This is a genomic window from Williamsia herbipolensis (assembly GCF_036153515.1).
In the GTDB taxonomy this organism is placed as follows: Bacteria; Actinomycetota; Actinomycetes; order Mycobacteriales; family Mycobacteriaceae; genus Williamsia_A; species Williamsia_A herbipolensis.
Genome location: NZ_CP108021.1, coordinates 173014 through 634386 on the forward strand (window position 1 = coordinate 173014; position 461373 = coordinate 634386).

A 461373-nucleotide genomic window follows, 5' to 3' on the forward strand; every position below is an offset into this window, starting at 1 on the left:
GGTGGGCGCGCGTGCTGACGCTCATGATCGTGGTCGTCTGCTCCGACGTGGGCGGCTACACCGCCGGCGTCCTGTTCGGCAAACACCCGATGGTGCCCGCCATCTCGCCCAAGAAATCGTGGGAGGGCATGGCGGGGTCGTTGGTCTTCGGCACGGTGGGCGCGGTACTCGTCGTCACCTACCTCGTCGACGCCCACTGGTGGATCGGCCTGATCCTCGGGCCGGTGCTGGTGGTGTGCGCCACTCTCGGCGACCTCGTCGAGTCACAGGTCAAGCGCGATCTCGGCATCAAGGACATGGGCACCCTGCTCCCGGGCCACGGCGGCATCATGGACCGACTCGACTCGATCCTGCCGTCGGCGTTCGTCGTGTGGGCCATCCTCGGCGCCCTGCTCTGACCCGGGCCTCGGCGGACACCGACCGCCGCACGCCGCGCCCGAGGGACGCGACGCGCGACGTCGACATCAGGCCTTGCGCACCGCGCGGCGTACCTGGAACATCCGCGCACCGCCGACGACCGCGGTGATCAGCGCGCCGGCGATCGCGGCGATCAACAGGCTGACGCCCTGCGGCAGGTTGACCTCCCAGAAGAAGAGCTGGATGGCCTGCTTGTCGAGGTTCTGGACGATGAAGACCAGCAGCAGGATCAGGACGATCGCGCCGACGATGAGGCCGACCCACGCGGACTTGGTCCGGGTGTGCCGCACCTCGCTGAGGGCCTGCTTCACGGAGTCCTGATGGGCGGGTCCGGAGGTGTCGTCGACCGGGGGGAGATCCGATGCGGACTTGTGGGGATCGGCCGGGGTCGGCTCGTTGTATGTCATTCCCACATCATCCCTCGTCGGACACCCGCGGCGCGACAGGTCCGGCGCGACAGGCGGGCGACGCGGCCCGATTGGATTTCCACCCCGAACTGCGAGAACGTTGACCCATGCCCGGTCTCGACCTCCCGTTGGTCTTCGACGCCCCCAAGCGGGGACGTCCGCCCACGCATCTGGCCGATCTGGACCGTGCGCAGCGCACCGAGGCCGTCACGAAGCTCGGACTGCCGGGGTTCCGTGCCGACCAGCTCGCCCGCCAGTACTACGGACGTCTCGAGGCCGATCCGGAGGCGATGACCGATCTCCCCGCCGCGGTCCGGACCGCGGTCGGCGCGGCGTTGTTCCCGACGTTGATGACCCCGGTCCGACACATCTCGTGCGACGACGGCACCACCCGGAAGACGCTGTGGCGTCTGCACGACGGCACGATGCTCGAGTCGGTCCTCATGGGTTACTCCGACCGCACCACGGTGTGTGTGTCGTCGCAGGCGGGCTGCGGCATGGCCTGCCCGTTCTGCGCGACCGGCCAGGGCGGTCTCGACCGCAACCTGTCGACCGCCGAGATCGTCGACCAGGTCCGCGCGGCGGCGCGAGCGGTTGCCGAAGGCGAGCTGTCGGGCGGCGCACCGAACACGCGCCGACTGTCGAACGTGGTGTTCATGGGCATGGGCGAACCGCTCGCGAACTACAACCGGGTCCGAGACGCGGTGTCGCGCATCATCTCCCCGGCGCCCGAGGGGCTCGGCATCTCGCAGCGATCGGTCACCGTCTCCACGGTGGGTCTCGCGCCGGCGATCCGGCGGCTGGCCGACGAGGGGTGGCAGGTGCGTCTCGCGGTGTCGCTGCACACGCCCGACGACGAACTCCGCGACACGCTGGTCCCCGTCAACAACCGGTGGTCGGTCGACGAGGTCCTCTCGGCCGCACGGTATTACGCCGACACCTCCGGTCGCCGCGTGTCGATCGAGTACGCCCTCATCAAGGACGTCAACGATCAACCGTGGCGCGCCGACCTGTTGGCGAAACGACTACGCAAGCACCTCGGCCAGCTGGTGCACGTGAACGTCATCCCGCTCAACCCGACACCGGGCAGCGCATGGGACGCCGCGCCCAAGCCGGTCGAGCGCGAGTTCGTGCGGCGGGTCGTGGCCGGAGGAGTGGCGTGCACCGTCCGCGACACCCGCGGACAGGAGATCGCCGCCGCCTGCGGGCAGCTCGCGGCCGAGGGTTAGACCGGACCGCTCAGTTACGCCACTTGCCGCGACGCAGGTACACATCGCGCAGCAGCACGAACCACAGCGCCGCGGTGAAACCGATCAGGTACAGGTCCTCGACGTGTCCCTGGTGGTTGCCGATGTTCATGGCCAGCAGCGCGATGCCGCTGATCCAGCCGGCGATGCGCATCGCCGGCAGGCTCTCGCCGTGCCACCCGAAGCGGGCCGAGGGGGCGTCCGGCGGCTCGTGGGCCCATCCGGTGTCGACGACCTCGACCTCGTGGGAATGGGTGTCGGCGTGCTCGACCTCGCTGCTTGCCACTGGTTTCTCCTTCTCGTGACCGGTGTCGCGGCGGTCGGCCGCGGTCAACGATGGCGCGTAGTAGGCACAGCATATCGTCGGCACCGACCACGATGCACCGGCGCATCGACGATGGGAGGATGACGGGCGTGTCGCTGTCGAGATACCGGTCCGAGAACCTGCCCCGCGACCTCGTCGGGTACGGGGAGCACCGTCCCCACCCGCACTGGCCGGACGACGCGGCCATCGCCGTGCAGTTCGTCCTGAACTACGAGGAGGGGTCGGAGAACAGCGTCCTCGACGGCGACCCGGCCAGCGAGACGTTCCTCTCCGAGATGGCCGCGCCGGCCGCCTATCCCGACCGGCACATGAGCATGGAATCGCTCTACGAGTACGGGTCCCGTGCCGGCGTGTGGCGCGTGTTGCGCACCTTCGAGCGCCGCGGATTGCCGCTGACGGTGTTCGCCGTAGCCCAGGCGATGGCCCGCAACCCCGAGGTCGCCGCGGCGTTCGTCGAGCGCGGTCACGAGATCGCGGCGCACGGCCTGCGGTGGCTCAACTATCAACAGACGCCCCCCGAGGTCGAACGCGCGCACATGGCCGAGGCCGTCGACCTGCTCACCGAGATCACCGGTGAGGCCCCTGTCGGCTGGTACACCGGTCGCGACTCCCCGAACACCCGGTCGCTGGTCATCGCCCACGGCGGATTCCTCTACGACTCCGACAGCTACGCCGACGACCTGCCGTACTGGGTTCCGATCCCCGCGTCGGCGGAGGACCAGCCGGCCGGACACCACCTGGTGGTCCCGTACACCCTCGACACCAACGACATGCGCTTCTCGTCGTCGTCGGGCTTCTCGACCGGCGAGGACTTCTTCGCCCACCTGCGCGACGCGTTCGACGTGCTCTACGCCGAGGGGACCGCCGGCGCCCCGGCGATGCTGTCGATCGGCCTGCACTGCCGGATCGTCGGCCGCCCCGCGCGGATCGCGGCACTGGAACGATTCCTCGACCACGTGCAGTCCCACGAACGGGTGTGGATCACGCGACGGGTCGACGTGGCCCGGCATTGGCACGCCCATCACCGCCCACCACAATGAGTCGGTGACCCCCAGCGACGCACCCTCCGTCAGGCGAGTCCTGATCCTCGGCTCCACCGGCTCGATCGGTGTGCAGGCCCTCGAGGTGATCGCCGCCAACCCCGAGAAGTTCGTCGTCGTCGGGGTCGGGGCGGGCGGGTCGAGCATCGACCTCCTCGCCCAGCAGATCCGGACACTACGGCTGGGTGCCGAGGCGGTCGCGGTCGCCGACGCCGCTGCCGCCCGGGAGCTCGCCGACCGGATGGGCTGGTCGTCGCTCCGCTCGGGTCCCGATGCCATGTGCGACCTCGTCGAGTCGGTTCACGCCGACGTCGTCCTCAACGCCGTCGTCGGATCCCTGGGCCTGCGCCCGACCCTCGCGGCCCTGGCGACGGGCGCGTCGCTGGCCCTGGCGAACAAGGAATCGCTGGTCGCCGGGGGCGCCCTGGTCCTCGCCGCGGCGGCACCCGATCAGATCGTGCCCGTCGACTCCGAGCACTCGGCGATCGCGCAGTGCCTCCGTGCCGGCAGCGCGGCAGAGGTGGACCGACTGGTGCTGACCGCGTCCGGCGGCCCCTTCCGCGGCCACACCGCCGAGCAGCTGGAGTCGGTGACACCCGAGCAGGCGGGCAAGCACCCGACGTGGTCGATGGGTCCGATGATCACGCTGAACTCGGCGACCCTGGTCAACAAGGCCCTCGAGGTCGTCGAGGCGCACCTGCTGTTCGGGGTGCCCTACGACCGCATCGACGTGACGGTCCACCCGCAGTCGATCGTGCACTCGATGGTGACCTTCGTCGACGGCGCCACCGTCGCCAAGGCCTCGCCGCCGTCGATGAAGCTGCCGATCGCCCTGGCCCTGGGGTGGCCGCACCGGGTACCCGGCGCCTCGGCCGCCTGCGACTTCTCCACGGCGTCGTCGTGGACCTTCGAACCCGTCGACTCCGAGGTGTTCCCGGCCATCGACCTGGCCCGATCGGCAGGCACACGGGGCGGATCGTTGACCGCGGTGTTCAACGCGGCCAACGAGGCGGCGGCCGACGGGTTCTTCGCGGGCACCATCGCGTTCCCGCGGATCGTGGGTGTCATCGGTGAGGTCCTCGCGCAGGCCGACGAGTGGACCGCGACCCCGGGTACCGTGGAGGAGGTTCTCGCGGCCGACGACTGGGCTCGTCGCCGCGCCCACGAACTGGTCACACGCCACGCGAGGTGACCGCCGGGAACTCCGGCGTCGGTGTTCCTCACCGACTGGACGACACAGTGACTGGAGGTCTCGAGCGCGGTGGGTTTCATCCTGGGTGTGCTGCTGTTCGCGGTCGGCCTGTTGTTGTCGATCGCGTGGCACGAGTGTGGGCACATGTGGGCCGCGCAACGCACTGGCATGCTGGTGCGCCGTTACTTCATCGGGTTCGGCCCGACCATCTGGTCGACGAAACGTGGTGACACCGAGTACGGACTCAAGTGGCTGCCGCTGGGTGGGTTCTGCGACATCGCCGGCATGACCACCTACGACGAGATCGACCCCCGCTTCGAACACCGGGCGATGTACCGCCAGAAGGCGTGGAAGCGCCTCGTGGTGTTGCTGGCCGGGCCGATGCAGAACTTCATCCTCGGGTTCGTGCTGATCGTGATCCTCGCTCTGACCGCCGGACTGCCGGTGATCAGCGGCAAGACCGAGGTCTCGGTCGGGTCGATGGCGTGCGTGGCGCCGTCCGTGCAACCCAACGGCGACCTCACCCCCTGCTCGGGCGGCAGCCCGGCCCAGGCCGCGGGTCTGCGCACCGGCGACCGCGTGATCGCGGTGAACGGCGATCGCGGTGACAACTCCGGCGAGCTGGTCGCCGCCATCCAGAAGGCGACCGGCTCGGTGGCGATCACCGTCGAGCGTGACGGACGCGAGCAGACGCTCACCGTGCCGGTGTCGCAGGTGCAGCGACCGGTCCGCAACAGCGACGGCACCACCACGACCGCCACCGTCGGTGCGATCGGTGTGGGGCTCGGTGACAAGGGCATCAACGAGTACACCGCGCTGACCGCGGTCCCCGGGGCCGTGGTGTTCACCGGCCAACTGGTCGCACGGACATGGGATGCGCTGCTCTCGCTCCCGCAGAAGGTCGGCGCCCTGTGGACGTCGGTGACCGGCGGTGAACGCGCCGCCGACACCCCCGTCAGCGTCTACGGCGCCTCGGTCATCGGCGGTCAGGCCGCCGAGCGGGGATCCTGGAGCTTCTTCATCTTCCTGCTGGCGAGCATCAACTTCTTCCTCGGCCTGTTCAACCTCGTCCCGCTGTTGCCGCTCGACGGCGGTCACATGGCGCTCATCGGATACGAGAAGGGCCGCAACGCGGTCCGCCGTCGCCTCGGCAAGGCGGCGAAGGGCCCCGTCGACTACCTCAAGCTGATGCCCGCGACGTACGCGGTGCTCGCGGTGATGGGCTGCTACATGGTCCTCACCCTCTCCGCCGACATCATCAATCCCATCAAGGTCTTCTAGGAAGGCACTCTCATGCCCAGCGATCCCACCTCCGGTCCCGTGTCCATCGGACTCGGTATGCCCGCAGCACCCCCGCCGGTGCTCGCGCCGCGCCGGAAGACCCGCCAGATCCAGGTCGGCACGGTCGGTGTCGGCAGCGACCACCCCATCTCGGTGCAGTCGATGACGACCACCAAGACCCACGACATCAACGCGACCCTGCAGCAGATCGCCGAGCTGACCGCGTCGGGATGCGACATCGTCCGCGTGGCCTGCCCCCGGCAGGAGGACGCCGACGCGCTCGCGATCATCGCGAAGAAGAGTCAGATCCCGGTGATCGCCGACATCCACTTCCAGCCGCGCTACATCTTCGCCGCGATCGACGCCGGATGTGCCGCCGTGCGCGTGAATCCCGGCAACATCAAGGAGTTCGACGGGCGCGTGAAGGACGTCGCGCTCGCCGCGAAGGACGCGAACATCCCGATCCGCATCGGCGTCAACGCCGGTTCCCTCGACCCCCGGTTGCTCGCGAAGTACGGCAAGGCGACTCCCGAGGCCCTCGTGGAGTCGGCGCTGTGGGAGGCGAGCCTGTTCGAGGAACACGGGTTCGGCGACATCAAGATCTCGGTGAAGCACAACGACCCGGTGATCATGGTCGAGGCCTACCGTCAGCTCGCCGCGCAGTCGGACTACCCGCTGCACCTCGGCGTCACCGAGGCCGGCCCGGCGTTCCAGGGCACCATCAAGTCCGCGGTCGCGTTCGGTGCTCTGCTGTCCGAGGGCATCGGCGACACCATCCGCGTGTCGCTGTCGGCCCCGCCGGCCGAGGAGATCAAGGTCGGCGACCAGATCCTGCAGTCGTTCAACCTGCGTCCCCGCAAGCTCGAGATCGTGTCCTGCCCCTCGTGTGGACGCGCGCAGGTCGACGTCTACAAACTCGCCGACGAGGTCAGTGCCGGCCTCGAGGGCATGGAGGTGCCGCTGCGCGTCGCGGTGATGGGCTGCGTCGTCAACGGTCCCGGTGAGGCCCGCGAGGCCGACCTGGGCGTGGCCTCGGGCAACGGCCGCGGACAGATCTTCGTCAAGGGAGAGGTCATCAAGACCGTGCCCGAGGCGCAGATCGTGGAAACTCTGATCGAAGAAGCTCTTCGCATTGCCGCCGATTCGGGGGAGACTGGCGATGGTGCCACCACCGGATCACCGGTCGTCAGCGTCGGTTAGCCCACCGACGCCTGCGACACCGCGCACTTCTCCACCTCTCGACCCGTCGTCCGACAGGTCGGGCCACCACTGCCCGGGCCGGGAGCGACCGTGTTGAAGTTGTTGGGCGACAAGCCCCTCGGCGCACGCGACGCCGAGGCGGTCGGTGCCGCACTGGCTCTCGACCCGGTCGCGATGTGCATGGTGGCCGCGCGGGTGGAGGAACAGGGTGTGACCCCGCGTCTGCTCGGGGGTGAGCTGTGGACCAACACCGAACCGACGACGTCGCTGTGTTTCTCGGGCGCGAATCTCATCCCGATGCTCGGCGACGCCGCCGACATGGAGATGTTCGCCGCCCGCGCGACCCGCAACCCGCGCGTGTGTTCGTCGATCGTCGGGCGGGCCGAGCATGTCCTGGCGTTCTGGGAGCACGCGAAGGCGCACTGGGGACCCGCACGTGAGGTCCGCGCCGATCAACCGCTGCTCGCGATGTCCGGGCCGCCGTCGGTGGGTCCCGACCGAGCCGTCCGCCGCGTGCGGATCAGCGAGATCGACGCCTACCTCCCCGCCGCGATCGAGATGTTCCACGGCGAGGTCGGCGTGGACCCGTGCGCCGGCGACGGAGGACGGTCCTACCGGCGACGCATCGCCTCGCTGATCGGCGCCGGCCGCGCGTTCGCCCGGTTCGAGAACGGTGAGGTCGTCTTCAAGGCCGAGATCGGCTCGATGTCGTCCACCGTCGGCCAGATCCAGGGCGTCTGGGTCGCACACCACCGCCGCGGGGAGGGACTCGGTGCATCCGGCACCGCCGCGGTCGTGTCCGCGATCGCCGCCGAGGGACGCACCTCGAGCCTCTACGTCAACGGCTTCAACACCGCGGCCCGCGCCGCCTACGCGAAGGTCGGTTTCACCGAGGTCGGCACGTTTGCGACCGTTCTCGTCGACTGATCCATCCCTCGGCGATCCCTGGGGAGATTCTCAGGTGCACCCGCTGCGTGGCACCACGATCGGGCGGGGTGGGGCACCTAGTCTCGGTCTCGATGACGACTTCGCACCCGCCTCGATCGCGCCGACTCACCGCTCGCCTGGGCGCCGTCGCGGTGGCCTCGATCATCGTGGCCGCGGGAACGGCGTGCTCCGGTACCGACGACGGCCCCCGCGCGGCTGCGGCGGCGTTCCTCGGTGTGTTCGGCGGTCATCGCACCGATCAGGCGGCCGCGCGCACCGACTCCCCGCAGCAGGCGTCGACCGACATCGACGCCGCGTGGTCGGGATTGCAGGCGTCGGCGATGACCGCGACCGCTGGTCGGACCAAGGTCTCCGGCGACACCGCCACGGTCGACGTCACCTACGCCTGGACCCTCCCACGCGCCCAGACGTGGAAGTACACGGCGACGCTGAACATGGCGCGCGCCGACTCGGGATGGCAGGTGCGGTGGGACTCCACCGACATCCACCCCGATCTCGGTGCGACGCAACGGATGTCGCTGGAGTCGATCCCTGCCCCGGTGGGCTCGGTGAACGAGTCCGACGGGTCGTCGGTGCTCGTCCCCGGAACGGTCTACCGCGTCGGCATCGACGCGACGAAGGCCGCCGCGACGGGATCGGTCGCCGATTCGGCCACGCAGTTGGCGTCGGTGGTCGGCCGGTTCGTCCCGACCGTCAGCGCCCAGGCGATCGCCGAGGGCGCCACGGCGACCTCGGGCACCTACTCTGTCGCCACCCTCGATCGAGGCCAGTTCGACCAGGTCAGTGACCTGTTGGCCGCCATCCCGGGGGTGACCAGCACCGACCTCGCCGACCTGGTTCCCACCGACCCGACGTTCGCGCCCGATCTGCTCGGACAGGTCAAGAAGCAGGTGGCCAGCGACCTCGACGGCAAGGCCGGCTGGCGGGTGTTGTCGCTCAACGCCAACGGTGCCACCGCCGGGGTGCTCGCCGAGGTCGACCCCGCGCCGTCGCCGTCGGTGTCGATCAGCCTGTCCCGCAGCGTCCAACAGGCCGCACAACGCGCCGTCGACGCCGCGTCACGGTTCCAGACGATGATGGTGGTGATCCAGCCGTCCACCGGGCGGCTGCTGGCCGTCGCGCAGAACGCGCTGGCCGACAAGGTCGGTCCGCTCGCGACGATCGGTCAGTACCCGCCCGGCTCGACGTTCAAGATGGTGACCTCGGCCGCGGCGATCGGGACCGGCCTGTCGACACCGTCGACGACCGTCGGATGTCCCGGAGAGGTGACGATCGGGCAGCGCACCATCCCGAACTACGACAACTTCTCCCTCGGAGACGTGTCGATGCTCCAGGCCTTCGCCAAGTCCTGCAACACCACCTTCGCCAAGCTGGCCAGCGAGATGGGGCCGTCGGATCTGGCCCACGCCGCGGCGTCGATGGGCATCGGCACCCGGTACGACGTGCCCGGCATCCCCGTCGACTCCGGCTCGGTGCCGATCGCGCCGGAACTGATCTCCCGCACCGAGGACGGATTCGGTCAGGGCAAGGTGCTCACCAGTCCGTTCGGTCTGGCCCTGGTCGCGGCGACCGTCGCCCACGGCTCCACCCCGGTGCCGCAACTCATCCTCGACCGCGCGACCACCGTGTCCGGTCCGCACCCGACCATCAGTCCCGCCGTGATCCGACAGCTGCGGCCGATGATGCGCGCGGTGGTCGTCGACGGCACCGCCGACCGGATCAAGGACCAGGGTGAGGTCTACGGCAAGACCGGTGAGGCCGAGGTCCCCGGCGGCTCGCACGCCTGGTTCGCCGGCTACCGCGGCGATCTCGCCTTCGCGACACTGGTGGTGCTCGGGGCGAGTTCGGACAACGCCGTCGCGGTGACCCGTGACTTCTTCACCGCACTGCCGCCGGACTTCCTGGACTGACGACGCGCGCCGGCCCCGTCACGGCCGCCCGATACGATGGACGCCATGTCCGTACGCACTGCTCTGCAGCCCGGGGTCGTCTCGCCGACCCTGCCGGTGCCGCCGTCGATCCCGCGACCGGAGTACGCGTGGCGTCCGACCGTGAACGAGGGCCACGAGCCGTGGGTGCAGACCCCGGAGACGATCGAGAAGATGCGGGTCGCCGGTCGCATCGCCGCCGACGCCCTTGCCGAGGCCGGCAAGGCCGTGGCGCCGGGCGTGACGACCGACGCCCTCGACCGGATCGCCCACGAGTACATGATCGATCACGGCGCCTACCCGTCGACCCTCGGCTACCGCGGGTTCCCCAAGTCGTGCTGCACCTCGCTCAACGAGGTGATCTGCCACGGCATCCCGGACTCGACGGTCATCGCCGACGGCGACATCGTCAACATCGACGTCACCGCCTACATCGACGGCGTCCACGGCGACACCAACGCGACCTTCCTCGCCGGTGACGTGAGCGCCGAACACGCCGACCTCGTCGAACGCACCCACACCGCCACCATGCGGGCCATCAAGGCCGTCCGACCCGGGCGCGAGCTCAACGTCATCGGCCGGGTGATCGAGGCCTACGCGAACCGCTTCGGCTATTCGGTGGTGCGCGATTTCACCGGCCACGGCATCGGTGAGACCTTCCACAACGGACTCATCGTCCTGCACTACGACCAGCCGAACGTGGACACGGTGATGGAGCCGGGGATGGTGTTCACGATCGAGCCGATGATCAACCTCGGCGCGTTGGCGTGGGACATGTGGGAGGACGACTGGACGGTGGTCACCCGCGACAAGAAATGGACCGCCCAGTTCGAGCACACGCTCGTCGTCACCGACGACGGCGCCGAGATCCTCACGTTGCCATCGGAGTAGGGCGTCGGTGAGCGGCGCACTCCTGATCGGCGGCACCAGTTCCGACGCGGGCAAGAGCCTGCTCGTGGCCGGTCTCTGCCGCGTGCTGCACCGCCGCGGCCTGTCGGTCGCGCCGTTCAAGGCGCAGAACATGTCCAACAACTCGGTCGTCACCGCCGACGGTGGTGAGATCGGGCGCGCCCAGGGCATGCAGGCGTTCGCCTGCGGACTCGCCCCCTCGACCCGATTCAACCCGGTGCTGCTCAAACCCGGTAGCGACCGTCGATCCCAGGTGGTGGTGCGCGGGGTCGCCGACGGGTGGATCACGGCGACCGACTACCACTCACGCCGCGCCGCACTCGCCGACATCGTGGCATCCGAACTCGCCTCGCTGCGCGGCGATTTCGACGTCGTGGTGTGCGAGGGCGCCGGATCGATCGCCGAGATCAACCTGCGCGCCACCGACATCGCCAACATGGGCCTCGCGGCCGCCGCCGACATCCCGGTGGTGGTGGTCGGCGACATCGACCGCGGGGGAGTGCTGGCGCATCTGCTCGGCAGCGTCGCCGCACTCCCGCCCGAGGATCAGTCACGGGTCGCCGGGTTCCTGATCAACAAGTTCCGTGGCGCACAGTCGATCCTCGACCCCGGACTGCGGCAGCTGCACGACCTGTGTGGCCGCCCGACTCTCGGGGTGATCCCGTGGGCCGACGACATGTGGCTCGACGCCGAGGACTCGCTGTCGTCACCGATCGGGCGCGCGATCGGTCCGTCGATCCCCGCGCTCGGGTCGCAACGCATCACCGTCGCCGCCATCCGTCTCCCTCGACTGTCGAACTCGACCGACCTCGAGGCACTCGCGTGCGAACCGGGCGTCGATGTCCGGTGGGTCGACGACATGGCCTCGGTGGCCGCCGCCGACCTGGCGGTCCTGCCCGGCACGCGCGCCACCGTCTCCGACCTCGCCTGGCTCCGTGCACGCGGACTGGACGCAGCGCTCATCGACCGGGCGGCACACGGTCGCCCGATCGTCGCGGTCTGCGGCGGCTACCAGATGCTCGCGCGACGGATCGACGACACGGTCGAATCCGGGGGCGGCGTCGTCGATGGACTCGGACTCCTCGACATCGACATCGTCTTCGACGAGACCAAGCTGGTCCGCGAGGTCCGGGGTCACCTCGACGGTGCCGGCGAGGACGCGATCACCGGTTACGAGATCCACCACGGTCGTCTCACCCGCCCGGCGCCGCATCCGCACTGGATCGTCGATGACGACAACGGGCCCGAGGGATGCGTGGTGGGCGCGGTGTGGGGCACCCATTGGCACGGACTGCTGGCCAACGGCGCCGTGCGGCGCGCAGTGCTCGCCGAGGTCGCCGACAGGGTCGGCAAGACCGGGTTCGTGGTGGCCCCCGACACCGATGTCGACGCTGCCCGCATGGCGCAGATCGACCTGATCGCCGACCTGTTCACCGCGCACGTCGACCTCGCCGCGATCGACGGCCTCCTGGCCGACGGTGTGCCGCGGAGCCTGCCGACCGTGACCCTGGGGTTGGCGCCCGCGAGCGCGCCCGAGCGCCACGTAGGCTCGAGGTGATGAACGTCGACACGCAGATCGTGACCGTCGGTGACCACGACTTCACCGTCCGGGTCGGTGGGCCCCCCACCGGACCCGTCGTGTTGCTGCTGCACGGATTCCCCAGCAGTGGAACGTGTTTCGACGAGGTCGTCCCGCGCCTGCACAATTCCGGACTCCGCACCGTGGTACCCGACCAGCGCGGGTACTCCCCGGGCGCGCGACCGACCGATGTCGACGCCTACCGGTTGCCCCACCTCGTCGACGACGCCGTCGGCATCCTCGACGCGCTCGGCATCTCCTACGCGCTGGTGGTCGGCCACGACTGGGGTGCGCTGGTCGCGTGGCATCTCGCCGGTCGACACCCGGGCCGCCTCACCGGGCTCGTCGCGGTCAGCGTCGGACATCCCGGTGCCATCTCCGGGGCGTTGGCGACCGACGGGGACCAGCGTGAGCGCTCGTCGTACATCCCGAAGCTGATCGACCCCGCGGCCGAGGACGGCCTGCTCGCCGACGACGCCGCGTTCCTGCGCAGCATCGTGCCCGACGACTCGGTCGCACCCCTGCTGGAACGGTCCGGACTGACCGGCGCCATCAACTGGTATCGCGCCAACTTCACCGGCGACATCAAGGCCAACCTCGCCTGTCCGCCCGTGGAGGTGCCGACCACCATGGTGTGGAGCGACGGCGACACCGCCCTAGGACGTGGACAGGCGGAGGGCAGCGGACGGATGGTCTACTCCGACTATCGATTCTGTGAACTTCCCGGCATCGACCACTGGATCCCGCAGAACGCGCCCGCCGCCCTGGCCAGCGAGATCGCCCTGCGCTCCGCGACGTTCTGAGCACCGCGATGTCCAGTCCGATCCGACACCCGCGCAGGAGGTGGTGACGCAGTGCCGTACCTCGTCCTGATCTACGCCGTCATCATCGTCGCGGTCGCCGTCGACATCGTCGTGGCCGACGGGCGTACCGTCCGCGGCCTGCCGAAGATGGTCTGGGTGCTCGGCGCGATGGTCCTGCCGCTGCTGGGACCGATCGCCTGGTTCGCGCTCGGACGGCCCTCGAAGGACGACGGCGACGACGAGGGCGCGCCTCCCCGCGAGGGCCGGCTGTCGAGGCCGTCGACGAAGCCCGCCGTGGCCCCGGCGCGGTCGGCCGCCGACGACGCCCGCGCCGAGGAGGAGTTCCGTCGCACGGTCCGCGAGCGCGCCGAGGCGCAACGCCGTGCCGCTCGCGATCAGCGCGGTCCCGACGTCTGAGGGTCCGCGCCGCAGATGCCACGATGACGCCATGACCCTCGACACCCTCGTCGTCGACACCCCATCGGGACCCGTTCGCGCCGAGCACACCGACGGCCTGCTGCACGCACGCGGGCTCCGGTACGCCCGCGCGCGGCGATTCGAACCCTGTGTGCCCGTGCCGACGTGGACCGAGACCGTCGACGCGACCCGTCGCGGACCGGCCTGCCCCCAGCTGCCGTCGCGCATCGAATCGGTCACCGGGCCGATGCTCACCGGACTCGATCTCTACGAGGACTGCCTGCGGGTGTCGGTGACCGCGCCGACGCCGGATGGTCGGGTACGACCGGTGCTGGTGTGGCTGCACGGCGGCGCCTACGTCTCCGGCGGCGGTGAGAGCGAGAAGTACGACCCCGAGGCATTGGCGCGGGAGAACGACGTCGTCGTCGTGACCGTCACCTACCGCCTCGGGATCCTCGGCTACCTCGGGATCGACTCGGTCGCGCCCGCCAACCTCGGCTTGCTCGACCAGATCGCGGCCCTGCGGTGGGTGCGCGACGCCGTCGGTGCCTTCGGGGGAGACCCCGACGCGGTCACCGTGTTCGGCCACTCCGCCGGCGCCGACTCGATCGCCGCGTTGCTCGTCGCCGACGGCACGCAGGGGCTGTTTCATCGCGCGGTGCTGCAGAGTGCGCCGCTCGCCCTGCGTGGCGACGCCACGGCGATGTCGGCGGCGATGGGGACCGCCGCTCGTGCGGCACTCGGCGACGACCCCGGCGGCCTCTCGATCGACGATGTGCTCGCCGCGCATACGGCTGCGCTGGCCGCTGCGACCGATTTCGGGTTCGCCTCGGGCATGGCCTTCGGCCCCCAGTACGGCGAACACCCGCTCCCTCCGTTCGGGGAGATCGCCGCGCGTCGCGCCGCGAGCGCGACATCCGTCGAGGTGCTCATCGGATGGACCTCCGACGACGGCAGTCCGTTCGTCGAGGCCATCCCACGTCTGCAGAGGCTCGCGCACCTGCCGGTCGTGGGGTCCACGCTGCGCAGACTGCTCACCGCGATCGTGACGCGGCGTGCGTTCTCCGCCCCGGCAACCGCGTTCGCCGACGCCCACCGCGCCGCCGGCGGTCGCGCGGTCACCTATGAGTTCTCCTGGGGTGCCGACGATTCTGGTGTCGGCGCGTGTCACAGCATCGAGATCCCGTTCCTGCTGGGCACGCCGCAGGCGTGGTCGGACGCACCGATGCTGGGCGCCCATGCCGCATCCGCGCTCGCCGAACTCGGACCGCGCCTACGGCGGCGCTGGGCCGACTTCGCGCGCAACGGCGTCACGTTCGCCGAGACCGACCATCTGACCCTCGGTTAGACCGCCGGCCGGCATGCGACGAACCGGTCAGATGTCGAGACCCAGCAGCGCGTTCTCGAGCACCTCGGGCATGCCCGGGTGGATCCAGTACTGGCCCTTGGCCATCGACGTGGCGTCGAGGCCGAAGTGCATCGCCTGGATGACCGGCTGGATCACCGTCGGCGCCTGCGGGCCGATGAGGTGCGCGCCGAGGATCCGACCGGTGCCCCTCTCGGCGACGATCTTGCACAGACCCGTGGTGTCCTCCATCGCCCAGCCGTAGGCGACGTCGCCGTAGTCCTGCACCTTCACGGTGACGTCGAGGCCCTGCTCGCGGGCCTGCGCCTCGGTGAGACCGACCGAGGCGATCTGCGGGTGGGTGAACACCGCGGCCGGTACGAATCGGTGGTCGAACTTGTCGAGGTCGTCTCCGTCGAAGTCCCGCAGCAGGTTCGCCTGAACGACCCGCGCCTCGTGGTTGGCGACGTGCTTGAGCTGGTACGGCGAGCTGACGTCGCCGAGGGTCCACACGTTCTGTGCGGCGGTGCGGCCGAACTCGTCGCACTCCACCCGACCGGCGTCGTCGAGCGAGACGCCGATGGTGTCGAGGTGCAGGCCGTCGCCGTTGGGGGTCCGGCCGGTCGCCACCAGTAGTGCGTCGGCGGTGACCGACGACCCGTCGGACAGCTCGACGACGACCGCTCCCTCGTCACCGATCTTCGTGCCGGTCACCGAGGCGTTGAACCGCACGTCGAAACGCTTGCTCGCGATCTCGGTGAAGCGGTCGGAGATGTCGGCGTCGAGGTGTCGCAGCAGCTTGTCGCCGCGGGCGATGATCGTGACCTCCGTGCCGAGGGAGGCGAAGACGTGGGCGAACTCGGCACTGATGTAGCCGCCACCGACGATGACGAGGTGGCGCGGCAGCGACGCGAGACGCATCACGTCCTCGTTCGTGTGGAACGGCGCACTGCCCGAGGCGATGGCCTCGGGGATGAACGACCGCGAGCCTGCGGCGATCACGACCTTGCGGGCCGTCACCTCGTCTCCGTCATCGGTGAGCAGGCGGTAGCGTCCGTCGTCGGTGGTGCCGGCGAACCGTACGTGGGAGTGCAGGACGGAGATGTTGTCGCACTTGTCCTCCCGGTACTGCTGGCCCCCCAGCGAGATCGGGTCGATACGACCGAAGACGCGCGTCACGATGTCGCGCCACCGCACGTCGTCGATGTGGCTGTCGATGCCGTACCGGGCGGACTCGCGGATGGTCTCGGCCACCTCACCGGCGTACACGTACATCTTCGTCGGGATGCAGCCCACGTTGAGGCAGGTCCCTCCGTAGACACCCTTCTCGAAGATGGCGATCGACCAGTCGTCGAAGCGGTCGTCGGGGATCGAGTTGCCGCTGCCGGAACCGATGATGGCGAGGTCGACGTCTGTCATGTGCATGCTCCTGATGGTCACGAGACGTCGCGCGTCACGCGCGACGACCCCGTGGGTGGTGGTTCGACCGAACGGCGGATCGAGAGGGTCGCGGTGTTCTCCGTCAACCACCTCGAGAGTTCTGCGTACGCGACCGCACGGGGCTCCTCGCGGGAGAGGAACACGTCGTGGCGGGCGCCGTCGATCGGCACCGCGGTCACCCGGTTGCCGAGGCACCCGCTCCAGCGCGCGATCTGCTCGGTGTCGAGAACGGTGTCGGCGGTGTCGATCTCGGGGCGGTAGGGCCCGCCGAGCACCGACCGTGCCGACCGTAGGACCAACGACGGGACGCCGGTGTCGATTCCCCGGTGCAGCGCGGCGTGGCCACGACGCACGGTGGCGAGGAAACCGAAGGTGACGGGGAAACCGCCCAGCGGCTTGAGGTCGAGGTCGTACTCCCACTCGCCGTGGGCGCTGACGTGCAGGCTCTCGCCGTACCCCCCGGGGAGTCGGTTGGGCAGCACGCGATACGGCGCGACCCGGGCGATCGTCCGCACGAGCACCGTGCCCCAGCTGCGCAGGGCCGGTGCGCCCTGCAGGTCGAACCACGGGCTGTTCAGGACCTGCCCGGTGACGCGACCGTGACGGCCCGGGTCGGTGGCGCGCAGCCGGTCGAGCCACAGCGCGGTGATCAACCCGCCGGTGGAGTGCGCGGCGACGACGACCGGTGTCCCCGGGGCGGCCGCGTCGATGACGTCGAGCGCCGCGCCGAGTTCGGCGTCGTAGAGGGAGAGATCGGAGATGAAGTGCGGGGTGTGGCCGGGTTTCCGCGACCGACCGCACTTGCGGAGATCCAGGGCGTAGAAGTCGTACCCGGCGTCGGCGAACGCGGTCGCGAGCGGCGCCTGGAAGAAATAATCGGTGAAACCGTGGACGTAGAGCACCGACGGTCGCGGGGCCGCCACGTCGGCGTCGGACTCGGACCGCAGATGCCGCACCAGTGTGGCGGTGACGGTGCCCTCGCCGTCGGGATCGGGACCGAGGTCGATGGTCAGCGCCGCGAAATCCGGTCCGAGGACATCGGGTTCCCAGTCGTGTGCCACACCCCGACTGTAGTGGCGGTCTTCGCCGCGGTCGCGTGGCGACCGCGTCTTCGACGATCCGGTGGGTTTTCCCACACCGGCTTATCCCAGGGCGCCCCGATGGGGGAGAATGGAATCATTCAACCTGCCGACCGGTAGAAGCGGTCGACGACAAGGGAGTTGAGCAGGACGTGGCCGGCGACAAGAACACACACGACAACCCAGGGACGACCAAGACCGACGTCGTGCTGATCGGCGCCGGGATCATGAGCGCCACCCTCGGTGCACTGATCCGGCAGCTCCAGCCCGACTGGTCGATCTCGGTGTTCGAGCGACTCGACGCCGCTGCCGCCGAGAGCAGTGACCCGTGGAACAACGCGGGCACCGGACACTCGGCGCTGTGTGAGCTCAACTACACCCCGCAGGGCGCCGACGGCAGCGTCGACATCTCCAAGGCGATCACCATCAACGAGCAGTTCCAGGTGTCGCGTCAGTTCTGGGCCCACGCCATCGAGAAGGGGATCCTCGACACCCCCTCGGAGTTCATCAACCCGATCCCGCACGTGAGCTTCTGTCACGGCGAGGACGGCGTCGACTACCTGCGCAAGCGTTACGACGCGCTCGCGAGTCAGACGCTCTTCGCCGACATGGAGTACATCGACGACGACGCATTGTTCGCGAAGAAGCTGCCGCTCATGTCCGAGGGCCGCGATTTCGCCGATCCCGTCGCGCTGAACTGGTACGAGAACGGCACCGACGTCGACTTCGGCGCACTGACCCAGAAGCTGCTCAACTCGGTCGCCGAGGGCGGTTCGGTCAACTTCGGACACGCGGTCACCGACCTCGACAAGCAGTCCGACGGCAGCTGGATCGTGAAGGTCGTCAACCTGCGCACCAAGCGCAAGCAGAAGATCCACGCCGGGTTCGTGTTCGTCGGAGCCGGCGGCGGTGCCCTGCACCTGCTGCAGAAGTCGGGCATCAAGGAGGCGCGGCAGTTCGGCGGGTTCCCGGTCTCGGGCGCGTTCTTCCGCTGCACCAACCCCGAACTGATCGACGAGCACCAGGCGAAGGTCTACGGCCGCGCCGCGGTCGGCGCGCCGCCGATGTCGGTGCCGCACCTCGACACCCGCGTGATCAACCACAAGCCGGGTCTGCTGTTCGGGCCGTACGCGGGGTGGTCGCCGAAGTTCCTCAAGGAGGGGTCGAACCTCGACCTGCTGACGTCGATCACGCCGTTCAACGCGTTCCCGATCGCCAGCATCGCGCCGAAGGAGTTCGGGCTCCTCAAGTACCTCATCAGCGAGCTCGCGGCCGGTCCGGCCGACCGCGTGAAGACGCTGCAGGAGTTCGTCCCCCGCGCCGTCGGCGGCGACTGGGAGCTGATCACCGCAGGGCAGCGTGTGCAGGTCATCCGCAAGAAGGGCCCGATGAACGGGGCACTCGAGTTCGGCACCGCGGTGGTGAACTCCGCCGACGGCACGATGGCCGGACTGCTGGGTGCCTCGCCGGGCGCGTCGACCGCCGTGCCGGCGATGCTCGACGTGCTCGAGCGGTGCTTCCCGCGTCACTTCGAGAGCTGGAAGCCCGCGCTCACCGACATGATCCCGTCGTTCGGACAGAAGCTGAACTCGACGCCGTCGCTGTTCCGTGAGGTCTGGGACTGGACGTCGAAGGTGCTCGAACTGTCGTCCTCACCGGCCGAGCAGCCCGTCGCCGGCACCGACCGCCGCGTGGCGGCACCCACGTCGGTGTGATAGTCACGACCACATGACTGCCACCGCGTCCCTGCACCGCAGCTGGGCTCTCGACCTGGACATCGCCACCTTCTACAAGATCCTGAAACTGCGCGTCGACGTGTTCGTGGTGGAGCAGTCGTGCCCGTACCCCGAACTCGACGGGCTCGATCTCGACACCGACACCCGGCACCTGTGGCTCGAGGAGGACGGCGAGGTCGTCTGCACCCTGCGCCTGCTCGAGGAGCACGAGGACGGCAAGTCGTTCCGGATCGGTCGCCTGTGCACCGACCGCGCGCACCGCGGGCAGGGACACACCACCCGTCTGCTGCGCACGGCGCTCGCCGAGGTCGGTTCGCACGCGTGCCGCATCCACGCCCAGACCTACCTCGTGGACATGTACGCCAAGCACGGTTTCGCGCCCGAGGGCGAGGAATACCTGCTCGACGGCATCCCGCACGTGCCGATGCGCCGCGGTGGCGGGGAGCCCTGGCAGCCGTCGTGACCTCTCGATCCGAATCGGATCCCGATCGTCACCGCACCGCTGAACCCGCTCATGTCCCCGAAGTCATCCGGGCGCCGTTCCCGTTCAGCGCGGTGGTGGGCCAGGAGTCGCTGAAGCTCGCCCTCATCCTGTGCGCGATCTCGCCGGGCATCGGCGGTGTGCTGCTGCGTGGCGAGAAGGGCACGGCCAAGTCGACGATCGTCCGTGCCCTGGCGCCGCTGCTCCCGGCCGACCCCGCGACGAACGCCGCCGGGCGGGTCGTGGAGCTGCCGATCGGGGCCACCGACGACCGTGTCGTCGGCTCCCTCGACGTGGCACGCATCCTGCGTGACGGTGACGCGGCGTTCACACCCGGTCTGCTCTCGTCCGCCGATGGTGGCGTGCTCTACATCGACGAGGTGAACCTGCTCGCCGACCACCTCGTCGATCTGCTGCTCGACGCCGCGGCGATGGGGCGGGTCACCGTCGAGCGCGACTCGGTGTCACACAGCTACGACGCGCGGTTCGTGCTCGTCGGGACGATGAACCCCGAGGAGGGCGAGCTGCGGCCCCAGCTGCTCGACCGGTTCGGGCTCACCGTCGCGGTGACCGCCCCACGTGATGTCGACGAGCGCGTCGAGGTCATCACCCGCCGCATGGACTACGACGCCGATCCCGCCGGATTCGCCGCGCGCTGGGCCGATCGTGACGTCGAGACCGCCGCGGCCATCGCCGCGGCGCGCGACGCGGTCGACTCGGTGTCGTTGCCGGTCGCCGAGATGCGACGTATCGCTGCGGTCTGTACCCACCTCGACGTCGACGGACTGCGCGGCGACATCGTCGTGGCCCGCACGGCCCGCGCCCACGCCGCCTGGCGCGGCGCCTCCGAGGTCGACGAGACCGACGTGCGCGTCGCGGTGGAACTCGCACTGCCGCACCGCCGTCGACGAGACCCGTTCGACGACACCGACATGAGTCGCGACGATCTCGACTCCGCGATGGACTCCGCCGCCGAACAGGCCGATCGTGACCCGACGACGGCGCCGGGTGGTGCACCCGAGACCGATCCCGATCCGGACACCGATCCCGACGGGGGACCCGGATCGCCGCCGCCCGGAGGGTCACCGCCGCCCGCGGGGCAGCCACCCGCCGCCGATGGCCCCGCCCCCGAGGCGCTGTCCGACCAGCCCGGCCCTCCCGCCGAGGCGCCGGAACCGTCGGCGTCCCCCCGCGAACCGACTCCGGCCTCGTCGGGGTCGTCGGCGCCGACCCCCACCGACCTGTCGGTCGACGACCAGCGGGGAACGCTGCGCGCGGGCGTCACCCGGATGATGCGGGTCGCCGGTGTCGGTGACGGTGACCCGGGACGACGCTCGCCCGCGCGGAGTCGACGCGGCCAGACCATCGCCGCGACCGAGACGCTGCACTCGGGCGTGCACCTCACCGCGACGGTCCTCGCCGCGGCCGGGCGTCACCGCGGGGCCGGCCGCCTCGCCATCACCTCCGACGACCTGCGCGGAGCGGTGCGCGTCGGACGCGAGGGCAACCTGGTGGTGTTCGCCGTCGACCTGTCGGGTTCGATGACCGCACGCCGACGCCTCGACGCGGTCAGCGGAGCGTGTGCCGCACTGCTGCGCGACTCCTATCAGCGACGCGACCGTGTCGCCGTGGTGGTGCTGCGCGGCTCATCTGCACAAGTGGTGGTCCCGCCGACCCGATCGGTGAGCATCGCCCTGCGAGGGCTGTCGGGCGTGCGCACCGGCGGCCGCACGCCGCTGGCCGAGGGACTCACCGAGGCCGCGGTGCTCATAGACCGCGCCCGCCACACCGATCCGCGCCGGCGTCCTCTGCTCGTCGTGCTGACCGACGGTCGGGCCACCAGCGGGCCCGACGCGACCGGTCGCGCCGCCACCGCCGCGGACCGACTACGTCGACGCGGCGTCGACGCGGTGGTCGTCGACTGCGAACAGGGCATCGTCCGACTCGGCCTGGCGCGTACGCTTGCCGTTCACCTCGACGCCACCCACGTCACCGTCGACGACGTCACCGCCGACGCCGTGGCCGGGGCCGTACGCCGGGCCGCGTGATCCCCGGCGACGTCACCTACACGCTCACCCGGGTCCCGACGACCGTGGGGCCCGCCCGACCATCCGCGAGAGGAGCGACCGCATGCCGCAGGGGATCCCCGCCGTCGTCCCCGACGACGGCCTGACCACACGTCAACGTCGCAACACCGCGCTGCTGGCGGTCCACACCGGCAACGGCAAGGGCAAGTCGACGGCCGCGTTCGGCATGGCGATGCGCGCCTGGAACGCAGGCATGGACATCGGCGTGTTCCAGTTCGTCAAGAACGCGAAGTGGAAGGTCGGCGAGGAGACCGCGATGACCGCCCTCGGTGAGGTGCACGCGCGCACCGGACAGGGCGGACCCGTCGAGTGGCACAAGATGGGATCGGGGTGGTCGTGGATCCGCCACGGTGATCAGGCCGAGGCCGACCACGCCGACCAGGCGCGCGCCGGATGGACCGAGATCGCCCGCCGACTGCGCGCCGAGACCCACGACTTCTACGTCCTCGACGAGTTCACCTACCCGTTGGGGTGGGGATGGATCGACGTCGAGGAGGTACTCGAGGTGCTGCGCGAACGTCCCGGCAAGCAACATGTCGTGATCACCGGCCGCCGCGCCCCCGCCGAGCTGGTCGACGCCGCCGACCTCGTCACCGACATGACCAAGACCAAGCACCCGATGGACGCCGGCCGCAAGGGACAGCGGGGCATCGAATGGTGAGCGGGGGAGGTGCGGCGGGCACACCCGCCGTCGTCATCGCCGCGCCGTCCTCGGGCAGCGGCAAGACCACCGTCGCCACCGGACTCATCGGCGCCCTCACCCGCGCCGGGCACCGGGTCGCGCCGTTCAAGGTCGGCCCCGACTTCATCGACCCCGGCTACCACGCCGTCGCCGCCGGACGTCCCGGACGCAACCTCGACCCGAACCTCGTCGGCGCCCACCGCGTCCCGGGCCTGTTCGCCGCGGGCTCCCGTGGCGCCGACATCGCGGTCATCGAGGGCGTGATGGGTCTGTTCGACGGTCGCATCGCCGACGACGCCGATGACGGGGCCATGCCCACCGGACACGCCCACGGGTCGACGGCCCACGTCGCGGCGCTGCTCGGCGCGCCGGTCGTGATCGTCGTCGACGCGTCCGGCCACAGCCAGACCCTCGCCGCCATCCTGCACGGGATGCGCAGCTTCGACACGGACGTCGACATCTGTGGGGTCATCCTCAACCGCGTCGGTTCGCCGCGCCACGAACACGTCCTGCGACAGGCGTGCGACCGAGTCGGGCTGCCGGTCTTCGCGGTGCTGCGTCGCGCACCCGAACTCGTGGTGCCGTCGCGTCACCTCGGTCTCATCCCCGCCGCCGAGCACGGCGGAGCCGCGCAGACGGCGGTCGCGGCCATGACCGAGCTCGTCGCGGCCACCGCCGACCTGTCGGCGATCGTCGCCGCGGCACGCGCCCGGACGCCTCGGCCCGCCGCCGCGTGGTCGGCCGACGACGAGATCGCTGATGCCCGCGAGCGACTCGGCCTGTCGGCCCCGCAGCGCCCGGTGCGGGTCGCCGTCGCCGGGGGAGCGGCCTTCACCTTCGGCTACGCCGAGCACGCCGAGATGCTCGCCGCGGCGGGCGCGGAGGTCGTCACCGTCGATCCGATGAACGACCGCTTGCCCCCGGGTACCGACGCGCTCATCATCGGCGGCGGCTTCCCTGAGGAACACGTCCACGCCCTCGCCGCGAACACACCGATGCTCGCCGACGTCGCCGCACACGCGCGATCCGGGCGGCCCATCCACGCCGAGTGCGCCGGATTGCTCTATCTGGCACACGATCTCGACGGTCACACCATGGCCGGTGTGGTCGACGTGCGCGGACACTTCGGACCCACCCTCACCCTGGGGTACCGCGACGCGGTCGCGCTGACCGACTCGGCTCTCTTCGCCGCGGGCGATCGCATCACCGGACACGAGTTCCACCGCAGCACCGTCGAGGCGATCGGCCCGATCGATCACGCCTGGGCATGGCGCAAGGCCGGGGTCGTCCACCGTGACGGCGTGGCCGCCGGCACGGTGCACGCGTCGTATCTGCACACCCACCCCGCGGGCGCCCCCGACTCGGTGGCCCGACTCGTCGCGACCGCCGCGGCGGCGGCCGAGGGTGAGGACCGTCACGACGGTGACGTCGGTACGGTTCTGCCATGCCTGGATCAGTCCCTGACGTGACGGGGCGCGACGCGCACCCCGACGAGGATCACTACCTCGTCGGCCTCGATCTGCGCGGCCGACGGGTCGTGCTCATCGGCGGCGGCTCGGTGGTGTCGCGGCGCCTGGGCACCCTCGCCGCCAGCGGCGCCGACATCCACGTCATCGCCGTCGACCCCACCCCGACGGTCGAGTCGTTCCCCGGCATCACCGTCACCACGCGCGCCTACCGCCCCGGCGACCTCGCCGGCGCCTGGTACGCCCTGGCGTGCACCGACGACCCCGAGGTGAACGCCGCTGTCGTCGCCGAGGCCACCGAACGCCACATCTTCTGCGTCCGCGCCGACGACGCCCGGCACGGCACCGCGGTCACCCCGGCGTCGGTCCAGCACGACCGCCTGAACATCGGGGTCCTCGCGTCCGGCGATCACCGACGGTCGGCACGTATCCGGTCGGAGATCGCGCAGGGGCTGCTCGACGGGTCGCTCGGTACCCCGTCGCAGGGCAGCCACCCCGCCGGGGTCGCCCTCGTCGGCGGCGGCCCCGGCGACCCGGAACTGATCACCGTGCGCGGCCGCCGTCTGCTCGCTGCGGCCGACGTCGTCGTGGCCGACCGACTGGCCCCGCCCGCCCTGTTGGCCGAACTGGCCCCGTGGGTCGAGATCATCGACGCGGCCAAGGTGCCCTACGGGCGTGCCATGAAGCAGGAGGCGATCAACGACGCCCTCGTCGACAACGCCCGCGCGGGCAAGTTCGTCGTGCGTCTCAAGGGCGGCGACCCCTATGTCTACGGCCGCGGTTTCGAGGAACTCGCCGCATGTGTGCAAGCAGGCATACCGGTGACGGTTGTGCCCGGCATCACCAGCGCCATCGCTGCGCCGGCGGCCGCGGGGATCCCGGTCACCCACCGCGGCGTCACCCACGAGGTCGTCGTCGTGTCGGGACATCTTCCGCCCGGACACCCCGAGTCGCTGGTCGACTGGTCGGCCCTGGGGCGCCTCAAGGGCACGCTGGTGCTGATGATGGCCGTCGAACGCCTCGAGCAGTTCACCGAGGCGCTGATCACCGGCGGCCGTGACCCCCAGACCCCCGTCGCGGTGATCGAACAGGGCTCGATGCCCGGGCAGCGACGCCTCACCTCCACCCTCGCCGCGGTGGCCGACGAGGCCCGCGGACAGGCGGTCCGGCCGCCCGCGATCGTGGTCGTCGGAGAGGTCGCGGCCTTCGATGCGGCCGCCGGCACCCTGGGGCGCGTCGGCGTCTGACCGCACCGGCCGATCGCGCCCGGCGCCGTCGGATCCGCGTCGCCGCGTTTTCACGGAAACGACCGACGACCGGTAGCGTCGGAGGTCATGACCGCCGATTCGACGACCCGTGCGCCGAGCGTCGGGCAATCCCGTGTGTTCGGTTGGCCCATCTTCGTGCTCGGCGGTATGCAGCTGCTGGTGGTCCTCGACGGCACCGTCGCAGCCCTCGCGCTGCCCCGCATCCGCGACGCCCTCGGTCTCAGCGAGTCCAGCGGCAACTGGATCATCACCGCCTACGTCATCGCCTTCGGCGGACTCATGCTGCTCGGCGGTCGTCTCGGTGACACCTTCGGGCGGCGCAAGATGTTCGTCTTCGGCGTCGCCGCCTTCACGATCACCTCGCTGCTGTGCGGCCTCGCGTGGGACGAGGCGAGCCTCGTCGTCGGGCGTGCCCTGCAGGGTGCGTCGGCGGCCGTCGCCGCACCGACCGCCATGGCGTTGGTGACCACCACCTACGCACCCGGCAAACCCCGCAGCCGAGCCTTCGCGGTGTACGCCGCCATGAGCGGTATCGGATCGGTCGCGGGCCTCATCGTGGGCGGTGCGCTCACCGAGGTGTCGTGGCGGCTGGTCTTCCTCATCAACGTCCCCATCGGACTGCTCGTGGTGGTCGGTGCCGTCGCGTTCCTCACCGAATCGCAGGGCAGTCGCCTCGCCCTCGACGTGCCGGGCGCCGTCCTCGCGACCGCGGGTGCATCCCTGCTGGTGTTCGCGGTCAACGAGGGCCCCGGCGGATGGGTGCGCCCGATCGTCCTGATCCCTGCGGTCCTCGCGATCGCGGCCTGGATCGCGTTCGTGTTCGTCGAGCGCCGCGCCGAGAACCCGATCCTCCCGTTCTCGCTGTTCCGCAACGCCAGCCGCGTAGCCGCACTGGTGTCGATCCTGCTCTCGGGCGCGATCCTCATGACGATGGCGGTCTACATCGCCCTGTTCCTGCAGGGGATCATCAAGTACACCCCGCTGCAGAGCGGTCTCGCCGTCGTGCCGTTCGCCTACGGACTCGGCGTCGGCGCGTTCCTCGCGTCGCGTCTGGCCCAGCGCGTGCAGTGCCGGTGGATCGTCGTGGTCGGCGGCGCCTGCATCCTCGGGGGCTGTCTCTACGCCGCGAGCATCGCGACCACCTCGCCGAGCTACTTCCCGGCGATCTTCGTCCCCGTCATCGTCATCGGATTCGGAGTGGGTGTCGCGTCGATCCCGCTCACCCTCGCCGCAGTCGCCGGCGTCGGTGTCAACGAGGTCGGCCCGGTCACCGCGATGGTGCAGGTCGGCCAGAACCTCGGCGGCGGCATCGGTCTGGTGATCGTCGGGGCGATCGTGACGTCGCGGACCCTGTCGTTGGGTGGCACCACCGCACCCGTCGTCGACATGAACCCCTCCCAGCTCGACGCCCTGGCCAACGGCTATGGCCTCGCGTTCGTCTGTGCGTCGGGGATCGCCGTCCTCACCGGCCTGGTCGTGCTGTTCATGCGGTTCACCGTCGACGAGGTAGCCGAGGGTCAGCTCGCGCAGAAGGCCGCCAACGAGGGCGGTCCGGTCGAGACCACCGCCTGATCCCGCCTGACCGGTCGGTTCAGTCGGTGAGGATGACCAGTTCGCGGTCGGAGGCGATCTCGGTGCGTTGACCGCCGTCGGCCACCACCGACGCCAGCGACGAGATGTCGCGTACCGACCGTCGCGTGGAGACCAGCGTCCGTGCCATCACGCCTTTGTGATGCTTGTTGAAATGGCTGACCACGCTGCGTGATCCGTCGGCGTTCTCGGTCAGCACCGTCACCTCGATCGACCCGGCGACGGGCCCCAGTGCCCGATAACCGCCCGACCGCAGATCGATGACGACGTCGGTGTCGAGGTCGTCGAGAGCGGCCGACAGATCCGGTTTCCACTGCGACGCCAGTGTCCCGAGGCCGGGCAGCCGCGACGCCGCCGAGAGGCGATACGCCGGGATCGGGTCACCCGCGCGGACCACCCCGAACAACGCCGAACCGACGGCGAGCCGATCGCGCGCCTTCGTCCGCGAGGCTCGGGTGAGCCCCCCGACGTCGAGGGCGTCGTAGAGCACGCCGGTGTACCGCTCGATCGCCGGTCGGGTCGGTGAGGTGTACAGCGTGGCGTTGCGCGCGACCTCGTCGAGCTGGGTGCGACCGAGCCCCAGTGCGGTGGCACTGGCCTCGGGGTCGGCGGCCAGATCGACCAGGGCCGCGGCGAGGCGCTGTCGGATGGGGGTCAGCGTGGGAAACGACAGGGCGGCGAGATCGAGAGGGGCGCCACGCCCTCCGTCGGACTTGGTCTCCGACGGCGGCAGGATGATGAGCACGATCGTCCACGCTAGCGGCCGGCAGCGGCGGGTTCGCGAGCAACTAGGCTGACTTCCCGTGATCACCCGTATGTCGACCCTCTTCCTGCGCACCCTGCGCGACGACCCTGCCGACGCGGAGGTGCCGAGCCACAAGCTGCTGCTGCGCGCCGGCTACGTCCGGCGCGTCGCGCCCGGTGTGTACAGCTGGCTGCCGCTGGGTCTGCGGGTGCTGCGCCGCGTCGAGAACGTCGTGCGCGAGGAGATGAACCGCATCGGGGCGCAGGAGATCTCGCTGCCCGCGCTGCTGCCGCGTGAGCCCTACGAGACCACCGGCCGGTGGACCGAGTACGGCGACGCCCTGTTCCGCCTCAAGGACCGTCGGGGTGCGGACATGCTGCTCGGCCCCACCCACGAGGAGCTCTTCGCCCAACTGGTGAAGGGGGAGTACTCGTCGTACAAGGACCTGCCCGTCACGCTGTACCAGATCCAGACCAAGTACCGCGACGAGGAACGCCCCCGCGCCGGGATCCTGCGCGGCCGTGAGTTCGTGATGAAGGACTCGTACTCGTTCGACCTCGACGAGGCGGGCACGAAAGCCTCCTACAACGCCCATCGCGAGGCCTATCAGGCGATCTTCGCCCGCCTCGGCGTCCGCTACGTCATCGTCGCGGCCACCTCGGGGGCCATGGGCGGGAGTGCGTCCGAGGAGTTCCTCGCCGAGAGCGAGGTGGGCGAGGACACCTATGTCCGCTCGCCGGAATCGGGATACGCCGCCAACGTCGAGGCCGTCGTCACCCCCAGTCCGCCGGCGATCCCGATCGAGGGTCAGCCCGAGGCGACGGTGTACGAGACCGGCTCCACCCCCACCATCGCGACCCTCGTCGACTGGGCCAACGCGACCCTCGACCGGCCCGTGACCGCCGCCGACACCCTCAAGAACGTCATGGTGAAGGTGATCGTGCCGGGCAAGGAACCCGAGATCGTCGGCGTCGGTGTCCCCGGCGACCGCGAGGTGGACATGAAGCGGCTCGAGGCCTCGTTCGAACCCTCGGCCGTCGAACTGCTCGACGAGGCCGACTTCGCCGCGAATCCGTTCCTCGTGAAGGGCTACATCGGTCCGCGCGGCCTGATCGCCCACGGGGTCCGGTACCTGGTCGATCCCCGTGTCGTCGACGGCACGAGCTGGATCACCGGTGCCGATGAGCAGGGCAAGCACGTCGTCGGTCTCGTCGCCGGGCGCGATTTCGTCGCCGACGGCACGGTCGAGGCCGCCGCCATCCGCGACGGCGACCCGTCGCCCGACGGCACGGGCACGCTGGTGTCGGCCCGCGGCATCGAGATCGGTCACATCTTCTCCCTGGGGCAGAAGTACACCGACGCGTTCGAGGTCGACGTGCTCGGCGAGAACGGCAAGCCCGTCCGCCTCATCCAGGGCTCGTACGGCGTCGGGGTGTCGCGGCTGGTCGCGGTGATCGCCGAACAGACCCACGACGAGAAGGGCCTGTGCTGGCCGGAGTCGGTGGCGCCGTTCGACGTCCACGTCGTCATCGCCAACGCGAAGGATCCGGCCATCGTCGCCGGCGCCCACGAGCTGGCCGCCGATCTCGACGCCTGGGGACGCGAGGTGCTGCTCGACGACCGCAAGGCCTCGCCCGGGGTGAAGTTCAAGGACGCCGAGCTGCTCGGCACGCCCTACATCGTGGTCGTCGGTCGCGGTTTCGTCGACGGCCTCGTGGAGGTGCGCGTCCGCGCGACCGGGGCGGTCAGCGAGATCCCCGTCGCCGACGTGCGGTCAGCTCTGGGCGCCCGGTGACGCGACCGTCGCCGGCGAGATCCTGAGCACCAGACGCCAGGTCGCGGCTCGTCGCGCCGAGTCGCTGAGCGCGTCGACACCGGCCTGTCGTTGCGACCGGTCGTCGGCGCGTTCGAGCAGCGCGCGGTAGGCGCGGGCGCAGTCCTGTTCGGCGGCGAGAACGGCCTGGATCGCGGTCACCGGGTCGGTGATCGACACCGGAGGCACATACCCCGCGGCCGGCAGCGGGGCGGTGACCTTCGCCGCCAGCATCAGACGCTCGAGTTCGTCACGCCGGGAACGGTGTTCGGCGGTGTAGTCGGCGATGGTGTCGCGCCGGGACGCGGCCGCGTAGGCCACGGCCACGCCGTAGACGAAGACGGCGGCGTTCTCCGCCTCGACCGCGGCTGCGAGGGCGTCGGTGGCCTCACTCATGCGAGCTGCACCTCGATCTCGGCGGTCAGCGCCGCGGCGACCGAACCGAGCATGCCCGCGCGATAGCCCTGCCCCGCGATCGCCAGGCCTGCCGCAGCCGACCGGGCATCGCTCAGGCGTGCGCGCAGGTCGTCGACGGTGGTCACCGCGGCCGCCGCGTCGCGCACCGACGGTGCCGCCGACACTGGTGCGGGGTCGCCGCCAGTCGTCGTCACCGGTGACGGATCGGCGACCACCCCCGAGGTCGAGCTCGGCCGTGCGAGGTCGGGGGACAGGCGTGCGATCTCGTCGTTGATCAGGGTGGCGTGGGTCTGGCGCTCGGCCGCGATCACGGCCAGGGCCGCGGCACGGTCGGGCGCACGGGCGGCCAGCGCGGTGGCCGCGGCGGCATCGACCGACGCAGCCACCGACAGCGGCTCCAGCTGCTGCGCGATCCGCATGTCCTCGGTCATCTCGGCGCTGTCACCGCATGCCGCGAGCACCCCGGCACCGAGAACCACGCCGGTCGACACCGCCGCGGTGTTCCGCAGGAGGCCACGCCGGGACACGACGGATCGGGGGACGAGGGTGGGTCGGGCGACGGTCACGGGTGTTCATACTGCCAGCCGACCGCCGGTCCGGCGTGGACCGGAGCACCCCCGGCGACGGGGTAAACTCACCACTCGCACCACGGTCGCACGACGGGTCGCGTTCGATCATCACGAACCGGCGCCCGCGGCGACGACCCGACGGCCACGATGCGCAGCGACGTTGCGCGACAACTTCAGACGAGGAGGCGCCCCATGGCGGATGACAGCCAGGCGATCAGCGTCATGATCTCCCCGGTCGTCGGCGACGCGGGCTTCGACCTCGACGACGTGATCGTGCACCGTTCCGGCGACCGCAGTGTGGTCCGGGTGATCGTCGACTCCGAGCAGGGCGGCGACCTCGACCTCCTCGCCGACCTCAGCCGCGCCGTATCCGAGGTCCTCGACGCCGCCGATCCGCCCGTTCTGGGCGCACTGCGCTACACCCTGGAGGTCACTTCGCCGGGGATCGATCGTCCACTGACCCGGCCGCGGCACTGGCGCCGCGCGCAAGGTCGCAAGGTCGTCGTCGACCTCGCCGACGGGACCACGCTCGCCGGTCGCGTCGGTCGGCTCGCCGCCGACGAGGCCACCATCGACATCGTCGTCACCGACCGCGGACGCAGCACCGCCCGGACGCTGTCGGTCAACGACGTCGCCACCGCCGTGGTGCAGGTCGACTTCGGTCGCGCCACCCGCGACGAGCGCCACCTCTGCGGGCTGGGCGAGGAGACCGACACCCGCGCGCCGGTGGCGCTGTGGGAGGAACCCGGTGGCGACGCCGACCTCGTCGACATCCACCATCCCGACGACGCCCCGCACTCCGCCACCGACGCCGCGGCACCAGACGCCACGAGAGGACACGCATGAACATCGACATCGCCGCACTGCGGATGATCGAGTCCGACAAGGGGATCCCGATCGACACGGTGATCACCGCCATCGAGACCGCATTGATCACCGCCTACCGCCACACCGAGGGCTTCGCCCAGCACGCGCGGATCGACGTGAACCGCAAGACCGGCGCGGTGCGGGTCATGGCCCAGACCCGCGACGAGAACGACCAGCTGATCTCCGAATGGGACGACACCCCCGAGGGCTTCGGTCGCATCGCCGCGACGACCGCCCGTCAGGTGATCCTCCAGCGCCTGCGCGACGCGGAGAACGAGAAGAACTTCGGCGACTACGTGGCGCACGAGGGCCAGATCGTCGGCGGCGTGGTCCAGCAGGACTCGCGGGCCAACGCCCGCGGCATGGTCATCGTCCGGATCGGCAGCGAGGCCACCGGCACCGAGGGCGTCATGCCCTCGGCCGAGCAGGTCCCCGGCGAGACCTACAAGCACGGTGACCGCGTGAAGTGCTACGTCGTCGGCGTCGCCCGCGGTGCCCGCGGCCCCCAGATCACCCTCTCGCGCACCCATCCCAATCTCGTGCGCAAGCTGTTCTCCCTCGAGGTGCCCGAGATCGAGGACGGCTCGGTGGAGATCGTCGCGGTCGCGCGCGAGGCGGGCCACCGGTCGAAGATCGCCGTCCACACCGGGGTGGCCGGCCTCAATGCGAAGGGCGCCTGCATCGGTCCGATGGGCCAGCGTGTGCGCAACGTGATGAGCGAGTTGGCGGGGGAGAAGATCGACATCATCGACTTCGACACCGACCCGGCGGTGTTCGTGGGCAATGCGCTGTCACCGTCGAAGGTGGTGTCGGTGACCGTGGTCGACCCGGTGGCCAAGGCGGCGCGCGTCGTCGTCCCCGACTACCAGCTCTCGCTGGCGATCGGCAAAGAGGGCCAGAACGCCCGGTTGGCCGCCCGGCTGACCGGGTGGCGCATCGACATCCGGTCCGACGCCGAGGTCGCGGCCGAGGCGGCCGGCTCGGCCGAACGACCCTGAGGGACGACACCCGGCGCGGTGTCGTGGCGTCGGCGATTTGCGGCGGGCGGTAGACTCTCCGATGGTAGAAAAAGCGCTGACGACCACCGGGCCCGTGCGAACGTGCATCGGTTGTCGGACGCGGGCCGCGGCCGCAGATCTCGTGCGGGTCGTGGCAGCAGTCGAGCAGGGTGCGCCGATCGTGACGATCGACCGCACCTCCACCATGCCGGGGCGTGGTGCCTGGCTGCACCACAATCCGGACTGCGTCCGGGCGGCGGTGCGGCGCAAGGCCTTCGGACCGGCGCTCAGGGTGCCAGGACTCACCGCCGACGCCGACCGTCTCGAACGCGAGATGGCCGAGTCGGCGTGGCCTGAGCGCGAAGTAGGAGACGGTTGGATCACGACCGTAGGTACGAGCCGGTCACATCGGTGACCGGTCGAGAGCCGAGGACGCGAGTCCCCGGCAGAACGGGTGGCAGAAGACATGAGCACACCGTGAAGTTCCCACGATGAGCACGTTTCTAACGTAATCCGAGGTCGCAGCGGGCAGCCCGCTCGACCTCCAAGTGAGGAGAGCAGTGGCAGGCAAGGCCCGCGTGCACGAGTTGGCAAAAGAACTCGGCGTCACGAGCAAACAAGTCCTGGCTCGATTGAGCGAGCAGGGCGAATTCGTCAAATCAGCGTCATCCACCGTCGAGGCACCGGTCGCGCGTCGACTGCGTGAGTCCTTCCCGGCCGCCTCCGGCGCGCCGGCGGCCTCGTCGGCCCCGGCGGCCCAGAACGGGTCGTCCCAGAACGGCTCGACCGGCAACGGTGCGTCGACCACCGCACCGACGCCCGGTTCCGGCGCCAAGCCCGGCGGTCGCAAGCCGTCCGCACCGAGCCCCGCCTCGGCCGCGGCCGCAGCGGCACCCGCACCGGCCGCCCCGACCCCGTCGGCGCCGACTCCTGCGGCCCCGACCCCGGCGGCACCCACTCCGTCCGCGCCGACCCCGGCACCGCGCCCCGCGGCTGCGACCCCGCCCTCCGAGGCGCCCGCACCGCAGGCCCCGGCCGCCGCGTCCGCGGCCCCGGCCGAGGCGCCAGCCGCAGCTCCGGGCCCGCGCACACCGGCCGGCCCCAAGCCCGGCCCGCGTGCACCGCGTGTCGGCAACAACCCGTACTCGTCGGCGCCCGCACCGCGGCCGCCGGCGGCGCGTCCGGCAGCACCCGGCGCCCCCGGGGCTCCCGGTGCCGCCCGTCCCGGCGCAGGTCGTCCGGCCGCCGGTCCCGGTGGTCCGCGTCCGGCACCCGGTGCCGGCGGACCCCGTCCGAGCCCGGGCAGCATGCCTCCACGCCCCAACCCCGGCGCGATGCCGTCGCGGTCGGCCCGTCCCGCCCCGGGCGGTCGTCCCGGTGGTCCGGGCGGACGTCCGGGCGGTCCCGGCGGTCGTCCCGGCGGCGGTGGCGGTGGCTACCGCGGTGGCGGCGCACCCACGGGTGCCCCGACCGGTGGACCGCCCGGTGGCTTCCGGGGTCGTCCCGGTGGCGGCGGTCGCGGCCGTGGCGGCGGCGCCGCAGGTGCTTTCGGCCGTCCCGGCGGAGCGCCCCGCAAGGGACGCAAGTCGAAGCGTCAGAAGCGCCAGGAATACGACTCGATGCAGGCACCGGCCGTCGGTGGCGTCCGGTTGCCCCGTGGCGACGGACAGACCATCCGGCTCGCCCGCGGTGCGTCGCTCGTCGACTTCGCCGACAAGATCGACGCCAATCCGGCCGCGCTCGTCCAGGCGCTGTTCAACCTCGGCGAGATGGTCACGGCCACCGAGTCGGTGAACGACGAGACGCTCGAGCTGCTCGGCGGCGAGATGAACTACGTCGTGCAGGTCGTCAGCCCCGAGGACGAGGACCGCGAGCTGCTCGACAGCTTCGACCTCAGCTACGGCGAGAACGAGGGTGGCGAGGACGAGCTCGAGCAGCGTCCGCCGGTGGTGACCGTCATGGGTCACGTCGACCACGGCAAGACGCGACTGCTCGACACGATCCGCAAGGCCAACGTCCGCGAGGGCGAGGCCGGTGGCATCACGCAGCACATCGGTGCCTACCAGGTGCTCACCGAGCTCAACGGCGACGAGCGGCTCATCACCTTCATCGACACCCCCGGTCACGAGGCGTTCACCGCCATGCGTGCCCGTGGCGCGAAGTCGACCGACATCGCGATCCTCGTGGTCGCGGCCGACGACGGCGTCATGCCGCAGACGGTGGAGGCGATCAACCACGCCCAGGCGGCCGACGTGCCGATCGTGGTCGCGGTCAACAAGATCGACAAGGAGGGTGCTGATCCGCAGAAGATCCGAGGTCAGCTCACCGAGTACGGTCTGATCCCCGAGGAGTACGGCGGCGACGCGATGTTCGTCGACATCTCCGCGCGGGAGAACACCAACATCGAGGCCCTCCTCGAGGCGGTCCTGCTCACCGCGGACGCGTCGCTCGACCTGCGCGCCAACCCGGACATGGATGCCCAGGGTGTCGCCATCGAGGCGCACCTCGACCGCGGCCGTGGACCGGTGGCCACCGTGCTCGTGCAGCGCGGAACGCTCAAGGTCGGCGACTCGATCGTCGCCGGCGACGCCTACGGACGTGTGCGTCGCATGGTCGACGAGCACGGCGAGGACGTGGCCGAGGCGACCCCGTCGCGGCCTGTGCAGGTCATCGGCTTCACCTCGGTGCCCGGCGCCGGCGACAACCTCCTCGTCGTCGACGAGGACCGCATCGCCCGCCAGATCGCCGATCGTCGCAACGCGCGCAAGCGCAACGCGATGGCCGCACGCAGCCGCAAGCGGATCAGCCTCGACGATCTCGACGCCGCCCTCAAGGAGACGTCGCAGCTCAACCTCATCCTCAAGGGTGACAACTCGGGCACCGTGGAGGCGCTCGAGGAGGCGCTGCTCGGCATCGACATCGGCGACGAGGTGCAGCTGCGCGTCATCGACCGCGGTGTCGGCGGCGTGACCGAGACCAACGTCAACCTCGCGACGGCGTCGGACGCGATCATCGTCGGGTTCAACGTGCGCGCGGAGGGCAAGGCCACCGAGCTGGCCAACCGCGAGGGCGTCGACATCCGGTACTACACGGTGATCTACCAGGCGATCGACGAGATCGAGAGCGCGCTCAAGGGCATGCTCAAGCCGATCTACGAAGAGGTCGAGCTCGGCCGTGCGGACATCCGCGCGATCTTCCGCTCGTCCAAGGTCGGCAACATCGCCGGCTGCCTGGTCACCTCGGGCATCATGCGACGCAACGCCAAGGCGCGTCTCCTGCGTGACAACGTGGTGGTGGCCGAGAACCTCACCATCTCGTCGCTGAAGCGGGAGAAGGACGACGCGACCGAGGTCCGCGAAGGCTACGAGTGCGGTCTGACGATCACGTACAACGACATCAAGGTCGACGACGTGATCGAGACCTACGAGTTGCAGGAGAAAGCCCGCAGTTGATCGATCCCGACGTCGACGGACATCAAGGTCGACGACGTGATCGAGACCTACGAGTTGCAGGAGAAAGCCCGCAGTTGACAGGCGCGTAGCCGGTTCGCACCTGCACCGCTCGATCACCCGACGCCCGGGCGTCTCGCTTCCGCGAGATCCCGGGCGTCGGGCTCGGCACACATCCCCACCACCGCGAAGGAGTGACACCATGGCCGACCCGGCACGGGCACAACGGATGGCCAAGCGGATCTCGTCGATCGTCGCCTCGGCGATCGGCTCGGAGATCAAGGACCCGCGGCTCAACTTCGTCACCGTCACCGACACGAAGGTGACCAACGACCTCCACGACGCCACCGTCTACTACACGGTGATGGGTGAATCCCTCGACGTGGCACCCGATTACGAGGGTGCGGCCGCCGGACTGGCCCGCGCCACCGGTCTCCTGCGCTCGAAGGTCGGCGCCGGGACCGGCGTCCGGTTCACCCCGACGCTGCGTTTCGTCCTCGACACCGTGCCCGACACCGCGCGGCACATGGAGGAACTCGTCGCCCGCGCCCGCGCCCACGACGAGATGTTGGCCCGCCAGGCCCGCGACGCCGTCCCGGCCGGAGACGCCGATCCCTACCGCGACGACGTCTCGATCTCCGATGAGGCCTCGGCCCCCGGACCGGCGGCTGACGGAAGTTCACCACGGGGCGCCGACCCCGCTGATTACGATGGGCCGGACGCGGCCGACCGACGGTGACGGGTTCGGCCGAGCGGCCGCCTGGGCCGCCGGTCGGTACAGGGCACGACGAGTCGGACGGAGCAGGCGTGAGCGGACCAGGGCAGACGACCGACGCGCTCGGGGCGCCGCGGGCGCGCACGGCCGAGGTGCTGCGCGCAGCTCCCGCGGTCACGGTGCTCTGTCACGTCCGCCCAGACGCCGACACCATCGGCAGCGGTCTGGCTCTCGCGCTCGCGCTCGACGCGATCGGCGTCGAGGTGGAGGTCGCGTTCCCCGGTCCCTGGCCGCTGCCCGAGGCGTTGGGGTCGCTCCCCGGCGCGAAGCTCATCGTCGAACCCGGCGACCTCGTCGGTCATCCCGTCGCCGTCGCGATGGACTGCGCCAGTTCCGAGCGTCTCGGTGACCTCGCCGCGATCCTGACCGCCGCGGAGACCGGCATCGTCGTCGACCACCACGCATCCAATCGTGGATTCGGTGACATCGACCTGATCGACCCCGCCGCCGACTGCACCGCCGAACTGGTGCTCGGCATCCTCGACGAGGCCGACATGCCCGTCGACCGCGACATCGCGACCTGCCTGTTCGCCGGACTCGTGACCGACACCGGGTCGTTCCGCTGGGCCCGGCCCAACTCCCACCTGCTCGCGGCCCGACTCCTCGAGACCGGTGTCGACGGCCAGGGATGGACCCGCACGCTGCTCGACACCCACCAGTTCGGGTGGCTGACGATGGTCTCCGGGGCGCTGCAGTCGGCGGTTCTCGTCCCGGAGGCGTTCGGCGGCAGTGGCCTGGTGTACGCGGTGGTGGACCACAGCTGCAGCCGGACCATCGACTGGGACGAGGCCGAGAGCGTCATCGACCTCGTCCGCACCGTCGGTGACGCGGACGTGGCCGTCGTGTTCAAGGAATCCGCGCCGCACGAGTGGACCGTGTCGATGCGCGCACGCTCGCACACCGACCTGGTGCCCCTCGCGCGTTCCCAGGGCGGCGGCGGCCACCCCCACGCGGCGGGGTTCAGCGCGTCGGGTCCGGCCGATGAGGTCATCGAGAAGTTCCTGACCGCGGTGTGACCGGACCGGATTCCGCTGCGCCCTCGGGGCGCACCATCCTGCGTCTGGCCTCCTCGGCGCTCATCGTCCTGGTGGCCGAACCCCTCTACCTGATGGAGGACCTGGCCGTGGTCGGCCGACTCGGTGCCGTCGCGCTCGCCGCTCTCGGTGTCGGATCGCTGATCCTGGGCGTCGTCAGCACCCAGCTCACTTTTCTGTCCTACGGCACCACGGCCCGGTCGGCGCGCATGTTCGGTCGCGGCGACCGGCGTGCGGCGATCGCCGAGGGTGTCGCGGCGAGCTGGCTCGCCATCGGGGTCGGCGTGGTCATCGCGGTGGTGATGACGGTCATCGCCCCCTGGGTCGTCGGGGTGATCGCGCCCGGCGACGGCGTCGACTCCGAGGCCGTCGGATGGCTGCGTATCGCCGTCTGCGGCGTTCCCCTGATCCTGCTGTCGATGGCGGGCAACGGGTGGATGCGCGGCGTCCAGGACACCCGGAGGCCGGTGGTCTTCGTCGTGATCGGACTGGGCCTCAGCGCGGTGCTGTGTCCGGTCCTCGTGCACGGGTTGCTCGGTGCCCCCGCGATGGGATTGCACGGCAGCGCCGTCGCGAACGTCGCCGGCCAGTCGGTGGCCGGGCTGCTGTTCGCGCGACAGGTCGTCGTCGCGGCCCGACGATCGGCCCCCGAGGAGCCGTGGACCGAGCTGCTCGCGCCCCGTCGCCGCATCATCACCGCACAGCTGTCGATGGCGCGTGATCTCGTCGTGCGGAGCCTGTCGTTCCAGGTCTGCTTCCTCTCCGCCGCAGCCGTCGCCGCGCGCTTCGGGGTCGCCTCGCTCGCCGCGCACCAGGTGGTGCTGCAGCTGTGGAACTTCGTGTCCCTCGTCCTCGACGCTCTGGCCATCGCCGCGCAGTCCCTCGTCGGGGCCGCGCTGGGCGCCCGGGCGATCGGGGCGGCGGGGGTGGTCGCGCGCCGGGTCACCGTCGTGTCGATCGGTGTCGCCGTCGCGGTCGCCGCCGTGTTCGCGGTGGCCCGCACCCCGATGGGCCGCATCTTCACCGACGACACCGACGTCCTCGCCGCGCTCGACACGCCGTGGTGGTTCCTCATCGGGATGCTGCCGGTCGCGGGAGTGGTGTTCGCCCTCGACGGTGTGCTCCTGGGCAGCGGCGACGCCGCCTACCTGCGCACCACGACCGTCGCGAGCGCGCTCATCGGGTTCCTGCCGACCATCTGGCTCTCGTTGGTGTTCGACTGGGGTCTGGCGGGCATCTGGACCGGACTCGCCCTGTTCATGATCTGTCGCCTCGCGGCGTTGTCGGCCCGCATGGCCGGTGGACGGTGGACCCTCGTGGAGATCCGATGAGGCGTCGATAGACTCGGAGGTCGACCGCGTCCGACAGCGGCGAGGACGAGGAGGTCTGTGTGCCGACCCTGTGGGCGATCAGCGATCTCCACGTCAGTCACCGCGGGAACGACGAGGTGCTCGACCGGATCCACCCCGCCGACCCCGACGACTGGCTGATCGTCGCCGGAGACGTCGCCGAGCGCACCGACGACATCATCGAGACGCTGCGGCGACTCAAGGCCAAGTTCGGGACCGTGGTGTGGGTGCCGGGCAACCACGAGCTCTACACCACCGCCAAGGACCCCCTGCAGATCCACGGCGTCGCCCGCTACGACTACCTCGTGCAGGCCTGCCGCGACCTCGGCGTCATCACCCCCGAGGAGATCTACCCGCAGTTCGACCCCGGCGACGGCACCCCTCCGGTCCGCGTGGTCCCGATGTTCCTGTTGTACGACTACACGTTCCGACCCGAGGGGACGACCAACAAGTTCGCCGCGCTCGCGCTGGCGCGTGAGCACGACGTGGTCGCGACCGACGAGTTCCTGCTCTCGCCCGAGCCGTTCGCCACCCGCGATGCGTGGGGGAGGGACCGCATCGAACGGACCCGGACCCGGCTCGACGCCATCGATCCCGCCGAGCGCACCGTTCTCATCAACCACTGGCCGCTGCGTCGCGAGCCGACCGACGCGCTGATGTACCCGGAGTTCGCGTTGTGGTGCGGCAGCGAACTGACCCACGACTGGCACACCCGCTACAACGCGGCCTGCTGCGTGTACGGGCACCTCCACATCCCCCGGACCACCTGGTACGACGATGTCCGGTTCGAAGAGGTCTCGGTCGGGTATCCGCGCGAATGGCAACGGCGCGGGCTGCCGGACCCGTTGCTGCGCAAGATCATCCCCGACGGCGGGCTGCGTCCCGAACACCTGCCCGAGCACGGCGCCCGCTTCGACCTCCCGCCGGACTATCGCGAGCGCGCCGAGGCCTTCAAGGCGAGTGTCGTCGCCAAGCGTGAGGCGCGGGCGCGCAGGCTCGCCGCCCGTGCCGAGCGCGACGGAGGGGGAGCGCGATGATCGACGCGATGCTCGCACCGGGGGTCGCGGCCGCCGAGGCGTTCGCCGATCCCGACGACCTCGAGCTGCTGCCCGCCGAGACCTCGCTCGTGGCACGCGCCGTCGACAAACGTCGGTCGGAGTTCACCACCGCCCGCGGCCTCGCGCGTCGCGCGCTGGGCACGCTCGGGGTCGAACCGGTACCGATCCTGCGCGGCGAGAAGGGGCAACCCCTGTGGCCCCGCGGTGTGGTCGGCAGCCTCACCCACTGCGACGGCTACCGCGCCGCGGTCGTCGCCTACAAGCTGCAGTGTCGCTCGGTGGGCATCGACGCCGAACCGCACGGCGAACTGCCCGACGGCGTCCTCGACCACGTCACCCTCGCTCCTGAACGCGACGTTCTCGCCACCCGGCCGGGGGACATCCACTGGGACCGGTTGTTGTTCTGCGCCAAGGAGGCGACGTACAAGGCATGGTTCCCGCTGACCGAACGGTGGCTGGGCTTCGAGGACGCCCATATCACCTTCGAGCGGGACGCGTCCGGTGGCGACGCCACCGCGGCGGGCACCTTCCACTCGGAGTTGCTCGTCGACGGCGCGGTGATCGACGGCGGACCACCGCTGCGATCGTTCGACGGTCGCTGGCGCATCGAGAACGGACTGGTGGTCACCTCGATATGTCTGTGAGCCCTCGGTGAACCCCGACGGAGCCGAACGCTCCGAGAACAAGCACATCGCGACCGCCGGTCTGATCGTGGTCGACAAGCCCGGCGGCATGACCAGCCACGACGTCGTCGCGAAGTGCCGCAAGGCATTCCGGACCCGCAAGGTCGGGCATGCGGGCACCCTCGACCCCATGGCGACGGGCGTGCTCGTCCTCGGTCTGGAGCGGGCGACCAAACTGCTCGGTCTGCTCGCACTCACCACGAAGTCGTACTCGGCGACGATCCGTCTCGGCGCGGGCACCGACACCGACGACCGCGAGGGGGTCCTCGGCGACCGGGCCGACGTCTCCGGGCTCGACATCGCGACCGTCGCCGCGGCGGTCGAGCACTTCGTCGGTGACATCGATCAGGTGCCGGCGAGGGTCAGCGCCATCAAGGTCGACGGCCGTCGCGCCCACGATCTCGCGCGCAGCGGCGAGGAGTTCGCGCTCGCGTCGCGCCGGGTGACCGTGTCGCGCTTCGACATCGGCGAGCACCGGATCGACGACGGTTGGTTCGACCTCGACGTCGAGGTCGACTGCTCCTCGGGGACCTACATCAGGTCGTTGGCCCGCGACCTCGGCGCCGCCCTGGGCGTCGGGGGGCACCTGACCGCGCTGCGTCGCACCGCGGTCGGCCCCTTCACCCTCGCCCAGGCCACCCCGCTCGCGGCGATCGTCGACGATCCCTCTCCCACACCGACACTCGACATCGACGCGGCGGTCACCCTTGCCTTCCCGACCCGCCCCGTCGACGACGTCGAGGCCCAGACCGTCAGCAACGGACGGTGGCTCGACCCCATCGGCATGCGCGGTGTGTACGCCGCGGTCGACCGGCACGGTCGGGCGATCGGACTGCTGGAGGAGAAGGGCAAGCGGGCCGCGTCGGTGATGGTGGTCCGCCCGTCGACGATGCGCTGACCGACGCGATGACGCCGGCCGACGGTCAGGTCGCCGGCGGGATGTCGAGCCATATCGCCCGGGTCGCGATGTCGCCGAGGTCGATCGGTTCGGACCCGTCGACGGCGACCGCGACCGTCCCGGCGAAGGGGCGCTGCTCGACGACCTCGATCCGGCGGTCCAACGCGATGCCGACCGAGTCGAAGTACCGCAGCATCGCCGGATCGGTGTCGGCGATGCGCGCGACCCGCCCCGACCGTCCGGGTTGCACGTCGGCGAGCTGGCACGCGGGCGACTCCGGGACGTCGCCGTCGGGATCGGGGATCGGGTCGCCATGCGGATCGCGGGTGGGGTGGCCGAGTTTCGCGTCGAGGCGTTCCATGAACCGGTCCGACATCGCGTGCTCGAGCACCTCGGCCTCGTCGTGCACCTCGTCCCAGCCGTATCCGAGTTCGCGGACCAGGAACGTCTCGATCAACCGGTGTCGGCGGACCATCGACACCGCGGCTCGACGTCCCGACTCGGTGAGCGTCACCGATCCGTAGCGGGCGTGCGACACCAGGCCCTGGTCGGCGAGTTTGCGCACGGACTCCGACACCGTCGACGGCGACACGGCGAGTTTCTCGGCCAGCAGTTTGGTGGTCACCTTGGTCGACGACCACTCCTGCGCTGTCCAGATGACCTTCAGATAGTCCTGGGTGACCGAACTGAGTTCGGTGACGGGCGTGGCGGGCGCGGCGTTCGGGCCGACCGTTGTCGCGGTGGGCGGAACATCGCGGCTCGGCTCGCCGCCGGTGGAAGGCACCCCACGAGCTTAGGGCAGGGCAAGTCGATGATCGACGAGCACTCGCCGGAGGCGATCTCGTGCCGCGACCGGACGCGGGTCTGGTACGCCGTGGGACGTCCCCGTACGCTTGGCCCCGTGTTGCGATGGCGAGGGTTGGACGATATCCCCGCGGGCTGGGGCCGATGTGTCGTGACCATCGGGGTGTTCGACGGTGTGCACCGAGGGCACGCCCAACTGATCGCCACCGCGACCTCGATCGCGAAGAAGCGCGGTGTGCCCGCGGTCCTGATGACGTTCGACCCGCACCCCGCCGAGGTCGTGCGCCCCGGCAGCCACCCACAGCAGCTGTCCACGCTCACCCGGCGTGCCGAGCTCGCCGAGGAACTGGGCATCGACGTCTTCTGTGTCATGCCGTTCACCCCGGTGCTGGCCGCGCAGTCGCCCAAGGACTTCGCCCACGAGGTCCTCGTCGAGGGTCTGCACGCCGCCGACGTGGTGGTGGGCGCCAACTTCACCTTCGGCAAGAAGGCGGCGGGCACGGTGGACGTGCTGACGTCGCTGGGCCGCACCTTCGGGTTCGAGGTCCACGCCGTCTCACTCCTCGGCGAGGGGGCCGGCGCCGAGGCCCCGAATTCTGGTGTCACCGACCGCCCGTCGGTCACCTTCTCCTCGACCTACATCCGTTCCTGTGTCGCGGCGGGTGATGTCGAGGCCGCCGCCGAGGCACTCGGCCGCCCCCACCGGGTCGAGGGTGTCGTGGTGCGCGGTGACGGTCGGGGTCGGGAGATGGGGTACCCGACCGCCAACGTCGCGCCGCCGATGTATTCGGCGATCCCGTCCGACGGCGTCTACGCGGCATGGTTCACGGTGCTCGGCGCCGGACCGGTCGTGGGACAGGTGGTGCCGGGGGAGAGCTATCGCGCCGCGGTGTCGGTGGGGTCGAACCCCACGTTCTCCGGTCGCACGCGCACGGTGGAGGCGTTCGTCCTCGACACCCACGCCGACCTGTACGGACAGCACGTCGCCGTCGACTTCGTCACTCGGATCCGCGGGATGATCAAGTACGAGGGCATGGAGCCGTTGATCGAGCAGATGAACGACGACGTGGTCAAGACCCGCGAGGCGCTCGCGGACTGACCGCGGCCTGACGATTTGGGTGGGGTGCGAAAGCGCTGGTAGCCTGGCCGATCGGCGCATGCTGCGGTTCGCGGTGGCTGTGCCGGGGCACTGGGCCCATTCCTCACGCGAACTCCATCACAGGAGAACACCATGGCGTTGACCACGGATCAGAAGAAGTCGATCCTTTCCGAGTACGGCCTGCACGAGACCGACACCGGATCCCCCGAGGCGCAGATCGCGATGCTCACCAAGCGCATCAGCGACCTGACCGAGCACCTCAAGACCCACAAGCACGATCACCACAGCCGTCGCGGACTGCTGCTCATGGTCGGCCGTCGCCGCCGTCTGCTGAAGTACGTCGCCAAGGTCGACGTCAACCGCTACCGCACGCTCATCGAGCGCCTCGGCCTGCGTCGCTGACGCTGCCGGCGTTCTCGAAGCCCTCCACGAACCGCGTGTCCCGACCGGACACGCGGTTCGTGTCGTCTGCGCCCGTGTCGCGCGACGCGTCACGCGATGGACCGGTCGGCCGACGCCTGGTGCTACCCTCGCCTTGGACCCGATGCCACGAGATGGTTTTCGCTTCACGCGTGCCCCGAGTTCGGACGATCGGTCTTCGGTAGTGGCTGCCGGAATCCGCGGTACTGTTCCGCAGGGTTCCGACCGCTTCGATCGACGGCCGTCGCCGAACCTCCTCCGCCTTCGATCGCGGACATCCGCACCTGTTCGGAAATCCTCCTCTCGGGCATCGACCCACAGCACCCGTCCGTCTGGACAGGCGCTGCTACACCGTTGCGCAGCGATGACTCGCGCGCATCGAACGAGAGGATTCATCCACACATGACCGATGTCACCACCGCCCCCGAGGCCGATTACGACGACGAGATCACCGAGGCGACCGCCGTCATCGACAACGGCTCCTTCGGTACCCGCACCGTCCGTTTCGAGACCGGCCGCCTCGCGCAGCAGGCCGCGGGCGCCGTCGTCGCCTACCTCGACGACGAGAACATGCTGCTCTCGGCCACCAGCGCCGGCAAGCACCCCAAGGACCAGTTCGACTTCTTCCCCCTCACGATCGACGTCGAGGAGCGGATGTACGCCGCCGGCCGCATCCCCGGATCGTTCTTCCGTCGCGAGGGCCGCCCCTCGACCGACGCGATCCTGACCTGCCGCCTCATCGACCGGCCGCTCCGCCCGTCGTTCGTCGACGGCCTGCGCAACGAGATCCAGGTCGTCATCACCGTCCTGAGCCTCGACCCGAACGACCTGTACGACGTCGTCGCCATCAACGCCGCCTCGGCGTCGACCCAGCTCGCCGGCCTGCCGTTCTCCGGCCCCGTCGGCGGCGTGCGTGTCGCGCTCATCCCGACCGAGTCCAACCGCGCCGGCCAGTGGGTCGCGTTCCCGACCGTCGAGCAGCTCGAGGGCGCCGTGTTCGACATGGTCGTCGCCGGCCGCATCGTCGGTGACGACGTCGCGATCATGATGGTCGAGGCCGAGGCCACCGACAACGTCATCGAGCTCATCGAGGGCGGTGCTCAGGCGCCCACCGAGGCCATCGTCGCCGAGGGCCTCGAGGCCGCCAAGCCGTTCATCCGCTCGCTGTGCGAGGCCCAGCGCCAGCTCGCCGCCCAGGCCGCCAAGGCCACCGGCGAGTTCCCGCTGTTCCCCGCCTACCAGTCCGACGTCTACGACGCCGTCGAGTCGGCGGGCAAGGATCGTCTGTCGGAGATCCTGACGATCGCGGGCAAGACCGAGCGCGACGACAAGACCGACGAGCTCAAGGGCGACATCCTCGCCTCGCTCGGCGAGCAGTTCGCCGGCCGCGAGAAGGAGATCGGCGCGGCGTACCGCTCGCTCACCAAGAAGCTCGTGCGTCAGCGCATCCTCACCGACCACTTCCGCATCGACGGCCGTGGCATCACCGACATCCGGTCGCTCTCGGCCGAGGTCGCCCTGATCCCGCGTGCCCACGGCAGCGCCCTGTTCGAGCGCGGCGAGACCCAGATCATGGGCGTCACCACCCTCGACATGGTCAAGATGGCCCAGCAGATCGACTCGCTCGGACCCGAGACGTCGAAGCGGTACATGCACCACTACAACTTCCCGCCGTACTCGACCGGTGAGACCGGTCGCGTCGGATCGCCGAAGCGTCGCGAGATCGGCCACGGAGCGCTCGCCGAGCGTGCGCTCATGCCGGTGCTGCCGAGCGTCGAGGAGTTCCCGTACGCGATCCGTCAGGTCTCGGAGGCGTTGAGCTCCAACGGATCGACGTCGATGGGCTCGGTCTGCGCGTCGACCATGTCGCTGCTCAACGCCGGTGTGCCGCTCAAGGCCCCGGTCGCCGGCATCGCCATGGGTCTCGTCTCCGACGAGGTCGACGGGGAGACCCGCTACGTCGCCCTCACCGACATCCTCGGTGCGGAGGACGCGTTCGGCGACATGGACTTCAAGGTCGCCGGCACGAAGGACTTCGTGACCGCCCTGCAGCTCGACACCAAGCTCGACGGCATCCCGTCGGCGGTGCTGGCCGGCGCACTGAGCCAGGCCAAGGACGCCCGCACCACCATCCTCGAGGTGATGGCCGAGGCGATCGACGAGCCCGACGAGATGAGCCCCTTCGCTCCTCGCGTCACCACCGTGAAGGTCCCGGTCGACAAGATCGGCGAGCTGATCGGGCCCAAGGGCAAGAACATCAACGCGATCACCGAGGAGACCGGCGCCAACATCTCCATCGAGGACGACGGCACCGTGTTCGTCGGCGCGACCGATGGCATCAAGGCGCAGGCGGCGATCGATCGGATCAACGCGATCGCGAACCCGCAGCTGCCCAAGGTCGGGGAGCGGTTCCTCGGAACCGTCGTGAAGACAACGGCATTCGGCGCGTTCGTGTCGCTGCTTCCGGGTCGTGACGGCCTCGTGCACATCTCGAAGCTCGGCCAGGGCAAGCGCGTCAACAAGGTCGAGGACGTCGTGACCGTCGGCAGCAAGCTCCGCGTGGAGATCGCCGACATCGACGACCGCGGCAAGATCAGCCTCGTGCCGGTGTCGGATGTGTCCGACGCGGCCACCGCGGACACCGCGGCGGCCGAGTAAGACCTGCGCTGAACAACACCACACCCACGCAGCCCACCGGGACCCGCGACTCCGTCCGGAGAAGCGTCCTGCCCGGTGGGCTGCGTGTTGTCACCGAACACATCCCCGGGGTCCGATCGGCATCGATCGGCCTCTGGGTCGGCGTCGGCTCCCGCGACGAGAAGCCCAGTGTCGCCGGCGCCGCGCACTTCCTCGAGCACCTGCTGTTCAAGGCGACCCCGACGCGCACCGCGTCGTCGATCGCCCAGGACATGGACGCCATCGGCGGCGAACTGAACGCGTTCACCTCGAAGGAGCACACCTGCTTCTACGCCCATGTCCTCGACGAACACGCCGACATGGCGATCGACATGGTCGCCGACGTGGTGTTGCGCGGACGGTGCACCTCCGACGACGTCGACACCGAGCGCGACGTGGTCCTCGAGGAGATCGCGATGCGCGACGACGACCACGAGGACCTGCTCGCCGACGCCTTCATGACCGCGACCTTCGGTGACCACCCCATCGGTCGCCCGGTGATCGGCTCCGCGGAGTCCATCGCGGCCATGTCCCGCAGGCAGATCCAGTCGTTCCACACCCGCCGCTACACCCCGGACAAGATGGTGTTGGCCGTGGCGGGCAACGTCGCCCACCGCGACGTGCTGGCGCAGGTGCGGGAGTCGTTCGGTGCACACCTCCAGCAGGGCGTCTCCGCGACACCACCGCGACGGAGCGGTCAGAGGCCGCCCACGCGCGCCGGCCTCGAGGTGATCCACCGCGACAGCGAGCAGACCCACCTCATGCTCGGCGTACCCACGGCGGGACTCGCCGACGACGATCGCTGGGCTCTGTCGGTGCTCAACGCCGCCATCGGTGGCGGACTGAGTTCGCGTCTGTTCCAACAGATCCGCGAGGAACGGGGACTGGCCTACTCGGTCTACTCCGGTGTCGACTCGTTCAGCGACGTCGGCACGTTCTCCGTGTACGCCGGGTGCAATCCCGATCGGCTCGCCGATGTCACCTCGGTAGCGGTCGAGATCCTCCGCGACGTCGCGACCAACGGCATCACCGACGCCGAGTGCGCTCGCGCGAAGGGAGCGCTGCGCGGTTCACTGCTCCTGGGTCTCGAGGACACCCAGTCGCGGATGCACCGGATCGGCAGTGCGGAGCTCGATTTCGGGCGCAGGCGTCCGGTCGCGCGCTCACTCCGGCAGATCGAGTCGGTGCGCACCCGGCAGGTCTCTGCCCTCGCGTCACGCCTGCTCGGGGCCGCCCCGGCGGTCGCGGTCGTCGGGCCCTACCGACGTACGCGCGACCTGCCCGCATCGGTGCGGGCGCTCACACGCTGATCAGCTCTTACGAGCGGTGAACTCCCGTTCCTTGGCCGCCCACGTCGACTCGATCTTGCCGTCGGTGTTGGCCTTCACGTTGTCGCGGATGAGGTACCAGCCGCCGATCAACAACGCTGCGATGAACGGGATCCCGATGACGACGACGTAGAAGTCGACGCGACCACCCTCCTTGTCGAGCCAGCCCGAGACGCCGAGACCGACGATGACCGCGACGAGGAACACGAGTCCGAATATCGATGTGTAGGGGTGACCGGGTGCCTGGAATTTGCTCTTCGGGATGATGCCCTTGTTCACCAGCGACCGAAGTTTGAGCTGACAGGCGAAGATGGTGCCCCACGTGAACACGATGCCCAGTGACGCGGCCTCGAGAGCGATGTCGAAGGCACGACCCGGCACGAGGACGTTGAGGATGACGCCGAGCACGTAGACGACCGTGGTCATCGCGATGCCCGCCCACGGCACACCGCCGTTGCTCATCCTGGTGGTGAATCCCGGTGCCTGCTTGCTCATCCCGAGGCTGCGCAGGACTCGGCCGGTGGAGTACAAGCCGGAATTCAAACTGCTCATCGCGGCGACGATCAGCACGACCTGGATCACGTCGCCCATCCAGCCGAATCCGAGCTTGTTGAACACCGTCACGAACGGACTGGTGCCCGATGTGTACGAGGTGGTCGGCAACATGGCGCACAGCAGCAGGATCGAGCCGATGTAGAACACCGCGATACGGAAGATGACGGCGTTCACCGCGCGGGGGACCTCCTTGTCGGAGTCCTCCATCTCGCCGGCCGCGACGCCGACCATCTCGATGGCGGCGTAGGCGAAGACCACGCCGGACATCACGAGGATCGGTCCGTACCAGTTGTAGGCGCCGCTGGTCGGCCAGAAACCGCCCGGGTTGTCCCAGAGGTTCGAGAACCCGGCCTGGTGGTCGCCGACGTGTACCGAGCCGAGGACCACGACGAGGCCGACGATGAGGAACAGGACGATCGCACCGACCTTCAGGATCGAGGCCCAGAACTCGAACTCGCCGAACGCCTTGGCGCTGAGCAGGTTCACCGCGAGGACCACCACGAGGGCGATCAGTGCCGAACCCCAGTTGGGCATCGAGGGGAAGTTGTTGTTGACGTAGACGCCGACCGCCGACAGTTCGGCGATGCCGGTCAGGGCCCAGTTCAGCCAGTACATCCAGCCCGTCACGTATGCGGCCTTCTCCCCGAAGAACTCGCGCATGTAGGAGACGAACGCGCCGCTGGTGGAGCGGTGCAGCACGAGTTCGCCGAGGGCGCGCATGAGGAAGTAGGCGACGAGTCCGGCGACGGCATAACTGACCAGCAGGGCCGGACCGTTCGCGTTGAGGCGTGAGGCCGATCCGAGGAAGAGTCCGGTGCCGATCGCGCCGCCGATGGCGATCATCTGCACCTGCCGTCGCCCGAGCGACTGTTTGTACCCGACCTGTTCCGCGTCGAGACCCGCCGTACCGATGTCCGTGCTCATGTCGCCCTCCGTACCCCGGATGTTCACCGGCTTGAACAGTAGCGGCAACGGGGTTTCGCCCGGATTACATTGGGGGTCAACCGATGTTGCCGATCGCCACGAAACGGACATTTCTGCCGGGTTTGTTCGTTTCGGTCCGACGTGGCGCGGATGTCGCGCACTTGCGAAGATGTCCCGATGACCGCGGTCGCGCAATTCCTGGGGCTCCACCCGCCGTTCGACGCGCTCGTTCCCGCGGAACTCGACCGCCTGGCCGCGCGGGCGACGATCGGTGAGTTCGCCGCCGGCGCGGAGATCTTCGACGGGTTCCGCGACACCGTCGAAGAACTCGGCGTGGTGATCACCGGCGAGGTGGGCCTGTGGAGTCTGCCCGACCATCTCGACGGTGAACCCGACGAGATCCTCGGCCCGGGCGGGGTGTTCGGCTATTTCTCGTTGCTGACCAACGCCGCTCGGGGCCCACGGGCGGTCGCCATGTCGGCGAGCACCGTGTGCCGTATCCCGAGCGACTCGGTGCACGCGGTTTTCTCGAGCATGGCCGGCGCGCGGTTCCTGGCCGGTCAGCTCCGATTGCCCCGGAGGATCGATCCCGTGCGCCCGCGTGGGGGCATCGTCGACGAATTGATCCGCACCGCACCGGTGGTGGGAACCCCGACCATGTCGGTCAGCGAGGCGGCACGCCTGATGACCGAGCGCCGCCGCGACTACGTCGTGATCCCCGCGGGCGACGGGACCGTGGGGGTGCTCACCGACTCCGACATCAGATCCCGGGTGGTGGCGGCCGGCGAATCCGGGGACATCCCCGTGAGCCGTGTCGTCACACCCCGCGCCCGCACCGTCGTCACCGGTACACCCGCGGCCGACGCGCTGCTGCAGATCCTCGAACACGGACTGGGCTGTCTTCCCGTGGTGGAACCCGGTGGACGACTCGTCGGTGTGGTGGGCCCGGGTGACTTCATCTCGGCTCCGGGCGGGGCGAGCGTGTCGCTGCGGCATCAGATCGCCCGCGCACGGTCGGTGGAGACACTGGCCGAGCAGGCGGGGCGCATGCCGTTCGTCGTTGCCGACCTCGTCCGGCGCGGGCAGCCCTCACACGAGGTGACCGCGATGCTGTCGCTCGTGCACGACGCCGTCGTGCGCAGGGCGTTGGAACTCGTGCTCGAGCGGCACGACGATGTCGACCCCGACAAGCTGACGTGGTTGTCGTTGGGCAGCAACGCACGTCGCGAGGCCGTACTGAGCTCCGATGTCGACAGCGCGGTCGCGTTCGACGAATCGGTGTCCGACCCCGAGCAGATCGCCGTCTACCGGGCGGCGTTCGCCGAGGTCGACGACGTGCTGCGGGCCTGCGGACTCACGATCGACGTCAACGGCGCGGTGGCGTCGTCGCCGCTGTTCGCCCGGACCCATGCCCAGTGGCGGGCGGCGGCGGCGCAGTGGTTGGCCACCCCGCTGGAGAACAAGGGCATGATCATGACCTCGCTCATGCTCGACGGCCGTCCCATCTGGGGCGACCGCGGCTTGTCCGGGGTGGCCGAGGTGTTCGGCGACCTGCGGTCGCACCCGGGGACCCTGCGCCTTCTCCTGGCGGAGTCGTTGTCGCACAAGGCCCGGATCCGCTCGATGCGCGACGTGTTGGCCCGCCGTGGCGGGACCTTCGACATCAAGACCCACGCCCTCACACCGCTGGTGAACATCGCCCGGTGGGCCTCGTTGAGCGTGGAGTCCCTCGAACTCGACACCCGTTCGCGCCTCCGTGTCGCGGGCGGCAGCCCGATGCTCACCGAGGAGAACGCCGGAGTGCTCATCGAGGTGTTCGACGTGCTGCAGAAGATCCGGATCACCTACCAGGTCGCGCAGCTCGACCGCCGGGAGTCCGCCGGTGACGTGCTCACCATGCGCAGGCTCTCACCGCTCGACCGGAGTCTGGTGGCTCAGGCGGTCCGCGAGGTGTCGGGTATCCAGCGTCGGATGATCAACCTCTCCCACTACGCGCCGATCGGCGAGCAGGACTGACCTCAGACGCTCAGCGGCGACGCGCCCACCGGCAGGTCCAGTGCGGCGCCCACCGAGGGCGCCAACAGTGCGCCGGCGTGCGTGCTGAGTCCCGCGGCCAGGCTCGCGTCGTCGGAACATGCCCGCTGCCAACCCTTCTCGGCCAGGGCGACGACGTAGGGGAGGGTTGCGCCGGTCAATGCCGAGGTCGACGTACGCGCGACGGATCCGGGCATGTTCGCGACGCAGTAGAACACCGAGTCGTGCACGGTGAAGGTCGGGTCGTCGTGGGTGGTCGGACGCGAGTCCTCGAAACACCCACCCTGATCGATGGCGATGTCGACGAGCACCGATCCGGGCTTCATCGACGCGACGAGGTGGTTGGACACCACCACGGGGGCCTTCGCCCCGGGAACCAGCACGGCGCCGATCACCAGATCGGCCTTCTTCACGGCCTCCTCGAGCGCGAGGGCGGTGCTGTAGCGGGTGTGGACCCGCCCGGCGAAACGGGCGTCGACGGCACGGAGTTTCGCGATGTCGAGGTCGAAGACGGTGACCTGCGCGCCCATGCCCATGGCGATCGTCGCGGCGTTGACGCCGCTCACCCCGGCGCCGATCACCACGACGTCGGCGGGTTCGGTGCCGGGCACACCACCCATCAGCTGGCCGCGTCCGCCCGCCGACCGCATGAGGTGGTAGGCGCCGACCTGCGGTGCCAGGCGACCGGCGACCTCACTCATCGGGGCGAGCAACGGCAGAGACCCGTCACGCGCCTGGACCGTCTCGTAGGCGATGGAGGTGATGCCCGACGCGAGCAGCGCGTCGGTGCACGGACGGCTCGCCGCCAGGTGCAGGTAGGTGAACAGGGTCTGCCCCGAACGCATCCGCGCGTACTCCGCGGCGATCGGCTCCTTGACCTTCACCACGAGGTCGGCCTGCTCCCAGATGGCGTCGGCGGTCGCCAGGATCTGCGCGCCGGCCTCCTTGAAGTCGACGTCGGTGATCGCCGATCCGGCGCCCGCACCGGCCTCGATGACCACCTCGTGTCCGCGTCGCGTCAGTTCGGCGACGCCGGCGGGTGTGATGGCGACGCGGTACTCGTTGTTCTTGATCTCGCGGGGGATTCCGACACGCATGACGTTGCCTCTCGTTCGCTGCGGCGCGGCGTCGTCGCCACGATGGTGTGCCTCCCAGCGTGAACACCCTTCGGTGCATCATCAATTCTTCCGAACAAGATTCTCTGTAGAGGGACCATCTGGAAGATCCGGCGAGATATGCTGCGCGGGTGAGCATCGAATCGAAGGATCTTCGGACCGTCGTCGGTCGTCGCGATCTCGACGAGACCGATCGCCTGCTCCTGGCGTTGCTGCAGGCCGATGCGCGGATGCCCAACCGCGAACTCGCCGAACGGGCGGGGATCGCCGCGTCGACGTGTCACGGTCGGGTGCGGCGCCTGATCGAACTCGGGGTGATCCGCGGGTTCTTCGCCGACATCGACCCGGCCGCGGTCGGTCGGACGTTGCGCGCGATGGTGGCGGTCAGCCTGCAATCCGACGCGCGGGGTCAGATCCGTCGGTTCGTCGGCCAGATCGGCGCACAGGACGAGATCATCGACGTCTTCTTTCTCGCCGGATCCGATGACTACCTGTTGCACGTCGCGGTGGCCGACACCGAGGCGCTCCGCGGTTTCGTCGAACGGCTGAACTCTCGACCCGAGGTCGCGGGCACCACCACATCGCTGGTGTTCGAACACCTCCGGGCGGCCGCGCCGGTCTTCTGACCTGCGCCCGACCCGTGGGGCGGTGGTCGACTCAGGCGTGCGCGACGGACGTCGCCGAGCCGGTGAGCGCGCGATCCATCGTCTTGCGCAGCCGGAGGAAGTCTCGGGGACGGTCGACGGCGACCACCGCAGCGGGACGGTCGCGGTCGCCGAACACGGCGAGGAAACCCTCGGTCGCCCCCGGGTCCATCGACCCGTCGACGAGCTGCGGCTCCACGCCGACGGGGATGTGCCCACAGACCTGTACGCGGTGACCGTACTGATCGCTCCAGAAGTAGGGCGCCCGCTGCGGTGGGGGTTCGAGACCGGCGATGCGGCGTGCGACCGTGCGCGCCTGGTCGACGGCTGAACTCCAGTGTTGGCGCCGCACATGGGTTCCGGTGATCGGGTCGAAGGTTCGAGCGCAGTCGCCGACCGCGTAGACCCCGGGCATGGAGGTCGCACCCCCGGCATCGGTGACGAAGCCGTCATCGAGTGCGATACCGGACGCGGCCGCCCACTCGGTGTCCGGGACCGATCCGATCCCGACCACCACCACGTCGGCGTCGAGGACGCGTCCGTCGCCGAGGGTCACCGAACGGACACGTCCCTCGGTCCCGTCGATGGTCTCCACCGCCGCCCCGGTGTGCATCGACACCCCGGCGAGTGCGTGGCGCGCCATCGACCACCGGGCGACGTCGACTCCGAGGACCGCAGCACCCGGGATCTCGGTCGCCTCGATGATGGCGACCTCCGCGCCGAGGGTGCGAGCGGTGGAGGCGATCTCGGCGCCGATGAAACCGCCGCCGATCATCACCACCCGACGGGCGGTCCGCAGGTCGGCAGCGAGGGCGCGGGCATCGTCGAGGGTGCGGAGCACGTGGACACCGTCGAGGTCGGCGCCGATCAACGTGCGGCCTCGAGCGCCGGTCGCGAGGATCACCGCGTCGGCCGGCCCGACGGGGTGGTGCTGTCCGCGTCGGACGCTGATGCCCTCGGCGTCGACCGACAGGCCGTCGGCCGCGACACCGAGGTGCCAGTCGAAGGTCTCGGCCTCGCCGTCGAGAAGGAGTGCCGTCGGTCCCGGGTGGGCGCCGTGCGCGACGGCGGCGCTGTTCGGAAACGTTTCCAGCAGAACGTCCTTGGAGAGCGGCGGGCGGTCGTAGGGCAGCCACGACTCGGCGCCGACGAACGCGATCGTGCCGGTCACGCCGGAGGCCCTCAGCTCGCGCGCCGCCGTGAGGCCGGCGAGCGATGCCCCGACCACGGTGATCACGTGGAGCCGATCATGCGGCGCCCGAGACGTCCTCGACCGGAGCGGGTACGGACAGCGAGCGGTCGTGGAGGGTGATGTGCACCCGACCGTCGACGACGGTCACGGGGTGGGTGGCCACGGCGCGGGTGGCCGGCGGGCCGGTCGGCATCCCGGTGCGGAGGTCGAAGCAGGTCTCGTGCAGCGGGCACTCGACGGTGCAGTTCTCCACCCATCCATCCGACAGCGAGGTGTCCTGATGGGTGCAGGTGTCGTCGATGGCGAACACGCCCTCGGCGGTGCGGATCACCGCGATGGGCGGGTGGTCGGCGGGCTCGATGCGCATCGGCACGTCGACCGCGAGATCGGCGGCGGCGACGTCCACCACGGTGGCGACACCGTGGGGTGTGGCGGTCGCGGGGGTGTGGACAACGGACATGGGTTCACCTCGAGACGGCGGGATCAGTGACGCGCGGCGTTGCGTTGCGGGCAACATAACGCATTGTGCGCAACAGAGTCGCATCGGTGCATGCGTCCGTCAAGCGTGTCGGACCCTTCGCGGCCGCAACTATGCTGAGGAGCGACATGGACATCAACGACACGGCCGACATCTCACCCGACCGGAACCGTCCCGCCTCGATCCAGTCGGTCGATCGCGCGCTCGAGGTCCTCGAGATCCTGGCCCGACACGGGGAGGGCGGCGTGTCCGACATCGCCGACACCCTCGGCGTGCACAAGTCGACGATCTCGCGACTGGTGTCGGTGCTGGAGGGTCGCGGATTCGTCGAGCAGGTCGCCGATCGCGGCAAGTACCGGCTGGGCTTCACCATCGTCCGACTCGCCGGTGCGACGATGGCCACCCGCGACCTCGGACGCGAGAGTCGCGACATCGCCGGCCCGCTCGCCGAGGCCGTCGGTGAGACGGTCAACCTCGCGATCCTCGACAGCGGGCGCGCGGTCAACGTCACCGAGGCCAACGGCTCCCCGGGGATCTCGTTGCGCACCTGGGTCGGCCAGAGCTGCCCCGCACACGCCACGTCGAGCGGCAAGGTGTTGCTCGCGGCGCTCGACGACACCCGACTCGACATGGCCGTCGGTACGACGCTGGAGCGCTTCACGTCGTCGACGATCGGCGACCTCGACGCCCTGCGCGCCGAACTCGGCGACATCCGTCGGCGCGGATGGGCGCATGCGCGAGAAGAACTCGAGGAGGGGCTGACCGCGGTGGCCGCCCCCATCCGTGATCACACGGGCGATGTCGTCGCTGCGTTGAGCATCTCCGGTCCGACCTTCCGGATGTCCGACGACCGACTTCCGACCTTGTCGGCCGAGGCTGTCGATGCGGCCGACGCGATCAGCGTCCGCCTCGGCCACCGCGCCTGACTCGCCCGTACCTGATCGACCCCTGCTCCGACCCGGTGACACGCCGCGCGTCGAGTTGACGTTTGCGATCCCCGGCCGCACCATGTGTTGCACAGAGGGCAACGTGTTGCAATCAACGCAACAATGGTCGACCCCACGGAACAACGGGACGGAATCGAGGTGGTCATGACCGGTCCTCGCGTGGTCATCATCGGCGCAGGTATCGTCGGAACCTCGCTGGCCGACGAGCTCACCGGTCGCGGATGGACCGACGTCACCGTCCTCGACCGTGGACCGCTGCCGGCCACGGGCGGATCGAGCAGCCACGCACCCGGCCTGGTGTTCGCGACCAACCCGTCGGAGACGCTGTCCCGCTTCGCGCAATACACCGTCGACAAGTTCCGCGGGCTCGCGGAGACCTCGGATCGCCTGTGTTTCAACCCGGTCGGTGGGCTGGAGGTCGCGACCACCGAGGCACGCATGACCGATCTGCACCGCAAGGCCGGGTGGGCGCGCGCGTGGGGCGTGTCGGCGCGGATCGTCGACGCCGCTGAGTGCGCCCGGCTGCACCCCCTGCTCGACCCGGCGACCGTGCTCGGCGGATTACACACGCCCACAGACGGTCTCGCCGACGCGCTGGCATGCGTGGACGTCCAGCGCCAACGGGCCGAGGCCGCCGGTGCACGGTTCGTCGGCGACACGCGCGTACGCGCGATCGTGACCACCGGCGACCGGGTGACCGGTGTAGAGACCGCCGACGGCATCCACCCCGCCGACGTCGTCGTGTCGTGCGCGGGATTCTGGGGCGTCGAGATCGGTGCGATGGTCGATCTGCGCGTGCCGCTCGTCGCCATGGGACACCAGTACGTCGAGACGACGACGGTGGATCCGCTTCGTGGATCCGTCGACCCGCGTGTGGGCAAAGCGGCTGCGACACTGCCGATCCTGCGCCATCAGGACGCCGACCTCTACTACCGTCAGCACGGCGACCGGATCGGTATCGGCTACTACGGGCACCACGCGATGCCCGTCGACATGGATCGTCTCTACCGTGACACGCGGGAACAACCGATGCCCTCGATGCTGCCGTTCACCCCCGCCGATTTCGCGCCCGCCTGGACGGAATCGACCCGCGTTCTCCCGAGCCTCGCCTCGGCGTCGGTCGCCGACGGGTTCAACGGCATCTTCTCCTTCACCCCCGACGGCGGGCCCGTCCTCGGACCCCATCCGGGTCTCGACGGGTTCTGGGTGGCCGAGGCGGTTTGGGTCACCCAGTCGGCGGGCGTGGCACGCACCATGGCGCACTGGATGATCGACGGCAGCCCGGATCTGTGTGTCGCCGGCTGCGACATCGCGCGGTTCTCCGCCCGCGAGACCGCCCCCGATCACGTCGCCGCGATGAGTGCGCGCGCCTTCGACGAGGTCTACGACATCATCCATCCGCGCGAACAGCGGTCGATACAGCGCGATCTCACGGTGAGTCCGCTGCACGAGCGTCACCGCGCACGCGCTGCGGTGTTCGTCACCTCCCACGACTGGGAGCGCCCGGCGTGGTTCGAGGCCAATACCGCACTGCCTCAGATCGATACGGCGAGCGCCGCGTCGGCGCATCGCGACGACTTCTCCACGCGCCACTGGTCGCCGATCGTGCTCGCCGAGGCGGCCGCCACCCGGGCAGGGGTCGGTCTGTTCGACATGACGTCGCTGATGAGGCTGCAGGTCAGCGGAACCGACGCCGTGTCGTTCCTCGCCCCCATCCTCACCCGCGACCCCGATCGCGCCGTCGGGACGGTCATCTACGCGCTCATGCTCGACCCCTCGGGCGGCGTGCTCAGTGACGTCACCGTCGCACGCACCGCGGCCGAGTCGTTCCAGATCGGGATCAACGGTCCGCTCGATCTCGCACGTCTGCGCGCGCTCGCCCGTGTCGCCCGCCGCGACGGCGCCGATGTCGAGGTGCGCGAGATCACCGCCGAAACAGCGTGTCTCGGTGTCTGGGGGCCGGCTGCGCTCGCCCTGGTCGATCCCCTCAGCGAGGCCGCGCTCGGGCCCGACGACCTCGGTTTCTATCGCACGGTGCGCACCAGGATCGCCGACGTCTCGGTCCTGGCCATGCGGGTGTCCTATGTCGGGGAGTTCGGGTGGGAGTTGTACGTCGCCGCCGACGACGCCGTCACCCTTGCCGACGAACTGACCAGCGCGGGCGCATCTCTGGGCGCAGTGTGGGCCGGACGCGGCGCGCTCGACACCCTGCGGATCGAGAAGGGATACCGGTCGTGGGGGACCGACATGACCGCGATGCACTCGCCCGACGAGGCCGGGTTGGCCTTCGCCGTCGCCAAGAACCACGACTTCGTCGGACGCGCGGCGATGTCGCAGCGTCCGGTGCGGCGGCGCCTGCACACACTCGTCGCCGACGACCCCGGCACGCTCCTGCTCGGTCGGGAACCGGTCACCGGCCCCGACGGGACCGTGGGACACGTGACATCGGCCGCGTTCTCGCCGATCGTGCACCGCACCATCGCCTACGCCTGGGGCGCACCCGAACTGCGTGTCGGTGACCAGGTGCACGTCGACCACCTCGCGACGACCGCGACGTTCACGGTGTCGCCGACCACCACCGTCGACCCGGAGAACGCACGCCTGAAAGGACGCACAGCATGACCGACGCACCCCTCGATCCGGGCGACGTCGACGCCCAGGTCATCGTCATCGGACTCGGTGGCATGGGATCGGCCGCGGCCTACCACCTCGCCCGCCGCGGCGTCTCGGTGCTGGGCCTCGAACAGTTCACCCCGGCCCACGATCGGGGGTCGTCTCACGGCGGGTCCCGCATCATCCGGCAGTCGTACTTCGAGGATCCCGCGTACGTGCCGTTGCTGTTACGCGCCTACGAACTCTGGGAGGAGCTCGCACGCGTATCGGGCCGCGAGGTCTACCGCATCACCGGCGGGCTGTTCATCGGACCACCGGAATGCGCCACCGTGTCGGGCTCGCTGCACGCCGCGCAGTTGTGGGGTCTCGAACACGAGGTGCTCGACGCCGGCGAGGTCGCCCGTCGCTTCCCGGGGTTCGTGCCCGAGGCCGGTCAGGTGGCCGTGTACGAACCGCTCGCCGGTTTCGCGCGACCGGAGGAGACCGTCGCCGCGCACATCGACCTCGCCGGACGCGAGGGCGCCGACCTCCGATTCGGTGAAACGGTCCGATCCTGGAGCGATCACGGTCAGTACGTGGAGGTCGTGACCGACTCCGGGCGCCTCCGGGCACGGGAACTGGTGATCTGCCCCGGAGCCTGGGCGCCGGAGATCCTCGCCGACCTCGGCGTCTCGATCGAGATCGAGCGCCAGGTCATGTACTGGTTCGGCCTCGACACCCCGACGGCAGCCGACGACCCCTCCTCCGACGACGTCCCGGCGATGGTCGACGCGCCCATCTACATCCAGGAGAACGCCGACATCGAGCAGATCTACGGATTCCCGGCGATCGACGGACCCGACGGGGGAGTGAAGGTCGCCTTCTTCCGCAGGGGCGACACCTGCTCGCCGGAGACCATCGACCGTGTGGTCCACGACGACGAGACCGAACGGATGCGAACCCGGGTGCAACAGCTGCTGCCCGGTGTCGCCGGCCCCGCCCTCGACGCCGCCACGTGCATGTACTCGACCACCCCGGACCACAATTTCGTGATCGCACGGCATCCCCGACACGATCGGGTGACCGTGGCCTGTGGGTTCTCCGGGCACGGGTTCAAGTTCGTGCCGGTGGTCGGGGAGATCCTCGCCGATCTCGTGGTCGACGGTCACACCGACCACCCGATCGACATCTTCGATCCGACCCGCGCCGCGCTCGCCGCGGGCGGCGGGGACCGGGTCGCGACAGCCGGTGCCCGATGACCGCCCTCGACGAGACCGGGCGTACCGACCCGGCACCACCCGACACGCTCGTGGCGACACTGGCCGGGGCCGCCTACACCGACCCCGCCGCCTTCACCCGCGAACAGGAGTCGATCCTCGAACGGCGCTGGATGTGCGCGGTCCGCAGCGCCGATCTCGATGCCCCCGGGCGCTTCGCGACCGTCGACATCGGCCGAGAGAGCGTGCTGGTGGTACGGGGGCGTGACGGCGCCCTGCGTGCGTTTCTCAACAGTTGCCGCCACCGGGGTGCGCTCATCTGCACCGAGGCGCAGGGGGCGGTCCGGCGAAACCTCCAGTGCCCGTACCACGCCTGGACCTACGGTCTCGACGGCGCTCTCGTCGCCGCACCCAACCTCAGCAGCCTGGGCGACATCGACCGCACCCGCTACGGACTGATCGGCGTCGCGAGCCGCGAATGGCTCGGCTACCTGTGGGTGTGCCTGGCCGACGAACCGCCGTCGTTCACCGAGACCGTGATCGGCGCGGTCACAACACGTCTGGGATCGCCCGAACAGATCGATCGCTACGGCGTCGCCGATCTCGCGATGGCGCACCGTGAGACCTACGAGGTCGCCGCCAACTGGAAGCTCATCGTCGAGAACTTCATGGAGTGCTACCACTGCGCGACGATCCACCCCGAACTCACCGAGGTGTTGCCGGAGTTCGCCGACGGCCTCGCCGCCCAGTACTACGTCGGGCACGGCGCCGAGTTCGGCAGCGAGATAGAGGGATTCACCGTCGACGGGTCATCCGGGTTCGCACCTCTACCGGACCTGACCGCCGATCAGGATCGGCGCTACTACGCGATCACGATCAACCCGACGGTGTTCGTGAACCTGGTGCCCGATCACGTGATCGTGCACCGCATGTTCCCCACCGCGGTCGATCGGACGGTCGTGGTGTGCGACTGGCTCTATCACCCCGACGTGATCGCGTCAGGTGGCGACACCCGAGGCGGTGTCGAGCTGTTTCACCGTGTGAACGTCCAGGATTTCGACGCCTGTGAACGCACGCAGCCCGGCATGTCCTCGCGCGCCTACGCCTCCGGCGGCGTTCTCGTACCCGCCGAGCACCACATCGCGCAATTCCACGATTGGATCAACGAAATGTGCGCCGACGGGTGAGGATGAGGAGGTGAGTGACCTCTTCATCGACGGCGCGTGGACCGCGGCGACCTCCGGCCGCACCCGTGACTGCATCGATCCGGCCGACGGGACGGTGATCCGGTCGGTCGACGAGGCGTCACCGGCCGACGTCCGCGCGGCGATCGTCGCCGCACGCGCCGCCTTCGACGACTCGCCGTGGCGGTCGACGACCGTGGCCGACCGGTCGGCCATCCTCGACCGCATCGCCGACCTGTTGATGCGCGACATCGAGTCGCTCGCGTTGATCGAGACCCGCGACACGGGGAAGACGCTCGCGGAGAGTCGTATCGACATCACCGACGTCGTCGCGGTGTTCCGCTACTACGCCGACCTGGTCACCACCAGTTCCGACCGACTCGTCGATGTCGGGAACCCCGCGGTGATCAGCCGTGTGGTCGCCGAACCCGTCGGTGTGTGCGTGATGATCGCGCCCTGGAACTACCCGCTCCTGCAGATCTCGTGGAAGATCGCCCCCGCGTTGGCGGCCGGCGCGACCATGGTCCTCAAGCCCAGCGAGGTGACGCCGCTGTCGACGATCGAGCTGACCCGGCTCATCGCCGAGGCCGGTGTGCCCGCCGGTGTCGTGAACCTGGTGCTCGGCGCCGGATCCGATCTGGGGGCCGCACTCACCGACGACCCCGACGTGGACCTCATCTCGTTCACCGGCGGACTCGCGACCGGCAAGGTCATCGCCCGCACGGCTGCCGAACACGTCACCCGTGTGCTCGTCGAGCTCGGCGGCAAGAACCCGCACGTGGTGTTCGCCGACGCCTGCGCGACCCCCGAGGCCATGTCGGCGACGGTCGACCAGGTCCTCACGGGGGTGTTCCTGCACTCGGGTCAGGTCTGCTCGGCGGGGACCAGGTTGATCGTCGAGGAATCCGTCGCCGACGACCTCGTCGCCGCGGTCGCCGACCGTGCCGGCCGGATCCCGATGGGGCCCGGTGTCGATCCGGCCAGCCTCACCGGCCCGCTCGTCTCGGCACAGCAGCTGGCCAAGATCGTCGATTTCGTGGCGGTGGGCGTGGCCGAGGGAGCGACGCTGGTCACCGGCGGCCACCGCTCGACCGAGCCGCGTCTGGCCGAGGGCTACTTCTTCGAACCGACGGTGTTCGACCACTGCGACCGCTCCATGCGCATCGTCGCCGAGGAGACGTTCGGCCCGATCCTCACCGTCGAACGGTTCACCACCGAGGCCCACGCCCTGGAACTGGGCAACGACACCGCCTACGGCCTCGCCGCCGGTGTCCGCACCTCCGATGCCGCACGCGGCGAACGGATGGCGCGCGGTCTGCGCCACGGCACGGTGTGGGTCAACGACTTCGGCTACTACACCCCGGCCGCGGAGTGGGGTGGCTTCGGTCGGTCCGGGAACGGTCGCGAGCTGGGTCCCTCGGGACTCGCCGAATATCAGGAGCTCAAACACATCTGGACCAACACCACCGCCCCGCCGGCGGGGTGGTTCCCGCCCTGAGAGTCCCCGCCTGCAGGTCAGGGCCCACGTCGTACCGCGCCACAGACATCACGAGAGCAGTCGTCACCACGAGATCCGATTCCGCTTCGCCCGAGGGGGCAGCATGACCATCGAGAAACCCATCGATCCCGACAACGGGATGGAACATTTCGGCTACAAGGAGAGCCTCGACCGCAGCATCGGCAAATTCGCCAGCTTCGCCGCCGGGGTCAGTTACATCTCCATCCTCACCGGCACCTTCCAGCTGTTCTACTTCGGGTTCGGCACCGCGGGCGCGGCGTATCTGTGGAGCTGGCCCATCGTGTTCGTCGGGCAGCTCGCCGTCGCACTGTGTTTCATGGAGCTCGCCGCGAAGTACCCGATCGCGGGGTCGGTCTACAACTGGGCCAAGATCCTGGGCAACAAGGTGGTCGGGTGGTTCTCGGGCTGGATGATGCTGACCGCCTCGATCGTCACGATGTCGGCGGTCGTGTTGGCGATCGACTCGACACTGCCGAAGATCTGGAGTGGTTTCCGGCTCATCGGATCCGACGACCTCACCGTGGTGTCGCCGTCGAATGCCGTTCTGCTGGGGTCGATCCTGGTGCTCGCGACGACGGCCATCAACGCCTTCGGCGTCCGGTTGATGTCGATCATCAACAGCACGGGTGTGTTCATCGAACTCATCGCCGCGGTGCTGATCGCGGTCATCCTGGCGTTCAACATCGACCGCACCCCGGCGGTGTTCTTCTCGACCAACGGTTACGGCGCAGGGGAGAGCGGCGGGTATCTCGGCGCGTTCCTCATCGCCTCGCTGGCGTCGGGGTATGTCATGTACGGGTTCGACACCGCCTCGTCGCTCGGTGAGGAGACGGTCAATCCCCGCAAGACCGCGCCGTCGGCGATCCTCCGGGCGATCCTCGCCTCGTTCGTGATCGGCGGCGCGATCCTCGTGTTCGCCATCCTCGCCGCACCGAACCTCTCCGATCCGGCGCTCGCCGCGCAGGGCGGACTCCAGCAGATCGTGCTCGACGTCATGTACGGCCCGGTCGGCAAGATCTTCCTGATGTGCATCGTGGTCGCGGTGTTCGTGTGCACGCTCGCCGTCCACACCGCCGCCATCAGGCTCACGTTCGCCATGGCTCGCGACAACGCGCTGCCCTTCGGCGAATCGCTGGCCAAGGTGCACCCCCGCACCCAGGCGCCGGTCATCCCGTCCGTCCTGATCGGTGTGCTGTCGATCCTGATCCTCGTGATCAACATCAACCAGCCGACCATCTTCCTGCTGCTGACGTCGGTGGCGATCATCATGATCTACATCGCGTACCTGATGGTGACGGGTCCGCTTCTGCTGCAGCGCTTTCGAGGGCAGTGGCCGCCGCCGGATCTCAAGGCGGGCGGGTACTTCTCGATGGGGCGCTGGGGACTCCCGGTGAACATCGTGGCCGTGCTGTGGGGGATCGGGATGGCGATCAACCTCGCGTGGCCGCGCGAGGCGGTGTACGGCGCCCCCTGGTACAACACGTGGGCCGCGTTCATCTACATCGGCGTCATCGGCGGAGTCGGTCTGCTCTGGTACTTCACCGTCGGCAGCCGGGGCATGGGGACGCTGAGGTCACACGCCTCGGAGACCAAATCCGACGCCGTACCGTTCCCCGGACCCGAGGGAGTCTGACCCCATGGCTGATCCACTGCACGAGAACGAGGTCACCGCAGGGCGGTTCGACTACGTGATCGTCGGCGGCGGCACCGCCGGATGTGTGCTCGCCGCCCGATTGAGCGAGGACCCGGAGGTGACCGTCTGTCTCATCGAGGCCGGCCCCACCGACGTCGGCAACGACGACGTGCTGGTGCTGAGCGAATGGATGCACCTGCTCGATTCCGGCTACGACTGGGACTACCCGATCGAACCGCAGGAGCGTGGGAACGATTTCATGCGGCACGCCCGCGCCAAGGTCCTCGGTGGGTGTTCCTCACACAACTCGTGTATCGCCTTCTGGCCGCCCGCGGAGAGCCTCGACGAGTGGGAGCGGATGGGGCTGACCGGGTGGGGGGCCGCCGACGTGCACCCGCTGGTGCGGCGACTCGAGAACAACGACGCACCGGGCGACCACGGTCACGACGGACCCGTCCGGCTGCGCGACGTTCCCGCCGAGGACCCCTGTGGGGCTGCGGTTCTCGACGCGGCCGCGGCGGCGGGACTGCCCACGGTGGGATTCAACCGTGGCAAGACGGTGCGCACCGGCGCCGGGTGGTTCCAGATCAACGCCGGCGAGGACGGTCTGCGCATGTCGACCTCGCATGCCTACCTGCACCCGATCATCGGGACCCGTCCCAATCTCGAGGTCCGCACGGGCTGCTGGGCGCAGGAGATCCTGTTCGACGGCGACGACGGCTCGGGCACCACCGCCGTCGGTGCCCGCTACCAGCGCCCCGACCTCACCGGCTTCGACGTGGTGGGTGCGAACCGCGAGGTCATCGTGACCGCCGGCGCCATCGACACCCCGAAACTGTTGATGCTGTCGGGGATCGGTCCCGCCGACCACCTGCGTTCGATGGGTGTCGACCTTCGGGTCGACTCACCCGGGGTGGGATCGAACCTCGACGACCACGTCGAGGGACTCGTGTTCTGGGAGGCGGCGCAGCCCATGGTCACCACGTCGAGTCAGTGGTGGGAGATCGGGTTGTTCGCCTCGACCGGTCATTCCCCCGAGACCGACGCCCTGGGCCTACCGGACCTGATGATGCATTACGGCAGTGTGCCGTTCGACATGAACACGCTGCGGTGGGGATACCCGACCACCGACAACGGGTTCTGCCTGACCCCGAACGTCACGCAGGGTCTGTCCCGCGGAACGGTGCGGCTGCGCAGCCGCGACTTCCGTGACCGCCCTCGAGTGGATCCGTGCTACTTCACCGACGCCGGTCACCACGACGAGACGGTGATGCTCGCCGGCATCCGCCTCGCCCGCGAGATCGCCGCGCAGGAACCGCTGCGACCGTGGATCGCCCGGGAACTCGCACCCGGTCCCGACGCCGTCACCGACGACGATCTCATCGACTACATGCACAAGACCCACAACACCGTCTATCACCCGGCGGCCACGGCGAAGATGGGTACCGACGCCGATCCGATGGCCGTCCTCGACCCGCAACTGCGCGTCCGCGGGACGCAGCGACTGCGCGTGGTCGACGCCTCGGCGATGCCGAAACTGCCCACGGTCAACCCCAACATCTCGGTGATGGCCATGGCCGAGAAGTGCGCGGACCTGCTTCGCGCGACCTGACCCGCGTGGGGGATCATGGACGTCATGGCTGGTGGTGACGGGATCCGCGTCGGGGTGTTCGGTAGTGGCGGCAAGGTGGGTCAGGCGATCGTCGACGCGGTCGAGGCCGCCGACGACCTGAGCTTCACCGTGGGAGTCGACAAGGACGACGACCGGTCGTCGCTGGTCGACTCCGGCACACAGGTCGTCGTCGACTTCACGCACCCGTCGGTGGTGATGGACAACCTCGAGTTCCTGATCGGCAACGGCATTCACGCCGTCGTCGGCACCACCGGGTTCGACGACGACCGTCTCGCCCAGGTCCGCGGGTGGCTCGACGATGCCCCCGGCGTCGGTGTGCTCATCGCCCCCAATTTCGCGATCGGCGCGGTACTGAGCATGAGGTTCGCCGCTGCGGCGGCCCGGTTCTACGACTCGGTCGAGGTCATCGAGCTCCACCACCCGCACAAGGCCGACGCGCCCTCGGGAACGGCGTACCGCACCGCGCGCCTGATCGCCGAGGCCCGCGCCGACGCCGGTGCGGCGCCGATGCCCGACGCGACCTCGACCGCACTCGACGGCGCCCGCGGTGCCGACGTCGACGGCGTCCGCGTGCACTCGGTGCGACTCGCGGGGCTGGTCGCGCACCAGGAGGTGCTGCTGGGCACCGAGGGGGAGACGCTGACCATCCGGCACGACTCGCTCGACCGCACCTCGTTCGCCCCGGGCGTACTGCTCGGCGTGCGCCAGATCGGCAACCGGCCGGGCCTCACGGTCGGTCTCGACGACCTGCTCGACCTGTAGGGCGTCGTGATGGGCGAGCGCTCCAAGCGCGACTTCTACTCCCGCGACTCGCGACCGATCGTGCTCGTGATCGTGGTCATCCTCATCCTGCTGGCCTTCTACATCGGGCTGCTCGGTGTCCGCGGTGTCCAGCTGATCCAGGACGGGTCGGTGGTCGGGATCGGACTGGGCATCGGCGTGCTCATCCTGCCGTTCCTCGGGGTCTGGATGGCGTTCACGACCGTACGGGCAGGCATCGCCCATCAACGCCTGGGTCGCCGGATGCGCGAAGAGGGCCGCGAACTCGACGTCTCCGACCTCCCACGACGGCCGTCGGGCCGGCTGGAACGCGACGCGGCCGACGAGCTGTTCGCGACGGTCAAGACCGAGTGGGAGGCCGATCCCGAGAACTGGCGCAACACCTATCGCATCGCCCGCGCCTACGACTTCGCCGGCGATCGCTCGCGAGCCCGCGAGATGATGAAACGCGCTGTCGCACAGGAGAAGGCCGAGCACGGCGGGCCGCAGGCGTGACCGCGCGACTCCTGATCGTCCACCACACCCCGTCGCCGCACACCCAGGCCATGTTCGAGGCGGTGCTCGCCGGGGCGGCCGATCCGGAGATCACCGGCGTCGAGGTGATCCGCCGCCCGGCGTTGTCGGTCAGCGCATCGGACTTCCTCGACGCCGACGGGTACGTGCTCGGGTGCCCGGTGAACCTCGCCTACATCGCCGGCGCCCTGAAACACTTATTAGACGCATACCCTCCTACTACGGATCGCGGCAGGTCAGCGGCATGAAACGGCTGCTCATCGTCCACCACACGCCCTCGCCGCACTGCCAGGCGATGTTCGAGGCGGTGGTCTCCGGCGCCACCGACGAGGAGATCTCGGGTGTCGAGGTGATCCGCCGCCCGGCGCTCACGGTGTCGCCTGTGGAGATGCTGGACGCCGACGGCTACCTGTTGGGCACCCCGGCCAACCTGGGCTCGATCTCGGGCGCCCTCAAGCACGCGTTCGACTGTTCGTACTACCAGCTCCTCGACTCCACCCGGGGCCGACCGTTCGGCGTCTACCTTCACGGCAACGAGGGCACCGAGGGCGCCGAGCGGGCGGTGGAGATGATCACGACTGGACTGGGCTGGACCCGGTCGGCGGCGACGGTCGTCGTCTCTGGCGCGCCGAGCAGGGCCGACATTGAGTCGTGCTGGGAGCTGGGTGCCACGGTGGCCGCAGGATTGATGTAGTCGTGACCGAGCGTGAGGGCTGGACGGCGAACTGGGCTGTGGAGCGTGAAGAGCGTATGGCGCATCTGGCGCGCCTACCGGGCAAAGCCCACCACGAACGGCTCGAAGCGATAAATCGGGTCTCGCGGTTGCTCTCGACCAATGGCACAGAGCTATCCAGGCACATCGCGACGTTCGTCGGTACCGGACGACACGTCCAGGATCTGACAGATGAGTTCGAGCACGAGGCGGTCCGCTTCCTGCACAACTACATTGCGTCTGTCGCGACTCTGCGCGACGTGCAGCGCAGCACTCACCGAATGATATGGCCCGAGCGGATCCCCGTGGACCAGCGCCGCGACAGTTCGGATCGACGAACTGTCTGGGAGGTGAGCACGTATGAGCCGAAGGTCACCGAGTTGTTCGGCGACGATGACATCAAATTCCTGTTCGACCTCCGCAACTTCACGGTGCACTACTCGGCGCCAGTGATGTCGATTGGGACGACCTGGAGGCACCGCCCGCCCCGGCCGGTGGAGTGGATTAACACGGTTCAGCTCAAACGCTCAGAGCTGGACAAGTTTTCCAAATGGAGCGGTCCCGCGAAGCGCTTTCTACGTACACAGGAGAAGGACGTCGAGTTTCTGCCGCTGATCGAAAAATACTCACAGCGCGCTCGAAAGTTCTACGAGTGGTTTTGGTTCGAGGTCCGACAGGCAGTGACAGTGGAAGTCGAGGAGTTCCTCAGCAAGAGCAACGAATTCGGACTTTGGTTGGGCGAGGAAATGGCCAAGCCTGACTTCGATCCAGCACCGGGCGGCATGCCCATTCCGGGCAGTTTCCGTCGCAACCGGGCGCGTGCCCACCTGGAGCGCTGCGCCTACGGCACCACTGGCTGGGGTGGAATCACAGTCGATGTGGACGGGGTGGCTGTAGTCGGCGACTCTGACTGGGCCCCACTACCGCCAGTCGGCAAGTACCGACGTCCGGAGGATGGGGAGTGAGATAGCCGTTGGACCCGCACGACGCAGTGGTGGCGGTCATCGGGCCACACGCCGAGACCGGGTGCACGACGCTGCTCGGGACGGGCTCGCTGATCGGGGACGGGTCGGTGCTGCTCACCGCCGCGCACGTCGGCGGCGACGAGGTCACCGTCGCGAGCCTGCGCGACGACGACGGGCCACAGGCGTACCCCGCCCGGCTCATCGAGCGCGACGGCGCGCACGACCTCGCCCTGTACCGGGTGGAGGGCTACCGCGCCGAGAAGCCGCTCACGCCGTGGTGGGCGCCGATCACCTTCGACCGCGATCTGGTGACCTTCGAGTACAGCCCGTCGGCGCCCGAGGGCGATCAGCTCGTGCTCTCCCCGGCTACGCGCATCGGGCACATGACGCGCATGATCGACGTCAGCGACAGGTACGGGCCGCGCGGGGAATGGGCACTGGAGCTGTCGTTCCCGGCGGTCGGCGGCGCGAGCGGTGCGCCGGTGATGTTGAAGGACGACCTTTACGGGATCGCAGCCAACCAGCGGCCCTGGAGCATCGTCGGCGTCATCACCGGCAACATCGCCCATCACCTGCTCCCGCTCCAGGTCGACGAGTACCTCGGCGCGGACAACAGCTACGTCTCCGAGACCCGCTACATGCTCCCGCAGGGGCTCGCGGTGAACATCGCCCACCTGAGCGAGATGTACGAGCGGCACATCGGACCCGCTGAGGATCCGCAGACCTCGGTCTGGCCGTTGCCGTAGCCCTCTACTCGTACGAGTCAGGCCCGCCACGGCCTTCGAGGTCTCCCCGATAGGTGACGGCGTCCCAGGCCCGGCACACCCACGTCCGGCACGGCGCGGGCCTCTGGTTGGCCCAGCCGACCAGGTGCGTGCGCGGCGGTCGCCAGTCCGCACCACACGCCGGGCAGCGGCGGGGCTTCCACTCGATGACGCGGGACACGGGCGACCTCCTCGGCCCGCGACGAGTGGCCCTGACGATAGCGACCGGGACCGACAATGCCCGTGTGGCGTTCGGTCAACGCGGCGTTCGCTCGACGCGGCGTTTCACCCCGAGCGGGGTCGGTCAGGGCGAGACGTTCACCGTGGTGGACCTGTTCGGGGACCCGGCGCCGTCGGAGGACAACGACGAGGAGAATCGGCAGTCCTATGCGGGGCTCACGCAGGAGGTGTTCTGCGAGAACTACCGCCGCGTGCACGATGAGCTGCCCGCGATCGTGCGAGGTCCGAGCACGGTGATGACCGACCGGTTGGCGCACGCCGCCTGTCGTTTCGCACACATCGACGCGGGTCATCTCTTCGAGCAGGTCCGCGCCGATCTGCTCGACACCCGGACGCTGTTGGCGGCACAGGGCATCGTCGTGGCCGACGACTGGCGGACCATCCATGCACCGGGGGTGAGCGCCGCCCTGTGGGAACTCGTCGCGAACCACGGACTGTCCCCGATCTGTGTGAGCTCGATGAAGTTCTACGCGACCTGGGGTGATGCCACTCCGTATCTCGAAGCGCTCGATCGGTGGTTGGCCACCACCGACCCGCGCGCCTTCGACGTCCGCCGCGACCGCGTCCACGGCAGACCGATCACGATGTTGACCGACGGCCACATCACGTCGCGGCGTGACGGTCCCGGTACTGCCCGCTGGTTGTGGGGCGAGGTGAAGCGCCGGCTCTGACGGTCCGGCCTAGACTCGACCCGTGATCGACACCCCGTACGAGGACCTGCTGGCGAAGGTGTTGGCCGAGGGGACACCCAAGGCCGACCGCACCGGCACCGGGACGCGCAGCCTGTTCGGCCACCAGCTCCGCTATGACCTGGCGGCCGGCTTCCCGTTGATCACCACCAAACGGGTACACGTGAAGTCGGTGTTCTACGAGCTGCTGTGGTTCCTGCGCGGCGACTCGAACGTGCGGTGGCTCCAGGAGCGCGGGGTGACGATCTGGGACGAGTGGGCCGACCCCTCCGGCGATCTCGGACCGGTCTACGGGGTCCAGTGGCGCAGCTGGCCGACACCGTCGGGCGAACACATCGACCAGATCTCGAACGCGCTGGCCCTCCTGCGGTCGGATCCCGATTCGCGGCGCAACATCGTCTCGGCGTGGAACGTGGGGGAGATCCCGCAGATGGCCCTGCCGCCGTGCCACGCGTTCTTCCAGTTCTACGTCGCCGACGGCAAGCTCTCCTGCCAGCTCTACCAGCGCAGCGCCGACCTGTTCCTCGGCGTGCCGTTCAACATCGCCTCCTACGCCCTGCTCACGCACATGATGGCCGCGCAGGCGGGTCTCGAGGTCGGCGAGTTCGTGTGGACCGGCGGCGACTGCCACATCTACGACAACCATGTCGACCAGGTGCAGTTGCAGCTCTCGCGTGACCCGTACCCGTACCCGACCCTGCGGCTGGCGCCACGAGAGTCGTTGTTCGACTACGAGTTCGACGACATCGAGGTCGTGGACTACCAGCACCACCCGGGTATCAAGGCGCCCGTCGCCGTATGACGGTCGCGTTGATCTGGGCGCAGGGCAACGACCGCGCCATCGGGCGCGACAACACCATCCCGTGGCGCGTCCCCGAGGACGCCCGGCACTTCCGCGATCTCACCCGCGGCCATCGGGTGGTGATGGGGCGCCGGACCTGGGACTCGCTGCCCGAGCGGTTCCGGCCACTGCCCGACCGCGTCAACGTCGTCCTCACCACCGACCGGACCTGGTCGTCACCGGGCGCGGTGGTCGCCCACGACCTCCCGGAGGCACTCGGAGGAGACGAGACCGTCATGGTGATGGGCGGCAGCCAGATCTACGACGCGGCAATGACGTTCGCCGATGTCCTGCACGTCACCGAGATCGATGTCGATGTCGACGGCGCCGATGCCCACGCCCCGGAGATCAACCCGTCACGGTGGGTGGCGACCACGCACGGTGAGTGGCAGGAGTCGACGAGCGGGTTGCGCTACCGGTTCCTCGACTACCGGGCCCGCCCCGACGCGCCGACGGCGACCCCGCCGACATCGTGAGCGCGGCCGCCGTGCCCATCGCGCGAGCGCGCCGGATCGCCCTCGCCGCACAGGGTTTCGCCGATCCACGCCCCAGCTGCGTGGCCACGCGTCGACACCTGCAGCGGGTGCTCGGACGGATCCGGTTCCTGCAGATGGACTCGGTCAACATCGCCGTTCGCGCCCACTACATGCCGCTGTTCAGTCGACTCGGGCCGTACGACCCTGCGCTCCTCGACCGTGCGGCGGCCGAATCGACGGCTCGGGCACCACGCCTGCTGGCCGAGTACTGGGCGCACGAGGCCGCACTGATCCCGGTCGAGGACTGGCCGCTGTTCCGCTGGCGGATGGACGACTACCGCTACGGCCGGTACGGCAAGCCCGTGGCCGAGCCGCCCGAACGCACAGCGCTCCGTGCCGAGATCGCCCGCGTCCTCGCCGAGACGGGCCCGACCACCGGCGGCGAACTCGAAGAACTGCTCGGTCGACGCCGGGATCAACCGCGCCGGGGCAGCTGGTGGGATCGCAGCGAGGTGAAGCACGCGTGCGAGGTGATGCTCGCCGCCGGCGATCTCTCGGCGATACGCCGCGGAAATTTCGCCCGGCACTACGACCTCGCCGAGAACATCGTGGGGCCGGACCTCGCGAGCACCGCCATCGACCGGGACGTCGCGATCCGTGAACTCGTTCGGCGATCGATCGGTGCGCTCGGCGTCGCGACGGAGACCGACCTGCGCGACTACTACCGACTGCCCGTCGTCGACGCCCGCCGCGCCGTCACCGAACTCGTCGATGCCGGCGAGCTGACGCCGGTGACCGTGGCGGGGTGGGACCGCACCGCGTACCTGGATCCTGCGGCACGCACCCCGCGTCGGGTGGAGGCGTCGGCCCTGCTCGCCCCGTTCGACCCGTTGGTGTTCTTCCGGCCGCGCCTGCACCGCCTGTTCGACATGCACTACCGCATCGAGATCTACGTGCCCGAACCGCAACGCGTGCATGGGTACTACGTCTTCCCGTATCTGCTCGACGAGGAGATACCCGCTCGCGTGGACCTCAAGACCGACCGATCCGCCGGCGTGCTGCGGGTGCTCGGCGCCTTCGCCGAGGACGGCGTCGACCGCGATCACGTCGCGACCCGACTGGCCGCAGACCTGCGGTCGATGGCGGGATGGCTCGGGATGGACGACGTCACCGTCGGCAGGCGGGGCGACCTGGCGCCGGTCCTGCGTCGCGCTCTCGCATAGGCGACACCGACACCCGCGTTCTGCGTCGAGGTGCGGCACGGGACAATCGGAGCCGATCGAGTCGCCGGTCGGCCCGTCGAAGAGGAGTGCAGTCAGGTGTCGCAGTTGGTCCCGTTGCAGGTGCACATGATCGCGCACACCGAGTTCCATCCGCCCGCGGACATCCCGTGGTCGACCGATGTCGACGGGGGCGAGGCGCTCGTCGAGTTCGCGGGGCGGGCCTGCTATCAGAGCTGGGACAAGCCCAATCCGCGCACGGCGACCAACGCCGGATACCTGCGTCACATCCTCGAGGTCGGACACCTCTCCCTCCTCGAGCACGCGACCGTCACCTTCTACATCACCGGGATCTCGCGGTCGTGCACCCACGAACTGATCCGACACCGACACTTCTCGTACTCGCAGCTGTCGCAGCGCTTCGTCCCCGAACACGACTCGAACGTGGTCCCACCGCCGGCGATCCGCGGTGACGCCGAGCTCGAGGACCTGTTCGTGACCGCCACCGACGCCGCCCGTGCGGCCTACAGCGAACTGCTCGAGGCGCTCGAGGCCAAGTTCGCCGACGTGCCCAACGCGATCCTGCGACGCAAGCAGGCGCGGCAGGCCGCGCGGTCGGTGCTGCCGAACGCGACCGAGACGAAGATCGTGGTGAGCGGCAACCTGCGTGCCTGGCGGCACTTCGTCGGGATGCGGGCCACCGAGCACGCCGACGTCGAGATCCGGCAGCTCGCGATCGAGTGTCTGCGACAGCTGTCGGGCCTCGCCCCGACCGTGTTCGGCGATTTCGAGATCGGAACCCTGGCCGACGGCACCGAGGTCGCGACCTCGCCGTTCGTGGTGGACAGCTGACCGACGCGGCCGCAGGTGGGTTGTGCGGCTCGGCCCCGCTCCCGGGCGGTAGCCTGACCACCATGAACAGCGGCCAGACGCAGCGTGAGCTGTATCCGTTCGGAACCGTGGGTGTCGCGATGGTGACGCCGTTCGCCACCGACGGCAGCCTCGACCTCGACAGGGCAGTCGAACTCGCGACCCATCTCGTCGATCGCGGGGTCGACGGTCTCGTGATCTCGGGTACCACCGGGGAGTCACCGACCACCACCGTGGCCGAGAAGCTCGACCTGCTCAGCGCGGTGCTCGACGCGGTCGGCGACCGTGCACGCATCACGCAGGGGGCCGGCAGCTACGACACCGCCGAGAGCGTGCGCTTCGCCGTCGAGTCGGCCAAGCGCGGTGCACACGGTCTGCTCGTCGTGACGCCCTACTACTCGCGGCCGCCGCAGACCGGTCTGCTGGCCCATTTCACGGCGATCGCCGATGCGACCGACCTGCCCGTGCTGCTCTACGACATCCCGCCGCGCTCGGTGGTGCCGATCGAGCACCGCACGCTTCTCGAACTGGCGCGGCACCCCAACATCGTCGGCGTCAAGGACGCCAAGGGCGATCTGAACTCGGCCGCGTCGCTCATCGCCGACGCCGGTCTGCAATACCTGTCCGGTGAGGACGCGCTCAACCTGCCGTGGCTGGCGGTGGGTGCGTCGGGATTCGTCTCGGTGATCGGCCACCTGGTGCCGGAGCGGCTCAGAGATCTTCTCGACGCTGTGGAAAAGGGTGACATGATTCGTGCACGGGAGATCAACCTCTCGCTCATACCGTTGGTGAACGCGATGGGGCGGCTCGGTGGTGTGACGATGGTGAAGGCCGCGCTGCGGATCACCGGTCTCGACGTCGGGGAACCCCGTCTTCCGCAGATGCCGGCCACCGGGCCGCAGATCGAGTCGCTGATCGCGGATCTGCGTGCAGCGCAGGTGCTCTCGTGACCGGTCCCGAGCAGGCGAACGGCGAACCCACCGCTCCGAAACGTCGGCGTCGCGCGGCCACCCGCCGCAGCGGCCCGCCCGAACCGGCGGCCCCAACGCCTCCGGCTCACGAGCAGCCGAAAGCGGATTCTGCACCCGCGCAGACGAATGCCGCTCCGGCGCAAGAGAAGTCGGCACCTACGCAGAAGAAGGCCTCCGGGCCTGCCGTGAAGGACTCGGTCGGCAAGGACTCGGCCCGATCGGCGGAATCCTCCGGTGGCGGACGTCGTCGGGGCAAGAACTCCCGCGGCAACGGCGGCGGGAGTTCCTCGGAGCCCCGCCGGGATCGGTCGCCGCAGGTCGCCTCCCAGCCCGTCGGTGACGTCACCGACCGCCTGGGACTGCCGAAGAAGTTGCCGCGCAACGGTCTCCGCGTCGTGGCGCTCGGTGGCATCGGCGAGATCGGCCGGAACATGACCGTGTTCGAGTTCGACGGCAAGCTGCTCATCGTCGACTGCGGCGTGCTGTTCCCCGAGGATCAGCAGCCCGGTGTCGACCTGATCCTCCCGGACTTCCGCTACATCGAGGACCGGATGGACGACGTCGAGGCGATCGTCCTGACCCACGGCCACGAGGATCACATCGGCGCCGTGCCGTTCCTGTTGCGCCTGCGAGGCGACATCCCGGTCATCGGTTCGCGATTCACCCTCGCCCTGCTGGCGGCCAAATGCCGTGAACACCGGCAGCGGCCGAAGCTGGTCCAGGTGACCGAGGGTGAGACCTCCACCTACGGCCCGTTCGACCTCGAGTACTTCGCGGTCAACCACTCCATCCCCGATGCGATCGCCGTCGCGATCCGCACACCGGCCGGACTGGTGCTGCACACCGGCGACATCAAGCTCGATCAGCTGCCCCTCGACGGTCGTCTCACCGACCTCGCCGGGTTCAGTCGTCTCGGCGACGAGGGCGTCGACCTGTTCCTCGTCGACTCCACCAACGCCGAGGTTCCGGGTTTCGTGACGCCCGAGCGCAACATCGGCACCGTTCTCGACACCGTGATCGGCAAGGCGAAACAGCGCGTGATCGTGGCGTCGTTCGCCAGTCACGTGCACCGCATCCAGCAGGTCGTCGACGTCGCGGCCGCACACGACCGCAAGGTGTGTTTCGTCGGCCGGTCGATGGTCCGCAACATGCAGATCGCGCAGGAACTCGACTACCTGCGTGTGCCCGACGGCGTCGTGGTCGAGATGGACGCCGCCGCATCACTTCCCGACCACCGCGTGGTGCTCGTCTCCACCGGGTCGCAAGGCGAGCCCCTCTCGGCGCTGTCGCGCATGGCGCGGGGCGAGCATCGCCAGATCAACATCCGCGCCGACGATCTCGTCGTGTTGGCGTCGTCGCTGATCCCCGGCAACGAAAACTCGGTGTTCGCGGTGGTGAACGGCCTCGCCAAGCGCGGCGCCACGGTCGTCACCCAGCAGAGTGCGAAGGTGCACGTCTCCGGCCACGCCTCGGCCGGCGAGCTGCTCTACCTCTACAACGCGGTGCGTCCCTCGAACGCGATGCCGGTGCACGGCGAATGGCGGCACCTGCGCGCCAACGCGGCACTGGCCGAGGCGACCGGTGTCGCTCCCGACCGTGTGGTGCTGGCCGAGGACGGTGTGGTCGTCGATCTCGTGGACGGTCGCGCGAGCATCGTCGGCCGCGTACCCGTGGGCTACGTCTATGTCGACGGCCTGTCGGTCGGTGACGTCGGCGAGTCGACGCTCTCGGAGCGCCTGGTGCTGGGGGAGGGCGGTTTCATCGCCATCACCGTGGTGATCGATGCCGCCGACGGTCGACTGATCAGTCCCCCCGAGGTCTCCGGTCGCGGGTTCTCCGACGACCCGGCTGCTCTCAAGGACGCGGCTGATCTGGTCCACTCGTCGCTGTCGGACCTCGCGGCCGACAACGTCACCGACACCCACCGGATCGCACAGCTGATCCGCCGCGTGGTGGGCAAGTGGGTGGCCGACACCTACCGGCGCCGCCCGATGATCGTGCCGACGGTGTTGTCGGTGCGCGCGAAGTCGCCCCGGTAGCGCCGGGTCGCGGGTGTCGCCGGAGTCGATAGGCTCTGTCGATGACCGCTGCACGCACCGAACGCACCGCCCTGGCCGAGACACTGCGTTCGGTCGGGCCTGACGCCCCGACCCTCTGCGACGGGTGGACGGCGCGCGACCTGACCGCTCACATGGTGGTCCGCGAGGCGCGACTCGACGCGTCCGCGGGCATCGTGATCCCGCCGTTGGCCGGCTACACCGAGCACGTGCAGAACTCCTACGCGCGCCGCGACTACGGCCGGCTCGTCGACCAGTTCGCCTCCGGCCCGCCGTGGTACTCGCCGTTCGCGGTGCTCGACCGGTTCGCCAACCCGGCGGAGTTCTTCGTCCACCACGAGGACGTCCGTCGTGCGTCGCCGGGGTGGACGCCCCGCGTACTCGACCGCGCGCTCGAGTCGGCGCTGATGGCACCCCTGAAGATGATCGGCAAGAAGGGCCTGCGCTCGGCAGGAGCGCGGGTCGCGCTGACGACCGGCGACGGGGCGACGGTGCTGACCGCGGGGTCGGGTCCGTCGGTCACGGTCACCGGTGACCTGGGAGATCTGGTCCTGTTCGTCTTCGGCCGCGACCAACTCGACCTGGCCTTCGACGGCGATCCGGACGCGGTCGCGGCGGTGAAGGCGGCCGAGCGCGGCCTCTGACGCTGCCCCGAGCGACGTCCGTTCGGCTCCGTCACCACGGGCTCGGTCACGATAGAGACACGCCTTCGGTGGGACCGGTGAGGTGCACGAGGCGTATGGGGTTGTTGCGGTTTATGGTGAGCGCATGAGCTCCAAGTCCACGGCCCGGGGTTCCCGCGCGGCCGCGAAGCGCACCTCGTCGGGTTCCTCGACGCGTCGAGCTGCGGCGACGTCGTCCGCGACGACCCGCACGCCTGCCCGTAGTGGAGCCGCGAAGAAGTCCGGAAGCGCAAGGAAGTCCGGTGGCACCAAGGCCGGGGGCGGTACGACCCGGTCGTCGACCAAGTCCGCGGGCGCGGGGCGTGGCGCGGGCGCCCGGTCCACCACGTCGGGTCGCGGCTCGACGCGGTCGACGGGCACCACGCGGTCGCGCTCGACCGCGGCCACCCGGGCCACCGTGGTGGAGGAGACCGCCGAGCACGGTTCGGTGGTCCGCGCGATCGGTCGGGGAGTGGGCACCAGTTGGGTCCTGCTCGCCCGCGGTGTGGGTGGACTGGCCCGCGTCGGGTCGGGCGCGTCACGCGGGCGCGAGGACCGCTACGCCGACGAGATGTATGCCGACGACCTGGGTCCGGAGCGTTTCGACCCGGATCGCACCTACGCGGACGACCACTTCGCCGACGATCTCGCCGACGACGGTTATACCGACGACCACCACCCCGACGACGTCGACGGGTTCGACGACACGCCCGTCCGCCGTTCGCGCCGTGAGTCGCCGGCCCCGTTCGATCGGTCGTCGGAGGAGGGACGCCGCAGAGATGGTGCCGCCCTCGCGCTCGTGGCCGTCGCGATCCTGGTCGCCGTCGGTGTCTGGTTCCACGCTGCCGGACCGATCGGCGCCTTCATCGACACCGCCGTGCGCTCCGTCGTCGGCGGGGCGGCCGTCGTCGTTCCCGTCCTGGCCATGGCCGTCGCCATCCGACTCATGCGGCGCGGGCCAGATCCGCGCAGCCGCGGGCGCAACATCGCCGCCTGCGCGCTCATCGGCCTGCCCGTGCTGGGGATCTGGCATCTCGTCGCCGGTGCCCCCGTGAGGTTCGACGGCCGCCTCGACGCGGGCGGCTTCCTGGGATTCGCTGCAGCCGGCCCGCTCACGACCGGGCTCACCGCCTGGGTGTCGGTCCCGATCCTGGTGATCTGCATCGTCGCCGGGATCCTGCTCGCCGTGCGCATGACGGTGCGTGAGGTCGTCGCGCTCGCATCGGACTACTTCGGGGTGGGGCACGCGACGCGTCACGACGCCCACGATCCGGCCGAGTTCGACGAGATGGCGGACGAGTGGGACGACCCGCAGCACGTGGCGGGTCGTGGCGGTGACCCGTGGGAGAACTACCCGCCCGACGACATCGAGGACGTCCCGGTACCGACGACGCGTCTGCGGCGACCCACCGGGGTCACCGCCGGTGAGGCGCTGACCGAGCCGCTCATCACCGACGCCGACCCGGCCGAGGCCCTAGCGACACGCCCCACCGAGGTGGTCGCGAAACCGCGCCGTGCCGCCGTACCGAAGAAGGCGCCGCCGGCCCCGGCACCGGTCGCCGAGGACTTCACCGAACTCGTCGAGCGCACCGTCGAGGGTGACTACCGCCTGCCCCCGGCGTCGCTGCTGATCGACGGCGACCCGCCGAAGATGGGCAGCGCCTCCAACGACGACATGATCGACCGCATCACCGCGGTGCTCGAGCAGTTCAAGATCGACGCCGCCGTCACCGGTTTCACCCGTGGGCCGACGGTCACGCGCTACGAGGTCGAACTCGGCCCGGGCGTGAAGGTGGAGAAGATCACCGCGCTGGCCCGCAACATCGCCTACGCCGCGGCGACCGACAACGTGCGACTGCTCGCACCGATCCCCGGCAAGTCCGCGGTGGGTATCGAGGTGCCCAACTCCGACCGCGAGATGGTGCGCCTCGCCGACGTGCTCAAGTCACCGAGCACGCGGAAGGACTCCCACCCGTTGGTGATCGGGCTCGGCAAGGACATCGAGGGCGACTTCGTCAGCGCCAACCTCGCGAAGATGCCGCACCTCCTGGTGGCCGGTTCCACCGGCTCGGGCAAGTCGAGTTTCGTGAACTCGATGCTGGTGTCGCTGCTGACCCGCGCGACGCCCGACGACGTGCGGATGATCCTCATCGACCCCAAGATGGTGGAACTCACTCCCTACGAGGGCATCCCGCACCTCATCACCCCCATCATCACCGAGCCGAAGAAGGCCGCGGCCGCCCTCGCGTGGCTGGTGGAGGAGATGGAGCAGCGCTACCAGGACATGAAGGCGTCGCGGGTCCGGCACATCGACGACTTCAACGCGAAGGTGCGCTCCGGGGAGATCAGCACCCCGCTGGGATCCGAGCGCGTGTACCGGCCCTACCCGTACATCCTCGCCATCGTCGACGAGCTCGCCGACCTGATGATGACCGCGCCGAAGGACGTCGAGGACGCCATCGTGCGCATCACGCAGAAGGCGCGAGCGGCAGGAATCCACCTGGTGTTGGCGACGCAGCGACCGTCGGTCGACGTCGTGACCGGTCTGATCAAGACCAACGTGCCCTCGCGGCTCGCGTTCGCGACGTCGTCGCTCACCGACTCGCGGGTCATCCTCGATCAGCCCGGCGCCGAGAAGTTGATCGGTATGGGTGACGGACTGTTCATCCCGATGGGCTCGAATCGACCGATCCGCATGCAGGGCGCGTTCATCACCGACGAGGAGATCTCCGCGGTCGTCGAGTTCGCCAAGGAGCAGGGCGATCCGCAGTACCAGGAGGGGGTCACCGCCCAGAAGGTGTCGGACTCCAAGGACATCGACGGCGACATCGGTGGTGATCTCGACGATCTGCTGCAGGCCATCGAGCTCGTGGTGAGCAGTCAGTTCGGGTCGACATCGATGCTGCAGCGCAAGCTGCGGGTCGGGTTCGCCAAGGCCGGGCGACTCATGGATCTGATGGAGACCCGAGGCGTCGTCGGACCGAGCGAGGGCTCCAAGGCGCGGGAGGTCCTGGTGAAGCCCGAAGACCTCGCCGGCGTGATCGCCTCGATCAACGGGGCGACGGTCGGTGACTGAATTGTCCGGAACGCAAACTCGCTGACCTGCGACTATGGCGAGCCCCCCACGGCAAAGGTAAAGTAAATTTTGCTTTCGAGGGGAGTATCCCTGTCGCGGCGATCTCGTCAATACGTTCGTCATCGAGCCGGTGCCATCACCGGGTTCGTGTGGCGTTCCGGGACGTCGGCCGTGTGGTCTTCCACACGGCGGGAGAGACCTCTGGCACCCGTGTTCGGTTAGCTGGAGGTTTACGAGTACATGAACGTGTCCGCGACAACCTGGATCATCACGCTCGTGGTGATCCTGGGGTTGTTCATCTTCGACTTCTTCGCCCACGTCCGTACCCCGCACGCCCCGTCGCTCAAGGAGTCCGGGGCCTGGTCGGCGGTCTACATCACCATCGCCCTCATCTTCGGCGGCTACGTCTGGTGGCAGTGGGGCGGCACCTACGGCGGCGAGTACTACGCCGGCTTCATCACCGAGAAGGCGCTGTCGGTCGACAACCTCTTCGTCTTCGTCATCATCATGGCGAAGTTCGCCGTTCCCCGTGAGTACCAACAGAAGGTGCTGCTGCTCGGCATCGTGATGGCCCTGGTGATGCGCGGTGGCTTCATCGCGGTCGGTGCCGCGGCGATCAACGCCTACAGCTGGGTGTTCTACCTGTTCGGCGCCTTCCTGATCTACACCGCCGTCAAGCTCATCCGCGAGGCCACGGCCTCGGAGGAGGCCGACGACGACGAAGACAGCGCGATCATGAAGTTCGTCAAGAAGTACCTGCGCACCACCGACGAGTACAACGGCGACAAGCTGTTCACCAAGGCCAACGGCAAGCGCCTCGCGACACCGATGCTCATGGTGCTCATCGTCATCGGCTTCACCGACGTGCTGTTCGCCCTCGACTCGATCCCCGCCATCTACGGCCTCACCACCGAGCCGTACATCGTGTTCACCGCGAACGCCTTCGCGCTGATGGGTCTGCGTCAGCTGTTCTTCCTGCTCGACGGCCTGCTCGACCGCCTCGTGTATCTCTCGTGGGGTCTGTCGATCATCCTCGGCTTCATCGGTGTGAAGCTCGTGCTGCACGCGTTGCACGAGAACACGCTGCCGTTCCTCAACGGCGGCGAGCACATCAAGGTCCCCGAGATCTCGACCGGCCTGTCGCTGAGCATCATCGTCGGCGTCCTGGTGGTCACGACGGTGGCCAGCCTCATCAAGGCGAAGTCGAACGACAAGAAAGAGCAGGACTCGATACCGAGCGCCTGACCTCCACCGAGCACATAGCGAACCCCGCACCACCCACCCGGTGGTGCGGGGTTCGCCCGTCTCAGGCCGACTCGCCGGTCTCAGTCGGACTCGCCGGTCTCAGCCGGACAGGGGCCCGAACAGGGGCTTCCACTCCGTGATCCGGGTCGCGGTGATGGCGTCCACCGCGTGGAAGGGGTCGTCGGCGAGGATGGCCGTCAACGCGTCGGCGTCGTCGGCTTGGAAGATCAGGAGGGCTCCGCTGCCGTCGGGGTAGGGGCCCGTCTCGAGCACCACCCCGGTGTCGACGAGGCCCTTGAGCCACTCGCGGTGCGACGCCCGGTGGGTGTCGCGGGTGTCGGAGGTGGCGTCGACGTAGGTGTACTCGACGGCGAAGACGGTCATGGTGTGCGCTCCTGGACCTGTGGTGGGTGGGGATGTCAGCGCAGTGAGGCCAACATGCGGGTGTTGCCCAGGGTGTTGGGCTTGACGTAGCTCAGGTCGAGGAATTCGGCGACACCGGCGTCGTACGACCGGCACATCTCCTCGTAGACCTCGGCGGTGACCGGCGTCCCGTCGATCTCGGCGAAACCGTGTCGGGCGAAGAAGTGGGTCTCGAACGTCAGCACGAACACGCGGGTCAGTTGGAGGTCGCGTGCGACGTCCATGAGTCGGCCGACCAGGCGATGCCCGATGCCGTGTCCCGCCCACGCCGGGTCGACGGCCACCGTGCGGACCTCACCCAGATCGGCCCAGAGCACGTGCAGCGCACCGCATCCCACCACCTCGCCGTCGATCTCGGCGACCCAGAACTCCTGCACCGCCTCGTACAGGGTCACGAGGTTCTTCTCGAGGAGGATGCGTCCGGCGTACATGTCGATGACCGCTTTGATGCGCGGGACATCGGAGGTCCGGGCCCGCCGGATCGTCACCGGGACGGCATCGGTGACGCCCCCGGTGTCGGCGGACCCCTCGTCGGCTGCCATGGGGAAACAGTAGTACGACGGCCCCGGGGCGGTCGTCGTCGCGGGGCACCGCGACACGCGTTCGACGTGCTCGCGTGACCTGCGCTCGGGACGCGGCCGTGTGACGGATATCGTCATGGGCGTGGGTGATCCAGGACGCACCGATGATCGGCGCCGCGGCGTCGTCGGACGAGCTGCGGCAGAGGATTCGCCGGTGGCCGAACGGCTGCGCAACTCCATGAAGCCGGTGGCCGACGATCCGATCGCCGACCCGGTCAGCAACGTCCCGATCGTCAACATCGCCAACATCCTCACGGTGTTCCGCATCGTGCTCGTGCCGGTGTTCCTCGCGGCGCTCTTCGCCGGCGACGGCCACGAATCGGGCTGGCGGATCGCCGCGTGGGCCGTGTTCGCTATCGCGGCGATCACCGACCGCTACGACGGCCGCATCGCACGCAACCGCGGTCTGATCACCGACTTCGGCAAGATGGCCGATCCGATCGCCGACAAGGCCCTGATCGGTTCGGCCCTGATCGGTCTGTCCCTCCTGGGTGACCTGTCGTGGTGGATCACCGCGGTGATCATCGCCCGCGAGGTCGGCGTCACCCTGCTGCGGTTCTGGGTGATCCGGCACGGGGTCATCCCGGCCAGTCGCGGCGGCAAGCTCAAGACGCTGCTGCAGGTCATCGCGATCGGCCTCTACATCCTTCCCCTGCCCGGCGCGGTGCACTGGGTCGCGGTCGCGGTGATGGTCACCGCGATCGTCGCGACCATCGTCACCGGCCTCGACTACGTCTGGCGCGCACTCCAGTTGCGATCGGCCGGCCGTCGCGCATAGGGGTCACGGCTCCTCCGGTGTCACCCCCGACGGGTGACGGCACGCGGTCGCACATCCGACCGGCGGTGTCGTCGGACGTCGATTAGGGTCGTCGGAACGGCCGGTGCGAGCGAATCGGGAACTTCCACGGGGTGTGATCGCGTTGTACGTCAGTAAGTGAGGAGGACTCCAATGGCAGCACTACTTCGTGAGGCTCTCGGTGGCAGTCTGCGGCGGGTCCGGACGGATCAGGGTCGTACGTTGCGAGAGGTCTCGACCGACGCGCGGGTGAGCCTGGGCTACCTGTCCGAGATCGAGCGTGGACAGAAGGAGGCATCGAGCGAGTTGCTCTCGGCCATCTGCCACGCCCTCGATGTCGAGGTCGCCGACCTCCTCCTCGATGTCAGCACCGCGATGCGTCGTCGCACCACCATCGCCGAGGACACCAAGGTCGTCATCCCGCCGCCCGCCGACTCCACCGGCGCCGGGCGCGCCCGGGGCACCTCCGCCCTGTCGGCAGCCTGACCCGCACCACCCGCCGAGTCGGACGTCGCCCCCTGAGGTGACGTCAACGGCTAGATTGGTGTCCAACGCACGGTCGGAATCCTCGTGAGATCGGCCGGGCAGGACATCACGCACGAGCACCGACGACAGGGGAAAGATGCCGAACCCATTCGTGAAGGCCTGGCGTTACATGATGGCCGCGGGCAACGCCACGATCGATGAACGTGCCGACCCCAAGATCCAGATCCAGCAGGCCATCGAGGACGCACAGCGTCAGCACCAGGCGTTGTCGCAGCAGGCCGCCGCGGTGATCGGCAATCAGCGCCAGCTGGAGATGAAGCTCAACCGTCAGCTCGAGGACGTCGAGAAGCTCAACGCCAACACCCGCCAGGCCCTGACGTTGGCCGACCAGGCCGCGTCCCACGGCGACTCCGCCAAGGCGGGGGAGTACACCAACGCCGCCGAGGCGTTCGCCGCCCAGCTCGTCACCGCCGAGCAGGGTGTCGAGGACCTCAAGACGCTGCACGACCAGTCGCTGCAGGCGGCGGCCCAGGCCAAGCAGGCCGTCGAGCAGAACTCGATGATGTTGCAGCAGAAGCTCGCCGAACGCACCAAGCTGCTGAGCCAGCTCGAGCAGGCGAAAATGCAGGAACAGGTCAGCTCGTCGCTGCAGCAGATGAGCGAACTCTCGGCGCCGGGCAACACCCCCAATCTCGAGCAGGTGCGCGAGAAGATCGAGCGCCGCTACGCCACCGCCCTCGGCTCGGCGGAGCTCTCGCGCAACACTGTCGGCGGTCGCATGATGGAGGTCCAGCAGGCCTCGGTCCAGATGGCCGGACATTCACGACTCGAGCAGATCCGTGCCGGCATGAAGAACGACGCCCTGCCCGGTGGAGCCTCGTCGAACCCGGCCATCGACCCGGCCACCCCCGATCTGAACAAGCGTCCCGAACAGTCCTGACCACCGGGTTGCCGGTGCCCTGAGATCCCCGTCTCCGGCGTCGGGGTCATCCCGGATCTTTCCCCCGACTCCATCGTGAAGGGGTGACTCGGACCCGTGGTGACCGGCACTGTCGAGGGTGACGGGCCGGCACACCGATCGGCCCGGACATCCGATGGAGAGGTGCGGGACATGTGGTGGAAGATTGCGGTGGCGATCGTCGTGGTGTGGTTGGCCTTCGGGTTGATCGTGGCGCTCGTGAAAGGCGTGGCGGCGCTGGCCGTCCTCGGCCTCCTGGCACTGGGTGTCATGACGGTGGTCAAGTGGTTCAGCCGATCCGGACAGCCCTCGGCCGACCTGCCCGCCGACCGCTAGGCAGGCGCGACATCCGACGGACCGACAGCGAGGAGCCCTCACGTGCGGATCGCGGTCGTCGCGGGACCCGATGCAGGACATGCGATCCCGGCGATCGCGCTGGCCGAGAGACTGTCGGCCGCGGGTGACGAGGTCATCGTCTTCACCGGCACGCGGTGGGCCGACATCCGTGCCGCGCGCGCCGATGGGCTCCCGCCCGTCGCGATCGCGGAACTGCCCGGGCTCGACCTGGTCGACAGCGACGGCGACGACACCGATGCCGGTGCGCGCCTGAGTGTGCGGGCGGCGCGGATGACCACTGCGCTCACCCCGCTTCTCGAGGCGCAGAGCGTCGACCTGGTGGTGTGCGACGTCATCACCGTCTGCGGCGGATGGTCGGCGCAACTGCTGGGACTGCCCTGGATCGAACTGTCGCCGCACCCGCTCTACGAACCGTCGCGCGGACTGCCGCCGATCGGCAGCGGGCTGGCACCGGGAACCGGTGTGGGCGGACGCGTGCGTGACACGCTGATGCGCGCGGCCACCGCGCGGTCGCGCCGGCTCGGCGAACGCCAACGGGCGGTGGCGCGGGAGTCGGTCGGTCTCCCGGGCGACGACCCGGGCCCCGGTGCCCGTCTGGTCGCCACGCTGCCGGCGCTGGAGGTGCCGCGACCCGACTGGCCCGACAACGCCCACGTCGTCGGTCCGCTCCTGTGGGAACCGACCGATCTCACCACCGAACCGCCCGCCGGTGACGGCCCGCTCGTCGTCGTGGCACCCTCCACGGCCCACACCGGTGTCGCCGACCTCCTCGAGACCGCGCTCGAGGCGCTCGATCCGGAGGCGACCGGTCGACCCCTACGACTGGTCGTCTCCGCGCTCGCCGAGCCGGCGATCCCGTTGCCCGACTGGGCGATCGCCACGACCGGTCGCCAGGACGCACTGTTGGCGGCGGCATCGGTGGCGATCTGCGGGGGAGGCCACGGGATGCTCGCCAAATGTCTCACCGCGGGGGTGCCGGTGGTCACCGTCCCGGGTGGCGGCGACCAGTGGGAACTCGCCAACCGGGCCCAGCGGGCCGGTGTCGGTGTCTGCGTGCGGCCGCTGACCCCCGCGACGCTGCGCAGCGCCGTCGCGCAGGTTCTCGACGTCCCGACGATCCGCGCCGCCGCCCGCGCGGCCGGTGCGTCCGGTGACCTCACCGATCCGGTCGCGGTGTGTCGTGCCGTGGTCGGTGCGCACCGGGACGACCCGGCGGGGGATCGTCGCTAGGCTGGTCGACGATGCGTCTGACCGAGTTCACCGAATTGATGGAGACCGAGTTCGGCTCCACCGCCGCGTACTCCATGCTGCGAGACCACGTGTTCCCCGAGTTCGGTGGGCGCAACGGCGCCGACGCCGTCGATGCGGGATACGACCCGAAACAGGTGTGGCAGGCCTACTGCCGCGATTTCGACGTCCCCCGCGACCGCTGGTGACGTGTCACCCGATCTGACAGTGACGTGTCACCCGATCCGATGGTGACCCGTCGTCCGATCCGGCGGCGTGTCGGCGTGGCGAATCCGCGCATCGAACAGATGTTCGTCTAGTCTGGACCCTGTTCGACTACGCGAGGCGATCCCGATCGGGTGGATCGGTCCACAGATGACGTCGGTGCACAGAGTGGCACGCACGATCGATGTCGTTGTCGGTGGTCCCGCCTAACGTGGCGCACACCGAGGACACCGGCCTGTCGACACGCACAGAATCGGCCTCCCAGACACAGGAGAACCCCCATGGCAGCAGCACCGCAGGACCGCGAGAAGGCGCTCGACCTCGCACTCGCGCAGATCGACAAGAACTTCGGCAAGGGCTCGGTGATGCGCCTGGGCGACGAGGTGCGTGCACCGATCGAGGTGATCCCCACCGGGTCGATCGCCCTCGATGTCGCGCTGGGCATCGGCGGTCTGCCCCGCGGCCGCGTCGTCGAGATCTACGGCCCGGAATCCTCGGGTAAGACCACCGTGGCCCTGCATGCGGTCGCCAACGCACAGGCCAACGGTGGCATCGCGGCCTTCATCGACGCCGAGCACGCGCTCGACCCCGATTACGCACAGAAGCTCGGTGTCGACACCGATGCGCTGCTGGTGTCGCAGCCCGACACCGGTGAGCAGGCCCTCGAGATCGCGGACATGCTGATCCGTTCCGGTGCGCTCGACATCCTGGTCGTCGACTCGGTGGCCGCCCTGGTGCCCCGTGCGGAGATCGAGGGCGAGATGGGCGACAGTCACGTCGGCCTGCAGGCCCGTCTGATGAGCCAGGCGCTGCGCAAGATCACCGGTGCCATGAGCAACTCGGGCACCACGGTCATCTTCATCAACCAGCTCCGCGAGAAGATCGGTGTGATGTTCGGCTCGCCCGAGACCACCACCGGCGGTAAGGCTCTCAAGTTCTACGCCTCGATCCGCCTCGACATCCGCCGCATCGAGACCCTGAAGGACGGCACCGATGCGGTGGGCAACCGCACCCGCGTGAAAGTCGTCAAGAACAAGGTGTCGCCGCCGTTCAAGCAGGCCGAGTTCGACATCCTCTACGGTCACGGCATCAGCAAGGAGGGCTCGCTGATCGACCTCGGCGTCAACGAGGGCTTCATCCGCAAGTCCGGATCGTGGTTCACCTACGAGGGTGATCAGCTCGGCCAGGGCAAGGAGAACGCCCGCAAGTTCCTGCTCGAGAACATCGACGTGCGCGACGAGATCGAGAAGAAGATCAAGGAGAAGCTCGGCATCGGCGCTGTCCTGACCGATGACGTGGCGCCTGCGCCCGTTGACTTCTGATCGGTCTCACGACTCCCGAACGGGGGAGGATGTCCGGGCGCGCCTGCAGGGTGCGACCCGCGAGATCCTCTCCCGTTCGTCGTCGGCCCCTGCCCGCCCCGAGAAGCAGTCGCCGACACGCGGTGGGTCGCGACCCGAGGCAACCGCCTACGACAGCGCCCTGAGACTGCTCGGGGTGCGCGCGCGGAGCCGGTCGGAGTTGCGAACCCGACTGCTGGGCAAGGAGTTCGAGCCCGCCGAGGTCGACTCGGTTCTCGACCGTCTCGCCGCCGTCGGCCTCGTCGACGATGCGGACTTCGCCCTGCAGTGGGTACGGGCACGACACGAGCACAGCGGCCGCGGTCGTACCGCCCTGCGGCACGAGCTGCGTACGAAGGGCGTCGATCCTGCCGTCGCGGAGGCCGCGCTGGCCACGATCGATGCCGACGACGAACGTTCGCGTGCGGCCGATCTCGTCGCGCGCAAGGTCAGTGGCTGGACCTCCGATGTCATCGCCGACCGTGACGACCGCGACCGGCGGACCCGTCGCCTCGTCGCCATGCTCGCGCGCCGGGGCTACGGGTCGTCGGACGCCTTCGAGATCGTCCGCACCGCACTCGACGACCTCCCGGACCCCGACTGACGAGGTCGGGGAGACCGGGGGACTCGTTCGTCAGACGGGCAGCGGATCGGGTCGGGTCGGGGTGACCGTCGGTTCCTTGCGGCGTCCCTCGCGCACACGACGCTCGACGGTGGTGGCCAGCACCGACAGACCGAAGTTGATGACGATCATGACGACGGCCACGACCACCAGCGCCGGCAGGTAGTTGCCGTGGTACGAGGCGGACTGGATGCCCGAACGCACGACCTCGATGTAGCCGATGGCGTACCCCAGCGCACTGTCCTTCAGTGCGATCACCATCTGTGAGATCAGGGCCGGCAGCATCGCGGTGATGGCCTGGGGGAGCAGGATGATCCGCATGGTCTGCGACTTGCGCAGACCCAACGAGTTCGCCGCCTCGAGCTGTCCCGACGGCAACGAGTTGATGCCCGACCTCAGGATCTCGGCGATCACCGACCCGTTGTACAGCGTGAGTCCGGTGACCACGGCCGCGAACGCCAGTTGCTGCGACGGGAACACCGCGTACTGCGCGAACAGGTAATAGGCGAAGATCATCAGGATCAGGACGGGGATGGCGCGGAAGATCTCGACGACACCACCGCTGATCCAGCGCACGGCGCGGTGCTCGGAGAGTCGCCCGATGCCCAGGACCGCACCGAGGACCAACGCGAACACGATCGACAGGGCAGCCGCTTTGAGCGTGCCCCACAGTCCGGGCAGCAGGTACGTCGTCCAGGTGTTGACCTCGACGAACGGCTTCCACTTCTCGGCCGTGAGCTGCTCGTTGCCGGCCAGGGTGACGATCACGAACGCCACGGCCGCGATGAGCACCGCGGCGAACACGACGGCGATCGCCTGGTACCGACGCCGCGCCTTGGGGCCCGGGGCGTCGTAGAGGACTGTCGCGCTGCCGCTCATCGTCGGACCGCCAATCTCTTCGCGAGGAAGCCGAACACGTAGCCCTCGAGCAACGTGATGATCATGAAGCCGACCGCGATGATGGCGAAGATCGCGACGATCTGGTCGGCGTGGTTCTCGATCTGTTCCTTCATCAGCAGCGACGCCTCGGCGACGCCGATCGCCGAGGCGATCGTGGTGTTCTTCGTCAATGCGATCAGGACGCTGCCCATCGGGCCGATGACCGATCGGATCGCCTGCGGGAGAACGATGATCCCGAACACCTTCGAGAACCCGAGACCCAGCGACCGGGCCGCCTCGGCCTGCCCGAGCGGGACGGTGTTGAACCCCGACCGCAGCGTCTCGCAGACGAAGGTCGAGGTGTAGACCACGAACCCCAGAACCGCGAGCCAGAAGTTGTTGTTCTTGATGAAGTTCGAGTTCTCCGGCGCCAACGTGAGACCGAGATTCTGATACAGCCCGATCGAGCAGAAGATGACGATCAACGTCAGCGGGGTGTTCCGGACGATGTTGACGTACCAGGTCCCGAACATCCGCATCACCGGCACCGGCGACACCCGCATGCCGGCGAGGATCGTGCCCCACACCAGCGACCCGATGGCGGCGAAGAACGTGAGCTTGAGGGTGACCCAGTAGGCGGGCCACAGCGCGGGTCCGATGTCCGACCACAATTCGTTCACGACAGACCCGCCGGGCACGGGGTGGACTTCGAGTCGAGGAACGACAGGTCACCGGGCTTCGGGGTGAAGGTGAACGGTGAGTCGGGTGCGTCGGCCCGCTTCATCAACATCTCGACCTCCTCGTCACCGACGGACTCGCGCAGGGCGCGTTCCCACGGCGACGATCCCGATCCGTCGGGGGTGAGCATCTTGTCCAGCGCCTTGTTGGCGGCGGTGACGTTGGCCGGATAGTTCTTCGGCATACCGATGCCGTAGCGCTCGGTGGAGAACGGCGCGCCCTGTTTGCGCAGCACCTTCTTCCCCGACGAGGTCACGCACGCGTCCTTCGGATACGTCATGTCGACGATCTTGAACTGGTCGTCGTAGATGTCGAAGTTCGCGAAGCCGGCGAGGATCACCTCGTCGGTCGTCAACGCGTCGATCTTCTTCAGGCGCAGGGCCTCCACGCATCCGGAGTAGGAGTCGTACTCCTGCAACTGGATTCGAGGTAGCTGGGCCTTGACGTTCTGCGCCGACGTCGATCCGGTCACCGAGCAGAGCTTCTTGCCCTTGTCGAGGTCGGTCAGCGTGGCGATGCTGTCGTCGTCCTTGCGGACCAGCAGTCCCTGGTAGTTCACCAGGTAGGGCCCGGCGAAGGCGACGCGCTCGGAGCGCGCGGCGTTGATCGAGTAGGTGGCGGCGATCATGTCGACCTCACCGTTCTCGATGAGGGTCTCGCGCTGCGCCGACGGCGTCTCGCGCCAGGTGATCTTCGGGTGCTCGACGCCGAGGTCGTCGGCGATGGAATCGACCACGTAGCGCGACACGAGCGTGTCGAAGCCGGTGAAGTCCTTGTTCGGTTCCCGCAGTCCGAGGCCGGGCTGGTCGTACTTCGTGCCGAGGATGACCGAGCCGTCCTTGATCGACGCGATGAGGTCACGTGGGTTGGTGTTGCCGCAGGCGGTCAGCGATGCCGCGGTGACGGCGAGCGTCACGGCCAGCACGGCGACGGTCGACCACCGACGGCGGCGGGGATGTGCCGTCGTCACCGGCTGTGGTGATGCCCGCATCAGTGGCCCAGGATCTTGCCGAGGAAGTCCCGGGCACGCTCGGACTCCGGACGGGTGAAGAAACTCTCCGGATCGGTGTCCTCGACGACGGCACCGTCGGCCATGAAGATGACGCGGTCGGCGGCCTTGCGGGCAAATCCCATCTCGTGGGTCACCACGAGCATCGTCATACCCTCCTTGGCCAGCGAGACCATGACGTCGAGGACCTCGTTGACCATCTCCGGGTCGAGAGCCGACGTCGGCTCGTCGAACAGCATCACCTTCGGGTCCATGGCGAGCGATCGCGCGATGGCCACGCGTTGCTGCTGCCCACCCGAGAGCTGCGCCGGGTACTTGTCCTTCTGGGCCGCGATACCCACTCGCTCGAGCAACTCCATCGCGCGGCTGCGGGCGGCGTCCTTGCTCTTCTTGCGCACCTTCATCGGCGCGAGGGTGACGTTGTCGATGATCGTCTTGTGGGCGAAGAGGTTGAACGACTGGAACACCATCCCGACCTCGGCGCGCAGGGCGGCGAGTCCCTTGCCCTCCGACGGCAGCGGTTCACCGTCGATACGGATCTCGCCGTTGTCGATCGGCTCGAGGCGGTTGATGGTGCGGCACAACGTCGACTTGCCCGAGCCGGAGGGGCCGAGCACGACGACCACCTGCCCGGCCGGGACGTCGAGGTTGATGTCCTTGAGAACGTGGAGGTCACCGAAGTGTTTGTCGACACCGTGTAGCGAGATCATCGGCGTGGTGGCCGATGTCGCGGACGCGGCCGGTCCGGATTGCGAAGCGGTCATGCAGGGCACCTTACGGTCACCGTGACCCCGAGTGACCCGAAAGCGCGGCCGTGGGTAACGAAATCTTTACCCAATCCACCCGTGGGGCTCGTCGGCGTCGCCGATTCCGGATGTGCCCTCCCGCGGACGTACCCTGGGCTGCGATGAAAGCGTATTCACCGCCGACCGCGCCCGCCGGGCAGGGCGCCCGCAGCTACCAGGTCCGCACCCACGGCTGTCAGATGAACGTGCACGACTCCGAGCGCATCTCCGGTGTGCTCGAGGACGCCGGGTACGTGCGCGCCACCGACGGCGCCGACGCCGACCTCGTGGTGTTCAACACCTGCGCGGTGCGCGAGAACGCCGACAACAAGCTCTACGGCAACCTGTCGCATCTCGCCCCGATCAAACAGCAGCGCCCCGACATGCAGATCGCCGTCGGTGGCTGCCTCGCCCAGAAGGACCGCGGCGCCGTCGTCGACAAGGCGCCGTGGGTCGACGTCGTGTTCGGCACACACAATCTCGGGTCACTGCCGGTGCTCCTCGAGCGCGCCCGCCACAACGCCGCGGCGGAGGTCGAGATCCTCGACTCACTCAAGGAGTTCCCCTCGACGTTGCCCGCGCGCCGGGAGTCGTCGTACGCGGGGTGGGTCTCGGTGTCGGTCGGGTGCAACAACACCTGCACGTTCTGCATCGTGCCCGCGCTGCGCGGCAAGGAGGTCGACCGTCGCCCCGGCGACGTCCTCGCCGAGGTGCAGGCCCTCGTCGACGAGGGCGTGCTCGAGGTGACGCTGCTCGGCCAGAACGTGAACGCCTACGGCATGTCGTTCGTCGACCCGGCCCTGGGACGGCAGCGTTCGGCGTTCGCCGATCTGCTGCGCACCGCCGGCGACATCGACGGGCTCGAACGCCTGCGGTTCACGTCGCCGCATCCGGCGGAGTTCACCACCGACGTGATCGACGCCATGGCCGAGACCCCCGCGGTGTGTCCCCAGTTGCACATGCCCCTGCAGTCCGGCTCCGACCGGGTGCTGCGGTCGATGCGCCGCAGCTACCGACGGACCCGGTTCCTGTCGATCCTCGACGAGGTGCGTGACCGCATCCCCGACGCCGCCATCAGCACCGACATCATCGTCGGGTTCCCCGGCGAGACCGAGGAGGACTTCGCCCAGACGCTCGACATGGTCGCCACTGCCCGCTTCGCGTCGGCGTTCACCTTCCAGTACTCGCCGCGACCGGGAACGCCCGCGGCGACGATGGGTGACCAGGTGCCCAAAGAGGTTGTCACCGAACGGTATCTGCGCCTGACCGCGCTGCAGGACGAGATCTGCCTGCAGGAGAACCGACGGACGGTCGGCAATCGCGTGGAGCTGCTCGTGACCGCCGACAGCGGTCGGAAGAGCGCCGAGACCAGGCGTCGGACGGGCCGCGCGCGCGACGGACGACTGGTGCACTTCACCGCGGGTGACGCCGAGTCGATCCGCGCGGGCGACGTGATCGAGACGGTGGTGACCGGTGCGGCGCCGCACCACCTGATCGCCGACGACGGCGTGCTGTCACACCGCCGGACCCGTGCAGGCGACGCCTCGGCGGCCGGACGTACCGCCCAGACCCCGCCGATCGGCGTGGGTCTCGGGATGCCCGCGATGGGGGTGCCGGCGGTCGCCGACGCGCCCGGCGCTACCGCAGGCGGGTCATGCGGAGGAGGATGTGGGTCATGAGTGATGCACGATCGACCGACGGTGACGGCTTCTCGGCGTTCGAGGGGGACCTGCGCAAGGCCGAACGCAAGGTGGCCGGCGAGATCGACCCGGGTGGACGTGCCGTCGTGGTGGCGGTCGCGGTGCTCGCGGCGATCCTGGCGATGATCCTGCCGCACACCGGTTCGGCCAACGGGATCGACGTGCTCACCTTCGCCGCGGACTCGACGGCCGAGCGGGTGACGATCACCTCCCGGGTGTTCATCTACCTGCTGGTGATCTTCGGCATCGGGTTCTCGATGCTGGCGCTGGTGACCCGACGGTGGGTCATCGCGTGGGTCGCGTTGTGCGGCTCGGCGGTCGGATGCGTCGCGGGGATGCTCGCCTGGTGGTCGCGGAACACCCCCGGCGTCGACGGGATCGCCCCGCCGCACGGTGTCGGTGTCGGGCTGGTGCTCGGGTGGTTCGCCCTGCTGGTCATCACGTTCCACTGGGCGCGGGTGGTCTGGGCGCGCACGAACTATCAGCTCGCGCTCGAGGAGGGTCGTCGTCGTGAGGCCACCGAGGCCGAGGACCGCGCCCGCGCGCTGCAGCGACGGGCGTCGCAGGCCCGCGTCACCGATGCACCCGCCGACGACGCCGAGCCGACCGACCGCCTCGGCGACTGAGGGTTCGCCGACCCGGTCCCTAGAGGTCGGAGACGGCGCTCTGCGCCGCCTGTGACCATTCGCGCCACTGCTGGGCCTGGGCCCGCAGATCGGCCGCCTCGCGGTCCTTGCCGCGTGCGGCAGCCTTCTCGGCCTGTTCCTCGAGCTGGGCCACGCGCGAGGCGAACTGGTCGGCGCGGGCCTTCACCTCGGGGTCGGTGCGCTGCCAGTGCGTGTTCTCGGCGTCGGCGATGCGCTTCTCGATGGCGCGGATGCCCTTCTCGAGCGACTGCATCTGCTCGCGGGGGACCTTCCCGATCGCGTCCCACCGGTCGCGCAGCGATCGGAACTGGGTGCGTGCGGCGTCGAGGTCCTTGGCCGGGTCGGCCATCGACTTCGCCTCCTCGAGCAGTGCACGCTTGGCCGCCGCGTTCGCCCCGAACTCCTCGTCACGCTCGGAGTTGGCCGCGTTGCGGGCCGCGAAGAAGACGTCCTGGGCGGCCTTGAAACGCTCCCAGAGGGCGTCGTCGGTGTCGCGGGGTGCGCGTCCGGCCGCCTTCCACTCGGTCAGCAGATCGCGGAAACGGCCCGCCGTGGGACCCCAGTCGGTGGAGTCCGAGAGGGCCTGCGCCTGCTCGATGAGTTCTTCCTTGCGTGCCTTGGCGCCGGCGCGTTCGCGGTCGAGATCGGCGAAATGCGCACCGCGCCTGCGGTTGAAGGCGTCGCGGGCCTTCGCGTAGCGCTTCCACAGCACGTCGTCGGTCTTGCGGTCGACGCCCTTGATCGTCTTCCACTCGTCGAGGATCTCGCGCAGACGGTCGCCGGCATGCTTCCACTGCGTGGTCTCGGCGCCGATCTGCTCGGCCTCGGCGGCCAGGGTCTCCTTGCGGGCGATGGCCGCCGTCCGGGCGGCGTCACGCTCCTTCGTGCGCTGTTCGGCGATGCTGTCGGCGCCGTCGATGATGGCCGTCAGCCGTCGTTCGAGGGTCGGGACGTCGCCGATGACCGCAGCTGTGGGCAGCGAGTCGCGCAGGGCCACCGCGGCGGTCTTCGTCTTGCGGGGATCACCGGTCCCCGCCGCCAGCCGTTCCTCGAGGATCTCGACCTCGGTGGCGAGGTCGTCGAACCGTCGGCCGTAGTGGGCGAGGCCGTCGGCGGGGGTGCCGGCCTGCCACGAACCGATCTGTCGGGGTTCGTCGCCGGCGGTGAGCCACACCGTGCCGTCGTCGTCGACCCGACCGAACTGTCGCGGGTCGCTCGCCGGTCGCACCCGCACCGGGTGCTCGACGGCCGGCGCAGCGGTGGCCGCCGCCGGGTTCGCCGCGCCCGGCCGGGGCGCTCCGGGACGGGGGCCGGGTCGGGGACCCGGGCGTGGTCCGGGCTTGGGGCCGCCGGGCGACGGCGTGCTCGGTGTGGCGGCAGCGGGTGAGGACTCGGCGGGCGGGGGGACGCCGGGAGTCGATGCGACGTCGGGGGCCGCAGCCGGTGCGGGCGCCGCTGCAGCGGACCCGGTGGGGGGCGTCGGGTCCGAGACGGTCGGGCTCGGTGCGTCCGCGGGCTCGACCGCGGAGTCCGCGCGCTGCGCTGTCGGTTCACTCATGTCCGTCACAACCTCGTCCCTGCCGCGCGTCACGGCTGCCACTGTCGTCCGACCCGGTGCGTGCCGACCCGGTATGTCGTGGCCCCATCTAAGCAGGCGGGCGCCGATTTCGTGCGCAGTCGCGTCAACGCCGCGGGCCGTGCGCGGGCGCCGGGGCGCGGGGCCGCGTCGACTAGCGTCTGCGGTGTGATCTCCGCTGTCGCCTTCGTCCCCGGGGCCCCGCTGATCGTCCCGGAGGTGTCGGGTCCGGCAGCGGTCGCCGACGTCGACCCTGTCCGCGCCGCCGTACTCGAGGTGGGCCGACGACTGGCCGCCCGGGCGAGCACCTGGATCGCGATCGGTGTCGTCCCGAGCGACGGCTCCGCGATACCGCGGAACGGGACATTCGCGGGCTTCGGGGTCGACCTGACGGTGTCGCTCGACCCCGGTCCCGCCGCACGACCGGACGCCGACACCATGCCCACCCCGATGCTGATCGCCGCCTGGCTGCGCGGCCGCGTGGCCGATGGCGCCGCCGTCGAGCCGGTGCTCGTCGACCCGTCGACCCCGGCCACGGAGTGCGCCGTGGTCGGGGAACAGCTCGGGCGCCGCAGTGCGACATCCGGCGAGACGGTCGGCGTCCTCGTCGTCGGCGACGGGTCGACCGGACTCACCGACCGGGCACCGGCCGGACTCCTCGACGGCGCTGCCGCACTGCAGGACCGGATCGACGACGCGCTCGCCACCGCCGACCTCGAGGCCCTCGCCCGGCTCGAGGAGCAGACCTGCGCGCAGATGCGCATCGCCGGCCGCACGGCGTGGCAGGTCGCGGCCGCGGCGTGGACCGCGTCCGGCGAGGCGTCGGCCACCTCGGCATCGCTCTACCGCGGGGCGCCGTTCGGGGTGGGCTATCAGGTCGCGTGGTGGGAACGCTGACCGGGCCGTCAGCGCCTCGGCCCCGCGACCCGGTTCGCACACCCATCGCGGTGATCGGCCCCACCGGCACCGGGAAATCCGAGCTCGCCCTCGACCTGGCGCAGCGCCACGACGGCGAGATCGTCAACATCGACGCGATGCAGCAGTACCGGGGTATGGACATCGGGACGGCCAAGGTGCCGCCCGAGATGCGCCGCGGGGTCACCCACCACCAACTCGACGTCCTCGACGTCACCGAGACCGCGACCGTCGCGCGGTATCAGGCGGCCGCCCGTACCGACGTCGAGGCGATCATCGCTGCCGATCGCCGCCCGATCATCGTCGGCGGGTCCATGATGTACATCCAGTCGCTCCTCGACGACTGGACCTTCCCGGCCACCGACCCCGCCGTGCGCGCGCGACTCGAGGACGAGCTCGCCTCCGACGGGGTGGGGTCACTGCACCGTCGGCTGGCGCAGGTCGATCCGGCGGCCGCGGCATCGATCCTGCCGTCGGACGGACGCCGCATCGTGCGGGCGCTGGAGGTCGTCGAGATCACCGGGGAACCGTTCGCGGCGTCGGCGCCGCCGATCGGCCGGGCCCCGCGATGGGCGACCACGATCGTCGCGGTCGACCGCGACACCGACGTCCTCGACGACCGTCTGCGTCGGCGCACCGACGCGATGTTCGACGACGGACTCGTCGACGAGGTGCGCACGCTCGTGGGGCGCGGACTGCGGGAGGGCACGACCGCACCGCGCGCCATCGGGTACGCGCAGGTCCTCGACGCCCTCGACGGACGACACGACATGGCGACCGCGCGCGAGCTCACGTTCACCGGCACCCGGCGCTACGTCCGCCGACAACGCTCGTGGTTTCGGCGTGATCCGCGCATCCACTGGTTCGACGCCGCCGACCCGTCGTTGCTCGACGCCGTCTCGGCCCTGGTGGACACCACCCCCACGCCCGGAGCGCCGACCGCGGGCGACGGGCACGAACGGTAACCTGGGCCCATGGCAGCAGACGTCGACATCGAGGGAATGACGTTCCTCAAGGGGCACGGCACCCAGAACGACTTCGTGCTGCTGCCCGACGCCGACGCGCGCCTCGATCTCACCGCCGACCTCGTCATCGCCCTGTGTGATCGACGTCGCGGGATCGGCGCCGACGGCGTGCTGCGCGTCGCCCGTGCCGACGCGCTGTGCGTCACCGGCGCGCTCGACGAACTGCCCGCGGGCGTCGGTACCCGCGACTGGTTCATGGACTACCGCAACGCCGACGGATCGATCGCGGAGATGTGCGGCAACGGGGTGCGTGTGTTCGCCCACCACCTCGTCGCCGCCGGGCTCGTGGACGGCCCCGATTTCATCGTCGGGTCGCGCGCGGGCGCACGTGCGGTGCACGTCTCCGACGCCGACGCCACCACCGCGACCGTCACCGTGGAGATGGGGCCGGTCACGGTGGGTGTCGAGAGCAAGGCGACACTCGGCGACCTGACCGTCGCGGGGGTCGCCGTCGACGTCGGCAACCCCCATCTCGCCTGTGTCGTACCGGATCTCGACCGCGCCGGCCTCGATGCGATCGACTTCGCGTCGGGTGCACGATTCGACACCGACGTCTTCCCGGCCGGCGTCAACATCGAGATCGTCACGCCACCGAGCGACGGTGTCGTGGCGATGCGGGTCCTCGAGCGCGGCGTGGGTGAGACGCGCAGCTGCGGTACGGGGACCGTCGCCGCCGCGGCGGCCGCACTGCTGGCCTCCACCGGGAATCAGCTGGGCACGATCGACGTTGAGGTACCCGGTGGCAGGGTGGGCATTCGCCTCGACGCCGACGCCGCCTACCTCACCGGCCCGTCGGTTCTCGTGGGCTCGGGTGTGTTGCGACCCGGGTGGGACCGGGCCTCGAACCCACCCCGGACCACCACCCGGTGACGTCCTCGCGGGAAGCCGTCCCACGCCTCGCCGACGGCACCGCATCCACCGAGGGGCCGACCGGAAAATCGGATGCGCGGGCACCCCGATCCGTGAGATCACTGACACCACACGCGGTACATCCGGCATCACCGGACCATCACGGCACCGCTGACGACACAGAGGAGAACACCTTCTTCACCGACACGAACACGATCGACCACACCGACGCGATCGACGAGACCGACCGGACGTCGGGCATCACCGAACAGTTCCGGCGCCGCACGCCGACCACGGGCGAGTTGCAGCTCGACGAGCGATCGTCGCTACAGCGTGTACCCGGACTGTCCACCGAACTCACCGACGTCACCGAGGTCGAGTATCGGCAGCTCCGCCTCGAACGGGTCGTCCTGGTCGGGGTGTGGACCGACGGCAGCGCCTCCACCGCGCAGGCGCGGATGGCCGAGTTGGCCGCACTCGCCGAGACCGCGGGCTCGGAGATCCTCGACGCGGTCATGCAGCGGCGCGATCGTCCCGACCCCGCGACCTACATCGGATCGGGCAAGGCGCACGAGCTCCGCGAGGTGGTCCTGGCCACCGGCGCCGACACGGTGATCTGCGACGGCGAACTGACACCGGCCCAGCTGAACGCGCTCGAGAAGGTGGTGAAGGTCAAGGTCATCGACCGTACCGCCCTGATCCTCGACATCTTCGCCCAGCACGCCACCTCACGTGAGGGCAAGGCGCAGGTCGCGTTGGCGCAGATGGAGTACATGATCCCGCGGCTGCGCGGCTGGGGTGAGTCGATGTCGCGTCAGGCCGGCGGTCGGGCGGGTAGCAACGGCGGTGTGGGCCTGCGTGGTCCCGGTGAGACGAAGATCGAGACCGATCGACGGCGCATCCGTGAACGGATGGCCAAGCTGCGTCGCGAGATCCGCGGCATGAAGACGGCGCGAACGGTGTCACGCAGTGGCCGCCGTCGGTCGTCGGTGCCCGCGGTGACCATCGCCGGGTACACCAACGCCGGGAAATCCAGTCTCATCAACGCCATGACCGGGTCCGGCGTGCTCGTCCAGAACGCCCTGTTCGCGACGCTCGATCCGACGACCCGTCGTGCGACGCTCGACGACGGCCGCGAGGTCGTCTTCACCGACACCGTCGGGTTCGTGCGACACCTGCCGACGCAGCTGGTCGAGGCGTTCCGCTCGACCCTTGAGGAGGTCGTCGACGCCGACCTGGTGCTCCACGTCGTCGACGCGTCCGATCCGCTGCCCATGGACCAGATCTCGACCGTGCGCACGGTGATCGACGAGGTCGTGCGCAGCGAGAAGGCCACCGCACCGCCGGAGATACTGGTGGTCAACAAGGTCGACGCCGCCGACCCGCTCACCCTCGCCGCGCTGCGCGGCGAGTTCTCCGACGCCGTGTTCGTCTCGGCGGTCACCGGCGAGGGGCTCGACGAGCTGTTCGACCGTGTGCGCGACGTCATCGGGCGCGACGACGTGGAGATGTCGGTGCTCGTGCCCTATTCGCGTGGCGACCTCGTCTCGCGCATCCACGCCCACGGCGACGTCCTCGAGACCGAACACCGTGACGACGGGACGTTCATGCGGGTGAAGGTCCCGGCCGCGCTGGCCGGCGACCTGGTGGACATCGCCTGGCGCTGAGGCGAGCGGAACGAGCAACGGCCGGTGGGGGACATCCCCCACCGGCCGTTGCCGTCTCCGTCGACTATGCGGCGTCGATGTGCTCGCTCACTCGGCGTCGATCTGGTCGCTCACTCGGCGTCGAGATCCTTGCCGACGAGGCCGGCGATCTCGTCGAGCGTGGCCTGATCGTCGGCACTGACCACGACCTGGGTGCCCTTCTCGGCGCCGAGGGTCATGATCATCAGCGCCGAACCGGCGTCCACGGGCTCGCCGCCCTCGACGGCCAGGGTGACCGCCGAGCCGGCCGCGGCGACGGCCTCGGCGATGATCGTGGCGGGACGGGCGTGCAGTCCGACGGCGGACCCGACGGCGATGGTGGTACTGGGCATGTTCAGTTCCTTCTGTGTGGTGGTGACGGGTGGGCGGATCAGGCGGGGACGGGAGCGCCGAGGGCGACCTCGGAGGTCGCGACGACCGGCTTGGACCGCATCTGCTTGGCCGCGACCACGAGGACGGCTCCGACCACTGTGCCCGCTGCGAGCGAGATCAGGAAGCCCAACACATTGGTCATCGCGAAGAAGACGAAGATGCCGCCGTGCGGGGCCCGCAGGCCCACATCGAACGCCATCGTCAACGCACCGGTCACGGCGCCACCGGCCATCATCGAGGGGATGACACGCAGCGGATCGGCCGCGGCGAACGGGATCGCGCCCTCGGAGATGAACGACGCACCCAGCAGCCAGGCCGCCTTGCCGTTCTCGCGTTCCGGCTCGGTGAAGAGCTTCGGGCGGATGGTGGTGGCCAGCGCCATGGCCAGCGGCGGGACCATGCCCGCACACATGACGGTGGCCATGATGCGGAGGTCGGGCGCCGCACCGACCGCGAGCCCCTGGACCGCGAAGGCGTAGGCAGCCTTGTTGACCGGACCGCCGAGGTCGAAGCACATCATGAGACCCAGGATGATGCCGAGGATGATGACCGAGCTGCCGGACATGTTCGACAGCGCGTCCTGCAGCGAGGTGGTGATCCACTTCAGCGGGCGTCCGAGCACCATGAACATCAGCGCGCCGGTGATCAGTGTGGCCAGCAGCGGGATGATGACGACGGGCATGAGTCCACGCGCCCACTGCGGCAACGGGATCCGGCTGATCCACAGGGCCACGAAGCCGGCGATGAGACCACCGACGAGGCCGCCGATGAAGCCGGCGCCGACGACCGACGCGATGTAGCCGGCGGTGAAACCGGGAGCCAGACCGGGACGGTCGGCGATCGCGAAGGCTATGTAGCCGGCCAACGCGGGCACCAGGAAGAAGAACGCCAGCGACCCGATCTCGAAGAACACGCCACCGAGGTACTGGGCGAACCCGCCCGACGGCAGGTTGGTGAGGCTGTTGCTGAGCGCGATCGTCGCACCCAGGGGATCGGTGGCGCCGTTGGGCTTGAGCGCCATCTCGTATCCGCCGAGCAGGAAGCCCAGTGCGATGAGCAGGCCGCCCGCGGCGACGAACGGGATCATGTAGCTGACACCGGTCAGCAGGATCTGCCGGGTGCGGGTGCCCCAGCCGAGCTCGCTCGAGCCGGCCGATGCGCTGGCGGCGGCCGCGGCGGCCGAGCCACCCACACGCTTCGCGTTCGGGTCCTTCGCCGCGGCGACGGCCTCGGCGATCATGGTGTCGGGCTCGTTGATCGCGCGCTTGGTCCCCGACTCGATGACGGGTTTGCCGGCGAAACGCTCCCGGCCCTTCACACCCACGTCGGTGGCGAAGATGACCGCGTCGGCCCGGGCGATGACCGCCGGATCGATGGCGGTCGTCTTCGACGACCCCTGGGTCTCGACGACGAAGTCCACATCGGCGCGCTGCGCGGCGTAGGTGAGGGCGTCGGCGGCCATGTAGGTGTGCGCGATACCGGTGGGGCAGGCGGTGATCGCCACGACCGTGGTCGCAGCCGCCGAGCCGGTGGCGGCGGGCGGAGTGGTGCCGGCCGCGGTCGCGGTGGCGGCGGTCGTCGCAGCGCCGGTCGCTGCAGCGCTCGTCGACGCAGTGGTCGTAGGCGTCGCCGGGGTGACGACCTCGGAGACGAGGGCGACCACGGCGTCCGCGTCGGACGCGGCACGCAGCTTCGCGACGAAGTCGGGACGGACGAGGGCCCGGGCCAGCGCGCTGAGCAGCTTCATGTGCTCGGAGCCGCCCGAGGCGGGCGCCGAGATCAGGAACACCAGATCGGCGGGTGCGTCGGTGGCGCCGAAATCGATCGGCGGCGCGAGGCGGGCGAAGGCCAGGCTCGCGCGCACCGCGGACTCGGTGCGGCAGTGGGGGATCGCGATCCCGCCGGGAAGGCCGGTGGCCGACTGGGCCTCCCGCGCCATCGCCGCGCTCACCAGGGTGTCGGCGTCGGTGGCCCGGCCGCTGCGGACCAGGAGGTCGGCGAGGTAGGTGATCACCGCCTGGTTGTCCGATCCGGCGGCGACGTCGAGGGCGACGGTCGCTGCCTCGATGATCTGCGGTGGATCGGCGGATTCGGGCGCTCCGGTCGGAGCGGTGCCGATGTGGGTGTCGGACATCGTTGTGCCTTTTCTCGGTGGGAGCCTCCACGGTGGAGGCTGGTCGACTTCTGGTTGTTCGGTGAAGCGGGTGGTCGGGTCAGGGGATGCGGCGCGAGGGCCTCACACCGCGTGGGGTGTCGCCACCTCGCTCACGCGCACCGCGGACAGTGCGAGGTCGGTGGGTCGGGGTGGTTGGGTGCCGGCGAGCCCCGCCGCCGCCGATCCGTAGGCGACGGCGCGACGCAGGGCGTCGGCCGGGGCGGCGTCGTCGAGAGTGGCGAGCAGGTAACCCGCGAGGGTTGCGTCACCGGCCCCGACGGTGCTCACGGGGATCATCGGCGGGGGCGTGGCGCGCCAGGCGCCGGTCTCGGTCACCAGCATCGCGCCGGCCGCACCCAACGTCGCGAGGACGGCACAGCCGGCGAGGTCGTGCAGGGCGCGCGCCGCGTCGTGGGTGGGACCGAAGTCGCCGGCGTCGGCCGCCTGTTCCAGCGCGGCGAGATCGGCGCCGGTGATCTCGCACAGCTCCTCGCTGTTGGGCTTGATCAGATCCACCGACACCGCGGGCATGGCGGCGCGCACGGCGGTCAACGGCGACCCGGAGGTGTCCACCGCGACCCGGCAGGGCATCGACGACAGCCGGTCGGCGAGGTCGGCGTACCAGTCGTCGGGCACGCCCGGCGGGAGCGATCCACACAGGGCCACCCAGGTCGCGGTCGAGGCGGAGTCCAGGACCAGGCGGGTCATCTCGGCGAGCTCGGCCGCTGACATCACCGCGCCGGGAAGGTTGAGCTTGGTCGTGGTGCCGTCGGGTTCGGTGATGGTCAGATTGCTGCGGACGTCGACGGCGACATCGACGGTGCGGTGGACGAGCCCCACGGCGTCGAGTCCCACGAGCAGCGGATCGCCGGAGCGTGCGGGCAGAATTGCGGTGGTCGCCGCGCCGGCCATCTGCACGGCGCGGGAGACGTTGACGCCCTTCCCCCCGGGCTCGACACGCGCGTCGGCGGCGCGGATGACCGATCCGCGGACCAGTTCGCCGGGGAGCACGATGGTGCGGTCGACGCTGGGATTGGCGGTGACGGTGACGATCATGCGATCACGACCTCGACACCGCGCGCGGACAGCTGCGCGGAGAAGCTCGGGTCGATGCCGTCGTCGGTGATGAGGACGTCGACCTCATCGAGGCCGGCGAAGCGCGTCATGTCCTCGGCGCCGAGCTTGGAGGAATCCGCCAACACGACAACACGATTGGCGGCGGCGATCATCGCCGACTTCACCGCACCCTCGTCGGGGTCGGGTGTCGACAGCCCGTGGCGTTCGGTGATGCCGTTGGTGCCGATGAACGCGACATCGACGCGGAACGAGGCGAGTGCGGTGATGGGGGCGGGTCCGACCGCGGCCTGGGTGAGCCCGCGGATGCGACCGCCGAGGAAGTGCAGTTGCGCGCCCGGGTGATCGGCCACCGACGCGGCGACGGGCAGAGAGTTGGTGAACACGGTGAGCGAGCGATCGCGCGGCAGCCGGGCGGCGGCCTGCACGGTGGTGGTGCCGGCGTCGATCACGAGGCTGCCGCCGTCGGACGGCACGAAGCGACACGCGGCCGTGCCGATGCGCTCCTTCTCGTCGGGATGGGCATCGGCGCGCTCGGCGACGCCGAGTTCGGTGACCCGCACGGCGTCGACCGGGACGGCGCCGCCGTGCACGCGACGCAGGAATCCGGCCCGCTCGAGCGAGGCGAGATCGCGACGCACGGTCTCGCTGGTGACATCGAATTCCTCGGCCAGCGCGGTCACCGACGCGCGACCGTGGGCGAGTACCTGGTCGGCGATGGCCTGCTGTCGCTCTTCGGCGTACACGCGTCCCCGTTTCGGTTGGAATGTGTGGCTTTGGATGTTGATATTGTTGTGTTTACGCCTGGATGTGTTGACAAGTCAAGCTTTTCTTGTAATTTGAGTCACACAACAGCACCGCAATGACAATCACCTCGTCGAGAGTCCACATCGGACGCCGCGGCGGATGATCGGCCGACAGCAACGATCGATAGGCACCCCATGGCTCCCCACGCGACAGCGAACGACCTCTCCACGGAGGACGTGTCCAGCTCCACCGATCCCGCCGCCCCCACGGTCCTCACCGGCACACCGGTCGTGTCCGGCGTGGCCTTCGCGCCGGTGATGTGGCCGGGTGAGCGGCCGGCCCTGCCGGGCCCGGGGACCCCACCGGCCGACGCCGAGGCCGAGTGCGCGCGCTTCGTCGCCGCGGCGGCGGCCGTGGCCGACCGGTTGCGCGCCCGTGCCTCCGCGGGCACCGGAGTGGCCTCGGAGGTCCTCTCGGCGACGGCGGCCCTCGCACAGGACCGCGGCTGGATCTCCTCGGCGGAGAAGCTCATCCGCGCCGGGTCACCGGCACCGAACGCCGCGGTCGACGCCACCGAACAGTTCGTCGCCATGTTCACCAAGCTCGGCGGCCTCATGGCCGAGCGGGTGACCGACCTGCTCGACGTGCGCGACCGTGTGCTCGCCGAACTCGCCGGTGACCCGGAACCCGGACTGGCCCAGCCGGACCACGAGGTCATCCTCTTTGCCGACGACCTCGCCCCGGCCGACACCTCCGGGCTCGACCCTGCCCTCGTGCTGGGCCTCGCCACGCGTCTGGGCGGCCCGACCAGCCACACCGCGATCATCGCCCGCCAGTTGGGGATTCCGTGTGTCGTCGCCGTCGGTGCGCTGACCTCGGTCGCCGCGGGGACGCCGGTGATGCTCGACGGCGAGGCCGGCACCGTCACCGTCGGTCCCGACGCCGAGACCGCCCGCACCGCCGTCGCCCGGTCTCGCGACGCCGCGGAGTTGGTGTCGCGCTGGAGCGGGCCGGGGCGCACCGCCGACGGCCTCGACGTATCGATCCTCGCCAACGTCCAGGACGGTGCATCCGCCCGCTCGGCGACCGACTTCCCGGTCCAGGGCATCGGGCTGTTCCGTACCGAGTTGGCCTTCCTCGACCGCGCGAAGGAGCCCGACGCCGCCGAGCAGACCGCGCTCTACCGCGAGGTCATCGAGGCGTTCGTCCCCTCCGCCGGGCAACCCGACGCGAAGATCGTGATCCGCACCCTCGACGCCGGCTCCGACAAGCCGCTCCTGTTCGCCGACAACGGAACCGAGGCCAACCCCGCTCTCGGTGTGCGCGGTCTGCGGGTGGCGTTCGGCAACCCGGGTCTGCTCGACCGGCAGCTCGACGCGATCGCGGCCGCCGCCGAGGCCACCGGCTCGTCCCCGTGGGTGATGGCCCCGATGGTGGCCACCGCGACCGAGGCGCGCGACTTCGCGGCGAAGGTGCGTGCCCGCGGCCTGGTCGCCGGGGTGATGATCGAGATCCCCTCGGCCGCCCTGCTCGCGCCGTCGATCCTCGCCGAGGTCGACTTCGTGTCGATCGGCACCAACGACCTCACGCAGTACACGATGGCGGCCGACCGCATGTCCGCCGAACTGGCCTACCTCACCGACCCGTGGCAGCCAGCCGTCCTCGCGCTGATCAACATGGTCGCCTCAGCGGGTTCGGCGACCGGCAAGTCCGTCGGCGTGTGCGGTGAGGCCGCCGCCGACCCGTTGCTCGCCTGCGTGCTGGTGGGCATGGGGGTCACGTCACTGTCGAGCGCACCCGCGGCCGCGGCGGGGGTGGGTGCGGCGCTGGGTCAGGTGACCACGGCGCAGTGCCGGGCCGCGGCGCAGGCGGCGCTGGCGACTGCGGATCCGGCAGATGCACGGGCCGCCGCGGCGGCGCCACTGCACGCCTGACGGCGACGAGGGTCGATCGGGTTCACCGCCGGTGAGCTCGGTCCTCCACCTCACGCACGAGGCCGATCATGGTCGGATCACGGTGCAGGGCGGCATCCGACAGCGGGTTGACGATCCCGCGCAGTGCGGCGACGGGGATCCACCGGCGTGGCACCTGGATGCGCGGTGACCGGGCCTCGATCCCGTCGGCGACCGCCAGGCCGACCCGTCGGGGTTTGATCGGCGTGAGCAGGGGACGCGGGAAGGCCCGCTTGATCAGCGCGGTGGCCAGTTCGTCCTTGCCGAAGGCGACGTCGGCGATGGGGGTCGCGACCCATCCGGGGTAGAGCACCCCGGCCGTCGCACCGTGGGCCGCGAGCTCGCTGCGCAACGCGCGTCCGATCTGTTCGACGGCGGCTTTCGACGCCGCGTAGGGCGCGTTCACCATCCCGTTGAGATAGGCGTACGTCGACGAGGTGACGAGGACGTGGCCCCGGGAGTCGATGATGTGGGGCAGTGCCGCCCGCACCGTGTTCCACACGCCCATCAGGTTGACGCCGATGACGCGCTCGAACACGCCGTCGGCCACGCTGGCCACGGTGTCGGCCGAATCTCCGCTGGAGATACCGGCGTTGGCGAACACCACGTCGATCCGTCCCCACCGCGCAACGGCGCGATCGACTGCGTCGGACAGGTCAGCGGGGACCGTGACGTCGGCGCGTGCCGCGAGCACGCGGTCGGGATCGAGTCCGCGGACGGCGTCGTCGACCGCCGCCTGGGAGAGGTCGAGTGAGACCACCCGGGCACCGCGGCGATGCACCTCACGGACGACCTCTCGCCCGATGCCGCCGGCGGCGCCGGTCACGACGACCACCGCCCCGTCGAGGACCAATCGCTGCGCGCCCATCACTTCTCCTGTCGTCCGCCGAACGGGGAACTCAGTGTGACACGCGGCGTGGTCAGATGGGATCTGCGGGGTGCGTGCGGTCGATCAGAGGCGGCGCATGACGGTGACGACCTTGCCGAGGATGGCCGCCTCGTCACCCGGGATGGGCTCGAACTGCGGGTTGTGGGGCATCAGCCACACGTGTCCGCCGGTGCGCTTGAAGGTCTTCACCGTGGCCTCGCCGTCGATCATCGCCGCGACGATGTCGCCGTTGTCGGCGACGTTCTGCTGGCGGACGACCACCCAGTCGCCGTCGCAGATGGCGGCGTCGATCATCGACTCGCCGACCACCCGGAGCAGGAAGAGCGCGCCGTCGCCGACGAGTTCGCGGGGGAGTGGGAAGACCTCCTCGACGGCCTCCTCGGCGAGGATGGGCCCGCCGGCCGCGATCCGACCGAGGACCGGGACGAAGGTCGGGGTCGGCAGCGAGAGTGCATCCGACCCGCCGCCGTCACCGGGATCGGCGTCCTGGACGTTCACCGCGCGGGGGCGGTTCGCGTCGCGCTTGAGGAAGCCCTTGCGCTCCAGGGTGCGGAGCTGATGGGCGACCGACGACGTGGAGTTGAGGCCGACCGCGTCCCCGATCTCGCGGATGCTCGGGGGATAACCGCGCTCGCGGACCGACGCACGGATGACCTCGAGGACCTTCGCCTGCCGAGGCGTCAGATCGGCCTCGCTGATCGGGCCGTCGGCGAAGTCGGTGGTGGTGACGGTGGTGTCGGACACGGTGTCCCTCCTGTCGCGGCCCGCTCCCGACCGGTCTGTTCGAACGGTTCGGACGACGCGCGGACCTGCTGTCACCTGGGACAGTAGTGCAGCAGATAACAACTTTCAAACATTTGTTCGACCGTGTCGGGACATTGTCGGAGGTGCGTGATACAAATCGAACACACGTTCACTCGAACGTCTGGTCGATGAGGAGCACGTCATGAATCAGACTCTCACGCGTCACAGCAGCACCACCGGCTACGCGGGTCACCGGCCCGCCGGAGCCACGGTCGAGCGCGCGCCGCGTCCGGCGCCGCGCCCCGTGCCCGCACGGCGCCGCCCCTCGGGTCGGCCGGTCGCGGCACGCCCCGCGGGCGTCGTGTGCGCCGACGGACGCCGCCACGCACCGGTGTCGCGCCGTCCCGCCCCCATCGGATGGGGCGCGGCCATCGTCGCCGGCATCGCCCTCGCGATCGCGGTGTGGTCGGTCGTCATCGGTGGGGCGGCCGCCACCGAGTCGACCGCCGCGCCGATCTCCGGCACCTCCGTGGTCCACGTCCGCGGCGGGGAGTCGTTGGGCGAGCTCGCGCAGCGCGTCGCCCCGGATCGGTCGACGTCTGCGGTCGTCGCCGACATCAGGGAGCTCAACCACATGAGCGGATCGGCCCTCACCGCCGGCCAACCGCTGCTCGCGCCGCTCTACCGGAACTGACCGGTGTGTGACGGTCGACCCGGGTCGGTATCCTCGCGACCGTGGGTCCACATCGGACCCTGTGACGCCCCGGGGTCCGTCCTCGACGCGCGTCGCCCGCGGATCAGGTTCGAGGACACGTCGATGCACTGCCCCTTCTGCAAGCACGAGGACACCCGAGTGGTCGACTCGCGTGTTGCCGACGAGGGACAGGCCATCCGCCGCCGCCGTTCGTGCTCGAACTGCGGCCGTCGGTTCACCACGGTGGAGAGCGCGGTGCTCGCCGTCGTGAAGCGCAACGGGGTGACCGAGCCGTTCAGCCGCGAGAAGGTGATGCTCGGCGTCCGTCGCGCCTGCCAGGGCCGCGCCGTCGACGAGGACCGGTTGCGGCTCCTGGCCCAGCAGGTCGAGGACGCCGTCCGTGCCTCGGGTTCGGCCGAGATCCCCAGCAACGAGGTGGGATTGGCGATCCTCGGGCCGCTGCGTGAACTCGACGAGGTCGCCTACCTGCGCTTCGCCTCGGTCTACCGGTCGTTCGAGTCCGTCGACGACTTCCAGCGCGAGATCGACGACCTGCGGTCGTCACCGTCGCGCGCCGCCACCGCCTCCGTCGGCTCCGCGGGCGAGACCGTCGATCGCACGTAGGATCCGCTGCTCCGACACCGGGTAGGCGGGCCGGATGCGCTCGGCGAACAGCCCGATGCGCAGTTCCTCCACCATCCAGTGGATCTGCTCCCCGAGCGTGATACGCCGTGCCGGCGTCGCTCTCTCGACCACCTCGGCCCACCTGTCGAGGACGCGGTCCAACGATTCCATCGCCCGGGCGTCGGTTGCCGCCGCGGCGGGTAGGCGCGCCGATCGCACGAGGATGGCGTCGAGATACACCGCGACACGCGCGCGATGCTCGGCGTCGGTGGCGGCGATGAACCCGTCGAACACGAGATCGTCGAGTTGGCGCGTGATGTCGGCGACGGCAGCACCCGAGCGGAGGCGGTCGAGTTCCGCCCGTATCGGAGCGACGCGGGTCAGCACGTCGGCCGCTGTCGCGAGGGCGGCGCGGGCGACCGCCGGGGTGTCACGGGCGACGGACGCCCGGAGCGCTGCGAATGCGGCGGGGTCGCGCACCGAGCCGGTCGACCCCGTGAGATCGCCGATGGCCGCCCGTGTGCAGTCGCGCAGCAGGTCCTCGGTCGAGCGGTAGGGACTCTGCGACAACGCCAACCGCGCCGCGACGGGGAGGCCGCCGGTGGCCGAGGGCTTGAGGACGGGGATCGAGATCTCGAGCAGTCGTCGGATGGCCCGATGGGTCTGCAGGTCGGCCTCGGCCGCGGTGGTCGCGACCGCCCGCACGACACCGCCGTCGACCACCAGCAGGCACGGGTGGCTCGTGACCTGCTGACCGGCGACGGTCTCCACGATCGACGGTGCGATGGTCCCGATGGTGGCGGCCGTCCACTCGGTGATCGGCGGTGGCGCCGGTGCGGCGGACGCACCGCTCCGGGACGTCGAGGCACCACGCCGCGGCGCCGCGGGTGCCGGTCCCCCCACGGCGTCGCGCAGCTCGGCGAGCGACTCGGCGGTGGCGACCACCGATCCGTCCTCGGCGACCGCGGCATAGGTCATGCGCAGGTGGCGGGGCAACGTGGTCGGGTCGAAATCGTTCGGCGACACCGCGACACCGGTCTGGCGACTCACCTCACGCGCCAGACCGACGGCGACCGGTTCGCTGCGCGGGGTGAGTGCGGCCATGGCCGCAGCCCCGACATCGGCGGCGGGACCGAGCCGTCGGCGCACGGATTTGGGGAGGCTCCGCACCATCGCCACGGCCAGCTCGGTGCGCAGTCCGGGGACCAGCCAGTCGAAGCCCGACGGACGGACGCGCGGTAGCAGGGCGAGGGGGATGTGGACGGTGACCCCGTCCCGTTCGGCGCCGGGCGAGAACTGGTAGGTCAGATCGAGGTATGCCTCGCCCTGCTGCCACCGGTCGGGGAACTCCGTCGCCGAGACCGCGTCGGTGTCGGCGACCGTGTCGGGGGTGAGGTCGAGCAGTTCGGGGTCCGCTCGGCGCGCGGACTTCCACCAGGTGTCGAAATGGGCCGCCGACACGACCTCTCGACCTATGCGCTGGTCGTAGAAGTCGAAGAGCTGGTCGTCGTCGATGACGAGGTCGCCGCGTCGCGCACGGTGCTCGAGGTCGCGGGCGTCCTCGAGCAGGGCCCGGTTGCGGTCGAAGAAGGGGTGTCGGGTGCGCCAGTCACCCTCGACCAGCGCGTGCCGGATGAACAGGTCCCGCGACGTCTCGGGATCGACCCGCCCGAACGGCACCGCGCGGTGCGCGACGAGGGGGACGCCGTAGAGCGTGACGCGTTCGTACGCCATCGCCGAACCCCGCTTCGACGACCAGTGCGGCTCGCTGTACGAACGTTTCACCAGCGGCCCGGCGATCTTCTCGGCCCACTCGGGTTCGATGCCCGCCACCGTGCGCGCGAACAACCGCGAGGTCTCGACCACCTCACCGGCCATCACGAACCGCGGCGGCTTCTTGGCCAGCGGCGACCCCGGGAACACCACGAACCGGGTGCCGCGCGCGCCGAGGAACTCGCGGGTGTCGCCGTCGCGGACGCCGATGTGTCCGAGCAACCCGGCGAGCAGCGACTGGTGCACCGCGGTGGGCGACGCGTCGGAGGTGTTGGGTGTCCATCCCTTCTCGGCGGTGATGCGTTCGAGCTGTCGCACCAGCTCGCGCCATTCGCGGATCCGGAGCCAGTGCAGGAACTCGCGCTCACACCGCTTGCGGAACTGGTTGTTGGACAACTCGTCCCGCATCTGTTCGAGGTGTCGCCACAGCGCGAGGATCGACAGGAAGTCCGACCCCGCCACGGCGAATCGCGCGTGCGACTCGTCGGCGGCCTGTCGCTTCTCGGTGGGACGCTCGCGGACGTCGGGCAACGACAGGGCAGCGACGATGACGAGCACCTCGGCCAGCGCGCCGTTCTCCTGCGCCGCGACCACCATGCGCGCCCACCGGGGATCGATCGGCAGGTCGGCGATGTCGCGACCCACCGGGGTGAGACCGCGGCGGGTGCCGGACCCGTCGACGGCGCCGAGCTCCTCGAGCAGGCCGATGCCGTCGCGGATCGACCGTGCGTCGGGAGCCTCGACGAACGGGAAATCGGTGATGTCACCGAGGTTCAGCGCGGTCATCGTGAGGATGACCGACGCGAGGTTGGTGCGCAGGATCTCCGGTTCGGTGAACTCGGGGCGGCTGTCGAAGTCCTCCTCGGAGTACAGGCGGATGCAGATCCCGTCGGCGACGCGTCCGCACCGGCCGGCTCGCTGGCGCGCGCTGGCTTGCGAGACGGGTTCGATCGGCAGCCGCTGCACCTTCGTACGCAACGAGTACCGGGAGATGCGCGCGGTGCCGGCGTCGACGACGTAGCGGATGCCGGGCACGGTGAGCGAGGTCTCGGCGACGTTGGTGGACAACACGATCCGTCGGCGCTGCGAGGTGGTGAACACCTTCTGCTGATCGCCGGTCGACAGCCGTGAGAACAACGGGAGGATGTCGACACGGTCGTCGAGGCGCCGTCGCAGGGCGTCGGCGGTGTCGCGGATCTCGCGCTCGGTGGCCAGGAACACCAGGATGTCGCCGGGTCCGGCGCGGGTGAGTTCACCGATCGCGGCGTCGATCGCCTGGATCTGGTCGACGTCGTCGTGGTCGCCCCCGCCTCGGGTGTCACCGTCGGGGTCGCTGTCGTCGGTCTCTGCGTCTCGTGGTCGGTATCGGATCTCGACCGGGTAGGTGCGGCCGGAGACCGAGATGACCGGGACCGGATGGTCCGGGGTGGCGAAGTGCTCGGCGAAGCGGCCGGGGTCGATGGTCGCCGAGGTGATCACGACCTTGAGATCGGGTCGGCGGGGCAGCAGCTGTTTGAGGAAGCCGAGGATGAAATCGATGTTGAGGCTGCGCTCGTGGGCCTCGTCGATGATGAGCGTGTCGTAGGCGAGCAGCAGCGGGTCGCGTCCGATCTCGCGCAGCAGGATGCCGTCGGTCATCACCTTCACGAGGGTGTCGGCGCCCGACCGGTCGTCGAAACGGACGGCGAACCCGACGGCGGCGCCCACCTCGGTGTCGGTCTCCTCGGCGATGCGTGTGGCCACGGCGCGTGCGGCGATCCGGCGCGGCTGGGTGTGGCCGATCGCGCCGCGGACACCGCGCCCGAGGCCCAGGCAGATCTTCGGTAGCTGGGTGGTCTTGCCCGATCCGGTCTCCCCGGCGACGACCACGACCTGGTGGGCGGCGATCGCGGCCGCGATCTCCTCGCGCGCCCCCGAGATGGGCAGCTCGTCGGGATAGCTCAGCTCCGGGACGAGGGTCTTCCTGCGGGCCAGACGCCCCCGCGCCGCGTCGATCGAACCGGCCAGCCGGTGGCGGGAACGGTCGTCGCGCGCCCCGGACACGCGTCGCCGCAACCGGTGGGCATCGACGATCGAGACCTCGTCCTCGTCGATGACGAGTGGCTCGGATGTCGTGGCCGTCGAGTCGGTGCGGGGACCCCGGGGGCCGTTCGGACGGCGACGTGCCGACCGGTCGTCGGTCGAACGCGCGCGAGGGGGTCGGGACATGATGTCTCCTACGATATTCGTTCCCTCTGCGGCAGGCCCCGCGCCGTGTGCGCGACGACTCCTCGCCACAGGGGACCGTGCCCCCGCCACGCCGGTGGGCGACAGGCATGATTGGCCCATGACGTCGACGCTGTGGCATGGGTTTGCCGACATGGGGGCGGTCAGCTCCTCCGGACCGTTCGCGATCGCTCGCGGTTCGGGGGTGCACATCTGGGACACCGACGACAACAAGTACATCGACTCGACCGCGGGTCTGTGGTTCACCAACGTCGGCCACGGTCGGACCGAGATCGCCGACGCGGTGGCACGCCAACTCGGCACTCTCGCGCACTACTCCGGTTTCGGTGACGTCGCGCCCGCGGTCACCATCGAGCTGGCCGAGCGACTCGGCGGGATCGCGCCCATCGCGGACAGCAAGGTGTTCTTCACCTCCGGCGGCAGCGACTCCATCGACACCGCGGCGAAGCTCGCCCGCCGGTACTGGCACGAGAAGGGTCGACCGGACAAGACACTGATCATCGGGCGAACGAAGGCCTACCACGGGATGCACGTCGCGGGGACCGCGCTGTCGGGGCTGCCGCCGAACCGCGAGGGCTATGGCACCCTGATGGCCGACGCCGCCACCGTCGAGTGGGACGACGCCAAGAGCCTGCTCGGACTCCTGGAGCGCGTCGGCCCCGACTCCGTGGCGGCGTTCTTCTGCGAACCCGTCATCGGCGCCGGCGGCATCTATCTCCCGCCGGAGGGGTACCTGACCGAGGTGCGCCAGATCTGCCGCGACCACGACGTGCTGTTCGTGGCCGACGAGGTCGTCACCGGCTTCGGGCGCATCGGCGGGTCCTGGTTCGCCTCACAGCGTTTCGACCTGCAGCCCGACATGATGGCCACCGCGAAGGGGCTCACCTCGGGCTACGTGCCGATGGGTGCGGTCTTCGTCGCCCCCCACATCGCCGAGCCGTTCTTCTCCGGCGGCGTGTGGTGGCGCCACGGCTACACCTACGGCGGCCACGCCGGTGCGGCCGCGGCCGCGATGGCCAACCTCGACATCATCGAGCGCGAGGGATTGCTCGACGAGGCACGACGACTCGAGTCCGACCTGCTGACCGCGCTCTCGCCGCTCGCCGAGCACGCCGTGGTGTCGGAGGTGCGCAGCGGCATCGGGGCCGTGGCGGCGGTGCAGTTGGCCGACCCCGCGCAGGGGCCGGCCGCGGTCACCGCGCTGCGCCGTCACGGTGTCAGCGGACGTGCGGCCGGCGCGGGAGCGCTACAGATCTCGCCGGCGTTCGTGATGACCACCGAGCAGACCCACGAACTGGCCCAGCGCATGTCCGACGGGCTCGACGAACTCGTCTGACGTCGGCCCCGGGCACCCGTTCCCGGCCCGATCAGGTCTCACGCTCGGCGGTCGCGTCGAGGGCGGCCGACAGCGCCTGCAGTCCCTCGACGATGGTCGCCCACCGCTGCACCCCCACCTCGTCGGTGAGCAGTGCGGCGGCGCGCGCGTGACCGGGGGAGATGCGCGCCATGGCGTCTCGTCCGTCGGCGGTGGGCGTGACCAGTTTGGCCCGGCGGTGTGCCGGGTTCGGGAGATACTCGACGAGGCCGTCGTGCGCCAGCAGGTCGGCGGTGCGTTGCACGCTCTGCCGGGTGATGCCCATGTCGCGCGCGATCTGCGACACCGGGAGTGGCTCGGCGACGACCGCCCCGAGAACCTGCCACCGCGTCGCGGTGAGTCCGGCGGGCGCCGCGAGGTGCTCGGCGAGGGCGAGGAACTGCCCGTTGAGCCGGAACGCCAGCAGCGCGGAGTCGCTCAGCAACCTCTGGGGATAAGTCACGCGGACTCGGCCATCAGGCGCGGGTAGGCCGCCGGGTCGTGGTTCTCGTAGAGGTCGAACCACGCCGCGAGCGTCTCGGGTCGGTAGAGGCCGAGCCGTTCGAGCACGGCGCGAGCGAAGTGTGCCGGCGCGATACCGCTCGCGGTGATCAGGTCGCCGTCGGTGACCGCGAGCTCGTCGACGTAGAACTCCTCGCCGCGGTATCCCGGCTGCGCGCCGAGGTATTCGACGGCGTTGCTGGTGTGGGGGCGATGGTCGAGCAGCCCGTGGCGGGCGAGGGCGGAGGTGGCCCCGCAGATCGCGGCGACCGGGATGCCGACGGCGAGGAGCCGCTCGGCGAGGTCGGCCCACGGCGCTCCGTAACCGGCGGAGAACGCCTCCGCCCCGGGCAGTATCAGTGCAGCCGTGGTGGTGTCGTCGACCTCGTCGATCGTGATGTCGGGGACGACCCGCATCCCGCCCATGGTGCGGATCGGCGCGTCGGTGAGCCCGACGGTGACCACCGTGAACCGACCGGGGTCGATCTGGTGGGCGCCGGAGTTGATGTGCGCGGTGGCGAGTCCGTACTCCCAGTCGGCGAGTGTGTCGTAGACGGCGAGGAGGACGGGGCGGGGTGCGGTGCTCATGGGGGACTCCTGACGTGGCCAACAGATGACAACACACTGTCGTATTGACAGGCTGCTGTCAATACCTGAGACCCCAGGCGTGCGTCCGTATTCGCGTCAGCCCGCGACCACCTCGACGTCGCGGATCACCGGTTGACCGTCGGACAACGCGCCGTCGGCATCGTCGGCCTCGACATCGGGGAGGTCGACGAGGGCGGTGATGGCCCACCCGTGATCACCCTCGGGATCGTCGAGCGTCTGTCGCACCCGCCACGGCTGCTCGGAGGTGTCGAGGGTGAACAGCTGCGGGCTCCGCGCGTCGGGACCCATCCCGACCTCGTCGTACTCGTCGAAGTAGTCGTCGAGGTCGTCGCGCCACTCGACGTCGGGGTGCTTGCGGTAGAGGGTCGCGACATCGCGACGCGCGAACGCCGAGACCAGTGCGAACATGTGGTTGCGCACACCGACCCGCAGGGCGCGGACGTTCGGACCCGCCGTGGGCGGGGGAGCCGCACGTCCGTCGCCGGTGTCGTCGGGATGGGTCAACTGCTCCCACTCGTCGATGAGACTCGAGTCGACCCGTCGGACGAGGTCCCCGAGCCACTCGACGAGGTCGTCGAGTTCGGGGGTGTGCAGTGCGGTCGGCAGTCCGTGTCGCGCCGAGCGGTACACGTCGGTGAGGTAGCGGAGCACCACACCCTCGCTGCGCGCCAGCTTGTAGGTGCCCACGAAATCGGTGAAACCCATGGCGCCCTCGACCATCTCGCGCACGATCGATTTCGGGGCCGGGGGAGTGCCCGACACCCACGGGTGGCCGCGTCGGTACATCTCGAAGGCGGCGTCGAGCATGTCGGCCAGCGGCTTGGGGTGATCGACCTCCTCGAGCAGCTCCATCCGCTCCTCGTATTCGATGCCGTCGGACTTCATCTCGGCGATGGCGACGTCGCGGGCGGCCGAGCGCTGCGCCCGCAACACCTGCCGCGGGTCCTCGACGATCGACTCGATCACCGACACGGCGTCGAGCGCGTAACCCGGGTCGGCGGGATCGAGCAGCTCGAGAGCGGCGATCGCGAACGACGACAACGGGTTCGACAGCGCGAAGTTGGCCGGGAGGTCGGCGGTGAGGCGGACGGTCTTGCCGCCGGGGGTGTCGGAGGGCTCGGCGGTCCACGGGTCGATCGGCTCGACCAGCCCTGCGGTGAGCAACCCGCGGTAGATCTCGATGGCGCGCAAAATGTGTCGCCGCTGCCGCTCGCGTGGTTCGTGATTGCACTCCAGCAGGTGACGCATGGCCGTGAAACAGTTGGCGGGGCGGGCGATCACGTCGATGACCATCGAGGTCGACACGCGGAAATGCGACCGCAGCGGCTCCGGCGGTGCGGCGATGAGCCGTTCGAAGGTGGGCTCGCCCCACGAGACGAAGCCCTCGGGTGCCTTCTTGCGCTGGATCTTCTTGAGTTTCTTCGGGTCGTCGCCCGCGCGGGCGGTCGCGCGGGCGTTCTCGACGTCGTGTTCGGGGGCCTGCGCCACCACGTAACCGCGATCGTCGTAGCCCGCGCGGCCCGCGCGTCCGACGATCTGGTGGAACTCACGCGCCTGCAGATGGCGGGTGCGGACGCCGTCGTACTTCGTCAGACCGGTCAACAACACCGTGCGGATGGGGACGTTGATGCCGACGCCGAGGGTGTCGGTGCCGGCGACGACCCGTAGGAGCCCCTGCTGCGCAAGCCGTTCCACGAGACGCCGGTAGCGGGGCAGCATCCCCGCGTGGTGGACGCCGATCCCCGCACGTACCAATTTCGACAGCGTCGAACCGAAGCCGGCGGAGAAGCGGAAGTCGCCGATCTCGGCGGCGATCGCGTCGCGTTGCTCGCGTGTGATGATCTTCGCGCTCAGCAGGGCCTGAGCGCGTTCGACGGCCGACTGCTGGGTGAAGTGGACGACGTACACCGGCGCGCGGTCGGCCTCGATCAACCGCTCGATGGTCTCGTGCACCGCGGTCAGGACGTAGCTGTACTCCAGGGGGACCGGTCGTTGCGTGCCGCTGATGTCGGCCGTCGGACGTCCCGTGCGCTCGGTGAGGTCGTCGACGAAGAAGGTCACGTCGCCCAACGTCGCCGACATCAGCAGGAACTGAGCGTGCGGCAACTCGATGAGCGGCACCTGCCACGCCCAGCCGCGCTCGGTGTCACCGTAGTAATGGAACTCGTCCATCACCACGAGACCGACATCGGCGTCGGCGCCCGTGCGCAACGCGAGGTTCGCGAGCACCTCGGCGGTCGCGCAGATGATCGGCGCACCCGGGTTGACCGTCGCGTCGCCGGTCATCATGCCCACCTTCTCCGCACCGAACTGTGCGCAGAGGTCGAAGAACTTCTCGCTCACGAGCGCCTTGATCGGCGCGGTGTAGAACGTGCGCTGCCCTCGCCCGAGCGCGAAGTAGGCGGCGCCGGTCGCGACGAGCGACTTCCCCGATCCGGTGGGCGTGGACAGCACCACGTTGGCCCCGGAGGCCAGTTCGATCAGCGCCTCCTCCTGCGCGGGGTAGAACGAGATCCCCCGCGCGGAGACCCACTCACCGAGTGCGTCGAAGAGGTCGTCGGCGTCGGCGGACGCCGGGGTCGGGAGAGTGGCGGATTCGGCGATCAGACACCGTCTCCGGTCGGCGGCGTCGGGTTCGGGCTGTCCGGTCCGTCGTGGTCCTCGGGCAGCTCGCGCCGCGCGCCGTCGACATCGACATCGTCGCCCGCGGTCTGATCGGCCAGGAACGCCTCGAGCTCGGCGCCCAGTTCGTCGCCGCTGGGCAGCGACTCGTCGGCGGCGAGCAACGAGGCCTTCTCGGTCTCCGACGAGGTGAACGCGTCGTACTGGCTCTCCAACGCCGACACGACCGACTCGACCTCCGCGTTGCCCTCGACCTCGGAGTCGATCTGCACACGCACCTTCGCCGCGGCGTTCTCCAGGGCGGCGACGGGGAGATCGAGCCCGGTGACGGTTGCCAACGACTCGATCAGCATCGCCGACGCGCCGGGGTACTGCGCCTGCGACAGGTAGTGCGGCACGTGCACCGACAACCCAGCCGTCGGGTACCCGTGCTCGGCGAGACGGAGCTCGACGAGCATCGAGGCGCTCGCGGGGATCTTCAGCGGGCTGCCCCATCGCGGGAGGTCACCGAGCAGCGACGCATCGGACCCGTGCGCGGTGATGGTCGACGGACGCGTGTGCGGGATGGCCATCGGGATGGCGTTGAGACCGACGACCGACGACACGTTGAAGTGATCGCTCAAGCCGCGGACCGCCTCGACGAAACGCTCCCACCGCAGGTCGGGTTCGTTGCCGGCGAGCAACAGGAACGGGCGACCGGCGTTGTCGCGGATCGCGTGGATCGTCAGTTCGGGCATGTCGACGTCGGTGAACTCCTGGCCGGAGAACGTCATCGTGGGGCGACGCGAGCGGTAGTCGATCAGCTCGTCGGCGGAGAAGGTCGCGACCAGTTCGGACTCGAGGCTGTCACGCAGGTGCTCGGCGGCCAGGGCAACGGCGTGTCCGGCGTCGGCGAATCCCTCCATGGCGTGCACCAGCACCGGGCCGGTGCCCTCCTCGCCCGCCACCTGGGGCACGGGGAACTCGAGCTCGTACAGCGTGGACTTCTCGTCCATGGTTGTCCTCCTGTGATCGCGACGACGAGGGCTGGACCCTCGGTCGCATCTGTCCATTGTCGCCCATGCCCACGGTGGTCACCACAATCGCGGCGATCGACGGGCGGGGAGATGTCGGTGTCATCGACCTCAACGACCGCGACACCACCGGCGATTCCCGTGTGCGGCGCGCGGGTGGGTGCGGCGACGATCGCGTGTCGCCGATCACTCATGCCAAGATCGGCATGAGAGCACGAGCACGCCACACCGACGAAGGGTCAGACGTTCCATGCCACAGCAGGTGCGAGGGGTAGTCGCGAAGAGCAAGGGTGCACCGACCGAGGTCGTCACCATCACGCTGCCCGATCCGGGGCCCCGCGACGTCGTCGTCGCGATCGCGGCGTGCGGGGTGTGTCACACCGACCTCGCCTATCGAGAGGGCGGCATCAACGACGAGTACCCGTTCCTGCTCGGTCACGAGGCCGCCGGCACCGTGGAGCAGATCGGCGACGAGGTGACCCATGTCGCCGTCGGCGACTACGTGGTGCTCAACTGGCGCGCGGTCTGCGGTCAATGCCGTGCCTGTAAGCGCGGGCGTCCCTGGTACTGCTTCGACACCCACAACGCCAGCGCCCCCATGACGCTGGAGGACGGCACCGAGCTGACCCCCGCGCTGGGTATCGGCGCCTTCGCCGACAAGACCCTCGTCCACGAGGGACAGTGCACCAAGGTCGACCCCGAGGCCGATCCCGCGGTCGCCGGACTGCTCGGCTGCGGCGTGATGGCCGGGCTCGGTGCGGCGATGAACACCGGTCACGTCGAGCGCGGCGACAGCGTCGCGGTGATCGGGTGCGGGGGTGTCGGGGACGCCGCCATCGCCGGAGCCCGCCTGGCCGGTGCGTCGACGATCATCGCCGTCGACCGCGACGCCCGCAAACTCGCCTGGGCCACCGATCTCGGGGCCACCCACACCATCGACGGGTCGCAGGTCGACGACGTCGTCGCGGCGATCCAGGAACTCACCGACGGCAACGGCGCCGACGTCGTGATCGACGCCGTCGGCCGTCCCGAGACCTACGAGACCGCCTTCTACGCGCGCGATCTGGCCGGCACGGTGGTCCTCGTGGGTGTCCCCACCCCGGAGATGCGACTCGAACTGCCGCTGGTCGACTTCTTCTCCCGCGGCGGATCGCTGAAGTCCTCCTGGTACGGCGACTGTCTGCCCGAGCGTGACTTCCCGATGCTCGTCGATCTGTACCGGCAGGGGCGTCTGCCGCTGGAGAAGTTCGTGTCCGAGCGGATCTCGCTCGACGACATCGAATCGGCGTTCCACAAGATGGAGGCCGGCGAGGTCCTGCGATCGGTGGTCGAGCTGTGACGTTCCGCATCGACCACGTCGTCACCTCCGGGAAGTTCGAACTCGACGGCGGCAGTTGGGATGTCGACAACAACATCTGGATCGTCGGCGACGAGCACGAGGTCGTGATCATCGATGCGGCGCACTCGGCCGAGCCGATCGTCGACGCCGTCGCGGGCCGGGCCGTACGGGCCATCGTGGCGACGCACGGCCACAACGACCACATCACCGTCGCACCGGAGCTGTCGGAGCGACTCGACGCGCCGGTCCTGCTGCACCCCGGCGACGACATGCTGTGGCGCGAGACCCATCCCGACGCCGCCCACGGCGACATCGAGGACCAGCAGCGGATCCCGGTCGCGGGGACCGAGCTGGTGCTCATCAACACCCCGGGACACTCGCCGGGGTCGTGCTGCCTGTACCTGCCCGAGGCGGGCGTGCTCTTCAGCGGCGACACCCTGTTCTCGGGTGGGCCCGGCGCCACCGGACGATCGTTCTCGAGCTTCCCGACCATCATCTCCTCGATCCGGGAGCGCATCTTCACCCTCGACCCGGGTACCGAGGTGCGGACCGGTCACGGTGATTCGACGTCGGTCGGCGAGGAGGCCCCGCACCTCGAGGAGTGGATCGCCCGCGGCAGCTGAGGCTGCTCATGTGCGGAAGCAGCCTCAGCTGGTCGTGTTCGGCAGCAGCTGACGCCGAGGACGTGTCGGTCCGCGGGTGAGATGCGGCGAGATGGCACAGTCGTCACGGTGACCGCCGCACGCACCCTCCACACCCGCCGACCGCTGGGTGCCGCACTGGTCGGCGCGGTCGTGGCGGTGTGCCTGTTGTCGGGGTGCACCGACGGGATCGACGGGACACCGGTCGCCGCCTCGGGAGCCTCGGCGTCCGACGGCGCGCAGGCCATCGACCGCCTGGCGCTGTCGCCGTCGGACTTCCCGTCGGACTACCCCGCGACCCGACTGCGCAGCGAGCAGGCCGGTGACGCCCTTGCCGATCTCGCCGGTCGACCCCTCGGTGGCACGGTCGATCCCACATCGTGCCTGCCGCCGCAGATCCCGTCGGGTTCGGGCGATTCGGTCGTCATCACCGGGATGTCGGCGACCGGGGGCAATCTCACCGTCGTGACCACGCGCGCGCAGACACCGCTGTCCGATCTGTCGGACCTGGTGTCGCGGTGCGGGAGCTACACCGCCGACATCGGGGGGGTCACCTCCCGGGTGACCCAGGAGGTGCTGCCCGCCTCACCCGTCGACTCGCAGGAGTCCATCGCCTTCCGTCGCGTGTCGAGTTCCGGGCGGGCCCCGGTCACCCTCACGCAGACCACCACGGTCCTCGCCGCGCAGAACGACGGGATCCGGGTGTACGCGTCGTACCTCTCGTTCTCGGGGTCGCGACCCGACGGTGCCGCTCTCGACGCGGTGTTCACCAAGGCCGTGGAGCGTTCCCGCGGTCGGTGACGTGGGGATCGGGGCGAACTGTGCACAACCGCGCCTGATCGCCTCTCGCCCGTGCGACCGTGTCGCCGTGGTGGGTCACGGTCGTCGCATGAGCATCGAACCCACCACCGTCACCCTCCACGATCCCGGCGACCTCATCGCGGCCGTGCCCGCGATGCTCGGCTTCGTCCCGCAGCGTTCCCTGGTCCTGCTCACCTTCGCGGGCTCGGGTTCACGGGTCGAGGTGACGATGCGCCACGACATCGATCTCGATCCGTTCGGCGAACCGAGCGAGGCGATGTGCGCCGTCATCGAGCACCTCTGCGGCGTCTGTCTGCGCGAGCGCGCGTCGGCGGTCGTGGCCGTCGTCGTCGACGACCGCATACCCGGCGACGACCCGCGCTGGGCGTCGGTGTTCGACGTCATCGACCTCGGTCTCGCCGATCTGGGGCTCGCCGCCGGGTTCGCCACCGACGAGATCGCCTCGGGCGCACGCTGGTACACCGCGTGGGGACATCCCGACCACCATCTGGCCGGAGGTCGACTCGCCGATCCACGGTTCACGCCGACGGCCGTGGCCCATGCCGTCACCACCGGACGCGTCATGGCCGGGTCGCGCGCGGAGATGACCGCCGCCGTCGAGCCCGGGGCGCATTGCGAGCGAGGGATCTGTGCCGCCGACGCGACCGTGTCGGGACCCACGCCCGACGACACCACACGTCTGCGGCTGGTGCTCGCTGCCGTCGTCTCCGGTCTGGGCACGGATCCGCGATGCGCCGACGTGGTCGCCCTCGACGACGCAATCCGGTCGGTGCACGTCCGCGACGCGCTGCTGGCCCTGGCCGCGAGCGATCGTGCCGACGACGCACAGCATCTGTGGGCCGATCTCACCCGACGGTTACGCGGACGCGGCCGCGCCACGGCGGCAACGCTGCTCGCCCACCTGCACTATGTCGCCGGCGACGGTGCGATGGCGGGCATCGCACTCGACGCCGCGCTCGCCGCCGATCCGGGGAACTCGTTCGCGACACTGCTCGACGAGTCGCTCCGGGCAGGTATGCGCCCGGACGTGCTCGCCGAACTGCTGCCGACGAGTCGCGATCTCGCACGTCGTCTCGGTGTCGCCCTACCCCCGACGCACCGGATGCGGCGCGGCGCCTGACACCGCCGAGGGGCGGGTCAGGCCCGGGGAGCGGAGTGCGCGCGGTCGCCGAGCGCCCGGGTGTACTCCCACGCGTCGGCGACGATCGTCGGTAGAGCCGTGTTCGTCGGCGACCACCCCAGGTCGCTGATCGCCTTGTCGCTCGACGCGATCAGCACCGCCGGGTCACCCGCACGGCGCGGTGCCTCTTCGACCGGGATCTCGAGACCGGTGACGTCGGCGCAGGTCTCGATCACCTGGCGGACCGAGAATCCCGATCCGCTGCCGAGGTTGTAGATCTCGTGGCGGCCCGCGACGGCCGATTCGAGGGCCAGGGCGTGCGCCCGTGCGAGGTCGTAGACGTGGATGTAGTCACGGACCGCGGTGCCGTCGTCGGTGTGGTAGTCGGTGCCGAAGATCTTCACCGACTCGCGGTGGCCGAGCGCGGCCTGCAACACGATCGGGATGAGATGCGTCTCCACGCGCCGGTTCTCCCCGGCGCCGCCGTAAGCGCCGGCGACGTTGAAGTACCGCAGGCTGACCGCGGCGAGACCGTGAGCGCCGGTGTAGGAGGTGATCGCGTGATCGATCGCCAACTTCGTGGCCCCGTACGGGTTGGTCGGACGGGTCGGCGACGACTCGAGGATCGGAACCGACTCGGGCTCACCGTAGGTCGCGGCGGTCGAGGAGAACACCAGACGCGGTGTGTTGGTCCTGCGGATCGCCTCGAGGAGGTCGAGGGACTCGACGACGTTGCCGTACCAGTACTTCTCGGGGTGCTCGACCGACTCGCCGACGAGCGACTGCGCCGCGAAGTGCAGGACGCCGTCGAACCGCGACCCGCCGAGGACGTCGGCGGCGACGGCACTGACGTCGCCCTCGACGAAGTCCGCGGCGTCGGGAACGGCATCACGATTACCGGTGATGAGGTTGTCGACGACGGTCACCTCGTGACCGGCCTCGATCATCACCCGGGCGCAGACGCTGCCGACGTAGCCGGCCCCTCCGGTCACCAGCAGCTTCATGCGGTCACCGGCCGCGTCACACCTTCTCCACGTGGACCGAGTGCGCCATCTCCGACGACAGGTGCAGTCCACCGTGTCCGGGGGCGTTGATGGTGACCGCTCCGTGCTCGCTGGTCACGGTCACGCGGGCATTCGGCACCACACCCGCCTCGCGGAGCTTGCTGATGAGGTCGCGGTCGTCCTGGGCGTGCTCGGACAGACGTCGCACGATGACGGCGACCGGCTCGCCCTCGGGCAGGTCCGACAGGCGCGTCGCGTTGTCCATGGTGGCGCCCTCGACGCCGAGGAGATCGAGCCCGGGGATCGGGTTGCCGTACGGCGAGGTGGTCGGATGCTCGAGCACCTCGAGCAGACGTCGCTCGACGTTCTCGCTCATCACGTGCTCCCAGCGGCACGCCTCGGCGTGGACCTCGTCCCAGGGCATGCCGATCACGTCCACGAGAAGTCGCTCGGCCAGACGGTGCTTGCGCATCACCGCGATGGCCAACGACCGGCCCTGCTCGGTGAGTTCGAGCTGGCGATCCCCGGCGACGCGCAGCAGGCCGTCGCGCTCCATCCGCGCCACGGTCTGCGAGACCGTCGGTCCGCTCTGCTCGAGGCGCTCGGCGATCCGCGCCCGGAGGGGCACGATGCCCTCCTCCTCGAGGTCGTAGATGGTGCGCAGGTACATCTCGGTGGTGTCCACCAGATCGTTCACGGTGCCCATCCCTCCGCCACTCGGGGCATCATCGTCACATCGGACAGATTACCCGCATCCGGGTCGCTCCATGCCGAGGCGAGTCGCTCTAGCCTGGGGGCATGGCGGCGAACAGCGATCGGCAGTGATCGGAACGGGTGCACGCACCGACACGCTGGTGGTCTGGACCGACGATTTCCTCGGGTACCGGTGGAGTCCGAGCCACCCCATGAACCCGATCCGGCTGGCGCTGACCATGTCGCTGGCCGACCACCTCGGTGTCCTCTCCGGTGTCGACCCGCTCGTCCCCGAGGCGGCGTCACACGACATGCTCACCACCGTCCACCGTGCCGAGTACATCGAGGCGGTGCGGGCCGCGGGGGCCACCGCCTCCGGTGACGTGGTCCCCGGGTACTCGGCCGCGGTCGGCGAACGCATCTTCGGCCTCGGCGGCGCCGACAACCCGGTCTTCCCGGCGATGCACGAGGCGGCGTCGCTGCTCGTCGGCGGGACGGTGGCCGCAGCCGACGCGATCGCGCGGGGGGTCGCCCGTCGTGCGGTGAACATCGGCGGCGGGATGCACCACGCGATGCCCGCCCGCGCCTCGGGCTTCTGCGTCTACAACGACTGCGCCATCGCCATCCACCGACTGCTCGCCGCCGGCTTCGACCGCATCGCCTACATCGACATCGACGCCCACCACGGCGACGGTGTCGAGCGGTGTTTCGTCGGTGACCCGCGGGTGTTGACGGTGTCGCTGCACCAGCACCCCACCACGCTGTTCCCGGGGACGGGGTACGCGAGCGACGTCGGTGAGGGCGACGGTGCGGGCACCACCTCGAACGTGCCGTTGCCGCCGGGGACACCGGATCGATTGTGGCTCCGCGCCTTTCACGCGATCGTGCCGAGCCTGGTCGCCGATTTCCGACCGCAGATCATCGTCAGCCAGTGCGGCGTCGACAGTCACCGCGCCGACCCGCTCACCGACCTCGCGCTCACCATCGACGGTCAACGAGCGGCGATCCACGCCATGCGCGACCTCGCCGACCGCCACTGCGACGGCCGTTGGCTCGCTGTGGGCGGCGGCGGATACGGGGTGGTCGACGTGGTGCCGCGCATCTGGACCCACCTCATCGCCGCGGCTCTCGACCGCGATGTCGACCCGGCGACACCGACCGGCGAGGCGTGGCGCGCCTCGGCACATGCCGCGGCGTCGGCGGTCCACGAGGACTTCGCGACCGACGTCTCCGCCGAGACCATGTCCGACGGCGGCGACATCGACTTCGACAGGTGGGAGGGCAACTGGGGGCAGGAACCCGCCGACGGGATCTCCGCCCACCTGCACTCGGCGACCGATGCCGCCATCCTCGCCAGCCGCCGCGCCGTGTTCCCTCTGCGCGGCCTCGACCCGGAGGATCCGCGTGACTGACCGCGACGCGACGTCGCCCGACGGCACCACACCGTCGCCGGCGGACGGATCAGCCGGAATCGGCAACGGCCCCTGGGATTTCCCGCAGCACTGGACTGCCGACGTGCTGGCGTCGGACGGGGGAGCGGTGCATCTACGACCGATCGTCCCCGACGACGCCGACCGCATCGTCGCCTTTCACGCGACGCTGTCGGAGCGGACGCGCTACATGCGCTGGTTCGGCCCGTACCCGGAGATGTCGGCACGGGACGTGCGTCACGTGACCACCGTGGACCACCACGACCGGGTGGCACTCGTGGCGCTGCTCGGTGGCCGGATCATCGCGATCGGGATCTACGAGAGCCTCCGTTTCGCGGGTCGACCGCGTGCCGCGGAGGTCGCGTTCGTCGTCGCCGACGACCACCAGGGCCGTGGGCTGGGCACGGTGCTGCTCGAACACCTCGCCGGGGCCGCGGCGGAGAACGGGTTCGACCGCTTCGAGGCGGAGGTCCTCACCGAGAACCGCGCGATGCTCGCGGTGTTCCGCGACGCGGGATATCAGCTCTCCCGCAGCTTCGACGGCTCGACCGTGCACGTCGAGTTCCGCATCGACCCGACCGACGCGCTGCTCACCGTGCGCAACTCCCGCGAGATCGGCTCGGAGGCCCGCAGCGTCTCGAACCTGCTGGCGCCCGGATCGGTCGCGATCATCGGGGCCTCGGCCGACCGACGCAAGGTGGGGAACGCGTTGCTCGCCAACGTGATCGAGGGCGGCTTCAACGGGCCGGTGTTCCCGGTCAACGCCGAGGCCCGCGCCGTACGCGGCATCCGCGCCTATGCCTCGGTCCGTGACATCCCCGACCCGGTCGACCTCGCCGTCGTCGCGGTACCCGCGGACACCGTCGGCGACGTGCTGCAGGACTGCCTGTCGAAGGGGGTGAAGACAATGGTCGTGGTCTCGGCCGGTTTCGCCGAGTCCGGCGACGCCGGTGCGGTCGCCGAACGCACCCTGGTCCACGAGATCCGCGCCCACGGCATGCGGCTGGTGGGCCCCAACGCCCTCGGCGTCATCAACACCGACCCCGACATCGCCCTCAACGCCACCCTCGCACCGCGCGTGCCCGGTCCGGGCCGCGTCGGGTTCTTCTGTCAGTCCGGGGCGCTCGGCATCGCGATCCTCGACGCCGCGGCACGGCGTCATCTCGGTCTGTCGACCTTCGTGTCGGCGGGCAACCGCGCCGACCTCTCCGGCAACGACCTCCTGCAGTACTGGGACAGCGACCCGCGCACCGACGTGATCCTGCTGTACCTCGAGAGCTTCGGTAACCCGCGCAAGTTCTCCCGGCTCGCGCGGCGGGTGTCGCGGAACAAGCCGATCGTCGCGGTCAAGGCCGGGCGGTCGGCGGTCGCGCCGTCGCAGGAGCGACGCGACTCCACCCTCGACGACGCCAGTGCGCGTGCGGTTCTCGAGCAGTCCGGCGTCATCCAGGTCGACACGATCGCCGATCTCTTCGACTGCGCCACCGTGCTGGCCTATCAACCGCTGCCGCAGGGACCCCGGGTGGCGATCGTCGGCAACTCGACGGTCCTCGGTGTGCTCGCGGGCAGCGCCGGGCAACGCTTCGGTCTGCGCGTGGTGGAGCAGATCGACCTCGGTGCCGGGGCCGGGGCGGGAGAGTTCGCCGCCGCGCTGCGCAAGGTGGTCGCCGACGACGGGGTCGACGCCATCGTCGCGGTGTTCGTACCTCCGGTCGCGGTGGGCGCCGACAGCTATGCCCGAGCTCTGACCGACGCCACCGCCGGCAGCGCGAAGACCATCGTCTCGACGTTCCTGGCGGTCGAGGGCATCCCGGCCAACCTCACCGTGCGCGACGGCGACGGCACCCCCGTGCGTGGCTCCATCCCGTCGTATCCGGCACCCGAGCGGGCGGCGACGGCGCTGGGGCAGGCGTGGCGCTACGCGCAGTGGCGGGCCCGCCCCGAGTCACCCGTGATCCGCCCGGCCGACGTCGATGCCGACGCCGCCCGCGAGGCGGTGCGTGCCGTCGGCGACGACACCCACCGTGAGACCGTCGCCCTGGACGAACGCCGGTCGGCGCAGGTGTTGGCGGCCTACGGGATCGGGGTGACCGAGTTCGTCGAGGTCGACGACGCCGACTCCGCCGCCGCGGCCGCCGAGCGACTCGGCTATCCGGTCGCGGTGAAGGCCGTCTCGACCAAGTGGCGCGGTCGACTCGACGGCGAGGGCGCGCGCCTGGACCTCTCGACCGCCGCGACGGTGCGATCGGCGTTCGACGAGCTGACCGCGGTCACCGGCGAGCGGTACCTGCAGGTCCAGCGCATGGCGGCACGCGGGGTGGCCGCGATCATCCGTGTCCGCGACGACCCGTCGTTCGGTTCGTTGATCTCGTTCGGGTTGTCGGGCGCGACATTCGATCTGCTCGGCGATCACGCCCACCGGGCGATCCCGCTGACCGAGGCCGACGCGCACGAACTCATCGCCGCACCGCGGTCGGCTCCGCTGCTCACCGGGTATCGCGGGCAGGCCGCGGTGGATCGTGACGCCCTGGCCGACCTGCTCATCCGGGTGTCGACCCTGGTCGACGACCTCCCCGAGATCCGTGAGGTCGCCCTCGATCCGATCCTGTGCTCTGAGCACGGCGCCGAGGTGCTCTCGGGCCGGATACGCATCGGCCCGGTACCCACGAGAGCGGATACCGGGCCGAGGAGACTTACGTGATCGATCAGCTGGCGTAGGCGCGCAGACGCTCCGCGCGATCACCCTGACGGAGCTTCGACATGACCTCACGCTCGATCTGACGGACCCGCTCGCGCGAGAGGCCGAACAGGCGACCGATCTGGTCGAGGGTGCGGGGCTGGCCGTCGTCGAGGCCGAAGCGCAGACGGATGACCTGCTGCTCGCGCTCGTCGAGGGTGGCCAGCACGGTGCGGACGTCGGTGTGGAGCAGACCGGCGATGACGGCGCTCTCGGCCGAGGTGGCCTCGGCGTCCTCGATGAAGTCGCCCAGGGGCGCCTCCTCGTCGGTGCCGACGGGCATGTCGAGGCTCACCGGGTCGCGGCTGTGGTCGAGTAGATCGGCGATCTTCTCGGCCGGGATGCCCGACTCCTCTGCCAGCTCGTCGTCGGTCGCCTCACGCCCGAGCTGCTGGTGCAGTTCGCGCTTGATGCGCGCGAGCTTGTTGACCTGCTCGACGAGGTGGACGGGGAGCCGGATGGTGCGGCTCTGATCGGCCATGCCGCGGGTGATGGCCTGACGGATCCACCACGTCGCGTACGTCGAGAACTTGAATCCCTTGGCGTAGTCGAACTTCTCCATCGCGCGGATCAGTCCGAGGTTGCCCTCCTGGATCAGGTCGAGCAGCGGCATGCCACGACCGGTGTAGCGCTTGGCCAGCGACACCACGAGGCGCAGGTTGGCCTCGAGCAGATGCGACCGCGCCGACTCACCCTCGCGGACGAGCTGCGCGAGATCGCGCTTCTTGGTGGGGGACAACCGCTTCTTCGTGGCGAGGACGTGCTTGGCGTAGAGGCCGACCTCGATGGCCTTCGCCAGGTCGACCTCCTGCTCGGCGTTGAGGAGAGCCGTGCGGCCGATCCCGTTGAGGTACACCCGGACGAGATCTGCCGCCGGGCTCTGGGCGTCGAGATCCGCGTCGGTCATCTGCGGGCGGATGGTGTCTGCGGGCCTGATCGTCGTGGCGGTGGAACTGGGCATGTCGGCCTCCTCGCGAGCGTGTGTCTTCATGGGGTTCAACGGTTCGCTCTACGCGAATAGTTCCCCGCTGTCCCCTGACCAAACACCCGTGACCTGTGGCGATGTCCAGACCGGTCTGAGAAGTTGCTGAGAGTACCCCTCGCCTCGCCGGTCAGCCGGGTGGGAGGAGGATCCCGTGGCGCACGAGGTCGTTCACGAACCCTCGCAGCACCGCGGGATCGAGCGACTCGCCGGTGGCCGCGGCGAGCAGATCGGCGACGTCGGCGACCGACAACCCGTCATGGGAGAGACCGGCGACGAGCGAGCGGCCCCAGGAGTCGATCTCGTGCGTCCACCGCGGTCCGTCGGTGCGGTGCAGCCGGCACACCACCTCCGACCACCCGGCGCCGTCGGCGCCGATCGTCGAGATCTGTTCCAGCGCCACGTCGGGGGCGAGCTGGAGTCGGGCGTCGTCGATGTCGTGGGTGCGCAGCCACGCGGCGCGGGACAGGTAGGCATCGGCCTCCGGTCCCATCGGGTCGGAGATCGCGTGCGACATCTCCTCGGCCAGCAGATCGGTCGCCTCGCCCGTGGACCGCAGGAACACGAATCCGAACCCGACGCCCTCGACGCCCGCGCGGTCGAGGTGCTCGAGCCACTCCTGCGCGCGGCGCGCGCCGTCACCCGACCGCGGGTCGAGGCCCGCATCGCGCAACCAGGTGCCGACGTAGAGAGCGGGATCGGCGACGTCGCGCTGCACCACCCAGGCGTCGACACCGTGGTCGGGGATCCAGCCGGCGACCCGTTCGCGCCAGTCGCCGCCGGTGACGACCCACGAGGCCAGCAGGCACGCGGTGCCACCGTCGGCGAGGTGATCGGCGGCCGTCGACACGACCAGCGCGCTCGCGCCGTCCAGGTCGAGCCCGGAATCGCGGTAGCTGTGGGTCACCGTCGGTGTGCCCACTACGAAGGGCGGGTTCGCCACGACGTGGTCGAACCGCTCCCCGTCGACCGGTGCGAACCAGGGACCGGTGCGCAGGTCGTAGCGGTCGGCGCGGACACCGTTGATCGCCATGCCCGCGCGTGTCATCGCCGCGGCGCGTGCGGTGATGTCGGTGGCGACCACGTGATCGGCTGTGTCGAGGGCGTGCACCGCCTGCACGCCGCATCCCGTCCCCAGATCGAGCACCGATCCCGACGCGGTCACCGACGCCCGCAGCAGCGACAACGACGCCTGACCGACGCCCAGCACGTGGTCCGGAGCGATCGTGGTCTCGCGGGTGGCGCCGTCGAGGTCGGAGAACAGCCAGCGTGTGCCGCGGCCGGTGTCGAGGGGACGGACGTCGACGGCGGCGCGCACCCCGTCGCCGTCGGGGCGGAGGAGTCCGACCGCTTCCGCGGTGTCGAGGTCGAGCGGGCCGAGAGCGGCGGCCACCTCCGATCGGTCGCAGGTGTCTCCGATCAGCAGCAGCCGGGTCAGCGTTCCGAGTTCGCCGCCGCCGGCACAGGCCCGACGTACCGGAACCGGTTCGCCGCGCCCCAGCGCGGCGTGGGCGTCCTCACCGAGCAGGTCGAGGACGCCGTCGGCGTCGTAGCGGTGGGCGACGAACGCGGCCCGCAGATCGTCGGCCACGGTGTGCAGGTGCGCGACGTCTGTCGCGGCGGGCTCGGTCATCGCACGACCGTGTCACACCGCCGACAGGTGCAGCGGGGGTGGATCAGTCGTCGTGGCCCTTGAGCTGACGGAAGTGCGTGGCGGCGACCGCGGGCGGGTCGGCGTCGCCGGACCACTTGTAGCGCGGGACCTCACCCTTCTCGCGCGGCGGCCGGTCGTTGGCGATGAGCACGGCCACCCAGGGGATCGGGATCGACAGCGCGATGACGGCGAGGGCCAGCAGGCCCGATCCCGTCGCGCCGTAGACGATCCCGGCGATCACGAGGGCGGGGACACGGAAGGCCATCAGGCTCAGGTAGCGACGGACCCGGGCCTTGTGCTGGTCTTCCTGAGAGACCTGCGCCTGGGTGATCAGGATCGCTTCTCGTGCCTCTTCGTGTGCCATTGCTCCACTGTTGCACTTTCTGTCCAACAATGCATCGATGCAGCTCACATACGACGTTTGTCACCTCTGGGAATCAGGCAGAATGGGGTCATGGGAACGCAGACCATCGAACGCCCCGATGTCGACATCGACACCGACGAGACCACCGATGACGACACCCCGAAGTTCTTCCACTACGTGAAGAAGAACAAGATCGCCGAGAGCGCGGTCATGGGCAACCACGTCGTCGCGTTGTGCGGCGAGGTGTTCCCGGTGACGCGCTCACCCAAACCGGGTTCGCCCGTGTGCCCCAAGTGCAAGAAGATCTACGAGAAGCTCAAGAAGGGCGAGTGATCAGCGCGGCCTGATGCGCTCGCGACTCTCGGGTACATCGGCCTCGGGCGGCCGCGACTGACGGCGGATCGGGCCGGTCTGGATGCGCTTGGGCACCGACTTCAGCTGGTCGGTGAGATCGGTGGTCTGCGCCGACACCCAGTCCTTGACCTGGTCGATGTGGGTCGGTCCCGCCGTGGGCCACGTCGCCTGCACGGCGGCGTTGAACTGCGCACCGATCACGATCGCGAACCCGAGGAAGAACGTGAACAGCAGGAACGCGATCGGCGTGGCGAGTGCCCCGTAGGAGTAACCCGTCTTGGTGATCGACCCCAGGTAGATCCGCAGACCGGCGCTGGCGAACCAGAACACGACGCCGGCGAGTACGGCGCCCCCGACCAGTCGATGCCAGGGGAGTGGTTTCGGCAGCGACACCCGGTAGAGGGTGGTCAACCCCAGGATCAGCAGGATCGCGACAGCGGGGTAGTAGCCGATGTGGATCACCTGCGTGCTGAACGGTCTCCACGAGTCGGGTGCGATGTCGGCGGCGTAGGTGGGGCCGAGGGCGACGAGTGGCAGCACGAACGTCGCGACCACCAGGAACACGATGTAGAGGTTGAGCGCGAACACGCGCTGCCACACCGCATTCCGCACATCGTGTTGATCGTGGGCTTTGTTGATCGAGTCGACGAAACTCGACATCGCCGACGACCCCGACCACAGCGACAACACGAAACCCAGCGAGATGAGCTCACCGCGGCCGCGCGCGAGGACGTCGTTGACCGTCGGGGTGATGATCTCGTCGACGATGTTGTCGCTGAAGGTCTGCCCGGCGAAGTTGATGATCCGGGTACGGATCATCTCGGTGGTGCCCGGACCGAACCATCCTCCGATGTAGCCGATGCTGCCGAGCAACCCGAGGAGCAACGGCGGCAGCGACAACGTCTGCCAGAACGCGGCCTGCGCCGACATGCCGAAGATCGAGTCGTCCCACGCCTTGACGATCGCCCGCCACATGACCCGGGGGAGCGACCGCAGCACATGCGGACGCCCCGGCGACGCGGTGCGTGTCGGTTCGTGGTCGGGGAGGTCGCCGGTGGGGGTGATGGGTCCAGCATCCCCGATCGAGCAGCGCGGTGGGCGTAGGAGGTCGCCGCGACGACCGTGTCGCCGGTCGCGGGCGGGACGTTCGGGGCCGCCGCGAGGGTACGATCTGATGCGGTCGGTGCGTCGGTCCACCCGGATGGCGGAAGCGATCGGTGTGACCGACGGTCCGCCTCGTCGCCCACGGCGCGTCGACATCCCCCGCCCATCACGAACGCCCGTCACGACTGCCCCCCCCGTTTCGGCGTATGTCGAGGAGTTCTGAGATTTCCGAGGTCATGGTTCCGCAGGCCACCGAGTCGCTGCGTACCTGGCAGCGTCGTGCGCTGACCAAGTACCTGGCGACCGCGCCGCGCGATTTCCTCGCCGTGGCGACACCCGGCGCCGGCAAGACGACGTTCGGGCTGCGCATCGCACGGGAACTGCTCGGCGACCGCACCGTCGACCAGATCACCGTGGTCGCGCCGACCGAGCACCTGAAATTCCAGTGGGCGCAGGCCGCCGCGCGTGTCGGGATCGCTCTCGACGCCAACTTCCGGAACACCGTCGGCGTCACGAGCAGCGATTTCGACGGCGTCGTGCTCACGTACGCCCAGGTCGCCGCCCATCCCTCCCGACATCGCGTGCGCACCGAGAACCGTCGGACCCTGGTGATCCTCGACGAGATCCACCACGGCGGCGACGCGAAGACCTGGGGCGACGCGATCTCCGAGGCGTTCTCCGACGCGACCCGTCGGTTGTCGCTCACCGGGACGCCGTTCCGCTCCGACGACGCTCAGATCCCGTTCGTGACCTACGAACCCGACGGGGGCGGGGCGCTGCGCTCGAAGGCCGATCACAGCTACGGCTACGCCGACGCCCTCGCCGACGGCGTCGTGCGGCCGGTGGTGTTCCTCGCGTACTCGGGTCAGGCCAGCTGGCGCACGAGCGCCGGCGAGGAGTTCTCCGCCCGACTCGGCGAACCGCTGTCGGCCGAGCACACCGCGCGCGCGTGGCGCACCGCGCTCGACCCGCACGGCGACTGGATCCCCGCCGTGCTCACCGCCGCCAACACCCGCCTGGGCCAGCTGCGCACCTCGGGCGTCCCCGACGCCGGTGGACTGGTCATCGCGAGCGACCAGAAGACCGCTCGCGACTACGCCGAGTTGCTCGAGGAGATCTCGGCCTCACCGGTGACCCTCGTGCTCTCCGACGAGGCGTCGTCGTCGAGCCGCATCGACGAGTTCGCTGCGTCGGACGACCGCTGGATGGTCGCCGTGCGCATGGTGTCCGAAGGTGTCGACGTCCCGCGGCTCGCCGTCGGCGTCTACGCGACGAGCGCCTCGACCCCGCTGTACTTCGCGCAGGCCGTCGGCCGGTTCGTGCGATCACGACGCCCCGGCGAGACCGCCAGCGTGTTTCTGCCGTCGGTGCCGGTGCTGCTGCGCCTGGCCAGCGAGCTCGAGGCGCAGCGTGACCACGTCCTCGGGAAGCCGCACCGCGAGAAGGAGGGCTTCGACGACGAGCTGATCGCCGAGGCGAACAAGACCGAGGACGAACCCGGTGACGACGACCCGGCGTTCATCTCCCTGCACGCCGACGCCGAACTCGACCAGGTCATCTTCGACGGCTCGTCGTTCGGCACGGCCACCTTCGCCGGCAGCGACGAGGAGTCCGACTACCTCGGCCTGCCGGGGCTCCTGAACGCCGACCAGGTGCGCGACCTGCTCCGGCAACGCCAGACCGACCAGATCACCACGCGATCCGCGGCACCCCCGCCGCCGCAGCGGGAGAAGACCGAATCGACCGGACAGCAGCTCTCGGCGCTGCGTCGAGAGCTCAACAGCCTCGTCGCGATGCACCACCACCGCACCGGGAAACCGCACGGCATGGTGCACAACGAGCTGCGCACCCGACTGGGTGGGCCGCCCACCGCCATGGCGACCGCGGATCAACTCAAGGAGCGGATCAGCGCGCTGCGCACGTGGAAGTGACGACACCGACCACGATGCTCCCGCAGAGACGCCGACGGCACCGTCGCGATGCGACGGTGCCGTGGACGACAGCTCTATTGACCGCGAGGCGGCCGGATGATCAGACCAGCTCTTCCTCGGAACGGGTCACCGTGGCGCCCATGTCAGCGAGTCGGGCCTCGTGCTCGTTGTAGTGGTGGCGGCAGAACAGCAGTTCACCGCCGGCCGGAAGGGTCGCGCGTACACGTGCTGCTGCACCGCAACGGTCACAACGGTCGGCAGCGGTGAGGGGCATGGAGATCGAGGTGGTGGTGATGACATCTGACATGGTTCCTCCGTCCCGGGCGAGCGCGAGCGCTTCCCTTCGCGAGCTGACCCACCAGGAGTGGTGGGCTTCTCTCACTCTTTCAGACGAATCAGCTCCCCGTATTGTTCCCGCGCCGCAGCACACCGGTCGTCATTCATCGTTAACAACCGGGGGCCTGCGGTGATCGGGCGCACGCCGAGCGGCCCCGGACACCCCGGCGGCGACCGGGCTCGCTTCGTCTGGGTCCTCTTCGTGGTGGGCGCGGTGTGTCAGTACCTCGGCGCCGCCATCGCCGTGCCGCTGTTCGACCGGACCGATCCCGAGGTCGTGGCGTGGCTGCGCACGCTCTCCGGTGGGGTGGTGCTGGTCGTCCTGACCCGACCGGTCGCGATCGTGGGCGACCGTGTCCGTCTGCGCCGTGCGACGGTGTTCGGACTCGTCACCACCGCCATGAACATCGCGTTCTATCTCGCGATCTCGCAGGTCGACCTCGGTGTCGCCGTCGCCGTCGAGTTCATCGGCCCGATCACCGTCGCCGCTCTCGCCGCCCGGGGAGCACGTGCGATCGCCGCACTCGTCGCGGTGGCGCTCGGTGTCGTGCTGGTGAGCGGGGTGTCGCTGCAGGGGTCGGCGATCGGTGTCGGCTGGGCGTTGCTCGCGGGCGCGCTGTGGGGCGGGTACATCGTGTTCGGTGCCCGGGTCTCGGCGGCCGGTGCAGCCGCCGAGAGCGGTGTCAGCGGGTGGCGGCACGGTGTCGAGGATCTCGGTGTCGGCCTCGCGATCGCCGGTGTGCTCTCGGCGCCGTTCGTCCTCGGTGTGAGTGTGGTCACGGGATCACCGAACCTGTCTCTCGGCCTGGTCGGCGCGGCGGCGGCGGTCGGGGTGCTCTCGAGTGCGGTCCCATACGTCCTCGACCAGATCGTCCTCACCCGGATCGACCGCGGGCGGTTCGCGCTCATGCTGTCGCTGCTGCCCGCCACGGCGGTGATCGTCGGCGCCGTCACCCTCGCACAGATCCCGGCCCCTCTCGAGCTCGTGGGCATCGCGCTGGTCATCGCGGCGATAGCGCTCTCGGCGGGTCGACCTCGGCGCGTGACGCCCGAATCGCCGGATCGACGACCGCACGCCCCGGCCGATGTGGCACCGTGGAGGTCGATGACATCGCCTTCTGCCGACGACCCCGGTCCGGTCGTGCACCTGTGTCCCAAACCCGACTGGGTCCACGCGTCGAGCCACGGACGGCTCGAGCCGGAGTCACTGTCGACCGTCGGGTTCATCCACCTCTCCGACCTCCGCCACGTGCACATCCCGGCCAACGCGGTCTTCGCCGGTCGCACCGACCTCGTGCTCCTCGAGATCGACCCGCAGCGCGTACCCGCCGACATCGTGTGGGAGGACGGCGATCCGCCGCATCCCGACGGCATCGCGTTCCCGCACCTCTATGGTCCGCTCCCGGTGACGGCGGTGATCCGCGTGCACGACTATCAGCCGGGGCCCGACGGGACGTTCGGCGCGCGCACCAGCCTCGACGCGCACTGACTCAACCGCAGTCGCGGGCGCTGCACCACGACTGCTGTCCGTCCGCAGCACGAGCGCGACGTGGCTACCGCCCGTCGCGCGCGATGATCGCCGCCTGCACCCGTGACCGGACGTCGAGCTTCGCCAGGACATGCGACACATGGGTTTTCACCGTCGTCGGACTGACGAACAGCCGCGCGGCGATGTCGGCGTTCGACAGCCCGTCACCGATGCAGTCGAGCACCTCACGTTCGCGATCGGTGAGGACCGAGAGGTCCACCTGTGAGGTCGACCGGGTGGTCGAGCGATCCCGGGCGAACCTGTCGATCACACGGCGGGTCACCTCGGGCGCCAACACCGCATCGCCGCGTGCGACCGCCTCGATCGCCGCCACGATCGCCTCGGTCTCGGCGGTCTTCAGCAGGAACCCGCCTGCACCGGCGTCGAGCGCCGCGAACACGTGGTCGTCGATGTCGAAGGAGGTCAGCACCAGCACTGAGGCGAGTCCGTCGCGCACGATCTCGGTGGTGGCGGTGATGCCGTCGGTGCCGGGCATGCGGATGTCCATCACCACGACGTCGGGTCGCAACGACTGCGCGAGGCGGACCGCCTCGTCACCGTCGCGGGCCTCGCCGACGATCTCGATGCCGTCGGCCTGTCCGAGCATCATCGCCAGTCCGGCGCGGATCGCCGTGTGATCGTCGGCGATGACGACCGTGATGGTCATGCGGCGGCCCCGCTGTCGGGGAGGGGCAACGACGCGGCGACGACCCAGTCGCCGCCCACACGTCCCGCAGTGCAACGGCCTCCGGCGGCCCGAGCCCGGAGCGCCATGTTCGCGACACCGTGCCCACCCGGGGTCGACGAGGCCGCCTCGTCGAGGACGGCGTTGCGGACCGTGAGAGTCAGCTCGCGCGGGGCGACCACGACCTCGATCGAGATCGGTTGCCGTCGAGCATGTCTGGTGGCGTTGGTGAGTGCCTCGGCGGCGATCCGGTAGGCGCACACGTCGACGGCCGGCGGCAGATCGGCCGGGATCTGCGGGGTCACCGACACCGGGGATCCCGCGGTCCTCGCCGTCGTCACCAGGTGGTCGATGCGGCGGAGCGACGCGGTGCGTACCGAACCCTCGTGGTCATCGGTGCCGTCACACGTCCCGGCGCGGCCGTCGCCGTCGAGGACGTCGATCAGGGCGCGCATCTCGCCGAGTGCCGCCACGCTGTTGGCGCGCACCGACGCCAACACCTCGGCGGTGGCGGGGGAGGCGGGGCCCGCCGTCAGGGCGGCGGCCGACTGCAGGGCGATGCCGGAGAGGTGGCCGGCGACGATGTCGTGGAGATCGCGGGCGAGGCGTCGCCGTTCCTCGGTGACGGCGTCGGCACGGTCGCGGTCGGCGAGCTGCGCCAAGATCGCCGACCGTTCCCGTTCGGCCGCCGCGGCCACGCGATGTTCGGCGATGGCGCGGCCGTACCCGATGGGGCCGATCACCAGGGCCAGCACCCACAGTCCGGCGAGCAACACCGTCTGCCAGCCGGCCCCGAGCGCGATCACCGTCGCGAAGGCGAGGACGGCAAACGCACCGAGAACCGCATACATGGTGTGGACGGTGCGACGGCCGGCGTACAACGCCACGGCGTACACCACGTCCGAGAGCACCAACCACACCGAGAGTGACTGCGCGACAACGGTGTCGATCGCGACCACGGCGAGGCACAGGGCCAGGGCCGTTCCCGGCGAGGTGGAACGCACCGACTGCGCTCCGCAGGCGGCGGCGAGGGTGATCAGCCCCAGCCACCGGGGCAGGTCGAACGGTGTGCCGGAGTCGCCGCCGACGACGTTCAGATCGGCCACGAAGAGGACGACCCCCAGGGCGCCGAAGGCCAGACAGACACACAGGTCCCGCGACCGCGGCCGATCGGCCACCGCACTCCACACCCCGTCCACCTCCGTCGCCTGTGGATTCCATCTCATCACGGGTACCCCGAGGCACGGATCGTCCGAAGTGATGAGCCCGGAGCCGCGAGATCGCGCCTGCGGCCGACGCGAGGATCCATGTCGTCCGACGACGCTGGAGGACATGGATTCCCCCGTGCTCTTCGTCATCATCGGCTGCGAGATCGGTTTCTGGGTCATCGTGTTCGCAGGACTCGCGGTGCGGTACGGATTGCGCGCGCAGCGGGCGTCGACGATCGTGCTCCGGCTCGTGCCCGTGGTCGATCTCGTCCTGTTGGCCGCCGTCGCGCTCGATCTGCACGCGGGTGCGCAGGTCGAACAGATCCACCGCATCGCCGGCATCTACCTCGGCGTCACCGTCGCGTTCGGTCATTCCATGATCCGGTGGGCCGATGTGCGGTGCGCGCACTGGTTCTTCGACGGTCCGCCGCCACCGCCACGGGTGAAGCACGGGCCGGAGGCGGTACGTCGCGAGGTCGCCGAGTTCGGGCGATGGCTGCTCGCCGCAGCGATCGCAGGGGCCTGCATCCTCGGGTTGGCCGTCACCGTCGCCGACTCCGATCAGGCGCACGACCTGTTCGGGATCTTCCCCCTGCTCGGCATCATCACCGCGATCTGGTTGGTCACCGGACCGGTGTGGGCGGTGGTCGACCAGGGGAGCCGTGCCCGTTCCTGACCACACCGACGACTCGGCCGCCCCGGAACGATCTCCGGGGCGGCCGAGTCGGTGGAACGGGTGTGCCTAGTCGAGGTAGTCGCGCAACACCTGCGAACGCGACGGGTGACGCAGCTTCGACATCGTCTTCGACTCGATCTGACGGATGCGTTCACGCGTCACGCCGTAGACCTGGCCGATCTCGTCGAGGGTGCGCGGCTGACCGTCGGTGAGACCGAAGCGCAGACGCACCACGCCCGCCTCACGCTCGGACAGCGTCTCGAGCACCGATTGCAGCTGATCCTGCAGCAGGGTGAACGACACGGCGTCGACGGCCACGACTGCCTCGGAGTCCTCGATGAAGTCACCGAGCTGGCTGTCGCCCTCGTCGCCGATGGTCTGATCGAGCGAGATGGGCTCACGCGCGTACTGCTGGATCTCCAGCACCTTCTCCGGCGTGATGTCCATCTCCTTGGCGAGCTCCTCGGGGGTGGGCTCGCGGCCCAGGTCCTGCAGGAGTTCGCGCTGGATGCGACCGAGCTTGTTGATGACCTCGACCATGTGCACCGGGATACGGATGGTGCGGGCCTGATCGGCCATCGCGCGGGTGATCGCCTGACGGATCCACCAGGTGGCGTACGTCGAGAACTTGTAGCCCTTGGTGTAGTCGAACTTCTCGACCGCGCGGATCAGACCGAGGTTGCCCTCCTGGATCAGGTCCAGGAACGCCATACCGCGGCCGGTGTAGCGCTTGGCGAGCGAGACGACGAGACGAAGGTTGGCCTCGAGCAGGTGATTCTTGGCGCGGTTGCCGTCGCGGGAGATCCAGGACAGGTCCCGGCGCTGGGCGACGGTGAGCTTCTCGCCGGCGTCGGCGATACGGCGCATGCGCTCGGTGGCGAAGAGTCCGGCCTCGATGCGCTTGGCGAGCTCGACCTCCTCCTCGGCGTTGAGCAGCGCGACCTTGCCGATCTGCTTGAGGTAGGCGCGGACCGAGTCGGCCGAGGCGGTGAGCTCGGCGTCCTTACGGGCCTGACGCAGCGCCTCGGACTCGTCCTCGTCCCACACGAAGTCGCCGGACTTCTTGTCCTCCTCGGTGGGCTCCTCGATTTCCTCGGCGTCGGCCTTGGCGGCCGGCTTCACCTTGGCGGTGGCGCCGTCGGAGTCGGTGGACGGTTCCTCGACCTCGATGTCGTCGACGACGATCTCCTCGTCGATCTCACCCTCGGGGGCGTCGAGATCGTCGATGGACTCGGGGTTCTCGTCGCCATCGGTGGCGGGATCGGCGGCGGCCGGGGCCTTGGCGGTGGCCTTGCGGGCCGCCTTCTTGGCGGGTGCCTTCTTCGCGGGTGCCTTCTTGGCGGCCGTCTTCCGGGCAGTGGTCTTCTTCGCTGCTGCTCGCGGTGCGGTCACGTCCGAGGACTCGTCGCTGTCCGTTTCCTGGCGAGTTTTGGTGGCTGCCACGTACGACCTTTCGGGACTGGAATCATGTGGCGTCACACCGAGAGATCACCTCGGCGGAGCGGGGGCGTGATGGGCCGGCTCGATGGCCGACCGACCCATTGTAACGATTCGACGGCCCCGCCGTTCGCCACACCACGCTTGGCGTCGCCATAACCGCCGATCAGGGCCGCAGATGGGCACTGACGGCCATCGCCGCGCCGACGATCCCGGCGGTGTTGAGCAGTGTCGCCGGGACCACCGGTGTGCGGTTGGTGAGGTGCGGTACCCACTTGTGGGCCTTGCGGCTGATACCGCCGCCGGCGACGAACAGGTCGGGCCAGAAGAGGTTCTCGTAGGCGGTGAGCACCTTCGACACGTGGCCGGCCCACTTCTCGTAGGACATGTCCTTGTCCTCTTTGACCTTCGACGACGCCTGGTGCTCGGCCTCGACCCCGCCGACCTCCATGTGGCCGAGTTCGGTGTTGGGCACCAGCTTCCCGTGGAACAGGATCGCCGAACCGATGCCGGTGCCGAACGTCAACAGCATGACCATGCCCGCGGCGTCCTTGCCTGCTCCGAACGCGTCCTCGGCCATCCCCGCCGCGTCGGCGTCGTTGAGGACGGAGAAGTCGCGATCGCCGAGTGCACCGGCGAGCAACGGGTACGGGTCGGTCCCGATCCACGACTTGTCGATGTTGGCGGCGCTGCGCACCACACCCCCGGAGACGACGCTGGGGAGCGTGACACCCACCGGCCCGGTCCAGGCGAAGTGGTCGGTCACCTGGTGGATCCCGTCGGCGACCGCGGCGGGGGTCGACGGCTGCGGGGTCAGCACCTTGAATCGTTCGCCGACGAGCTCTCCGGTCGACAGGTCGACGATGCCGCCCTTAATGCCCGACCCGCCGACGTCGACGCCGAAGGCCAGACCTCCCGACCCGTCGCGCGGGACGTCGGCGCCCAGAGGCGCCGCGGGGTCGGTGGCGGGTGTCGCGTCGCTCATGGCGAGGTCCTCTCGGCAGACGGCGTCCGAACGGCTCTCGCGCCCGGCGTGGCTCGTGGATGTGACCGTCGGTGGTCACCGATGGTGGCCGACTCCGACTCGCGCTCAAGGCTAGTCATGACCGCGACCTCGCGCTGCGGGCTCACCGATCCACACGCCATCCGCGTCTCGCCCGTGTCGATGTCCTGGCGGGTGCGACCGCGGCACCGCCCGCACGGGTGTGCTGACATGGTGGCGTGACCTCTGCCGCTGAACTGACCGCCATCGCCGTCGACGTCGCCCGCGACGCTGCCGCACTGATCCGGACCCGCCGCGGTGACCTCATCGAGCACGCGGCGGCGCCGATGCACTCCTCGGCGGTGTCGACGAAGAGCACACCCACCGATCCGGTCACCGTCGTCGACACCGAGGCCGAGGCGGCCATCCGTGCCCATCTGCACCGCCTGCGCCCCGATGACGCGTTCCTCGGCGAGGAGGACGGCGGGTCGCTGGAGGTGCCCTCGGGGGTGCGCTGGGTGGTCGACCCGATCGACGGGACGGTCAACTTCCTCTACGGGATCCCGGCGTACTCGGTGTCGATCGCCGCGCAGATCGACGGGGTGTCGGTCGCCGGCGCCGTCGTCGACGTCGCACGGTCGATCGTCTACTCGGCCACCCGGGGTGGTGGAGCGGTCCGTGACGACGGCACCGGACCGCACCCCCTGCGGGCGAACGCGGTGTCGTCGGTGTCGCTGGCGCTCGTCGCCACCGGCTTCGGCTACGGCGCGGACCGGCGCCGCGCACAGGGCCGGGTGATCGCCGAGTTGCTCCCGCGCATCCGTGACATCCGTCGGGTCGGGTCGGCAGCGCTGGATCTGTGCATGGTGGCATCCGGTGCGGTCGACGCGCACTTCGAGCACGGACTCAACCCGTGGGACTGGGCCGCAGGCGCCCTCATCGCCGAGGAGGCCGGCGCGGTGGTCCGCACGCCCGGTCCGCAGTCGCGGGGCGGCGAGGGGCCGGTCACCATTGCCGTCGCACCGGGTATCGCCACGGAGTTCCTGGCGCTGCTCGACGAGATCGGTGCGTCGGGTCCGATCAGCTGATCGGGTGCGGGGAGGGTCTCAGCAGGATGCGTTGTGCACGGCGGAGACCAACGCCGGATCGGCGCCGGTGCGCGGGTTCGACGGATCGGCCTGACGCAGTGCCTCGAGCACGGCCTGTGCGTCCTGCGACTGTTCACGGCCGGTGAACTGGGTTCCCAGCACGAGGTCGACCACCGAACCCGACCGGCCGTCGTCGACGAGTTGGGCGCAGGGCTCGGCCACCCAGAGCGCCGCGGCGGCGGCACGGCTGGCCTGGCCGAAACGGATCTGTCCGACGCAGTCGAGGTTCTGATCGGGGTAGACGGTGTCGTCGGCGTACGGGGTGTCGGTCGCCGGGGTGAACCCCTGCGAGGTCAGGTCGTCGAGCACGCTGCGTGCCTGACCGCGCTCGGCCGAGGCGTTGAGGACACGCACCTGGAAGGTCGACAGCGCTCCCGGCGCCACGTCGAGCAGATCGCTGTTGGCGACGGTCGTCGTCGGCGCGGCCGACGGTGCGCCGGAGGGGGTGGCCGAGGACGGGACCGGCGGCTGATTGCAGCTCGTCGTCGCCGACGCCGAGCCGCCGTCGGACAGAGCGCTGATCCACACGGCGAGGGCCAGCACCAACAGCACGACGACGGCGATGACGAACGGGATGAAGCGGCGGCGTCGGAAAGGACGACCGTGGTCGTCGGTGGGGTATCCGATGGTGATCTGCGAAACCACGCTCGACTGACTTCCCTTCGCAGGTGGCCGGGGTTCGGTGATGGTCCCGGCGGCGACCCTCACCATAGGCGGCGAGCGCGGTGCCGCGCCGGTGCGACATACGCAGTTGACCCCATCCGGTGGGTGAGCTACGCTTCGCCCGCCTTAGCGTAACTGGGCTTGTGGTTCAGAAACTCGGCCCCTGTGGTCAAGCTCACTGCACATCACTCCGGCGAGGGCAACAAAACCGACGGATGTGTCGTTACTACATGGCACACCCGTGAGGGACGGGACGACTCGAAGCAAACGGGTCGTCCACACACGGCGCCCGACGATCTCGCGAAACAAGCGGAACGCAGTCGCGCCGGCCAAAGGTATTGAGTGAAGGCGGAAACATGGCTACTGATTACGACGCCCCACGTCGAACCGAAACCGAAGACCTCAGCGAGGACTCGCTCGAGGAGCTCAAAGCGCGACGGAGCGAGGCGCAGGCAGCGTCGGTCGACGTCGACGAGGGTGACACGGCCGAGTCCTTCGAACTGCCCGGTGCGGATCTGTCCGGAGAAGAGCTCTCCGTCCGGGTCGTTCCCAAGCAGGCAGACGAGTTCACCTGCACGAGTTGCTTTCTCGTGTACCACCGCAGTCGACTGGCCCGTGAGAACGGCAACTCGTTGATCTGCGTGGACTGCGCCTGATCGAGAAGGTCTTCCCGACTGGGGAGTGAACGGTGTCGCCGTCCCACGGCGACGAGAGACAGCGAGCGCCGATCCGCCGAGAGGCGGGTCGGCGCTCGTCGTGTGTGAGGTCGGTCGTCAGTCCTGGTCGCGTGCCGAGGCGTCGGACAGGCCGATCGCCGCGAGCAACTCGGCGGGATGTCGGGTGCTGACCAGCCAGTAGGGCGTCGGGTCATCGGGGTCGTCGAGGACGAGGAGCACCATCGTCTTGACCCACGCCCGATGCATCATGAACGCCGCCGGGTCGAGCTGCCGGCCGAGCGCCGCGCTCTTCGCCGTCGCCGGGATGGTGGCGCCGCGGGCGATCAGCGACACGGGCAGATGCGCCTTGTGGGCCCACAATTCGCCGTCGGCGGTCACACGGACGGTGACACGGCCCATCGACCACAGCATCCACACCGCGAGCACCGCGACAACGACATAGGCGACGGCGCTCCACGACGCCTGCCGGGCCGCGAGCTGGATCTCGTACCCGAACACGCCGACCACGACCGCGGCCGCGGGCCACCACCACCACGGGACCCGCAGACGCTCGGTGAAACGGTCGGCGACAGGGGACAAGCCGCGCTCGTCGGTCGATGAAAACGATGCCACCAGGCCAGCGTAGTCTTCGCCTGTGGCAGTCGATGCGCAGGTCGAGACGGTTGCATTCCGACGACTCGACCCCTCGGTCCCCCCTCCGCTCCGCGCTCACGACTCCGATGCCGGGGTCGATCTGTGCAGCACGGTGGACACGGTGCTGGCCCCCGGTGCGCGTGAGCTCGTCCCGACCGGCATCGCCGTGGCGCTGCCCGTCGGCACGGTGGGCCTGATCCATCCGCGCTCGGGTCTCGCCACCCGCGTCGGACTCTCCATCGTCAACGCGCCCGGCACCGTCGACGCCGGCTACCGCGGCGAGATCAAGGTGTGTCTGATCAACCTCGACCCGTCCGAGCCGATCACCATCCACCGGGGCGACCGCATCGCGCAGCTGCTGGTGCAGCGGGTCGAGCTCCCCGAGTTCGTGGAGGTCGACACGCTCGACGAGACCAGTCGTGGGACCGGCGGCCACGGCTCGAGTGGTGGTCACGCGTCGCTCGTCGATCCGCGTCGGGAAGGATGACGATCATGACGGAGGAGATCGGTTCGGGGCGGGGCCCCTACGACATCGAAGATCTGGCCGACGACGTCGACCTGTCCAACTCGCATCTCGACCTGGGATCGGTGCTCGTACCGGTCGTGGAGGGCGGGCAGGTCACCGTCGAGATGACCGCCGACCATCAACCCCAGGCGGTCCACCTCGTGACCCCGCACGGTCGCATCAGCGTTGCGGCGTTCGCCGCCCCGCGGTCACCCGGCCTGTGGCGAGAGGTGGTGGGGGAGTTGGTCGACACCCTGCGCACCGACGGCGCCGAGGCGTCCACAGAGGACGGACACTGGGGCCGCGAGGTCGTGGCCGTCGTGCCCGGTGGTGTGCACCGGTTCATCGGCGCCGAGGGTCCCCGCTGGATGGTCCGCTGCGTCGCGAGCGGTCCGCCGGAATCGGCCGACGACCTCGCGCCCGTCGCGCGCGCGGTGCTCAGTGAGTCGGTGGTGCGACGCGGCTCCGATCCACATCCGCCTCGTGATCCGCTGCCCGTCTCGCTGCCGCCCGTGCTCGCCGAGCAGGTGTTCGCCGCGCAGCAACAGATGCAGGCCGACGGTGTGATGGATCAGTTCGCCGCGGCCCCCGAGGAACTCGCCGAGCAGACCGGCACCCCACCGGCCGAGCCGACGTCCACCGTGACGGGTGCCGGTGCCGACACCGAGGTCGCGCCCGAGGGTGCGATCGCCCAGAGCGCTCGTGCGCACGTCATCGGTGAGGACGATCCCGTCGGGACCGACGTGCACCCCGACATCGAGGTCACCGACGCCGCGACACAGGAACCGTCGGAGGCCGAGGCGGATCGGTCACGTCGGTCGTCGGGGTCGGCGCTGCAGCGCCTGCGCCGACGACAGGGCAAGAAGTAGACCCCCCACGGCACGAAGTGAACGGCGGCTCAGGCCAGTTCGGCCCAGGCCGACGCCGCCGCTCGTCCGATCGTGCCCGGGTCGTCGCCCCAGGCGTCGAAGGCGATCGACCGCAACGACGAGCGCGGCGCGAGGTGCGCCCAGCGCTCCGCGTTGTGGTGGGGATGGATGGGGTCGTCGCGTACTCCCACCACCGCCAGCGGCACCCCGAGTGCCGACAGCATCCCGGCCGTCGGTGTGCGCATCGCCGCCGCCTCACCGAGCTGTGAGCGCAGCGGTGCCCCGATCGACCTCCACGACCGCGCCAGCTCCTCGCCCAGCCACGCGGGGGTGTTCACCCGCATCTCCGCGGTGGCGCCGTCGATCCCGAGACGGTCGATGAGATCGACCGTCGCCAGAGCACTCAGCGCCGCCGGCGACGGCGCGGACTCCCCGTCGAACAGCCAGGGCGGCATCGCGGCGACGACACCGGCGCACGCGTCGGACTCGAGCGCCCACCCGACGCCGACGCAGGCACCGATGGAGATCCCGGCGACGAGGACCGAACCGTCGCCGGCGGCAGCGACCTCGAGCGCGCGGAGATAGGCGGTCTCGACCCCGTCGGGGCCGGGATCGACGGCGGCCAGCGGCAGGCCCAGGGCATCGGCGAGCGGGGTGAAGGCGCGCCTCGCGTAGTCGGCGTCGGAACCCGTCCCCGGTAGCGCCACCAGCACCGATACGTCTGCGAGAGCAGCGGTCCCGGACGGTGCGACGGTGGCCATCCCATGATCCTGCCCCGTGGGTGGTGTGGTGATCGGGCGAGGTCTACCCTGGCGATCCAGGGGCCGTCATCAAGGCCCCGATCAGCGACCGTGAAAGGGTGCGATGACCGCAGGAGCCGGATACCTCAAGCGCCTCACCAGGCGTCTCACCGAGGATCTCGAGCAGGCTGACGCCGAGAAGATCTCGGAGCAGTCGCAGGCCACCGGTGCCCAGCGCGCGTGCGACTGTTCGCGCGGCGAGGAGGTCAGCATGCTCGGTGAGCTGCGGTCGGTGCAGACCTGTTCGAAGGCGACGAAGACCGGGGTGGTCGCGGAGTTCTTCGACGGCACGGACGTCGTCGTGCTGAAGTGGATCGGCCGCAACCGCATCCCCGGTATCGAACCGGGACGCAAGATCACCGTGCGCGGACGTCTCGGCGAGAAGGACGGCGCCAAGGTGATCTACAACCCGTACTACGAGCTCCTCGGTGACGACTGACCCCTCGCGTGGCCTGTCCGACCCTGAACACGCACCCGACACCCCGGATACCGTCACGACAGCCGCGGCCGCGGCGCCCACCCTGCTCGAGCAGATGGGCGGCATACCCGGCCTGATCTTCTCGACCGTCCCGATCGTGGTGTTCGTCACGGCCAACGCCATCGGCGGTCTCACCCCCGGCATCATCGCCGCCGTCGCGGTGTCGGTGGCGATCTTCGCCTACCGGCTCATCCGCCGCGACCCGATCCAGCCCGCCGTCTCGGGTCTGTTCGGTGTGGCCATCTGCGTGTTCATCGCCCACCGCACCGGCGACGCCAAGGGGTTCTTCCTCGTCGGCATCTGGACGACGCTCGTCTACGCGGGCGCGTTCCTGCTGTCGATCCTGGTCCGCTGGCCGTTGGTCGGCGTCATCTGGAACGTGGTGAACGGCAACGGGACCGCGTGGCGCAAGCACCGGAAGACCCTGCTCGCCTACGACCTCGCGACCGCGGTGTGGGCGGTGCTGTTCGGGGTCCGCTACCTCGTCCAGTCGTTCCTCTACGACTCCGACCAGACCGGCCTGCTGGCGGTCGCGCGCATCGGGATGGGATGGCCGCTCACCATCGCCGCCGGCCTGGCGACGGTCCTGCTGGTCCGCTGGGCCGAGCGCGAGGAGGCGACCGGACCCGACGTGACGATCGACCCCGACGGGGCACACGAGACCGGCGGGGCGTCCGCGGCTAGAGACTGAGGATCGCCTCGCGCAGAGCCTCTTCCACCTCGGCCGGTGCGATGAACACCAGTTCGTCGCCGCCCTCGACCGGGTCGTCGGCCTGGGGCACGATCACCCGCCCACCGCGCAGGATCGCCACCAGCGCCGCGTCCCGCGGCAGCACCAGCTTGCGCACCGGCTTGCCCGCGAACGAGGTGTCCTGCGGCAGCGTGATCTCCACCAGGTTCGCCTGACCCTGCCGGAAGGTCATGAGCCGCACCAGATCTCCGACCGAGACGGCCTCCTCGACCAACGAGGCGAGGATGCGCGGCGTGGACACCGCCACGTCGACACCCCAGCCCTCGTCGAAGAGCCACTCGTTGCGCGGGTCGTTGACGCGGGCCACCACACGGTCCACGGCGAACTCGGTCTTGGCCAACAGGCTCACCACGAGGTTGGCCTTGTCGTCGCCGGTGGCGGCCACCATCACGTCGTAGGTGTGCAGCTGCGCCTGTTCGAGGTTGTCGAGCTCGCAGGCGTCACCGTTGATCCACGTGGCCCCGGGGACCGAGGCCTCGTCGATGTTGTCGACGCGTCGCTCGAGCAACATCACCTCGTGCTTGTTGTGGAGCAGTTCGCGGGCGATCGACCGACCCACCGCACCCGCCCCGGCGATGGCGACCTTCACCGTTGACCACCTTCGTCGTGGGGACCGTCGACGATCACGGCCCCGGTCATCCTGCGTCCCGTTCGCCCGCGGCGACCTCGAAGGCCTTGTCGCGGTTGTCGCGCAGCACCGAGACGAACACGTTGTCGTCCTGCTGCAGCACCGTGCGAGGTTCGGGCAACAGCGCGTTGCCCAATCGGTTGATGAACGCGATCCGCGCCCCGGTCTCCTCCTGGAACACCGCGGCGGTCTGGCCGATCCAGCTCTCGTGGAACGGGATCAGCGTCACCAGCACCGAGCCGGAGGGATCCCGCCAGGCCGTCGACGGGCTGCCCTCGCCGAGTGCGGCGACGAACCGCTGGGTGGTCCACGGCACCGTCGCGACGGTGGGGATGCCCAGACGTTCGTACACCGCGGCGCGTTTGGCGTCGTAGATCCGGGCGACGACCTTCTCCACACCGAAGGTCTCGCGCGCGACACGCGCGGCGATGATGTTCGAGTTGTCGCCGGAGGACACCGCGGCGAACGCGTCGGCGTCGGCGATGCCCGCGGTCCGCAACACGTCCCGGTCGAAGCCCACACCCTTGACGGTGGTCCCGCCGAAAGCACTGCCCAGACGACGGAACGCCGAGGAGTCACGGTCGACGACCGCCACCTCGTGCCCCTTGCCCTCCAGGGCCAGAGCCAGGGACGAACCGACCCGGCCGCACCCCATGATCACTACCCGCACCAGCGTCCTCCTCGGTACAACCGGACCCGCGATCGGAAACGCTACCGCCCCACGTCGCCGCGGTGACCACCACGTCCTATGGTTGCCCAGTGTCCACCGTGTCCAAGCTGTCCGTAGCAGCGAAACGGCTCGTCCTCGGACGTCCGTTCCGGAGCGACACCCTCGGCTCCACGCTGCTGCCCAAGCGGATCGCACTGCCGGTCTTCGCCTCCGACGCGATGTCGTCGGTCGCCTATGCGCCCCAGGAGATCTTCCTGGTGCTCTCGGTCGCCGGACTGTCGGCCTACACCTACACCCCGTGGATCGGTGTCGCCGTCGCGGTGGTGATGGCCGTGGTGGTCGCGAGCTACCGGCAGAACGTGCACGCCTACCCCTCCGGCGGCGGCGACTACGAGGTGGCGACGGTCAACCTCGGGCCCAAGGCCGGGCTCACCGTCGGCAGCGCCCTGCTCGTCGACTACATCCTCACCGTCGCGGTCTCGATCTCCTCGGCGGCGGAGAACATCGGTTCGGCCATCCCGTTCGTCGAACAGCACCGGGTGTTGTTCTGCGTGGTGGCCATCGTGTTGCTCACGAGCGTGAACCTGCGTGGCATCCGGGAGAGCGGCACCGCCTTCGCCATCCCGACCTACGCGTTCATCGCCGGCATGGTCGTCATGCTCATCTGGGGTTTCGTGCAGATCTTCGTCCTCGGTGACGACATCAGCTCCGAGACCGCCGACTTCGGCGTGAAGGCCGAGAACAACCACCTCGTCGGCATCGCCTTCGTGTTCCTCATCGCCCGCGCGTTCTCCTCGGGCTGCGCGGCGCTGACCGGTGTCGAGGCCATCAGCAACGGCGTGCCCGCGTTCCAGAAGCCGAAGTCGCGCAACGCCGCGACGACACTGTTCCTCCTCGGCGCGATCGCGGTCGTGCTGCTGCTCGGGATCATCCTGCTCGCGCAGAAGATCGGCGCGAAGTACGTGGAGAACCCGGCCGCCGATCTCACCGGCGCCCCGGCGGGATACCAGCAGAAGTCTCTGGTGGCCCAGCTCGCCCACGCCGTGTTCGCGAACTTCACGCCCGGCTTCTACTTCGTCACGATCGTGACCGCGCTCATCCTCGTGCTCGCCGCCAACACCGCGTTCAACGGATTCCCGGTGCTGGGTTCGGTGCTCGCGCAGGACCGGTACCTGCCGCGCCAGCTCCACACCCGCGGTGACCGCCTCGCCTTCAGCAACGGCATCCTGTTCCTCGCCATCGCCGCGATCGCCTTCGTCGTCGCGTTCGGAGCCCAGGTGACCGCCCTCATCCAGCTCTACATCGTGGGCGTGTTCGTGTCGTTCACCCTGAGTCAGATCGGCATGGTGCGGCACTGGACCCGCCACCTACGCACCGAGACCGACCCCGGTGCGCGCGGACGGATGCAACGGTCACGCATCATCAACTCGATCGGCCTGGCGATGACCGGCACCGTCCTCGTCATCGTCCTCATCACCAAGTTCCTCGCCGGCGCCTGGATCGCGATCGTGGCGATGGTGGCGATCTTCGGGTTGATGCAGCTCATCCACCGGCACTACGCGTCGGTCCAGACCGAGCTCGACAACAGCGAGTACGAGACGATCCTGCCCAGCCGCACCCACTCGGTGGTGCTGGTGTCGAAACTCCACCTGCCCACCAAGCGAGCCCTGGCCTTCGCCCGTGCCACCCGCCCCGACGCGCTCGAGGCCATCACCGTCAACGTCGACGACCGCGACACCCGGCGGCTCGTGGCCGAGTGGGAGAGCAGCGACATCACCGTCCCGCTGAAGGTGATCGCGTCGCCCTATCGTGAGATCACCCGTCCCGTCATCGATTACGTCCGTCGGCTCCGCCGGGAATCGCCGCGCGACGTCATCACCGTGTTCATCCCCGAGTACGTCGTCGGTCACTGGTGGGAGCAGATCCTGCACAACCAGTCGGCGCTGCGCCTCAAGGGACGACTCCTGTTCGAGCCCGGCGTGATGGTGACATCGGTTCCGTGGCAGCTCAGTTCGTCGGACCGCCGCAAGAACAAGGACCGCATCTACAACGCACCCGGCGACCTGCGTCGCGGCATGGTGGGTGCCCCCGAACCGCTCGGCGCGGAAACCCGCAGCACCCCGCCCGGTGCCCGCGGCTCCGGCAGCGACACCCCGTGAGCGCGCGGCCTGCCGAGTCCGGAGGCTGGACAGGGTCGCGGCGCGAACTCACCGACCTGCGTCCGGCACACGGGGGTGCGATGGTCGGTCGCGACGAAGGTCGCGCGGTGTTCGTGCGCGGTGCCCTGCCCGGTGAACGCGTCCTCGTCGAGGTGACCGAGGACCGCCACCGCTCCTACTGTCACGCCGTCGTCGTCGAGGTCGTCGAACCGTCCGCACACCGGATCGATCCGGTGTGCGCCGCGGCCGCGGCCGGCGCCGGGTGCTGCGACCTCTCGTTCGCCACCGACGACCATGCGCGCGACATCAAGGCGACGGTCCTGCGCGAACAGCTCGAACGGCTCGGCGGGTGGTCTGCGGATGCCCTGCGCGCGGCCGGTGTCGACGCGGTCGGGGTCGCGTCCCTCGGTGCCCCGACGCACTGGCGCACCCGCGTCCGTATGCCCGTCGACGCCGCCGGTGTCGTCGGTGTGCACGCCCCGGCGTCGGATGCCGTGGTGACCGGTGCACGATGCGCGCAGCCGATCGTCGGGCTCCTCGACGGACTCGACGCCCACTCCTGGACGCCGGGCGCCGAGGTGGTGGCCGTGGCCGGGGACGACGGTGTGATGCACCTGACCGAACTCGTCATGAGCCCCGCGACACCCGCGCGGGGTCGGTCCGGACGGGGTCGCGACGACCGTCGAGGACGGGCGCAACGGGCACGGGCCGGCCGTTCGGTGACGCGGGAGACCGTGGTGGCGGGATCCGACACCGCCGTGCACCGCGTCGGCGGCCGCACGTGGCTCCTGCCGGTGACCGGCTTCTGGCAGGCACACCGTTCCGCCCCGACCCGCTACGGCGAGCTCGTGGCGGAGATGGCCGCGCGCCACGCCCCGACAGCGACGTCGGCGTGGGATCTCTACGGCGGTGTCGGGGTGTTCGCCGGCGCACTGTGCGACGCCATCGACACGCTGACCTCGGTGGTGGTGGTCGAGGCCGACGCCGCGGCGACGGCCGCGGCGCGCGCCACCTACGCCGACGACGACCGTGTGGCGGTGTACCGCGGACCCGTCGACGCCGCCCTGGCCAACCTCCCCGCCCCCGACGTCGTCGTCGCCGACCCACCGCGCAGCGGCGCCGGCCGATCGGTCGTCGAGGGCATCTGCGCCGCGGCCCCGGCGTTGGTCGTCCACGTCGGCTGCGACGCCGCCACCTTCGCCCGTGATCTGGGAACCTACCGCGAACTCGGCTACCGACCCGTCGAACTCGTCGGGCTCGACGCCTTCCCGTTGACCCACCACGTCGAGGCCATCGCGGCCCTGGTGCCCGACCCCACACTCGGCAGTGGCCGATCGGACGAGCCCCTTCCGTAGACTCGACGTCACCATGCTGGAAGGAGCGTCGATGGGTGTGCTCGAGAGGATCGATTCGCCGCGAGATCTCGCGGGCCTCACCGCAGCGGAGCTCGAGGAGCTCGCCGCGGAGATCCGTACCTTCCTGATCGACAAGGTGTCGGCCACCGGCGGGCACCTCGGCCCCAACCTCGGCGTCGTCGAACTCACCCTCGCGATCCACCGTGTCTTCGACTCGCCGTCGGACGCCGTCATCTTCGACACCGGACATCAGTCCTACGTCCACAAGATCGTCACCGGCCGACGCGACGCCTTCGACACCCTGCGTCAACGCGGTGGTCTCACCGGCTACCAGGAGCGTGCCGAGAGCGAGCACGACTGGGTCGAGTCATCGCACGCGTCGGCCGCGCTGTCCTACGCCGACGGTCTGTCCAAGGCGTTCGAGCTGACCGGCCACCGCCGCCACGTGGTCGCGGTCGTCGGTGACGGTGCGCTGACCGGCGGCATGTGTTGGGAGGCGTTGAACAACATCGCCGCCGGCGACCGCCCCCTGGTCGTGATCGTCAACGACAACGGTCGCTCGTACGCCCCGACCATCGGCGGTCTCGCCGACCACCTCGCGGGCCTGCGGTTGCAGCCCGGATACGAGAAGTTCCTCGACGAGGGTCGCCGCATGCTGACCGGCGTGCCGGTCGTCGGGTCGGTGGCCTACGCCGCGCTGCACGGCATGAAGAGCGGCATCAAGGATTTCCTCGCGCCGCAGGCGATGTTCACCGATCTCGGCATCAAATACGTCGGCCCGGTCGACGGGCACGACCAGTCGGCGCTCGAGAGTGCCCTGGCGCGCGCGAAGTCGTTCGGCGGCCCGGTGATTGTGCACACCGTCACCCGCAAGGGGATGGGCTACGCCTACGCCGAGAACGACGAGGCCGACCAGATGCACGGCATCGGCATCATCGACCCGCTCACCGGTCGTGCGACGAGCGTGCCCCCGCAGGACTGGACCTCGGTGTTCTCCGCGGCGCTGGTCGAAGCCGGTTCCCGGCGCGACGATGTCGTGGCCATCACCGCGGCCATGGCCGGGCCCACCGGCCTCGCCCCGTTCGGGGCGAAGTTCCCCGACCGGCTCTTCGACGTCGGCATCGCAGAGCAGCACGCACTGACCTCGGCGGCGGGGCTCGCGCTCGGTGGCATGCACCCTGTGGTCGCGATCTACTCCACGTTCCTCAACCGCGCGTTCGATCAGTTGCTGATGGACGTCGCGCTGCTGAAGCAGCCCGTCACCCTCGTCCTCGACCGCTCCGGTGTGACCGGGCCCGACGGCCCGAGCCACCACGGCATGTGGGATCTGTCGCTCATGGCGCTGGTGCCCGGCCTGCGCGTCGCGGCGCCTCGCGACGCCGTCCGTCTCCGCGAGGAGCTCGGCGAGGCACTCGACACCGCCGACGGCCCGACGGCGCTGCGTTACTCCAAGGGTGCTGTGCCCGAGGACATCCGGTCGATCGAGCGACTCGCCGACGGCACCGACGTCCTCTACCGCTCGTCGAGCACGGGTCCGGCCGACGTCCTCGTCGTCGGGGTCGGCGCGTTCTGCGCGTTGGCCGTCGACACCGCGGGCCGTCTCGCACAGCAGGGCATCGACGTCACCGTGGTCGACCCCCGGTGGGTGTTGCCGGTCAACGACTCGATCGTCGACCTCGCGCGACACCACCGTCTCGTGGTGACCCTCGAGGACAACGGGGTGCACGGCGGCGTCGGATCGGCGATCAGCGATCGACTGCGCCGAGCCGGTGTGGACGTGCCGGTGCAGCAGCGCGGCATCACGCAGGAGTTCCTGGCCCACAGCAGCCGCAACGAGATCCTCGGCGACCTCGGGCTCACCGCGCAGGATCTCGCGCGCACCATCACCGCCACGGTGTCGACGATGCAGTCGATGACGCCGATGGGCGATGACGTCACCGCCGGGAAGAACGTCTCCGTCGACTCCGACGTCACCGCCGAGAACTAGTCGCGAGACGTAGGTCTCAGCTCGCCGGTTCGGCGTCCGCGGGTGCGTCCGGTTCCGGTGGCGCCGTGAACGCCGTGAACATCAGCGGCGTGCACAGCTCACGTTGCCATCGCCGTGCACCACCGCGGGTGAGGCGTTCGGTGATCGCGTCGAGAGTCACCGGTTCACCGACGCCGTCCCAACAGATCTGACGCATCAGGTCGGGCTGCAGCAGGTTCTCCACCGGGGTGCCCACACGCTCGGAGAGCTCGGCCAGGGCGGTACGGGTGGCCGACAGGCGTTGTGCGGCCTCGGGATTGCGGTTGGCCCACCGGTTGACCGCGGGCAGCCCGGCACCGCCGGCGTTGCGCGGGGGGAGATCGGCGTCGGCGAGTCGGCGGGCCCGGTCGATGGCACCGAACCAGCGGCGCGCGAGGCGGCGCTGACGGTGGCCGCCGAACACGGGGAGTCGGGTGAGATCCTCGGCGGTCGCGGGGGAGGCCTGCGCGGCGGAGACGATCGCCGAATCGGGCAGTACCCGGCCCGGCGCGATGTCCCGTTCGATCGCGAGTTCCTCACGGGAGGACCACAGTTCGCGGACGATCGCCAGTGCCCGGGTCGATTTCACCGTGTGCAGCGACGACGTCCGGCGCCACCGGTCGACCCTCGGCGGCGGTTCGGGTTTCGTGCGGACGTGTTCGAACTCCTCGGCCGCCCACTCGTCCTTGCCGGCCGCGACGAGGTCGGCGGCGACGGCGTCGCGTAGCTCCACCAGCACCTCGACGTCGAGGGCGGCGTAGTTCAGCCAGTCCTCGGGGAGCGGTCGGCGTGACCAGTCGGCGGCGCCGTGCCCTTTCACCAGTCCGAGGCCGAGATGGTGGGCCACCATGGCCGCGAGGTTGACCCGGGGCAGGCCCAGGAGACGTCCGCCGAGTTCGGTGTCGAACAGGTCGGCGCACACGAAGCCCAGTTCGCGCAGGCAGGGCAGGTCCTGATCGGCGGCGTGCAGGACCCATTGCGGTCCGTCGAGGGCGGCGATCACGCCGCCCAACGCGTCGGGGTGGTCGATGGGGTCGATGAGGAAGGAGCCCGAACCGCGTCGGCGGATCTGCACGAGATACGCCCGACCGGAGTAGCGGAAGCCCGACGCGCGCTCGGTGTCGAGGGCGACCGGTCCCTCGCCCGCGGCGAGACGTGCCGCCGCCTCGTCGAACTCGGCCGGGGTGCGCAGTACGGGCGGCACGCCCTCGGCGGGCTGGGTCAGCGGGGTGATCTCCGGTTCCGCGGCCGCCTCGGGGGCGTCCGAGGCCGGCACGGAACCGGGATCGGGCGCTGTGGGATCAGACGCTGTGGGATCGGTCATGGGGCGACCACTCAGGTGGCCGCGCCGCCGACACCGAGGTTGGTGACACCGGTCGGCGGCAGACCCGCCGCCGACGACAGCACCTCGCAGAAGGCCTCGACGTGGGCGGAGAGGTCGGTCCCGGTGGCGGTCCAGGACGCACGCAGCTCGAGTTGGTGTGCCCGGGGCGGGCCCGAGATGTCGCCGTAGCGGACCGATGTCGTGGAGGTGACGGTGCCGCCGAGGGCGGTGATCTCGGTGACCGCCAGGGCGTCGGCCAGCCAGCTCCACGCGACCTCGGGGAGCAGGGGATCGGTGGCCAGTGCTGCCTCGACCTCGGCCTGGACGAACGCGACGAGACGCATCGTCCCGTTCCAGGCGTCCTGGCCGTCGGGGTCGTAGAGCAGGATCAGTCGTCCGAAGGCGCTGCCGTCGGAGTCGGTCGGGATCTCACCGTCGGGTTCGGGTTGGGTGACCTCGGCGCCGATGGCGTGGCTGTAGGGCGCGAGGCGCTGGGGCGGACGGATGCTGCCGACCTCGATGTCGGGACGGATCCGTGCCGCATGCATCGAGTCGACCGCGCTGCGGAAATCGACAGGCTCCGCGCAAGCCCCGGGTGAGGTCACACCGGAGACGGTAGGCCGAACGGACTCTCCCGTGCCGGAGGCGCGCCGTCGTCACAGCCGGAGGCGCGCCGTCGTCACAGCCGGAGGCGCGCCGTCTGCGGAGTGGGTCGCACATGGCAGCATGAATTCGGTGATGACTCCCTCGATCCCCGACCACGTCCGACGGATGCCGTTGATCGCCGCCGCCACCGGCGACCGACCGTCGCGCCGGCCGGTCTGGTTCATGCGTCAGGCAGGCCGCTCGCTGCCGGAATACCGCGAGCTGCGGGTGGGGCGCGGGATGCTCGAGTCCTGCTTCGACGCCGATCTGGTCACCGAGATCACCATGCAGCCTGTCCGTCGCCACGATGTGGACGCCGCGATCCTCTTCTCCGACATCGTGGTGCCGCTGCGCGCGGCCGGTGTCGATCTCGACATCGTGGCCGGCACCGGGCCGGTGATCGCCCACCCGGTCCGCGACCGCGCCGCGGTGCGCGCTCTGCCGCGCCTCGACCCGAAGTCGGTGGGGTCGGTCGCCCATGCCGTGGGCAACATCCTGGGTGAGCTGCCCGAGCACACCTCCCTCATCGGGTTCGCGGGCGCCCCGTTCACCCTCGCGTCGTACCTCGTCGAGGGCGGGCCCAGCCGTAACTACGAGCGCACCAAGGCCCTGATGCACGGCGAGCCGGAGGTGTGGAACGAACTCGTCGGCGCGCTGGCCGACATCACCATCACCTTCCTTCGCGTCCAACTCGAGGCGGGCGTGCACGCGGTGCAGTTGTTCGACTCGTGGGCGGGGATGCTCTCGCTGGCCGACTACGAGCGGTTCGTCGCCCCCCACAGCCGTCGGGTCCTGGCCGAGGTCGCCGATTTCGGCCGTCCGCGCATCCACTTCGGCGTGGGCACCGGGGAGCTGCTCCACGCCATGGGCGAGGTGGGCGCCGATGTCGTGGGCGTCGACTGGCGGATCCCTCTCGACGTCGCCGCGCGACGTATCGGATCCGGGAGAGCAGTGCAGGGCAACATCGATCCCGCGGTGCTCTTCGCGCCATGGGAGGTGGTGGAGGGCCACGTTCGCCGCGTCGTCGCCGAGGGTGACGCCGCTGTCGCGGCCGGTGCGGCCGGCCACATCGTCAATCTCGGTCACGGCGTGCTGCCGTCGACCGACCCGGATGTGCTCACGCGGATCGTCGAGCTCGTCCACACGTTGTGACCTCCCCGACGACCACCATCGCGGGCACCGGCGCAACCGTGCGTGTCGCGGTCGTCGGTGCCGGTGTTTCCGGGCTGGTGGCCGCCTACCGGCTGCGGCAGGCTCTGGGTGCGGAGGCGGTGATCGACGTGTTCGACGCATCCGACACCCCCGGCGGTCTCCTCGCCTCGCGCCGACTCGACGGGCAGCTGCTCGATGCGGGCGCCGAGTCGTTCATCGTGCGCCGCCCCGAGGCCGTCGGCCTCGTCGAGGAACTCGGTCTCGCCGAAAGGGTGGTCAGTCCCACGTCCCGTCGTCCCGCGATCCTGGCCGGCGGGCGGTTGCGTGACCTGCCGCGACCCACCCTGATGGGGATCCCGGCCGACGCCGATCAGGTCGTCGACCTCGTCGATGCGGTCGATGTCGAACGGATGCGCGGCGACGTCGGTCGCCCGATGGACTGGACGACCGGCTCCGATCGCTCGGTCGGGGAGCTCGTCGCCGATCGCTTCGGGCGCTCGGTCGTCGACCGCAGCGTGGACCCGATGCTGTCGGGGGTCTATTCGTGCCGCTCCGACGACATCGGTGTCCGGGCGTCGCTACCGGCGTTGGCCGCCCGGCTCGACTCCGGCGCACCGGATCTGACCACGGCGGTGAACGGACTGCTGCCGCCGCCTTCGACGGCTCCGGTGTTCGGTGCGCTCGACGGCGGTTACCGGTTGCTCGTCGATCGCCTGGTGCAGGCCGGTGGCGCGACGATGCATCTCGGCTCGCCCGTGTCGTCGGTGGACGCCGACGGTGCCCGGTGGACGGTGACCCTCGACTCCGGACCGCAGAGCTCCCACGACGCCATCGTGATCGCACTGCCCGCGCCGGCGGCGGCCACGGTCGTCGCGCACGCGGCCCCGCAGGCGGCGCGTGGTGTCGCGACGGTCGCCACGGCCAGTACGGCGCTGGTGATGCTCGCGATCACCCCCGACGTGGCGCTGCCCGAGCATTCGGGCGTGCTGATGGCCACCGGTGAGGCCACCACGGCGAAGGCGATCACCTTGTCGTCGCAGAAGTGGGCCCACCTCGCCTCCGACGGCGGGCCGGGGCTGGTACGCGCCTCGTTCGGACGCTACGGCGATCCGGTCGATCACCTCACCGACGACGACCTCGTGAGCGCGGCGGTCGCGGATCTGGCCACGATCGTCGACCTGGCCGGTGGATCGAGACCGCTCACCGCCGCCGACCTGGTCGACTCGACGGTGCAGCGGTGGCCGGTGGGGTTGCCGCGGTACGCGCCGGGCCATCGGGAACTGGTGGCCTCCGCGCTCGCCGACGTACCGCCGGGCCTGGTGTTCTGCGGCTCCACCTACGACGGTGTGGGCGTGCCGGCGTGCATATCGCGCGCGGGTGTCGCGGCCGCGCAGGTGGTGACCCATCTCGCCGACCGGGGCCCACACGGCGGTGGCACGATGGGGTCATGACGCGACTCGATTACGCCGAACTCAACTCCACGGTCCGCTACCTGATGTTCTCGGTCTTCGCCGTGCGTCCGGGGGAGCTGCCCGACGACCGGGCCGACGTGATCGCCGAGACCCGTACGTTCGTGGAGAAGCTCGAGACGACCGGGGTGGTGGTGCGCGGTCTCTACGACATCGCCGGGATGCGCGCCGACGCCGACTTCATGATCTGGTGGCACGCGGAGAACATCGAGGACCTGCAGCGGGCCTACGCCGATTTCCGGCGCACCACCGCGCTCGGTCGGGCCAGCAACGCGGTGTGGAGCAACGTCGCGCTGCATCGTCCGGCTGAGTTCAACAAGAGCCACCTGCCCGCCTTCATCACCGGCGAGGAGGCCGGCGCGTACATCTGTGTGTACCCGTTCGTGCGGTCGTACGAGTGGTACCTGCTGCCCGACGACGAGCGTCGGAAGATGCTCGCCGATCACGGGATGGCCGCGCGGGCCTACAAGGACGTGCGTGCGAACACCGTGTCGTCGTTCGCGCTCGGCGACTACGAGTGGCTGCTGGCGTTCGAGGCGCCTGAGCTGCACCGGATCGTCGATCTCATGCGCGACCTGCGCGCGACCGAGGCCCGCATGCACGTGCGCGAGGAGACCCCGTTCTTCACCGGGCCGAGGGTGCCGGTCGAGCAGTTGGTGAGCTCGCTGCCCTGACCAGCGGGCCCTGACCGACGGGCCCTGCCCGGCGGCCCGAGGTGTCAGGCCTCTTCGAGCCGCATCGAGATGCTGTTGATGCAGTACCGAAGGTCGGTGGGGGTGTCGTACCCCTCGCCCTCGAACACGTGGCCGAGGTGGCTGTGGCAGTTGGCGCAGAGCACCTCGGTCCGCTTCATGCCCATCGAGCGGTCGACCTTCTCGATGATCGCCTCACCGGCCAGCGGGCTGAAGAACGACGGCCAGCCGCAGTGGGATTCGAACTTCTGGTCGCTGCGGAAGAGCTCGGCGTCGCAGGCCCGACAGCGGTAGACACCGGTGGTCTTCGTGTCGGTGTACTCGCCCACGAACGGGGCCTCGGTGCCGGCCTGGCGCAGCACGCGGTACTCCTCGGGGGTGAGCTTCGCGCGCCACTGCTCGTCGGTCAGGCCCGCGGCATCGGAGACGGGGGTCGAACCGGCGGTGTTGGAATCGGTGGTCATGCCTCCACGGTAGCGCGCTGCTCCCGCAGGTCGAGCCAGCGGAACAACAGCACACAGAACACCGCGATCATCAGCAGCGACCAACCCCAGGTGACCTTGTTGTACTCGATCGCACGCCCGAACGCGGCCCACCGAGTCGACAGGAACGAGTCGAACGTCATGCACCCGGCGACACCGAGCCACGCCGGCCAGTTGCGCATCACCGATCCTGGCCGGACGACGGTCATGAGCAGCGGGAACAGCAGCATTGAGTAGTAACCCTGGCCGAGCGACAGCACGAGGAACGACGTCGCCAACAGGACACCGGACGAGGTCGCCATCCACAGCAGCTCGTCGGTGCGGCGGTACTGCGTGTAGAGGAACCACAGGCTGAACACGGCCATCAGCACGAACGCGATGCGCAGCACGTACAGCAGCCAGGGCTGCACGCCGAAGTACGCGCCGTTGCCGGCGATCGAGCTGTTGTAGTAGTCGCGGGCCTCGCCGAGGTAGGGCACGGTCCGCTTCACGAAGTCCATCGGGTCGGCCGTGAGCGGCCAGGCCAGCGCGGTCAGCACCAGCGGCACGCCGACGGCGCCCACGAACACCTTCCACTGCCGCGAGAGCAACGGCAGCAGGAGGAGAACGGCCAGCACGGGTTTGACGGCGAACGTGATCCCGAGCGGGACACCGGCCCAGAGGTCCTTGCGTTTGAGCGCGAGGGTCATGAACAGGACCTCGCCTAGCAGCACGAACGAGTTGAAGTTCGTGAAGATCAGGGTGTGCGAGACGGTCTCGGTGCAGAAGAAGAAGAACAGCACCGCGGGGAAGGCCACCGACGACGCGGAGAACCCGAACAGCTTCACGAGGAAGTACGCCGCGGCGATCAGCGCGATCACCGACACGACGATGAACAGCCAGCGGGCGCGCTCGGGGTCGATGTAGGCCAGCGGCGCCATCAGCAGCGTCCCCGACGGCGGGTAGAGGTAGTGCGGGTCGACGGTGTTGTAGTTCTCGCCGTAGACCGCCTGGCCCCGGAGGAACGCCAGGCCCGCGTTGTACACCGGGGTGAAGTCGTCGGTCCGGTCGCCGTTGACGCCGAGGATGAGAGAGCGGTGGATGATCATCAGCACGGTGATCGGCCACAGCGCGAGCGACACGATCCGGGCGGTGTCCATCGTCGGGAACAGCCGCCGCGAGGTCAGGTCGGGTTCGTGGGCAACCGGCACCGACGAACCGTACTACGGCACCGACGGCCGAGGGCGCAGGGGGACGAAGGCGGTCGGACGCGCCGCGGTCCGCCGCGGCCGTGATGTCAGGACGGGCAGGCGCCGGTGTCGGGGATCTCGCCGGACTCGGCGTACCGCGTGACGATGTCGGCGGCGCAGTCGGAGTGGGCGGCGACCGAGAAGCCGAGCCCGTCCCACGTGACGGTGCTGGTCTTGGCACCCGCCGAGACGAACAGCGGCTCGAGGGCGCCCGCACCGGTGCCACCGTTGATCGTGTCGTCACCGCTGGTGAGCAGGAGGACGGGGACGTCGAATCCGCTCGGTCGAGGCGCGGCGGGGCCGGCCGGCCACCCCGAGCAGCGCAGCAGCGACAGGGCGGTGTCGGTGCCGGTGAACCGGTACTGCCCGCTCCACGACGTGACGAGGGCGCCGATCTCGTTCTGACCCACCGGCTGCGAGGTGTCGTTGCACCGCGACAGCAGCTGTCCGTCGGTTCCACGGAGTGCGCGGGCCCGGGCGGCGGACTGGGTCAGCCCACCGACGTCGCCGGCGATCGCAGACGACAGCAGTCGGGACACCCGGGCCACGGTGCTCGTCCGATCGGTGGTCGTGACCGCGAGTTCGGTGGTGATCGCGCTGAGGACGTCGGCGTCGGAGAGGGTCGCGAGCCGCCCGGCCGCTGCGCGGTCGATCAGCGACAGGATCGCGGCCCGTGCACCGGTGCCCAGTGAGCAGTTCGCGGATGCACAGTCGGTCGCGAAGGTCGTCAACGCGGCGTCGGTACCCGCGGCGACCTGTTGCGCGCGATCCCGTGCCGACGCCAGGTAGGCGGGGGGAGTGTCGAGCACGAGCCGTGCGACCCGGTTGCGGTAGAGCCCGGCGTAGGCCAGGGCGACATCGGATCCGGCGCCCACCCCGACGATGCCGATCCGGTCGACACCCCAGATCGTCCGCAGACGTTCGAGGTCACCGGCGGCGTTGGCGGCGGTGTAGGCCAGCTGATGCGGGCTGATCGTCTCCGAACAGCCGTCGGAGGCCTCGGCCGCGGTGGTCGCCAGCCGGGTCTGCCGTGGTCCGACACCGCTCGCGGCGTCACTGCTGTCGAAACCGTTGTCCAGCAGGGTGTTGCGTTCGCGCACCGTCAGGCAGTCGAGCGGCGAGCTCGCGCCGGTGCCACGTCGGTCGATCGCGACGAGGGGATGGGAGGCCAGCAGGGTGCGGCCAGGGCTGTTCGCGACGAGGACAGCGGTCAACGCCGACGGGATGTCGCTGCCCGAGGTGAGCACCAGCGGCGCGGCCGACGCCGGGGTGCTGGTGAGTCGCACCCGCACCGCGGCCACGTCGACGGCGTCGATGGTGGCGACCCCGGGGGTGATGCTGGCCTGGAAGTCGGCGCACTCGATGCGCACGTCGGCGGCCGTCGCCGACAACCCGTAGCGACCCGCGACGTCGTCGGGACACGTCCGCCAGCCGAGATCGGTACGGGGTGCGTTCAGTGCCGGTGCGGCCGGCGCCTCGGTGCTCGCGGCGGGGCCGCCACCACCGCCGCCGTTGTCGATGACCAGACCCGGTCCGGTGTCGGGACCGACGGCACATCCCGCGAGCAGGGCCCCGACGATCGCGAGGGCCACGACCACGGTCGCCGATCGCGGGGACCGGAGCTGGGGGACGCGAGGCATACCGGCGAGCCTAGTCATCGCCGCGGGAGCACTCAGTTGTCGTCGGAGGCGGCGGTGCTCTCGCCTCGCTCGCCCCGTACCCACCGGGTGAAGAGGAAACCCTCGTCGTCGGCGAGCACGTGTGCGCGGCGCAGGCGACGCGTGCCGCCGGTGTCGCCGTGGGTGATGCGCCCGGCGTCCCCGCCGATGAGGGTGGGGCCGGTGGTGAGGCACAGCTCGTCGACGAGATCGTCGGCGAACAACGCGGCGAGCAGACCGGGCCCGCCCTCGCACAACACCCGGGTGCGACCGCGGTCGGCGAGGTGCGCCAGCGCGCGATGCAGGTCGACGTCGTCGGTCCCGCAGTCCAGGAGTGTCGCGCCGGCCTCGACGAGTCGGGCACGTCGGTCGGCCGGTGCGCCCTCGTGGGTGAGGACGACGGTGCTCGCCGCGGTGACCGCGTCCTGGTCGGCGTCGAGGTGCAGAGATCCCGACACGATCGCCAGCGTGGTGATCGACGGGTCGTCGCCCTCGGGATCGATCGGGCCGTACCCCTCCTGTGTGACCGTGGCCGAGCCGACGAGCACCACGTCGGTGAGGTCGCGCAGCAGCCCGAACACCTGCTTGTCGCCGTCGCCGCCCAACCCGGCCGAGAGGCCGTCCGCGGCCGCCGCACCGTCGAGCGAGGTCACCATGTTGGCCCGGACGTGACACGTGCCGGCGTCGGTGGCGGGGTAGGCGTAGAGATCGGTCAGGGTGTCGCGGTCAACTGTGAGCTGAGTCGCTTTCTGCAAGAGGTACACCAGGTCATTTCTACGGCGTCGCTAGTGTCGGCGCATGACCGCACGTCTGAGCGACCGCTCGCCCCAGGTTCCGCCGGAGGAACTGGTGGACGAGATGGTCCCGCCGACGATGTTCGACGAGGTCAGCTTCGACAGCTACATCCCCGACCCGAACGAGCCGTCGCAGTCCGCGGCGGTGGCGAGCTGCCGGCAGTTCGTCGAGCGGGCTCGCGGGGCACGGGCGGGCAAGCGGAAGCTGTTCGGGAAGAAGACCCCCGGGCAGGGCATCGGCCTGTACCTCGACGGCGGCTTCGGCGTCGGCAAGACCCACCTGCTCGCGTCGATCTACCACGAGATGCCCGGCCCGAAGGCGTTCGCCACCTTCGTCGAGGTCACCCACGTCGTCGGTGCCCTGGGCTTCACCGCGGCCGTCGATCGCCTCAGCGACCACAGCGTGATCTGCATCGACGAGTTCGAGCTCGACGATCCGGGCGACACGATGTTGGTGTCGCGGCTGCTCACCGAGCTCACCGCCCGCGGTGTGTCGATCGTGGCGACGTCGAACACGCTGCCCGGCCAGCTCGGCGAGGGACGCTTCGCCGCGCAGGACTTCCTGCGCGAGATCCGCAAGCTCGCGGCGGTGTTCGAGACCGTGCGCGTCGACGGACCCGACTACAGGCATCGCGACCTGCCGCCGGCGCCCGAACCCCACACCGATGCCGAACTCGCCGAGCTGGCGGGCAAGACCGAGGGCGCGACCCTCGACGACTTCGACGAGCTGTGCAAGCATCTCTCGACGCTGCACCCCTCGAAGTACAAGGCGCTTGTCGAGGGCGTCACTCTGGTCTGCGTGTCGGGTGTGCACCCGGCCCCCGATCAGACCGTCGCCCTGCGCATGGTGGTGCTCGCCGACCGTCTCTACGACGCGAACATCCCGTTGATGGTCTCGGGGTCCAAGCTCGACGAGATCTTCACCGAGGAGATGCTCGCCGGTGGCTACAAGAAGAAGTACCTGCGTGCGACGTCGCGGTTGCTCGCGCTCTCGCGGTTCGCCGAATCGACAAACTGACACCCGCTCCGCTGCACACCGTCAGCGCAGTGCGCGGACCATCACGAAGTCGCGCTGCTCATCGCCGTTGAGCCAGAACGACTTACGGCCCACCTCGACGAACCCCGCCTTGCCGTAGAACCGTTGCGCCCGCAGGTTGACGTTGCTGACCCCGAGCCACACCGCGACGCTTCCGCGCTCGGCGCAGGCCGAGACCGCGGTCGACATCAGCTCGTGTGCCACACCGGCGCCGTGCGCCCGCGGCAGCACGTACATCTTCGACAGTTCCGAGACGGGCCGTTGCGTGACCACCGCCCGTACCTCGGGATCAGTGGGGTCACCGTGCAGAACGAGTGAGTACCCGACGATCGCGCCGTCGACCCGGGCGACCACCACGTCGCGGTTCTCGTCGGAGAGATGATCGCGGAAGTGCGCCGCCGTGAGGTTCTTGCCGATGAAATCGGCCGTGTCGGCGTCGGTGGTGCCGGGGGGACAGGCAAGCGGGAACGTCACCGCTGCGACGTCGGCGAGTTCGGTGGCGTGATCGGGGCAGGTGTCGATCATGACGATCACATCGGTGGGCACGGTCACCGATTCCAGCACACGGCGCCGTCGATCCCGCCTTCGCGGTCCGTCCGTACCACTCAGAGCCGCCGTGTCAATCCCGTTGTCCACAGCGAAAGGCGCTGTGGACAACACTTTTGGCGAGACGACCTCGCCGGCGCACAGTGCAGGGCATGACGACACGACGCACGCTCCCCGACCCGATGCCCGACGTCGCGACGGCCTCGCAGGCCTTGCACACCGACCAGCTACGGGAGGGATGGCACACCCTGATGGGTCCGCTCGGCTTCTCCGAGACCCTGCTCTGGTTCGCGTTCGTCGACGCGACCGGACATGTCCTCCCGGCCCTCAACCAACTTCCACTCGACGGTCCACCCGACCCGTTCCTGGCCGACCTGCTGTTCTACCGACTCTCGGAGGTCATCGACGGAGACGACGTCGTGAGCGTCGCGATGCTCATCACCCGGCCCGGGGTGGATACGATCTCGCCCTGGGATCGCGGATGGGCCCGGTTGTTCTCCGCTGCCGCCGAGCTCGCCGAGGTGACGATCGAGCCCATCTTCCGGGCCAATGACGCCGATGTCGTCGAGGTGCGCGATGACGGGACCGTGACGCGTTCCGTCGCCTGAGGGTGTCGCCACGCTGATCGACCGGACATTCGTTCGCGCACTGCGCAATTGCCAGTCCGAATCCTCCGCGTCTCCCTACCGGCTGCGGTGCCCGGTCAGGACCGACCAAGAGGATGCGTCGGGTCCTGAACGGTCACCGGAGATCAGAGCTTGCTGGCGAGTATGTCGAGGTAGCTGATGTCGGGTGGCGTGGAGAAGAGTTCCTCGGCGCGTTCGCCGAGCGCCTTGCCGACCGGTCCGTTGAGGTGGGTGTCACGGGCGTCGTCGTCGGGGAACGCGTCGATGATGCCGTAGGTCGAGGGACCGAACTGTACTGCGAACCAGGGCTTCGTGCCGGGCTCCTGCTCCACGAGGGGCAGCGCCGATCGAAGGAAATCCTCCACCGCGCCCTCTTTTCCGGGTTTGGCTTCGAGTCGGACCAGTAGCGCTTTGTTGACCATGGCGGATCTCCTGTTTGAAGTTGTCGGACGTCGTCCAGCATCACACCATCGATCGGTAAAGGGAAGGATTCACGAGCCCGTATTCACGCAATACTGTCCCGCCTCCGGTAATCGTGAAAATTAGAGAGGAGACTGGCCGGTACAGAGAACGGTCGTGTCCGCAGGACGATCGGCGTGGTCCGCCGAGGCGCCAGGATTCATTGCGTCTCAGCGTTTTTGAGGACCGACTCCGCGAGTTGGAGTTGGCTCGACTGCGGGCGGCGACGCCCCCGATGTGGCCGACCGTGCCTGCCGATGCGTCACGCCGTAATGCGCGGACTGTGATCGAGGCCCGCCGAATGACTCGCTCGCCAGCCGAACCCGCCCCTGCGCTCGATGGGAAGCGCACCCACGTTCCGACGCCAACGGTTGTGGGTGACGTCGTTGACCTTGACGCGGTCATGGCGCGGCAGGTGGCTGGGCCGGACTGCTCCTGGTGGGTGCAGGCTGCGGGTCGCTGCACGTAACCACGAGCAAACCGGTGCAGAAGCACACTGCTCTGTTCTGCTTCATCCCCCATACTTCGAAGGATGGACTACACCGACCCGACGACCGTCTATGAAGGCGGAACCAGAAACATTGCACCTCTCGGCTCGCGCGCAATTGCGACTACCACTTTGCCCATTTATTCTGGTTTTTCTCTAACAATTGTGGACACTAATGGCACCTCGCTTAACGAACGCATTGCAGGCGTTGCGTTCATTGATCGGGCGCACCGGATAGACGACTACTATGAGGAATCAGACCTACATACTTGCCTCCTAGGGATGCTCTATCACGTCAACAACTTGGTTGATCAGTACGTTTGGGCCTGTCGATATTTTGATGAGCTACACCCAAGACTGCGTTTACCTGACGATCAAGGAAACACTTCGAATCCGCGTGTGTCTTTCGAGGTAGCCGCCTTCATAAGCGCCGCCCGCCGTGTGTACGAGGTGATTCGCAAAATAATCTGGAAAAATTATTATCCGGCCAAAAAGTCTGCGTCACGCTGGCGATCGTTCGAATCTATGATGTCAGCCCTAGCGGCGGGGGCGGACATTAGTCCGGATTTTATCGATGTCCTTACGCAAAGTTGGGCGGAGCACGGGTCGCGCCTGAAGGCTTACCGCGATTCGGTCGCGCATGCCGATCCGCTCGATAACGGTGGCCATACTTGCTGGATGAACCAGGTGGATGGACGTTGGCGTATGACGTATCGCCTACCGGCAAATCCGGAGAGCAAGAGTCGGCGGCAGTTCGATTTCAGGGCTGGCCCCGACGCCCTGACGTATTGCTGGCAGACTGCTTGCCATCTGGTGACTCTTTCCGAGTTCGTAATCGGGTACGGCCGTATTGGCGAGTTCATCGCGGACGGGCCAGGTGTTTGATTTGAGGAAAAGTCTCAGGCCGAAGCTAACCGCTCTCGAGCGAACATGATAACGTCTCCCGACCAAGTCGAGTAGCTGAACTTGAGCGGCGGTGGATCGTTCGTTGTACGCTCGCTCGTCAGTGCGCGAACGCCGTCAAGTCCCGCGAAAATTGAATCAAACTCCCGAATAGTCGCGCACGCTGCATCGAGTTGGGGATAGAGATGCGTATTGATCCGCTTGTTCGCCTCTGACACAAGTGGAATTGCCTCATTGATCAGTTCGAGCACATAGGGGTTTTCTCCTAGGTCGACTAGCTCTGCGCGGAAAGAATCGCTTATCCTGTCATTAAGCTCAATGATTGCGCTTAAGTCGACTCTGGGCATCGTGACTGCCTGACGCTCATTATTGCTGTCCAAAAAAGCGGTTGCCGATATTGATATGGTTTCGAGAGTGTGGTGGACCATTGTGTTGCGTGTGTGCCATAGTATGCGATAAGCCTGACTTTTATCGTAAAGCCTTGTGAATATTTTACGCACTTTTTTGTGGACTGAAGAGTTTTCGCCAAATCTCTCAACGACTTCTCCATTTATATGTTCCTGATGCATATGCAAAGCGGAGCATAGGGTCAAGACGGCACCGCGCATTCGGATTCCCATCCGGACAACATCGTCAGGTTGAGTGAAGTTCACCTGTCCTGACTTTAGTTCTTCTACGTCTTGCTCGATAACCCGGATGAAGTCTTTTAGCGTCTGGTTAACGTAAGCGGCTATGCTTGTGTGGAGCAGTCGCTCGACTAATTGATAGTCGGTTCGATATCGATCGTGATCCGCTTTTGATAGTTCTCTTACTACTTTAAATCCGACTTTCGCTGTAGGGTCCGGACTGTCACCAATGAGCATTGCGGAGAAGAATGGTTTCATCACTGACGTCATCTAGATTTCCTTCCGGGGGTGCGGGGTAGTCGCAGGGTTGCGCCTTGTCTCCACTTTCCGAACGATCGTACGGAACCGGGGCCGAGCTGAGCGAAGGGTGCCTTAGAGCTGGCCGGCGAAGCGGGTGGGTCGCGCTTCGATTTAGCGGCGTGCGTCGTACAGCTCGGAACGTCGGTCGTGGATTCGCCGCTGCCCGTGTTGCAGCTTCGCGAGGCTATCGATCTGACTTACTAAAGCATCGGCGGCACGGTCTAGCTCTACGAGAAAGTATCGCGCCTGCAAAACGTCGGACTCAACAGTTGTGTCCATCGATCAGACGCTAGCCCGACTCCATCGACGCCGCGCTTGTACAGGGGTCCCGGATATGTCGCCGTCCTGACGCGCCCGGGGTCTCCTCGGCCCGCGACGAGTACCTGCGACCGTATCCGTCCACGCAGACACGACGATTTGCGAAGCGCAGTTCTATCCGATTCACCCGTTAGCATCGACCCTCATGAACATGGAGCGATCCGCCTGGGCCGGGACTACCGTTTTCGGCTCCGTTGCGGTCTACCTCGCGCTCGTGCCGGTGTCGTCCCAGATCGGCAAGTGGGGTGTAGTGGCTGTCGGCGCTGCCGTAGTCATCGGTTCACTGCTGGTGTTTCCGTGGAAAACCGCGGCGAACGGTGAACCGAGCGGCAGGTTGATCAACGCACTCAAAGTCGGGGGCAGTCGCAATCAGGTGCAAATCCTCGGTGACGACTCGACTGGACTCCAGGCTGGCCGAGACATCGTAGGCAAGCGCGATGAGTGAAGCAGGTCGTCTGCCGCGCAGACAAGAGCAGGCCGCCGATGGTGACAACGCATCAATGACCCAAGCCGGACGCGATATTTATTACACGACGAACAACTATGGAAGTGATGTCTCACAGATAAGGGAGATTGCAGAAGAGGTGGTTCGCTCACAAGCCCCCGCGATAGCCGCTGAGGCTAAAGCCCTGTGGGAGGATTCTGCTCGCGAGATTACTCTTTCAATTGTCGAGGAAGTGATTCGGGATTCTCCAGAGGCACTCTCTGCTTTCGCCGCCCCGCGCGTCCAGATTGCTCTCGCTGCCGCGCAGCAAGGTTACGCATCGTCACCCGACGATGATCTGCGTGAGGTGCTTACATCGCTCGTCGTGGGCATTGCACGCGAACCCGCGCGGACGCACCGCGATCTATTGCTCAAACAGAGTCTCGACCTAGCTCCCAAGTTGTCGCGGCGGCAACTGAACACCCTTACGATCCTGGCAATATTCGAGAGAACCCGGTACCAAAACTGCGATGGTCCGAGGGACATCTTGGAAAAGACTGAAGAGCTTCTCAGGCCATTTGCAGGCGACGTTGTTGGCTACGAAAGCGAGCTAAATCACGCAGCCGGTCTAGGGTGCGGTGATCAGGTGCAGCTGACCGGTGAAGATTTCGGGGGCGAGCGTTCCTCGATTTTCAAAGCTTTTTTCCAAACGTATAAAGCCGACTTGTACGAGGATTTTCCTCTAAAAGACGTTGATTCGACTCTTGACCCATCGGAAGCAATCGCGGAGGGCTTGATAAGAGAGGTCGATTCGCCAGACAGTGCACTTCAAGAATCGGTCGGGTCGACAAAACATTATCGGCTTAACCAAGAGATGGTTGACGAGTTAACTTCTCTGAACGGAAAACTGCCACAAGGAAACTATGTAAAACGTCAGATTGTGATGCAGATGCAGGATTCGTGGGTGTCGGAAGAAGCCTTTGTCTCGATGATAAGAGAGCAATTCCCGGTGATGTATACCGCACTGCAAAACATGGACAAGGCTGAGATCTTCAAGTTTCGAATCAGCGCCATTGGGCGTATCCTGGCTGTCGCGAATTTTTCCGCGCACCACCCGGAGATAAAGAATCAATTCGAGAAACTTCTCTTGACGCCCTTGGAACGCGGCGAGGCATAGGGATGCCGGGGCATTGGTGACCTCCCAAGCCTGACCTCCCAATTTTCCGCTGACCGTCGTCACCCCACGCCTGACCGCCCCCATTCACGCCGAAGGCGCGGGGGAACCAGGTATGACCACCGTCGACATTGATCAGATGTGGAGGTGGCGCGTCTCGCCGGTTCGGGACGCCTTGCGCTTGTCAGCACCTACCGGGGCAGGCTGGTTACGGTCGGGCCTGCCGAGAGAGAACCACCTGGTACGTCTCAGGATCGATTCCCACCTCCCCGCGATGTTCTGGACGGCCGAGTTTGGCGTCGGGGTGTAGCTGGGTGGGGTGGAGAAGTCTGGTCCGCGCAATTCGAGACACGGGAACGAGTCTCATCGCAGAGAATTCGTATCGTGTCCGCGATAGCCGAGGGCACATGGCGGCACTGCGATGGGCCGCGTCCCATTGACTGTGATGCGGCAGCCACGCCGGATTGGCGTCACCGACACCACACCCGACGAGCCTGGCCAGGACCGCGCCCAGCTCCCAGCCACGTCGAACCGACTTAAACCGCCCCACCAGACCGGCAGCGGCGGCAAGATCGTCAAGCCCCACGACGTGTGGGCGACAAGACCGACCACGATCGCCATCGCGACTGTCAGACAGCCTTGGTAGTAGGTGGCGTCCTTCACCGCCCACACGGCGTGGACGAAGGGTGCGGAGTGAATGGGGTGTCGGGGAGGAGGTCGACGGCGTGCCAACCGAGCCGGATCACGGCAGTCGTCGATCGTGTTGGCTCGACGCGCCAACGGTAGTTCAGTTCAGAATACCTGCCAGACCACGGGACTTCTGGGGGCCGAGCTGACTCTGAGGCGACACAAGTCATACAACTATTGCGGGTAGGACTTTAATTGTGGGTGGTGCGGTAAACTACGGATTGTGATTCCTCAATCAGCACTCCAAGTCGCGGTATTTCTAGTTCTAGTTTTGCCGGGCTTTGTTTTCAACGCCACGCGGCGGCAGTTAAGAGGCGGACCGACTCCCGATGAGAAGGATTTCAGCATTCGACTGGTGCACGGAATAGGGATCAGCGTTGGCTTTATTGGTCTCTATCTTGTAATTCTCGGCCATGAACTCAGTAAATACATGATCGAGCACGACTACGCCCGAGATCAGCTGGTCGACCACACACGGACGGTCGGAATATATTTTCTTGCGCTTACGCTGGGAATTCCTGTAGCAACCGCGTTTTTGTTTCAGATTCGGTTAAGTGTGAAGCCGTTCGAACTGTTTTGGGAGCCGATCAAAAGCAGAACGCCTAGCGCATGGGATAAGTTTGCGCCAGTGAGGGCTGGGTGCTACGTGAAAATAAGGCGTACGGATGGTTCTTGGGTTGGGGGGTTCTTAGAGAACGGAAAGGGATTCGTTTCAACATACCCCGAGCCAAAAGATATCTTCCTCTCCCATGAGTTCAAGATAAACCCATCAGGAGAGTTTATTGGTCCCGTATCGAACACGGCGGGGGTGTACGTTCCGCTCAATGGTGGCGAGACCGTTTCGTGGCAGCGGGGAAGACCAACTTGATGATCCCGCTTTTTATTCGTTGTCCGGCTTCGCGCTGGAACCGCCCCTGCCTTCGGGTGGGGCGGGGAGGTCGCTGACATCCGAGGCGGCGTCTTGTAACTGCTCGATACGCGGGGTTGCACCACCGGTGAAGCCCCGCGGCACGCGAGGGCTAGCGCCCTTATTCTCGTGCCCACGTGCATCACCCTTGTTCTCGCCTGACATCGCATCCTCCTTGAACTCGGGGCCTTCACTCTAGCCCGACGAATCGCGCAGACCGCTCCACAGGGGAGTCGCGTGTTCGTCGGAGAAGTCACTGAGTCTTACTCGGTGATGTTCGGCGCGCATCCACACCTCGTTTGCCGGTCGATACGGTGCAGGACCAGCAGCGAAATTTCCTCGTGCCAGGGGCGCACCAATCCTTGCCACGGACCGGCGCGTCTGTCGACTGGGGCGAATACGTTTGCGCTTGGATCAAGCATGCCGAGCCCTGGGACGCGCAAGTCTGGGACGCGCAAGTCTGGGACGCGCAAGTCTGGGACGCGCAAGTCTGGGACGCGTAGGTCTCCTATAGCTCAACCCGGGCACGCACGAACGCCTATCACGGCCTACCTGCCGGACGCGCCGAGTTGTCTTCACGACGAGGTCACGTTGAGGTCACTCATGGAACCTGCGTGACCGAAAAACCGTGCTTGAACTGCAGTAATTCTAGTGCGCGATACTGGGATTGAACCAGTGACCTCTTCCGTGTCAGGGAAGCGCTCTCCCACTGAGCTAATCGCGCGGGTATTTAATTGGGAAACGCTCGTGGAGGCGGCGACGGGAATCGAACCCGTGTGCACGGCTTTGCAGGCCGTTGCCTCACCACTCGGCCACACCGCCACGGTGGACTCAATCGCTCTTCCGAGCGGACGACGGGATTCGAACCCGCGACCCCAACCTTGGCAAGGTTGTGCGCTACCAGCTGCGCCACGTCCGCGTGCGCCGCAAACCTTGTGGGCTCGCGGTGCGAAGCGAAACACTATCCGAATCGCGGGCGACCCAACAAATCCGCTGGTCATCGGCGAGTCCCCGGGGACACACCACCGATGAGACGTTGCCGTTTCGGCGGTCGCGACGGGCCGCGGGCGGCCACGAGACGTCTGACCTCGATTGGCGGGATCACCCTGTCGTCGTGATAACGTTCTGCGGTCGTCGGCGAGGAACACCACGCCGATCGCGGTCCCGTGGCTCAGTGGAAGAGCGTCCCGTTCACACCGGGAAGGTCGCTGGTTCGATCCCAGCCGGGACCACCCCCGCCTCATCTCGTCCTTTCGGACGGGACACCGTGAGTGTCCGATTCCGTAGGGTTGTCCCCGACGCCACCTCGTTCCGATGTGGTGCACACCGGAAGAGTCAGTGAGGACGACGCTGCGATGACCGACCAGCCTGCCGCGATTCCCGACGAGTCGACCGACGGCGCCCGCACCGACACCGCACACGCCGGCGAACCCGGTGGGCTGCTGCCCGACGCGTTGCAGCGTCGACGCGACAAGATCGCCGAGAAGCCGACCCTGAACCTCGCGTACCGCATCGCGGTCGGCGTGATCGGCACCGCCGTCCTCGTCGTCGGGATCATCGCGATCCCGTACCCCGGACCGGGCTGGCTGATCGTGTTCGCCGGCCTCGGCATCCTCGCGACGGAGTTCTCCTGGGCGCACCGACTCCTGATCTTCGCCCGCGCCAAGTACGACGCCTTCGCCGACTGGATCAAGGTCCAACACTGGTCGGTGCAGGCGCTGTTCGGGATCTTCACCTTCGCGATCGTTCTGGCCACGCTGTGGCTGCTCGGCGCTCTCGCGCTGGTCGGAGGGTGGGTCGGCTACGACCCGTCGTGGCTGGACAGCCCGATCTTCTGACCGTCCCCCCATCGCCGATACCATCTACAGGCATTCCTCCCGTGGTCGTCCGGCCGCGGGGTTCGTTCCTGTCTTCACCTCGAGGAGTCGAAGTCCGTGCCTGAGAATTCTGTGGTCGCCAGCCCCGCCACGATCCGTGTGCCGGCCGGGACCACGGCGGGCACCGCGCTGCGTGAGGCGGACGCCCCGAACAAGGGACCCGAGGCCGTCGTCGTGGTGCGCGATGCCGACGGTGCGCTGCGCGATCTCTCGTGGGTACCGGCCACCGACACCGACGTCGAGCCCGTGATCGCCGCCAGCGAGGCCGGACGCAGCGTCATCCGACACTCCGCGGCGCACGTGTTGGCCCAGGCCGTCCAGGAGCTGTTCCCCGACGCCAAGCTCGGGATCGGCCCGCCGATCACCGACGGCTTCTACTACGACTTCGACGTGAAGGATCCCTTCACGCCCGACGACCTGGTCGCGCTCGAGAAGAAGATGAAGCAGATCATCAAGTCGGGCCAACGCTTCTCGCGCCGCGTCTACGATTCCCTCGACGCCGCCAAGGCCGAACTCGCCTCCGAGCCGTACAAGCTCGAGCTGGTCGACGACAAAGGCTCGGCCGACGATCCCGAGGTGATGGAGGTCGGCGGGGGAGAGCTCACCGCCTACGACAACCTCAATCCCCGCACCGGGGAATTGATCTGGTGCGACCTGTGCCGTGGTCCCCACGTGCCGACCACCAAGTACATCGCCGCGTTCAAGATCACCCGCAGCTCCGCGGCCTACTGGCGCGGCGACCAGGCCAACGCCGGTCTGCAGCGCATCTACGGGACTGCGTGGGAATCGACGGAGGCCCAGGACGCCTACCTCGAGCTGCTCGCCGAGGCGGAGAAGCGCGATCACCGTCGACTCGGCGTCGAGCTCGACCTGTTCAGCTTCCCCGACGAGCTCGGTTCCGGCCTGCCGGTGTTCCACCCCAAGGGCGGCATCATTCGCAAGGAACTCGAGGACTACTCGCGGGTGCGGCATTCGGCGGCGGGGTACGAGTTCGTCAACACCCCGCACATCACCAAGGGGCACCTGTTCGAGGTGTCGGGCCACCTCGACTGGTACCGCGACGGCATGTTCCCGGCGATGCACGTCGACGAGGAGCTCAACGCCGACGGCACCGTGCGCAAACCGGGCCAGGACTACTACCTCAAGCCCATGAACTGCCCGATGCACAACCTGATCTTCCGGTCGCGTGGCCGGTCGTATCGCGAACTGCCGCTGCGGATGTTCGAGTTCGGGTCGGTCTACCGCTATGAGAAGTCCGGCGTCATCCACGGCCTCACCCGCGTGCGCGGCATGACCCAGGACGACGCGCACATCTACTGCACGCGTGAGCAGATGGCGGGCGAGCTGACGTCCCTGCTGACCTTCGTCCTCGATCTCCTCAAGGACTACGGTCTCGACGACTTCTACCTCGAGCTGTCGACCCGCAATCCCGACAAGTCCGTGGGTTCCGACGACGCGTGGGAGGAGGCGACCGCGACGTTGGCGCAGGTGGCCGCCGATTCCGGGCTCGACCTCGTTCCCGACCCCGGTGGCGCCGCGTTCTACGGTCCGAAGATCTCGGTGCAGGTCAAAGACGCCCTCGGGCGGCACTGGCAGATGTCGACCATCCAGCTCGACTTCAACCTGCCAGAGCGTTTCGAACTCGAGTACACCGGCAACGACGGCGCCAAGCACCGGCCGGTCATGATCCACCGGGCGCTGTTCGGTTCCATCGAGCGCTTCTTCGGTGTGCTCACCGAGCACTACGCGGGCGCGTTCCCGGCGTGGCTGTCGCCCGTGCAGGTCGTCGGCATCCCCGTCGCCGAGGACTACGCCGATCACCTCGACGGGGTGATCGCGAAGCTGCGGGCGTACGGCATCCGTGCCGAGGTCGACCGTTCCGAGGACCGGATGCAGAAGAAGATCCGCAACCACACCACCGGTAAGGTCCCGTTCATGATGCTCGCCGGCGACCGCGACCAGCAGTCCGGTGCTGTCAGCTTCCGGTTCCGCGACGGCACCCAGGTCAACTCGGTTCCGGTCGACTCCGCGGTCGCCGCGGTGGCCGACTGGATCACCACACGGCGCAACGAATCGCCCACCGCGGAGTTCTTCGCCGCCCTCGCACCCGCACCCGCCGGCGACTCGTGACCGGCGAGCAGATCCACGACAGCGGCGCCGGCGAGCCGGACCGGTTGTCGCGGTTGTGGAGTCCGCACCGGATGTCCTACATCACCTCGTCGATCAAGGAGCCGAGCTCGGGTTCGGCGAACTCGACGCACCCGTTCATCGACATCCCCACGATGTCCGACGAGGACGGGCTGGTCGTCGCGCGCGGTGAGAGCGTGTACGCCGTGCTGAACCTCTACCCGTACAACCCCGGGCACTCGATGATCGTGCCGTACCGGCAGGTCGCCGACCTCGAGGACCTCACGCCGCAGGAGAGCGCGGAACTGATGGCGTTCACGCAGCGACTGATCCGCGCGATCAAGTCGGTGTCGCGGCCGCACGCGTTCAACGTCGGACTCAATCTCGGTGCCGCGGCGGGTGGTTCACTCGCCGAGCACCTCCATCAGCACGTCGTGCCCCGATGGGGCGGCGACGCCAACTTCATCACCGTGATCAGCGAGACGAAGGTGATGCCGCAGCTGCTGCGCGACACCCGGGTCCTGCTCGCCGATGCGTGGACGGCTCTCGAGGACTGACATGGCCAGATTCCTCTCCATCACCGGTCGCGCGGGGATGAGCAAGATCACCGTGCCGGTCGCGCGGGTGTTGCTGAAGGCCGGTCTCACGCCCGACTCGATGACCGTCATCGGCACCGTCGCATCGGTCGCGGCGGCGGTGACCCTGTTCCCGATGGGGCACCTGCTCGCCGGGGCGCTGGTCATCTGGCTGTTCGTCATGTTCGACATGATCGACGGGGCGATGGCCCGCGAACGCGGCGGCGGCACACGCTTCGGCGCCGTGCTCGACGCGACCTGCGACCGCATCGCCGACGGGGCCATCTTCGCTGCGCTGGGGTGGTGGTGCCTGCAGACCGAGGACCACCCGGTGCTGTTCGTCGGGATGATGATCTGCCTCGTGACCTCACAGGTCATCTCGTATGCGAAGGCGCGCGCCGAGGCCAGCGGACTCGATGGCAACGGCGGCCTCATCGAGCGTCCCGAGCGGCTCATCATCATCCTGGTCGGGGCCGGGTTCAGCGAGCTCGGCATGCCGTGGCTGATCGACGTCGCGGTGTGGCTGCTGGCCGTCGGCAGCGTCGTCACGGTCGGACAGCGGATGCTCTCGATCTCGAACTCTCCCGGGGCTCGCGACCTGCTGCCCATCGGTCGCCCCGCCGACCCCGAGACCGCGAGCGGTTCAGGACAGTCGACCCCGGAGTCGCCCGCGTGACCTTCGGCGAGCGCGTCGCCGACCTCGGGTACGGCGCAGGCTGGTCAGTGGTGCGCCGACTGCCCGAAGCCCGGACGCGTCGCGCCTTCGAGGCGGCCGGCGCCCGTATCGGATCACGGGGAGGCCCGGAGCAGTTGCGACGGAACCTCTCCCGCGTGCTCGGCGTGCCCCCCGAGGCCGTGCCCGAGTCGTTGATGCGCGAGGCGATGCGCTCCTACGCCCGCTACTGGTTCGAGGCGTTCCGCTTGCCGGCGATGGACTTCACCACCGCCGCCTCGCGGGTCTACGTGGCCCCGGACGATCTCGCGCACTTCACCACCGCCTACGACCAGGGCAAGGGCGTCGTGTTCGCGCTGCCGCACAGCGGCAACTGGGACATGGCCGGGGTGTGGCTGGTGCAGCAGACGGGCCAGTTCGCCACCGTGGCCGAACGACTCAAGCCCGAGTCGCTGTTCGAGAAGTTCGTGGCCTACCGCGAGAGTCTCGGTTTCGAGATCTTCCCGCTCAGCGGCGGCGAGCAACCCCCGTTCGGCCTGCTGGCCGATCGGCTGCGCGCCGGCGGCGTCGTGTGTCTGCTCGGCGAACGCGACCTGGCACGACACGGGGTGCCGGTCACCTTCTTCGGCGAACCCACACGGATGCCGGCGGGCCCGGCCAAGTTGGCGATCGAGACCGGCGCCGCTCTCATGCCGGTCCACCATTTCTTCACCGACGGAGCGTCGTCGCAGATCCTGTGCGACCCGCCGGTCGACGTCAGCGGGGGAGTCGCCGACGCGACCCAGCGGGTGGCGAAGGTGTTCGAACGCAACATCGCCGCGCACCCGCAGGACTGGCACATGCTGCAGCCCCTCTGGGAGGCCGACTGGTCGCAGGAGCGGCGGGACCGGATCCACGGGGAGTCCGGGCGATGACGGGGATCGCGCAGCGATGAGGATCGGGATGATCTGCCCGTACTCGTTCGACACCCCCGGCGGTGTGCAGGCGCACGTGGTGGAACTCGCGCAGGTGTTCATCGAGCGCGGCCACACCGTGAGCGTCCTGGCCCCGGCCGCCGACACCTCGTCACTGCCCGACTACGTCGTGTCGGTCGGACCGGCGCTGGCCATCCCGTACAACGGCTCGGTGTCGAAGGTGAACTTCGGGCCCGCCGCCTACCGTCGACTGCGCACCTGGATCCGTGACGGCGACTTCGACGTGTTGCACGTCCACGAGCCGAACGCGCCGAGCATCTCCATGCTGTCGCTGTTCGTCGCGCAGGGTCCGATCATCACCACCTTCCACACCTCCACCACGAAGTCGTTGTGGCTCAGCACCTTCCAGGGCATCCTGCGTCCGTACCACGAGCGGATCATGGGCAAGATCGCCGTGTCGGAGCTCGCGCGCCGCTGGCAGATGGAATCGCTGGGGTCCGACGCGGTCGAGATCCCCAACGGCATCCACGTCGACTCCTTCGCCGAGGCGACACCGCTCGAGGGCTTCCCCCGCGAGGGACGATCGATACTGTTCCTGGGCCGCTACGACGAACCCCGCAAGGGCATCGACGTGCTCATGCGCGCCCTGCCGCGCATCGTCCGGTCGTTCCCCGACATCACCGTCCTCGTCGTCGGCAGTGGCCACGAGCGGGCGATGCGCCGACGTGCGGGCGCGCTCGCGGATCACCTGGTGTTCCTCGGGCAGGTCGACGACGCCACGAAGGCGCGGGCGTTGGCGTCGGTGGATGTCTACTGCGCGCCCAACCTCGGTGGCGAGAGCTTCGGCATCGTGCTCGTCGAGGCGATGGCGGCCGGCGCCGCGGTCATCGCGAGCGACCTCGACGCGTTCCGGCGCGTCCTCGACGACGGACGCGCCGGACGACTCGTCCGCGCGGGGGATCCGGCCGCACTGGCCTCCGGCGTCATCGAGGTCCTCGCCGACGACGACACACGACATGAGCTGGTCGCCCGGGCACAGCAGCGCGCCCGCCGGTACGACTGGTCGCGGATCGCCGACCAGATCCTCCAGGTCTACGAGTCGGTCACCGTGGGCTCCGGGAAGGTGTCGGTCAGCGACTGACACCCGCCCCGGCGCAGACCGGGCGAACCGACCGATCACTCATCGAAGGGGCAGATGATGACAATTTCGGCTGTGACGATCCTGATCGTTGCCATCGTGGTGGCGATCGTGTCCGTCGGCATCGGATGGATCTACAAGACGGCGAACCGACTCGATCGACTCCACGTGCGCGTCGACCTCGCGTGGCAGGCCCTCGACGCCGCCCTGGCACGTCGCGCGGTGGTCGCCCGCACCATCGGGGCGGGCCTCGGCGCCGACGGTCGCGAGCTGATCGCGTGCGCCGACCGCGCCGAACGGGCCGATCGCGCCGACCGCGACCTGGCCGAGAACGAGGTGTCGGCCCAGCTCGCGAAGGTCGACTCGTCGACACTGCGCGCCCAGCTGGTCGCCGAGCTCGCCGACGCCGACACCCGCGTGATGATCTCGCGCCGGTTCTACAACGACGCCGTCCGCGACACCCTCGCGCTGCGCGGGCGTGGTCCGGTGCGACTGCTGCGCCTCGGTGGTACCGCCCCCGAGCCGCGATACCTGGAGATCGTCGAACGCGTCCTCGGCTGAGCTCGCGGGCGCGCAACCCGGTGTGACCACCGTCATGGTCGCCATCGGTGCTGGTGACCGCGTCGGAGGCCACGGCGGGACGCCGCCGATGGTGGGCCTAGAATTAAGCGATACCCCACTGCGGGAATCACCGGTCGTGGCCGCCGCGACCGAGGCAGTACGTACGTCAGGAGACATGACAGTGACCAGCGAGGCAACCACCGAGCACGATCAGCCGACCGGTGCCGGGACGGCGCGCGTCAAGCGCGGTATGGCCGAGATGCTCAAGGGCGGCGTCATCATGGACGTCGTCAACGCCGAACAGGCGAAGATCGCCGAGGACGCCGGTGCGGTCGCGGTCATGGCCCTCGAGCGCGTTCCCGCCGACATCCGTGCCGAAGGTGGCGTGTCGCGGATGAGCGATCCCGACATGATCGACGGCATCATCGCCGCGGTGTCGATCCCGGTGATGGCCAAGGCCCGCATCGGTCACTTCGTCGAGGCCCAGATCCTGCAGAGCCTCGGTGTCGACTACATCGACGAGTCGGAGGTCCTCACCCCCGCCGACTACACCCACCACATCGACAAGTGGCGCTTCACCGTGCCCTTCGTGTGCGGTGCGACCAACCTCGGTGAGGCGCTCCGGCGTATCTCCGAGGGAGCGGCCATGATCCGTTCCAAGGGCGAGGCCGGCACCGGCGACGTCTCCAACGCCACCACGCACATGCGCACCATCGGCGGCGAGATCCGTCGCCTCACCGCGCTGTCGGCCGACGAGCTCTATGTCGCGGCGAAGGAGCTGCAGGCGCCCTATGACCTCGTGGTCGAGGTGGCCCGTCTCGGACGCCTCCCGGTCACCCTGTTCACCGCCGGCGGCATCGCGACCCCGGCCGACGCGGCGATGATGATGCAGCTCGGCGCAGACGGCGTGTTCGTCGGTTCGGGCATCTTCAAGTCCGGGAACCCGGCCGAGCGTGCGTCGGCGATCGTGCAGGCCACCACCTTCCACGACGACGCGGACGTGCTGGCGAAGATCTCGCGCGGTCTGGGGGAGGCGATGGTCGGCATCAACGTCGAGCAGCTCCCCGTCGGGCACCGGCTCGCCGAGCGGGGCTGGTAGCCGGTAGCCGCGGTGCATGCGAGGGGGTGCACGAGCGACGATGGCGACGATGACGACGGGCGGGCGATGACGATGGCAGCGGTGGCGACAGTGCGCGATTCCGCGGCCTCGGGGTCCCACGAGGTCGGCGGCTTCGGGATCGACTGGGCCGCCGTCAGCGATGTCGGTCTGGTCCGCGAGGCCAACGAGGACGCGGCGCTGGTCACCGATCGGCGCTACCTGTTGGCCGACGGCATGGGTGGTCACGACTGCGGGGAGCTCGCCAGCGAGACAGCGCTGGCCGCCCTCGGCGCCGTCGAACCGTCCGATCTGACGACCACCCGCGACGCCGTCCTCGGCGCTCTGCGTACCGCCGCCCACGACATCGGGGACATCGACTCGGCCAACGGCCGGCGCGCGGGGACCACGGTGACCGGCGCGCTCATCGTCGACTACGAGGGCGCCCCGCACTGGCTGGTGGTCAACATCGGGGACTCGCGCACCTACCGCTGGTCGGACGCCGTCATCGAGCAGGTGACCACCGACCACTCGCAGGTCCAGGAGCTCATCGACGCGGGGCATCTCACCCCGGAACAGGCCCGCGTCGACCCCCGTCGCAACGTCATCACGCGTGCACTGGGCGCGGGGATGGACGCCGAGGCCGACTTCTTCGTGTTCCCGGTCGTCGCCGGCGACGTCGTGCTGATCTGTTCCGACGGGCTCACCGGCGAGTTGCCCGATTCCGAGTTGGAGGAGATCATCGCCGAGCGCGCCGCGACACCGGACGCGCTCGCCGCCGAACTGGTGTCGGCGACGCTGGCGCTGGGGGCGCGCGACAACGTCACCGTCGTCGTCGCGGCGGTTCGTCAACTGGGAGAAGAGGACTGATGGCCACGATCGAGGAGATCCTGGAACTCGAGCCGATCGACGCCGACATCTATCGCGGCAAGGCCTACACCAGCCAGCTGCTGCGCACCTTCGGCGGCCAGGTCGCCGGACAGGCGTTGGTCTCGGCCACCCACACCGTCGCACCCGAGTACCGCGTCCACTCCCTGCACGGCTATTTCCTGCGACCGGGCAACCCCGACGAGCCGACGATCTTCCTCGTCGACCGGATCCGTGACGGCCGCTCGTTCTGTACGCGTCGGGTCACCGGCGTGCAGGCGGGCGAGGCGATCTTCACCATGTCGGCGTCGTTCGGGGTGCCGTCGCAGGGACTGGTGCACCAGGACGAGATGCCGCCCGCGCCCGACCCGGAGACGCTCGAGGACCCGTTCCAGACTCGCACCGAGGCACAACGATCGGTGTTCCGCGAGTGGGAGAACTTCGACATCCGGATCGTCCCGGCCGATCAGATGGTCCGCGCCGAGCGTTTCGCCGCCCAGCAGCGGGTGTGGTTCAAGTACCGCCACCGGCTGCCCGACGACCAGGTGTTCCACGTGTGCACGCTGGCCTACATGAGCGACATGACGCTGCTCGGTTCGGCAAAGGTCGCCCACCCCGATTCCAACCCCCAGTCGGCGTCGCTCGATCACGCGATGTGGTTCCTGCGGCCGTTCCGCGCCGACGAGTGGCTGCTCTACGACCAGACGTCGCCCTCGGCCGAGGACGGTCGCGCGCTCACCCAGGGCCGCATCTTCGACACGAGCGGTCGGATGGTCGCCGCGGTCACCCAGGAGGGTCTGGCCCGGGTGGGTCGCACCATGCCGACTGATCAGCACGCCCGACAGGGGTGAGCGGCACCGACCGGAGGCCGACGATCGGCGTGCTGGCCCTGCAGGGGGACGTCCGCGAACACGTGGCCGCGCTCGAGGCCGCCGGAGCCGCCGCCGTCACGGTCCGCCGCCCCGCCGAACTCGACGCGATCGACGGCATCGTCATCCCGGGCGGCGAGTCGACCACCATGAGTCGACTGCTCGACCTGTTGGACCTGCTGGTGCCGCTGCGGACGCGACTCGCCGAGGGTTTGCCCGCCTACGGTTCGTGCGCGGGCATGATCCTGCTGGCCTCCGACGTCCTCGACACCCGCCCCGACGCCCACCACCTCGATGCCCTCGACATCACGGTGCGGCGCAACGCCTTCGGACGTCAGGTGCAGTCGTTCGAGACCGACATCGACATCGCCGACGTCCCCGGCGGGCCGATGCGGGCGGTGTTCATCCGCGCGCCGTGGGTGGAGGCGACCGGCGCGGGGGTGACCGTGCTCGGGCGGGTCCCCGACGGCCCCGCGGCCGGACGTGTCGTCGCGGTACGCCAGGGTTCGGTGGTCGCGACGTCGTTCCATCCCGAGGTCACCGGCGATCTGCGCATCCACCGCTATTTCACCGACATCGTCGCCGCGGGCGCCTGACGTCGACGGAACGACCTGGCCCGGCGGGTAACATCGCTTCTCGCAGCATGACGTACGGCACGCGCGGACTCCACGGCGCGGCCAGGAGAGAGGGGCACCGGCGATGAGCGGCCATTCCAAGTGGGCCACCACCAAGCACAAGAAGGCGGTGGTCGACGCCAAGCGCGGCAAGATGTTCGCGAAACTGGTGAAGAACATCGAGGTGGCGGCGCGCACCGGTGGCGGCGATCCGTCTGGCAACCCGACGCTCTTCGACGCCATCCAGAAGGCGAAGAAGTCCTCGGTGCCCAACGACAACATCGAGCGCGCCCGCAAGCGCGGTGGCGGCGAGGAAGCCGGCGGCGCCGACTGGCAGACCATCATGTACGAGGGCTACGGCCCCAACGGTGTCGCCGTGCTCATCGAGTGCCTCACCGACAACCGCAACCGTGCCGCGGGCGAGGTGCGCACCGCGATGACCCGCAACGGCGGCAACATGGCCGACCCGGGGTCGGTCTCCTACCTGTTCACCCGGCGCGGAGTGGTCACGCTGGAGAAGGCCGACCAGACCGAGGACCAGGTCCTCGACGCCGTTCTCGAGGCCGGAGCCGAGGAGATCACCGACCTCGGCGACTCCTTCGAGATCATCAGCGAGCCGACCGACCTCGTGGCCGTACGCACCGCGCTGCAGGAGTCGGGGATCGACTACGACTCGGCCGAGGCCAGTTTCCGTGCGTCGGTGGAGGTCCCGGTCGACGCCGAGGGTGCACGCAAGGTGTTCAAGCTCATCGACGCGCTCGAGGACTCCGACGACGTGCAGAACGTCTACAGCAACGCCGACATCAGCGACGAGGTCCTCGCCGAGCTCGAAGACGACTGACGACCGATCCGTCTCAGACGTCGGTCGGCGGGTGCTCGGCGACGCAGAACAGGTTCCCCTCCGGATCGGTCAGGGTCGACCACTGCACCCACGGGACCTCGTCGAGGACATCCCACAGGTGCGTCGCGCCCAGGGCCACCAGCCGACGCACCTCGTCGGATCGCGTGCCCCACGCGGCGGTGAGATCGAGATGCTGGTCCTGGGTCGTCGGCCGAGGATCGGATCGTGGCCGGAAGAACATCGCCAGACCGCCGGGGGTACCCGGTGCGACGAACACGTTGCCGCCGGCCGGATCGGTCGCCCTCCCACCGATCGCGTCAGCCCAGAACCGAGCCAAGCGCTGCGGGTCATCGGCGGCGACGTTCACCGCTCCGAGTGTCAGGTGGGCGGGCTCGTGCGTGGGGGAGGCGGTCATCGGTCCGACCGTACGGGCATCCGAGGTGGGCTGCGTCAGGTCCCGTCGCGCACCGCGGGGCGGTCCGGATGGTCGTAGCGGACGGTGATGTCGGCGACGTCACCGATGTCGTCGGAGTGTTCGACGAGTGCGTCGACCGTCCAGCGGTCGGCGTCGGGTGTGCGGCGCCCGAGCGCGGCCGCACTCATCTCCAGGCGGACTGTCGGTGACAGGGCCAGACCATGTCCGAGCAGCATCGGTCCGGCGATGATCAGCACCTGGTCGGCCGCCGCTGTGGTCGGCCGATCCCGCGGCGAGCGGTCGGTCGCCTCGTCCCACAGACGCGGCAACCAGCAGCCCGAGCGATGGACGGCGGTGACGACCTCGCGGTCGAGGGCGGCGTAGTCGAACCACATGGTCCGGTAGCTCTCGGCGTCGGTGTGCCCGAATTCCTTCCGCACCGACGCCGGACGCACGTAGTCGCCGACCGCGACCACCCCCGCGGCCCGCCCCGTCGCGCGCAACGCGGCGGCGACACGCTCGGCCAGGTCGGTCGGACGCGCCGCGTCGGCGCCGTCGACACCGGCCACGACCACCCCGGGGCGTCGGGTGATGACCTCGACACACAGGTCGACGAGGGCGTCGGGGGTGGTCGGACGGTAGGTGGGCATCGGCGTCCATTGTGTCGTGTCGATCGGCGACGACGTCGGCCCGGACCGCTAGTATCTCGAACAGTTGTTCGTCTGCGGCGGGAGAATGCGTGCGTGTCATGGGAGTCGATCCCGGCCTGACCCGGTGCGGTATCGCACTCGTCGAGTCCGGTGGGGGCCGGGCGGTCACCGCTCTCGACGTCGATGTCGTGCGCACACCGTCGGACATGGATCTCGCCGAACGCCTCCTCGCGATCCACTCCGCGGCGGTCCACTGGATCGAGACCCACCGCCCCGACGTCGTCGCGGTCGAGCGGGTCTTCGCGCAGAACCAGGTGAGCACCGCCATGGGGACGGCGCAGGCCGGCGGCGTCGTCGCGCTCGCCGCGGCTCAGCACGGCATCCCGGTGCGCTTCCACACTCCCAGTGAGGTGAAGGCCGCCGTCACCGGCAGCGGTCGCGCCGACAAGGCGCAGGTCACCACGATGGTGACCCGCATCCTCGGGATGCAGACCAAGCCGCAGCCCGCCGACGCCGCCGACGCCCTCGCCCTGGCCATATGTCACTGCTGGCGAGGTCCGATCGCCGAGCGGCTCGCCGCCGCCGAGGCCCGTGCCGCGGTGCAGGTGGCCGCGGCCCGGGCCGCCGTCGCGCGTGCCGCCGCGGCCGACGCCGACCGTCGCGCGAAGGTCGCCGCGAACAGGACCCCACGGTGATCGCATCGGTACGCGGCCCCGTCCTGCACATCGCGCTCGACCATGTCGTGATCGACTGCGGCGGTGTGGGTTACCGCGTTCTCGCGACTCCGTCGACGCTGTCGTCGTTGCAGCGGGGGAGCGAGGCGACGCTGCTCACGGCGATGATCGTGCGCGAGGACTCGATGACGCTCTACGGGTTCACCGAACCCGACGCGCGTGATCTGTTCGCACTGTTGCAGACCGTCACCGGGGTCGGGCCCCGTCTCGCCATGGCCACCCTCGCGGTGCTCGAGCCCGCGGCGCTGCGGCGCGCGCTGGCCGATTCCGACGTCAAGGCGCTGTGCACGGTCCCGGGTATCGGCAAGCGCGTCGGGGAGCGGCTCGTGGTCGAGCTGCGCGACAAGGTCGACCGGACGGGCGCGACACCGGACTCGGGTGCCGGTGTCGTGGCCTCGATGAGCGTCGGCGATCAGGTCGTCGAGGCCCTCGTCGGTCTGGGCTTCCCCGCGCCGTCCGCCGAACGCGCCGTGGCCGCGGTCCTCGCCGATGAACCCGACGCCGACTCCGCCCGCACGCTGCGCACCGCGCTGGCCTCGCTCGGCCGGGGCGCGCGATGAGCGAGGACGCCTTCGGTGGCGCCGGCGACCCCGGTTCGTCCACCGACGATCGTGACGTCAGCCCGTTCACCGTCACCTCCGACGGCGATCTCGACACCAACCTGCGCCCGCGCAGCCTCACCGACTTCATCGGCCAGCCACGGGTCTGTGAACAGCTCGAACTGGTGCTCGCCGGTGCCCGCGGTCGCGGAGGCACGCCTGACCACATCCTGCTGTCGGGGCCACCGGGACTGGGCAAGACCTCCTTGGCGATGATCATCGCCGGCGAGATGGGCGCGGCCATCCGGGTGACCTCGGGACCCGCCCTCGAACGCGCCGGCGACCTCGCCGCGATGCTGTCGAACCTCGTCGAGGGCGACGTCCTGTTCATCGACGAGATCCACCGCATCGCCCGTCCCGCCGAGGAGATGCTCTACCTCGCGATGGAGGACTACCGGGTCGACGTGGTGGTGGGCAAGGGACCCGGGGCCACGTCCATCCCGCTCGACGTCGCCCCGTTCACGCTGGTCGGGGCGACCACCCGCTCGGGGTCACTGACCGGTCCGCTCCGCGACCGGTTCGGGTTCACCGCGCACATGGAGTTCTACGAGCCCTCCGAACTGCTGCGGGTCATCACCCGGTCGGCGGGGATCCTCGGGGTGCGCCTCGACCACGAGGCGGGCGCCGAGATCGCGGGGCGCTCCCGCGGGACCCCACGTATCGCCAACCGCCTGCTGCGGCGGGTGCGCGACTACGCCGAGGTCCGCGGCGACGGACGCGTCACCCTCGAGGTGGCACGTGCGGCGCTACGGGTCTACGACGTCGACGAGCTGGGGTTCGACCGCCTCGACCGTGCCGTCCTCGGTGCGCTGGTCAAGGGCTTCGGGGGCGGGCCGGTCGGTGTGTCGACGCTCGCGGTCGCCGTGGGTGAAGAGCCGGCGACCGTGGAGGAGGTGTGCGAGCCCTTCCTGGTCCGGGCCGGGATGATCGCTCGCACCCCCCGGGGACGGGTGGCGACGGCCGCGGCCTGGCACCATCTCGATCTCACCCCGCCGGCGGGCGCGCTGAACGCCTCGTTCGGCGTGCGGGTCCGCGACGACGGTGACTCGCTGTTCGGTCCCGAGTTCTGACGCCCGGACGCGCCCGGGAGCGACCGGGTTCTTTCCCGGCGGGCGAAGATTGTCTGGGCTCGCCGTCGAGATGGCACACTGGATGATCGAGCGTGGCGGCCGCCACGCCCCCGCGCACCGTCTGCCCCACGCACACGTGGGAGTTGCGGCGGTGACCGTCCCGACCCGGCCGCTGCCACCCGCACAGCCGGACAACACCAAGGATTGACCCACCACCATGGAACTGCTCTTCCCGATCGTCCTCGTCGTCCTCGTCGGCTTCATGTTCCTGTCCGTGCGCCGTCAGAAGAAGGCCGCCGCCCAGGTCCAGGAGATGCAGGACGCTCTCCAGCCCGGTGCCCGCGTGCAGACCACCTCGGGCATGTACGGCACCGTGGTCGGCCTCGCCGACGGCGTCGTCGACCTCGAGCTGGCGCCCGGGGTCGTGGTGCGCTGGAACCGCCTCGCGGTCCGTGAGGTCGTGCACGCAGACGATCTCGCCGGATCGTTCCCCGGCGCCGACACCACGCCGGCCGACGCGTTCGACGAGGACGACGACACCGGCTTCGACGCCGACGTCGATCGTCCGATCACGCTCGACAAGAAGGCCGACAGCGACAGCTGATCGAAACCACCCCGGCCGGCCACGTAGCCTGTCCTGCGGGCCGCCGGGGATCAACCGGTGGCGAAACAGTCCATCCGAGGAGTCGTAGCACCCGTGGCACCGTCCAAACGTGAGATCCCGCCTGTGCGGTTGTTGAGCGTCTTCCTGTTGTTGATGGTCATCGTCTACGCACTGGTGTTCTTCACCGGCGGAGGCAAGCCCGAACCGAAACTGGGCATCGACCTGCAGGGCGGTACCCGGGTCACCCTCACCGCGCGCACGCCGGATGGCAGCGCGCCGCAGAAGGACCAGCTCGACAAGGCCAAGCAGATCATCGAGCAGCGTGTGAACGGCCTCGGTGTCTCCGGCTCCGAGGTGATCACCGACGGCAACAACCTCGTGATCACCGTCCCGGGCACCGACGGCCGTCAGGCCCGGACACTGGGACAGACCGCGCGCCTCTACGTCCGCCCGGTGGAGAACGTGCAGCCCGCGACCCCGCAGCAGGCGACACCCACGCCGGCGGGGCAGACCGCGGCACAGGCGATCGCCGCCGCCAAGGCGCTGCGCCAGGCTCCCGGCGGCGACGCCGCGGCCAACCAGGCGGCCGTGTCGAAGCTGACCGCGCAGATGGCCAAGACCGACTGCAACCCGCGCAACACCGACCCGCTGCAGGGCAACGACGACCCCAGCCAGTACCTCGTGGCGTGCTCGCAGGACGGTGCGCAGGTCTACCTCCTCGCGCCGCAGATCATCGACGGCCGCGACATCGCCGACGCGACCGCCACCACCAGCTCCCAGGGTGGCGCGTGGATCGTGCAGGTCGAGTTCCGTAACGCCGCGCGCGATTTCTGGCCCAAGTACACCGGCGCCAACATCGGCAAGCAGACCGCGTTCACCCTCGACTCGCGCGTGGTGAGCGCACCGCAGATCCAGGGCGCCATCACCACGCCGACCACCGAGATCAGCGGTAGCTTCTCGCAGTCCGGCGCCAAGGACCTCGCCAACGTCCTCAAGTACGGGTCGCTGCCGTTGTCGTTCAAGTCGTCCGACGCGCAGACCGTCTCGGCCACGCTGGGCCTGTCGTCGCTGCGCGCCGGATTGATCGCCGGTGCGATCGGTCTCGTCGCGGTGCTGCTCTACGCGCTGCTCTACTACCGCATGCTCGGATTCCTCACGATGCTGTCGCTGATCGTCGCCGGGATCATGGTCTACGGCATCATGGTCCTGCTGGGCCGCTACATCGGCTTCACACTCGACCTCTCGGGCATCGCCGGCCTCATCATCGGTATCGGCATGACCGCCGACTCGTTCGTCGTCTACTTCGAACGAATAAAGGACGAGATGCGCGAGGGCCGCAGCTTCCGGTCCGCGGTTCCCCGCGGTTGGGCCCGCGCCCGCCGCACCGTCTGGTCGGGCAACGCGGTCAGCTTCATCGCCGCCGCCGCCATCTACTTCCTGGCCATCGGTGAGGTCCGCGGATTCGCGTTCACCCTCGGACTCACAACCATCCTCGACCTCGTCGTGGTCTTCCTCGTGACGCATCCGCTGGTCGCGCTGGCCAGTCGGTCGTCGTTCCTGTCCAAACCATCGGTCAACGGTCTGGGGGGTGTCTCCGAGGTCGCGAAGGAACGCCGTCTGGCCGCCGCGCGCTCGGGTGCCGGTGCCGCCGCGTCGCAGAAGGAGAGCGTCTGATGAGCGACGACACCACCGGGTTCGACACCCCGACCGACGATCGCGCCAGCGAGGCCCGCAACAACGAGATCGCCAGGCGCCACTCGCTGCTCAGTCGCCTCTACACCGGCACCGGCGCGTTCGAGATCGTCGGCAAACGCAAGATGTGGTACATCGTCAGCGCCGTGATCATGTTGATCTGCGTGTTGAGCATCGTGTTCCGCGGATTCACCCTCGGCATCGATTTCGAGGGCGGTACCCAGATCTCGTTCGCCTCGACCCCGCAGACCTCCACCTCGGCGGTCGAGAAGGCGTTCTCCGACGCCATGGGCACCGACCCGCAGACGGTGCAGACCGCCGGGTCCGGATCGAGCGCGACCGTGCAGATCCGTACCTCGACGCTGTCGCAGGCCGACACCGAGAAGATCACCGCCGCACTCGTAGAACGGTTCGGCCCCCAGCTGACCGCCGACGACATCAACTCCTCCGACGTCAGCTCCACCTGGGGCGGTGAGATCACCGAGAAGGCGCTCATCGCGCTCGCGGTGTTCCTCGTCATCGTCCTGATCTACATCGCAGTCCGCTTCGACCGGGAGATGTCGGCCGCGGCCATGGCCTCGCTGATCTTCGACATCGTCTGCACCGCCGGCGTCTATTCGCTCGTCGGCTTCGAGGTGACCCCGGCGACCGTCATCGGCCTACTGACGATCCTGGGCTTCTCGCTCTACGACACGGTGGTGGTGTTCGACAAGGTCGAGGAGAACGTGCGGGCGGTCCTCAAGACGACCCGCCGGACGTACGCCGAGCAGGCCAACCTCGCCGTCAACCAGACGCTGATGCGATCGATCAACACCACGGTCATCTCGGTGCTCCCGATCATCTCGCTGATGATCGTGGCCGTGTGGTTGCTGGGTGTGGGCACGCTCAAGGACCTCGGCCTCATCCAGCTCGTCGGTGTCGTGGTCGGTGCCTACTCGTCGATCTTCTTCGCCACCCCGCTGCTGGTCACGCTCAAGGAGCGTCGCGGCGAGATCAAGAAGCACACCGAGAAGGTCCTGGCGTGCCGGGTGCGCATCGACGCCGGTCTCACCGAGCCGGAGCTGGCCACCGCGTCGGCCACGTCGAGGTCGGCCGGCTCGGAGGATCGCCCGTCCGGCAAGCGTCGCCGAACCCGATGACCGAGACGATCGAACGCGCACGGACGGCGATCGCCGACCACACGCGACTGGTGCCCGATTTCCCGTCGCCCGGTATCCAGTTCAAGGACCTGACGCCCGTGCTCGCCGATCCGGCCGGCCTCGCGTCGGTCACCGCCGCCCTGGCCTCGGTGTCCGGTGACGTCGACCTCGTCGCCGGTATCGACGCCCGAGGTTTCCTCCTCGGGGGCGCGATCGCGCTGCACAGCGGTCTCGGTGTGGTGGCGGTCCGCAAGGCGGGCAAGCTGCCACCGCCGGTCCACTCGGCGACCTATGACCTCGAATACGGCTCGGCGTCGCTCGAGATCCCGGCCGACGGCATCGACCTGCGCGGGCGGCGGGTCTTCGTCGTCGACGATGTACTCGCCACCGGCGGCACCCTCAACGCGGCCATCGGGTTGTTGCTCGACGCCGGTGCGATCGTCGCCTCGGCCGCGGTGGTCATGGAGATCGACGGTCTGCCCGGCCGCGCCGCGGTCACCTCGGCGCACCCGGATCTGACGCTGACCGCGCTCACCACCGGCTGAGGACTACCATCGCCACCAGCGCCGCGACCACCGGACGACGGTGTTCCGTCGGCGAGTCGAGGAGGTGCGTGTGACCGATCAGCCCGACGTGCGCGAGACCGACGGGGCGTCGCTCGACGTCGCCACCGACACCGACCCCCATCCCGCGGTGAGCACCTCCGCGCCGGTCGGATCGTCGACCTCGCGCCGCGTGCGCGCCCGCCTCGCGCGCCGGATGACCGCCACCCGCAACCCGATCCGTCCGGTCCTCGAGCCGCTCGTCGCCCTGCACCGCGATCTGTACCCCAAGGCCGACGTCGCGGTGCTGCAGCGCGCCTACGACATCGCCGACCAGTACCACGACGGTCAGTTCCGCAAGTCCGGTGACCCGTACATCACCCACCCGCTCGCCGTGGCGACCATCCTCGCCGACCTCGGCATGGACACCACCACCCTGGTCGCGGCGCTGCTCCACGACACCGTCGAGGACACCGGGTACAGCCTCGAGGCGCTGGGCGCGGAGTTCGGCGACGAGGTCGCCCATCTCGTCGACGGCGTCACCAAACTCGACAAGGTCGCCCTCGGCAATGCCGCCGAGGCCGAGACCATCCGCAAGATGATCATCGCCATGGCGCGCGATCCGCGGGTGCTGGTCATCAAGGTCGCCGACCGGCTGCACAACATGCGCACCATGCGGTTCCTGCCGCCGGAGAAGCAGGCGCGCAAGGCCCGCGAGACCCTCGAGGTCATCGCGCCGTTGGCCCACCGGCTCGGGATGGCGACGGTCAAGTGGGAACTCGAGGACCTCTCGTTCGCGATCCTGCACCCCAAGCGCTACGAGGAGATCGTGCGCCTCGTCGCCGACCGCGCCCCGTCGCGCGACACCTACCTCGCGAAGGTGCGCACCGAGATCACCAAGGCGCTCAACGGATCCCGCATCGACGCCACCGTCGAGGGACGCCCGAAGCACTACTGGTCGATCTATCAGAAGATGATCGTCAAGGGCAAGGAGTTCGACGACATCCACGACCTGGTCGGCATGCGCATCCTGTGCGAGCAGATCCGGGACTGTTACGCCGCCGTCGGTGTCGTGCACTCGTTGTGGCAGCCGATGGCGGGCCGGTTCAAGGACTACATCGCCCAACCGCGCTACGGCGTCTACCAGTCGTTGCACACCACCGTGATCGGTCCGGAGGGCAAGCCGCTGGAGGTGCAGATCCGCACACGCGACATGCATCGCACCGCCGAGTTCGGTATCGCCGCGCACTGGCGCTACAAGGAGACCCGCGGCCGCAACGGTGCCAAGCACGTCGACGACGCCAACGAGATCGACGAGATGGCCTGGATGCGTCAGCTTCTCGACTGGCAGCGGGAGGCCGCCGACCCCGGCGAGTTCCTCGAGTCGCTGCGCTACGACCTTGCGGTCAAGGAGATCTTCGCGTTCACACCCAAGGGTGACGTGATCACGCTGCCCGCCGGTTCGACCCCGGTCGACTTCGCCTACGCGGTGCACACCGAGGTCGGACACCGTTGCATCGGTGCCCGCGTGAACGGTCGCCTCGTCGCGCTGGAACGCACGCTGGAGAACGGCGAGGTGGTGGAGGTGTTCACCTCCAAGGCGCCCAACGCCGGGCCCTCGCGCGACTGGCAGGGCTTCGTGGTCTCGCCGCGTGCGAAGACGAAGATCCGTCAGTGGTTCGCCAAGGAGCGTCGTGAGGAGGCGCTCGAAGCCGGCAAGGACGCGATCACCAAGGAGGTCCGCCGCGGCGGACTCCCGTTGCAGCGGTTGATGAGTGCGGAGTCGGTGGGCTCCATCGCGACCGAACTGCGCTACGCCGACGTCTCGGCGCTCTACACCGCCATCGGCGAGGGCCACGTGTCGGCCCGCCACGTCGTCGGTCGACTGGTCGCCGCACTCGGTGGTCTCGACGACGCCGAGGAGGAACTGGCCGAACGGTCGACGCCGTCGACGATGCCGACGCGCACGCGACAGACCGGCGACGCCGGGGTCCTGGTGCCCGGTGCCGAGGGTGTCGTGGCGAAGCTCGCCAAGTGCTGTACGCCGGTGCCCGGCGACGAGATCCTCGGGTTCGTGACCCGCGGTGGGGGCATCAGCGTCCATCGCACCGACTGCACGAATGCCGATGCGCTGCAACAGCAGTCCGAGCGGATCATCGACGTCACCTGGGCTCCGTCACCGTCGTCGGTGTTCCTCGTCGCGATCCAGGTCGAGGCGCTCGACCGGTCCCGGCTGCTGTCGGACGTGACGCGCGTGCTCGCCGACGAGCGGGTGAACATCCTCTCGGCGTCGGTGACGACGAGCCGCGACCGTGTCGCGATCTCCAAGTTCACCTTCGAGATGGGTGACCCCAAGCACCTCGGCCACGTGCTCAACGTGGTGCGCAACGTCGAGGGTGTCTACGACGTCTACCGCGTCACGTCGGCGTCCTAGCGGCGTGCGGCGACCGGTCCGACCCCGGGTCGGCCGGTCGACGCGACCGCTCAGCTGACGGTGGCCTTCTCGATCTCGACAGCGAGCTTCGGCTTGCCGTCGCCCGGCGTCGGTGCGTAGGTGACCGCGCCGGTGGTGGGATCCTGTGAGGGTCGGATGCCCGGCGTGAGTCCACCCTTGTAGACCTTGTCGAGCACGGCGAGCCCGGCGTCGTCGACCTTGCCGATGACGCTGTAGTTCGCCGGGAGCTCACTGTCGTTGATGACCAGGAACATCTGCGCCGAACCGGTGTTCGCGCCCGAGGCCTGGCCGCCCTGACCGGGCTGATAGCTGTTGGCGATCGCGACCGTGCCTCGGGGATAGACCACCGAGGCCGGCACACCCAGCGACGCCATCTGCGGGTCCTGCGGGACGGCCTTGAGATCGGTGGGGAACTCGTCGGGGCTGGTCCACCCGGGCGCGCCGGCGCCGGTCGCGGTCGGGTCGCCGCACTGCAACACGGCGATCTTGCCCGTGCCACCCTCGGTCATCCGGTGGCATTCGGTGTTGTCGTAGTACTTCTGATCGATCAGCGAGGCCACGGCGGCCACGTTGCACGGCGCCGACGCCCGATCGAGCTCGATGGGGATGGTGCCCTGACTGGTGGTCAGCGTCGCGGTGAGATCACCCTTCTTGAGCTGACGGTCGGCCGGCACCTTCGCCGTGCGCTGCTTGGACTTGCCCGCGGTGAAGTCGGCGACGAACTGCTTGGCCCGGGCCAACTGCTCACCGCTGAGGTTCGGCGGGATCTGCGGCGGCTGGGAGAACGGGTTCGCGTCGGCGGGGGTCGGGGTGTAGGCGCACGCGGTGTAGCGGGCCTTCTCACGATCGTCGAGCACCTTGTTGGTGACCAACGTGCCGACGGTGGCGATGACGGCCACGGCGACGACCACGGAGGTGGTGACCACGATGATCTTGCGGCGTCGCGCGGCGGCCTGCTGCGTCCCGAGCCGGTGCTCGAGCTTGCGCTTGGCCTCGGCCCGACGCTGCTCGTTGGTCATCTGCTCACCGCCGACCTCGGGTTCGTTCGACGTGTTGTCCGAAGCGTTGTCTTTGCCGGTTGGGTCGCTGGGCACAGCCGCGATACCTCCATCGATGACCACTGGGACGCCGTGTGCGTCGTCGACGCACGGCTCGTGAGGAGGTGACGTCAGCCACCTCTGCCGCCTGCGAGTCTGCCAGCCGACCCTGTGAACACCTCTCAGGGGTGGGTGCGGGCGCCGGGCGTGTCCCATGGCCGCGGCGGGAAAGCACCGTTCACAGCGGCCTTTGCGATGATGTACCGATCGACCGAAGGAGCAGACGTTGTTGATCACCGGTTTCGCCGCGGGGATGTTCGCGACCAACTGTTACGTGGTCGCGGACCGTCCCGGTTCCGAGGCCGTCATCATCGACCCCGGCCAGGACTCGGCGGCGAGCGTGCGCGCCCTGCTCGCCGAGCACTCCCTGACACCGGTCGCCGTGCTGCTCACGCACGGTCACCTCGACCACACGTGGGACGCCGCGGTGTTGTGCGACGAGTACTCGATCCCGGCCTACATCCACCCCGCCGACCGGCACATGCTGGCCGATCCGGCGTCGGGGATCGGGCCGGCGTTGGCGTCGGTCATCGGCGGGATCGTGTTCCGGGAACCGGAGAAGGTGATCGAGTTCGTCGACGGCGAGCCGGTCGACCTCGCGGGGATCGGTTTCGACGTCGATCTCGCGCCCGGCCACACACGGGGGTCGGTGTTGCTGTCGACCCTCGCCGACACCGGCGACGGCACGTTACCGGTCTGCTTCTCCGGCGACGTACTGTTTGCGGGGTCGATCGGGCGTACCGATCTGCCCGGGGGCGATCACGAGCAGCTGCTCCGCAGCATCGCCACCACGCTGTTGACCCGTAGCGACGAGACCCAGGTGCTGCCCGGACACGGGCCGCAGACCAGTGTCGGGCGCGAGCGGGCGGTCAACCCGTTCCTCGCCGGCCTGCCCGGCGTCGACGACAGCGCCGAGAACGGACCGAGGAAAGGACGACACGGACTGTGAGCTCTGTGTTCCAGGCGCCGCGTGGCATCCCCGACTATCTGCCGCCGAACTCGAGCCGGTTCCTCGCCGTCCGCGACGAGCTGACGCGTGCGGCGCGACTGGCCGGCTACTCCCACATCGAACTGCCGGTGTTCGAGGACACCGCGCTGTTCGCGCGGGGTGTGGGGGAGTCGACCGATGTGGTGTCGAAGGAGATGTACACCTTCGCCGACCGCGGTGACCGCTCGGTGACGTTGCGTCCCGAGGGCACGGCCGGGGTCATGCGGGCGGTGTTGCAACACGGGCTCGACCGCGGGCAGCTGCCGATCAAACTGAGCTATCACGGCCCGTTCTTCCGCTACGAGAAGCCGCAGACCGGTCGGTACCGCCAGCTGCAGCAGGTCGGCGTCGAGGCCATCGGTGTCGACGACCCCGCTCTCGACGCCGAGGTGATAGCCGTCGCCGACGAGGGGTTCCGCCGCTGTGGCCTGCGCGGCTACCGTCTCGAGATCACCACCCTCGGCGACGACACCTGCCGTCCCGCCTACCGGGAGGCGTTGCAGCAGTTCCTGTTCGGACTCGACCTGGACCCAGAGACGCGTCGGCGTGCGGAGATCAACCCGCTGCGTGTCCTCGACGACAAGCGACCCGAGATCAAGGCGGCCACCGCCGACGCCCCGTTGATGATCGACTTCCTCTCCGATTCGGTGCGCGACAACTTCGCGGCCGTGCGGGGTCACCTCGATCGGCTCGGCGTCGCCTACGAGGTCAACCCGCGGCTGGTGCGGGGTCTCGACTACTACACGAAGACGACGTTCGAGTTCGTCCACGACGGGCTGGGCGCGCAGTCGGGCATCGGTGGCGGTGGACGCTACGACGGGTTGATGAGTCAGCTCGGCGGCAAGCAGGAACTGTCGGGCATCGGGTTCGGACTCGGCGTCGACCGCACGGTTCTCGCCCTCGACGCCGAGGCCGTCCCGGACACCACCTCGGCGCGGTGTCGCGTCTACGGCGTCCCGATGGGGGAGGCGGCGCTCGACCGTCTCGTCGTGATCGCGGGGGAACTGCGGTCCAAGGGCGTCAGCATCGACATCGCCTACGGCGGTCGGGCCCTCAAGGGCGCCATGAAGGGTGCCGACCGGTCGGGCGCGCGACTCGCGTTGGTGCTCGGCGATCGTGAACTCGAGTCGGGTCAGATCGAGATCAAGGATCTCGCCGACGGGTCCCAGCGCACCGTCGCCCTCGACACCGTCGTCGACGACGTGGTCGCCACGGTCGGCTGATCACGCCCTAGTCGGTGGTCCCGGCCACGCCGCTCGGGAGCACGTCGAGGCTCACCCCGCCCAATCGCAGTGCGCGCGAGTGGAAGTCGCGCAGTGTGCGGTCGGGGTTCGCGCGCAGGTAGTCGTCGCGGGTGCGTTCCCACACCCGCTGCCCCAGTGCGTACGACGGCGCCTGGCCCGGCCAGCCGAGGTAGCGGTTGAGCTCGAAGCGCAGCACGTTGCGGTCCATCGCCACCGCGTCGCACAGGAACCGCCACGCCTTGTCGGCGTCCCAGATGCCGCCGCCGACCGAGTCGGGGGCCGTCAACCCGCAGTGCACGCCGATGTCGACCACGACGCGGGCGGCGCGCAGACGTTGCGAGTCGAGCATCCCCATCCGGTCGCCGATGTCGGTCAGCCAGCCGAGTTCGTCCATCAGCCGTTCGGCGTAGAGCGCCCAGCCCTCCCCGTGCCCGGAGGTGAACGAGGCCAGTTTGCGCCACCGGTTCAGTTCGGGGCTGATCATGGCCTGGCCCAACTGCAGGTGATGGCCGGGCACACCCTCGTGGAAGACGGTGGTCGTCTCCTGCCAGGTGTGGAACACCGTCTGCTCCGGCGGCACCGACCACCACATGCGGCCGGGACGGGTGAGGTCCTCGCTGGGCATCGTGTAGTAGATGATCCCGACCGCCGACGGCGCGAGACGGCACTCGAGCGCGGTGAGACCGTCCGGGATGTCGAAGTGGGTCCCGGCGAGTCCGCTCGTGGCCCGGTCGGAGAGATCCTGCATCCACGCGACGAAGGCGTCGCGATCGGTCATCTGGTACCGCGGGTCGTCGTCGAGGGCGGCCAGCGCACCGGCGACCCCGGCACCGGGTGCGATCTGCTCGGCCAGTGTCTCCTGCTCGGCCACGATCGACTGCAGGTGGTCGAGGCCCCAGGCGTAGGACTCGTCGGGATCGAGGTCGGTGCCCACGAATTCCGCCGAGTGCAGCCGGTAGCGGTCGCGGCCCACACCGTCGCGCTCGACGGCGTGGGGGAGCACCTCGGTGGTGAGCACCTCGCGCAGGCGATCGAAGGCCTCGGCGGCCGCCGGTCGGGCGCGGTCGAAGTCCTCGGCGAAAGTGGACGATCCGGCGAGCGCGGTGGCCACGTTCGTCCAGATGGCGTCGACCGCCTCGCCCGACTGGGCGGCGACGAGCTCGACCTGACGCCGTGCCACGGGCTCACCGTGCCCCACCCGAGCACGCAGACCGGCCACGATCGATTCGACGCACTCCGGGATGGCGCGAACGCGCGACAGCAGGACCGATCGATCCTCGTCGGAGTCGGTGCCCATGAGGTCGAACACGTCCCGCATCGCCTGTAGCGGCGACTCGATGACGTTGACCTCGCCGACCCGGAGACCGGCGTCGTCGACGGCGAGTCCGCGGCCGAGCTGATCGGTCATCGTCGCGACGGTCACCCGGTCGACGTCGTCGACCGGGGTCGCTGCGGCGAGGGCGCGCAGGGCCTCGCGCGCCAGGTCCGACCGCTCGGCGATCGCGTCGGGGGAGTAGTCGGTGAGTGCGTGGTCGTTGCCGCGCACGCCGGTGAGGGTGGAGAACACCGGATCGGCGGCACACGACCGCGCGAGGAAATCGTCGGCGATCGCGTCGATGGCGGTGGAGGTGCGGGGCGTCTCGGGACCGGTCATGAGCCCATGCAATCAGACCGGCCGCAGTTGGGCAGCTAACGACCGCAGTTGGGCAGGTAACGACCGCAGTTGGGCACGTGATGACCGCAGTTGGGCACCGGATCGCTCCGTCGCGTGCCGCGTAGCCCAGCCGGCGCGTCACGTGCCCAGCCGGGGTCGTTACGTGCCCAACTGGCATCTTTATGTGCCCAACCGGGGTCGTTACGTGCCCAACAGGCGTCTTTACGTGCCCAACTGAGGTTTCAGAGGCGGTTGGTGGAGAAGGTGTCGCAGCTCGCGGGGTCGCCGGAGCGGTAGCCGGTGGTGAACCAGCGCACGCGCTGTTCGGCCGAGCCGTGTGTCCATCCCTCGGTGTCGTTGCGGCCCGAGAGGGTGTCGTCGCCGATCGCCTTCGCGGTGGTGATCACGTCCCCGATCTGCTCACTGGTCAGCGGTTCCAGCATCGCGTCGGGGCCCTTGTCGGCGTGTTCGGCCCACACGCCGGCGTAGCAGTCGGCCTGCAGTTCGAGGCGGACCGAACCCGAGGTGGCGCCGCGGGATCCGAGCCGCTGCGCCTGGTCCATGTTGCCGAGCAGGTTCTGCACGTGGTGCCCGAACTCATGGGCGACGACGTACTCCTGGGCCAGCGGGGCGTTGCTGCCCCCGAGCTGATCGGACAGCGTCGTGAAGAAGGTGGGATCGAAGTACGCGGTCTTGTCGCCGGGGCAGTAGAACGGTCCGACCGCGGAGGTGGCCGAACCGCAGCCCCCGGTGGTGATCGCGTCGGCGAAGATCACCGTCTTGGGCTTGGTGTACCCGTCGACGAGGGTCGGCCACACCTTGTCGAGGCTGTTGGTGGTGGCCACGATCCGACAGATGGTGTCGGTGTTGGCCTTGGCGATGGTGCAGCTGTCGATCTGGCTCTGGATGCCGGTGTTCGTCCCCGACGACCCGGACGAGACGCTGGGCGTCGAACCGCCGTCACCGCCGAGGATGTCACCGGGATTCACGCCGAACAGCACCGCCACGATCGCGACGATCAGGCCGGCACCGCCGCCGAGCGCGATGCGGCCACGTCCGCCGCCACCGCCGCCGGAGACCCCGCTGGTGTCGAGTGGACCGTCACCCTGGAACGTCATCGCTCTCCTGTCGGCTGCGCACGGCTGCGAAACGCATTCGTGTTCGGAGGATGATCCTACGTAGGATCACGACCGTCGAGGCGACCCTCGGCGTCACCTTTTTCCATGAGAGGAAGCCCGTGCTGCGCACCCATTTCGCCGGATCTCTGCGAGCCGACAACGATGGCGAGACCGTCACCGTCGTCGGATGGGTGGCGCGTCGTCGTGATCACGGCGGCGTGATCTTCATCGATCTGCGGGACAGCTCGGGCCTGGTGCAGGTCGTGTTCCGCGACGAACAGGTCGCCGACATCGCCCATCGCCTGCGCGCCGAGTACTGCGTGCAGGTCACCGGGGTCGTCGAGACCCGCCCCGAAGGCAGTGAGAACGCCAACCTCGCCTCGGGCGGCATCGAGATCAACGCCTCGGAACTGACCGTGCTCAACGAGTCGGCGGCACTGCCGTTCCAGCTCGACGAGTCCCCCGGTGAGGAGGCGCGCCTCAAGTACCGCTACCTCGACCTGCGCCGTGAGGGCCCCGCCGCCGCCATCCGGTTGCGCTCGAAGGTCAACGCCGCCGCCCGCGCGGTCCTCGGCGCCCGTGACTTTGTCGAGGTCGAGACCCCGACCCTGACCCGTTCCACCCCCGAGGGTGCCCGCGACTTCCTCGTGCCCGCGCGCCTGCGTCCCGGGTCGTTCTACGCGCTGCCGCAGAGCCCGCAGCTGTTCAAGCAGCTGCTGATGGTCGGCGGCCTCGAGCGGTACTACCAGATCGCCCGCTGCTACCGCGACGAGGACTTCCGCGCCGACCGGCAACCGGAGTTCACCCAGCTCGACGTGGAGATGAGCTTCGTCGACCAGGACGACGTGATCGCCCTGGCCGAGGAGATCCTGGTGTCGTTGTGGGAGCTCATCGGGTACACCGTGCCCACCCCGATCCCGCGGATGACCTACGCCGAGGCGATGCGCCGCTACGGCAGCGACAAGCCGGATCTGCGGTTCGGGCTCGAACTGGTGGAGTGCGCGGAGTTCTTCTCCGACACCCCGTTCCGTGTCTTCCAGGCCGAGTACGTCGGCGCCGTCGTGATGCCCGGTGGGGCGGGTCAGCCCCGTCGCCAGCTCGACGCCTGGCAGGAGTGGGCCAAGCAGCGCGGTGCCAAGGGCCTCGCGTACGTGCTCGTCGGCGAGGACGGCACGCTCGGCGGACCCGTCGCCAAGAACCTGTCGGATGCCGAGCGCGACGGGCTCGTCGCCCATGTCGGCGCGAAGCCGGGCGACTGCGTGTTCTTCGCCGCCGGACCGACCAAGGCGCAGCGCGCGCTGCTCGGCGCCGCACGCGGCGAGATCGCCCGCAGGCTCGACCTCATCGATCCCGCCGCCTGGGCCTTCACCTGGATCGTCGACGCCCCGCTGTTCGAGCCGACGGCCGACGCGACCGCCACCGGCGACGTCGCCGTGGGCTCGGGAGCGTGGACCGCGGTGCACCACGCGTTCACCTCGCCCAAGCCCGAGTCGCTCGAGAACCTCGAGGCCGATCCGGGTTCGGCACTCGCCTACGCCTACGACATCGTCTGCAACGGCAACGAGATCGGTGGCGGCAGCATCCGTATCCACCGCCGGGACGTGCAGGAGCGGGTGTTCGCGCTCATGGGCATCGACAACGCGCAGGCGCAGGAGAAGTTCGGATTCCTGTTGGACGCCTTCGCGTTCGGCGCGCCGCCGCACGGCGGCATCGCCTTCGGCTGGGATCGCATCACCGCGCTGCTGGCCCACGAGGGGTCGATCCGCGAGGTCATCGCCTTCCCGAAGTCCGGTGGCGGCGTCGACCCGCTGACCGAGGCCCCCGCACCGATCACCCCGGCGCAGCGCAAGGAGTCGGGCATCGACGCACCGCCGCCGAAGCCCGCGGCGCAGGCGCAGACGCCGCCTCCCGCCACTTCCTGATCGACACTCCCCACCTGTGTTGCACCTGCGGATCATCGCGCCGGACCACTGCGCCGGCGACGTGGTGACCCTGCTGCGTGAGGCGGTCGGTGTCACCCACCTGATCGTCCATCCGGGTGCGGCGGTCGAACCGGCGGGCGATCTGGTGGAGGCCGACATCACCCGCGAGGCGGTCAACGACGTCCTCGACGACCTGCTCGCTCTGGGGCTCACCCACGACGGCGCCATCACCATGGAGCCGCTCGACACGGTGATCTCCGATGCGGCCGTGCGTGCGGAGAAGGACGCGCCGGGCGACCCCGACGACGCCATCATCTGGGAGGAACTGACCCGTCGGACGCGTGAGGACGCGACGCTCAGCGTCACCTTCGTCACGTTTCTGACCCTGGCGTGCCTCCTCGCCGCGGTGGGTGTCATCACCGATTCGCCGGTGACGGTCGTCGGCGCCATGGTCGTCGGGCCCGAGTTCGGGCCGCTCGCCGGTATCGCCGTCGGGTTCGTCCGGCGTCGCTTCGACCTCGCGCGCCGATCGGTCTACGCGCTGCTCCTCGGGTTCCCGGTCGCCATGGTCGTCACCGGCCTCGCCGCCGTCCTCGGCGAGGCGACCGGAACCGTCGACATCACCGACGTGACCTCTGCCGACCAGGTCGACTTCATCTACCAGGTCGGACCGTTCTCGCTGGTGGTGGCGATCCTCGCCGGGGCCGCGGGGATGCTCTCCCTGGTGTCGGCGAAGTCGGCCGCACTGGTCGGGGTGTTCATCTCGGTGACCACCGTGCCCGCCGCGGGGTACGCGGTGGTGGCCGCGACGCTGGGTCAGTGGCGCGTCGCGGCGGAGTCGACGGCACAGCTCGCGGTGAACATGGTCGGCATCGTGGTGGCCGGGGTCTGCGTGCTCGCGGTGCACCGTCTGCTGGCCCGTCGGCGCGCGGCGACGACCCCGGATCTGTGATGGGATCGTCTGCGGGGCGTCGGTTCGCGACGCGGCCGCAGGTGACGGACAGGGGTACACGGCGTTGACCATCAAGGTGGCACTGGAACACCGGACGAGCTACTCCTTCGACCGGCCGGTGAAGGTGTATCCCCACGTGGTCCGACTCCGCCCCGCGCCACACTCCCGGACCCCGATCGAGGCGTACACGCTCTCCGTCGAGCCGGCCGGTCACTTCGTGAACTGGCAGCAGGACGCATTCGCGAATTATCAGGCGCGGCTGGTGTTCCCGGAGCCGACGACGTCGCTGAGCATCACCGTCGGTCTGGTCGCCGACCTCACCTCGATCAACCCCTTCGACTTCTTCATCGAGGACTGGGCCGAGGATTTCGGGTTCACCTATCCCGACGCGATGCGCACCGACCTCGAGGCGTATCTGCGACCGGTCACCGACACCACGCCCGGCCGCCACAGCGTCGGTGGTGGCGACGTCGGCGACGACGACAGCCCCACCGTTGCGCAGTGGGTGGCCGATCACCGCCCGACCGGCCCCATCCGCATCATCGACTTCCTGGTCGCGGTCAACCGCGCACTGCGCGACGACGTGAACTACACCGTCCGCCTCGAGGCCGGCGTGCAGAGTCCCGAGTACACGCTCACCAGCGCCATCGGATCGTGCCGCGACTCGGCCTGGCTGATGGTGGCGATCCTGCGCCGCTTCGGGCTGGCCGCGCGGTTCGTCTCGGGGTACCTGGTCCAGCTGACGTCCGACGTGAAGTCGATCGACGGCCCGTCGGGACCGTCGGCCGATTTCACCGACCTGCACGCGTGGACCGAGGTCTACCTGCCCGGAGCCGGGTGGGTCGGCATGGACCCGACGTCGGGTCTGTTCGCCGGCGAGGGCCACATCCCGTTGGCCGCGACGCCGTCGCCGGGCGGGGCGGCACCGATCACCGGTGCGACGGGCCCGTGCCACGCGACGATGGACTTCTCCAACGTCGTCACCCGCTTCCACGAGGATCCGCGGGTCACGTTGCCCTACACCGACGATCAGTGGCGCCGGGTGGTCGACCTCGGGGCCGTGGTCGACACCCGCATGCGTGAGCGCGGCGTCGGTCTGACGATGGGTGGCGAGCCGACGTTCGTGTCGATCGACGACCAGACCGCGCCGGAATGGACCACCGCCGCCGACGGACCCGACAAGCGACGACTGGCGTCGGTCCTGGCCGGTCGGCTGCGTCCGATCTACGCGCCGACCGGGCTCGTGCAGCGCAGCCAGGGCAAGTGGTACCCGGGAGAACCGTTGCCGCGCTGGCAGATCGGTCTGCTCTGGCGCACCGACGGCGAGGCGCTGTGGCATCAGCCGGAACTGCTGGCCGACCCGTGGGCCGACGCCGAGACCGCAGCCGGGTCGATGTCGACGTCGGTGACCCGTCCCGACGCGGGCTCGGCCGAGGTCACCGGGGCGTTCATGGCCGCGGTCGCCGACGCCATCGGCGTCACCCGCGACGCCGTGCAGCCCGCGTTCGAGGACCCTCTGCTGCGCCTGGCCGAGCTGCTCCGCAGCCCCGAGGGCGAACCGACCGCGGTCACCACCGAACCCGACGCCGACGACGACGACCCGACGGCGGGATTCCGCGGACGTGGACGCGACCTCACGCCGACCGACGACGGGACCGCCGCGCGTCGGGAACTGTTGGCACGGCTGGACGAACCGGTCACCGCGCCCACCGCGCACGTGCTGCCGGTGAGCCGTACCGAGGACGACACCGCCTGGGAGAGCGCGGCCTGGACCACCCGACGCGGTCGCCTGGTGCTCACCGCGGGCACCAGCCCCGCGGGTCTCCGACTCCCGCTCGACTCGCTGTCGTGGGGTCCGGCGCCGGTCACCTTCGAGGCCGACCCGACGGCGCCGGCCGCTCCGCTGCGCGTCACCGCGCCACCCCTGGCCCCCGCACCGGCTGTCGCCGCCGACGACGACGAGCCGGAGGAGACCGACGACGCCGACGACACGGTGACCGACGACACCGACGGCACCGACGAGACCGAGACCGAGACCGAGACCGACGAGAGCATCGAGGACGAGCCCGAGGACCGTCCGGTTCCCCGGACCGCCCTCGTCGCCGAGATCCGGGACGACATCCTCTACGTGTTCCTCCCGCCCACGCAACGGCTCGAGGAGTTCGTCGATCTCGTCAGCGTGATCGAGACCGCGGCGACCGCGATCGGTCGACCGGTGGTGGTCGAGGGCTACGGACCGCCCGCCGACGGGCGGGTGCAGTCGCTCACCGTCACCCCCGATCCCGGGGTGATCGAGGTCAACATCCAGCCCACGGCGTCGTTCGCCGAGCAGTCGACCCTGCTGGAGACGATCTATCGCGAGGCACGCCTGGCCCGACTCGGCACCGAGTCGTTCGATCTCGACGGCAGCCACGGCGGTACCGGTGGTGGCAACCACATCACCCTCGGTGGATCGACCGCGGCCGCGTCGCCGATGCTGCGTCGACCCGACCTGCTGGTGTCGATGCTGAGCTACTGGCAGCGCCACCCGTCGTTGTCGTACCTGTTCTCCGGCCGGTTCATCGGCACCACCTCGCAGGCGCCCCGCGCCGACGAGGGGCGGGAGAGTGCGCTCTACGAGATGGAGATCGCGTTCGCCGAGATCGACCGTCTCACCGGCGAGGACGGTGACGCGAGCCCGTGGACGGTGGACCGTGCGCTGCGGCATCTGCTGACCGACATCACCGGCAACACCCATCGGGCCGAGTTCTGCATCGACAAGCTCTACAGCCCCGATTCCGCGCGCGGACGCCTCGGGCTGCTCGAACTGAGGGCGTTCGAGATGCCGCCGCACCATCAGATGGCCATGGTGCAGTCGTTGCTCGTGCGGAGTCTGGTGGCCTGGTTCTGGGACCACCCTTTCCGTGGTCGACTGGTCCGCCACGGCGCCGACCTGCACGGCAAGCACCTCCTGCCGCACTACGTGATCGCCGACATCGCGCAGGTGGCCGAGGACCTGCGTGAGGCGGGCCACGAGTTCGACACCGCGTGGCTCGACCCGTTCACCGAGTTCCGTTTCCCGCGCCTGGGCACGGTGCAGATCCGCGACCAGGAGATCGAGCTGCGCGGGGCGATCGAGCCGTGGAACGTCCTCGCCGAGGAGTCGACCGCCGGCGGCACCGCCCGGTATGTCGACTCGTCGATCGAGCGCGTGCAGGTACGGGTACAGGGCAGTGACGACGACCGGTTCATCCTCACCTGCAACGGTTTCCCGCTGCCGCTGACGCCGACCGGTCGCCCCGGCGAACGTGTCGCGGGCATCCGGTTCCGGGCCTGGCAGCCCCCCAGCGCGCTCCACCCGACCGTGGGGATCGACTCACCCCTGGTGTTCGACATGGTCGACACGTTCTCGGGCCGGTCGGTGGGCGGTGCGACCTACCACGTCATCCATCCGGGCGGCCGGGCCTACGAGCGGCCGCCGGTCAACGCCGTCGAGGCCGAATCGCGGCGCAACGGCCGTTTCGAGGCGATCGGCCACACCCCGGGCCCGGTCGACACCGCGGCGCTGCGCGAGATGGCCGCACGCCTCGCGACCGACCTGGGCGTGCCGACGATCCTCGACCTGCGGCGGGCGCGTACGGTCCTGCGGTGACCTCGGTGCACCCACCCTCGCCGCCCTCCGGGCGACCCGCGCAGGTCTCGGCCGTGGTCGATCGGTATCGATCCGACCGCTTCGGACTCTTCGACCCCGATCGCATACGGGGTGGCGGCGCCGACGCGTCGATCCCGTACGACGAACTCATCGACGCCGACGGTGCCGTGCGTCCCCACTGGGACGGCCTCGTCGACGGCGTCGCGCGCACCGGTGAGGCCGGCCTGACGCGCACCGCGACCCGTCTGCGGACCATGGTCGCCGACGAGGGCATCACCTACACCCCGACCGGAGATCGGGTGGCGTCGCCGACCGCGTCGCCGCAACCGGCACAGCTCTGGGAGCTCGACAGTGTGCCGCTCGTCGTCGACGGCGGACAGTGGGCGGCCCTGGAATCCGCGGTGGCGCAACGCGCGATGCTGTTCGACCGACTGCTCGTCGACATCTACGGCGAACGTCGGACACTCACCTCGGGCCTCGTCGCGCCGGAGATGGTGTTCGGGCATCCCGGCTACATCCGCAAGGCGGCGGGTCTCGGCAACCCCGGCCCCCACGCACTGTTCCTGCACGCCACCGACATCGGGCGCACCGCCGACGGCTCCCCGGTGGTGTGGGCCGATCACACCCAGGCCCCGTCGGGTATCGGGTACGCCATCGCCGACCGTCGCCTCACCTCCCGCGCACTGTCGGGGGCGTTCGGTCGCGTGGGGCCGAGGGCGATGACCACCTTCGCCGGCACGTTGCGTCTCGCCCTGTTCGACCACGCCCCGCCCGGCGTCGATGACCCGACGGTGGTCGTGTTCAGCCCGGGCTCGCTGTCGGAGACCGCGTTCGACCAGGCCTACGTCGCCTCACAACTGGGCTTCCCGCTGGTGGAGTCGGCCGATCTGCTCGTCGTCAACGGCGTCGTCTACATGCGGTCGCTGGGCAGTCTCAAACGCGTCGACGTGATCCTCCGGCGCGTCGACGCCGCGTTCTGCGATCCGCTCGACCTGCGCACCGACTCACGGCTGGGGGTCGCGGGACTGGTCGAGGCGATCGCGCGCGGCAGCGTCACCGTCGTCAACACCCTGGGCAGCGGGGTCCTCGAGAACCCCGCGCTGCACACCGTGGCCGAGCGTCTCGCCCGGGCACTGCTCGACGAGGACCTGCTGCTGCGCCCCGTCGAGACGTACTGGGCCGGTGACGATCTCGACCGATCGAAGATCCGCGCCGATCTTCTCGAGCTCGTGATCGACAACGTCCGCACCGGCGAACAGTTCCTCGGACCCGAGCTGTCGTCGGCGCAGCGGGACACCGTCGGTGACCGCATCGACGCCGACCCCTGGCAGTGGGTGGCCCGCCGCCCCGAGGGGTTCTCGGTGGCCCCGTCGATGGCCCCGGCCGCGCCGGGCGCAGGCATGCGACTGCGCGCCGCACCGGTCGCGATCCGCACCTTCGCGGTGTCGTCGAGTTCGGGGTACAGCGTGATGCCCGGCGGACTCGGGCAGGTGCTGGAACCGGGACCGGCCGGGTCGACGATGCGGGCCGTGGCCGCCAAGGACGTCTGGGTGACCAACGCCGACGGGGTCGGGGACACCACCCGTGTCGCGGAATCGGTGCAGCCGGTGTCGCTACCGACCACCGGACTCGGCGTCGACCGGTCGGCGACCTCGCCGCGTGTGCTGGCCGACCTGTTCTGGCTCGGTCGCTACGGCGAACGGGCCGAGCTCACGGTGCGCCTCACCGCGGTCGCCCGCGAGCGCTACCAGGCCCGCGACCACCGACCCTGGATGCCGGGCACCGGAGCCCTGCCGCTGTTCCTGGCCGGCGTGGCCACGACCACGGCCACCGCGGGCCGGCTGGGGCCGCTGCCCCCCGTCGACTCCGGGCACACCACCGTCGGCGACGCGACCCTCGCGCTCGCCGCACTCGGTCGACTCACCATGTCCCGGTCGACACCCGGCTCGATCGCCCACGCCGTCGACCGCCTGGTCGCCGCGGCCCGCGCGGCCCGCGACCAGATGTCGACGAGCACCTGGATGGTGCTGGGCACGATCGAACGGGCGCTCGCCGATCTCGCCCACACCGTCGCCGCCGACGCGCCCGACGACAGCAGCGTCGACGTCGACGACCTCGCGCACGCCCACGAGGCGATGCTGCACGGGTTGCTGGCGCTCGCGGGTCTGCAGGCCGAGTCGATGGTGCACGATCCGGGGTGGCTGTTCATGGACGCGGGACGACGCATCGAGCGGGCGCTGGTGCTCGCCGACATCACGCGCACGACGCTGGTGGACGCTCACGACCCGGAGATCGAGCAGGCGCTGCTCGAGGCGTTCCTCGTCGCCAACGAATCGGCCGTCATCTACCGCCGCCGCAACCGCGGGGTGGTGCGATTGCGGTCGGTGCTGGTCCTGGCGATGTTCGACGAGACCAACCCGCGTTCGATGATCTACCAGCTCGGCCGGTTGCGCGACGACTTCGTGTCGCTGCCCGACGAGATCCGCTCCGCCGCGGTCGAGCGCACCGTGGAGGACCTGATCGCCGAACTGCGTCGCGTCGATCCCGCCGATCTGGTCGCCGTCGACGACTCCGACCGCCGCTCCGATCTCGCCGAGCTGATGACGACCCTGGCCCGCGGGGTGCGCGAGGTGTCCGACGTCCTCGGCCGCACCCGTTTCGCACCTCCCCGCGACATCCAGCCGCTGTGGGGCGGCACGGTGGACGCACCGTGAGGGCCCCCGCGGTCGAGTCGGTGTCGACGCGGCGCTATCGGGTCACCCACCGCACGACCTACGAGTACGCCGACGTGGTCAGCGCATCGTTCGGTCGATGTTTCCTGCTGCCGCGCGCGATGCCCGGCCAGCGGGTTCTCTCCGCCGAGGTGACCATCGACCCCGAACCGGCCGACCGGTCGACCGGCACCGACATCTTCGGCAACGCCGACATCTACTTCCACGTACGGACCCCGCACCACCGACTCGAGGTCACCGGGTCGTCCCTGGTCGACGTCGACCCCATCGACCCCGACCTCATCGGCACCGGACCCGCCGTGGCCCCGTGGGAGCACGCCCGGCCCACCGCGAGCGGCGACGCCGACGCGCGGGAGTTCGTCCTCGATCTCTTCCCGCCCGAGATCACCGACGCCGTTCGGGAGTACGCGGCCCCGGTGTTCACCCCGGGTCGACCGCTGATCGAGGTGGTCGGGGATCTCACCACGCGCATCAACCGGGACTTCACCTACAAGTCGGGGTCGACGGCGGTGAGCACGCGCGTCGCGACGGTGATGGAGCGTCGCGAGGGTGTCTGTCAGGACTTCGCCCGCGTCGCGATCGCCTGCCTGCGCGCCAACGGTCTTGCCGCGCGGTACGTCTCGGGCTACCTCGCGACCGATCCGCCGCCCGGCCGCGAACGGGTCGTCGGTGCCGACGCCAGCCACGCCTGGGCGGCGGTGTGGGTCCCGGGAGGGCAGTGGATCGCGTTCGACCCCACCAACGACAAGCTCGTGGATGAGAGGCACGTCACAGTCGCGTGGGGACGTGACTATGATGATGTTCCGCCGCTCCGTGGAGTGATCTACACGGATTCGACATCGAGCACGATCTCGGTGTCGGTGGACGTGGCGCCGCATGAACTGCCTACCGTGTCGCAAGAAGAGTCGCCGGGGCCGCAGGACGCGACGATCTCGCCGTAGGACATCTGTACGCGGGTGGTGGACTGTCCATTGCCTCGAGGATGGTCCGACGTGGCGAGTTGGGTAGGTTGGGGAGCAATGACTGTCATCGCCGAAGGGCGCACCGCGGGTGCGGTCCGTACGGCCGAACGAGTGTTGTCGGCGCGAGCGGGGAGCCCGGTCGTACTCGACGACCCCGTCGACCTGGCCGGGAGCGGTCGCACCGACGTGGTCCGCGTCCGTGTCGCCCAGAACCCGCTGTCGCCCGACCGCAGCCTCGTCATCAAGGTGCTGCCCGCCGACGAACCGGCCGACGCCTTCGCCCGTGAACTCGCCTCGTACAAGTACGCCACCGCGTTGCCCATGCGCTCGCGGCCGGGGCCGCAGCTCATCGCCTCCGATTCGGCCGAGCGGTTGATCGTGCTCAGCGATCTCGGTCACGGTCGGTCGATGAGCGTTCTGCTGGCGAGCACCGACTGGGCCGACCCGAGCCACGCCATCAGCGCGTGGGGACAGGCCCTGGGCCGGATGCACGCGGCCACCGTCGGCGGCGAGGACGACTTCGCGGCGCTGCTGCGCCACGGACCCGCACGCGGTGACGTCGAGGCGCTCACCGCGCAGGTGCAGGTCGCGGTGTCGCGGGCGCCGGAGGTGCTCGGCGAGCATCTCGGGGTCGAGTTCTCCACCGGGTTCGTCGAGCTGCTGACCCGCGCGCAACTGCTCTTCGCCGAGGGTGAGCACCGGGCGTTCAGCCCGTCGGACGTCGGGCCACCCAACATCCTCATCAACGACGACGGTGTGCAGTTCATGGACTACGAGTGGGGCGGTTTCCGCGACGCCACCCTCGACATCGGCTACGCCGTGGTCACCTTCGGGGCCGAGTTGGCACCGCGCTGGGCCGACCGACGTGCCGATCTGGAGACCGCCATGGTCGATGCCTGGCGTTCGGAGATCCAGGCGATCTGGCCGGCACTGAGCCACGACGGCGAACTCAACCGCAAGGTCCTGACCGCCCGGGCGCTGTGGGTGTGGCTGGCGACGGTGTGGATGCTGCCGGTCGAACTCGGCGACGACCGCCACGCGCGCGGGCTGGCCCTGCGCACCTCCGACCCGGCCGTCGTCGTCGCACGATGGACCGATCTCGCCGCGGCGGCCCGCCGGACCGGCGACCAGGACATCGCGGCCGACGCCGACGCCATCGGTGCGGCGTTGGACGCAGCCTGGCTGCGGTGACCCCGATGGCCCGGCGGTGACCCCGATGGCCGGCCGCGACGGGGTCGGCGAGCCGCAGGATGCCCTCTTCGATGCCCCGACGCCGCCGTCACGGCACGATCTCGCCCCCGTCACCGCGGGGGCCGGGGCGTTCGGGCCCGACACGGGTCCGTTGGCGGTGCGGATGCGTCCGCGCAGCCTCGACGAGATCGTCGGCCAACAACACCTCCTGGCCGCCGGATCGCCCCTGCGCCGGCTCATCGAGGGCTCCGGCGCCGCGTCGGTCCTGCTCTACGGCCCGCCCGGGACCGGCAAGACCACGATGGCGTCCCTGATCTCGACGGCCACAGGCGGTCGCTTCGAGGCGCTCTCGGCGCTGTCGTCGGGCGTCAAGGAGGTCCGGGCGGTGATCGAGGTCGCCCGACGCGCCCTCATCGACGGCCGCCAGACCGTCCTGTTCATCGACGAGGTGCACCGCTTCTCCAAGACCCAGCAGGACGCGCTGCTCGACGCCGTCGAGAACCGCATCGTGCTATTGGTCGCCGCGACCACCGAGAACCCGTCGTTCTCGGTGGTGTCGCCGCTGCTGTCACGATCGTTGGTGCTGCAGCTGCACCCCCTGACCGACGACGACCTGCGCGAGGTCCTGCACCGCGCCGTCACCGACGACCGCGGTCTGGGCGGGACGGTCGACATCGCCGACGACGCCCTCGACCACATCGTCGCCCTCGCCGGCGGTGACGCCCGGCGCGGGCTCACCGCCCTCGAGGTCGCCGCGGGCGCCGCCCGCGGTGGTGACGAGGAGACCGGGGGAGAAGGGATCCCGCGCATCGAACTCGCCGACGTCGAGTCGGCGATGGACCGCGCCGCCGTGCGCTACGACCGCGACGGCGACCAGCACTACGACGTCATCAGCGCGTTCATCAAGTCGATCCGCGGATCCGACGTCGATGCCGCGGTGCACTACCTCGCGCGCATGATCACCGCGGGGGAGGACCCCCGGTTCATCGCCCGACGGCTGATGGTCCACGCCAGCGAGGACATCGGGATGGCCGACCCGACCGCGCTGCAGACCGCGGTCGCCGCCGCCCAGGTCGTCGCGCTCGTCGGGATGCCCGAGGCGAAACTCGCCCTCACCCAGGCGACCATCCACCTCGCCACCGCGCCGAAATCGGGTGCGGTGGTCTCGGCCATCGGCGCCGCGATGGGCGACATCGCCGCCGGCAAGGCCGGCGCGGTGCCCCCGCATTTGCGCGACGGCCACTACGCCGGTGCAGCGTCGCTGGGCAACGCGCAGGGCTACCGGTACCCGCACGACGCACCCGGCGGGGTCGTGGCCCAGCAGTACCCGCCCGACGACCTCGTCGGCACCGAGTACTACGCACCCACCGACCACGGCCACGAGCGTGAGATCTCCGCGCGGGTGGGACGTCTGCGCTCGATCGTCGGGGCGTGGAACGCCAAACGGTAGGGTGGACTCGCTCTGCGGTTGCGCGGGGTGTCGTGCACCCACGATCCGCTCGGTGGTCGGTGCACGGCCAGATGACATCGGCGTGAGGACATCAGGTGCAGACCCACGAGATCAGGAAGCGATTCCTCGATCATTTCGTCGCCGCAGGTCACACCGAGATCCCCAGCGCCTCGCTGATCCTCGACGACCCCAACCTGCTGTTCGTCAACGCCGGCATGGTGCCGTTCAAGCCCTACTTCCTGGGTGAGCGGACCCCGCCCTCGCCGCGCGCGACCAGCATCCAGAAGTGTGTGCGCACCCTCGACATCGAGGAGGTGGGCATCACCACCCGCCACAACACCTTCTTCCAGATGGCGGGCAACTTCTCGTTCGGTGACTACTTCAAACGCGAGGCGATCGGGTTCGCGTGGTCGCTGCTCACCGACTCGGTGGACGACGGCGGTTTCGGGATCGACCCGACGCGCCTGTGGCCGACGGTCTACGTCGACGACGACGAGGCCGCCGGGATCTGGCGTGACGAGATCGGTGTCCCCGCCGAACGGATCCAGCGCCGCGGGATGGCCGACAACTACTGGTCGATGGGCGTCCCGGGCCCCTGCGGTCCGTCGTCGGAGATCTTCTACGACCGCGGACCCGACTACGGCGTCGAGGGTGGACCCGAGGCCGACGAGGACCGCTACATCGAGATCTGGAATCTCGTGTTCATGCAGAACCAGCGCGGGCCGGGTATCGGCAAGGACAACTACGAGATCCTCGGTCCGCTGCCGCAGAACAACATCGACACCGGCATGGGCATCGAGCGCGTCGCAACGATCCTGCAGGGCGTCGACAACGTCTACGAGACCGATCTGCTCAAGCCCGTCATCGATGTGGCCGAGCGGCTCACCGGTCGGACCTACGGCGCCGAGGGGGAGGGCGGCGCCGAGGCCGACGTGCGATTCCGGGTGATCGCCGACCACGCGCGCACCGCGGTCATGCTCATCTCCGACGGGATCACGCCGGGCAACGACGGCCGCGGTTACGTGTTGCGGCGTCTGCTGCGACGCATCGTGCGGTCGTCACGTCTGCTCGGCGCACAGCAGCCCACGATGGGCGACTACGTCGACACCGTCATCGCGACGATGTCGCCGTCGTATCCCGTTCTGGCCGAACAGGCCTCGTCGATCCGGGCGACCGCGGTCGCCGAGGAGAACGCCTTCTCGGCCACCCTGGCCGCCGGGTCGAAGCTGTTCGACGACGCGGCCGCGGCGACACGGTCGTCGGGGGCGACGGTCATCACCGGCACCGATGCGTTCGCGCTACACGACACCTACGGCTTCCCGATCGACCTCACCCTCGAGATGGCCGCCGAGGCGGGCCTGCAGGTCGACGAACAAGGCTTCGCCGACCTGATGAGCGAGCAGCGCACGCGCGCCAAGGCCGACGCGTACGCCCGCAAGGCCGAGCACGCCGATGTCTCCGTCTACCGGGAGTTCCTCGACCGAGGACCGACCGAGTTCACCGGTTTCGACGAACTCGTCAGTGAGGCCACCGTTCTCGGCATCGTCGGTGAGGGCACGTCGCTGCCCGTCGTCGGGGTCGGACAGCAGGCCGAGATCATCCTCGACCGCAGCCCGCTCTACGCCGAGTCCGGCGGCCAGACGGCCGACGTGGGCACCATCAGCACCACCACCGGCGCCCGTGCGCGGGTCACCGATGTCCAGAAGATCGGCAAGTCGGTGTGGCGACACGTCGTCACCGTCGACGCCGGTGAGTTCGTGGTCGGCGACGTCGTGCTCGCGCAGGTCGACGCCGGACACCGTCGCGGGGCGACGCAGGGTCATTCGGGCACGCACCTCGTCGGCGCGGCGTTGCGACAGGTGCTCGGATCAGGTGCCACCCAGGCCGGTTCGCTCAACCGCCCGGGATACCTGCGGTTCGATTTCCGCGCGCAGGGCCCGGTCACCGACGCCCAGCGCACCGAGATCGAGGAGATCACGAACGCCGCGGTCGAGGCCGACCACGCGGTGAACACGTTCGAGACCGACCTCGACGAGGCCCGCGCGATGGGCGCGATGGCGCTGTTCGGCGAGAACTACGGCGACCGGGTGCGCGTGGTCGAGATCGGCGGACCGTTCTCCATGGAGCTCTGCGGCGGCACGCACGTGGGCAGCTCGGCCCAGGTCGGTCCCGTGACGCTGCTCGGTGAGCAGTCGGTCGGTTCGGGTGTGCGGCGCGTCGAGGCCTACGTCGGCCTCGACTCCTACCGCCATCTCGCCCGCGAACGCGCTCTGCTGTCGTCGGTGTCGTCGGCCCTGAAGGTGCCGGGCGACCAGGTACCCGAGCGCGTGGCCCATCTGGTGGAACGTCTCCGTGACGCCGAGAAGCAGATCGAACGCATGAAGGCCGAGGCCGCGAAGGCGTCGGCGGCCGCGCTCGTCGGCGATGCCGAACGCGTCGGGGACACCCTCGTGGTCGCGGCGCGACTCGACGACGGGCTCGCCGGTGGCGATCTGCGTGGTCTGGCGACCGACCTGCGCGGTCGATTCGGTGCGCAGGCCGCGGTCGTCGCCCTGTTCTCGGTGTCCGACGCCAAGGTGCCGTTCGCGGTCGCGGTCACCGCCGCGGCGCGCGACTCCGGCCTCTCGGCCGGATCGATCGTCTCCGACATCGCCCCGCTGCTCGGCGGCCGCGGTGGTGGCAAACCCGACCTCGCGCAGGGCTCGGGATCGGACGCCTCGGGGATCGATGCCGCCCTGCGGCGGGTGCGGGAGACGGTCGGGGCGCAGGGGTGAGCCAGCTGCGTCCGCGCGGACGGCGAATCGCCGTCGACGTGGGAAGCGTGCGTATCGGGGTCGCGTCGTGTGATCCTGACGGGATGCTGGCCACGCCGATCGAGACGGTCGCCCGAAGCAAGGACACCTCCGACATCGATCGGATCACCGCCATCGTCGCCGAGTACGAGGCCGTCGAGGTCGTCGTCGGGATGCCGACGACACTGCGGGGGGAGCACGGTGCCGCCGCACAGGCCGCGACCGCCTTCGCCGACCGACTGGCCACCCGGATCGCACCGGTCCCCATCACCTTCCACGACGAGCGCCTCACCACGGCGGCGGCGACGCAGATGCTGCGGGCGAGCGGCCGGTCGGCCAAGCAGCAGCGATCGGTGATCGATCAGGCCGCGGCCGTGGCGATCCTGCAGTCGTGGCTCGACCTGCAGGCGGTCGGGGGCGACGAACGGTGACCGAACAACCCCCGCGTCCGCACCGCCGCCGCGCCGATGACGACGGCCGCGACCCGGCCGAGACCGCGCGGCTGCGTCGCCTCATCGCCGAGAACGGCAGTGGGCACACCCACCGCCGGGCCCGCGGTGCCCCGCCCCGGCGCCCCGACCTCCCCCCGCTCGACCCACGACGTACGCGCACCGACGACGGGCGTGCCGACACCGCAGGCGAAGCGCTGTGGCAGGAGCCCCGGCGCGCCCAGCCCCGGGCGATCCCCCCGATCGACCGCGCGCCCGAGCGCCACCGACCCGACGAGCGGTTCCGAAATGACGACCGAGCCCATGACGGCGGCCCCGGTCCCAGCCCGGCGCCCCACGCCGATCAGGCGATGTGGGCACCGGTGGGCGACGACCCGGCCACGGCGCCCCTCGGCCGTCCCGACATCCCCGGCGACGACCCGCGCCGTGACCCCGGGCCCCGCAGCCGCCGCAGTGGCGACCGAGGTGGCCACGGTCGCCGCGCGACCGCACAGATGCAGGCCCGCAAGCGACGACGCCGGGTGGTGCTGGCGCTGGTGATGGTCTTCATGGTCGCGGTCATCGGATCGCTGGGATACGTCGGCCTGCGGATGACCGGCTATTTCGTCGACGACGACGACTACTCGAACGCATCCGGTACCGGGGACGTGCTCGTCTCCATCCCGCAGGACTCGACCCTCACCCAGTTCGGTCAGATCCTGCGCGACCGCGGCGTGGTCGCCAGCGTGCGCGCGTTCACCGACGCCGCCGGATCGGGCTCCATCTCCGCAGGGTTCTACAAACTCCGGACCGGGATCCCGGCGGCGACGGCGGTGTCGATGCTCGACGGCGACGCGAACCGCGTGGGCCGTGTGGTGATCCCGCCGGGCCGCCAACTCGACACCAAGCAGACCGCCGACGGTTCGCCGAGCACGGGCATCTTCGCGATGATCGCGCAGGCCACCACGGTCACGATCGACGGCCGCCGATCCGGGGTCACCCAGGAGCAACTCGCCCAGGCCGCCGCGACTGCCTCGCCCACCGACCTCGGGGTGCCGTCGTGGGCCACGGCCGACGTGGAACGCCTCAACGGTGACCATCGACGCATCGAGGGCCTCATCGCGCCCGTGGCGTTCGAGGCCATCGACCCGACGCTGTCGCCGACCGCCATGCTCAAGTACCTGATCACCACCAGCGCAACGCTGTTCGATCAGTGGGGACTGCTCGACCGCAACGACACCGGGTTGAGCCCGTACCAGAACCTGGTGTCGGCGTCGGTGGTCGAGAAGGAGGTCGCCGATCCCGACGACTACGGCAAGGTCGCCCGCGTCATCCTCAACCGTCTGGGCAGGAACCAGAAGCTGGAGATGGACTCGACCGCGAACTACACCGCTGCGGTGGTGAACATCGACGTCTCCGGCGACGCGTACACCGCTGACACGAAGTGGAACACCTACCAGGTCAACGGTCTCCCTGCGACACCCATCGGGTCGGTCGGCAAGGCCCCACTCCAGGCCACCGACAACCCACCGGCCGGCAACTGGATCTACTTCGTGGCCGTCGACCCGCAGGGGACGACGTTGTTCACCGAGGACTACGCCGAACACCTCCGCAACCGGCAGAAGGCCTGCGACAACAAGGTCCTCGCCGTCGGATGCCGGTGACCGCTGCACCGTCGACGTTCCGCAGGGCCGCGGTCCTCGGGTCGCCGATCGGTCATTCCCGTTCCCCCGACCTGCACCTGGCGGCCTATCGGGCGCTGGGACTCGCGGACTGGACCTACGAGCGGATCGAGTGCACCGCAGAGCAACTCGGTGACCTCGTCGACGGTCTCGACGACAGTTGGGTCGGGCTGTCGGTGACCATGCCCGCGAAGGTGGCCGCCCTCGACCACGCCGACGAGGTCACCGGGCGGGCGGCCATGGTGGGGTCGGCGAACACCCTCGTGCGCACACCGGCGGGATGGTCGGCGGACTGCACCGACATCGACGGTGTGACCGGGGCGTTGCGCGAACTCGGTGCCGAGAGTCTCGACGGTGCCTCGACGGTCGTGCTCGGAGCAGGCGGGACCGCGCGCCCGGCGCTGGCCGCCCTGGCCGCCGCCGGTGCGGGATCGGTGACGGTGGTGGTCCGCGAAACCGCCCGCGCCACAACTCTTCTCGAGCTCGCCGACACGCTCGGACTCACCGCCGAGGTGGTCGACTTCGCGCCCTCGGACGATCTCGCGTCACGCTGCGCGTCCGCTGCGGTCACCGTCAGCACGGTGCCCGCGCAGGCCGCGGCCCCGTTGGCGGTGTCGGTGGCGGCGTCGCCGCGCCTCGTCGACGCCATCTACGCCCCGTGGCCGACCCCACTGGCCGCCGCCGTCACCGACCGCGGCGGCGCGGTCGCGGGCGGGCTCGTGATGCTGCTCCACCAGGCCGTCACCCAGGTCGAACTGTTCACCGGCCGAGCGGCCCCGCGCGATGCGATGGCCGCCGCCCTCGCCCGCTGACCCCGGAGGAGCCGGGTCGACATCGGTATCGATCCACAGTTGCGACACACCGGTGACTCCGCCGTCGGTTGTCCCCAGGTGGACCACATCGGACGCGACGCGGTGCGCCGCCATCGCCCACGATCATCGGGTGATCACGACCTCGGCCGTCTGCGCGGTGACCCTGCTGGTGGTCCCGGCGTGGTTGATGGTCCTCACCGGCCACGACCTGCGCTCACGCACACTGCCCAACCGACTGACCGTGCCCGCCGTGATCGCGGCAACGGCCGCGGCGACCTGTCACGGGGGTGTCGCCTTGTCGGTCCTGGCACTGTCGGTGCCGTACCTGCTCACCTGCCTCGCCGGCGGGTGCGGTGGTGGTGACGTCAAGCTTGCCGCGGCGCTCGGTGGCCTCGTGGCCGACCCGGGCCGATCTCTCGTCGTCGTGGTGGCCGCATCGCTGCTGAGCCTCGCCGCGGCCGGGGTGATCGCGGTGCGGGGCCGGGGGAGTGACGGTCGCGCGCCGCGGCCGCACGGGCCCGCCCTGGTGGCCGCCGCGCTGATCGCCGGTGGGCTGCCACCCGCCGGCTGACGCACGTGCGGCGGGAGGCCGCACACCGACGTGGAAGAATGATCACTCGTGTTGCGCTGGATAACTGCCGGAGAATCCCACGGCCCCGCCCTGGTCGCCCTCGTCGAAGGGATGATCGCCGGTGTCTCGGTCACGTCCGACGACATCGCCGCCCAGCTCGCCCGCAGGCGGCTGGGCTACGGCCGCGGTGCCCGCATGAAGTTCGAGGCCGACAAGGTCACCGTCGTCGGCGGTGTCCGGCACGGCCTCACCCAGGGCGGCCCCGTCGCCATCGAGATCGCCAACACCGAGTGGCCCAAGTGGGAGACGGTGATGGCGGCCGACCCCGTCGACGCCGCCGAGCTGGCCGATGTTGCCCGCAATGCCCCGCTCACCCGCCCGCGCCCCGGCCACGCCGACTACTCCGGCATGCTCAAGTACGACTTCGACGACGCCCGCCCGGTCCTCGAGCGGGCGAGCGCCCGCGAGACCGCCGCACGCGTCGCCGCCGCCACCGTGGCACGCAACTTCCTGCGTCAGGTGCTCGGCGCCGAGGTCCTGAGTCACGTGGTGTCGATCGGGGCGTCCGATCCGTTCGACGGTCCGAGCCCCACGCCGGCCGATCTCGACCGCATCGACGCCAGCCCGGTGCGCGCCGCGTCCGAGACCGCAGAGGCCTCGATGATCGCCGAGATCGAGGCCGCGAAGAAGGAGGGCGACACCCTCGGCGGGGTCGTCGAGGTCATCGTGACCGGCCTGCCGGTCGGCCTCGGCTCCCACGTCAGCGGTGAGACCCGGCTCGACGCACGTCTCGCATCGGCATTGATGGGCATCCAGGCGATGAAGGGTGTCGAGGTGGGCGACGGTTTCGCGACCGCCCGCCGCCGCGGCAGCCAGGCCCACGACGAGATGGTCCCCGGGCCCGACGGCGTCCTGCGCTCGACGAACCGTGCCGGCGGCCTCGAGGGCGGCATGACCAACGGTGAGGACCTCCGCGTCCGTGTGGCCATGAAGCCGATCTCGACGGTGCCGCGTGCGTTGTCGACCGTGGACATGTCCACCGGCGAACAGGCCAGCGCCATCCACCAGCGGTCGGACGTGTGCGCGGTCCCCGCCGCGGGAGTGGTCGCCGAGGCGATGGTGGCGCTCGTCGTCGCGCAGGCGGCGCTCGACAAGTTCGGTGGCGACTCGGTGACCGAGACCGCCGACAACGTGGCGCGCTACCGCGAGCGTGTCGCCGCACGCCTCGCCCACGGCGACGCCGCCGCCTCGGTTCCGCGTCCCGCCGCCGGATGACCTCCGACCCACCCGCGAACGGCACGGCCGGACCCGTCGTCCTGATCGGGTTCATGGGTGCGGGGAAGTCGACGGTCGGATCGGTGCTGGCCGCCCATCTCGGCGTCGAGTACCTCGACACCGATCACGAGATCGTCCGACGCACGGGGCGGTCGATCGCCGACATCTTCGCCACCGACGGCGAGGAACGGTTCCGTGAGGTCGAGACCGCGGTCATCTCCGATGTGCTCACCAGCCACCGTGGCGTCGTGGCCCTCGGTGGCGGCGCCGTCCTGAGCCCCGAGGTCCGGCGCGTCCTGTCCGGGCATCGGGTCGTGCACCTCGATGTCGCACCCGCCGCGGGTTTCGCCCGGGTCGAGGGTTCGGCCCGTCCGCTCCTGCAGGTCGACGCCGACGGCCGCACCCCGCGAGAGCGGTACGTCGCCCTGCACGCCGCACGGGCCGCGGTCTACGCCGAGGTGGCGACCGTCCGTGTGGACACCGACGACGCCGACCCCGTGACCGTCGCCGGGCGTATCCGTGTGCTGCTCGACCCCGCGACGCCGTCGTCGGACCGCTCCCACCCGCACCACCCCGATCCCCGAGAGGCCTCCTCGTGACCGAGCCCACCGCCGAGCCCACCACCGAGCCCACCCACTCCGAGCCCACCCGCATCCGGGTCGCCACGGCCGACCCGTACGACGTGGTGATCGGGCGTGATCTCCTCACCGATCTCGTCACGGCCGCCGGCGGTGCCGACCACATCGCGATCCTGTATCAGCCGCCGCTGATCAAGACCGCCGAGGCGGTGCGCGAGGTGCTGGCCGAGGCGGGCTTCGACGCCCATCGCATCGAGATCCCCGACGCCGAGGCCGGCAAGGACCTGTCGGTGGCGGCCTTCTGCTGGGAGGTGTTCGGTCGGATCGGCATGAAGCGCAACGACGTGGTCATCGGCCTCGGCGGCGGTGCCGCCACCGACCTCGCCGGGTTCGTCGCCGCCACCTGGATGCGCGGCATCGGCGTGATCCATCTGCCGACGACGCTGCTCGGCATGGTCGACGCGGCGGTGGGTGGCAAGACCGGCATCAACACCGACGCGGGCAAGAACCTGGTCGGCTCGTTCCACGAGCCCCGTGCGGTGCTCATCGACACCGCGACCCTCGAGACGGTGCCGCCCAACGAGATCATCGCCGGGCTCGCCGAGGTCATCAAGACCGGGTTCATCGCCGATCCGGAGATCCTCACCCTGATCGAGGCCGACCCGGTCGCCGCACGCGATCCGTCGGGATCGGTTCTGCCCGAACTGATCCGACGCTCGGTACAGGTCAAGGCCGATGTGGTGGCCGCCGATCTGCGCGAGTCGTCACTGCGGGAGATCCTCAACTACGGCCACACCCTCGCCCACGCGATCGAACGCCGGGAGCAGTACCGGTGGCGCCACGGGGCCGCGGTCTCGGTCGGTCTGATGTACGCCGCGGAACTGGGCCGTCTGGCCGGGCGCCTCGACGACGCCACCGCCGATCGGCACCGCAGCATCCTGGAGTCGGTGGGGCTGCCCACCGGCTACGACGAGGACGCCTTCCCGGCGTTGCTGGAGACGATGGCAGGGGACAAGAAGAACCGGTCGGGCATGCTGCGGTTCGTGGTGCTCGACGGGCTGGCTCGGCCGGGACGACTCGAGGGTCCCGATCCCGGTCTGCTGGTCGCCGCCTACTCCGCGATCGCGCGGTCGGCGTCGCCCGGGGGCATCCTGCTCTGACCCGCACGCCGCGGGCGCCGACCGTTCGAGGGCCGGTCCGCCGGGCGCGGCCTCAGTGGCTGTCGGCGGTCTGGCGCTGCGAGGTGTCGGCGTCGCTGTTCTGCTTGGTGTTCTTGGCGCGCTGGCGCCGTGCCAGCAGGCGTCCCACCGCGGCGCCGACGAGTGCGGCGAGGAATACCAGCAGGGTGGTGAACGAGCCGCCCGCGAAGATCTCGACGAAGATCGAGTTCTGACCCATGCCCGCGACCAGGTAGTTGCTCAGGGCCCACGAGACGATCGCCGAGACGACACCGGTGAACAGTCCGGCCTTGAGCCAGCGGATGGTGAGGTCGTCGTAGTCCTCGGGGTCGTCGTGGGCGCGACCGTCGGCGATGCCGTCGACGCCGCCCCAGATGATCGCGATGAGGACGACGACCGCGACGGCGATGGTCTTCCAGTACGTGCCCTGCAACGGGGCGTGCACGATCGCGAGACCGAGCAGCACCCGGGCCACCACGTGGACCACCGACATCGACACACCACGCAACAACCAGGCAACCATGGGCGGAAGCGTACCCAACGCCCTCGGCGCCGTGTGCCGCAACACACACTTCCTGCGCGGTAGCGTGGCTGCGATGACCTCCCTGGCACCGTCGGTGACCGATCCGCACGACGTCCATCGGGCTCGTCGCGACCGTCTGCGCGCGGCCCTGACCGACGTCGGCGCCGATCACGCCCTCATCGGCGACCTCGTCAACGTCCGCTACCTGACCGGGTTCACCGGTTCCAACGCCGCGGTCGCGATCGCCGCGAGCGGTCCCGACGACGACCGCATCGCCACCGACGGTCGGTACGTGACGCAGGTGTCCGAGCAGGTCCCCGACCTGGTCGGGGTCATCGGTCGGAACTGCCCCGCGATCCTGCTCGGCGGGTTCGCCGGGGGATCGGTGGTCGCGGTGGAGGAACACGCGATGACGGTCGCGACCTGGCGTGCGCTGGGTGCCGACGCCGACGCCGTGAGCCCCTCGATCCGCCTCGTGGCCCTGGGACCGCGGGTCGAGCAGTTGCGGATGGTGAAGGACGAGAGCGAGATCGAGCTGCTGCGGCAGGCCTGTCAGGCCGCCGACGTGGCGCTGGCCACCATCATCGAACGCGGCGTCATCGTGCCCGGGCAGACCGAGCGGCAGGTGGCACGCGCCCTGGAATGGGAGATGTACGCGTGCGGGGCCGACGACATCTCCTTCGAGACGATCGTCGCCGCCGGAGCCAACTCCGCGGTACCGCACCACCGCCCGACCGATGCCGTGCTCGCCGCCGGCGACTTCGTGAAGATCGACTTCGGGGCCGTCGTGGGCGGGTACCACTCCGACATGACGCGCACCTACGTCCTCGACCACGCCGCGGACTGGCAGCGGGAGATCTACGACCTCGTCGCCGCGGCCCAACAGGTGGGTCGCGAGGCGCTGGCGCCCGACGCCGACGCGCGTGGGGTCGACGCCGCCGCACGCGCGGTGATCGACGCCGCGGGGTACGGCGAGAACTACGTCCACGGCCTCGGACACGGCGTCGGTCTGCAGATCCACGAAGCGCCGGCGATCGGTGCGAGCGCGACGGGTACACTGCCATGCGGTGCGGCAGTCACCGTGGAACCCGGTGTGTACCTGCCCGGCAGAGGTGGTGTCCGCATCGAGGACACGCTGGTGGTCCGCGAGGGCGTTCCCGAGCTGCTGACCACCACCGACAAATCATTCTCCGTCATCTAGGGGCGTCCGAACGTCCCGACGACGATGACCATGCGCCCGCTCGCGGGTGGAAGGAAGCGACACACACGTGGCCAGTACCGCAGATTTCAAGAACGGGCTCGTTCTCCGGATGGACGACCAGTTGTGGCAGATCCAGGAGTTCCAGCACGTCAAGCCCGGTAAGGGTCCGGCGTTCGTGCGCACCAAGATCCGTAACGTGCTCTCGGGCAAGATCGTCGACAAGACGTTCAACGCGGGCGTGAAGGTCGAGACCGCGACCGTCGACCGACGGGACATGACGTTCCTCTACAACGACGGCGCCGACTTCGTCTTCATGGACTCGGAGAACTACGAGCAGATCTCGGTCAGTCCGCAGACGCTCGGCGACGGCCACAAGTTCCTCCTCGAGAACATGAAGGTCCAGGTCGCCATGCACGACGGCAACCCCCTCTACGTCGAGCTCCCCGTCACCGTCGAGGTGCTCGTGGCCCAGACCGATCCCGGTGTGCAGGGTGACCGGTCGACCGGCGGCACCAAGCCGGCGACGCTCGAGACCGGCGCCGAGATCAACGTCCCGCTGTTCATCAACACCGGCGACAAGCTCAAGGTCGACTCCCGCGACGGCAACTACCTCGGTCGCGTGAACTCGTGACCTCGGTTCGTCCGCTCTGCGTGTGAGGGCCGCGTGAAACAACCCGGAACCCGCCACAAGGCGCGGCAACGCGCCGTCGACCTGCTGTTCGAGGCCGAGGCCAAGGACGTCTCGCCGATGGAGCTCATCGCGCAGCGGCGTGAGCTCGTCGTCGACGACGAGAGCATCGGGATGATCCATCCCTACACCGCCCGGGTCGTCGAGGGCCTCACCGCCGATCGCGCACAGATCGACGCCGTCCTCACCTCGCACCTGCGCGAGTGGACCCTGCCCCGACTGCCCGCCGTCGACCGCGCGATCCTGCGCCTCGCGGCGTGGGAGTTGTTCAACACCCACGACGTCCCGCCCGTCGTCGTGGTCGACGAGGCCGTCGAGCTCGCCAAGGAACTGTCGACCGATGAGTCGCCCGCCTTCGTCAACGGCGTGCTCGGTCGGATCGTGACCCTCGCCCCGCAGGTGCGGGCCGCGTCGATCGCGACCGGATCGGAGCCCGACACCGCCGGCGAGTGACGCAGCTCGCTCGAGGCGGGTTCGGCGCGCGGCGACTGTTAAGGTTCTCCGCGGAAGCAGACATCCTTTAACGATCCGTCCCGTGAGGCGGAGAAGGAGGTCGGGTAGGTGACACCGGCAGACGGCGCGCCCGATGATCGGCGGATTCTCCTCGATTCCGGTGACGTGGCCCGGACGATCGCGCGGATGGCCCATCAGGTCATCGAGAAGACCGCACTCGACGACCCGCAGGCGCCCCGGGTCGTGGTCCTCGGGATCCCCACGCGAGGAACGACTCTCGCCCAACGTCTCGTCGACCGCATCCGTGAGTTCTCCGGCGTCGACGTCGGTGTCGGGTACCTCGACATCACCCTCTACCGCGACGACCTGCGCGCACAGCCGCACCGGCCCCTCGAACGCACCTCGGTTCCCGCCGGTGGCGTCGACGCGGCGCTGGTGATCCTCGTCGACGACGTCCTCTACTCCGGTCGCACCGTCCGGGCGGCACTCGACGCCCTCCGCGATCTCGGACGCCCGTCGGCGGTACAGCTCGCGGTCCTCGTCGATCGCGGGCACCGTGAACTGCCGCTGCGCGCGGACTACGTCGGCAAGAACATCCCCACCTCGCGCACCGAGGACGTCTCGGTGCAGCTCGTCGAGCACGACGGGATCGACCAGGTCGTCCTCGCCCCGGCCGCCCGATCCGCAGCGACTCGGCCGGCCGCCGGCGAGAGGCGGACACGCTGATGCGACACCTGCTCTCGGTCGACGACCTCGATGCCGCGACCGCGCACGGACTCCTCGACGAGGCCGAACGGTTCGAACAGGCGCTCCTCGGCCGCGAGGTCCGCAAGCTGCCGACGCTACGTGGTCGCACCGTGATGACGCTGTTCTACGAGAACTCCACGCGCACCCGGGTGTCGTTCGAGGTCGCGGGCAAGTGGATGAGCGCCGACGTCATCAACGTCAGTGCCTCGAGTTCCTCTGCGGGCAAGGGGGAGTCGTTGCGCGACACCGCCAAGACCTTGCGTGCGGCAGGCGCCGACGCGTTGATCGTGCGCCACCCCGCCTCGGGTGCGGCCCATCAGATCGCGCGGTGGACCTCCGAGGACGGCGACGGGCCGGCGGTCATCAACGCCGGCGACGGCACCCACGAACACCCCACGCAGGCACTGCTCGACGCGTTGACGCTGCGGCAGCGACTCGGCTCCCTCGAGGGCAGGCGCATCGCGATCGTCGGCGACATCCTGCACTCGCGGGTCGCCCGGTCGAACGCGCACCTCCTGGCGACCCTCGGGGCGCAGGTGGTGCTCGTCGCGCCGCCGACACTGCTGCCGGTCGGTGTGTCGGGATGGCCCGTCGAGGTGTCCCACCACCTCGACGCCACCCTGCCCGGTGTCGACGCGGTGATGGTGCTGCGCGTGCAGGCCGAGCGGATGAACGGTGGGTTCTTCCCGTCGGCGCGGGAGTACTCGATCCGGTACGGCCTGAGCGAGCGGCGCCTCGCCCTGCTCGACGACGACGCCATCGTGTTGCACCCGGGCCCGATGCTGCGCGGCATGGAGATCGGCTTCTCGGTGGCCGATTCGCCCCGCGCCACGGTCCTGCAGCAGGTGAGCAACGGGGTGCACATGCGGATGGCCGTGCTGTTCCGACTGCTGGTCGGGACCGACGAGGAGGGTGTGTCGTGAGTGAGCAGCTGCTGATCGCCGATGTGCGTCCCTACGGCGAGGGCGACGCCGTCGACCTGCTCGTCGTCGACGGCGTGATCACCGAGATCGGCACCGACCTCTCGGCTGACGGGGTCGAGAGGGTCGACGGCCACGGTGGTGTGCTGCTGCCGGGGTTCGTCGACCTGCACACCCACCTGCGCGAGCCCGGTCGCGAGGACACCGAGACCATCGAGACCGGTTCGGCGGCAGCGGCTCTCGGCGGTTACACCGCGGTGTTCGCGATGGCCAACACCGATCCGGTCGCCGACTCGGCCGTGCTCACCGACCACGTGTGGGCACGCGGCCAGAAGGTCGGTCTCGTCGACGTCCACCCCGTCGGTGCGGTCACCGTGGGCCTCGAGGGCACCCACCTCGCCGAACTCGGCGCGATGGCCGACGGTGTCGCGCAGGTCAAGATGTTCTCCGACGACGGCAAGTGCGTCCACGATCCGCTGCTCATGCGCCGCGCCCTGGAGTACGCGAGCGGACTCGGGGTCCTCATCGCCCAGCACGCCGAGGAACCACGACTAACCGTCGGTGCCATCGCCCACGAGGGGCCCACCGCGGCCCGCCTGGGTCTGGCCGGCTGGCCGCGTTCGGCCGAGGAGTCGATCGTCGCCCGCGACGCGATCCTCGCCCGTGACGCCGGTGCACGGGTGCACATCTGTCACGCGTCGACCGCGGGCACCGTCGAACTGCTGCGGTGGGCCAAGGCGCAGGGCATCGCGATCACCGCGGAGGTGACACCGCACCATCTGCTCCTCGACGACTCCCGCCTGCAGACCTACGACGCGGTCAACAAGGTCAACCCGCCGTTGCGGGAGAGCAGCGACTGTGTCGCCCTGCGACAGGCACTGGTCGACGGTGTGATCGACTGCGTCGCCACCGACCACGCACCGCACGCCGAGCAGGACAAGTGCTGCGAGTTCGCTCAGGCCCGGCCCGGCATGCTCGGTCTGCAGACGGCGCTGTCGGTGATCGCGGCGACCGTGGTGGGGCCCGACGGCCTCGACTGGCGTGGCGTCGCCCGCGTTCTCAGCGAGCGACCCGCGGAGATCGTCGGTCTCCCCGATCAGGGGCGCCCGATCGCGGTCGGCGAGCCGGCCAACCTCACCGTCGTCGACCCCGACGCGGAGTGGACGGTGTCGCGCAGCGCGCTGGCGAGCCTCAGCGCCAACACGCCGTTCGACACGATGACGCTGCCCGCACGGGTGGTCGCGACAGTCCTGCGCGGTCGGGTGACCGCGCTCGACGGACAGGTGCGATACCGATGAGCGGTGTGCTGGTGGTGGCGATCGTCGTCCTGGCGTGGCTGGGGGTCATCGCGCTCATGCTGCGCGGATGGCGCAATCGCGCACGCAGACAACAGGATCTGCTCGGTGCGTTCCCCGAGGTCCCGCTCGATCCCGGAGCGCTGCTGTTCGGCCCGCACACCGGGCTCTACGTCGGGTCCACCGTCGCACCGAGCTGGCAGGACCGGGTGGCCGTCGGCGACTACGGCGACCGCGCGTCGACGGAGTTCTCCGCGTTCGACGACGGCATCCTGCTCAGCCGGCACGGCGCGAACCCCATCTGGATCCCGCGGGAGTCGCTCGTCGCGGTCCGCACCGAGCGCGGCCTCGCCGGCAAGGTGATGACCGCCGACGGCGTGCTGGTGATCCGCTGGCGTCTGCCGTCGGGGACCGAGATCGATTCCGGTGTGCGCGCCGACGACAAGAGCGTCTATCCGACCTGGGTGGAACTCGACCCCCCGGAGACCACCGACACACCCGATCCGGCGGCCAACGGACCAGACGACAACCCCACCGACACAGCGAAGGAGCAACGATCATGACCACAGCGGTGTTGGTGCTCGAGAACGGGCAGGTGTTCACCGGCACGGCGTTCGGCGCCACCGGCCAGACCCTCGGCGAGGCGGTGTTCTGCACCGCGATGACCGGTTACCAGGAAACCCTCACCGACCCCAGCTACCACCGGCAGATCGTCGTCGCCACGGCCCCCCAGATCGGCAACACCGGCTGGAACACCGAGGACGACGAGAGCCGCGGCGGGCGCATCTGGGTGGCCGGATACGCGGTGCGCAACCCGACCCGCCGGGTGTCGAGCTGGCGGTCGACGGGAACCCTCGACGACGCGCTCGTCGAGCAGGGTGTCGTCGGGATCGCAGGCATCGACACCCGCGCCGTGACCCGCGTCCTGCGCGACCACGGGTCGATGCGCGCGGGCATCTTCTCCGGTGACGCTCTCGCCGACACCGACGTGCTGCTCGACCGGGTGCGCTCGGCGCCGTCGATGGCCGGCGCCGACCTGGCCGGTGAGGTCAGCACCGACTCCGAGTACGTCGTCGACGCGGTCGGGGAACACCGGTTCACCGTCGCCGCCATCGATCTCGGCATCAAGACCAACACGCCGAGGATGCTCGCGCAGCGCGGTGTCCGCGTGCACGTGTTCGGATCGTCGGTCGATCCGCAGGTCGTCACCGACCTCGCTCCCGACGGGGTGTTCCTGTCCAACGGACCCGGCGACCCGGCCACCGCCGACGACGCCGTCGCGCTGACCCGCAGCGTGCTCGACCGCCGGATCCCGTTGCTGGGCATCTGCTTCGGCAACCAGATCCTCGGCCGCGCACTGGGCCGCGACACCTACAAGATGAAGTTCGGTCACCGCGGCATCAACATCCCGGTGATCGACCACACCACCGGTCTGGTGTCGATCACCGCGCAGAACCACGGCTTCGCCCTCGAGGGCGAGGCGGGCGAGGAGTTCGACACCGACTTCGGGCGGGGACGGGTGAGCCACACCTGCGCCAACGACGGCACCGTCGAGGGTGTCGAGCTCGTCGACGGTCGCGCGTTCTCCGTGCAGTACCACCCCGAGGCGGCGGCCGGTCCCCACGACGCCGCGTACCTGTTCGACCGATTCGTCACCGTGATGCAAGGAGTGCGTGCCTGATGCCCCGCCGCAGCGATATCGACCATGTCCTGGTGATCGGTTCGGGTCCCATCGTCATCGGCCAGGCGTGCGAGTTCGACTACTCGGGTACCCAGGCCTGTCGCGTGTTGCGCGCCGAGGGCCTGCGCGTGAGCCTGGTGAACTCGAACCCCGCGACGATCATGACCGACCCGGAGTTCGCCGACGCCACCTACGTCGAGCCGATCACCGCGGAGTACGTGGAGAAGGTGATCATCGCCGAGCGCGACGCCGGACACCCGATCGACGCCGTGCTCGCCACCCTCGGCGGGCAGACCGCGCTGAACACCGCCGTGGCCCTGCACGAGCAGGGGATCCTCACCAAGTACGACATCGAGCTGATCGGCGCCGACTTCGACGCGATCCAGCGCGGCGAGGACCGGCAGAAGTTCAAGGACATCGTCGCCAAGGTCGGCGGCGAGAGCGCCCGCTCCCGTGTGTGTTTCACGATGGCCGAGTGCCACGACACCGTCGCCGAACTCGGCTACCCGGTGGTGGTGCGTCCGTCGTTCACCATGGGCGGTCTCGGTTCGGGCATGGCCTACGACGAGAACGACCTCAACCGCATCGCCGGCGGTGGCCTGGCGGCCTCGCCGACGGCCAACGTCCTCATCGAGGAGTCCATCCTCGGGTGGAAGGAGTACGAGCTCGAGCTGATGCGCGACGGCCGCGACAACGTGGTGGTCGTCTGCTCCATCGAGAACGTCGACCCGGTGGGCGTCCACACCGGCGACTCGGTCACCGTCGCACCCGCGATGACGCTCACCGACCGCGAGTACCAGAAGATGCGCGACCTCTCCATCGACATCCTGCGCGAGGTGGGCGTCGACACCGGCGGGTGCAACATCCAGTTCGCGATGGACCCCGCCGACGGCCGCCTGGTGGTCATCGAGATGAACCCCCGGGTGTCGCGGTCGTCGGCGCTGGCGTCGAAGGCCACCGGGTTCCCGATCGCGAAGATCGCCGCGAAGCTCGCCGTCGGATACTCCCTCGACGAGATCGTCAACGACATCACCGGCGAGACGCCGGCATGCTTCGAGCCCACCCTCGACTACGTCGTCGTGAAGGCACCGCGGTTCGCGTTCGAGAAGTTCCCCGGCGCCGACGACACCCTGACGACCACCATGAAGTCGGTGGGCGAGGGCATGAGCCTCGGACGCAGCTTCGCCGAGGCACTGGGCAAGGTCATGCGGTCGATGGAGACCAAGGCGGGCGGTTTCTGGACCGACCCGGCCACCGACGACTCGCTCGAGCAGATCCTCGCCGACATCGCCACCCCGCGCGACGGGCGGCTCTACCGGATCATGGCGGCATTCGACCTCGGCGCGACCGTGGAACAGCTCTTCGACGCGACGAAGATCGATCCCTGGTTCCTGGCCGAGATCGAGGCCATCGGTGCGCTGGGCGCACGGGTCCGCACGGCCGACACCCTCGACGAGGACCTGCTGCGCGAGGCCAAGTCACACGGCTTCTCCGACCGGCAGATCGCGGCTCTGCGCACCGATTTCGCCGACGACGCGGCTGTGGCCGCACACCGCGACGCCCTCGGCGTCCACCCGGTGTACAAGACCGTCGACACCTGCGCCGCCGAATTCGAGGCCAATACGCCGTACCACTACTCGACCTACGAGACCGATCCCGCCGCCACGAGCGAGATCGCCCCGCAGACCGAACGCGGCAAGGTCCTGATCCTCGGATCGGGTCCCAACCGCATCGGCCAGGGCATCGAGTTCGACTACTCGTGCGTGCACGCCGCGACGACGCTGACCGACGCCGGCTACGAGACGGTGATGGTCAACTGCAACCCCGAGACCGTCTCCACCGACTACGACACCGCCGACCGGCTCTACTTCGAACCGCTGACGTTCGAGGACGTCGTCGAGGTGTACCGCGCCGAGTCCGCCTCGGGCACCGTCGTCGGTGTGATCGTGCAGCTCGGCGGCCAGACCCCGCTCGGGCTGGCGCGACGCCTCGAGGAGGCCGGCCTGCCCATCGTCGGCACCAGCCCCGCCGCCATCGACCTCGCCGAGGACCGCGGCGAGTTCGGCAAGGTCCTCGACGCCGCGGGCCTGCCCGCCGCGAAGTACGGGATGGCCACCACCTTCGCCGAGGCCCGCACCATCGCGGCCGACATCGGATACCCGGTGCTGGTCCGCCCGTCGTACGTCCTCGGCGGCCGCGGCATGGAGATCGTGTACGACGAGCCGTCGCTGGAGGGCTACATCTCCCGCGCGACGGAGCTCACCCCCGAGCACCCGGTGCTCGTCGACCGGTTCCTCGAGGACGCCGTCGAGATCGACGTCGACGCCCTGTGCGACGGCACCGAGGTGTACATCGGCGGGATCATGGAACACATCGAGGAGGCCGGCATCCACTCCGGCGACTCGGCCTGCGCTCTGCCCCCGGTCGCCCTCGGCAAGACCGACGTCGCCGCGGTGCGGCGCTCGACGGAGGCGCTGGCTCACGGCATCGGGGTGAAGGGACTGCTCAACGTGCAGTTCGCCCTCAAGGACGACATCCTCTACGTCCTCGAGGCCAACCCGCGGGCCAGCCGCACGGTCCCGTTCGTCTCGAAGGCGACCGCGGTGCAGCTGGCGAAGGCGTGCGCCCGGATCATGCTGGGGGAGTCGATCGCCGAGCTGCGCACCTCCGGTGTGCTGCCCGCGACCGGTGACGGCGGTGACCTCCCGGTGGGCGCGCCCATCGCGGTCAAGGAGGCCGTGTTGCCGTTCAACCGGTTCCGTCGCGCCGACGGCACCGGCGTCGACTCGCTGCTGAGCCCCGAGATGAAGTCGACCGGCGAGGTGATGGGCATCGACGCCGACTTCGGTCGGTCGTTCGCGAAGTCGCAGACCGCCGCCTACGGCTCGTTGCCGCTGTCGGGCAACATCTTCGTCTCGGTCGCGAACAAGGACAAGCGGGCTCTGTTGTTCCCGGTGAAGCGCCTGGCCGATCTCGGCTTCCACATCCTCGCGACCGAGGGAACCGCAGAGGTGTTGCGCCGCAACGGGATCACGTGCACACAGGTGTTCAAGCACTCCGACACCGACCTCCCCGAGGGCGCGGTGACCATCGTCGACACCATCCGGGCCGGAGAGGTCTCGATGGTCATCAACACCCCGTTCGGCAACTCCGGACCGCGCGTGGACGGCTACGAGATCCGCAGCGCCGCGGTGTCGGTGAACATCCCCTGCATCACCACCGTCCAGGGCGCCGGCGCGGCGGTGCAGGGCATCGAGGCCGCACTGGGCGGTGACATCGGGGTGATGTCCCTGCAGGAACGCCACCGCGTGATGCGCAGCTCGTGACCGATCCGGGTGGTCGCTCGGGCAGCGGGGGAGCCGACTACGCAGGCCGCCACCTCGACGCCGTCGCCCGCCGTGGCCGTCTGTGCGTGGGTGTGGACCCCCATCCGGGGCTGCTCGCCGCATGGGGGCTCGCCGACGACGTCGGCGGGCTGCGTGCGTTCACCGAGACCGTGGTGCGCGCCGTGGCGCCGATCGCGGCCGCGATCAAGCCCCAGGTGGCCCTGTTCGAGCGATACGGTTCGGCCGGGTTCGGCGTGCTCGAGGAGGCCATCGCCGAGATCACCGCGGCGGGTGCGCTGGTCATCTCCGACGCCAAACGCGGTGACATCGGGTCCACCATGGCCGCCTACGCGCACGCGTGGCTGTCGCCGCGGTCGCCGTTGTGTTCCGACGCCGTCACCGTCTCGCCCTATCTGGGATTCGGGTCGCTCGACCCCGCGTTCGACGCCGCCGCGGACTCGGGCCGCGGGGTGTTCGTCCTGGCCCGTACCTCCAACCCCGAGGGCGCGGCGCTGCAACTCGCCGACGCCCGGGGCAGCACCGTCGCGCAGTCGGTGATCGACGCCGTCGCAGCCCGCAACGCCGCCGGACCCGCCGCACTGGGTGTGGTCGTCGGTGCCACACGTCCGCACGGTCTGTCGCTCGAGGCACTGGGGGGACCGATCCTGGCGCCGGGTGTCGGCGCGCAGGGCGGTACGCCCGACGACGTCGCCCGCATCTTCGACGGCGCCCACCGCTGGGTCCTGCCCGCGGTCTCGCGTGAGATCCTCGGCGCCGGTCCCGACGGCACCGCTCTCGTGGCGGCGACCGAGTCGATGCGCGATGCGCTGGAGTCCGCCCTGCGCGGCTGAGGCCGTCCACGCTCTCGCCCCAGCTCACGAGGGCAAAGCGACACGCTCGACGGGCTGAGCGATTACGACCAATCCGGGTTCGAACCACCCGTCACACACGTCCCATGCGCACCTCGACGGCCGCGGACCGACCTGGCGTCGTCGCTGAGCGCGAATAGGCTGTCCCGCAGCTGTTTTCGCCGACATCGGCGATCGTGGGGCGGCCGGGGGCGCCGGCGGCGTCGGACCGGGTCGAAATCCTCTACAACACGGTCTCTAGTGCGGAAATGGCGGGGTGGGGGTCGCAAATCCCAGCTCACGTCGGTACGGTCGCAGTCGCTGTGGCAAACCACAGCACCCGCTGCCCACCCGGTGGCGACTCGACCCAGTTCTACGAATACGGAGGAACCCGTGGCCCTTCCCCAGTTGACCGCTGAGCAGCGCGCTGCTGCTCTGGAGAAGGCAGCTGCCGCTCGCAAGGCGCGCGCCGAGCTCAAGGAGCGGCTCAAGCGTGGAGGCACCAACCTCACGCAGGTGCTGAAGGATGCCGAGACCGACGAGATCCTCGGCAAGATGAAGGTCTCCGCACTGCTGGAGGCCCTGCCCAAGGTGGGCAAGGTCAAGGCGCAGGAGATCATGACCGAACTCGAGATCGCCCCCACCCGCCGTCTGCGCGGCCTGGGCGATCGGCAGCGCAAGGCGCTGCTCGCGAAGTTCGATCAGGACTGATCAGAACTAGATGGCATCGCACGACCGGAGGGGTCGACTGGTGGTACTGGTCGGCCCCTCCGCCGTCGGTAAGTCCAGTGTCGTGCGGCGTCTGCGTGAGCTGATGCCCGACCTGGTGTTCAGCGTCTCGGCCACCACCCGCGCCCCGCGAGCCGGCGAGATCGACGGCCGCGACTACCACTTCGTCGGCACCGACGGATTCGACGCCATGATCGCCGCGGGCGATCTGCTCGAGTGGGCCGAGATCCACGGCGGGCTGCAACGATCCGGGACCCCCGCCCGCCCCGTGCTCGACGCCCTCGACGCCGGCAAACCCGTTCTCGTGGAGGTCGACATCGCCGGCGCACACGCCGTGCGCGACCGCCTCCCCGACGCCATCACCGTCTTCCTCACCCCGCCGAGCTGGGAGGTGCTGGTCGAACGGCTCACCGGTCGCGGCACCGAGAGCCCCGAGGTGATCGAGCGCCGACTGCAGACCGCACGCGCCGAACTGGCCATCGCCGACGAGTTCGACCACGTCATCGTCAACGACGAAGTCGACCGCGTGGCCCGCGAGTTGGTATCCTTGCTGGTCGGGCGTGAGGATCCCCGGTCGTCTGCAGTGTGACCCACATGGTGCGGTGTCCGACCGACTCCCCTGAACAGCGCGTTTGCATCCGATTGCCCGCTGATGCGCCCGATCGACAACGAAGTGAGGACTTTGCGTGAGCATCCCGACCAGCAGTGCAGCCTTCGGCTCCGACGCCACAGCGACAGGCGTCGTCGACGCCCCGGCCTACGACACGCCGCTGGGTATCACCAATCCGCCCATCGATGAGCTGCTCGACCGCGCATCGTCGAAGTACGCCCTGGTGATCTACGCGGCCAAGCGCGCACGCCAGATCAACGACTACTACAACCAGCTCGGCGACGGCATCCTCGAGTACGTCGGCCCCCTCGTGGAGCCGGGCCTGCAGGAGAAGCCGCTGTCGATCGCCATGCGCGAGATCCACAGCGACCTGCTCGAGCACACCGAAGGCGAGTAGGTCGATCGCGAACAGCGACGCGGGTCGACGCCGATGACCGCGAGCGGCCCGTCGCGGCGCATCGTCGTCGGTGTCGGCGGCGGTATCGCCGCTTACAAGGCGTGCTCGATCATCCGCCACTTCACCGAGGCCGGACACGACGTCCGCGTCATCCCGACCCGCGCCGCGCTCGAGTTCGTCGGTGCCGCCACGTTCGAGGCACTCAGCGGCAATCCGGTGACCCCCGACGTCTTCGCCGATGTCGAACAGGTTCCGCACGTCCGCATCGGGCAGGGCGCCGACCTGGTGGTCGTCGCGCCGGCGACGGCGGACCTGATGGCGCGCGCCGCGTCCGGTCGGGCCGACGACCTGCTCACCGCGACGCTGCTCACGGCCCGGTGCCCGGTGGTCTACGCCCCCGCGATGCACACCGAGATGTGGGAGCACCCCGCGACCGTCGCCAACGTCGCCGCCCTGCGCAGTCACGGCGCGATCGTCCTGCGTCCCGCCTCGGGACGGCTCACCGGCCGCGACTCCGGACCGGGCCGCCTGCCCGAACCGACCGAGATCGGGCTCCTCGGCGACGTCCTCCTCGAACGTCCCGACGCCCTGCCGCACGACATGGCCGGCGTGCGGATGCTCATCACCGCCGGCGGCACCCGTGAACCCCTCGATCCGGTGCGCTATCTCGGCAACCGCAGTTCCGGCAAGCAGGGGTATGCGTTGGCGCGCGCGGCCACCCATCGTGGCGCGTCGGTCACGCTGATCGCCGGGGCCACAACCGAACTCGCCGCACCCGCCGGCGTCGAGGTGGTGCCGATCGTGACGGCGACCGAACTCGCCGACGAGGTCGGCAAGCGCGCAGGCGACGCCGACGTGGTGATCATGGCCGCGGCCGTCGCCGACTTCCGACCGGTGAGCGTCGCGGAGTCGAAGATCAAGAAGGGCGCGTCGGGTCCCGCGCCCATCGAGCTCGACACCAACCCCGACATCCTGCGCGGTATCGTCGCCGCCCGCGATCGCGGCGAACTCGGCGGCACCACCGTCATCGTGGGTTTCGCCGCCGAGACCGGCGACGCGTCGGGCGGGGTGCTCGACCACGGTCGGGCGAAGCTGGCCCGCAAGGGATGTGACCTGTTGGTGGTCAACGCCGTCGGCGACGGCAAGGCCTTCGGGACCGACGACAACACCGGATGGCTGCTCGCCACCACCGGCAGCGAGACCGCACTGCCGCTCGGATCGAAAACACTCATGGCGAGCCGAATACTGGACGCCGTCGGTGACCTGCTGGGCGGGAGTCGATCGCACTGAACACGGGTACGCGCCCATCCCGGCCAGGTCACCGGCCGTCGGTGGGGGTGTGTACCTTGAACGATTGTCACGGGGGACAGTTCACGCCCGGGCGTGCCTGCACAACATCTGTAGCAACCACACCACGACTGCACCTCGTCGCGAGGTTCGAGAGGAAAAGATGAGTTCTGCCGGAGCATCCAGGCTCTTCACCAGCGAATCGGTCACCGAGGGTCACCCAGACAAGATCTGTGACGCCATCAGCGACTCGATCCTCGACGCCCTCCTCTCGCAGGACAAGCACTCGCGCGTCGCCGTCGAGACCCTGGTCACGACCGGACAGGTCCACGTCGCCGGTGAGGTCACCACCTCGGCGTACGCCGACATCCCGAAGATCGTGCGCGACAAGGTCCTCGAGATCGGTTACGACTCGTCATCGAAGGGCTTCGACGGCGCGTCGTGCGGCGTCAACGTCGCGATCGGCGCGCAGTCGCCGGACATCGCCCAGGGCGTCGACAACGCCTACGAGGCGCGCGTCGACGGCCAGACCGACGAGATCGACAAGCAGGGCGCGGGCGACCAGGGCCTGATGTTCGGTTACGCCACCTCGGAGACCCCCGAGTTCATGCCGGTGCCGATCGCGCTCGCGCACCGCCTGTCGCGTCGTCTCACCGAGGTCCGCAAGGACGGCACGCTGCCGTACCTGCGTCCCGACGGCAAGACCCAGGTCACCATCGAGTACAACGGCGACAAGCCGGTCCGGCTCGACACCGTCGTCCTGTCGACGCAGCACGCCGCCGACATCGACCTCGTCAACATGCTGACCCCGGACATCAAGACCAACGTCGTCGACGCGGTCCTCGCCGATCTCGACCTGCCCGACCTCGACACCTCCGACATCCGCCTGCTGGTCAACCCGACCGGCAAGTTCGTGCTCGGTGGGCCGATGGGTGACGCCGGTCTGACCGGCCGCAAGATCATCGTCGACACCTACGGCGGCATGGCCCGCCACGGTGGCGGCGCGTTCTCGGGCAAGGACCCGTCGAAGGTCGACCGCAGCGCCGCCTACGCCATGCGGTGGGTCGCGAAGAACGCCGTCGCCGCCGGTCTCGCCACGCGCATCGAGGTCCAGGTCGCCTACGCCATCGGCAAGGCCGCGCCCGTCGGTCTGTTCGTCGAGACCTTCGGCACCGAGACCATCGACCCGGTCAAGATCCGTTCGGCCATCACCGAGACGTTCGACCTGCGCCCCGGCGCGATCATCCGCGATCTCGACCTGCTGCGCCCGATCTACGCACCGACCGCCGCCTACGGCCACTTCGGTCGCACCGACGTCGACCTGCCGTGGGAGAACACCGACCGCGCCGACAAGCTGAAGGCCGCCGCCGGTCTGTGACACCCCCGCGGTGCACACCGTCGTGACGACCGCGACCACGACACCCGACGCCACCGGACGATGAGCGCACGCGCTGCCACCCGCAGCCCTGCGCCTCATCTGCCGGTGGCGTCGGTGCTCCCACTCCTCGGCCTGGCCCACCTCGACCGGCCGTTCGACTACCAGGTCGACACCGAGCAGGACGCCGCCGCGCGTCCCGGTACCCGTGTCCGCGTGCGGTTCTCCGGCCGCCTCGTCGACGGGTTCGTCCTCGACCGGCTCGAGGCCAGCGACCACCCGGGCCGCCTGGGATGGCTCGAACGCGTCGTCTCCGACGAGCCGGTGCTGACCCCCGAACTCCTCGCACTCTGCCGTGCTGTTGCCGCGCGCTATGCCGGCACCACCACCGACGTGGTGCGCCTGGCGATCCCGCCGCGACACGGCCGCACCGAACAGGCACCCACCCTGCTCGCCGAACCCCCGGCGACCGAACTCCCCGTTCCCGAGACACCCGACACCGCGGCATGGTCGTCCTATCGCGGGGCTGCGGCGTTCACCGAGCTCATCGGCGCCGGCGGCCCCGGGCGTGCCGCCTGGCAGGCGCTGCCGGGGGAGGACTGGGCGGCCCGGATCGCCGAACTGGCCACGCACGCCGTCCGGGGCGGCCACGGGGTGATCGTGGTCGTCCCCGACCAGCGCGATCTCGACCGGGTCGAGTCGGCCTGTCGTGCCGCACTGGGAGACCGGGTGGTCGCCCTGTCGGCCGGTCTCGGTCCGTCGACCCGCTATCGCCGGTGGCTGCGGGTGCTGCGGGGAACGGCCGATGTCGTCGTCGGCACCCGGAGTGCCGGATTCGCCCCGGTCCACCGCCTGGGGCTCATCGTGGTCTTCGACGACGGCGACGACAGCCTCGCCGAACCGCGCGCGCCGTACCCCCATCCCCGCGAGGTCGCCGTGCTGCGCACCGTCGAGACGGGATGCGCGCTGGTCATCGGGGGCACCTCGCGCACCGCCGAGACCCAGATCCTCGTCGAGTCCGGGTGGATGCACGATCTCGTCGCCGAGCGGGCGACCGTCCGCGACCGAGCCCCCCGTATCGCGGCGATCAGCGACGACGACCGGCAGATCGCGCGTGATCCCATGGCCCGGGTGGCCCGCATCCCCGCCATCGGGTTCGACGCCGCACGCCGTGCGCTCGCCGACGACACCGGCGTGCTCATCAGCGTCCCGCGGCGCGGATACCACCCCTCGCTGGCGTGCGAACGGTGTCGCACCCGCGTCCGGTGCCGGCGGTGTCGTGGCCCGATGTTCGCCGACGGTCCGACCTCGCCCCGCGACGGGTCACCGGTCGCCATCACCTGCCGCTGGTGTGGCCGCGGCGAATCGTCCTTCCGCTGCGCCGAATGCGGCGACACGCATCTGCGGGCCCTCACGACCGGGGCGCGACGCACCGCCGAGGAACTGGGCAAGGCGTTCCCCGGCGTCCCCGTGGTGACCTCGGGGGGGAGCACCGTCGTCGACACCGTCGAGCCCGGTGCGCGGGTCGTCGTGGCCACTCCGGGAGCCGAACCAGTGGTCCCCGGCGGCTACGGCGCGGCCATCCTCCTCGACACGTGGGCGCAGCTCGACCGCGCCGACCTGCGCGCCGGCGAACAGACTCTGCGTCGGTGGCTCGCGGTCCTCACCCTCGTGGCACGCACCGGATCCGCGGTCGTCGTCGCCGACGCGTCTCTGGCGGTGGTGCAGGCCGCGATCCGTTGGGACCCCGTCGGGTTCGCCGCCGAGGAGGTCCGCCAGCGGGCCGAGCTCCGGTTGCCGCCCGCGGTCACCATGGTGTCGGTGGACGGCTCGGCGTCGACGGTGGGGGAGTTCGTCCGCTCGGTCACGCTGCCCGACACCGCCGAGATCCTGGGTCCGGTGGACCTTCCGGGCGACGCCCGCCCACCCGCGGGAGCCGACCGACCGGGGTCGGTCGACACCGCCACCGGCCGCATCGAACGCGTGCTGCTGCGCGTACCGCGCACGGGCGGCCGCGAACTGGTCGAGGCCATCCGGGTCGCCCAGGTCCACCGCACCTCCACACATGAGTCCGGGGTGCTGCGTGTCCAGGTCGATCCCCCCACCGTCGGCTGACCCGTGCGGCCTGCCCGACCCGCCGGGTCGGAGGCGACCTAGACTCGTGACCTGGACATGTGGCGATCAGCGGCCCGACACGGGCGCGATCGGCGAGGCGAGAGGGAGTACGACGTGGCGGTGGCGGACATCCGGTTGTTCGGTGATCCCGTTCTACGGACCCGGGCCACCGAGGTCACCGACTTCGGGCCGGACCTGCACCGCCTCGTCGACGACATGCTCGAGACGATGGACCGCCACCACGGGGCCGGTCTCGCCGCACCCCAGATCGGTGTCGGGGCGCGCGTGTTCACCTACGACTGCGGTGGACAGCGCGGCCACATCGTGAACCCGGTGTGGACCGCGGTCGGGACCGAGACCCAGACCGGGCCCGAGGGCTGCCTGTCGATCCCCGGCGTGCAGGCCGACACCACACGCGCGGCGCAGGTCACCGTGACCGGAGTCGATCGCCACGGCGATCCGGTGACGCTGCATGTCGACGACATCATGGCGCGGTGCGTCCAGCACGAGACCGACCACCTCGACGGCGTGCTGTTCCTGCAGCGTCTCGCCCCGGGCGTGCGCAAGGCCGCGATGCGGGTGGTGCGGGAAAGCGCCTGGTTCACCGAGGGGCGCACCTCGACCGACGATCCCGGCTCGTACCCGACCACCTGGGTCCAGGGCGACCCCGACACCACCGAGGACGCCCGCACCGGCGACGCCCCCGCGACCTCCGACGCGACCCTGTGAGGGTCGTCTTCGCGGGCACGCCGGAACCGGCCGTGCCGTCGCTGCGTCGGCTGCTCGATTCCCCCGACCACGAGGTCGTCGGCGTGCTCACCCGTCCCGACGCCGTCGCCGGTCGCGGTCGCACGGTGACCCGGTCGCCGGTGGCCGAGCTCGCCGACGCGGCCGGCGTCGAGGTGGCCACCCCGCGTCGCCTGCGTGACGACGACGCGCACGAGATCCTGCGCCGCTGGTCGCCGGACTGCTGCGCGGTCGTCGCCTACGGCGCGCTCGTCCCGCCCGATCTCCTCGACCTGCCGACCCACGGCTGGATCAACCTGCACTTCTCGCTGCTCCCGGCGTGGCGCGGTGCCGCACCGGTCCAGGCGGCCATCGCCGCCGGTGACGTCATGACCGGTGCGAGCACGTTCCGCATCGAGGCCGGGCTCGACACGGGACCCGTCTTCGGGACCATGACCGAGTCGATCCGTCCGACCGACACCAGTGGGGACCTGCTCGCGCGCCTGGCCGACGGCGGTGCGCAACTGCTGACCTCCACCCTCGACGGGATCGAGACCGGCGAACTGGTCGCCATGCCCCAGCCCGCCGACGGCGTGAGCCTGGCCCCCAAGATCGAGGTCGCCGACACCCGCGTCCGCTGGGATCGCCCGGCGCACATCGTCGATCGCCACATCCGGGCCGCGACACCGGCCCCCGGTGCCTGGACCGAACTCGACGGGACGCGACTCAAGACCGGTCCGGTGACCGTCGCCGCCCCCGAACAGTTCGGTACCGCGGTGATCCCGCCCGGGCATCTGCTCGTCACCAAGAAGGCCGTCTTCGTCGGAACCGCCTCCACGCCGGTCCGACTCGGCACCGTGCAACCCCCGGGGAAGAAGCCGATGCCCGCCGCCGACTGGGCACGCGGTGCCCACCTCACCGACGGGATGGTCCTCGCATGACCCGGCCTGCCCACATCCGGGACAAGGCCGTCGACCCGGTCCGTGCCGTGGCGCGCGACGTCCTGCGCGCGGTGCGTGAACGCGACTCCTACGCCAACCTCGTGCTGCCCGCCCTGTTGCGCGAGCGGAAGATCACCGGGCGCGACGCCGCGTTGGCCACCGAGCTGGCCTACGGCACCTGCCGCAGCGCGGGCACGCTCGACGAGATCATCGCCTCGGCCGCCGGCCGGCCCGTCGCCGACATCGACGGCACCGTCCTCGACGTCCTGCGTCTCGGCGCCTACCAGCTGCTGCGCACCCGGATCGGCGCCCACGCCGCAGTCTCGACGTCGGTGGATCTCATCCGTTCCGAGGCCGGTCAGGGTCCGGCCGGGTTCTGCAACGCGGTACTGCGCAAGATCTCCCAGCGCGACGAGGACCTCTGGACCGACGAACTCGCCCCGACGATGGCCGACGACCTCATCGGACACCTCGCCTTCCGGTACGCACACCCGCGGTGGATCGCCGAGGTGTTCGCCGAGGCGCTGAGCACACCCGACGCCCCGGTCCGGGCGGGGGAGCTGCAGGCGGCTCTCGCCGCGGACGACGAACGACCCCTGGTCCATCTCGTGGCGCGGCCGGGACTGATCAGCGCCGAGGAGCTGGCCGCGGCGACCGGCGGCGACATCGGCGCGTTCTCGCCCTACTGCGTGTACCTGCCCGGTGGCGACCCCGGCGCGCTCGACGCCGTCCGTGAACACCTCGCCGGTGTGCAGGACGAGGGCAGTCAGCTGGTGGCCCGTGCGCTCACCGTCGCCGACATCGACGGCCCCGACACCGGGCGCTGGCTCGACCTTTGTGCCGGGCCGGGCGGCAAGGCCGCGCTCGTCGGAGCCGTCGCCGACATCGACGGGGCCCATCTCGACGCCGTCGAACCCTCCGATCACCGCGCCACGCTCGTGCGGCAGTCGGTCGACGGTCTTCCCGTCACCGTGCACGTCGCCGACGGCCGCAGCAGCGGACTCACGCCGGGCTACGACCGCGTGCTGGTCGACGCGCCGTGCACCGGTCTCGGATCGTTGCGCCGACGCCCCGAGGCGCGGTGGCGCCGACAGCCCTCCGACGTACCCGAACTCGTGGCCCTGCAGCGCCAGTTGCTCAGCGCAGCACTGGAACTGGTGCGGCCCGGCGGTGTCGTCGTCTACTCGACGTGCTCGCCGCACCCCGCCGAGACCGTCGGGGTCGTCGAATCGGTGGTCGCCGACACCGGTGCGCGGGTGGTCGATGCGCGACCGTTCGTCGGTGTCGCCGACATCGGCGACGGCCCCTTCGTCCAGCTGTGGCCGCATCGCCAGGGCACCGACGCGATGTTCCTGGCCGCTCTCACCCGTCCCTGACGCACGACGGGGCGTGCATAGACTCTGCAGACCATGTCGTCCCCGCAGCGCCCCGATCAGCCCATGATCGCCCCGTCGATCCTGTCCGCCGACTTCGCCAACCTCGCCGCCGAGGCCGACGCCGTGCGCGGCAGCGACTGGTTGCACGTCGACGTGATGGACGCACACTTCGTCCCCAACCTCACCCTCGGTCTGCCCATCGTGGAGAGCCTGCTCAAGGCGACCGACATCCCGCTCGACTGCCACCTCATGATCGAGGACCCGAAGCGATGGGCGCCGCCCTACGCCGAGGCCGGCGCCCGCAACGTCACCTTCCACGCCGAGGCGACCAACGACCCGGTGTCGGTGGCCAAGGACATCCGCGCCGCGGGCGCGCTCGCCGGACTGAGCATCAAACCGGGCACCGATCTCGAGCCGTATCTGGAGATCCTGCGCGAGTTCGACACCCTGCTGGTGATGAGCGTCGAGCCGGGATTCGGGGGACAGTCCTTCATGCCGGAGGTCCTCGACAAGGTGCGCACGATCCGGACCAGGATCGACTCCGGTGATCTGCGACTGCTCGTCGAGATCGACGGCGGCATCAACGCCGACACCATCGCCGAGGCCGCCGAGGCCGGCGTCGACTGCTTCGTGGCCGGCTCGGCCGTCTACGGGGCCGACGACCCCGCCGTGGCCGTGGAGAAGTTGCGCGCGCAGGCCCTCGCGGCCCGTGGCTGACCCCCGTCGATGACCTCCGAGAGGGTCGCGACCGACGAGGCGGCGATGCGTGCGGCGATCGACGCGTCGCAGTCCGCACGCGGGATCAGCACCCCGAACCCCCCGGTCGGCGCGGTCGTCGTCGATCGCGCAGGGGTCGTGGTCGGGGTCGGCAGCACCGCCCCCGCGGGCGGACCGCACGCCGAGGTGGTCGCCCTGGCCGCGGCCGGTGACCGCGCCCGGGGAGCAACTGCCGTCGTCACCCTCGAGCCGTGTGATCACACCGGTCGCACCGGGCCGTGCACCGCGGCCCTCATCGCGGCGGGGATCACCCGTGTGGTCTACGCGGTCTCCGACCCCAACCCGGTGGCCGCCGGGGGAGCGGCGACACTGCGCGCGGCCGGGATCGAGGTGGTCGGCGGCGTCCTCGCCGACGACGTCGCCGCCGATCCGTTGCGCGCGTGGCTGTTCCGACTGCGCACGGGCCGCCCCCTGGTCACCGCGAAGTTCGCGGCGACCCTCGACGGCCGGATCGCCGCACCCGACGGGACCAGCCGGTGGATCACCGGCGACGTCGCGCGCGAGCGGGTGCACCGCGACCGTGCCCGCCTCGACGCGATCGTCGTCGGTTCCGGGACGGTCGCCACCGACGATCCCGCACTCACCGCCCGCCACGCCGACGGATCGCTGCGGGGACACCAACCGACACGGATCGTCCTCGGCCGTCGGCCGCTGCCGGACGGGGCCCGCATCCTCGGCCCCGAGGCGCCGACGCGGCACGTGGCGTCCCACGACCCCGCCGAGGCCGTCGCCGCCGCCGGCGACGCCCTGTCCCTGCTGGTGGAGGGCGGCCCCACCGTGCTCGGTGCCTTTCTGGCCGCCGGACTCGTCGATCGCGTGCAGGCCTACCTCGCGCCCACCGTGCTCGGCGCCGGTGCCGCCGCGGTTCTCGACGCCTCGGTCGCCACCCTCGCCCAGGCCCACCGATTCACCCGCGAATCGGTCGAGATCCTGGGCGACGACCTTCTGATCACCCTGGCGCCAACCGTCTGACCGGGGCTTTTCGCCCATCGCGGACACGGTGGCACCCCCGTGCTGTGCTAGCGTCGAAAACAGAGTTCTCAGGGCGGGGTGCAATTCCCCACCGGCGGTGATGACGAGAGATCGTCGAGCCCGCGAGCGCCCGCTCGCACCGATCGACGATCGGTGCGGACGGGGTCAGCAGATTCCGGTGTGAACCCGGAGCCGACGGTCACAGTCCGGATGAGAGAGAACCCCCGCGGTCGTCGTCGACCTCGGTCGTGCCGCCCTGGGTCGATCGACCGACAGGAGCGCACGTGTTCACCGGAATAGTCGAGGAGCGCGGCACGGTTGTGTCTCGTGATGACCTCGCCGACGCTGCACGTTTCACCGTCCGCGGCCCGCTCGTGACCAGCGACGCCGGGCCTGGGGATTCCATCTGCGTCAACGGCGTCTGTCTGACCGTGGTCGGTGCCCCCGACGCGGGCGAGTTCACCGTCGACGTCATGGCCGAGACCCTGAACCGTTCCTCTTTGGCCTCCCTCGGCGCCGGCGCGCCGGTCAACCTCGAGCGCGCCATGGCCGCCGGTGGTCGGTTCGGTGGACACATCGTCCAGGGCCACGTCGACGGCACCGGGACCGTCGCGTCGATCTCACCGTCGGAGAACTGGACGGTCATCCGCATCGCCATCGATCCCACGGTGGCGCGCTACATCGTCGAGAAGGGGTCGATCACCGTCGACGGCGTCTCCCTGACCGTCTCCTCGATCGCCTCCGTCGACGCCGCGGACGCATGGTTCGAGATCTCCCTGATCCCCACCACCCTCGAGGTCACGACCCTCGGCACCCTCACCGACGGCACCACGGTCAACCTCGAGGTCGACGTCATCGCCAAATACGTGGAACGCCTGGCCACCCCGGCCGCACCCGGCACCCGCCACCCGGAGAGCCTTCCGGAGAACAACGAGGTCTCGTCATGACACAGCTCGATCCCGTCCGCACGAACCGCTTCGACACCGTCGAACGCGCGATCGCCGACATCGCCGCGGGCAAGGCCGTCGTCGTGGTCGACGACGAGGACCGCGAGAACGAGGGCGACCTCATCTTCGCCGCCGAGAAGGCGACACCCGAACTCGTCGCGTTCATGGTCCGCTACACCTCGGGGTACCTGTGCGTCCCGCTCGACGGCGCCGACTGCGACCGTCTCGGGCTGCCGCCGATGTACACCATGAACCAGGACAAGCACGGAACGGCCTACACCGTCACCGTCGACGCACGCGAGGGCATCGGCACCGGCATCAGCGCGTCGGACCGCGCGGCCACCATGCGTCTGCTCGCCCGCCCGGAGAGCACCGCCAACGACTTCACCCGCCCCGGACACGTCGTGCCACTGCGCGCCAAGGAGGGCGGCGTGCTGCGTCGACCCGGCCACACCGAGGCCGCGGTCGACCTGGCCCGCATGGCCGGACTCACCCCGGCCGGCGTGATCTGCGAGATCGTGAGCCAGAAGGACGAGGGCCACATGGCCCAGACCGACGAACTGCGCACGTTCGCCGACGAACACGGCCTCGCGCTGATCTCGATCGCCGACATGATCTCGTGGCGTCGACGCCACGAGAAGCACGTCGTCCGGGTCGCCGACGCCCGCATCCCGACCGACCACGGCACGTTCCGCGCCGTCGGTTACACCAGCATCTACGACGAGGTCGAGCACGTCGCCCTCGTCCTCGGCGACATCCCCGGTCCCGACGGTGCCGGGGCCGACGTCCTGGTGCGAGTGCACTCGGAATGCCTCACCGGCGACGTCTTCGGATCCCTGCGGTGCGACTGCGGGCCGCAACTCGACGCCGCCATGGAGATGGTCGCCGCCGAGGGCCGCGGAATCGTCCTCTACATGCGAGGACACGAGGGCCGGGGGATCGGCCTGCTGCACAAGCTGCAGGCCTACCAACTCCAGGACAGCGGCGCCGACACCGTCGACGCCAACCTCGAACTCGGGTTGCCCGCCGACGCCCGCGACTACGGTCTCGGCGCGCAGATCCTCACCGACCTCGGCGTCACGTCGATGCGGTTGCTGACCAACAACCCCGCCAAGCGGGTCGGTCTCGACGGCTACGGACTGCAGATCACCGAGCGCGTCCCGATGCCGGTGCGCCCCAACCCCGAGAACCTGCGATACCTGCGGACCAAGCGTGATCGCATGGGCCACGATCTCATCGGCCTCGACGACCACACCGGAGTCAGCGGCGGGGCCGGCGCGTGAGCGGCGCGGGTGAACCGGTCGTCGAACTCGGCGCCGCGACGGGGCTGACCCTGGCCATCGCCGCCTCGCAGTGGCACGAGCAGATCTGCACCGCGCTGCTCGACGGTGCACTGCGTGTCGCCGCCGATGCCGACATCCCCGAGCCCACCGTCGTGCGGGTCGCGGGCGCCATCGAGCTGCCCGTGGTGGTGCAGGCGTTGGCCCGCACCCACGATGCCGTCGTTGCGCTCGGTGTCGTGATCCGCGGCGAGACACCGCACTTCGAGTACGTGTGCGATGCCGTCACCGCCGGCCTGACGCGGGTGTCGCTCGACGAGAGCACGCCGGTCGGCAACGGCGTGTTGACGGTCCTCACCGAGGAACAGGCGCTGGCGCGGGCAGGTCTGCCCGACTCCGGGGAGGACAAGGGAGCACAGGCGACGACAGCGGCGCTCGCCTCGGCGATCACCCTGCGCGAACTCTCGCGCCTCGACGCCCGGTGACCCGTTCCGTGCCCCCGACCACCGGAACCGTCGAGTGGGATCTCACCTACCGCGCGGTCCGCACGCCGCGCTGGGCCACGGTCGTCGCGGCGCTGTTCGTCATCGCCCACGTCGTCGTCGGCATCTTGTTGCGGGTGTCCGACACCGGGGTCCGCTTCCGCGTCACCGACCAGGTGGGCCTCGCGATGATCGGCGTCGTTCTCGGCGGTGCCATCATGACGCTCACCCGGCCCCGACTGCGGGTCGGCGCCGCCGGCGTCGAGGTGCGGAACATCCTCGGCGAGAGGCTGTTCGAATGGCCTGACGTCGAGGGCATCTGGTATCCGGACAAGGGTCATTGGGCCCGCCTCGAACTCCCCGCCTTCGAACACGTCCCGGTGATGGCGATCCAGGCCAACGACGGCATCCGCGCCGTACAGGCCATGGACACCTTCCGCGAACTGCACGACCGCTACCGCACCTGAGCAGGCCCGTGTTCGGCTTCTGGGTGGCGACGTCTGTTGGCTGACTGTGTGGAAGCGACCATCGAGTGTGCTCGCCCCAGAACGGCCGGCCGCGTGATCGGCAGCGCACACTCGATGCGGCGTTTCCGCACCGTCAGCGGCCTGTCCGTCGTCGAGAAATGCCGCCGACAGTGCGGAAGCCCGACGCTGAGTGTGCGTCGTTCCGTACTGACCTCACCGTGCGCGGTCAGCACACTCGACGGCGGTTCCCACACGGTCAGCACCGGGTGGAGTCGTTTCCCGCACTGACGGCGGTTTCCACACAGTCAGCGTCACGGGTGGCGAAGTCTGTTGGCTGACTGTGTGGAAGCGACCATCGAGTGTGCTCGGCACAGAACTGCCGGCGGCGTGATCGGCAGCGCACACTCGATGCGGCGTTTCCGCACCGTCAGCGGCCTGTCCGTCGTCGAGAAGAGCCGCCGACAGTGCGGAAGCCCGACGCTGAGTGTGCGTCGTTCCGTACTGACCTCACCGTGCGCGGTCAGCACACTCGACGGCGGTTCCCACACAGTCAGCACCGGGTGGAGTCGTCTCCCGAACTGACGGCGGTGTCCACACAGTGGGCAACAGGGTGGGGTCAGCGGGGGTCGCCCATGACCTCACCCTCGCGGCGGGGGTCGGCGCCGCCGATCCAGCCGTTCCCGTCGCGGACGACGGCGGCGAGTCCCGAGGACTGATCGGCCACCGAGACCTGATGACCCTTGCGGCGTAGTTCGGTGACCAGCGGGTCGCGGTCGCCGTTGTCGGCGGCGTCGATGGCGGGGTGCTCCCCGCCCACGTTCGTCACCGGGGTGTTGGCGGCGCCGAAATCGACACCCGACACCGCCTGCTGCGGATCGAGGCCCCAGTCGAGCAGCGACACCAGCGTTTTCACGACGAACTGGATGATGACCGAACCACCCGGAGACCCCAGCGCGGCCATGAGATCGCCGCGGGACCCGTTGCCGGCGCCGTCGAACACCAGGGTCGGCGACATCGAGCTGCGGGGCCGTTTCCCGGCTGCGACCCGGTTGGCGACCGGGGCACCCGTGGCGTCGGTCGGTTGCGCCGAGAAGTCGGTGAGCTGGTTGTTGAGCACGAAACCGTCGACGAAGTGGAACGAGCCGAACGCGGACTCGACGGTGGTGGTCATCGACGCCGCGTCGCCTTTTTTGTCGATCACGACGATCTGACTGGTCCCGTGTTCGGGTGTGGTGACGACACCGGCCGGAACGGGCCCGAAATCCCCGGCCTGCGCCGTGCCCATCGAGCGGTTCGGGTCGATCAGGGCGGCGCGCTTGGTCAGGTACGCCGGGTCGGTCAGCGCCGCGGGCGAATTCCCCGGCAGGGGAACGAAGTCGGTGTCGGCGACGTATTTGTCGCGATCGGCGTAGGCCAGACGCTCGGCCTCGGAGATGAGGTGCACCGCCTGGGCCTGCGGCACGCCCCCGTTGCGGTCCACCGCGCGTGGACCGAGCGCGGCGAGATCGAAGTTCGACAGTATGCCCATGGTCGCGGCCACGGCGATCCCGCCCGACGACGGTGGCGGCATGCCACACAACACCCGACCGCGATACGGGGTGCACAGCGCCTCGCGCTTCTTCGCCCGGTAGGCCGCGAGATCGGCGGTGGTGGTGAGTCCGGGCGTCATCCCGCCGGTCGTGGAACCGATCTTGTCGACCACGTCGCGTGCGATGGCGCCGGTGTAGAACGCGTCGGGACCGTCGGTGGCGATCGCGCCCAACGTCTTCGCGTAGGCCGGGTTGGTGAGAACGGTCCCCGCCGTCTTGGCGCTGCCGTCGGGGTTGAGGAAGTATGCGCGGGCATCGGGATCGGCCGTGAGGTCGGCCCGGCTGTCGGCGATCGCGGCCGCCATCCGTGGGCTGATCCGGAAGCCGTTGTCGGACAGTGTGATCGCGGACTCGAACAGATCGCGCCACTTCTTAGCGCCGTGGTCGGCGTGGGCCATCTCGAGCATCCGCAGGACGCCGGGGGTCCCGATCGAGCGGCCGCTGGCCCGCGCCGACGGGATCGGGGCACGCCGGTCGGTCGCGCTGATGTACCGGAGATAGTCGCCGGTGGCGGCCGCGGGTGCCGTCTCGCGACCGTCGTAGGCCTGGACCGACTTCGTCGTCGCGTCGTAGTACATGAGGAACGCACCGCCTGCGATCCCGGTCGCCTGCGGTTCGACCAGACCGAGGACCGCCTGGGCGGCGACGAGCGCGTCGGCGGCGGTACCGCCGTCACGGACGACCTCGCACGCGGCCTCGGTCGACAGGGGGTTGGCCGTGGCGACGGCGAACGAACCGGTCCGCACCGGGGTCATCTGGGTTCGATAGCCGGTCGCCACCTCCGGGTTGGTGGCGATGTCGCGACTCGGGCCGGCACCGGCCGACGCGGCGGCGGCCACGGGTGTCCCGTTGGGAACGGTCGCACATGTCCCGGCTGCGCTGTCCGACCCGGGTCCGGAGTCGTCGGAACACGCGGCGGCGGTGAGCGTGAGAGCAGCGACCGCCCCGATGGCGACGAGACGTGACGTCCGTCGTCGCGGACCTCCCGGGGCGCTCGATGTGCGTACGAACGGAGCCATCGGCCCACCTCACCTGTCGTCGGTCCTGGCGTGCCGGTGATCGTAACCCCCTCGCCGAGGGCCACGCGTCCGACCGGCGAGGCGATCGCGGACCACTGTCGTCGGTCCGCCGTACTAACCTGGGACCCGTGCCCGATCCGACCACCTACCGCCCGGCACCCGGGAGCATCCCGGTGGCGCCGGGGGTCTACAAGTTCCGGGACACCTACGGCCGCGTGATCTACGTCGGCAAGGCCAAGAGCCTCCGGCAGCGCCTGACGTCCTACTTCGCCGACCTGTCGGGCCTGCACCCACGCACCCGCCAGATGGTGACCACCGCCGCGTCGGTCGAGTGGACCGTGGTGGGCACCGAGGTCGAGGCGCTACAGCTCGAATACAACTGGATCAAGGAGTTCGATCCGCGTTTCAACGTCCGCTACCGCGACGACAAGACCTACCCGATGCTGGCGGTCACCCTCAACGAGGAGTACCCGCGGCTGTTCGTCTACCGCGGCCCCCGCCGCAAGGGGGTCCGCTACTTCGGGCCCTACGCCCACGCCTGGGCGATCCGCGAGACCCTCGACCTGCTGACCCGCGTCTTTCCCGCGCGCACCTGTTCGGCCGGTGTGTTCAAGCGGCACAAGCAGATCGACCGCCCGTGCCTGCTCGGCTATATCGACAAATGTGCCGCACCGTGTGTCGGGCGCGTCAGCGCCGCCGAGCACCGCGAGATCGTCGACGACTTCTGCGACTTCCTCGCCGGCAAGACCGACAAGATGATCCGCCAGCTCGACAATCAGATGGCGGTCGCCGCAGCCGATCTCGACTTCGAGCGCGCGGCCCGTCTGCGCGACGACGTCGGTGCGCTCCGCCGGGCCCTGGAGAAACAGGCCGTGGTCCTCGGTGACGGCACCGACGCCGACGTGATCGCCATGGTCGCCGATCAGCTCGAGGTGTCGGTGCAGATGTTCCACGTGCGCGACGGGCGGGTGCGCGGTGAACGCGGCTGGGTCGTCGAGCGCACGGACGTCATGACCGGCGGCGCCGGGAGCGATTCCGATGATGCCGATCTCGCCGAACAGGTGGGGCAGTTCCTCACGCAGTTCTACGGCGAGCAGGTCGACCAGAACGCGACCGTGAAGGGCTCCGGCGGTGAGGACCGCAACGACACGGTGCCGCGCGAGGTGCTGGTTCCCGTGCTCCCACCCGACGCCGGCGAGTTCACCCGATGGCTGTCCGATCTGCGCGGCGCCGCGGTCGATCTGCGCGTACCGCAGCGCGGCGACAAGAAGGCGCTCATGGAGACCGTCGAACGCAACGCGGGGGAGGCGCTGACCCGCCACAAGCTGCGCCGTGCCGGTGACCTCACCACCCGCTCGGCGGCGTTGACCGAGATCCAGGAGACCCTCGGCCTCGACATCGCACCGCTGCGCATCGAGTGCATCGACATCTCGCACGTGCAGGGGACCGACGTGGTGGCCTCGCTCGTCGTGTTCGAGGACGGTCTTCCGCGCAAATCCGACTACCGGCACTACTCGATCAAGGAGGCCGCCGGCGACGGCCGCTCCGACGACGTCGCCTCGATCGCCGAGGTCACCCGACGCCGGTTCCTGCGTCACCGCACCGATCACCTCCCCGACACCGCCGAGTCCGGCACCGCCGCCCTGTCCGACACCGAGGTGGAGGTCGATCCGGCGAACGGTGGCGACATGGCGCCCGAGGCCGCGATCGATCCCGCCACGGGTCGGCCACGCCGGTTCGCCTATCCGCCCAACCTGTTCGTCGTCGACGGCGGCGGCCCGCAGGTGCGTGCGGCCGCGGCCGTGCTCGACGATCTCGGCGTCACCGACGTCGCCGTCGTGGGTCTGGCCAAGCGTCTCGAGGAGGTGTGGACACCCGACGACGACGATCCGGTGATCTTCCCGCGCACCAGCGAGGCGCTGTTCCTGTTGCAGCGGGTGCGCGACGAGGCACACCGGTTCGCCATCACGTTCCACCGCAGCAAGCGCAGCAAGCGGATGACGGCGTCGGTGCTCGACGGCGTGCCCGGCCTCGGTCAGAGCCGCCGGGCGGCGCTGGTGTCCCATTTCGGGTCGGTGGCCAACCTGCGCAGTGCGACGGTGGAGGAGATCTCCGGGGTCCCCGGCATCGGTCGATCGACGGCGCTGGCGGTCCAACGGGCCCTCACCGAGGGAGCGCAGTCGTGAGCGGAGGCGTGGGTCCCGGCGCCGAGATGGACGTGTTGTTGGTCACCGGTATGTCCGGCGCCGGTCGCGGCACGGTCGCCAAACTGCTCGAGGACCTCGGGTGGTACGTCGCCGACAACGTCCCCGCCTCGCTCATCGCCGACATGGTGTCGGTCGCCCGCTCCGACGACCCTGCGCTCACACGGCTGGCCATGGTGATGCGCGCCGGCGCAGCGCGATTCGCCGGTGAGGTCGCCGAGTTGCGCGGCGAGCTCGCCGCCGCGGGCCACCGCCCGCGCCTGCTGTTCCTCGACGCCGACGACGCCGCCCTGGTACGTCGGTTCGAACAGGTACGTCGCCGACATCCGCTGCAGGACAACGGAACCCTGATCGAGGCGATCGGTCGGGAACGCTCCGTGTTGAGTACGGTCGCCGAGTCGGCCGACCTCGTGGTCGACACCTCCACGCTGTCGGTCACCGCGCTGCGCGAGATCGTCGACAACGCCTTCGCCCAACCCAGCGCGACCGACGTCCGGATCACCCTGCAGTCCTTCGGCTTCAAATACGGTCTGCCGATCGACGCCGACCTGGTCGCCGATGTGCGCTTCCTGCCCAACCCGTACTGGATCCCGGAGCTGCGGGAGCTCAACGGACTCGATCAGCCCGTGTCGCAGTACGTCCTGCGACAGGAGGGCGCCGAGGAGTATCTCGCCGCGCTCGAACAGGTCATCCGGCTCACCGCCCGTGGCTACCAGCGAGAAGGCAAGCGGTACATGACCGTCGCCATCGGGTGCACCGGCGGCAAACACCGCAGCGTCGCGATGTCGCGTGAGATGTGCGGTCGGTTGTCGATCCCGGCGGACCGCGGCGAACAGGGCCCGACGGCCGCCGAGAACCGCGCGTTCGACGCACGTGTGGCCCATCGCGACCTGGGCCGCGAATGACCGGCACACACGGGACGGACGGCGTCGACGTCGGTCGGGTGGTCGCCCTCGGGGGCGGCCACGGTCTGTACGCCACGCTGACCGCCATGCGTCACATCAGCACCGATGTCACCGCCGTCGTGACGGTCGCCGACGACGGCGGTTCGTCGGGTCGGCTGCGCTCGGAGTTGTCGGTGATCCCGCCCGGCGATCTCCGGATGGCGTTCGCCGCACTGCTCGCGGCCGACGGTGCACACCCGGGTGACGGTGACGCCACGACCGACCCGGAACTGTGGGTCACGTTGCTGCAGCACCGATTCGGCGGTCGTGGCGCCCTGGCCGGACATCCCGTCGGCAATCTGGTGCTCGCCGGTCTCACCGAGGTGTTGGGCGATCCGGTGGCCGCGCTCGACGCGATGGGGGAGTTGTTCGGGGTCACCGGTCGCGTCCTGCCGATGTCGACGGTGCCGCTGAGCATCGAGGCCGACGTGTCGGGCCTCGAGGTCGATCCCCGGATCAGTCGCAGCATCACCGGACAGGTCGCGGTCGCGACGACACCGGGCAAGGTGCGACGCGTGCGCCTGCTCCCCGCCGACCCACCCGCCTGCCCACAGGCCACCGAGGCGATCACCACAGCCGACCTCGTCGTCCTGGGTCCCGGTTCGTGGTTCTCCAGCGTGATCCCGCACGTACTCGTCCCTGATCAGTTGCAGGCCTTGAAGTCCACCGGAGCGCGCCGGATGCTCTTCGTGAACCTCGCGCCCGAACTCGGTGAGACCAGTGGTTTCTCGGTGGAACGCCATCTGCACGTCCTGCACGCACACGCCTCGGATCTGCGCATCGACGACGTCATCGTCGACGTCGGCTCCGCACCGGCGGGCCGCGAACGCGACCACGTCGAACGGGCGGCCGCACGGTTCGGTGCGCACCTGCGGGTCGGGGATCTCGCGCGGGACGGCACCCATGTGCACGATCCGGAGAAATTGGCGGCCATGGTGCATACGCTGTGCGCAGGTTCGGGAGGTGGCTACGCTGTCGGGGCGGTCGACGGGACCGACGGCCCGGCCGGACACGCGGGGGCCCGATGAGTCACCGGTCCGGGCATGATCGTCTGGGCGAGGCCGGCACCGCACGACGACGTCGCGACGTGCACCGCAACCCGACGCGACACATCTGGGGATCACCCCGGCAGGAGGACGACAACCGGTGGCGATGACAGCAGCCGTCAAGGACGAGCTGAGTCGACTCGTGGTCACGCAGACCAGCTGTCGCAGGGCCGAGGTGTCGGCGTTGCTGCGTTTCGCCGGCGGACTCCACATCGTGGCCGGACGCGTGGTGGTGGAGGCCGAGGTCGATCTCGGCAACGTCGCCCGACGGTTGCGCAAGGAGATCTTCGATCTCTACGGCTACAACTCCGAGGTCCACGTCCTGCGCAGCGGCGGACTCCGCAAGAGCGCCCGCTACATCGTCCGCGTCACCAAGGACGGTGAGGCCCTCGCTCGCCAGACGGGCCTCCTCGACATGCGCGGCCGTCCGGTGCGCGGACTGCCGGCACAGGTCGTCGGCGGCGGTGTCGCCGACGCCGAGGCGGCCTGGCGCGGTGCCTTCCTCGCCCACGGATCGCTCACCGAACCCGGCCGTTCCTCGGCACTCGAGGTGAGTTGCCCCGGACCCGAGGCGGCGCTGGCACTCGTCGGCGCGGCCCGTCGGCTCGGCGTGGCCGCCAAGGCCCGCGAGGTCCGCGGAGCCGATCGCGTCGTCATCCGAGACGGTGAGGCCATCGGCGCGCTGCTCACCCGGATGGGCGCGCAGGACACACGGCTCACGTGGGAGGAACGCCGGATGCGCCGCGAGGTCCGCGCCACGGCGAACCGGCTCGCCAACTTCGACGACGCGAACCTGCGTCGGTCGGCTCGCGCGGCGGTCGCCGCGGCAGCCCGAGTGGAACGTGCCCTCGACATCCTCGGCGACACCGTTCCCGACCACCTGCTCAACGCGGGCCGGCTACGTGTGCAGCACCGCCAGGCCTCGCTCGAGGAACTCGGCCAGCTCGCTGATCCGCCGATGACGAAGGACGCGGTCGCCGGCCGCATCCGCCGACTGCTGTCCATGGCCGACAAGAAGGCACGCACCGACGGCATCCCCGACACCGAGTCGGCCGTGACGTCGGAACTGCTCGACGAGGCCTGACGATCCGGCCTGGCGGCGCCGCGTGAGCGGGCTCCGTTTAGGCTTGGGTCACCGTAGTGATCGACTCCATCTCCACAAGCAAGGAGCACATTGTGACCGTTCGGGTAGGCGTCAACGGATTCGGCCGCATCGGCCGCAACTTCTTCCGTGCCGTCGCAGCGCAGAAAGCGCTGGGCACCACCGACATCGAGATCGTCGCCGTCAACGACCTGACCGACAACGCCACACTGGCGCACCTGCTGAAGTTCGACTCGATCCTCGGTCGCCTCGACGCCGACGTGTCGCTCGAGGGCGAGGACACCATCGTCATCGGTGACCAGAAGCTGAAGAGCCTGTCGGTCAAGGAGGGCCCCGCAGCCCTCCCGTGGGGCGACCTCGGGGTCGACGTGGTGGTCGAGTCGACCGGCATCTTCACCAAGCGTGACAAGGCCCAGGGCCACCTCGATGCCGGCGCCAAGAAGGTCATCATCTCCGCGCCCGCCTCCGACGAGGACATCACCATCGTGATGGGCGTCAACGACGACAAGTACGACGGCAGCCAGAACATCATCTCCAACGCCTCGTGCACCACGAACTGCCTCGGCCCGCTGGCCAAGGTCCTCAACGACGAGTTCGGCATCGTCAAGGGCCTGATGACCACGATCCACGCCTACACCCAGGATCAGAACCTGCAGGACGGCCCGCACGCCGACCTGCGTCGCGCCCGCGCCGCCGCCATCAACGTCGTCCCCACCTCCACCGGTGCCGCCAAGGCCATCGGCCTGGTGCTGCCCGAGCTGAAGGGCAAGCTCGACGGCTACGCGCTGCGTGTGCCGATCCCCACCGGCTCGGTCACCGACCTCACCGCGCACCTGCGCAAGGCCGCCACGGTCGACGAGATCAACGCCGCCATGAAGGCCGCCGCCGAGGGACCGCTCAAGGGCATCCTCAAGTACTACGACGCGCCGATCGTGTCGTCGGACATCGTCACCGACCCGCACAGCTCGCTGTTCGACGCCGGTCTGACCAAGGTCATCGACGATCAGGCCAAGGTCGTGTCCTGGTACGACAACGAGTGGGGCTACTCCAACCGTCTCGTGGACCTCATCGGTCTCGTCGGCAAGTCGCTCTGACAGGTCGGCCGGATCCCACTCATGGCACTCGCATCGCTGAAAGATCTGCTCGACTCCGGGGTGTCCGGGCGCACCGTGCTGGTGCGGTCGGACCTCAACGTCCCGCTGGACGGCACCACGATCACCGACGCCGGGCGCATCATCGCCTCGGCACCGACGATCGCGGCGCTGGCCGACGCGGGCGCATCGGTGATCGTGACCGCGCACCTGGGACGCCCGAAGGGCGCGCCCGACCCGGCGTTCTCGCTCGGACCTGTCGCCACACGGCTCGGAGAGGAGCTCGGACGCAACGTCCAGCTCGCCTCCGACGTCGTCGGTACCGATGCGCTGGCTCGGGCCGAGGGACTCACCGACGGTGATGTGCTGCTGCTGGAGAACATCCGGTTCGACCCGCGGGAGACCTCGAAGGACCCCGCAGAGCGGGGGAAGCTCGCCGAGGCGCTCGTCGAGCTCGTCGGCGACGACGGCGCGTTCGTCTCCGACGGTTTCGGCGTCGTCCACCGCGAGCAGGCATCGGTGTACGACGTCGCGAAGCTCCTGCCGCACTACGCCGGTGGGCTCGTCGAGTCCGAGGTGAAGGTTCTCGAGAAGCTCACCGCCGAGGTGGCCCGTCCGTACGCCGTCGTCCTGGGCGGGTCGAAGGTGTCCGACAAGCTCGGGGTCATCGAGGCCCTCGCACCGAAGGTCGACACACTCGTCATCGGCGGCGGCATGGCGTTCACGTTCCTGGTGGCCCAGGGGCTCTCGGTCGGCAACTCGCTTCTGCAGGACGATCAGGTGGGGGTCTGCAAAGACCTCCTCGAGCGATTCGGCGATGTGATCCACCTGCCCGTCGACGTGGTCATCGGCGATTCGTTCTCGGCCGACGCCGAGGCGAAGACCGTTGCCGTGCAGGACATCCCGGACGGCTGGATGGGTCTCGACATCGGGCCGGAATCGGTCAAGCGGTTCGCCGCGGTGCTCTCGGGCGCCCAGACGATCTTCTGGAACGGCCCGTCGGGTGTGTTCGAGTTCGACAAGTTCGCCGCGGGTACCCGCGGTGTGGCCGAGGCCATCGCCGCAGCCACCGCCGACGGCGCGTTCAGCGTGGTCGGTGGCGGCGACTCGGCCGCCGCGGTGCGCCATCTCGGTCTCGCCGACGAGGCGTTCTCGCACATCTCGACCGGCGGTGGCGCATCGCTGGAGTACCTCGAAGGCAAAGAGCTGCCGGGGCTGAAAGTTCTGGAGGACTGACCCGATCGTGGCCACCCGCAAGCCGCTCATCGCCGGCAACTGGAAGTGCAATCTCAACCACCTTGAGGCCATCGCCCTGGTGCAGAAGATCGCGTTCGCGCTGCCCGCGAAGTACTTCGACAAGGTCGACGTCACCGTCATCCCGCCGTTCACCGACATCCGGAGCGTGCAGACCGTCATCGACGGCGACAAGCTGTTGCTGACCTACGGGGCGCAGGACCTCTCGCAGCACGATTCGGGCGCCTACACCGGTGAGATCAGTGGCGCGTTCCTCGCGAAGCTCGGGTGCACCTACGTGGTGGTCGGGCACTCCGAGCGTCGCACCCTGCACGCCGAGACCGACGAGGTCGTCCTCGGCAAGACCACGGCCGCGCTACGCCACGGCCTCACTCCGATCGTGTGCATCGGCGAGGGGCTCGAGATCCGCGAGGCCGGCGATCACGTCGCGTACAACGTGGAGCAGCTCAAGGGTTCGCTGGCCGGGTTGACCGCCGAGCAGATCGCGAAGGTCGTCATCGCCTACGAACCGGTGTGGGCCATCGGAACCGGCCGGGTGGCGAGTGCGGCCGACGCCCAGGAGGTGTGCGCGGCGATCCGTTCGACGCTCGCCGAACTGGCCGACGCCGAGGTCGCGGCATCGGTGCGGGTCCTCTACGGCGGCTCGGTGAGCTCGAAGAACGTCGGTGAGATCGTCGGTCAGACCGATGTCGACGGTGCCCTCGTGGGCGGTGCGTCGCTCAAGTCCGACGAGTTCGCGACCCTCTCGGCGATCGCCGCCGGTGGGCCCCTGCCCTGATCGGGGCCGATCACCACGTAGACTCCCATTGCGTTCGCGGCATCCGCCGTGCTCGCGTGACGACCAAAGGACCCTCGGCAGTGAAGCTCGTCTTGGACATCGGATTGGTGATCACCAGTGTTCTCATGGTGGTCCTCGTGCTGCTGCACCGCGGCAAGGGCGGCGGCCTGTCGTCGCTCTTCGGTGGCGGCGTCCAGTCGAGCCTGTCCGGATCGAGCGTCGTCGAGCGCAACCTGGACCGCCTGACGATCTTCGTCGGCATCATCTGGTTCATCTTCATCCTCGGCATCGGCCTGGACATCAAGCTCTCCTGACCCACGACGCGCCACTCGGACTGCCGTCGCAGGCGGGACGCGCGATACTGGTGGGATGACGGAACAGTCCGCGATGGCGGAACAGGGCAGGGCCTCAAGCGGTCCCGAGTCGACCACCCCCTCCGAGACCTTCGCTGCGCCGTCGGACGCACCGGTCACCTCGACCGCCACCGGGCGCGCGGCCACCGAACCCCTGCGCGAGGACATCCGCCTGCTCGGCGGACTGCTCGGCGACATCGTCCGCGAACACGCCGGCACCGAGATCTTCGACCTGGTCGAGCGCGCGCGCGTCGAGTCGTTCCGTGTCCGCAGGTCCGAGATCGACCGCGGTGAGCTCGCCGACACCCTCTCGGGCGTCGATGTCTCCGAGGCGATCCCGGTGATCCGGGCGTTCAGCCACTTCGCGCTGCTGGCGAATCTCGCCGAGGACATCCACCGCGAGCGGCGACGCGCCGTCCACGTCCGCGCCGGGGATCCTCCGGTGGCGAGCAGTCTCGCGGCCACCCACGCCAAACTAGACGCCGCCGGTCTCGACGACGCCGCCGTGGGCAAGGCACTGGCCGACGCCGTGGTGGTCCCCGTCATCACCGCGCACCCCACCGAGACCCGACGCCGGACGGTGTTCGAGACCCAGCGCCGCATCACCGACCTCATGCGTTTCCGTGGTCGCACCGAGCTGACGCCCGCCGAGGACGACGAGGTGGTCGCCGGACTGCGGCGACAGATCCTGACGCTGTGGCAGACGGCCCTCATCCGACTCGAGCGACTGCGCATCGAGGACGAGATCGAGGTCGGGCTGCGCTACTACGACGCGGCGTTCTTCGAGGTGATCCCCGCGATCAACGCATCGTTGCGGGCCGATCTGCGCACCCGGTACCCCGACGCCGGTCTCGGTGACGACCCCATCCTGCGGATGGGCTCCTGGATCGGCGGCGACCGTGACGGGAACCCGTTCGTCACCGACCGGATCGTCGCGATGGCGACCGGCCGCGCCGCCCAGACGGCCCTCACCCACCACCTCGAGCAGTTGACGACCCTCGCCCAGGAACTGAGCATGTCGTCGCGCCTGGTCACGGTCAGCGACGCGGTCATCGAACTCGGTGGCGGCGACGAGGGGGACGTCGCGACCGACGAGCCCTACCGTCTCGCGCTGCGCCACATCCGTTCCCGCCTCCTGGCGACCGCCCGGCACCGGTTCGGCGACGAGGTCGCGCCGTTGGCCGACTCCTTCGTCGACACCGCCGCCGAGCCCTACGCGGTGGCCGCCGACCTGCTCGCCGATCTCGACGTGATCGACGCCTCGCTGCGTGACAACCGCGATTCGGCGCTCGCCGACGACCGGCTCCTGACCCTGCGGGAAGCGGTGCGCACGTTCGGGTTCCACCTCTCCGGGCTCGACATGCGGCAGAACTCCGACATCCACGAGGAGGTCGTGGGCGAGCTGTTGGCGTGGGCCGGTGTCCACGACGACTACGCGGGCCTCGACGAGCCCGCGCGCGTGGAACTGCTCGTCCGTGAGCTCTCGGACCGTCGACCCCTCATCCGTCCCGGCGCGGAGCTCGGTGAGCTCGCCGCGAAGGAGCTCGCCATCGTCACCGCGGGCGCGAAAGCCGTCGCCGACTACGGACCCGAAGCGGTCCCCAACTACATCATCAGCATGTGCACCTCGGTCAGCGACATGCTCGAGGCGATGATCATGCTCAAGGAAGCCGGACTGTTCGACCCGGGTTCGGCGGAGCAGGGGCCCCGCTGTTCGGTGCGCGTGGTGCCGCTGTTCGAGACCATCGAGGATCTGCAGCAGGGCGCGGCGACCCTGCTCGCCGTGCTCGACGTGCCGCTCTACCGCGATCTCGTCGCCGCGCAGGGCGACATCCAGGAGATCATGCTGGGCTACTCCGACTCCAACAAGGACGGCGGCTACCTCGCCGCGAACTGGGCTCTCTACCGCGCCGAGCTCGACCTCGTGGAGGCCGCCGAGAAGTCGGGTATCCGCCTGCGGTTGTTCCACGGCCGCGGCGGCACCGTCGGTCGCGGCGGTGGCCCGAGCTACGACGCGATCCTCGCGCAGCCGCCCGGCGCCGTACAGGGGTCGCTGCGCATCACCGAGCAGGGTGAGGTCATCGCGGCCAAATACGCCGAGCCGGTGCTGGCGCGTCGCAACCTCGAGACACTGCTCGCCGCCACCATCGAGTCGACCCTGCTCGACACCGAGGGGCTCGGTGACGCCGCCGACGGCGCCTACGAGATCCTCGACGACCTCGCCGCGCGCGCACGGTCGGCGTACAGCGCGCTGGTCCACGACACCCCCGGATTCGTCGAGTACTTCACCTCCTCGACGCCGCTGTCGGAGATCGGTGCGCTCAACATCGGCAGCCGACCGGCCTCGCGCAAGCAGACCGAGAAGATCTCGGACCTGCGTGCGATCCCGTGGGTGCTGTCGTGGACGCAGTGTCGTGTGATGCTTCCGGGCTGGTACGGGACGGGTTCAGCGTTCGAGGAGTGGATCGACGGTGACGACGGGCGTCTCGAGACACTGCGCGGCTACTACCGGCAGTGGCCGTTCTTCCGAACGGTCATGTCGAACATGGCGCAGGTGCTCGCGAAGTCCGATCTCGGTCTCGCCGAACGGTATTCACATCTCGTGGCCGACGAGGAGCTGCGTGCACGGGTGTTCGGCATGATCGTCGACGAGCACCGCCGCACGACCGCGATGTACTTCGCGATCACCGAGTCCGACGACCTCCTGGCCGACAACCCCTCGTTGGCCCGCTCGGTGTTCAACCGGTTCCCCTACCTCGAGCCGCTCAACCTGCTGCAGCTCGAACTGCTGCGCCGTTTCCGTGCCGGCGACGACTCACCGCAGGTCCGGCGCGGGATCCAGCTGACCATGAACGGACTCGCCACAGCGCTGCGCAACAGCGGGTAGCGGTTCGGGATTCAGCGGGCGGTGAAGACCGCGAACACCTCGTGCAGTTCGTCGGCGTGCAACGGCCCGAGGGCATCCCGGTTGTGCAGGAATCCGATCCCGGCGAACAGCAGTGCCGCCGCGCGGACCTCGGCCGTACGCTGGTCGAATCCCGATTCGACGAGGGCGTCGCGGACCATGGTCACGACGAGACGGTCCATCGCGCGCACGGCATCGGCGACCGTGGAGTCGCTGCGCGCCCATTCACGCATCGCGACCTCGACCGCACGGACCCGCTCGTCGAACAGGGTGCCGGCCATGGCGACGATCCGCTCGGCCGGCGGCAGCGAGCCCAGCTCGGTGACCCGCGCCATGTTCGCGGCCTGCAGTTCCTGCCACCGATGCGCGACGGCGACCATGAGCCCGTCGATGTCGGTGAAGTGCCAGTAGAAGCTGCCCTTGGTGACACCGAGTTGCTCGCACAAGCGGGAGATCTTGACCCCGGCGACGCCCTCGGCGACGAGTAGATCGAACGCCGCGTTGACCCAGTCCTCGACCGTCAGGCGGGTGGAACGCGCCATCTACGCCCTCACAGGGGATGGGCGGCGTCGGGATCGAGCGACGACGCGGCAGCGGAGTCGAGGAACCAGACGGTCGCCTCGCTGCCGTGGACGGCCGCACACGGCCACTGCCCGGCGTCACCGCCGGTGATGCCGGCGGCGGCGGCCTCCGCCTTGTCCTCGCCGGCGACGAGGAACCACACCTCCCGGGAGCGGCACACCACCGGGACGGTCAGCGTGATCCGTCGCGGCGGCGGCTTGGGGGAGTCGTGCACCGACACGACGGTGTCGTCACGTTCGGCGAGGGCGGGGGTGTGGGGGAACAGCGAGTTGATGTGTCCCTCACCGCCCATGCCCAGCAGGTGGACGTCGAAGGCGGGGCTCGCCGCGCCGTGACCGGCGTCGGAGAGCCATTGCCGGTACTGGCCGGCCGCGGCCTCGATGTCGTCGCCGAACTCGCCGTCCGAGGGTGCCATCACGAACACCCGCGACGCGTCGACGGGGACGTGGTTGAGGAGTGCGTCGGACAGCTGCTTGTGGTTGCGCTCGTCGTCGTCGCCCGCGACGAACCGCTCGTCGCCGAACCACAGGTCGAGTCGGGCCCAGTCGAGCGGATCGTCGGCCGCCGATGCGGCGTTGTCGCGCAACCATTCCGCGATCGCGACCCCATTGCTTCCGCCGGTGAGGACGAGCGACGCCGAACCGCGCTCGCGCTGCGCGGTCACCAGGGTGTGCACCAGCCGGGTACCCGCGGCGTCGATCAGGGCGGCCTTGTCGTCGGCGACGACGACCTCGGGCACGGGACGTCCGACCGATGTCATGCCGACACCCCTTCTGCCGATTCGCGGCTGATCTGCGCGGCGCCCTGGAGCGCCAGGTGGTACACCTCGTCGGGATCGAGTCGACGGAGTTCCTCGGCGATGCAGTCACGCACACCGCGGGTGCTCATCGCGACACGCCCGTCGGGCTTGCCGGGGTTCGACAGCACGGCGTTGTTGTTGCCGTCGACGGCGAGGACCAACGGCCCGCTCGCCCGCTCGAGGCGGACCTCGAAGCTGCCGATGTGCCGCTCGGTGTCCACGCCGAGCTGTGCGCGCAGCCATCCCGCGAGCAGGTCGATCGACGGCGACCGGTCGGGCCCGCTCACCACGACACGCTCGACCGGCTCGTGCGGCGGTCGGTCGAGGGCGGCGGTGAGGATCGCGCGCCAGTACGTGATCTGCGCCCACACGAGGTCGGAGTCACCCGGGGCGTAACCGGCGAGCCGCTCGCCGAGGATCGTGTTCGGGTCGTTCGCCTTCGCCGCATCGGTGATGCGACGGGTGCCCAGGCGCCCGACCGGGTCGGCGGCGGGCTCGCTGGGCGCCTCCCCGGGCCACCAGGTGACCACCGGGGTGTCGGGCAGCAGGAACGGCACCACGACGCTCTCGGCGTGCTCGGCGAGCTCGCCGTAGAGACGCAGCACCACCACCTCCGAGGCGCCGGCATCTCCACCGACGCGGATCTGGGCGTCGAGACGTGCTGCGGCAGCACGGTTTCCGAGCGACACCACGATCACCCGACAGGGATGCTCCCGGCTGGCGTCGTTGGCGGCCTCGATCGCGCCCTCGGTCGGCTCACCCTCGTCGGCGCACACCACCAGGGTGAGCACCCGACCGAGGGTGACCGCGCCACCGGACTCGCGCATCTTCACGAGTTTCTTGCTGACCTTCTCGGTCGTCGTCGCGGGCAGGTCGAGAATCATCGGGAGTGTTCCTTCACGGGAGAAGATCGCGAGAGCTCTAGGGTCGACGCCACACGCGCCCGACGCGGGTCATCATGTCCTCGGCCGACCGTGGCCCCCACATCCCCGACTCGTAGGTGTCGGGGGTGCCCTGCTCGGCCCACGCCTGCAGCACCGGGTCGAGGATCTTCCACGACAACTCCACCTCGGCGTTGACAGGGAAGAGCGATGGCTCACCGAGGAGCACGTCGAGGATGAGGCGCTCGTAGGCCTCGGGGGAGGACTCGGTGAACGCCTGGCCGTAGCTGAAGTCCATGTTGACGTCGCGGACCTGCATGCTCGACCCCGGCACCTTCGACCCGAAGCGCAACGTGATGCCCTCGTCGGGCTGCACTCGGATGACCAGCGCGTTCTCGCCGAGTTCCTCGGTCATGGTCTTGTCGAACGGCAGGTGCGGAGCCTTCTTGAACACCAGCGCGATCTCGGTGACCCGACGGCCCAGGCGTTTGCCGGTGCGGAGGTAGAACGGCACACCCGCCCACCGGCGACTGTCGACCTCGACCGCGATGGCCGCGAACGTCTCGGTGATCGAGTCGGCCGCGAAACCCTCCTCGTCGACCAGGCCGGGCACCGACTGGCTGCCCTGCCATCCCGGACCGTACTGACCGCGGGCGGTGTTCAGTTCCAACGGCAGGATGTTGCGGGTCGCCGAGAGCACCTTGATCTTCTCCGCCTGCAGCTCCCGCGGCTCGAAGGAGACGGGCTCCTCCATCGCCACCAGCGCGAGCAGCTGCAGCAGGTGGTTCTGGATCACGTCACGCGCGGCACCGATGCCGTCGTAGTAGCCGGCGCGGCCACCGAGCCCGATGTCCTCGGCCATGGTGATCTGCACGTGGTCGACATAGTGCGAACTCCACAGAGGATCGAACAGCTGGTTCGCGAACCGCAACGCCAGGATGTTCTGGACGGTCTCCTTGCCCAGGTAGTGGTCGATACGGAACACCGAGTCCTCGGGGAAGACACCGTTGACGACCGCGTTCAGCTCCTTGGCGCTGGCGAGGTCGTGACCGAACGGCTTCTCGATGACGACGCGACGCCAGTTGTCCCCGGTGTGCTGGGCCAGACCCGACCGCTGCAACTGCTCGCACACCGTCGGGAACGCCTTGGGCGGCACCGAGAGGTAGAACGCGTGGTTGCCGTCGGTGCCGCGTTGCTCGTCGAGATCGGCGAGCGTGGTCGCGAGCTGATCGAACGCCGCGTCGTCGTCGAAGGCGCCCTGCACGAAGCGGAAACCCTCCGACAACCGCTCCCACACGTCCTCACGGAACGGCGTGCGGGAGTGGTCGCGCACGGCGTCGTGGACCACCTGACCGAAGTCCTGGTTGTCCCAGTCGCGCCGGGCGAAACCCACCAGGGCGAAGCTCGGCGGGAGCAGACCGCGGTTGGCGAGGTCGTAGACCGCGGGCATCAGCTTCCGCTTGGCGAGGTCACCGGTGACGCCGAAGATGACCAGGCTGCACGGACCCGCGATCCGGGGCAGACGCTTGTCGCGGCTGTCCCGGAGCGGGTTGGCCCAGCCGGTGTCGGTGGCTGCCGTCACCGGTGTCAGCCCTTGGCGGCGTCGAGTTGCTCGGTGGTCGCGTCGAGCAACTCACCCCACGCCTTCTCGAATTTCTCGACGCCCTCGTTCTCGAGGGTGAGGAAGACGTCGGTGAGGTCGATGCCCAGCGCGGAGATCGCGTCGAACACCTCCTGCGACTCGGGTCCCCGGCCGACGAGGGATTCGGTGTCGACGGTGCCGTGGTCGGCGAAGGCGTCCATCGTCTTCTCCGGCATCGTGTTCACGGTGTTCGGGGCGACGAGATCGCTGACGTAGAGCGTGTCGGGGTAGTCGGGGTTCTTGACCCCGGTCGAGGCCCACAGCGGACGCTGGGGACGCGCACCGTCGGACAGCAGCCCCTGGAACCGGGACTCGGTCTCGAACACCTGCTGGTAGGCGACGTAGGCCAGACGCGCGTTGGCCAGAGCCGCCTTGCCCTTGAGGTCGGTCGCCTCCGGGGTACCGATGGCGTCGAGGCGGGAGTCGATCTCGGTGTCGACGCGCGAGACGAAGAACGACGCGACCGAGTGGATCGTGGAGATGTCGTGTCCGGCGGCCTTGGCGGCCTCGATGCCCTCGAGGTAGGCGTCCATCACCGCGCGGTAGCGCTCGACGGAGAAGATCAGGGTCACGTTGACGCTGATGCCCTCGGCGAGGGTCCTGCTGATCGCGGGGATCCCGGCCTCGGTGGCGGGGATCTTGATCAGCAGGTTGGGTCGGTCGACGATCTTCCACAACTCGATCGCCTGGGCGGCGGTGTTGTCGGTGTCGTGGGCCAGACGTGGGTCGACCTCGATCGACACCCGCCCGTCGACACCGTTGGTCGACTCGTAGACCGGCGCGAAGATGTCACAGGCGTTGCGGACGTCGTCGGTGGTGACGGTGCGGATGGTGGCGTCGACGTCGGCGCCGCGGGCGGCGAGTTCGTTGATCTGCTCGTCGTAGCTGTCCCCGGCCGACAACGCGGCCTGGAAGATCGACGGGTTGGTGGTGACACCGACCACCGACTTCGTCTCGATCAACTCGGCGAGGTTGCCCGAGGAGATCCGTTCACGCGACAGGTCGTCGAGCCACACCGACACACCGGCCTCGGACAGGTTCTTCAGGTTCTGGTTCTGGGCCATTCTGGTCATCCCTTCGCGTTCGTGATGGAGCGCTGAGCAGCCGCGACGACGGCGTCGGCGGTGAAGCCGTACTCGCGGAACAAGGTCTCGGCGTCAGCGGACTCGCCGTAGTGCTCCAGCGAGATGATCTCGCCGGCGTCACCGACGAGCTTGTGCCAGGTCATCGCGATGCCGGCCTCGATGGAGACGCGCGCCTTGACGGTCGGCGGGATCACCTGGTCCTTGTAGTTCTGGTCCTGGTCCTCGAACCACTCCACACAGGGCATCGACACGACCCGCGCGGCGATTCCCTGCTCCTCGAGCTTCTTGCGTCCCTCGACCGCGTACTGGACCTCGGACCCGGTGGCGATGATGACCACCTCGGGCGCCCCGTTGGCCGCGTCGGCCAGGACGTATCCGCCCTTGGCGACGCCCTCGGCACTGGTGCCCTCGAGGATCGGGACTCCCTGACGGGTCAGGGCGAGGCCGACCGGGCCGCTGCTCGACGAGCGCGCGATGACCGACTTCCACGCGTACGCGGTCTCGTTGGCGTCACCGGGACGCACCACCGACAGGTTCGGGATGGCGCGCAGGGCCGCGAGGTGCTCGATCGGCTGGTGGGTCGGGCCGTCCTCGCCGAGTCCGATGGAGTCGTGGGTCCACACGTAGATCGGGTCGATGTCCATCAGCGACGCGATCCGGACCGCCGGACGCATGTAGTCGGCGAACTGCAGGAACGTGCCGCCGTACACGCGTGTCGGGCCGTGTAGCACGATGCCGTTGAGGATCGACCCCATGGCGTGCTCGCGGATACCGAAATGCAGTGTGCGGCCGTAGGGCTCGGCGTCCCAGTCGTCGGTGGAGATCGACGTGGGGCCGAACGACTTCGCGCCGTCCATCGTGGTGTTGTTCGATCCGGCGAGGTCGGCGGAACCGCCCCACAGCTCGGGGAGGACCGGCGCGAGCGCGGTGAGCACCTTGCCCGACGCGGCACGGGTCGCGGGTCCCTTGTCGCCGACCTCCCACGTCGGCAGGACATCGGCCCAGCCGTCGGGGAGCTCATCGGCGGTGAGGCGGTCGAGCAGCGCCTTGCGATCGGGGTTGGCCGTCGCCCAGGCGTCGAAGTCCTTGCTCCACTGCGCGTGGTCGTCGCGACCGCGGGCGACGAGCTCGCGGGTGTGTGCGACGACCTCGTCGGCGACGTCGAAGGTCTTGCTCGGGTCGAACCCGAGGATCTCCTTGGTGGCCGCGACCTCGTCGTCACCGAGCGCGGAGCCGTGTACGCCGCCGGTGTTCATCTTGGTCGGGGCCGGGTAGCCGATGATGGTGCGCAGCAGGATGATCGACGGCTTGTCGGTGACCGCCTTCGCGTTGGCGACCGCCTCCTCGATGCCCGTGACGTTCTCGCCGCCCTGCACGGTCTGCACGTGCCAGCCGTACGCCTCGTAACGCTTGGCGGTGTCCTCCGACAGGGCGATGTCGGTGTTGTGCTCGATGGAGATCTTGTTCTCGTCGTAGAACAGGATGAGGTTGCCCAGCTGCTGGGTACCGGCGAGCGAGGACGCCTCGGAGGTGACGCCCTCCTCGATGTCGCCGTCGGAGGCGACGACGTAGATGTAGTGGTCGAAGATGCTCTCGCCGATCGCGGGCTCGGGATCGAACAGTCCGCGCTCCCGACGCGAGGCCATCGCCATGCCGACCGCCGACGCGAGACCCTGGCCGAGGGGGCCGGTGGTGATCTCGACGCCACGGGTGTGGCGGAACTCCGGGTGTCCGGGGGTCTTGGAGCCGAAGGTGCGCAGCGCCTCGAGGTCGGCGAGTTCGAGACCGAAACCGCCGAGGTACAGCTGGATGTAGAGGGTGAGGCTGGAGTGCCCACACGACAGGACGAACCGGTCGCGGCCGAGCCACGCGGTGTCGTTCGGGTCGTGGCGCATGATCCGCTGGAAGAGGGTGTAGGCCAGCGGTGCGAGGCTCATGGCGGTGCCGGGGTGACCGGATCCGCACTTCTGCACCGCATCGGCCGCGAGCACCCGTACGGTGTCGACGGCTTTGGTGTCGAGATCGGTCCAACCCTCCGGATGTGACGGCTGGGTCAGGGCGCGGATCTCATCTGTCACTGCCACGATGTGCAAGTCTCCTGTGTCGGTCGCGTCGAGTGCGGAACGGAGTTGTCGCGGTCGGTGACCTGCACTCCGTGGCACGGTGTGGTCACACCTGTGCCGACGGTCGCAGTGTGCGACGCGCAACTCCGTGCCCAAGCGTAGTCCGCAGGTCCGGCGCCCGGGCGGTCGCCGGGGTGTCGGATCGATGACCGTTGTCGGAGCGTCCAATTGTCGATCCGGATCGGTCGGCGTCTACCATTCCGTGTAGTAGACGAACGAGTGTTCACGTTCGTATCGAGTTCGACAGCCAGGAGCGTCAGTGGAGATGGGGCACAGCGTGGGCGGACACGGTTCCGCGGCCACCCGGCCCGGACTGTCACCCGGCATTCCCGAACCCACGTCGGGGGCCGGTCGCCTCCGGCAGATCGTGTTCGCGTACATCGCGCTGACCAAACCGCGCGTCATCGAACTACTGCTCGTCGCCACGGTGCCGGTGATGCTGTTGGCCGACCGCGGGTCGATCGACATCGGTCTGATCGCGGTCACCCTCGTCGGCGGGTGGTTGGGTGCGGCGAGCGCCAACACCCTCAACATGGTGATCGACCACGACATCGACCAGAAGATGAAGCGCACCGAGCGGCGCCCGCTCGCCCGGCACGCGGTGTCGCGCATGCACGCCCTCGTCTTCGGTCTCGTCCTCGGCGTGGCCTCGTTCGCCGTCCTGTGGACCTGCGCGAACCTGCTCTCCGCACTGCTGGTCACCGCGACGATCGCGTTCTACGTCTTCGTCTACACGATGATCCTCAAGCGCCGTACCTGGCAGAACGTCGTCTGGGGCGGTGCGGCGGGCTGCATGCCGACACTCGTCGGCTGGGCCGCGGTCACCGGGTCGCTCAGCTGGCAACCGGTCGTGCTGTTCCTGGTCATCTTCTTCTGGACGCCGCCGCACACCTGGGCGTTGGCGATGCGCTACAAGGAGGACTACAAGGCGGCCGGTGTCCCGATGCTGCCGGTGGTCGCCACCGAACTCCACGTCGCCAAGCAGATGGTCTATTACACCTGGGCCACCGTCGCCTCGACGCTCGTCCTCGTGTGGGCCACCGGGCCGATCTACGCGGTCGTGGCCATCGGTGCGGGCGCGTGGTTCCTGCGGGCGGTCCACAAGCTCCTCGCCGCGACCCGTCGCGGTGAACCGATCACCCCGCTCAAGGTCTTCCTGCAGTCCAACGAGTACCTCGCCATCGTCTTCTGCGGCCTGGCGGTCGACTCCGTCGTGCACCTGCCGACCGTCGCCGGCTGGTTCTGACCCCCGTCGGCCCGGCTCACCGGCCGACTCAGGGGACGAGGACGATCGATCCCGTCGTCGCGCGCCCGGCCAGATCGGTGTGCGCCTGCGCAGCCTGTGCCAGCGGATAGCGCGCGCCCACCCGCACCGACAGCCGCCCGTCGGCCACCGCGCCCATCACCTCACCGGTGCGCCACGCGAACTCGTCGGCGTCGGCGATGAAATGCGCCAGCGTCGGTCGTGTGACGTGCAGTGAACCGAGTGCGTTGAGGCGTTGCACGTCCAGGGGCGGCACGGGTCCGCTCGCCGCCCCGAACACCACGACCGTGCCGCGGATGCGGGCGGCGCGCAGCGACTGCTCGAACGTGTCGGCACCGACACCGTCGTAGACGACGGCCACCCCCGCGCCGTCGGTCAGGTCGCGCACCTTCTCGGCCACGTCGTCGCCGTAGCGCAGGACGTCGGTGGCACCGGCGCCGCGGGAGAGGTCCTCCTTGGCGTCGGTCGAGACCGTCGTGATCACCCGGATGCCCGCCGACGTCGCCAGCTGGGTCAGCATGAGCCCGACCCCGCCCGCTCCCGCATGGACGAGCACCGTGTCGCCGGCGGCAGGGTGGGCGCTTCCGTCGAGCAGATAGTGGGCGGTCAGCCCCTGCAGCAACACACACGCCGCGGTGGTGTCGTCGACCGAGTCGGGTACCGCCACGGCCCGATCCGCGCGCACCGTCACCTGCTGGGCGTAGGAACCCGACGCCTCGCACCACGCGACCCGGGTGCCGATTCGGTCGTCGGACACACCCTCGCCGACCGCGACGACCGTTCCCGCACCCTCGCTGCCCGGCACGTACGGGGGAGTGGAGGGGTACAGACCCGAGCGGAAGTAGGTGTCGATGAAGTTGACGCCCACGGCCGCGACGTCGACGAGGAGCTCGCCGGGCCCGGCGACGGGACTGTCGACATCGACGACCTCGAGGACCTCGGGGCCTCCGTGCCGCGTGACGTGTATCGCTCGCATGCCTCCAGTTCTACCCGGCCACCTCTGTGCACGACAGCGAGGGCCGCGTCGCCGCGGAACACGGGTCCGGGGTGCGGATATGCTCATCGACATGGCGGATCAGAAGACGGACGAGACGACCACCACCGAGCAGGCAGGCGGTGAGGTGCACATCGCGCGCGGCACCCTGGCCGCGGTCACCCGGTTCGTCCGGCGCAACGGCGGCAGCGCGAAGGCGGTCGTCGAGCCGGTCGGCGCCGACGGGGTGCGGGTGTTGCTCGTGGGCGACAACGGCGTGATGGGCGATCAGGTGGTCGACGACGTCGCCACGGCGAACGCACTCGTCGAACGCGTCGACGGGCTCGAGATCTCGGAGTGGGATCGGGAGCTGAGCTCGGTGGCCAACCCGCGCGACGGGCACCACGCCAAGATGGCGGGATGGGTCGCGCGGACCTGAGCTCGGCTCAGTTCTCGACGACCTCGCCCAGTCCGGTCCGCTCGAGTCGCGTCTGGTCCGACCCGCTCGCAGCGGCGACCTCCTCGACCCGCAGACGCGGGCGCATCGACACCCAGAGGGCGGCGGTGGCCGCGACACACGCTCCGGCCCCGGCCACGTGGGCGACCACGAGCGCCTCGGGGATGCCGGTGACGTACTGGGTGAACCCGATGCCGGCCTGCACCACGATGAGCGCGACCACGACGTAGAGACGGTTGCGGACCCGTGCCGGCGCGCCCACGGCGGCCAGTCCGAAACCCAGGGCGACGATGAGCGCTAGGTAGGCGACCATCACCTCGGCGTGGAAGTGGACGAGTGAGGTGATCGCGATCTCCAGTCGCGGTACCGGTTTCTCGATGCTCGCGTCGCCGGCGTGGGGACCGGCACCGGTCACCATGGTGCCGGCGACGAGCAGCAGACCCAGGACAGCTGCGCTGAGCACGGTCAGCGCACGCAGCGGTTGGGGGACGACGGCGATCGCCTCGGTGTCGTCGGGTTCGCGCACCTTCTCGAGGAGCAGGACCGACAGCCACACCATCGCCATGGAGACCAGCAGGTGGATCGCGACCGTCCACCACAGCAGCCCGGTGAGGACGGTGAGGCCGCCGATGACGGCCTGCGCGACCGTGGAGAGCGGCATCAGCCAGGCGTAGACCTTCACCTCGCGCCGACGCCGTGCGCGGGTCACGGCGATGACGATCAGTGCGGCGGTCGCCACCACCGCGAAGGTGAGCAGTCGGTTGCCGAACTCGACCGCCTGATGGAACCCGGCGACGTTGGTGTGCGGCGCCGGTGTGAAGCTGCCCGGGAAGCACTGCGGCCAGGTGGGACAGCCGAGACCGGAGGCGGTGACACGCACCACCGACCCGGTGACGGCGATGCCCGCCTGGGTGATGAGGACCGCGATGGCGACCCCGATCTGCGCACGCCGAGAGGGCATGGGGAGGAGGTCGACCAGCCGGACGAAACCGCGATAGAGCACGACCCGATCGTATAGAAGGGGCCGGTCGGAACGGCAATCCTGCGGCTGTCGTCTCGGCCACCCCGGCCCACGGCCCGGGTGTGTCGCCGCGTCAGATGAAGCGGAACCAGCGGACGGCGGCGATTCCGGCGACGACGCCCCAGGCGATGAGCACGCCGAGGCCGACGTAGTCGATGGAGTGCTCGGTGGCCTGGTGCAGGGCCTCGCTCAACGCCCCGGACGGGATGGCACGGGCGATCCATCGCACGGCCTCGGGGACCCCGTCTCCGACGACCACGAGACTGCCGATGCCGATGAACACGAACCAGACGACGTTGGCCAGGGCGAGCACGATCTCGGCGCGCAGGGTGCCGCCGAGCAGCAGGCCCAGTGCCGAGAAGGTCATGGTGCCGATCGCTATGGCGACGGCGCCGAGCAGGAGCCCGGTGGCGCTGACGTCCCACCCGAACGCGAATCCGATGATCCCCAGGACGACGGCCTGCAGCACCACCACGATCGCGACGGCGATCGACTTGCCGACGATGACGCCCCACCGCGGCAGGGGTGTCGCGCCCAGGCGTTTCAGGGCGCCGTAGCGGCGGTCGAACCCGACGGCGATGGCCTGTCCGGTGAACGCGGTCGACATCACCGCCACCGTCATGATGGCGGGCACGAAGCGGTCGGCGCGGCTCTCGGCGAAGGTCCCGATGGGCAGCAGGCACAACCCGATGAGCAGGGTGACCGGGATGAACAGCGTCAGGAGAAGCTGCTCGCCGTTGCGCAGCAGCAGGATCAGCTCGATCCGTGATTGCGCGGCGACCATCCGCGTGATCGGCGCGGGTCGAGGATCGGGGCTGAACTGGCCGGGCTCGAATCGCCCCGAGGTGGTGCTGCGGCCCGTGGTGCCGTCTGTGCGGGTCATCCGCGCAATTCCCGTCCGGTGAGGTCGAGGAAGACGTCCTCGAGGCTGCGGGTCTCGACACGCAGGTCGGTGGCCAGCACGTTGATCCGTGCGCACCAGGCGGTGACCGCGGCGAGGACCTGCGGGGTGACGGCGCCGGCGACGAGGTAGGTGCCGGGGTTGACCTCGCTGCAGACGTATCCCTCGGCCAGGATCGACTCGAGCAGCGTGAGATCGAGGCCGCGCGGCGCACGGAACCGCAGTTCGTTCTCCGCGCCCCGGCTGGTGACCTCCTCGGGGGTGCCGTGCGCGACGACCTCGCCGCGGTCGATGATCACGAGGTCGTCGGCGAGCTGTTCGGCCTCGTCCATGAGATGCGTGGTGAGCAGAACCGAGACGCCGTCCTTGCGGAGCCGATCGATCAACTCCCACACCAGGATCCGCGCGGCGGCGTCGAGCCCCGCGGTCGGTTCGTCGAGGAAGACGAGCTCGGGGCGGCCGACCAGCGCGCACGCGAGGGCCAACCGCTGCTGCTGGCCGCCCGACAGGCGCCGATACGGCGTGCGCTGGGCGTCGACGAGACCGAGCGTGCGCATCAACCAGTCCGGGTCGATCGGGTTGGCCGAGTAGGCCGCACACAGCCTCAACATCTCGCCCGCCCGGGCGCCGGGGTAGGCGCCGCCACCCTGCAGCATCACGCCGATCCGCGTGCGCAGGCGGTCGTTGTCGGCCACCGGGTCGAGGCCGAGGACGCGCACCTCACCGGAGTCGGCGACGCCGAACCCCTCGCAGATCTCGACGGTGGTGGTCTTACCCGCGCCGTTGGGACCCAGCAGGGCGAGAACCTGCCCGCGATGGAGTTCGAGGTCGAGTCCGTTGACCGCGGTGACGTCGCCGTAGCGCTTGACCAGCCCCCGGACCTGCAGAGCCGGTGCGTCGCCGGCGGTGATCCCGGACACCCCCGACGAGGGGGCGAGCGGGGGGTGCGGCGGACTCTTCACAGGGCCAACACTATTCGTCGGCCACCCGTGGCCGCCAAACGGACTCTCGAGGGTGACCGCGCGATCCGGCTCAGGAGACGCGCTCGGCGGCGGGCGTCGAGGCGCGGGCGGTGGGATTCGCGGTGTCGTCCGGAGCCGGGGGGTCGACCGGCGGTGGGGTCGGTCGCTCGTCACGCCGTCGTCGTTGCCACGGCATCTTCTCGAAGAACAGCGCCGTGAGCACCGCGGTCAGCAACACCGACGCGATGATCGCCTCGGCGAGTTGGAAGCCGCGCGTCCCCGCGCCGGTCGGGAGCACCACGACCGCGATGGTGGCCGACACCGCGATGGCCGCGATGCGGAACCAGCGGCCGGTCGCCCACGCCGCGAGCGGGATGATCGCCCACAGCAGGTACCAGGCCTGCACGAACGGGAAGAACAGCACGAACGTCGCCATGGCGATACCGAGGGCGCCGAGGGGGTGGAGTCGGCCGGCGAGTGCGGCGAGGAGCCACCGCACGATGAACAACCCGGCGACGAGCTGACCGACGGGGCGTGCGACGTCGAGCATCGCCTGGGTGTGGTCACCGAGACCGACGAGGACCCCGACGCGACCACCGGTCACCGACAGCAGCGTGGGCATCGACATCCACGAACGCACCACGTCGCCGGTACTCAGCGTGGAGGTCCAGCCGAAACCGAGGCCGGTGCCCAGACAGATCGACACGACGACGGCGGCGAGGATCGATGCGAGGACTCCTGCGGAGGCGGCCAGCGCCCAGAAGGACCGGCGCGATCGTTGCCACCATTCGGCTCGCGGCGCATGACGCAGCGCGGGCAGCGTCGCACCCCAGCGGCGGGCCAGCGCGATGCCGACGAATCCGAACGCGAGCATCGAGGAGATCTTCACCATCGACGAGGCGGCCATGGTCGCCGAACCGGCGATGAGCAGCCATCCGGTGGCCGACGGCAACCACGTCCCGGCGCGGCGGAGGCGGTGCGGGCTGTCGATCGCGCGGAAGCACAGTTCGATGCCCGCCAACATGAGACCGAGCATCAGGGCCTCGTTGTGGATGCCGCCGACCAGATGCAGGATCAGGAGCGGGTTCATGGCGCCCAGCCACAGGGCGGCGACCGGCGACACCCCGCAGCGCCGCGCGAGACGGGGGAGCGCCCACACGATCAGCGCGACACCGGCCAGGGCGATGATGCGGTGTCCGAGAATGGCCGCCGACAGGTTGTCGCCGACGATGCCGGTGATGCCCTTACCCAGCCAGAGGAACAACGGTCCGTAGGGCGCCGGGGTGTCGCGCCACAGGTTCGGCACCGACCGCGTCAGCACGTCGCCCACCCCCAGTCCGCGGACGGGACTCACCACGTATGGGTCCATGCCGCGGTAGGCGATCGCGCTCTGGGCGAGGTAGGAGTAGATGTCCTTGCTGAGCATCGGCGGCGCGAGCACGATCGGGGCGATCCAGACCAGCAGGGTGCGGTCGGCCTGTCGACGGGTCATGCGGCGTTGCGGGGCGGTGCCCCCGACGACCTCGACGGTGAGCCGACCGACGGCGAACCGGCCCAGCATCAGCCAGGCGAGCACGAGCACGATGGTCCCGCCGATGGACAGGGTCAGCGCGGTGGTCCACATGCGCGACGGCAGCGACAGCAGTCGCATCCCGGCGATGGGGTTCTGGAGGACGGGCAGGGCGCCGGTACCCAACGATCCGACGAGGATGAGGATGGATCCGACGGCGCCGAACAGTCGGATTCGGAGCAGGGTGCGACTCTCGACGGGGTCGAGGCCACCCACCTCGGGCTCGGCGCCGTGCAGCCGGGCCATGGTGACGCCGTAGTCGCCGGTGGTGTCACGATCGGGTTTCGTCGCCTTGGCGGGCCGACGCAGACCGAGGTATCCCGTGACCGTACGGAAGCGGTCGACCGCGGTCACCGCGAGACGCTCCCGACGGGGCGCAGCGGTGCCGTAGGGCGGCGACTGCGGTGTGGGATCGGGCACAAGTCCAGACTCTATCGGGCTTTCTCGATGCTCTCCGAAACCGCGCGTACTGCGGTGTTCGGCGCAGGTGGGGGCCCTGGCCGGGCGCCCCCACGGCAGGCAAGGTAACCCTTGCTGGCGTGCCGTCGGCAATTAGGTGACACTTGTGTTGTGAAAACCACCGGGACAGCTGTCCCCGCACGCGACGACGAGGGGCACACGTCTGCCTCCTCGCCGGTGGGCGTCGTGCGCGACGGTGGTCCGGTCTCGGTCAGTTCCGACGGACAGACCCGGACCGCGGTCGTGTCGCTGCTGGTGGAACGCGGTCCGGCGACGGCAGGCGAGATCGGCGACGAACTGGGCATGAGCGCCGCCGGGGTCCGACGCCATCTCGATGCGCTGATCGCCGCGGGCGAGGTCCGGGCGACCACCGGCTCGGGTCGTCACGTCACCCGCGGACGGGGCCGTCCGGCCAAACAGTTCCAACTGACCGCGCACGGTCGCGGCAAGCTGCACCACTCCTACGACGACCTCGCCGGCGCAGCGATGCGCCGTCTCCGTGATCTCGGCGGCGACGCCGCGGTCCGCGAGTTCGCCGACGACCGGATCGAAGCCGTCCTCGCCGGTGTCGAGACCGCCGCGGGCGCCGTGACCGACACACCCGATCCCGACGCGGTCGTCGAGACCGCCGAGCGGATAGCCTCGGCGCTGACCGAGGCGGGCTTCTCGGCCAACACGCGGCGTGTCGGTGCGGGTGTGCAGATCTGTCAGCACCACTGCCCGGTGGCGCACGTCGCCGCCGAGTTCCCCGAGATCTGCGAGGCGGAGACCGCCCGCTTCACGCAGCTGCTCGGAACCCACGTCCAGCGCCTGGCGACCATCGCCAACGGCGACTGCGCGTGCACCACCCACGTCCCGCTGGCGGCGAACACCGCCCACCGGATCGACAGCCTGCCGCAGACCGACGCACAGCTCGCGTCGGCCACCGGCATCAACCGAGAGGACTCTCGATGACAGTCACCGATCCCCGCACGCCGGTCGCCCCGGCTCTGACGCAGGAAGAGACGATCGACTCGCTCGGTACCTACGGGTACGGCTGGTCGGACTCCGATGTGGCCGGTGCCAGCGCGCAGCGCGGCATCAACCCCGCGGTCGTCACCGACATCTCGTCGAAGAAGAGCGAGCCCGAGTGGATGCTCGCCGCCCGTCTCAAGGCGCTGCAGACCTTCGAGCGCAAGCCGATGCCGAACTGGGGCAGCGACCTCGACGGCATCGATTTCGACAACATCAAGTACTTCGTGCGCTCCAGCGAGAAGCAGGCCGCCACCTGGGACGACCTGCCCGCCGACATCAAGAACACCTACGACAAGCTCGGCATCCCCGAGGCGGAGAAGCAGCGTCTGGTCTCCGGTGTCGCCGCGCAGTACGAGTCCGAGGTCGTCTACCACTCGATCCGCGAGGACCTCGAGCAGCAGGGCGTGATCTTCCTCGACACCGACACCGCGCTCAAGGAGCACCCGGAGATCTTCCGCGAGTACTTCGGCTCGGTGATCCCCGCCGGCGACAACAAGTTCTCCGCGCTGAACACCGCCGTGTGGTCGGGTGGCTCGTTCATCTACGTGCCCAAGGGCGTCCATGTCGACATCCCGCTGCAGGCGTACTTCCGCATCAACACCGAGAACATGGGTCAGTTCGAGCGGACGCTGATCATCGTCGACGAGGACGCCTACGTCCACTACGTCGAGGGTTGTACCGCGCCGATCTACAAGACCGACTCGTTGCACTCCGCGGTCGTGGAGATCATCGTGAAGAAGGGTGGTCGCTGCCGCTACACGACCATCCAGAACTGGTCGAACAACGTCTACAACCTGGTGACCAAGCGCGCGAAGGCCGAGGCCGGCGCAACCATGGAGTGGGTCGACGGCAACATCGGCTCCAAGGTCACCATGAAGTACCCGGCGGTGTGGATGACCGGTGAGTACGCCAAGGGCGAGGTCCTGTCGGTCGCGTTCGCCGGTCCCGGCCAGCACCAGGACACCGGTTCGAAGATGGTGCACCTCGCGCCGAACACCTCGAGCAACATCGTGTCGAAGTCGGTCGCCCGTGGCGGCGGTCGTGCGTCGTACCGCGGCCTGGTGCAGGTGAACAAGGGCGCGCACGGGAGCCGGTCGACGGTGAAGTGCGACGCGCTGCTCGTCGACACGATCAGCCGCAGCGACACCTACCCGTACGTCGACATCCGCGAGGACGACGTGACGATGGGACACGAGGCGACCGTCTCGAAGGTCAGCGACGACCAGTTGTTCTACCTGATGAGCCGCGGTATGACCGAGGACGAGGCCATGGCGATGGTGGTCCGCGGGTTCGTGGAGCCGATCGCGAAGGAACTCCCCATGGAGTACGCGCTCGAGCTCAACCGGCTCATCGAACTCCAGATGGAAGGATCTGTCGGTTGAGTCAGGCACAGACCCCCGGCGGTGTCGTCGACGCCGTCCGCGGTGAGAACCCGACGGGCGTCGCACACCCGGTCGCCAACAAGGGCGAGCTGTTCACGTCGTTCGACGTCGATGCGTTCGAGGTGCCCGGTTCGCGTGACGAGGCGTGGCGGTTCACCCCGTTCCGCCGCCTGCGCGGCCTGCACACGGGCGCTGCGGTCGCGACCGGCTCGGCCACCATCACCGTCGACGGTGTCGCCGACGGCGTCAGCGTCGACACCGTGGACCGCACCGACGACCGGCTCGGTCAGGGCGGAGTCCCGTTCGACCGCATCGCCGCCCAGGCCTACTCGTCGTTCGACACCGCGACCGTCATCACCGTCGCGAAGGACACCGAACTCGACGACCCGGTCACGGTGACCATCACCGGACCCGGTGTCGACGAGGTCGCCTACGGACACGTGCAGGTCCGGCTGGAGCGGTTCGCCCGCGCCGTGGTCGTCATCGACCAGAATGGCAGCGGCACCTACGCCGAGAACATCGAGTTCGTGGTCGCCGACGGTGCGCACCTGACCGTCGTGAACCTGCACGACTGGGCCGACGACACCGTGCACGTCGCCGCGCACCACGTGCGCCTGGGCCGCGACGCGACGATCCGTCACTTCGCGATCAGCCTCGGCGGCAACCTCGTCCGGCTGTCCCCGCTGGTGCACTACGACGGTCCCGGTGGCAACGCCGAGATGTGGGGCCTGTACTTCGCCGACGCCGGGCAGCACCTCGAACAGCGCCTGCTGGTCGACCACTCGCAGCCCCACTGCACGTCCCACGTCGTGTACAAGGGTGCGCTGCAGGGTGATTCGACCGACCGGGCGCGTGAGGCACACACGGTCTGGATCGGTGACGTGCTGATCCGGGCCGCGGCCGAGGGCACCGAGACGTTCGAGGTCAACCGCAACCTGCTGCTCACCGACGGCGCACGCGCCGACTCGGTCCCCAACCTCGAGATCGAGACCGGCGAGATCGTCGGCGCGGGACACGCGAGCGCCACCGGGCGCTTCGACGACGAGCAGCTGTTCTATCTGCAGGCGCGCGGCATCCCCGAGGACCAGGCACGCCGTCTCGTGGTGCGCGGCTTCTTCGGCGAGGTCATCGCGAAGATCGGCGTATCCGAGATCCGCGAACGGCTCGAGAACGCCGTCGAGGCCGAGCTGCAGATCGCCGGCGCCTGACCGGTACCGGGCCCGACGTCGCGCCGCACGCGCACAACGACTCATCACCACATCACCCCAGAGGAACCTGATCACCGTGGCAACACTCGAAATCCGTGACCTGCACGTCGATGTCGCATCCAGCGACTCCGACGCCGAATCCATCCACATCCTCAAGGGTGTCGATCTCACCATCTCGTCGGGCGAGACCCACGCGATCATGGGCCCCAACGGGTCGGGCAAGTCGACGCTGTCGTACGCCATCGCCGGCCACCCCAAGTACGAGGTGACCCAGGGATCGATCACCCTCGACGGTGAGGACGTCCTCGCCATGACGGTCGACGAGCGCGCCCGCGCGGGACTGTTCCTCGCGATGCAGTACCCGGTCGAGGTGCCCGGTGTGTCGATGTCGAACTTCCTCCGCACCGCGGCGACCGCGGTCCGTGGCGAGGCGCCGAAGCTGCGGCACTGGGTCAAAGAGGTCAAGGAGTCGCTGAGCGAGCTCGAGATCGATCCGTCGTTCATCGAGCGATCGGTGAACGAGGGCTTCTCCGGCGGCGAGAAGAAGCGCCACGAGATCCTGCAGCTGGGCATGCTGAAGCCGAAGATCGCCATCCTCGACGAGACCGACTCCGGCCTCGACGTCGACGCGCTGCGCGTGGTGTCGGCCGGCGTCAACAGCTACCGGGAGCGCGAGAACGGCGGGGTGCTGCTGATCACGCACTACACGCGCATCCTGCGTTACATCAAGCCCGACTTCGTGCACGTGTTCGTCGCCGGCAAGGTCGTCGAATCCGGCGGTCCCGAGCTGGCCGACGCACTCGAGGAGAACGGCTACGAGAAGTTCACCTCCGCACCCGCGCAGGCCTGATCCACCGCGAACAACGACGGAGGTCTCCGACGTGACGAGCACGGTCTCGACCGACACCCGCACCGCCCCGCTCGACGTGGCGGCCCTGCGCGCGGATTTCCCGATCCTCGGACGGACGGTCCGCGACTCCAAGCCGTTGGTCTACCTCGACTCCGGGGCGACGTCGCAGCGACCGGTGCAGGTGCTCGACGCCGAACGCGACTTCCTGGTGACCTGTAACGCCGCGGTGCATCGTGGCGCCCACCAGTTGGCCGAGGAGGCCACCGACGCCTACGAGGACGCCCGGGCGATCATCGCCGAGTTCGTCGGTGTCGGGGTCGACGAGATCGTGTTCACCAAGAACGCGACCGAGTCGATCAACCTCGTCGCCCACACCCTCGGCGACGACCGGTCGGCCGGGATCTTCGGCGGCAAGCCGCTCGGACCCGGCGACACGATCGTGGTCACCGAGCTCGAACACCACGCCAACCTCGTCCCGTGGCAGGAACTGTGTCGACGCACCGGGGCCACCCTGCGGTGGTACGGCGTCACCGATGAGGGCCGCATCGATCTCGACTCGCTGGTTCTCGACGACACGGTGAAGGTGCTCGCGTTCACCCATCAGTCCAACGTGACCGGTGCCGTCGCCGACGTCGACGAGATGGTCCGGTGGGCTCGCGCCGTCGGTGCGCTCGTCGTGCTCGACGCCTGCCAGTCGGTGCCGCACATGGCGGTCGACTTCGCCGCCTCCGACGTCGACTTCGCCGCGTTCTCCGGACACAAGATGTTCGGACCCTCCGGGGTCGGTGTGCTCTACGGGAAAGCGTCTCTGCTGGACCAGCTCCCGCCGTTCATCACCGGCGGCTCGATGATCGAGACCGTGTCGATGGAGGTGTCGACCTACGCCGCGCCTCCGCAGCGGTTCGAGGCCGGCGTGCCCATGACCTCGCAGGTGGTCGGGCTCGGCGCCGCCGTGCGCTACCTGCAGACGATCGGCATGGGTGCGATCGCCGCACACGAGCACCTGCTCGTCGAGCACACCCTCGAGCGGTTCGCGTCGCTCGACGGCGTCCGCGTCATCGGTCCGACCTCGACCGACGAGCGCGGGGGAGCGGTGGCGTTCGTCGTCGACGGCATCCATGCGCATGATCTCGGTCAGGTGCTCGACGACGAGGGCGTCGCGATCCGGGTCGGCCACCACTGCGCGTGGCCGCTGCACAAGCGGTTCGGTGTCGCGGCGACGGCGCGTGCGTCGTTCGCGGCCTACAACACTCTCGCCGAGGTCGACGCGCTCGCGGAAGCGATCGTGACCGCCCAGCGTTTCTTCGGGGTGGAGGCGTCCGCATGAGAATGGAACAGATGTACCAGGAGGTGATCCTGGACCACTACAAACACCCGCACGGCCGCGGCCTGCGAGAACCGTTCGGCACCGAGGTGCATCACGTGAACCCGACGTGCGGCGACGAGATCACGCTGCGGGTCACCCTGTCCGACGACGCCGCCACGGTCACCGACATCTCCTACGACGGCCAGGGATGTTCGATCTCGCAGGCCGCGACGTCGGTGCTCTACGACCAGGTGGTCGGCATGAGCGTCGACGACGCGCTCGACACCGTCGCGGCGTTCAACGACATGATGACCTCGCGCGGCAAGTCCGACGGCGACGAGGACGTGATCGGCGACGGCATCGCCTTCGCCGGTGTGAGCAAGTACCCGGCGCGCGTGAAGTGCGCGCTGCTCGGCTGGCTGTCGTTCAAGGACGCTCTCGCACAAACGCTGGCACGGCAGTCCGCAGAAAGGAACTGACATGAGTGACACACAGACCCCCGCCGAGGTGACCACCTCGCTGCCGTCCATCGACGACGTCGAGGAGGCCATGCGCGACGTGGTCGACCCCGAACTCGGCATCAACGTCGTCGACCTCGGCCTGGTCTACGGCATCGACGTCGATTCCGACGCCAAGGCCAAGATCGACATGACCCTCACCTCGGCGGCGTGCCCCCTGACCGACGTGATCGAGGACCAGTCGCGTGCCGCCGTGGTCAGCAGCGGATTGTGCACCGAATTGGAGATCAACTGGGTCTGGCTGCCGCCGTGGGGACCGGACAAGATCACCGACGACGGGCGCGAACAGCTCCGGGCCCTGGGCTTCACCGTCTGACCCTGCTCGATCGGCGGTGGATCCTCACACCGGCCCCGAGCGGCCCGATCCTTCCCACGCGACGTCGGAACCGACTGCGACGTCGAACTCGGACACGTCTCCTGACGCCGACGCGCCCCCAGGTCTGAACGAGAGGCGCGCGCGCCGACGGCGACGGTGGCAGCAGCCGTCGACCCCGGAATCACGTGTCGACCGGTTGATCCGGGAGGCGCACGAGCGCGGCGATTTCGATGACCTGCCCGGACTGGGGAAGCCCCTCGATCTGCGCGGTCTCGACGACCCCGACTGGTGGGCCAAGCAGAAGATCCGCGACGAGGACCTCGACTCGACGACGCTGCTGCCGGCCGCGCTGCAGTTGCGACGCGAACGGCAGGAGTACCCGGAGTCGTTGCGCGACATCCGCGACGAGGAGGCCGTGCGCCGCATCCTCGTCGATTTCAACCGCAGGGTGAAGCACGAGCGACTGGCACCGTCGCTCGGTCCGGCGTCACGCATCGTCGTGTCCATCATCGACGTCGAGGACATGGTCGAGCGTTGGCGAGCGCTGCTGCGCCACAGGCATCGGTGACGCTCCATCGGTGGCGGTCTAACAGTTGTAGTGGTAACAATGATTGTTATGACTACAACTGATTTACTGCAGAGCCCTCGCCGGCCTCTCGACCGCATCCTGCTGATCGGCGCCTCCCGCGGCCTGGGTCTCGCCCTGGCCGACGAATGGTCGCGTCTCGGACGGGAGGTGGTGGCCACCGTGCGCGGGACCGATCGCACACCGCTGCACGACCTGGCCGATCGCGACGACCGGTCGATCGAGATCGAGACCGTCGACATCACCGCGCCCGAGCAGATCGCCGCGCTGCACGAGCGTCTGTCGGATCGCACCTTCGACCTGGTCTTCGTCAACGCGGGCGTCACGAACTCCCCCGAGGGCACCGTCGCCGAGACGACCGACGAGGAGTTCGCGCGCGTGATGATCACCAACGCCCTGAGCCCCCTGCGGGTCGTCGAGACCCTGGCCGATCTGGTGGAGCCGGACGGCACGATCGGCGTCATGTCGTCCGGGCAGGGGAGCGTCACCAACAACGTGCACGGTGGCCACGAGGTCTACCGCGGGAGCAAGGCGGCGCTGAACACGTACATGCGCAGCTACGCGGCGCGCCATGGGGACGAGAAACGATCGCTGGTACTCATGGCCCCGGGGTGGGTCCAGACCGATCTCGGTGGCACCGACGCCCGCCTGACGGTCGACGAGTCCATCCCCAACGTCGTGCGGACGATCGACGCGCTCGCCGGGACACCCGGTCTGCGCTACGTCGACTACCTGGGGCGGACGGTGCCGTGGTGACTGACGACGTCACCCACGGCGAACGGGTGTGGTCGCTCATGTACCGCTACGTCGAGGCCCAGAACCGACGTGCCGAGCTCGCCGACACCCTCGGTTTCCGACTCGGAGGCGGCCGCGGCAAGGTGCTGTTCGGGCTGCGTGAGCACCCCATGACGCTGCGCGAACTCGCCGAGGCGAACAACGTCGACGCCCCCTACACGACGCTGATCGTCGACAAGCTCGAACGCCACGGGCTGGTCGAACGACGTCCGCACCCCGACGACAGACGGCGCAAGCTCGTCACGCTCACCGATGCGGGCCGGGCGGCCGTGGAGACGGCCGACGCGGTGCTGGCACGGCCACCGGCCTCGGTGGCGGCACTGTCCGGCGACGAGCTCGACCACCTGGCCGGGCTCCTCAGCCGGCTCCTGGCCGCTGACAGCCCTCACGCGATCACGCACCAGGCCGCCACCGACCATCCGACCGCAGAAGACGACTAGTCACCACCGCGGCAGGGCGGTGGCTCCCCGCGCGACCCGCAGACCCAGGCGCGGCCTGGCGAACCACGCCATCGTCATCATCGCCGCCATCACCCCGGACAGGTCGTCGCGGCCGCTGAGATAGGCACGCTGCCGCTCGGGGGGCATCGCGAAGAACGCGTCGAAGAACGCGACCGTCGAGGGCCCGTCGAGCTGCAGCAGCGCGTTGAGACCTCTGCGCCGCAGCGCGTGGACCCCTCGCGCACCGGTGGGCCACAGCGCCTCGCCCACATCGTGGCCGCCCACCAGTGCCTCGACCACGGTGTCGGTCCATCGCAGTGATGACGCGACGCTGTAGCCCGTCGCGGGGTGCATCAGGCCACCCGCCGCGCCGTGCGTGGTGGGTCGGTGCTCCCAGGGCCGCGCACCCCCGGCGGTGAGGGCGAAGTGCACGCGCTCGATCGCGTCGTCGCTCTCGTACCCGCCGACGTCGACACCGGACCGGGCCAGTCGGCGGTGCAGCCGCGTGCGCAGGTCACCCACGCCGATCGCCGGGTCGCCGGCCAGACAGGTCTCCTCCACCAGGACGCGACCGGCCGAGACCGGCACGACGTAGAGAAAACTCGGTTGCCCACCCGCCCAACCGTGTTCCGAACGCCAGTCCATCAACACCGCGTGGTCGCCGTCGAGCAGCGGCTCCGCGGCGGCCGCGGGCAGGAACACGCCGTAGGCGGTCTGCGCGGGCCCCGCAGTGGACATCGCACCCCGGGCGTCGACCACCGTGGCCGCGACCACCGGGGGTCCGTCGGCGAGCTCGACGCGGTCGGCGGCGACGTGACCGGCGGTGCCGGCGACCACCGTGACGTCGTCCAGGGTGAGGGTGTCGACGAAGGTCTCCGAGAGCACCGAGTAGCCGCGGTCGATGCGGTGCCGGCCGGGGGAGTAGACCGCGATGGACGGCACGGCGTGCTCGACGGCACCGGGGTCGAGCCAGGTGGGCAGTTCGTCGGTCCACGCCGAATAGGTCGCCCGCCACGGCCGGTGCGGTGCACGATCGATCAGCGCGACATCGAGACCGGCGCGAGCGGCGCGATGGGCGAGGGCGCGGCCGGCCGGACCGGCGCCGACGACGGCGAGATCGTGTCGGCGCAGCCGGGGGTCAGCCACCTGCGGCCAACATGCCCCCGTCGATACGGATCGTCTCACCGGTGATCCAGTTCGACTCGTCCCCGACGAGGAAGGCCGCGAGCGACGCCACGTCCTGCGGGACACCCAGACGGCGGAGCGGGTACCGGGAGGCGACGGCCTCCTCGTCGGCCGCGTAGAGGGCCTCGGCGAACTTCGTCTTGACCACGCTCGGCGCGATCGCGTTCACTCGGATGCCCGGACCGAGCTCGGCGGCGAGTTCCTCGGTGAGTCGGATGACCGCGGCCTTCGATGCGCCGTACGCCGCGATGACCCCGGTCGATCGCAGGCCCGCGGTGCTGGCGATGTTGACGATCGCGCCGCCGCGTTCACCCATCCCGGCCCGGTGGCACTCCTGGATGTACCCCAGCATCGCGACGACGTTCACGTCGAAGATCTTGCGCACCGCGTCGAGGTCGGCGTCCATGAGCGGGCCGTAGACCGGGTTGATGCCGGTGTTGTTGACGAGGATGTCGACCGTTCCGGTGTGCGCCGCCGCCGCGGCCACCGCCGCCGCGCGATCCTCGGCGGACCCGGAGTTGCCGACCGAGACGGTCACGGTGGCCCCGGGAACCTCGGCGCGGATCGACTCCGCCGCCGCCTCGAGTGCGTCGGCCTTGCGGGCGGTGATGGTGACCTCGGCCCCACGTCGGGCGAGCTCGGCCGCGATCGACAATCCGATACCCCGGCTCGCGCCGGTCACCAGGGCCGACTTCCCTGTCAGCGCCGGTCCGCCCGAGGGGGTTGCAGCGTCGTTTCCAGGGGTGGGGGGTGTTGATCCGGTCACATCGGCAACCGTAGTCGAGCCCGTGAGCTCCCACCGCCGACGACGGTGGGAAAAGAGGCGCTGAACACCGCGTAAAGTCAGTCGACGTGATCACGGCAACCGACCTCGAGGTACGCGCGGGCGTCCGCACGCTCCTCAGCGTCCCGGGACCGGGGATCCGCATCCAGCCCGGCGACCGCATAGGCCTCGTCGGGCGCAACGGCGCGGGCAAGACGACGACACTGCGCGTGCTCGCGGGCGAGGGCGAGCCCTATGCGGGCTCGGTCAGCGTCATCGGCGAGATCGGCTACCTCCCGCAGGACCCCAAAGAGGGGGACCTGTCGATGTTGGCGAAGGATCGCGTGCTGTCCGCTCGTGGACTCGACACGCTGTTGCGTGATCTGGAGAAGCAGCAGGCGTTGATGGCCGAGGTGGCCGATCTGGACGCCCTCGACCGGGCGGTACGCAAGTACGGCGAGCTCGAGGATCGGTTCTCCTCGCTCGGCGGGTATGTCGCCGAGTCGGAGGCGGCACGGATCTGCAACAGCCTGAGCCTGCCCGACCGCGTACTCGAACAACCGCTGCGTACGCTCTCCGGCGGTCAGCGCCGACGGATCGAGTTGGCGCGCATCCTGTTCGCGGCGTCCGACGGCAGTGGCGGGAAGTCGAACACCACCCTGCTGCTCGACGAGCCGACGAACCACCTCGACGCCGATTCGATCGCGTGGCTGCGGCAGTTCCTGCACAACCACGAGGGCGGGCTGGTGGTCATCAGCCACGATGTCGACCTGCTGGCCGATGTCGTCAACCGTGTGTGGTTCCTCGACGCGGTGCGCAGCGAGGTCGACGTCTACAACATGACGTGGAAGAAATACCTCGACGCCCGCGCGACCGACGAGCAGCGCCGCAAGCGTGAACGCGCCAACGCCGAGAAGAAGGCCGGGGCCCTGCGTGTGCAGGCCGCGAAGATGGGCGCCAAGGCGACCAAGGCCGTCGCCGCGCAGAACATGCTCAAGCGCGCCGACAAGATGATGAACGAGCTCGACGCCGAGCGGGTGTCGGACAAGACGGCGAAGATCCGCTTCCCGGAGCCCGCGGCGTGCGGCAAGACGCCTCTGATGGCGTCGGGGTTGACGAAGATCTACGGCTCGCTGGAGATCTTCACCGGTGTCGACCTCGCCATCGACAAGGGATCACGCGTGGTCATCCTCGGCCTCAACGGCGCAGGCAAGACCACACTGCTGCGGCTGTTGGCCGGCGTCGAGAAGCCCGACACCGGGTCCCTCGAACCGGGGTTCGGCCTGAAGATCGGCTATTTCGCCCAGGAACACGACACCCTCGACGACCGGGCGTCGGTGTGGGAGAACATCCGCCACGCCGCCCCCGACGCAGGCGAGCAGGACCTGCGCGGTCTCCTCGGTGCGTTCATGTTCACCGGCCCCCAGCTCGAGCAGCCCGCCGGCACCCTCTCCGGTGGCGAGAAGACCCGTCTGGCGTTGGCCGGGCTGGTCTCCTCGGCCGCCAACGTGCTTCTCCTCGACGAGCCGACAAACAACCTCGACCCGATCTCGCGTGAGCAGGTCCTCGACGCCCTGCGCACCTATGCCGGGGCCGTGGTGCTGGTGACGCACGACCCCGGTGCCGCCGCGGCGCTGGAGCCCGAGCGGGTCATCCTGCTACCTGACGGCACCGAGGACCACTGGTCCGACGAGTACCAGGAGCTCATCGAGCTCGCCTGATGACACTGTGCGGAGATGAGCTCCTCCGCGGTGTCACAGAGCTCATCGAGCTCGCTTGACGACATTGTGCGGAGATGAGCTCCTCCGCGGTGTCACAGAGCTCATCGAGCTCGCCTGAACCTCTTACTTGTACAGCTTGGTGAGTTCTCGCTTGACCAATTTCCCGGTGGGCGTGCGGGGGAGTTCGTCGACGAAATCGATGGTGCGCGGCGCCTTGTGGGCCGCGAGCGACGCCCGGGTGAACTCGATGAGCTCCTCGGCGAGGGCATCCGAGGGCTCCACCCCGCGTTCGAGTTCGACGCAGGCCTTCACCTCTTCACCGAACTCGTCGTTGGGGACGCCGATCACCGCGACGTCGAACACCGCCGGGTGACCGATGAGCACGTTCTCGGCCTCCTGCGGATAGATGTTCACGCCACCGGAGATGATCATGAACGCCTTGCGGTCGGTCAGGTACAGGAATCCGTCGTCGTCGACGTGTCCGACGTCGCCGGTGGTGGCCCACAGGGGGTGCTCGGGATGCTGTGCGGCACGGGTCTTGTCGGGGTCGTTGTGATACTCGAACGCCTGCGCCTCGCGTTCGAAATACACCGTGCCGGTCTCACCGACGGGCAGGTCGGCGCCGTCGTCGCTGCACACATGGATCACGCCGAGGAGTGGCTTGCCGACCGAACCCGGGTGCGCGAGAGCCTGTTCGCTGTTGATGAAGGTGGCACCGACGGCCTCGGTGGAGGAGTAGTACTCCTCGATCACCGGCCCCCACCACGCGATCATGGCCTGCTTGATGTGCACCGGGCACGGCGCAGCGGCGTGGATGGCGACCTTCATCGACGAGACGTCGTACTTCTCGCGCACCTCGGCGGGCAGCTTCAGCATGCGCACGAACATGGTGGGCACCCACTGGCTGTGGGTCGCGCGGTACTCGTCGATCAGCGACAGCGCCGTCTCGGCGTCGAACCGGTCCATCACCACCACCGTGCCGCCGACCGACTGGGTCATCCCGCAATACCGCAGCGGCGCAGCGTGATACAGCGGCGCCGGCGAGAGATAGACGGTGGAGGCGTCGAAGCCGTACATCGGGGCGAAGATCGCGGTGTAGATGTCGGGGACCTCGTCGACCTGCCCCTCGGGGAGCGGCGGCCGGATGCCCTTGGGGCGACCCGTGGTCCCCGAGGAGTACAGCATGTCGTGACCGCGCGGCTGATCGGTCGGCGTGGTGGACGACGCCGCGGCGAGGACCTCGTCGTAGTCCTCGAAGCCCTCGAGGCCGCCCCACGCGATGCGGTGGCGAATCGAGGCCACCGCGCCGCTGTCGGCCACGGAGTCGGCACACGCCGCGGACGCGAAGAGCACCTGCGCACCGCAGTCGTCGAGGATGAAGTTGGTCTCCGCAGCGGTGAGGTGGTTGTTGACCGGGGTGATGTAGAGCCCGGAACGCAGTGCGGCCCAGTACACCTCGAACACACGAAGGTCGTTGTCGGAGACCAGGGCGATGCAGTCGCCGCGGCGCAACCCGAGTCCGTGGAGATGGTTGGCGAGCCGGGTCGACCGGTCGTCCAGCTCGGCGTAGGTCAGCTGCTGTCCGGTCGACGGCATGATCGCCGCCAGTGCGTCAGGGGTGGTCGCTGCGAACACTCCAGGGAACATCGAGGGCCTTCCGATCAGAGACGACCGAGCGATCACTCGGTGACCCCGATGGTAACGATCGATCCGCCCCGCCGGGGCAAAGTAAGTGAACTTACGTTTCGGGCACCGACGCGGTCATCGGTTCCGGGACCGCCCCTCGTGCGGGAAGAACTGCCGCCGTAGCCCACCCCACCACAGGCCGGTGAGCACGAAGAGAACGAGGGCGAGCACCCACAGCCACGTCGTCCCCGTGATCAACCCGACGAACAGCAGGACAGCGGCGATCGCCGTCGCGCCGTAGCCGATCGCTATGCCGGGGCCGAACCGGTACTCCTGAGCCATCATGGCCGTGACGTTAGCGCAGGTCACGAACTTGCGCTCGGATTTGCCGGCCTAGCCCGCGGTGCCCCGCCGCACCGACTCCTCGACCAGGTCGAGGACGGCGTGGAGATCGTCGGTGTCGCGACCCGACGCCAGACGCGTGATCATCCCGTCGAGCACCAGGTCGAGGTAGGCGACGATGGTCGCGGTCGGCACGTCATCACGCAACCGACCCGCGCTGCGCTGGCGTTCGAGGCGGGCGAGGGTGGCGGTCTCGAGATCGGCCGAACGCTCGAGCCACTCCGACCGGAACGCCGGATCGGTCCGCAGCTTGCGGGCGATCTCCAGGCGCGTGCCGAGCCAGTCGAACTCCTCGGGGTGGTCGAGCATGTCGCGCATCACCTGCACGAGCCCCTGATCGGCGGCGACATCGGCCATCCGCTCGGCGTCCTCGTGGGCGAGCGCGAGGAACAGCGCCTCCTTGTCGCGGAAGTGGTGGAAGATCGCGCCGCGCGAGAGCTCGGTCGCCTCCTCCAACCTCCGCACCGTCGCACCGTCGTACCCGTATTCGGCGAAACACCTGCGCGCGCCGGCGAGGATCTCGCGACGACGGGCAGCCAGATGGTCCTCACTGACCTTCGGCACGAGACGACCCCCTGTGTCGACGGTGATGGACAGGTACGGGTGAGACGGGAACGGGGGGATACGACACACCCGGTGGATCCGGCGCGTGCCGAACCCACCGGGCGTGGACGTACATCGAGAACCGGTCGGGTCAGTTCTTGATCATGTTGCGGAGCACGTACTGCAGGATGCCGCCGTTGCGGTAGTAGTCCGCCTCGCCGGGGGTGTCGATGCGCACGACCGCGTCGAACTCGACAGTCGAGCCGTCGGTCTTGGTCGCGACGACCTTGACCGTCGACGGGACGCCACCGTTGTTGAGCTCCTCGATACCGGTGATGTCGAAGGTCTCGGTGCCGTCGAGCTTCAGCGACCCGTGCGACTCGCCCTCGGGGAACTGCAGCGGGATGACGCCCATGCCGATGAGGTTCGAGCGGTGGATGCGCTCGAAGCTCTCGGTGATGACCGCCTTCACACCCAGCAGGCTGGTGCCCTTGGCCGCCCAGTCACGCGACGACCCGGTGCCGTACTCCTTGCCACCGAGCACCACGAGCGGGGTGCCCTGCGCGGCGTAGTTCTGCGCGGCGTCGTAGATGAACGACTGCGGGGCGTCGTCCTGGGTGAAGTCACGGGTGTATCCACCCGAGACACCGTCGAGCAGCTGGTTCTGCAACCGGATGTTGCCGAACGTCGAGCGGATCATCACCTCGTGGTTGCCGCGACGAGCACCCAGCGAGTTGTAGTCCTTGCGCTCGACCCCGTTGGCGTCGAGGTACTGCGCGGCAGGGGTGCCCGGCTTGATCGTCGAGGCGGGGGAGATGTGGTCGGTGGTGACCGAGTCGCCCAGCTTCGCGAGCACGCGTGCGCCCGTGATGTCCTTCACCGGAGCCGGCTCGCGCTCCATGCCGTCGAAGTACGGAGGCTTGCGCACGTAGGTGGACTTCTCGTCCCACTCGAACGTCTTGCCGTCCGGGGTGGGCAGCCCGCGCCACCGCTCGTCGCCCTTGAACACGTCGGCGTAGTCGGCCGCGTACTGCTCCGGCGAGATCGACTCGGCGATCGTCTTCTCGATCTCCTCGCCCGAGGGCCAGATGTCCTTGAGGAAGACGTCGTTGCCGTCGGTGTCCTGACCCAGCGGATCGGACTCGAAGTCGAAGTCCATCGTGCCGGCGATCGCGTAGGCGATGACCAACGGCGGGGACGCCAGGTAGTTCATCTTGACGTCCTGGTTGATGCGGCCCTCGAAGTTGCGGTTGCCCGACAGCACCGCGGTCGCGGTGAGGTCGTTCTCGTTGATCGCCTTCGAGATCTCCTCGGGCAGCGGGCCCGAGTTGCCGATGCACGTGGTGCAGCCGTAGCCGACGAGGAAGAAGCCGAGCTTCTCCAGGTACGGCCACAGGCCGGCCTTCTCGTAGTACCCGGTGACGACCTGCGAACCGGGCGCCATCGACGTCTTCACCCACGGCTTGCTGGTGAGACCCTTCTCGACCGCGTTGCGTGCGAGAAGCGCGGCACCGAGCATCACCGACGGGTTGGAGGTGTTGGTGCAGCTGGTGATCGACGCGATCGACACGATGCCGTGATCGAGGACCATCTTGCCGCGCTCGGTGGACTCGACCAGGACCGGCGAGGACGGACGACCCTCGGCACCCTTGGCCGCGCTGGGGATGGAATCGTCCTCGGCCCACTGCAGCTTCACGGTGCCGCCCTCGGCGCCACCGCCCGACGCGGGGCCGCCCTCCGACGACATCCGCGCCTTCTCGCCGTTCTTCTGCGGCTCCTTCTCACCGTCCACGTAGTTGTGGATGTCCTTGCGGAACGCGTTCTTCGCGTCCCACAGTTCGATGCGGTCCTGCGGACGCTTCGGGCCGGCGATCGACGGGACGACGTTCGCGAGGTCGAGCTCGAGGTACTCGGAGTACACCGGCTCCTTCTCGCCGTCGTGCCACATGCCCTGTTCCTTGGCGTAGGCCTCGACGAGTGCGAGCTGCTCCTCGCTGCGACCGGTGAGACGCAGGTACTTCACCGTCTCCTCGTCGATCGGGAACATCGCGCAGGTGGAGCCGAACTCGGGGCTCATGTTGCCGATCGTGGCGCGGTTGGCCAGCGGCACCGCGGCGACGCCCTTGCCGTAGAACTCGACGAACTTGCCGACGACGCCGTGCTTGCGCAGCATCTCGGTGATGGTCAGCACCACGTCGGTCGCGGTGACGCCCGGCTTCGTCTCGCCCGACAGCTTGAAGCCGACGACGCGGGGGATGAGCATCGAGATGGGCTGGCCGAGCATGGCCGCCTCGGCCTCGATGCCGCCGACGCCCCAGCCCAGGACGCCCAGACCGTTCTCCATGGTGGTGTGCGAGTCGGTGCCGACGCAGGTGTCGGGGTAGGCCTGCCCGTTGCGGACCATGATCGAGCGGGCGAGGTGCTCGATGTTGACCTGGTGGACGATGCCGGTGCCCGGGGGGACCACCTTGAAGTCGTCGAACGCGCCCTGGCCCCAGCGGAGGAACTGGTAGCGCTCCTCGTTGCGCTGGTACTCGATGTCGACGTTGCGCTCGAACGCCTGAGCGTTGCCGAAGGCCTCGATGATGACCGAGTGGTCGATGACCATCTCGGCGGGCGCGAGGGGGTTGACCTTGTCCGGGTCGCCGCCGAGCTCCTGCACGGCCTCACGCATGGTGGCCAGGTCGACGATGCAGGGCACGCCGGTGAAGTCCTGCATGATCACGCGCGCAGGGGTGAACTGGATCTCGACGCTCGGGTCGGCGGAGGGGTCCCATCCGGCGATCGCCTGGATGTGGTCCTTGGTGATGTTGGCGCCGTCCTCGGTACGCAGCAGGTTCTCGGCGAGGACCTTGAGGGCGTAGGGGAGTTTGTCGACGCCGTCGACCGCGCTCAGTCGGAAGATCTCGTAGGAGTTCTCACCGACCTCCAGCGTTCCCTTGGCACCGAATGAATCAATTGACGAGCTCACAGAACACTCCACTCTCGCTTCGGTCGGCTGGGCGTGGCCGACGACTTGCCGCCGGCGGGCTGGCCGACGCTGTATGCGGGGCATCGGTCACACGAACCCCGATGCGTGCCGCCAGTCTAGCAGTACGCGCGTACTGGTTGAATCGATCCCGGTGAAAACTCGGCGCGTTCGGGTGAACAGCGGGTGTGGGTGTCACCGAGCGGGTGACCCAGCGCGTCTTGATTGTGTCGTACTGTGCCTGTTGATGTGAGCCTGTTGCACCGGGCTCGACCGGTCAGCTCTGAAGGGAACGACACGCCATGGCCCCGACCTCGCTCCCGTGGCACCAGACGAGTCCGGCCCACGAAGGCCCACTGCAGACGGTGACCGGGCTCCACGCGATCGTTCCCGACGACGTCGACCTGGGCGCCATCGAGCGCGGCCTGGCCGACGACCACGTCGACGCACCGGCCGAGGACACCGCCGGTCTGCGCCAGGTCGTGACGAAGGCGCAGTCGGAGGGCCACGACATGTACTTCGTGGTGCTCACCGAGGCGCAACCGCGCTTCACCTACTACCGCGACATCGCCACGGCCCTGCAGGAGAAGACCGGCGGCACCGTCATCGTCTTCGGCCCCAACACCATCGGTTCGGCGTCCGACGACTTCAGCCGCGTCCAACTCGAGCAGGCCCAGGACAACCTGAACGTCTCGAACCCGACCGTCGGGGCCAACCAGATCCTCGACCGGATGACCGACCAGACCCAGGTCCCGTGGACGGTCGTCACCGTGCTGCTCGTGGTGGTCGTCGCGATCGGCGCCGTCGCCGCCCGGATCCTCGGCCGTCGCCGGTCGACGCGGTCGGAGACAACCCCCGCGCCCGCCGCGTCGACGCCGGGGGACTCCGCCGAACCGAAGGCCTCGACCCCCGACGCCTGACCCGGGCGCCGAGCGCGTCTGATTCGTCCGTTCGCACGCATCGCGCCACGCATCACGACGCTCCCCGTCGGGTCATGACGAAATGACACCTCTGTGATTCCCGAAATGCTCTCGTGATGAGCACCAGTTCACGGCATATCCGCAGGTAATCACCCCATTGTAATTTGTGACTCATGTTTCACTCGGGACGATTGTGGCGTACGGTTCGAGCTGTCATTGATGGTGTTGATGGGGAAGTTGACATCTTTCGTGACGCAAGTTCGCGGTCGTGATCGGAGTTTCCGACTGGAGTCCGGCGCCTTCTCGGGGCGTCGGCCGGCGACCGCACGTCAGTTCTGCGAGGGAGTCATCTGTGAGGCGACGTTCCGCATCGGGCTGCCGATCACGTACGCAGTGGTCGAGCCCGCGCCGCCCGTCACACGCTGCTCGGGATCGTCGGGGTCCCGCCGCTCACGTGTTCGGTCTGTCCGCATCGGGGGTACGACTGCTGTCGGCCCTCGTCCTGTCGACCCTCGTGGCCATCGGCCTCCTGGGGTCCGGGGCGGCCACCGCCGCGCCCGGGGTCGACGCCCCACGCGGCCCCACCGGCATCGCGGCGCTCATCAACCAGATCGCCGACACCGATCAACACCTCGCCGACCTCGACGCCTCGGTGGCACTCAAACGTGAGTCGGTGAACCGCACCCTCGTCGACCTGCAGAACGCCCGCGATCAGGAACGTCTCGCGTCGCTCGCGGTCACGGGATCGAAGGACGCCCTGAGCCGCGCCGACGGCGCGATCGCGCAGGCGCAGAAGGGTTTCGACGACTTCGTCCGCGACCTGTACCGCCAGGGCAGCAACCAGGCGTCGATCGCCAACGTGCTGTCGGCCGCCGACCCCGGCTCCGTGCTCGACCGTGCCGGTGTGATCGATCAGCTCACCCGCGACCAGCAGGCGACGATCGAGAAGCTGAAGGTCGCCCGCAACGAGAAGGCCAACCGGGTCGCCACGGCCACCGCGACACGTCGCCAGGCGGCGTTGGCGACATCGACCGCCGCACAACGCAAGGACGACGCGCTCGGCGCGATCGCCCAGGCGATGGCCGCGGTGAAGTCCGAGTCGGTGAAGAAGGCGTCGCTGGCCGCCGCCCGCGACGAGGCGCAGCGTCAACTCGACGCACTGCGCGGACGCGCCGCCGTGCCGGCCCAGAACGGCGCAGCACCGGCGCAGGCCGGAGCCGCCGCCCCGACACCCGAGGGTGTCGCCGCGGTCGTCCCCGGACGTCAGGACGCCGCCGCTCCGCTGCCCGGGCGTGTCCCGGCCGCGGCCGACCCGTTGCAGGCCGCCATCGCCACCGCCGCGCAGTCGGCGTTCCAGGTGGCCGCCCAGGCCGCGGCGAAGCTTGCCGTCGACGCCGCGCAGCAGGTCCTCGCCTCGGTGGTCGCGTCGATCCAGCGACCGCACACCGACCTCGACGGAACCGATCAGGGCACCACGACCTCGCCCGGCACCGGCGGGGCCACCTCGATCACCCCCGGGGTCACCGGTTCGGCCGCGGTCGAGATCGTCGTCAACCGTGCGCTCTCGCAACTCGGCGTCACCTACGCCTGGGGCGGTGGCAACGCGAACGGACCCACCAAGGGCATCCGTGACGGCGGTGTGGCCGACAGCTACGGCGACTACAACAAGAGCGGTTTCGACTGCTCGGGCCTGATGATCTACGCCTTCGCGGGCATCGGGATCTCGCTGCCGCACTACACCGGTTACCAGTACACCTCGGGTCCGCATTTCCCGCTGTCGCAGATGCAGCGTGGGGACATGATCTTCTACGGCCCCAACGCCAGCCAGCACGTCGCGCTCTACCTCGGCAACAACCAGATGGTGGAGGCGCCGCAGTCGGGCAGCGTCGTCAAGATCTCGCCGTTGCGCACCAGCGGGGCGATGCCGTCGGTGGTCCGACTGACCGGATAGCACCTCCCTCGCACGTGTGGTGGCCGGGTCCCGCTCGCGGGTACGGCTACTCTCGGTGAGGTCAAACTCGACGCACCGGCGGCAATCGGAGGATCTCGCGTGGCGCAAACGCACGACGGCAGTGATCGGCAGAACGGTGACGGGAGCGGCTCGGCCCTCACCGAGTCCGACGTGAAGCTGCTCGAGCGCACGATGTTCGAGGTCAAGCGTGTCATCGTCGGTCAGGACCAGCTCATCGAGCGGATCCTCGTCGGCCTGCTCGCCCGCGGACACATCCTGCTCGAGGGTGTCCCCGGCGTCGCCAAGACCCTCGCCGTCGAGACCTTCGCCCGCGTCATCGGCGGCAGTTTCTCGCGCGTCCAGTTCACGCCCGACCTCGTCCCGACCGACCTCATCGGCACCCGCATCTACCGCCAGGGCAAGGAGGAGTTCGACACCGAGCTCGGCCCGGTGGTCGCGAACTTCCTGCTCGCCGACGAGATCAACCGCGCCCCGGCGAAGGTGCAGTCGGCGCTGCTCGAGGTCATGGCCGAACGGCACCTGTCCATCGGCGGCGTCACCTACCCCATGCCCGATCCGTTCCTGGTGATGGCGACCCAGAACCCGATCGAGAACGAGGGCGTCTACCCGCTCCCCGAGGCGCAGCGCGACCGGTTCCTGTTCAAGGTCCTCGTCGACTACCCCTCGGTCGAGGAGGAGCGCGAGATCGTCTACCGGATGGGCAACGTGCCGCCGAGTGCGAACGCCGTCCTCGACCCCGAGTCGACCGTGCGACTGCAGCGCGTCGCGGCCAACGTGTTCGTCCACCACGCGCTCGTCGACTACGTCGTCCGCGTGATCACCGCGACCCGCCGTCCGGAGACCGTCGGACTGACCGACGTCGCGAACTGGCTGTCCTACGGCGCCTCGCCGCGCGCCACGCTGGGCATCGTCGCCGCCGCGCGCGCCCTGGCCCTGGTGCGAGGACGCGACTACGTGATCCCGCAGGATGTCGTCGAGATCATCCCCGACGTCCTGCGCCACCGACTGGTGTTGAGCTACGACGCCCTGGCCGACGAGGTCGACGCCGACCAGGTGATCGCCCGCGTGCTGCAGACCGTCGGGCTTCCGCAGGTGTCGGCCCAGCCCACCGGTCCCGGACCCGTTGGTGGACAGCCGAACCCGCGCCAGCAGGGTCAGCCGGCACCCCAGCAGCCGATGCCCGCCCAGGCGGTCGGCAACCCCGGTGGACAGCCCGCGCCGCACCAGGCCCCGCCCGGGCCGGGCCCGTACGGTCAGCAGGATCCGCGGGCCACCGGTGGGTACCCGGCGCCGACCCACGGTCGCACCGACGCCGCCGATGGCCGACGCTGACCGTCTGCCGTCGTTCGGCGCGGGCACTCTCGACGACCCGACCCTGACCGCGGCTCTGAAGACCCTCGAGATCACCGTCCGACGCAAACTCGACGGCGTGCTCCAGGGCGATCACCTCGGGCTCATCCCCGGTCCGGGGTCCGAGCCCGGCGAGGCGCGGATGTATCAGCCCGGCGACGACGTCCGGCGGATGGACTGGTCGGTCACCGCGCGGACCACGCACGCCCACGTCCGACAGATGGTCGCCGACCGCGAACTCGAGACCTGGCTCGTCGTCGACATGTCGGCGAGTCTCGATTTCGGCACGGTCAACGGCACCAAGCGTGATCTCGCCGTCGCGGCCTGCTCGGCGATCACCCACCTCACCCTCGGGGGCGGCAACAGGATCGGTGCGATCGTCGCCACCGGCGACCAGATCGTGCGGATACCCGCACGCGGCGGCCGTGCGCACGCGCTGAACCTCCTCAAGACCATCGCGACCACCCACCGCGCCTCCGACGGCGTGCGAGGGGATCTCGACGCCGCGATCGAGGCCCTGCGGCGCCCCGAGCGACGTCGCGGGCTGGCCGTCGTCGTCAGTGACTTCCTCGGCCCGATCGACTGGGCCCGACCGCTGCGCGCCGTCGGCGGCCACCACGAGGTGCTGGGCGTGGAGGTCCTCGACCCGCGTGACATGGAACTGCCCGACGTCGGTGAGATCGTGCTGCGGGACGCCGAGAGCGGCCAGGTGCGTGAGCTGACGGTCACCGACAGGATCCGCGACGACTTCGCCCGCGCGGCGCGCGCCCACTCCGACGAGGTCCATCGCACGTTGCGCACCTGCGGCGCACCGACTCTCGCACTGCGGACCGACCGCGACTGGATCGCCGACGTGGTCCGGTTCGTGGTGCGTCGCCGCCGGGGCCTGGGCGCCGGGACGGGGCGCTGACATGGTCGATCTCGCCACCCCGTGGTGGTTGCTGCTGGCGCTGGTCGTCGTGGCACTCGCCGCCGGCTACGTCTACATGCAGCGGCGACGGCACAGTCGCGCCATCCGTTTCGCCAACCTCGACCTCCTCGACTCGGTGGTGCCGCCGCAGCGCAACCGCCTGCGGCACGCACCGATAGCGGTGCTGCTCGTCGGGTTGCTGCTGCTCACCATCGCGCTCGCCGGGCCGCAGGCCGACCGCAAGATCCCCCGCAACAAGGCGACGGTGATCCTCGTGATCGACGTGTCGCGGTCGATGAACGCCACCGATGTCGCGCCGACACGCATCGAGGCCGCCCAACAGGCGGCGAAGAAGTTCGCCGACGACCTCACCGACGGCATCAACCTCGGGCTGATCTCCTACGCGGGCACCGCCGCCACGCTGGTCTCGCCGACACCGGACCACAACGCCACCAAGGAAGCGGTCGACAAACTGCAGCTCGCCGACAAGACGGCGACCGGCGAGGGCATCTTCGCCGCGATCCAGCAGATCAAGACCCTCAACGCCGTCCTCGGCGGCGACACCGGCGCACCACCGGCCCGGATCGTCCTCGAGTCCGACGGCAAGGAGACCGTGCCCGACGACCCCGACGACCCGCGTGGCGCCTTCACCGCGGCCCGCAAGGCGAAGGAGGAGAAGATCCCGGTCAACACCATCTCCTTCGGAACCCGGACCGGCACCGTCGATCTCGAGGGCGACCGCATCCCGGTGCCCGTCGACGACGACTCGCTCAACCGCATCGCGAACCTCTCCGGCGGCGAGTTCTTCACCGCGTCGAGTCTCGACGAGCTGACCAGTGTCTATGACACCCTGCAGCAGCAGATCGGCTTCGAGACCCGTCGCGGTGACAACTCGCGCCCGTGGGTCATCGCGGGCACGATCCTGGTGCTGATCGCCGCGATCGGTGCGATCGCGATGAACCGGCGCCTGCCATGAGCACGGAGTCCGCGCGCCGGTTGTCCGCCGCCCGCGCCCGCCCGATAGGTTGACCGTCATGGCAGACACCTCCACCACGACAGAGACTGCGACGACCTCGACCGAGACGACCGCCACGGGGAATCCCTCCGCCGGACCGGAGAAGGTCTCCCGTTCGGTCCTCGTCACCGGCGGGAACCGGGGGATCGGACTGGCGATCGCCCAGCGCCTGGCCGCAGACGGCCACAAGGTCGCCGTCACCCACCGCGGCTCGGGAGCGCCCGAGGGCCTCTTCGGCGTCGTGTGCGACGTCACCGACGCCGACTCGATCACCGCGGCGTTCGCCGAGGTCGAGAAGCACCAGGGACCGGTGGAGGTGCTGGTGTCGAACGCCGGCGTCACCGACGACACCCTGCTGATGCGGATGAGCGAGGAGCAGTTCTCGAAGGTCATCGACGCCAACCTCACCGGCTCGTTCCGGGTGGCGAAGGCGGCGTGTCGGTCGATGCTGCGCAAGCGATTCGGACGGTTCATCTTCATCGGCTCGGTGGTCGCCACCATGGGTACGCCGGGTCAGATCAACTACGCGTCGTCGAAGGCCGGCCTCATCGGCATGGCGCGGTCGCTCACCCGCGAGCTCGGTTCGCGGTCGATCACCGCCAACGTCGTCGCGCCGGGCTTCATCGACACCGACATGACCGCCGAGCTGCCGCAGGAGTACCAGGATCAGGCGCTCAAGCTGATCCCGGCACAGCGGATGGGCCGTACCGACGAGGTCGCGGCGGTGGTCAGCTGGCTCGCCTCCGACGACTCCTCGTACGTCTCCGGCGCCGTCATCCCGGTCGACGGCGGCCTCGGCATGGGGCACTGAACGCCGACATCAGCACCACCGAACCACTTTCCATCGCATCCGACGACCTAGGAGTTCACACGTGAGCGGACTGCTCGAGGGCAAGACCATCCTGATCACCGGCATCATCACCGACTCGTCGATCGCGTTCCACGCCGCGGCCATGGCGCAGGGGCAGGGCGCGAAGGTGATCATCACCGGCATCCCGCAGCGCCTGCGTCTCATCGACCGCATCGCCAAGCGACTCCCGCAGGAGGTGCCCCCGGCGATCGGTCTCGACATCACCGACGAGGAGAACCTGGGCGAACTCGCCGACAAGGTGCGCGAACTCGCACCGGAGGGCGTCGACGGCGTCCTGCACTCGATCGCCATGGCGCCCAAGAACCTCATGGGTCCCGACGCGGTGCCGTTCCTCGACGCCCCCGGCCCCGATGCCGCGAAATCCTTCGAGATCTCGGCGTGGAGCTACGCATCGCTGGCGCGCGCGGTCCTGCCGGTGATGAACGAGGGCGGGTCGATCGTCGGGATGGACTTCGATCCCCGCACGGCCATGCCGTACTACAACTGGATGGGTGTCGCGAAGGCCGCGCTCGAGGCGGTCAACCGGTACGTGGCGCGAGAGGTGGGCGAGGCCAAGCGGATCCGGTCGAACCTCGTCGCCGCCGGACCCATCAAGACCCTGGCCGCCAAGGCGATCGCGGGTACCGCGACCGACGACGCCAAGCAGCTCAACATGCTCAACGAGTACTGGGACGGCGCGTCGCCGATCGGCTGGAACGTCGACGACCCGACGGTGGTCGCGAAATCGATCTGCGCCCTGCTCTCGGACTGGTTGCCGGGTACCACCGGGTCGATCGTCTACGTCGACGGCGGTGCGAGCCACAACACCTGGTTCCCCGAGGGTTTCACCGGTTCATGACCGCCGCAGCCGGCACGCCGTTCGACGCCGTCCTCCTGCTGTCGTTCGGCGGGCCCGACGGTCCCGATGACGTCCGACCGTTCCTGGAGAACGTCACCCGGGGCCGCGGGGTGCCGCCCGAGCGGCTCGACGCGGTGGCCGAGCACTACTTCCACTTCGGTGGCGTGTCACCGATCAACGCGCTCAACCTCGACATCATCGATCGTCTGCAGGCCGCGCTGGCGGCGGCGCAGATCGATCTGCCGGTGTTCTTCGGCAACCGCAACTGGCACCCGATGGTGGAGGACACCGTCGCCGACCTCTACGCCGCGGGCCACCGTCATGTGCTGGTGTTCCCGACGTCGGCGTGGGGCGGGTACTCGGGCTGCGCGCAGTACCACGAGGACATCGCGCGGGCGCTCGAGTCGCTGGCCGCCGCCACACCGGGACTGGCCGACGACCCGATCACGCTGCGCAAGCTCCCGCACTACTGGGACCGACCGGAGATGACCAGCGCGTGCGCCGACGCCATCGCCGACGCCCGCACCCGACTGCCCGCCGAGCTCCGCGACGACGCTCGCCTGGTGTTCACCGCCCACTCGATCCCGGTGTCGGCCGACGTCGCCGCCGGTCCGCCGGAACTCGGCGGACACCTCTACAGCCGGCAGGTCACCGCCGCGTCGAAGAAGGCCGCCGCCGCAGCCGGTTTCGCCGCACACGACGTCGTGTGGCAGTCCCGGTCGGGCCCGCCGCAGATCCCGTGGCTCGAACCCGACATCTGCGATCACCTCGAGGCGATCGCGGCCGACGGTGCCGCGGCCGCGATCGTGTGCCCGATCGGCTTCGTCTCCGACCACCTCGAGGTGGTGTGGGACCTCGACACCGAGGCGGTCGAGACGGCCGGCGAGGTCGGGATCGCCCTGGCGCGTGCGGGCACCGTCGGGACCGACGACCGCTACATCGACATGATCGTCACGCTGATCACCGACCAGCTCGAGGGGCAGACCACCGACGCAGCCGGACTCGGGTGCACCGACAACGGGGCCCGCTGTGCCGTCGGATGCTGCGTGTCGCAGCGACCGTCACGACCCAGCTGAGGCACTCGGGGTGGTGGGGCGACACGTCAGTGCGGTGAGCGCTCCAGCTCCGCGATGATCGTGTTGACCGCGGTCATCCGGGCCACCCGGGTCAGCGACCGCAGGCGTTCGAGGGCGGCGTCCACGCTCTCCTGACTGCCCGCGGTCATGCCCACCGCGGGCGTGCGCTCGCCGACGAGGGTGACGATGGCCGCGACCTGGGTCGCCTGGTCCATCACGCGCATGATGCGGTCACCCGCCTCCGGGGGCAGTTCCACCCGGTCGACGTCGACGAGCGTCGTCAGACGGGTCCGCAGATCGCTCGCCGACCGTGACCCCGGGTCGATGGTGTCGAGGGTCGCGAACAGTTCCGCCGCGTCGCGAACCGCCTGTCGGAGCTCGTATTCCACGTCTCCGAGACTCTCCACGGGGCCGCTGCGCACCTCGCCGAGATGGTGCGCGGTCCACGACAGCGACCCGGGCGCCACCGCCCGCACGACGACGCCGACGGCCTCGTCGCCGACACCGGTCCACAGGACCAGGACCGCGCGCGCCTCGAGGGCCACCGCCAGGGCATCGGGGGCGGTGATCCCACACGTGTCGCCGGCCGCCGGCATGAGCAAGCGGATCCGATCGGCGGTACGGATCGCCCGCAGGAGGGCCCCGGTGCCCGACTCGGCCGCTCCCACGCCGATGGTGGCCGCCGCGTCGGCATCGGCAGCGGCGACACGGTGACCTGGGGCGACGTCGGCCAGGGTGTCGACGATGTCGTCGGGGGAGCGGCGGCCGCGGCGCCACAGGGCGCCGGACGTGGCGAGGCCGGTCAGCGCCCGCAGGCTGCCGACCCGGGGATCGTGGGTGGTGTCGGTCATCCCCGCCACGATAGCGCTCGGCGGCGACACCGGTCGCGCCGAAGCCGCGCCCGGATACGGCCCGCTCCCGGCGTGGCACGACCCATTCCGGGGCGGCGAAATCTAGCGTCGACCCCGTGCACAGCAACGCTTCCGGGGACCGCTACGGGTCCGACGTCCTCGCCGGGGGACGGAGTCGCCGGCCGGCCGCCCCCACCGTGGCCGCCGAGAGGGACCTCGTCGTGGAAGACGCGGCGACCGGCTTCTGCGGGGCCGTCATCGGGATCGAACGCGGCAACGACGTCGACCACGTGCGCCTCGAGGACCGCGGTGGGCGGACCCGCTTGTTCGGCATGTGGCCCGCGGCCTTCCTCATCGACGGCGCCCCGGTCACGCTCACCCGCCCGACGGTCGCGGCGCCGACCACCCGGGCGCGGACGGCGTCGGGGTCGCTCGCCGCCCCCACACAGCGGGCCCGCACCGCCCGGGCGAGTCGCCTGTTCGTCGAGGGTGTGCACGACGCGGCCCTGGTCGAACGGATCTGGGGCGACGACCTGCGCGCCGAGGGGATCGTCGTGGTCAGCCTCGACGGTCTCGACAACCTCGAGGAGGTCCTCGCCGAGTTCGGTCCGGCACCGCACCGCCGTGCCGGGGTGCTCGTCGACCACCTCGTCGCGCACTCCAAGGAGAGCCGACTCACCCGGAGCGTCGGACCGCATGTTTTGGTGTGCGGTCACCCGTTCATCGACGTGTGGGAGGCGGTCAAACCCGAACGCCTGCGCATCGAGTCATGGCCGTCGGTGCCCCGGTCGGAGGAGTGGAAAGCCGGTGTCTGCGCCCGACTGGGTTGGGGGACACCGCAGGACGGGTGGCGTCGGGTCTACGCCGCGGTCCGTGATTTCCGCGACGTCCGGGTGGAGTTGCTGCGCAGCGTCGAGGAGCTCATCGACTTCGTCACCGCGATCCCCGAGTAGATCGCACCTCCGGCGGGCAGGGGGCGGATCTGCGATCCGGCGGCTCGTACGAGCGTTCTGGCAGTATGGGGTCATGTCCGCGCTCCTGTGGTTGGCCGCGGCACTGATCCTGGTCGGTGCCGAAGCGCTGAGCGGTGAGCTGGTGCTGCTGATGCTCGCCGGCGGCGCCCTCGCGGCGTCGGGTGTGGCGCTGTTCGACCTGCCGCTGGTGGTCGACGGCATCGTGTTCGCGGGGGTGTCGGTCCTGCTGCTCGGCGCGGTGCGTCCCGTGGCGAAGAGGCACCTGATGCGGCGACCGATGTTGGCCACCAATGCCGAGGCGTTGCAGGGGAAGACGGCGACGGTGGTCGCCACCGTCGACGGGCACGGCGGTCAGGTGAAGCTCGACGGTTCGGTGTGGTCGGCGCGTGCGCTCCACGAATCAGACGTGTTCGAATCCGGCCAGGACGTCATGGTCATGCAGATCGACGGGGCGACCGCGGTCGTCTGGAAAGGCTAGGTGCGCAATGGTTGTCGGACTCGTGGTCGTGGTGGTGCTGGTTCTGCTGGCATTCGTCATCCTCTTCCGGTCGGTTGCCCTCATCCCGCAGGCCGAGGCGGCGGTGATCGAACGACTCGGCCGGTACACCAAGACGGTGTCGGGTCAGCTCACCCTGCTGGTGCCGTTCGTCGACCGGATCCGGGCCCGGGTGGATCTGCGTGAGCAGGTGGTCTCGTTCCCGCCGCAGCCGGTGATCACCGAGGACAACCTGACCCTGTCGATCGACACGGTCGTCTACTTCCAGGTGACCGTTCCCCAGTCGGCGGTCTACGAGATCAACAACTACATCATCGGCGTCGAGCAGCTCGCGACCACGACCCTGCGCAACGTCGTCGGTGGCATGACGCTCGAGGAGACGCTGACCTCACGCGACTCGATCAACGCGCAGCTGCGCGGCGTGCTCGACGAGGCCACCGGACGCTGGGGCCTGCGGGTCGCGCGCGTGGAGCTCAAGAGCATCATGCCGCCGCCGTCGATCCAGGAGTCGATGGAGAAGCAGATGAAGGCCGACCGTGAGAAGCGCGCGATGATCCTCACCGCGGAGGGCCAACGGGAGTCCTCGATCAAGACCGCGGAGGGCAACAAGCAGAGCCAGATCCTCTCGGCCGAGGGCGCCAAGCAGGCCGCCATCCTCGCCGCCGAGGCCGACCGTCAGTCGCGGATCCTCAGCGCGCAGGGCGAGCGCGCCGCCCAGTACCTGTACGCCCAGGGTGAGGCGAAGTCGATCGAGAAGGTGTTCGCCGCGATCAAGGCGGGCAAACCGACCCCGGAGCTGCTGGCCTACCAGTACCTGCAGAAATTGCCGGAGATGGCTGCGGGCGAGGGCAACTCGGTGTGGGTCGTGCCATCGGACTTCGGTTCCGCGCTGCAGGGTTTCGCCAAATCGTTCGGCGCGCAGGGCGACGACGGCGTGTTCCGCTACGAGTCGTCGGACACCGACGAGGCGCCGGTGGTCGACGACTCCGACGTCGAGGACTGGTTCGACCTCGCGTCGGACCCGAAGGTGGCGCAGGCCGTCGCCGAGGCCGAGGCGGTAGCCCGCAAGCCGGTCGCCGAACCACTCACGTCGCGCTCACAGTCGAACGCACCGGAGACCGTGCTCGGGGGCCGCGATCGTGGCTACCCCGATGCCGACCAGGACGAGATCGGTCCCGGCACCGGGTCATAGCGCGCACAGCGACCGTTCGGCCTGCACCGACGCCACGATCTGCAGCGGCGTCAGACCACGCTCGGCGACGGTGCGCAACGTCGCCGACGCCACGTCGGCCATGCATGCCGGGTCGCGCGGGTCGTGACCGACGACGCGGGCGACGATGTCGGTCGTCAGGTCACTGATCCGTCGGCGGGTGGACGACAGGTCCGTGGCGGCATGCGGCGCGGTCCACGGGGCCGCCCGCCACCCGGCGAAGAGTCCCCGTTGCACCGTCTTGCTCGCCTCGATCTGATCGCGGACCACCGCGCGTACCCGATCCGCCGTTGCGGGCGGCGCGCCCGCCACCGCTGCGTCGATGACGGCCCGTTCACGCGCCGGGTCGTCGATCGCGCCGTGGCTCACCCATTTCGACCGCGCCACCGCATCGGCGAGCAGCAGACGGTCGACGACGGGTGCCACCAAGGCGCCCGCCCCGGGTGCGGACGTCATGGGCAGGGATGTCGTCGATATCGATGTCGTCGGGGCCGCCGACGCGGTGGCCGCGGGAACCGACACCGCGAGGGTCGTCACGACGAGCGCCAGGACGAGCCGTGGCCGAGAGGTCATGGTGGACAGGGTAATCCGTTCTTTCCCACGCCGATCGGCCATGACGGAGGTCAGTACAGGGCGAGGTGCGCGGTGCCGGCGACGGCCAGCGCCCACAGGACCGATCCGAATGTGCCGATGATGAACTGCTCACCGGCGTGCGCGGCCCGGATCTCCGGGTAGCGTGCGAGTCCCTTGACCGCGAGGACGACGGCGATCCCCTCGGGCCACCCGGCGAGGACCGCGGCGGCGACAGCCGTGCGTTCGAGAACCCCGATGAGGCGTCCACCGCGCAGCGGGGTCGTCACGGTCGTCGACGCGGGGACGCTGTCGTCGGGATCGGTGCTGTCGGGATCGGTGTCGTCGAGGTCCGGGCGATCGGGATCGGGGTCCGGTTGGCGGTCGTCCTCGGCCCGCACGATGTCGAACAGCAGGGGGACGAGGGACACGGCACCGGTTGCCGCCGCCGTCACGCCCAGCACGAGAACCATCCCGCGCGCGAACCCGGTGGCCGGGTCGGTCTGCGCGGCCGCGATCGCGGCGACGATCACCCCGATGACGCCGAGGCCGGCGGCGATGCGTCGCGCGACGGGAGATCGGAGACCGAGGAGCTGGGGGACCGGGGCGAGGGTCGAGACCACGAGGGCCGCGATGACCAGGCCGATCACGACGCGACATCCCGTCGGGGATCGACGCGCTCGACGAGGCGGATCGCGGTGCGCCGACCGGCTGCCTCTGCCTGCCATCCGGCGACCGCGAGGCGTTGTGACACCGCCTGTTTGCTCACGGCGAGCGCGTCGGCGGCCTCGCTCTGCGATCGACCGGCCCGCATCTGTTCGACCGCCGCACGGCCCTCCGGCGATCGACGTGCGACGAGGACGGCGAGAAGGCTGAGCACGGCTGCCGCGTCGGCGGCGGTGTCGGTGTCGGGTCCGCGTACACACACCGAGCCCGGCGCGTGCTTGGCGAGGGTCACCGCCTCGCGTGCCGCCTCGAAGGCCGGGCCCCGACCGGCGCGGGTGACGTCGGGCAACGGTTCCTCGACGGCGCCGGCGCCGATGCCGATGCTCCAGGTGCCGAGTTCGGCGAGCACGAGGGTGATGTCGACGACCGTGGAGGCCTCGGCGATCACGGCCTGGACCTCGTCACCGGCGGTGCGATCGAACGAGCGGACCACGGGTGTGTCGGTGAACCGCGCCAGCAGATCGGGCACACGGTCGCGCTCGCGGCGGCTTCGTCGCTGGTCGACGGTCATCACGAACATGCGTCAAGTCTGCGTAGTTGACCAGGCCATGTCAAGCCTTGAAGCTTTACGGTCGTGGTGTGGCCGTCTTGTCGTCAATTCCTGAGGCTTGATTATCGTCGGACAAGGGTTCGAGCTTGTCTGGTGTCGCGACCGGCAGTCGCGCGTCGAGCGCCATACCCACCAGTCCCAGGCAGACACCGGCCACAGACACCACGAGACCCCACGGATTCGCACCACCACCGATCACGCTGCCGAGGATCACGATCGACACGGTGCCGGGCAGGATGCCGACCACCGTCGCGGCCACGAAGGGGAGCAGCCGTACCGCCGACAACCCGGCGCAGTAGTTGATGATCGAGAACGGCACGGGTGCGATCATCCGCAACGACCCGACGGCCAACCATCCGCGGCGTTCGAGGCGCGTGTTGACCGCGGTCACGGCCGGGTGGGTGAGGCGCGCCGCGACCGTCTCGCGACCGAGGGCCCGGACCAGCAGGAATGCCCCGGTCGCGCTCGCGGTGCTGGCGACGACGGCGACCACGAGGCCGAGCACCGGACCGAACAGGACGCCGGAGGCCAGGGTGAAGATCGTCCGCGGGATCGGCGCCACGCAGACGACGGCGTGGACGACGAGGAAGAGGATGACGAAACCGGGTCCGATGGACGACGACCACTGACGGAACTGATCGACATCGGGCAGACCGACGACAGTCGCGGTGATCGCGGCAGCGACGAAGACCACACCCACCGCACCGAGTCGCCACCACCGGCGAAGAGCTCCGACCACGGTGTTTCACCGTACCCGTCACCTCGCCGCGACCTCCCGACCGAGCGTTCACACGGGTGTGACCGCCGTCTCACCGGCGGATGCGGTAAATACACAGGAGGCCACCTCACCGAGCGGAGGCGTCGACCACGGCCGACGCCACCGCACGGTGACCGACCGCCGCTACGATCACACCCACCGGGGATCGACCGGGGACGAGGAGTTCCACACGTGGTTCAGAGCTCAGGAGATCAGGCGTCATCGACCGCCGACGCCCCGGACGCCGCCCGCGCCGCCTGGGAGCAGGCCGTCGCCGGGGTACTGGCGAAGGCACGTCGCGTCGATCCGTCGGAGATCACCCAGCCGGCGTCGGCACTGCTGGCCACCACCACCTACGACGACATTCTCGTCGACCCGCTCTACGATCCCTCCACCGAGACACCCGAGCCCACCCTGCCCGGCCGGTTCCCTTTCGTCCGCGGTCGGGACGCCGCCCGCGACGTCACGCGCGGCTGGCACGTCACCGCCCTCTACGGAGGCGCGGGAACCGACCCCGCCGAGGTCAACACGGCCATCCTCGACGGACTGACCACCGGGGTCAGCGCGCTGTGGTGGAGCCCGAGCACCGATGATCCCGCCGCCGATCTCACCCGCGCCCTCGACGGGGTGCTCCTCGACCTCGCGCCGCTGACCGTGCGCGCCGGCGCCGACACCGCGGCGGTCGGTTCGGCGCTGTTCGCCCTGCTCGACGCCCGACCCGACGGTGCCGACCCGACGACCACCCACATCGGCCTCGGGGCCGACCCGCTGACCGCGCGGTTCGTCGGGACCGACGCCGCGTCGGTCCCCGACACCCTGTCCCTGGCGGCCGCCGCGGCCGCGCGTGCCGAACCGATCCGGGCGATCTGCGTCGACGGCACGGTGTTCCACGACGCCGGCGCGTCGGAGGCACAGGAGATCGGTGCGGCGGTGGCCGCCGGGATCGAGTACCTGCGGCTGGCCACCGAGAGCGGGATGGCGGTCGCCGACGCCCTCGACCAGATCTCCTTCCGCATCGCCGCCACCGACGCCCAGTTCGAGACGATCGCCAAGTTCCGTGCGGCCCGCCGCGTGTGGGCACGCGTCGCGCAGGTCGTCGGGGCACCCGAACACGGCGGCGCACCCCAGCACGGCGTCACGTCGTCGGCGATGATGACCCAGCGCGATCCGTGGGTGAACCTCCTGCGCACCACGCTCGGTGCGTTCGGCGCCGGTGTCGGCGGCGCCGACCAGGTCACGGTGCTCCCGTTCGACGCCGCCCTGCCCCCCGACGCCCTCGGGGTCTCACGCACCTTCGCCGAACGGATGGCCCGCAACACCCAACTGCTGCTGCTCGAGGAATCACACCTGGGGCGGGTACTCGACCCCGCGGCCGGATCGTGGTTCGTCGAGGACCTCACCGATCGGATGGCGCAGGCGGCCTGGGAGGTGCTGCAGCGGATCGACGCGGCCGGCGGGTACACCGCGGCGCTCGACTCCGGATCGCTGGCCGAGGAGATCGCCGCGACACGCGCGCGGCGCGACGACGACATCGCCCACCGCCGCTTCGCCGTGACCGGCGTGACCGAGTTCCCGAACCTCGCCGAGAAGCCCCTTACGGCCGACCGCGTCGCCCCCACCGCAGCCCGCTACGGCGAGGCCTTCGAGCAGTTGCGCGACCGGTCCGACGCCCACCTCGCCGCCACCGGCGAGCGCCCGTCGGTGTTCCTCGCACCGCTGGGCACCGTGGCGGAGTACAACGCGCGCACCACGTTCGCCGCGAACCTCATGGCCGCGGGCGGCATCGCGGCCATGGACCCCGGACCCACCGACGATCTCGCCGAGGCGGCACGGTCGGCCGGGGCGACGGTCGCCGTCGTCTGCGGCACCGACAAGCGCTACGCCACCGAGGCACTCGACGCGATCGCCTCACTGCGGTCGGCCGGGGTGACCCGGGTGCTGCTGGCCGGGCCCCGAAAAGCCCTCGCCGGCACCGCGGCCGCCGACGACGAGTCGCTCGGTCCCGACGGCCACCTGACCCTCGGGGTCGACGCGGTGGCCGTCCTCACCGACCTGCTCGACATGCTCACATCGCAGGGAGCCCCCGCATGACGACCTCACCCGACACAGCACAGCAGACCCGACCCGGCATCGGCAGCTTCGCCGAGATCCCCCTCGTCGACCCCGTCGCGGTCGCGTCCGATGCCGCCGAGGTCGGGCGCGGCGACCTCGACGCGCTCGCCGAATCCGGCGCCGCGGCCAACGGATACACCGTCGATCAGGTGACGTGGTCGACCCCCGAGGGCATCGACGTGCGCCCGGTGTACGGACGCACCGACCGCGACGAGGCCGTCGCCGAGGGCTTCCCGATCGACACCTATCCCGGCACCGCACCGTTCCTGCGCGGGCCGTACCCGACGATGTACGTCAACCAGCCGTGGACGATCCGCCAGTACGCCGGGTTCTCCACCGCCGCGGAGTCCAACGCGTTCTACCGACGCAACCTCGCCGCCGGCCAGAAGGGTCTGTCGGTCGCGTTCGACCTCGCCACCCACCGCGGCTACGACTCCGACCACCCCCGCGTGGAGGGCGACGTCGGCATGGCCGGGGTCGCGATCGACTCGATCCTCGACATGCGTGAGCTGTTCGACGGGATCGACCTCGGCTCGGTGTCGGTGTCGATGACCATGAACGGCGCCGTGCTGCCGATCCTCGCGCTCTACGTCGCCGCGGCGCAGGAGCAGGGGGTGGCTCCGGAGAAGCTGGCCGGGACCATCCAGAACGACATCCTCAAAGAGTTCATGGTCCGCAACACCTACATCTATCCGCCGAAGCCCTCCATGCGGATCATCTCCGACATCTTCGCCTACACCAGCGAGCGGATGCCGAAGTACAACTCGATCTCCATCTCGGGCTACCACATCCAGGAGGCCGGGGCCACAGCCGATCTCGAGCTCGCCTACACCCTCGCCGACGGGGTGGAGTACATCCGGGCCGGACTCGCCGCGGGCATGGACATCGACACCTTCGCCCCGCGCCTGTCGTTCTTCTGGGGCATCGGCATGAACTTCTTCATGGAGGTCGCCAAACTCCGTGCCGCCAGGCTCATCTGGAGCGAACTGGTCGCCCAGTTCGAGCCGAAGAACCCGAAATCGCGGTCGCTGCGCACACATTCGCAGACCTCGGGGTGGTCGCTCACCGCGCAGGACCCGTTCAACAACGTCGCGCGGACGTGTATCGAGGCGATGGCGGCCACGCAGGGCCACACCCAGTCGCTGCACACCAACGCGCTCGACGAGGCGCTGGCGCTCCCGACCGACTTCTCCGCACGAATCGCGCGCAACACCCAGCTGCTGCTGCAGCAGGAATCCGGCACCACCCGTCCCATCGACCCGTGGGGCGGCTCGTACTACCTCGAGTGGCTCACCCACCGACTCGCCGAGCGGGCCCGCGCGCACATCGCCGAGGTCGAGGAGGCCGGCGGCATGGCCCAGGCCATCGACGAGGGCATCCCGAAGCTGCGTATCGAGGAGGCCGCCGCCCGCACCCAGGCGCGGATCGACTCGGGCCGTCAGCCCGTGATCGGCATCAACAAGTACGCCGTCGACTCCGACCAGGAGGTCGAGGTCCTCAAGGTCGAGAACAGCCGCGTCCGCGCCGAGCAGCTCGAGAAGCTGGCGTCGCTGCGGGCGTCGCGGGACTCCGACGCCGTCACCGCGGCCCTGGCGAACCTGACCCGCGCCGCCGAGGCGACGGGCACGTCGACCGAGGGTGGGCCCGGCACCGACGGAGGCGCCGAGAACAACCTCATGGCGCTGGCCATCGAGGCGGCGCGGCACAAGGCGACGGTGGGCGAGATCTCCGAGGCGTTGGAGAAGGTCTACGGTCGGCATCAGGCGGAGATCAAGACCATCAGCGGGGTGTACCGACATGAGGCCGGGCAGGTGAGCAACATCGATGCCGCGATCGCCATCGTGGGCGAGTTCGCCGAGGCCGAGGGCCGACGCCCCCGCGTGTTGATCGCGAAGATGGGCCAGGACGGCCACGACCGTGGTCAGAAGGTGATCGCCACCGCGTTCGCCGACCTCGGCTTCGACGTCGACGTGGGCCCGCTGTTCCAGACGCCGGACGAGGTGGCCCGGCAGGCCGCCGACAACGACGTCCATGTCGTCGGGGTCAGCTCGCTCGCCGCGGGACACCTGACACTCGTCCCGGCGCTGCGGTCCGCGCTCGCCGCGGTCGGTCGCGAGGACATCATGATCGTCGTCGGCGGCGTCATCCCGCCCGGCGACTTCGACGAGTTGTACGCGGCCGGCGCGACGGCGATCTTCCCGCCCGGCACCGTGATCGCCGACAGCGCGGTCGAACTGGTCACCAAGCTCGCCGCTCAGCTCGGTCTCGACCTGCCGGGTGCGGCGGCCGCCGGATGACCGACCGGGACGGCCCCCCGCCGCGCTGATGCCTCCCGTACCCATCGATCCCGCGACGCTCGCCGACGACATCCGGGCCGATCGTCGTCCGCAGCTCGCCCGGGCCATCACCCTGGTGGAGTCGACCCGCGCCGACCACCGTGCGCTCGCGCAGGAACTGCTGCTGGAGCTGACGCCCGATGCCGGCCGCTCGTATCGCGTCGGGATCACGGGCGTTCCCGGCGTCGGCAAGTCGACGACGATCGAGGCGCTCGGCATGTATCTCATCGAGCAGGGGCACAAGGTCGCGGTGCTCGCCGTCGACCCGTCGTCGACCCGTACCGGTGGCTCCATCCTCGGCGACAAGACCCGGATGGGACAGCTGTCGGTGCACCCGCAGGCCTACATCCGGCCGTCGCCGACCTCGGGCACGCTCGGCGGTGTCGCCAAGGCGACGCGGGAGACGATCGTCCTGCTCGAGGCGGCCGGTTTCGACGTCGTCCTCGTCGAGACGGTCGGGGTGGGGCAGTCCGAGGTCACCGTCGCGAACATGGTCGACAGCTTCTGTTTCCTGACCCTCGCGCGCACCGGGGACTCGCTGCAGGGCATCAAGAAGGGCGTCCTCGAACTCGCCGACATCGTGGTGGTCAACAAGGCCGACGGCAAGCACGAACGTGAGGCACGGTCGGCGGCGCGGGAACTCGGTGGGGCGCTGCGCCTCCTCTACCCGCACGATGCGCTGTGGCTCCCGCCGGTCCTCACGATGAGCGCACTGGAGAACACCGGCGTGCGGGAGTTCTGGGACACCGTCTGCCGCCACCGCGAGGTGTTGGCCGACGCGGGCCGGTTCGAGTCGCGGCGGGCTCAACAGCAGGTCGACTGGATGTGGGCGATGGTCACCGACGCGCTCATGCACCGTCTCGGGACCGATCCCACGGTGCGCGCCACCCGTGCCCGCGTCGAGGCGCAGGTGCGCGACGGGTCGTTGACCCCTGCGCTGGCCGCGCTGGAGATCGTCACCGCCTTCGACGACCGCGGCTGACCGGGCCCGCTCTGGGCGCCGGACGCGTACGTTTCGGCGACATTACGGCTGTGAGCACCAGGCAGCGCGGCGTTGTTCTGGGCGCAACCACCACGCAATTCCTCACCCGTGTACTGGATTCCGAGATCGAGACCCGGACCAGATCCACTCGGATCCAACCCACGACGAGGAACCATCATGACGACCATCGCAGGAGTGTCCGCGAATTTCACCCGCGACCTCGACCAGAACTACTCCCTCATCGAGACGATGGTCGCCCAGGCGCGGGAGCGGGGCGTCGATTTCCTCGTGTTCCCCGAGGCCGCGATCGGCGGCTATCTCTCCTCGCTGGGCAACCACGGTGACACGGTGAAGAACACCGCCCGGTCCCTGCCGCCGGCCATCACCCTCGACGGCCCGGAGATCCGCCGGGTCCGGCAGATCGTCGGCGACATGGTCGTCGCGATCGGCTTCTGCGAACTCGGGTCCGCACCCGACGGCACCGGCGAGGTCCGCTACAACGCGGCCGCCGTGCTCGACGGCACACAGGTGTACGGCAGCTACCGCAAGGTGCACCAGCCGCTCGGGGAGAACATGTCGTACTCCGCCGGCGACAACTACGGGGTCTTCGACACCCCGATCGGGCGGGTGGGACTCCAGATCTGTTACGACAAGGCATTTCCCGAGGCCGCACGCACCATGGCCCTCGACGGCGCCGAGATCATAGCGAGCCTGTCGGCGTGGCCGGCCGCCCGCACTGCCACCGCGGAGAATCTGCAGGACGACCGCTGGACCCATCGGTTCAACCTCTTCGACCAGGCCCGCGCCCTCGACAACCAGGTCTTCTGGATCGCCTCGAACCAGTCCGGGACGTTCGGTTCGCTGCGCTACGTCGGCAACGCCAAGGTCGTCGACCCCGGCGGCAACATCCTCGCCACCACCCTCCTCGGCAGCGGGATGGCCGTCGCCGAGGTCGACATCGACGAGACCTTCCGCGCGATGCGCGGCGGGATGTTCCACCTGCGCGACCGGCGCCCCGACGTGTACGGCGCACTCACCGACACCGACCACACCGCGGCATGGAAGGAACTGGCCCGTGCCTGAGATGACCTTCGATGTCCGCTGGCCCGACGGCAGCGTCGACCGCTGCTATTCACCGAGCCTGGTGATGCACGATCACCTGACCGACGGTGCGAGCTACACCGTCGACGACTTCGTGAGCCGATCGGTCTCGGCGTTGGACACCGCCTCCGAACGGGTGCGGGCCAAGTACGGTTTCGCCTGCACCTCGGCGATGGCGACGAGCGAGCAGATAGTTTCCCGCTCAGCGCGTTTCGCCGGCGACGCGGTCGTCACGGTCGCGCATATGCACCCCCCGCTCGACACCCCGGATACCGCCGGCCGTCGATCGCAGGGTGTGTCATGACGACCGCCGCCCGCGTCGAGCGCGATCCACGGCGACCACCCGAGCAGATCCCCGTCGCGATCATCGGCGGCGGACAGGCCGGCCTCTCGGTCAGTTGGCATCTCTCCGACCGCGGCGTCGACCACGTCGTCATCGAGGCGCAGACGCCGATGCACCAGTGGGCCGACACCCGATGGGACAACTTCACCCTGGTCACCCCGAACTGGCACTGCCGGCTACCGGGATACGCCTACGACGGCACCGACCCCGACGGGTTCATGACCCGCGACGAGGTCGTCGACTGGCTCGCCGGATGGCTGGAGACCTTCGCACCGCCCTTGATCACCCACACCCGGGTGACGCGGTTGGCGCACGGAGCCGACGGCGGTTTCGAGCTGACACTGGAGTCGGCGGGCGAGATCACCACACTGTCGTGCGACGAGGTGGTGATCGCGACCGGCGGCTACCCGATCCCGGTGGTCCCGTCCTTCGCCGGATCGATCGATACCGCAGTGCACCAGATGCATTCCGAGGAGTACCGCAACGCCGGGGAACTCCCGCCCGGCGCGGTCCTGGTCGTCGGGTCGGGCCAGTCCGGTGCGCAGATCGCCGAGGACCTCCACCTCGAGGGCCGCGAGGTCCACCTCGCGATCGGCAACGCACCCCGGGTCGCGCGCTTCTACCGCGGCCGTGACGCCATGACCTGGCTGGCCGACATGGGCCTCTACGACGTCCCGGCCCGGCAGTACCCGGGTGGCGCCGCGGCGCGGGAGAAGACCAACCACTACGTCACCGGTCGCGACGGAGGCCGCGACGTCGACCTGCGCGCCTTCGCGCGCGAGGGCATGGGGCTCTACGGCACCCTCGTCGACGGTCAGGGGAGCACGCTGCGCTTCGCACCCACGCTCACCGCATCGCTCGACGCCGCCGACGCCGTCTACAACTCCATCTGTCGCGACATCGACGCCCACATCGAACGCACCGGCGTCGACGCCCCACCGCCGTCTCGCTACACGCCCGTGTGGGAGCCCGACGCCGATCCCACCGAACTCGATCTCGCCGCCGCCGGCGTCACCACCATCATCTGGGCGATCGGGTACCGGCCCGACTACCGGTGGATCGAGGCGAGCGCCTTCGACGGCGGCGGGCGACCCATGCAGACGCGTGGGATCACCGCCGTCGACGGCCTCAGCTTCATCGGACTGCCGTGGATGCACACGTGGGGTTCGGGGCGGTTCCTCGGCATCGATCGCGACGCCGGCCACGTCGCCGATGTCATCGCCGACCGGACGGCCGGTCGCGGTGGACCGCTGCGCCTGGCGGTCGGTCGGTGACCGGCCAGCGCGGACGATGACGGCCAGAACCCGGACGACAGGGAGGACGCGATGACGGAGAAGTCCATCGGCCGACTGATCTCCGATCGCGCCGCCGATCATCCCGATCGCGTGCTGATCACCGACCACCACACCGGCGAGCGTGTGACGGCATCCGAGCTCGACCGGCGCAGCAATCGTCTGTCGCGGGTCTTCGCGGGGCTCGGCGTCGGCACCGACGACCTCGTCACCGTCGCCCTGCCCACCTCGGTCGAGTTCGTCGTGACGTGTGCGGCGATCTGGAAGTGCGGGGCGACACCGCAGCCCCTCGCACCCGACCTGCGGACCGCCGAACGATCCGCCGTGGAGGCCGTTGCGCGGCCCGCGCTCGTCGTCGGCGCGCCACCGGTCGACGACACTGTCCCGTGGTGGCCGACCGGTGAGGTTCCGTCGACGTCCGTGCCGGACGGTCGGGTCGAGGATCGGTGGGCTGCGAGCTGGAAGGCTCCGACGTCCTCGGGGAGCACCGGGACCCCGAAGGTGGTGCAGGCGACCGCGCCCGCGCGTTTCGATCCCGACGCCGCGACCCCTGCGTTCCTGCCACGATCGGCGGTCGCATTGGTGACCGGACCGATGTGGCACTCGGCGACCTTCACCTACGCCCTGCGCGGCGTGATGACCGACCACAGCCTGGTCCTCGCCGACCCTCTCGACGTCGCCACCCTGCCGGCGATCGTCGCCGAGCACCGGGTGACGTGGATGATGCTCACTCCCAGCCAGATACATCGCCTCGTCCGGTCCGACGCCGCCCGGCGGTCGGGCGCCGATCTCGACTCGCTCGAGACCGTCCTCCACCTGGGCGCACCCTGTCCCGAGGCCGACAAGCGCGCGCTCATCGACCTGGTGGGTCCGCAGCGGGTGGTGGAGATCTACGCCGGCAGCGAGTCCAACGGCATCACCATGATCGACGGCGTCGACTGGCTGCGCCATCCCGGCAGTGTCGGACGGCCGCTCGGCGACACCGAGCTGTGCATCCGACGCGACGACGGCAGTCGCGCCGACACGGGCGAGATCGGCGAGATCTGGATGCGTCGATCCGGGGGATCGCGCTACCGCTACCTCGGGGCCGACTCCCACCGCGACGAACAGGGATGGGACACCCTCGGCGACATCGGTGTGGTCGACGAGGGCGGGTGGCTCCACGTCGTGGACCGCCGAACGCATGTGGTGACCTGCGCAGGCACCGACCTGTATCCCGCCCGACTGGAGCAGGGCATCGTCGGACACCCGGCCGTCCGCGAGGCCGTGGTCTACGGGTCGCGCACGGCCGACGGCGAATCGCGGCTGTGTGCGGTGGTCGACATCGGTGACGCGCAGGTCGGCCGACACAGCATCGAGAGCTTCACCCGCGCGCAGCTCGCCGCGCACTGCGCCACCGGACCGATCACCGTGCGCCGTGCGCCGGTACGCAACGCCGCCGGCAAGGTGCGCCGCTCGTCCCTGCCCGAGACGGTCGGCGCCGGGGCGATCGGCGAAACCTGATCGCAACGCGGGATCGATTGCGTAACAACGCGTTGTTCCATGCACAACCAGCCGGAAACGGCCCCCGTATGTACTCGACATCGAACCAGTCGGGACAACCGCAGAGATGACACCTCCCGTCATCTCCTCACCTCCAGGAGGACCCATGTCCGAGATCGACGACCAGATCGCCGAGAACATCGCGAAGTCTCTCGCCGAGATCCCGCACCCCTCACTTCCCAAGGGGTCGAACATCTACGGCTCGACGAAGCTGTTCCCCGACTACCAGGCCGAGGACGGGGAGACCTACTTCACCCTCGTACACGGCATCGCCCACGAATCGTCGGTGAGCTTCGTCGCCGTCCTGCAGGCCACCCGGGCACTGCGCAAGGGGTTCGAGTCGGCCATCTACTTCTACGGTCCCGGCGCCATGAACTGTTCGGCGACACGCGGATTCCCCACCACCGGCGACTCCGGCTTCCCGGGTGAGCAGAACATCAACGGCTCGCTGGAGACGTTCATCGCCGAGGGCGGGACGGTCTACTGCTGCCGCTTCGGTCTGGCGCTGCACGGCGGGCGCGAGGAGGACCTGATCGAGGGTGTCATCCCCGCCCACCCCCTCGACGTGCAGGACGCGCTCATCCACTACGCACGCAAGGGCGCCATCATCAACTCGACGTACATGGTCTAGGAGACGGACATGTCGGTTTCCACGCGCGTCGATCTCGCCCTGCTCGGATTCCGGGGCGACGCCCCGGTCACCCGGTCACCCGGCGCCGGACCCAGCGACGACGGACATCTCGTCATCGACGGACTCAGTGCCGCGATCCCGCGCAACCCGTTGAGCCCGTTCGTGTTCGACGGGGACAGGGTGCTGCTCGACGGCGTGGACACCGGCCTGGACGTCTCGGCGGTCGACCGTCCGCGGTTCTACGATCTGCAGACCGCAGACGGGGTCGCCTACGAGAAGCTGGCGAAGCTGCACGGGCGGGACGTCCTGGCGACCACGGTGGTGCAGACCTGCATCCGCTACGGCGAGGACCAACGGTGCCGCTTCTGCTCCATCGAGGAGTCGCTGCGGTCGGGGGCCACGGTCGCGGTGAAGAAGCCGCACGAGCTGGCCGAGGTCGCCGAGGCCGCGGTCCGGCTCGACGGTGTGCGGCAGATGGTGATGACCACCGGCACCTCGGCCGGCAGCGACCGCGGCGCCCGACATCTCGCGCGGTGTGTGCGTGCGGTGCGTGCGGCGGTACCCGATCTCCCGATCCAGGTGCAGTGCGAGCCGCCCGCGGATCTCGGCACCATCACCGAACTCCACGAGGCCGGTGCCCGGTCGATCGGCATCCACGTCGAGTCGCTCGACGACGACGTCCGACGGCGGTGGATGCCGGGCAAAGCCACCGTCGCGCTCTCCGAATACCGGGCGGCGTGGGCGGAGGCGGTGCGCGTCTTCGGGCGCAACCAGGTCTCGACCTACCTGATCGTCGGTCTCGGCGAGGACCCCGATGAGATGGTCGCCGGGGCGCGCGAGCTCATCGACGCCGGCGTCTACCCGTTCGTCGTGCCGTTCCGCCCGCATCCTGGCACCCTCGCCGTGGACGTCGACGGCGCCCGGGCACCCGATGCCGCTGTCCTGGAAAAGGTCTCGCGGGGCGTCGCCGAACACCTACGCCTGTCCGGGATGAGCGGCGCCGACCAGAACGCGGGCTGCGCCGCCTGCGGCGCGTGCAGCATCCTGCCGAACGTCGGCGGCTGACATGCGTCCACCGACCGCCGAGATGTCGATCCTCTCCGGGCTGCCGCGGGGTCTCGACGCCACACGGGTCGGCTTCCTCATCACCCCCGCGACGTCATCCGCGCACCACGACGCCTACCGAAAAATGCGCCGCGAGGCGTTCGTCGACGAGCAGAAGGTGTTCTCGGGCAGCGACATCGACGACGTCGACGACGACCCGCGCACCCTCGTGCTCGTGGCCGTCACCCCCGAGGGAACTGTGGTCGGCGGGGTGCGCCTCGCGCCACAGCACGGGTGGGGGATCGACCACAGATCAGGGATCGACACACCCGACATCGGGTGGTGGACCGGGAGCCGCCTCGTCGTCGACCGGTCACGCCACGACATCGGCATCGGTCCGGCGCTGGTGCGCGCGGCGTGCGCACATGCCTCCGAGCGCGGGGTACTGCGGTTCGAGGCGACCGTGCAGCGACCGCACCGCCGGATGTTCGCCCACCTCGGTTGGGAGGACGTCGGTGAGTGCGAGATCGGCGGCCGACCCCATGTCCGGATGCGGTGGGATCCGCGGCGCATCGAGCGGGTCGCCGAGCGGACCAAGTCGTTCCTCGCCGAGGCCCTGGCACCGTTCCGACAGCAACCGGGCGGGCTGGGTCCGGCCGGTTTCACCGGCGACGACGGCGTACCCGTTCCCGGCAGCGACGTCGTCGCCGCCTGCGACGCCATCCTCCCGTCGATGGTGGACCGCGACCCCGAATGGGCCGGCTGGTGTTCGGTGTTGGTCAACCTCAACGATCTCGCCGCGATGGGGGCCACACCGACCGGCCTCCTCGATGCCGTCGGCGCCACCACACGGTCCCAACTGACCCGGATCGTGCGGGGTATGGCCGGTGCCGCCTCCGCGTGGGGTGTGCCGGTCCTCGGGGGCCACACCCAGCTCGGGGTGCCCGCCTCCCTGTCGGTGACCGCACTGGGCACCACCCGACGACCCGTACCGGCCGGCGGCGCCGATGTCGGCGACCACCTCCGGGTCACCGTCGACGTCAGTGGCGGATGGCGACCCGGATACCACGGCGGGCAATGGGACTCGACGAGCACACGCGCCCCGCACGACCTCCGCGCGATGAACGCGATGGTGCGTGATCTCTCCCCGCGCGCGGCGAAGGACGTCAGCATGGCGGGGATCGCGGGCACCACCGGGATGCTGGCCGAGGCGTGCGGGACCGGTGCGGAGATCGACGTCGCCGCCGTTCCCCGTCCGAGCGGGGTCGACATGGGATCCTGGCTGACGTGCTTCCCCGGATTCGCGATGCTCACCGCCGACCGCGCGGGTACCGCGGCGCCCACGGGACTGCCGAGGGATGTCGAGACCGCGGTGTGCGGACGGCTGACCGCGACCCCCGGTGTGCGCCTGCGCTGGCCGGACGGTGTGACCACGACCGCGGTGAACTCGGGGGTCACCGGACTGGGTCGCGCGTGACCCCCGATCACCCGGGTGGGCGCTGATGGCGCCGATCACCATCGGTGCGGTCGCCGCACACTTCGGTCGCGACCTCGAGCGCAGCGTCGCGAAGGTGGTCGGGATCATCGAGTCCGCGCGCCGCGACGGCGTCGATCTCCTGGTGTTCCCCGACGCCAGCCTGGGCGGGTACATCGGTGACCTGCGCAGTCCCGACCTCACCGAACTGCCGCCGGTGCTCGCCACCGACGGACCCGAGATCGCCGCGATCATCGCCGCGGCCGGCGACATGACCGTGTGTGTCGGGTACGCCGAGGTCTCCGACGACGGACCAGACGCCGCACGCAGCGGGTACAACTCTGCAGTCTGTGTCAGCGGCGACGGCATCCTCGGTACCCATCGCAAGGTGCACCAACCCGCGGGGGAGTCGATCGCCTACACCGCCGGCGATCGGTTCACGGCCTTCGACACCCCCGTCGGGCGGATGGGGATGCTCATCGACTACGACAAGACCTTCCCCGAGGCCGCCCGTGCCGTCGCCGTCGACGGGGCGCATGTCATCGCCGCGTTGTCGGCGTGGCCGGCGAGCGTCACCGACCGCGCCTCACGGCTGCCCGCCGACCGCCAGTCGCGCCTGTTCGATCTCTACGACGCCGCCCGCGCGGCCGAGAACCAGGTTGTCCTGGTGTCGTCGAACCAGACCGGCGTGATGGGGTCGCTGCGGTTCCTCGGCCAGGCGAAGATCGTCGGTCCCGGTGGCGAGATCCTCGCCACGACCCGATCGAAGGGCGGTATGGCCACGGTGACGATGGACGTCGAGACCGAGATCACCCGCGCGCGCAAGGTATTGCACCATCTCGCCGAACGGCGACCCGACACCTACGTTCCCGCGGCACCGACCGGCACGGGGCCGGTTGCGGCGCCGCAGACGTTGCCCACGAGCTAGGGAGAAGCCCCGTGCACATCGCCCTGATCACCTACTCCACCAAGCCGCGCGGCGGGGTCGTCCACACCCTGAACCTCGCCGAGGCGCTCGTCGACGCGGGCGCGCAGGTGACGGTGTGGTCGTTGGCCCGCGCCGGCGACCGCGGCTTCTTCCGCGCCGTCGATCCACGGGTCCGCGTGCGGCTCATCGACTTCCCGACCGTCGACGGTGAGACCGTCACCGAGCGGATCGTCCGGTCCATCGACACCATGCGTCGCGCCTTCACCCCCGACGACCACGACATCGTGCACGCCCAGGACTGCATCAGCGCGAACGCCGTGGGTCGGTGCATCCGCACCGTGCACCACCTCGACACCTTCACCACCCCGGTGCTCGCGGACTGCCACGAGAAGGCGATCGCGGAGCCCTACGCCCACATCTGCGTGTCGGCGGCGGTGGCGGCGGAGGTGACCGCGGGCTGGGGTCTGGACCCGACCGTGATCGCCAACGGCGTCGACGCCGAGCGGTTCGCCGCCGCCGCGACCGACACCCCCGCGGCCACCGCCGGGCGCGATCGGTGGCGCGACCGACTCGGCCGCCACATCCTCGCCGTCGGCGGCATCGAACCCCGCAAGGGCAGCATCGACCTCCTCGAAGCGTATGCGCTGCTACAGATCTCGCACCCCGACGTCGCGCTGGTGTTCGCGGGTGGTGAGACGCTCTTCGATTACCGCGAGTACCGCGAGGCGTTCGACCGACGTCGCGCCGAACTCGCGGTCGCACCGGTCGTGCTGGGCACTGTCGCCGAGCACGAACTCCCCGCGCTCGTCGCCTCGGCCGAGGTGTTCGCGTTCCCGTCGGTGAAGGAGGGGTTCGGACTCGCCGCGATGGAGGCACTCGCCGCCGGTCGTCCGGTCGTCACCCGCGATCTGCCGGTGCTCCGAGAGGTGTTCGGCGACACCGTCGGATACGCCGCCACCGTCGAGGAGCTGGCCCGGGAGTTGGACGAGGCGATCACCTCCCAGCCCGACCGCACCGACACCGACCGCGCCGACGCGGGCCGCGCCCTCGCGCAGTCGATGACCTGGGAGACCGCCGCGGCTCGACACCTCGAGTTCTACGCCGCGCACCCCCGCCCGGCCCACTCCCGTCCTGCTCAGCGCACCTGAGCGGCGAGTCCGGCGATCCGATCGATCAGATCGTCGAAGAAGCCATCGGGGTCGGTCGCGGTCGCGATGGCGGCGTTGGGATCCCGCCCCCACATGCCGCGCTCGTCGGCGACGGTGGTGCCGCGTGTCAGGGTGCCGACGAGCTCGACGTCGACCACGGCGGGGCGGGTGGTGGCCACCGTGGGGTCGAGGGCGACGGCGGCGGCGAACGGGTCGTGCATGTGGGCGATGTAGCCCTCGTCGTGATCAGCGTGGAACTCGAAGTAGAACCGGATCGCGTCGACGAGGTGACGCACCACCCGGTTGTCGGCCACCGAGCGCAGACCACGCTCGTCGGTCACCGAGGGTTGTTCCACCGGGGCGCTGCCCGCCTGCGCGGCCAGACGACCCAGGTGATCGGGGGTCATCACGATCGTCTCGGTGAGGTCGAGGGGACAGATGACGGGGGCAGGTGCGCCGTCGCGTCCGAAGGCGGCGAACACCCGTTGCGCGGCCTCGGGATCGACGGCGACGTTCCACTCCGAGGTCGGTGTCGTGTTGCCGGGGTGGTGGAACGTTCCGCCCATCACGACGAGTCGTCGCAGACGCGATGGCAGTTCGGGGTCGCGCTCGATGGCCAGCGCGAGGTTGGTCAGCGGCCCGGTGACCAGTCCGACGACCTCGCCGGGCCGCTCCGCGGTGATCTCGATCCAGGCGTCGGCGGCCGATCGCGACGACGGTGCACGGGGTGCGGGCGGCAGGTCGGCGTAGCCGATGCCCAGGGGACCGTGGGTGTCCTCGGTCGTCATCAGCTCCGCGACCAACGGCGTCGACGCGCCGAGACAGACCTCGATGTCGTCGCGGTCGCACAGCTCGAGCCAGGCGAGGTTGTTGGCGCACACCACGTCTGCGGGCACGTTGCCGGCCGTGGAGAGGACGGCGAGGAGGTCGGCGTCGGGATGGGACAGCAGGTACAGCAACGCCAGGGAGTCGTCGATGCCGGTGTCGCAGTCCAACACGATGGGGTGCACGGTCACCCGCGCACACTATCCGCCGTGTGTGTCGACCGCGTCGAGGAGGACGTCGCGGGTGAGTTCGAGCTGGCCGAGATGTTGGGCGAGCTCGCGCAGGATGTGCAGGACGATCCACTGCGGCGTCGCCTCGGCGATGTCGGCGGTGCGGGTCGACCCGCGTACGTCGCGGTCGCGGACCCCCTCGGTGACGGCGATGTGCAGCCAGTCGCCGACGCGTGTCCGCACGTCGTCGACGGCGTCGCACAGGGCCGCGGTGGTGCCGGTGGCGTGGAACTCGGCGGCGCGGTCACGGGGGATCTGCTCGCCACCGATGACACTGCCGGCCCAGAACTTCGTCAGCTCTACGCAGTGGAACACGATCGCGTAGGGCGAATTCGTCTGCGGCAGCGGCGGGGTCGTGTTCGCGAGCTCGTCGCCGAGATCGGCGACGATCGTCCGCATCGACACCAACGTCTCGTCGATGATCGTCGCCGCGGCCGCGTGCAGGGGATCGGTCACCACGGGTACCGCTCGAAGTCCTTGAGGAAGCAGCCGTAGAGGTCGATCCCGTTCTCGCCGTCGACGATCGGGTGGTACACCCGCGCCGCGCCGTCGACGAGATCGAGTGGTGCACGGAAGCCCTCGTCGGCCAGACGCATCTTCGACTCATGCGGACGCTCGTCGGTGATCCACCCGGTGTCGACCGCGGTCACCAGGATGCCGTCGTCGAACAACTCCCCGGCGCTGGTGCGGGTCAACATGTTCAGGGCCGCCTTCGCCATGTTCGTGTGCGGATGTCCCGGCCCCTTGTAACCGCGCGAGAAGATGCCCTCCATCGCCGACACGTTGACCACGTACTTGCGTCGGGCGGGTGAGGCCCGCAGCGCCGGGGTGAGGCGCGACAGCAGGATGAACGGCGCCACGCTGTTGCACAGTTGGACCTCGAGGAGTTCGAGCGGGTCGACGTGGTCGACCGACGCGACCCAGCTGTTGGAGCTCACCAGGTCGGGGAGCAGTCCACCGGCGTCGACGGCCGTGCCGTCGGCGATGCGCGCCGGTGACGCCGAGCCGGCCGTCATCGCCAGGGCCGCCAACGATTCCGCGGCCGCGTCGGAAGTCGACCCGCCGGCGAGGGCGTTGGGGTGCAGCTCCGAGCTGTCGCCCATCATGAGGGCGGGGATGGCCGCCGCGGCGCCGCGCAGGGGAGCGGCCTCGGCGTCGACGAGGGAGCGGTACGACCCCGGCGACCGACGGACGGTCTGCGCGGCGTTGTTGACCAGGATGTCGAGGTGGCCACGCGCGGCGACCGAATCGGCCAGGGCCACCACCTGCGCCGGGTCACGCAGATCGATGCCGACGATGGTGAGTCGGTGCAGCCAGTCGTCGGCGTCGGTCTGCCGGGCGAACCGGCGGGCGGCGTCGCGGGGGAACCGCGTGGTGATGGTCAGCTCGGCGCCGTCGCGGAGCAGCATCAGCGCGATGTACATGCCGATCTTCGCGCGTCCCCCGGTCAACAGGGCGCGGCGGCCGCGCAGATCGGTGCGCTGGTTGCGGCGTGCGCGGTTGTCCGCGGCGCAGTCCGGACACAGTTGATGGTGAAACGCGTTGACCTCGGTGTACTCGGTCTTGCAGATGTAGCAGGCCTGAGGACGGATGAGGTGCCCGGCCACACCGGTGCCGTCACCGGACAGACCGACACCGGCGGTCTCGTCGTCGATGCGATCGGCCGACCCGGTGGCGGTGGCGCCCAACACGGCGCGGTCGGCGGCGAGGCGCTCGGCGTGACGCGCCTTCTTCTTCGACCGTTTGGCGAGCTTGAACATGTGCGCCACCGCGCGCTGCACCTCGATCGAGTCGGGATGCCCCGTGTCCATGGTCGCCACCTGATCGAGGACACGCCGGACCGTGGCCATGTCGGCAGGATCGATCGGTGAGGTCACGGGAGGCCAGTGTAGAGAGACCGTGCGTCCGGCACGAACCGTCTCGACACCGCCCGGCTGTGCTAGAAGGGTGGCGTGACCGACACGCGCTCCGCGGACCCGATCGCCGGCCCCCACCTCTGCGTCATGGGCGTCAGCGGAGTGGGGAAGACGACCATCGCCCAGGGTCTCGCCGAGCGGCTGCACCGTCCGTTCGGCGACGCCGACGACCTCCATCCGGCGGCGAACATCGAGAAGATGGCGAACGGACATCCCCTCACCGACGCCGACCGGGCGCCGTGGCTCGACGCGGTCGTCGCGTGGCTCGACGACCACGACGGTGACGGGGAGACCACCGTGTTCGCCTGTTCGGCGCTGCGCCGTGCGTACCGGGACCAGATCGCCCGGGCACGCGCCGGGGTCGTCTTCGTGCACCTGACCGCGCCCGCCGACGAACTGCGGCGTCGCCTCGAGGGGCGCACGGGGCACTACATGAAGGTGACCATGTTGGAGTCGCAGCTCGCGACGCTGGAGGACCTCGAGCCCGACGAACGGGGTGTGCGCGTCGCGACGGCGGGGTCGGTCGACGACACGATCGACGCCGTGGAGAAGGCCTTGCGCGAGATGGTGCCGTGAGACCGGCGAAAACCGAAAGAGTGTGTCCGGAGGGGGACTTGAACCCCCACGTCCGTTAATAGGACACTAGCACCTCAAGCTAGCGCGTCTGCCATTCCGCCACCCGGACATGTACGGGCGATGACGCCCGTGTGAGTGCCGGACTACGTTAACCGACCCGATCGTCGGATCCCAAATCCCCACTCCACCGAGGCGCCCGTGGGTGGGTGACAGGATGGTTCCCGTGACCGACAACCCCGCATCCGACGCCCCCGGTTCCGAGACGTCCGACCCCGGCGGTCCGAGGGCGACCGACGAGGTCGTCGACCTCGTGAGCCGACTCATCCGGTTCGACACCAGCAACACCGGCGATCTCGCGACCACGGTCGGCGAGGAGGAGTGCGCGCGGTGGGTCGCACAGCAGCTCGCCGATGTCGGATACGAGACGGAGTACGTCGAGTCCGGCCAACCGGGTCGCGGCAACGTCTTCGCCCGCCTGCCCGGCGCCGACCGCGAACGGGGGACCCTGCTCCTGCACACCCACCTCGACGTGGTCCCCGCGCGATTCGAGGACTGGAGCGTGCACCCGTTCTCGGGGTCGGTGAAAGACGGATACGTGTGGGGCCGCGGCGCGATCGACATGAAGGACATGGTCGGGATGGCGCTGGCGCTGGCGCGGCAGTTCCGTCGCGACGGCACCGTGCCGCCGCGCGACATCGTGTTCGCGTTCCTCGCCGACGAGGAGGCCGGTGGCAAGTGGGGATCGCACTGGCTCGTCGAGAACCGGCCGGATCTGTTCGAGGGCATCACCGAGGCCGTCGGTGAGGTCGGCGGCTACTCGCTCACCGTCGACACCCCGGACGGCTCCACCAAGCGGCTCTACCTGGTGGAGACGGCGGAGAAGGGCATCGCGTGGATGAAGTTGACCGCGACCGCCACCGCCGGCCACGGGTCGTTCCTGCACGAGAACAACGCCGTCACGATCCTCGCCGAGGCGGTCGCGAAGCTGGGCCGCCACACCTTCCCGCTCGTGATGACCGAATCGGTGTCGGAGTTCCTGGCCGCGGTCAGCGAGGAGTCGACGCTGCAGCTCGACGCCACGTCCCCGGACCTCGAGACGACGCTGTTCAAGCTCGGGTCGATCGCGCGGATCGTGGGCGCCACACTGCGTGACACCGCGAACCCGACGATGCTCGACGCCGGGTACAAGGCCAACGTGATCCCGCAGACCGCCACCGCGGTCGTCGACTGCCGCGTGCTGCCGGGCCGCCAGGCGCAGTTCGAGGCCGAGGTCGACGAACTGATCGGTCCCGACGTGACGCGGGAGTGGGTGACCAAGCTCGACTCCTACGAGACGACCTTCGACGGCGACCTCGTGGACGCCATGAACGACGCGATCCTGGCGTTCGACCCCGATGGGCGGACGGTGCCGTACATGCTCTCCGGCGGCACCGATGCGAAGGCGTTCGCCAAACTCGGTATCCGGTGTTTCGGGTTCGCCCCACTGCAGCTCCCGCCGGATCTCGATTTCGCGGCACTGTTCCACGGCGTGGACGAGCGCGTGCCGGTCGACGGCCTGCTGTTCGGCACCCGAGTCCTGGAGCACTTCCTGCTGCACAGCTGAGCCGAGACCAGATCGTTATCGCTTCTTCTCGCTAACTAGTAACGCGAAAGGTCGGTACGTCGACGTACCCCGTGAGGTCGGCATTCGCCGATCCGTGATCACGAGGAGTACACACATGATCTCGACACGTTCCGGCTCGCACCGCCTGCGCACATTGATCGCCACATCCGTCATCGCCACCGGAGCCATCACCGGGGCCTCCGGGGTGGCGACCGCCGCACCCGCGGCACCGGCGATCAACACCGGTGCGGTGGCCTACTCCCCGACCCTCACCGTGACGCCGGGGTTCGCATGCTTCGCGGTGATCAACGCGACCAAGCTGCCGCAGACGAAAGCGGGGCAGTACCGAGTGAAGGTGCAGATCAGCCGATTCGGGGCGAACTGCGGCGCATTCAAACTGGCGGTCACCTGGCGCAACCTGACCACCGGGAACTCCGACGGGCAAATCCAGACGGTTCGTCCCGACGGTTCGGTGGAGGGATTCCCGGACAACATCCTCGACGGGTTCGGGTTCGGCCCCGGTGCCGGGCGGGTCGCATCGACCATCACGACCTACAGCAAGTACGACGAGTCCGGTGAGACCACGCTTCCCAACCTGCCCGGGAAGGCGACGTTCTCTCTCTACTGATCGACATGGTCGCGACGCCCGGGAACACGTACGCGGTTCCCGGGCGTTGGATGGTCACGATGCGCCCGCCCGGGTGCACGTGATCTCGAAAGGATGTGCACAACACCCATGTCGAGCTACAACCCGTACGACGCCCTGCCCGACCTCCCGACGTTCACCGTCACCTCGGAGAGCTTCGCCGACGGCGAGGCCTTCGCGCAGCCGCAGGTCAGCGGCATCATGGGCGCCGGGGGAGACGACGCCTCACCGCAGGTGAGCTGGTCGGGATTCCCCGAGGGCACCAAGAGCTTCGCGGTCACCGTCTACGACCCCGACGCACCGACCGCGTCGGGCTTCTGGCACTGGGCCGTCGCCGACATCCCGGTGTCGACCACCTCGCTGCCCGAGGGCGCCGGTGACGAGAACGGCAGCGGTCTCCCGGCGGGAGCTGTCACCCTTGCCGGTGACGCCTCGGCGAAGCGCTTCATCGGCGCCGCGCCGCCGCCCGGGCACGGTCCGCACCGCTACTTCCTCGTCGTCCATGCCGTCGACGTCGAGTCGCTGGGCCTGCCCGAGGACGCGACACCTGCGTTCCTGGGGTTCAACCTGTTCAGCCACGCCATCGGGCGCGCGGTCATCCACGCGACCTACGAGCAGGCTGCCGAGGACTGACACAGCTGGCGGTAACCGTGCGACGAACGCCCCTCACGCAGCTGCGTGGGGGGCGTTCTCGCTTCCCACCGCCTCGCGCAACGACGAGAAGCCATGCGCGCGAAGGCGTTGCGCGATCCCGTCGTGGATGTCGCGCACCCACATGGGACCGCCGTAGATGAAACCCGTGTACCCCTGGACGAGGGACGCCCCTGCGCAGATCCGTTCCCACGCCTGCTCGGGGGTCTCGATGCCGCCCACCGACACCAGTGCGACGCGGTCGCCCACGCGGCGGTAGAGCTGACGCAGGACCGCCAGCGACCGGTCGGCCAACGGCGCGCCCGACAGACCGCCGGCACCGATCCGCGCCACCTCGTCGGCGTCGGTCGTCAGGCCACCGCGGCCGATGGTGGTGTTGGTGCACACGATTCCGGCGAGTCCGAGTTCCACCGCGAGGTCGGCGACGTCGTCGATGTCGGCGTCGGACAGGTCGGGGGCGATCTTCACGAGCACCGGGATGTCGGCGAGCTCCAGCACCGCGGCCAGCAGCGGTCGCAGCGACGCGACGGCCTGGAGGTCGCGCAGCCCGGGGGTGTTGGGGGAGCTGACGTTGACGACGAGGAAGTCGGCGAGCGGGGCGAGCAGGCGGGTGCTGGTGCGGTAGTCGTCGACGGCCTCGTCGGGCGCGGCGAGCTTGGTCTTGCCGATGTTCGCGCCCACCGGGATCGACCCCGGTCCGCGGCGGCGCCGACCCAGTCGGTGCGCGGCGGCCGCGGCACCGTGGTTGTTGAAACCCATGCGGTTGATGAGCGCTCGGTCGGCGGGGAGCCGGAACAACCTCGGCTGCGGATTGCCGGGCTGGGCCGAGCCGGTGACGGTGCCGATCTCGATGAACCCGAAACCCATTCCGGGCCAGGCGTCGATGGCCTCGGCGTTCTTGTCGAAGCCCGCCGCGAGACCCAGGGGTGCGGGGAAGTCGACGCCGAACACCTGTGACCGCAGGATCGGGTCGGTCGGCGCGAACAACCGGGTCGTGGCGGCCAGCACAGGTCTGCGCGGTCCCAGGGTCGACAGCGCGCGTGAGATCAGCGTGTGGATGCGTTCCGCGGGCAGCAGGAACATGCCCCGCAGTGCGAGGGGATAGAGCAGTCGATACAGCCGATCGATCACCGGTGCACCTGCGCCGGAGCGGTGTCGGGGGTGGTGCGGGTCCGCTTGCGCCGCAACAGCACCTTGCGGCTGCCGTCGGTGTACAGGCGGACCCGGGAGATCTCCCACCCGCCGAACTCGGCCTCGATGGCCAGACGCATCGACGCCGTCACCCGCGTGACGTCGGGCGGCAGACGCAGGGGCACGTACTCGTAGTCCTCGGCGCTGCGGATCTCGTTCCACTCGGCGGGGAACGCGGTGGAACGGGTCATACGGCCCTCGGATCCACGTCGCACTGTGCCTCCCGGATTCTCGTCGTCACCACGGTCACCCGCTGACGGCCTGCAGCCCGTCGCCGCGGGCCGAGAGCAGGTAGACGGTGCCGGTCGCGCTGTCGACCACCATCGCATCGGCCTGGCCCACCGTGGCCACGCGGCGCTTCTCGGTCGGGATCCCCGACGCGAGGTCGAATGCGATGGCCTCGTTGTCGCCGGTGGTCGCGACCCACGCCAGGTTGCGGACGTCGTCATATCCTACGGCGTAGGGTCCGTCGGCCACCGGATAGCGGAACTTGGTGAGCAGCGGGTCGCCGTCGAAACCGAGGAACTCGCCCCCGCGGGTGTCGGTGGCGAGGAACCGTCCGTAGTGGTCGACGACGAGATTGGTCGCACCGTCGCCCGTCCGCAGCGCCTCGCCCAGCGACCCGTCGGACATGTCCACCGAGGTCACCGACGACTGCGCACGATCGAGGGCCACCACCTGATCGGATTTCCCGGCCCGCGCCGCCACGGCGAGTTCGTCGACCCGGACCAGCCCGTCGACGGTCCGCACGACGCGACGATCGGCTCCGACCTCGACGATCTTCCCGTCGGCGGTGCCGATGATCACCGAACCGTTCGACAGGCGCCCCACGCTCAACGGCTCGCCGACGGCCACGTCGTGACCCTGTGCGACACCGGTCGCGAGGTCGACATCGACGAGGGTCGAGGGCGCGACGGCCACGAGGTCGTCGCCCGACACCGCGCCGATCGACGACACCGCCTCGGGCAGGGGGATCGTCCGGGTCACGACGGGCGCGGTCGGTGCGGCGGTGGAGTACACGACGACCGATCGGCGGTCGGCACCGAGCACGACGACGCGTTTTCCCGCCGAATCGAGGACGAGCGACGTCGAGGCGGGGGCCGCGACCACCGATCCGGCCGGGCGGTCGGTGCCGGTGGGCGCGGGCAGCGCCGTCTGCGGGATGGTCGTGGCGACGTCGGGGGAGTCCGACGAACCGCTGCCGCACGCCGACACCGCGACGAGGAGGACGGCCGCCAGCACGGCGCCGGCGGTGTGTCGGGCGGCCGCGTGTCGTGCGGCCGGGCGGGTTGCGGGCATGAGAACCATAGTGGCGCACGGTTCGATGCGGTCGTGCGCTCAGGTCGGGCGGGGTGTGGCCGTGACGTAGCATTCGCGCGGTGACCGATGCGATGACGTGGACCCAGGCCGTGGTGTTGGGGGCCGTCCAGGGCCTCACCGAGTTCCTCCCCGTGTCGTCCTCGGGGCATCTGCGCATCGTGTCCGGGGTGTTCTTCGGCGACGACGCCGGCGCCTCGTTCACCGCGGTCACGCAGTTGGGGACCGAGGCGGCGGTGCTCCTCTACTTCGCCCGCGACATCGTGCGCATCGTCGCCGCGTGGTTCCGCGGCCTCTTCTCCGCCGAGCAGCGGGGCCTCGACTACCGCATCGGGTGGTACGTGATCTTTGCCACGATCCCGATCGGGTTGCTCGGATTCGTCTTCAAGGACCAGATCCGCACCGGCGCACGGAACCTCTGGCTGATCGCCACGATGCTCATCGTGTTCTCGGCCGTCATCGTCCTCGCCGAGCGATACGGCAAGCGCCGCCGCCCGATCGAGGAGCTGACCCTGCGCGACGGCGTCACCATGGGCCTCGCGCAGTGCCTCGCGCTCATCCCGGGAGTCTCGCGCTCGGGCGCTACCGCCAGTGCCGGCCTGTTCCTCGGCCTCCAGCGGGAGGCGGCGGTGCGCTTCTCCTTCCTGCTGGCCATCCCCGCGGTCACCGCGTCGGGGCTGTTCAGCCTACCCGACGCCTTCTCGCCCAGCGGCGACGGCCTCGAGGCCAGCGGTCCACAACTCCTGGTCGCGACGGTCATCGCCTTCGTCATCGGCTTCGCGTCGATCGCCTGGCTCCTGCGTTTCGTCGCGAAACACTCACTGAACTGGTTCGTGGGCTACCGCGTCATCGTGGGGCTCGTGGTCCTGGGTCTGCTCGCGGGCGGGGTCGTCAGCGCGACCTGACCGCCCGGACTCCTGTCGGCGGTCGTGTCCCATCCGCTGCGATGCCCGGTTGCGCTCGCCGCGAACGCGCACCTCGACGACGGCGGTCGCGCCCACCTCCCGCATAGGGTGGTCAAGTGACCGTCATCCTGCTGCGCCACGGCCGCTCGACCGCCAACACCTCGGGTGTGCTGGCCGGCCGCAGCGTCGGCGTCGACCTCGACGACACCGGTCGCAAGCAGGCCGGCGAGGTCGTCGACCGTCTCGGCCACGTGGAGAACCTCGTCGCCGTGGTCCGTTCCCCGCTGCAGCGATGTCAACAGACCGTCGCGCCACTCGTCGAGGCCCGCGGGCTCACCGAGGTGGTCGACGACCGCCTCGTCGAGGTCGACTACGGCCAGTGGACGGGCCGGCCGATCAAGGACCTGCTCGCCGAGGACATGTGGAAGACCGTCCAGCAGCAGCCGTCGGCCGCGATCTTCCCCGAGGGCGAGGGGCTCGCGCACGTGCAGAGCCGCGCGGTGGCCGCGATCCGCGAACTCGACGCGCACTACGGCGGTCCCGACGGCTCCGGGATCTGGGTGGCCTGCTCGCACGGCGACGTCATCAAGTCGATCATCGCCGACGCCATGGGGATGCACCTCGACTCGTTCCAGCGGATCGTCGTCGAACCGGCGTCGGTCAGCGTGATCCGCTACAGCTCGTCCCGCCCGTACGTGCACACCGTCAACTCCACCGGCGCGCGGCCCACCGTGCCCGCGCCCCCGCCGCCCGCCGACACCGCCTCGGGCGCCGCACCCGCCTCCGACGACGCCGTGATCGGCGGTTCGACCGGATCCCACGACAACCACGGCGCACCACCGGTGAGCACGCACACGACCTCCGCGGGCTGACCGACCATGCGAGCCCGTCCCACGACCCACGACAGCGACAGGAGGTGCCATGCCCAGGGCAATCCACGTCTTCCGTAGCCCGGATCGTTTCGTCGCCGGGACCGTCGGCGCACCCGGCGACCGGACGTTCTATCTGCAGGCCACCCACGAGGCGCGAGTGGTGAGCGTCATGTTGGAGAAGCAGCAGGTGCAGATCCTCGCCGACCGCATCGGTGCGCTGCTCGAGGAGATCAACCGTCGTTTCGGTACCCCGTTGCCGCCGGAGTCCGACCACATCGAGGACCTGAGTCCGTTGATCATGCCGGTCGACGCCGAGTTCCGCGTCGGCACGATGGGCCTGGGCTGGGACGCCGAGTCCGAGGCCGTCGTCGTGGAACTGCTCGCCATCACCGAGGGGGAGTTCGACGAGAGTGTCGTGCTCGACGACACCGACGAGGGACCCGACGCGGTACGCGTGTTCCTCAGCACGGCGGCCGCGCGCGAGTTCGCGGCCCGTTCGTCCCGTGTCATCTCGGCCGGTCGTGAGCCGTGCCCGCTGTGCGGACTCCCGCTCGACCCGTCGGGGCACATGTGCGTCCGCACCAACGGATACAAGCGCGAGATCACCTTCGACAAGTCGCTCGACTTCGTCGACCCCGACGTGTTCGACGACCCGGACCTGCGCGCGGCGTTGGAGGACGACGACGATGACGACGGGCAAGGGGACGACACGACCGACGGGCCGTCACGCTGATGCCGCCCACCGCGGCGGAATCGGAGTCCTCACCCGACATCGCGGAGATCCTGCGCACGGGCGAGATGGAGTTGATCGGACAGATCCGGGGCGCGAGCAACGCCACCCTGGTGTGCGAGGCGAGCCTCGGCGAGCACAGCCTGCGCTGCGTCTACAAACCGGTCCGGGGTGAGCAACCACTGTGGGATTTCCCCGACGGCACCCTCGCCGGCCGGGAGATCGCGTCGTTCCGGATCTCCGATGCACTCGGCTGGTCGGTGATCCCGACCACGGTGTTCCGCGACGGCCAGTTCGGCCCCGGGATGGTGCAACGCTGGATCGACACCCCCGAACCCGCCGACACCGTCCCCGAACACCTCGATCTCGTCGACCTGTGCCCGACCGCGATGGTGCCCGAGAACTTCCGCCGTGTGATCGACGCCTACGACGCGCGCGGCGAGGAGGTCACACTCGTGCACGCCGACGACCCGCGACTGCAGCGGATGGCCGTCCTCGATGTCGTCATCAACAACGCCGACCGCAAGGGCGGGCACGTCCTCGAGGGGCTCGACGGGCAGGTCTACGGCGTCGACCATGGCATCTGCCTGCACTCGGAGGACAAGCTGCGCACGGTGCTGTGGGGATGGGCCGACGAACCGGTGCCCGCGCATCTCGTCGCCGACATCGAGACGCTGCTCGTCGAGCTCACCACCGCGGACTCGGCGTTGGCGCGCGACCTGCCGATGCTCGTCACACCCACCGAGGTGGCCGCGCTGGCCCTGCGCGCCCGCGAGCTCGTCGAGAACCCGGTCATGCCCAGCGCCGACCGGTCCCGACCGATTCCCTGGCCCGCGTTCTAGTCGGTCGACGGGGGGCCCCGTCGGTGGGTGCCCCGACGGTCGATGACGGCGCGCCCATAGGGTGGAGATATGCAGTCGTGGTCAGACATCGAGGTACGTCCGCTTCCCGGGCAGGGTCCGCAGCTCCGGCTCTACGACACCTCCGATCAGCAGGTACGGCCGGTCACACCCGGAGCCGAGGCGACGATGTACGTCTGCGGCATCACCCCGTACGACGCGACGCACCTCGGCCACGCCGCCACCTATCTCACGTTCGATCTGGTCAACCGGATCTGGCGCGATCTCGGCCACGAGGTGCACTACGTACAGAACGTGACCGACGTCGACGACCCCCTGTTCGAGCGGGCCGATCGCGACGGTGAGGACTGGCGCGACCTCGGTGCCCGCGAGACGCAGCTCTTCCGGGACGACATGACCGCGTTGCGGGTGCTGCCGCCCCGGCACTACATCGGCGCGGTGGAGTCGATCGACGAGGTCATCGAGGTCGTCGACAAGCTGCTCGCATCGGGTGCGGCCTACATCGTCGACGACGAGCAGTACCCCGACATCTACTTCAGCACCGACGCGACACCGCAGTTCGGCTACGAGTCGAACTACGACCACGACACGATGGCCGCGTTCTTCGCCGAACGGGGCGGCGACCCGCAGCGACCGGGCAAGCGTGATCCGCTCGACGCCCTGATCTGGCGCGCCGCGCGCGACGGAGAGCCGTCCTGGCCCTCACCGCACGGTCCGGGACGACCCGGATGGCACATCGAATGCGCCGCCATCGCCCTGAACCGACTGGGGTCGCCGATCGACGTGCAGGGCGGCGGCAGCGACCTGATCTTCCCGCACCACGAGTTCTCCGCGGCGCACGCCGAGGCGCTGACCGGTGAGCGTCGGTTCGCACGGCACTACGTGCACACCGGGATGGTGGGGCTCGACGGCGAGAAGATGTCGAAGAGCCGCGGCAACCTGGTGTTCGTCTCGAAACTCCGTGCGGCCGATGTCGACCCGAACGCGATCCGCGTCGGGCTGCTGGCCGATCACTACCGGACCGACCGCATGTGGTCCGACGACGCGCTCGCGACGGCGCACACCCGACTGTCCTCGTGGCGCGATGCGGTGTCGCGACCCACCGGACCCGATCCGACCGACACCATCGCCCGGGTGCGTCAGCATCTCGCCGACGACCTCGACACCCCCAAAGCCCTTGCCGCGCTCGATGCATGGGCGGCCGACGCGGTGCGCGGTCTCGGATCGTCGACCACCGCCGGTACCGAGGTCGAGCACGCCCTCGACACCCTGCTGGGCGTCGAGCTGCGTCGCTGACGCGGTACCCCGTCACCGGCTGGGCACGCTGGGTAGAGTCCTGCAGGTGGCCCATCTGGAAGAGATCGACCCCGACACCACCTCCGGCGTGTGGACCGTCGTCACCCGGACCTCGACCTATCTGCTCGATTTCTCCGAGATGACGCTGCTGCGCGCACCCGGTGTCGGCGGGTCGACCGACGAATCGTGGGCGGTCAGTGCGCTGCGACGCGACTCCGAGGACATCCCGCTGCTGGGCGTGAAGTCCTGCCGCATAGGCGAATCGGCCCAGTTCTGGGTGCGGGCGGCCGACGACCCCGATGTGCGCACCTGGCGCATCACCACGCCCGTCGTATCGATCGAACGTATCAGCTGACAGCGCCGCGGCGATGCCGACCGGGTCAGAGCGCGACCTCGACGACACCGTCGACCACCCGGGCCGGGTACACCGGCAGCGATCCGATCGACGGGTCCGAACAGGCGCCGTCGGTGAAGGCGTAGGCGAACTGGTGCAGCGGGCACACCACCTTCGCGCCGTCGACCTGGCCGTCGGCGATGGGCCCACCGCGATGCGGACACACCGCTCCCGTCGCCCGCACCTCGTCGGCGCCGACACGGAAGACCGCGATCTGCACACCGCCGACCGCGTAGGCCCGTCCCTCACCGTGTGTGAGATCCGAGATCGACCCGACGGTCACATACGTTGCCACGCGCGGGGTCTCGACCCCGTCGCTGACGTCGGCGGTCATCGGACGGGAACCCGGGGGAGCGGCAGCAGAGGCAGCGCCGAGGTGAACTGTGCCGGCGATCGGGGTTCGGTCCGGTCCTGCCACGGGTCGCGGTAGCCGGCGACGCTGTCCTCGATGCGCTCCTGCAGGCCGGCGACGATGCCGTCGCGGTCGTCGACGAGCACCGCCCGCAGTTCCTCGATACCCACCCGCGGGACCCAGGCGTAGGTCCGCTCGAGCCACTTCGCCTGCTCCCGATAGTGCTGGATGAAGATGCCGCACAACCGGACGACCTCGTCGGACGAGTCGACCGTCGCGAGCAGGTCGCCCTTGCGGATGTGTGCACCCGCCGCGCCGCCCACGTAGATCTCCCATCGATCCGACGCCGCGCCCGCCGCGCCGACGGCCACTGCGCCGACGTCCTTGCACAACGCCTCGGCACAGTTGCGCGGGCAGCCGGTGACGGCGAGTTTCAACTTCGCGGGCGTCTCGAGACCCTGGAACCGCTGTTCGATCGCGATGCCGAGTGCCGTCGAGTCACCGAGACCGAACCGGCAGTAGTCGGTGCCCACACAGGTCTTCACCGTGCGGAAGCTCTTGCCGTAGGCGAAACCCGAGGGCATGTCGAGGTCGCCCCACACCTTCGGGAGGTCCTCCTTCTTCACCCCGAGCAGGTCGATGCGCTGACCTCCGGTGATCTTCACCATCGGTATCGCGTACTTGTCGGCGACATCGGCGATGCGCCGCAACTGATCCGGCGTGGTGACCCCGCCTTTGATCTGCGGCACCACCGAGAACGTGCCGTCGCGTTGGATGTTCGCGTGCACGCGGTCGTTGATGTAGAGAGCGCCGCGTTCGTCGGTCCAGTCGGGGCCCCACACCATCCGCAGCAGCGACGCCAGCGGCATCTTCGCGGCCGCGTCCTCGCCCTGCGGTGCCAGCTTCTCGAACATCTCCGACACCGAGCGGATGTTGCTCGCCCGGATTGCCCCCAGCAGTTCGGGTTTGGTCATCGGGATGCACGGCACGTACCAGTTCGCCGAGACGTCCTCGGCGAGGTCACCGTCCGCGGCGAAGGAGACGATGTCGGCGACGAGCCCCTTGCACGACCCGCATCCCTTGCCGGCCCGGGTGGCGGCGACCACCTCGCCGACGCTGCGCGCACCATCGCGCACGCACTCCACGATGGCGCCCTTGGTCACGCCGTTGCAGTTGCACACGGCGGTGTCGTCGGAGAGCTCGGCCGCGCCGACCGCGGCCGACGGGGTGCCCATGTCGAAGAGCATGCTGATGCGTTCGGTCGGCAGTGCGACCTTCTCGTCGAAGGCCTGCGTGAGGAAGTTCGCCTTGCTGATGTCGCCGAGCAGCATGGCGCCGATGAGCTTGTTGTCGCGCACGACCACCGATTTGTAGGTGCCGCTGCGGGGTTCGTAGAACTGGACGAACTCGTCGTCGTCGCGTTCGGGGCCCTTCACGCCCATCGCCGCGACATCGACACCGGCGACCTTGAGCTTCGTGGTCGACCGCGAACCGTGGTACGCGGCCGTCGGATCGGCACCGGTGAGCACGTCGGCGAGCACCACGGCCTGCTCCCAGAGCGGGGCGACCAGCCCGTAGACCTCCCCGCGATGCTGTGCGCACTCGCCGACCGCGTAGAGGAAACCCTCGTCCTCGCAGCGCATCTGGTCGTCGACGACGATCCCGCGTTCGATCACCAGACCGGTGCGGCGCGCCAGCTCCACGTTCGGCCGGATCCCGGCGGTGACCACCACCATGTCGGCGGGCAGGCTCGAACCGTCGGCGAACGCGACACCGGTCACGGTTCCCGCGTCGTCGCGGATGACCGAGGTCGTGCGTCGGGAGGTGTGCACCCCGACACCGAGTGCCTCGATCTTGGTGCGCAGCACCCGTCCGCCACGTTCGTCGAGCTGCTGGTTCATCAGGTGACCGGGAGAGTGCACGACGTCGACCTCGACGCCCTGTGTCCGCAGTCCGTATGCGGCCTCCAGGCCGAGGAGACCGCCGCCGATCACGACCGCGCGCAGCCGCTCGGCACCCTCGTCGGCCCCGCCGGTCTCGGCCATCTGCAGCATCCCGTTGGTGTCGGCGATGGTGCGGAACCCGAACACCCCTCGGGCGAGCCGACCGTCGGGTTCCCGCAGACCGTCCATGTTGGGGAAGAAGGTGGTGCTGCCGGTGGCGATGATCAGCAGATCGAAGGCGATCTGCCGGCCGCTCTCACACGTCACCACCTTGCCGAAACGGTCGATCGAGACCGCACGGTCGCCGGCGAACAGTTCGACACCGTTCTCCCGGTACCAGGCCATGGGGTTGAGCATCAGGTCGTCGTCGTCGATGGAGCTCTCACCGGCGAGCACGTGGGAGAGCATGATGCGGTTGTAGTTCCCGTAGGGCTCGTCGCCGATCATGGTGATCGCGAACTGCTCGCCCCCGCCGCGGCTGAGGATCTCCTCCACCGTCCGTGCGCCGGCCATCCCGTTGCCGACCACCACCAGCCGACGGCGCCCGGTCGAGGCCCCCGTCACCGAGCCCCCTGTCACCGCGGTCACACGAGCACCCAGCCGAGATCGACGACGATCGATCCGGTGCATCCCTGCGGCGCGGCGAAGGTCAGGGCCAGCACCGAGTCGGGGTCGACGTCGGAGACCACGCGCAGCGGCACGTTGACCGAGGCCTTCGCGCCCATCGGGAACACCCGCATCGACTCCTTGTCGCGGGTCAGCGTCACGTAGACGAGTTCGTCGGAGCTGTTGCCGCCGCGAAAGTACAAGGGCTGAGCCGTCATACCGGGTGGGACCACATAGGAGAGCGAGGTGTCCAGCGGGGCGGGGGAGTGCAGTCCGGTGCCGGTGAAACCGAACACACCCTGCCAGAACATGGGAGTCGACGACATGGCGTCAGTGTTCGTGGCCGGGATCAATGGGCCTTTGCCGCGGTGTTACATCTCGGTGGTCAGGACTTCACCCGGCCCGCACCCCGCCGGTGAGAGGCGACCGCCGGACATGACCCGAGGTCAGGCGCCGAACGAACCGGGCCCGCGGCGGCGGAGGTACTTCTCGAACTCCGCGGCGAGCGCGTCGCCGTCGATCTTCGACAGCGCGTCGTCGGTGCCGGCCTCGGCGTCGCCGCGCTCCTCGAGGCCACGGACGTAGTCGGCGATCTCCTCGTCGTCCTCGGTCATCTCGGTGACCGCCTGCTCCCATTCCTCGGCCTGGGCGGGCAGATCGCCGAGCGGCACCTCGAGATCGAGGACCTCCTCGACCTGACCCAACAGCGCCACCGTCGCCTTGGGATTCGGCGGCGTCGACACGTAGTGCGGGACCGCGGCCCAGAACGACACCGCGGGGATGCCGGCGTGGACACACGCGTCCTGGAGGACACCGGTGATGCCCGTCGGGCCCTCGTACCGGCTCTCCTGCAGGTTGTAGGCCAGCGCGGAATCGGTGCTGTAGGCCGTGCCGGTCACCGGCACGGGCCGGGTGTGGGGTGCGTCGGCGAGGAGTGCACCGAGGATGACCATGGTCTGCACGTCGAGCGACCGCGCGATGTCGAGGATCTCCGCACAGAATCCACGCCATCGCATGTTCGGTTCGATGCCGCGGAGCAGGACGACGTCACGGTCGGATCCGGGCGGGCTGCACCACGAGATCGACGTGGCCGGCCACTCGATTCGTCGCGTGACACCGTCGACCTGCTTTACGATGGGACGGTTGACCTGGAAGTCGTAGTAGTCGTCGGAATCGATCTCGGCGAGGGGTTGCGCATCCCAGATCAGGGCCAGATGTTCGACCGCGCCGCTTGCGGCGTCACCGGCATCGTTCCAGCCCTCGAACGCTGCGACGAGGATCGGTGACCGCAATGCGGGGAGATGGCCGGTCTTCTCAGCGTGCACCGAACCAGCCTACGACCGAACACCGATAGGGAGCGAACTACGCTGAGTACCATGTCTGCCACCACCGGAACCGATTCGTACGACTCGACGTTCCTCGACGCGATGGCCAAACGGGTCCTCGTGGGCGACGGCGCCATGGGCACGATGCTCCAGGCCGCCGATCTCACCCTCGACGACTTCAACAATCTCGAGGGCTGCAACGAGATCCTCAACGACACCCGTCCCGAGGTCCTGGCCGGTATCCACCGCGCCTACTTCGAGGCCGGCGCCGACGCGGTCGAGACCAACACCTTCGGCTGCAACCTCTCGAACCTCGGCGACTACGACATCGCCGACCGCATCCGTGAGCTCGCCCGCAAGGGCGTCGCGATCGCCAAGGGTGTGGCCGACGAGATGGGACCGTCCGACGACGGCACCCCGCGTTTCGTCCTCGGTTCGGTGGGCCCCGGTACCAAGCTGCCGTCGCTGGGCCACACGACCTTCGCGGTGATCCGCGACGCGTACCAGGAGTGCGCCCTGGGCATGCTCGAGGGCGGCGCCGACGCGATCCTCATCGAGACCTCGCAGGACCTGCTGCAGGTGAAGGCGGCGGTGCTGGCCGCCAAGCGCGCGATGGAACAGCTCGGTCGGCGGATCCCGATCATCTCCCACGTCACCGTGGAGACCACCGGCACGATGCTGCTCGGGTCGGAGATCGGCGCGGCGCTGGCGGCCATCGAACCGCTCGGCGTCGACCTGATCGGTCTCAACTGCGCGACCGGACCGGCCGAGATGAGCGAGCACCTGCGGTACCTGTCCAAGCACGCGCGCATCCCGGTGTCGGTCATGCCCAACGCCGGTCTGCCGCAGCTCGGCCCGAAGGGCGCCGAGTACCCGCTGCTGCCCGACGAGCTGGCCGAGGCGGTCAGCGGCTTCGTCTCCGACTACGGCCTGTCGTTCGTCGGCGGATGCTGCGGCACCACCCCCGAACACATCTCCCAGCTCGCCCAGGCCGTGCGCGGCACCACGAAGGGCACCCGGTCGGTCGAGCACGAGTCGGAGGTGTCCTCGCTCTACGCCTCGGTGCCGTTCGAGCAGGAGAACAGCTTCATGATGGTCGGGGAGCGGACCAACTCCAACGGCTCCAAGGCCTTCCGCGAGGCCATGCTCTCCGGCGACTACCAGAAGTGCCTCGACATCGCGAAGGACCAGACCCGCGACGGCGCGCACATGCTCGACCTGAACGTCGACTACGTCGGCCGCAACGGCGCCGAGGACATGACCGCGCTGGCCACTCGCCTCGCCACCTCGTCGACCCTGCCGATCATGCTCGACTCGACCGAGCCCGCGGTCCTGCAGGCGGGACTCGAGGCGCTCGGCGGTCGATGCGCGGTCAACTCGGTGAACTACGAGGACGGTGACGGACCCGACTCGCGTTTCACGAAGATCATGCAGCTCGCGGTCGAGCACGGCGCCGCGGTGGTCGCGCTGACCATCGACGAGGAGGGTCAGGCGCGTACCGCCGACTGGAAGGTCAGCGTCGCCGAACGCCTCATCACCGACATCACCGAGAACTGGGGGCTGGGCGAGGAGGACATCATCATCGATGCCCTCACCTTCCCGGTCTCGACCGGTCAGGAGGAGACCCGCAAGGACGGCATCGAGACCATCGAGGCCATCCGGCGGATCCACGAGGCGCACCCGTCGGTGCACTTCACCCTGGGTATCTCGAACATCTCGTTCGGCCTCAACCCCGCCGCGCGCCAGGTGCTCAACTCGGTGTTCCTGCACGAGTGCGCCCAGGTGGGTCTCGACACCGCGATCGTGCACGCCTCGAAGATCCTGCCGATGGCGCGGATCCCCGACGAGCAGCGCGAGGTCGCACTCGACCTCGTCTACGACCGTCGCGGGACCGACGGCGTCCGCAGCGAGGGCAATGCCGACTACGACCCGTTGCAGACGCTGATGGGTCTGTTCGAGGGCGTGTCGGCGGCGTCGGCGCGCGAGAGCCGCGCCGAGGAGATGGCGAAGCTCCCGCTGTTCGAGCGACTCGAGCGACGCATCGTCGACGGCGAGCGCAACGGCCTCGAATCCGACCTCGACGACGCGATGAAAGAGGTCCCGCCGCTCAAGATCATCAACGAGACCCTGCTCTCGGGCATGAAGACCGTCGGTGAGCTGTTCGGGTCGGGTCAGATGCAGCTGCCGTTCGTGCTGCAGTCGGCTGAGGTCATGAAGATGTCGGTCGCCCACCTCGAGCCGCACATGGAGGCGACCGGCGAGGACGGCAAGGGCCGCATCGTGCTGGCCACGGTCAAGGGCGACGTCCACGACATCGGCAAGAACCTCGTCGACATCATCCTGTCCAACAACGGTTACGAGGTGGTCAACATCGGCATCAAGCAGCCGATCGCGACGATCATCGAGGTCGCCGAGGACAAGCGCGCCGACGTGATCGGCATGTCCGGCCTGCTGGTGAAGTCGACGGTCGTCATGAAGGAGAACCTCGAGGAGATCAACTCCCGCGGGCTCGCCGAGAACTACCCGGTGCTGCTCGGTGGCGCCGCGCTGACGCGTGGCTACGTCGAGAACGATCTGTCGGAGACCTACGAGGGCGACGTGCACTACGCACGGGACGCCTTCGAGGGTCTGCGTCTGATGGACGACATCATGTCGGCCAAGCGTGGCGGCGGTTCGACGCAGGATCCCGAGGCGAAGGCCGCCGCCGAGGCGAAGACCGCCGAACGCAAGGCGCGGCACGAGAAGTCGGCCCGTATCGCGGCCAAGCGCAAGGCCGAGCAGGCGCCCGTCGAGGTGCCGGCACGCTCGGACGTGGCCGCCGACAACGAGATCCCGACTCCGCCGTTCTGGGGATCGCGCATCGTCAAGGGCATCCCCATCGCGGACTACCGCGGGCTGCTCGACGAACGTGCGCTGTTCCTCGGGCAGTGGGGTCTGCGGGGCACGCGCAGCGGCGACGGTCCCAGCTACGAGGAACTCGTCGAGACCGAGGGACGTCCGCGCTTCCGCGAGTGGATCGACCGTCTGTCGACGGGCAACATCCTGCAGCACGCCGCAGTGGTCTACGGCTACTTCCCGGCGGTCAGCGAGGGCGACACCGTTCATGTGCTGACCGAGCCGCGGCCCGACGCCGACGTCCGGTTCAGCTTCGAGTTCCCGCGTCAGCAGCGCAGTCGGTTCCTCTGCATCGCCGACTTCATCGCGTCGAAGGAGCGGGCCACCGAGCTCGGTCAGGTCGACGTGCTGCCGTTCCAGCTCGTGACGATGGGCCAGCCCATCGCCGATTTCGCGAACGACCTGTTCGCGAAGGACTCCTACCGCGACTACCTCGAGGTGCACGGCATCGGCGTGCAGCTCACCGAGGCGCTCGCCGAGTACTGGCATCAGCGGGTGCGCTCGGAGCTCACCTTCGACGGCGGTTCGGTCGCCGGCGACGACCCGACGTCACCGCAGGGGTTCTTCGATCTCGAATACCGCGGCGCGCGTTACTCGTTCGGCTACGGCGCGTGCCCCGATCTCGAGGACCGCGCGAAGATGATCGAGCTGCTCGAGCCGGGCCGCATCGGGGTCGAGCTGAGCGAGGAACTGCAGCTGCATCCCGAGCAGTCCACCGACGCGTTCGTCCTGCACCACCCCGAGGCCAAGTATTTCAACGTCTGAGGTGGGTTGGTCCGGCGTGGCCTCGACCGATCCCGCGCACGGCGCGCTCCCGCGCGCGGTGCTCTGGGACATGGACGGGACCCTGCTCGACTCCGAGAAGCTGTGGGACGTGGCGATGGCCGAGCTCGCGGTACGGCTCGGCGCGGTGATGACGGTGGAGCTGCGTCAGTCGACGCTGGGCAACTCGATGGTCGGCGCGATGACGAAGCTCTTCGACGCTGCCGGTGTGCCGGAGGCGCAGCGTGACCTCGACGACCAGGCGCATTGGTTGCGGGGTCGGGTCGCGGAGCTTTTCGCCGACGGCATCCCGTGGCGGCCGGGGGCCGACGCCGCGCTGCGGACCATCGCGGCCGCCGGGATCCCGATGGTGCTCGTGACCAACACCGAACGGGATCTCACCGAGCGGGCGCTGCCGACCATCGGCAAGCACCGGTTCGCCCACACCCTGTGCGGCGACGAGGTGGCCGAGGGCAAACCGGCACCCGACATCTACCTCGCCGCGGCGCGGGCGGCCGGGGTGTCGCCGGCGGACTGTCTGGCCATCGAGGACTCACCGACCGGCGCGGCCGCCGCCGGGGCGGCCGGTTGTCCGACGCTGGTCGTGCCGTCCGACGCCGAGGTCCCGCAGGCACCGGGACGCACGTTCCGCGAGAGTCTCGTGGGACTCGACATGGCCGGGGTGTCCGACGCCTGGCGTCGCGGTCGGGCCGCCCATGGGGCCATGGGAGACTGATCTCCCGTGAAGACCTTCGACGACCTCTTTGCCGAGCTCACCGAGCGTGCCGCGACCCGACCGGAGGGCAGCGGGACCGTGGCCGCGCTCGACGCCGGCGTGCACACCCTCGGGAAGAAGATCATCGAGGAGGCCGGCGAGGTGTGGTTGGCCGCCGAGCACGAGTCGGACGAGTCGCTCGGCGAGGAGATATCCCAGTTGCTCTACTGGCTGCAGGTGATGATGATCAAACGTGGTCTCACACCGGCCGACGTGTACCGGTACCTGTAGACACCTCGTTCACCACAGACCGACCGTCACGTCCCTCACGAAGGAAACAGATCACATGCTGCGCGTTGCCGTGCCGAACAAGGGTGCGCTGTCGGAATCGGCCGCGGCCATGCTCGCCGAGGCGGGTTACCGCCGACGCACCGACGCCAAGGACCTGACCGTCCTCGACTCCGCCAACGACGTCGAGTTCTTCTTCCTGCGTCCCAAGGACATCGCCATCTACGTCGGGTCGGGCGAGCTCGATCTCGGCATCACCGGCCGTGACCTCGCCTGGGATTCGCAGGCGCCGGTCACCGAGAGCCTGTCGCTGGGTTTCGGGGCGTCGACCTTCCGCTACGCCGGCCCCGTCGACACCGAGATGACCGAGGCCGACCTGTCGGGACGCCGGATCGCGACGTCGTTCGCCAACATCGTCCGCGCCGATCTCGACCGGCGCGGTATCACCGCCGAGATCATTCGACTCGACGGAGCCGTCGAGATCTCCATCCAGCTCGGCCTGGCCGACGCCATCGCCGACGTCGTCGGATCGGGACGCACACTGCGGCAACACAATCTGCGGGCGTTCGGCGACGTGATGTGCCAGTCGGAGGCCGTGCTCATCCACGGCGCCGACGTCGCGCCGTCCCGCGCGGCCGAGCAGCTCATCAAGCGCATCGAGGGCGTCGTGGTCGGGCAGCAGTACGTGATGATGGATTACGACTGCCGCAAGGATCTGCTCGACGCCGCCGTCGCGATCACCCCGGGACTGGAATCACCCACCGTGGCACCGATGGCCGACGAGAACTGGGTCGCCGTGCGCGCGATGGTCCCGAGGGCGGGACACCAGTCGGTGATGGACGACCTGTCGGCCATGGGCGCCAAGGCCATCCTGGCCAGCGACATCCGCTCCTGCCGCTTCTGACCGGGTGCGGGCGGCTCAGCCCGCGCGGGTGATGAGGATCGTCTGACTCGACCGTCCCAGCGAACCCTCGGCGTCGAACAGGTCGGCCGCGGTGTAGCCGAACCCGTGCGCTCCGCCGACCATCGCGGCGTCGATCCCGGTCCAGTCGCCGGTCGGTGCACGGCGCAGGTGGATGGTGGTGTCGGTGTTCATCCACGTCCATTCCGTGGGCGAGAGCGTGGAGCCCAGACCGTTCGCGACGTCGACCATGCAGCAGGTGCGCACCAGTGGTGTGGCGGTCTCCCCGGCGACGATGTCGACGGCGGGCCGCAGCCACGCCAGCCGAGGTCGATCCGGGTCGGTGGAGGCGCGGAACTCGACGGTCGAGATGAAACCCGATGCACCCCAACCGGCGTCGAGCCACGGCGGCAGCTCGCCGATCGTGTCGTCGCCGGCGGCGGGCACGGACGGGGACTCGACGGGCGCCGCGACCGCGGCGGTGTCGGAGGTGGCGATGAACCAGGCGGTGGCGCGAGCGGCGGTCCGGAAGTCACCCGAGGCGGTCTGCACGTCGAGTTCGGCCTGCACCTGCGCGATCTGTCGGCCCGGGCGGATGACCTGCGCGCGAACGCGGTTCTCCGACAGTCCGATCGCACCGAGGATGTCGACGGTGACCCGTGACATCGCCAGGTGCGTCGGCATGTCGAGGTTCTCGATCGCGCGGACCATCAGCGCCGACGGTGGGCCGCCGTGCTGGATGGTGTCGGTCCACACACTGACCGACTCGGCGGTCGGCATGAGGTGTTCCCAACCGTCGTCGGCGCCGAGCGGCACGTAGTAGCCGCGCGGGGCCGTCCCGGGGGCGCTCACGAGGCGAGGTGGTCGGCGGCCGTGTCCTCGGCGGGCGTGCCGGGCCATCCGGGGTAGGGCGGTATCTCGCCGCCGAACTCGGGGCAGCGGGCCTTGTGATCGCACCACGTGCACATCCGCGATCTCTTCGGCCGGAAGTCGCCGGTGGCCCCGGCGTCGAGGATCGCCCGCCAGATCGCGGTGAGTGTGCCGGCGAACCGTTCGAGTTCCTCGGCGTCGGGGGTGTAGCGCAGCTCCTGGCCGTCGGCGAGGTACATCAGCTGCAGACGTGCGGGGACGACGCCACGCAGCCGCATGATGGCCAGGGCGTAGAACTTCATCTGGAACAGTGCGCGGGCCTCGAACATCTCGCCGGGGGAGCGGCCGGTCTTGTAGTCGACGACGCGGACCTCTCCGGTCGGGGCGACGTCGATGCGATCGACGAACCCGCGCAGGGCGACGTCGTCGGCGATGTCGATCTCGATGCGCATCTCGCACGCCTGCGCGTCGAACGCCGTCGGGTCCTCCATCGTGTAATACGTGGCGATGAGCCGGTGTGCCTCGGCGAGGAACGCCGGGACATCGGCCTCGGCGACCAGCGACCGCAACTCGGGGTCCTTCTCGCACAGCACATCCCACGCGGCCTCGACGAGCACGTCGGCGGTGTCGGCGGTGCGCAGCGGCGCGGGGAGGTCGAAGAGGTTCTCCAGTGCCGAGTGCACGACCGTGCCGCGGACCTGCGCGGTCGTCGACGCCTCGGGGAACCGGTCGATCGCGCGATATCGGTACAGCAGGGGGCACTGCTTGAAATCCGCCGCGCGCGATGGCGACAGGGCCGGTCTGCGCGGCCCCTCGGGTGCGGGATCGACCAGCGGTGCGGGGTGTGTCGCTGTGGGGTTGAGGTCTGGCGCCGTGCTCACACCTGGCAGGGTATGCCTGATGTACGACACAGCCGCGCAGGACGCAACCGGCGACCCGATCGCGGCCGCCTCGGCGTTCACCGTCGGCGACCGCGTCCAACTGACCGACACCAAGGGCCGCAAGTTCACCGTCCACCTCGAGGCGGGGGGCAGTTTCCACACCCACCACGGGGCGATCGCCCACGACGACCTCATCGGCACCGACGAGGGCACGATCGTCTCCTCGACCCGCGGCGCCCAGTACCTGGCCCTGCGCCCGCTGCTCACCGACTACGTGTTGTCGATGCCGCGCGGCGCCCAGGTGATCTACCCCAAGGACGCCGCCCAGATCGTCACCGAGGGCGACATCTATCCCGGCAGTGTCGTGCTCGAGGCCGGCGCCGGGTCCGGCGCCCTGACCTGCTCACTGCTCCGCGCGGTCGGTCCGCAGGGACGGGTGCTGTCGTACGAGGTCCGCGAGGACCATGCCGAACATGCGGTCCGCAACGTCGAGACCTTCTTCGGCGAGCGTCCGGCGAACTGGGAACTCACCGTCGCCGACATCGTCGACTTCGCGGCCACGGCGAACGCCGCCGCATCGGTCGACCGCGTGATCCTCGACATGCTCGCGCCGTGGGAGACCCTCGACGCCGTGTCGTCGGTGTTGCGACCCGGTGGTGTACTCGTGGTTTATGTGGCGACCGTCACACAGCTCTCGAGGGTGGTCGAAGCCTTGCGTGAGCAGCAGTGTTGGACCGAACCGCGGTCGTGGGAGACCATGCTGCGCGAATGGAACGTGGTCGGCCTGGCCGTCCGCCCGTCACACAAGATGCAAGGTCACACCGCGTTTCTGGTGACCGCCCGACGTCTCGCCCCGGGCACGGTCACCCTCCGACCCCAGCGGCGCTCCAACAAGGGGTCGAACGACCGATGAACGACCGGGCGAGCGGTGGGCGTCATCCCAGTTAACGAGACGTCAACGTCGAACGTCGTGGCATGCGGGGCATGTCGCCCCGCACGCCGGTAGCGTGGGGTAACGGTGAAACCGATGGTGTTCCGCCGGGGAGAGGAGTCAGCAATGACCGAATCCGATCGCCACGACCCCGCAGGCGCGCAGAATTCGACCGCGCGCTCGACAGGCTCAGGCAACGCCCCCATGCCCGATACCGGGAACCGCGGTCTGCATGTCCCGCCGGACTCGACCGACACCGACCCGCAGACGCGCATCGAGACGCTGACCGCACGCAACGCGAAGCTGCTCGACACCCTCAAGGACGCACGTCAGCAGCTGCTCGCGCTGCGCGAGGAGGTCGACCGTCTCGGCCAGCCGCCGAGCGGCTACGGCGTGCTGCTCGACACCTACGAGGACTCGACGGTGGACGTGTTCACCTCGGGCCGCAAGATGCGCCTCACGATCTCGCCGAACATCGAGGTCGACTCGCTCAAACGCGGTCAGACGCTGCGCCTGAACGAGGCCCTCACCATCGTCGAGGCGCTCGCGTTCGACTCCGTCGGCGAGATCAGCACCCTGCGCGAGGTCCTCGGGACCGGCGACCGCGCCCTGGTCGTGGGTCACGCCGACGAGGAACGCGTCGTCTGGTTGGCCGAGCCCCTCATGGGCGAGGTCGACGGTGAGGACGGCCACCGCCGGAAGCTCCGCCCGGGCGACTCGCTGCTCGTCGACACCAAGGCCGGTTTCGCGTTCGAGCGCGTCCCGAAGGCCGAGGTCGAGGACCTCGTGCTCGAGGAGGTGCCCGACGTCGGCTACGAGGACATCGGTGGTCTCGGCCGCCAGATCGAGCAGATCCGCGACGCCGTGGAGCTGCCGTTCCTGCACAAGGACCTGTTCCGTGACTACTCGCTGCGCCCGCCGAAGGGCGTCCTGCTCTACGGCCCTCCCGGCTGCGGCAAGACGCTCATCGCCAAGGCCGTCGCCAACTCGCTGGCCAAGAAGATCGCCCTGGCCCGCGGCGACGACGCACGCGAGGCGAAGTCGTACTTCCTCAACATCAAGGGTCCCGAGCTCCTCAACAAGTTCGTCGGCGAGACCGAGCGGCACATCCGCCTGATCTTCCAGCGGGCCCGCGAGAAGGCCTCCGAGGGCACCCCGGTGATCGTGTTCTTCGACGAGATGGACTCGATCTTCCGCACCCGCGGATCCGGTGTCTCCTCCGACGTCGAGACCACCGTCGTGCCGCAGCTGTTGAGCGAGATCGACGGCGTCGAGGGTCTCGAGAACGTCATCGTGATCGGTGCGTCGAACCGCGAGGACATGATCGACCCCGCGATCCTGCGTCCCGGTCGTCTCGACGTGAAGATCAAGATCGAGCGCCCCGACGCCGAGTCGGCGATCGACATCTTCTCGAAGTACCTCGTCGACACCCTGCCGATCCACTCCGACGACATCGAGGAGTTCGGTGGCGACCGCGCCGCGTGCATCGCCGCGATGATCGAGCGCGTGGTGGAGAAGATGTACGCCGAGAACGACGACAACCGCTTCCTCGAGGTGACCTACGCCAACGGCGACAAAGAGGTCATGTACTTCAAGGACTTCAACTCCGGCGCGATGATCCAGAACGTCGTCGACCGGTCGAAGAAGTACGCGATCAAGTCGCAGCTCGAGACGGGCACACCGGGGCTGCGCGTGCAGCACCTGTTCGACTCGATCCTCGACGAGTTCGCCGAGAACGAGGACCTGCCGAACACCACCAATCCCGATGACTGGGCCCGCATCTCGGGCAAGAAGGGTGAGCGGATCGTGTACATCCGCACGTTGGTCACCGGCAAGAGCGCCGGCGCCAGCCGCGCGATCGACACCGAGACGAACACCGGCCAGTACCTGTAGGTCTCGTCGCAGCCTCTAGGCTCGGGGCATGCAACGAATCATCGGCACCGAGGTCGAATACGGCATCTCCGCACCCAACGAGGCGGGCGCCAATCCGATCATGACCTCGACGCAGGCGGTTCTCGCGTATGCCGCGGCGGCAGGCGTGCCCCGGGCGAAGCGGACGCGGTGGGACTACGAGGTCGAGTCGCCGCTGCGTGACGCACGCGGTTTCGATCTCGGTCGGGGTTCGGGCCCCGCACCGATCATCGACGCCGACGAGGTCGGTGCGGCGAACATGATCCTCACCAACGGTGCCCGGCTCTACGTCGACCACGCCCACCCCGAGTACTCCGCGCCCGAGGTCACCGATCCGATGGACGCGGTGATCTGGGACAAGGCCGGCGAACGGGTGATGGAGGCCGCGGCGCGCCACGTCGCGAGCGTCCCCGGTGCGCCGAAGCTGCAGCTGTACAAGAACAACATCGACGGCAAGGGCGCCTCGTACGGCACCCACGAGAACTACCTGATGGCCCGCGACACCCCGTTCACCTCGGTGATCACCGGCCTCACACCGTTCTTCGCCACACGCCAGGTGTTCACCGGCTCGGGCCGGGTGGGCATCGGCCAGTCCGGCGACGACCCCGGTTTCCAGCTGTCGCAGCGCGCCGACTACATCGAGGTCGAGGTCGGCCTCGAGACCACCCTCAAGCGCGGCATCATCAACACCCGCGACGAGCCGCACGCGGACCCCGACCGCTACCGGCGGCTGCACGTGATCATCGGCGACGCGAACCTCGCCGAGACCGCCACCTATCTCAAGGTCGGCACCGCCTCGCTGGTCCTCGACATCATCGAGGGCGGGGTGGACCTCCGCGACCTCGAACTCGCCCGACCCGTCACCGCGGTGCACAAGATCAGCCACGACCCGACCCTCACGCAGACCGTCGCGCTGGCCGACGGCCGCGAGATGACCGCCCTTGCGGTGCAGCGGATATACCACGAGCGCTGCGCCGAGTTCTTCCGCACGCGCGGCGGTGACGACCCTCGCGCGCAGCACGTCCTCGACACGTGGATCGACGTCTTGGACCGCCTCGAACGCGATCCGATGGAGTGTTCGGACATCCTCGACTGGCCGGCCAAGCTGCGTCTGCTGGAGGGGTTCCGCAACCGCGAGGGGCTTGCGTGGTCGGCCCCGCGGTTGCAGCTCGTCGACCTGCAGTACTCCGACGTCCGCCTCGACAAGGGGCTCTACAACCGGCTCGTCGCGCGCGGGTCGATGAAGCGACTGGTCACCGAGGCGCAGGTCATGGAAGCCGTGTCGTCGCCGCCGGAGAACACGCGCGCGTACTTCCGCGGCGAGTGCCTGCGCCGTTTCGGTGCCGACATCGCGGCCGCGAGCTGGGATTCGGTGATCTTCGACCTGGGTGGCGACTCGCTGGTGCGCATCCCGACCCTCGAGCCCCTGCGGGGCAGCAAAGCCCATGTGGGGGCGCTCCTCGATTCCGTCGACTCCGCGGCCGAACTGGTCGACCAGCTGACCAACTGAGTCCGCCCGCAGGTTCTCCCTCGAGGTACCGGTGGGTCGGCCACGCGGGCGACCCTTTCCGACATCGGCCCCGGTAGGGTGTTCCTACGGACCTTCCCGACGTGACGCCGGGTGAAGTCGCAGGCTCAAGGAGGCAGCAATGGCGCAGGAACAGACGAGGCGTAGCGGTGGCGGGGACGATGACTCCGGTACCGGTCCCGACACGAGTGCCGGCCAGGAACGTCGCGAGAAGCTCGCCGACGACACCGATGACCTCCTCGACGAGATCGACGACGTGCTCGAGGAGAACGCCGAGGACTTCGTGCGCGCCTATGTGCAGAAGGGCGGCCAGTGAGCGATCCGGTCACCTCGCTCGGTCGAGATCTCTCCTCGTTCTCCGATCATCTCCGGCGGAATGCGCCGGAACTGTTGCCCGACAGTCGATTCACCGCCTCGAACGGTGCTGACCTGATCCCGCACGGCACCACCATCGTCGCGGTCAACTTTCCCGGCGGGGTGCTGATCGCCGGTGACCGTCGCGCGACCGCGGGCAACATGATCGCCAGCCGCGACATCCGCAAGGTCTTCGTCACCGACGAGTACTCCGCGGCCGGCATAGCCGGAACGGCGGGCATCGCCGTGGAGATGGTCCGGTTGTTCGCGGTGGAGCTCGAGCACTACGAGAAGATCGAGGGCATCCCGCTCACACTCGACGGCAAGGTCAACCGTCTCGCCGCCATGGTGCGGTCGAATCTCGGTGCGGCCATGCAGGGTCTGGCCGCGATCCCGATGCTCGTCGGCTACGACGCCGACGGTGACGACAGCAATGGGGCCGATGAGAACCGTCGGGGGCGCATCTTCTCCTTCGACGTCGCCGGTGACCGGCACGAGGAGTTCGGTGGCTTCCAGGCCATCGGTTCGGGTTCGGTGTTCGCGAAGTCGGCGTTGAAGAAGCTCTACCGTCCCGATCTCGACACCGACTCGGCCCTGTCGATCGCCGTCGAGTCGCTGTTCGACGCCGCCGACGACGACTCCGCCACCGGCGGACCGGATCTGGTGCGCCGCATCGTCCCGACGGCGGTCGTGATCGGTCGCGACGGCGCACAGGAGATCGCCGCCGACCGCATCGAGGAGGCCGCTCGCGCGGTCATCGCGCAACGGACCGCAGCCAACGAGGCCGCTCCGTGGGGAGGCACGGTATGACGTTCCCGTACTACGCCAGTGCCGAGCAGATCATGCGCGACCGCTCGGAGTTGGCCCGCAAGGGAATCGCCCGCGGCCGCAGCGTCATCGTCCTCACCTACGCCGACGGCGTGTTGTTCGTGGCCGAGAACCCGTCGAACGCACTCCGCAAGGTCTCCGAGATCTACGACCGCATCGGGTTCGCCGCGGTCGGCAAGTACAACGAGTTCGAGAGCCTGCGCAAGGCCGGGATCCAGCACGCCGACATGCGGGGCTACAGCTACGATCGCGCCGATGTGAGCGGGCTGTCGCTCGCCAACGCCTACGCCAACACCCTCGGTTCGGTGTTCACCGAGCAGGCCAAGCCGTTCGAGGTCGAACTGTGCGTCGCCGAGATAGGCCCGTTCGGGAGCACGAAACCCGCTCAGCTGTACCGCATCACCTACGACGGCTCGATCAACGACGAGACCCGTTTCCTGGTCATGGGTGGCGCGAACGAGGCCATCTCCACGGCCATGAAGGACGGCTACGTCGCCGACTCCGACCTCGCCACGGCCCTGACGACGGCAGTGGCGGCCTTGGGTTCCCCGGCCGCACCGGCGAACGGGTCCTCGGCCCCGACTCCCGAACCGCGCGTGCTGACCGCGGGGGATCTCGAGGTCGCGACCCTCGACCGCAACCGACCGCGCCGCGCGTTCCGACGTCTGTCGGCCGACGCGGTGGCGGCCATGTTGCCGACGCCGGCGTCGACATCCGATCCTGCCGACGGCGAGTCGACCCCGGAGTAGGACGTCCCGACGTCTCGCCACACGACGGGCCCTCCTCGGCGGGAACCGACCCGCTCACCGCTGCACCGGTAGGGTTGAGCGAGTGGAACGACGAATCATGGGCATCGAGACCGAATTCGGTGTGACCTGCACTTTTCATGGTCATCGACGCCTGAGCCCGGACGAGGTCGCGCGGTATCTGTTCCGGCGGGTGGTGTCGTGGGGCCGATCGTCGAACGTGTTCCTGCAGAACGGCGCGCGTCTCTACCTCGATGTGGGTTCGCACCCCGAGTACGCGACCGCCGAATGCGACAGCCTCGTGCAGCTCATCAACCACGATCGCGCCGGCGAACTGGTGCTCGAGGAGTTGCTGATCGACGCCGAGCGGCGTCTCGCTGACGAGGGCATCGGCGGCGACATCTACCTGTTCAAGAACAACACCGACTCGGCGGGCAACTCCTACGGATGCCACGAGAACTACCTCGTGGTGCGCGCGGGGGAGTTCTCCCGCATCTCCGACGTGCTGTTGCCGTTCCTCGTGACCCGTCAGCTGATCTGCGGCGCCGGGAAGGTGCTGCAGACCCCGAAGGCGGCCACCTACTGCCTGTCGCAGCGCGCCGAGCACATCTGGGAGGGCGTCTCCTCGGCGACCACGCGGTCGCGGCCGATCATCAACACCCGCGACGAACCGCACGCCGACGCCGAGAAGTACCGCCGACTCCACGTCATCGTGGGCGACTCGAACATGGCCGAGACCACCACCATGCTCAAGGTCGGTACCGCGGCACTGGTGCTCGAGATGATCGAGGCCGGCGTGGCGTTCCGCGACTTCGCCCTGGACAACCCGATCCGCGCGATCCGCGAGGTCAGCCATGACACCACCGGGCGCCGTCCGGTACGGCTCGCCGGCGGACGTCAGGCCAGCGCGCTGGACATCCAGCGCGAGTACCACGCGCGGGCGGTCGAGCACCTACGCAACCGCAAGCCCGATCCCGAGATGGACCTCGTCGTCGACCTGTGGGGCCGCACCCTCGACGCGGTCGAGAGCCAGGACTTCTCCTCGGTCGACACCGAGATCGACTGGGTGATCAAGCGCAAGCTCTTCCAGCGCTACATCGATCGCTACGACATGGACATGTCGGACCCGAAGATCGCCCAGCTCGACCTCGCCTTCCATGACATCAAGCGGGGCCGCGGTGTCTTCGACCTGCTCTCGCGTAAGGGACTGGTCAAGCGGGTCACCACCGACGAGGCGATCGCCGCCGCGGTCGACGAGCCCCCGCAGACCACCCGCGCGAAACTGCGTGGCGACTTCATCTCGGCGGCGCAGAAGGCGGGTCGCGATTTCACCGTCGACTGGGTGCACCTCAAGCTCAACGACCAGGCCCAGCGCACGGTGCTGTGCAAGGACCCGTTCCGCAACGTCGACGAGCGAGTCGATCGCCTCATTGCGTCGATGTAGGTCGGCGGTGTCCTAGGCTTGGCGGTGATGGCCACCACCAAAGTCGAACGTCTGATGAACCTGGTGATCTGCCTGTTGGCGAGCCCCCGGTTCGTGACGGCCGAGCAGATCCGCAGCAGCGTCACCGGCTACGGCGAGTCGAAGACCGACGAGGCGTTCAACCGCATGTTCGAGCGCGACAAGACCGAACTGCGCGACCTCGGCATCCCCTTGGAGACCGGTCGCGACTCGGCGTTCAGCGACACCGACGGGTACCGCATCAACCGCGACGCCTACGAACTGCCGGCGATCGCGCTCGACCGCGACGAGGCCGCCGCGGTCACCATGGCCGCCGCGCTGTGGGACACCCCGACGATGGCCGCCGCGGCCCGCGGCGCGCTGCTCAAACTGCGCGCCGGTGGTGTCGAACTGGGCGCCGATTCGGCCCTCGACGTCGGCGTGCACAGTGCCGCACCCCGATCGATGGGGTCCGAGGCGGTGCTCGCCGCCCTGCTCGCCGCAATCGACCACGGCCGCGGCGTCACCTTCGAACACCGACCGACCCGCACCCGACCGGTGGCCACTCGACACCTCGAACCGTGGGGCGTCGTGACCCACCGGGGTCGGTGGTACGTGGTGGGCCACGACCTCGAGCGCGGCGAGACCCGTACGTTCCGACTGTCACGCATCTCCGAACCGGTGGTCGAGACCGACCAGGTCGTGCACCGTCCCGAGGGCGTCGACCTCCGCGAGGTCGTGGCCGCGGCGGTCGGGTTCGGCGACGGCGCCCACACCCGCTCGGCCACCGTCTGGGTGGCCGATGGTCGCGCGGAGGGCATGCGGCGGTCGGCGGTGTCGTCGGAGCCGCGTGAGCTCGGGGGACGCAGCGGATCGGCCCTGCGGATCGAGGGCTGGACCGTCGACTCGCTGGCCCGTCAGGTCCTCGGCGCCGGTGCCGACGCGGTGGTGCTCGAACCGGCCGATCTGCGGGACCGGGTGGTCGCCGACCTGCGCACGCTCGCCGCCGAGGTGACGGCGTGACCGCCCCCGCGCCGTCGCGCCTGAGCCGCCTGCTGGCGATGGTCCCGTACTTCCTGGCGCATCCGGGCACCAGCGCCGACGAGGCCGCGGCCGACCTCGGGGTCACACCGAAAGAGGTGATGGCCGACCTGAACCAGCTGTGGATGTGCGGTCTGCCCGGCTACACCCCGGGCGATCTCATCGACCTCGATTTCAGCGAGGAGAGCATCCAGGTCACGTTCTCGGCCGGGATCGACCGGCCCCTGCGCCTCACCCCGACCGAGGCGTCGGTGCTGCTGGTCGCCCTGCGCGCACTCATCGACATGCGCGGCGTGCTCGACCCCGGGGCCGCGCGGCGGGCGATCGCCAAGGTCGAGCGCGCCGTCGGCAGCGCGCGCGACGCCGGCGACCCGAGCGGCCCTATGGAGGCGGGGGAGTCGTCACACGCCGGTGAGTCCGCTGAGAACGTCGACGTGTCCGCGTCGGTGGCCGCGGTCCGGGACGCGGTCCGCGGATCGCATGCGGTGTGGATCCGGTACTACTCGGCATCGCGCGACGCGGTGTCCGAACGCATCGTCGACCCGGTGCGGATCGTGGCCGTCGACGGCAACAGCTACCTCGAGGGGTGGTGCCGACAGAGTGCGGGTATCCGTCTGTTCCGCCTCGACCGCATCGACGAGGCGCGTGTGCTCGACGAACCCGCGGCCGTCCCCGACGAGCCCGATCCCGAGGCCACCCTCGCCCTCTTCAACGCCGACCCGCAGCTCCCCACGGCGCTCATCACCATCGACCCGTCGGTCGCGTGGGTCATGGACTACTACCTCATCGAGCCGCTCGACGACGTGGCCGCGACCGCGACCGACACGCCGATCCGGGCGCGAATGACCTACGGCTCGGAGGACTGGCTCACCCGGTTCGTTCTCGGGTTCGGGGGCCGCATCCGCCTGATGAACGCGCCGGGTGCCGCCGCTGAGGTGACCCGCCGTGCCGCCGCCGCGCTCGCCGCCTACGACGGGCCCACCGGGTGACGCGGCGGCGCGGTCGTCGTCCCGCGGTCGCACGGGTCGTGTCCGGTAGCATCGGCAGCAACCAACCCCGGAGGTCTTGACATGGGCGCCATCCAGCCGTGGCACATCATCATCGTGGTGATCGTGTTCCTGATCCTGTTCGGATCGAAGAAGCTCCCGGACGCCGCTCGCGGCCTGGGCCGGTCGATGCGCATCTTCAAGAGCGAGGTGAAGGAGATGCAGAACGACGGCAAGGACTCCTCCGCCGAGACCACCTCGCGTGAGTCCGACGCCGAGGTCGCCCCGCGCCAGATCCCGCCGCCGTCGCCCACCGACGCCACGCACGAGACCGACAACCAGCGTCGCAGCGCCTGATCGGGACGACGGTCGGCTGACCACCAGCGTCGTCCGACCGCGCCGGGGACACCCGGCGAACCGGTGTACCGCCGGCCGCGACGTCCCCGTCGCGGCCGCCACCGACCGTCACGTGAGGAACCGAGACCCGCACCGTGCGCATTCCCCTTGATCCACGCCGTCGACGTGTGAAGGTCAACCCCGACGGCACCATGTCGCTCGTCGAGCATCTCTACGAACTGCGTCGTCGGCTCCTGATCTCGGTCCTGGCCATCGGCCTGACCACCATCATCGGATTCGTCTGGTACTCCTACGGTTTCCTGCACGTCGAGTCGCTCGGCGAGCTCCTGCGTGGCCCGTATTGCGCGCTGCCCGAGAGTGCGCGCGCGACGCTGACGCCCGGCAACGAATGCCGGCTGCTCGCGACCGGTCCGTTCGACCAGTTCATGCTGCGACTCAAGGTGGGGCTCACCGCCGGTGTGGTGCTGGCGTGCCCCATCTGGTTCTTCCAGATCTGGCAGTTCATCACCCCGGGCCTGCACCAGAACGAGCGCCGCTACGGCATGGGATTCGTCGCGGTCGCCGCGACCCTGTTCGTCACCGGCGCCATCCTCGCCTACCTGGTGGTCGCCAAGGCGTTCCACTTCCTGCTCACCGTCGGCGACAACGTCCAGGTGACCGCCCTCGCCGGCGACCAGTACTTCAACTTCATCCTGCATCTGCTCGTCATCTTCGGCGTGAGCTTCGAACTCCCGCTGCTGGTGGTCGCGCTGAACCTCATCGGGATCCTGACCTACGAGCGCCTCAAGGCATGGCGACGGGGTCTCACCTTCGGTCTGTTCGTCTTCGCCGCGGTGGTGACCCCCGGTTCGGATCCCTTCACGATGCTGGCGCTCGCACTCGCGCTCACCGTGCTCTTCGAGTTCGCCGTGCAGTTCGCCCGCATCCACGACCGCCGCAAGGCCCGACGTCTCGGCGAGGACTGGGGAGACCTCGACGACGACGAGGCCTCGCCGCTGGACCACCGCCCGGAGAAGGTCGGTGCGTCGACGGTCACCCACACCCCGGCGCCGGTGCGTGCGGGTGAGTTCGATGACATCCTCTGAGGCCGCCGGACCCTGGGACGACGACACCCCCTGGGGCCCCGACGCCGGTGCCCCGATCACCGAGGGCGCCGTCACCGAGGTGGTCGATCGTCCTCGGCTGCGTGAGTTCACCGACCGGCTGTCGTTCTCCCTCGACCCGTTCCAGCGGGAGTCGTGCGCGGCTCTCGAGGACGGCCACGGGGTGTTGGTGTGCGCGCCGACCGGTGCGGGCAAGACCATCGTCGGCGAGTTCGCCGTGCACCTGGCGCTGCAGGCCGGCACGAAATGCTTCTACACCACCCCGATCAAAGCACTGAGCAACCAGAAGTACTCCGATCTCGTCGCGGTGCACGGCGCCGACTCCATCGGACTGCTGACCGGCGACAGCTCGATCAACCCCTACGCCCCGATCGTGGTGATGACGACCGAGGTCGTCCGCAACATGATCTACGCGAACTCGCCCGCGCTCGACGGTCTGTCGCATGTCGTGATGGACGAGGTCCACTTCCTCGCCGACCGCTTCCGCGGCGCGGTGTGGGAGGAGGTGATCCTGCACCTCGATCCCGACGTGAAGCTGGTCAGCCTGTCGGCGACGGTGAGCAACGCCGAGGAGTTCGGGGACTGGATCAAGACCGTGCGCGGCGACACCACCGTCGTCGTCGACGACCACCGACCGATCCCGCTGTGGCAGCACATGATGGTCGGCAACCGCATCTTCGACCTGTTCGACCAGCGCATCCGTCCCGGCGAACGCCCGCAGGTCAACGGTGAGCTGACGCGCTACATCAAGCAGCGCGAGATGGTGGAGGACCACCAGCGCGCGCACAGCGGTCGGGGTGCGCGTGGACGGCCCCAGCGCGGGCGTCCGACCGGCACCATCTCCCGACCCGACCTGATCGCGCGCCTCGACCGCGACGGGCTGCTCCCGGCCATCGGGTTCATCTTCTCCCGCGCGGGATGCGAGGCCGCGCTCGAACAGTGCGTGCGGTCCGGACTGAACCTCCTCGAACCTGACCAGGCCGAGCAGGTCGCCGAGGTCGTCGCCCGCTACACCGGCGAGTTCTCGCCGTCGGACCGCGAGATCCTGCGCGTCGACAGCTGGGAGAGCGGTCTGCGGCGCGGCCTCGCCGCCCATCATGCGGGGATGCTGCCGGCGTTCCGGCACGCGGTCGAGGAACTGTTCGTCCGCGGACTGGTCCGCGCGGTGTTCGCGACCGAGACCCTCGCGCTGGGGATCAACATGCCGGCCCGGTCGGTCGTGCTCGAGCGACTCGTCAAGTTCAACGGCGAGTCGCACGTCGATCTGACCCCCGGCGAGTTCACACAGTTGACCGGTCGCGCCGGTCGCCGCGGCATCGACGTCGAGGGTCACGCGGTGGTCGTGTGGATGCCCGGTCTCGACCCGACGCGGGTCGCCGGCCTGGCCGGAGCGCGGACCTTCCCGCTGCGCAGCTCCTTCGCGCCCGAGTACAACATGGCGATCAACCTCATCGGTCGCCTCGGCCTGGCCGGCGCGAAGAACCTCCTCGAGCGGTCGTTCGCGCAGTTCCAGACCGACCGCTCGGTGGTCGGCCAGCACCGACAGATCGACAAGGCGCGCGTTATCCTGCGCAAGATCGACACCGAACTCGTCGGCCGCGCAAGCGGTCTCGGCATCGACCCCGGCCGTCTCGCACCCGACGAGCCGGTCGGTGACGCGTCGGCCTACGACGGTTTCCTCGGATACATGACGCTGCGCGAGGACATCCGGACCCGCGAACGCGATCTGAAGTTCCACAAGCGGATGACCCTGCAGGCCAACACCGTCGACGAGCTCTTCGGCCTCAAGCGCGGTCACGTGATCGGCCTCCACGGGGGTCGTCACCGCGGCCTGGCCGTGGTCATCGAGCCCGCCAACGACCGCCGCGACCCCAAACCACTCGTCCTGTGCGAGGACGGGTGGGCCGGCCGGGTCGGGGTCTCGGACTTCCTGAACCCGCCCGAGGTCGTCGGTAACATGCGGTTGCCACGGCAGGTCGACCATCGGACGGGCCGTGGCCGGCGTGATCTGGCCTCGTCGCTGCGCAACACCGGCCTGTCGGTGCCGAAGGGCCGCAACACCAAGCGTTCCCCGGCCGCCGACGACGGCGAACTGGCCGATCTGCGTGCTCGGCTCCGCGCGCATCCGGCGCACGAGCTGTCGAGCCACGACGAGCTGTTCCGTCTCGCCGAGCGTCGCAATCGGTCGCTCCGCGAGATCACGAACCTGACGTCGTCGGTGGACACGCGGACCTCGACGCTGAGCGTCACCTTCGATCGCATCGTGGCCGTGCTCACCGAACTCGGTTACCTTCTGGCCGACGTCGATGCCGAGGGCGCGCCGCGCATGGTGGTCACCGAGTCCGGGTCGACACTGAGCCGCGTCTACAGCGAGAGCGACCTGCTGATCTGCGAGTGCATCCGTGCCGGCGTGTGGGATGCGTTGACACCGCCAGAGCTCGCCGCGGTCGTGTCATCGGTGGTCTACGAATCGCGGCGCGACACCTACTCCGGACCCGACCTCGTCACCGGGAACCCGACCCTGCGCGAGACCCTGTCGGCGACCCACAAGCAGTGGCGCACGCTGTCGGCCCTGGAGAACCGCCACGGTGTCGGCGTGACCCGCGAACCCGACGCGGGATTCGCGACCGCGATGTACACCTGGGCCGCGGGCCGGTCGCTCGGTGAGGCGTTGGCCGTCGCGGGTGAACGCGGGCGGCCGCTGCCGGCCGGTGACTTCGTCCGGTGGTCGCGGCAGGTCATCGATCTCCTCGAGCAGATCCGCATGAGCGCCGGCGCCGAGGGGCGTCTGGCCCGCTCGGCGAAGTCGGCCGTGGGGTGCATCAAACGCGGTGTCGTCGCGGTCGAACTCGGCTGATCGCACCCCGCCGGACGTGGGTGCTCGGGTCCCCGGCGACGACCGGGGTCTGCGGTATCTTCGGACCGGAGCACCGGCGGTGGACATCGTCGCGCACACGTATCGACTTGCGGAGGGCACCGATGAGCGACCCCCAGAACCCCGGTGGACAGCGGCCGGGCGATGACGCGCCCGGCGCACAGCCCTGGGGACCTCCCGCCTACGGCCAGCCCTACCAGCCGAATCCGAACCCCTACGGCCAGAACGCACCCGACGGCAGCCCGTACCCCGATCAGTACCCACAGAATCCGTACGGTCCACCACCCGGCAGCCCCTGGGGCGCGCCCGCGCCCGGTGGGCAGGGGTACGGGACACAGGGCTACGGGCAGCAGGGGTACCCGGACCCGAATCAAGGCGGGCAGCCGAACCCCTCGGCTCCGTGGACACCCCAGTACGGCCAGCAGCCCTACGGCGCACCGCAGCAGACCGTTCCGGGCGGACAGGGTTCCGATCAGTTCGCGTCGATGGGCCGGGAGCCGCGTAAGCGCCGACCGGTGCAGATCGCCGTCGCCGGTGGGATCGTGGCCGTCGTCGTCGTGGTGCTGGCCATCACGGCGTTCGTCGCCCCGGGATTCGCACTCACCAAGCAGCTCTCACAGTCCGCGGCCGAGTCGGGTGTGAAATCGATCCTCGAGAAGGACTACAGCGCGACCGACGTGTCCTCGGTCAGCTGCCCGTCGGGTACCGACGTGAAGAAGGGCGCCACCTTCACCTGCACCGCGACCGTCGCCGGAGCGCAGCAGAAGGTGACGGTCACCTTCCTCGACGACGACGGCACCTACGAGGTCGGCCGCCCCAGCGCCAACTGAGAACGGCAGGACCGACCCCGGTCACGACGTCAGAAGCGAGCGTCCCACCCGAAGGCCTCGGCCAAGCGGTTGACCGACGACCCGATGCCCAGTTCGGCCACGAGGGCCGCGAGCGCATCGGGATCGGCCGGCGCCGACGGGACCAGGCCCTCGGTGTCCCCGTCGACGGGAGCGTCGGTCCGCACGAACACGACCGTGCGGGCGGCGGCGAGATAGTCCGAGGCGTCGACGATGGAGGCGCGGATCCGGGGCGAGATCGCCTTGTCGCCGGCTCGTGCCGCCTCCTCGATGCCGTCGAGGGTCTCGAACTGCGCCAACAACTTCGCGGCCGTCTTCTCGCCGACACCGGCCACCCCGGGCAACCCGTCGGACGGGTCGCCGCGCAGGATCGCCAGTTCGGCGTACGCCGTGCCGGGACGCCGCGGCGGTACCGAGTAGACGTCGGCCACCTCGACGGGACCGAACTTCTCCGCGCGGTTCACGCCACGACCCACGTACAGCACACGCACCTCGACCGGATCGTCGACGACGACCTGCAGCAGGTCGCGGTCGCCGCTGACGACCACGACGGGGTCGTCGGTCTCGGTGTCGGCCAGGGTCCCGATCACGTCGTCGGCCTCGCACCCCGGAGCCCCCGACGACGCGATCCCGGCCGCGGCGAGGACCGACATGATCATGTCGACCTGGGGTGTGAGGGTGTCGGGGACCTCCTCGACGAACTCCTCGCCGTCGGCGGCGGCCACCGTCTCGGCGACGCGGTGCGCCTTGTAGGAGGGGATGAGGTCGACCCGGAACTGGGGGCGCCAGTCGTAGTCGAGACACACGACGAGTCGGCGTGGGGATTCACGCGTGGCGAGCACCGCGATCATGTCGAGGAATCCACGGACGGCGTTGACCGGCCGCCCGTCGGGGGCGGTCAGTTTCTCGGGGAGCCCGTGGAACGCGCGGAACCACAGACTCGCACCGTCGAGCAGCATCACCGGGGCAGCCATGGACGACACTGTGCCAGATCAGGGCGGGCCCACGGGGCACCGATCCGCGAGGCGTCGTGCGGTGACCTACGGTGAACTCATGACCGATCAACGTTTCCCCGCAGAGGTCTACGCCGAGCGGTTGGCCGGTGTCGCGGCACACGCAGAGCGCGCCGGCGTCGACGCCGTGATCGTGGGCCCCGGACCGGATCTCGAGTACCTGACGGGTTCGCGCGCGAGCACCTTCGAACGGCTGACCGCGCTGGTGATCCCGACTGTCGGGGAGAGCTGGGTGGTGGTCCCACGCCTGGAACTCGCCGCGCTCCGCGCCTCGGCGGTGGGGGAGTTGGGGATCGAGACCCGCGACTGGGTCGACGGCCAGGACGCCTACGCACTCGCCCTGCAGGGGGTGGCCGATGACGCCACGGTGGCGGTCTCCGACTCGGTGCCCGCGTTGCACCTGATCCCCATCGCCGATCGCCTGCGGTCGTTTCCCCGGTTGGCGACGCCGATCCTGCGCACGTTGCGGATGGTCAAGGACGACGCGGAGATCGACGCGTTGCGACGCGCAGGTGCCGCCATCGATCGTGTGCACGCGCGGGTGCCGCAGTGGTTGGTCGCCGGACGGACCGAACGCGATGTCGCCGCCGACATCACGGCCGCGATCCTCGAGGAGGGACACACCGAGGCGGCGTTCGTCATCGTCGGGTCGGGACCCAACGGCGCCGATCCCCACCACGAGGTGTCCGACCGGGTGATCGCCGACGGTGACGTGGTCGTGGTCGACATCGGCGGACCGGTGGCGCCCGGATACAACTCGGACTCCACCCGCACCTACTGCGTCGGTGAACCCGACGCATCGGTCGCCGAACGCATCGCGATCCTCGAACGCGCGCAGCAGGCCGCGGTCGATGCCGTCGCACCCGGCGTCACCGCGCACCAGATCGATGCCGCCGCCCGCGACGTCCTCGCCGCCGCCGGCTACGGCGACAACTTCATCCATCGCACCGGTCACGGCATCGGGTTGTCGGTGCACGAGGAGCCCTACATCGTCGCCGGAAGCGATGAACCCCTTCTGCAGGGGATGGCGTTCAGCGTGGAGCCGGGCATCTACTTCACCGGCGAATGGGGCGCACGTATCGAGGACATCGTGGTGGTCACCGCCGACGGGTGCGAGCCCATGAACACCCGGCCGCACGGGTTGACCCGCGTCTGACGCGGGTCACCGGGCTCGGCTGGTCACAGATCGGGGCGCGCCAGCACCTCGTCGACGAGGTCCTTCGCGTCCTTCAGACCCAACCCGGGGTGCGCCTCGCGGAGCTGCCGGATCGCGTCGATCCGGTCGTCGGTCCCCGTCGTGACCGCGACGACGTCATCGAACGGCACCGAGGCGGGATTGACACGCGGATAGGCGAGCGCGGGTCGGCTGCGACCGGTCATCCGTCGATATCCGTTGACACCGATACTCGCCGCCAGCACCACGGAGACGATCGCGAGGAACACCCGGTAGATCGATGGACTGTCGATCGCATCGAACACATAGCAGGCGGCGAGATAGACGAACGCGACACCGAAGACGACGCCCGCACCGGTGTGGAGGAGTTCGCGGCGTCGTGTCACGCGGTGGGGTCCTCGGCGAACAGTGACTGCGATCCGAGCACGCGGGTCACCTCGATCTCGATGACGACGCGACGCGGGTTGACCTTCGGCTGGCGGTAGCGCAACGCATAGCGACGGACCGCCTCGGCGATGTCATCGGCGTCGCGACTGATGCGGGCGGGACCCTCCAACGTGAGCCACCGCGGCCCGTCGACGTGCGTGACCGCGGCGTACCCACCCCGATCGACGTTGCGGACCTTCTGGCTGCCCTCGAAAGTGATGACCCGCGCCAGGCTGCGTTCGGGCTCATAGGTCACCCCGACGGCGACCGAATGCGGGGTGTTGTCGGCACGCAGCGTGGTGAGACTGGCCAGATGGCGATCGGTGAGGAACTCCAGAGCGGCGGGGGAGAGATCGGCTGCGGTACGGGGCACATGGTCAGCCTATCGAGAAGGCGGTGACAGAATGTCCGACGTGGCCCAGCGACGTCGACGACCCGACACCGACGGTGTCGTGCTGCTGTTCGGCGGGCGCAGTGAGATCGGCCTCGCCGTCGCGACACGCATCGCCGCCGACGCCGTGGTGGTGCTGGCGGCGCGGCGACCCGACGACCTCGAGACTGAGACCGCCGCCTTACTGGCCGCCGGAGCCCGCGAGGTGCACACCGTCGCCTTCGACGCCGACGACACCGCGTCGCACATCGGGATCATCGAGTCCGTGATCGCACGACACGGTCCGATCGGTGTCGCCATCGTCGCGTTCGGCATCCTCGGCGATCAGGCCCGCGCCGAGACCGAGGTCGCCCACGCCCTGCAGATCGCCCACACCGACTACCTCGCGCAGATCAGCGTGCTGACCCCGCTCGCCGCGACGATGCGCGCACGCAATGCGGGCGCGATCATCGTCTTCTCCTCGGTCGCCGGCGTCCGGGTACGACGCGCGAACTACGTGTACGGCTCCACCAAGGCCGGCCTCGACGGCTTCGCGTCGGGTCTGTCCGACGCCCTGCACGACACCGGGGTACACCTTCTCCTCGCCCGACCCGGCTTCGTCGTCGGGGCGATGACCAAGGACCTGATGGCCTCGGGTGTGGAACCCGCGCCGATGTCGAGCACACCGGACCAGGTCGCCGACGCCGTCGTGCGCGCGCTGCGGCGGGGTCGCGCGACGGTGTGGATCCCGTGGGCCATCCGTCCGGCGTTCTTCGTCATGAAACTCCTTCCGCAGCCGATCTGGCGTCGCATGCCGCGATGAGCACGCCCGACGTCGTGGTGGTGGGCATCGGCGCCGACGGGTGGCGCGGACTCTCACCGATCGCACACGACGAACTGACCGGCGCGACCATGATCGCCGGTTCTTCACGGCAACTTGAGCTGCTGCCGGACCTGTCGGCGCGCACCCACGTGTGGTCGACGCCCATGCTCGCCGACCTCCGCGCGTTGCTCGCCGACCCGCCGGCGCGTCCGCTGCACGTACTCGCCAGCGGCGACCCCATGTTCCACGGCGTCGGCGCCACGATCGTCGGACTCCTCGGCGCCGAGCGGGTCCGTGTCATCCCCGCGGTGTCGAGTGCGTCGTTGGCGGCCGCGCGCATGGGATGGGACCTCGCGCGCACACCGGTCATCAGTCTCGTCACCGATCCGGTCGAGACGATCCTGGCCCACGTGAGCGACGGCGTGCGACTGCTGCTGTTGAGCCGCGGCGCCGACACACCCGCGGCGATCGCGACGACGTTGTGCGACAACGGCTTCGGTGAATCAACGATCACGGTACTGGAATGCCTCGGCGGTGACGAGGAGGCGATCGAGTCCGCCGACGCCGCGCAGTGGCGGCGATCACCGGGTCACGATCTCAACGTCGTGGCCGTCGCCTGTCGCGGCCCGAGGATCAGCACCGCACCCGGTCGCCCCGACACCGACTTCGACTCCGACGGGCAACTGACGAAGACGGCCGTCCGGTCCCTCACCCTCGCGCTGCTCCGGCCCGCTCCGCGGGAGACGCTGTGGGACATCGGTGGCGGCGCGGGATCGGTGTCCATCGAATGGTTGCTCACCGAGCCCACGAGCCGCGCCGTGGTGTTCGAATCCGATCCCGACCGACGGGCTCGCATCGCACACAACGCCGCACGACACGGCGTCACCACGCGCCTGCGCATCGAGGGCGAGGCGCCGGCGGCCCTGCACGACGCCCCCCGACCCGACGCCGTGTTCGTCGGCGGTGGTCTGACCGTCGCGGGAATGGTCGAGACCTGCTGGGACGCGATGGCCCCCGGCGCACGCCTCGTCGCCAACGCGGTCACGCTCGAGTCCGAGACGCTGGTGATGGACCGGCAGCGCAGCCTCGGCGGCGACCTGCGGCGCATCCACATCGACCACGCGGCGCCACTCGGGGGCATGACGACGTGGCGTCCCATCCTGCCCGTCACGCAGTGGTCGGTCGTCAAGAACACGCACACCACCGAGGAGCGACCGTGACCGTGTACTTCATCGGCGCCGGCCCCGGCGCCGCCGATCTCATCACCCTGCGTGGGGCGAACGTGCTCTCCCGCTGCGCGACATGCCTGTACGCCGGTTCGCTCGTTCCCGCCGAGATGCTCGAGCACTGCCCACCCGGGGCGGTGCTCATCGATTCCGCACGGATGCCGTTGGCCGACATCGTCGAGCACATCGCCGCCGCACATCGGGCCGGTCACGACGTCGCCCGCCTGCACTCCGGCGACCCGTCACTGTATTCCGCTGTGGCCGAACAGATCCGAGCGCTCGACGCGATCGGTATCGACCACGTGATCGTGCCCGGGGTCCCGGCCTTCGCGGCCGCCGCCGCGTCACTCGGACGGGAGCTCACCGTCCCCGGAGTCGGGCAGTCACTGCTCATCACCCGCGTCTCCACCCTGTCGACCGACATGCCCGACGGCGAGACCCTGGCCGAACTCGCCGCCACACGGGTCACGCTCGCCCTGCACCTCGCCGCCCACCGCATCGACCAGGTACAGGCCGACCTCGTCGAGCACTACGGCGCCGACTGCCCCTGTGCCGTCGTGGCGTTCGCGAGCCGTGACGACGAGCAGATCGTCCGCTGCACGCTGGCCGATCTCGCCGCGCGCACCGCCGAGGCCGGGATCGTGCGCACCGCGGTGGTGTTCGTCGGCCGCGTCCTCGCCGCGTCGGGCTTTCCCGACAGCTACCTCTATTCGCAGGCACGGATGACGAAGGTGGCCGGTGACGGCCACTGAGCCGCCGGCCCCGGTCCTGATCCTCGGCGGTACCGGCGAGGCCCGGGCACTCGCCGCAGCATTGGTCGCCGACGGGATCGCGTGCGTGTCCTCGTTGGCCGGTCGGGTCTCCGATCCGGCCCTCCCCGCGGGCGAGGTCCGCATCGGTGGGTTCGGAGGATCCGACGGTCTCGCGGCCTGGTTGGCCGACCACCACTGCACGACGGTGGTCGACGCGACCCATCCCTTCGCCCAACAGATCTCCCGCAACGCCGCCGACGCCGCGAGAGCGACCGGCGCGCACATGATCTCGCTGCGGCGCCCACCCTGGACACCGGGACCCGACGACCACTGGACCACCGTCTCCGACATCGGCGCGGCGGCGGCCCACGTCGGCACGCGCGCCCGGCGTGTCTTCCTCACCACCGGCCGTCAGGACGTGGGCGCCTTCGCCGACATCGACGACTCGTGGTTCCTCATCCGCGTGGTCGATCCGCCCACCGGGTCCCTCCCGCGGCGCCACCGGGTGCTGCGCAGTCGCGGACCCTATCGCCTCGCCGACGAGCGGGAGATCCTGCGCGACAACCACATCGACACGCTGGTCACCAAGAACAGCGGGGGTGACCTCACGAGCGCGAAGCTGCGTGCGGCGGCCGAACTCGGTGTCGAGGTGGTGATGGTGCAACGGCCAGCGCCACCCGACCACGGACAGGTGGTGACGTCGGTGGACGCCGCACTCCGCGCAGTCCGCGGGGCGGCCCTCCCGGGGTGACGACCGATCAGGCGTCGCCGTAACGGCGTGAGGTGAACACCGCGGCGCCGGCGGGCCGGTCGACGACCCGGGTGGTCGACGAACCCACGATGAGCAACGTCCGCATGTCGACGCTCGCGGGGTCGAGCTCACCGACCGTGGTCATCGACACCGCCTGCTCCGGTCCGCCCACGTCGCGACCGGCGATCACCGGGCGCTCGGCGCCGACCTCGGCGAGCAGGATCGAGCGGAGCGCCTCGACCTGCCAGGTGCGACTGGCCGAACCGGGGTTGTAGATGGCGATGACGAGATCGGCGGACACCGCGGCGCGAATACGACGCTCGATGGTGTCCCAGGGCTTGAGGCGATCGGACAGGGAGATGACCGCGTAGTCGTGTCCCAGGGGCGCACCGACCGCCGCCGCCACCGCGTTTGCCGCGGTCACCCCGGGGACCACGCGGACCGTGACCCCGGTCCACGGCGCTTCCGCCGACATCTCCACCACCGCCGAGGCCATCGCGAACACGCCCGGATCGCCCGACGACACCACGACCACGCGGGCGCCCGCGGCGGCGAGATCGAGGGCCATGCAGGCCCGTTCGGACTCCACGCGGTTGTCGCTGGCGTGCATGCGCTGTCCGGGACGCGGCGAGATCCGGGCGAGATAGGTCTTGTAGCCGACGATGTCGGTGGCGCGGGCGAGTTCGTCGAGCACCTCGGGCGTGGTCCACCGTTGTGCGCCGGGACCCAGGCCGACGACCACCACCTCGCCGCCGACGGGATCAGCGGTGGCTGCCGACGACGAGCCGACGTGGTTGACCACACCGTTGATCACACCGGGGACCACGATCATCGAGAAGTACGGGACCGAGGTGGGGTCCACGTCGCGGACGGGCACCACGCGCTGGGTGGAGGTCGACGCCCGTTCGACATACCAGGCGCGGTCGGCGAGACCGGCGGTCTCCAGCGCCTCGAGGACGGTGGGGAAGGTGCGACCGAGCTTCATGATCGCCACCGCATCGCTGTCGCGGAGTCGACGCACCAGTTCGTCGCGGCCCATGGTCCCGGGGAGCACGGTGGTGGTCTCGTCGGCCTCGACCCACGGGATCCCGACCGCGGCGGTGCTCGCGCTCACCGAGGTGACGCCGGGGACGATCTCGGCGTCGAACTCGTCGACGAGGCGTTTGTGCATGTGCATGTAGCTGCTGTAGAACAGCGGATCACCTTCGGCGAGAAGGGCGACCGTGCGCCCAGCGCGCAGGTGGACGGCGAGCCTCTCCGCGGACTCGGCGTAGAACTCCTCGAGTGCCCCGCGGTACCCGCCGGGATGATCGGTGGTGCCGGTCGTGACCGGGTACACCAGCTTCTCGTGGACCTGACCCTCACGCAGGTACGGGGTGGCGACGCCCAGTGCGATCGAACGACCGTGGCGTGCAGAGTGATACGCCACCACGTCGGCTTCGGCGATGATCCGTGCCGCCTTGACCGTCACCAGTTCGCTGTCACCGGGCCCGAGGCCCACACCCCACAGTTTCCCGGCGCCGGATCCGGCATCGATGCGATCGGGGCTCACTCGACCGGGCTCGCCAACGCGTTGAGCGCGGCGGCGGTGATCGCCGAGCCGCCACGGCGCCCGAGGACGGTGATGAACTCCAGATCGGTCCGCTCGGCCAGCGCCGCACACGATTCCGCGGCACCGATGAACCCCACCGGGGCACCGACGATCGCGGCCGGACGGGGACCGCCCGCGTCGATCTGCTCGAGGAGGGCGAACAACGCGGTCGGGGCGTTACCGATCCCGACCACCGCGCCCTCGAGCATCGGTTCCCACAGGTGGACCGCGGCCGCGGTACGGGTGGTGTGCAACTGCTCGGCGAGGGGCGGCGTCCGTGGGTCGCCGAGCAGACACACGACGTCGTTGTCGACCGGCAGGCGCCGGCGGGTGACCCCCGAGGCGACCATCGTCGCGTCGCAGAGGATGGGAGCGCCGTTGCGCAGCGCCGTGCGCGCCGCCGTCACGACCCCCGGGGTGGCGACGACGTCGGTGGTGAGGTCGGTCTGCCCGCAGGCATGGATCATCCGGACGACGACGGTCTCGGTGTCGTCGTCGAACGCCGACAGGTCGGATTCGGCACGGATGGTCGCGAACGACTGCCGGTAGATCTCGGCGCCGTCGTGGATGTAGGAGTACATGTCGGGACTCACGATAGCCGCGGGCCGTCGACCCTCTGACCGTCGTATCCCTCGTCCGTCGCGGTGACCCGCAGGTGTTCGGAGTGGGGACTGCCGCAGGCGCGGTCGCATCCGACCCAGTGCTCGCGCCCGTCATGGCCCGCCGATCCGGCGGTGACGGCGAACTCGAGATCGGCTCGGACGTCGGCATGCGACTTCGCGCACCCGGGTGATCCCACGCAGGAACTGACCTGCGCCCAGGGCGAGTTCGCGTCGAAGATCAGCCCCATGGGCGCCAACACCCGCACCACCGCCTCGGCCTCGTCCTCGGTGAGATCGACCAGCACGATCGATCTCCACGGGGTCACGATGACCGGCTTCTCGACGGCCGCGATGACGGTGGCCGTCCGCGCGGGGAGGATCCCGTGGGCCAGCACCGCACCCAGCGCGACCCCGCCGTCGGCCTGCTCGAACCAGCCGACCGGCGCCGAGCCCGCGGATCCGAGCTCGACCGGATCGGTGGTGACGGCCAGACCCGTGTGGTCCAGTACCGTGGCCACACCGTCCCGCAGTTCCGCGAGCCGCCACTGGCGATCGCGTTCGCGACCGAAGGCGCGTGCCGCGGCGAGCATCGTCGCGACCGTGGCGTCGGCGGCCACGCGGACCCCGGTGTCGGCACCGGCGAGGACGAGCGCGAACTCCCCGTCGAGCGCCTCGTCGCCGCCGAGGGCGTGCACACCGATGTCGGGTCCGAGTCCGGTGACGTCGCCGGTGCCGTCGTCGACGGCGAACAGGACGCGACCGGGCAGGTCCGCGAGGTCGGGGTCGGCGCGCAGACCGAGGTCGAGGTCGGTGACGATGCCCGCGACGTCGGGTCCCGACCCGACCCGACCGGCCAACGGCGAGGCGAGGATGTTGCGCACGCGCTCATGGGTCTCCGACGGCAGCAGCCCGGCGTCGGCGAGGCGCTGCGCGAGCGCGTCGGGGTCTCGCACCGCTCTGAGCTGCACGTTCCCGCGACTGGTGAGTTCGAGGTCGCCGCTCGCCAGCTCGTCGGCCGCGGAGGCGAGCGCCGCTAGTTGCTCCGGGGTCAGCACGCCCCCGGGCAATCGGACCCGCGCCAGCGGTCCGTCGGCGGCCTGATGCAGCGACAACGCACCCGGGCAGGCGTCGTCGGCGCGGGTCCGCGCGGTGGGATCGGGCGGCGTGGTCACGGCGTCCACGGTACGACCGCCGGTGCACAGACCCGTATCGTCATCGGCAGAGCGGTGCGGAAACCGGTGGGAACCCGGTGCGGTCGCGCCACTGTGACCTGCGGCGACGCGGGAAGTCAGACCCGATCCGCTCACCGGATATCTCCACACCACCACCGGGGCGCGAAACCCCCAAGGGAGGCACGACCCGTGATCCTGCTGCTGTCCACCTCGGACACCGACCTGTCCAGCGCGCGATCGTCCGGCGGCGAGTACACCTGGGCGAACTGCAACCGCATCAGCGTCACCGACGACCTGCCCGCCATGCTCGACGCCGCCGATCTCGTCATCGTGCGCATCCTGGGCGGGCGGCAGATGTGGGAGTCGGGGGTGGCCACGGTCCTCTCGTCCGGCGTGCCCCTGGTGATGCTGGGTGGCGAGATGGCCCCCGACGCCGCCCTGATGGAGCTGTCGACCGTCCCCGCCAACGTCGCCTCGCAGGCACACCAGTACTTCGCCGAGGGCGGACCCGAGAACCTCCTGCAACTGAGCTGGTTCCTGTCCGACACCGTGCTGCTGACCGGACACGGATTCGAGCCGCCGCAGTCCACGCCGACCTGGGGGATCCTGGAACGCGACCAGACCGACGTCGCGGGCCCGACGGTCGCAGTGCTCTTCTACCGGGCGCAGCACCTGTCGGGGAACACCGGATACATCCACGCTCTGTGCGACGCGATCGTCGCCCACGGCGCACGCCCCCTCCCGATCTTCTGCGCGTCCCTGCGCGCCGCACCTCCGGAGCTGCTCGACACGCTGCGCGCCGCCGACGCCATGGTCGTCACCGTGCTCGCCGCGGGCGGGACCCGACCGGCGGGCGTCACCGCCGGAGGCGACGACGAGGCCTGGGACGTCGCCGAGCTCGCCGCCCTCGACGTGCCGATCCTGCAGGGCCTGTGCCTCACCAGCAGCCGCGCGACCTGGGCCGACGGTGACGACGGCATGACCCCGCTCGACGTCGCCACACAGGTCGCGGTGCCCGAGTTCGACGGTCGGATCATCACCGTGCCGTTCTCGTTCAAGGAGATCGACGCCGAGGGACTGAGCACCTATGTGCCCGACGCGGAGCGGTGCGCCCGCGTCGCCGGCATCGCGACCCGCTACGCGCGTCTGCGCCACATCGCTCCCGCCGACAAGCGCGTCGCCCTGATGCTGTCGGCATACCCGACCAAGCACGCCCGCATCGGCAACGCCGTCGGCCTCGACACCCCCGCGAGCACCATCGGGGTGTTGCGCGCGATGCGTGCGGCCGGATACGACATGGGCCCCGAGTACGGCGACGACGCTGTCCCCGGCCTGGCCGCGGGGGACGGCGACGCGCTGATCCACGCACTCATCGAGGCCGGGGGACAGGACCCCGACTGGCTGTCGGCCGAACAGCTCGAACGCAATCCCATCCGCATCTCGGCGTCGCTGTACCGGGAGTGGTTCGCGACGTTGCCCGACGATTTCCGGGCCCGGGTCGTCGACCACTGGGGTCCGCCGCCCGGCGAGCTCTACGTCGACCGGTCGTCGGACCCCGACGGCGAGATCGTCATCGCCGCACTGCAGTTCGCGAACATCCTGCTCATGGTGCAGCCGCCGCGCGGGTTCGGCGAGAACCCCATCGCGATCTACCACGACCCCGACCTGCCGCCGAGCCACCACTACCTCGCCGCCTACCGGTGGGTGGCCGCACCGGTAGATCGCGGCGGCTTCGGCGCTGACGCGATCGTGCACATCGGCAAGCACGGCAACCTCGAGTGGCTGCCCGGAAAGACCCTCGCCATGTCGGCGTCGTGTGGCACCGACGCCGCGCTCGGCGATCTGCCGCTGATCTACCCGTTCCTGGTCAACGACCCCGGGGAGGGGACGCAGGCCAAGCGTCGGGCGCACGCGACACTCGTCGATCACCTCATCCCGCCGATGGCGCGCGCCGAGAGCTACGGCGACATCACCCGCCTCGAGCAGCTCCTCGACGAGCACTCCAACATCACCACCCTCGACCCGGTGAAGCTGCCGGCCATCCGTCAGCAGATCTGGACGCTGATGACCGCGGCGCAGATGCACACCGATCTCGGCCTGGAGGAGCGTCCGGCCGAGGAGGTGTTCGACGACATGCTGCTGCACGTCGACGGCTGGCTGTGCGAGATCAAGGACGTCCAGATCCGGGACGGCCTGCACATCCTCGGTGAGGCGCCGCGCGGTGAGTCCGAGATCGACATGGTGCTCGCGATGCTGCGCGCCCGGCAGATGTGGGGCGGCGAACGCAGCGTCCCCGGCCTGCGCGAGGCCCTGGGGTTGTCGGAGGACGGCGACGAGGTCCGCGGGCGGGTCGACGAGATCGAGGTCCGTGCACGCGACCTCATCGTCGCGATGGCCGACGCCGACTGGGCGGTCGACGCCGTCGGATCCGTCGTCGCCTCGGTCGAGGACGCGACGCAACGCGAGACCGTGGGACGCATCCTCGAGTTCGCGGCCACCGAGGTGGTTCCGCGTCTGCGGCAGACCGACGGCGAGGTCGACCGGATCCTGCATGCCCTGAACGGCGGTTTCATCCCATCCGGCCCCAGCGGCTCGCCGCTGCGCGGACTCATCAACGTCCTGCCGACCGGTCGCAACTTCTACTCCGTCGACCCCAAGGCGATCCCGTCGCGCCTCGCGTGGGAGACCGGCCAGCTGATGGCCGAGTCCCTCGTCGACCGGTACCTCACCGATCACGGCGAGTACCCGCAGTCGGTGGGTCTGTCGATCTGGGGGACCAGCGCGATGCGGACCTCCGGAGACGACATCGCCGAGGTGTTCGCCCTGCTCGGTGTGCTGCCGGTGTGGGACGAGGGGTCACGGCGCGTGGTGCGCCTCGAACCCATCGGGCTCGCCGAACTCAAGCGGCCCCGCATCGACGTCACCGTCCGCATCAGCGGCTTCTTCCGCGACGCCTTCCCCCACGTGCTGGCGATGCTCGACGACGCTGTACGCCTGGTCGCCGATCTCGACGAGCCGCACGAGTCGAACTTCGTCCGTGCCCACGCCCAGGCCGACCTCGCCGACCACGGCGACGAGCGCCGCGCCACCACCCGCATCTTCGGGTCGAAGCCCGGGTCGTACGGCGCCGGTCTGTTGCAGCTCGTCGACAGCAAGAACTGGCGCAGCGACACCGACCTGGCCGAGGTCTACACGACGTGGGGCGGCTTCGCCTACGGGCGCGGCCTCGACGGTGTCCCGGCCGCCGACGACATGCGCACCGCGTACCGGCGGATCGCCGTCGCGGCGAAGAACACCGACACCCGCGAGCACGACATCGCCGACTCCGACGACTACTTCCAGTACCACGGCGGCATGGTCGCCACGGTGCGGTCGTTGACCGGTAAATCGCCCGAGGCCTACATCGGCGACAGCACACGACCGGAGTCGGTGCGCACCCGCACGCTGGCCGAGGAGACCGCTCGGGTGTTCCGGGCCCGCGTCATCAACCCGCGGTGGCTCGACGCCATGCGACGCCACGGTTACAAGGGCGCGTTCGAGATGGCCGCGACCGTCGACTATCTCTTCGGCTACGACGCGACCACCGGCGTGGTGCAGGACTGGATGTACGAGAAGCTCACCGAGACGTACGTCCTCGACGAGACGAACCGCAAGTTCATGGCCGAGTCGAACCCGTGGGCACTGCACGGCATCGCCGAGCGGCTCCTCGAAGCCGCCGGGCGGGAGCTGTGGTCGCAGCCCCCGCCGGAACTGCTCGCCCAGCTGCAGCAGGTGTTCCTCGAGACCGAGGGTGACATCGAGGGCGACGAGTAGGCGGCCGACACAGCCCGGCGTGCCGTCCGGGAGAAAAATCGGTCCCTCGTTCGTTGACCCGGTACTCCATCACCACAACCGAGGACTGATCGCCATGAAGCTCGCCGTGTTCGCCACCTACCTGCTCGTCGAGATCGGCGCGTTCGTCGGTCTGGTGTACGCGATCGGGTTCTGGTGGACGCTGCTCGCGACCTTCGCTGCGGTGATCATCGGGGTCGCGCTGCTGCGCCGTCAGGGTGCGCGCGTCTTCGCCGAACTCCGTGCCGCGGCAGACGGTTCCACCGATTCGGTGCGACCGCTCACCGACACCGCACTGCTCGCGGGCTCGGTGTTCCTGCTGTTCCTGCCGGGCATCGTCAGCACGGTGCTCGGTATCGCGCTGCTGCTCGGACCCGTCCGGGCACTGGCACGCCCGCTCGTCGCCGCACTCGGCGCCCGTCGCGTCGTGACGGCGATGAACCGCTACGGCGCCGCCGGCGGCCGCGGGATCGTCGTCGAGGGCGAGGTCGTCGACCCGACACATCCCGCGTCGCCCGGAGCCACCCCGGGATGGCGTTCGATCGGCTGAGTGGCCTGACGCCGGTACCCGCGCGCACACAGGGCACACTGGACCCTCGTGGGAACTCAACTGTTCGTCGGCGGACACATCTATTCGCCGGTCTCCCCGGACGCGACCGCGATGGCCGTCACCGACGGCGTCATCTCCTGGATCGGGTCCGACCGCGTCGGTCGCGCCCTGCACCCCGACGCCGAGATCGACGATCTCGCGGGCGCTTTCGTCGCCCCGGCGTTCGTGGACTCCCACGTCCACCTCACCTCGACGGGCCTGTCGCTGGCCGGACTGGACCTCTCGGAGGCGACGAGCCGGGCCGAGTGCCTCGAACTGTTGCGCACGCACGCCACCGACACCCCTGGCGGTGACCTCATCTGGGGTCTCGGATGGGACGACTCGCAGTGGACCGATCACGCCAGCCCCACCACCGACGAGGTGGACGCCATCGTCGGTGACCGCCCCGTCTACCTCGCGCGCATCGACGAACACTCCGCGGTGGCCTCCTCGGCGCTGCGGTTGATCGCGGCCGGCGTCGACGAGGCCCACGGGTACGACCCTCAACAGCCGCTCACCGCCGAGGCACACCACCTGGTCCGCGGCGCCGCGCGCGAGCTCCTGACGCCCACCCAGCGTCGTCGCGCCCAGTTGCGCGCACTCGACGAGGCCGTGGCGCACGGCGTGGTGATGGTCCACGAGAACGGCGGCCCCGACATCAGCGGGCTCAACGACTTCGCCGCGATAGCCGAACTCGACCACCCGGTCGGCGTACGGCGGCTCTGGGGTCAGGCCGTGGCGACCGCCGACGATGCCCGTGCGCTGATGCACGCCACCGGAGCCGACGGACTCGCCGGTGACCTGTTCATCGACGGTGCCATCGGATCGCACACGGCGTGGCTGTGTCACGCCTACTCCGACGACCCCGACAACCACGGCGTCGACTATCTCGACCACGACACCGTCCTGGCGCACCTGCGGGCCTGCACCGAGGCCGGCGTCCAGGCCGGCTTCCACCTCATCGGCGACGGGGCCACGGCATGCGTCGTCAGCGCGTTCACCACACTCATCGACGAGATGGGGTCGGCGGCGGTCGCGCGGTGCGGTCACCGCATCGAGCACGCCGAGATGGTCGACGCCGCCGCCGCCGAGGTGCTCGCGCGGGCGGGCGTCACCGCCAGCATGCAACCGATCTTCGACGCCCTGTGGGGCGGACCGGGTGACCTCTACGAACAGCGGCTGGGGCTGCCGCGCGGCACCACCCTGAACGATTTCGCCGCGCTGGCACGCGCCGGGGTCACCCTCGCCTTCAGCTCCGACGCCCCGGTCACCGCGATCCACCCCTGGGAGCAGATCCGCGCCGCCGTCCACCACCACAACCCCCGCAACGCGGTGTCGCCGCGCGCCGCGTTCGCGGCCTGCACCCGGGGCGGGTGGCGCGCGGCCGGCGAGACCGATCGCGACCGCGGCACCCTTGTGCCGGGCGCACCCGCCGACTACGCCGTGTGGGAGGTGGGGGAGATGGTCACCGCCGGGTCCTCGGACAGCGTCGCCCGCTGGTCGACCGATCCCCGGTCACGCGTTCCCGCCCTGCCCGATGTCACCCCCGGCGTCGATCTGCCGGTGTGCCTGCGCACGGTGCGCGCGGGCGAGGTCATCTACCGCAGGCCCGTCTGATGACCCGAGCACCGGTGATCCGGACTTGGCTGATCCGGACGGGGACCGCCGCCGCCGGTGGTGTCGCGATGTGGGCGTCGTTCCCGCCGCGCAACCTCTGGTTCTTCGGCGTCGTCTCGCTCGGCCTGCTGTACGCGGCGCTCGCCGTGGACCGGCCCGGCGTCCGGATGGGCACCTGGTGCGGCTTCGTGTGGGGCGCCGCCTTCTGGCTACCGCTGCTGCCGTGGATCGGGGTCTACGTCGGCCCGTTGCCATGGGTCGCGTTGTCGATCGTCCTCGCGCTCTACCTCGCGCTGTTCGGTGCGATCGCCACGCTCACGATGCGTCTGGGCGTCGCACCGCTGTGGTTCGCCCTGTGCTTGGTGACCGTCGAGTGGGCACGATCGTCGTTCCCTTTCGGGGGTTTCCCCTGGGGCGCAACCGCCTTCGGACAGGTCGACAGCCCACTGACCTCGGTCGCGGCCCTGGGCGGGGTACCCGGCCTGTCGTTCGTCGTCGCACTCACCGGCGCGGGTGTCGCCGCCGTGGTCATCCTCGCGATCACCCGCCCGCAGGCCATGCGGATGCGGTTGTCCGGCGCAGTCGCCGCACTGTTGGTGGGACCGATCGCCGCCGCCGCGATGTGGCCGTCGGTGCACGCCGCGAACACACCCGCCGACCGCCCCGGGTCGACGCTCACCGTGGCCGCCATCCAGGGCAACGTGCCGCGGTTGGGTCTCGACTTCAACTCCCAGCGCCGCGCGGTCCTCGACAACCACGTCGCCGAGACGTTGCGGCTGGCCGACGCGATCCGCGCCGGCACCCAGCCACGACCCGACGTCGTGTTGTGGCCGGAGAACGCCTCCGACATCGATCCGCTCGACAACTCCGACGCCGCCGAGGAGATCACCGCGGCCTCGCGCGCGGTGGGCGCGCCGATCCTCGTGGGCACCCTGATCGACAACGCCGACGGACGGCCCACCAACACCGTCCTGGTGTGGGACGGGGCGAACGGTCCGATCGGGCGCTACGACAAGCACATCGTGCAGCCGTTCGGCGAGTACCTGCCGTGGCGGTCGTTCTTCCGCCACTTCTCCTCCTACGCCGACAAGGCCGGCAACTTCCGCGCCGGCACCGGCAGCACGGCACTGACCGTCCCGGTCACGGGGACCGACGGTTCGGTGCGGGTCGGCGTGTCGACCTGTTGGGAGGTCGCCTTCGACCGCTCGGCGCGGTCAGCGGTCGACGCCGGGGCCCAGTTCCTCTACGTGCCGACCAACAACGCCACGTTCGGCCGCACCCAGATGACCTACCAGCAGCTCGCGATGTCGCAGATCCGGGCCGTCGAGCACGGGCGCGCGGTGGCGGTCGCGGCGACGAGCGGCATCAGCGCGATCGTGGCGCCCGACGGGCATGTGACCTCCCGCACCGAGTTCTTCGCCCCCGGCACACTGGTCTCGACGATCCCGCTGCACGTGAACCGCACCCCGGCGACGCGCGCCGGGGCGATCCCGCAGGCCGTGCTCGTCGCGTTGACGGTCATCGGGTTTTTGGTCGCGCTGGTCCGGCGTATTAAGTTGGGCGAACATGTGCGCGCCGAGACCTCGCGCGACGAACCGCTGACCACCGCGGTATCGACGGGGTCGAGCGGCGAGCAGACCTGAGTCGAAGGAGACCCATGGATTCGCGGACCCCGCAGGGCCACGGCCCGTCCGGCGCCCCTGATCCGTCGGGCGTCCCTGATCCGTCCCGCCCGGTCGGCGCCGACGGCGCCGGCACACTCGTGATCATCCCGACCTACAACGAGCGGGAGAACCTGCCGCTCATCATCGGCCGTCTGCATGCGTCCCTGTCGGCGGCGCACGTCCTCGTCGTCGACGACGGCAGCCCCGACGGCACCGGTGCACTGGCCGACGAGCTGGCGTCGGCGGACGCCGACAACCGGATCCACGTCATGCACCGCGCGGAGAAGAGCGGCCTCGGTGGCGCCTACATCGCCGGGTTCGGATGGGGCCTCGAGCGCGACTACGCCGTGCTGGTGGAGATGGACGCCGACGGCAGCCACGCGCCGGAGCAGCTGCACCGGCTGCTCGACGGGATCAATGCCGGTTCCGACCTCGTCATCGGGTCCCGGTACGTCGCCGGGGGATCACTGGTGAACTGGCCGAAGCGGCGCAAGCTGCTGTCGCAGGGCGCGAACACCTACTCGCGGCTGGCGCTCGGCGTGCGCGTACGTGACATCACCGCGGGGTATCGCGCCTACCGCCGCGCGGTGTTGGAGAAGATCGACATCGCGTCGGTCGATTCCCACGGCTACTGCTTCCAGATCGACCTCGCCTGGCGCACGATCCAGGCGGGTTTCACGGTCAGCGAGGTGCCGATCACGTTCACCGAGCGCCAGATCGGCGAATCGAAGATGAGCGGTGACGTGATCGGTGAGGCGTTCTTCAAGGTGTTCGAGTGGGGCATGAAGCACCGACTCGAGAAGGCAGGCATCCGCCGGTCGTGACCGACCGGCGGATGCGACCTCCCGGGGTCTAGGTGGTGACGCCGCGGCGACGCTGCTTGAGCAGGTCCATCCGCTCTGTCAACAGCTCTTCCAGCTCGGCCTCGCTGCGACGCTCGAGCAGCATGTCCCAGTGGGTGCGCGGCGGCTTGACCTTCTTCTCGTCGGGCTCGGCGCCCTCGAGGATGGTGCCCTCCATGCCGTTCTTGCACGGCCACTTCGAGGGGATCTCGGCGTCGTCGGCGAACGGGACGTCGAACAGTTCGCCGTTGTCGGTGCGGTATTGCACGATGCGGCGGGGTGCCAGGTCGTGGTCGCGGTCGGTCTCGTAGCTGACCGCGCCCAGTCGGCTACCTCGGAGTACTCGATCTGCCATGGTGTCGTCCTCTCTGCTGTGGACTCGTCGACCGGGGATGCGGCGATCGGTGCGCGCAGCCGCCGGGACGTCGGGCCGACCGGGCTGCCGCGGATCGGCACCGGTCGCCTGCGAGCCAGAACACCGCAATGCTACCCGCCATTCCCATACCGGTCACATGCCGCGACACCGTCGGATCGCCCGCCGACGGTGCACAGCCCGTCTGGTCACCACCGGTACGCTGCGCTGATGGATTCCGAGCGTCGGCGGCGCCCCTACGCCTGCGCGTGGTGCGGCCGACCGGTGGTCGATTCCGAGACCGGCCGGCGCCGCAAGTACTGCAAACGTGCGTGCCGTCAGCGCGCCTACGAACAACGAGCCGCGGTCGGCGGAAGTGCGGTGCCCGCCGATGCGGTGATCCTGTCGAGCACCGAGGCCACCGAACTGGTCGACCGGCTGTTCGAGCTGCGGTGCGCCGCCGAGGACGTCGCCACCGCGGTCGCCGAACGCGCGTCGCACGCCGAGCTCGACGACCTCTGCCGCCGGCTGGTGGAGCAGGCCGGCGACGCCGAACGCCTGCGGTGACCGCGAACCGTCAGAGGAAACGCTGGATCTGCTTGGCCGCCTCGCCGGGGTGTCGCGCCGCCATGCCCTCGCCGACGGCCTGCAGCTTCCACCCGCCGTCCCCCCGGAAGACCTTCGCCATCACGATGCCGGTGAACGGCATCCCGCCCGCGAGGGTGTAGCGCGCGAGCTCGGCGCGGTTGGACTGGTCCACCAGACGGCAGAACGCGTTGTCGACCTGCTCGAAGGTCTGCCCCTGGTAGGACGTCACGATGAACAGGATCTGGGTGATCTGCTGAGGGACGCGGGTGAGGTCCACGTCGATCACCTCGTCGTCGCCGTCTCCCTCGCCGGTGAGGTTGTCGCCGTGGTGTTTCACCGAGCCGTCCTTGCTGACCAGCTGTCCGTAGTAGGCGAGGTCGGCGAGCTGTGTACCGGCGAACATCATGGCCGAGGCGTCGAGGTCGATGTTCGACGACCGTCCGCCCCCGAACAGGCCCTTCTTGGTGAGGATCGGATCCCACCCGAGCCCCATGGTGATGCGCGTGAGGGCGACCCCACCGTCCTTCTGCAGGGATACCCGCTGGCCCTTGGTGAGGCTGACCGGTCGGTCCTTGCTGAGGCTGACCTCGCCGGTGGAGGCCGTCGGCCACGGCTGGGCCCCGGTGGGTGCCGCGGCTGCGGGCGGGGCTGGAGGTGCGGGCGGGGGAGTCGCGGGGGCCGGACGACTGTAGGACACCGACGGGGTCGGGGCGGCCGGGGGCGGCGTCGGCGCGGCGGGCGGTGTCGGGGCAGTCGGTGTAGGGGCGTCGTCCACCGACACGCCGTGGTCGGTGACCAGTGCCGCGAAACCTCCGGCGTACCCCTGTCCGACGGCACGGACCTTCCAGTCCGCGCCGCGGCGGTACACCTCGAGCGCGATGACGATCGACTCCGACGACAGGCCGTCGATCCGGTACTCGAACGCGTCGGCGCCACCGGCTCGGACGTGGGCGACCGGCGCCGCGACGGCGCCGAACGTGCCGTTCTCGAGGGTGATCACCGCGCGGATCTGGCTGATGTCGGCGGGTACGGCCGACAGGTCGAGACGCAGCGTGCCGACACCCGATCCGGCGACGAGGGTGACCCCGGGACCCGACGGCTGGTTGAAGAAGACGAAGTCGGCGTCGGTGCGGACCTTGCCCGCATCGGTGACGAGCAACGCCGACAGATCACCCGCAGTGGCCAGGTCGATCGAGATCTCCACGTCGGTGGACCCGAGCGGCCCGTTCTGTCCCTTGGTCAGCGTCGTTGCCATCAGTAGCGGTCCTGTTCGTCGAGGTCGTTGTGCGGCGCAACCGGCGTCACCGCGATGGCGCCGGGTCGGTGCGGGTCCAGACGAGCAGCGTCTCGAGGATCTCCGCCGAGGCGGCGATCCCGGAACTGCTCGTAACGGACAACGACGGGTGGTGCCACGAGAGTTCCTGCAGCTCGCCGTGGCGTGGGCGGATCGACCGGTCGGCGGCGACGAGCATCGACGTGTCCAGCACCCCGTCGCCGGCGGCGAACACACGTCGTGGCCGGTCGGACAGGTATCGCTCGCCGATGGCCTCGATGGCCGACGCCTTGGTGAGGGGGTCGGGAACCACGTAGATCTTGCGGCCCTGGCGTGACACGTTCCATCCACGCTGTTCGGCCCACGTCCGCCAGCGCGACACCAGGTCATCGGGCATCGACGGGAGGTCGACCACGGCGTAGCAGAACAGTCCGTCGGCGATGCGCAGGTTCGTGAGCCACGTCGGTTCGGAGTCGGCGGCGAGATGGTCGTACACCTCGTCCACAGGTGCGCACGCGGTGCTCAGACGTTTCTCGACCTCGGTGCGCCACGCCGGGTCGGCGACACCGTCGAGAAGGATCTCGCCGCCGTTGGCCGCCACGGCGTATCGCGGCCGCCGGCCGGGGTCGAGGGGGAGGTCGACGCGGCGGAACTGCTCGACACTGCGTGTCGTCGTCGGGACCACGACGGCGAGCGTGTCGAGTTCGGCGAGCAGGTCGACCGCCGCCGGTGACATGAACGACTGCGGCGCACCGCGGTAGAGCTCGACGCACCGGAACTCCGCCATCGCGAGCGGGTCGTCGGGGTCGGCCACCCCGGCCGCGGCCGCGGAGTAGATCAGGGTGCGGTCGAGATCGGTCGCGATCAGATCCGTCGGACCGACGGTGGTCATCGCAGCTCCTTGATGAGGCCCATGCAGGCATAGGCGAGGTCGTCGACGACCTCGACCGGGACGTCCCGGCTCTGCGCCAGGGCCAGGATGTGGCGTAGCTCGGGCGCGTCGGGGTCGCGGACGAGAACCCGCCAGGGCACACGCCGCAACAGCACCCGGGTGGTCTCCCCGACACCGGGTTTGACGAAGTTGACCGAACTGATGCCGTAGCGCTGCGCGATCTCGGCGACCGACCGCCACCCGGTCCACGTCGGCGTCCGATCCGAACCCTGCACCGACGCGACGGCGGCGTCCACCCCCGCGGCGACGGCGGCGTAGCGTCCGGACACCGTGTCCAGCAACAGGTTCGACACGTCCGAATCGGCGAGATCGGCGTAGAACTTCGCACCGTGGTAGTCCCGCGGACCGATCAGGTCGGCGTTGAGCACGGTGCGCGAGACCAGGCCGGACACCGTCGAGTTCAGGCACGCCGAGGCGATGAGGAAGTCCTCACGCGTGCCGAAGGTCCGCACGCAGTGGCCCGGGTCGGCGAGCACCGCGAGGTCGGGGTCGAAACGCGGTCCACCGCCCGCGGCCACGACCTCGAGCGCTTCGGCGAGCTCTCTCGCGATCGCGCCCTTGCCCGTCCACCCGTCGACGAACACCACCGACGCCGGATCGTGGTGAGCCGCGATGTGTTCGAGGGCCACGGGATCGATGCCGCGGTCGCGGACGATCGACACGGCGTAGTGCGGGAGATCGAGACCGTGTCGGTGTCGTGCCCAGCGGCGCATCAGGATCCCGATCGGGGTTCCGGCCCGTGCCAGCGACGCGAACACGATGTCGGATCCGCGTTCGGCCAGGACGAGTTCGGTGACGACCGCGACGGCGGTCGCGAGGGTGTCGGCGGTGTCGGCCAGCACGGTCGCGAACAGTTCGCGGTAGGCGGCATCCGGTTGGAACTCGACGGGCAGTGATTCGGCGTAGTGCGCGGTGCCGGCCTGTATCGCCCTCTCGCGCTGGGTGATGTCGGCCTCGAGTTCGCGGTCGGAGAGGTCGGTGAGCAACCAGGCCACCTCGTCGTCGGCGTAACTGCCGAAGGTCGGTCCGTACAGCGGATCCGGTGTCGTCACGAATCGCTCCGGGCTCGCGCGAGTGCGACGAAATCGGTGGCGCCGACGACGGCGACGAGCAGCGCACGCCCCGCCGCCGTGAGAGCCGCGACCACGCCGTCGGGGGACATCAGCTCCGCGGTGTCGGCGGGGGTGTCGACCACCAGCACCCGTTGGGTCCCGGGCTCGCCGGCGGCGGCGTTGTAGAGGTGTCGTCGCGTCGCGTCGCCCGACCATCGCGCCTCCGGGGCGAGGAACTCCATCCCGTGACGCAGCGGATAGCCGGGGTGGTCGAACACATGGGCCGGTGACCGTGTCGTCGTCTGCGAGCGCACATCCCAGCCACGCTGCTCCAGGTCGGCGGCGATGCGCAGCGGGAGGTACATCAGTTCCTCGTGCCCGATCACCACCACCGGTGCATCGGCGTCGAGGCGTTCGGCGAGGGCGTCGGCAGCCAGTCGGACGTGGTCGGCGAACGCGGGCTCGTCGCCGACGAGGAAGCCGTGCCTGCCACCGTCGGGCACCGACGCCGACCAGGGGATCACGACGGTGTCGACCGGACCCGACGGTGCGCCCGCCGCACGCGGCGACGCATCGGGTGCGGGAAGGGCGAGGACGCGGTCGACCAGATCGGCGGGGATCTCGGCCCGCCCACGAGCCAGGCTGACGAACGCGACGTCGACACCGAGGTCGAGGGCGGCGGCAGCGCACCGAGCCCGGTCGTCGTCGGAGCGCATGTCGACCAGCGACGCCACCACGTAGACCTCGCGGGGGACCACGGCCTGCAGCGACGCGATCGCGTCGAGAGCGGTGTCGCCGGTGGATATCTCGTCGTCGACGAGCACGAGCGGACCGGGCCCTGCGATCAGGTCTGCGTCGGTCGGGGAGATCCTGTGGTCGGTCGCGTGGGAGTGACCCTCGGTGAACGTCGCGAACACCGGTGTCTGCGGATGTGTCCGCCGGGTGGAGTGCAGGTAGACCGCCGCGGCCATCCGGTGCGCCACGCAGTGACCGAGACCTGTTGCGGTCTCGGCGAACCCGAACACCGTGATGTCGGCGTCGAGGCCCCGCCGGGACAGCTCGGCGGTCGCGAGATCGGCGAGGTCGTCGGCCGCACGCAGGATCGCCGAGGGTGCGACCGGGATGTGCTTGCCCAGCACCGTCGACACCCACAGGTGCGCCCGGCGCGGGTTGCGCCGGAGACCCGGCACGATCAGCTCGTCGACGGTGTGCCCGCCCGAGGACTCCACGTGGTGTGCGCGGAGCCCGAGGTGGGTCTCGGCCCACCACCGATCGCTCACCGGTCCACCACGGCCGTCAGCAGTTCGATGACCCCGACCTCGGGGCGGGTCACCCCGAACACCGTCGCCCGGGTCAACGTCCGGATCGCCCAGTTGCGGTGCGGTCGACGCTCGTTCATCTTGTTGCGGTACTCCGACGGCAGCACTCCACCGACGTCGGCGGCCGGCGTGCCCACGGCGTCGACGGCGTCGGTGACCGACTGTGTGGCCCCGCCGGCACCGACGTCGGCGAGGTCTCGCTCGGAGATGTTGAGAACGGCGAGGGCGTCGACGAACTCCTCGTGCGACACCGCGCAGACCGAGTGGACGACGTTGACGTGGGTGGGGTGGATGACCGTCTTGCCCTGGAGGCCGTTGGCGCGGTCGAGCACGAGCTCCCGCAGCAGTCCGTCGAGATCCCGGCTGACCAGGCGGTTGCGGAACCGTACCGCATCGATCTCCCGAAACGGAGTGTTGCGCAACAGCGGTCGGAACATGCGTTCGTGTGCGTTGTAGTACTCCCACACCGGACCGGTGATGATGAACCCCGTTCCGTCGCGGCGCCCGAGCACGTTGACGATCGACGCGATGACCGACGCGACCGGGTGGACGTCGTAGATGGTGAGGTCGGGATCGCGACGGATGCCGAACGCGCCGCTGAGGTCGGTCGCGCCGATCCGCACCGCCAGGATCACCGATCGGTACGCGTCGAGCAGCTCGGCGATGGCGTGCAGCTCCTCGGATCGGGTCTCGAGGTGCAGGACCCGTGGGGTCTCGATGATCGGCATCGCCCGCAGCCGGTGGGGGCGGGTGGTGTTGGCCGCCACGATCGGGTCGAGGAACGACCGACCGGTGTCGGCGGAGAACTTCGGCAGGACGAACCCGGCGAGCGTGTCGGTGTCGGCGGCGATCGCGTCGAGGACCTCGTCGATCTGTCCGGGGTGACGCACGCGGACGAAGACCATCGACACCGACGGCCGCGCCGACAACGCGTCGAGCGTCGACACGATCGCGGCGACGCCCGACTGCACGTCCTCGTCGGGGACGGCGTCCTCGAGATCGATCACCACCGACACCGAGCCGGCGGCACCGGCGCGCACGATGAGATCGGCGAGATTGTCGCGCACGGCGGGGATGTACAGCGTCGCCCCCAGCGCGGTGGACACGAGATCGACGTCGCCGTCGATCGCGACCGCACGAGGACGTCGGTGGAACAGGCGCTCGGATTCCGACGACGACAGCATCGGGAAGTGGGTGACGGTGCGGTGACCGGCCGCGTTCACCGGCGCCCCTCGCCCTTCATCTTCGCGACCGTCTCGGCGACGAACCCCGACACCGAGGTCAGCTCCTGCACGTAACCCCAGTAGTCGGGGTGCGTGCCGACCAGCGCCGCGGTGGCACGTTCGACACGCGCCGCGGCGGCATCGAGCACCGACCCCCAGCGCGGGACCAGGCGGCGGTCGACCGCCAGGAGCTGAGCGTCACGGATGGCGAAACGGACGTCGGCCTCGAGGCGACGCGGATCGGCCCGCACGTCGCGCAGCAGCGCGAGGCGGTCGGTGACGCCGTCGACGAACCCCTCGGCGTCGGCGAGGCGACCGCGGGCCGACGCGACGCGCTCGGCGGCGGCATCGGGGTCACCGGCGAGCAGCTCGGTCGCGGCGTCGATGAAGTGGTCGGCCGATCGGAGTGCCTCGTCCCCGCGGCGGTCGTCGCCGACCAGATCCTCCGAGCAGGCCGCAGAGAACTCCCGGAGCAGAGCCGAATACGCCTGGGGGAGTCGCTGGGCGCGGGTGGCGACCGCCGACCGGCGGGTCCGCACCGAGGCCAGGGCCCTGCGGACCTCCTCGGCGCGACCGGGCGCCTCCACCACCGCCGCACGCAGGTCGGCGACCGCCGAGGCGAGATCGGCGGTGGCGTTGTGGATCACCGATGACTCGCCGGCTGTGCGCGCACGGTCGAAGGCGTCGCGGGCGCGGGCGTGCTCGGCCACGGCGGCCCGGATCGACGAGTAGTCCCGCAGATGCGGGTCGAGCGCCCCGACCGCGTCGACCGCGGCGTCCGACGCCCGCGCGGTCGCCCCCGCCTGATCGGGGACGGCGGCACGTACGGCCCGGGCGTTCTCGATGGCGGTGGAGTGCGCGGTGTAGAAGCGATCGAGGTCGGCGATGGCGGTGCGCAGCGCCTCGGAGCACTGCCGGTACTCGCTCTCCGACACCAGGCCCGTCCCGGCGGCCGGGAGCTCGGTCGACTGCCCGCTCAGCCGCAGATACCAGTCGATGGAGGCGTAGACCGACGCACGGACCGGCTCGAACTCCCGGGTCAGGGAGCGATCGGTCGCGAGGTCGGCGGCGGCGTCGACACCCTCGGCGATGATGGACAGCCGCTGGTCGAGTGCGAGGAAGTCGCGGACCATCGCCTCGCGGGGTCCGTCGAGGGGCGCGGGCGCCGTCGATCTCGGCGTGGGGGTGCCGCCCGCACGCGGAGCGCGTCGAAACCAGCCACTGACCACGAGCGCGATCGTACTGGCCCGTCCGTTTCGACACGTCCCGCCGTACGCGGGCGGCGCTCGGGAACGCCACGCGCATGCCGTCCGTTGCCCCGGTGGATCCCTCGCACGGTTTGTCGGATCTCACGTACGGTTACCCACAGAATGACCACTGAAGAAAGGGACTGACATGGGCGTCAGCTTGAGCAAGGGCGGCAACGTTTCTCTCACCAAGGAGGCACCGAACCTCACGGCGGTGTCGGTGGGTCTGGGCTGGGACATCCGCACCACCACCGGTACCGATTTCGACCTCGACGCCAGTGCGATCGCCGCCGGCACCGACAAGAAGGTGTTGTCGGACAAGCACTTCGTCTTCTTCAACAACCTGACCTCCCCCGACGGCTCCATCGAGCACCTCGGCGACAACCTCACCGGTGAGGGCGAGGGCGATGACGAGGTCATCAAGGTCAACCTCTCGGCGGTGCCGCCGGAGGTCGACTCCATCGTCTTCCCCGTCTCGATCTACGACGCAGACTCGCGGTCGCAGTCGTTCGGTCAGGTCCGCAACGCGTTCATCCGCGTGGTCGACCAGTCCAACAGCAAGGAGCTCGCGCGCTACGACCTCTCCGAGGACGCCTCCACCGAGACGGCCATGGTCTTCGGTGAGCTCTACCGCTCGGGATCGGAATGGAAGTTCCGTGCGGTCGGCCAGGGGTATGCCTCGGGACTCGCCGGGATCGCACGCGACTACGGTGTGAACGTCTGACACGCTAGCCCCCTTCGAAAGGCTTCCCCTCGTGGTTGTTCGCACCTTCGGGATCTCGATCCTGGTGACCATCGCCTCTCTGGTGGTGGCGTTCATCTACGGCAGCTGGGAAGCGGTGGCACTGTGCGCCATCCTCGGTGTGCTCGAGGTCTCGCTCTCCTTCGACAACGCGGTCATCAACGCGACCGTGCTCGAGAAGATGAGCGAGTTCTGGCAGAAGATGTTCCTCACGGTCGGCATCATCATCGCCGTCTTCGGCATGCGGCTCCTGTTCCCGCTCGTGATCGTCTGGGTCACGGCGGGACTGGATCCGGTCCGGGCGTTCGATCTGGCCATGAACCCGCCCGCGGGTGGCGCCGAGAACTTCGCCGACGGCAGCCCGAGCTACGAGAAGATCCTCACCGACGCCCATCCGCAGATCGCCGCGTTCGGCGGGATGTTCCTGTTCATGCTGTTCCTGAACTTCATCCTCGCCGAACGCGACACCAAGTGGTTGTCGTGGTTCGAGAAGCCGTTGGCGGCGATCGGCAAGCTCGACGCGCTCTCGGTGATCATCGCCGGTGGCAGCCTGACGCTGGTCGCGGAGTTCCTCGCCGACGACCAGCACCGCGCGACGATCATGATCGCCGGCGTGCTGGGCATGATCACCTACATCGCCGTCGACGGTCTCGGCTCGCTGTTCCACACCGAGCAACTCGAGGAAGACCACGAACGCGATGTCGCGTCACGGGCCGCCGGTGGGCCGTCGACCCTGGTGAAGGCGACCGGCAAGGCCGCGTTCTTCCTGTTCCTCTACCTCGAGGTGCTCGACGCGTCGTTCTCCTTCGACGGCGTCATCGGCGCATTCGCCATCACCGCCGACCCGATCATCATCGCTCTGGGTCTCGGCTTCATCGGCGCGATGTTCGTGCGCTCGATCACCGTGTTCCTGGTGCGACAGGGGACCCTCGCCGAGTACCGGTATCTCGAACACGGCGCCCACTGGGCGATCGGCGCCCTGTCGGTGATCCTGTTCATCTCGATCGAGTACCACATCAACGAGATCATCACCGGCCTCGTCGGCGTCGCGTTCATCGGCGCGGCCTTCATCAGCAGCGTGATCGCCAACCGACGCGAGGCCGGCGACGACTCGACCCCGCCGGCCGCCGGTGCGCCCGCGGGCGAGATGGCCACCGTCACCGAATGATTCGTCCCCCGTTGCATCGTCGACAGGACGACGTCGACCGGCGGGTAGTGTGCTGTCGGGCCTCGGCGACGGGGACCGATTCGTGAGCGGCCGAGCAGACGGGCAGGGATGGACATGGATCTGTTGAAGTGGAGTCGGCGGCCCGCCGCCGATGTCTCCGCGACGGCGCCCCAGGTGAACGTGATCCGCGGACTCGTCGCCCGGGCGACCACCCCGCTGTTGCCCGACGACTACCTGCATCTGCTCAACCCGCTGTGGTCGGCCCGGGAGCTGCGAGGTCGGATCGTGGCCGTGACCCGCGAGACCACCGACACCGCGACCGTCGAGATCGAGACCGGGTGGGGTTTCTCCCACAACTATCAACCCGGCCAATACGTCGGAATCGGCCTCCAGATCGAGGGCCGCTGGCATTGGCGGTCGTACTCTCTGACCTCTATCGGGGCGACCCGCAAGAAGCGCATCACCATCACGGTGAAGGCCAACCCCGACGGCTTCCTCTCGACGCATCTCGTGGACGGCGTCGCGCCGGGGACGGTCATCCGGCTCGCCGCCCCCAAGGGGGACTTCACGCTGCCGCATCCGGCCCCGCCGTCGATCCTCTTCATCACCGCAGGCAGCGGGATCACCCCGGTCATCTCCATGCTGCGCGGACTGCGGTCCCGCGGCGAGACCCCCGACATCGTCCACGTGCACTCGGCGCCGACCCGCGAGGACGTCATCTTTCTCGCCGAACTCGAGGAGCTCGCTGCCGCCGGTGTCGGCTACACGCTCGACCTGCAACTGACCCGGACCATGGGCAAGGTCGACCTCGGACGCCTCGGTGATCGCGTCGCCGACTGGCAGACGCGATCGACGTGGGCGTGCGGTCCGATCGCGATGCTCGACGACGTCGAACGCACGTGGGGCGCCGCCGGACTCGATGACAACCTGCACGTCGAACGCTTCGCCATCGCCCGTACCGACAAGGGTGGTGAGGGCGGCACGGTCACGTTCACCCGTTCGGGCCGGTCCCTGGAGATCGACGGTGCGACCACGCTGCTCGAGGCAGGGGAGAGCCAGGGTGTGCAGATGCCGTTCGGGTGCCGGATGGGTATCTGCCAGAGCTGCGTGGTGCAGCTGACCGGGGGATACACCCGGGATCTCCGCAACGGGACCGAGAGTCGCGAGGGCGACCGTATCCAGACCTGCATCAGCACCGTCTCGGGCGAGTGCACCATCGACCTGTGACCCCACGAGACAAGCGCAGCCCCGGTCGGTCGGTCGTCGACGCACTGCAATCGGCGCGTCGGTGGGCATCGCGGGTCAACCGCACCGATTCGGTGGTGCGCGCCGCGCGCACCGCGCGACAGGTCGCTCCCGGCGACCTCCCCATTCTCGAGGTGTCCAGCAACCCGACGCGACGCAGTGACCGCATCGCGCGGCTCATCGGCGAGGCCGGGGCCGAGGAACCCAGCGCCCTGAAGGAACTCGGTCTCACCGCGGTGCAGCTCTGGCAGGCGATCGGTGCACGGCGCGCGCCCACCGCGACACCCAGCGAGTTCGTCACCATCCTGTTCACCGACCTCGTCGGCTTCTCCACCTGGGCGCTCGCCGCCGGCGACGACAGGGTCCTCACCCTCCTGCGCCAGGTCAACGCGGCCACCGACGAGGTGGTCACCCGACGCAACGGACGTGTGGTCAAGTCGCTCGGCGACGGCACGATGGCGGTGTTCGTCGACGGCGCCGACGCCATCGAGGCGGCTCACGAGGCGTGCGTCGCCGTCAGCGCGATCACCGTCGACGGCTATCGCCCGGCCCTGCGCGCCGGACTGCACACCGGCAAGCCCCGCAGGGAAGGCGACGACTACCTCGGCGTCGACGTCAACATCGCCGCCCGGGTGGCCGACGCCGCGGCCGGGGGAGAGGTGCTGGCCACCAGTTCCACCCTGGACGCGACGCGCGCCGACAAATACATCATGCGCCGCAGGCGTTTCCGCGCCAAGGGCGCGCCTCGCGACCTGATCGTGTACGCGGTGGTGCCCAGGTACGAGTGATCGCGGCCGACGCCACGTGCGTCGTCAGCCGAGAACACCGCTCCGGTCGGCGCTGGAATAGGTGTAGATCGTCGTCGCAGCACTGATCACGGTGGCGACGAGGAGCATCTGCGGGTTGGTGATGATCAGGCTGATGATGCCGCCGGCGACGGCGCCGACGAAGAACGCGGCGTAGAGCAAAAAGTAGCCGAGCCAGGCGGTGATCGGTCCGCCGCTGATGTGGCGTTCGATTCCCTGCCCCATCTTCACCAGTGTCCCGGTGACGTAACTCAGCGGGATCGACACCTCGCCGTTCTTGCAGAACGACGTGTTGAGCGCGCCGATACCGAAGGCGACGAAGATGATCGGCACGAAATTCAGTTGTGGCGCATCCCATCCCGCCATGAAGAGGTCGACGACCGTCGCGATGGCGAGCGCACCGGTGGTGAGCACCGTGGCACCGTGCGGGTGATTGACCCAGAAATGCCTGCGGCACAACGAGGCAACGACGACACCGGAGACGAACGACAACGTCAGCAGCAGGGCTGCGGTGGCCATCCAGGGCCGACCCTGCAGAAAGCCGAGCGCACCGCGTTCGGCGTTCCCGGTCATGAAGGTGACGAAATACCCTCCGGTCTGGGTGAATGCCGCTGCGCCCACCAGTCCGGCGAGGCCGGCGAGCACCCATGAGAGTCGCGATTCCTTGTCGGCGATCGTGTCCATGTTGCGAGGTTAGCGGCGTTCTCTGAGACCTTCCTGTGACCACCGAGTCGGTTTGTGCGACGTCACGAAACCGGCGATGTGAATTGTGCACATGTTGTGCCGCCGGTCATCTCGGCGTAACACGACGGCGTCGCGTCGACGGGACACTGCGGTCATGCGCATCGTGCAGGTCGCGAACTTCTACGGTCCGCGCTCCGGTGGGCTCCGGACCGCGGTCGACCAACTGGGGCGCGGTTACACCGATCACGGCCACAGTGTCACGGTGATCGTCCCGGGCCGAACGGCGTCGGAGGAGGTCCTCGACTCGGGTGTCGCACGCATCACGGTGCCCGCCATCGGGATCCCCGGCACCGGCGGATATCGCGTCGCCGATCCACGACGGGTGACCGACCTCCTCGTCGGTCTCGCACCGGACGCCCTGGAGGTCTCCGATCGGCTGACGCTGCGTGGGCTCGGCCCCTGGGCGCGCCGCCGCGGCATCGCATCGGTGATGATCAGCCACGAGCGCCTCGACCGCCTCCTGGGGCAGGTGATGCCGGCGCGGTGGGCCCGCGCCGCGGCCGACATCGCCAACGCACGCACGGCGGCGGGGTACGACGCGGTGGTCTGCACCACCGCGTTCGCCCGCGCCGAATTCGACCGGATCGGCGCGACCAACGTCCACCGCGTGCCCCTCGGCGTCGATCTCGACCTGTTCCACCCGCGTCGGCGCAACACCACCACCGTCGACGCCTGGCGGGGCGGTTCCTCGCACCTGCTCGTGCACTGTGGACGTCTGTCGGTGGAGAAGCACGTCGAGCGCAGCATCGACACCTGCGCGGGGTTGATCGGCGACGGAGTCGACGCGCGCCTGGTCATCGCGGGGGACGGCCCGCGCCGGGCCTCGTTGACCCGACGTGCCGCGGGGCTGCCCGTCGAGTTCACCGGGTTCCTCGACAGTCGGACGCGGGTCGCCGAACTGCTCGCCGCCGCCGACGTCGCCCTCGCCCCGGGACCACACGAGACCTTCTGCCTGTCCGCGTTGGAATCGCTCGCCGCGGGGACACCGGTCGTCGCCTCACGCACCTCGGCCGTCGCGGAGATGGTGACCGACCGCTGTGGTGCGATCGCGGGCAACACCACCGGCGAGTTCGCCGACGGTGTGCGGTCGGTGTTCGCGCTGTCGTCGGGTGGACGGATCAGCGCGCGACTGCGTGCCGAGGACTACGGCTGGCCGTCGGCGGTGCAGGGCATGCTCGACGTGCTCGACCCCCGGTCGTGACCGGGGGTCGAGGGCGCGGATCGGTGGTGGAGGACTACTTGGCCAGCGTGAACTGCATGACGTCGATGTAGCCGTTGCGGAAGTAGTCGGCGCACCCGGTCAGGTAGTGGATGTAGGTGTTGTACACGTCCTCCGAGGCGATGCGGATCGCGTCGTCGCGACGCTTCTCCAGCGCGGCCGCCCAGATGTCGAGCGTGCGGGCGTAGTGCTGCTGCAACGGCTGGATCTTCTCGACGGTGAATCCCGCTGCGGTCGACTCGCGCTCGACGTCGTGGGGTTCGGGCAGCTGCCCACCCGGGAAGATCTCGTTGGCGATGAAGCGGGCGAACTGCAGCACCTCGCGGGTGATCGGCAGCCCCTTCTCGCGGATCACGTGCCGGTTGAACGCGACGATCGTGTGCAGCAGCATGCGGCCGTCGGCGGGCAGCAGGTTGTAGGTCTTCTCGAAGAACTGGGGGTAGCGCTCGGCGCGGAAGTGCTCGAAGGCACCGATGCTCACGATGCGGTCGACGGGCTGGTCGAACTCCTCCCAGCCCTGCAGACGCACCTCGGCGGTCCGTCCCTCGGGCGTGGCCTCGGCCAAGGAGGCGTTCACGAGCTCGTACTGGTTCTTGCTCAGCGTGAGTCCGATGACGTTGACGTCGTAGGTCTCCATCGCGCGCTTGATGGTGGTGCCCCAGCCGCAGCCGACGTCGAGCAACGTCATCCCCGGCTCGAGCCCCAGCTTGCCGAGGGAGAGGTCGATCTTCGCGTACTGCGCCTGCTCGAGGGTGTAGTCGTCCTCTTTGAAGTACGCGCAGCTATACATCCGCGACGGGTCGAGGAACAGGTCGAAGAAGTCGTTGGAGAGGTCGTAGTGCGCCTGCACATCCTCGTAGAACGGGTCCAGCTCGGTCATGGGTGCCATCTTCCTTCCGTGGTGTTCCCCCTGATCCACCGGTGCGGAGGATCGTGGCTCGTACGGGCACCTCGGCCGTGGGCTGGGCCGAAATGGTCCGCAGAGCATCGTCGCCGGTCACCTTACCGGTGCGCCAGATCACACCCACGCCGCGGCAGGCGGGGCGGTGGGGCGACCACGGCCCGCGTTCACCGGTAGCGTCGGCCGGAAGGCGGCGGTACACGTCGCCGCACCCCGATGCGAAGGACTCCCACTGTGGCAAGTGTGACCGTGACGGTCGATTCGGACCTGTCCCCGGCCGATGCCTGGGCGCTCGCATCGGACCTGGGTCGTTTCGACGAATGGCTGACGATCTTCGGCGGGTGGCGATCGGAGGTGCCCAGCCGGATCGAGAAGGGCACCTCGGTGAAGTCGCTCATCAAGGTGAAAGGCTTCCGCAACGTGATCAGCTGGACGGTCACGACCTACGACGAGCCCGAACGCATCGGCTTGCGGGGCACCGGTCGGGGCGGGGTGAAGATCGACCTGTCGATGACCGTCGCCGAGGTCGACTCCGGTTCGCGATTCGACCTGACCGCGACCCTGAGCGGAGGCCTGCTCAGCGGTCCGGTCGGCTCCCTGGTCGCCCGCGTCATCGAGTCCGACGTACGGCGGTCGGTCGACAACCTCGCGGCGCTGAGCTCATGAGCGCCCCGTCGATCACCACCATCAACGGTGAGCCCGCCGCCTACCGGGACGTCGGTCGCGGCGAGGTCATCCTGTTGATCCACGGGATGGCCGGGAGCTCGGCCACCTGGCGCGACGTGATCCCGGAGCTCGCGCGCCACCATCGCGTCCTCGCCCCCGACCTGCCCGGTCACGGGGCGTCGGGCAAACCGCGCGGCGACTACTCACTGGGATCGTTCGCGGCCTGGCTGCGTGACCTGCTCGACGAACTGGGGATCGAGAGCGCAACCGTCGTCGGTCAGTCGCTCGGCGGCGGCGTCGCGATGCAGTTCAGCTACCAACACCCCGAGTACTGCCACCGTCTCGCGCTGATCAGCAGCGGCGGCCTCGGGCCCGACGTCAGCTGGACGCTACGGCTGCTCGCCGCCCCCGGTGCGGAGCTGCTGATGCCCGTCATCGCCGCGCCGCCGGTGATCACCGCGGGCAACAAGGTGGCGTCGTGGTTGGGGGAGCGCGGGCTGCGCGCCCCCCGTGCGAACGAGATGTGGCGTGCGCACCGGTCCCTGGGTGACCGGGAGACCCGCGCGGCGTTCCTGCGCACCCTGCGCGCGGTGGTCGACCATCGCGGACAGGCGGTCAGCGCCATGGGCAAACTGCACCTCAACGAGGGGATGCCCACCCTGCTCATCTGGGGTGATGACGACGCCGTGATCCCCGTGGCACATGCGCACGCGGCACACGAGGCGATGCCGGCGAGCCGGCTCGAGATCCTCCCCGGTGTCGGCCACTTCCCACAGGTCGAGGACCCCGATGCGGTGGCGCGTCTGCTCCTGGAGTTCCAACGACAGCCCGCCCGTACGCGGCGCCCGGTCGCGCCGGGCCACCGATCGAGTTAGCCGGGACGGTCGGATCCGCTGCCGCGGGCCGACTACCGTCGACGGCATGGGTCTGCTCACTCCGCTCGCCGTCCGCATCGGTGCCATCCCCTGGATGCCGAAGGCACTGCCGCTGATCGAGAAGACCGACAGTCGCCTGCAACGTGTCACGAGCGGGCGGGTCAGCCTGCTCGACATCGCGGGACTCCCCAACCTCATGCTGCGGGTCCCGGGCCGCAAGAGCGGCGTCCTGCGATCGACCCCGTTGCTGTGCGCACCGCGCAGCAACGGCGAATGGCTGATCGCCGGCTCGTATTTCGGCAACCCCACGACCCCGACATGGGTGTACAACCTGCGCGCCGCCGACTCCGCCGAGATCGTCGTCGACGGCACCCCGATCGAGGTGTCGTGGCGTGAGGCCGGTGACGACCGACCCGCGCTGTGGGCCGAACTCCTCGACGTATGGCCCAATTTCCGTCTCTACGAACAACGCACCGACCGGACCATCCCGGTCTTCGTCCTCACCCGACGCTGAGCTGCCGGTCGAGCGCTGCTCGGCACCCACCGCCGCGCGTGGGGCATAGTGGAGCCATGCCCGACTCCACCTCAGGGGCCGACACCCCCACGGTCTTCGTCTTGTTCGGTGCCACCGGTGATCTCGCCAAACGGATGGTGCTGCCCGCCTTCTACGAACTCGCCCAACGCGAGCTGCTGCCGACGCGGTGGAAGCTCATCGGCAACGGTCGCGGCGAGCGCACCGACGACGAGTTCCGGCAGCACGTCGCCGACGCGCTGACCGAGTTCGGCGACGGGACCGACGACCACTGGGACGCGTTCGCGAAGAATCTCCGTTTCGCCGGTGGGGGATTCACGGTCGACGATCCCGGACAGCTCCCCGACGTCATCGACGAGATCCGCAACGGCGACGACGACGGGGCGGGCGACTTCAGCGGCGACGACGTCCAACTCGTGCACTACATCGCCCTGCCGCCGGCCACGTTCACCGATTACACGAAGGCGCTCGGCGAGCACGGACTCGACGAGGGCGCACGGGTGGTCTACGAGAAGCCGTTCGGCACCTCGCAGAAGTCGTTCGAGGAACTCGACGTCGCGGTGCACGAGGTGTTCGACGAGAAGCAGGTCTATCGAATCGACCACTTCCTCGGCAAGGAGAGCACCCAGAACCTGCACATCATCCGGTTCGCGAACGGCATGTTCGCCGGCCTGTGGAACCGGGAACACGTGGAGCAGGTGCAGATCGACATCCCCGAGACGCTCGACATCGACGACCGCGCCGAGTTCTACGACGCCACCGGTGCGGTGTTGGACATGCTCGTCACCCACCTGTTCCAGGTGGCGGCCGAGGTGGCCATGGAGCCGCCGTTGAGCCTGCGCGCCGACGACCTGCAGACCGCACGGGAGTCGGTGATCGCGGCGTTCCGCCCCATCGACACCGACGAGGTGGTGCTCGGTCAGTACGACGGCTACCGCGACACCGAGGGCATCGCCGACGACTCCGACACCGACACCTACGTCGCCGCACGGATGTGGGTCGACACCGACCGGTGGCGTGACGTCCCGTTCGTGTTGCGGACCGGGAAGATGCTGGGCGTCTCCGCGCAGCGCGTGACGCTGGTGTTCCGTCGACCCGAGGACGGCCCGGTCACCCACCTGCCCGCCGACGGCGCGGCGCTGACCTTCGATCTGTCCGGTGACGGCGAGATCGACATCACGCTGACGGTGAAGACACCCGGCCCCGGTGAGGAGCTCTCGGTGGCGCACATGGAATTGCCCCTGAGCTCCATCGAGACCAACGGCGGTGGCCTGTCGCCGTATTCACGTCTTCTCTTCGACGTTCTCGACGGCGATCGCTCGCTCTTCACCCGTCCCGATGGACTGGCCCACGTGTGGGAGGTCGCGGCGCCGCTGCTCGACAACCCGCCGGCGATCCAGTCCTACGCGCCCGGTTCGATGGGCCCGCACGCCGCCGACGCCCTGGCCGATCCGGTGGGCTGGTTCGTCAGCGGCCGCTGACCCAGTCGTACGGCAGGAACTTCCCGTCGAAGGTGATCACCACACGGTCGCCGGAATCGTGCGGGACCTTGTCGATGTCGAGGCTGAAGTTGATGGCGCTCATGATGCCGTCGCCGAACTTCTCGTGGATCAGCTCCTTGAGCGCGGGCCCGTAGACGGCCAACGCCTCGTACAGGCGATAGATCGTCGGATCGCTCACCGCGACATCACGATCGGTTCCCCGGACCGGCACCGCCCCCAGCAGCGCGACCACGTCGGTGGGCAGACCCAGCTTCTCGACGAGGACCTCCGCCTCCGGGCGGGGAATGGGGTGTTGGCCCAACAACGCCGCCGTGGTCCACACGACGGGTCGGTCGACGGCGTCGGCCAGGTCCTGCCACGTCACCCCCGCCTCGATGCGGCGCGCGACGATGAGTTCGGTCAGTTCGGTGCGATGCATGCCGACCAGTCTTCTCGCGTTCACCCGCCAGCGCACGACGACCGTTGCCACACCCGGGTCCTACACCCCGTTCGCGGTGAGGCTCAGGCGCCGAGTTCGCGATCGAGGTTGTAGGCGGCGCTGATCAGGGCGAGGTGGGTGAACGCCTGGGGGAAGTTGCCGAGCTGTTCACCGGTGAGACCGACCTGTTCGGCGTAGAGACCGAGATGGTTGGCGTGGGTGAACATCTTCTCCATCGCCAGGCGGGCGTCGGCCCGACGTCCGACCCGCGTCAACGCCTCGACGTACCAGAACGAACACAGCGAGAAGGTGCCCTCGGTCCCGCTGAGACCGTCGTCGTGATCGCTTGCGTCATACCGGAAGACCAGCGAATCGCTCACCAGCTGGCCCTCGATGGCCTCCAGCGTCGCCAGGAACCGCGGATCGGTGGGGGAGAGCAGCTTCACCGCCGGGATGAGCAGCAGCGAGGCGTCGAGCCGGTCGGATTCGAAGGTCTGCGTGAACGATTGGCGGGACTCGTTCCACCCCTTGGTCATGATCTGATCGAAGATCTCGTCGCGGGTCTTCATCCACGTCGCGACGTCACCGGGAAGTCCGCGCTGACGACTCATACGGATCATGCGCTCGAACGCGACCCAGCACATGAGTCGCGAGTAGACGAAGTTCTGGGACTCCGATCGCACCTCCCAGATGCTCTCGTCGGACTGGTCCCAGTTGTCGACGAGCCAGGACATCACCCCGCACAACTGGTTCCACGAGCTCCACGAGATACCGGGCCCGTACTTGTTGAACAGGTAGACCGAGTCGATCAGCTCGCCGTAGATGTCGAGCTGCATCTGGTTGGTGGCACCGTTGCCGACGTTCACCGGGGTCGACCCGCGGTAGCCCTCCCAGTGCTCGAGCGGCTTCTCGTCGGGCGGGGACTCGCCGTCGATGGTGTACATCAGACGCAGGGGCCGGCCGTCGGCGTCGCCTCCGTCGCTGAACCGCCGCGTGAGCCACCCCATGAACGCGGCCGCCTCGTCGTTGAAACCGAGCCGCAGCAGGCCGTACAGCGAGAACGCCGCGTCGCGGATCCAGACGTATCGGTAGTCCCAGTTGCGTTCGCCGCCGATCTCCTCGGGCAGCGCGGTGGTGACCGAGGCGACGATGGCACCCGTCGGCTCATGGGTCATGAGCTTGAGCGCCAGGGCCGAGCGATGCACCATCTCGCGCCAGCGACCGGTGTAGTTCGACTGGGCCAACCACGACTGCCAGAACCGCACCGTCCCGTGGATGATGTGCTCCGAGGCCTCGGAATCGCGTTCTGCGTCCGGGATCTCGTCGGCACCGAGGCTGAAGGTGGCGGCCTCACCGACACCGAGCTGCATGCGCGAGGTCACCACGCCGCCGTCGACCTCGAGCGGCACGTCGGCCGCGAGGTACAACGTCAGGTCGCCACCGGAGAGCGTGACGTGGTTGTCGTCGACAGCCGACGCCGTGTGCTCGGCGCGGCCGTAGTCGAAGGCGGGATCGAGGCGCATCGACATGGTGACGCGCCCGCGGACGCATTCGATGCGACGCACGATCCGGGTCCGGTGATCGGGGTCCCGTGGCTTGGCCAGCGGCATCAGATCCTGCACCTCGGCGACGCCGTCCTCGCTCATGAACCGGGTCACGAGGACGTTGGAGTCGGGGAGGTAGAACTGCTTCGTCGACACCAACCCGTCGACCATCGACATTTCCCACGATCCGCCCTTCGACGAGTCGAGGAGCGAGCCGAACACACTCGGCGAGTCGAAGCGCGGGCAGCAGAACCAGTCGATACGACCGTCGATGCCGACCAGTGCGGCGGTGCGCAGATCACCGATGACACCGTGGTCGGCGATGGGGAGGTAGCCGTCGACCGAATCGTCGGTCGTGGGCCTGGTGGCGTCGTTGCGGGTCACACTCCCCATACTGGCAGTTCGACGGAGATCACCCGGTCACAGACCCGACCGACGACGCGAGTCGATCACGCCGGTGTCGAAACCTGCGAGGTGCAGACCGCCGTGGAACCGCGCGTGCTCGATCTTGATGCAGCGGTCCATCACCACGCGCAGCCCCGCGTCCTCCGCCCGGCGCGCGACCTCCTCGTGCCAGAGGCCGAGCTGCAACCACAGGGTCCGCGCTCCGACGGCGATGGCCTCCTCGGCCACCTGGGGCAGGTCGTCGTGTCTGCGGAACACGTCGACGAGGTCGGGGGTGCCGGGCAGATCGGCGAGCGTCGGGTACACGGTGGCGCCCTCGATCTCGTCGATCGTGGGGTTGACGAGCCAGATGGTGTAGTCCGAGGTCGACGACAGGTACTTGTTCACGAAGTAGCTCGCGCGCGCGGGGTTCTTCGAGGCACCGACGATGGCGATCGTCCGCGTCTCGGTGAGGATGGTCCGGCGTTGTGCGGCCGTGGGGCCCACCCAGGTCCTGGTGTCAGACATCGGAGTTCGCCTCCTCCGCGGTGGCCGTCGCCGCGGCCAACGCCTGATCGAGATCCCAGAGGATGTCCTCGATGTCCTCGATGCCGACGCTGATGCGGATGAGGTCGTCGGGAACACCCGCGGCCTCGAGCTGCTCGGCGGTAAGTTGCCGGTGCGTGGTGCTGCCGGGGTGGATCACGAGGGTCCGCACGTCGCCGATGTTCGCGACGTGACTGGCCAGACGCACGTTCTCGACGAAGGCATGACCGGCGTCGCGTCCGCCGGCGATACCGAAGGCGAACACCGCGCCCGGCCCGGCCGGCAGGTACTTCGCCGCGCGCTCGGCGTGGGGGTGGTCGGGCAGGCCGGCCCACCGGACGTAGGTGACGCGGGGGTCGGCGTCAAGCCACTGTGCGACCGCCCGCGCGTTGGACATGTGCGCGTCCATCCGCTGCGGCAGGGTCTCGATGCCCTGGATCAGTTGGAACGCCGACGTCGGGGCAAGGCTGGCGCCGAGGTCACGGACCTGCTCGCTGCGGACCTTGGTGAGGAACCCGTACTCGCCGAAGTTGCCCCACCAGGTGAGGCCACCGTAGGAGGCGACCGGCTCGGTCATGGCGGGGAACCGACCCGAGCCCCAGTCGAATCGGCCCGACTCGACGATCACCCCACCGAGGGTGGTGCCGTGCCCGCCGAGGAACTTCGTGGCCGAGTGGACCACCACGTCGGCACCGTGTTCGATCGGTCGGCACAGCCACGGGGTCGCCATGGTGGAGTCGACGACGAGGGGGAGTCCGTGGTCGTGGGCCACGGCTGCCAGCCCCTCGAGGTCGGCGATCTCGCCCGACGGGTTGCCGATCACCTCGGCGTAGACGAGTTTGGTGCGATCGGTGATCGCCGCGGCGTAATCGGCCGGATCGGTGCCGCCGACGAAGGTCGTCTCGATCCCGAAGCGGCGCAAGGTCACATCGAGCTGGGTGACCGTTCCGCCGTAGAGTCCGGCCGCGGCGACGATGTGGTCCCCGGCGCCGGCCAGGGTGGCGAAGACCGCGAACTCCGCTGACAGGCCGCTGGCGGTCGCGACCGCCCCGATCCCACCCTCGAGGCTGGCCATCCGCTCCTCGAACGCGGCGACCGTGGGGTTGCCGATACGGCTGTAGATGTTCCCGTACTTCTGCAGGGCGAAGAGGTCGCCGGCGTCGTCGGCGTCGGCGAAGACATAGCTGGCGGTCTGGTAGATCGGGATGGCTCGGGCACCGGTGTGCGGGTCGACGCGGGCTCCCGCGTGAATCGCCCGGGTACGCAAGCCGAATTCGTGGTCGCTCACCCTGCGAGTTCTACCATCGCGGCGTCGAGCCGGCTGCGGCGACTCGACCGACGCGCAGGGTCGTGAGGTTCCCGACCGGGTGCGGCGCGGAGTTCTCGCCGCCGATATGGGTGGTGGACGTGGCGATGACCGGTCCTCTCGCGCGGTGGACGGTCTCGTCACGGCCAGGCGCAGGACCGGTCGCCGAACCGGCCGAGGGCATCTGTCGACGCCTGTGAACTGCACCGATGGGTTCCGATCGAGGTGGTCCGATCCGGATGTCCCACGCTCACCCGATCGGGCGGGGCGCGGTGAGGAGATCGTCACCTCCGACACACAGCGAGGTAATCGCCGCGAGAGCCCGCACCGCCACCATGGGGCCATGGTCAGATCCCTGTGCGCGTACTGCGGCGTGGGGTGCGGCATGGTCCTGCAGATCGGCCGTGGTCCCGACGGCGGCGACATCGTCACCAAGACCTCGGGGGACACCGCACACCCCAGCAACGCCGGACGTCTGTGCACCAAAGGCGCCACCACGGCCGACATGCTCGCCGCTCCCGGTCGCCTGCAGACCGCACTCGTCCGCGCCGAACGCGGCGGCGCCGCGGTCCCGACCGCGACGTCCGACGCCATCGGTCTCGCCGCGGGTCGACTGCGCGCCATCGTCGACGAACACGGCCCGGACGCGGTCGCGATCTACGTGTCCGGACAGATGTCGTTGGAGGCGCAGTACCTCGCGACGAAGCTCGCGAAGGGCTATCTCCGGACGTCGCACATCGAGTCGAACTCCCGACTGTGCATGGCCAGCGCCGGCACCGGGTACAAGCAGTCGCTCGGTGCCGACGGGCCGCCCGGCTCCTACGACGACTTCGACCACGCCGATCTGTTCTTCGTCACCGGCGCCAACATGGCCGACTGCCATCCGATCCTGCATCTGCGGATGCTCGACCGCATCAAGTCCGGTGCGCGCCTGATCGTGGTGGATCCTCGCCGGACCGCCACCGCCGACAAGGCCGATCTGTTCCTGCAGATCGCCCCCGGCACCGATCTGTGGCTGATGAACGGTCTGCTCCACCTGCTCGTCGAGGCCGATGCGGTCGATCACGACTTCATCGCCGAGTTCACCGACGGCTGGGATGTGATCGTCGAGTTCCTGGCCGAGTACACCCCGGCCGTGGTGAGCGAGCGATGCGGCGTGGACGAGTCCGACCTGCGGACCGCCGCACGGTGGATCGCCGAGGCCGACGACTGGATGAGCTGCTGGACCATGGGCCTCAACCAGTCGACACACGGGACATGGAACACCAACGCGTTGTGCAATCTGCACCTGGCGACCGGGGCGATCTGCCGCACCGGCAGCGGCCCGTTCTCGCTCACCGGTCAGCCGAACGCGATGGGTGGCCGCGAGATGGGCTACATGGGGCCGGGGCTGCCCGGCCAGCGCAGTGTCCTCGTCGACGCCGACCGCTCGTTCGTCGAGGACGCGTGGCGTCTGCCGGCCGGGTCGCTGCGCACCGAGGCGGGCGCGGGCACCATCGACATGTTCTCCCGCATGGCGCAGGGCGAGATCAAGGCCTGCTGGATCATCTGCACCAATCCCGTTGCCAGCGTGGCGAACCGATCGACGGTCATCGCGGCGCTCGAACGCGCCGAGCTGGTGATCACCCAGGACACGTTCGTCGACACCGAGACCAACACCTACGCCGACGTCGTGCTGCCGGCGACGTCGTGGACCGAATCCGAGGGGGTGATGGTCAACTCCGAACGCACTCTCACGCTGTTCCGACCCGGTGTGCCGGCACCCGACGACTGTCTACCCGACTGGCAGCTCATCGCGCTCATGGCGCGCGAGCTCGGGTTCGGTGAGGCCTTCGACTTCGCGACCGCCGAGGAGGTCTTCGAGGAGATCGTCGGTTTCGCGAACCCGAGCACCGGATACGACCTGCGGGGCGTGACCTACGACCGCCTGCGCGAGTCACCGGTCCAATGGCCCTGCCCGCCGACGTCGACGCGGTCACGCCATCCCATCCGTTACCTCAACGACGGTGTCAGCCAGAAGCTGCTGACCCGACCCGACGGCACGGCGCCCCGATTGGCCTTCGCGACCCCGAACGGTCGCGCGCAGTTCCTTGCCCGCCCGGCCATCGATCCCGCCGAGATGCCCGACGACGACCACCCGTTCGTCCTCAACACCGGCCGGCTACCGCACCAGTGGCACACCATGACCAAGACCGGCCGGGTCGCCAAGCTGAACAAACTGAACCCGGGGCCGTTCGTCGAGATGCACCCCGATGACGCTGCGTCTCTGGGCATCTCGAGCGGCGACCGGGTCGAGATCGCCTCACGCCGCGGCACGGCCGTCCTCCCCGCGACGATCAGCGACCGGATCCGGCCCGGTGGCTGCTTCGCACCGTTTCACTGGAGCGACGTGTTCGGCGAGAACCTGGCCGTCAATGCCGTCACCAACGACGCCATCGACCCGGCGTCGCAGCAACCCGAGTTCAAGTTCTGCGCGGTGCGGCTCGTACGGGTGGGACCCGCCGTGGAATCGTCGGTCGTGCCCGCTCCCGGCGAGGCCCCGTCTTCGGCGAGCACCGACGAGATGGGGTCGCTCGGCCGGGCCCTGGGTGTCTCGGCGTCCGACGTCGTCGAACTGACCGCCTCCGAACGGACATGGGTCGCGGGCCTTGTCGCGGGTCTGCAGGCTGCGCCGATGGATGACGCACCGGTCGGCTCGGTGCCGACCGTTCCCGCCCACGCGCCGTTGTCGCCGGCCGCCCGCGCCTACGTCGACGGCGTGCTCGCCGGCATCTGGTCGCGCACCGTCCCGTCGGGGAGCATCGCTGCCGACACCGAATCGACGCCGACGACCACGGCGGTGGTGCTGTGCGCATCGCAGACGGGGACCGCGGAGGAGTTCGCGGCCACCGCCGCGGCCCACCTGGCCGACACCGGTGTCGGGGTCACCCTGCGCTCCATGGACGACTTCTCGGTGGCCGATCTCGCGCATCACGACGCGGCCCTGATGATCACCAGCACCACCGGCGACGGCGACGCCCCTGACAACGGCGTCGCGTTCTGGGACCAGGTGACCGCTCCGGACGCGCCCGATCTGCGCGGCGTGCGGTACTCGGTGCTCGCCTTCGGCGACTCCAACTACGACGACTTCTGCGGCCACGGCCGCAAACTCGATTCACGGCTGGCCGAGCTGGGCGCCGACCGCATCGCCGAGCGTGCCGATTGCGAGCCCGAGTTCGCCGACACCGCAGCCGGATGGCTACAGAGGGTCACAGAACGACTGGCCCCAGCCGCACCGACCGGCGCCCCGTTGGTGCCGACCACCGCACCGACCGCGCCCGCGGGATACAGCAGGAAGTCGCCGCTGCGCACACGTCTGATCCGCAACACACCGCTGTCCGGTGCCGGATCGGCGAAAGACGTCCGCCACTTCGGTTTTCACCTACCCGCGGACACACTGAGCTACGAGACCGGCGACGCACTCGGGGTGTGGCCCCGCAACAGCACGCACCTGGTCGACGAGTGGCTGACACTCACGGGCCTCGACGGCGACGCCACGGTCGACCTCGACGGCCGTCCACCACGGCCTCTGCGCGACGCCCTACGCGACGATCTCGAGATAGCGCGCATCACCCCCGATCTGCTGCGCTTCGTGGTGCGCCGCACCAACGACGTGGATCTCGAGGCGATGATGCTGCCCGAGAACCGTGACCGACTGAACGACTGGACGTGGGGGAGACAGTCACTCGACCTTCTCGCCGCCCACCCTGTTCGCGCCGGCATCCGTGACTGGCTGGCCGTCCTCAAACCGATGCAGCCCCGGCTCTACTCGATCTCGTCGAGCCCACTCGACCATCCCGACGAGGTGCAGCTGACGGTGTCGGCCGTGCGACACAATCTCCACGGGACACCCCGACGAGGCGTGTGCTCGACCTATCTCGCCGATCACGCCGACGACGACGAGATCGGCATCTTCGTCCAGAAGTCGACGCATTTCCGTCCACCGGCCGATCCCGACACCCCGATGATCATGATCGGGCCGGGCACCGGCGTGGCACCCTTCCGCGCGTTCCTGCAGGAGCGGCGCGCGTTGGGTCACACCGGACCCAACTGGCTCTTCTTCGGTGAGCAACACGAGGCCACCGACTTCTACTACCGCGACGAACTGACGACGATGCTCGACGAGGGCGTGCTCACCCGACTCGACGTCGCGTTCTCGCGTGATCAGGCCGACAAGGTCTACGTACAGGACAGGATGCGCGAGCACGGCTCCGAGATCTGGGACTGGCTGCATCGGGGCGCGTCGATCTACGTGTGCGGTGACGCGACGCGCATGGCCCGCGACGTCGACGCGGCGCTCAAGGGCGTGGTTGCCCAGTACGGGCGTCTCGCCCCGCACAGCGCCGAGGCCCACGTGAAAGCGCTCGCCGCCGACAAGCGATACGTACGCGACGTCTACTGACCTACCATCGGCGGTGTGACGAACATCAGCACGGTGGCCTTCGCCATCTGCGATGTCGTGATCGTCCTCGGCTGGATCTGGTCGCTGACCCGCGCCTGGAACGCCCCGCACGACCCGGATCTCGAACTCGCGATCGAAGCGGCGCGACGGGAGTCACGCGGTGCGACCCCCTCGGAGCGCTCGATCGCCGACCTCCGGCGCGATGCCGTGGACTGGAAGATCAAGTTGGAGACGAAGGCGTCGTATCCGGCCTTCGGTTCCGCGGTCCTCAGCGGGGTCACGTTGGGCTTCAGCGGCAATGCCGTGGGCCGCAGTACCTCGTTCGCCGATGCGTGGATCATCAGTTCCGGGATGCTCCTGGCCTCACTCGCAGTGGCGTTCACGAGTCGACTCGTGACGGCCAAGCGCATCCAGCACCGGCTCCCGCGCCTGCTCGGGCGCTGACGAGCGTTGGGACATCATCACAAAGGCATCGCCGACGCGACCCGGCGCGACCGTAACGATATTGTGACATCGAACGATGACAGGTCGTTGACATCGAGTTCTCCATGGGGGAGGGCTCATCGGACTGAGGAGCGCGCGGATGCACCCGGCACCCCCGCTACACCGGTCGCGACCGCGCTTCGACGAGGCATCGCAGGATGTCCTCGTCCATCTGCGTCGGGTGTTCCCGATCGGCACCTGGACGGTCACCCGTTTCGACGGTGAGCGCCAGATCTATCTGACCGTCGACGACACCGATCTCGGCGTGAGTGCGGGTTCGGCGGTGGCCTGGTCGAGTGCGATGTGCCAGAACCTGACCCCCGACGGCGGCCCGTTGATCGCCCACGACATGCGCGCGGTGCCCGAGTACGCCGCGGTGATCGACCGCACCGGGTCGCCGGCGACGAGCTATGTCGGTTTCCCGCTCGCGAAATCCGATGGCACGCTGTTCGGTTCGGTCTGCGGATTCGGGCGAGACAGTCTGCCGCTCGACACCGACACCCACACCGAACTCATCACCCTGCTCGCGTCGCTGCTGTCCCGGATCCTCGAGGCCGACCTGCAGGCGACTGCGGCCGAGCGCGCGCTCGAGGCCGCCCACCGTCACGCCGACACCGACGCCCTGACCGGACTGCTCAACCGACGTGGGTGGGAGAACATGCTGGCGGTCGAGGAAGCGCGATTCCGTCGCTTCGGCGATCCCGGAGCGGTCGTGGTGATCGACCTCGACGACCTCAAACGCACCAACGACACCCACGGTCATCACGCCGGTGACGACCACCTGCGGCGGGTCGCGGCGTTGCTGACATCCGCGGTGGACGTTCCCGCGGTCTTCGCGCGGACCGGCGGCGACGAATACGGCATCCTCATCGGTGGATCACCGCAGCGCGTCGTCGGCCAGGTGGTGGCGGCGATCCGGGAGACGTTGTCCACCAACGCGATACCGGCGTCGGTCGGTGTCGGGCGTTATGAACCCGCCGACGGCCTCGATGGTGCGTGGAGGCGGGCCGACTCCGCCATGTACCTCGAGAAGTCGCGTCGTCGCGGCGACATCGCCTCGGCGTCCTGATCCATCTGCGGCCCGCGCGGCGGGGCGCGGTGTCGTCCACCGCAGGAGGAGAGGGACAATGACAGGCGTGTCGCTCCTCATCGTCGTCGTCGCCATCGTGTTCGCGGTGGCCGTGCTCGCCGGTGTCACCTGGTTCGTGATCGACTCCATGGTGCGCGTGCGCCGCTTCGCCCGCTCCACCGACGTTCTCCCCGGCCGTCCGGGCACCGCGCCACGCGAATGGGCCGCATCCGACGATCCCGCCCCGCTGCTGCATCGCCGCCTCCGGTACGCCATCGCGCTGGTCCACGAGAACCACACCCTGCGCGCCGATCCCGTCTCGCGAGCCGCGCTCGAGCGCCTCGACGACGCAGTCCTCGTGCTCGACGGACGACTCGTCTCCGTCGTGACCGACTCGGCACCCGGGGACGACGACGCCCTGACGCCGTTCGACGACGCCATCTCGGCGCTGGAACGACTGCCCGGACGGCTCGTGTACCAACCCCCAGGGGTCATCGCCGGCCGTGTCGACGAGACGATCGCGTACCTCGGCGACCCGTCATTGCCGCTGGATACGGGCGAATCGCCCTATCCCGACGACGAATCCGCCTGAGAGACATTCGCCACATCCCCGTGGGAAATATCGGCACCTCCGCCCTTCGTTAGCGGTACTAAGGCTCGACGTACGGCCGAGCCACCCGCTGATGCGGGAGTGCGACAGGAGGGCACGAGATGAGCACACCCACCCAGGACGACACCGCCGACACCCCGAGCCGCGACGAACTCGACGCCCACGTCGCCGAGCGACTCCGGCGACTGACCGAGAACGACCCCCAGGTCGCCGCGGCCCTCCCGAACCCTGACCTCTCCGGCTCCCATGACACCGACACGCCGCTCGCCGTCGTCATCTCCACGGTCCTGCAGGCGTACGCCGACCGACCGGCGCTGGGCACGCGCGCCACCGAGACCACCACCGACGCGTCGACCGGCCGCACCACCCGCACGCTCGTACCGCGCTTCGACACCGTCACCTACGGCGAGCTGGGCGACCGCATCGCGGCCGTCGCCGCCGGATGGGCGGAATTCGTCCGGCCCGGGCAGTTCGTCGCGACCCTGGGCTTCACCAGTGTCGACTACGCCGTGATCGACCTCGCCTGCGCGCACCTCGGCGCGGTGAGCGTCCCGCTGCAGACCAGCGCCACCCCCGCGGCCCTCGCCCCGATCATCGCCGAGACCGAGCCCACCGTGTTCGCGGTGTCGATCGATCACCTTGCCGACGCCGTCGAGCTCATCACCACCGGTTTCGCACCCTCACGGCTGGTCGTGTTCGACAACTTCACCGACGACGACGACCACCGCGACCTGATCGCGCAGGCCCGAGAGCGCCTGTCCGGCACGGACACCGCGTTCGAGACCCTGGCCGACATCGTCGACCGTGGTCGCACCGCTCCCGCCGTCCCCGCCTTCGGAACGCCCGAATCCGGCGCACAGGACACCTGGGCCGACGCGCTCGCGACCCTCATCTACACCTCGGGCAGCACGGGGACGCCCAAAGGCGCCATGTACCCGACACGCAACGTCGCCCGACTGTGGACCACGTTCTGGTTCGACACCGGCGAGATCCCGGAGATCTCGGTCAACTACATGCCGATGAGCCACGTCGCCGGCCGAGCCGTCCTCGCCAAGACCCTCGGCAGCGGCGGTACCGCGTACTTCGTCGCGGCCAGCGATCTGTCGACCCTGCTCGAGGATCTCGCGCTGGTCCGCCCGACCGCGCTGATGCTCGTCCCGCGCGTGTGCGACATGATCTTCCAGCGCTTCCGCAGCGAGGTCGACCATCGACTCGACGCCGACGCCACCGATGTCGGTGCCGTCGAGGACACGGTGAAGGTCGAGTTGCGGGAGGAACTGCTCGGCGGACGCGTCCTGTCGGCGATGTGCGGCACCGCGCCACTCGCGCCGGAGATGGCCGAGTTCATCACCACCTGCGCCGACGTACCCCTGGTCGACGGTTACGGCTCCACCGAGGCCGGTCCGGTGCTCATCAACGGCGTCGTCAACCAACCTCCGGTGACCGAGTACAAGCTGATCGACGTCCCCGAGCTGGGGTATCACACCAGCGACACCCCGTATCCGCGCGGCGAACTGGTCTTGAAATCGGACTCGATGTTCCCCGGCTACTACAAGCGTGACGCGGTCACCGCCGAGGTCTTCGACGACGACGGCTTCTATCTGACCGGCGACATCATGGCCGAGACCGAGCCGGGTCACCTCGTCTACCTCGATCGCCGCAAGAACGTCCTCAAACTCTCCCAGGGCGAGTTCGTCGCGGTGTCGCGACTGGAGTCCATCTTCGTCACCGCTGACGGCGTCGCTCAGATCTTCGTCTACGGCAACAGCTCTCGCGCGTTCCTACTCGCCGTCGTGGTGCCCACCGACGAGGTGTCGGCCGAGATCGACTCCGACGCGGCGTTGCGTACCCGACTGCTCGACGCCATCGGCGAGAGCGCGCGCGGCGCCGGACTGAACTCGTACGAGATCCCGCGCGACATCATCGTCGAGCGTTCGCCGTTCACCCGCGAGGCCGGGCTGCTCTCCGGTGTCGGAAAGCTGCTGCGACCGGCGCTGACGGAGCACTACCGCGACCGCCTCGAGGCGCTGTACACCCAGCTCGCCGACGGGCAGAACGACGAGCTGCGTGACCTGCGCCGCCACGGTGGTGACCGCCCGGTGCTCGAGACGGTCACCCGTGCGGCGATGGCCACGGTGGGAGGCTCGGGTCAGGTCGAGGGGAGCGTCCGGTTCTCCGACCTCGGTGGCGACTCGCTGTCGGCGCTGACGTTCTCGAACCTGTTGACCGACATCTTCGATGTCGAGATCCCGGTCGGTGTGCTGATGAGCGCGGCCACCGATCTGAGCGCCATCGCCGAGCACATCGAGCGCGCTCGCGCGGGCGCTGTGCGGCCCACCTTCACCTCGGTACACGGCAAGGGTGCCACCGAGGTGTTCGCCGAACAGCTGACACTCGACAAGTTCATCGACGCCGAGACCCTCTCGGCTGCACCGTCGCTGCCCCGGGCACCGGAGAAGCCGGGCACCGTGCTGCTGACCGGGGCGAACGGCTACCTCGGCCGCTTCCTCTGCCTGGAATGGCTGGAACGTCTGGACGCCTCCGACGGCCGGTTGGTGTGCATCATTCGCGGGCGTGACGCCGAGGACGCCCGCGCCCGCCTCGAATCCGCTTTCGACAGCGGCGATCCCGAACTGCTCGCACGTTTCCGGGAACTGGCGGGTCGCCGACTGGAGGTGCTCGCCGGCGACATCGCCGACACCGACCTCGGTCTCGACGCCTCGACGTGGCAGCGTCTGGCCGACGAGGTCGATCTCATCGTCCACCCGGCCGCTCTGGTCAACCACGTTCTGCCGTACGACCAGTTGTTCGGACCGAACGTGGTGGGGACCGCCGAGCTGATCGCGCTGGCACTGACGAGCCGCGTGAAGCCGATCACGTACCTGTCGACCGTCGGTGTCGCCGCCGACGGCGGACCGTCGATCCTCGACGAGGACCTCGACATCCGTTCGGCCAGTGCGCGGCGTGCGGTGGACGAGACCTACGCGAACGGATACGGCAACAGCAAGTGGGCCGGCGAGGTCCTGCTCCGCGAGGCGCACGACCTCTGCGAGCTGCCGGTGGCGGTGTTCCGCTCGGACATGATCCTGGCCCACAGCACATTCGGTGGCCAGCTCAACGTCCCGGACATGTTCACACGGCTGGTGCTGAGCGTGATGGCGAGCGGCGTGGCGCCCGGTTCGTTCTATCGGTCCGATGACGGTTCGACCGATCGACCGCGGGCGCACTACGACGGCCTGCCCGCGGACTTCACCGCGACCGCCATCACCGACCTCGGTTCCTCGGTGCACAAGGGGTACGAGACCTACAACGTCGTGAACCCGCACGACGACGGCATCTCACTCGACACCGTCGTCGACTGGCTGATCGACAGCGGTGTCGCGGTGACCCGCATCGACGACTACACCTCGTGGATCGCACGGTTCGAGACCTCGATCCGTGCGTTGCCCGAGGCGCAGCGGCGGGCGTCCCTGCTGCCGCTGCTGCACGCGTTCGCCGAACCCGACGTGGCGATCGCCGGGTCGGCCATCCCGTCGCGGCGCTTCGCCGCGGCGGTGGCCGAGGCGCGTATCGGTGACAACGGCGAGATCCCGCACCTCAGTGCCGAGCTCATCGCCAAGTACGTCGCCGATCTGCGGTCGCTGGGGCTGGTCGACGCCGCCCGCTGACCTCGTCCGCGAGGGCGCCTGCAGCTAACGGCTGTGGGCGCTCTCGCGGCTGGGCTGTGCCAGGAGCACCGGAAGGCGCGCGAACCCGTTGAGCACGCGGGTGTCGCGTTTGGTGCCCTGACCGGCCGAGGTGATCTGCGGGAACCGGTCGAACAAGGACTTCAGTCCGACCTCGGTCTCCGCCCTGGCCAATGCCGAGCCCAGGCAGAAGTGTCGTCCGCCGGAGAACGACAGGTGCTTGTTGGCGTTCTCCCGCGTCACGTCGAAACGTTCGGGATCGGTGAAGACCTTCGGGTCACGGTTGGCGCCGGCGAGGACCAGCACCACCAGGTCACCCTTCGACAGCGCCTCGCCGCCGACCTCGACGTCACGGCGCGCGACGCGCGCGGTGATCTGGACCGGGGCCTGCAGTCGCAGCATCTCGTCGGCGGCATTGGCCCACAGTGAGGGATCCTCCTGCAGGAGCGCCAGCTGCTCGGGGTGCTTGATGAGCAGGTCGATCCCGCTGCCCAGGATGTTGACGGTGGTCTCGAATCCCGCGGCCAGCACCAGTCCGGCCGTGGCCCGCAACTCGTCGTCGGTCAGTGACACCCCGTCCTCGGTCGCCCGGATCAGCTGGCTCATGAGGTCGTCGCCGGGGTTGCGGCGCAGTGTCGCGAGGTGGTCCGAGAGCCACTGGTCGAAGCCGAGGAGTCCGGTCTCGACCCGGGTGAACTGCGCCCAGGTGAGGCCCATGTCGAGGCTCGGCGCGGCGAGCTCACCGAATTCCAACACGCGACCGCGTTCGGACTCGGGGACACCGAGGATGTCGCTGATGACCGCGACCGGCAGTTCCGCGCAGTAACGCTCCACGATGTCGATCGGACCGCTCTGGTCCGTCAGCCCGTCGAGCAGACGGTCGGCCGTCTCCTGCACGTTGTCGCGCAACGCCGCGACCGCACGCGCCGTGAACACCGATGACACCAGCTTGCGATAGGTGGTGTGCTCGGGCGGCTCGGTGGCCAGCAACGACGGCGGACGGAGGGGGTGCAGCGCCCCCGACCGCGTCCGCTCCTCGATCCATTTCAGCGGACCGGGGAGCCGGGACCCGAGAACGATGGTGCGGAAGTCGTCGGACCGCAGCGTGTCGTGGACGATCCCGTGGTCGACGGTCACGCTGGCCAATCGGGAACGCACCACGGGAGCGGCCTCACGGATCTCGCCGTACAGACCCGTCGGATCCTTGCGCGCCGAAGGATCGGCGATCAGCCTCGCCTGCAGATCACCTGCGGCAGCGGCACGACCGGCGACGAAGCGCAGGAATCCGTGCATCGCAAACCATCTCAACCTCATCCGCACTGCGTTGCCCCGACTCATCCTCATCCCACCTTCTACGCACGTGACGCGACTCACTGCCATGATGCTCTTTGTGCACAAGTGTGCACAAGCGCGCGGGCATGACGGCCCGCCGTCGAGAAACCCCCACCTGCACAGACAGGAGACCACCGATGAACCGACTGGCCCAGGACTACCGGGGATGGAAGGCCTTGGGGCCCGGCGGTCTGCCCGCGAACCAGATCGGCTGGGTCATCACCAGCGCGCTGCGCCCGTGGGGCCGCGATCCACTCGACGTCAGCGGCGACGACCCGGCCGGCGATGACGTCCACCGTCTGCACCTGCCGGATCGCGACGGGCCGCGGCCCTCCATCGCGCCGTACCCCATCCCTCACCGGGAGACCGGCGCCGACGCGGATGCGACGCGTGTGGCCGATCTGGGGTCGCGGCTGCGAGACGCCGCCGAGGGCAACGGCTTCCACCTCGATCGCAGCCGGTTCGAGAAGCGCGGAGACGCCCTGTTCTGTACCGAGCCCGGCACCGCGTGGGCCCGACACGCCCACGGCGAGATCGCCCATGTACACGGGCAGGGATCGATGCACGTGGTCGCGGCACCCGCCGATGTACACGAGATCATCGACCGCGGCTGGGGCGAACGACACCCACTCGCGGGCAGGATCGGTCTGCCCGACAGCTATCTGTTCCTCTACGCCCCGCGCACCGATGACGAACAGGCAGTCGTGGAGCAGATCATCGATCGGGTGATGCACACCGCCCGATGATCGCGGCGGCGCCTGGCTGGCGGATCAGGCCTTCGCGCCGATGGTGTTGGTGACCGAGCCGATGACGTCGATGGAGAGGGTGACGGTGTTGCCCGGCGCGATCCACCGATCGAGTTCCAACCCGCAGCCCGACGGCAGTGTGCCCGAGGTCATCATCTCGCCGGGGAACACGTCTTCGCCGCGACTCGCGTAGGCGACGGTGTCACCCGGTCCCCACCGCAGTCCCGCGGTGCCGGTGGACGACCACGTCTCGCCGTCGACCACCACCGACGCCGACAGATCGTCGAGTCGATCCAGCACCTCGTCGGCGGTCACGACGACCGACCCCATCGAACTGGCGAACGTCTTCGTCTTCACGACCGGCCCGAACGAGCCGTTGCGTTGTTCGTCCCACTGGGTGTCACGTGCACTGAGATCGTTGAACACGACGAAGCCACCGATCGCGTCGGCACCCTGGGCGGGGGTCGCATCGCGCAGGGGCCGGTCCACGATCATCCCGAACTCGAGCTCGAAATCGAGCAGATCGGAGTACGACGGCCACGGGACCACATCGCCGTCGCCGAGGATCGTCAGGTGGTTGCCGGTGTAGTACATCGGGTGATCGGCGAACGACGCCCCGGGGCGCAGGGCGGGGAAGTCCTTGCGCGTCACCATCTCGACACCGCGGATGAACGGCATCGCGGCGGGGATGTTGCGGCGCACGAGTTGGTGGGCGGCCTGGCTCCAGTGCTGTTCCCATCCCATGAAGCAGCGCAGCGACGCCGGCTGCAGCGGTCGGGTGGGCGTCGGCGTCACCACGGCGACGTTCTCGGCGACCGCACGGTCCATCAGGGATGCCGCGGTGTCGCGACCGCGTTCGCGGGCGGCGAGGAACGCGAGCACGCCGCGTGTCGCTTCGCCCCGCGCGCCGGGGTCGAGCGCCTGCGCCGCGGCGTCGAGGTCGATCCACTGCTGCGACGTCTCGTGCCACGCGGCGACCGCCGACGTCTCGCCCGATCCGACCGTACGAACCCGCATCGTCCACCCTCCGACTGTGGTCCCGTCGTCGGGACCGGTTGGGCTCAGACCCTACGTCAACAGCTGTTGCGGACCCGTCCTTCTGCATGGCGACAGGAGATCTCCACAGAGGACGGGGCGCTCGGTCGGATGGACGACGGGTGTCTCAGCCGATGGCGTCGAGTTCGGCCATCGCGTCGGCGGGGAGTTCGAGGGCCGCGGCGGCGATGTTCTCCCGCAGGTGGTCACGCGAGGAGGTGCCGGGGATCAGAAGGATGTTGGGGGAGCGCGCGAGCAGCCACGCAAGGGCCACGCTCATCGCGGACGCCTGCAGGCGCGCGGCGACGGCGTCGAGTCGGTCGGACTGCAACGGCGAGAACCCGCCGAGCGGGAAGTACGGCACGAAACCGATCCCGTCCGCGGCCAGCTCGTCGACGAGCGCGTCGTCGACGCGGTGAGCCACGTTGTAGTTGTTCTGCACGCAGACGATCGGGGCGATCGATCGCGCCTCGGCCACCTGCTCGGCGTTCACGTTGCTGACGCCCAGGTGTCTGATCAGCCCCTCCCGCTGCATCTCGACGAGGTGCGTGAACGGCTCGGCCAGCGAACCCGGAGTGGCCTCACCGAACCCACCGACCCGCAGGTTGACCACGTCGAGGGCGTCGAGGCCCAGGTTCGTCAGGTTGTCGTGCACGGCGGATCGCAGCTCGTCGCGCGACAACGCCGACGGCCAGTTGCCCTCCGCGTCGCGACGAGCACCCACCTTCGTGACGATGTGCAGATCATCCGGGTAGGGGTGCAGGGCCTCGCGGATGATCTGGTTCGTGACGTGCGGTCCGTAGAAGTCGCTGGTGTCGACGTGGGTGATCCCGGCGTCGACCACTGCACGCAGCACGGCCACCGCGGCATCGCGGTCGGCCGGCGGGCCGAACACGTGCGGGCCGGCCAATTGCATGGCGCCGTAACCCATCCGGGTCACGGTGATGTCGTCGGAGAGGGCGAAGACCCCCGCGGTCGCGATCGCGTCGTTCATCCCTCGATGCTACGGACGATGGCGACCGCGGGATCCGCACCCCGGCAGAGTGCGGGCTCGGGTCAGGTGCGGTCGGTCGCGGCTCGGAGCCGCTCGATCTCCTCGGAGGCCTGCGCCTTCGTGAGATCTGCCGAGAGGGTCTCCCCGGCGTCGCGCGCGAGGGTGTCGAGGTAGCTCCGCTGGGCTCCGGTCATCGGCTCGTCGCCGGTCACCCAGTCCTCGGGATCCTTCTCGGTGGTGTTGCCGGCGTCGGCTCCGATGACATCGGAACCGGTGGTGGACGCAGTATCAGGTGTCGAACCTGTGTTCGAATCAGTCATGACTCGACAGTACGCGTCCGCGGCCATCGGTGCCCACCATCTCGCGTCACAGCATGTGGTTGCGCGCGTAGATCCTCGCCGCGCGCGGCGTCAGCAGACCGACCTCGTCGAGGAACTGCATGAGATGCACCGAACCGCTGCGCACCATCCGGTGATGGTGGTCGTTGCCGAGCATCGCCGCCACCGCACGGCGACGGTCGAGACCCGCGTCGCTGAACGCCTGCGGGCGCACGAGACTGCAGATGATGAGCTCGGCGCCCAACGCGATCAGGACCGCGCTCGTCTCACGGCGTAGTCGTCCGGCGCCGGCCATCGCCTCTCGGACCTGTTCGCGCGCGAAACGCATGTGCCGCGACTCCTCGAGCACGTGGATCTCGTTGATCGTCTGGATCATGGGCAGCACCCGCGGGTCACCCAGCGAACCCCGCTGCATGACGTCGAGGACCTCCTCGGCGACCAGGATCCCGCCGTAGGCGAGCTCGCCGCCGGCCGTGTTCATGAAGAACCGTCCGAGCGTGGCCACCCGCGGGCCGGGGCGGTAGGACGTGCCGACCATCTTCTGCGCCGCGAGGGCGAACATGAGCGAGTGCCGGCACTCGTCGGCGACCTCGGTCATCGCGAACCGGAACTCCTCGGACTGCACGGGCGAGGAACGCTGGTCGCGGATCACCATCTTCTGCAGGGCCATCTCGAACCAGATGCCGATCGTCATGGTCGAGGCGAACTCGTGGCGGGTGAGCGTGACCCGCTGCTCCTCGGTCAATTCATCCCAGTAGTCGGTGCCGTAGAGCGTCGACCACTCGGGCGAACATCCGTGTTTGGTCGGGTCGAGGGGGGCTTTCCAGTCGATCTCGGTCATCGCGTTCCGCGACGCCAGCACCGACGAGTCGGCGAGGCGCCGCGTGATCGCCTCCATGCCCACGTCGAGAGTGCTCGTCGCCGGTGCGACCGGTCGATCGTCCATCGTCGTCATCGCGTTCCCATCACACACAGTGCCATTGTCTGATGTCAGAGTAGCGCTATGTGTGACGCGGGGGAACACCTACCGCATCACCCCAGCGTGTCGGCGTAGAGGGCACGGAGCTCCGTGAAGCTGCGTTCGGCCCCTGCCTCCTGATACATCGAGGTGTCGGCCATCGAGTACCCGTGCGGGGCGTCGGGGTAGATCTCGTTGGTGGCCGTCAATCCCGCGTCGTCGAGCGCCGACCCGAGCGCCGCCACGGCGTCGGGGCCCATCGACCGGTCGTTGTCCGCGTGCCCGTAGACGAACCGCGCGCGAGCCGTGGCCAGTGACAGATGCGGACTGTCGTCGTCGTCGGTCACGAGCCCACCTCCGTGGAACCCGGCCGCGGCCACGACGTTGTCCGGGAACTGTCCGGCGTAACGCGTCACGAGACGAGCACCCATGCAGTACCCCACCGTCCCGACGCGGTCACCGACGACGGCGTCGAGACCGAGGAGCGCGGAGTGGTAGGCCGCGATGTCGCCGACGGCCCGCTCGGTGGTGAGAGCAGCCATCCGCGGACCGACACCGGCGAAGAACTCCTCACGGGCACCGGGCTCGCGGAGGTCCACGGTCGGCATCAGCGTCGCGACATCGCCGTCGCGGTAGAAGACGTTGGGCGACAACACGACATATCCCCAGGATGCGATTCGCTCGGCCATGGTGACGATCTGCGGTCGGAGTCCGATGGCGTCCATGAAGAGCAGGACCCCCGGGCCGTTTCCTGCCGGGGGAGTGGCGACATGGGCTTGGGCGGTTCCGTCAGGCGTGTCGACGGTGATGAGATCCATGACCTCCACCGTACGTGCGGAGCCGCCGTCTGCACCGACGGCGGGACGACCCGAATCAGCCGGCGAGCGGTGCCGGCGCGTCGGGCGCCTGCGGCACAACGGCCGCACCGGTGAACATGTCCCGGCGCCACGGGCTCACGGTCGGTTTCCCATACTCCATGTCGCGCAGGCGTTTTGCCAGTGCCGGCAGCTCCCGTACGTGGAGCACGGCCGCCATCTCGGAGTACCAGCGCAGGACATCGATGACCGACATGTCCAGTATGGCAGCGACTTCGGCCAGGGAACGACCCTCGGCGACGAGGTCGGCGATCGACTTGTGGGTGCCGATCGGAAGGGCGTGATTCACAACGTTTTCGCTCACGTCCTCGACGGTAGGTCGAGGTGCCCGACGGCGAAAGCAGCACACGGACTTCGGTGCGCGAACGATGCCCCGGTCACGAAAAGGTCACGACACTTCGTCGGGCACGTGCGGCGTGTCGTGGTCGATGTGGGGGTAGTCCTCCAGCCCTGCGGGATCTGCACCGAGTTCGGTGGACTGTTCGATCAGATCGGCGTCGTCGGCGCTGTGCAGCGGATTGCTCAGGGGATCCATGACAAACCTCCTCGGAGACGATCGGGTGCTGTCGCACATTTCTAGCACTCGACCGACGCGAGTGCCAGCACCACGGTCGGGGTCGCTCACGTCGCATCATGGGTACGACCCCCGTCCTGTCCCGGCGGAGCAACACACCTCGGTACGGGAGCGGGGACATGACCCGACTCGGCGCCGATCGGGCACGGCCCGGGGGCATACTTCTCGACGAGCCGCTCAGTTCGCGGCAGCGGCGCCGGACAGCCCCGTCCGCCGCGCCCACGCACAGATCAGGAGTGCCATGTCGCCCGAGAACGAATCCCCGGACATCAAGCCCCGCAGTCGCGACGTCACCGACGGCCTCGAGAAGACCGCCGCCCGCGGCATGCTGCGCGCGGTCGGGATGGGCGACGAGGACTGGGGTAAATCGCAGATCGGCGTGGCGTCCTCGTGGAACGAGATCACCCCGTGCAACCTGTCGCTGCAGCGTCTGGCGAAGGCGGTGAAGGAAGGCGTGTCCGCGGCCGGTGGGTTCCCGCTCGAATTCGGCACCATCTCGGTCTCGGACGGGATCTCGATGGGCCACGAGGGCATGCACTTCTCGCTGGTGTCCCGTGAGGTGATCGCGGACAGCGTCGAGACCGTGGTCAGTGCCGAACGCCTCGACGGATCGGTCCTCCTCGCGGGGTGCGACAAGTCGCTGCCCGGGATGCTGATGGCCGCGGCACGCCTCGACCTGGCCAGCGTGTTCCTCTACGCCGGATCCACGCTGCCCGGCTTCGCGAAGCTCTCCGACGGCAGCGAGCACCAGGTGACCATCATCGACGCATTCGAGGCCGTGGGCGCCTGTTCGCGAGGACTCATGTCGCGGGAGGACGTCGACACCATCGAGCGCGCCATCTGCCCCGGGGAGGGGGCATGCGGCGGCATGTACACCGCCAACACCATGGCGAGCGCAGCCGAGGCGCTCGGTATGTCGTTGCCCGGCAGCGCGTCTCCGCCGGCTCCGGACCGTCGTCGCGATCAGTTCGCCCACGCCAGCGGCGAGGCCGTTGTGGAGTTGCTCCGGCGCGGCATCACCGCCCGCGACATCCTCACCAAGGAGGCGTTCGAGAACGCGATCGCGGTGGTGATGGCGTTCGGCGGCTCCACGAACGCGGTGCTGCATCTCCTCGCCATCGCCCGCGAGGCGGAGGTCGAGCTGACCCTCGACGATTTCACCCGCATCGGTTCCCGGGTCCCGCACCTGGCCGACGTCAAACCGTTCGGCAAGCACGTGATGACCGACGTCGACGCCATCGGCGGCGTCCCGGTCGTGATGAAGGCCCTCCTCGACGCGGGGCTGGTGAACGGCGACTGCCTCACCGTCACCGGAAAGACCATGTCGGAGAACCTGGCTCACATCACCCCACCCGACCCCGACGGCAAGGTGCTGCGCGCCATGTCCGATCCGATCCACCCGACCGGCGGGATCACGATCCTCAAGGGATCGCTGGCGCCGGGCGGGGCGGTGGTGAAGTCGGCGGGGTTCGACTCCGACGTCTTCGAGGGCACCGCAAGGGTTTTCGAGCGTGAGCGCGCGGCGATGGACGCCCTCGAGGACGGCACGATCGCGGCGGGCGACGTGGTCGTCATCCGCTACGAGGGCCCCAAGGGCGGCCCCGGGATGCGCGAGATGCTGGCCATCACCGGCGCGATCAAGGGCGCCGGCCTGGGCAAGGACGTCCTGTTGCTCACCGACGGTCGGTTCTCGGGCGGCACCACCGGGCTGTGCGTCGGCCATGTGGCGCCCGAGGCGGTCGACGCCGGCCCCATCGCCTTCGTGGCCGACGGTGACAGGATCCGGCTCGACGTCGGTAGGGGCACACTCGATCTGCTCGTCGACGAGACGGAACTCGAGGCGCGTCGTCAGGACTGGGCGCCGCTGCCCCCGCGCTACACCCGCGGCGTACTGGCGAAGTACACCAAGCTCGTGGGCTCCGCGTCCGAGGGTGCGGTGCTGACCTGAGCAGCAGCAAGGGGTCGGTCCTCGTCGTCGGGGCCGGCCCCGGCATCGGGCGGTCGGTGGCGCGACGTTTCGCCGCGGCCGGCCACCCTGTGGGGGTGATCGCACGATCGCCATCGACGATCGACGCGCTCCTCGGCGATCTCCCGGACACCGCGGCCGGCGCACGGGCCGATGTCGCGGACGACAGCGCCCTGAGGAGCGCCGTCGCGGGTCTCGTCGATCGGCTGGGGGTCCCCGAACTCGTCGTCTACAACGCCGGGGTCATCCGCACCGACACGGTCGGCGACCTCGACGTACGGACCTTGCTCGACACCTACGCGGTCAACGTCGCCGGAGCGGTGGTCACCGCCGCGACACTGTTGCCCCGCATGCGCGCGCAGCGGGGAGGTCGCTTCCTGCTCACGGCGGGTATGCCACAACCACTCCCCGAACTGACGAGCCTGTCACTCGGCAAGGCCGGGCTGCGTACGCTCGCCGAACTCCTCGACTCCGGCCACCTCGACCACGGCGTTCGGTGCGCCACGGTGACCGTGTGCGGTCCGGTGGCTCCGAACACGCGGTACGACCCCGATCTCATCGCCGAGACGTACGAGCAGATGCACCGTCGGTCCGACACCGAATGGGTCACCGACGTGCGATTCGGTGACCCCGCGGACGCCGCGGGCTGACCACAGCCACCGATCCGACGAGACCGATGAGTTCTCGGTGCGTCCGGGGTCTACATCATCGACACCGACCGATGGAGGTATGCGATGTTCGATCTGGGGCCTGCGACACAGGAGATGCGCCGTCTCGTCGGCGGGGTCGCCGACGACGATCTCGATCGACCCACCCCGTGCGACGACTGGACCGTGCGCGAACTGTTGGCACACATCCACCAGTTCAGCAGCGTCTTCACCGACAATGCCCGCAAGGCCCCGATGAGGCCACCGGACGGTCTGGTGGGGGACTGGCGCACCGCCATACCGGAGCAGCTCGAGGATCTCGCGGCGGCCTGGGCCGAGCCCGGCGCGTGGGAGGGACGTGTGAGCGCGGGCGGTGTCGAGATGCCGGCACGGGACAACGCCGTCGTCGCCGTCGAGGAACTGACCGTGCACGCATGGGATCTGGCTCGTGCCACCGATCAGCGCGTACACGTCCAGGACGCGACCCTCGACGAGGTCGAGCGCTTCTTCACCATGTTCCCACCGGATCCCGAGACCGGGACCGGGCCGTTCGGACCGGTGACGCCGATCGCTGACGACGCCGACCGGCTGCACCGTGTCCTCGCGCTGGCCGGGCGTGATCCCGGCACGAACACGACCGACGAACGAACGGGGACCCGATGAGCCGCACCAACCTGTCGATGTCGATGTCGGCGGACGGTTTCGTCGCCGGTCCGCAGCAGAGTGCCGACCACCCGCTCGGCATCGGCGGGCAACGCGTCCACGCCTGGCACATCGGACCCGGTCTCGATCACCCCGTGAACCGACAGGTGATGTCGGAGATGCTCGACGACATGGGCGCGACCATCATGGGCCGCAACATGTTCGGTCCGGTGCGCGGCGAGTGGGGCGCGTCGGACTGGACCGGCTGGTGGGGTGACGAGCCGCCGTATCACTGCCCGGTCTTCGTCCTCACCCACCACGCCCGCGAGCCGATCGAGCTCGAGGGCGGCACGACCTTCTTCTTCGTGACCGACGGGATCGAGTCGGCCTACGCCCAGGCCACGGCGGTCGCGGCGGGCCGCTCGATCTCCATCGCCGGCGGCGCGTCGTGTGCGCGGCAGGCCATCTCGGCCGGGATCGTCGACGAGATCGACATCCAGCTCAGTCCCGAGATCCTGGGCTCCGGCGAGCGGTTGTTCGACGGGTTCGCGCCGGGGCGGCCCGAACTCGAACTGGTCCGGGTGCTCGAGGCCCCGGGGGTGGCACACCTGCGGTACCGCGTCGTGCGCTGAACGCGCCGAGGCCGTCCGACGCCGACGCATAGGATGGGTCCATCGGGGCCGACACGACGGCCCTCTCGGCAACGAAGCGGTGACACATGGGTTTTGAGCGTCTTCTCGCCAACGTCGACGACGCGCGGAGCAACGGGTGGTTCGTCGAGGGGTCGGTCAGCGACACCGAGATGGAGTTCCTCGAGTCCCTGGCACGCCGCGGCGATGTTCGCCGGATCGTCGAGATCGGTTTCAACGCCGGCTTCTCCAGTCACGCCTTCCTGCGCGCCGATCCGCAGGTGGAGGTCACCTCGTTCGACCTCGGCGACCACGAATACGTGTCCACGGCCAAACAGTGCATCGACGACGAGTTCCCCGGCCGTCACACACTCATCACCGGCGATTCCACGCAGACCGTCCCGGCGTTCGCCGAGGAGCACGCGGGGGAGACCTTCGACGTCCTGTTCATCGACGGCGGCCACACCTACGAGGTCGCCTCCGCCGACATCGCCAACATGGCGCGGCTGGCCCACACGAGCTCGGTGGTCATGATCGACGACCTGCTCCCGCACAAGCCGTTCGGCGAGGGACCGGTGCAGGCGTGGCGCGAGGCGATCGAGACGTCGGTCGTCGTGGAGACCGGTCTCTATCAGGACGGCGAGGTGGTCGACGCCGTCACCACCGACGCGGCGCGTGCGTGGGCGATCGGCCGCTACGTCTGATCCGTATCAGGACGGGTCTGCGGTCCAGGGATCGGTGATCATGCGGGTCATCTCCTCGACCCAGGCGTCATCGAGGATGGCGTCCTGCCTGATGAGCAGACGGACGATGACCGTGCCGGCCACCACTTCGGCGAGCATGGGTAGGCGGTCGTCGGGCCGACGACGCCCCCGGCCGAATCGGGACTCGAACGCCGTCAGGTTGCCCGCGAGCCGGCTGATCATCATGGCGTGCACGTCGGGGTCGGCCACGGTGTCGGCGATCAGGCCCGGCAACGCCACCCGCACATAGGGCTTGTCGAACATGGCGCGGACTGTCTCGACGACCGCCCGGATCTCGCCGTGGATGTCGTCGGAGCCGTCGGCGGCGGGCACGGAATCGGCCGACAGCACCGCCTCGTGGACGAGCTGGGTCTTGCCCGACCAGCGACGGTAGATCGCCGCCGTCGTCGTACCCGCGCGCGCCGCGATCGCCGACAGCGACAGTGCGGGGTAGCCGGTCTCGACGATCAGTTCCCGCGTCGCCGCGATGATCGCCGTGTCGATCCGCGAATCCCGCGGGCGACCCGCCGTCGACGGAGCCGACCCCTTGTTTTCGCTGCGGCTTTCTGGTGCCATGACGCCAGAGTAATTCCGATACGGCACACATCGTATTTGAGGGAGTTCCCGGTGCTTCTCAGTCCGCTCGACGAGTATCCGATCCACCAGACACCGGCTCCCGTCACCTGGCCCGAACCGTCGGACCGGCAGTTCTACGATCGGTCGTACTTCAACGTGCTCGACCGCGGGGGACGGTTCATGGCGCTGACCGGGATCGGCTACTACCCGCGCCTGGGTGTGAAGGACGCGTACCTCGTGGTCCGTCACGGCGACACGCAGACCGCGGTCCATCTCAGCGACGCCATCGACGACGATCGGCTGCACCCGACCGTCAACGGCTACCGCATCGACGTCGTCGAGCCGCTGCAGGAGGTCCACCTGACCCTCGCGCCCACCGAGGGGATGTCCGCCGACCTCACGTGGCGCGGAGCGTTCCCCGCTGCCCTGGAACGACCGCACTCGATGCTCAGTCGGCGGCGGGTCACCCTGGACGCCTGCCGTTTCGCGCAGGTCGGCACCTGGTCCGGGTGGATCGATGTCGACGGGGAACGGCTCGAGGTCGATCACGACACCAGCGTCGCGAGTCGTGATCGATCGTGGGGCATCCGGCCTATCGGCGAATCCGAACCCCAGGGCCGACCCGACGACGCTCTGCAGGGCATCTGGTGGCTGTATCTGCCGCTGACCTTCGACGACCACCAGCTGTTCCTGATCCTGCAGGAGGACGCCGACGGACAGAGGAGTCTCTACGACTGCACGCGTCGATGGGCCGACGGGCGGGTCGAACAGCTCGACGGCGTACGCGTCGAGATCGACTACACCCCCGGGACGCGTATCCCGCACGGCGCCCGCATCGAGTTCCTGAACCGGGCCGGCGACCGCAGCACTCTCGCTCTCGAGTCGAAGCTGTTCGCCCCGATCGCCTTCGGCGCCGGCTACGGCGGCGACCCGACGTGGGCGCACGGAACATGGAAGGGCGAGAAGTTCAGTGAGCGTGTCCATTTCGATCTCACCGATCCCGAGGTGATGGCGCGAGCGGCGTTCAGCCTCATCGACCACGTCTGCGCCGCCGTGACCACCGATGCCGACGGGACCGTGCACCGCGGCGCAGGACTGTTCGAGCACGGGGTCATCGGTCCCCATCACCCGTCGGGATTCCGCGACTGGACCGACGTGGCGGGAGGGGCGCCCCGGCCATGAAGGTCATGACCGCACTGTTCGGCCCCACCGACGCGGTCGAGCGTGCCGAGGTGTTGCGGGAGGCCGGGGCGTCGGGTGTGTTCACGTTCGAGGGTCCGTTCGACGTCTTCACGCCGCTGGTCCTGGCGTCGTCGGTTCCGGGCCTCGACCTGCTGTCCAATGTCGCGATCGCGTTCCCGCGCAATCCGATCCAGCTGGCCCATCAGGCCAACGATCTCCAGCTCCTGAGCGAGGGACGGTTCATCCTCGGGCTCGGCACGCAGATCAGGGCGCAGATCGAGAAGCGCTACGGGGTGCAGTTCGATCATCCCGTCGACCGCATGAAGGAGATGGTGGGCGCCCTGCGGGCCATCTTCGCGTCGTGGGACAGCGGTGAGCGACTGGACTTCCGCGGCGAGTACTACCGGCACACGCTCATGACACCGACGTTCGTCCCGGGCCCGAACCCGTTCGGCCCGCCGCCGATCTATCTCGGTGCCCTCGGCCCGCGTCTGACCGCCGCCACCGCCGAGGTGGCCGACGGGCTGTTGGTGATGCCGTTCGGGTCCAAGCGCTTCCTGCACGGGTCGACCATGCCTGCCGTGCAGGCGGGGCTCGCTGCGGCCGGCCGCACCGGCGACGACTTCGAGGTGGTGCCCGAGATCATCGTCTCCGTCGAATCCGATCGGGACGGCGGGGGAGACCACGCCTCGACGCGGATGTTGTTGGCGTTCTACGGATCCACCCCGGCCTACCGACCGGTGCTCGACGCGCACGGGTGGGGTGACCTCCAGCCGGAACTCAACGCCATGTCGAAGCAGGGGCGGTGGCGTGAGATGGCCGGGCTGATCGACGACGAGATGCTCCACACCATCGCCGCATGCGGGACCCCTGCGGAGGTCGCAGCGCACATCCGCGACCGTGTCGACGGGGTGTCGGAGCGGATCTGTCTCTATCAACCCGGCCCGATCGACGCCGCGGCACTCGCCGAGGTCGTCGACTCCCTCACGGTGTCGACGTGACCACGACCGTCGAGTTCGACGATGTCGTCGACGAACGGTTCGGTGGGAAGGCTGCCGGACTGGCGCGGCTGCGGCGTCTCGGGTTCCCGGTCCCGGCGGGCTTCGTCGTCGCCGATCCCGCCGACGGGATCTCCGACGAGGTCGCCGAGCGATGGTTCGCGCGGATGCGGGATCTGGGGGCGACGCCGTTGGCGGTGCGCTCGTCGGCATTGGGGGAGGACGGCGGGGAGCTGTCCTTCGCGGGTCAGTACGACACCGTGTTGGGGGTGGGCACCGCCGACGACCTGGTGCGGGCCGTGCAGACGTGCACCGCCTCGACCGGCTCGCACCGCGTGACGGCCTACGCGGGCCGCGACGTCGCTGCGATGCATCTCGTGGTCCAGCAGATGGTCGACGCCCGCGCCGCCGGCGTGGTGTTCTCCGCGGATCCGGCGACCGGTCGGCGCGATCTGATGGTGATCGATGCGGTCGCCGGCCTGGGGGACACGCTCGTCGACGGCACCGCATCGCCGGATCACTTCGTGCTGGATGCACACGGCGACTGCGTCATCCGCGAGGTCGGGGCAGATCCCGCGATCTCGGTCGACGAACTCCGGGCGATCCACGAGGGCGCGATCCGAGCCGTCGACCACTGGGGGCGGCCGATGGATCTGGAGTGGGCGATCGATCGGGACGGGCAGCTGTGGTGGTTGCAGGCCCGCCCCATCACCACCCTGCCCGGCGCACTCGACGCGATGGATTCACCGCTGGCCGGTGACGACCACGTCTACACCCGCTGCAACATCGGCGAGATGATGCCGGGCGCCTACTGTCCGCTGACCGCGGCGGTGTCCGGTTTCGCGATCGACTACGCGATGCAGATGACCCAGGTGGTCGCGCGAGCCCAGCCGCGATACGAGTCGCCCTGGCGGCAGGTCGGATATTTCCAGGGGCACATGTTCCTCAATCTCACCGAGGGCACGGCGCTCAGCGCGGGAATCCTGGGCAACTCACTGGAGCAGTTCTCGATGTCGGTGTGTGGCCGGGTCGTCGAGGAGCTCGTGCCGAAACCGCCCCAGCCGTTCGTGCGTCGGCTGGTCAACACCGTTCTGCTCACCGGTTTCGCACTGTCGGCCGGGCCGGCAATCCGGCGTCTCGGTGATCAGATCGCCGGTTTCGACGTCCCCGACGCCGACGATCCTCGAGAGGTGTTGCGGCAGTTGGACGACGGAGTGGATCTGTTCTGTGAGGTCATGGTCACCCACGTCCGTTCGTCGTCACGTGCCGCGGTCGCGGCGAACGTGCTCGAGAGCGTCATGATCCGCCGGGCGGTGGCGGGTGGCGGTCACGAGGACGAGGGCCGGGCCGCCGCGAGCCGGTTGATGGCGGGGGCAACTGATGTCGAGAGCGCGGTGATGCTGGCCGAGCTCGACGAGGTGGCCCGGGCCATCGCCGCCGACCCGTCGGCCGGGGACTTCACCGTGTCCGAGCCCGGGGCCGCGGTCACGAGGCTCCGTACGTCGACCGGCGTTGCCGGAGTGGCCCTTCGAGGTTTTCTCCACCGGCACGGCCACCGCGGGTATCGCGAGCTGTGTATGCGCGACCCGTCGTGGGGCGAGGACCCGCAGGGCCTGGGAACGATGCTGCAGGTGATGGTGCGGGCGGCGTCGGATCCCGTGGCCCGTCGTGCCGCCCCGCGTTCGGATCAGACGGACGACCCGCCGCCCGTCCGGTTGCTCGCGCGGCTGGCGCGAGGAGGCGCACGGGGACGCGAGGAGACGAAGTCGAAGCTGGCGGCCATGGCGCATTCGCTCAAACTCGGTTACCGCCATCTGGGGCAGGTGCTCGCCCGCACCGGACGACTTCCCGACGCCGACCTCGTGTACTTCTTCGATCGCGACGAACTACGCCGGGTCGTGGGTCCCGACGACATCACCGACCTGGTGCAGGCCGGGCTGCGGCGCAGGTCGGCATTGCCGTATCAGGAGGCGTTGGAGTTCGACGACGTCTCGGTGGGGCGTCCGACACCACTGGTGGTACGACCGCCGAACGGTGTCGACGACTCCGAGATCGTCGGCCGACCCGCAGGCCGCGGATGCGTCGACGGTGTTGTGCGCGTGGCCAAATCGATCGCCGAGGCACGCGACGTCCGGGTCGGCGAGATTCTCGTGGCGCCGGTCACCGACGTGGGATGGACCCCGTACTTCACCGTCATCGCCGCATTGGTGACCGACATCGGCAGCTCGGTGTCCCACGGCGCCGTGGTCGCGCGAGAATACGGACTGCCCTGTGTCGTGAACACCCTCGTCGCCACCCGGACCCTGCGGACCGGAGACCGGGTTCGCGTCGACGGTGATCGCGGCGTCGTCACCCGACTGTCCGATGGCACCGCCGCGTGAGCTGCGGTCGCCTGTCAGGTCAGTCGCCGATCGAACCCGCGACGACCGCGTCACCGAGCGCGGTGCGGCGGTGCCGTACCGTCTTCCCGACCCGGTCGGACCAGATGAGCCCTGCCTCACGCAGGAGTCGCGTGTGATGCGACGCCGTACCGTCGGCCAATGCGCACGAGGCGGCGACCTCACGCGTGCTCAGGGGGCGATCGAGCGCGAGCAGTACCGCCGCTCTACCGGTACCCAGAAGACGCTTCAGCGCGTCTGACTGCGCCTCGAACGCGGTGGGCCAGGCATGCGCGACACCGCGCGCGGGGTAGTAGAGGGTCGGCAGTCGGGGCTGCTCGGTGATGACCGAACACCCCGGCCAGGAGAACACCGAGGGTACGAGCAACAGGCCGGTCGTCGAACAGTCGACTGCCTCGTCCCAGGTGTCGTGGGCGACGACGATCGCATCGTCGGACCAGGTCACCCGTTCGTGGAGTGACTCCACGGTGGCCGCCACCCCGACCCGGGCCAGTTGCTCGGCGCGCGCAGTGATGTCGGCCAGGAGCGCGCGCTCGACCGCCGGCCAGTGCGGCGCGAGTATCGCTGTCCACAGTTCCGCCCACGCGCGCGCGATCACCTGCCGTGCCTCGTGGAGATCACCGAGCCATACCGCGAGCGCAGTTCTCCGGGCGCCGGTCGCACGGCTGTGGCATTTGAGCAGGTCGCGCTGCATCTCTTCGAGATCGGCGTGCGACACGGCCCTGATCTCGTCGGCCCCGGGCGGACCGTCGGGCAGCGGCGTGAGGAAATCCGGTGCGTAGTGGCCTGGTTGGACGAGCGTCCCGATGACCCCGAGCGGTTCGGTCGGGATCGCCGACCGTACCTGCCTGAGCCAACCGCCCTGGAGGGGAAACCGCGCGGGCTGCTGCAGTACCCGGACGGCCCGCAGCAATTCGAAGCTCGCACTCGCGCCGAATCGGATGGCCGCCGCGCCGGTGGGACCCAGGGTGAACACCACTCGTGACGAACCTGCGCCCGGGGTCATGCCGATACGATATCGCCGTCCATGGCGTGGGCCGGCCGGCTCGCGCGCTCCCACGCGGGTGGTCCCGCGGTCACGAGCGGTGGGTCGACGAGAATCGACAGGGTCGCGGCCGCTCGATCAGCCCGGGCGTCGCACATCGCTCGCGTCTCGCCCACGGTGATGACGTGACCGTGGCGGGACCGGGAGTCCCTCGTCGCCTCGATCCGATCACCCGCGGCAACCGACACCACGACGTCGTCGACTCCGGCTTGCGCTGTGGCGACATCGACGCCCTCGACCGAGGTGACACAACCGACGGGGATGTCGAGGTAGCGGATGGTCGCCGTCGCGGTCGGCGGCCCGACCACCGGGGCGTTCCCCAGCAACGCGTCGAAGACTCCGGCCTCGATGTCGTAGCCGGTGGCCAGCTCGATCAACCTCGGGATCCGATCCCCGCCGAGTCGAGCCTGCGATTCCACGATCCGCGGGCCGGCCTCGGTGAGGATCACCTCGGTGTGCGCCGGACCGGTGCGGTATCCGGCGGCGTCCAGGAGAGCTGTCGTCACCTGCTCCAGGGCGGAGCGTTGCACCGCCGTGACGTCGGCGGGATGGTGATGTGCCATCTCGACGAAATGCGGTCGTGGACCGAGCGTCTTGGCCGTCACGCCGATCACGTGATGAACGCCGGCGACGCTGAGTGTCTCCACACTGAACTCGGGGCCTCGGAGGAATTCCTCGACGAGGAAAGGACCTCGCAGCGACTGCGCGTGGGCGAGGCGACGCCAGTGACGACCCGACTGCGCTCCCTCCCAGAGGAACACGCCTCGACTGCCGGATCCGGCGACCGGTTTGACCACGGCCGGGGCGCCGATCTCGCCGACCGCGTCGGAGACGTCCTCGACGTCTCCGACCGTCCGGGTCCTCACCGGCGACAGGCTGTGTCGAGCGAGCAACGCGCGCATCGCGGCCTTGTCGGTGAGGACGTGTACCGACTCCGGACTGTTCACCGCCAGACCCAGTTCCGCCGCAGCGGTATGCGTCGGCATGTGGGTGACGTCGCGCCCCACGCCGTAGAGAAGATCGACGCCGTGGAGGCGCGCACACCTCACCAGTTCTGATCGCATCGCCAGCTCGTCGCCGAAATCAGCGGTGTGAAACGCATCCGACGCCGCCCGCACATCGGCCAGATAGTCCGCCGACTCGAACGTGGGGTCCCAGACCGAGCACACCCAGAAGCCTGCGGCGCGGGCCTTGCGGACCAGCTGGCGATAGGGCATCACCATGAGGAGCCGAGGGCGTGTCGAAGGTCCCGACCCGTCCGGTGTCACGTGAGCGCTCCAGAACCCACTGCGACACCGGCCTTCTCCTGCGCGCCGATCATGCTGAGGTACCGCTCACCGGAATCGGGCAGGATGGCCACGATGCGTGCATCGTCGACGCGCGGGTCGTTGGCGATCACCCCGACGGCGTGGGCCACTGCCCCGGCGGAGATTCCCACCAGAAGGCCCGCTCGGCGTGCCAGTGCCGCGGTTGCCGCCGATGCATCGTCGTCGGTCACCGCCACAACCTCGTCGATGAGCTCTCGATCGGTGGTCGGCGCGATGAAACCGCCGTTGAGGCCCGGGATCCGATGTCGGCCGGGTCGGCCTCCCGACAGCAGCGGAGAGCCCGCCGGTTCGACGGCCACGACCCGCACGTCCGGATTGTGCTTTCGCAGGAATCGCGCGGTGCCGCTGAGTGTTCCGCCCGTACCCACGGCGCAGACGAGGACATCGACACGGCCCTGGGTGGCCTCCCAGATCTCGGGACCCGTGGTCTGCTCGTGGGCCGCAGGGTTGTCCGGGTTCTCGTGCTGGAGGCAGTTCCATGAGCCCGGGGTGATCCGGTGAATACGAGCGGCCTCGTCCACACAGCCCTGATAGCCGTCGGTGTTCGCGGTGGTGACCACCTCGGCCCCGAGGGTGCGCAGCACCGCGATCCGCTCGGTGGTCGCATTGTCCGGGAGGACGATGATGCACCGGTAGCCTCGCGCGGCGGCCATGGCGGCCAACGAGATCCCGGTGTTGCCCGAGGTGGCCTCGATGACCGTGCCGGCCCCCGGGGTCAGTTGTCCGCGGGCCTCTGCGGCCTCCAACATCGCGAGCGCCGTGCGATCTTTGCTGCTCGACCACGGGTTGAACATCTCGAGCTTGACCAACACCTCCGCCCGGCCGCACGGCCGGCCGAGCACCTCGTCGAGTCGCAGCCGCAGCATCGGTGTCCGACCGACCAACGCGGTGAGGTCGTCGACCACGACGGGTGCACGTTCGGCAGCTGTGCGGATGTCGATCTCGCGCGCTGCGGCCTCGGCCTCCCGAGCGGCCAGTCCTGCGGTCGACGCGACGGCGAGCACATGGCCGAGGCGATCGCCGTTGCGCCGCAACGGCCGCACCGTCGCACCGGGCGTGACCTTGAGCACCACCTCGTCGACCCCTGCCATCGCCCGCGCGGCCTCCGCGCCGGTGATCGAGGTGATGACCCCGGGAGGTGCACTGAGGTACCGGATGGCCGCACCCCGGCTGGTCCCCGTTCCGACCACGGTGCGGGGGAGGGATTCACCCAGATATTGGCGGATCGCGAGTTCGAGGGAGCTGATGCCGAGAGCGCGGTCGACCAGGTAGGTGATCTTGCCGCCGGCGGGCCGGGGGTTGATCTCGACGAGGACGGGCCCACTGTCGGTCACCTTGATCTCGACGTGCGACATCCCCTTGTCGAAGCCGACCGCGCGCAACGCCTGCCTGGCGAGATCTCCGCATGCCTCGACCGTCGTGGCGGGAAGGATCGACGGGAAGGAGTGCGCCATCTCGACGAAGTAGCCCGCACCGGCCAGCGACTTGTCGGTGACACCGAGCACGACGTGTCTGTCCCCGTCGGAGAGCACCTCCACGCTGACCTCGGGTCCCCGCAGGTACTCCTCCACCATGATCTCGTCGTGACGGCTCTGACCTCGTGTGTTCTCTCTGCGCGACAGGATGAGTGCCACGTGTTCGGACGCCTCACGCGCGGATCGGACCAGACGGACGTCGGCACTGCTGGTCTCGTCGGCGGGTTTGACGACGCAGGGGAGACCGATCTCGCTGACCGCGTGCACCGCCTCGGCGGGTGTCCTCACGGCGCGATAGGCCGGTGAGGCCACACCGTGCTCGGAGCATCGTCGGCGCATCCGGGCCTTGTTGCGGGCCGTGAAGACACCGTCGACACCGACGGTCGGCAGGTCGAGATGCACTGCGACCTGCGCCGCCACCACCACGTCGTACTCGGCGAGTGTGAGGAAGGCATCGAACGGTTCTTCGCTCTGCGCTTCCAGGACGTGGGGCATCAGTTCGTCCAGGACGTTGGTCTCGCAGTGGACTATCCGGTCGACGAAGCGGTCGAAATAGTCCGGGCCGCCGGGGACCTCGAGGTAGCGCGCGAGATCGCGGGTGAAGAACGTGACCCGAGCCCCGAGCCGCTTCATGATCTCCAGCCCCTCGAACCCCGAACCCGACAGGTTGCTCTCGAGTACGCCGATGTGTGTCATGTCGATGCCGTTCTGTGCGTGTGGTGTACGTGTCACCAGCAACCGGTGCTGGCCACGAGTTGAAGGGTGTCGGTGGTCCGCGGACGCGGCCCTGCGGCCGAGATCGTGGCGACAGGCGGCGTGGTGTGGCCGCCGGCGGGGACGTCGGTCAGCACGAGCGATGTCGCACCGACGAGGGCGTTGTCGCCGATGACCACCGGACCGAGAACGGTTGCGCCGGCGCCGATCACAGCACCGGATCCCACGACCGGATGACGCCGGGCGTCAGGCGGGCGCGTGTCGTCACGCCACCAACCGACGGCGCCGAGCGTCACCTGATGGAACAGGGTCACGTCGTCCCCGATCTCCGCGGTCTCGCCGATGACGACCGCGGCGCCGTGATCGATGAACACCCGTCGCCCCAGGGTGGCGCCCGGGTGGATCTCCACACCGCCGCTGACCAGTCGTGCGCAGTTCGACAGCGCCTTGGCGATGCGGCGGCGCCGGCCCACATAGAACCCGTGGGCGATGCGGTGGGTCCACAGCGCCGGGAGCGCCGGGTGAAGGAGTGCGTCGACACGGCTGTCGACCGAGGGATCGCGCTCGACGATGACGTCGAGATCGGCCAGAGCGGCGGCGACCACCGCACCGACGTTCACGATCGGGTCCTCACCAGTTCGGCCGCGTCGTCGCGACCTTCGACCGCGGACCTGGCAGGTGTGCCGTCGAGCACGGCGAGCACGGCGGCGCAGGTCTCGTCGACGTGCGGCGGACGCAGGATCTGATAGTGGTCGCGCCCGAGCGAGATGGTGTGCGCGGCCAGGTCTGCTGCCTCGGAGTCGAGGAACGAGTAGTCGTCACCGTGGGCACGGATCACCGTGGTGGCGGCCCGCACTCGCCGCGTGCTCAGTTCGGCGAAGGTGTACTCGAACGCATGGGTCCGCTCGACGAGGCGGACGACGCGATCGGCCAGCTCGGCATCGACCTCGATGTGCGCGGCGATGGCGTCGAGAAAGGACCGGCGGTCCACGGCCGACGCCACCACGGCGTCGACGGTCGGCCCGTCGGCGGTGGCGAGGAACACCGAGCAGAGAACCCGGGTGAAACGTGTGTCGTCGTAGGGCGCGGTGGCCGCCGGGGGAGCGGTCTCGCGTTCGAGACGTGGCGAGCCCGGGGCGATCAGGATGAGCTGATCCACTGTCTCGCCCGCCGCCTCGAGCTGCCACGCGGTCTCGAACGCCACCCTGGCACCGAACGAGTACCCGATGATCGTGTACGGACCCGACGGCTGGATCTCCCGGAGATGCTCGACATCGCGGCGGGCCATCGCCGAGATGTCGGGGTCGATCGTCTCGCCCTGGTTCAGCCCGTAGGCCTGGACGCCGTAGCACCGACGGTTGACTCCACTGATCCCCTGCGCGAGGCCGCGGAGGTTCATCGGGTAGCCGCCGAGTCCGGGCCAGAGGAAGACGGGGCGAGAGCCCACGCCCGCGAGCGGAGCCGCCCGCGCGATGGTCTCCACGCATCGCAACCGCAACGCCTGCGCCTGCCGTGCGATCGAATCGTGCTCGAAGATCGACTGCACGGGCAGCGCCACACCGAGCCTCGAGCGGATCTCACGGATCAACCGCACCGCGTGGAGTGACGTCCCTCCGACGGCGAAGAACGACGCGGTCGTCGAGATGGGTTCGGCAGATCCGAGGACGTGGCACCAGATCTGGCCGAGGATCCGCTCGCTCGCCGACTCCGGTGCCACGAAGGGGATCTCCTGGTGGGCAGCTGCGCTCCACGCCTCTTCGTCTCGGCGCAGGGCGCGGACGTCGACCTTCCCGTTGGGGGTGCGCGGCACGGCGTCGACGATGCGGATCACGTCGGGAACCATGTGACGGGGCAGCATCGTCGCGATGTCGGTCGCGAGGATCTCAGCCGGACCCTGGGTGTGGACCACGTCCTCGTCCATCCCTGTGTGCGCGATCTGTTCTGCCGTCACCGGACCACCGAGTGCGACGTACACCGACTCGGCCGGCAGGCCCGTCATCGAGCGAACTCGTCTCGCCGCCGGGAGATCTGCCCCGCTCGACGAGCTGTACCCCGAGGACATGAGGCCGACACCGAATGCGTTCATCTGCGCACGCTGCAGCGCGCGACCGAGCGCCACATAGGACGACGGCCGGCCGTCCGAGACCAGGACGAGCGCGAACGATGCCTGGTCGTGAACCCGCTGGTTGATGGCGATCACGTCTTTGCGTCGGATCACCGCTGCCCCCACCAGTTTCCTGTGGGCAATCGGACCTCCGGCGGAACCCGGTCGCAGCTCGTGGAACCCTTTGCTCGACCCGCTCTCGTCGAAGATCTCGGCATAGGGCGTCACCCTCTCCAGACGGTCGGGGTCCACCGCAGACGTCTGCAGGAGCGGCCAACAACCGATCACGAACCGGTCGCCGTCCGCGCCGAGGACGGTGGCGTCGATGTCGGTTGCCGCGGTGGGCGATCCGACCCGGAGCCCCGCGGCCGGCGCCACCGTGTCCACGACACCGAGGATGTGACCGGCTTCGAAGCGGAGGACCTCGTCGACGTTGGTCGAGTACACCGAGGCGATGACCGAGCGCTGACCGACCAGGGTGATCCGCGCGCCAGGGCCGTCGAGGTCCGATACCTCTCCTCCCACCGCGTGCACCGTCGCCGTCGACGGGTTCAGGTAGTACACGCCGTCGGTCAGTCCGGACACTCCGCGCACCGCGACGTAGACGGCCACTCCGTACAGGGCGCCGGGTGAGGCGAAACTGTATTTCGGGAGCAGTCGCGCCTCGCTGTGATACTGGACCAGAGAGCGAAGGAACACCGCGAGAGCCTCTACGCTCCAGGGGTTGTCGAGTTCACGGGACCACTCCTCGGGCTCGGCCACCAGGCGACCCAGCTCCCAGACCGCTTGGTGGTCGGCCATGCGCGTCCGGTAGACACGGTAGCTCTTGCGAGCGAACGCGAGTTGATGCAGACGGAGGTCTGCCTCGGGGCCGATGGGAAGGTCGACCCCCGGTGCGTCGTGGTCGCCCCGGACACCGAGACCGGCCACCTGGGCGCGCACCTGGATCCGTGTGCTCTTCGTCGTGTGGTGCTCGCCGAACACACCCTGATCCATCAAGGCGGCCTCGTGAGGGTTGAGCTCCACATGAGCCGCGAGCCGAGCGCGGTCGGACGAGACGACACCGTCGTCGCCCCCGGACACCACCACGCCGGCATGTCGCACCCAGGGGTGGTTCTCCAGGACACTTCGTATCTCGTCGAGTTCGATGCGATGGCCGCGGATCTTGACCTGGGAGTCCATACGGCCGCAGAACTGGTAGAGGCCGTCGCGGATCTCGACGCGATCACCACTCCGGTACATCTGGATCGACGTGTCGTTCACGATGCGGGTGACGAAGCGAGTCGCGTTCTCCTCGAACCTGTTCCGGTACCCGCGTGCGAGCTGCGGGCCCGAGATCGCGAGCTCGCCACGCTGACCATCGCTCTTTTCGAGCAGTTCTCCGGAGTCGTCGAGTAGATGAAAGCCCATCCCGTCGACGGGAGAACCGATCGGCACCACACCGCCGGCCCGCTTGGGCTCACCGCGATCGAACCGGTGGATCGACGCGTTGATCGTCGTCTCCGTCGGCCCGTACAGGTTCACCAGGTCGGCCGAGGGGAGGATCGCGGTCGCGGTCACCGCGAGTCGATGCGCAAGGGCCTCCCCGCCGCTCATTATGCGACGCAGCGAGGTGCACTCGGCGAAACCCTCGTCCTCACAGAGCGCCTGGAGCAGAGTCGGCACGGTCTGCAGGTGGGTCACCGCGCGGTGACGGATTGTGGCGATCAGGGACGGCGGGTCGCGGTAGGCGTCGCGTTCTGCCGCGACGACCGCCGCACCCGTCGCGTTCGCGAGGAGCTCCCACTGCGCGGCGTCGAAACTGATCGGTGTCTTGTGCACCACGCGCGCACCCGTGTCGACCTCGAGCGCGTCGGCGGCCCAGAACATCTGGTGCGCCAACGCGGAGTGCGAGACCTCCACCCCCTTCGGTGTGCCGGTCGACCCCGAGGTGTACAGAATGTAGGCGAGTGAATCCGGCCGCGCGACGACGGCGGGCCGCCGGTACCGGTCGCCGGACGGAAGGTCCCCGTGATCCATCGTCGGCATGCAGACCACCCGGGCGCCGAGGTCGACAGCCATCGCCCTGACCTCGTCGGCAAGAGCCTCGGTGGTGAGGACCAGATCGATTCCGGCGTCCGCGATCATGAAACGGATACGCGCCTCGGGGTAGCTCGGAGCCAGGGGGACGTAGGGGATCCCGGCACAGAGCGCCGCCCACGCCGACGCGACGAGCGGCGCCGACGGATGTCCGTAGATCCCGACTGCGGAACCTGAATTCGCCTGCAGTGCATCCATGATGGCCGAGACGTGCCGTCCGAGCTCGCGTCCGCTGATCTCTGCGTCCCCGTCGAAGACCGCGATGTCGTCGGGTCGGGAGGAGATGGTGTCGACAAAGCTCTCGCAAAGTCTCGAGAAGGACCGGTCGGATGTCATCGATGCTCTCCGTACGTCTCTGTGCGGCGCGGCCGTTGGAGAAAGCCACATTGTTTGTACGGGAAACTTATAGAAGCGAGGTGGTCCGAGTCGTGCCGTGGCGACGATCAGACGATGCACAACAGGTGAACACGCGATACCTGGCGATCAGCTATGCGACTGCGTAGCAGCCGATTTGGCATCATTTACGTCCAAACGAACGGAACTCGCTCTGGCGGAGTCGGATACAGGCACCTTTCGGCAGAGCAGGAGTGCCGCGCACACAGACGCCGCAGCAGGAACCACCGTGGCGCCTAGCGGGCCCAGCGCGATGAGTGCGGTGAACACCGCCGGCGCGAGCATCGCGCCGACGTTCCAGGACATCTGATAGGCCGACTGGTACTGACCCCGCTCCTGCTCGGGCGCGGCGTCGAGCGCCATCGCCGTGGAGGTGGGACTGTGGGCGACCTCGCCGAGGGAGTAGATCACCATGGCCACGATCATCGCCATCACGAGCGTCGGCCCGTGGGTCGATGACGCGGCTCCGAAACCCACCATCCCGATCGCCATCGCAGCCAACCCGAGCACCGCGCTGACGCGATCGCTGAGGCCGACCCTCTGGAGGGCCATGACGACGGGCACACCCGCGGTGGCCGTGATCGCGGTGTTGACCGCGTACAGGGCTCCGGAGAGTTGCGGCGACAGGTGAAGGGCCACCACGACGAGGAGCGGGAGCAGATTGCTCAACGCCGCGTAGTTGAGTGAACTCAGCGCATTCGCCGCCGTGTAGCGCATGAAGGTTCTGTCGCGGAGAACTCTGCCGTAGGCGACGGTCGCACGGGCGACGGGCGGTTCGCCATGGGGGAGTCGGAGGATGACGAGCGACGCGATACCGAAGGTGGCGGCGTTGACCAGGGCGATGCCCACGAACCACGAGTCGGAGGCGTCGGCCGGAACCATCGTCAACACCAGCGCGCCGAGACCCAGGGCCGCATTCGACATCGACCGCATCAGAGCGAGGAGCTTGGATCGACTGCGCCCGGTGGCCAGTCCGGCGATGACGACGGGTTGGGTGGTCTTGGCCGTCTGATTACCCATCGCCACCAGCACCGCGGTGAGCCCGAAGGACACCGGGTCGCGAACGATCGTGTACACCAGGAACCCCACCATCTGCAGGAGCAGTGCTGCGGCCAGGATGTCTCGTGCCCCTCGTCGATCGACCATGGTGCCGATGATCGGCATCGTCGCCAACGCGACACCGGTCGCGACCGTCAGCACGATGCCGACCGTGGTGAATCCCAGACCCGTCAGATGGTGGAGCAGCACCAGTGACAGCGGAAAATACAACCCGCTTCCCAACGAGTTCACCGCGACTCCGGCGGTGAGCAGACGGACTGACCGTCGGTTGTCGCTGCTCGAATCCATGGCGAGATGATGTGTCGAGGCCCGCTCAGGGAACAATCGTTTCGACGGTGATCAAATCCATCGTGGTATCGGACCTCTCGATGCGTCGCGACGCCGACCCGGGGTCAGCCCTCCGCCCGCAGGTAGTGCGCGATGGCGTTGGTGAGCCCGCGCCGTGCCAGGTCGAGGTCGTTGTAGGAGCCGAGGTGACGTTCGGAGGTGATACCGCGCATCGCGCCGGGAATGAAGGCCGCGACCTCGGCGACCCGTTCGGGATCCACGCCGAGGCCGGCGAAGGCGCGCGTGCACGTCGCGAGCCATGCGTCGCCCCAGGAGGCGAATTCGGCTGCGGTGCGGGGGAAGAGCCGCTCGAACTCGTCCCGGTCACGAGGCATTGCGGCCCGTAACGTCTCGATGGCGCGGGAATCGGCGCTGTCGAGTCCGTCCCACATGTTGTCGATGATGGTCGCCACCCGTTCGTGCAGTGTCGCCGTGGGGACCGACCCGGCCGGCAGGTCGCCTCGACGCTCGGCGGTGTGGCGTAGGACCGCGGCCCACAGGCCGTCGACATCGCCGAACTGATACTTGACCGCGCCCCAGGTGACGCCCACATCGCCGGCGATCCTCTTCCCGGACACCGCTCCCGGATCGCCGGAGGCCAATGCCGTCAGTGCGGCGTCGAGCATCGACTCCCGCGTGGCCTGACCCCGTCTGTTGGTGCGCCTGTTCGCGACACCGCTCTCGACCATGCATCGATCGTAGTACGTGACGCCGTTTTCACAGAGGGCTCTTTCCTTTTTTCACGGAGGGCTTTATGTTCGAGCGACAGCAGTCACCGGCGGAAGGGCCATGATGGCGAGAACTCCCCTCCCGATGAAGCCGACCGGATGGTTCCAGGTCGCGTGGTCGGCGGAGATCGCAGTCGGCGCTGTGCACCGTATGACCTACTTCGGCACCGAGATGATCGCTTGGCGTTCGAGCGCGGGACGGGTCACCGTCATGGACGCCTACTGCGAGCATCTCGGCGCTCATCTGGGGTTCGGCGGGACGGTCGACGGCGAGATCCTCCGCTGTCCGTTCCACGGCTGGGAATGGAATCAGCAGGGACGCAACGTCTGTGTCCCCTACGAGAAGCACCCGAACCGCGGACGCAGGATCCGTACCTACCCGGTGGCCGAGCACAGCGAGTCCGTCTTCATCTGGTTCGACGAGCATCGTCGCGAACCGTATTTCGACGTGGCCGAGGTGCTCACCGGCTTCGACGACGACAAGAGTGCCGCCGACTACTACCCGGCCTTCGGTCACACCCACCTGTTCCGGCCGGGACTCGAGATCCACCCGCAGTACGTACAGGAGAACGGCGTCGATTTCGCGCACTTCACCTATGTTCACGACACCCCGTTGGTCCCGGAGTTCACACGTCACGACTTCGACGCACCCGTCTCCTACGTCGACTTCACCATCGCCTTCGACGACGTCCCCGCCGAGGAGATCAACAGCGGTGTGCAGGCGATCAACAGCGGTATCGGGGTCGCGGCCACCAAGAGCTGGGGGATGATCGACAACCGCACGCTCACGTCGGTGACACCCGTCGACGAGACCACCTCCGACATCCGCTTCACCGTCTGGATCGGCCGAAAACCCGGCGACGACAGTCCGACTCCGACCAGCCGTGCGTTGCGCAACGCCGCCGGGGTCATCGAGCAGTTCGAGAACGACCTCCACATCTGGGCACACCAACGCTATTCCGACCCACCTGCGCTGTCGCCGAAAGAGTTCGAGGGCTTCACCGCGATCCGCCGATGGGCGACGCAGTTCTACCCCGACGACTTCGACGCGACCGCGGCGGCCCGCGCTGACCTCACCCGCTGACCACTCACGTCGCCCGAAAGGACTTCCATGCCCCTCACCGCACCCATCCGCGTCTTCCAGGTCGCCACCGGCAACGTCGGTTCGGAGATGATCAAGCGCATCGGCGCCCACCGCGATCTCGAACTCATCGGCGTGCACTGCTACTCACCGGAGAAGGTCGGCAGGGACGTCGGTGAGCTCGCCGGTGGCGACGCCATAGGGGTGATCGCCACCGGATCGGTGGACGAGATGATCGCCGCAGCACCCGATGTCGTCACCTTTCACGGCGTCTTCCCCGACGAGGACCTCTACGTGCAGGTCCTCGAGGCGGGCATCGACATCGTCACCACCGCCGACTTCATCACCGGCCACCATCGCAACGCCCACCACCGACACCGCTCGGGCCGACCCATCACCGAGGTCATCGACGACGCCTGCCGCAAGGGCGGTTCCACCTTCTACGGCACCGGGATGAACCCCGGCCTCGCGCAGATCCTCGGGATCGTGCACACCGCCGACGTCGCCGAGATCGAGAACATCACCGTCACCGAATCGGTCGACGTGTCGTGTCATCACTCCGTCGAGACATGGAAAGAGGTCGGATACGGCCGCCCTGTCGACGATCCGACCATCCCGGATTCGCTCTACAAGTACACCGCCGTCTTCGAGGACAGCGTGCGGTTGATGGCCGACGCGTTCGACCTCGAACTCGACGAGGTGGCGTTCTCCTACGAGCTCGGCGCCTGCACCAAGGATGTCGACCTCGGCTGGTACCAGATGCCGAAGGGATCACTGGGGGCGAACTACATCAAATACCAGGGCATGGTCGCCGGAGTGCCCCGCGTCGAGACACATCTGGAATGGCAGATGACACCGCACACCGATCCCGCGTGGGACATCCAAGGCTGCTACATCACCCACATCAAGGGCGACCCGAACATCTACAGCAAACACATGATCTTCCCGAAACCCGGCGTACGTCTTGATGATCCCAGCGATTTCGCGGCGATCGGCATGACCGTCACGGGTCTGCCCGCTCTCAACGCGATCCGTTCCGTCGTCGCCGCCCCACCGGGAATCGTCACCAGTGCCGATCTGCCGTTGCGCGCCTTTGCCGGTCGGTTCGCCACCTGACGCGTCGCCGGTCGGTACGGCGGATCAGCCGGCCCGGACGCGCAGGATGCGGTCCCTGCCGCCACCGTTGTCGGTGGTCACCAACAGTGATCCGTCGCGGTCGACCTTCAGGCCCCGCAGGCGTCCATAGGTGTCGCGGAGGCCGTCGGTGGTGCGAACCGTCTCGCGACCGTTCTCCGAGAGCGTGACGAACACCAGCCGCTTTCCCTGCTGGGTCGAGATCACCACTGCGCCACCGAGGTCGCCCCATCCCTCGGCGGGGAGGAACTCCAACGCCGGCGTCGCGAGGGTCGGTGCACCGGAACTCCAGACCGCGCCGATGGCACCCGGCACCCGCTGCGGGTCGGTCATGGGCACAGACTCGTCGTAGATGAACGGAGCGCGGTCGGGTCGATACCCGTAGTTGCCACCCGGCTGCAGGAGATTCAGCTCGTCATCGCGGGACGTGCCCTGCTCGATCGAGTAGACCCGCCCGGTTCCAGGTTGTATGGCCACCCCCTGGACATTGCGGTGGCCGAGTGAGTAGATCGGCGTCCCCGGGAGGGTTCCGCCCGCGGGAGCACCGCCGGTCGTGATGTGGAGAACTTTGCCGCCCAACACCGTTGGGCTCTGGGGGTACGACGGCACCGCGTTGTCACCGGTGCCCACCCACAGTGTGCCGTCAGCTGCCGCGGTCAGTCCGCAGCCCGCGTGACGACCGCCGGAGTTGACCGGGATGTTCGACAGCACCGTGCGTGTTCGAGCCAACGACGACCAGTCGTCGGCGACGCGCCACGCGACCACGTTGATGACCTGTCCGGTGTTCGGGAAGGGAAGGGGCAGATTGCCGGCCGAGCCGGTGCCGATCCCCGATCCCGAGGTCTTCTCCGCCTGGCAGGAATACAGCGTGCGGTTGGCCGCGAAACCACGGTCGAGCGCCAGTCCCATGAGCCCGGCCTCGTTGGTGACGAACAACTGCGACTGATCGGCGCGGACGGTCTGCGCCGCCCCTCCGGGGCGCACGGCGACGAACCGGCCGCTCCGCTCGCCGGAGATCAGCGTTCCGTCGGGAGCGACCTCGACGTCCCACGGTTTGTCGAGACCGCTCGCCACCGTGGTCACCGACAGCGGGGGAGCCGCTTGCGCCAATGGCGCAGCGAGCAGGGTCGCACAGAGCCCACCCACCGTTGCGAGTGCGACAGACAGGGCGCGGAGGGCCAAACGTTGCCGGGTCACTTCAGAATCGTAACGTCGTTCTTTACTTTATCGCAGGGGTTCTGAATCGGGCATCTGTACTGTTCCGGCACCTCACCGGTGTTGGTCCTTTTGCCGCTTTCACCAGGTCTCACCGATCTGACCAGGAACAATCGCGCGAAGCGCACAGTGGGGAGATGAACCCGTTCAGTTCGGTCCAGCAGCGCGTGGGCGAGATGATCTTCGAACGCGTCGCCGGCGAGGAAGGTCCGGCTCGACGCGACCGGATCCATCTGTCGACCGGGCCGCGCCGCTACGGTCCCGACTCGGCCATCTATCGCGTGCATAGCGACGCGTCGATGTTCATCGGTGGGATGCGGGCCCTGCTGCTGCAGTCGCTGCACCCGCTCGCGATGGCCGCGGTCGATCAGCACTCGGGATACCGCGGTGACCCGTGGGGGAGACTCCAGCGCACCAGCACCTTTCTCGCCGAGACCACCTTCGGCACCATCGACGACGCCGACCGCGCGATCCGGATCGTCCGCGCGGTCCACAAACGCATCACAGGGACGGCGCCGGACGGCCGCCCGTACGCCGCGTCGGACCCGCACCTCATCCGCTGGGTCCACGTCGCCGAGATCGACAGCTTCCTGCGCGCGCACGATCGCTATGGCGCTGAACCGCTCGATGCGAGTGGTCGCGACGAGTACGTGCGTCAAACTGCCTTCGTGGCAAGGGGTCTCGGCGCGGTCGACGTCCCCGAGACGACCGCTCAGCTCGACGACGTGCTGGCGGCCTACCGGTCGGAGCTCCGGGGCACGGCCGCCGCCCGCCGGACTGCGCGGTTCATCCTCCTGAACCCACCCATCCCGCTGCCCGTACGTCCCGCCTACGGGGTGCTGTCGTCGGTGGCGGTGTCGATGATGCCGTGGTGGAGCCGGTTCCCACTGCGCCTGCCGTACCTGCCCGTCACCGAGGCGACGGCAGTGCGGGGGAGTGGCATCGCGATGACATCGGCCATCCGTTGGGCCCTCGGACCCGGTCCCACCTGTGGGGCAGCCCTGGAAACGACCGAATCCCCCTCCTAGGCTGAGACAATCAGCCGATGTCCGACCCAGAGGTGGTGGTCCTCGAACCCAGAGCACCCTATGGACCCGGCGTGCTGCGCGTGGGTGGCGACCTCGTGTACGAGATCTACGTGGCCAGCGGGCACGCCGACCGGGTGGAACGCCTTCCGATCTCCGAACGCCATGCGCACGTCCTGAGCACCGACGTCGAGCGCTACTGGTTCTTGTTCACCGCATTGCACCACCCGTATCAGTTGACCGAGACCCGTTTGAGCGCAGAGCGTCTCACCGACTACCTCGACGCCATCCTGTTCGCCGAGCAGCCCGTGGTGGAGGCGTTCCTCACCGAACTCGACCACGGGTCCGCGAACGGCGCGCTGTCGAACCTGCTGCGCATCTTCGTGGATGCCGACTACTCGCGAATGCGCGACGGCCGCTGGTTCGGCTCCATCCCGAGAACAGAATGAGGCCGTCAAACGAGATGACGGGGCGCGGTCACCTCAGAGTCTCTGGCGCGAAGGTGACGTCGACACCGCCGACGGTCATCGTCACCTCACCTTCGATCATCATCACCTGAACCGAGACACGCCGATCGATCCTCTGCGCCAACTGCGCGACGGGCGCGTGCGGAATCTGGACCACTGAAAGGTTCGCCATCCCGACGACCTTGGGGCCGACGGTCCGCCACCAGGTGGCCACACCGGAGGCGAATGGATACAGAACCACCTGTTCGGCTTGGCCTGCCGCCTTGCTCAAGGCTCGTTCGTCGGGCTGACCGACGTTGATCCACTCCACATTTCGACCGGTGTAGTCGGCGAGTCGCAAGTCAGGTGCGCCCGGGGTCGACAGGCCGGCGCCGAACGTCAACTCACCGTCGACATCGTTCACCCGATGCGCGCGCAGACCGAACGCCAACAGCCGCACCACCATGCGCTCGTCGGTTTCGCTGGGGTGTCGCGCCACGGTCAGTGTGTGATCGGCGTAGTAGTTGTGCTCGACGTCGGAGACGCCGAGTTCGACTTTGAACACCGTTGCAGAAAGGGCCACGCTCTAGTGTCCACCCAACCTCCGGCGGTTGGCGAATGACCACAGTCTGCCGGCTGGCAGGCGTTCGTAGACGCCCACTCGGGCTTAAGTTGACATAATGTATCTTATCGGCACACGCGTAACCTTGCATGATGCACGCTTGACCATCTCGACACTGACCGCCGTCGGTACCGCCCGTCATCGAGATCGCAATCGTCACCCACCGACTGCAATCACCGCGGCGAATAAACTTTTCAGCTGGACGCCATCGATCGCGCGACCCGAACACGAAGCGACCAAATTTCCTACGAATGTCAGCGGCCGAACGGCCACAGATTGATCATGCACCCCCGATGTATAAAGGCCCCATCTCCTCACGAATCGTCACTGTGACGATTCTGTCCATCACACCGGGAGTCAGCAGTCAGCGCCAACGGACTTCAGCGCTGCGACGTCACTACAGACGGCGGCGCCCACTGCCTGTAGGCGGTAGAACCTTGCCAGACGGTGGCGGCAACGACCCGACCAGACGTCGGCGATGTCGCCACCAGAACGCCTGCCCCACAAAGGGAACGAACCACACAGCCAATATCCACAGACCGCTGCGCCGGGGTTCCATGTCCGACAAGCCCACACTCACCGTCGCAGCCAATGTCGTCACGAACCACAACCCGGCTACCGCGGCCTTAGCCAGCAACACGTAGACCGAATGATCGAACTCCGCGCTACACGCAGCATCGCGGGCGCATTCCGACAGGCCCGCTTCCGCGAACAACTCCGTGATCACTTCGCGAAGCTACCACCGGATCGCTGCACTTCGGTCGCCTAGAGGTGTGCGCAGGAGCCACAAGAAGCGAGGTAGATGTCAGGTCTAATATCAGAGCCATGAACATGCCTCCGCGTTGTCGAAAGAATGCTTTCGCCTGATTACACCCGGACGACCTTGGAGTCGACCATCGCCAAGTTTGCACCCAGGTTGCCGCGCAGATCGGCGCACGGATATTGCTACCACACGCGATCATCAACACCATTCGAATATCCGGAACTGCAGTCGGTGTCACCGACACAGACCTCGAGGTAACGATGTACACCACCGAGGTCGGCCATGCGGGTTCATTTCCCCCTCACTCCGACCCTCTCGCGGTCAGCATCACGATCTTCGCCCGACCAGCTGGGATGACGCCGCTAGAGTCTGCGCAAAGCGGTAGCAGCGTCGCCATCAGCGACGAAGAAGCCGAAGCGTGGTTGCGGGTGTGCATCGGAGACGACCTGGCCGACTACGCCTACCACGTTCCGACCATCACTACGGATTCCAGCCGTAGTCGCCAACCCGCACGCCAAGGACGCCTCGGAGGTGGCGTAGCCGCCTAGTTGCGGTGACCACGGCGACGCTGAACATCACAGCCACCACAGCCGCCGCGAGTACCCAGTTCGATATCGCGCCACGCAGCACGATGGCAACTGCGGCGAGCTGCACCACCGCTCGCAGAACGGCCCGGACGGCGGGTGCTCGGGGCTGTACCCCGTACTAAGCGAGAATCGCCACCGCGATCGCAACGAGCAGTCCTCCACCGGAGATCACCCGAATCCACTGCTCCACACCATCCCCCTTGCGACTACCTCGGCTCAAGCGCCGACAGGACTGTTGCGGCGGCGTGCGTGGTGCTCGTCGCTGATCGCCGTCATCTCGATCTCACCACCGTCGCGCTGTCGAATCGCGTCTTCCTGCAGTGCGGCCGAACGATCCGATTGTCCTGGCCGGATATGCAGAACAACACCACCTAGGGGTCGGCGTGCGCATTGTCTAGGCGCGGACCGGGTTCCGGCGGGCCGTCTGGGACTTTTCGACGCCCACGATCAGCGAGGTCACGAGGACAATGGGCGCGGCGATCCAGGCGCTGAGGATGATTGAGGTTGGGGTAGCCAGGTGAGCGAAAGCGAACAGGGCGCTTGCATATCCCGTTGCCGCGACGAGCAGTCGAGCCCGCGGCGTCGCGATCATGAGAAAGGTGGGACTGTGCGCAAGAGTGATTGTCGCGCAGGCGGTCAGCGCCGCACATATTCCGTTGAGAGTGTTCAGTGTGCCAATGGCGGCGAGTTCAGCGGTCGGTGCCGCGGTGGCGTCGACGACCAGCCACACTCCTATCGCCACACTGATGGCGCACAACACAGCGCACGCCAGGGTCGCGGACACGATCGCGAACAGGGCGTCGTCGTGGCGATGGTGTCGGACGTATGGTGCCACGGCGATCGCCAGGATCAGCGGAGCGGCGGCACCGATGACGACGAACTGCAGTACTGCGTACCCGGGGTGGAGATGGATTGCAGCGATATCGATTTGGCCGCGGCCACGCACAACAACTGGAGTCCCGAACACGGCGACGGTGATAGACCAGGCCACGGCCACTGCGATGACCGCGAAGCGAAACACCAACGCCGCCATTGCTCGGATGCTCATGGCGGCGGCTGGTCGCTGCGTTGCGCCCCGGAGCGGGGCACTGCGTCGCGGGCCGAGGGTTCCCGGTCGTCGGCCAGGCGGATGGATTTGGCGACGAGGACACCGAACGCGCAGGAAAAGACCGACCACACCACAGTGATGGCCGCGGCCGTGATGACGAGGCCGTCGATTGTCATAGACGAGTCCCCTATTTGTTGGTGTGTCCGGGTGGCGAACTCGACTGTGTTGCAGTACCTGCGGATGGAAGTGCTGGATGTGGACCGGTGGTGGCGTAGAAGAAGTCGCGGCGGTCGGGGGCGAGGTAGCGGCCCGCTGAACTGCGCATTGTGGGCAACAACTTTGTCGGGGTTCGTCTACTGCCGGTGGTGGTCCAGGTGGTGAATATCGACATCCCGCTGTGCATGTCCAGTTCCATTCCTCGGACCGCGCCAGCGTCTGCGAGCGCCACCGCGAGAGTGGTCAGGTTCAGATAGTTGCCGGCGACGTAGACGATGTTGTTGTGGCGGTCGATGCCCAACCCGGATCGCCACGTGTATTGGTATTGCAGGTGGGTTCCACCCCAACCGACCGCGCTCGAACCGTTGCGGGGCAGTGGGCGGGCGTGATCGACGATCAACTCGAGATTCTGCCGTGCCGCGACGATATGCCGCGTGAGGGTGACATCGCGTCCCCACGACCCAACAGTGAGGTGTCCGTGATCGTCGATGGCCGCGGTGGCTTGGCCGTTGACGAGCGGCCGGTAGGTGAGTCCGTTGGCGTAGATCCCGCCGGTGATGTCGGAAAGTCGAAACCCGGAGTTGAACACCGCTGCCAGCGATGCGACGTCGGTGGGTGGAACCTTCGCAGCGCTGGTGTTGAGCGGGCTGCGTGGTTCGGAGGTACCCAGCACCAGGTGCATGGTCAGCGCCGACGACGCGAGCACCGCCACGCCGGTGACGACGCTGGGATGGGTGGGGTCGGGCTCGAATCGGCTGGTGTAGACCGCGGGGGCACCAGTCGCGGTGACCGAGCCTATCTGCCACTGCGGTGGATGTAGTGCGCCTGCGGGGGTCGGTAGCGTCGGCAGGACCACCGCGGCGCCCGACACCGGTACTCCGACCGCGAATTGACCGGTGTCAGCTGGGGTTTGAGAGGGGGCGTGTCGGGTGTAGTACCACGTCTCGATCTGGTCGACGACCGAGCCGGCCCCGTGATCGCGTAACCAGGCCGAGGTTTTGTCGGCGAAGGTGGCGTAACCGGGCGCGACGAGCGCCCGCACGTAGGACACTCCGATCACCGACAGGACGACCATCACCAGCGCGACGAGCAGATAGGCCAGTCGCGCGCGGGTCGAGCGGTGTCGCCGGCGAGACTGGGCGCCGACGACACCACGACGCTCAGCGTGGTCGGCGGTCATCGCAGATCACCGCGGCCCGCAGTTTCCCGAGCAGGTGGGCAGCGCCTGCGGCTGCCAGCGTCGACGCCACCCAAATCCACAGCGGCGCATCGACCACCAGGTTGCTCACCGCATCAGCGGGGAAAGGCTGCGTCGCGTGGAAGGCGAAAAAGAACACCAACACGAACGTCGCTATCGCCGCGTACACCGTCGCCGCGGCGGCCACCCTGGCGACAACAGTGGGCTGGGATCGCGGGACTGTCGTCGACGCCATGGTCATGCGGGCACCTCTGCCTGTGCGGTTCGCGGCTCGAGGCGGTCGACTTTGGTGGCGATGAGGTAACCGACGAGTCCAATGATGACGGCGAAGAACACGATGTTGACTGCGGTCTTACCGACGCCGAGTCCACCAGCGTCGGCGGGCTGGGTGAGCAGATCTCCCAACGATGCCCCAAGTGGGCGGGTGATGATGTACGCGGCCCAGAACGCGAGGACGGCGTTGAGACGAAGACCAAAGTGCCCGAGGGTGATCGCCGCGATCAGCCCGGCGAAAAGCACCAACGACCACCCGTAGCCCAGGGCCAGCTTCTCTGCGATGAGATCGCCGGCAGCGGTACCCAAGGCGAAAGTCACCAGGATGGCCAGCCAGTAGAACGCTTCGCGGCGCGGTGTGCGGATCGAGTGGATCGACAGGGTCTTTTCCACCAGGTACCAGGCCGAGAACACCACGATCAGAGCCACCGAGAAGATGGTCGTGGTCACTGCCAGCGGCACACCGAAGTTGTCGGTCAGGTTGTCGGTGATCAAGGTGCCGGTGACGCTGATGAGTACCACCAGCCACCAGTACAGCACCGGAATGTAGCGGCGGACCGCGAACTGCGCGGCCAGGCTGATAACCAACAAGACCACGGTGACGATGGTGGTGTTGGTCAGCCCGAATCCCAGTGAGGTGTTGAGGTAGTCCGCGGCGGTCTCACCGACGGTGGTCGCGAAGATCTTGATGACCCAGAAGTAGATGGTGACCTCGGGGACCTTGCTCCATGCCCATCGCGGTGTGCTCGGGTGGTCGCCGATGGTGGGGTTGTGGTGCATGGCGGTCAGCCTTTCGTCGGGGTGAGAGGACGGGGGGCGAGCACCTCGTGCCAGCGCGGCGGGGTGCGCGGTTCGATGACTTCGAGCGTCCGAGCAGTGAGGTCGGGGACGATCAGCGCGGCTGCCCCGGCCAGCGCGATCGCTGCGGTGACATCGGTCAACCAGTGCGCCCCCAGATACAGCCGGGTGCCGGCCGCGAGGACAGCGACGACAAGCGCGGCGGTGATCGCGGCGATACGGCGGACCCGAGGCGATCCCACGGTGGCAAGAACCGCGACCCCGAAGACGAGAGCCGCGGTGCCGGTCACATGACCGGACGGAAACGACATCGCGACCTCCGGGGTCGCGACCTGGTCTATTGGCGGTGGCCGTAGCCGGTTGACCAACAGCTTGACCATCTCGCACACCAACCCGGCTACAGCGACGGTCGCGAGCAACGCTATGGCCCGTGCTGCGGCGCGATCACGTAGCAGGAACACCGCGGCGGCGATCACCGTCCAGATACCGACCCATATCGGGCTGAACATGTCGGTCATCACTGTCGCGGCAGCGGTGACTCCACCGGTGCGGTGAGCGAGCATCCAGTTCAGCACGCCGGTGTCGGCGAAGCCGAAAGGATTGTGATGGGCAGCGATGCCCAGACCCGCCACGCACACCACCGTCACCAGCAGTACGGCCATCGCGTTGTGCAGCGGTCGGATGCTCATGGTGGCCACTGTGACGGCCTGATGCTGTGGCGATGCTGTACCCCGCTGAAAGGACGCTGAGGACAGCCCGCGGGTGGCGGGTCGTGGTGGCTAGCCTCAACCGATGAGGCCTCCCCCGCGGCGTATCGCAGCGACACTTGACCGGTACGTCGGCGGCGTACGTATCCGGCTGACCATCCTCGCCACCGTGCTGCTGGCCATCTCACTCGCCGCCGCCGCGGTGATCATGCTGTTGGTGCTGCACAGATCGTTGCTCAACTCTGCCGACGCCGCGACCGGTGCGCGGGCCACCGAGATAGCAGCAACCGTGCGTACCGAATCACCGCGCGGCCTCGACAGCGCAACGCTGACGACATCCAAAGACCTCGACGTCATCCAGGTGCTCGACACAACCGGCGCCGTCATCGCCGCCACCAACGGAGACCGCACCGCACCACTGGTGCCGCCGGCCCCTCGGGGCACCCGGCACGTCATCGACGGTGCCCGCATCGCAGACAACCCCGCCGAGTACCGGGCCACCGTGGTCGGGGTATCGACACCCACCGGAGACGTCACCGTCGTTGTCGGTGCCGCCGAAGGACCCATCAACGACGTGGTGACAACAGTCGGCATCCTGTTCGCGTCGGTGTTTCCCGTCATCCTCGTACTACTCGCCGCCAACACCTACTTCCTCAGCGGCCGCACGCTACGCCCCGTGGAGCGCATCCGCGCCCAGGTCGCCGCGATCAGCAGCAGCGACCTGAGTAAACGTGTGACCGAACCCCGCACGAGCGACGAAATAGCCCGGCTGGCAGCGACAATGAACGAAATGCTGGCACGCCTGGAAACAACGCGGACCGCGCAGTTGCAGTTCGTCGGCGATGCCTCACACGAACTACGCAGCCCGCTGATGACCATCGTCGGCCTGCTCGATCTGTCGCGCACCACCGACGAACCCATCGACCCCGCCACCGTCACAGCGTTCTTGTTACCCGAAGCCCGACGCCTTCGAGGCATGGTCGACGACCTACTGCTGCTGGCCAAAGCCGACGAACGCGGAATACCTCTGCACCTCGACGACGTCGACCTCGACGACCTCGTCGGCACCGAAGCGCAACGCCTCACCCAACTCCGAACCATCACCATCACAACGCACATCACACCGATCCGCGTGCGCGGCGATCACGACAAACTCACCCGCGCAATCCGCAACATCGCCGACAACGCGCTGCGTTACGCGACCACCACCATCGACCTGTCGATGACACGCAACGACAACGCCGAACTCGGGGCGGTCACCATCACCGACGACGGCCCTGGGATACCACCCGAGCACCGAGAGAAAGTCTTCAACCGATTCGTCCGGCTCGACACCGACCGCCAGCGCGCCCAGGGCGGATCCGGCCTGGGCTTGGCGATCGTCGACGAAATTATCCGGGCCCACCACGGCACCGTCAGCATCGGCGACACACCCTCAGGTGGCACCCAAGTCACGATCACTGTGCCCACCGCCGACGACTGATCGGCCGCAGACAAACCGACCAGCACAGCTAGCCGGAGTCAACCAACCGGTACCCGATCCCGCGCACTGTCTCGATGGACGCACACCCAAAGGGTCGGTCGATGCGTTTACGGAGGTACCCGATGTACACCTCGACGACGTTCTCATCGCCGTCAAAGTTGATGTCCCACACCGCCTGCAAGATCTCGGCTTTGCTCTTCACGACACCCTTGTTGCGCATCAAGAACTCCAGTACCGCGAATTCGCGCGGTGTTGTGGCTATTTCGGTGCCCCCACGTGCCACCACATGGCTGGCCGGATCCAGCGTCAACGACCCGACCGAGAGCACGACCGGCCGCTGGGGTGCTCCGCGGCGGATCACCGCACGCAGCCGAGCGACGAGAACATCAACGGAAAACGGCTTGGTCAGGTAATCGTCGGCGCCGAGATCGAACGCATCGATCTGGTCATAGTCACCGTCTTTGGCCGTCAACATCACCACCGGGGTCCACACCCGCGCAGCGCGTAGCTCACGAACCACTTCGTAGCCGTTGAGCTTGGGCATCATGATGTCGCAGACGATGGCCTGATAGTCCTCATGTAGCGCCTGGAGCAGCCCGACCTCACCGTCGTGGGCCACATCGACCATCCATCCCTCGGCGATCAAGGTCCGACGCAACGTCTCGGCACCGCTGACATCGTCCTCGATCACCAAAATGCGCACGGTTCCCGCCTCTCCACTCACGTCATGAGTACAGCAATCCGGCGACGCCTCGAGGCATCGCCGGATCGCCGGTTCAGGTGCTAGTTCTGACCGGGCGCATCCGGAGTGTCACCGGCCTCCGGCTTGTCCACCCCACCCGGCGCATCCGGGGTATCACCGGCCTCCGGCTTGTCCACCCCACCCGGCGCATCCGGGGTATCACCGGCCTCCGGCTTGTCCACCCCACCCGGCGCATCCGCAGTATGACCGTGGGGCAAGGTGTCGATCTTGTGGACCACCGATGCCGGATGCGACGGGGTCATCGCGTTGGCGATACCGAACCCGGCCCCGGTCAACGACGCCGCGCCGATCATGGTGGCAATCACCGCGGTCTTGACGTTCAGCTTGCTGATCATGGCTGTTTCCTCTGGTCGATGTGACTGTCCGAATTCCTCGGACATGTCCCACCATCCGCGTTCAGCGCTGAGAAAACCCTGACACGACCTGAGAGCGCACTCAATCCCAGACGCCCCGCAGCCTCGGCACGCGCGGCCGTCCGCCACAACGGCTCCGTCCAAAGCGCTTCAGCGCCTCGCCGGGGCCAACGGCCTTCCAGACCGCGCCATTCAGCCCGGGCCGAAGGTAGCCGGATGCCAATCCAGCAGAACCGGTGACCGCAGTCCATCGCAGGTGGGCACCGCTCCCCCACCGGGCCGTCGGCCCAGCCACCCACCCCTGCTACCAGCGCCTCATCAAGGTGTGGGTGGCTATCGCGCCATCGAACGCAGGAGAGTTACTGCGGTCGGCAACCTGGATGGCTACTGCCTCAGAGGCTGCGGCGAGCTCGTCGACCACCGACTCGCAGGCACGTGTCGGGGAACATATGTCGGCCACGGCCGGGTCGTGCTGCGAGCGTCAAGCTGGCTCAGGCGATCGCGATTTCTGCGGCAACTACACCCGCGCACGTTGCCATGTCCACGAACGCCGACCGGTAGTCGGTAGAGGAATGGGCGACAAATCCGAGCGCAGTCAATTCGATCGCGCCACCGAACTGTGTGCTGATGTGACGACGCCCGTGGGCCGCTCCGGCGCCAGTGGTGTCGATGCCGCTCGCGACCGCGGTGGCCAGCGGCTGTCCATCAGGCCCCGCCGATCCCGAA

General features: G+C 69.3%; 419 protein-coding genes, 5 tRNA genes, 2 pseudogenes and 1 riboswitch (1 of these 427 only partly in view). Of the genes and pseudogenes, 280 read left to right on the forward strand and 146 right to left on the reverse strand.

Features of this window, described 5'->3' with window-relative positions:
- On the forward strand, positions 1–398 hold the 3' end of the coding sequence (locus OG579_RS00755; RefSeq protein ID WP_408068788.1) for a phosphatidate cytidylyltransferase. Its footprint begins 517 nt before the window's first position; only the last 398 of its 915 coding nucleotides appear in the window; its start codon lies off the left edge, out of view; its stop codon occupies positions 396–398.
- 66 nt (positions 399–464) lie between these two features.
- Here the strand turns inward: OG579_RS00755 and OG579_RS00760 are convergent, their stop codons facing one another.
- Positions 465–824 (reverse strand): LapA family protein, encoded by a 360-nt coding sequence (locus tag OG579_RS00760; protein ID WP_045822441.1) that lies wholly within the window; start codon positions 822–824, stop codon positions 465–467.
- A gap of 107 nt (positions 825–931) precedes the next feature.
- On the opposite strand from OG579_RS00760, the gene rlmN reads away from it, so the two are divergent.
- A complete protein-coding gene (gene rlmN, locus OG579_RS00765; protein ID WP_328857732.1) occupies positions 932–2053 on the forward strand; it encodes a 23S rRNA (adenine(2503)-C(2))-methyltransferase RlmN in 1122 nt (373 codons plus the stop codon).
- A gap of 10 nt (positions 2054–2063) precedes the next feature.
- Here the strand turns inward: rlmN and OG579_RS00770 are convergent, their stop codons facing one another.
- Positions 2064–2357, reverse strand: a complete 294-nt coding sequence (locus OG579_RS00770; RefSeq protein ID WP_328857733.1) for a DUF2631 domain-containing protein — start codon at positions 2355–2357, stop codon at positions 2064–2066.
- A gap of 119 nt (positions 2358–2476) precedes the next feature.
- Here OG579_RS00770 and puuE point away from each other — a divergent pair, with 119 nt between their 5' ends.
- From puuE to OG579_RS00825, 11 genes are all read left to right on the forward strand, one after another.
- On the forward strand, positions 2477–3436 hold the full coding sequence (puuE, locus tag OG579_RS00775) for an allantoinase PuuE (protein WP_045822456.1): 960 nt from the start codon (positions 2477–2479) through the stop codon (positions 3434–3436).
- 4 nt (positions 3437–3440) lie between these two features.
- Positions 3441–4628 carry a 1-deoxy-D-xylulose-5-phosphate reductoisomerase gene (gene dxr, locus OG579_RS00780; protein ID WP_328857734.1) on the forward strand — a complete coding sequence of 396 codons (1188 nt, stop codon included), beginning with the start codon at positions 3441–3443 and terminating at the stop codon, positions 4626–4628.
- A 69-nt stretch (positions 4629–4697) separates the two neighbouring features.
- On the forward strand, positions 4698–5909 hold the full coding sequence (locus OG579_RS00785; protein WP_328857735.1) for a M50 family metallopeptidase: 1212 nt from the start codon (positions 4698–4700) through the stop codon (positions 5907–5909).
- Between the two features lie 12 nt (positions 5910–5921).
- Positions 5922–7109 carry a flavodoxin-dependent (E)-4-hydroxy-3-methylbut-2-enyl-diphosphate synthase gene (ispG, locus tag OG579_RS00790; RefSeq protein WP_045822459.1) on the forward strand — a complete coding sequence of 396 codons (1188 nt, stop codon included), beginning with the start codon at positions 5922–5924 and terminating at the stop codon, positions 7107–7109.
- Between the two features lie 90 nt (positions 7110–7199).
- Complete coding sequence (locus OG579_RS00795; protein WP_045822460.1) at positions 7200–8036, forward strand: GNAT family N-acetyltransferase; 837 nt, start codon at positions 7200–7202, stop codon at positions 8034–8036.
- 92 nt (positions 8037–8128) lie between these two features.
- A complete protein-coding gene (locus tag OG579_RS00800; protein WP_328857736.1) occupies positions 8129–9967 on the forward strand; it encodes a penicillin-binding transpeptidase domain-containing protein in 1839 nt (612 codons plus the stop codon).
- Between the two features lie 45 nt (positions 9968–10012).
- Entirely contained in the window at positions 10013–10876 is an 864-nt protein-coding gene (gene map, locus OG579_RS00805) for a type I methionyl aminopeptidase (RefSeq protein ID WP_328857737.1), read from the forward strand.
- A gap of 7 nt (positions 10877–10883) precedes the next feature.
- Positions 10884–12452 (forward strand): cobyric acid synthase, encoded by a 1569-nt coding sequence (locus OG579_RS00810; protein ID WP_328857738.1) that lies wholly within the window; start codon positions 10884–10886, stop codon positions 12450–12452.
- The gene (locus tag OG579_RS00815; RefSeq protein ID WP_328857739.1) at positions 12452–13276 is read left to right on the forward strand and encodes an alpha/beta fold hydrolase; all 825 of its coding nucleotides are present in this window, start codon (positions 12452–12454) and stop codon (positions 13274–13276) included. Before OG579_RS00810 ends, OG579_RS00815 begins: the two co-directional genes overlap by 1 nt.
- 51 nt (positions 13277–13327) lie before the next feature.
- A complete protein-coding gene (locus OG579_RS00820; protein ID WP_328857740.1) occupies positions 13328–13693 on the forward strand; it encodes a PLD nuclease N-terminal domain-containing protein in 366 nt (121 codons plus the stop codon).
- Between the two features lie 31 nt (positions 13694–13724).
- On the forward strand, positions 13725–15041 hold the full coding sequence (locus tag OG579_RS00825; protein ID WP_328857741.1) for a carboxylesterase family protein: 1317 nt from the start codon (positions 13725–13727) through the stop codon (positions 15039–15041).
- A 27-nt stretch (positions 15042–15068) separates the two neighbouring features.
- On the opposite strand, the gene mtr is transcribed toward OG579_RS00825, so the two are convergent.
- Both mtr and OG579_RS00835 read right to left on the reverse strand, forming a co-directional pair.
- Complete coding sequence (gene mtr, locus OG579_RS00830) at positions 15069–16457, reverse strand: mycothione reductase (RefSeq protein ID WP_150116460.1); 1389 nt, start codon at positions 16455–16457, stop codon at positions 15069–15071.
- A gap of 17 nt (positions 16458–16474) precedes the next feature.
- Positions 16475–17539: an alpha/beta hydrolase gene (locus OG579_RS00835; RefSeq protein WP_328857742.1), complete on the reverse strand. Its 1065-nt coding sequence runs from the start codon at positions 17537–17539 to the stop codon at positions 16475–16477.
- A 170-nt stretch (positions 17540–17709) separates the two neighbouring features.
- Here OG579_RS00835 and mqo point away from each other — a divergent pair, with 170 nt between their 5' ends.
- The 7 genes from mqo to OG579_RS00870 all read left to right on the forward strand — a co-directional run bounded on the left by mqo (position 17710) and on the right by OG579_RS00870 (position 26849).
- Entirely contained in the window at positions 17710–19272 is a 1563-nt protein-coding gene (mqo, locus tag OG579_RS00840; protein ID WP_150116461.1) for a malate dehydrogenase (quinone), read from the forward strand.
- A gap of 13 nt (positions 19273–19285) precedes the next feature.
- Positions 19286–19756, forward strand: a complete 471-nt coding sequence (locus OG579_RS00845) for a GNAT family N-acetyltransferase (protein WP_045822466.1) — start codon at positions 19286–19288, stop codon at positions 19754–19756.
- The gene (locus OG579_RS00850) at positions 19753–21822 is read left to right on the forward strand and encodes a VWA domain-containing protein (protein WP_408068720.1); all 2070 of its coding nucleotides are present in this window, start codon (positions 19753–19755) and stop codon (positions 21820–21822) included. The genes OG579_RS00845 and OG579_RS00850 overlap by 4 nt, the downstream gene beginning before the upstream one ends.
- Before the next feature lie 82 nt (positions 21823–21904).
- Positions 21905–22522, forward strand: coding sequence for a cob(I)yrinic acid a,c-diamide adenosyltransferase (gene cobO, locus OG579_RS00855; RefSeq protein ID WP_045822467.1), 618 nt, complete (start codon positions 21905–21907; stop codon positions 22520–22522).
- Positions 22516–24012: a cobyrinate a,c-diamide synthase gene (locus OG579_RS00860; protein WP_328857743.1), complete on the forward strand. Its 1497-nt coding sequence runs from the start codon at positions 22516–22518 to the stop codon at positions 24010–24012. Before cobO ends, OG579_RS00860 begins: the two co-directional genes overlap by 7 nt.
- Positions 23988–25256 (forward strand): uroporphyrinogen-III C-methyltransferase, encoded by a 1269-nt coding sequence (gene cobA, locus OG579_RS00865; protein WP_045822482.1) that lies wholly within the window; start codon positions 23988–23990, stop codon positions 25254–25256. The genes OG579_RS00860 and cobA overlap by 25 nt, the downstream gene beginning before the upstream one ends.
- 87 nt (positions 25257–25343) lie before the next feature.
- A complete protein-coding gene (locus OG579_RS00870; RefSeq protein ID WP_328857744.1) occupies positions 25344–26849 on the forward strand; it encodes a DHA2 family efflux MFS transporter permease subunit in 1506 nt (501 codons plus the stop codon).
- 19 nt (positions 26850–26868) lie between these two features.
- Here the strand turns inward: OG579_RS00870 and yaaA are convergent, their stop codons facing one another.
- Positions 26869–27612, reverse strand: a complete 744-nt coding sequence (yaaA, locus tag OG579_RS00875; protein WP_328857745.1) for a peroxide stress protein YaaA — start codon at positions 27610–27612, stop codon at positions 26869–26871.
- 70 nt (positions 27613–27682) lie between these two features.
- Between yaaA and OG579_RS00880 the strand changes: the two genes are divergently transcribed.
- Positions 27683–29407, forward strand: coding sequence for a proline--tRNA ligase (locus OG579_RS00880; RefSeq protein ID WP_328859112.1), 1725 nt, complete (start codon positions 27683–27685; stop codon positions 29405–29407).
- Here OG579_RS00880 and OG579_RS00885 read toward each other — a convergent pair.
- A complete protein-coding gene (locus OG579_RS00885; protein WP_045822472.1) occupies positions 29387–29821 on the reverse strand; it encodes a ferritin-like domain-containing protein in 435 nt (144 codons plus the stop codon). The genes OG579_RS00880 and OG579_RS00885 overlap by 21 nt on opposite strands.
- Positions 29818–30408 carry a hypothetical protein gene (locus OG579_RS00890; RefSeq protein ID WP_328857746.1) on the reverse strand — a complete coding sequence of 197 codons (591 nt, stop codon included), beginning with the start codon at positions 30406–30408 and terminating at the stop codon, positions 29818–29820. Before OG579_RS00890 ends, OG579_RS00885 begins: the two co-directional genes overlap by 4 nt.
- 195 nt (positions 30409–30603) lie before the next feature.
- Here OG579_RS00890 and rimP point away from each other — a divergent pair, with 195 nt between their 5' ends.
- The 10 genes from rimP (at position 30604) to truB (ending at position 41522) form a co-directional block, all read left to right on the forward strand.
- Positions 30604–31257, forward strand: coding sequence for a ribosome maturation factor RimP (rimP, locus tag OG579_RS00895; protein ID WP_328857747.1), 654 nt, complete (start codon positions 30604–30606; stop codon positions 31255–31257).
- The gene (nusA, locus tag OG579_RS00900; RefSeq protein WP_328857748.1) at positions 31254–32276 is read left to right on the forward strand and encodes a transcription termination factor NusA; all 1023 of its coding nucleotides are present in this window, start codon (positions 31254–31256) and stop codon (positions 32274–32276) included. Before rimP ends, nusA begins: the two co-directional genes overlap by 4 nt.
- A gap of 61 nt (positions 32277–32337) precedes the next feature.
- On the forward strand, positions 32338–32691 hold the full coding sequence (locus tag OG579_RS00905; RefSeq protein WP_328857749.1) for a YlxR family protein: 354 nt from the start codon (positions 32338–32340) through the stop codon (positions 32689–32691).
- A gap of 145 nt (positions 32692–32836) precedes the next feature.
- Entirely contained in the window at positions 32837–35728 is a 2892-nt protein-coding gene (infB, locus tag OG579_RS00910) for a translation initiation factor IF-2 (protein WP_328857750.1), read from the forward strand.
- A gap of 199 nt (positions 35729–35927) precedes the next feature.
- The gene (gene rbfA, locus OG579_RS00915) at positions 35928–36464 is read left to right on the forward strand and encodes a 30S ribosome-binding factor RbfA (protein WP_045822484.1); all 537 of its coding nucleotides are present in this window, start codon (positions 35928–35930) and stop codon (positions 36462–36464) included.
- A gap of 68 nt (positions 36465–36532) precedes the next feature.
- The gene (locus tag OG579_RS00920; protein ID WP_045822485.1) at positions 36533–37516 is read left to right on the forward strand and encodes a DHH family phosphoesterase; all 984 of its coding nucleotides are present in this window, start codon (positions 36533–36535) and stop codon (positions 37514–37516) included.
- Positions 37513–38865 (forward strand): MATE family efflux transporter, encoded by a 1353-nt coding sequence (locus tag OG579_RS00925; RefSeq protein WP_328857751.1) that lies wholly within the window; start codon positions 37513–37515, stop codon positions 38863–38865. Before OG579_RS00920 ends, OG579_RS00925 begins: the two co-directional genes overlap by 4 nt.
- A 59-nt stretch (positions 38866–38924) precedes the next feature.
- Entirely contained in the window at positions 38925–39920 is a 996-nt protein-coding gene (locus OG579_RS00930; RefSeq protein WP_328857752.1) for a metallophosphoesterase family protein, read from the forward strand.
- Positions 39917–40585, forward strand: coding sequence for a 4'-phosphopantetheinyl transferase family protein (locus OG579_RS00935; protein ID WP_045822488.1), 669 nt, complete (start codon positions 39917–39919; stop codon positions 40583–40585). The genes OG579_RS00930 and OG579_RS00935 overlap by 4 nt, the downstream gene beginning before the upstream one ends.
- Before the next feature lie 7 nt (positions 40586–40592).
- The gene (gene truB, locus OG579_RS00940) at positions 40593–41522 is read left to right on the forward strand and encodes a tRNA pseudouridine(55) synthase TruB (protein ID WP_328857753.1); all 930 of its coding nucleotides are present in this window, start codon (positions 40593–40595) and stop codon (positions 41520–41522) included.
- 25 nt (positions 41523–41547) lie between these two features.
- Here the strand turns inward: truB and OG579_RS00945 are convergent, their stop codons facing one another.
- Positions 41548–42306: a metal-dependent transcriptional regulator gene (locus OG579_RS00945; RefSeq protein WP_045822489.1), complete on the reverse strand. Its 759-nt coding sequence runs from the start codon at positions 42304–42306 to the stop codon at positions 41548–41550.
- Positions 42307–42423: 117 nt separating this feature from the next.
- Between OG579_RS00945 and OG579_RS00950 the strand changes: the two genes are divergently transcribed.
- The 4 genes from OG579_RS00950 (at position 42424) to OG579_RS00965 (ending at position 47831) form a co-directional block, all read left to right on the forward strand.
- Entirely contained in the window at positions 42424–43425 is a 1002-nt protein-coding gene (locus OG579_RS00950; protein WP_045822611.1) for a bifunctional riboflavin kinase/FAD synthetase, read from the forward strand.
- A gap of 132 nt (positions 43426–43557) precedes the next feature.
- Positions 43558–43827: a 30S ribosomal protein S15 gene (gene rpsO / locus OG579_RS00955; protein ID WP_045822490.1), complete on the forward strand. Its 270-nt coding sequence runs from the start codon at positions 43558–43560 to the stop codon at positions 43825–43827.
- Positions 43828–44247: 420 nt separating this feature from the next.
- Entirely contained in the window at positions 44248–46503 is a 2256-nt protein-coding gene (locus tag OG579_RS00960; protein ID WP_328857754.1) for a polyribonucleotide nucleotidyltransferase, read from the forward strand.
- A gap of 8 nt (positions 46504–46511) precedes the next feature.
- Positions 46512–47831: a M16 family metallopeptidase gene (locus OG579_RS00965; RefSeq protein ID WP_328859113.1), complete on the forward strand. Its 1320-nt coding sequence runs from the start codon at positions 46512–46514 to the stop codon at positions 47829–47831.
- Here OG579_RS00965 and OG579_RS00970 read toward each other — a convergent pair whose 3' ends face one another.
- Complete coding sequence (locus OG579_RS00970; protein ID WP_328857755.1) at positions 47832–49328, reverse strand: amino acid permease; 1497 nt, start codon at positions 49326–49328, stop codon at positions 47832–47834.
- Positions 49329–49505: 177 nt separating this feature from the next.
- Between OG579_RS00970 and OG579_RS00975 the strand changes: the two genes are divergently transcribed.
- Positions 49506–51344 carry a DUF294 nucleotidyltransferase-like domain-containing protein gene (locus OG579_RS00975; RefSeq protein ID WP_328857756.1) on the forward strand — a complete coding sequence of 613 codons (1839 nt, stop codon included), beginning with the start codon at positions 49506–49508 and terminating at the stop codon, positions 51342–51344.
- A gap of 2 nt (positions 51345–51346) precedes the next feature.
- Here OG579_RS00975 and ald read toward each other — a convergent pair whose 3' ends face one another.
- Positions 51347–52459 carry an alanine dehydrogenase gene (ald, locus tag OG579_RS00980; protein WP_328857757.1) on the reverse strand — a complete coding sequence of 371 codons (1113 nt, stop codon included), beginning with the start codon at positions 52457–52459 and terminating at the stop codon, positions 51347–51349.
- Positions 52460–52614: 155 nt separating this feature from the next.
- Here ald and OG579_RS00985 point away from each other — a divergent pair, with 155 nt between their 5' ends.
- On the forward strand, positions 52615–53103 hold the full coding sequence (locus OG579_RS00985; RefSeq protein ID WP_408068789.1) for an Lrp/AsnC family transcriptional regulator: 489 nt from the start codon (positions 52615–52617) through the stop codon (positions 53101–53103).
- 31 nt (positions 53104–53134) lie between these two features.
- Here the strand turns inward: OG579_RS00985 and OG579_RS00990 are convergent, their stop codons facing one another.
- Both OG579_RS00990 and OG579_RS00995 read right to left on the reverse strand, forming a co-directional pair.
- Positions 53135–54358, reverse strand: coding sequence for an NAD(P)/FAD-dependent oxidoreductase (locus OG579_RS00990; RefSeq protein ID WP_328857759.1), 1224 nt, complete (start codon positions 54356–54358; stop codon positions 53135–53137).
- A gap of 10 nt (positions 54359–54368) precedes the next feature.
- On the reverse strand, positions 54369–54773 hold the full coding sequence (locus OG579_RS00995; protein ID WP_328857760.1) for a bifunctional 3-phenylpropionate/cinnamic acid dioxygenase ferredoxin subunit: 405 nt from the start codon (positions 54771–54773) through the stop codon (positions 54369–54371).
- A gap of 146 nt (positions 54774–54919) precedes the next feature.
- Between OG579_RS00995 and OG579_RS01000 the strand changes: the two genes are divergently transcribed.
- From OG579_RS01000 to OG579_RS01110, 23 genes and pseudogenes are all read left to right on the forward strand, one after another.
- Complete coding sequence (locus tag OG579_RS01000; RefSeq protein ID WP_328857761.1) at positions 54920–55717, forward strand: IclR family transcriptional regulator; 798 nt, start codon at positions 54920–54922, stop codon at positions 55715–55717.
- A gap of 165 nt (positions 55718–55882) precedes the next feature.
- A complete protein-coding gene (locus OG579_RS01005; RefSeq protein WP_328857762.1) occupies positions 55883–58360 on the forward strand; it encodes a GcvT family protein in 2478 nt (825 codons plus the stop codon).
- A complete protein-coding gene (gene solA / locus OG579_RS01010) occupies positions 58357–59589 on the forward strand; it encodes an N-methyl-L-tryptophan oxidase (protein WP_328857763.1) in 1233 nt (410 codons plus the stop codon). Before OG579_RS01005 ends, solA begins: the two co-directional genes overlap by 4 nt.
- Positions 59586–60734 (forward strand): aromatic ring-hydroxylating oxygenase subunit alpha, encoded by a 1149-nt coding sequence (locus tag OG579_RS01015; protein ID WP_328857764.1) that lies wholly within the window; start codon positions 59586–59588, stop codon positions 60732–60734. The genes solA and OG579_RS01015 overlap by 4 nt, the downstream gene beginning before the upstream one ends.
- Positions 60735–60744: 10 nt before the next feature.
- Positions 60745–62229 (forward strand): aldehyde dehydrogenase family protein, encoded by a 1485-nt coding sequence (locus OG579_RS01020; RefSeq protein ID WP_045822498.1) that lies wholly within the window; start codon positions 60745–60747, stop codon positions 62227–62229.
- A 103-nt stretch (positions 62230–62332) separates the two neighbouring features.
- Positions 62333–63883 (forward strand): APC family permease, encoded by a 1551-nt coding sequence (locus OG579_RS01025; RefSeq protein WP_045822499.1) that lies wholly within the window; start codon positions 62333–62335, stop codon positions 63881–63883.
- Positions 63884–63887: 4 nt separating this feature from the next.
- Positions 63888–65495, forward strand: coding sequence for a GMC family oxidoreductase (locus OG579_RS01030; RefSeq protein WP_328857765.1), 1608 nt, complete (start codon positions 63888–63890; stop codon positions 65493–65495).
- A 24-nt stretch (positions 65496–65519) separates the two neighbouring features.
- Positions 65520–66278 carry a 4-hydroxy-tetrahydrodipicolinate reductase gene (gene dapB, locus OG579_RS01035; protein ID WP_328857766.1) on the forward strand — a complete coding sequence of 253 codons (759 nt, stop codon included), beginning with the start codon at positions 65520–65522 and terminating at the stop codon, positions 66276–66278.
- A 9-nt stretch (positions 66279–66287) separates the two neighbouring features.
- Entirely contained in the window at positions 66288–66791 is a 504-nt protein-coding gene (locus OG579_RS01040; RefSeq protein ID WP_328857767.1) for a hypothetical protein, read from the forward strand.
- Positions 66792–66841: 50 nt separating this feature from the next.
- Positions 66842–67015 (forward strand): annotated as a pseudogene (locus OG579_RS01045) (flavodoxin family protein); the annotation flags it as partial.
- A gap of 38 nt (positions 67016–67053) precedes the next feature.
- A complete protein-coding gene (locus tag OG579_RS01050) occupies positions 67054–67503 on the forward strand; it encodes a flavodoxin family protein (RefSeq protein ID WP_328857768.1) in 450 nt (149 codons plus the stop codon).
- A 2-nt stretch (positions 67504–67505) separates the two neighbouring features.
- Positions 67506–68486, forward strand: coding sequence for a hypothetical protein (locus OG579_RS01055; protein ID WP_328857769.1), 981 nt, complete (start codon positions 67506–67508; stop codon positions 68484–68486).
- Between the two features lie 8 nt (positions 68487–68494).
- Positions 68495–69232, forward strand: a complete 738-nt coding sequence (locus tag OG579_RS01060) for a S1 family peptidase (protein ID WP_328857770.1) — start codon at positions 68495–68497, stop codon at positions 69230–69232.
- 263 nt (positions 69233–69495) lie between these two features.
- Positions 69496–70161, forward strand: a complete 666-nt coding sequence (locus OG579_RS01065; protein ID WP_328857771.1) for a class I SAM-dependent methyltransferase — start codon at positions 69496–69498, stop codon at positions 70159–70161.
- A 22-nt stretch (positions 70162–70183) separates the two neighbouring features.
- Positions 70184–70981 carry a thymidylate synthase gene (locus tag OG579_RS01070; protein WP_328857772.1) on the forward strand — a complete coding sequence of 266 codons (798 nt, stop codon included), beginning with the start codon at positions 70184–70186 and terminating at the stop codon, positions 70979–70981.
- Positions 70978–71496, forward strand: a complete 519-nt coding sequence (locus OG579_RS01075; RefSeq protein WP_328857773.1) for a dihydrofolate reductase — start codon at positions 70978–70980, stop codon at positions 71494–71496. The genes OG579_RS01070 and OG579_RS01075 overlap by 4 nt, the downstream gene beginning before the upstream one ends.
- Positions 71497–71507: 11 nt before the next feature.
- The gene (locus OG579_RS01080; protein ID WP_328857774.1) at positions 71508–72719 is read left to right on the forward strand and encodes a winged helix-turn-helix domain-containing protein; all 1212 of its coding nucleotides are present in this window, start codon (positions 71508–71510) and stop codon (positions 72717–72719) included.
- Between the two features lie 96 nt (positions 72720–72815).
- Positions 72816–73568: an FAD-dependent thymidylate synthase gene (gene thyX, locus OG579_RS01085; protein ID WP_328857775.1), complete on the forward strand. Its 753-nt coding sequence runs from the start codon at positions 72816–72818 to the stop codon at positions 73566–73568.
- A gap of 62 nt (positions 73569–73630) precedes the next feature.
- Complete coding sequence (gene dapA / locus OG579_RS01090; protein WP_328857776.1) at positions 73631–74536, forward strand: 4-hydroxy-tetrahydrodipicolinate synthase; 906 nt, start codon at positions 73631–73633, stop codon at positions 74534–74536.
- The gene (locus tag OG579_RS01095; RefSeq protein ID WP_328857777.1) at positions 74533–76596 is read left to right on the forward strand and encodes a ribonuclease J; all 2064 of its coding nucleotides are present in this window, start codon (positions 74533–74535) and stop codon (positions 76594–76596) included. The genes dapA and OG579_RS01095 overlap by 4 nt, the downstream gene beginning before the upstream one ends.
- Positions 76597–76637: 41 nt before the next feature.
- Entirely contained in the window at positions 76638–77258 is a 621-nt protein-coding gene (locus tag OG579_RS01100) for a TIGR03085 family metal-binding protein (protein ID WP_328857778.1), read from the forward strand.
- Positions 77259–77382: 124 nt separating this feature from the next.
- Positions 77383–80352 carry a DNA translocase FtsK gene (locus OG579_RS01105; protein ID WP_328857779.1) on the forward strand — a complete coding sequence of 990 codons (2970 nt, stop codon included), beginning with the start codon at positions 77383–77385 and terminating at the stop codon, positions 80350–80352.
- A 240-nt stretch (positions 80353–80592) separates the two neighbouring features.
- The gene (locus OG579_RS01110) at positions 80593–81597 is read left to right on the forward strand and encodes a TerC family protein (RefSeq protein ID WP_045822511.1); all 1005 of its coding nucleotides are present in this window, start codon (positions 80593–80595) and stop codon (positions 81595–81597) included.
- Positions 81598–81696: 99 nt separating this feature from the next.
- Here OG579_RS01110 and OG579_RS01115 read toward each other — a convergent pair whose 3' ends face one another.
- On the reverse strand, positions 81697–81981 hold the full coding sequence (locus tag OG579_RS01115) for a YciI family protein (RefSeq protein ID WP_328857780.1): 285 nt from the start codon (positions 81979–81981) through the stop codon (positions 81697–81699).
- Positions 81982–82016: 35 nt separating this feature from the next.
- Positions 82017–82562 carry an amino-acid N-acetyltransferase gene (locus OG579_RS01120; protein WP_328857781.1) on the reverse strand — a complete coding sequence of 182 codons (546 nt, stop codon included), beginning with the start codon at positions 82560–82562 and terminating at the stop codon, positions 82017–82019.
- Between the two features lie 217 nt (positions 82563–82779).
- Between OG579_RS01120 and pgsA (OG579_RS01125) the strand changes: the two genes are divergently transcribed.
- From pgsA (OG579_RS01125) to OG579_RS01160, 8 genes are all read left to right on the forward strand, one after another.
- Positions 82780–83379 (forward strand): CDP-diacylglycerol--glycerol-3-phosphate 3-phosphatidyltransferase, encoded by a 600-nt coding sequence (gene pgsA, locus OG579_RS01125; RefSeq protein ID WP_328859114.1) that lies wholly within the window; start codon positions 82780–82782, stop codon positions 83377–83379.
- 171 nt (positions 83380–83550) lie between these two features.
- A complete protein-coding gene (locus OG579_RS01130) occupies positions 83551–83883 on the forward strand; it encodes a helix-turn-helix domain-containing protein (RefSeq protein WP_045822514.1) in 333 nt (110 codons plus the stop codon).
- Between the two features lie 136 nt (positions 83884–84019).
- Positions 84020–84823 (forward strand): PspA/IM30 family protein, encoded by an 804-nt coding sequence (locus OG579_RS01135; RefSeq protein ID WP_045822515.1) that lies wholly within the window; start codon positions 84020–84022, stop codon positions 84821–84823.
- A gap of 171 nt (positions 84824–84994) precedes the next feature.
- Positions 84995–85177: a hypothetical protein gene (locus OG579_RS01140; RefSeq protein WP_328857782.1), complete on the forward strand. Its 183-nt coding sequence runs from the start codon at positions 84995–84997 to the stop codon at positions 85175–85177.
- Positions 85178–85219: 42 nt separating this feature from the next.
- Positions 85220–86428 carry a glycosyltransferase gene (locus OG579_RS01145; protein ID WP_328857783.1) on the forward strand — a complete coding sequence of 403 codons (1209 nt, stop codon included), beginning with the start codon at positions 85220–85222 and terminating at the stop codon, positions 86426–86428.
- Positions 86429–86439: 11 nt separating this feature from the next.
- Entirely contained in the window at positions 86440–86634 is a 195-nt protein-coding gene (locus tag OG579_RS01150; protein ID WP_045822517.1) for a DUF3046 domain-containing protein, read from the forward strand.
- A gap of 297 nt (positions 86635–86931) precedes the next feature.
- Positions 86932–87972, forward strand: a complete 1041-nt coding sequence (gene recA / locus OG579_RS01155) for a recombinase RecA (RefSeq protein ID WP_045822518.1) — start codon at positions 86932–86934, stop codon at positions 87970–87972.
- A complete protein-coding gene (locus OG579_RS01160) occupies positions 87962–88594 on the forward strand; it encodes a regulatory protein RecX (protein WP_328857784.1) in 633 nt (210 codons plus the stop codon). The genes recA and OG579_RS01160 overlap by 11 nt, the downstream gene beginning before the upstream one ends.
- 30 nt (positions 88595–88624) lie before the next feature.
- On the opposite strand, the gene OG579_RS01165 is transcribed toward OG579_RS01160, so the two are convergent.
- From OG579_RS01165 to OG579_RS01180, 4 genes are read right to left on the reverse strand one after another with little or no spacing between them, the layout of a single operon-like run.
- Positions 88625–89491, reverse strand: coding sequence for an amino acid ABC transporter permease (locus tag OG579_RS01165; RefSeq protein WP_328857785.1), 867 nt, complete (start codon positions 89489–89491; stop codon positions 88625–88627).
- Positions 89488–90171, reverse strand: coding sequence for an amino acid ABC transporter permease (locus tag OG579_RS01170; protein WP_328857786.1), 684 nt, complete (start codon positions 90169–90171; stop codon positions 89488–89490). Before OG579_RS01170 ends, OG579_RS01165 begins: the two co-directional genes overlap by 4 nt.
- Positions 90168–91220, reverse strand: a complete 1053-nt coding sequence (locus tag OG579_RS01175) for a glutamate ABC transporter substrate-binding protein (protein WP_328857787.1) — start codon at positions 91218–91220, stop codon at positions 90168–90170. The genes OG579_RS01170 and OG579_RS01175 overlap by 4 nt, the downstream gene beginning before the upstream one ends.
- On the reverse strand, positions 91220–91948 hold the full coding sequence (locus OG579_RS01180; protein ID WP_055788889.1) for an amino acid ABC transporter ATP-binding protein: 729 nt from the start codon (positions 91946–91948) through the stop codon (positions 91220–91222). The genes OG579_RS01175 and OG579_RS01180 overlap by 1 nt, the downstream gene beginning before the upstream one ends.
- A 197-nt stretch (positions 91949–92145) precedes the next feature.
- On the opposite strand from OG579_RS01180, the gene miaB reads away from it, so the two are divergent.
- Together miaB and OG579_RS01190 are read left to right on the forward strand one after the other, a co-directional pair.
- Entirely contained in the window at positions 92146–93702 is a 1557-nt protein-coding gene (gene miaB, locus OG579_RS01185) for a tRNA (N6-isopentenyl adenosine(37)-C2)-methylthiotransferase MiaB (RefSeq protein WP_328857788.1), read from the forward strand.
- Positions 93699–94349 carry an Rv2732c family membrane protein gene (locus OG579_RS01190; protein ID WP_082080085.1) on the forward strand — a complete coding sequence of 217 codons (651 nt, stop codon included), beginning with the start codon at positions 93699–93701 and terminating at the stop codon, positions 94347–94349. The genes miaB and OG579_RS01190 overlap by 4 nt, the downstream gene beginning before the upstream one ends.
- A gap of 19 nt (positions 94350–94368) precedes the next feature.
- Here the strand turns inward: OG579_RS01190 and OG579_RS01195 are convergent, their stop codons facing one another.
- A complete protein-coding gene (locus OG579_RS01195) occupies positions 94369–95928 on the reverse strand; it encodes a DUF349 domain-containing protein (protein ID WP_328857789.1) in 1560 nt (519 codons plus the stop codon).
- Between the two features lie 186 nt (positions 95929–96114).
- Here OG579_RS01195 and OG579_RS01200 point away from each other — a divergent pair, with 186 nt between their 5' ends.
- The 4 genes from OG579_RS01200 to hflX all read left to right on the forward strand — a co-directional run bounded on the left by OG579_RS01200 (position 96115) and on the right by hflX (position 100402).
- The gene (locus OG579_RS01200; protein ID WP_328857790.1) at positions 96115–96843 is read left to right on the forward strand and encodes a class III extradiol ring-cleavage dioxygenase family protein; all 729 of its coding nucleotides are present in this window, start codon (positions 96115–96117) and stop codon (positions 96841–96843) included.
- Positions 96844–96893: 50 nt separating this feature from the next.
- On the forward strand, positions 96894–97826 hold the full coding sequence (gene miaA, locus OG579_RS01205; protein WP_328857791.1) for a tRNA (adenosine(37)-N6)-dimethylallyltransferase MiaA: 933 nt from the start codon (positions 96894–96896) through the stop codon (positions 97824–97826).
- Between the two features lie 9 nt (positions 97827–97835).
- Positions 97836–98756: a diaminopimelate epimerase gene (dapF, locus tag OG579_RS01210; RefSeq protein ID WP_328857792.1), complete on the forward strand. Its 921-nt coding sequence runs from the start codon at positions 97836–97838 to the stop codon at positions 98754–98756.
- Between the two features lie 212 nt (positions 98757–98968).
- Entirely contained in the window at positions 98969–100402 is a 1434-nt protein-coding gene (hflX, locus tag OG579_RS01215; RefSeq protein ID WP_328859115.1) for a GTPase HflX, read from the forward strand.
- A gap of 110 nt (positions 100403–100512) precedes the next feature.
- Here the strand turns inward: hflX and OG579_RS01220 are convergent, their stop codons facing one another.
- The 4 genes from OG579_RS01220 to OG579_RS01235 all read right to left on the reverse strand — a co-directional run bounded on the left by OG579_RS01220 (position 100513) and on the right by OG579_RS01235 (position 104788).
- Entirely contained in the window at positions 100513–100773 is a 261-nt protein-coding gene (locus tag OG579_RS01220; RefSeq protein ID WP_045822527.1) for an HPr family phosphocarrier protein, read from the reverse strand.
- 38 nt (positions 100774–100811) lie between these two features.
- Complete coding sequence (locus tag OG579_RS01225; protein WP_328857793.1) at positions 100812–102947, reverse strand: PTS fructose transporter subunit IIABC; 2136 nt, start codon at positions 102945–102947, stop codon at positions 100812–100814.
- Between the two features lie 102 nt (positions 102948–103049).
- A complete protein-coding gene (locus OG579_RS01230) occupies positions 103050–104024 on the reverse strand; it encodes a 1-phosphofructokinase family hexose kinase (RefSeq protein ID WP_328857794.1) in 975 nt (324 codons plus the stop codon).
- On the reverse strand, positions 104021–104788 hold the full coding sequence (locus OG579_RS01235; protein WP_045822529.1) for a DeoR/GlpR family DNA-binding transcription regulator: 768 nt from the start codon (positions 104786–104788) through the stop codon (positions 104021–104023). The genes OG579_RS01230 and OG579_RS01235 overlap by 4 nt, the downstream gene beginning before the upstream one ends.
- 195 nt (positions 104789–104983) lie before the next feature.
- On the opposite strand from OG579_RS01235, the gene OG579_RS01240 reads away from it, so the two are divergent.
- Positions 104984–106723 (forward strand): phosphoenolpyruvate--protein phosphotransferase, encoded by a 1740-nt coding sequence (locus OG579_RS01240; protein WP_328857795.1) that lies wholly within the window; start codon positions 104984–104986, stop codon positions 106721–106723.
- 22 nt (positions 106724–106745) lie between these two features.
- On the opposite strand, the gene OG579_RS01245 is transcribed toward OG579_RS01240, so the two are convergent.
- Both OG579_RS01245 and lexA read right to left on the reverse strand, forming a co-directional pair.
- Complete coding sequence (locus OG579_RS01245) at positions 106746–107609, reverse strand: SDR family NAD(P)-dependent oxidoreductase (protein WP_328857796.1); 864 nt, start codon at positions 107607–107609, stop codon at positions 106746–106748.
- A gap of 84 nt (positions 107610–107693) precedes the next feature.
- Positions 107694–108374 carry a transcriptional repressor LexA gene (lexA, locus tag OG579_RS01250; protein WP_328857797.1) on the reverse strand — a complete coding sequence of 227 codons (681 nt, stop codon included), beginning with the start codon at positions 108372–108374 and terminating at the stop codon, positions 107694–107696.
- A gap of 202 nt (positions 108375–108576) precedes the next feature.
- Between lexA and OG579_RS01255 the strand changes: the two genes are divergently transcribed.
- Entirely contained in the window at positions 108577–109068 is a 492-nt protein-coding gene (locus OG579_RS01255; protein WP_328857798.1) for a LysM peptidoglycan-binding domain-containing protein, read from the forward strand.
- A gap of 123 nt (positions 109069–109191) precedes the next feature.
- Positions 109192–109692, forward strand: coding sequence for a transcriptional regulator NrdR (nrdR, locus tag OG579_RS01260; RefSeq protein WP_045822627.1), 501 nt, complete (start codon positions 109192–109194; stop codon positions 109690–109692).
- On the opposite strand, the gene hrpA is transcribed toward nrdR, so the two are convergent.
- Complete coding sequence (gene hrpA, locus OG579_RS01265) at positions 109630–113673, reverse strand: ATP-dependent RNA helicase HrpA (protein WP_328857799.1); 4044 nt, start codon at positions 113671–113673, stop codon at positions 109630–109632. The two genes, nrdR and hrpA, sit on opposite strands and share 63 nt — an antisense overlap.
- A 118-nt stretch (positions 113674–113791) precedes the next feature.
- On the opposite strand from hrpA, the gene OG579_RS01270 reads away from it, so the two are divergent.
- Positions 113792–115027 (forward strand): aminotransferase family protein, encoded by a 1236-nt coding sequence (locus OG579_RS01270; protein WP_328857800.1) that lies wholly within the window; start codon positions 113792–113794, stop codon positions 115025–115027.
- A 31-nt stretch (positions 115028–115058) separates the two neighbouring features.
- Here OG579_RS01270 and OG579_RS01275 read toward each other — a convergent pair whose 3' ends face one another.
- From OG579_RS01275 to OG579_RS01290, 4 genes are all read right to left on the reverse strand, one after another.
- The gene (locus OG579_RS01275; RefSeq protein ID WP_328857801.1) at positions 115059–115508 is read right to left on the reverse strand and encodes a MarR family winged helix-turn-helix transcriptional regulator; all 450 of its coding nucleotides are present in this window, start codon (positions 115506–115508) and stop codon (positions 115059–115061) included.
- Entirely contained in the window at positions 115505–116134 is a 630-nt protein-coding gene (locus OG579_RS01280) for a DJ-1/PfpI family protein (protein ID WP_328857802.1), read from the reverse strand. The genes OG579_RS01275 and OG579_RS01280 overlap by 4 nt, the downstream gene beginning before the upstream one ends.
- A 96-nt stretch (positions 116135–116230) precedes the next feature.
- Positions 116231–118759, reverse strand: a complete 2529-nt coding sequence (locus tag OG579_RS01285; RefSeq protein WP_328859116.1) for a DEAD/DEAH box helicase — start codon at positions 118757–118759, stop codon at positions 116231–116233.
- Entirely contained in the window at positions 118759–119772 is a 1014-nt protein-coding gene (locus tag OG579_RS01290) for a proteasome assembly chaperone family protein (protein ID WP_045822536.1), read from the reverse strand. Before OG579_RS01290 ends, OG579_RS01285 begins: the two co-directional genes overlap by 1 nt.
- Positions 119773–120040: 268 nt before the next feature.
- Here OG579_RS01290 and OG579_RS01295 point away from each other — a divergent pair, with 268 nt between their 5' ends.
- The 4 genes from OG579_RS01295 to OG579_RS01310 all read left to right on the forward strand — a co-directional run bounded on the left by OG579_RS01295 (position 120041) and on the right by OG579_RS01310 (position 123712).
- Entirely contained in the window at positions 120041–121129 is a 1089-nt protein-coding gene (locus OG579_RS01295) for an S-(hydroxymethyl)mycothiol dehydrogenase (protein WP_055788851.1), read from the forward strand.
- Positions 121126–121752 carry an MBL fold metallo-hydrolase gene (locus OG579_RS01300; protein WP_328857803.1) on the forward strand — a complete coding sequence of 209 codons (627 nt, stop codon included), beginning with the start codon at positions 121126–121128 and terminating at the stop codon, positions 121750–121752. Before OG579_RS01295 ends, OG579_RS01300 begins: the two co-directional genes overlap by 4 nt.
- 108 nt (positions 121753–121860) lie before the next feature.
- Positions 121861–122571, forward strand: a complete 711-nt coding sequence (locus OG579_RS01305) for a DUF5642 family protein (protein WP_328857804.1) — start codon at positions 121861–121863, stop codon at positions 122569–122571.
- Between the two features lie 88 nt (positions 122572–122659).
- Positions 122660–123712: a DUF4192 domain-containing protein gene (locus tag OG579_RS01310; protein ID WP_328857805.1), complete on the forward strand. Its 1053-nt coding sequence runs from the start codon at positions 122660–122662 to the stop codon at positions 123710–123712.
- Positions 123713–123729: 17 nt separating this feature from the next.
- On the opposite strand, the gene galE is transcribed toward OG579_RS01310, so the two are convergent.
- Positions 123730–124716 carry a UDP-glucose 4-epimerase GalE gene (gene galE, locus OG579_RS01315; RefSeq protein WP_328857806.1) on the reverse strand — a complete coding sequence of 329 codons (987 nt, stop codon included), beginning with the start codon at positions 124714–124716 and terminating at the stop codon, positions 123730–123732.
- A gap of 16 nt (positions 124717–124732) precedes the next feature.
- Entirely contained in the window at positions 124733–125413 is a 681-nt protein-coding gene (locus OG579_RS01320) for a metal-dependent transcriptional regulator (RefSeq protein ID WP_045822631.1), read from the reverse strand.
- 124 nt (positions 125414–125537) lie between these two features.
- Here OG579_RS01320 and OG579_RS01325 point away from each other — a divergent pair, with 124 nt between their 5' ends.
- Positions 125538–126821 carry an acetoin utilization protein AcuC gene (locus OG579_RS01325; RefSeq protein WP_328857807.1) on the forward strand — a complete coding sequence of 428 codons (1284 nt, stop codon included), beginning with the start codon at positions 125538–125540 and terminating at the stop codon, positions 126819–126821.
- Positions 126814–129540 carry a bifunctional acetate--CoA ligase family protein/GNAT family N-acetyltransferase gene (locus OG579_RS01330; RefSeq protein ID WP_408068721.1) on the forward strand — a complete coding sequence of 909 codons (2727 nt, stop codon included), beginning with the start codon at positions 126814–126816 and terminating at the stop codon, positions 129538–129540. Before OG579_RS01325 ends, OG579_RS01330 begins: the two co-directional genes overlap by 8 nt.
- Before the next feature lie 4 nt (positions 129541–129544).
- Here the strand turns inward: OG579_RS01330 and OG579_RS01335 are convergent, their stop codons facing one another.
- From OG579_RS01335 to OG579_RS01345, 3 genes are all read right to left on the reverse strand, one after another.
- Positions 129545–130537 carry a sigma-70 family RNA polymerase sigma factor gene (locus OG579_RS01335; protein WP_045822634.1) on the reverse strand — a complete coding sequence of 331 codons (993 nt, stop codon included), beginning with the start codon at positions 130535–130537 and terminating at the stop codon, positions 129545–129547.
- 151 nt (positions 130538–130688) lie between these two features.
- Positions 130689–132191: a DUF7782 domain-containing protein gene (locus OG579_RS01340; protein WP_328857808.1), complete on the reverse strand. Its 1503-nt coding sequence runs from the start codon at positions 132189–132191 to the stop codon at positions 130689–130691.
- Positions 132192–132234: 43 nt separating this feature from the next.
- Complete coding sequence (locus OG579_RS01345) at positions 132235–132576, reverse strand: DUF3099 domain-containing protein (RefSeq protein WP_052688825.1); 342 nt, start codon at positions 132574–132576, stop codon at positions 132235–132237.
- Between the two features lie 90 nt (positions 132577–132666).
- On the opposite strand from OG579_RS01345, the gene OG579_RS01350 reads away from it, so the two are divergent.
- A complete protein-coding gene (locus OG579_RS01350) occupies positions 132667–132909 on the forward strand; it encodes a DUF3039 domain-containing protein (protein ID WP_045822545.1) in 243 nt (80 codons plus the stop codon).
- On the opposite strand, the gene OG579_RS01355 is transcribed toward OG579_RS01350, so the two are convergent.
- Positions 132910–133905 carry a YihY/virulence factor BrkB family protein gene (locus OG579_RS01355; RefSeq protein WP_408068722.1) on the reverse strand — a complete coding sequence of 332 codons (996 nt, stop codon included), beginning with the start codon at positions 133903–133905 and terminating at the stop codon, positions 132910–132912.
- 365 nt (positions 133906–134270) lie between these two features.
- Here OG579_RS01355 and OG579_RS01360 point away from each other — a divergent pair, with 365 nt between their 5' ends.
- Positions 134271–135965 (forward strand): DEAD/DEAH box helicase, encoded by a 1695-nt coding sequence (locus OG579_RS01360; RefSeq protein WP_328857809.1) that lies wholly within the window; start codon positions 134271–134273, stop codon positions 135963–135965.
- Positions 135966–136065: 100 nt separating this feature from the next.
- Here OG579_RS01360 and OG579_RS01365 read toward each other — a convergent pair whose 3' ends face one another.
- On the reverse strand, positions 136066–136272 hold the full coding sequence (locus OG579_RS01365) for a DUF7455 domain-containing protein (RefSeq protein ID WP_055788822.1): 207 nt from the start codon (positions 136270–136272) through the stop codon (positions 136066–136068).
- A 159-nt stretch (positions 136273–136431) separates the two neighbouring features.
- Between OG579_RS01365 and OG579_RS01370 the strand changes: the two genes are divergently transcribed.
- Entirely contained in the window at positions 136432–137790 is a 1359-nt protein-coding gene (locus OG579_RS01370; protein WP_328857810.1) for a DUF952 domain-containing protein, read from the forward strand.
- Between the two features lie 64 nt (positions 137791–137854).
- Here the strand turns inward: OG579_RS01370 and OG579_RS01375 are convergent, their stop codons facing one another.
- Positions 137855–138496 (reverse strand): response regulator transcription factor, encoded by a 642-nt coding sequence (locus tag OG579_RS01375; RefSeq protein WP_328857811.1) that lies wholly within the window; start codon positions 138494–138496, stop codon positions 137855–137857.
- Positions 138493–139692: a sensor histidine kinase gene (locus tag OG579_RS01380; protein WP_328857812.1), complete on the reverse strand. Its 1200-nt coding sequence runs from the start codon at positions 139690–139692 to the stop codon at positions 138493–138495. Before OG579_RS01380 ends, OG579_RS01375 begins: the two co-directional genes overlap by 4 nt.
- A 154-nt stretch (positions 139693–139846) precedes the next feature.
- Between OG579_RS01380 and OG579_RS01385 the strand changes: the two genes are divergently transcribed.
- On the forward strand, positions 139847–140398 hold the full coding sequence (locus OG579_RS01385; RefSeq protein ID WP_328857813.1) for a hypothetical protein: 552 nt from the start codon (positions 139847–139849) through the stop codon (positions 140396–140398).
- A 66-nt stretch (positions 140399–140464) separates the two neighbouring features.
- Here the strand turns inward: OG579_RS01385 and OG579_RS01390 are convergent, their stop codons facing one another.
- Together OG579_RS01390 and ppgK are read right to left on the reverse strand one after the other, a co-directional pair.
- Positions 140465–141841, reverse strand: a complete 1377-nt coding sequence (locus OG579_RS01390) for an RNA polymerase sigma factor (protein WP_045822550.1) — start codon at positions 141839–141841, stop codon at positions 140465–140467.
- A 160-nt stretch (positions 141842–142001) separates the two neighbouring features.
- Positions 142002–142820 (reverse strand): polyphosphate--glucose phosphotransferase, encoded by an 819-nt coding sequence (gene ppgK, locus OG579_RS01395; RefSeq protein WP_328857814.1) that lies wholly within the window; start codon positions 142818–142820, stop codon positions 142002–142004.
- Between the two features lie 236 nt (positions 142821–143056).
- Between ppgK and OG579_RS01400 the strand changes: the two genes are divergently transcribed.
- On the forward strand, positions 143057–143905 hold the full coding sequence (locus OG579_RS01400) for an inositol monophosphatase family protein (RefSeq protein ID WP_045822552.1): 849 nt from the start codon (positions 143057–143059) through the stop codon (positions 143903–143905).
- A gap of 18 nt (positions 143906–143923) precedes the next feature.
- On the opposite strand, the gene cei is transcribed toward OG579_RS01400, so the two are convergent.
- A complete protein-coding gene (gene cei / locus OG579_RS01405; protein WP_328857815.1) occupies positions 143924–144610 on the reverse strand; it encodes an envelope integrity protein Cei in 687 nt (228 codons plus the stop codon).
- A gap of 374 nt (positions 144611–144984) precedes the next feature.
- Here cei and OG579_RS01410 point away from each other — a divergent pair, with 374 nt between their 5' ends.
- Positions 144985–145284, forward strand: a complete 300-nt coding sequence (locus OG579_RS01410; RefSeq protein WP_045822554.1) for a DUF4193 domain-containing protein — start codon at positions 144985–144987, stop codon at positions 145282–145284.
- Positions 145285–145401: 117 nt separating this feature from the next.
- On the opposite strand, the gene OG579_RS01415 is transcribed toward OG579_RS01410, so the two are convergent.
- Entirely contained in the window at positions 145402–145917 is a 516-nt protein-coding gene (locus OG579_RS01415; protein ID WP_045822555.1) for a DUF3093 domain-containing protein, read from the reverse strand.
- Between the two features lie 22 nt (positions 145918–145939).
- Here OG579_RS01415 and dut point away from each other — a divergent pair, with 22 nt between their 5' ends.
- Positions 145940–146425, forward strand: a complete 486-nt coding sequence (gene dut, locus OG579_RS01420) for a dUTP diphosphatase (RefSeq protein WP_045822556.1) — start codon at positions 145940–145942, stop codon at positions 146423–146425.
- 5 nt (positions 146426–146430) lie between these two features.
- A complete protein-coding gene (locus tag OG579_RS01425; RefSeq protein ID WP_328857816.1) occupies positions 146431–147312 on the forward strand; it encodes a DUF3710 domain-containing protein in 882 nt (293 codons plus the stop codon).
- Positions 147313–147341: 29 nt separating this feature from the next.
- Here OG579_RS01425 and OG579_RS01430 read toward each other — a convergent pair whose 3' ends face one another.
- Positions 147342–148073, reverse strand: a complete 732-nt coding sequence (locus OG579_RS01430; protein WP_328857817.1) for an alpha/beta fold hydrolase — start codon at positions 148071–148073, stop codon at positions 147342–147344.
- 103 nt (positions 148074–148176) lie between these two features.
- Here OG579_RS01430 and OG579_RS01435 point away from each other — a divergent pair, with 103 nt between their 5' ends.
- Positions 148177–148551 carry an OB-fold nucleic acid binding domain-containing protein gene (locus OG579_RS01435; RefSeq protein WP_045822558.1) on the forward strand — a complete coding sequence of 125 codons (375 nt, stop codon included), beginning with the start codon at positions 148177–148179 and terminating at the stop codon, positions 148549–148551.
- Entirely contained in the window at positions 148541–149281 is a 741-nt protein-coding gene (locus OG579_RS01440) for a DUF3159 domain-containing protein (protein WP_408068723.1), read from the forward strand. Before OG579_RS01435 ends, OG579_RS01440 begins: the two co-directional genes overlap by 11 nt.
- Here the strand turns inward: OG579_RS01440 and OG579_RS01445 are convergent.
- Together OG579_RS01445 and OG579_RS01450 are read right to left on the reverse strand one after the other, a co-directional pair.
- Positions 149271–149930, reverse strand: a complete 660-nt coding sequence (locus tag OG579_RS01445; RefSeq protein ID WP_055788785.1) for a potassium channel family protein — start codon at positions 149928–149930, stop codon at positions 149271–149273. The genes OG579_RS01440 and OG579_RS01445 overlap by 11 nt on opposite strands.
- Before the next feature lie 46 nt (positions 149931–149976).
- Positions 149977–150639, reverse strand: a complete 663-nt coding sequence (locus OG579_RS01450; RefSeq protein ID WP_045822560.1) for a potassium channel family protein — start codon at positions 150637–150639, stop codon at positions 149977–149979.
- 89 nt (positions 150640–150728) lie between these two features.
- Between OG579_RS01450 and OG579_RS01455 the strand changes: the two genes are divergently transcribed.
- Genes OG579_RS01455 through dxs form a run of 3 tightly spaced genes read left to right on the forward strand, consistent with a single transcriptional unit; the run spans position 150729 to position 156140 of the window.
- Complete coding sequence (locus OG579_RS01455) at positions 150729–152798, forward strand: APC family permease (protein WP_328857818.1); 2070 nt, start codon at positions 150729–150731, stop codon at positions 152796–152798.
- Positions 152795–154153 carry a class I SAM-dependent RNA methyltransferase gene (locus tag OG579_RS01460; RefSeq protein ID WP_328857819.1) on the forward strand — a complete coding sequence of 453 codons (1359 nt, stop codon included), beginning with the start codon at positions 152795–152797 and terminating at the stop codon, positions 154151–154153. Before OG579_RS01455 ends, OG579_RS01460 begins: the two co-directional genes overlap by 4 nt.
- Positions 154154–154184: 31 nt before the next feature.
- Positions 154185–156140 (forward strand): 1-deoxy-D-xylulose-5-phosphate synthase, encoded by a 1956-nt coding sequence (gene dxs, locus OG579_RS01465; RefSeq protein ID WP_328857820.1) that lies wholly within the window; start codon positions 154185–154187, stop codon positions 156138–156140.
- 16 nt (positions 156141–156156) lie between these two features.
- Here dxs and OG579_RS01470 read toward each other — a convergent pair whose 3' ends face one another.
- Positions 156157–157482, reverse strand: a complete 1326-nt coding sequence (locus OG579_RS01470) for a ribonuclease D (RefSeq protein WP_328857821.1) — start codon at positions 157480–157482, stop codon at positions 156157–156159.
- Positions 157483–157493: 11 nt separating this feature from the next.
- Complete coding sequence (locus tag OG579_RS01475; protein WP_328857822.1) at positions 157494–158087, reverse strand: DUF3000 domain-containing protein; 594 nt, start codon at positions 158085–158087, stop codon at positions 157494–157496.
- A gap of 133 nt (positions 158088–158220) precedes the next feature.
- Between OG579_RS01475 and hemE the strand changes: the two genes are divergently transcribed.
- Genes hemE through hemQ form a run of 3 tightly spaced genes read left to right on the forward strand, consistent with a single transcriptional unit; the run spans position 158221 to position 161422 of the window.
- Positions 158221–159279, forward strand: coding sequence for a uroporphyrinogen decarboxylase (hemE, locus tag OG579_RS01480; RefSeq protein ID WP_408068790.1), 1059 nt, complete (start codon positions 158221–158223; stop codon positions 159277–159279).
- A complete protein-coding gene (locus OG579_RS01485; RefSeq protein WP_328857823.1) occupies positions 159276–160730 on the forward strand; it encodes an FAD-dependent oxidoreductase in 1455 nt (484 codons plus the stop codon). Before hemE ends, OG579_RS01485 begins: the two co-directional genes overlap by 4 nt.
- Positions 160727–161422: a hydrogen peroxide-dependent heme synthase gene (gene hemQ, locus OG579_RS01490; protein ID WP_055788771.1), complete on the forward strand. Its 696-nt coding sequence runs from the start codon at positions 160727–160729 to the stop codon at positions 161420–161422. The genes OG579_RS01485 and hemQ overlap by 4 nt, the downstream gene beginning before the upstream one ends.
- A 44-nt stretch (positions 161423–161466) precedes the next feature.
- Here hemQ and msrB read toward each other — a convergent pair whose 3' ends face one another.
- The 4 genes from msrB to OG579_RS01510 form a co-directional block, all read right to left on the reverse strand.
- Positions 161467–161904, reverse strand: a complete 438-nt coding sequence (gene msrB / locus OG579_RS01495; RefSeq protein ID WP_045822566.1) for a peptide-methionine (R)-S-oxide reductase MsrB — start codon at positions 161902–161904, stop codon at positions 161467–161469.
- A complete protein-coding gene (locus OG579_RS01500) occupies positions 161901–163061 on the reverse strand; it encodes a glycosyltransferase family 87 protein (RefSeq protein ID WP_328859120.1) in 1161 nt (386 codons plus the stop codon). Before OG579_RS01500 ends, msrB begins: the two co-directional genes overlap by 4 nt.
- Positions 163062–163198: 137 nt before the next feature.
- Positions 163199–164791 carry an alpha/beta fold hydrolase gene (locus OG579_RS01505; protein ID WP_328857824.1) on the reverse strand — a complete coding sequence of 531 codons (1593 nt, stop codon included), beginning with the start codon at positions 164789–164791 and terminating at the stop codon, positions 163199–163201.
- Positions 164792–164823: 32 nt separating this feature from the next.
- On the reverse strand, positions 164824–165573 hold the full coding sequence (locus OG579_RS01510; protein ID WP_328857825.1) for a pyrimidine reductase family protein: 750 nt from the start codon (positions 165571–165573) through the stop codon (positions 164824–164826).
- Between the two features lie 34 nt (positions 165574–165607).
- Between OG579_RS01510 and zapE the strand changes: the two genes are divergently transcribed.
- Positions 165608–166621, forward strand: a complete 1014-nt coding sequence (zapE, locus tag OG579_RS01515) for a cell division protein ZapE (RefSeq protein ID WP_045822569.1) — start codon at positions 165608–165610, stop codon at positions 166619–166621.
- A gap of 21 nt (positions 166622–166642) precedes the next feature.
- Here zapE and OG579_RS01520 read toward each other — a convergent pair whose 3' ends face one another.
- Positions 166643–167191 carry a GNAT family N-acetyltransferase gene (locus tag OG579_RS01520; RefSeq protein WP_328857826.1) on the reverse strand — a complete coding sequence of 183 codons (549 nt, stop codon included), beginning with the start codon at positions 167189–167191 and terminating at the stop codon, positions 166643–166645.
- A 146-nt stretch (positions 167192–167337) separates the two neighbouring features.
- On the opposite strand from OG579_RS01520, the gene OG579_RS01525 reads away from it, so the two are divergent.
- Positions 167338–167793: a hypothetical protein gene (locus OG579_RS01525; protein ID WP_328857827.1), complete on the forward strand. Its 456-nt coding sequence runs from the start codon at positions 167338–167340 to the stop codon at positions 167791–167793.
- A gap of 143 nt (positions 167794–167936) precedes the next feature.
- On the opposite strand, the gene OG579_RS01530 is transcribed toward OG579_RS01525, so the two are convergent.
- Positions 167937–168233, reverse strand: coding sequence for a putative quinol monooxygenase (locus OG579_RS01530; RefSeq protein ID WP_328857828.1), 297 nt, complete (start codon positions 168231–168233; stop codon positions 167937–167939).
- 569 nt (positions 168234–168802) lie between these two features.
- Between OG579_RS01530 and OG579_RS01535 the strand changes: the two genes are divergently transcribed.
- On the forward strand, positions 168803–169642 hold the full coding sequence (locus OG579_RS01535; RefSeq protein ID WP_328857829.1) for a hypothetical protein: 840 nt from the start codon (positions 168803–168805) through the stop codon (positions 169640–169642).
- Positions 169643–169656: 14 nt separating this feature from the next.
- Here OG579_RS01535 and OG579_RS01540 read toward each other — a convergent pair whose 3' ends face one another.
- Positions 169657–170556 carry a hypothetical protein gene (locus OG579_RS01540; RefSeq protein WP_328857830.1) on the reverse strand — a complete coding sequence of 300 codons (900 nt, stop codon included), beginning with the start codon at positions 170554–170556 and terminating at the stop codon, positions 169657–169659.
- A gap of 493 nt (positions 170557–171049) precedes the next feature.
- On the opposite strand from OG579_RS01540, the gene OG579_RS01545 reads away from it, so the two are divergent.
- The 3 genes from OG579_RS01545 (at position 171050) to OG579_RS01555 (ending at position 174057) form a co-directional block, all read left to right on the forward strand.
- Positions 171050–171349: a hypothetical protein gene (locus OG579_RS01545; RefSeq protein ID WP_328857831.1), complete on the forward strand. Its 300-nt coding sequence runs from the start codon at positions 171050–171052 to the stop codon at positions 171347–171349.
- Positions 171342–172505 carry an LPO_1073/Vpar_1526 family protein gene (locus tag OG579_RS01550; RefSeq protein ID WP_328857832.1) on the forward strand — a complete coding sequence of 388 codons (1164 nt, stop codon included), beginning with the start codon at positions 171342–171344 and terminating at the stop codon, positions 172503–172505. Before OG579_RS01545 ends, OG579_RS01550 begins: the two co-directional genes overlap by 8 nt.
- A 907-nt stretch (positions 172506–173412) precedes the next feature.
- Entirely contained in the window at positions 173413–174057 is a 645-nt protein-coding gene (locus OG579_RS01555) for a DUF6338 family protein (RefSeq protein ID WP_328857833.1), read from the forward strand.
- 691 nt (positions 174058–174748) lie between these two features.
- On the opposite strand, the gene OG579_RS01560 is transcribed toward OG579_RS01555, so the two are convergent.
- The 3 genes from OG579_RS01560 to OG579_RS01570 form a co-directional block, all read right to left on the reverse strand.
- Positions 174749–174820, reverse strand: a tRNA-Val gene (locus tag OG579_RS01560).
- 24 nt (positions 174821–174844) lie between these two features.
- Positions 174845–174918: transfer RNA gene (locus OG579_RS01565), tRNA-Cys, on the reverse strand.
- A 24-nt stretch (positions 174919–174942) separates the two neighbouring features.
- Positions 174943–175015: transfer RNA gene (locus OG579_RS01570), tRNA-Gly, on the reverse strand.
- A gap of 241 nt (positions 175016–175256) precedes the next feature.
- On the opposite strand from OG579_RS01570, the gene OG579_RS01575 reads away from it, so the two are divergent.
- From OG579_RS01575 to OG579_RS01635, 13 genes and pseudogenes are all read left to right on the forward strand, one after another.
- Positions 175257–175328: transfer RNA gene (locus OG579_RS01575), tRNA-Val, on the forward strand.
- A 123-nt stretch (positions 175329–175451) separates the two neighbouring features.
- Positions 175452–175934, forward strand: a complete 483-nt coding sequence (locus OG579_RS01580; RefSeq protein ID WP_328857834.1) for a TIGR02611 family protein — start codon at positions 175452–175454, stop codon at positions 175932–175934.
- A 96-nt stretch (positions 175935–176030) separates the two neighbouring features.
- Positions 176031–178103, forward strand: coding sequence for a threonine--tRNA ligase (gene thrS / locus OG579_RS01585; RefSeq protein WP_328857835.1), 2073 nt, complete (start codon positions 176031–176033; stop codon positions 178101–178103).
- Positions 178100–178657, forward strand: a complete 558-nt coding sequence (locus tag OG579_RS01590) for an HIT family protein (protein WP_045822586.1) — start codon at positions 178100–178102, stop codon at positions 178655–178657. Before thrS ends, OG579_RS01590 begins: the two co-directional genes overlap by 4 nt.
- Before the next feature lies 1 nt (position 178658).
- The gene (gene pgsA, locus OG579_RS01595) at positions 178659–179351 is read left to right on the forward strand and encodes a phosphatidylinositol phosphate synthase (protein ID WP_328857836.1); all 693 of its coding nucleotides are present in this window, start codon (positions 178659–178661) and stop codon (positions 179349–179351) included.
- Complete coding sequence (locus tag OG579_RS01600) at positions 179348–180262, forward strand: phosphatidylinositol mannoside acyltransferase (RefSeq protein ID WP_328857837.1); 915 nt, start codon at positions 179348–179350, stop codon at positions 180260–180262. The genes pgsA (OG579_RS01595) and OG579_RS01600 overlap by 4 nt, the downstream gene beginning before the upstream one ends.
- Before the next feature lie 16 nt (positions 180263–180278).
- Positions 180279–181403, forward strand: a complete 1125-nt coding sequence (locus OG579_RS01605) for a glycosyltransferase family 4 protein (RefSeq protein ID WP_082080079.1) — start codon at positions 180279–180281, stop codon at positions 181401–181403.
- A gap of 57 nt (positions 181404–181460) precedes the next feature.
- Positions 181461–181949 (forward strand): annotated as a pseudogene (locus OG579_RS01610) (exopolyphosphatase); the annotation flags it as partial.
- A 187-nt stretch (positions 181950–182136) separates the two neighbouring features.
- Positions 182137–183060 carry a pyridoxal 5'-phosphate synthase lyase subunit PdxS gene (gene pdxS, locus OG579_RS01615; protein WP_328857838.1) on the forward strand — a complete coding sequence of 308 codons (924 nt, stop codon included), beginning with the start codon at positions 182137–182139 and terminating at the stop codon, positions 183058–183060.
- A gap of 72 nt (positions 183061–183132) precedes the next feature.
- Complete coding sequence (locus tag OG579_RS01620) at positions 183133–183927, forward strand: PP2C family protein-serine/threonine phosphatase (RefSeq protein ID WP_328859121.1); 795 nt, start codon at positions 183133–183135, stop codon at positions 183925–183927.
- The gene (locus tag OG579_RS01625) at positions 183927–184775 is read left to right on the forward strand and encodes an acyl-CoA thioesterase (RefSeq protein ID WP_328857839.1); all 849 of its coding nucleotides are present in this window, start codon (positions 183927–183929) and stop codon (positions 184773–184775) included. The genes OG579_RS01620 and OG579_RS01625 overlap by 1 nt, the downstream gene beginning before the upstream one ends.
- Positions 184772–185389, forward strand: a complete 618-nt coding sequence (gene pdxT / locus OG579_RS01630) for a pyridoxal 5'-phosphate synthase glutaminase subunit PdxT (protein WP_328857840.1) — start codon at positions 184772–184774, stop codon at positions 185387–185389. Before OG579_RS01625 ends, pdxT begins: the two co-directional genes overlap by 4 nt.
- 103 nt (positions 185390–185492) lie before the next feature.
- A complete protein-coding gene (locus OG579_RS01635) occupies positions 185493–186248 on the forward strand; it encodes a YebC/PmpR family DNA-binding transcriptional regulator (RefSeq protein WP_328857841.1) in 756 nt (251 codons plus the stop codon).
- Positions 186249–186261: 13 nt separating this feature from the next.
- Here the strand turns inward: OG579_RS01635 and OG579_RS01640 are convergent, their stop codons facing one another.
- Both OG579_RS01640 and OG579_RS01645 read right to left on the reverse strand, forming a co-directional pair.
- Complete coding sequence (locus OG579_RS01640) at positions 186262–186663, reverse strand: VOC family protein (protein WP_328857842.1); 402 nt, start codon at positions 186661–186663, stop codon at positions 186262–186264.
- A 35-nt stretch (positions 186664–186698) separates the two neighbouring features.
- Positions 186699–187313 (reverse strand): nucleoside/nucleotide kinase family protein, encoded by a 615-nt coding sequence (locus tag OG579_RS01645; RefSeq protein WP_328857843.1) that lies wholly within the window; start codon positions 187311–187313, stop codon positions 186699–186701.
- 89 nt (positions 187314–187402) lie between these two features.
- Between OG579_RS01645 and ruvC the strand changes: the two genes are divergently transcribed.
- From ruvC to OG579_RS01685, 8 genes are all read left to right on the forward strand, one after another.
- The gene (ruvC, locus tag OG579_RS01650; protein ID WP_203225430.1) at positions 187403–188008 is read left to right on the forward strand and encodes a crossover junction endodeoxyribonuclease RuvC; all 606 of its coding nucleotides are present in this window, start codon (positions 187403–187405) and stop codon (positions 188006–188008) included.
- On the forward strand, positions 188005–188607 hold the full coding sequence (gene ruvA / locus OG579_RS01655; protein ID WP_328857844.1) for a Holliday junction branch migration protein RuvA: 603 nt from the start codon (positions 188005–188007) through the stop codon (positions 188605–188607). The genes ruvC and ruvA overlap by 4 nt, the downstream gene beginning before the upstream one ends.
- Positions 188604–189716 carry a Holliday junction branch migration DNA helicase RuvB gene (ruvB, locus tag OG579_RS01660; RefSeq protein ID WP_328857845.1) on the forward strand — a complete coding sequence of 371 codons (1113 nt, stop codon included), beginning with the start codon at positions 188604–188606 and terminating at the stop codon, positions 189714–189716. Before ruvA ends, ruvB begins: the two co-directional genes overlap by 4 nt.
- A gap of 217 nt (positions 189717–189933) precedes the next feature.
- Positions 189934–190320 carry a preprotein translocase subunit YajC gene (yajC, locus tag OG579_RS01665; protein WP_045822597.1) on the forward strand — a complete coding sequence of 129 codons (387 nt, stop codon included), beginning with the start codon at positions 189934–189936 and terminating at the stop codon, positions 190318–190320.
- A gap of 153 nt (positions 190321–190473) precedes the next feature.
- Complete coding sequence (gene secD, locus OG579_RS01670; protein ID WP_328859122.1) at positions 190474–191994, forward strand: protein translocase subunit SecD; 1521 nt, start codon at positions 190474–190476, stop codon at positions 191992–191994.
- A complete protein-coding gene (gene secF, locus OG579_RS01675; protein ID WP_328857846.1) occupies positions 191994–193151 on the forward strand; it encodes a protein translocase subunit SecF in 1158 nt (385 codons plus the stop codon). The genes secD and secF overlap by 1 nt, the downstream gene beginning before the upstream one ends.
- Positions 193148–193696, forward strand: a complete 549-nt coding sequence (locus OG579_RS01680) for an adenine phosphoribosyltransferase (protein WP_045822599.1) — start codon at positions 193148–193150, stop codon at positions 193694–193696. Before secF ends, OG579_RS01680 begins: the two co-directional genes overlap by 4 nt.
- Before the next feature lie 148 nt (positions 193697–193844).
- Complete coding sequence (locus OG579_RS01685; protein WP_328859123.1) at positions 193845–196127, forward strand: RelA/SpoT family protein; 2283 nt, start codon at positions 193845–193847, stop codon at positions 196125–196127.
- Positions 196128–196177: 50 nt separating this feature from the next.
- Here OG579_RS01685 and OG579_RS01690 read toward each other — a convergent pair whose 3' ends face one another.
- A complete protein-coding gene (locus OG579_RS01690) occupies positions 196178–197242 on the reverse strand; it encodes a peptidylprolyl isomerase (protein ID WP_328857847.1) in 1065 nt (354 codons plus the stop codon).
- 229 nt (positions 197243–197471) lie between these two features.
- Between OG579_RS01690 and OG579_RS01695 the strand changes: the two genes are divergently transcribed.
- Together OG579_RS01695 and hisS are read left to right on the forward strand one after the other, a co-directional pair.
- On the forward strand, positions 197472–198194 hold the full coding sequence (locus OG579_RS01695) for an MBL fold metallo-hydrolase (RefSeq protein ID WP_328857848.1): 723 nt from the start codon (positions 197472–197474) through the stop codon (positions 198192–198194).
- Positions 198191–199456 (forward strand): histidine--tRNA ligase, encoded by a 1266-nt coding sequence (hisS, locus tag OG579_RS01700; RefSeq protein WP_328857849.1) that lies wholly within the window; start codon positions 198191–198193, stop codon positions 199454–199456. The genes OG579_RS01695 and hisS overlap by 4 nt, the downstream gene beginning before the upstream one ends.
- A 7-nt stretch (positions 199457–199463) precedes the next feature.
- Here the strand turns inward: hisS and OG579_RS01705 are convergent, their stop codons facing one another.
- Both OG579_RS01705 and ypfJ read right to left on the reverse strand, forming a co-directional pair.
- Positions 199464–201131, reverse strand: a complete 1668-nt coding sequence (locus OG579_RS01705) for a DUF885 domain-containing protein (protein WP_328857850.1) — start codon at positions 201129–201131, stop codon at positions 199464–199466.
- A gap of 242 nt (positions 201132–201373) precedes the next feature.
- Complete coding sequence (ypfJ, locus tag OG579_RS01710; protein WP_328857851.1) at positions 201374–202249, reverse strand: KPN_02809 family neutral zinc metallopeptidase; 876 nt, start codon at positions 202247–202249, stop codon at positions 201374–201376.
- A gap of 119 nt (positions 202250–202368) precedes the next feature.
- Here ypfJ and aspS point away from each other — a divergent pair, with 119 nt between their 5' ends.
- The 15 genes from aspS to aroB all read left to right on the forward strand — a co-directional run bounded on the left by aspS (position 202369) and on the right by aroB (position 224387).
- A complete protein-coding gene (aspS, locus tag OG579_RS01715; protein ID WP_328859124.1) occupies positions 202369–204171 on the forward strand; it encodes an aspartate--tRNA ligase in 1803 nt (600 codons plus the stop codon).
- A gap of 16 nt (positions 204172–204187) precedes the next feature.
- A complete protein-coding gene (locus OG579_RS01720) occupies positions 204188–205123 on the forward strand; it encodes a DUF389 domain-containing protein (RefSeq protein WP_055788686.1) in 936 nt (311 codons plus the stop codon).
- 64 nt (positions 205124–205187) lie between these two features.
- A complete protein-coding gene (locus tag OG579_RS01725) occupies positions 205188–208754 on the forward strand; it encodes a transglutaminase family protein (RefSeq protein WP_328857852.1) in 3567 nt (1188 codons plus the stop codon).
- 5 nt (positions 208755–208759) lie between these two features.
- Positions 208760–211468, forward strand: a complete 2709-nt coding sequence (locus OG579_RS01730; RefSeq protein ID WP_408068791.1) for a circularly permuted type 2 ATP-grasp protein — start codon at positions 208760–208762, stop codon at positions 211466–211468.
- 20 nt (positions 211469–211488) lie between these two features.
- Positions 211489–212427, forward strand: coding sequence for a transglutaminase family protein (locus OG579_RS01735; protein ID WP_045822661.1), 939 nt, complete (start codon positions 211489–211491; stop codon positions 212425–212427).
- 78 nt (positions 212428–212505) lie between these two features.
- Positions 212506–213639 carry a hypothetical protein gene (locus tag OG579_RS01740; protein ID WP_328857854.1) on the forward strand — a complete coding sequence of 378 codons (1134 nt, stop codon included), beginning with the start codon at positions 212506–212508 and terminating at the stop codon, positions 213637–213639.
- Positions 213640–213664: 25 nt separating this feature from the next.
- Positions 213665–215089 (forward strand): replication-associated recombination protein A, encoded by a 1425-nt coding sequence (locus tag OG579_RS01745; RefSeq protein ID WP_328857855.1) that lies wholly within the window; start codon positions 213665–213667, stop codon positions 215087–215089.
- A 95-nt stretch (positions 215090–215184) separates the two neighbouring features.
- Positions 215185–217863 (forward strand): alanine--tRNA ligase, encoded by a 2679-nt coding sequence (gene alaS, locus OG579_RS01750; protein WP_328857856.1) that lies wholly within the window; start codon positions 215185–215187, stop codon positions 217861–217863.
- Between the two features lie 5 nt (positions 217864–217868).
- A complete protein-coding gene (ruvX, locus tag OG579_RS01755; RefSeq protein ID WP_082080101.1) occupies positions 217869–218312 on the forward strand; it encodes a Holliday junction resolvase RuvX in 444 nt (147 codons plus the stop codon).
- Complete coding sequence (locus OG579_RS01760; protein WP_328857857.1) at positions 218309–219973, forward strand: endolytic transglycosylase MltG; 1665 nt, start codon at positions 218309–218311, stop codon at positions 219971–219973. Before ruvX ends, OG579_RS01760 begins: the two co-directional genes overlap by 4 nt.
- Positions 219964–220803 carry a shikimate dehydrogenase gene (locus OG579_RS01765; RefSeq protein ID WP_328857858.1) on the forward strand — a complete coding sequence of 280 codons (840 nt, stop codon included), beginning with the start codon at positions 219964–219966 and terminating at the stop codon, positions 220801–220803. The genes OG579_RS01760 and OG579_RS01765 overlap by 10 nt, the downstream gene beginning before the upstream one ends.
- A 130-nt stretch (positions 220804–220933) precedes the next feature.
- Complete coding sequence (locus tag OG579_RS01770; RefSeq protein WP_328857859.1) at positions 220934–221374, forward strand: A24 family peptidase; 441 nt, start codon at positions 220934–220936, stop codon at positions 221372–221374.
- A 48-nt stretch (positions 221375–221422) separates the two neighbouring features.
- On the forward strand, positions 221423–222649 hold the full coding sequence (aroC, locus tag OG579_RS01775) for a chorismate synthase (RefSeq protein WP_328857860.1): 1227 nt from the start codon (positions 221423–221425) through the stop codon (positions 222647–222649).
- Positions 222646–223248 carry a shikimate kinase gene (locus OG579_RS01780; protein ID WP_328857861.1) on the forward strand — a complete coding sequence of 201 codons (603 nt, stop codon included), beginning with the start codon at positions 222646–222648 and terminating at the stop codon, positions 223246–223248. Before aroC ends, OG579_RS01780 begins: the two co-directional genes overlap by 4 nt.
- Positions 223245–224387, forward strand: coding sequence for a 3-dehydroquinate synthase (aroB, locus tag OG579_RS01785; RefSeq protein ID WP_328857862.1), 1143 nt, complete (start codon positions 223245–223247; stop codon positions 224385–224387). The genes OG579_RS01780 and aroB overlap by 4 nt, the downstream gene beginning before the upstream one ends.
- A gap of 52 nt (positions 224388–224439) precedes the next feature.
- On the opposite strand, the gene OG579_RS01790 is transcribed toward aroB, so the two are convergent.
- Positions 224440–224928, reverse strand: coding sequence for a B-4DMT family transporter (locus OG579_RS01790; protein ID WP_045822667.1), 489 nt, complete (start codon positions 224926–224928; stop codon positions 224440–224442).
- A gap of 73 nt (positions 224929–225001) precedes the next feature.
- Here OG579_RS01790 and OG579_RS01795 point away from each other — a divergent pair, with 73 nt between their 5' ends.
- From OG579_RS01795 to OG579_RS01915, 25 genes are all read left to right on the forward strand, one after another.
- The gene (locus tag OG579_RS01795; RefSeq protein WP_328857863.1) at positions 225002–226129 is read left to right on the forward strand and encodes a M24 family metallopeptidase; all 1128 of its coding nucleotides are present in this window, start codon (positions 225002–225004) and stop codon (positions 226127–226129) included.
- A 67-nt stretch (positions 226130–226196) separates the two neighbouring features.
- Entirely contained in the window at positions 226197–226760 is a 564-nt protein-coding gene (gene efp, locus OG579_RS01800) for an elongation factor P (protein WP_328857864.1), read from the forward strand.
- A gap of 33 nt (positions 226761–226793) precedes the next feature.
- The gene (nusB, locus tag OG579_RS01805) at positions 226794–227270 is read left to right on the forward strand and encodes a transcription antitermination factor NusB (protein ID WP_045822668.1); all 477 of its coding nucleotides are present in this window, start codon (positions 226794–226796) and stop codon (positions 227268–227270) included.
- Between the two features lie 108 nt (positions 227271–227378).
- The gene (pyrR, locus tag OG579_RS01810) at positions 227379–227996 is read left to right on the forward strand and encodes a bifunctional pyr operon transcriptional regulator/uracil phosphoribosyltransferase PyrR (RefSeq protein WP_045822669.1); all 618 of its coding nucleotides are present in this window, start codon (positions 227379–227381) and stop codon (positions 227994–227996) included.
- On the forward strand, positions 227996–228940 hold the full coding sequence (locus OG579_RS01815) for an aspartate carbamoyltransferase catalytic subunit (RefSeq protein ID WP_328857865.1): 945 nt from the start codon (positions 227996–227998) through the stop codon (positions 228938–228940). The genes pyrR and OG579_RS01815 overlap by 1 nt, the downstream gene beginning before the upstream one ends.
- On the forward strand, positions 228937–230235 hold the full coding sequence (locus OG579_RS01820; RefSeq protein ID WP_328857866.1) for a dihydroorotase: 1299 nt from the start codon (positions 228937–228939) through the stop codon (positions 230233–230235). Before OG579_RS01815 ends, OG579_RS01820 begins: the two co-directional genes overlap by 4 nt.
- Positions 230232–230795: a PH-like domain-containing protein gene (locus OG579_RS01825; RefSeq protein ID WP_328857867.1), complete on the forward strand. Its 564-nt coding sequence runs from the start codon at positions 230232–230234 to the stop codon at positions 230793–230795. Before OG579_RS01820 ends, OG579_RS01825 begins: the two co-directional genes overlap by 4 nt.
- Complete coding sequence (gene carA, locus OG579_RS01830; protein WP_045822673.1) at positions 230792–231913, forward strand: glutamine-hydrolyzing carbamoyl-phosphate synthase small subunit; 1122 nt, start codon at positions 230792–230794, stop codon at positions 231911–231913. The genes OG579_RS01825 and carA overlap by 4 nt, the downstream gene beginning before the upstream one ends.
- A complete protein-coding gene (gene carB, locus OG579_RS01835; RefSeq protein ID WP_328857868.1) occupies positions 231913–235239 on the forward strand; it encodes a carbamoyl-phosphate synthase large subunit in 3327 nt (1108 codons plus the stop codon). Before carA ends, carB begins: the two co-directional genes overlap by 1 nt.
- Complete coding sequence (gene pyrF, locus OG579_RS01840; protein ID WP_328857869.1) at positions 235236–236090, forward strand: orotidine-5'-phosphate decarboxylase; 855 nt, start codon at positions 235236–235238, stop codon at positions 236088–236090. Before carB ends, pyrF begins: the two co-directional genes overlap by 4 nt.
- A gap of 390 nt (positions 236091–236480) precedes the next feature.
- Complete coding sequence (mihF, locus tag OG579_RS01845) at positions 236481–236798, forward strand: integration host factor, actinobacterial type (RefSeq protein WP_045822676.1); 318 nt, start codon at positions 236481–236483, stop codon at positions 236796–236798.
- A 10-nt stretch (positions 236799–236808) separates the two neighbouring features.
- On the forward strand, positions 236809–237405 hold the full coding sequence (gene gmk / locus OG579_RS01850) for a guanylate kinase (RefSeq protein ID WP_328857870.1): 597 nt from the start codon (positions 236809–236811) through the stop codon (positions 237403–237405).
- 97 nt (positions 237406–237502) lie between these two features.
- A complete protein-coding gene (rpoZ, locus tag OG579_RS01855) occupies positions 237503–237823 on the forward strand; it encodes a DNA-directed RNA polymerase subunit omega (protein ID WP_408068724.1) in 321 nt (106 codons plus the stop codon).
- A 33-nt stretch (positions 237824–237856) separates the two neighbouring features.
- The gene (gene coaBC / locus OG579_RS01860; protein ID WP_328857871.1) at positions 237857–239113 is read left to right on the forward strand and encodes a bifunctional phosphopantothenoylcysteine decarboxylase/phosphopantothenate--cysteine ligase CoaBC; all 1257 of its coding nucleotides are present in this window, start codon (positions 237857–237859) and stop codon (positions 239111–239113) included.
- Positions 239114–239273: 160 nt separating this feature from the next.
- A complete protein-coding gene (metK, locus tag OG579_RS01865; protein ID WP_045822679.1) occupies positions 239274–240488 on the forward strand; it encodes a methionine adenosyltransferase in 1215 nt (404 codons plus the stop codon).
- Positions 240489–240548: 60 nt separating this feature from the next.
- A complete protein-coding gene (locus tag OG579_RS01870; protein WP_328857872.1) occupies positions 240549–242600 on the forward strand; it encodes a primosomal protein N' in 2052 nt (683 codons plus the stop codon).
- A gap of 114 nt (positions 242601–242714) precedes the next feature.
- The gene (def, locus tag OG579_RS01875; RefSeq protein WP_328857873.1) at positions 242715–243329 is read left to right on the forward strand and encodes a peptide deformylase; all 615 of its coding nucleotides are present in this window, start codon (positions 242715–242717) and stop codon (positions 243327–243329) included.
- Positions 243326–244267 (forward strand): methionyl-tRNA formyltransferase, encoded by a 942-nt coding sequence (fmt, locus tag OG579_RS01880; RefSeq protein WP_328857874.1) that lies wholly within the window; start codon positions 243326–243328, stop codon positions 244265–244267. Before def ends, fmt begins: the two co-directional genes overlap by 4 nt.
- Positions 244264–245643: an RsmB/NOP family class I SAM-dependent RNA methyltransferase gene (locus OG579_RS01885; RefSeq protein WP_328857875.1), complete on the forward strand. Its 1380-nt coding sequence runs from the start codon at positions 244264–244266 to the stop codon at positions 245641–245643. Before fmt ends, OG579_RS01885 begins: the two co-directional genes overlap by 4 nt.
- 33 nt (positions 245644–245676) lie before the next feature.
- Positions 245677–246360, forward strand: coding sequence for a ribulose-phosphate 3-epimerase (gene rpe, locus OG579_RS01890; RefSeq protein ID WP_328857876.1), 684 nt, complete (start codon positions 245677–245679; stop codon positions 246358–246360).
- Between the two features lie 9 nt (positions 246361–246369).
- Positions 246370–247392, forward strand: a complete 1023-nt coding sequence (ribD, locus tag OG579_RS01895) for a bifunctional diaminohydroxyphosphoribosylaminopyrimidine deaminase/5-amino-6-(5-phosphoribosylamino)uracil reductase RibD (RefSeq protein ID WP_328857877.1) — start codon at positions 246370–246372, stop codon at positions 247390–247392.
- Between the two features lie 60 nt (positions 247393–247452).
- Positions 247453–247618, forward strand: a riboswitch (FMN riboswitch).
- Positions 247619–247676: 58 nt separating this feature from the next.
- Positions 247677–248339, forward strand: coding sequence for a riboflavin synthase (locus OG579_RS01900; protein WP_328857878.1), 663 nt, complete (start codon positions 247677–247679; stop codon positions 248337–248339).
- A complete protein-coding gene (locus OG579_RS01905) occupies positions 248336–249622 on the forward strand; it encodes a bifunctional 3,4-dihydroxy-2-butanone-4-phosphate synthase/GTP cyclohydrolase II (RefSeq protein ID WP_045822685.1) in 1287 nt (428 codons plus the stop codon). The genes OG579_RS01900 and OG579_RS01905 overlap by 4 nt, the downstream gene beginning before the upstream one ends.
- Positions 249619–250104, forward strand: coding sequence for a 6,7-dimethyl-8-ribityllumazine synthase (ribH, locus tag OG579_RS01910; RefSeq protein ID WP_045822686.1), 486 nt, complete (start codon positions 249619–249621; stop codon positions 250102–250104). Before OG579_RS01905 ends, ribH begins: the two co-directional genes overlap by 4 nt.
- Complete coding sequence (locus OG579_RS01915; protein WP_328857879.1) at positions 250101–250568, forward strand: PH domain-containing protein; 468 nt, start codon at positions 250101–250103, stop codon at positions 250566–250568. The genes ribH and OG579_RS01915 overlap by 4 nt, the downstream gene beginning before the upstream one ends.
- A gap of 616 nt (positions 250569–251184) precedes the next feature.
- Here OG579_RS01915 and OG579_RS01920 read toward each other — a convergent pair.
- On the reverse strand, positions 251185–253176 hold the full coding sequence (locus tag OG579_RS01920) for a gamma-glutamyltransferase family protein (RefSeq protein WP_328857880.1): 1992 nt from the start codon (positions 253174–253176) through the stop codon (positions 251185–251187).
- A gap of 128 nt (positions 253177–253304) precedes the next feature.
- On the opposite strand from OG579_RS01920, the gene uvrC reads away from it, so the two are divergent.
- The 9 genes from uvrC to ppc all read left to right on the forward strand — a co-directional run bounded on the left by uvrC (position 253305) and on the right by ppc (position 264835).
- Positions 253305–255362, forward strand: coding sequence for an excinuclease ABC subunit UvrC (gene uvrC / locus OG579_RS01925; RefSeq protein WP_045822687.1), 2058 nt, complete (start codon positions 253305–253307; stop codon positions 255360–255362).
- 26 nt (positions 255363–255388) lie between these two features.
- Complete coding sequence (gene rapZ / locus OG579_RS01930; RefSeq protein ID WP_408068792.1) at positions 255389–256285, forward strand: RNase adapter RapZ; 897 nt, start codon at positions 255389–255391, stop codon at positions 256283–256285.
- Positions 256282–257352, forward strand: coding sequence for a gluconeogenesis factor YvcK family protein (locus OG579_RS01935; protein ID WP_328857882.1), 1071 nt, complete (start codon positions 256282–256284; stop codon positions 257350–257352). Before rapZ ends, OG579_RS01935 begins: the two co-directional genes overlap by 4 nt.
- Positions 257353–257476: 124 nt before the next feature.
- The gene (gene whiA / locus OG579_RS01940) at positions 257477–258454 is read left to right on the forward strand and encodes a DNA-binding protein WhiA (protein ID WP_200932760.1); all 978 of its coding nucleotides are present in this window, start codon (positions 257477–257479) and stop codon (positions 258452–258454) included.
- Between the two features lie 92 nt (positions 258455–258546).
- Complete coding sequence (gap, locus tag OG579_RS01945) at positions 258547–259566, forward strand: type I glyceraldehyde-3-phosphate dehydrogenase (RefSeq protein WP_045822690.1); 1020 nt, start codon at positions 258547–258549, stop codon at positions 259564–259566.
- Positions 259567–259587: 21 nt separating this feature from the next.
- Positions 259588–260799, forward strand: a complete 1212-nt coding sequence (locus tag OG579_RS01950) for a phosphoglycerate kinase (protein ID WP_328857883.1) — start codon at positions 259588–259590, stop codon at positions 260797–260799.
- A 7-nt stretch (positions 260800–260806) separates the two neighbouring features.
- Positions 260807–261595 carry a triose-phosphate isomerase gene (tpiA, locus tag OG579_RS01955; RefSeq protein WP_328857884.1) on the forward strand — a complete coding sequence of 263 codons (789 nt, stop codon included), beginning with the start codon at positions 260807–260809 and terminating at the stop codon, positions 261593–261595.
- Between the two features lie 80 nt (positions 261596–261675).
- On the forward strand, positions 261676–261909 hold the full coding sequence (gene secG, locus OG579_RS01960; protein ID WP_045822693.1) for a preprotein translocase subunit SecG: 234 nt from the start codon (positions 261676–261678) through the stop codon (positions 261907–261909).
- 55 nt (positions 261910–261964) lie between these two features.
- Positions 261965–264835 (forward strand): phosphoenolpyruvate carboxylase, encoded by a 2871-nt coding sequence (gene ppc, locus OG579_RS01965; RefSeq protein ID WP_328857885.1) that lies wholly within the window; start codon positions 261965–261967, stop codon positions 264833–264835.
- An 11-nt stretch (positions 264836–264846) separates the two neighbouring features.
- On the opposite strand, the gene OG579_RS01970 is transcribed toward ppc, so the two are convergent.
- Genes OG579_RS01970 through tkt form a run of 6 tightly spaced genes read right to left on the reverse strand, consistent with a single transcriptional unit; the run spans position 264847 to position 271926 of the window.
- Complete coding sequence (locus tag OG579_RS01970) at positions 264847–265395, reverse strand: TetR/AcrR family transcriptional regulator (protein WP_328857886.1); 549 nt, start codon at positions 265393–265395, stop codon at positions 264847–264849.
- 8 nt (positions 265396–265403) lie between these two features.
- Complete coding sequence (gene pgl, locus OG579_RS01975) at positions 265404–266195, reverse strand: 6-phosphogluconolactonase (protein ID WP_328857887.1); 792 nt, start codon at positions 266193–266195, stop codon at positions 265404–265406.
- Entirely contained in the window at positions 266192–267118 is a 927-nt protein-coding gene (locus OG579_RS01980) for a glucose-6-phosphate dehydrogenase assembly protein OpcA (RefSeq protein WP_328857888.1), read from the reverse strand. The genes pgl and OG579_RS01980 overlap by 4 nt, the downstream gene beginning before the upstream one ends.
- Before the next feature lie 37 nt (positions 267119–267155).
- The gene (gene zwf / locus OG579_RS01985; RefSeq protein WP_045822697.1) at positions 267156–268697 is read right to left on the reverse strand and encodes a glucose-6-phosphate dehydrogenase; all 1542 of its coding nucleotides are present in this window, start codon (positions 268695–268697) and stop codon (positions 267156–267158) included.
- Between the two features lie 5 nt (positions 268698–268702).
- Positions 268703–269821 carry a transaldolase gene (gene tal, locus OG579_RS01990; RefSeq protein WP_045822698.1) on the reverse strand — a complete coding sequence of 373 codons (1119 nt, stop codon included), beginning with the start codon at positions 269819–269821 and terminating at the stop codon, positions 268703–268705.
- Positions 269822–269826: 5 nt separating this feature from the next.
- Positions 269827–271926 carry a transketolase gene (tkt, locus tag OG579_RS01995; protein WP_045822699.1) on the reverse strand — a complete coding sequence of 700 codons (2100 nt, stop codon included), beginning with the start codon at positions 271924–271926 and terminating at the stop codon, positions 269827–269829.
- A 304-nt stretch (positions 271927–272230) separates the two neighbouring features.
- Between tkt and OG579_RS02000 the strand changes: the two genes are divergently transcribed.
- Complete coding sequence (locus OG579_RS02000; RefSeq protein ID WP_082080104.1) at positions 272231–273211, forward strand: heme o synthase; 981 nt, start codon at positions 272231–272233, stop codon at positions 273209–273211.
- A gap of 28 nt (positions 273212–273239) precedes the next feature.
- Here OG579_RS02000 and OG579_RS02005 read toward each other — a convergent pair whose 3' ends face one another.
- Positions 273240–274205, reverse strand: coding sequence for a quinone oxidoreductase family protein (locus tag OG579_RS02005; protein WP_328857889.1), 966 nt, complete (start codon positions 274203–274205; stop codon positions 273240–273242).
- A gap of 91 nt (positions 274206–274296) precedes the next feature.
- Between OG579_RS02005 and OG579_RS02010 the strand changes: the two genes are divergently transcribed.
- On the forward strand, positions 274297–274641 hold the full coding sequence (locus OG579_RS02010) for a hypothetical protein (protein WP_328857890.1): 345 nt from the start codon (positions 274297–274299) through the stop codon (positions 274639–274641).
- A 7-nt stretch (positions 274642–274648) separates the two neighbouring features.
- On the opposite strand, the gene OG579_RS02015 is transcribed toward OG579_RS02010, so the two are convergent.
- The 4 genes from OG579_RS02015 to mptB form a co-directional block, all read right to left on the reverse strand.
- Positions 274649–275620, reverse strand: a complete 972-nt coding sequence (locus OG579_RS02015; RefSeq protein ID WP_328859125.1) for a COX15/CtaA family protein — start codon at positions 275618–275620, stop codon at positions 274649–274651.
- Between the two features lie 133 nt (positions 275621–275753).
- The gene (locus tag OG579_RS02020; RefSeq protein WP_328857891.1) at positions 275754–276563 is read right to left on the reverse strand and encodes an ABC transporter permease; all 810 of its coding nucleotides are present in this window, start codon (positions 276561–276563) and stop codon (positions 275754–275756) included.
- On the reverse strand, positions 276560–277501 hold the full coding sequence (locus OG579_RS02025; protein ID WP_328859126.1) for an ABC transporter ATP-binding protein: 942 nt from the start codon (positions 277499–277501) through the stop codon (positions 276560–276562). Before OG579_RS02025 ends, OG579_RS02020 begins: the two co-directional genes overlap by 4 nt.
- A 112-nt stretch (positions 277502–277613) precedes the next feature.
- Positions 277614–279533 (reverse strand): polyprenol phosphomannose-dependent alpha 1,6 mannosyltransferase MptB, encoded by a 1920-nt coding sequence (gene mptB / locus OG579_RS02030; RefSeq protein ID WP_408068725.1) that lies wholly within the window; start codon positions 279531–279533, stop codon positions 277614–277616.
- Positions 279534–279683: 150 nt separating this feature from the next.
- Between mptB and OG579_RS02035 the strand changes: the two genes are divergently transcribed.
- The 10 genes from OG579_RS02035 to OG579_RS02080 all read left to right on the forward strand — a co-directional run bounded on the left by OG579_RS02035 (position 279684) and on the right by OG579_RS02080 (position 287987).
- Positions 279684–280526, forward strand: a complete 843-nt coding sequence (locus OG579_RS02035; protein WP_408068726.1) for a helix-turn-helix transcriptional regulator — start codon at positions 279684–279686, stop codon at positions 280524–280526.
- Complete coding sequence (sufB, locus tag OG579_RS02040) at positions 280523–281968, forward strand: Fe-S cluster assembly protein SufB (RefSeq protein ID WP_045822704.1); 1446 nt, start codon at positions 280523–280525, stop codon at positions 281966–281968. Before OG579_RS02035 ends, sufB begins: the two co-directional genes overlap by 4 nt.
- A complete protein-coding gene (gene sufD / locus OG579_RS02045) occupies positions 281965–283176 on the forward strand; it encodes a Fe-S cluster assembly protein SufD (RefSeq protein ID WP_408068727.1) in 1212 nt (403 codons plus the stop codon). Before sufB ends, sufD begins: the two co-directional genes overlap by 4 nt.
- Positions 283177–283252: 76 nt before the next feature.
- Positions 283253–284026 carry a Fe-S cluster assembly ATPase SufC gene (gene sufC / locus OG579_RS02050; protein WP_045822705.1) on the forward strand — a complete coding sequence of 258 codons (774 nt, stop codon included), beginning with the start codon at positions 283253–283255 and terminating at the stop codon, positions 284024–284026.
- Positions 284027–284057: 31 nt separating this feature from the next.
- Positions 284058–285353 (forward strand): SufS family cysteine desulfurase, encoded by a 1296-nt coding sequence (locus tag OG579_RS02055; RefSeq protein ID WP_328857892.1) that lies wholly within the window; start codon positions 284058–284060, stop codon positions 285351–285353.
- The gene (gene sufU, locus OG579_RS02060; protein ID WP_045822707.1) at positions 285350–285811 is read left to right on the forward strand and encodes a Fe-S cluster assembly sulfur transfer protein SufU; all 462 of its coding nucleotides are present in this window, start codon (positions 285350–285352) and stop codon (positions 285809–285811) included. Before OG579_RS02055 ends, sufU begins: the two co-directional genes overlap by 4 nt.
- Position 285812: 1 nt before the next feature.
- Positions 285813–286166, forward strand: coding sequence for a metal-sulfur cluster assembly factor (locus OG579_RS02065; RefSeq protein WP_045822708.1), 354 nt, complete (start codon positions 285813–285815; stop codon positions 286164–286166).
- Between the two features lie 124 nt (positions 286167–286290).
- Positions 286291–286734 carry a DnaJ family domain-containing protein gene (locus tag OG579_RS02070; RefSeq protein ID WP_328859130.1) on the forward strand — a complete coding sequence of 148 codons (444 nt, stop codon included), beginning with the start codon at positions 286291–286293 and terminating at the stop codon, positions 286732–286734.
- 48 nt (positions 286735–286782) lie between these two features.
- On the forward strand, positions 286783–287508 hold the full coding sequence (locus tag OG579_RS02075; protein WP_328857893.1) for an SDR family oxidoreductase: 726 nt from the start codon (positions 286783–286785) through the stop codon (positions 287506–287508).
- Positions 287505–287987: a MarR family winged helix-turn-helix transcriptional regulator gene (locus tag OG579_RS02080; protein WP_328857894.1), complete on the forward strand. Its 483-nt coding sequence runs from the start codon at positions 287505–287507 to the stop codon at positions 287985–287987. The genes OG579_RS02075 and OG579_RS02080 overlap by 4 nt, the downstream gene beginning before the upstream one ends.
- Here the strand turns inward: OG579_RS02080 and OG579_RS02085 are convergent, their stop codons facing one another.
- Both OG579_RS02085 and OG579_RS02090 read right to left on the reverse strand, forming a co-directional pair.
- Entirely contained in the window at positions 287988–289133 is a 1146-nt protein-coding gene (locus tag OG579_RS02085) for a lycopene cyclase family protein (RefSeq protein ID WP_328857895.1), read from the reverse strand.
- Positions 289126–289875 carry an SDR family oxidoreductase gene (locus tag OG579_RS02090; RefSeq protein WP_328859131.1) on the reverse strand — a complete coding sequence of 250 codons (750 nt, stop codon included), beginning with the start codon at positions 289873–289875 and terminating at the stop codon, positions 289126–289128. Before OG579_RS02090 ends, OG579_RS02085 begins: the two co-directional genes overlap by 8 nt.
- A 149-nt stretch (positions 289876–290024) precedes the next feature.
- Between OG579_RS02090 and OG579_RS02095 the strand changes: the two genes are divergently transcribed.
- Positions 290025–291656 (forward strand): ABC-F family ATP-binding cassette domain-containing protein, encoded by a 1632-nt coding sequence (locus OG579_RS02095; protein WP_328857896.1) that lies wholly within the window; start codon positions 290025–290027, stop codon positions 291654–291656.
- A gap of 123 nt (positions 291657–291779) precedes the next feature.
- Here OG579_RS02095 and OG579_RS02100 read toward each other — a convergent pair whose 3' ends face one another.
- The 4 genes from OG579_RS02100 to OG579_RS02115 form a co-directional block, all read right to left on the reverse strand.
- On the reverse strand, positions 291780–293303 hold the full coding sequence (locus OG579_RS02100) for an AMP-binding protein (protein ID WP_328857897.1): 1524 nt from the start codon (positions 293301–293303) through the stop codon (positions 291780–291782).
- Positions 293304–293417: 114 nt separating this feature from the next.
- The gene (locus OG579_RS02105) at positions 293418–293627 is read right to left on the reverse strand and encodes a hypothetical protein (protein ID WP_328857898.1); all 210 of its coding nucleotides are present in this window, start codon (positions 293625–293627) and stop codon (positions 293418–293420) included.
- Between the two features lie 48 nt (positions 293628–293675).
- Positions 293676–294248, reverse strand: coding sequence for a TetR/AcrR family transcriptional regulator (locus OG579_RS02110; protein WP_328857899.1), 573 nt, complete (start codon positions 294246–294248; stop codon positions 293676–293678).
- A gap of 130 nt (positions 294249–294378) precedes the next feature.
- Positions 294379–297198: an aconitate hydratase gene (locus OG579_RS02115; RefSeq protein ID WP_328857900.1), complete on the reverse strand. Its 2820-nt coding sequence runs from the start codon at positions 297196–297198 to the stop codon at positions 294379–294381.
- A gap of 299 nt (positions 297199–297497) precedes the next feature.
- On the opposite strand from OG579_RS02115, the gene OG579_RS02120 reads away from it, so the two are divergent.
- The 8 genes from OG579_RS02120 to OG579_RS02155 all read left to right on the forward strand — a co-directional run bounded on the left by OG579_RS02120 (position 297498) and on the right by OG579_RS02155 (position 306147).
- The gene (locus OG579_RS02120; RefSeq protein ID WP_328857901.1) at positions 297498–298115 is read left to right on the forward strand and encodes an Rv1476 family membrane protein; all 618 of its coding nucleotides are present in this window, start codon (positions 297498–297500) and stop codon (positions 298113–298115) included.
- A 454-nt stretch (positions 298116–298569) separates the two neighbouring features.
- Positions 298570–300066 (forward strand): NlpC/P60 family protein, encoded by a 1497-nt coding sequence (locus tag OG579_RS02125; RefSeq protein WP_328857902.1) that lies wholly within the window; start codon positions 298570–298572, stop codon positions 300064–300066.
- A 99-nt stretch (positions 300067–300165) separates the two neighbouring features.
- Positions 300166–301419, forward strand: a complete 1254-nt coding sequence (locus OG579_RS02130; protein ID WP_045822717.1) for an AAA family ATPase — start codon at positions 300166–300168, stop codon at positions 301417–301419.
- Complete coding sequence (locus OG579_RS02135) at positions 301406–302347, forward strand: DUF58 domain-containing protein (RefSeq protein WP_045822718.1); 942 nt, start codon at positions 301406–301408, stop codon at positions 302345–302347. The genes OG579_RS02130 and OG579_RS02135 overlap by 14 nt, the downstream gene beginning before the upstream one ends.
- 1 nt (position 302348) lies before the next feature.
- Positions 302349–303323, forward strand: a complete 975-nt coding sequence (locus OG579_RS02140) for a VWA domain-containing protein (protein ID WP_045822719.1) — start codon at positions 302349–302351, stop codon at positions 303321–303323.
- A 58-nt stretch (positions 303324–303381) separates the two neighbouring features.
- Complete coding sequence (gene fabG1 / locus OG579_RS02145; protein ID WP_082080110.1) at positions 303382–304173, forward strand: 3-oxoacyl-ACP reductase FabG1; 792 nt, start codon at positions 303382–303384, stop codon at positions 304171–304173.
- 61 nt (positions 304174–304234) lie between these two features.
- Positions 304235–305071, forward strand: coding sequence for an NADH-dependent enoyl-ACP reductase InhA (gene inhA, locus OG579_RS02150; protein ID WP_045822720.1), 837 nt, complete (start codon positions 304235–304237; stop codon positions 305069–305071).
- Complete coding sequence (locus OG579_RS02155) at positions 305068–306147, forward strand: ferrochelatase (protein WP_328857903.1); 1080 nt, start codon at positions 305068–305070, stop codon at positions 306145–306147. The genes inhA and OG579_RS02155 overlap by 4 nt, the downstream gene beginning before the upstream one ends.
- Before the next feature lie 26 nt (positions 306148–306173).
- Here OG579_RS02155 and OG579_RS02160 read toward each other — a convergent pair whose 3' ends face one another.
- Entirely contained in the window at positions 306174–306998 is an 825-nt protein-coding gene (locus OG579_RS02160) for a hypothetical protein (protein ID WP_328857904.1), read from the reverse strand.
- A gap of 116 nt (positions 306999–307114) precedes the next feature.
- On the opposite strand from OG579_RS02160, the gene OG579_RS02165 reads away from it, so the two are divergent.
- The 3 genes from OG579_RS02165 (at position 307115) to OG579_RS02175 (ending at position 309660) form a co-directional block, all read left to right on the forward strand.
- Positions 307115–307951, forward strand: a complete 837-nt coding sequence (locus OG579_RS02165; RefSeq protein WP_328857905.1) for a DUF3097 domain-containing protein — start codon at positions 307115–307117, stop codon at positions 307949–307951.
- Between the two features lie 73 nt (positions 307952–308024).
- On the forward strand, positions 308025–308450 hold the full coding sequence (locus tag OG579_RS02170; protein ID WP_045822723.1) for an NfeD family protein: 426 nt from the start codon (positions 308025–308027) through the stop codon (positions 308448–308450).
- A gap of 7 nt (positions 308451–308457) precedes the next feature.
- A complete protein-coding gene (locus OG579_RS02175; protein WP_045822724.1) occupies positions 308458–309660 on the forward strand; it encodes an SPFH domain-containing protein in 1203 nt (400 codons plus the stop codon).
- Here OG579_RS02175 and aroQ read toward each other — a convergent pair.
- The 4 genes from aroQ to OG579_RS02195 are packed head-to-tail and all read right to left on the reverse strand — an operon-like array spanning position 309655 to position 312263.
- Positions 309655–310251, reverse strand: a complete 597-nt coding sequence (gene aroQ, locus OG579_RS02180; protein WP_328857906.1) for a gamma subclass chorismate mutase AroQ — start codon at positions 310249–310251, stop codon at positions 309655–309657. The two genes, OG579_RS02175 and aroQ, sit on opposite strands and share 6 nt — an antisense overlap.
- Positions 310252–310301: 50 nt before the next feature.
- On the reverse strand, positions 310302–310898 hold the full coding sequence (locus OG579_RS02185) for a hypothetical protein (protein WP_328857907.1): 597 nt from the start codon (positions 310896–310898) through the stop codon (positions 310302–310304).
- The gene (locus OG579_RS02190; RefSeq protein ID WP_328857908.1) at positions 310895–311494 is read right to left on the reverse strand and encodes a hypothetical protein; all 600 of its coding nucleotides are present in this window, start codon (positions 311492–311494) and stop codon (positions 310895–310897) included. The genes OG579_RS02185 and OG579_RS02190 overlap by 4 nt, the downstream gene beginning before the upstream one ends.
- Positions 311495–311540: 46 nt before the next feature.
- A complete protein-coding gene (locus OG579_RS02195; protein WP_328857909.1) occupies positions 311541–312263 on the reverse strand; it encodes a TVP38/TMEM64 family protein in 723 nt (240 codons plus the stop codon).
- A gap of 210 nt (positions 312264–312473) precedes the next feature.
- On the opposite strand from OG579_RS02195, the gene OG579_RS02200 reads away from it, so the two are divergent.
- The 12 genes from OG579_RS02200 (at position 312474) to OG579_RS02255 (ending at position 327214) form a co-directional block, all read left to right on the forward strand.
- Positions 312474–314372 (forward strand): methylmalonyl-CoA mutase family protein, encoded by a 1899-nt coding sequence (locus tag OG579_RS02200; RefSeq protein WP_328857910.1) that lies wholly within the window; start codon positions 312474–312476, stop codon positions 314370–314372.
- Entirely contained in the window at positions 314369–316690 is a 2322-nt protein-coding gene (gene scpA / locus OG579_RS02205; protein WP_328857911.1) for a methylmalonyl-CoA mutase, read from the forward strand. Before OG579_RS02200 ends, scpA begins: the two co-directional genes overlap by 4 nt.
- Positions 316691–316718: 28 nt before the next feature.
- On the forward strand, positions 316719–317711 hold the full coding sequence (meaB, locus tag OG579_RS02210; RefSeq protein WP_045822730.1) for a methylmalonyl Co-A mutase-associated GTPase MeaB: 993 nt from the start codon (positions 316719–316721) through the stop codon (positions 317709–317711).
- 177 nt (positions 317712–317888) lie between these two features.
- Positions 317889–318794 (forward strand): carbon-nitrogen hydrolase family protein, encoded by a 906-nt coding sequence (locus OG579_RS02215; protein WP_328857912.1) that lies wholly within the window; start codon positions 317889–317891, stop codon positions 318792–318794.
- Entirely contained in the window at positions 318787–319116 is a 330-nt protein-coding gene (locus OG579_RS02220; protein ID WP_328857913.1) for an MSMEG_0570 family nitrogen starvation response protein, read from the forward strand. The genes OG579_RS02215 and OG579_RS02220 overlap by 8 nt, the downstream gene beginning before the upstream one ends.
- On the forward strand, positions 319113–320429 hold the full coding sequence (locus OG579_RS02225; RefSeq protein WP_328857914.1) for an MSMEG_0569 family flavin-dependent oxidoreductase: 1317 nt from the start codon (positions 319113–319115) through the stop codon (positions 320427–320429). The genes OG579_RS02220 and OG579_RS02225 overlap by 4 nt, the downstream gene beginning before the upstream one ends.
- A gap of 51 nt (positions 320430–320480) precedes the next feature.
- The gene (locus OG579_RS02230) at positions 320481–321950 is read left to right on the forward strand and encodes an AMP-binding protein (protein ID WP_328857915.1); all 1470 of its coding nucleotides are present in this window, start codon (positions 320481–320483) and stop codon (positions 321948–321950) included.
- Between the two features lie 145 nt (positions 321951–322095).
- Positions 322096–322620, forward strand: a complete 525-nt coding sequence (locus OG579_RS02235; protein ID WP_045822735.1) for an MSMEG_0572/Sll0783 family nitrogen starvation response protein — start codon at positions 322096–322098, stop codon at positions 322618–322620.
- 9 nt (positions 322621–322629) lie between these two features.
- A complete protein-coding gene (locus tag OG579_RS02240) occupies positions 322630–323685 on the forward strand; it encodes an MSMEG_0568 family radical SAM protein (protein ID WP_045822736.1) in 1056 nt (351 codons plus the stop codon).
- Position 323686: 1 nt separating this feature from the next.
- Complete coding sequence (locus OG579_RS02245; protein ID WP_328857916.1) at positions 323687–325141, forward strand: MSMEG_0567/sll0787 family protein; 1455 nt, start codon at positions 323687–323689, stop codon at positions 325139–325141.
- A 25-nt stretch (positions 325142–325166) separates the two neighbouring features.
- Entirely contained in the window at positions 325167–326066 is a 900-nt protein-coding gene (locus OG579_RS02250) for a carbon-nitrogen hydrolase family protein (protein WP_328857917.1), read from the forward strand.
- An 11-nt stretch (positions 326067–326077) separates the two neighbouring features.
- On the forward strand, positions 326078–327214 hold the full coding sequence (locus OG579_RS02255; protein ID WP_328857918.1) for an MSMEG_0565 family glycosyltransferase: 1137 nt from the start codon (positions 326078–326080) through the stop codon (positions 327212–327214).
- On the opposite strand, the gene OG579_RS02260 is transcribed toward OG579_RS02255, so the two are convergent.
- The 3 genes from OG579_RS02260 to OG579_RS02270 are packed head-to-tail and all read right to left on the reverse strand — an operon-like array spanning position 327202 to position 330119.
- Positions 327202–328230 carry a nucleoside hydrolase gene (locus OG579_RS02260; RefSeq protein WP_328857919.1) on the reverse strand — a complete coding sequence of 343 codons (1029 nt, stop codon included), beginning with the start codon at positions 328228–328230 and terminating at the stop codon, positions 327202–327204. The two genes, OG579_RS02255 and OG579_RS02260, sit on opposite strands and share 13 nt — an antisense overlap.
- Positions 328231–328239: 9 nt before the next feature.
- On the reverse strand, positions 328240–328725 hold the full coding sequence (locus OG579_RS02265) for a mycothiol transferase (RefSeq protein WP_328857920.1): 486 nt from the start codon (positions 328723–328725) through the stop codon (positions 328240–328242).
- Entirely contained in the window at positions 328722–330119 is a 1398-nt protein-coding gene (locus OG579_RS02270; RefSeq protein ID WP_328859132.1) for an SDR family NAD(P)-dependent oxidoreductase, read from the reverse strand. Before OG579_RS02270 ends, OG579_RS02265 begins: the two co-directional genes overlap by 4 nt.
- 102 nt (positions 330120–330221) lie before the next feature.
- On the opposite strand from OG579_RS02270, the gene OG579_RS02275 reads away from it, so the two are divergent.
- Positions 330222–330761 (forward strand): gluconokinase, encoded by a 540-nt coding sequence (locus tag OG579_RS02275; protein WP_328857921.1) that lies wholly within the window; start codon positions 330222–330224, stop codon positions 330759–330761.
- Positions 330762–330784: 23 nt separating this feature from the next.
- Here the strand turns inward: OG579_RS02275 and OG579_RS02280 are convergent.
- Positions 330785–330870, reverse strand: a tRNA-Leu gene (locus tag OG579_RS02280).
- Positions 330871–330975: 105 nt separating this feature from the next.
- Here OG579_RS02280 and OG579_RS02285 point away from each other — a divergent pair.
- The 3 genes from OG579_RS02285 (at position 330976) to OG579_RS02295 (ending at position 333643) form a co-directional block, all read left to right on the forward strand.
- Positions 330976–332364 (forward strand): M20/M25/M40 family metallo-hydrolase, encoded by a 1389-nt coding sequence (locus OG579_RS02285; RefSeq protein WP_408068728.1) that lies wholly within the window; start codon positions 330976–330978, stop codon positions 332362–332364.
- 115 nt (positions 332365–332479) lie between these two features.
- Entirely contained in the window at positions 332480–332992 is a 513-nt protein-coding gene (locus OG579_RS02290; protein ID WP_328857923.1) for a hypothetical protein, read from the forward strand.
- Between the two features lie 108 nt (positions 332993–333100).
- Entirely contained in the window at positions 333101–333643 is a 543-nt protein-coding gene (locus OG579_RS02295; RefSeq protein WP_328857924.1) for a YbhB/YbcL family Raf kinase inhibitor-like protein, read from the forward strand.
- A 33-nt stretch (positions 333644–333676) separates the two neighbouring features.
- Here the strand turns inward: OG579_RS02295 and OG579_RS02300 are convergent, their stop codons facing one another.
- The 3 genes from OG579_RS02300 to OG579_RS02310 are packed head-to-tail and all read right to left on the reverse strand — an operon-like array spanning position 333677 to position 336151.
- Positions 333677–334792 carry a quinone-dependent dihydroorotate dehydrogenase gene (locus OG579_RS02300; protein ID WP_328857925.1) on the reverse strand — a complete coding sequence of 372 codons (1116 nt, stop codon included), beginning with the start codon at positions 334790–334792 and terminating at the stop codon, positions 333677–333679.
- Positions 334789–335043 (reverse strand): DUF5703 family protein, encoded by a 255-nt coding sequence (locus OG579_RS02305; RefSeq protein WP_055788473.1) that lies wholly within the window; start codon positions 335041–335043, stop codon positions 334789–334791. Before OG579_RS02305 ends, OG579_RS02300 begins: the two co-directional genes overlap by 4 nt.
- Positions 335044–335098: 55 nt before the next feature.
- Positions 335099–336151 carry a YncE family protein gene (locus OG579_RS02310; RefSeq protein WP_328857926.1) on the reverse strand — a complete coding sequence of 351 codons (1053 nt, stop codon included), beginning with the start codon at positions 336149–336151 and terminating at the stop codon, positions 335099–335101.
- Between the two features lie 80 nt (positions 336152–336231).
- Between OG579_RS02310 and OG579_RS02315 the strand changes: the two genes are divergently transcribed.
- The 6 genes from OG579_RS02315 (at position 336232) to OG579_RS02340 (ending at position 341187) form a co-directional block, all read left to right on the forward strand.
- A complete protein-coding gene (locus OG579_RS02315) occupies positions 336232–337074 on the forward strand; it encodes an undecaprenyl-diphosphate phosphatase (RefSeq protein ID WP_045822743.1) in 843 nt (280 codons plus the stop codon).
- Positions 337075–337190: 116 nt separating this feature from the next.
- Positions 337191–337946, forward strand: coding sequence for a histidine phosphatase family protein (locus OG579_RS02320; RefSeq protein ID WP_328857927.1), 756 nt, complete (start codon positions 337191–337193; stop codon positions 337944–337946).
- 49 nt (positions 337947–337995) lie between these two features.
- Positions 337996–338679, forward strand: a complete 684-nt coding sequence (locus OG579_RS02325; RefSeq protein ID WP_328857928.1) for a DUF3090 domain-containing protein — start codon at positions 337996–337998, stop codon at positions 338677–338679.
- A complete protein-coding gene (locus tag OG579_RS02330; protein WP_328857929.1) occupies positions 338679–339518 on the forward strand; it encodes an SCO1664 family protein in 840 nt (279 codons plus the stop codon). The genes OG579_RS02325 and OG579_RS02330 overlap by 1 nt, the downstream gene beginning before the upstream one ends.
- Positions 339519–339587: 69 nt before the next feature.
- Positions 339588–340832 carry a cysteine--1-D-myo-inosityl 2-amino-2-deoxy-alpha-D-glucopyranoside ligase gene (mshC, locus tag OG579_RS02335; protein WP_328857930.1) on the forward strand — a complete coding sequence of 415 codons (1245 nt, stop codon included), beginning with the start codon at positions 339588–339590 and terminating at the stop codon, positions 340830–340832.
- 46 nt (positions 340833–340878) lie between these two features.
- Positions 340879–341187, forward strand: a complete 309-nt coding sequence (locus OG579_RS02340; RefSeq protein ID WP_045822778.1) for a hypothetical protein — start codon at positions 340879–340881, stop codon at positions 341185–341187.
- A 25-nt stretch (positions 341188–341212) separates the two neighbouring features.
- On the opposite strand, the gene OG579_RS02345 is transcribed toward OG579_RS02340, so the two are convergent.
- The 4 genes from OG579_RS02345 to OG579_RS02360 all read right to left on the reverse strand — a co-directional run bounded on the left by OG579_RS02345 (position 341213) and on the right by OG579_RS02360 (position 345452).
- Positions 341213–341560, reverse strand: coding sequence for a Rieske (2Fe-2S) protein (locus tag OG579_RS02345; protein ID WP_328857931.1), 348 nt, complete (start codon positions 341558–341560; stop codon positions 341213–341215).
- Complete coding sequence (nirB, locus tag OG579_RS02350; protein ID WP_328859133.1) at positions 341557–344100, reverse strand: nitrite reductase large subunit NirB; 2544 nt, start codon at positions 344098–344100, stop codon at positions 341557–341559. Before nirB ends, OG579_RS02345 begins: the two co-directional genes overlap by 4 nt.
- Positions 344101–344105: 5 nt before the next feature.
- Positions 344106–344453, reverse strand: a complete 348-nt coding sequence (locus OG579_RS02355) for a molybdopterin oxidoreductase (protein ID WP_328857932.1) — start codon at positions 344451–344453, stop codon at positions 344106–344108.
- Between the two features lie 120 nt (positions 344454–344573).
- Positions 344574–345452, reverse strand: coding sequence for a PAC2 family protein (locus OG579_RS02360; RefSeq protein WP_045822781.1), 879 nt, complete (start codon positions 345450–345452; stop codon positions 344574–344576).
- A 51-nt stretch (positions 345453–345503) separates the two neighbouring features.
- Between OG579_RS02360 and metH the strand changes: the two genes are divergently transcribed.
- The 4 genes from metH to hisG are packed head-to-tail and all read left to right on the forward strand — an operon-like array spanning position 345504 to position 351016.
- Positions 345504–349112 carry a methionine synthase gene (gene metH, locus OG579_RS02365; protein ID WP_328857933.1) on the forward strand — a complete coding sequence of 1203 codons (3609 nt, stop codon included), beginning with the start codon at positions 345504–345506 and terminating at the stop codon, positions 349110–349112.
- Between the two features lie 16 nt (positions 349113–349128).
- Complete coding sequence (locus OG579_RS02370) at positions 349129–349845, forward strand: HAD family hydrolase (RefSeq protein ID WP_328857934.1); 717 nt, start codon at positions 349129–349131, stop codon at positions 349843–349845.
- Positions 349846–349851: 6 nt separating this feature from the next.
- A complete protein-coding gene (locus tag OG579_RS02375; RefSeq protein WP_045822783.1) occupies positions 349852–350115 on the forward strand; it encodes a phosphoribosyl-ATP diphosphatase in 264 nt (87 codons plus the stop codon).
- 55 nt (positions 350116–350170) lie between these two features.
- Complete coding sequence (gene hisG / locus OG579_RS02380; protein ID WP_045822784.1) at positions 350171–351016, forward strand: ATP phosphoribosyltransferase; 846 nt, start codon at positions 350171–350173, stop codon at positions 351014–351016.
- A gap of 15 nt (positions 351017–351031) precedes the next feature.
- On the opposite strand, the gene OG579_RS02385 is transcribed toward hisG, so the two are convergent.
- Both OG579_RS02385 and OG579_RS02390 read right to left on the reverse strand, forming a co-directional pair.
- Positions 351032–351865 carry a thioesterase family protein gene (locus OG579_RS02385; RefSeq protein ID WP_328857935.1) on the reverse strand — a complete coding sequence of 278 codons (834 nt, stop codon included), beginning with the start codon at positions 351863–351865 and terminating at the stop codon, positions 351032–351034.
- Positions 351862–352764, reverse strand: a complete 903-nt coding sequence (locus OG579_RS02390) for a RecB family exonuclease (protein WP_408068730.1) — start codon at positions 352762–352764, stop codon at positions 351862–351864. The genes OG579_RS02385 and OG579_RS02390 overlap by 4 nt, the downstream gene beginning before the upstream one ends.
- Before the next feature lie 19 nt (positions 352765–352783).
- Between OG579_RS02390 and OG579_RS02395 the strand changes: the two genes are divergently transcribed.
- The 13 genes from OG579_RS02395 to OG579_RS02455 all read left to right on the forward strand — a co-directional run bounded on the left by OG579_RS02395 (position 352784) and on the right by OG579_RS02455 (position 367695).
- Positions 352784–353677 (forward strand): tRNA (adenine-N1)-methyltransferase, encoded by an 894-nt coding sequence (locus OG579_RS02395; RefSeq protein WP_045822785.1) that lies wholly within the window; start codon positions 352784–352786, stop codon positions 353675–353677.
- 144 nt (positions 353678–353821) lie between these two features.
- Entirely contained in the window at positions 353822–355588 is a 1767-nt protein-coding gene (gene arc / locus OG579_RS02400; protein ID WP_328857936.1) for a proteasome ATPase, read from the forward strand.
- 28 nt (positions 355589–355616) lie between these two features.
- Complete coding sequence (gene dop / locus OG579_RS02405) at positions 355617–357116, forward strand: depupylase/deamidase Dop (RefSeq protein WP_328857937.1); 1500 nt, start codon at positions 355617–355619, stop codon at positions 357114–357116.
- A gap of 139 nt (positions 357117–357255) precedes the next feature.
- Positions 357256–357450 (forward strand): ubiquitin-like protein Pup, encoded by a 195-nt coding sequence (locus OG579_RS02410; protein ID WP_045822788.1) that lies wholly within the window; start codon positions 357256–357258, stop codon positions 357448–357450.
- The gene (gene prcB / locus OG579_RS02415) at positions 357447–358298 is read left to right on the forward strand and encodes a proteasome subunit beta (RefSeq protein WP_328857938.1); all 852 of its coding nucleotides are present in this window, start codon (positions 357447–357449) and stop codon (positions 358296–358298) included. The genes OG579_RS02410 and prcB overlap by 4 nt, the downstream gene beginning before the upstream one ends.
- Complete coding sequence (gene prcA / locus OG579_RS02420) at positions 358295–359065, forward strand: proteasome subunit alpha (protein WP_045822790.1); 771 nt, start codon at positions 358295–358297, stop codon at positions 359063–359065. Before prcB ends, prcA begins: the two co-directional genes overlap by 4 nt.
- A gap of 82 nt (positions 359066–359147) precedes the next feature.
- Positions 359148–360506, forward strand: coding sequence for a Pup--protein ligase (gene pafA, locus OG579_RS02425; RefSeq protein ID WP_150116479.1), 1359 nt, complete (start codon positions 359148–359150; stop codon positions 360504–360506).
- Positions 360507–360533: 27 nt separating this feature from the next.
- Positions 360534–361526, forward strand: a complete 993-nt coding sequence (locus OG579_RS02430; RefSeq protein ID WP_328857939.1) for a helix-turn-helix transcriptional regulator — start codon at positions 360534–360536, stop codon at positions 361524–361526.
- Positions 361523–362533, forward strand: coding sequence for a helix-turn-helix transcriptional regulator (locus tag OG579_RS02435; RefSeq protein WP_328857940.1), 1011 nt, complete (start codon positions 361523–361525; stop codon positions 362531–362533). The genes OG579_RS02430 and OG579_RS02435 overlap by 4 nt, the downstream gene beginning before the upstream one ends.
- 81 nt (positions 362534–362614) lie before the next feature.
- Entirely contained in the window at positions 362615–362887 is a 273-nt protein-coding gene (gene tatA / locus OG579_RS02440) for a Sec-independent protein translocase subunit TatA (RefSeq protein ID WP_045822794.1), read from the forward strand.
- A gap of 134 nt (positions 362888–363021) precedes the next feature.
- Positions 363022–363972 carry a twin-arginine translocase subunit TatC gene (gene tatC, locus OG579_RS02445; RefSeq protein ID WP_045822795.1) on the forward strand — a complete coding sequence of 317 codons (951 nt, stop codon included), beginning with the start codon at positions 363022–363024 and terminating at the stop codon, positions 363970–363972.
- Positions 363959–366847 carry a DEAD/DEAH box helicase gene (locus OG579_RS02450; protein WP_328857941.1) on the forward strand — a complete coding sequence of 963 codons (2889 nt, stop codon included), beginning with the start codon at positions 363959–363961 and terminating at the stop codon, positions 366845–366847. The genes tatC and OG579_RS02450 overlap by 14 nt, the downstream gene beginning before the upstream one ends.
- Positions 366848–366969: 122 nt before the next feature.
- Positions 366970–367695, forward strand: coding sequence for a DUF4333 domain-containing protein (locus OG579_RS02455; RefSeq protein WP_328857942.1), 726 nt, complete (start codon positions 366970–366972; stop codon positions 367693–367695).
- A gap of 29 nt (positions 367696–367724) precedes the next feature.
- On the opposite strand, the gene OG579_RS02460 is transcribed toward OG579_RS02455, so the two are convergent.
- Positions 367725–368672: a 5'-3' exonuclease gene (locus OG579_RS02460; protein ID WP_328859135.1), complete on the reverse strand. Its 948-nt coding sequence runs from the start codon at positions 368670–368672 to the stop codon at positions 367725–367727.
- 94 nt (positions 368673–368766) lie between these two features.
- On the opposite strand from OG579_RS02460, the gene OG579_RS02465 reads away from it, so the two are divergent.
- Positions 368767–369882, forward strand: coding sequence for a M24 family metallopeptidase (locus tag OG579_RS02465; RefSeq protein ID WP_328857943.1), 1116 nt, complete (start codon positions 368767–368769; stop codon positions 369880–369882).
- A gap of 23 nt (positions 369883–369905) precedes the next feature.
- Here the strand turns inward: OG579_RS02465 and OG579_RS02470 are convergent, their stop codons facing one another.
- On the reverse strand, positions 369906–370286 hold the full coding sequence (locus OG579_RS02470; protein WP_052688853.1) for a ribosomal protein L7/L12: 381 nt from the start codon (positions 370284–370286) through the stop codon (positions 369906–369908).
- Positions 370283–370699, reverse strand: coding sequence for a pyridoxamine 5'-phosphate oxidase family protein (locus tag OG579_RS02475; RefSeq protein ID WP_045822796.1), 417 nt, complete (start codon positions 370697–370699; stop codon positions 370283–370285). Before OG579_RS02475 ends, OG579_RS02470 begins: the two co-directional genes overlap by 4 nt.
- A gap of 31 nt (positions 370700–370730) precedes the next feature.
- Between OG579_RS02475 and OG579_RS02480 the strand changes: the two genes are divergently transcribed.
- The 4 genes from OG579_RS02480 to OG579_RS02495 are packed head-to-tail and all read left to right on the forward strand — an operon-like array spanning position 370731 to position 374248.
- Positions 370731–371519 carry an SDR family NAD(P)-dependent oxidoreductase gene (locus tag OG579_RS02480; protein ID WP_408068731.1) on the forward strand — a complete coding sequence of 263 codons (789 nt, stop codon included), beginning with the start codon at positions 370731–370733 and terminating at the stop codon, positions 371517–371519.
- Complete coding sequence (gene cbiE, locus OG579_RS02485) at positions 371516–372739, forward strand: precorrin-6y C5,15-methyltransferase (decarboxylating) subunit CbiE (RefSeq protein ID WP_328857945.1); 1224 nt, start codon at positions 371516–371518, stop codon at positions 372737–372739. The genes OG579_RS02480 and cbiE overlap by 4 nt, the downstream gene beginning before the upstream one ends.
- Positions 372736–373497: a precorrin-4 C(11)-methyltransferase gene (gene cobM / locus OG579_RS02490; RefSeq protein WP_328857946.1), complete on the forward strand. Its 762-nt coding sequence runs from the start codon at positions 372736–372738 to the stop codon at positions 373495–373497. The genes cbiE and cobM overlap by 4 nt, the downstream gene beginning before the upstream one ends.
- Entirely contained in the window at positions 373484–374248 is a 765-nt protein-coding gene (locus OG579_RS02495; protein ID WP_328857947.1) for a cobalt-precorrin-6A reductase, read from the forward strand. The genes cobM and OG579_RS02495 overlap by 14 nt, the downstream gene beginning before the upstream one ends.
- 7 nt (positions 374249–374255) lie before the next feature.
- On the opposite strand, the gene cobJ is transcribed toward OG579_RS02495, so the two are convergent.
- From cobJ to cobG, 3 genes are read right to left on the reverse strand one after another with little or no spacing between them, the layout of a single operon-like run.
- Entirely contained in the window at positions 374256–375800 is a 1545-nt protein-coding gene (gene cobJ, locus OG579_RS02500) for a precorrin-3B C(17)-methyltransferase (protein ID WP_328857948.1), read from the reverse strand.
- Positions 375797–376420 carry a precorrin-8X methylmutase gene (locus OG579_RS02505; protein WP_045822948.1) on the reverse strand — a complete coding sequence of 208 codons (624 nt, stop codon included), beginning with the start codon at positions 376418–376420 and terminating at the stop codon, positions 375797–375799. Before OG579_RS02505 ends, cobJ begins: the two co-directional genes overlap by 4 nt.
- A gap of 8 nt (positions 376421–376428) precedes the next feature.
- Positions 376429–377613: a precorrin-3B synthase gene (gene cobG / locus OG579_RS02510; RefSeq protein WP_328857949.1), complete on the reverse strand. Its 1185-nt coding sequence runs from the start codon at positions 377611–377613 to the stop codon at positions 376429–376431.
- Between the two features lie 189 nt (positions 377614–377802).
- Between cobG and cobN the strand changes: the two genes are divergently transcribed.
- From cobN to OG579_RS02535, 5 genes are all read left to right on the forward strand, one after another.
- Positions 377803–381426 (forward strand): cobaltochelatase subunit CobN, encoded by a 3624-nt coding sequence (gene cobN / locus OG579_RS02515; RefSeq protein ID WP_328857950.1) that lies wholly within the window; start codon positions 377803–377805, stop codon positions 381424–381426.
- A gap of 94 nt (positions 381427–381520) precedes the next feature.
- Positions 381521–381994 carry an FxsA family protein gene (locus tag OG579_RS02520; RefSeq protein WP_328857951.1) on the forward strand — a complete coding sequence of 158 codons (474 nt, stop codon included), beginning with the start codon at positions 381521–381523 and terminating at the stop codon, positions 381992–381994.
- Between the two features lie 48 nt (positions 381995–382042).
- Entirely contained in the window at positions 382043–383650 is a 1608-nt protein-coding gene (locus tag OG579_RS02525; protein ID WP_328857952.1) for an amidohydrolase, read from the forward strand.
- On the forward strand, positions 383650–385293 hold the full coding sequence (gene lnt, locus OG579_RS02530) for an apolipoprotein N-acyltransferase (RefSeq protein ID WP_328857953.1): 1644 nt from the start codon (positions 383650–383652) through the stop codon (positions 385291–385293). The genes OG579_RS02525 and lnt overlap by 1 nt, the downstream gene beginning before the upstream one ends.
- Positions 385294–385307: 14 nt before the next feature.
- Positions 385308–386138: a polyprenol monophosphomannose synthase gene (locus OG579_RS02535; protein ID WP_328857954.1), complete on the forward strand. Its 831-nt coding sequence runs from the start codon at positions 385308–385310 to the stop codon at positions 386136–386138.
- A gap of 28 nt (positions 386139–386166) precedes the next feature.
- On the opposite strand, the gene OG579_RS02540 is transcribed toward OG579_RS02535, so the two are convergent.
- Positions 386167–386511: an RNA polymerase-binding protein RbpA gene (locus OG579_RS02540; RefSeq protein ID WP_045822805.1), complete on the reverse strand. Its 345-nt coding sequence runs from the start codon at positions 386509–386511 to the stop codon at positions 386167–386169.
- 228 nt (positions 386512–386739) lie between these two features.
- On the opposite strand from OG579_RS02540, the gene OG579_RS02545 reads away from it, so the two are divergent.
- Positions 386740–387075 (forward strand): hypothetical protein, encoded by a 336-nt coding sequence (locus OG579_RS02545; protein ID WP_328857955.1) that lies wholly within the window; start codon positions 386740–386742, stop codon positions 387073–387075.
- Between the two features lie 10 nt (positions 387076–387085).
- Here the strand turns inward: OG579_RS02545 and OG579_RS02550 are convergent, their stop codons facing one another.
- From OG579_RS02550 to OG579_RS02575, 6 genes are read right to left on the reverse strand one after another with little or no spacing between them, the layout of a single operon-like run.
- Entirely contained in the window at positions 387086–388351 is a 1266-nt protein-coding gene (locus OG579_RS02550) for a TerD family protein (RefSeq protein WP_328857956.1), read from the reverse strand.
- 46 nt (positions 388352–388397) lie between these two features.
- Positions 388398–389261, reverse strand: coding sequence for an HAD family hydrolase (locus tag OG579_RS02555; RefSeq protein WP_328857957.1), 864 nt, complete (start codon positions 389259–389261; stop codon positions 388398–388400).
- Positions 389258–390373, reverse strand: a complete 1116-nt coding sequence (locus tag OG579_RS02560) for a cysteine protease StiP family protein (protein ID WP_328857958.1) — start codon at positions 390371–390373, stop codon at positions 389258–389260. The genes OG579_RS02555 and OG579_RS02560 overlap by 4 nt, the downstream gene beginning before the upstream one ends.
- Positions 390370–391653: a phosphoribosyltransferase family protein gene (locus OG579_RS02565; protein WP_328857959.1), complete on the reverse strand. Its 1284-nt coding sequence runs from the start codon at positions 391651–391653 to the stop codon at positions 390370–390372. Before OG579_RS02565 ends, OG579_RS02560 begins: the two co-directional genes overlap by 4 nt.
- Positions 391650–392876: an HpcH/HpaI aldolase/citrate lyase family protein gene (locus OG579_RS02570; RefSeq protein WP_408068793.1), complete on the reverse strand. Its 1227-nt coding sequence runs from the start codon at positions 392874–392876 to the stop codon at positions 391650–391652. The genes OG579_RS02565 and OG579_RS02570 overlap by 4 nt, the downstream gene beginning before the upstream one ends.
- Before the next feature lie 35 nt (positions 392877–392911).
- Complete coding sequence (locus OG579_RS02575) at positions 392912–394144, reverse strand: hypothetical protein (protein ID WP_328857961.1); 1233 nt, start codon at positions 394142–394144, stop codon at positions 392912–392914.
- A gap of 166 nt (positions 394145–394310) precedes the next feature.
- Between OG579_RS02575 and OG579_RS02580 the strand changes: the two genes are divergently transcribed.
- The 4 genes from OG579_RS02580 (at position 394311) to OG579_RS02595 (ending at position 398105) form a co-directional block, all read left to right on the forward strand.
- Entirely contained in the window at positions 394311–394886 is a 576-nt protein-coding gene (locus tag OG579_RS02580; protein WP_045822810.1) for a TerD family protein, read from the forward strand.
- Positions 394887–394917: 31 nt separating this feature from the next.
- Entirely contained in the window at positions 394918–396072 is a 1155-nt protein-coding gene (locus tag OG579_RS02585) for a DUF475 domain-containing protein (protein ID WP_328857962.1), read from the forward strand.
- A 114-nt stretch (positions 396073–396186) separates the two neighbouring features.
- Positions 396187–397299 (forward strand): ferredoxin reductase, encoded by a 1113-nt coding sequence (locus tag OG579_RS02590; protein ID WP_328857963.1) that lies wholly within the window; start codon positions 396187–396189, stop codon positions 397297–397299.
- Positions 397296–398105, forward strand: coding sequence for an adenylate/guanylate cyclase domain-containing protein (locus OG579_RS02595; RefSeq protein WP_328857964.1), 810 nt, complete (start codon positions 397296–397298; stop codon positions 398103–398105). The genes OG579_RS02590 and OG579_RS02595 overlap by 4 nt, the downstream gene beginning before the upstream one ends.
- A 24-nt stretch (positions 398106–398129) precedes the next feature.
- Here the strand turns inward: OG579_RS02595 and OG579_RS02600 are convergent, their stop codons facing one another.
- On the reverse strand, positions 398130–398807 hold the full coding sequence (locus tag OG579_RS02600; protein ID WP_328857965.1) for a YoaK family protein: 678 nt from the start codon (positions 398805–398807) through the stop codon (positions 398130–398132).
- A gap of 154 nt (positions 398808–398961) precedes the next feature.
- Between OG579_RS02600 and OG579_RS02605 the strand changes: the two genes are divergently transcribed.
- The gene (locus OG579_RS02605; protein ID WP_328857966.1) at positions 398962–400068 is read left to right on the forward strand and encodes a glycosyltransferase; all 1107 of its coding nucleotides are present in this window, start codon (positions 398962–398964) and stop codon (positions 400066–400068) included.
- Between the two features lie 34 nt (positions 400069–400102).
- Here OG579_RS02605 and OG579_RS02610 read toward each other — a convergent pair whose 3' ends face one another.
- Positions 400103–400966, reverse strand: coding sequence for a cyclopropane mycolic acid synthase family methyltransferase (locus OG579_RS02610; protein WP_082080153.1), 864 nt, complete (start codon positions 400964–400966; stop codon positions 400103–400105).
- Positions 400967–401221: 255 nt separating this feature from the next.
- On the opposite strand from OG579_RS02610, the gene OG579_RS02615 reads away from it, so the two are divergent.
- From OG579_RS02615 to OG579_RS02630, 4 genes are read left to right on the forward strand one after another with little or no spacing between them, the layout of a single operon-like run.
- Complete coding sequence (locus OG579_RS02615; RefSeq protein WP_045822815.1) at positions 401222–401653, forward strand: type II toxin-antitoxin system Rv0910 family toxin; 432 nt, start codon at positions 401222–401224, stop codon at positions 401651–401653.
- Entirely contained in the window at positions 401650–402528 is an 879-nt protein-coding gene (locus OG579_RS02620; RefSeq protein ID WP_328857967.1) for an alpha/beta fold hydrolase, read from the forward strand. Before OG579_RS02615 ends, OG579_RS02620 begins: the two co-directional genes overlap by 4 nt.
- A 46-nt stretch (positions 402529–402574) precedes the next feature.
- The gene (locus OG579_RS02625; RefSeq protein ID WP_328857968.1) at positions 402575–403042 is read left to right on the forward strand and encodes a nitroreductase/quinone reductase family protein; all 468 of its coding nucleotides are present in this window, start codon (positions 402575–402577) and stop codon (positions 403040–403042) included.
- 56 nt (positions 403043–403098) lie between these two features.
- On the forward strand, positions 403099–404541 hold the full coding sequence (locus OG579_RS02630; protein ID WP_328857969.1) for a glucose-6-phosphate dehydrogenase: 1443 nt from the start codon (positions 403099–403101) through the stop codon (positions 404539–404541).
- Here the strand turns inward: OG579_RS02630 and cynS are convergent.
- From cynS to OG579_RS02650, 4 genes are all read right to left on the reverse strand, one after another.
- Entirely contained in the window at positions 404528–404980 is a 453-nt protein-coding gene (cynS, locus tag OG579_RS02635) for a cyanase (protein ID WP_045822819.1), read from the reverse strand. The genes OG579_RS02630 and cynS overlap by 14 nt on opposite strands.
- An 83-nt stretch (positions 404981–405063) precedes the next feature.
- The gene (locus tag OG579_RS02640) at positions 405064–406917 is read right to left on the reverse strand and encodes a glycoside hydrolase family 15 protein (protein ID WP_328857970.1); all 1854 of its coding nucleotides are present in this window, start codon (positions 406915–406917) and stop codon (positions 405064–405066) included.
- Between the two features lie 27 nt (positions 406918–406944).
- Positions 406945–407436: a CoA-binding protein gene (locus OG579_RS02645; RefSeq protein ID WP_328857971.1), complete on the reverse strand. Its 492-nt coding sequence runs from the start codon at positions 407434–407436 to the stop codon at positions 406945–406947.
- Positions 407429–408742: an O-acetylhomoserine aminocarboxypropyltransferase/cysteine synthase family protein gene (locus OG579_RS02650; protein WP_328857972.1), complete on the reverse strand. Its 1314-nt coding sequence runs from the start codon at positions 408740–408742 to the stop codon at positions 407429–407431. The genes OG579_RS02645 and OG579_RS02650 overlap by 8 nt, the downstream gene beginning before the upstream one ends.
- 361 nt (positions 408743–409103) lie before the next feature.
- Between OG579_RS02650 and OG579_RS02655 the strand changes: the two genes are divergently transcribed.
- The 5 genes from OG579_RS02655 to car all read left to right on the forward strand — a co-directional run bounded on the left by OG579_RS02655 (position 409104) and on the right by car (position 419031).
- Positions 409104–413201, forward strand: a complete 4098-nt coding sequence (locus tag OG579_RS02655; protein ID WP_328857973.1) for a bifunctional nitrate reductase/sulfite reductase flavoprotein subunit alpha — start codon at positions 409104–409106, stop codon at positions 413199–413201.
- 15 nt (positions 413202–413216) lie between these two features.
- Positions 413217–413645 (forward strand): hypothetical protein, encoded by a 429-nt coding sequence (locus tag OG579_RS02660; RefSeq protein ID WP_045822825.1) that lies wholly within the window; start codon positions 413217–413219, stop codon positions 413643–413645.
- Positions 413646–413784: 139 nt separating this feature from the next.
- Positions 413785–414753 (forward strand): GGDEF domain-containing protein, encoded by a 969-nt coding sequence (locus OG579_RS02665; protein WP_045822826.1) that lies wholly within the window; start codon positions 413785–413787, stop codon positions 414751–414753.
- Between the two features lie 58 nt (positions 414754–414811).
- Entirely contained in the window at positions 414812–415345 is a 534-nt protein-coding gene (locus tag OG579_RS02670; RefSeq protein ID WP_328857974.1) for a hypothetical protein, read from the forward strand.
- Positions 415346–415464: 119 nt separating this feature from the next.
- Positions 415465–419031, forward strand: coding sequence for a carboxylic acid reductase (car, locus tag OG579_RS02675; protein WP_328857975.1), 3567 nt, complete (start codon positions 415465–415467; stop codon positions 419029–419031).
- A 24-nt stretch (positions 419032–419055) separates the two neighbouring features.
- On the opposite strand, the gene OG579_RS02680 is transcribed toward car, so the two are convergent.
- Positions 419056–420369: a cytochrome P450 gene (locus OG579_RS02680; protein ID WP_328859136.1), complete on the reverse strand. Its 1314-nt coding sequence runs from the start codon at positions 420367–420369 to the stop codon at positions 419056–419058.
- A gap of 149 nt (positions 420370–420518) precedes the next feature.
- On the opposite strand from OG579_RS02680, the gene OG579_RS02685 reads away from it, so the two are divergent.
- Positions 420519–421127 (forward strand): luciferase domain-containing protein, encoded by a 609-nt coding sequence (locus tag OG579_RS02685; protein WP_052688856.1) that lies wholly within the window; start codon positions 420519–420521, stop codon positions 421125–421127.
- 24 nt (positions 421128–421151) lie between these two features.
- Here the strand turns inward: OG579_RS02685 and OG579_RS02690 are convergent, their stop codons facing one another.
- From OG579_RS02690 to OG579_RS02720, 7 genes are all read right to left on the reverse strand, one after another.
- Complete coding sequence (locus OG579_RS02690) at positions 421152–422144, reverse strand: fumarylacetoacetate hydrolase family protein (RefSeq protein WP_328857976.1); 993 nt, start codon at positions 422142–422144, stop codon at positions 421152–421154.
- Between the two features lie 145 nt (positions 422145–422289).
- Positions 422290–423156, reverse strand: coding sequence for an oxidoreductase (locus OG579_RS02695; protein WP_328857977.1), 867 nt, complete (start codon positions 423154–423156; stop codon positions 422290–422292).
- A 62-nt stretch (positions 423157–423218) separates the two neighbouring features.
- Positions 423219–423476: a DUF3072 domain-containing protein gene (locus tag OG579_RS02700; protein ID WP_045822830.1), complete on the reverse strand. Its 258-nt coding sequence runs from the start codon at positions 423474–423476 to the stop codon at positions 423219–423221.
- Between the two features lie 46 nt (positions 423477–423522).
- On the reverse strand, positions 423523–424449 hold the full coding sequence (locus OG579_RS02705; protein WP_408068732.1) for an AurF N-oxygenase family protein: 927 nt from the start codon (positions 424447–424449) through the stop codon (positions 423523–423525).
- 77 nt (positions 424450–424526) lie between these two features.
- Positions 424527–425270: a dienelactone hydrolase family protein gene (locus OG579_RS02710; RefSeq protein WP_328857979.1), complete on the reverse strand. Its 744-nt coding sequence runs from the start codon at positions 425268–425270 to the stop codon at positions 424527–424529.
- Between the two features lie 55 nt (positions 425271–425325).
- Complete coding sequence (locus tag OG579_RS02715; RefSeq protein WP_328857980.1) at positions 425326–425631, reverse strand: hypothetical protein; 306 nt, start codon at positions 425629–425631, stop codon at positions 425326–425328.
- An 84-nt stretch (positions 425632–425715) separates the two neighbouring features.
- On the reverse strand, positions 425716–425862 hold the full coding sequence (locus tag OG579_RS02720; protein ID WP_328857981.1) for a hypothetical protein: 147 nt from the start codon (positions 425860–425862) through the stop codon (positions 425716–425718).
- Between the two features lie 280 nt (positions 425863–426142).
- On the opposite strand from OG579_RS02720, the gene ilvD reads away from it, so the two are divergent.
- From ilvD to OG579_RS02745, 5 genes are all read left to right on the forward strand, one after another.
- Positions 426143–427849, forward strand: coding sequence for a dihydroxy-acid dehydratase (gene ilvD, locus OG579_RS02725; protein ID WP_045822834.1), 1707 nt, complete (start codon positions 426143–426145; stop codon positions 427847–427849).
- A complete protein-coding gene (locus OG579_RS02730; RefSeq protein WP_328859137.1) occupies positions 427846–428517 on the forward strand; it encodes an SDR family oxidoreductase in 672 nt (223 codons plus the stop codon). The genes ilvD and OG579_RS02730 overlap by 4 nt, the downstream gene beginning before the upstream one ends.
- Before the next feature lie 84 nt (positions 428518–428601).
- Positions 428602–429177 carry a TIGR03086 family metal-binding protein gene (locus tag OG579_RS02735; RefSeq protein WP_328857982.1) on the forward strand — a complete coding sequence of 192 codons (576 nt, stop codon included), beginning with the start codon at positions 428602–428604 and terminating at the stop codon, positions 429175–429177.
- Entirely contained in the window at positions 429174–429788 is a 615-nt protein-coding gene (locus tag OG579_RS02740; protein WP_328857983.1) for a dihydrofolate reductase family protein, read from the forward strand. The genes OG579_RS02735 and OG579_RS02740 overlap by 4 nt, the downstream gene beginning before the upstream one ends.
- A gap of 86 nt (positions 429789–429874) precedes the next feature.
- Complete coding sequence (locus OG579_RS02745) at positions 429875–430489, forward strand: class I SAM-dependent methyltransferase (RefSeq protein ID WP_328857984.1); 615 nt, start codon at positions 429875–429877, stop codon at positions 430487–430489.
- Between the two features lie 6 nt (positions 430490–430495).
- Here OG579_RS02745 and OG579_RS02750 read toward each other — a convergent pair whose 3' ends face one another.
- Complete coding sequence (locus OG579_RS02750) at positions 430496–431104, reverse strand: TetR family transcriptional regulator (protein ID WP_328857985.1); 609 nt, start codon at positions 431102–431104, stop codon at positions 430496–430498.
- Positions 431105–431155: 51 nt separating this feature from the next.
- On the opposite strand from OG579_RS02750, the gene OG579_RS02755 reads away from it, so the two are divergent.
- Genes OG579_RS02755 through OG579_RS02765 form a run of 3 tightly spaced genes read left to right on the forward strand, consistent with a single transcriptional unit; the run spans position 431156 to position 435665 of the window.
- Positions 431156–432286: a hypothetical protein gene (locus tag OG579_RS02755; protein ID WP_328857986.1), complete on the forward strand. Its 1131-nt coding sequence runs from the start codon at positions 431156–431158 to the stop codon at positions 432284–432286.
- On the forward strand, positions 432283–433287 hold the full coding sequence (locus tag OG579_RS02760; protein WP_328857987.1) for a TIGR03617 family F420-dependent LLM class oxidoreductase: 1005 nt from the start codon (positions 432283–432285) through the stop codon (positions 433285–433287). Before OG579_RS02755 ends, OG579_RS02760 begins: the two co-directional genes overlap by 4 nt.
- Complete coding sequence (locus tag OG579_RS02765; protein ID WP_328857988.1) at positions 433284–435665, forward strand: PEP/pyruvate-binding domain-containing protein; 2382 nt, start codon at positions 433284–433286, stop codon at positions 435663–435665. Before OG579_RS02760 ends, OG579_RS02765 begins: the two co-directional genes overlap by 4 nt.
- A 19-nt stretch (positions 435666–435684) precedes the next feature.
- Here the strand turns inward: OG579_RS02765 and OG579_RS02770 are convergent, their stop codons facing one another.
- The 7 genes from OG579_RS02770 to OG579_RS02800 form a co-directional block, all read right to left on the reverse strand.
- Positions 435685–436689, reverse strand: a complete 1005-nt coding sequence (locus OG579_RS02770; protein WP_328857989.1) for an ArsR/SmtB family transcription factor — start codon at positions 436687–436689, stop codon at positions 435685–435687.
- Positions 436686–437945 carry an ATP-grasp domain-containing protein gene (locus OG579_RS02775; RefSeq protein ID WP_328857990.1) on the reverse strand — a complete coding sequence of 420 codons (1260 nt, stop codon included), beginning with the start codon at positions 437943–437945 and terminating at the stop codon, positions 436686–436688. The genes OG579_RS02770 and OG579_RS02775 overlap by 4 nt, the downstream gene beginning before the upstream one ends.
- 47 nt (positions 437946–437992) lie before the next feature.
- The gene (locus OG579_RS02780) at positions 437993–440263 is read right to left on the reverse strand and encodes a pyridoxal-phosphate dependent enzyme (protein WP_328857991.1); all 2271 of its coding nucleotides are present in this window, start codon (positions 440261–440263) and stop codon (positions 437993–437995) included.
- Positions 440260–440865 (reverse strand): serine O-acetyltransferase EpsC, encoded by a 606-nt coding sequence (epsC, locus tag OG579_RS02785; protein ID WP_328857992.1) that lies wholly within the window; start codon positions 440863–440865, stop codon positions 440260–440262. The genes OG579_RS02780 and epsC overlap by 4 nt, the downstream gene beginning before the upstream one ends.
- Positions 440862–444764 (reverse strand): amino acid adenylation domain-containing protein, encoded by a 3903-nt coding sequence (locus tag OG579_RS02790; protein ID WP_328857993.1) that lies wholly within the window; start codon positions 444762–444764, stop codon positions 440862–440864. Before OG579_RS02790 ends, epsC begins: the two co-directional genes overlap by 4 nt.
- Positions 444765–444911: 147 nt before the next feature.
- Positions 444912–446168, reverse strand: coding sequence for an MFS transporter (locus OG579_RS02795; protein WP_328857994.1), 1257 nt, complete (start codon positions 446166–446168; stop codon positions 444912–444914).
- Between the two features lie 104 nt (positions 446169–446272).
- Complete coding sequence (locus OG579_RS02800; protein ID WP_328857995.1) at positions 446273–446896, reverse strand: TetR/AcrR family transcriptional regulator; 624 nt, start codon at positions 446894–446896, stop codon at positions 446273–446275.
- 103 nt (positions 446897–446999) lie between these two features.
- Here OG579_RS02800 and OG579_RS02805 point away from each other — a divergent pair, with 103 nt between their 5' ends.
- Positions 447000–448019 carry a Rieske 2Fe-2S domain-containing protein gene (locus OG579_RS02805; protein WP_328857996.1) on the forward strand — a complete coding sequence of 340 codons (1020 nt, stop codon included), beginning with the start codon at positions 447000–447002 and terminating at the stop codon, positions 448017–448019.
- Between the two features lie 27 nt (positions 448020–448046).
- Positions 448047–449132: an NAD(P)H-dependent amine dehydrogenase family protein gene (locus tag OG579_RS02810; protein ID WP_328857997.1), complete on the forward strand. Its 1086-nt coding sequence runs from the start codon at positions 448047–448049 to the stop codon at positions 449130–449132.
- A 24-nt stretch (positions 449133–449156) separates the two neighbouring features.
- On the opposite strand, the gene OG579_RS02815 is transcribed toward OG579_RS02810, so the two are convergent.
- A complete protein-coding gene (locus OG579_RS02815; RefSeq protein ID WP_408068733.1) occupies positions 449157–450347 on the reverse strand; it encodes a PQQ-dependent sugar dehydrogenase in 1191 nt (396 codons plus the stop codon).
- A gap of 155 nt (positions 450348–450502) precedes the next feature.
- Here OG579_RS02815 and OG579_RS02820 point away from each other — a divergent pair, with 155 nt between their 5' ends.
- Positions 450503–451393: an oxygenase MpaB family protein gene (locus OG579_RS02820; RefSeq protein ID WP_328857998.1), complete on the forward strand. Its 891-nt coding sequence runs from the start codon at positions 450503–450505 to the stop codon at positions 451391–451393.
- A 17-nt stretch (positions 451394–451410) separates the two neighbouring features.
- Positions 451411–451839 (forward strand): hypothetical protein, encoded by a 429-nt coding sequence (locus OG579_RS02825; RefSeq protein ID WP_328857999.1) that lies wholly within the window; start codon positions 451411–451413, stop codon positions 451837–451839.
- Positions 451840–451867: 28 nt separating this feature from the next.
- On the opposite strand, the gene OG579_RS02830 is transcribed toward OG579_RS02825, so the two are convergent.
- The 8 genes from OG579_RS02830 to OG579_RS02860 form a co-directional block, all read right to left on the reverse strand.
- Entirely contained in the window at positions 451868–452419 is a 552-nt protein-coding gene (locus OG579_RS02830; protein WP_328858000.1) for a YaeQ family protein, read from the reverse strand.
- Between the two features lie 1282 nt (positions 452420–453701).
- Positions 453702–453887, reverse strand: coding sequence for a hypothetical protein (locus tag OG579_RS21935; RefSeq protein ID WP_408068794.1), 186 nt, complete (start codon positions 453885–453887; stop codon positions 453702–453704).
- A 315-nt stretch (positions 453888–454202) separates the two neighbouring features.
- Positions 454203–454841, reverse strand: coding sequence for a hypothetical protein (locus tag OG579_RS02835; protein ID WP_328858001.1), 639 nt, complete (start codon positions 454839–454841; stop codon positions 454203–454205).
- Positions 454842–454852: 11 nt separating this feature from the next.
- Positions 454853–455032, reverse strand: coding sequence for a hypothetical protein (locus OG579_RS02840; RefSeq protein ID WP_328858002.1), 180 nt, complete (start codon positions 455030–455032; stop codon positions 454853–454855).
- 11 nt (positions 455033–455043) lie between these two features.
- Positions 455044–456252, reverse strand: coding sequence for a hypothetical protein (locus OG579_RS02845; RefSeq protein ID WP_328858003.1), 1209 nt, complete (start codon positions 456250–456252; stop codon positions 455044–455046).
- Positions 456233–456511: a hypothetical protein gene (locus OG579_RS02850; protein ID WP_328858004.1), complete on the reverse strand. Its 279-nt coding sequence runs from the start codon at positions 456509–456511 to the stop codon at positions 456233–456235. Before OG579_RS02850 ends, OG579_RS02845 begins: the two co-directional genes overlap by 20 nt.
- Positions 456508–457323: a COG4705 family protein gene (locus tag OG579_RS02855; protein WP_328858005.1), complete on the reverse strand. Its 816-nt coding sequence runs from the start codon at positions 457321–457323 to the stop codon at positions 456508–456510. The genes OG579_RS02850 and OG579_RS02855 overlap by 4 nt, the downstream gene beginning before the upstream one ends.
- A gap of 5 nt (positions 457324–457328) precedes the next feature.
- Positions 457329–458030, reverse strand: a complete 702-nt coding sequence (locus tag OG579_RS02860) for a phosphatase PAP2 family protein (protein WP_328858006.1) — start codon at positions 458028–458030, stop codon at positions 457329–457331.
- A 103-nt stretch (positions 458031–458133) separates the two neighbouring features.
- Between OG579_RS02860 and OG579_RS02865 the strand changes: the two genes are divergently transcribed.
- Positions 458134–459531: a sensor histidine kinase gene (locus OG579_RS02865; protein ID WP_328858007.1), complete on the forward strand. Its 1398-nt coding sequence runs from the start codon at positions 458134–458136 to the stop codon at positions 459529–459531.
- A gap of 28 nt (positions 459532–459559) precedes the next feature.
- Here OG579_RS02865 and OG579_RS02870 read toward each other — a convergent pair whose 3' ends face one another.
- Positions 459560–460234, reverse strand: coding sequence for a response regulator transcription factor (locus OG579_RS02870; protein ID WP_328858008.1), 675 nt, complete (start codon positions 460232–460234; stop codon positions 459560–459562).
- A gap of 80 nt (positions 460235–460314) precedes the next feature.
- Positions 460315–460629, reverse strand: coding sequence for a hypothetical protein (locus tag OG579_RS02875; RefSeq protein ID WP_328858009.1), 315 nt, complete (start codon positions 460627–460629; stop codon positions 460315–460317).
- Positions 460630–461373 lie beyond the last annotated feature (744 nt).

Coding starts and splice junctions, on each gene's coding strand:
- OG579_RS02645 (WP_328857971.1), bottom strand. CDS start 407,436: ATGTCTGACACCAGGACCTGGGTGGGCCCCACGGCCGCACAACGCCGG.
- dapB (WP_328857766.1), top strand. CDS start 65,520: ATGGCTGGTGGTGACGGGATCCGCGTCGGGGTGTTCGGTAGTGGCGGC.
- lnt (WP_328857953.1), top strand. CDS start 383,650: ATGACCCGAGCACCGGTGATCCGGACTTGGCTGATCCGGACGGGGACC.
- mtr (WP_150116460.1), bottom strand. CDS start 16,457: ATGACAGACGTCGACCTCGCCATCATCGGTTCCGGCAGCGGCAACTCG.
- OG579_RS02005 (WP_328857889.1), bottom strand. CDS start 274,205: ATGCGAGCGATACACGTCACGCGGCACGGAGGCCCCGAGGTCCTCGAG.
- recA (WP_045822518.1), top strand. CDS start 86,932: ATGGCAGCAGCACCGCAGGACCGCGAGAAGGCGCTCGACCTCGCACTC.
- pgsA (WP_328857836.1), top strand. CDS start 178,659: ATGGCCAGATTCCTCTCCATCACCGGTCGCGCGGGGATGAGCAAGATC.
- OG579_RS01135 (WP_045822515.1), top strand. CDS start 84,020: ATGCCGAACCCATTCGTGAAGGCCTGGCGTTACATGATGGCCGCGGGC.
- OG579_RS01190 (WP_082080085.1), top strand. CDS start 93,699: ATGAGTGATGCACGATCGACCGACGGTGACGGCTTCTCGGCGTTCGAG.
- OG579_RS01355 (WP_408068722.1), bottom strand. CDS start 133,905: ATGTGGCGGGCGATCGTCAAGGCGTGGGACGACTCGATCTTCGGCATG.
- OG579_RS02535 (WP_328857954.1), top strand. CDS start 385,308: ATGGATTCGCGGACCCCGCAGGGCCACGGCCCGTCCGGCGCCCCTGAT.
- OG579_RS02000 (WP_082080104.1), top strand. CDS start 272,231: ATGGGGCACAGCGTGGGCGGACACGGTTCCGCGGCCACCCGGCCCGGA.
- OG579_RS01015 (WP_328857764.1), top strand. CDS start 59,586: ATGACCGCCCTCGACGAGACCGGGCGTACCGACCCGGCACCACCCGAC.
- OG579_RS01580 (WP_328857834.1), top strand. CDS start 175,452: ATGACCGACCAGCCTGCCGCGATTCCCGACGAGTCGACCGACGGCGCC.
- OG579_RS00880 (WP_328859112.1), top strand. CDS start 27,683: ATGTCGACCCTCTTCCTGCGCACCCTGCGCGACGACCCTGCCGACGCG.
- OG579_RS01970 (WP_328857886.1), bottom strand. CDS start 265,395: ATGGCGCGTTCCACCCGCCTGACGGTCGAGGACTGGGTCAACGCGGCG.
- OG579_RS02610 (WP_082080153.1), bottom strand. CDS start 400,966: ATGACCGAGCTGGACCCGTTCTACGAGGATGTGCAGGCGCACTACGAC.
- OG579_RS01765 (WP_328857858.1), top strand. CDS start 219,964: ATGCCGGTGACCGCTGCACCGTCGACGTTCCGCAGGGCCGCGGTCCTC.
- OG579_RS02670 (WP_328857974.1), top strand. CDS start 414,812: ATGACAGGCGTGTCGCTCCTCATCGTCGTCGTCGCCATCGTGTTCGCG.
- OG579_RS01140 (WP_328857782.1), top strand. CDS start 84,995: ATGTGGTGGAAGATTGCGGTGGCGATCGTCGTGGTGTGGTTGGCCTTC.
- OG579_RS01245 (WP_328857796.1), bottom strand. CDS start 107,609: ATGGGCGCGCAGCGATTGGTCCTCGACGGGGCGGTGGTCGTCGTGACC.
- rpe (WP_328857876.1), top strand. CDS start 245,677: ATGTCGTCCCCGCAGCGCCCCGATCAGCCCATGATCGCCCCGTCGATC.
- gmk (WP_328857870.1), top strand. CDS start 236,809: ATGGCATCGCACGACCGGAGGGGTCGACTGGTGGTACTGGTCGGCCCC.
- OG579_RS02310 (WP_328857926.1), bottom strand. CDS start 336,151: ATGCCCGCAACCCGCCCGGCCGCACGACACGCGGCCGCCCGACACACC.
- ald (WP_328857757.1), bottom strand. CDS start 52,459: ATGCGTGTCGGAATCCCCCGCGAGATCAAGAACAACGAGTACCGCGTC.
- dapA (WP_328857776.1), top strand. CDS start 73,631: ATGAACAGCGGCCAGACGCAGCGTGAGCTGTATCCGTTCGGAACCGTG.
- OG579_RS01150 (WP_045822517.1), top strand. CDS start 86,440: ATGCGTCTGACCGAGTTCACCGAATTGATGGAGACCGAGTTCGGCTCC.
- OG579_RS00935 (WP_045822488.1), top strand. CDS start 39,917: ATGATCGACGCGATGCTCGCACCGGGGGTCGCGGCCGCCGAGGCGTTC.
- OG579_RS02430 (WP_328857939.1), top strand. CDS start 360,534: ATGGCCACCACCAAAGTCGAACGTCTGATGAACCTGGTGATCTGCCTG.
- OG579_RS00970 (WP_328857755.1), bottom strand. CDS start 49,328: ATGAGCACGGACATCGGTACGGCGGGTCTCGACGCGGAACAGGTCGGG.
- OG579_RS02555 (WP_328857957.1), bottom strand. CDS start 389,261: ATGACCACCGTCGGTCCGACGGATCTGATCGCGACCGATCTCGACCGC.
- OG579_RS01535 (WP_328857829.1), top strand. CDS start 168,803: ATGGACTACACCGACCCGACGACCGTCTATGAAGGCGGAACCAGAAAC.
- OG579_RS01645 (WP_328857843.1), bottom strand. CDS start 187,313: ATGCCCACCTACCGTCCGACCACCCCCGACGCCCTCGTCGACCTGTGT.
- OG579_RS02450 (WP_328857941.1), top strand. CDS start 363,959: ATGACATCCTCTGAGGCCGCCGGACCCTGGGACGACGACACCCCCTGG.
- OG579_RS01105 (WP_328857779.1), top strand. CDS start 77,383: ATGAGCTCCAAGTCCACGGCCCGGGGTTCCCGCGCGGCCGCGAAGCGC.
- OG579_RS02810 (WP_328857997.1), top strand. CDS start 448,047: ATGCCCCTCACCGCACCCATCCGCGTCTTCCAGGTCGCCACCGGCAAC.
- OG579_RS01790 (WP_045822667.1), bottom strand. CDS start 224,928: ATGGTTGCCTGGTTGTTGCGTGGTGTGTCGATGTCGGTGGTCCACGTG.
- OG579_RS01780 (WP_328857861.1), top strand. CDS start 222,646: ATGACCTCCGACCCACCCGCGAACGGCACGGCCGGACCCGTCGTCCTG.
- ispG (WP_045822459.1), top strand. CDS start 5,922: ATGCCCAGCGATCCCACCTCCGGTCCCGTGTCCATCGGACTCGGTATG.
- OG579_RS02800 (WP_328857995.1), bottom strand. CDS start 446,896: ATGGTCGAGAGCGGTGTCGCGAACAGGCGCACCAACAGACGGGGTCAG.
- OG579_RS01040 (WP_328857767.1), top strand. CDS start 66,288: ATGGGCGAGCGCTCCAAGCGCGACTTCTACTCCCGCGACTCGCGACCG.
- OG579_RS01225 (WP_328857793.1), bottom strand. CDS start 102,947: ATGTCCGACACCCACATCGGCACCGCTCCGACCGGAGCGCCCGAATCC.
- OG579_RS02590 (WP_328857963.1), top strand. CDS start 396,187: ATGGATCTGTTGAAGTGGAGTCGGCGGCCCGCCGCCGATGTCTCCGCG.
- OG579_RS02750 (WP_328857985.1), bottom strand. CDS start 431,104: ATGGCACCAGAAAGCCGCAGCGAAAACAAGGGGTCGGCTCCGTCGACG.
- metK (WP_045822679.1), top strand. CDS start 239,274: ATGAGTTCTGCCGGAGCATCCAGGCTCTTCACCAGCGAATCGGTCACC.
- OG579_RS01360 (WP_328857809.1), top strand. CDS start 134,271: ATGGTTCCGCAGGCCACCGAGTCGCTGCGTACCTGGCAGCGTCGTGCG.
- dapF (WP_328857792.1), top strand. CDS start 97,836: ATGGCAGCAGACGTCGACATCGAGGGAATGACGTTCCTCAAGGGGCAC.
- OG579_RS02190 (WP_328857908.1), bottom strand. CDS start 311,494: ATGTTCGTGATGACCGTCGACCAGCGACGAAGCCGCCGCGAGCGCGAC.
- tal (WP_045822698.1), bottom strand. CDS start 269,821: ATGGCCCAGAACCAGAACCTGAAGAACCTGTCCGAGGCCGGTGTGTCG.
- OG579_RS02010 (WP_328857890.1), top strand. CDS start 274,297: ATGGCGGATCAGAAGACGGACGAGACGACCACCACCGAGCAGGCAGGC.
- OG579_RS02135 (WP_045822718.1), top strand. CDS start 301,406: ATGGCCGACGCTGACCGTCTGCCGTCGTTCGGCGCGGGCACTCTCGAC.
- galE (WP_328857806.1), bottom strand. CDS start 124,716: ATGAAGCTGCTGGTGACCGGAGGGGCCGGCTACGTCGGCAGCGTCTGC.
- OG579_RS02840 (WP_328858002.1), bottom strand. CDS start 455,032: ATGACAATCGACGGCCTCGTCATCACGGCCGCGGCCATCACTGTGGTG.
- OG579_RS02065 (WP_045822708.1), top strand. CDS start 285,813: ATGAGTGACACACAGACCCCCGCCGAGGTGACCACCTCGCTGCCGTCC.
- aroQ (WP_328857906.1), bottom strand. CDS start 310,251: ATGACCTCTCGGCCACGGCTCGTCCTGGCGCTCGTCGTGACGACCCTC.
- OG579_RS01430 (WP_328857817.1), bottom strand. CDS start 148,073: ATGGCCACCGTCGCACCGTCCGGGACCGCTGCTCTCGCAGACGTATCG.
- pdxS (WP_328857838.1), top strand. CDS start 182,137: ATGACAGTGACCAGCGAGGCAACCACCGAGCACGATCAGCCGACCGGT.
- nrdR (WP_045822627.1), top strand. CDS start 109,192: ATGCACTGCCCCTTCTGCAAGCACGAGGACACCCGAGTGGTCGACTCG.
- OG579_RS02395 (WP_045822785.1), top strand. CDS start 352,784: ATGTACGACACAGCCGCGCAGGACGCAACCGGCGACCCGATCGCGGCC.
- metH (WP_328857933.1), top strand. CDS start 345,504: ATGTCTGCCACCACCGGAACCGATTCGTACGACTCGACGTTCCTCGAC.
- OG579_RS01795 (WP_328857863.1), top strand. CDS start 225,002: ATGACCTCCCTGGCACCGTCGGTGACCGATCCGCACGACGTCCATCGG.
- OG579_RS01825 (WP_328857867.1), top strand. CDS start 230,232: ATGAGCGGTGTGCTGGTGGTGGCGATCGTCGTCCTGGCGTGGCTGGGG.
- OG579_RS01130 (WP_045822514.1), top strand. CDS start 83,551: ATGGCAGCACTACTTCGTGAGGCTCTCGGTGGCAGTCTGCGGCGGGTC.
- OG579_RS02355 (WP_328857932.1), bottom strand. CDS start 344,453: ATGTCGTCGACTCCCATGTTCTGGCAGGGTGTGTTCGGTTTCACCGGC.
- OG579_RS01175 (WP_328857787.1), bottom strand. CDS start 91,220: ATGCGGGCATCACCACAGCCGGTGACGACGGCACATCCCCGCCGCCGT.
- OG579_RS02305 (WP_055788473.1), bottom strand. CDS start 335,043: ATGACCCGTTCCACCGCGTTCCCCGCCGAGTGGAACGAGATCCGCAGC.
- prcA (WP_045822790.1), top strand. CDS start 358,295: ATGACGTTCCCGTACTACGCCAGTGCCGAGCAGATCATGCGCGACCGC.
- OG579_RS00975 (WP_328857756.1), top strand. CDS start 49,506: ATGACCGCGGTCGCGCAATTCCTGGGGCTCCACCCGCCGTTCGACGCG.
- OG579_RS00960 (WP_328857754.1), top strand. CDS start 44,248: ATGACCGATGTCACCACCGCCCCCGAGGCCGATTACGACGACGAGATC.
- OG579_RS01410 (WP_045822554.1), top strand. CDS start 144,985: ATGGCTACTGATTACGACGCCCCACGTCGAACCGAAACCGAAGACCTC.
- pgl (WP_328857887.1), bottom strand. CDS start 266,195: ATGACATCGGTCGGACGTCCCGTGCCCGAGGTCGTCGTCGCCGACGAC.
- whiA (WP_200932760.1), top strand. CDS start 257,477: ATGACAGCAGCCGTCAAGGACGAGCTGAGTCGACTCGTGGTCACGCAG.
- OG579_RS01885 (WP_328857875.1), top strand. CDS start 244,264: ATGACCCGGCCTGCCCACATCCGGGACAAGGCCGTCGACCCGGTCCGT.
- OG579_RS01980 (WP_328857888.1), bottom strand. CDS start 267,118: ATGATTCTCGACCTGCCCGCGACGACGACCGAGAAGGTCAGCAAGAAA.
- sufB (WP_045822704.1), top strand. CDS start 280,523: ATGACAGTCACCGATCCCCGCACGCCGGTCGCCCCGGCTCTGACGCAG.
- OG579_RS01920 (WP_328857880.1), bottom strand. CDS start 253,176: ATGGCTCCGTTCGTACGCACATCGAGCGCCCCGGGAGGTCCGCGACGA.
- cobA (WP_045822482.1), top strand. CDS start 23,988: ATGCCTGGATCAGTCCCTGACGTGACGGGGCGCGACGCGCACCCCGAC.
- cobO (WP_045822467.1), top strand. CDS start 21,905: ATGCCGCAGGGGATCCCCGCCGTCGTCCCCGACGACGGCCTGACCACA.
- OG579_RS02570 (WP_408068793.1), bottom strand. CDS start 392,876: ATGCTGTCGTCGTCGGAATCCGAGCGCCTGTTCCACCGACGTCCTCGT.
- OG579_RS02875 (WP_328858009.1), bottom strand. CDS start 460,629: ATGATCAGCAAGCTGAACGTCAAGACCGCGGTGATTGCCACCATGATC.
- rbfA (WP_045822484.1), top strand. CDS start 35,928: ATGGCCGACCCGGCACGGGCACAACGGATGGCCAAGCGGATCTCGTCG.
- OG579_RS01680 (WP_045822599.1), top strand. CDS start 193,148: ATGACCGAGACGATCGAACGCGCACGGACGGCGATCGCCGACCACACG.
- carB (WP_328857868.1), top strand. CDS start 231,913: ATGCCCCGCCGCAGCGATATCGACCATGTCCTGGTGATCGGTTCGGGT.
- OG579_RS01115 (WP_328857780.1), bottom strand. CDS start 81,981: ATGACCGTCTTCGCCGTCGAGTACACCTACGTCGACGCCACCTCCGAC.
- OG579_RS02235 (WP_045822735.1), top strand. CDS start 322,096: ATGTCCGAGATCGACGACCAGATCGCCGAGAACATCGCGAAGTCTCTC.
- map (WP_328857737.1), top strand. CDS start 10,013: ATGTCCGTACGCACTGCTCTGCAGCCCGGGGTCGTCTCGCCGACCCTG.
- ilvD (WP_045822834.1), top strand. CDS start 426,143: ATGTCGCCCGAGAACGAATCCCCGGACATCAAGCCCCGCAGTCGCGAC.
- OG579_RS01180 (WP_055788889.1), bottom strand. CDS start 91,948: ATGATCTCGCTACACGGTGTCGACAAACACTTCGGTGACCTCCACGTT.
- OG579_RS01505 (WP_328857824.1), bottom strand. CDS start 164,791: ATGCCTCGCGTCCCCCAGCTCCGGTCCCCGCGATCGGCGACCGTGGTC.
- OG579_RS02820 (WP_328857998.1), top strand. CDS start 450,503: ATGAACCCGTTCAGTTCGGTCCAGCAGCGCGTGGGCGAGATGATCTTC.
- ribD (WP_328857877.1), top strand. CDS start 246,370: ATGACCTCCGAGAGGGTCGCGACCGACGAGGCGGCGATGCGTGCGGCG.
- OG579_RS01350 (WP_045822545.1), top strand. CDS start 132,667: ATGGGAACGCAGACCATCGAACGCCCCGATGTCGACATCGACACCGAC.
- OG579_RS00815 (WP_328857739.1), top strand. CDS start 12,452: ATGAACGTCGACACGCAGATCGTGACCGTCGGTGACCACGACTTCACC.
- OG579_RS01100 (WP_328857778.1), top strand. CDS start 76,638: ATGACCGCTGCACGCACCGAACGCACCGCCCTGGCCGAGACACTGCGT.
- OG579_RS01110 (WP_045822511.1), top strand. CDS start 80,593: ATGAACGTGTCCGCGACAACCTGGATCATCACGCTCGTGGTGATCCTG.
- secF (WP_328857846.1), top strand. CDS start 191,994: ATGAGCGACGACACCACCGGGTTCGACACCCCGACCGACGATCGCGCC.
- OG579_RS01500 (WP_328859120.1), bottom strand. CDS start 163,061: ATGGACACCGCCCGGATCGTGTCGCTCGCGCTGTGGCCGATCACCGTG.
- OG579_RS02465 (WP_328857943.1), top strand. CDS start 368,767: ATGACCGATCAACGTTTCCCCGCAGAGGTCTACGCCGAGCGGTTGGCC.
- OG579_RS01385 (WP_328857813.1), top strand. CDS start 139,847: ATGGATTCCCCCGTGCTCTTCGTCATCATCGGCTGCGAGATCGGTTTC.
- OG579_RS02700 (WP_045822830.1), bottom strand. CDS start 423,476: ATGACTGATTCGAACACAGGTTCGACACCTGATACTGCGTCCACCACC.
- OG579_RS01525 (WP_328857827.1), top strand. CDS start 167,338: ATGACGACACGACGCACGCTCCCCGACCCGATGCCCGACGTCGCGACG.
- OG579_RS02215 (WP_328857912.1), top strand. CDS start 317,889: ATGACGACCATCGCAGGAGTGTCCGCGAATTTCACCCGCGACCTCGAC.
- msrB (WP_045822566.1), bottom strand. CDS start 161,904: ATGACCACCGATTCCAACACCGCCGGTTCGACCCCCGTCTCCGATGCC.
- OG579_RS02295 (WP_328857924.1), top strand. CDS start 333,101: ATGTCGAGCTACAACCCGTACGACGCCCTGCCCGACCTCCCGACGTTC.
- OG579_RS01050 (WP_328857768.1), top strand. CDS start 67,054: ATGAAACGGCTGCTCATCGTCCACCACACGCCCTCGCCGCACTGCCAG.
- OG579_RS02740 (WP_328857983.1), top strand. CDS start 429,174: ATGAGCCGCACCAACCTGTCGATGTCGATGTCGGCGGACGGTTTCGTC.
- OG579_RS01270 (WP_328857800.1), top strand. CDS start 113,792: ATGACGTCGACGCTGTGGCATGGGTTTGCCGACATGGGGGCGGTCAGC.
- zapE (WP_045822569.1), top strand. CDS start 165,608: ATGACCGCACGTCTGAGCGACCGCTCGCCCCAGGTTCCGCCGGAGGAA.
- OG579_RS01340 (WP_328857808.1), bottom strand. CDS start 132,191: ATGACCGAGCCCGCCGCGACAGACGTCGCGCACCTGCACACCGTGGCC.
- OG579_RS01220 (WP_045822527.1), bottom strand. CDS start 100,773: ATGCCCAGTACCACCATCGCCGTCGGGTCCGCCGTCGGACTGCACGCC.
- rapZ (WP_408068792.1), top strand. CDS start 255,389: ATGGACGTGTTGTTGGTCACCGGTATGTCCGGCGCCGGTCGCGGCACG.
- OG579_RS01255 (WP_328857798.1), top strand. CDS start 108,577: ATGAATCAGACTCTCACGCGTCACAGCAGCACCACCGGCTACGCGGGT.
- OG579_RS02790 (WP_328857993.1), bottom strand. CDS start 444,764: ATGACATCCGACCGGTCCTTCTCGAGACTTTGCGAGAGCTTTGTCGAC.
- OG579_RS01705 (WP_328857850.1), bottom strand. CDS start 201,131: ATGACCGGTCCCGAGACGCCCCGCACCTCCACCGCCATCGACGCGATC.
- OG579_RS01195 (WP_328857789.1), bottom strand. CDS start 95,928: ATGAGTGAACCGACAGCGCAGCGCGCGGACTCCGCGGTCGAGCCCGCG.
- OG579_RS02620 (WP_328857967.1), top strand. CDS start 401,650: ATGAGCGCCCCGTCGATCACCACCATCAACGGTGAGCCCGCCGCCTAC.
- pgsA (WP_328859114.1), top strand. CDS start 82,780: ATGAAGCCGGTGGCCGACGATCCGATCGCCGACCCGGTCAGCAACGTC.
- OG579_RS02795 (WP_328857994.1), bottom strand. CDS start 446,168: ATGGATTCGAGCAGCGACAACCGACGGTCAGTCCGTCTGCTCACCGCC.
- OG579_RS02540 (WP_045822805.1), bottom strand. CDS start 386,511: ATGGCAGATCGAGTACTCCGAGGTAGCCGACTGGGCGCGGTCAGCTAC.
- OG579_RS01005 (WP_328857762.1), top strand. CDS start 55,883: ATGACCGGTCCTCGCGTGGTCATCATCGGCGCAGGTATCGTCGGAACC.
- OG579_RS02345 (WP_328857931.1), bottom strand. CDS start 341,560: ATGACCGCCGACGTCAGCGACGGGGTCGAGACCCCGCGCGTGGCAACG.
- OG579_RS01000 (WP_328857761.1), top strand. CDS start 54,920: ATGGACATCAACGACACGGCCGACATCTCACCCGACCGGAACCGTCCC.
- OG579_RS01075 (WP_328857773.1), top strand. CDS start 70,978: ATGACGGTCGCGTTGATCTGGGCGCAGGGCAACGACCGCGCCATCGGG.
- hemQ (WP_055788771.1), top strand. CDS start 160,727: ATGACGCGACTCGATTACGCCGAACTCAACTCCACGGTCCGCTACCTG.
- OG579_RS02835 (WP_328858001.1), bottom strand. CDS start 454,841: ATGGCGGCGTTGGTGTTTCGCTTCGCGGTCATCGCAGTGGCCGTGGCC.
- OG579_RS01165 (WP_328857785.1), bottom strand. CDS start 89,491: ATGAGCGGCAGCGCGACAGTCCTCTACGACGCCCCGGGCCCCAAGGCG.
- OG579_RS01120 (WP_328857781.1), bottom strand. CDS start 82,562: ATGGCAGCCGACGAGGGGTCCGCCGACACCGGGGGCGTCACCGATGCC.
- OG579_RS02625 (WP_328857968.1), top strand. CDS start 402,575: ATGGGTCTGCTCACTCCGCTCGCCGTCCGCATCGGTGCCATCCCCTGG.
- OG579_RS02330 (WP_328857929.1), top strand. CDS start 338,679: ATGCCGCCCACCGCGGCGGAATCGGAGTCCTCACCCGACATCGCGGAG.
- OG579_RS01425 (WP_328857816.1), top strand. CDS start 146,431: ATGACGGAGGAGATCGGTTCGGGGCGGGGCCCCTACGACATCGAAGAT.
- OG579_RS02100 (WP_328857897.1), bottom strand. CDS start 293,303: ATGTTCCCTGGAGTGTTCGCAGCGACCACCCCTGACGCACTGGCGGCG.
- OG579_RS01310 (WP_328857805.1), top strand. CDS start 122,660: ATGAGCATCGAACCCACCACCGTCACCCTCCACGATCCCGGCGACCTC.
- OG579_RS02505 (WP_045822948.1), bottom strand. CDS start 376,420: ATGTACTCCTACATCCACGACGGCGCCGAGATCTACCGGCAGTCGTTC.
- OG579_RS02720 (WP_328857981.1), bottom strand. CDS start 425,862: ATGGATCCCCTGAGCAATCCGCTGCACAGCGCCGACGACGCCGATCTG.
- OG579_RS01605 (WP_082080079.1), top strand. CDS start 180,279: ATGAGGATCGGGATGATCTGCCCGTACTCGTTCGACACCCCCGGCGGT.
- OG579_RS01905 (WP_045822685.1), top strand. CDS start 248,336: ATGACACAGCTCGATCCCGTCCGCACGAACCGCTTCGACACCGTCGAA.
- OG579_RS01950 (WP_328857883.1), top strand. CDS start 259,588: ATGGCACTCGCATCGCTGAAAGATCTGCTCGACTCCGGGGTGTCCGGG.
- OG579_RS02775 (WP_328857990.1), bottom strand. CDS start 437,945: ATGCCCTATCGCCAGCTGGTCCGCAAGGCCCGCGCCGCAGGCTTCTGG.
- OG579_RS01545 (WP_328857831.1), top strand. CDS start 171,050: ATGAACATGGAGCGATCCGCCTGGGCCGGGACTACCGTTTTCGGCTCC.
- ppc (WP_328857885.1), top strand. CDS start 261,965: ATGACGGAACAGTCCGCGATGGCGGAACAGGGCAGGGCCTCAAGCGGT.
- ruvB (WP_328857845.1), top strand. CDS start 188,604: ATGAGCGAGGACGCCTTCGGTGGCGCCGGCGACCCCGGTTCGTCCACC.
- OG579_RS02580 (WP_045822810.1), top strand. CDS start 394,311: ATGGGCGTCAGCTTGAGCAAGGGCGGCAACGTTTCTCTCACCAAGGAG.
- OG579_RS01365 (WP_055788822.1), bottom strand. CDS start 136,272: ATGTCAGATGTCATCACCACCACCTCGATCTCCATGCCCCTCACCGCT.
- OG579_RS00860 (WP_328857743.1), top strand. CDS start 22,516: ATGGTGAGCGGGGGAGGTGCGGCGGGCACACCCGCCGTCGTCATCGCC.
- OG579_RS01870 (WP_328857872.1), top strand. CDS start 240,549: ATGAGCGCACGCGCTGCCACCCGCAGCCCTGCGCCTCATCTGCCGGTG.
- OG579_RS02105 (WP_328857898.1), bottom strand. CDS start 293,627: ATGATGGCTCAGGAGTACCGGTTCGGCCCCGGCATAGCGATCGGCTAC.
- OG579_RS00870 (WP_328857744.1), top strand. CDS start 25,344: ATGACCGCCGATTCGACGACCCGTGCGCCGAGCGTCGGGCAATCCCGT.
- secD (WP_328859122.1), top strand. CDS start 190,474: ATGGTCATCGTCTACGCACTGGTGTTCTTCACCGGCGGAGGCAAGCCC.
- OG579_RS01625 (WP_328857839.1), top strand. CDS start 183,927: ATGGCCACGATCGAGGAGATCCTGGAACTCGAGCCGATCGACGCCGAC.
- OG579_RS01530 (WP_328857828.1), bottom strand. CDS start 168,233: ATGGTCAACAAAGCGCTACTGGTCCGACTCGAAGCCAAACCCGGAAAA.
- OG579_RS02630 (WP_328857969.1), top strand. CDS start 403,099: ATGCCCGACTCCACCTCAGGGGCCGACACCCCCACGGTCTTCGTCTTG.
- OG579_RS01030 (WP_328857765.1), top strand. CDS start 63,888: ATGGCTGATCCACTGCACGAGAACGAGGTCACCGCAGGGCGGTTCGAC.
- OG579_RS01280 (WP_328857802.1), bottom strand. CDS start 116,134: ATGAGCACCGCACCCCGCCCCGTCCTCCTCGCCGTCTACGACACACTC.
- OG579_RS01740 (WP_328857854.1), top strand. CDS start 212,506: ATGACTGTCATCGCCGAAGGGCGCACCGCGGGTGCGGTCCGTACGGCC.
- OG579_RS02245 (WP_328857916.1), top strand. CDS start 323,687: ATGCGTCCACCGACCGCCGAGATGTCGATCCTCTCCGGGCTGCCGCGG.
- OG579_RS02760 (WP_328857987.1), top strand. CDS start 432,283: ATGAAGGTCATGACCGCACTGTTCGGCCCCACCGACGCGGTCGAGCGT.
- OG579_RS02120 (WP_328857901.1), top strand. CDS start 297,498: ATGGCCCCGACCTCGCTCCCGTGGCACCAGACGAGTCCGGCCCACGAA.
- OG579_RS02695 (WP_328857977.1), bottom strand. CDS start 423,156: ATGAACGACGCGATCGCGACCGCGGGGGTCTTCGCCCTCTCCGACGAC.
- OG579_RS02605 (WP_328857966.1), top strand. CDS start 398,962: ATGCGCATCGTGCAGGTCGCGAACTTCTACGGTCCGCGCTCCGGTGGG.
- scpA (WP_328857911.1), top strand. CDS start 314,369: ATGACGACCTCACCCGACACAGCACAGCAGACCCGACCCGGCATCGGC.
- OG579_RS02250 (WP_328857917.1), top strand. CDS start 325,167: ATGGCGCCGATCACCATCGGTGCGGTCGCCGCACACTTCGGTCGCGAC.
- OG579_RS02665 (WP_045822826.1), top strand. CDS start 413,785: ATGCACCCGGCACCCCCGCTACACCGGTCGCGACCGCGCTTCGACGAG.
- dop (WP_328857937.1), top strand. CDS start 355,617: ATGCAACGAATCATCGGCACCGAGGTCGAATACGGCATCTCCGCACCC.
- OG579_RS01620 (WP_328859121.1), top strand. CDS start 183,133: ATGGCAGCGGTGGCGACAGTGCGCGATTCCGCGGCCTCGGGGTCCCAC.
- OG579_RS02735 (WP_328857982.1), top strand. CDS start 428,602: ATGTTCGATCTGGGGCCTGCGACACAGGAGATGCGCCGTCTCGTCGGC.
- hisG (WP_045822784.1), top strand. CDS start 350,171: ATGCTGCGCGTTGCCGTGCCGAACAAGGGTGCGCTGTCGGAATCGGCC.
- OG579_RS02160 (WP_328857904.1), bottom strand. CDS start 306,998: ATGACCGACACCACCCACGATCCCCGGGTCGGCAGCCTGCGGGCGCTG.
- OG579_RS02600 (WP_328857965.1), bottom strand. CDS start 398,807: ATGGACACGATCGCCGACAAGGAATCGCGACTCTCATGGGTGCTCGCC.
- OG579_RS02705 (WP_408068732.1), bottom strand. CDS start 424,449: ATGACGACGATGGACGATCGACCGGTCGCACCGGCGACGAGCACTCTC.
- fabG1 (WP_082080110.1), top strand. CDS start 303,382: ATGGCAGACACCTCCACCACGACAGAGACTGCGACGACCTCGACCGAG.
- OG579_RS02685 (WP_052688856.1), top strand. CDS start 420,519: ATGAACCGACTGGCCCAGGACTACCGGGGATGGAAGGCCTTGGGGCCC.
- puuE (WP_045822456.1), top strand. CDS start 2,477: ATGACGGGCGTGTCGCTGTCGAGATACCGGTCCGAGAACCTGCCCCGC.
- hrpA (WP_328857799.1), bottom strand. CDS start 113,673: ATGTCCCGACCCCCTCGCGCGCGTTCGACCGACGACCGGTCGGCACGT.
- OG579_RS01635 (WP_328857841.1), top strand. CDS start 185,493: ATGAGCGGCCATTCCAAGTGGGCCACCACCAAGCACAAGAAGGCGGTG.
- coaBC (WP_328857871.1), top strand. CDS start 237,857: ATGACCGCGAGCGGCCCGTCGCGGCGCATCGTCGTCGGTGTCGGCGGC.
- OG579_RS01435 (WP_045822558.1), top strand. CDS start 148,177: ATGACCGCAGGAGCCGGATACCTCAAGCGCCTCACCAGGCGTCTCACC.
- dxs (WP_328857820.1), top strand. CDS start 154,185: ATGGGTGTGCTCGAGAGGATCGATTCGCCGCGAGATCTCGCGGGCCTC.
- OG579_RS01470 (WP_328857821.1), bottom strand. CDS start 157,482: ATGACCGATCCCACAGCGTCTGATCCCACAGCGCCCGATCCCGGTTCC.
- OG579_RS01540 (WP_328857830.1), bottom strand. CDS start 170,556: ATGACGTCAGTGATGAAACCATTCTTCTCCGCAATGCTCATTGGTGAC.
- OG579_RS01025 (WP_045822499.1), top strand. CDS start 62,333: ATGACCATCGAGAAACCCATCGATCCCGACAACGGGATGGAACATTTC.
- OG579_RS02640 (WP_328857970.1), bottom strand. CDS start 406,917: ATGGGGAGTGTGACCCGCAACGACGCCACCAGGCCCACGACCGACGAT.
- car (WP_328857975.1), top strand. CDS start 415,465: ATGAGCACACCCACCCAGGACGACACCGCCGACACCCCGAGCCGCGAC.
- OG579_RS02460 (WP_328859135.1), bottom strand. CDS start 368,672: ATGCTGCTCGACGGTGCGAGTCTGTGGTTCCGCGCGTTCCACGGGCTC.
- OG579_RS02230 (WP_328857915.1), top strand. CDS start 320,481: ATGACGGAGAAGTCCATCGGCCGACTGATCTCCGATCGCGCCGCCGAT.
- OG579_RS02480 (WP_408068731.1), top strand. CDS start 370,731: ATGTCCGACGTGGCCCAGCGACGTCGACGACCCGACACCGACGGTGTC.
- OG579_RS02020 (WP_328857891.1), bottom strand. CDS start 276,563: ATGACCCGCACAGACGGCACCACGGGCCGCAGCACCACCTCGGGGCGA.
- OG579_RS01640 (WP_328857842.1), bottom strand. CDS start 186,663: ATGACCGCCTCCCCCACGCACGAGCCCGCCCACCTGACACTCGGAGCG.
- OG579_RS02710 (WP_328857979.1), bottom strand. CDS start 425,270: ATGGATCTCATCACCGTCGACACGCCTGACGGAACCGCCCAAGCCCAT.
- OG579_RS01230 (WP_328857794.1), bottom strand. CDS start 104,024: ATGATCGTCACCGTCACCGCCAATCCCAGCGTCGACCGCACCATCGTG.
- meaB (WP_045822730.1), top strand. CDS start 316,719: ATGCCTCCCGTACCCATCGATCCCGCGACGCTCGCCGACGACATCCGG.
- nusA (WP_328857748.1), top strand. CDS start 31,254: ATGAACATCGACATCGCCGCACTGCGGATGATCGAGTCCGACAAGGGG.
- OG579_RS02805 (WP_328857996.1), top strand. CDS start 447,000: ATGGCGAGAACTCCCCTCCCGATGAAGCCGACCGGATGGTTCCAGGTC.
- OG579_RS02865 (WP_328858007.1), top strand. CDS start 458,134: ATGAGGCCTCCCCCGCGGCGTATCGCAGCGACACTTGACCGGTACGTC.
- OG579_RS02845 (WP_328858003.1), bottom strand. CDS start 456,252: ATGACCGCCGACCACGCTGAGCGTCGTGGTGTCGTCGGCGCCCAGTCT.
- OG579_RS00995 (WP_328857760.1), bottom strand. CDS start 54,773: ATGTCCGTTGTCCACACCCCCGCGACCGCCACACCCCACGGTGTCGCC.
- OG579_RS02225 (WP_328857914.1), top strand. CDS start 319,113: ATGACGACCGCCGCCCGCGTCGAGCGCGATCCACGGCGACCACCCGAG.
- OG579_RS02075 (WP_328857893.1), top strand. CDS start 286,783: ATGACTACAACTGATTTACTGCAGAGCCCTCGCCGGCCTCTCGACCGC.
- OG579_RS02140 (WP_045822719.1), top strand. CDS start 302,349: ATGGTCGATCTCGCCACCCCGTGGTGGTTGCTGCTGGCGCTGGTCGTC.
- OG579_RS01550 (WP_328857832.1), top strand. CDS start 171,342: ATGAGTGAAGCAGGTCGTCTGCCGCGCAGACAAGAGCAGGCCGCCGAT.
- OG579_RS02155 (WP_328857903.1), top strand. CDS start 305,068: ATGACCGCCGCAGCCGGCACGCCGTTCGACGCCGTCCTCCTGCTGTCG.
- tatA (WP_045822794.1), top strand. CDS start 362,615: ATGGGCGCCATCCAGCCGTGGCACATCATCATCGTGGTGATCGTGTTC.
- OG579_RS02690 (WP_328857976.1), bottom strand. CDS start 422,144: ATGCGGGTTCGTACGGTCGGATCGGGCGAGACGTCGGCGGTCGCCGCG.
- OG579_RS01815 (WP_328857865.1), top strand. CDS start 227,996: ATGCGACACCTGCTCTCGGTCGACGACCTCGATGCCGCGACCGCGCAC.
- OG579_RS02325 (WP_328857928.1), top strand. CDS start 337,996: ATGCCCAGGGCAATCCACGTCTTCCGTAGCCCGGATCGTTTCGTCGCC.
- OG579_RS02410 (WP_045822788.1), top strand. CDS start 357,256: ATGGCGCAGGAACAGACGAGGCGTAGCGGTGGCGGGGACGATGACTCC.
- OG579_RS02745 (WP_328857984.1), top strand. CDS start 429,875: ATGGGTTTTGAGCGTCTTCTCGCCAACGTCGACGACGCGCGGAGCAAC.
- OG579_RS02655 (WP_328857973.1), top strand. CDS start 409,104: ATGGTCAGATCCCTGTGCGCGTACTGCGGCGTGGGGTGCGGCATGGTC.
- rpsO (WP_045822490.1), top strand. CDS start 43,558: ATGGCGTTGACCACGGATCAGAAGAAGTCGATCCTTTCCGAGTACGGC.
- solA (WP_328857763.1), top strand. CDS start 58,357: ATGACCGACGCACCCCTCGATCCGGGCGACGTCGACGCCCAGGTCATC.
- OG579_RS02240 (WP_045822736.1), top strand. CDS start 322,630: ATGTCGGTTTCCACGCGCGTCGATCTCGCCCTGCTCGGATTCCGGGGC.
- OG579_RS01745 (WP_328857855.1), top strand. CDS start 213,665: ATGGCCGGCCGCGACGGGGTCGGCGAGCCGCAGGATGCCCTCTTCGAT.
- miaB (WP_328857788.1), top strand. CDS start 92,146: ATGAAAGCGTATTCACCGCCGACCGCGCCCGCCGGGCAGGGCGCCCGC.
- ppgK (WP_328857814.1), bottom strand. CDS start 142,820: ATGAGCGACGCGACACCCGCCACCGACCCCGCGGCGCCTCTGGGCGCC.
- rlmN (WP_328857732.1), top strand. CDS start 932: ATGCCCGGTCTCGACCTCCCGTTGGTCTTCGACGCCCCCAAGCGGGGA.
- OG579_RS01290 (WP_045822536.1), bottom strand. CDS start 119,772: ATGGACGAGAAGTCCACGCTGTACGAGCTCGAGTTCCCCGTGCCCCAG.
- carA (WP_045822673.1), top strand. CDS start 230,792: ATGACCACAGCGGTGTTGGTGCTCGAGAACGGGCAGGTGTTCACCGGC.
- OG579_RS00800 (WP_328857736.1), top strand. CDS start 8,129: ATGACGACTTCGCACCCGCCTCGATCGCGCCGACTCACCGCTCGCCTG.
- OG579_RS02170 (WP_045822723.1), top strand. CDS start 308,025: ATGTCCGCGCTCCTGTGGTTGGCCGCGGCACTGATCCTGGTCGGTGCC.
- OG579_RS02770 (WP_328857989.1), bottom strand. CDS start 436,689: ATGACCCCGGGCGCAGGTTCGTCACGAGTGGTGTTCACCCTGGGTCCC.
- sufU (WP_045822707.1), top strand. CDS start 285,350: ATGAGAATGGAACAGATGTACCAGGAGGTGATCCTGGACCACTACAAA.
- arc (WP_328857936.1), top strand. CDS start 353,822: ATGACCGAATCCGATCGCCACGACCCCGCAGGCGCGCAGAATTCGACC.
- OG579_RS00760 (WP_045822441.1), bottom strand. CDS start 824: ATGACATACAACGAGCCGACCCCGGCCGATCCCCACAAGTCCGCATCG.
- cbiE (WP_328857945.1), top strand. CDS start 371,516: ATGAGCACGCCCGACGTCGTGGTGGTGGGCATCGGCGCCGACGGGTGG.
- OG579_RS01375 (WP_328857811.1), bottom strand. CDS start 138,496: ATGACCATCACGGTCGTCATCGCCGACGATCACACGGCGATCCGCGCC.
- ypfJ (WP_328857851.1), bottom strand. CDS start 202,249: ATGACGTTCCAGGGTGACGGTCCACTCGACACCAGCGGGGTCTCCGGC.
- rimP (WP_328857747.1), top strand. CDS start 30,604: ATGGCGGATGACAGCCAGGCGATCAGCGTCATGATCTCCCCGGTCGTC.
- OG579_RS00825 (WP_328857741.1), top strand. CDS start 13,725: ATGACCCTCGACACCCTCGTCGTCGACACCCCATCGGGACCCGTTCGC.
- OG579_RS02015 (WP_328859125.1), bottom strand. CDS start 275,620: ATGCCCTCTCGGCGTGCGCAGATCGGGGTCGCCATCGCGGTCCTCATC.
- mshC (WP_328857930.1), top strand. CDS start 339,588: ATGCAGTCGTGGTCAGACATCGAGGTACGTCCGCTTCCCGGGCAGGGT.
- OG579_RS02175 (WP_045822724.1), top strand. CDS start 308,458: ATGGTTGTCGGACTCGTGGTCGTGGTGGTGCTGGTTCTGCTGGCATTC.
- OG579_RS02550 (WP_328857956.1), bottom strand. CDS start 388,351: ATGGCAACGACGCTGACCAAGGGACAGAACGGGCCGCTCGGGTCCACC.
- OG579_RS00905 (WP_328857749.1), top strand. CDS start 32,338: ATGGTAGAAAAAGCGCTGACGACCACCGGGCCCGTGCGAACGTGCATC.
- OG579_RS01295 (WP_055788851.1), top strand. CDS start 120,041: ATGCCACAGCAGGTGCGAGGGGTAGTCGCGAAGAGCAAGGGTGCACCG.
- OG579_RS00845 (WP_045822466.1), top strand. CDS start 19,286: ATGACTGCCACCGCGTCCCTGCACCGCAGCTGGGCTCTCGACCTGGAC.
- OG579_RS02270 (WP_328859132.1), bottom strand. CDS start 330,119: ATGGCCACGGTCCGGCGTGTCCTCGATCAGGTGGCGACCATGGACACG.
- OG579_RS02455 (WP_328857942.1), top strand. CDS start 366,970: ATGAGCGACCCCCAGAACCCCGGTGGACAGCGGCCGGGCGATGACGCG.
- OG579_RS01345 (WP_052688825.1), bottom strand. CDS start 132,576: ATGGCACACGAAGAGGCACGAGAAGCGATCCTGATCACCCAGGCGCAG.
- OG579_RS02860 (WP_328858006.1), bottom strand. CDS start 458,030: ATGAGCATCCGACCGCTGCACAACGCGATGGCCGTACTGCTGGTGACG.
- OG579_RS00885 (WP_045822472.1), bottom strand. CDS start 29,821: ATGAGTGAGGCCACCGACGCCCTCGCAGCCGCGGTCGAGGCGGAGAAC.
- OG579_RS02545 (WP_328857955.1), top strand. CDS start 386,740: ATGGATTCCGAGCGTCGGCGGCGCCCCTACGCCTGCGCGTGGTGCGGC.
- OG579_RS02290 (WP_328857923.1), top strand. CDS start 332,480: ATGATCTCGACACGTTCCGGCTCGCACCGCCTGCGCACATTGATCGCC.
- OG579_RS02825 (WP_328857999.1), top strand. CDS start 451,411: ATGTCCGACCCAGAGGTGGTGGTCCTCGAACCCAGAGCACCCTATGGA.
- OG579_RS01240 (WP_328857795.1), top strand. CDS start 104,984: ATGGCTCCCCACGCGACAGCGAACGACCTCTCCACGGAGGACGTGTCC.
- yajC (WP_045822597.1), top strand. CDS start 189,934: ATGGAACTGCTCTTCCCGATCGTCCTCGTCGTCCTCGTCGGCTTCATG.
- OG579_RS01335 (WP_045822634.1), bottom strand. CDS start 130,537: ATGCCCAGTTCCACCGCCACGACGATCAGGCCCGCAGACACCATCCGC.
- hemE (WP_408068790.1), top strand. CDS start 158,221: ATGACTCCCTCGATCCCCGACCACGTCCGACGGATGCCGTTGATCGCC.
- OG579_RS01935 (WP_328857882.1), top strand. CDS start 256,282: ATGACCGGCACACACGGGACGGACGGCGTCGACGTCGGTCGGGTGGTC.
- OG579_RS02855 (WP_328858005.1), bottom strand. CDS start 457,323: ATGCACCACAACCCCACCATCGGCGACCACCCGAGCACACCGCGATGG.
- OG579_RS02285 (WP_408068728.1), top strand. CDS start 330,976: ATGGTTCCCGTGACCGACAACCCCGCATCCGACGCCCCCGGTTCCGAG.
- cynS (WP_045822819.1), bottom strand. CDS start 404,980: ATGCATCGCACCGAACTGACCGAACTCATCGTCGCGCGCCGCATCGAG.
- OG579_RS02520 (WP_328857951.1), top strand. CDS start 381,521: ATGAAGCTCGCCGTGTTCGCCACCTACCTGCTCGTCGAGATCGGCGCG.
- OG579_RS02850 (WP_328858004.1), bottom strand. CDS start 456,511: ATGACCATGGCGTCGACGACAGTCCCGCGATCCCAGCCCACTGTTGTC.